The 461373-nt window shown below is 38.0% G+C and carries 435 protein-coding genes, 1 tRNA gene and 27 pseudogenes (2 of these 463 only partly in view); 178 read left to right on the top strand and 285 right to left on the bottom strand.

The window, feature by feature from the left end:
• Together VSAL_RS09410 and VSAL_RS09405 are read left to right on the top strand one after the other, a co-directional pair.
• A protein-coding gene (locus VSAL_RS09410) for an MBL fold metallo-hydrolase (RefSeq protein WP_012550370.1) crosses the window boundary here: on the top strand, positions 1-112 show its end. It extends 542 nt beyond the left edge of the window; the window shows 112 of its 654 coding nt (coding positions 543-654); its start codon lies beyond the left edge, outside the window; the stop codon is at positions 110-112.
• A gap of 202 nt (positions 113-314) precedes the next feature.
• The gene (locus VSAL_RS09405) at positions 315-701 is read left to right on the top strand and encodes a hypothetical protein (RefSeq protein WP_012550369.1); all 387 of its coding nucleotides are present in this window, start codon (positions 315-317) and stop codon (positions 699-701) included.
• Between the two features lie 92 nt (positions 702-793).
• On the opposite strand, the gene VSAL_RS09400 is transcribed toward VSAL_RS09405, so the two are convergent.
• The 3 genes from VSAL_RS09400 to tnpA (VSAL_RS09390) form a co-directional block, all read right to left on the bottom strand.
• Positions 794-2281 (bottom strand): IS66-like element ISVsa2 family transposase, encoded by a 1488-nt coding sequence (locus VSAL_RS09400; protein ID WP_012549008.1) that lies wholly within the window; start codon positions 2279-2281, stop codon positions 794-796.
• Between the two features lie 70 nt (positions 2282-2351).
• Positions 2352-2699: an IS66 family insertion sequence element accessory protein TnpB gene (gene tnpB, locus VSAL_RS09395; protein ID WP_012548924.1), complete on the bottom strand. Its 348-nt coding sequence runs from the start codon at positions 2697-2699 to the stop codon at positions 2352-2354.
• Between the two features lie 98 nt (positions 2700-2797).
• The gene (gene tnpA, locus VSAL_RS09390) at positions 2798-3010 is read right to left on the bottom strand and encodes an IS66 family insertion sequence element accessory protein TnpA (protein WP_044583275.1); all 213 of its coding nucleotides are present in this window, start codon (positions 3008-3010) and stop codon (positions 2798-2800) included.
• 99 nt (positions 3011-3109) lie between these two features.
• On the opposite strand from tnpA (VSAL_RS09390), the gene VSAL_RS09385 reads away from it, so the two are divergent.
• A complete protein-coding gene (locus VSAL_RS09385; RefSeq protein WP_012548944.1) occupies positions 3110-3991 on the top strand; it encodes an IS982-like element ISVsa6 family transposase in 882 nt (293 codons plus the stop codon).
• Positions 3992-4394: 403 nt separating this feature from the next.
• On the top strand, positions 4395-5702 hold the full coding sequence (locus VSAL_RS09380) for an IS4 family transposase (protein ID WP_012549425.1): 1308 nt from the start codon (positions 4395-4397) through the stop codon (positions 5700-5702).
• A gap of 48 nt (positions 5703-5750) precedes the next feature.
• Here VSAL_RS09380 and VSAL_RS09375 read toward each other — a convergent pair whose 3' ends face one another.
• Both VSAL_RS09375 and VSAL_RS09370 read right to left on the bottom strand, forming a co-directional pair.
• Positions 5751-6665, bottom strand: coding sequence for a DUF3943 domain-containing protein (locus tag VSAL_RS09375; protein ID WP_012550368.1), 915 nt, complete (start codon positions 6663-6665; stop codon positions 5751-5753).
• Positions 6666-6826: 161 nt separating this feature from the next.
• Positions 6827-7999 carry an aromatic amino acid transport family protein gene (locus tag VSAL_RS09370; protein ID WP_012550367.1) on the bottom strand — a complete coding sequence of 391 codons (1173 nt, stop codon included), beginning with the start codon at positions 7997-7999 and terminating at the stop codon, positions 6827-6829.
• A gap of 226 nt (positions 8000-8225) precedes the next feature.
• Between VSAL_RS09370 and VSAL_RS09365 the strand changes: the two genes are divergently transcribed.
• Positions 8226-9458, top strand: coding sequence for a CinA family nicotinamide mononucleotide deamidase-related protein (locus VSAL_RS09365; RefSeq protein ID WP_012550366.1), 1233 nt, complete (start codon positions 8226-8228; stop codon positions 9456-9458).
• A gap of 57 nt (positions 9459-9515) precedes the next feature.
• Here VSAL_RS09365 and yfaE read toward each other — a convergent pair whose 3' ends face one another.
• The 6 genes from yfaE to ubiG all read right to left on the bottom strand — a co-directional run bounded on the left by yfaE (position 9516) and on the right by ubiG (position 16880).
• Positions 9516-9791, bottom strand: a complete 276-nt coding sequence (gene yfaE / locus VSAL_RS22825; protein ID WP_012550365.1) for a class I ribonucleotide reductase maintenance protein YfaE — start codon at positions 9789-9791, stop codon at positions 9516-9518.
• A 57-nt stretch (positions 9792-9848) separates the two neighbouring features.
• A complete protein-coding gene (locus VSAL_RS09360; RefSeq protein ID WP_231850830.1) occupies positions 9849-11366 on the bottom strand; it encodes a sensor domain-containing diguanylate cyclase in 1518 nt (505 codons plus the stop codon).
• A 61-nt stretch (positions 11367-11427) separates the two neighbouring features.
• Positions 11428-11940 carry a tetratricopeptide repeat protein gene (locus VSAL_RS23875; protein ID WP_231850829.1) on the bottom strand — a complete coding sequence of 171 codons (513 nt, stop codon included), beginning with the start codon at positions 11938-11940 and terminating at the stop codon, positions 11428-11430.
• Positions 11941-12113: 173 nt separating this feature from the next.
• A complete protein-coding gene (gene nrdB / locus VSAL_RS09355; RefSeq protein WP_012550364.1) occupies positions 12114-13247 on the bottom strand; it encodes a class Ia ribonucleoside-diphosphate reductase subunit beta in 1134 nt (377 codons plus the stop codon).
• Positions 13248-13415: 168 nt separating this feature from the next.
• Positions 13416-15692 (bottom strand): class 1a ribonucleoside-diphosphate reductase subunit alpha, encoded by a 2277-nt coding sequence (nrdA, locus tag VSAL_RS09350; protein WP_012550363.1) that lies wholly within the window; start codon positions 15690-15692, stop codon positions 13416-13418.
• Between the two features lie 483 nt (positions 15693-16175).
• A complete protein-coding gene (gene ubiG / locus VSAL_RS09345) occupies positions 16176-16880 on the bottom strand; it encodes a bifunctional 2-polyprenyl-6-hydroxyphenol methylase/3-demethylubiquinol 3-O-methyltransferase UbiG (protein WP_044583274.1) in 705 nt (234 codons plus the stop codon).
• A gap of 326 nt (positions 16881-17206) precedes the next feature.
• Between ubiG and gyrA the strand changes: the two genes are divergently transcribed.
• On the top strand, positions 17207-19846 hold the full coding sequence (gene gyrA, locus VSAL_RS09340) for a DNA topoisomerase (ATP-hydrolyzing) subunit A (protein ID WP_023603148.1): 2640 nt from the start codon (positions 17207-17209) through the stop codon (positions 19844-19846).
• A 483-nt stretch (positions 19847-20329) separates the two neighbouring features.
• Here the strand turns inward: gyrA and VSAL_RS09330 are convergent, their stop codons facing one another.
• Entirely contained in the window at positions 20330-21037 is a 708-nt protein-coding gene (locus VSAL_RS09330; protein ID WP_012550360.1) for a DUF3581 domain-containing protein, read from the bottom strand.
• A gap of 213 nt (positions 21038-21250) precedes the next feature.
• Between VSAL_RS09330 and VSAL_RS09325 the strand changes: the two genes are divergently transcribed.
• The 9 genes from VSAL_RS09325 to rplT all read left to right on the top strand — a co-directional run bounded on the left by VSAL_RS09325 (position 21251) and on the right by rplT (position 28967).
• Positions 21251-21814 carry a phosphatase PAP2 family protein gene (locus VSAL_RS09325; protein WP_012550359.1) on the top strand — a complete coding sequence of 188 codons (564 nt, stop codon included), beginning with the start codon at positions 21251-21253 and terminating at the stop codon, positions 21812-21814.
• A 63-nt stretch (positions 21815-21877) separates the two neighbouring features.
• Entirely contained in the window at positions 21878-23230 is a 1353-nt protein-coding gene (yegD, locus tag VSAL_RS09320; RefSeq protein ID WP_012550358.1) for a molecular chaperone, read from the top strand.
• Positions 23231-23320: 90 nt separating this feature from the next.
• Positions 23321-23638 carry a N(4)-acetylcytidine aminohydrolase gene (yqfB, locus tag VSAL_RS09315; RefSeq protein ID WP_012550357.1) on the top strand — a complete coding sequence of 106 codons (318 nt, stop codon included), beginning with the start codon at positions 23321-23323 and terminating at the stop codon, positions 23636-23638.
• Positions 23639-23662: 24 nt separating this feature from the next.
• Positions 23663-24745, top strand: a complete 1083-nt coding sequence (locus tag VSAL_RS09310; protein WP_012550356.1) for a site-2 protease family protein — start codon at positions 23663-23665, stop codon at positions 24743-24745.
• Positions 24746-24811: 66 nt separating this feature from the next.
• A complete protein-coding gene (locus VSAL_RS09305) occupies positions 24812-25558 on the top strand; it encodes a sporulation protein (RefSeq protein ID WP_012550355.1) in 747 nt (248 codons plus the stop codon).
• A 228-nt stretch (positions 25559-25786) separates the two neighbouring features.
• On the top strand, positions 25787-27715 hold the full coding sequence (gene thrS, locus VSAL_RS09300; protein WP_012550354.1) for a threonine--tRNA ligase: 1929 nt from the start codon (positions 25787-25789) through the stop codon (positions 27713-27715).
• A gap of 3 nt (positions 27716-27718) precedes the next feature.
• Positions 27719-28270 carry a translation initiation factor IF-3 gene (gene infC, locus VSAL_RS09295; RefSeq protein WP_012550353.1) on the top strand — a complete coding sequence of 184 codons (552 nt, stop codon included), beginning with the start codon at positions 27719-27721 and terminating at the stop codon, positions 28268-28270.
• Between the two features lie 107 nt (positions 28271-28377).
• Positions 28378-28572, top strand: coding sequence for a 50S ribosomal protein L35 (gene rpmI, locus VSAL_RS09290; RefSeq protein ID WP_012550352.1), 195 nt, complete (start codon positions 28378-28380; stop codon positions 28570-28572).
• A 41-nt stretch (positions 28573-28613) separates the two neighbouring features.
• Positions 28614-28967, top strand: coding sequence for a 50S ribosomal protein L20 (gene rplT / locus VSAL_RS09285; protein ID WP_012550351.1), 354 nt, complete (start codon positions 28614-28616; stop codon positions 28965-28967).
• A 90-nt stretch (positions 28968-29057) separates the two neighbouring features.
• Here rplT and VSAL_RS09280 read toward each other — a convergent pair whose 3' ends face one another.
• From VSAL_RS09280 to VSAL_RS23865, 7 genes are all read right to left on the bottom strand, one after another.
• Entirely contained in the window at positions 29058-29840 is a 783-nt protein-coding gene (locus tag VSAL_RS09280; protein ID WP_012550350.1) for a heme ABC transporter ATP-binding protein, read from the bottom strand.
• The gene (locus VSAL_RS09275) at positions 29837-30874 is read right to left on the bottom strand and encodes a FecCD family ABC transporter permease (RefSeq protein WP_012550349.1); all 1038 of its coding nucleotides are present in this window, start codon (positions 30872-30874) and stop codon (positions 29837-29839) included. The genes VSAL_RS09280 and VSAL_RS09275 overlap by 4 nt, the downstream gene beginning before the upstream one ends.
• 3 nt (positions 30875-30877) lie before the next feature.
• Complete coding sequence (locus tag VSAL_RS09270) at positions 30878-31750, bottom strand: heme/hemin ABC transporter substrate-binding protein (RefSeq protein WP_012550348.1); 873 nt, start codon at positions 31748-31750, stop codon at positions 30878-30880.
• Positions 31740-32165: an ExbD/TolR family protein gene (locus tag VSAL_RS09265; RefSeq protein WP_012550347.1), complete on the bottom strand. Its 426-nt coding sequence runs from the start codon at positions 32163-32165 to the stop codon at positions 31740-31742. The genes VSAL_RS09270 and VSAL_RS09265 overlap by 11 nt, the downstream gene beginning before the upstream one ends.
• Positions 32165-32845, bottom strand: coding sequence for a MotA/TolQ/ExbB proton channel family protein (locus VSAL_RS09260; protein WP_012550346.1), 681 nt, complete (start codon positions 32843-32845; stop codon positions 32165-32167). Before VSAL_RS09260 ends, VSAL_RS09265 begins: the two co-directional genes overlap by 1 nt.
• A 9-nt stretch (positions 32846-32854) precedes the next feature.
• Complete coding sequence (locus VSAL_RS23870) at positions 32855-33247, bottom strand: energy transducer TonB (protein WP_231850828.1); 393 nt, start codon at positions 33245-33247, stop codon at positions 32855-32857.
• Positions 33248-33342: 95 nt separating this feature from the next.
• A complete protein-coding gene (locus VSAL_RS23865) occupies positions 33343-33588 on the bottom strand; it encodes a hypothetical protein (protein WP_231850827.1) in 246 nt (81 codons plus the stop codon).
• Positions 33589-33750: 162 nt separating this feature from the next.
• Between VSAL_RS23865 and hutW the strand changes: the two genes are divergently transcribed.
• The 4 genes from hutW (at position 33751) to vgrG (ending at position 37021) form a co-directional block, all read left to right on the top strand.
• On the top strand, positions 33751-35115 hold the full coding sequence (gene hutW, locus VSAL_RS09250; protein WP_044583271.1) for a heme anaerobic degradation radical SAM methyltransferase ChuW/HutW: 1365 nt from the start codon (positions 33751-33753) through the stop codon (positions 35113-35115).
• 20 nt (positions 35116-35135) lie between these two features.
• Positions 35136-35642 carry a heme utilization cystosolic carrier protein HutX gene (hutX, locus tag VSAL_RS09245; protein WP_012550344.1) on the top strand — a complete coding sequence of 169 codons (507 nt, stop codon included), beginning with the start codon at positions 35136-35138 and terminating at the stop codon, positions 35640-35642.
• 25 nt (positions 35643-35667) lie between these two features.
• Positions 35668-36198: a heme utilization protein HutZ gene (gene hutZ / locus VSAL_RS09240; protein WP_012550343.1), complete on the top strand. Its 531-nt coding sequence runs from the start codon at positions 35668-35670 to the stop codon at positions 36196-36198.
• A gap of 274 nt (positions 36199-36472) precedes the next feature.
• Positions 36473-37021 carry a type VI secretion system tip protein VgrG gene (vgrG, locus tag VSAL_RS09235; RefSeq protein ID WP_044583270.1) on the top strand — a complete coding sequence of 183 codons (549 nt, stop codon included), beginning with the start codon at positions 36473-36475 and terminating at the stop codon, positions 37019-37021.
• 12 nt (positions 37022-37033) lie between these two features.
• Here vgrG and VSAL_RS09230 read toward each other — a convergent pair whose 3' ends face one another.
• The 3 genes from VSAL_RS09230 to tnpA (VSAL_RS09220) all read right to left on the bottom strand — a co-directional run bounded on the left by VSAL_RS09230 (position 37034) and on the right by tnpA (VSAL_RS09220) (position 39251).
• Positions 37034-38521: an IS66-like element ISVsa2 family transposase gene (locus tag VSAL_RS09230; RefSeq protein WP_012549008.1), complete on the bottom strand. Its 1488-nt coding sequence runs from the start codon at positions 38519-38521 to the stop codon at positions 37034-37036.
• Between the two features lie 71 nt (positions 38522-38592).
• The gene (gene tnpB / locus VSAL_RS09225) at positions 38593-38940 is read right to left on the bottom strand and encodes an IS66 family insertion sequence element accessory protein TnpB (RefSeq protein ID WP_012548924.1); all 348 of its coding nucleotides are present in this window, start codon (positions 38938-38940) and stop codon (positions 38593-38595) included.
• Positions 38937-39251, bottom strand: coding sequence for an IS66 family insertion sequence element accessory protein TnpA (gene tnpA, locus VSAL_RS09220; protein WP_012548925.1), 315 nt, complete (start codon positions 39249-39251; stop codon positions 38937-38939). The genes tnpB (VSAL_RS09225) and tnpA (VSAL_RS09220) overlap by 4 nt, the downstream gene beginning before the upstream one ends.
• 45 nt (positions 39252-39296) lie before the next feature.
• On the opposite strand from tnpA (VSAL_RS09220), the gene tssI (VSAL_RS09215) reads away from it, so the two are divergent.
• The 8 genes and pseudogenes from tssI (VSAL_RS09215) to VSAL_RS09185 all read left to right on the top strand — a co-directional run.
• Positions 39297-40886, top strand: coding sequence for a type VI secretion system tip protein TssI/VgrG (tssI, locus tag VSAL_RS09215; RefSeq protein WP_407921287.1), 1590 nt, complete (start codon positions 39297-39299; stop codon positions 40884-40886).
• Positions 40886-41740 carry a DUF4123 domain-containing protein gene (locus tag VSAL_RS09210; RefSeq protein WP_012550342.1) on the top strand — a complete coding sequence of 285 codons (855 nt, stop codon included), beginning with the start codon at positions 40886-40888 and terminating at the stop codon, positions 41738-41740. The genes tssI (VSAL_RS09215) and VSAL_RS09210 overlap by 1 nt, the downstream gene beginning before the upstream one ends.
• Complete coding sequence (locus VSAL_RS09205; RefSeq protein ID WP_049940370.1) at positions 41737-44352, top strand: T6SS effector BTH_I2691 family protein; 2616 nt, start codon at positions 41737-41739, stop codon at positions 44350-44352. The genes VSAL_RS09210 and VSAL_RS09205 overlap by 4 nt, the downstream gene beginning before the upstream one ends.
• Before the next feature lie 54 nt (positions 44353-44406).
• A complete protein-coding gene (locus VSAL_RS22820; protein WP_148234223.1) occupies positions 44407-45030 on the top strand; it encodes a hypothetical protein in 624 nt (207 codons plus the stop codon).
• Positions 45023-45751, top strand: coding sequence for a hypothetical protein (locus tag VSAL_RS09200; protein WP_012550341.1), 729 nt, complete (start codon positions 45023-45025; stop codon positions 45749-45751). The genes VSAL_RS22820 and VSAL_RS09200 overlap by 8 nt, the downstream gene beginning before the upstream one ends.
• Positions 45738-46469: a hypothetical protein gene (locus VSAL_RS09195; RefSeq protein ID WP_044583269.1), complete on the top strand. Its 732-nt coding sequence runs from the start codon at positions 45738-45740 to the stop codon at positions 46467-46469. Before VSAL_RS09200 ends, VSAL_RS09195 begins: the two co-directional genes overlap by 14 nt.
• 29 nt (positions 46470-46498) lie before the next feature.
• Positions 46499-47230, top strand: a complete 732-nt coding sequence (locus VSAL_RS09190; protein ID WP_012550339.1) for a hypothetical protein — start codon at positions 46499-46501, stop codon at positions 47228-47230.
• A 29-nt stretch (positions 47231-47259) separates the two neighbouring features.
• Positions 47260-47850 (top strand): annotated as a pseudogene (locus tag VSAL_RS09185) (hypothetical protein); the annotation flags it as partial.
• A gap of 6 nt (positions 47851-47856) precedes the next feature.
• Here VSAL_RS09185 and VSAL_RS22815 read toward each other — a convergent pair.
• A protein-coding gene (locus VSAL_RS22815; RefSeq protein ID WP_085941784.1) for an IS630-like element ISVsa8 family transposase occupies positions 47857-48863 on the bottom strand; the annotation gives its coding sequence in 2 pieces (ribosomal slippage) (positions 47857-48485 and positions 48485-48863; 1008 coding nt in all).
• 276 nt (positions 48864-49139) lie between these two features.
• Between VSAL_RS22815 and VSAL_RS09170 the strand changes: the two genes are divergently transcribed.
• The gene (locus VSAL_RS09170) at positions 49140-49406 is read left to right on the top strand and encodes a hypothetical protein (protein ID WP_231850825.1); all 267 of its coding nucleotides are present in this window, start codon (positions 49140-49142) and stop codon (positions 49404-49406) included.
• 43 nt (positions 49407-49449) lie between these two features.
• Here the strand turns inward: VSAL_RS09170 and VSAL_RS09165 are convergent, their stop codons facing one another.
• Entirely contained in the window at positions 49450-51615 is a 2166-nt protein-coding gene (locus VSAL_RS09165) for a TonB-dependent hemoglobin/transferrin/lactoferrin family receptor (RefSeq protein WP_044583268.1), read from the bottom strand.
• A gap of 363 nt (positions 51616-51978) precedes the next feature.
• Between VSAL_RS09165 and pheS the strand changes: the two genes are divergently transcribed.
• The 5 genes from pheS (at position 51979) to VSAL_RS09140 (ending at position 59294) form a co-directional block, all read left to right on the top strand.
• Complete coding sequence (gene pheS / locus VSAL_RS09160) at positions 51979-52962, top strand: phenylalanine--tRNA ligase subunit alpha (RefSeq protein WP_012550338.1); 984 nt, start codon at positions 51979-51981, stop codon at positions 52960-52962.
• Between the two features lie 17 nt (positions 52963-52979).
• Complete coding sequence (gene pheT, locus VSAL_RS09155; RefSeq protein ID WP_012550337.1) at positions 52980-55367, top strand: phenylalanine--tRNA ligase subunit beta; 2388 nt, start codon at positions 52980-52982, stop codon at positions 55365-55367.
• Between the two features lie 523 nt (positions 55368-55890).
• On the top strand, positions 55891-56187 hold the full coding sequence (ihfA, locus tag VSAL_RS09150; protein WP_012550336.1) for an integration host factor subunit alpha: 297 nt from the start codon (positions 55891-55893) through the stop codon (positions 56185-56187).
• A gap of 202 nt (positions 56188-56389) precedes the next feature.
• Positions 56390-57403, top strand: coding sequence for a succinylglutamate desuccinylase (locus tag VSAL_RS09145; RefSeq protein WP_012550335.1), 1014 nt, complete (start codon positions 56390-56392; stop codon positions 57401-57403).
• 109 nt (positions 57404-57512) lie between these two features.
• Complete coding sequence (locus VSAL_RS09140; protein WP_012550334.1) at positions 57513-59294, top strand: M3 family oligoendopeptidase; 1782 nt, start codon at positions 57513-57515, stop codon at positions 59292-59294.
• A gap of 69 nt (positions 59295-59363) precedes the next feature.
• Here VSAL_RS09140 and VSAL_RS09135 read toward each other — a convergent pair whose 3' ends face one another.
• A complete protein-coding gene (locus VSAL_RS09135; protein ID WP_012550333.1) occupies positions 59364-59846 on the bottom strand; it encodes a YajQ family cyclic di-GMP-binding protein in 483 nt (160 codons plus the stop codon).
• 15 nt (positions 59847-59861) lie between these two features.
• Entirely contained in the window at positions 59862-60914 is a 1053-nt protein-coding gene (locus VSAL_RS09130) for a 3-deoxy-7-phosphoheptulonate synthase (protein WP_012550332.1), read from the bottom strand.
• A gap of 221 nt (positions 60915-61135) precedes the next feature.
• Here VSAL_RS09130 and VSAL_RS09125 point away from each other — a divergent pair, with 221 nt between their 5' ends.
• Positions 61136-62020: a putative PEP-binding protein gene (locus tag VSAL_RS09125; protein ID WP_012550331.1), complete on the top strand. Its 885-nt coding sequence runs from the start codon at positions 61136-61138 to the stop codon at positions 62018-62020.
• Positions 62021-62172: 152 nt separating this feature from the next.
• Here VSAL_RS09125 and VSAL_RS09120 read toward each other — a convergent pair whose 3' ends face one another.
• Positions 62173-63528 (bottom strand): hypothetical protein, encoded by a 1356-nt coding sequence (locus VSAL_RS09120; protein WP_012550330.1) that lies wholly within the window; start codon positions 63526-63528, stop codon positions 62173-62175.
• 89 nt (positions 63529-63617) lie between these two features.
• On the opposite strand from VSAL_RS09120, the gene VSAL_RS09115 reads away from it, so the two are divergent.
• The gene (locus VSAL_RS09115; RefSeq protein WP_044583452.1) at positions 63618-64451 is read left to right on the top strand and encodes a CvfB family protein; all 834 of its coding nucleotides are present in this window, start codon (positions 63618-63620) and stop codon (positions 64449-64451) included.
• A gap of 160 nt (positions 64452-64611) precedes the next feature.
• On the opposite strand, the gene VSAL_RS09110 is transcribed toward VSAL_RS09115, so the two are convergent.
• Positions 64612-65274, bottom strand: a complete 663-nt coding sequence (locus VSAL_RS09110) for a GGDEF domain-containing protein (RefSeq protein ID WP_231850824.1) — start codon at positions 65272-65274, stop codon at positions 64612-64614.
• Between the two features lie 84 nt (positions 65275-65358).
• Here VSAL_RS09110 and VSAL_RS09105 point away from each other — a divergent pair, with 84 nt between their 5' ends.
• Complete coding sequence (locus tag VSAL_RS09105) at positions 65359-66315, top strand: IS30-like element ISVsa7 family transposase (RefSeq protein WP_012549047.1); 957 nt, start codon at positions 65359-65361, stop codon at positions 66313-66315.
• On the opposite strand, the gene VSAL_RS09100 is transcribed toward VSAL_RS09105, so the two are convergent.
• Complete coding sequence (locus VSAL_RS09100) at positions 66305-67213, bottom strand: cache domain-containing protein (protein ID WP_231850823.1); 909 nt, start codon at positions 67211-67213, stop codon at positions 66305-66307. The two genes, VSAL_RS09105 and VSAL_RS09100, sit on opposite strands and share 11 nt — an antisense overlap.
• A gap of 199 nt (positions 67214-67412) precedes the next feature.
• Between VSAL_RS09100 and VSAL_RS09095 the strand changes: the two genes are divergently transcribed.
• Both VSAL_RS09095 and VSAL_RS09090 read left to right on the top strand, forming a co-directional pair.
• Positions 67413-67488: transfer RNA gene (locus VSAL_RS09095), tRNA-Val, on the top strand.
• A 185-nt stretch (positions 67489-67673) separates the two neighbouring features.
• Positions 67674-68915, top strand: a complete 1242-nt coding sequence (locus VSAL_RS09090; RefSeq protein ID WP_012550328.1) for an integrase domain-containing protein — start codon at positions 67674-67676, stop codon at positions 68913-68915.
• 282 nt (positions 68916-69197) lie between these two features.
• Here the strand turns inward: VSAL_RS09090 and VSAL_RS09085 are convergent, their stop codons facing one another.
• On the bottom strand, positions 69198-70388 hold the full coding sequence (locus tag VSAL_RS09085) for an IS91-like element ISVsa9 family transposase (protein ID WP_012549022.1): 1191 nt from the start codon (positions 70386-70388) through the stop codon (positions 69198-69200).
• Positions 70389-71221: 833 nt separating this feature from the next.
• Here VSAL_RS09085 and VSAL_RS09080 point away from each other — a divergent pair.
• A complete protein-coding gene (locus tag VSAL_RS09080) occupies positions 71222-71842 on the top strand; it encodes an inovirus Gp2 family protein (RefSeq protein ID WP_012550326.1) in 621 nt (206 codons plus the stop codon).
• Positions 71843-72005: 163 nt separating this feature from the next.
• Here VSAL_RS09080 and VSAL_RS23860 read toward each other — a convergent pair whose 3' ends face one another.
• The 5 genes and pseudogenes from VSAL_RS23860 to tnpA (VSAL_RS09060) form a co-directional block, all read right to left on the bottom strand.
• A complete protein-coding gene (locus VSAL_RS23860; protein WP_231850822.1) occupies positions 72006-72203 on the bottom strand; it encodes a hypothetical protein in 198 nt (65 codons plus the stop codon).
• Between the two features lie 124 nt (positions 72204-72327).
• Positions 72328-72468, bottom strand: a complete 141-nt coding sequence (locus VSAL_RS24245) for a transposase domain-containing protein (RefSeq protein WP_340638889.1) — start codon at positions 72466-72468, stop codon at positions 72328-72330.
• Positions 72451-73814, bottom strand: a pseudogene (locus VSAL_RS09070) (IS66-like element ISVsa2 family transposase); the annotation flags it as partial. The gene VSAL_RS24245 and the pseudogene VSAL_RS09070, both read right to left, overlap by 18 nt.
• A 71-nt stretch (positions 73815-73885) precedes the next feature.
• Positions 73886-74233 (bottom strand): IS66 family insertion sequence element accessory protein TnpB, encoded by a 348-nt coding sequence (gene tnpB, locus VSAL_RS09065; protein WP_012549126.1) that lies wholly within the window; start codon positions 74231-74233, stop codon positions 73886-73888.
• Positions 74230-74544, bottom strand: coding sequence for an IS66 family insertion sequence element accessory protein TnpA (gene tnpA, locus VSAL_RS09060; protein ID WP_012548925.1), 315 nt, complete (start codon positions 74542-74544; stop codon positions 74230-74232). Before tnpA (VSAL_RS09060) ends, tnpB (VSAL_RS09065) begins: the two co-directional genes overlap by 4 nt.
• Positions 74545-74777: 233 nt before the next feature.
• On the opposite strand from tnpA (VSAL_RS09060), the gene glpT reads away from it, so the two are divergent.
• Both glpT and glpQ read left to right on the top strand, forming a co-directional pair.
• A complete protein-coding gene (glpT, locus tag VSAL_RS09055) occupies positions 74778-76142 on the top strand; it encodes a glycerol-3-phosphate transporter (RefSeq protein WP_044583267.1) in 1365 nt (454 codons plus the stop codon).
• A gap of 123 nt (positions 76143-76265) precedes the next feature.
• Positions 76266-77324 (top strand): glycerophosphodiester phosphodiesterase, encoded by a 1059-nt coding sequence (gene glpQ, locus VSAL_RS09050; RefSeq protein ID WP_012550324.1) that lies wholly within the window; start codon positions 76266-76268, stop codon positions 77322-77324.
• A gap of 114 nt (positions 77325-77438) precedes the next feature.
• Here glpQ and VSAL_RS09045 read toward each other — a convergent pair whose 3' ends face one another.
• Complete coding sequence (locus VSAL_RS09045; RefSeq protein WP_012550323.1) at positions 77439-77789, bottom strand: DUF2750 domain-containing protein; 351 nt, start codon at positions 77787-77789, stop codon at positions 77439-77441.
• Positions 77790-78011: 222 nt separating this feature from the next.
• Here VSAL_RS09045 and VSAL_RS23395 point away from each other — a divergent pair, with 222 nt between their 5' ends.
• The 3 genes and pseudogenes from VSAL_RS23395 (at position 78012) to VSAL_RS24175 (ending at position 91227) form a co-directional block, all read left to right on the top strand.
• On the top strand, positions 78012-81170 hold the full coding sequence (locus VSAL_RS23395; protein WP_148234222.1) for a retention module-containing protein: 3159 nt from the start codon (positions 78012-78014) through the stop codon (positions 81168-81170).
• A pseudogene (locus tag VSAL_RS24180) lies at positions 81130-86391 on the top strand (VCBS domain-containing protein); the annotation flags it as partial. The gene VSAL_RS23395 and the pseudogene VSAL_RS24180, both read left to right, overlap by 41 nt.
• Positions 86392-86442: 51 nt before the next feature.
• Positions 86443-91227 (top strand): beta strand repeat-containing protein, encoded by a 4785-nt coding sequence (locus tag VSAL_RS24175; RefSeq protein ID WP_331386582.1) that lies wholly within the window; start codon positions 86443-86445, stop codon positions 91225-91227.
• A gap of 85 nt (positions 91228-91312) precedes the next feature.
• On the opposite strand, the gene VSAL_RS09035 is transcribed toward VSAL_RS24175, so the two are convergent.
• From VSAL_RS09035 to VSAL_RS24240, 4 genes and pseudogenes are all read right to left on the bottom strand, one after another.
• Entirely contained in the window at positions 91313-92503 is a 1191-nt protein-coding gene (locus tag VSAL_RS09035; RefSeq protein ID WP_012550322.1) for a class I SAM-dependent methyltransferase, read from the bottom strand.
• Between the two features lie 194 nt (positions 92504-92697).
• Positions 92698-92895 (bottom strand): hypothetical protein, encoded by a 198-nt coding sequence (locus VSAL_RS23390; protein ID WP_231850821.1) that lies wholly within the window; start codon positions 92893-92895, stop codon positions 92698-92700.
• Between the two features lie 111 nt (positions 92896-93006).
• Positions 93007-94197, bottom strand: coding sequence for an IS91-like element ISVsa9 family transposase (locus VSAL_RS09030; protein WP_012548943.1), 1191 nt, complete (start codon positions 94195-94197; stop codon positions 93007-93009).
• A gap of 201 nt (positions 94198-94398) precedes the next feature.
• Positions 94399-94540, bottom strand: a pseudogene (locus VSAL_RS24240) (methyl-accepting chemotaxis protein); the annotation flags it as partial.
• Positions 94541-94625: 85 nt separating this feature from the next.
• Between VSAL_RS24240 and yccX the strand changes: the two are divergent.
• The gene (gene yccX / locus VSAL_RS09020) at positions 94626-94898 is read left to right on the top strand and encodes an acylphosphatase (protein ID WP_012550321.1); all 273 of its coding nucleotides are present in this window, start codon (positions 94626-94628) and stop codon (positions 94896-94898) included.
• An 18-nt stretch (positions 94899-94916) separates the two neighbouring features.
• Here the strand turns inward: yccX and VSAL_RS09015 are convergent, their stop codons facing one another.
• The gene (locus tag VSAL_RS09015) at positions 94917-95243 is read right to left on the bottom strand and encodes a TusE/DsrC/DsvC family sulfur relay protein (protein ID WP_012550320.1); all 327 of its coding nucleotides are present in this window, start codon (positions 95241-95243) and stop codon (positions 94917-94919) included.
• A 68-nt stretch (positions 95244-95311) separates the two neighbouring features.
• A complete protein-coding gene (locus VSAL_RS09010; protein WP_129546049.1) occupies positions 95312-95719 on the bottom strand; it encodes a hypothetical protein in 408 nt (135 codons plus the stop codon).
• Positions 95720-96167: 448 nt separating this feature from the next.
• Between VSAL_RS09010 and VSAL_RS09005 the strand changes: the two genes are divergently transcribed.
• Positions 96168-97049, top strand: coding sequence for an IS982-like element ISVsa6 family transposase (locus VSAL_RS09005; RefSeq protein WP_012550319.1), 882 nt, complete (start codon positions 96168-96170; stop codon positions 97047-97049).
• Between the two features lie 19 nt (positions 97050-97068).
• On the opposite strand, the gene VSAL_RS09000 is transcribed toward VSAL_RS09005, so the two are convergent.
• Complete coding sequence (locus VSAL_RS09000; RefSeq protein ID WP_044583264.1) at positions 97069-98667, bottom strand: hypothetical protein; 1599 nt, start codon at positions 98665-98667, stop codon at positions 97069-97071.
• Entirely contained in the window at positions 98667-99734 is a 1068-nt protein-coding gene (locus VSAL_RS08995) for an OmpA family protein (protein WP_012550318.1), read from the bottom strand. Before VSAL_RS08995 ends, VSAL_RS09000 begins: the two co-directional genes overlap by 1 nt.
• Before the next feature lie 294 nt (positions 99735-100028).
• Between VSAL_RS08995 and hrpA the strand changes: the two genes are divergently transcribed.
• Both hrpA and VSAL_RS08985 read left to right on the top strand, forming a co-directional pair.
• The gene (hrpA, locus tag VSAL_RS08990; RefSeq protein ID WP_044583448.1) at positions 100029-103868 is read left to right on the top strand and encodes an ATP-dependent RNA helicase HrpA; all 3840 of its coding nucleotides are present in this window, start codon (positions 100029-100031) and stop codon (positions 103866-103868) included.
• 106 nt (positions 103869-103974) lie between these two features.
• Complete coding sequence (locus VSAL_RS08985) at positions 103975-104448, top strand: outer membrane beta-barrel protein (RefSeq protein ID WP_023603452.1); 474 nt, start codon at positions 103975-103977, stop codon at positions 104446-104448.
• A gap of 109 nt (positions 104449-104557) precedes the next feature.
• On the opposite strand, the gene VSAL_RS08980 is transcribed toward VSAL_RS08985, so the two are convergent.
• Entirely contained in the window at positions 104558-105661 is a 1104-nt protein-coding gene (locus VSAL_RS08980) for a phosphoribosylaminoimidazolesuccinocarboxamide synthase (RefSeq protein ID WP_012550315.1), read from the bottom strand.
• Between the two features lie 192 nt (positions 105662-105853).
• Here VSAL_RS08980 and VSAL_RS08975 point away from each other — a divergent pair, with 192 nt between their 5' ends.
• The 4 genes from VSAL_RS08975 to VSAL_RS08960 all read left to right on the top strand — a co-directional run bounded on the left by VSAL_RS08975 (position 105854) and on the right by VSAL_RS08960 (position 109352).
• On the top strand, positions 105854-106600 hold the full coding sequence (locus tag VSAL_RS08975) for a DUF2884 family protein (protein WP_012550314.1): 747 nt from the start codon (positions 105854-105856) through the stop codon (positions 106598-106600).
• Positions 106601-106667: 67 nt separating this feature from the next.
• Entirely contained in the window at positions 106668-106955 is a 288-nt protein-coding gene (locus VSAL_RS08970; RefSeq protein WP_012550313.1) for a glutaredoxin domain-containing protein, read from the top strand.
• Positions 106956-107034: 79 nt separating this feature from the next.
• On the top strand, positions 107035-108717 hold the full coding sequence (locus tag VSAL_RS08965; protein WP_044583263.1) for a DUF342 domain-containing protein: 1683 nt from the start codon (positions 107035-107037) through the stop codon (positions 108715-108717).
• Positions 108718-108968: 251 nt separating this feature from the next.
• Positions 108969-109352, top strand: a complete 384-nt coding sequence (locus tag VSAL_RS08960) for a hypothetical protein (protein WP_012550311.1) — start codon at positions 108969-108971, stop codon at positions 109350-109352.
• Positions 109353-109355: 3 nt separating this feature from the next.
• On the opposite strand, the gene VSAL_RS08955 is transcribed toward VSAL_RS08960, so the two are convergent.
• On the bottom strand, positions 109356-109739 hold the full coding sequence (locus tag VSAL_RS08955) for a SulA-like leucine-rich domain-containing protein (protein WP_026025376.1): 384 nt from the start codon (positions 109737-109739) through the stop codon (positions 109356-109358).
• 224 nt (positions 109740-109963) lie between these two features.
• Between VSAL_RS08955 and miaE (VSAL_RS08950) the strand changes: the two are divergent.
• The 3 genes and pseudogenes from miaE (VSAL_RS08950) to miaE (VSAL_RS08940) all read left to right on the top strand — a co-directional run.
• Positions 109964-110428: pseudogene (gene miaE, locus VSAL_RS08950) on the top strand (tRNA isopentenyl-2-thiomethyl-A-37 hydroxylase MiaE); the annotation flags it as partial.
• 89 nt (positions 110429-110517) lie between these two features.
• Entirely contained in the window at positions 110518-111399 is an 882-nt protein-coding gene (locus tag VSAL_RS08945; protein WP_012548944.1) for an IS982-like element ISVsa6 family transposase, read from the top strand.
• Positions 111400-111432: 33 nt separating this feature from the next.
• Positions 111433-111738: pseudogene (miaE, locus tag VSAL_RS08940) on the top strand (tRNA isopentenyl-2-thiomethyl-A-37 hydroxylase MiaE); the annotation flags it as partial.
• Between the two features lie 97 nt (positions 111739-111835).
• Here miaE (VSAL_RS08940) and VSAL_RS08935 read toward each other — a convergent pair.
• Complete coding sequence (locus VSAL_RS08935; RefSeq protein ID WP_012550309.1) at positions 111836-112600, bottom strand: hypothetical protein; 765 nt, start codon at positions 112598-112600, stop codon at positions 111836-111838.
• A 277-nt stretch (positions 112601-112877) separates the two neighbouring features.
• Between VSAL_RS08935 and cysB the strand changes: the two genes are divergently transcribed.
• Together cysB and VSAL_RS08925 are read left to right on the top strand one after the other, a co-directional pair.
• Positions 112878-113852 (top strand): HTH-type transcriptional regulator CysB, encoded by a 975-nt coding sequence (gene cysB, locus VSAL_RS08930; RefSeq protein ID WP_012550308.1) that lies wholly within the window; start codon positions 112878-112880, stop codon positions 113850-113852.
• Positions 113853-113886: 34 nt separating this feature from the next.
• The gene (locus VSAL_RS08925; protein ID WP_012550307.1) at positions 113887-115077 is read left to right on the top strand and encodes a methyltransferase; all 1191 of its coding nucleotides are present in this window, start codon (positions 113887-113889) and stop codon (positions 115075-115077) included.
• A gap of 122 nt (positions 115078-115199) precedes the next feature.
• Here VSAL_RS08925 and VSAL_RS08920 read toward each other — a convergent pair whose 3' ends face one another.
• The gene (locus tag VSAL_RS08920; protein WP_044583262.1) at positions 115200-116390 is read right to left on the bottom strand and encodes an amino acid aminotransferase; all 1191 of its coding nucleotides are present in this window, start codon (positions 116388-116390) and stop codon (positions 115200-115202) included.
• Positions 116391-116588: 198 nt separating this feature from the next.
• Positions 116589-117764, bottom strand: a complete 1176-nt coding sequence (gene purT, locus VSAL_RS08915) for a formate-dependent phosphoribosylglycinamide formyltransferase (RefSeq protein WP_012550305.1) — start codon at positions 117762-117764, stop codon at positions 116589-116591.
• A 218-nt stretch (positions 117765-117982) separates the two neighbouring features.
• Here purT and VSAL_RS08910 point away from each other — a divergent pair, with 218 nt between their 5' ends.
• Positions 117983-119149, top strand: coding sequence for an amidase family protein (locus VSAL_RS08910; RefSeq protein WP_012550304.1), 1167 nt, complete (start codon positions 117983-117985; stop codon positions 119147-119149).
• Positions 119150-119203: 54 nt separating this feature from the next.
• Here VSAL_RS08910 and cdd read toward each other — a convergent pair whose 3' ends face one another.
• The 5 genes and pseudogenes from cdd to sbcB form a co-directional block, all read right to left on the bottom strand.
• Positions 119204-120112, bottom strand: a complete 909-nt coding sequence (gene cdd, locus VSAL_RS08905) for a cytidine deaminase (RefSeq protein WP_012550303.1) — start codon at positions 120110-120112, stop codon at positions 119204-119206.
• Between the two features lie 150 nt (positions 120113-120262).
• Positions 120263-120361 (bottom strand): annotated as a pseudogene (locus VSAL_RS23845) (CidB/LrgB family autolysis modulator); the annotation flags it as partial.
• A 166-nt stretch (positions 120362-120527) separates the two neighbouring features.
• Positions 120528-121721, bottom strand: a complete 1194-nt coding sequence (locus VSAL_RS08900; RefSeq protein ID WP_012548955.1) for an IS91-like element ISVsa9 family transposase — start codon at positions 121719-121721, stop codon at positions 120528-120530.
• A 193-nt stretch (positions 121722-121914) separates the two neighbouring features.
• A complete protein-coding gene (locus VSAL_RS08895) occupies positions 121915-122247 on the bottom strand; it encodes a CidA/LrgA family protein (protein ID WP_012550301.1) in 333 nt (110 codons plus the stop codon).
• Positions 122248-122269: 22 nt separating this feature from the next.
• Positions 122270-123694, bottom strand: a complete 1425-nt coding sequence (sbcB, locus tag VSAL_RS08890; RefSeq protein WP_012550300.1) for an exodeoxyribonuclease I — start codon at positions 123692-123694, stop codon at positions 122270-122272.
• A gap of 418 nt (positions 123695-124112) precedes the next feature.
• Between sbcB and VSAL_RS08885 the strand changes: the two are divergent.
• Positions 124113-125198, top strand: a pseudogene (locus VSAL_RS08885) (type I restriction endonuclease).
• 329 nt (positions 125199-125527) lie between these two features.
• Here the strand turns inward: VSAL_RS08885 and VSAL_RS08880 are convergent.
• Entirely contained in the window at positions 125528-127216 is a 1689-nt protein-coding gene (locus VSAL_RS08880) for a hypothetical protein (RefSeq protein ID WP_012550299.1), read from the bottom strand.
• Between the two features lie 49 nt (positions 127217-127265).
• Positions 127266-127730: a hypothetical protein gene (locus tag VSAL_RS08875; RefSeq protein WP_129546047.1), complete on the bottom strand. Its 465-nt coding sequence runs from the start codon at positions 127728-127730 to the stop codon at positions 127266-127268.
• A gap of 648 nt (positions 127731-128378) precedes the next feature.
• Between VSAL_RS08875 and aqpZ the strand changes: the two genes are divergently transcribed.
• A complete protein-coding gene (gene aqpZ, locus VSAL_RS08870; RefSeq protein ID WP_012550297.1) occupies positions 128379-129068 on the top strand; it encodes an aquaporin Z in 690 nt (229 codons plus the stop codon).
• Positions 129069-129160: 92 nt separating this feature from the next.
• On the opposite strand, the gene VSAL_RS23650 is transcribed toward aqpZ, so the two are convergent.
• Both VSAL_RS23650 and VSAL_RS08865 read right to left on the bottom strand, forming a co-directional pair.
• Positions 129161-129331 (bottom strand): hypothetical protein, encoded by a 171-nt coding sequence (locus tag VSAL_RS23650; protein WP_012550296.1) that lies wholly within the window; start codon positions 129329-129331, stop codon positions 129161-129163.
• 131 nt (positions 129332-129462) lie between these two features.
• On the bottom strand, positions 129463-130479 hold the full coding sequence (locus VSAL_RS08865) for a J domain-containing protein (RefSeq protein WP_012550295.1): 1017 nt from the start codon (positions 130477-130479) through the stop codon (positions 129463-129465).
• Positions 130480-130671: 192 nt separating this feature from the next.
• Here VSAL_RS08865 and VSAL_RS08860 point away from each other — a divergent pair, with 192 nt between their 5' ends.
• On the top strand, positions 130672-131280 hold the full coding sequence (locus tag VSAL_RS08860; protein ID WP_012550294.1) for a DNA-3-methyladenine glycosylase family protein: 609 nt from the start codon (positions 130672-130674) through the stop codon (positions 131278-131280).
• 57 nt (positions 131281-131337) lie between these two features.
• On the opposite strand, the gene VSAL_RS08855 is transcribed toward VSAL_RS08860, so the two are convergent.
• The 5 genes from VSAL_RS08855 to VSAL_RS08835 form a co-directional block, all read right to left on the bottom strand.
• Positions 131338-132825, bottom strand: a complete 1488-nt coding sequence (locus VSAL_RS08855; RefSeq protein ID WP_012549008.1) for an IS66-like element ISVsa2 family transposase — start codon at positions 132823-132825, stop codon at positions 131338-131340.
• 71 nt (positions 132826-132896) lie between these two features.
• On the bottom strand, positions 132897-133244 hold the full coding sequence (tnpB, locus tag VSAL_RS08850) for an IS66 family insertion sequence element accessory protein TnpB (protein WP_012548924.1): 348 nt from the start codon (positions 133242-133244) through the stop codon (positions 132897-132899).
• Complete coding sequence (gene tnpA, locus VSAL_RS08845) at positions 133241-133552, bottom strand: IS66 family insertion sequence element accessory protein TnpA (protein WP_012549601.1); 312 nt, start codon at positions 133550-133552, stop codon at positions 133241-133243. Before tnpA (VSAL_RS08845) ends, tnpB (VSAL_RS08850) begins: the two co-directional genes overlap by 4 nt.
• A 194-nt stretch (positions 133553-133746) precedes the next feature.
• Entirely contained in the window at positions 133747-135645 is a 1899-nt protein-coding gene (dnaK, locus tag VSAL_RS08840; RefSeq protein ID WP_012550293.1) for a molecular chaperone DnaK, read from the bottom strand.
• Between the two features lie 214 nt (positions 135646-135859).
• Positions 135860-136279: an Hsp20 family protein gene (locus VSAL_RS08835; RefSeq protein WP_012550292.1), complete on the bottom strand. Its 420-nt coding sequence runs from the start codon at positions 136277-136279 to the stop codon at positions 135860-135862.
• 359 nt (positions 136280-136638) lie between these two features.
• Between VSAL_RS08835 and VSAL_RS08830 the strand changes: the two genes are divergently transcribed.
• Positions 136639-137304 carry a hypothetical protein gene (locus VSAL_RS08830; RefSeq protein ID WP_012550291.1) on the top strand — a complete coding sequence of 222 codons (666 nt, stop codon included), beginning with the start codon at positions 136639-136641 and terminating at the stop codon, positions 137302-137304.
• Positions 137305-137340: 36 nt separating this feature from the next.
• On the opposite strand, the gene VSAL_RS08825 is transcribed toward VSAL_RS08830, so the two are convergent.
• From VSAL_RS08825 to tnpA (VSAL_RS08805), 5 genes are all read right to left on the bottom strand, one after another.
• The gene (locus VSAL_RS08825; RefSeq protein ID WP_012550290.1) at positions 137341-137868 is read right to left on the bottom strand and encodes a CIA30 family protein; all 528 of its coding nucleotides are present in this window, start codon (positions 137866-137868) and stop codon (positions 137341-137343) included.
• 2 nt (positions 137869-137870) lie between these two features.
• Positions 137871-138146, bottom strand: coding sequence for a DUF3081 domain-containing protein (locus tag VSAL_RS08820; RefSeq protein ID WP_012550289.1), 276 nt, complete (start codon positions 138144-138146; stop codon positions 137871-137873).
• 189 nt (positions 138147-138335) lie between these two features.
• Entirely contained in the window at positions 138336-139823 is a 1488-nt protein-coding gene (locus VSAL_RS08815) for an IS66-like element ISVsa2 family transposase (protein WP_012549088.1), read from the bottom strand.
• A gap of 71 nt (positions 139824-139894) precedes the next feature.
• Positions 139895-140242, bottom strand: a complete 348-nt coding sequence (gene tnpB / locus VSAL_RS08810) for an IS66 family insertion sequence element accessory protein TnpB (RefSeq protein ID WP_012548924.1) — start codon at positions 140240-140242, stop codon at positions 139895-139897.
• The gene (gene tnpA, locus VSAL_RS08805) at positions 140239-140553 is read right to left on the bottom strand and encodes an IS66 family insertion sequence element accessory protein TnpA (RefSeq protein WP_012548925.1); all 315 of its coding nucleotides are present in this window, start codon (positions 140551-140553) and stop codon (positions 140239-140241) included. The genes tnpB (VSAL_RS08810) and tnpA (VSAL_RS08805) overlap by 4 nt, the downstream gene beginning before the upstream one ends.
• A 182-nt stretch (positions 140554-140735) precedes the next feature.
• On the opposite strand from tnpA (VSAL_RS08805), the gene VSAL_RS23525 reads away from it, so the two are divergent.
• A complete protein-coding gene (locus VSAL_RS23525; RefSeq protein WP_158306879.1) occupies positions 140736-140888 on the top strand; it encodes a hypothetical protein in 153 nt (50 codons plus the stop codon).
• 36 nt (positions 140889-140924) lie between these two features.
• On the opposite strand, the gene VSAL_RS08800 is transcribed toward VSAL_RS23525, so the two are convergent.
• The 9 genes and pseudogenes from VSAL_RS08800 to VSAL_RS23835 all read right to left on the bottom strand — a co-directional run.
• Positions 140925-141245 (bottom strand): PTS lactose/cellobiose transporter subunit IIA, encoded by a 321-nt coding sequence (locus VSAL_RS08800; RefSeq protein ID WP_012550288.1) that lies wholly within the window; start codon positions 141243-141245, stop codon positions 140925-140927.
• 10 nt (positions 141246-141255) lie between these two features.
• Positions 141256-141561: a PTS sugar transporter subunit IIB gene (locus VSAL_RS08795; protein ID WP_012550287.1), complete on the bottom strand. Its 306-nt coding sequence runs from the start codon at positions 141559-141561 to the stop codon at positions 141256-141258.
• 14 nt (positions 141562-141575) lie between these two features.
• Positions 141576-142538 carry a N(4)-(beta-N-acetylglucosaminyl)-L-asparaginase gene (locus tag VSAL_RS08790; RefSeq protein ID WP_012550286.1) on the bottom strand — a complete coding sequence of 321 codons (963 nt, stop codon included), beginning with the start codon at positions 142536-142538 and terminating at the stop codon, positions 141576-141578.
• A 2-nt stretch (positions 142539-142540) separates the two neighbouring features.
• A complete protein-coding gene (locus VSAL_RS08785) occupies positions 142541-143515 on the bottom strand; it encodes a PTS sugar transporter subunit IIC (protein ID WP_269447605.1) in 975 nt (324 codons plus the stop codon).
• Complete coding sequence (locus VSAL_RS24075) at positions 143512-143862, bottom strand: PTS transporter subunit EIIC (RefSeq protein ID WP_269447604.1); 351 nt, start codon at positions 143860-143862, stop codon at positions 143512-143514. Before VSAL_RS24075 ends, VSAL_RS08785 begins: the two co-directional genes overlap by 4 nt.
• A gap of 160 nt (positions 143863-144022) precedes the next feature.
• Entirely contained in the window at positions 144023-145510 is a 1488-nt protein-coding gene (locus tag VSAL_RS08780) for an IS66-like element ISVsa2 family transposase (RefSeq protein WP_012549008.1), read from the bottom strand.
• Positions 145511-145581: 71 nt separating this feature from the next.
• Positions 145582-145929, bottom strand: a complete 348-nt coding sequence (tnpB, locus tag VSAL_RS08775) for an IS66 family insertion sequence element accessory protein TnpB (protein WP_012548924.1) — start codon at positions 145927-145929, stop codon at positions 145582-145584.
• Entirely contained in the window at positions 145926-146237 is a 312-nt protein-coding gene (gene tnpA / locus VSAL_RS08770; RefSeq protein WP_012549601.1) for an IS66 family insertion sequence element accessory protein TnpA, read from the bottom strand. Before tnpA (VSAL_RS08770) ends, tnpB (VSAL_RS08775) begins: the two co-directional genes overlap by 4 nt.
• A 280-nt stretch (positions 146238-146517) precedes the next feature.
• Positions 146518-146841, bottom strand: a pseudogene (locus tag VSAL_RS23835) (transposase); the annotation flags it as partial.
• Between the two features lie 152 nt (positions 146842-146993).
• Here VSAL_RS23835 and VSAL_RS08765 point away from each other — a divergent pair.
• The 12 genes from VSAL_RS08765 to brnA all read left to right on the top strand — a co-directional run bounded on the left by VSAL_RS08765 (position 146994) and on the right by brnA (position 155142).
• Positions 146994-147875 (top strand): IS982-like element ISVsa6 family transposase, encoded by an 882-nt coding sequence (locus tag VSAL_RS08765; RefSeq protein WP_012548944.1) that lies wholly within the window; start codon positions 146994-146996, stop codon positions 147873-147875.
• Between the two features lie 119 nt (positions 147876-147994).
• Positions 147995-148741, top strand: coding sequence for a hypothetical protein (locus VSAL_RS08760; RefSeq protein WP_012550285.1), 747 nt, complete (start codon positions 147995-147997; stop codon positions 148739-148741).
• A gap of 676 nt (positions 148742-149417) precedes the next feature.
• Positions 149418-150164: a hypothetical protein gene (locus VSAL_RS08755; protein WP_012550283.1), complete on the top strand. Its 747-nt coding sequence runs from the start codon at positions 149418-149420 to the stop codon at positions 150162-150164.
• A gap of 144 nt (positions 150165-150308) precedes the next feature.
• Entirely contained in the window at positions 150309-150764 is a 456-nt protein-coding gene (locus VSAL_RS08750; RefSeq protein ID WP_012550282.1) for a hypothetical protein, read from the top strand.
• A 164-nt stretch (positions 150765-150928) separates the two neighbouring features.
• Entirely contained in the window at positions 150929-151378 is a 450-nt protein-coding gene (locus VSAL_RS08745) for a hypothetical protein (protein WP_044583261.1), read from the top strand.
• Positions 151379-151586: 208 nt separating this feature from the next.
• On the top strand, positions 151587-151919 hold the full coding sequence (locus VSAL_RS08740; RefSeq protein WP_023603298.1) for a type II toxin-antitoxin system RelE/ParE family toxin: 333 nt from the start codon (positions 151587-151589) through the stop codon (positions 151917-151919).
• Positions 151906-152220, top strand: coding sequence for a helix-turn-helix domain-containing protein (locus VSAL_RS08735; RefSeq protein WP_012550279.1), 315 nt, complete (start codon positions 151906-151908; stop codon positions 152218-152220). Before VSAL_RS08740 ends, VSAL_RS08735 begins: the two co-directional genes overlap by 14 nt.
• A 180-nt stretch (positions 152221-152400) precedes the next feature.
• Positions 152401-153063, top strand: a complete 663-nt coding sequence (locus VSAL_RS08730) for a hypothetical protein (RefSeq protein WP_012550278.1) — start codon at positions 152401-152403, stop codon at positions 153061-153063.
• Entirely contained in the window at positions 153045-153353 is a 309-nt protein-coding gene (locus tag VSAL_RS08725; protein ID WP_012550277.1) for a hypothetical protein, read from the top strand. Before VSAL_RS08730 ends, VSAL_RS08725 begins: the two co-directional genes overlap by 19 nt.
• Positions 153346-154464 (top strand): GapS4b family protein, encoded by a 1119-nt coding sequence (gene gapS4b / locus VSAL_RS08720; protein ID WP_012550276.1) that lies wholly within the window; start codon positions 153346-153348, stop codon positions 154462-154464. The genes VSAL_RS08725 and gapS4b overlap by 8 nt, the downstream gene beginning before the upstream one ends.
• A gap of 179 nt (positions 154465-154643) precedes the next feature.
• Positions 154644-154907 (top strand): BrnT family toxin, encoded by a 264-nt coding sequence (locus VSAL_RS08715; RefSeq protein WP_012550275.1) that lies wholly within the window; start codon positions 154644-154646, stop codon positions 154905-154907.
• Positions 154897-155142, top strand: coding sequence for a type II toxin-antitoxin system BrnA family antitoxin (gene brnA, locus VSAL_RS08710; RefSeq protein ID WP_012550274.1), 246 nt, complete (start codon positions 154897-154899; stop codon positions 155140-155142). The genes VSAL_RS08715 and brnA overlap by 11 nt, the downstream gene beginning before the upstream one ends.
• A gap of 288 nt (positions 155143-155430) precedes the next feature.
• Here the strand turns inward: brnA and VSAL_RS08705 are convergent, their stop codons facing one another.
• The 3 genes from VSAL_RS08705 to VSAL_RS08695 form a co-directional block, all read right to left on the bottom strand.
• A complete protein-coding gene (locus tag VSAL_RS08705; RefSeq protein ID WP_012550273.1) occupies positions 155431-155934 on the bottom strand; it encodes a GNAT family N-acetyltransferase in 504 nt (167 codons plus the stop codon).
• Entirely contained in the window at positions 155931-156206 is a 276-nt protein-coding gene (locus VSAL_RS08700; RefSeq protein WP_044583260.1) for a type II toxin-antitoxin system TacA family antitoxin, read from the bottom strand. Before VSAL_RS08700 ends, VSAL_RS08705 begins: the two co-directional genes overlap by 4 nt.
• Positions 156207-156400: 194 nt before the next feature.
• On the bottom strand, positions 156401-157357 hold the full coding sequence (locus tag VSAL_RS08695; RefSeq protein ID WP_012549047.1) for an IS30-like element ISVsa7 family transposase: 957 nt from the start codon (positions 157355-157357) through the stop codon (positions 156401-156403).
• A 233-nt stretch (positions 157358-157590) separates the two neighbouring features.
• Here VSAL_RS08695 and VSAL_RS08690 point away from each other — a divergent pair, with 233 nt between their 5' ends.
• Complete coding sequence (locus tag VSAL_RS08690; RefSeq protein ID WP_173362140.1) at positions 157591-159237, top strand: methyl-accepting chemotaxis protein; 1647 nt, start codon at positions 157591-157593, stop codon at positions 159235-159237.
• A 62-nt stretch (positions 159238-159299) separates the two neighbouring features.
• Here the strand turns inward: VSAL_RS08690 and mtnK are convergent, their stop codons facing one another.
• From mtnK to VSAL_RS08635, 10 genes are all read right to left on the bottom strand, one after another.
• The gene (gene mtnK / locus VSAL_RS08685) at positions 159300-160469 is read right to left on the bottom strand and encodes an S-methyl-5-thioribose kinase (RefSeq protein ID WP_012550270.1); all 1170 of its coding nucleotides are present in this window, start codon (positions 160467-160469) and stop codon (positions 159300-159302) included.
• A 6-nt stretch (positions 160470-160475) separates the two neighbouring features.
• Positions 160476-161426, bottom strand: coding sequence for a metallophosphoesterase family protein (locus VSAL_RS08680; RefSeq protein ID WP_012550269.1), 951 nt, complete (start codon positions 161424-161426; stop codon positions 160476-160478).
• A gap of 86 nt (positions 161427-161512) precedes the next feature.
• Positions 161513-162519 (bottom strand): IS630-like element ISVsa8 family transposase gene (locus VSAL_RS22790; protein WP_085941784.1). Its coding sequence is split into 2 segments (ribosomal slippage): positions 161513-162141 and positions 162141-162519, totalling 1008 coding nucleotides; the frame shifts between segments, so codons are not numbered across the junction.
• Positions 162520-162620: 101 nt separating this feature from the next.
• On the bottom strand, positions 162621-163937 hold the full coding sequence (locus VSAL_RS08665) for a sodium:solute symporter family transporter (protein WP_044583442.1): 1317 nt from the start codon (positions 163935-163937) through the stop codon (positions 162621-162623).
• A 40-nt stretch (positions 163938-163977) separates the two neighbouring features.
• Entirely contained in the window at positions 163978-164592 is a 615-nt protein-coding gene (locus VSAL_RS08660; RefSeq protein WP_012550268.1) for a TIGR04282 family arsenosugar biosynthesis glycosyltransferase, read from the bottom strand.
• Between the two features lie 337 nt (positions 164593-164929).
• The gene (locus VSAL_RS23715) at positions 164930-165277 is read right to left on the bottom strand and encodes a glycosyltransferase (RefSeq protein WP_197535562.1); all 348 of its coding nucleotides are present in this window, start codon (positions 165275-165277) and stop codon (positions 164930-164932) included.
• Entirely contained in the window at positions 165274-166236 is a 963-nt protein-coding gene (gene arsS, locus VSAL_RS08650) for an arsenosugar biosynthesis radical SAM (seleno)protein ArsS (RefSeq protein WP_012550267.1), read from the bottom strand. Before arsS ends, VSAL_RS23715 begins: the two co-directional genes overlap by 4 nt.
• 40 nt (positions 166237-166276) lie before the next feature.
• Complete coding sequence (locus VSAL_RS08645; protein ID WP_012550266.1) at positions 166277-166693, bottom strand: hypothetical protein; 417 nt, start codon at positions 166691-166693, stop codon at positions 166277-166279.
• Positions 166694-166860: 167 nt separating this feature from the next.
• Positions 166861-167589: a MipA/OmpV family protein gene (locus tag VSAL_RS08640; RefSeq protein WP_012550265.1), complete on the bottom strand. Its 729-nt coding sequence runs from the start codon at positions 167587-167589 to the stop codon at positions 166861-166863.
• 51 nt (positions 167590-167640) lie between these two features.
• Complete coding sequence (locus VSAL_RS08635; protein WP_012550264.1) at positions 167641-168045, bottom strand: VOC family protein; 405 nt, start codon at positions 168043-168045, stop codon at positions 167641-167643.
• A 263-nt stretch (positions 168046-168308) separates the two neighbouring features.
• On the opposite strand from VSAL_RS08635, the gene elbB reads away from it, so the two are divergent.
• Entirely contained in the window at positions 168309-168959 is a 651-nt protein-coding gene (elbB, locus tag VSAL_RS08630; RefSeq protein ID WP_012550263.1) for an isoprenoid biosynthesis glyoxalase ElbB, read from the top strand.
• 176 nt (positions 168960-169135) lie between these two features.
• Here the strand turns inward: elbB and VSAL_RS08625 are convergent, their stop codons facing one another.
• Positions 169136-169879: an HAD-IIB family hydrolase gene (locus VSAL_RS08625; RefSeq protein WP_012550262.1), complete on the bottom strand. Its 744-nt coding sequence runs from the start codon at positions 169877-169879 to the stop codon at positions 169136-169138.
• A gap of 434 nt (positions 169880-170313) precedes the next feature.
• On the opposite strand from VSAL_RS08625, the gene VSAL_RS08620 reads away from it, so the two are divergent.
• Positions 170314-170724: a LysM peptidoglycan-binding domain-containing protein gene (locus VSAL_RS08620; RefSeq protein ID WP_012550261.1), complete on the top strand. Its 411-nt coding sequence runs from the start codon at positions 170314-170316 to the stop codon at positions 170722-170724.
• 132 nt (positions 170725-170856) lie between these two features.
• Here VSAL_RS08620 and VSAL_RS22785 read toward each other — a convergent pair.
• A protein-coding gene (locus tag VSAL_RS22785; protein ID WP_085941784.1) for an IS630-like element ISVsa8 family transposase occupies positions 170857-171863 on the bottom strand; the annotation gives its coding sequence in 2 pieces (ribosomal slippage) (positions 170857-171485 and positions 171485-171863; 1008 coding nt in all).
• A 120-nt stretch (positions 171864-171983) separates the two neighbouring features.
• On the opposite strand from VSAL_RS22785, the gene VSAL_RS08605 reads away from it, so the two are divergent.
• Complete coding sequence (locus VSAL_RS08605) at positions 171984-172856, top strand: DMT family transporter (protein ID WP_012550260.1); 873 nt, start codon at positions 171984-171986, stop codon at positions 172854-172856.
• Between the two features lie 83 nt (positions 172857-172939).
• On the opposite strand, the gene VSAL_RS08600 is transcribed toward VSAL_RS08605, so the two are convergent.
• Together VSAL_RS08600 and VSAL_RS22780 are read right to left on the bottom strand one after the other, a co-directional pair.
• A complete protein-coding gene (locus VSAL_RS08600; protein ID WP_012550259.1) occupies positions 172940-173962 on the bottom strand; it encodes a Mal regulon transcriptional regulator MalI in 1023 nt (340 codons plus the stop codon).
• A gap of 239 nt (positions 173963-174201) precedes the next feature.
• Positions 174202-175208, bottom strand: a protein-coding gene (locus VSAL_RS22780) for an IS630-like element ISVsa8 family transposase (RefSeq protein WP_085941784.1) whose coding sequence is annotated in 2 segments (ribosomal slippage) — positions 174202-174830 and positions 174830-175208 — 1008 coding nt in all. Because the reading frame shifts where the segments join, the coding sequence is not laid out codon by codon here.
• Between the two features lie 122 nt (positions 175209-175330).
• Here VSAL_RS22780 and malX point away from each other — a divergent pair.
• The 3 genes from malX to manA all read left to right on the top strand — a co-directional run bounded on the left by malX (position 175331) and on the right by manA (position 179265).
• Entirely contained in the window at positions 175331-176908 is a 1578-nt protein-coding gene (gene malX, locus VSAL_RS08585; protein WP_012550258.1) for a maltose/glucose-specific PTS transporter subunit IIBC, read from the top strand.
• A gap of 81 nt (positions 176909-176989) precedes the next feature.
• Entirely contained in the window at positions 176990-178159 is a 1170-nt protein-coding gene (locus VSAL_RS08580; protein WP_012550257.1) for a MalY/PatB family protein, read from the top strand.
• A complete protein-coding gene (gene manA, locus VSAL_RS08575) occupies positions 178159-179265 on the top strand; it encodes a mannose-6-phosphate isomerase, class I (RefSeq protein ID WP_012550256.1) in 1107 nt (368 codons plus the stop codon). The genes VSAL_RS08580 and manA overlap by 1 nt, the downstream gene beginning before the upstream one ends.
• A gap of 80 nt (positions 179266-179345) precedes the next feature.
• Here manA and VSAL_RS08570 read toward each other — a convergent pair whose 3' ends face one another.
• Positions 179346-180242, bottom strand: a complete 897-nt coding sequence (locus VSAL_RS08570) for a DMT family transporter (protein WP_012550255.1) — start codon at positions 180240-180242, stop codon at positions 179346-179348.
• A gap of 67 nt (positions 180243-180309) precedes the next feature.
• Here VSAL_RS08570 and VSAL_RS08565 point away from each other — a divergent pair, with 67 nt between their 5' ends.
• Positions 180310-181137, top strand: a complete 828-nt coding sequence (locus tag VSAL_RS08565) for an AraC family transcriptional regulator (RefSeq protein ID WP_012550254.1) — start codon at positions 180310-180312, stop codon at positions 181135-181137.
• An 80-nt stretch (positions 181138-181217) separates the two neighbouring features.
• Here the strand turns inward: VSAL_RS08565 and VSAL_RS08560 are convergent, their stop codons facing one another.
• The 3 genes from VSAL_RS08560 to VSAL_RS08550 form a co-directional block, all read right to left on the bottom strand.
• Entirely contained in the window at positions 181218-182390 is a 1173-nt protein-coding gene (locus tag VSAL_RS08560) for a MalY/PatB family protein (RefSeq protein WP_012550253.1), read from the bottom strand.
• 9 nt (positions 182391-182399) lie between these two features.
• Entirely contained in the window at positions 182400-183854 is a 1455-nt protein-coding gene (gene nhaC, locus VSAL_RS08555; protein WP_012550252.1) for a Na+/H+ antiporter NhaC, read from the bottom strand.
• Between the two features lie 136 nt (positions 183855-183990).
• Positions 183991-185013 carry a LacI family DNA-binding transcriptional regulator gene (locus VSAL_RS08550; protein WP_012550251.1) on the bottom strand — a complete coding sequence of 341 codons (1023 nt, stop codon included), beginning with the start codon at positions 185011-185013 and terminating at the stop codon, positions 183991-183993.
• A gap of 254 nt (positions 185014-185267) precedes the next feature.
• Between VSAL_RS08550 and VSAL_RS08545 the strand changes: the two genes are divergently transcribed.
• Positions 185268-186260: an MBL fold metallo-hydrolase gene (locus VSAL_RS08545; RefSeq protein ID WP_012550250.1), complete on the top strand. Its 993-nt coding sequence runs from the start codon at positions 185268-185270 to the stop codon at positions 186258-186260.
• A gap of 114 nt (positions 186261-186374) precedes the next feature.
• Here the strand turns inward: VSAL_RS08545 and VSAL_RS08540 are convergent, their stop codons facing one another.
• Positions 186375-186767: a hypothetical protein gene (locus tag VSAL_RS08540; protein ID WP_012550249.1), complete on the bottom strand. Its 393-nt coding sequence runs from the start codon at positions 186765-186767 to the stop codon at positions 186375-186377.
• A gap of 126 nt (positions 186768-186893) precedes the next feature.
• On the opposite strand from VSAL_RS08540, the gene VSAL_RS08535 reads away from it, so the two are divergent.
• Complete coding sequence (locus tag VSAL_RS08535; protein WP_012548944.1) at positions 186894-187775, top strand: IS982-like element ISVsa6 family transposase; 882 nt, start codon at positions 186894-186896, stop codon at positions 187773-187775.
• Between the two features lie 24 nt (positions 187776-187799).
• On the opposite strand, the gene VSAL_RS08530 is transcribed toward VSAL_RS08535, so the two are convergent.
• Together VSAL_RS08530 and VSAL_RS08525 are read right to left on the bottom strand one after the other, a co-directional pair.
• Positions 187800-188126 (bottom strand): DUF3316 domain-containing protein, encoded by a 327-nt coding sequence (locus VSAL_RS08530; protein ID WP_044583258.1) that lies wholly within the window; start codon positions 188124-188126, stop codon positions 187800-187802.
• A gap of 88 nt (positions 188127-188214) precedes the next feature.
• Positions 188215-188457 carry a hypothetical protein gene (locus tag VSAL_RS08525; RefSeq protein ID WP_012550248.1) on the bottom strand — a complete coding sequence of 81 codons (243 nt, stop codon included), beginning with the start codon at positions 188455-188457 and terminating at the stop codon, positions 188215-188217.
• 529 nt (positions 188458-188986) lie between these two features.
• Here VSAL_RS08525 and VSAL_RS08520 point away from each other — a divergent pair.
• Complete coding sequence (locus tag VSAL_RS08520; RefSeq protein WP_044583257.1) at positions 188987-189625, top strand: hypothetical protein; 639 nt, start codon at positions 188987-188989, stop codon at positions 189623-189625.
• Between the two features lie 8 nt (positions 189626-189633).
• Here the strand turns inward: VSAL_RS08520 and VSAL_RS08515 are convergent, their stop codons facing one another.
• Positions 189634-190515: an IS982-like element ISVsa6 family transposase gene (locus VSAL_RS08515; RefSeq protein ID WP_012548944.1), complete on the bottom strand. Its 882-nt coding sequence runs from the start codon at positions 190513-190515 to the stop codon at positions 189634-189636.
• Between the two features lie 93 nt (positions 190516-190608).
• On the opposite strand from VSAL_RS08515, the pseudogene VSAL_RS23830 reads away from it, so the two are divergent.
• Together VSAL_RS23830 and VSAL_RS08510 are read left to right on the top strand one after the other, a co-directional pair.
• A pseudogene (locus VSAL_RS23830) lies at positions 190609-190746 on the top strand (arginase family protein); the annotation flags it as partial.
• Positions 190747-190793: 47 nt separating this feature from the next.
• Complete coding sequence (locus VSAL_RS08510) at positions 190794-191195, top strand: DUF3465 domain-containing protein (protein ID WP_012550247.1); 402 nt, start codon at positions 190794-190796, stop codon at positions 191193-191195.
• A 44-nt stretch (positions 191196-191239) separates the two neighbouring features.
• Here VSAL_RS08510 and VSAL_RS08505 read toward each other — a convergent pair whose 3' ends face one another.
• On the bottom strand, positions 191240-192577 hold the full coding sequence (locus VSAL_RS08505; protein WP_012550246.1) for a carbohydrate-binding protein: 1338 nt from the start codon (positions 192575-192577) through the stop codon (positions 191240-191242).
• A gap of 214 nt (positions 192578-192791) precedes the next feature.
• On the opposite strand from VSAL_RS08505, the gene VSAL_RS08500 reads away from it, so the two are divergent.
• The 3 genes from VSAL_RS08500 (at position 192792) to VSAL_RS08490 (ending at position 195746) form a co-directional block, all read left to right on the top strand.
• Positions 192792-193055 (top strand): hypothetical protein, encoded by a 264-nt coding sequence (locus VSAL_RS08500; protein WP_231850818.1) that lies wholly within the window; start codon positions 192792-192794, stop codon positions 193053-193055.
• Between the two features lie 90 nt (positions 193056-193145).
• Positions 193146-195089 (top strand): transglycosylase SLT domain-containing protein, encoded by a 1944-nt coding sequence (locus VSAL_RS08495; protein WP_044583255.1) that lies wholly within the window; start codon positions 193146-193148, stop codon positions 195087-195089.
• Between the two features lie 153 nt (positions 195090-195242).
• Positions 195243-195746, top strand: a complete 504-nt coding sequence (locus VSAL_RS08490; RefSeq protein WP_012550243.1) for a YgjV family protein — start codon at positions 195243-195245, stop codon at positions 195744-195746.
• A gap of 17 nt (positions 195747-195763) precedes the next feature.
• Here the strand turns inward: VSAL_RS08490 and VSAL_RS08485 are convergent, their stop codons facing one another.
• The gene (locus VSAL_RS08485; RefSeq protein ID WP_231850817.1) at positions 195764-196744 is read right to left on the bottom strand and encodes an esterase/lipase family protein; all 981 of its coding nucleotides are present in this window, start codon (positions 196742-196744) and stop codon (positions 195764-195766) included.
• A gap of 173 nt (positions 196745-196917) precedes the next feature.
• Between VSAL_RS08485 and VSAL_RS08480 the strand changes: the two genes are divergently transcribed.
• The 7 genes from VSAL_RS08480 to VSAL_RS08450 all read left to right on the top strand — a co-directional run bounded on the left by VSAL_RS08480 (position 196918) and on the right by VSAL_RS08450 (position 200550).
• On the top strand, positions 196918-197322 hold the full coding sequence (locus VSAL_RS08480; protein ID WP_012550241.1) for an NUDIX hydrolase: 405 nt from the start codon (positions 196918-196920) through the stop codon (positions 197320-197322).
• A gap of 17 nt (positions 197323-197339) precedes the next feature.
• Positions 197340-197669 carry a DUF4144 family protein gene (locus tag VSAL_RS08475; RefSeq protein WP_012550240.1) on the top strand — a complete coding sequence of 110 codons (330 nt, stop codon included), beginning with the start codon at positions 197340-197342 and terminating at the stop codon, positions 197667-197669.
• 87 nt (positions 197670-197756) lie between these two features.
• Positions 197757-198050: a hypothetical protein gene (locus VSAL_RS08470; RefSeq protein ID WP_197535561.1), complete on the top strand. Its 294-nt coding sequence runs from the start codon at positions 197757-197759 to the stop codon at positions 198048-198050.
• A gap of 260 nt (positions 198051-198310) precedes the next feature.
• Positions 198311-198727 (top strand): hypothetical protein, encoded by a 417-nt coding sequence (locus VSAL_RS08465; protein ID WP_012550238.1) that lies wholly within the window; start codon positions 198311-198313, stop codon positions 198725-198727.
• A gap of 434 nt (positions 198728-199161) precedes the next feature.
• Positions 199162-199818, top strand: coding sequence for a QnrAS family quinolone resistance pentapeptide repeat protein (locus VSAL_RS08460; protein ID WP_012550237.1), 657 nt, complete (start codon positions 199162-199164; stop codon positions 199816-199818).
• Positions 199819-199830: 12 nt separating this feature from the next.
• Positions 199831-200142 (top strand): cupin domain-containing protein, encoded by a 312-nt coding sequence (locus VSAL_RS08455; RefSeq protein WP_012550236.1) that lies wholly within the window; start codon positions 199831-199833, stop codon positions 200140-200142.
• A gap of 117 nt (positions 200143-200259) precedes the next feature.
• On the top strand, positions 200260-200550 hold the full coding sequence (locus VSAL_RS08450; protein WP_012550235.1) for a putative quinol monooxygenase: 291 nt from the start codon (positions 200260-200262) through the stop codon (positions 200548-200550).
• An 80-nt stretch (positions 200551-200630) separates the two neighbouring features.
• On the opposite strand, the gene VSAL_RS08445 is transcribed toward VSAL_RS08450, so the two are convergent.
• Together VSAL_RS08445 and VSAL_RS08440 are read right to left on the bottom strand one after the other, a co-directional pair.
• Entirely contained in the window at positions 200631-201851 is a 1221-nt protein-coding gene (locus VSAL_RS08445) for a NupC/NupG family nucleoside CNT transporter (RefSeq protein ID WP_012550234.1), read from the bottom strand.
• Between the two features lie 239 nt (positions 201852-202090).
• The gene (locus tag VSAL_RS08440; RefSeq protein ID WP_012550233.1) at positions 202091-203002 is read right to left on the bottom strand and encodes a LysR family transcriptional regulator; all 912 of its coding nucleotides are present in this window, start codon (positions 203000-203002) and stop codon (positions 202091-202093) included.
• A gap of 203 nt (positions 203003-203205) precedes the next feature.
• Between VSAL_RS08440 and cobB the strand changes: the two genes are divergently transcribed.
• On the top strand, positions 203206-203919 hold the full coding sequence (gene cobB / locus VSAL_RS08435; RefSeq protein WP_012550232.1) for a Sir2 family NAD+-dependent deacetylase: 714 nt from the start codon (positions 203206-203208) through the stop codon (positions 203917-203919).
• An 88-nt stretch (positions 203920-204007) separates the two neighbouring features.
• Here cobB and VSAL_RS08430 read toward each other — a convergent pair whose 3' ends face one another.
• The 5 genes from VSAL_RS08430 to potA form a co-directional block, all read right to left on the bottom strand.
• A complete protein-coding gene (locus tag VSAL_RS08430; protein WP_012550231.1) occupies positions 204008-205051 on the bottom strand; it encodes an extracellular solute-binding protein in 1044 nt (347 codons plus the stop codon).
• Between the two features lie 182 nt (positions 205052-205233).
• Complete coding sequence (locus tag VSAL_RS08425; protein WP_044583254.1) at positions 205234-206268, bottom strand: extracellular solute-binding protein; 1035 nt, start codon at positions 206266-206268, stop codon at positions 205234-205236.
• A 107-nt stretch (positions 206269-206375) separates the two neighbouring features.
• On the bottom strand, positions 206376-207146 hold the full coding sequence (gene potC, locus VSAL_RS08420) for a spermidine/putrescine ABC transporter permease PotC (RefSeq protein WP_012550229.1): 771 nt from the start codon (positions 207144-207146) through the stop codon (positions 206376-206378).
• Positions 207146-208003, bottom strand: a complete 858-nt coding sequence (gene potB, locus VSAL_RS08415; RefSeq protein ID WP_012550228.1) for a spermidine/putrescine ABC transporter permease PotB — start codon at positions 208001-208003, stop codon at positions 207146-207148. Before potB ends, potC begins: the two co-directional genes overlap by 1 nt.
• Complete coding sequence (gene potA / locus VSAL_RS08410) at positions 207987-209105, bottom strand: spermidine/putrescine ABC transporter ATP-binding protein PotA (protein ID WP_012550227.1); 1119 nt, start codon at positions 209103-209105, stop codon at positions 207987-207989. The genes potB and potA overlap by 17 nt, the downstream gene beginning before the upstream one ends.
• Positions 209106-209441: 336 nt before the next feature.
• Here potA and VSAL_RS08405 point away from each other — a divergent pair, with 336 nt between their 5' ends.
• From VSAL_RS08405 to VSAL_RS08395, 3 genes are read left to right on the top strand one after another with little or no spacing between them, the layout of a single operon-like run.
• Positions 209442-210251, top strand: coding sequence for a DUF2189 domain-containing protein (locus VSAL_RS08405; protein ID WP_012550226.1), 810 nt, complete (start codon positions 209442-209444; stop codon positions 210249-210251).
• A gap of 7 nt (positions 210252-210258) precedes the next feature.
• Complete coding sequence (locus tag VSAL_RS08400) at positions 210259-210996, top strand: glucosaminidase domain-containing protein (RefSeq protein WP_012550225.1); 738 nt, start codon at positions 210259-210261, stop codon at positions 210994-210996.
• A gap of 1 nt (position 210997) precedes the next feature.
• Positions 210998-211651, top strand: a complete 654-nt coding sequence (locus VSAL_RS08395; RefSeq protein ID WP_012550224.1) for a DUF2987 domain-containing protein — start codon at positions 210998-211000, stop codon at positions 211649-211651.
• Between the two features lie 23 nt (positions 211652-211674).
• Here VSAL_RS08395 and VSAL_RS08390 read toward each other — a convergent pair whose 3' ends face one another.
• From VSAL_RS08390 to ccoN, 14 genes are all read right to left on the bottom strand, one after another.
• Complete coding sequence (locus VSAL_RS08390) at positions 211675-213162, bottom strand: IS66-like element ISVsa2 family transposase (protein ID WP_012549008.1); 1488 nt, start codon at positions 213160-213162, stop codon at positions 211675-211677.
• 71 nt (positions 213163-213233) lie between these two features.
• Entirely contained in the window at positions 213234-213581 is a 348-nt protein-coding gene (gene tnpB, locus VSAL_RS08385) for an IS66 family insertion sequence element accessory protein TnpB (protein ID WP_012548924.1), read from the bottom strand.
• Positions 213578-213892, bottom strand: coding sequence for an IS66 family insertion sequence element accessory protein TnpA (gene tnpA, locus VSAL_RS08380; protein WP_012548925.1), 315 nt, complete (start codon positions 213890-213892; stop codon positions 213578-213580). The genes tnpB (VSAL_RS08385) and tnpA (VSAL_RS08380) overlap by 4 nt, the downstream gene beginning before the upstream one ends.
• A gap of 156 nt (positions 213893-214048) precedes the next feature.
• Complete coding sequence (gene ttcA, locus VSAL_RS08375) at positions 214049-214972, bottom strand: tRNA 2-thiocytidine(32) synthetase TtcA (RefSeq protein WP_012550223.1); 924 nt, start codon at positions 214970-214972, stop codon at positions 214049-214051.
• Between the two features lie 156 nt (positions 214973-215128).
• On the bottom strand, positions 215129-216073 hold the full coding sequence (gene uspE / locus VSAL_RS08370; RefSeq protein ID WP_012550222.1) for a universal stress protein UspE: 945 nt from the start codon (positions 216071-216073) through the stop codon (positions 215129-215131).
• 152 nt (positions 216074-216225) lie between these two features.
• Positions 216226-216978: an FNR family transcription factor gene (locus VSAL_RS08365; RefSeq protein WP_012550221.1), complete on the bottom strand. Its 753-nt coding sequence runs from the start codon at positions 216976-216978 to the stop codon at positions 216226-216228.
• A gap of 96 nt (positions 216979-217074) precedes the next feature.
• Positions 217075-217749: a sulfite exporter TauE/SafE family protein gene (locus VSAL_RS08360; RefSeq protein WP_012550220.1), complete on the bottom strand. Its 675-nt coding sequence runs from the start codon at positions 217747-217749 to the stop codon at positions 217075-217077.
• Entirely contained in the window at positions 217739-217909 is a 171-nt protein-coding gene (gene ccoS, locus VSAL_RS08355; RefSeq protein WP_012550219.1) for a cbb3-type cytochrome oxidase assembly protein CcoS, read from the bottom strand. The genes VSAL_RS08360 and ccoS overlap by 11 nt, the downstream gene beginning before the upstream one ends.
• Positions 217902-220277 (bottom strand): heavy metal translocating P-type ATPase, encoded by a 2376-nt coding sequence (locus VSAL_RS08350; protein WP_012550218.1) that lies wholly within the window; start codon positions 220275-220277, stop codon positions 217902-217904. Before VSAL_RS08350 ends, ccoS begins: the two co-directional genes overlap by 8 nt.
• A 6-nt stretch (positions 220278-220283) precedes the next feature.
• Positions 220284-220769 (bottom strand): FixH family protein, encoded by a 486-nt coding sequence (locus VSAL_RS08345; RefSeq protein ID WP_012550217.1) that lies wholly within the window; start codon positions 220767-220769, stop codon positions 220284-220286.
• Between the two features lie 72 nt (positions 220770-220841).
• Positions 220842-221816 carry a cytochrome-c oxidase, cbb3-type subunit III gene (gene ccoP, locus VSAL_RS08340; RefSeq protein WP_012550216.1) on the bottom strand — a complete coding sequence of 325 codons (975 nt, stop codon included), beginning with the start codon at positions 221814-221816 and terminating at the stop codon, positions 220842-220844.
• Entirely contained in the window at positions 221813-221995 is a 183-nt protein-coding gene (locus VSAL_RS08335) for a cbb3-type cytochrome oxidase subunit 3 (protein WP_012550215.1), read from the bottom strand. Before VSAL_RS08335 ends, ccoP begins: the two co-directional genes overlap by 4 nt.
• Positions 221996-222005: 10 nt before the next feature.
• On the bottom strand, positions 222006-222617 hold the full coding sequence (gene ccoO, locus VSAL_RS08330; RefSeq protein WP_012550214.1) for a cytochrome-c oxidase, cbb3-type subunit II: 612 nt from the start codon (positions 222615-222617) through the stop codon (positions 222006-222008).
• A gap of 12 nt (positions 222618-222629) precedes the next feature.
• The gene (gene ccoN, locus VSAL_RS08325; protein ID WP_012550213.1) at positions 222630-224060 is read right to left on the bottom strand and encodes a cytochrome-c oxidase, cbb3-type subunit I; all 1431 of its coding nucleotides are present in this window, start codon (positions 224058-224060) and stop codon (positions 222630-222632) included.
• A 269-nt stretch (positions 224061-224329) separates the two neighbouring features.
• On the opposite strand from ccoN, the gene VSAL_RS08320 reads away from it, so the two are divergent.
• From VSAL_RS08320 to VSAL_RS08305, 4 genes are all read left to right on the top strand, one after another.
• A complete protein-coding gene (locus tag VSAL_RS08320; RefSeq protein WP_012550212.1) occupies positions 224330-224785 on the top strand; it encodes a hypothetical protein in 456 nt (151 codons plus the stop codon).
• 98 nt (positions 224786-224883) lie between these two features.
• Positions 224884-226068 (top strand): FIST signal transduction protein, encoded by a 1185-nt coding sequence (locus VSAL_RS08315; protein ID WP_012550211.1) that lies wholly within the window; start codon positions 224884-224886, stop codon positions 226066-226068.
• A 9-nt stretch (positions 226069-226077) separates the two neighbouring features.
• The gene (locus VSAL_RS08310; RefSeq protein ID WP_044583253.1) at positions 226078-228162 is read left to right on the top strand and encodes an ATP-binding protein; all 2085 of its coding nucleotides are present in this window, start codon (positions 226078-226080) and stop codon (positions 228160-228162) included.
• Positions 228163-228520: 358 nt separating this feature from the next.
• A complete protein-coding gene (locus tag VSAL_RS08305) occupies positions 228521-229072 on the top strand; it encodes a DUF1439 domain-containing protein (protein WP_012550209.1) in 552 nt (183 codons plus the stop codon).
• A gap of 53 nt (positions 229073-229125) precedes the next feature.
• On the opposite strand, the gene matP is transcribed toward VSAL_RS08305, so the two are convergent.
• Positions 229126-229572: a macrodomain Ter protein MatP gene (matP, locus tag VSAL_RS08300; protein ID WP_012550208.1), complete on the bottom strand. Its 447-nt coding sequence runs from the start codon at positions 229570-229572 to the stop codon at positions 229126-229128.
• Between the two features lie 180 nt (positions 229573-229752).
• Between matP and VSAL_RS08295 the strand changes: the two genes are divergently transcribed.
• Both VSAL_RS08295 and fabA read left to right on the top strand, forming a co-directional pair.
• The gene (locus VSAL_RS08295) at positions 229753-231420 is read left to right on the top strand and encodes an AAA family ATPase (RefSeq protein ID WP_012550207.1); all 1668 of its coding nucleotides are present in this window, start codon (positions 229753-229755) and stop codon (positions 231418-231420) included.
• Between the two features lie 65 nt (positions 231421-231485).
• Positions 231486-232004: a bifunctional 3-hydroxydecanoyl-ACP dehydratase/trans-2-decenoyl-ACP isomerase gene (fabA, locus tag VSAL_RS08290; RefSeq protein WP_012550206.1), complete on the top strand. Its 519-nt coding sequence runs from the start codon at positions 231486-231488 to the stop codon at positions 232002-232004.
• A gap of 155 nt (positions 232005-232159) precedes the next feature.
• Here fabA and rmf read toward each other — a convergent pair whose 3' ends face one another.
• The 14 genes and pseudogenes from rmf to VSAL_RS08220 all read right to left on the bottom strand — a co-directional run bounded on the left by rmf (position 232160) and on the right by VSAL_RS08220 (position 253357).
• Positions 232160-232333, bottom strand: coding sequence for a ribosome modulation factor (rmf, locus tag VSAL_RS08285; protein ID WP_012550205.1), 174 nt, complete (start codon positions 232331-232333; stop codon positions 232160-232162).
• A gap of 200 nt (positions 232334-232533) precedes the next feature.
• Complete coding sequence (locus VSAL_RS08280) at positions 232534-234198, bottom strand: DUF3466 family protein (RefSeq protein WP_012550204.1); 1665 nt, start codon at positions 234196-234198, stop codon at positions 232534-232536.
• A gap of 8 nt (positions 234199-234206) precedes the next feature.
• Positions 234207-236117: an ABC transporter ATP-binding protein gene (locus VSAL_RS08275; protein WP_012550203.1), complete on the bottom strand. Its 1911-nt coding sequence runs from the start codon at positions 236115-236117 to the stop codon at positions 234207-234209.
• Complete coding sequence (locus VSAL_RS08270) at positions 236098-236340, bottom strand: glutaredoxin family protein (RefSeq protein ID WP_012550202.1); 243 nt, start codon at positions 236338-236340, stop codon at positions 236098-236100. The genes VSAL_RS08275 and VSAL_RS08270 overlap by 20 nt, the downstream gene beginning before the upstream one ends.
• A 5-nt stretch (positions 236341-236345) precedes the next feature.
• Complete coding sequence (gene rlmKL / locus VSAL_RS08265; RefSeq protein WP_044583252.1) at positions 236346-238463, bottom strand: bifunctional 23S rRNA (guanine(2069)-N(7))-methyltransferase RlmK/23S rRNA (guanine(2445)-N(2))-methyltransferase RlmL; 2118 nt, start codon at positions 238461-238463, stop codon at positions 236346-236348.
• A 570-nt stretch (positions 238464-239033) separates the two neighbouring features.
• Entirely contained in the window at positions 239034-239573 is a 540-nt protein-coding gene (locus VSAL_RS08260; protein WP_044583251.1) for a cell division protein ZapC, read from the bottom strand.
• Positions 239574-239789: 216 nt separating this feature from the next.
• Positions 239790-240800: a quinone-dependent dihydroorotate dehydrogenase gene (gene pyrD, locus VSAL_RS08255; RefSeq protein WP_012550199.1), complete on the bottom strand. Its 1011-nt coding sequence runs from the start codon at positions 240798-240800 to the stop codon at positions 239790-239792.
• Positions 240801-241072: 272 nt separating this feature from the next.
• A pseudogene (locus VSAL_RS08250) lies at positions 241073-245904 on the bottom strand (NAD-glutamate dehydrogenase).
• 160 nt (positions 245905-246064) lie between these two features.
• Positions 246065-246289 (bottom strand): DUF2835 domain-containing protein, encoded by a 225-nt coding sequence (locus VSAL_RS08245; RefSeq protein WP_012550198.1) that lies wholly within the window; start codon positions 246287-246289, stop codon positions 246065-246067.
• Positions 246290-246403: 114 nt separating this feature from the next.
• Positions 246404-249013 (bottom strand): annotated as a pseudogene (gene pepN, locus VSAL_RS08240) (aminopeptidase N).
• Positions 249014-249161: 148 nt separating this feature from the next.
• A complete protein-coding gene (locus VSAL_RS08235) occupies positions 249162-249944 on the bottom strand; it encodes a hypothetical protein (protein WP_012550197.1) in 783 nt (260 codons plus the stop codon).
• 68 nt (positions 249945-250012) lie between these two features.
• The gene (gene prc / locus VSAL_RS08230) at positions 250013-252031 is read right to left on the bottom strand and encodes a carboxy terminal-processing peptidase (RefSeq protein ID WP_012550196.1); all 2019 of its coding nucleotides are present in this window, start codon (positions 252029-252031) and stop codon (positions 250013-250015) included.
• 17 nt (positions 252032-252048) lie between these two features.
• The gene (proQ, locus tag VSAL_RS08225) at positions 252049-252681 is read right to left on the bottom strand and encodes an RNA chaperone ProQ (RefSeq protein ID WP_012550195.1); all 633 of its coding nucleotides are present in this window, start codon (positions 252679-252681) and stop codon (positions 252049-252051) included.
• Between the two features lie 223 nt (positions 252682-252904).
• Entirely contained in the window at positions 252905-253357 is a 453-nt protein-coding gene (locus VSAL_RS08220; RefSeq protein ID WP_012550194.1) for a GAF domain-containing protein, read from the bottom strand.
• Between the two features lie 117 nt (positions 253358-253474).
• On the opposite strand from VSAL_RS08220, the gene VSAL_RS08215 reads away from it, so the two are divergent.
• The 5 genes from VSAL_RS08215 to VSAL_RS08195 all read left to right on the top strand — a co-directional run bounded on the left by VSAL_RS08215 (position 253475) and on the right by VSAL_RS08195 (position 261929).
• Positions 253475-255268 (top strand): ABC transporter ATP-binding protein, encoded by a 1794-nt coding sequence (locus VSAL_RS08215; RefSeq protein WP_012550193.1) that lies wholly within the window; start codon positions 253475-253477, stop codon positions 255266-255268.
• 17 nt (positions 255269-255285) lie between these two features.
• Positions 255286-256512: a paraquat-inducible protein A gene (locus VSAL_RS08210; RefSeq protein WP_012550192.1), complete on the top strand. Its 1227-nt coding sequence runs from the start codon at positions 255286-255288 to the stop codon at positions 256510-256512.
• Positions 256490-259132 (top strand): MlaD family protein, encoded by a 2643-nt coding sequence (locus VSAL_RS08205; protein ID WP_012550191.1) that lies wholly within the window; start codon positions 256490-256492, stop codon positions 259130-259132. Before VSAL_RS08210 ends, VSAL_RS08205 begins: the two co-directional genes overlap by 23 nt.
• A gap of 168 nt (positions 259133-259300) precedes the next feature.
• Positions 259301-260722: a 16S rRNA (cytosine(1407)-C(5))-methyltransferase RsmF gene (rsmF, locus tag VSAL_RS08200; RefSeq protein WP_012550190.1), complete on the top strand. Its 1422-nt coding sequence runs from the start codon at positions 259301-259303 to the stop codon at positions 260720-260722.
• Positions 260723-260756: 34 nt separating this feature from the next.
• Positions 260757-261929, top strand: coding sequence for a threonine/serine exporter family protein (locus VSAL_RS08195; protein WP_012550189.1), 1173 nt, complete (start codon positions 260757-260759; stop codon positions 261927-261929).
• An 82-nt stretch (positions 261930-262011) separates the two neighbouring features.
• Here the strand turns inward: VSAL_RS08195 and efpL are convergent, their stop codons facing one another.
• Positions 262012-262578, bottom strand: a complete 567-nt coding sequence (efpL, locus tag VSAL_RS08190) for an elongation factor P-like protein EfpL (RefSeq protein WP_012550188.1) — start codon at positions 262576-262578, stop codon at positions 262012-262014.
• A 96-nt stretch (positions 262579-262674) separates the two neighbouring features.
• Positions 262675-263568 (bottom strand): sulfite exporter TauE/SafE family protein, encoded by an 894-nt coding sequence (locus VSAL_RS08185; RefSeq protein ID WP_012550187.1) that lies wholly within the window; start codon positions 263566-263568, stop codon positions 262675-262677.
• Positions 263569-263855: 287 nt separating this feature from the next.
• Between VSAL_RS08185 and VSAL_RS08180 the strand changes: the two genes are divergently transcribed.
• A complete protein-coding gene (locus VSAL_RS08180) occupies positions 263856-264617 on the top strand; it encodes a transporter substrate-binding domain-containing protein (protein WP_012550186.1) in 762 nt (253 codons plus the stop codon).
• 342 nt (positions 264618-264959) lie between these two features.
• On the opposite strand, the gene VSAL_RS08175 is transcribed toward VSAL_RS08180, so the two are convergent.
• The 7 genes from VSAL_RS08175 to VSAL_RS08150 all read right to left on the bottom strand — a co-directional run bounded on the left by VSAL_RS08175 (position 264960) and on the right by VSAL_RS08150 (position 269782).
• Complete coding sequence (locus tag VSAL_RS08175; RefSeq protein ID WP_044583248.1) at positions 264960-265226, bottom strand: site-specific integrase; 267 nt, start codon at positions 265224-265226, stop codon at positions 264960-264962.
• A gap of 201 nt (positions 265227-265427) precedes the next feature.
• Positions 265428-266816 carry an amidohydrolase family protein gene (locus VSAL_RS08170; protein ID WP_012550184.1) on the bottom strand — a complete coding sequence of 463 codons (1389 nt, stop codon included), beginning with the start codon at positions 266814-266816 and terminating at the stop codon, positions 265428-265430.
• Positions 266817-267103: 287 nt separating this feature from the next.
• Positions 267104-267253, bottom strand: coding sequence for a hypothetical protein (locus tag VSAL_RS23645; RefSeq protein ID WP_017020745.1), 150 nt, complete (start codon positions 267251-267253; stop codon positions 267104-267106).
• Between the two features lie 120 nt (positions 267254-267373).
• Complete coding sequence (locus VSAL_RS08165) at positions 267374-268057, bottom strand: TVP38/TMEM64 family protein (protein ID WP_012550182.1); 684 nt, start codon at positions 268055-268057, stop codon at positions 267374-267376.
• A 15-nt stretch (positions 268058-268072) separates the two neighbouring features.
• Positions 268073-268636 carry a glutaredoxin family protein gene (locus VSAL_RS08160; RefSeq protein ID WP_012550181.1) on the bottom strand — a complete coding sequence of 188 codons (564 nt, stop codon included), beginning with the start codon at positions 268634-268636 and terminating at the stop codon, positions 268073-268075.
• Positions 268637-268812: 176 nt separating this feature from the next.
• A complete protein-coding gene (locus tag VSAL_RS08155; protein WP_012550180.1) occupies positions 268813-269193 on the bottom strand; it encodes a VOC family protein in 381 nt (126 codons plus the stop codon).
• 31 nt (positions 269194-269224) lie between these two features.
• Positions 269225-269782, bottom strand: coding sequence for a TetR/AcrR family transcriptional regulator (locus VSAL_RS08150; RefSeq protein WP_012550179.1), 558 nt, complete (start codon positions 269780-269782; stop codon positions 269225-269227).
• A 133-nt stretch (positions 269783-269915) separates the two neighbouring features.
• Between VSAL_RS08150 and VSAL_RS08145 the strand changes: the two genes are divergently transcribed.
• From VSAL_RS08145 to VSAL_RS23820, 3 genes are all read left to right on the top strand, one after another.
• Positions 269916-270359 (top strand): DUF417 family protein, encoded by a 444-nt coding sequence (locus VSAL_RS08145; protein WP_012550178.1) that lies wholly within the window; start codon positions 269916-269918, stop codon positions 270357-270359.
• A 406-nt stretch (positions 270360-270765) separates the two neighbouring features.
• Positions 270766-271194 carry a hypothetical protein gene (locus tag VSAL_RS23825; protein WP_231850908.1) on the top strand — a complete coding sequence of 143 codons (429 nt, stop codon included), beginning with the start codon at positions 270766-270768 and terminating at the stop codon, positions 271192-271194.
• A 374-nt stretch (positions 271195-271568) separates the two neighbouring features.
• Entirely contained in the window at positions 271569-272753 is a 1185-nt protein-coding gene (locus VSAL_RS23820; protein ID WP_231850907.1) for an RCC1 domain-containing protein, read from the top strand.
• A gap of 123 nt (positions 272754-272876) precedes the next feature.
• Here the strand turns inward: VSAL_RS23820 and VSAL_RS08135 are convergent, their stop codons facing one another.
• Both VSAL_RS08135 and VSAL_RS08130 read right to left on the bottom strand, forming a co-directional pair.
• Positions 272877-273752 carry a mechanosensitive ion channel family protein gene (locus tag VSAL_RS08135; RefSeq protein ID WP_012550177.1) on the bottom strand — a complete coding sequence of 292 codons (876 nt, stop codon included), beginning with the start codon at positions 273750-273752 and terminating at the stop codon, positions 272877-272879.
• A 1-nt stretch (position 273753) separates the two neighbouring features.
• Positions 273754-275487 (bottom strand): annotated as a pseudogene (locus VSAL_RS08130) (ATP-binding protein); the annotation flags it as partial.
• A 100-nt stretch (positions 275488-275587) separates the two neighbouring features.
• On the opposite strand from VSAL_RS08130, the gene VSAL_RS08125 reads away from it, so the two are divergent.
• On the top strand, positions 275588-276469 hold the full coding sequence (locus tag VSAL_RS08125; RefSeq protein WP_012548944.1) for an IS982-like element ISVsa6 family transposase: 882 nt from the start codon (positions 275588-275590) through the stop codon (positions 276467-276469).
• 8 nt (positions 276470-276477) lie between these two features.
• Here VSAL_RS08125 and VSAL_RS08120 read toward each other — a convergent pair whose 3' ends face one another.
• From VSAL_RS08120 to VSAL_RS08100, 5 genes are all read right to left on the bottom strand, one after another.
• Positions 276478-277287: an arginase family protein gene (locus VSAL_RS08120; RefSeq protein ID WP_231850906.1), complete on the bottom strand. Its 810-nt coding sequence runs from the start codon at positions 277285-277287 to the stop codon at positions 276478-276480.
• Between the two features lie 33 nt (positions 277288-277320).
• The gene (locus VSAL_RS08115; RefSeq protein WP_012550176.1) at positions 277321-277866 is read right to left on the bottom strand and encodes a nuclease; all 546 of its coding nucleotides are present in this window, start codon (positions 277864-277866) and stop codon (positions 277321-277323) included.
• Positions 277867-277920: 54 nt separating this feature from the next.
• Positions 277921-278271 (bottom strand): DUF6404 family protein, encoded by a 351-nt coding sequence (locus tag VSAL_RS08110; RefSeq protein WP_012550175.1) that lies wholly within the window; start codon positions 278269-278271, stop codon positions 277921-277923.
• Between the two features lie 437 nt (positions 278272-278708).
• Positions 278709-279365, bottom strand: coding sequence for a class I SAM-dependent methyltransferase (locus VSAL_RS08105; RefSeq protein ID WP_012550173.1), 657 nt, complete (start codon positions 279363-279365; stop codon positions 278709-278711).
• Positions 279366-279427: 62 nt separating this feature from the next.
• The gene (locus VSAL_RS08100) at positions 279428-280795 is read right to left on the bottom strand and encodes an MATE family efflux transporter (RefSeq protein WP_012550172.1); all 1368 of its coding nucleotides are present in this window, start codon (positions 280793-280795) and stop codon (positions 279428-279430) included.
• A gap of 159 nt (positions 280796-280954) precedes the next feature.
• On the opposite strand from VSAL_RS08100, the gene VSAL_RS08095 reads away from it, so the two are divergent.
• Together VSAL_RS08095 and VSAL_RS08090 are read left to right on the top strand one after the other, a co-directional pair.
• Positions 280955-281899, top strand: a complete 945-nt coding sequence (locus VSAL_RS08095) for a LysR family transcriptional regulator (protein ID WP_012550171.1) — start codon at positions 280955-280957, stop codon at positions 281897-281899.
• 101 nt (positions 281900-282000) lie between these two features.
• Positions 282001-283611, top strand: a complete 1611-nt coding sequence (locus VSAL_RS08090; protein WP_012550170.1) for an NAD(P)/FAD-dependent oxidoreductase — start codon at positions 282001-282003, stop codon at positions 283609-283611.
• A gap of 80 nt (positions 283612-283691) precedes the next feature.
• On the opposite strand, the gene VSAL_RS08085 is transcribed toward VSAL_RS08090, so the two are convergent.
• From VSAL_RS08085 to VSAL_RS08065, 5 genes are all read right to left on the bottom strand, one after another.
• On the bottom strand, positions 283692-284324 hold the full coding sequence (locus VSAL_RS08085) for an HD domain-containing protein (protein ID WP_012550169.1): 633 nt from the start codon (positions 284322-284324) through the stop codon (positions 283692-283694).
• A 54-nt stretch (positions 284325-284378) separates the two neighbouring features.
• Complete coding sequence (locus tag VSAL_RS08080; RefSeq protein WP_012550168.1) at positions 284379-284645, bottom strand: hypothetical protein; 267 nt, start codon at positions 284643-284645, stop codon at positions 284379-284381.
• Positions 284646-284666: 21 nt separating this feature from the next.
• Positions 284667-285080 carry a GFA family protein gene (locus VSAL_RS08075; RefSeq protein ID WP_012550167.1) on the bottom strand — a complete coding sequence of 138 codons (414 nt, stop codon included), beginning with the start codon at positions 285078-285080 and terminating at the stop codon, positions 284667-284669.
• A 63-nt stretch (positions 285081-285143) separates the two neighbouring features.
• Positions 285144-285581 (bottom strand): PaaI family thioesterase, encoded by a 438-nt coding sequence (locus tag VSAL_RS08070; RefSeq protein WP_012550166.1) that lies wholly within the window; start codon positions 285579-285581, stop codon positions 285144-285146.
• Positions 285582-285783: 202 nt separating this feature from the next.
• Entirely contained in the window at positions 285784-286389 is a 606-nt protein-coding gene (locus tag VSAL_RS08065) for a hypothetical protein (RefSeq protein ID WP_085941848.1), read from the bottom strand.
• A 320-nt stretch (positions 286390-286709) separates the two neighbouring features.
• On the opposite strand from VSAL_RS08065, the gene VSAL_RS08060 reads away from it, so the two are divergent.
• The gene (locus VSAL_RS08060) at positions 286710-287444 is read left to right on the top strand and encodes a methyltransferase (RefSeq protein ID WP_044583247.1); all 735 of its coding nucleotides are present in this window, start codon (positions 286710-286712) and stop codon (positions 287442-287444) included.
• A gap of 82 nt (positions 287445-287526) precedes the next feature.
• Here VSAL_RS08060 and VSAL_RS08055 read toward each other — a convergent pair whose 3' ends face one another.
• The 4 genes from VSAL_RS08055 to VSAL_RS08040 form a co-directional block, all read right to left on the bottom strand.
• Positions 287527-288030, bottom strand: coding sequence for a GNAT family N-acetyltransferase (locus tag VSAL_RS08055; RefSeq protein ID WP_012550163.1), 504 nt, complete (start codon positions 288028-288030; stop codon positions 287527-287529).
• A 47-nt stretch (positions 288031-288077) separates the two neighbouring features.
• On the bottom strand, positions 288078-288878 hold the full coding sequence (locus VSAL_RS08050) for a PhzF family phenazine biosynthesis protein (RefSeq protein ID WP_012550162.1): 801 nt from the start codon (positions 288876-288878) through the stop codon (positions 288078-288080).
• A gap of 27 nt (positions 288879-288905) precedes the next feature.
• Positions 288906-289331 (bottom strand): DUF1090 domain-containing protein, encoded by a 426-nt coding sequence (locus tag VSAL_RS08045; RefSeq protein ID WP_012550161.1) that lies wholly within the window; start codon positions 289329-289331, stop codon positions 288906-288908.
• A gap of 119 nt (positions 289332-289450) precedes the next feature.
• A complete protein-coding gene (locus tag VSAL_RS08040) occupies positions 289451-289999 on the bottom strand; it encodes a sugar O-acetyltransferase (RefSeq protein ID WP_012550160.1) in 549 nt (182 codons plus the stop codon).
• Between the two features lie 152 nt (positions 290000-290151).
• On the opposite strand from VSAL_RS08040, the gene VSAL_RS22555 reads away from it, so the two are divergent.
• Positions 290152-290316, top strand: a complete 165-nt coding sequence (locus VSAL_RS22555; RefSeq protein WP_012550159.1) for a CCGSCS motif protein — start codon at positions 290152-290154, stop codon at positions 290314-290316.
• 59 nt (positions 290317-290375) lie between these two features.
• Here the strand turns inward: VSAL_RS22555 and VSAL_RS08035 are convergent, their stop codons facing one another.
• Positions 290376-290861, bottom strand: coding sequence for a GNAT family N-acetyltransferase (locus VSAL_RS08035; RefSeq protein ID WP_129546044.1), 486 nt, complete (start codon positions 290859-290861; stop codon positions 290376-290378).
• Between the two features lie 167 nt (positions 290862-291028).
• Between VSAL_RS08035 and VSAL_RS08030 the strand changes: the two genes are divergently transcribed.
• Positions 291029-291790 carry a carbohydrate deacetylase gene (locus VSAL_RS08030; protein ID WP_012550157.1) on the top strand — a complete coding sequence of 254 codons (762 nt, stop codon included), beginning with the start codon at positions 291029-291031 and terminating at the stop codon, positions 291788-291790.
• Between the two features lie 77 nt (positions 291791-291867).
• Here the strand turns inward: VSAL_RS08030 and VSAL_RS08025 are convergent, their stop codons facing one another.
• From VSAL_RS08025 to VSAL_RS08010, 4 genes and pseudogenes are all read right to left on the bottom strand, one after another.
• On the bottom strand, positions 291868-292149 hold the full coding sequence (locus VSAL_RS08025) for a hypothetical protein (RefSeq protein WP_012550156.1): 282 nt from the start codon (positions 292147-292149) through the stop codon (positions 291868-291870).
• A 292-nt stretch (positions 292150-292441) separates the two neighbouring features.
• Positions 292442-292639 carry a hypothetical protein gene (locus VSAL_RS08020; protein ID WP_012550154.1) on the bottom strand — a complete coding sequence of 66 codons (198 nt, stop codon included), beginning with the start codon at positions 292637-292639 and terminating at the stop codon, positions 292442-292444.
• Positions 292640-292777: 138 nt separating this feature from the next.
• Positions 292778-293266: a hypothetical protein gene (locus VSAL_RS08015; protein WP_012550153.1), complete on the bottom strand. Its 489-nt coding sequence runs from the start codon at positions 293264-293266 to the stop codon at positions 292778-292780.
• Positions 293267-293388: 122 nt separating this feature from the next.
• A pseudogene (locus tag VSAL_RS08010) lies at positions 293389-293645 on the bottom strand (GNAT family N-acetyltransferase); the annotation flags it as partial.
• 207 nt (positions 293646-293852) lie between these two features.
• Between VSAL_RS08010 and VSAL_RS08005 the strand changes: the two are divergent.
• Entirely contained in the window at positions 293853-294560 is a 708-nt protein-coding gene (locus VSAL_RS08005) for an SDR family NAD(P)-dependent oxidoreductase (RefSeq protein WP_012550152.1), read from the top strand.
• 7 nt (positions 294561-294567) lie between these two features.
• Here VSAL_RS08005 and VSAL_RS08000 read toward each other — a convergent pair whose 3' ends face one another.
• Positions 294568-295071, bottom strand: coding sequence for a GNAT family N-acetyltransferase (locus VSAL_RS08000; protein ID WP_012550151.1), 504 nt, complete (start codon positions 295069-295071; stop codon positions 294568-294570).
• 242 nt (positions 295072-295313) lie between these two features.
• Here VSAL_RS08000 and VSAL_RS22770 point away from each other — a divergent pair, with 242 nt between their 5' ends.
• Both VSAL_RS22770 and VSAL_RS07995 read left to right on the top strand, forming a co-directional pair.
• Complete coding sequence (locus tag VSAL_RS22770; protein ID WP_049940356.1) at positions 295314-296042, top strand: M9 family metallopeptidase N-terminal domain-containing protein; 729 nt, start codon at positions 295314-295316, stop codon at positions 296040-296042.
• A gap of 48 nt (positions 296043-296090) precedes the next feature.
• Entirely contained in the window at positions 296091-297788 is a 1698-nt protein-coding gene (locus tag VSAL_RS07995; RefSeq protein WP_049940355.1) for a collagenase, read from the top strand.
• A 237-nt stretch (positions 297789-298025) separates the two neighbouring features.
• Here the strand turns inward: VSAL_RS07995 and VSAL_RS22765 are convergent.
• The 6 genes from VSAL_RS22765 to VSAL_RS07960 form a co-directional block, all read right to left on the bottom strand.
• Positions 298026-299032, bottom strand: a protein-coding gene (locus VSAL_RS22765; protein WP_085941784.1) for an IS630-like element ISVsa8 family transposase whose coding sequence is annotated in 2 segments (ribosomal slippage) — positions 298026-298654 and positions 298654-299032 — 1008 coding nt in all. Because the reading frame shifts where the segments join, the coding sequence is not laid out codon by codon here.
• 746 nt (positions 299033-299778) lie between these two features.
• Positions 299779-300171: a hypothetical protein gene (locus VSAL_RS07980; RefSeq protein ID WP_012550149.1), complete on the bottom strand. Its 393-nt coding sequence runs from the start codon at positions 300169-300171 to the stop codon at positions 299779-299781.
• Positions 300172-300513: 342 nt separating this feature from the next.
• Complete coding sequence (locus VSAL_RS07975; RefSeq protein WP_012550148.1) at positions 300514-301935, bottom strand: DUF3859 domain-containing protein; 1422 nt, start codon at positions 301933-301935, stop codon at positions 300514-300516.
• 275 nt (positions 301936-302210) lie between these two features.
• A complete protein-coding gene (locus VSAL_RS07970; RefSeq protein ID WP_012550147.1) occupies positions 302211-302564 on the bottom strand; it encodes a YkgJ family cysteine cluster protein in 354 nt (117 codons plus the stop codon).
• Between the two features lie 94 nt (positions 302565-302658).
• Positions 302659-303189, bottom strand: a complete 531-nt coding sequence (locus VSAL_RS07965) for a cold shock domain-containing protein (RefSeq protein ID WP_012550146.1) — start codon at positions 303187-303189, stop codon at positions 302659-302661.
• A gap of 300 nt (positions 303190-303489) precedes the next feature.
• Positions 303490-304188 carry an MOSC domain-containing protein gene (locus tag VSAL_RS07960; protein ID WP_012550145.1) on the bottom strand — a complete coding sequence of 233 codons (699 nt, stop codon included), beginning with the start codon at positions 304186-304188 and terminating at the stop codon, positions 303490-303492.
• Positions 304189-304425: 237 nt separating this feature from the next.
• Between VSAL_RS07960 and VSAL_RS07955 the strand changes: the two genes are divergently transcribed.
• Positions 304426-305136: an SDR family NAD(P)-dependent oxidoreductase gene (locus tag VSAL_RS07955; protein ID WP_173362129.1), complete on the top strand. Its 711-nt coding sequence runs from the start codon at positions 304426-304428 to the stop codon at positions 305134-305136.
• Positions 305137-305215: 79 nt separating this feature from the next.
• Here VSAL_RS07955 and VSAL_RS07950 read toward each other — a convergent pair whose 3' ends face one another.
• From VSAL_RS07950 to VSAL_RS07895, 12 genes and pseudogenes are all read right to left on the bottom strand, one after another.
• The gene (locus VSAL_RS07950; protein ID WP_012550143.1) at positions 305216-305410 is read right to left on the bottom strand and encodes a CPXCG motif-containing cysteine-rich protein; all 195 of its coding nucleotides are present in this window, start codon (positions 305408-305410) and stop codon (positions 305216-305218) included.
• Between the two features lie 174 nt (positions 305411-305584).
• Positions 305585-306337, bottom strand: a complete 753-nt coding sequence (locus VSAL_RS07945; protein ID WP_012550142.1) for an SDR family oxidoreductase — start codon at positions 306335-306337, stop codon at positions 305585-305587.
• Between the two features lie 45 nt (positions 306338-306382).
• Positions 306383-306736, bottom strand: a complete 354-nt coding sequence (locus tag VSAL_RS07940) for a YbbD family protein (protein WP_231850905.1) — start codon at positions 306734-306736, stop codon at positions 306383-306385.
• A gap of 153 nt (positions 306737-306889) precedes the next feature.
• Positions 306890-307135 carry a DUF6868 family protein gene (locus VSAL_RS24170; RefSeq protein WP_044583246.1) on the bottom strand — a complete coding sequence of 82 codons (246 nt, stop codon included), beginning with the start codon at positions 307133-307135 and terminating at the stop codon, positions 306890-306892.
• 141 nt (positions 307136-307276) lie between these two features.
• Positions 307277-308269, bottom strand: a complete 993-nt coding sequence (locus tag VSAL_RS07930) for an acyltransferase family protein (RefSeq protein WP_044583245.1) — start codon at positions 308267-308269, stop codon at positions 307277-307279.
• Between the two features lie 6 nt (positions 308270-308275).
• Positions 308276-309282, bottom strand: a protein-coding gene (locus VSAL_RS22755) for an IS630-like element ISVsa8 family transposase (RefSeq protein ID WP_085941784.1) whose coding sequence is annotated in 2 segments (ribosomal slippage) — positions 308276-308904 and positions 308904-309282 — 1008 coding nt in all. Because the reading frame shifts where the segments join, the coding sequence is not laid out codon by codon here.
• Between the two features lie 105 nt (positions 309283-309387).
• A complete protein-coding gene (locus tag VSAL_RS07915; RefSeq protein ID WP_044583244.1) occupies positions 309388-309783 on the bottom strand; it encodes a hypothetical protein in 396 nt (131 codons plus the stop codon).
• A 162-nt stretch (positions 309784-309945) separates the two neighbouring features.
• On the bottom strand, positions 309946-310488 hold the full coding sequence (locus VSAL_RS07910) for an outer membrane beta-barrel protein (RefSeq protein ID WP_231850904.1): 543 nt from the start codon (positions 310486-310488) through the stop codon (positions 309946-309948).
• Between the two features lie 120 nt (positions 310489-310608).
• Positions 310609-310758: pseudogene (locus tag VSAL_RS23210) on the bottom strand (DMT family protein); the annotation flags it as partial.
• A 40-nt stretch (positions 310759-310798) separates the two neighbouring features.
• The gene (locus VSAL_RS07905) at positions 310799-311242 is read right to left on the bottom strand and encodes a GNAT family N-acetyltransferase (RefSeq protein ID WP_044583243.1); all 444 of its coding nucleotides are present in this window, start codon (positions 311240-311242) and stop codon (positions 310799-310801) included.
• 81 nt (positions 311243-311323) lie between these two features.
• Positions 311324-311776, bottom strand: coding sequence for an NUDIX hydrolase (locus VSAL_RS07900; RefSeq protein WP_012550137.1), 453 nt, complete (start codon positions 311774-311776; stop codon positions 311324-311326).
• Positions 311777-311797: 21 nt separating this feature from the next.
• The gene (locus VSAL_RS07895; RefSeq protein ID WP_012550136.1) at positions 311798-312586 is read right to left on the bottom strand and encodes a phosphotransferase; all 789 of its coding nucleotides are present in this window, start codon (positions 312584-312586) and stop codon (positions 311798-311800) included.
• Positions 312587-312878: 292 nt separating this feature from the next.
• Here VSAL_RS07895 and VSAL_RS07890 point away from each other — a divergent pair, with 292 nt between their 5' ends.
• A complete protein-coding gene (locus VSAL_RS07890; protein WP_012550135.1) occupies positions 312879-313127 on the top strand; it encodes a type II toxin-antitoxin system Phd/YefM family antitoxin in 249 nt (82 codons plus the stop codon).
• Complete coding sequence (locus VSAL_RS07885) at positions 313117-313401, top strand: type II toxin-antitoxin system RelE family toxin (protein ID WP_012535033.1); 285 nt, start codon at positions 313117-313119, stop codon at positions 313399-313401. The genes VSAL_RS07890 and VSAL_RS07885 overlap by 11 nt, the downstream gene beginning before the upstream one ends.
• Before the next feature lie 41 nt (positions 313402-313442).
• On the opposite strand, the pseudogene VSAL_RS07880 reads toward VSAL_RS07885, so the two are convergent.
• Positions 313443-313678: pseudogene (locus VSAL_RS07880) on the bottom strand (type II toxin-antitoxin system RelE/ParE family toxin).
• 44 nt (positions 313679-313722) lie between these two features.
• A pseudogene (locus VSAL_RS07875) lies at positions 313723-313905 on the bottom strand (type II toxin-antitoxin system prevent-host-death family antitoxin); the annotation flags it as partial.
• 564 nt (positions 313906-314469) lie between these two features.
• Between VSAL_RS07875 and VSAL_RS07870 the strand changes: the two are divergent.
• Positions 314470-315426: an IS30-like element ISVsa7 family transposase gene (locus VSAL_RS07870; RefSeq protein ID WP_012549047.1), complete on the top strand. Its 957-nt coding sequence runs from the start codon at positions 314470-314472 to the stop codon at positions 315424-315426.
• Positions 315427-315461: 35 nt separating this feature from the next.
• On the opposite strand, the gene VSAL_RS07865 is transcribed toward VSAL_RS07870, so the two are convergent.
• Positions 315462-315677 (bottom strand): hypothetical protein, encoded by a 216-nt coding sequence (locus VSAL_RS07865; protein ID WP_012550133.1) that lies wholly within the window; start codon positions 315675-315677, stop codon positions 315462-315464.
• A 23-nt stretch (positions 315678-315700) separates the two neighbouring features.
• Positions 315701-316453, bottom strand: coding sequence for a methyl-accepting chemotaxis protein (locus VSAL_RS07860; protein ID WP_231850903.1), 753 nt, complete (start codon positions 316451-316453; stop codon positions 315701-315703).
• Between the two features lie 222 nt (positions 316454-316675).
• On the opposite strand from VSAL_RS07860, the gene VSAL_RS22750 reads away from it, so the two are divergent.
• Positions 316676-317682, top strand: a protein-coding gene (locus tag VSAL_RS22750) for an IS630-like element ISVsa8 family transposase (protein ID WP_085941784.1) whose coding sequence is annotated in 2 segments (ribosomal slippage) — positions 316676-317054 and positions 317054-317682 — 1008 coding nt in all. Because the reading frame shifts where the segments join, the coding sequence is not laid out codon by codon here.
• A gap of 208 nt (positions 317683-317890) precedes the next feature.
• On the opposite strand, the gene VSAL_RS07840 is transcribed toward VSAL_RS22750, so the two are convergent.
• The 15 genes and pseudogenes from VSAL_RS07840 to VSAL_RS24160 form a co-directional block, all read right to left on the bottom strand.
• Positions 317891-318430 carry a hypothetical protein gene (locus tag VSAL_RS07840; RefSeq protein WP_044583241.1) on the bottom strand — a complete coding sequence of 180 codons (540 nt, stop codon included), beginning with the start codon at positions 318428-318430 and terminating at the stop codon, positions 317891-317893.
• Positions 318431-318588: 158 nt separating this feature from the next.
• Positions 318589-319068: an EAL domain-containing protein gene (locus VSAL_RS23520; protein ID WP_044583240.1), complete on the bottom strand. Its 480-nt coding sequence runs from the start codon at positions 319066-319068 to the stop codon at positions 318589-318591.
• 289 nt (positions 319069-319357) lie between these two features.
• A complete protein-coding gene (locus VSAL_RS07825; RefSeq protein ID WP_012550132.1) occupies positions 319358-320137 on the bottom strand; it encodes an AraC family transcriptional regulator in 780 nt (259 codons plus the stop codon).
• 179 nt (positions 320138-320316) lie between these two features.
• Positions 320317-321198 (bottom strand): IS982-like element ISVsa6 family transposase, encoded by an 882-nt coding sequence (locus tag VSAL_RS07820; RefSeq protein WP_012548944.1) that lies wholly within the window; start codon positions 321196-321198, stop codon positions 320317-320319.
• Between the two features lie 93 nt (positions 321199-321291).
• Positions 321292-321915: a hypothetical protein gene (locus tag VSAL_RS07815; protein ID WP_044583238.1), complete on the bottom strand. Its 624-nt coding sequence runs from the start codon at positions 321913-321915 to the stop codon at positions 321292-321294.
• 694 nt (positions 321916-322609) lie between these two features.
• Entirely contained in the window at positions 322610-323488 is an 879-nt protein-coding gene (locus VSAL_RS07810) for a hypothetical protein (protein ID WP_012550131.1), read from the bottom strand.
• A gap of 193 nt (positions 323489-323681) precedes the next feature.
• A complete protein-coding gene (locus tag VSAL_RS07805; protein WP_012550130.1) occupies positions 323682-324215 on the bottom strand; it encodes a GNAT family N-acetyltransferase in 534 nt (177 codons plus the stop codon).
• A gap of 245 nt (positions 324216-324460) precedes the next feature.
• Entirely contained in the window at positions 324461-325480 is a 1020-nt protein-coding gene (locus VSAL_RS07800; RefSeq protein WP_012550129.1) for a formate dehydrogenase subunit gamma, read from the bottom strand.
• A 16-nt stretch (positions 325481-325496) separates the two neighbouring features.
• A complete protein-coding gene (gene fdh3B, locus VSAL_RS07795) occupies positions 325497-326105 on the bottom strand; it encodes a formate dehydrogenase FDH3 subunit beta (RefSeq protein ID WP_012550128.1) in 609 nt (202 codons plus the stop codon).
• Positions 326106-326116: 11 nt separating this feature from the next.
• Positions 326117-328972: a formate dehydrogenase subunit alpha gene (locus VSAL_RS07790; RefSeq protein ID WP_012550127.1), complete on the bottom strand. Its 2856-nt coding sequence runs from the start codon at positions 328970-328972 to the stop codon at positions 326117-326119.
• 11 nt (positions 328973-328983) lie between these two features.
• Positions 328984-329181: a twin-arginine translocation signal domain-containing protein gene (locus VSAL_RS07785; protein WP_012550126.1), complete on the bottom strand. Its 198-nt coding sequence runs from the start codon at positions 329179-329181 to the stop codon at positions 328984-328986.
• A 78-nt stretch (positions 329182-329259) separates the two neighbouring features.
• Entirely contained in the window at positions 329260-329871 is a 612-nt protein-coding gene (locus VSAL_RS07780; protein ID WP_012550125.1) for a TorD/DmsD family molecular chaperone, read from the bottom strand.
• Between the two features lie 4 nt (positions 329872-329875).
• Positions 329876-331552 (bottom strand): 4Fe-4S dicluster domain-containing protein, encoded by a 1677-nt coding sequence (locus tag VSAL_RS07775; RefSeq protein WP_012550124.1) that lies wholly within the window; start codon positions 331550-331552, stop codon positions 329876-329878.
• Between the two features lie 206 nt (positions 331553-331758).
• On the bottom strand, positions 331759-332325 hold the full coding sequence (locus VSAL_RS24165) for a DUF3306 domain-containing protein (RefSeq protein WP_044583433.1): 567 nt from the start codon (positions 332323-332325) through the stop codon (positions 331759-331761).
• A pseudogene (locus VSAL_RS24160) lies at positions 332306-332766 on the bottom strand (DUF3305 domain-containing protein). The gene VSAL_RS24165 and the pseudogene VSAL_RS24160 overlap by 20 nt, the downstream one beginning before the upstream one ends.
• Before the next feature lie 153 nt (positions 332767-332919).
• Here VSAL_RS24160 and VSAL_RS07760 point away from each other — a divergent pair.
• Positions 332920-333759, top strand: a complete 840-nt coding sequence (locus tag VSAL_RS07760) for a formate dehydrogenase accessory sulfurtransferase FdhD (protein WP_044583237.1) — start codon at positions 332920-332922, stop codon at positions 333757-333759.
• A gap of 85 nt (positions 333760-333844) precedes the next feature.
• Here the strand turns inward: VSAL_RS07760 and VSAL_RS07755 are convergent, their stop codons facing one another.
• The 3 genes from VSAL_RS07755 to VSAL_RS07745 all read right to left on the bottom strand — a co-directional run bounded on the left by VSAL_RS07755 (position 333845) and on the right by VSAL_RS07745 (position 339191).
• Positions 333845-335998 (bottom strand): HD domain-containing phosphohydrolase, encoded by a 2154-nt coding sequence (locus tag VSAL_RS07755; protein WP_012550121.1) that lies wholly within the window; start codon positions 335996-335998, stop codon positions 333845-333847.
• Positions 335999-336033: 35 nt separating this feature from the next.
• Positions 336034-337155 (bottom strand): membrane-bound lytic murein transglycosylase MltC, encoded by a 1122-nt coding sequence (gene mltC / locus VSAL_RS07750; RefSeq protein ID WP_012550120.1) that lies wholly within the window; start codon positions 337153-337155, stop codon positions 336034-336036.
• Positions 337156-337391: 236 nt separating this feature from the next.
• A complete protein-coding gene (locus VSAL_RS07745; protein ID WP_083799290.1) occupies positions 337392-339191 on the bottom strand; it encodes a methyl-accepting chemotaxis protein in 1800 nt (599 codons plus the stop codon).
• A gap of 95 nt (positions 339192-339286) precedes the next feature.
• On the opposite strand from VSAL_RS07745, the gene VSAL_RS07740 reads away from it, so the two are divergent.
• Entirely contained in the window at positions 339287-340480 is a 1194-nt protein-coding gene (locus VSAL_RS07740) for an IS91-like element ISVsa9 family transposase (protein WP_012548931.1), read from the top strand.
• Positions 340481-341344: 864 nt separating this feature from the next.
• Here the strand turns inward: VSAL_RS07740 and VSAL_RS07735 are convergent.
• On the bottom strand, positions 341345-342586 hold the full coding sequence (locus VSAL_RS07735; RefSeq protein WP_012550119.1) for an NRAMP family divalent metal transporter: 1242 nt from the start codon (positions 342584-342586) through the stop codon (positions 341345-341347).
• A 127-nt stretch (positions 342587-342713) separates the two neighbouring features.
• Positions 342714-344201, bottom strand: a complete 1488-nt coding sequence (locus tag VSAL_RS07730) for an IS66-like element ISVsa2 family transposase (protein ID WP_012549008.1) — start codon at positions 344199-344201, stop codon at positions 342714-342716.
• A gap of 269 nt (positions 344202-344470) precedes the next feature.
• On the opposite strand from VSAL_RS07730, the gene VSAL_RS07725 reads away from it, so the two are divergent.
• Positions 344471-345352: an IS982-like element ISVsa6 family transposase gene (locus VSAL_RS07725; RefSeq protein WP_012548944.1), complete on the top strand. Its 882-nt coding sequence runs from the start codon at positions 344471-344473 to the stop codon at positions 345350-345352.
• A gap of 8 nt (positions 345353-345360) precedes the next feature.
• On the opposite strand, the gene tnpB (VSAL_RS07720) is transcribed toward VSAL_RS07725, so the two are convergent.
• The 6 genes from tnpB (VSAL_RS07720) to VSAL_RS07695 all read right to left on the bottom strand — a co-directional run bounded on the left by tnpB (VSAL_RS07720) (position 345361) and on the right by VSAL_RS07695 (position 349296).
• Positions 345361-345627: an IS66 family insertion sequence element accessory protein TnpB gene (gene tnpB, locus VSAL_RS07720; RefSeq protein WP_049940348.1), complete on the bottom strand. Its 267-nt coding sequence runs from the start codon at positions 345625-345627 to the stop codon at positions 345361-345363.
• Positions 345624-345938, bottom strand: a complete 315-nt coding sequence (tnpA, locus tag VSAL_RS07715; RefSeq protein WP_012548925.1) for an IS66 family insertion sequence element accessory protein TnpA — start codon at positions 345936-345938, stop codon at positions 345624-345626. The genes tnpB (VSAL_RS07720) and tnpA (VSAL_RS07715) overlap by 4 nt, the downstream gene beginning before the upstream one ends.
• 94 nt (positions 345939-346032) lie before the next feature.
• A complete protein-coding gene (locus tag VSAL_RS07710; protein ID WP_012550118.1) occupies positions 346033-346989 on the bottom strand; it encodes a 5-oxoprolinase subunit C family protein in 957 nt (318 codons plus the stop codon).
• Complete coding sequence (gene pxpB / locus VSAL_RS07705; RefSeq protein ID WP_012550117.1) at positions 346986-347705, bottom strand: 5-oxoprolinase subunit PxpB; 720 nt, start codon at positions 347703-347705, stop codon at positions 346986-346988. Before pxpB ends, VSAL_RS07710 begins: the two co-directional genes overlap by 4 nt.
• A gap of 2 nt (positions 347706-347707) precedes the next feature.
• Positions 347708-348448 (bottom strand): 5-oxoprolinase subunit PxpA, encoded by a 741-nt coding sequence (locus tag VSAL_RS07700; protein WP_012550116.1) that lies wholly within the window; start codon positions 348446-348448, stop codon positions 347708-347710.
• 62 nt (positions 348449-348510) lie between these two features.
• Positions 348511-349296, bottom strand: coding sequence for a putative hydro-lyase (locus VSAL_RS07695; RefSeq protein WP_012550115.1), 786 nt, complete (start codon positions 349294-349296; stop codon positions 348511-348513).
• 148 nt (positions 349297-349444) lie between these two features.
• Here VSAL_RS07695 and VSAL_RS07690 point away from each other — a divergent pair, with 148 nt between their 5' ends.
• Positions 349445-350080 (top strand): LysR family transcriptional regulator, encoded by a 636-nt coding sequence (locus tag VSAL_RS07690; protein ID WP_231850901.1) that lies wholly within the window; start codon positions 349445-349447, stop codon positions 350078-350080.
• Between the two features lie 45 nt (positions 350081-350125).
• A complete protein-coding gene (locus VSAL_RS23815) occupies positions 350126-350338 on the top strand; it encodes a type 2 periplasmic-binding domain-containing protein (RefSeq protein ID WP_231850900.1) in 213 nt (70 codons plus the stop codon).
• Between the two features lie 20 nt (positions 350339-350358).
• Here VSAL_RS23815 and VSAL_RS07685 read toward each other — a convergent pair whose 3' ends face one another.
• From VSAL_RS07685 to VSAL_RS07670, 4 genes and pseudogenes are all read right to left on the bottom strand, one after another.
• Complete coding sequence (locus tag VSAL_RS07685; protein WP_012550114.1) at positions 350359-353250, bottom strand: alkaline phosphatase family protein; 2892 nt, start codon at positions 353248-353250, stop codon at positions 350359-350361.
• A gap of 352 nt (positions 353251-353602) precedes the next feature.
• Positions 353603-353953, bottom strand: coding sequence for a hypothetical protein (locus tag VSAL_RS07680; RefSeq protein WP_012550113.1), 351 nt, complete (start codon positions 353951-353953; stop codon positions 353603-353605).
• Positions 353954-354017: 64 nt separating this feature from the next.
• Positions 354018-354548 carry a GNAT family N-acetyltransferase gene (locus tag VSAL_RS07675; protein ID WP_012550112.1) on the bottom strand — a complete coding sequence of 177 codons (531 nt, stop codon included), beginning with the start codon at positions 354546-354548 and terminating at the stop codon, positions 354018-354020.
• 129 nt (positions 354549-354677) lie between these two features.
• Positions 354678-356252, bottom strand: a pseudogene (locus VSAL_RS07670) (U32 family peptidase); the annotation flags it as partial.
• A 69-nt stretch (positions 356253-356321) separates the two neighbouring features.
• Between VSAL_RS07670 and VSAL_RS07665 the strand changes: the two are divergent.
• The gene (locus VSAL_RS07665; RefSeq protein ID WP_012548955.1) at positions 356322-357515 is read left to right on the top strand and encodes an IS91-like element ISVsa9 family transposase; all 1194 of its coding nucleotides are present in this window, start codon (positions 356322-356324) and stop codon (positions 357513-357515) included.
• A 167-nt stretch (positions 357516-357682) separates the two neighbouring features.
• Here the strand turns inward: VSAL_RS07665 and VSAL_RS07660 are convergent.
• Positions 357683-358369, bottom strand: a pseudogene (locus VSAL_RS07660) (peptidase U32 family protein); the annotation flags it as partial.
• A gap of 182 nt (positions 358370-358551) precedes the next feature.
• On the opposite strand from VSAL_RS07660, the gene VSAL_RS07655 reads away from it, so the two are divergent.
• The 3 genes from VSAL_RS07655 to VSAL_RS22745 all read left to right on the top strand — a co-directional run bounded on the left by VSAL_RS07655 (position 358552) and on the right by VSAL_RS22745 (position 361251).
• The gene (locus tag VSAL_RS07655) at positions 358552-359226 is read left to right on the top strand and encodes a glutathione S-transferase (protein WP_012550111.1); all 675 of its coding nucleotides are present in this window, start codon (positions 358552-358554) and stop codon (positions 359224-359226) included.
• Positions 359227-359919: 693 nt separating this feature from the next.
• Positions 359920-360114 (top strand): hypothetical protein, encoded by a 195-nt coding sequence (locus VSAL_RS07650; RefSeq protein WP_044583234.1) that lies wholly within the window; start codon positions 359920-359922, stop codon positions 360112-360114.
• Positions 360115-360244: 130 nt separating this feature from the next.
• Positions 360245-361251, top strand: a protein-coding gene (locus VSAL_RS22745; RefSeq protein ID WP_085941784.1) for an IS630-like element ISVsa8 family transposase whose coding sequence is annotated in 2 segments (ribosomal slippage) — positions 360245-360623 and positions 360623-361251 — 1008 coding nt in all. Because the reading frame shifts where the segments join, the coding sequence is not laid out codon by codon here.
• A 74-nt stretch (positions 361252-361325) separates the two neighbouring features.
• On the opposite strand, the gene VSAL_RS07635 is transcribed toward VSAL_RS22745, so the two are convergent.
• The 7 genes from VSAL_RS07635 to VSAL_RS07605 all read right to left on the bottom strand — a co-directional run bounded on the left by VSAL_RS07635 (position 361326) and on the right by VSAL_RS07605 (position 365199).
• Positions 361326-361802, bottom strand: coding sequence for a GNAT family N-acetyltransferase (locus tag VSAL_RS07635; protein WP_012550109.1), 477 nt, complete (start codon positions 361800-361802; stop codon positions 361326-361328).
• Positions 361803-362150: 348 nt separating this feature from the next.
• Positions 362151-362357, bottom strand: a complete 207-nt coding sequence (locus VSAL_RS23810; RefSeq protein ID WP_231850899.1) for a hypothetical protein — start codon at positions 362355-362357, stop codon at positions 362151-362153.
• 38 nt (positions 362358-362395) lie between these two features.
• Complete coding sequence (locus tag VSAL_RS07625) at positions 362396-362614, bottom strand: DUF6500 family protein (protein WP_012550108.1); 219 nt, start codon at positions 362612-362614, stop codon at positions 362396-362398.
• Between the two features lie 27 nt (positions 362615-362641).
• A complete protein-coding gene (locus VSAL_RS07620) occupies positions 362642-363472 on the bottom strand; it encodes a sulfurtransferase (protein WP_012550107.1) in 831 nt (276 codons plus the stop codon).
• Between the two features lie 23 nt (positions 363473-363495).
• The gene (locus VSAL_RS07615) at positions 363496-364284 is read right to left on the bottom strand and encodes an SDR family oxidoreductase (RefSeq protein WP_012550106.1); all 789 of its coding nucleotides are present in this window, start codon (positions 364282-364284) and stop codon (positions 363496-363498) included.
• Between the two features lie 8 nt (positions 364285-364292).
• A complete protein-coding gene (locus VSAL_RS07610; protein ID WP_012550105.1) occupies positions 364293-364712 on the bottom strand; it encodes a GNAT family N-acetyltransferase in 420 nt (139 codons plus the stop codon).
• A gap of 40 nt (positions 364713-364752) precedes the next feature.
• On the bottom strand, positions 364753-365199 hold the full coding sequence (locus tag VSAL_RS07605; RefSeq protein ID WP_012550104.1) for a GNAT family N-acetyltransferase: 447 nt from the start codon (positions 365197-365199) through the stop codon (positions 364753-364755).
• 181 nt (positions 365200-365380) lie between these two features.
• Between VSAL_RS07605 and VSAL_RS07600 the strand changes: the two are divergent.
• Positions 365381-366895: pseudogene (locus tag VSAL_RS07600) on the top strand (chitinase); the annotation flags it as partial.
• A gap of 18 nt (positions 366896-366913) precedes the next feature.
• Here the strand turns inward: VSAL_RS07600 and VSAL_RS07595 are convergent.
• The 3 genes from VSAL_RS07595 to tnpA (VSAL_RS07585) form a co-directional block, all read right to left on the bottom strand.
• Positions 366914-368401: an IS66-like element ISVsa2 family transposase gene (locus VSAL_RS07595; RefSeq protein WP_012549088.1), complete on the bottom strand. Its 1488-nt coding sequence runs from the start codon at positions 368399-368401 to the stop codon at positions 366914-366916.
• A 71-nt stretch (positions 368402-368472) separates the two neighbouring features.
• The gene (gene tnpB, locus VSAL_RS07590) at positions 368473-368820 is read right to left on the bottom strand and encodes an IS66 family insertion sequence element accessory protein TnpB (RefSeq protein ID WP_012548924.1); all 348 of its coding nucleotides are present in this window, start codon (positions 368818-368820) and stop codon (positions 368473-368475) included.
• Entirely contained in the window at positions 368817-369131 is a 315-nt protein-coding gene (gene tnpA, locus VSAL_RS07585) for an IS66 family insertion sequence element accessory protein TnpA (protein WP_012548925.1), read from the bottom strand. Before tnpA (VSAL_RS07585) ends, tnpB (VSAL_RS07590) begins: the two co-directional genes overlap by 4 nt.
• Positions 369132-369215: 84 nt before the next feature.
• On the opposite strand from tnpA (VSAL_RS07585), the pseudogene VSAL_RS22740 reads away from it, so the two are divergent.
• Positions 369216-369380, top strand: a pseudogene (locus tag VSAL_RS22740) (carbohydrate-binding protein); the annotation flags it as partial.
• Between the two features lie 71 nt (positions 369381-369451).
• On the opposite strand, the gene VSAL_RS07580 reads toward VSAL_RS22740, so the two are convergent.
• From VSAL_RS07580 to VSAL_RS07565, 4 genes and pseudogenes are all read right to left on the bottom strand, one after another.
• On the bottom strand, positions 369452-369940 hold the full coding sequence (locus VSAL_RS07580; RefSeq protein ID WP_012550103.1) for a hypothetical protein: 489 nt from the start codon (positions 369938-369940) through the stop codon (positions 369452-369454).
• 50 nt (positions 369941-369990) lie between these two features.
• Positions 369991-370386, bottom strand: coding sequence for a hypothetical protein (locus VSAL_RS07575; RefSeq protein WP_012550102.1), 396 nt, complete (start codon positions 370384-370386; stop codon positions 369991-369993).
• Positions 370387-370491: 105 nt separating this feature from the next.
• Positions 370492-370950 carry a hypothetical protein gene (locus tag VSAL_RS07570; RefSeq protein WP_012550101.1) on the bottom strand — a complete coding sequence of 153 codons (459 nt, stop codon included), beginning with the start codon at positions 370948-370950 and terminating at the stop codon, positions 370492-370494.
• A gap of 202 nt (positions 370951-371152) precedes the next feature.
• Positions 371153-371827, bottom strand: a pseudogene (locus VSAL_RS07565) (BCCT family transporter); the annotation flags it as partial.
• Positions 371828-371925: 98 nt separating this feature from the next.
• Here VSAL_RS07565 and VSAL_RS07560 point away from each other — a divergent pair.
• Positions 371926-372807, top strand: a complete 882-nt coding sequence (locus tag VSAL_RS07560) for an IS982-like element ISVsa6 family transposase (RefSeq protein WP_012550100.1) — start codon at positions 371926-371928, stop codon at positions 372805-372807.
• A gap of 30 nt (positions 372808-372837) precedes the next feature.
• Here the strand turns inward: VSAL_RS07560 and VSAL_RS07555 are convergent.
• From VSAL_RS07555 to VSAL_RS07540, 4 genes and pseudogenes are all read right to left on the bottom strand, one after another.
• Positions 372838-373719: pseudogene (locus VSAL_RS07555) on the bottom strand (BCCT family transporter); the annotation flags it as partial.
• A 381-nt stretch (positions 373720-374100) separates the two neighbouring features.
• Entirely contained in the window at positions 374101-374679 is a 579-nt protein-coding gene (locus VSAL_RS07550) for a DedA family protein (protein WP_012550099.1), read from the bottom strand.
• Positions 374680-374701: 22 nt separating this feature from the next.
• Entirely contained in the window at positions 374702-375433 is a 732-nt protein-coding gene (locus tag VSAL_RS07545) for a glycosyltransferase family 2 protein (RefSeq protein WP_012550098.1), read from the bottom strand.
• 351 nt (positions 375434-375784) lie between these two features.
• Positions 375785-376216 (bottom strand): PACE efflux transporter, encoded by a 432-nt coding sequence (locus VSAL_RS07540; protein ID WP_012550097.1) that lies wholly within the window; start codon positions 376214-376216, stop codon positions 375785-375787.
• Between the two features lie 216 nt (positions 376217-376432).
• On the opposite strand from VSAL_RS07540, the gene VSAL_RS07535 reads away from it, so the two are divergent.
• Positions 376433-376615: a hypothetical protein gene (locus VSAL_RS07535; RefSeq protein WP_012550096.1), complete on the top strand. Its 183-nt coding sequence runs from the start codon at positions 376433-376435 to the stop codon at positions 376613-376615.
• Positions 376616-376703: 88 nt separating this feature from the next.
• On the opposite strand, the gene VSAL_RS07530 is transcribed toward VSAL_RS07535, so the two are convergent.
• The 3 genes and pseudogenes from VSAL_RS07530 to VSAL_RS07520 all read right to left on the bottom strand — a co-directional run bounded on the left by VSAL_RS07530 (position 376704) and on the right by VSAL_RS07520 (position 380602).
• A complete protein-coding gene (locus tag VSAL_RS07530; RefSeq protein ID WP_012550095.1) occupies positions 376704-377105 on the bottom strand; it encodes a VOC family protein in 402 nt (133 codons plus the stop codon).
• 26 nt (positions 377106-377131) lie between these two features.
• Positions 377132-379159 carry a sensor histidine kinase gene (locus VSAL_RS07525; RefSeq protein ID WP_012550094.1) on the bottom strand — a complete coding sequence of 676 codons (2028 nt, stop codon included), beginning with the start codon at positions 379157-379159 and terminating at the stop codon, positions 377132-377134.
• Positions 379156-380602, bottom strand: a pseudogene (locus tag VSAL_RS07520) (sigma-54-dependent transcriptional regulator). Before VSAL_RS07520 ends, VSAL_RS07525 begins: the two are co-directional and overlap by 4 nt.
• Positions 380603-380884: 282 nt before the next feature.
• Here VSAL_RS07520 and VSAL_RS07515 point away from each other — a divergent pair.
• Genes VSAL_RS07515 through VSAL_RS07495 form a run of 5 tightly spaced genes read left to right on the top strand, consistent with a single transcriptional unit; the run spans position 380885 to position 385467 of the window.
• On the top strand, positions 380885-381706 hold the full coding sequence (locus VSAL_RS07515) for a substrate-binding domain-containing protein (protein ID WP_012550093.1): 822 nt from the start codon (positions 380885-380887) through the stop codon (positions 381704-381706).
• A gap of 3 nt (positions 381707-381709) precedes the next feature.
• On the top strand, positions 381710-382408 hold the full coding sequence (locus tag VSAL_RS07510; protein WP_017022731.1) for an ABC transporter permease: 699 nt from the start codon (positions 381710-381712) through the stop codon (positions 382406-382408).
• A gap of 10 nt (positions 382409-382418) precedes the next feature.
• Positions 382419-383093, top strand: a complete 675-nt coding sequence (locus tag VSAL_RS07505; RefSeq protein ID WP_012550092.1) for an energy-coupling factor ABC transporter ATP-binding protein — start codon at positions 382419-382421, stop codon at positions 383091-383093.
• Between the two features lie 11 nt (positions 383094-383104).
• Positions 383105-383689 carry a molybdenum cofactor guanylyltransferase MobA gene (gene mobA, locus VSAL_RS07500; protein ID WP_012550091.1) on the top strand — a complete coding sequence of 195 codons (585 nt, stop codon included), beginning with the start codon at positions 383105-383107 and terminating at the stop codon, positions 383687-383689.
• Positions 383686-385467 carry a bifunctional molybdopterin-guanine dinucleotide biosynthesis adaptor protein MobB/molybdopterin molybdotransferase MoeA gene (locus VSAL_RS07495; RefSeq protein WP_012550090.1) on the top strand — a complete coding sequence of 594 codons (1782 nt, stop codon included), beginning with the start codon at positions 383686-383688 and terminating at the stop codon, positions 385465-385467. Before mobA ends, VSAL_RS07495 begins: the two co-directional genes overlap by 4 nt.
• Positions 385468-385772: 305 nt before the next feature.
• On the opposite strand, the gene VSAL_RS07490 is transcribed toward VSAL_RS07495, so the two are convergent.
• The 4 genes from VSAL_RS07490 to VSAL_RS07475 form a co-directional block, all read right to left on the bottom strand.
• The gene (locus VSAL_RS07490) at positions 385773-385991 is read right to left on the bottom strand and encodes a hypothetical protein (protein WP_044583233.1); all 219 of its coding nucleotides are present in this window, start codon (positions 385989-385991) and stop codon (positions 385773-385775) included.
• Complete coding sequence (locus tag VSAL_RS07485; RefSeq protein ID WP_012550089.1) at positions 385984-386214, bottom strand: DinI-like family protein; 231 nt, start codon at positions 386212-386214, stop codon at positions 385984-385986. The genes VSAL_RS07490 and VSAL_RS07485 overlap by 8 nt, the downstream gene beginning before the upstream one ends.
• 201 nt (positions 386215-386415) lie before the next feature.
• Positions 386416-387219, bottom strand: coding sequence for a hypothetical protein (locus VSAL_RS07480; protein WP_012550088.1), 804 nt, complete (start codon positions 387217-387219; stop codon positions 386416-386418).
• Between the two features lie 3 nt (positions 387220-387222).
• Complete coding sequence (locus VSAL_RS07475; RefSeq protein WP_231850898.1) at positions 387223-388758, bottom strand: NAD(P)/FAD-dependent oxidoreductase; 1536 nt, start codon at positions 388756-388758, stop codon at positions 387223-387225.
• Between the two features lie 832 nt (positions 388759-389590).
• Between VSAL_RS07475 and VSAL_RS07470 the strand changes: the two genes are divergently transcribed.
• On the top strand, positions 389591-389923 hold the full coding sequence (locus VSAL_RS07470; protein WP_012550086.1) for a PBPRA1643 family SWIM/SEC-C metal-binding motif protein: 333 nt from the start codon (positions 389591-389593) through the stop codon (positions 389921-389923).
• Between the two features lie 124 nt (positions 389924-390047).
• On the opposite strand, the gene nagK is transcribed toward VSAL_RS07470, so the two are convergent.
• Both nagK and VSAL_RS07460 read right to left on the bottom strand, forming a co-directional pair.
• Positions 390048-390956, bottom strand: coding sequence for an N-acetylglucosamine kinase (gene nagK, locus VSAL_RS07465; RefSeq protein ID WP_012550085.1), 909 nt, complete (start codon positions 390954-390956; stop codon positions 390048-390050).
• Positions 390957-391082: 126 nt separating this feature from the next.
• Complete coding sequence (locus VSAL_RS07460; RefSeq protein WP_012550084.1) at positions 391083-391826, bottom strand: tRNA-uridine aminocarboxypropyltransferase; 744 nt, start codon at positions 391824-391826, stop codon at positions 391083-391085.
• Positions 391827-391912: 86 nt separating this feature from the next.
• Here VSAL_RS07460 and VSAL_RS07455 point away from each other — a divergent pair, with 86 nt between their 5' ends.
• Positions 391913-392716, top strand: coding sequence for a sterol desaturase family protein (locus tag VSAL_RS07455; RefSeq protein WP_012550083.1), 804 nt, complete (start codon positions 391913-391915; stop codon positions 392714-392716).
• A 35-nt stretch (positions 392717-392751) separates the two neighbouring features.
• Here the strand turns inward: VSAL_RS07455 and VSAL_RS07450 are convergent, their stop codons facing one another.
• Positions 392752-393441: a pseudouridine synthase gene (locus VSAL_RS07450; protein WP_012550082.1), complete on the bottom strand. Its 690-nt coding sequence runs from the start codon at positions 393439-393441 to the stop codon at positions 392752-392754.
• A gap of 142 nt (positions 393442-393583) precedes the next feature.
• Complete coding sequence (locus VSAL_RS07445; protein WP_012550081.1) at positions 393584-395176, bottom strand: AbgT family transporter; 1593 nt, start codon at positions 395174-395176, stop codon at positions 393584-393586.
• Positions 395177-395478: 302 nt separating this feature from the next.
• On the opposite strand from VSAL_RS07445, the gene VSAL_RS07440 reads away from it, so the two are divergent.
• Positions 395479-395967: an NlpC/P60 family protein gene (locus tag VSAL_RS07440; RefSeq protein ID WP_012550080.1), complete on the top strand. Its 489-nt coding sequence runs from the start codon at positions 395479-395481 to the stop codon at positions 395965-395967.
• A gap of 75 nt (positions 395968-396042) precedes the next feature.
• On the opposite strand, the gene VSAL_RS07435 is transcribed toward VSAL_RS07440, so the two are convergent.
• Positions 396043-396378 carry a DUF3802 family protein gene (locus VSAL_RS07435; protein ID WP_012550079.1) on the bottom strand — a complete coding sequence of 112 codons (336 nt, stop codon included), beginning with the start codon at positions 396376-396378 and terminating at the stop codon, positions 396043-396045.
• 244 nt (positions 396379-396622) lie between these two features.
• Here VSAL_RS07435 and VSAL_RS07430 point away from each other — a divergent pair, with 244 nt between their 5' ends.
• Both VSAL_RS07430 and VSAL_RS07425 read left to right on the top strand, forming a co-directional pair.
• Complete coding sequence (locus tag VSAL_RS07430; RefSeq protein WP_012550078.1) at positions 396623-397489, top strand: fructosamine kinase family protein; 867 nt, start codon at positions 396623-396625, stop codon at positions 397487-397489.
• Between the two features lie 229 nt (positions 397490-397718).
• Entirely contained in the window at positions 397719-397922 is a 204-nt protein-coding gene (locus VSAL_RS07425; protein ID WP_012550077.1) for a CPXCG motif-containing cysteine-rich protein, read from the top strand.
• Positions 397923-397937: 15 nt separating this feature from the next.
• On the opposite strand, the gene VSAL_RS07420 is transcribed toward VSAL_RS07425, so the two are convergent.
• On the bottom strand, positions 397938-398549 hold the full coding sequence (locus VSAL_RS07420; RefSeq protein WP_012550076.1) for a riboflavin synthase: 612 nt from the start codon (positions 398547-398549) through the stop codon (positions 397938-397940).
• 258 nt (positions 398550-398807) lie between these two features.
• Between VSAL_RS07420 and VSAL_RS07415 the strand changes: the two genes are divergently transcribed.
• On the top strand, positions 398808-400190 hold the full coding sequence (locus VSAL_RS07415; RefSeq protein WP_012550075.1) for an MATE family efflux transporter: 1383 nt from the start codon (positions 398808-398810) through the stop codon (positions 400188-400190).
• A 77-nt stretch (positions 400191-400267) separates the two neighbouring features.
• Here VSAL_RS07415 and VSAL_RS07410 read toward each other — a convergent pair whose 3' ends face one another.
• Both VSAL_RS07410 and VSAL_RS07405 read right to left on the bottom strand, forming a co-directional pair.
• Positions 400268-400885: a DUF2931 family protein gene (locus tag VSAL_RS07410; protein WP_012550074.1), complete on the bottom strand. Its 618-nt coding sequence runs from the start codon at positions 400883-400885 to the stop codon at positions 400268-400270.
• Positions 400886-400894: 9 nt separating this feature from the next.
• Entirely contained in the window at positions 400895-401419 is a 525-nt protein-coding gene (locus VSAL_RS07405; RefSeq protein ID WP_269447616.1) for a DUF2931 family protein, read from the bottom strand.
• A gap of 96 nt (positions 401420-401515) precedes the next feature.
• On the opposite strand from VSAL_RS07405, the gene VSAL_RS22735 reads away from it, so the two are divergent.
• Positions 401516-402522, top strand: a protein-coding gene (locus VSAL_RS22735) for an IS630-like element ISVsa8 family transposase (RefSeq protein ID WP_085941784.1) whose coding sequence is annotated in 2 segments (ribosomal slippage) — positions 401516-401894 and positions 401894-402522 — 1008 coding nt in all. Because the reading frame shifts where the segments join, the coding sequence is not laid out codon by codon here.
• A 128-nt stretch (positions 402523-402650) separates the two neighbouring features.
• Here VSAL_RS22735 and VSAL_RS07390 read toward each other — a convergent pair.
• From VSAL_RS07390 to VSAL_RS23640, 3 genes are all read right to left on the bottom strand, one after another.
• Positions 402651-403016: a DUF4156 domain-containing protein gene (locus VSAL_RS07390; protein WP_012550073.1), complete on the bottom strand. Its 366-nt coding sequence runs from the start codon at positions 403014-403016 to the stop codon at positions 402651-402653.
• 1124 nt (positions 403017-404140) lie between these two features.
• On the bottom strand, positions 404141-404593 hold the full coding sequence (locus tag VSAL_RS07380) for a YccF domain-containing protein (protein ID WP_012550070.1): 453 nt from the start codon (positions 404591-404593) through the stop codon (positions 404141-404143).
• Positions 404594-404664: 71 nt separating this feature from the next.
• Positions 404665-404826: a hypothetical protein gene (locus VSAL_RS23640; protein WP_012550069.1), complete on the bottom strand. Its 162-nt coding sequence runs from the start codon at positions 404824-404826 to the stop codon at positions 404665-404667.
• Positions 404827-405209: 383 nt separating this feature from the next.
• Between VSAL_RS23640 and rbsD the strand changes: the two genes are divergently transcribed.
• The 6 genes from rbsD to VSAL_RS07345 all read left to right on the top strand — a co-directional run bounded on the left by rbsD (position 405210) and on the right by VSAL_RS07345 (position 411377).
• On the top strand, positions 405210-405629 hold the full coding sequence (gene rbsD, locus VSAL_RS07370) for a D-ribose pyranase (RefSeq protein WP_012550068.1): 420 nt from the start codon (positions 405210-405212) through the stop codon (positions 405627-405629).
• A 60-nt stretch (positions 405630-405689) separates the two neighbouring features.
• Entirely contained in the window at positions 405690-407204 is a 1515-nt protein-coding gene (gene rbsA, locus VSAL_RS07365) for a ribose ABC transporter ATP-binding protein RbsA (protein ID WP_012550067.1), read from the top strand.
• Positions 407201-408187 (top strand): ribose ABC transporter permease, encoded by a 987-nt coding sequence (gene rbsC / locus VSAL_RS07360; RefSeq protein ID WP_017022796.1) that lies wholly within the window; start codon positions 407201-407203, stop codon positions 408185-408187. Before rbsA ends, rbsC begins: the two co-directional genes overlap by 4 nt.
• A 136-nt stretch (positions 408188-408323) precedes the next feature.
• Positions 408324-409202: a ribose ABC transporter substrate-binding protein RbsB gene (rbsB, locus tag VSAL_RS07355; protein WP_012550065.1), complete on the top strand. Its 879-nt coding sequence runs from the start codon at positions 408324-408326 to the stop codon at positions 409200-409202.
• A gap of 180 nt (positions 409203-409382) precedes the next feature.
• The gene (gene rbsK, locus VSAL_RS07350) at positions 409383-410300 is read left to right on the top strand and encodes a ribokinase (RefSeq protein WP_012550064.1); all 918 of its coding nucleotides are present in this window, start codon (positions 409383-409385) and stop codon (positions 410298-410300) included.
• Between the two features lie 75 nt (positions 410301-410375).
• Positions 410376-411377, top strand: a complete 1002-nt coding sequence (locus tag VSAL_RS07345) for a substrate-binding domain-containing protein (RefSeq protein ID WP_012550063.1) — start codon at positions 410376-410378, stop codon at positions 411375-411377.
• Between the two features lie 55 nt (positions 411378-411432).
• On the opposite strand, the gene VSAL_RS07340 is transcribed toward VSAL_RS07345, so the two are convergent.
• On the bottom strand, positions 411433-412287 hold the full coding sequence (locus tag VSAL_RS07340) for a DNA ligase (RefSeq protein ID WP_012550062.1): 855 nt from the start codon (positions 412285-412287) through the stop codon (positions 411433-411435).
• A gap of 219 nt (positions 412288-412506) precedes the next feature.
• On the opposite strand from VSAL_RS07340, the gene VSAL_RS07335 reads away from it, so the two are divergent.
• The 5 genes and pseudogenes from VSAL_RS07335 to VSAL_RS07315 all read left to right on the top strand — a co-directional run bounded on the left by VSAL_RS07335 (position 412507) and on the right by VSAL_RS07315 (position 418623).
• The gene (locus VSAL_RS07335) at positions 412507-413388 is read left to right on the top strand and encodes an IS982-like element ISVsa6 family transposase (RefSeq protein WP_012548944.1); all 882 of its coding nucleotides are present in this window, start codon (positions 412507-412509) and stop codon (positions 413386-413388) included.
• A gap of 275 nt (positions 413389-413663) precedes the next feature.
• Positions 413664-416321 carry an ExeM/NucH family extracellular endonuclease gene (locus VSAL_RS07330; protein ID WP_044583425.1) on the top strand — a complete coding sequence of 886 codons (2658 nt, stop codon included), beginning with the start codon at positions 413664-413666 and terminating at the stop codon, positions 416319-416321.
• Positions 416322-416403: 82 nt separating this feature from the next.
• On the top strand, positions 416404-416718 hold the full coding sequence (tnpA, locus tag VSAL_RS07325; RefSeq protein WP_012548925.1) for an IS66 family insertion sequence element accessory protein TnpA: 315 nt from the start codon (positions 416404-416406) through the stop codon (positions 416716-416718).
• Entirely contained in the window at positions 416715-417062 is a 348-nt protein-coding gene (gene tnpB, locus VSAL_RS07320; protein ID WP_012548924.1) for an IS66 family insertion sequence element accessory protein TnpB, read from the top strand. The genes tnpA (VSAL_RS07325) and tnpB (VSAL_RS07320) overlap by 4 nt, the downstream gene beginning before the upstream one ends.
• Before the next feature lie 71 nt (positions 417063-417133).
• Positions 417134-418623 (top strand): annotated as a pseudogene (locus VSAL_RS07315) (IS66-like element ISVsa2 family transposase).
• 12 nt (positions 418624-418635) lie between these two features.
• Here VSAL_RS07315 and VSAL_RS07310 read toward each other — a convergent pair.
• The 5 genes from VSAL_RS07310 to VSAL_RS07290 form a co-directional block, all read right to left on the bottom strand.
• Entirely contained in the window at positions 418636-420633 is a 1998-nt protein-coding gene (locus tag VSAL_RS07310; protein WP_049940346.1) for a LysM peptidoglycan-binding domain-containing protein, read from the bottom strand.
• A 15-nt stretch (positions 420634-420648) separates the two neighbouring features.
• Complete coding sequence (locus tag VSAL_RS07305; protein ID WP_012550060.1) at positions 420649-421242, bottom strand: DUF4123 domain-containing protein; 594 nt, start codon at positions 421240-421242, stop codon at positions 420649-420651.
• A complete protein-coding gene (gene tssI / locus VSAL_RS07300) occupies positions 421224-423488 on the bottom strand; it encodes a type VI secretion system Vgr family protein (RefSeq protein WP_012550059.1) in 2265 nt (754 codons plus the stop codon). The genes VSAL_RS07305 and tssI (VSAL_RS07300) overlap by 19 nt, the downstream gene beginning before the upstream one ends.
• Before the next feature lie 76 nt (positions 423489-423564).
• Positions 423565-424083, bottom strand: a complete 519-nt coding sequence (locus VSAL_RS07295) for an Hcp family type VI secretion system effector (RefSeq protein ID WP_012550058.1) — start codon at positions 424081-424083, stop codon at positions 423565-423567.
• Positions 424084-424369: 286 nt separating this feature from the next.
• Complete coding sequence (locus VSAL_RS07290) at positions 424370-424720, bottom strand: hypothetical protein (protein ID WP_012550057.1); 351 nt, start codon at positions 424718-424720, stop codon at positions 424370-424372.
• Positions 424721-424875: 155 nt separating this feature from the next.
• Here VSAL_RS07290 and VSAL_RS07285 point away from each other — a divergent pair, with 155 nt between their 5' ends.
• Positions 424876-426066, top strand: coding sequence for a cystathionine beta-lyase (locus tag VSAL_RS07285; protein WP_012550056.1), 1191 nt, complete (start codon positions 424876-424878; stop codon positions 426064-426066).
• A gap of 128 nt (positions 426067-426194) precedes the next feature.
• Here the strand turns inward: VSAL_RS07285 and VSAL_RS07280 are convergent, their stop codons facing one another.
• From VSAL_RS07280 to VSAL_RS07260, 5 genes are all read right to left on the bottom strand, one after another.
• Entirely contained in the window at positions 426195-426581 is a 387-nt protein-coding gene (locus VSAL_RS07280; protein ID WP_012550055.1) for a DUF2750 domain-containing protein, read from the bottom strand.
• 272 nt (positions 426582-426853) lie between these two features.
• Entirely contained in the window at positions 426854-429931 is a 3078-nt protein-coding gene (locus tag VSAL_RS07275; RefSeq protein WP_012550054.1) for an efflux RND transporter permease subunit, read from the bottom strand.
• Entirely contained in the window at positions 429931-431010 is a 1080-nt protein-coding gene (locus VSAL_RS07270; RefSeq protein ID WP_012550053.1) for an efflux RND transporter periplasmic adaptor subunit, read from the bottom strand. The genes VSAL_RS07275 and VSAL_RS07270 overlap by 1 nt, the downstream gene beginning before the upstream one ends.
• 2 nt (positions 431011-431012) lie before the next feature.
• A complete protein-coding gene (locus VSAL_RS07265) occupies positions 431013-432047 on the bottom strand; it encodes an efflux RND transporter periplasmic adaptor subunit (protein ID WP_044583232.1) in 1035 nt (344 codons plus the stop codon).
• A gap of 91 nt (positions 432048-432138) precedes the next feature.
• Complete coding sequence (locus VSAL_RS07260; protein WP_012550051.1) at positions 432139-432501, bottom strand: DUF2799 domain-containing protein; 363 nt, start codon at positions 432499-432501, stop codon at positions 432139-432141.
• 202 nt (positions 432502-432703) lie between these two features.
• Here VSAL_RS07260 and VSAL_RS07255 point away from each other — a divergent pair, with 202 nt between their 5' ends.
• Positions 432704-434011, top strand: a complete 1308-nt coding sequence (locus tag VSAL_RS07255) for an IS4 family transposase (protein WP_012549425.1) — start codon at positions 432704-432706, stop codon at positions 434009-434011.
• A gap of 149 nt (positions 434012-434160) precedes the next feature.
• Positions 434161-435042 carry an IS982-like element ISVsa6 family transposase gene (locus VSAL_RS07250; protein ID WP_012548944.1) on the top strand — a complete coding sequence of 294 codons (882 nt, stop codon included), beginning with the start codon at positions 434161-434163 and terminating at the stop codon, positions 435040-435042.
• Between the two features lie 44 nt (positions 435043-435086).
• Here VSAL_RS07250 and VSAL_RS07245 read toward each other — a convergent pair whose 3' ends face one another.
• On the bottom strand, positions 435087-436631 hold the full coding sequence (locus VSAL_RS07245) for a fumarate hydratase (protein WP_012550049.1): 1545 nt from the start codon (positions 436629-436631) through the stop codon (positions 435087-435089).
• Between the two features lie 170 nt (positions 436632-436801).
• On the opposite strand from VSAL_RS07245, the gene pabB reads away from it, so the two are divergent.
• The 5 genes from pabB (at position 436802) to VSAL_RS07220 (ending at position 442435) form a co-directional block, all read left to right on the top strand.
• Positions 436802-438172 carry an aminodeoxychorismate synthase component I gene (gene pabB, locus VSAL_RS07240; protein ID WP_012550048.1) on the top strand — a complete coding sequence of 457 codons (1371 nt, stop codon included), beginning with the start codon at positions 436802-436804 and terminating at the stop codon, positions 438170-438172.
• A gap of 26 nt (positions 438173-438198) precedes the next feature.
• Positions 438199-438780, top strand: a complete 582-nt coding sequence (locus tag VSAL_RS07235) for a CoA pyrophosphatase (protein WP_044583231.1) — start codon at positions 438199-438201, stop codon at positions 438778-438780.
• A gap of 191 nt (positions 438781-438971) precedes the next feature.
• Positions 438972-440222: an aromatic amino acid transport family protein gene (locus tag VSAL_RS07230; RefSeq protein ID WP_012550046.1), complete on the top strand. Its 1251-nt coding sequence runs from the start codon at positions 438972-438974 to the stop codon at positions 440220-440222.
• A gap of 97 nt (positions 440223-440319) precedes the next feature.
• The gene (locus tag VSAL_RS07225) at positions 440320-441681 is read left to right on the top strand and encodes an L-serine ammonia-lyase (protein WP_012550045.1); all 1362 of its coding nucleotides are present in this window, start codon (positions 440320-440322) and stop codon (positions 441679-441681) included.
• A gap of 211 nt (positions 441682-441892) precedes the next feature.
• The gene (locus VSAL_RS07220) at positions 441893-442435 is read left to right on the top strand and encodes a hypothetical protein (protein WP_012550044.1); all 543 of its coding nucleotides are present in this window, start codon (positions 441893-441895) and stop codon (positions 442433-442435) included.
• A gap of 63 nt (positions 442436-442498) precedes the next feature.
• On the opposite strand, the gene VSAL_RS07215 is transcribed toward VSAL_RS07220, so the two are convergent.
• From VSAL_RS07215 to VSAL_RS07190, 6 genes and pseudogenes are all read right to left on the bottom strand, one after another.
• Positions 442499-442858: a DUF2799 domain-containing protein gene (locus VSAL_RS07215; protein WP_012550043.1), complete on the bottom strand. Its 360-nt coding sequence runs from the start codon at positions 442856-442858 to the stop codon at positions 442499-442501.
• A 48-nt stretch (positions 442859-442906) separates the two neighbouring features.
• Positions 442907-443266 carry a DUF2799 domain-containing protein gene (locus tag VSAL_RS07210; protein WP_012550042.1) on the bottom strand — a complete coding sequence of 120 codons (360 nt, stop codon included), beginning with the start codon at positions 443264-443266 and terminating at the stop codon, positions 442907-442909.
• A 110-nt stretch (positions 443267-443376) separates the two neighbouring features.
• The gene (locus VSAL_RS07205; RefSeq protein ID WP_012548944.1) at positions 443377-444258 is read right to left on the bottom strand and encodes an IS982-like element ISVsa6 family transposase; all 882 of its coding nucleotides are present in this window, start codon (positions 444256-444258) and stop codon (positions 443377-443379) included.
• Between the two features lie 77 nt (positions 444259-444335).
• Positions 444336-445508 carry an amino acid permease gene (locus VSAL_RS07200; RefSeq protein ID WP_044583230.1) on the bottom strand — a complete coding sequence of 391 codons (1173 nt, stop codon included), beginning with the start codon at positions 445506-445508 and terminating at the stop codon, positions 444336-444338.
• Positions 445509-445590: 82 nt separating this feature from the next.
• Positions 445591-446745, bottom strand: coding sequence for an amino acid permease (locus VSAL_RS07195; protein ID WP_012550041.1), 1155 nt, complete (start codon positions 446743-446745; stop codon positions 445591-445593).
• A 527-nt stretch (positions 446746-447272) separates the two neighbouring features.
• Positions 447273-447452, bottom strand: a pseudogene (locus tag VSAL_RS07190) (MATE family efflux transporter); the annotation flags it as partial.
• A 267-nt stretch (positions 447453-447719) separates the two neighbouring features.
• On the opposite strand from VSAL_RS07190, the gene VSAL_RS07185 reads away from it, so the two are divergent.
• Complete coding sequence (locus VSAL_RS07185; protein WP_012548955.1) at positions 447720-448913, top strand: IS91-like element ISVsa9 family transposase; 1194 nt, start codon at positions 447720-447722, stop codon at positions 448911-448913.
• 436 nt (positions 448914-449349) lie between these two features.
• On the opposite strand, the gene VSAL_RS07180 is transcribed toward VSAL_RS07185, so the two are convergent.
• From VSAL_RS07180 to sbcD, 3 genes are read right to left on the bottom strand one after another with little or no spacing between them, the layout of a single operon-like run.
• Positions 449350-449835, bottom strand: coding sequence for an acyl-CoA thioesterase (locus VSAL_RS07180; RefSeq protein ID WP_012550040.1), 486 nt, complete (start codon positions 449833-449835; stop codon positions 449350-449352).
• Positions 449836-449891: 56 nt separating this feature from the next.
• A complete protein-coding gene (locus tag VSAL_RS07175; protein WP_012550039.1) occupies positions 449892-453572 on the bottom strand; it encodes an AAA family ATPase in 3681 nt (1226 codons plus the stop codon).
• The gene (gene sbcD / locus VSAL_RS07170; RefSeq protein WP_012550038.1) at positions 453569-454813 is read right to left on the bottom strand and encodes an exonuclease subunit SbcD; all 1245 of its coding nucleotides are present in this window, start codon (positions 454811-454813) and stop codon (positions 453569-453571) included. The genes VSAL_RS07175 and sbcD overlap by 4 nt, the downstream gene beginning before the upstream one ends.
• A gap of 232 nt (positions 454814-455045) precedes the next feature.
• Here sbcD and VSAL_RS07165 point away from each other — a divergent pair, with 232 nt between their 5' ends.
• Positions 455046-456023 carry an endonuclease/exonuclease/phosphatase family protein gene (locus VSAL_RS07165; protein WP_085941796.1) on the top strand — a complete coding sequence of 326 codons (978 nt, stop codon included), beginning with the start codon at positions 455046-455048 and terminating at the stop codon, positions 456021-456023.
• Between the two features lie 54 nt (positions 456024-456077).
• On the opposite strand, the gene queD is transcribed toward VSAL_RS07165, so the two are convergent.
• Complete coding sequence (queD, locus tag VSAL_RS07160) at positions 456078-456440, bottom strand: 6-carboxytetrahydropterin synthase QueD (protein ID WP_012550036.1); 363 nt, start codon at positions 456438-456440, stop codon at positions 456078-456080.
• A 256-nt stretch (positions 456441-456696) separates the two neighbouring features.
• Between queD and asnS the strand changes: the two genes are divergently transcribed.
• Positions 456697-458097, top strand: coding sequence for an asparagine--tRNA ligase (gene asnS, locus VSAL_RS07155; protein WP_012550035.1), 1401 nt, complete (start codon positions 456697-456699; stop codon positions 458095-458097).
• A gap of 122 nt (positions 458098-458219) precedes the next feature.
• Here asnS and VSAL_RS07150 read toward each other — a convergent pair whose 3' ends face one another.
• From VSAL_RS07150 to VSAL_RS07140, 3 genes are all read right to left on the bottom strand, one after another.
• The gene (locus VSAL_RS07150) at positions 458220-458771 is read right to left on the bottom strand and encodes a YcbK family protein (RefSeq protein ID WP_012550034.1); all 552 of its coding nucleotides are present in this window, start codon (positions 458769-458771) and stop codon (positions 458220-458222) included.
• 165 nt (positions 458772-458936) lie between these two features.
• Positions 458937-460475 carry a L,D-transpeptidase family protein gene (locus VSAL_RS07145; RefSeq protein WP_012550033.1) on the bottom strand — a complete coding sequence of 513 codons (1539 nt, stop codon included), beginning with the start codon at positions 460473-460475 and terminating at the stop codon, positions 458937-458939.
• 200 nt (positions 460476-460675) lie between these two features.
• Positions 460676-461373, bottom strand: the end of a protein-coding gene (locus VSAL_RS07140; RefSeq protein ID WP_012550032.1) for an amidohydrolase. The gene runs 712 nt beyond the window's last position; 698 of the gene's 1410 nt are visible here — the last part of the coding sequence; its start codon lies off the right edge, out of view — the gene reads right to left on this strand; the stop codon is at positions 460676-460678.

Genomic DNA, 461373 nt, shown 5'->3' with positions numbered 1-461373 from the left:
GTGGCCTTTAGGTAATGAGATGAAATTTGTACCGGGACATGGACCTGAGTCTACGTTTGGTTATGAACGTAAAACAAATCCATTTGTAGCGGATGAATTGCCTCTTTGGTAAGTATTTTGGCAAAAGTGCCGCACTTTTCGCCATACAGTGCAGCCATGCCTATAAATATTGCGCGTTTTTTGGTATAAAACGCGCTTCGCCAATTCCGATACAACTATTTGAGTTTCATTTTAGGGATTGACATCTTTTTTCCGCTATCGTTTTCGAGCTTTATTGCTTTAAAATAGATATAGCGCAACGGAGTTTAAGTTTCATGAAAATTGCTCACAAACGTAAAGTACAGTCAAAGCTGCATAAACGTATTAAAGCAACTACACCAAAAACTGAAGTGAAAAAAGCGGTTAAACCTGCAAAAGTAGCTAAACCAGTTGAGAAAAAAGTGGAAGCAGTAGTTGTTGCAGCACCTACAGTGGCAGCAGTAGCGACGGACATCGCTCTAACGCCAAAGCAAAAGGCTGTATTTGATATTGTTTGCCAGAATCCTGAAGGTATCAATTCAAAAGAGATTGGCGTAGCTGCTGGTCAAGAAGAAGCAAAAGCGGCAGCATGGGCGACAGGTGGCTTGAAAAAGCTAGTTGAAGAAAACCTTGTTGTACGTGAACAACTTGCTGGTAATAAAGTAATTTACAAAGCAGCGTAATGTTTTAGTAAGTCGCTTTAAGACACAAAAAAGCCGAGATTGCCTCGGCTTTTTTGTGTCTGTAACTTTGTGTTTGGTAAGCGTGCGGGGAACTACACCTTGTCTTTTACATTCCAAGGTAAAAGTGAATCGATATCTGGCGATCCAACACATAAACGATCTAGACAATACCTAATATAATCGTAAGGGATTAATCCGTTTGCCTTTGCTGTTTCTACAATGCTGTAAAGCATTGCACTTGAATCTGCACCAGCCGTTGAACCCGAAAATAACCAGTTTTTCCGGCCGATAACAAACGGTTTAACCGCTCGCTCTGCTCGATTGTTATCAATAGATAACAATCCATCATCAATATAACGAACTAATTTATCCCATTGATTTAATGTATAGCTAATCGCCTCACCTAATTTTGTTTTAGGTGATACTCGACTAACTGCGCTATCAAGCCAATCACGGAGCTCTTTAAGTAAATCGCGGGCTTCTGTCTGCCTAGCAACATACTTGGCTTCAGGGGAAGCCTCTTTTAATAACGATTCGATCCGGTATAGCTTTTGGATTTTACTCAATACCCAATCTGCACTCCCTGTTTTCCCTTTTACTTGAACACGTTGAGCCTCAATAAATCGTCGACGTGCGTGTGCCCAACAGCCAACTAAAATCGCTTCAGTTTGTTCATAACCTTGGTAACCATCGGTATGTAAATACCCGTTATAACCTTTTAAAAAGTTAACTGGATGGTAGCCATGCCTGCTAGATTGATAATCATAAAGTACAATTCCAGGCAAAACACCAGAGCCTGGAGAATCATAGCCAGAGCAGTAGACCCACATATAACATTTTGCTTTTTCCACATCCAACACATTTACCGTTGTTTCATCACAATGCAGAGTGGGTTGTTCAAGCAAAATACGATGTAACTCGTTATTAAGAGGGGTAAATAGTACCGAGCATTTTATTAACCAATCCGCCATCGTTCGCCGTCCAATAATGATACCCCATTGCTGAAATAACGTTTCTTGACGATAAAGTGGAAGACTGTATTGAAATTTAGCCGTAATAATTTGAGCAAGTAAACTTGCGGTCGCAATCCCTTTAGGGATTGGTGACGCTGGCATTGGGGCTTGTTTAATGTCTACTGAAGTATTGTTTTTTTCACAATTTCGGCAAGCATATTTAGGACGAACATGTTGAATAACTTCCACTTTAGCTGGTACAAATTCCAACTTTTCACTGATGTCTTTACCCATCGCATGCATCTCTAGACCGCAACACTTACAAGTTTTATCTTTTATGTCGTGGATAATAACAGTACGCGGTAAGTCTTCAGGTAAGCGTTGGCGTTTTGGCTTTTGACGAGTGTAGGTAATCGTTTGTGTGTCATCATTTTCAATGATGATTTCTTCTTCTGTTTCATTGAATAAATCAAATTGAGTCGAGTCAGATTCACTGCTTTTACCAAAGCGCTGATGTTGAGCCAGCCGAAATTGCTCTAGAAGACGGTTATATTTATTTTCAAGCTGAAGCACAAGTGCTTTCAGCTCGTCAATGGTATCAGGAAGTGGTTTTATTTTATCAGTCATGTAGATGACTATATAACGATAATACAGGTAATCAATCGGTTGCCTCCTATTCTTGACTGAGAATAACTATTTAAAGGGTTGTTTGATAATGTACCGGTTGATGTCCTAAGATATCAAAACCTTGTAATAGCAGTGTCAGTTGCTGCTCTGATAATGCTAACGTATCGTTATTTATATTTCGTGGCCATTTGAAGCGGTCTTCATCTAATCGCTTGTACCATAAAGCGAATCCTGTTTTATCCCAATACAATATTTTGAGTTTATCACGAGGCTTATTGCAAAATATAAATAGAGCATCACTAAACGGTGATAGTTGCATTTCTTGCTCAACAATCACGACAAGGCCATTAATGGCCTTGCGAAAATCGACAAAATCACGATGAAGATAAATGGTGGAAACATCAGTAAATACATTCATGATTGATACCCTTTTAATAAGAGTCCTATCCAGTGAGGTTCAGTATTAGCTGGCAATGTTAATCGCAATTTTCCGATAGAAAGTTGAATATCTGGTAATTATGGAGTGGCGATGATAGTTGATGTTAACGCTTCTACTTTCAAGAAAGTAGAAGCGTTAATCTTTTGTTTCCCTTGTGCTTTACGTGCACTAAATGTCTTTGGCAGAATATTATGGTTACGACAAAATTCAGCGGCACTAAGCTTGCTAGATTGCTGAGATTCAAATAGAGCGTGCCATTGCTCTGGTGTTCTCTTTTTATCTTTTTGCATAATTAACCTGAATTCTGGATAAGGCTGAACTAATTGCCCACCTAACGATCAGATCTTTCGACCAAGAATTATTTGAACGTATTTTAAAAGGTGGGCAAGATGAATAAATTAGTTGATATATTTTGTGATGTCGATGATTTTTGTTATCAATTCTTATCTCAATGGGAAAAATACCTTGTTGAGGCTAGTGAGAGAAAAAGAAAACGTCAGTCAGTAATGTCTACTAGTGAATGTATGACTATTGTCATCGCTTTTCATCAATCAAATCATAGAGATTTCAAGAACTTCTATATCGGGTTAGTTCATCAATATTGGAAAGGATACTTTCCAAATTTACTTAGCTACACTCGATTTGTGAGCAAAATGCCTAGCCTAATCGCCCCAATGTGTGCCTATTTTCAATCTATCAAAGGTAAGCCGACTGGCATTGCTTTTGTTGACTCCACGAGTCTTAAAGTATGCCATAACATTCGAATTCCTCGCCATAAAGTCTTTGATGGTGTTGCGAAAAGAGGAAAAGGTACCATGGGATGGTTTTTCGGCTTCAAACTTCATTTATTGATTAACCATCTTGGAGAAATTATTTCGCTGAAAATCACAGCTGGCAATGTAAATGATAGGACTCCTGTACCTGATTTATGCAAAGAACTCTCGGGGAAATTGTACGCTGATAAAGGGTACATAGGTAAAAAGTTGAGTGAGAGCTTAAAGAACTCTGATGTCGATTTAGTGACTACCTCGCGAAAAAACATGAAAGCAAAAGAGATAAGTGCTTTTGATAAGGCTATGTTATCAAAGAGATACATTATCGAAACGATAAATGACCAATTGAAGAATATCTCTCAAATTGAACATAGCCGTCATCGTAGCGTGACTGGTTTCATGCTAAATGTAATTTCAGGCGTTGTGGCTTATTGTTTAAAAAAACAAAAGCCACGAATTAAGCTATCAGAATGTGAATTTGAACTAATCCTCGCTTAAAGCATGTTTTATCCAGAATTCAGGTTAATTACGTTCTCGTTAAATGAAAGATCGTAAGATACGCATAATGAATTTTATTTGTTAGGTGTAGTTCCCCGCACGCTTACTGTGTTTGTAATCTAGTTAAGCATTCTAATTAACATAAACACCAGATTATTCTCTTTGTTAAAATCAGACTCATATGACATTAATTAGATGAGCTATTTGCGATGTCGCGATTAATCTGTTGATTATTAAAATGAAAAGATAATGACTGGAATCAGGATTAGGTAGAGCGAATTTTAGATATAAAAAAAGACACCGCTTAGGATGTAATGCCGATCATTTAAGGTAAATATGATCGGTTGACCGATCCTTTTTAGATGTCAAAATCCAAGTGTATTTTATGCACTTGGATTTTTTTATGGATGTTTCTCAAGCTCTAAACATAATCAATGACTGGAAACCTAGCAACGTAGAGACTCTCGCTGATTTACTTCCAATCCATCTGATTGATGAGGCTTATTCTCTCACTGATACGGTGACGATGAGGAAGCGAAAGCTTACTCTTGAATCAATGGTATGGTTACTTGTTGGTATGGCTATCTATAACAATAAATCCATGAAGGATTTAGTTAATCAGCTTGATATTGTAGACCGTACAGGTAAAGCTTTTGTCGCTCCTAGTGCCCTTACTCAGCGCCGAAAAAATCTAGGTGAAGCAGCAATGAAAGCAGTCTTTGAGCGAATGACAAGTTCCTGGCTTAAGAGTGCTAATCTTCCTAAATGGAATGGACTAACTCTCTTAGGCGTTGATGGTGTTGTATGGAGAGCACCTGATAACCAGAAAAATGAAGAGGCTTTTTCTCGCCAAAAAGGAACTCAATATCCACAGGTAAGAATGGTTTGCCAAATGGAGCTAAGCAGTCATCTTATTACAGCGAGCGCTTTCGATAATTACAATACAAATGAAATGATATTGGCAGAGAAGTTAATAGATAGTACACCTGACCATAGCGTAACTATGTTCGATAAGGGGTTCTATTCATTAGGATTACTACATAAATGGCAGATGACAGGCTCAGAGCGTCACTGGCTTATTCCCCTTAAAAAAAATACTCAATATGAAATAATTCGATCGCTAGGTCGTAATGACAAACTTGTTATTCTTCGGAGTAACCCAAGAGCAAGAAAACTGTTTTCTAATTTACCTGAAACGATGACTGCTCGTCTCGTGACTCGAAAAATTAAAGGAAAAGATTATCAAGTTCTGACGTCAATGATTGACCCATTACGTTACCCATTGAAAGATATAGTCGGTCTTTATGAGCATCGTTGGGAAATAGAATTGGGTTACCGAGAGCAGAAACAATACATGTTAGGAAATCGCTTAACACTACGAAGCCGTCTGCCTGAATTAGTGAAACAAGAACTATGGGGTATCTTGTTGACTTATAATTTAATTCGCTACCAAATGGTAGAGCTTTGCTTTAATTTAAAAGGAAATTATCTCCCTTATCAATTGAGTTTTAATGGGACACTTGCTCATGTATCTGCATTATTAGTTGGTTTACCATACTCAACGCCAGGAGCGATCCCTCGACAATTAAAAGGCTTCCACCAGATGGCTGAAAGCTTAATACTTGATAGGCGAAGGGAAAGAACATTCCCTCGAATGGTAAAACCAAGACCTCAACGATATGCCAGAAACAAGAATGCCATTCACCCTTAAGTGAACGGCATTACCGCTTAGGATGTCTTTTTTTTAGTGTCTATACGCTTAGAATTTTAATTTAACTTCAAGGCCGACAAATTGGTCGGTGTAAGGCATGCCTGCATCATAAGCAAATTGTGCCGCATCACCATTACTAAACCAAGCATTATAAGCAAGGTTAACTTCAGTATCTCCACCCCATGCATCGGTTACCCAATAATGAATATGACCCACTGGGTTTAAGAAGAATAAGCTGACGCTACCTAATGTGTCTGATCCTAATACTTCGCCACCATTTGCCGTGATACTAAGCTCTTGTTGCAGCATTAGCTCACCAACAACGGCACCAAAGAAAGGCGTTACAAATAAATCTTGAATTGATGGGACTTCAGCAAATGCTTCTACACCATATTCCCAGAAAAAAGTAGACATCGTTGTTGAGTATAGGAACGATTCAAATTCATTAAAACCGGCATGTCGAGCTGCGGTATAGTACACACCACCAAAATAAGGGTGCATTACATAGTTTAAGAAATGCTCATCTTTATCCCAAACAGGACCCGCTGTGACATTATCTTTCCATTTAGAGCCAAGACCTTTAAGACTTGAATCTTCAGAATCCCATTTAGTGATACTTTCTGGTAGAAATGTCATTAAACCAACAGTGGCAACACTTAAGCCAAGGATTGTATAGGATTGCGCGAGTAAGTAATCCCAATCTCGTTGATCAGATACGCGTAGATAATGGGGGACTTGTTCTGTCGCGAAATCGTTATTATCCGCTTTTTTTGATGGCGTCACATCACCCGCTAACCGTACAGGGGAGAAATCAAATGAAGCCGCAGAGCAATAGCTTGAATAAATGTTGCTAGAACAATCACTTTTATAATCGATGTCATAAGCGCTGTTAGTATCAAGTGCAAATGCTTGTGTTGACGCAGTGCACCCTAAAAGCAAACTGGCTATTGCTTGTTTTTTCACTGAAAGTCCTTAACTATATTAAATACGAGCTAGGTCACAATTATCTACTATTAGAGATAAAATGCAAAACATAAAAGTAAAAACACTCATAAAAACGAGTGTTTATAACTTTTAATGATAGTTCAGACTTCAATTAATAAAACTATTATTAGTCATTATATTTAGAGTGATACCACTATTTGGCAGCCAATTATTGTTATTCCAAGGATGACCGCTACGATTAACCCCAAGTTCTTACTTGCTACTTGGTAATGAGTGCCTGTATGTACTTTTCGTGCAGAAACAACCAAAGCAACAGGCAAAAATAACGCTAAAATAACAAGTGCAATAGCGGCATACCCTAGTGCCATAATAAATCCTTGTGGATAAAACAAAGCAAATAACAAGGGAGGAGTGTAAGTTAGTAATGCCGTAATAATGGTAGATTGTTGCCATTTTTTAGATGAATCACGTAAAAAGTCAAACAATCCAAGACTGACTCCTATAAATGACGTGATCAAAGCGAGATCGGCAAATAAGGACAAGGCTTGTTGAATGTAAGCTTTATCTATCGAGTTTTGAATCGTCGTTATAAAGGCGGTTAAGCTATTTATCGTTGAGAATTCACTTTGCGACAATAGACCAAGTGTAATGCCTTGCCAAAAAAGGTAAATGACAAGTGGAATTGATGATCCAACCAATAAACTGATTTTAATTTTCTTAATATCAAGTTCTAAGTATTTCACTATCGAAGGAATACTTCCGTGGAAACCAAAAGAGGTAAACACTACAGGTAAAGCCGTAATGAAAACGCCTTGTTCAACCGGTAATGCTAATAAGTACTCGCCACTAATATTCGGGGTTAAGAAGAAGAGTATCGCAATTAGCATTACGATTTTTAAGCTAAATAACCCACGATTAATAAAATCGACGGTTTTTGTGCCTAGTGAAATAATGAACGCGATAATAAGGGTGAATAGAATCGTTGAACTCGTTTTCGATAATGAAATAAAAGAGAGTTGATTAATTTTGGTGTGAAATTGCTCACTGCCTCCGGCAATGTAAGCGGCACATAAAGCGTAAAAAAGAAAAAGCATCGAAAAGGTAGCCAGTCGTTGTCCATTCTTTCCCAGAAACTGCAAAGCTAAGCTATGCAATGTTGCTGAACGATCACTGTGCTGATGAACTTCTAGCATCAGCAAACTCGTATAGCTCATCACTGCCCAAATGGCTATCATTAATACACTTGCTGTAAAGAATCCAAGACTTGCCGAGACTAATGGCAAGGCTAGCATGCCTGCACCGATGGTCGTTCCTGCAATTATAAGTGAACTTCCGAATACTTTTGACTTCATAGACTGTCTCTTTTCTTCTGTAATACTTTGTTAGTGATGCGAATGTACTGCCTATTTATCTCTAATTCAAATTATTGTAATAATAAGAATACACTAGGTGTAAACTTATTATTACAAAATGTTAAGTGTGCTTAAATACGGTAATATTTACTCAACATCATAGTTTTTGAATAGCCTAATGTGATAAATTAGAGGTAATTATAGAAATATCAAAGAGGAAAAGTGCATGTTGCAAATTGCAATGATCAGCACAGGAGAGGAAGTCTTACATGGCGACATTGTTGACACCAATGCAGCATGGATGTCTCAGTTATTTTATCAGCATGGGTTTAAGTTATCTAACCGCTCAACGGTTGGGGATAACATAGATTCATTGGTTTCTGAAATTCAGCATCAAAGTCAAAATGCCTCTATTGTGATTGTTAATGGGGGGTTAGGCCCTACCTCTGATGATATTTCTGGAGAAGCGGCTGCGAAAGTAATGAACTGTCCACTTGTGATGTCACAATATTGGCTAGATCGCATGCAGGCTCGTTATTTAGAGCAGGGTAAAGAGATGCCACGGAGTAACATTAAACAAGCAATGTTACCTGAAGGTGCTCAGTTGATTGAGAACCCTGTTGGTACTGCGTGTGGTTTCTTCATTGAATTAAATAAAACAATCGTTATCTTTACTCCAGGCGTCCCATCGGAGTTTAAAGTAATGGTTGAGCATCAAATCTTGCCACGTATGAAACAATGGCATCCAATGACTGAAGCGTCTGAATGCAGCCGATTGTTTACGTTTGGTTTATCAGAATCGGGTATTCAGGATAAGCTTCAAAGTGTACGACTTCCGCATGGTTTTGATATTGGATACCGTTCTTCGTTACCCTTTATTGAAGTGAAATTATTTGGTCCGGCAAATCATGATGGACGCTTCCCTACGTTAGAGACGATATATCACCTTCTAGGGGACAACGTTGTTAGTGTTGATGAATCAATGCTCCCTAATGTTGGTGCATTACTGTCTGAATTTATGCTGAACTTTACGGTTGCGGAGCAGGCGACGGGTGGGTGGTTAACCAATTGGTTGCAAGAAGATGAACAAATTCGCTCTTGCATGAAGCAGGGTTGGATTTTATCTTCTAAAATTGATCAGCAAATGGCAGGGCAAGATCCACTGGCTGCTGCTTTAGCACTGGCGGCGGCAACACGAGAGAGAACTCAAACGTCAATTGGTTTAGCTTCTGGTCCTATGTTTAATGGCAAAGTTGCTGTTGCATTATCAACGGCTTATGGCGAATGGGGACAGTTAATCAGCCTAAAGCGTGATTATAATTATAATGATATGCGTTCATTAGTCTCGACACTCATGTTAGATATGCTGCGTCGTTGTTTAGAAAAGAAACCGATGTTTGGTCAATATGAATCGATAAATCGTGAATCAGAAATTTACGTACCACAGAGTGCATTATAGTTTAACGTATTGATGTGCTTGATAACCGAATAATGCGATCCTAGAAGGGTCGTTTTTTTATGCTTTTTTTGCGAGAGTTTGGAACGTAAGATCGTCGATAACAAGATCTGTTTTTGCTGTACAAACGCAAGGCAATATTTCATTAGGGGCTAAAAAAGCAAGTGGGAACGTAGAGTAACTGACTTCTCCAGACACTAACGTGCACCGGCAAGTGCCACAGTCACCGTTACGGCAGTGTGATTCGACGACCATGCCTTGTTGTTCCATCATTTCTAGCAAAGAAACATTGGGCTGGTTGGTGATCGTTATTATTTTATTTATGTATATTTTCATTGTTTGATTAAGGGTTCTAAAAATAGAATAGTGACTATAACATAGTTTAAAAATGAATTAATGCCTTAAGGTTTCAGCGTTTAATTTGGTAAATTGAGACCGCTCACAAAACTGATTTCGGCCGTTTCGCTTTGCATGGTAGAGCGCTTTATCTGATTCATCAATCAATTGATTTAGCGTGATGTTTTTTTCATTATCAGATAAATAAGCAATGCCAACTGACGCCGAAACGTAGGTTGAGCATGTTGAATTTTTATGTGGAATTTGCAGAGATGTAAGTTCTTCAAGCATACAAGATAGTTTATGCTGTGTTTTTTCTTGATCAATGCCTTCTAATAAAGCAAAAAACTCATCCCCACCATAGCGGTAGACATTTGTGGTTAAGCTGTAAAAATATTTTTTGATAATATTACTGACTTGAATTAATACCTCGTCGCCAGCAACGTGCCCATAAGTATCGTTGTATTCTTTATAATGGTCGATATCAATCATTACCCCTGTGAAGTATTTTATTTTTTGAGACTTTAATTGCTGAAAATGAATGTCTAGGGATTTTCTATTCCAAACTTGCGTAAGATGATCGGTTTGAGATAACGCTAAAAGTTGTTGTCTGTTTTGTTGATTTTCAAGTGATATAGAGATGTAGCTAATCAGTTGAGAAAATAGCTCAAAATGAAAGGCTTGGTATTGGTAGCTCTCTTTTGCTTGAATTGTAAATACCGCATTTACTTCATTATTAATAAAAATAGGGGCAAACATCGCAGAGTGAAAGTTAACTTTCTTATTGCAGCTATCTCCTAGTAAGGTTATTTTTTCTTCACAAGTCATGTGATTAAAATAAAATGGGGTTGCGGTACTAATACAATAGCTCATGTAAGTTGCTTCTTTATCACAATGAGTGACATAGGGGGCATCTACAATAGTAGAGTCATCTAAATAATGAATGACTATCTCATTTTTATGTTGTTCGTAAAACCCTAACGCGAGAGTGTCTGTTTGAAATAATGAAGAAAGGTCATGTTGTATCTTTGGTAAGATACTTTGTATATCAGTCGAGGTACTAATATATTGGCCAATTTTATTAATAACCGCCAGATTGTCTGATAAGGCTTTCATTGTACTTAATTCAAGTTTAGTGGTGTTTAAACGGTATAATTGTTGTAGGTACTCATTTTCGCGTTTTAAGAGTTCACGTCTTGAATTAAGAAGAGAGGAGGTGAGTGTTTTATAGTGCTCCTCTCTAATTGTAATATCTTTAATATCTTGAATTCTAAGTAGAATAATATCGTTGAAACCATCAATTAATTTATCACTCTCTAACGATTTAGCAATGACTAACCCTTGTTGAATATAATCATCAAGAACATCAAATTTATTGTTACTCGTAAGAAAATGGCAGTATTCTAAAATCATTTCTGATAGATAATAATCGTTGTTAGATGCTTTCATATTTTCAATTGAAAGTAAGTGGTACTCTTCCGCTTTGTTACTGTCTTCTTGGTTGCCTGCAATCTCTGCATTGATTTTATAATAAAAACCTAAGTATCTGGCTTCATTTTTTATTACTGGGTACAAGGAAGATAAAATAATTTCGGCTTCTGAAAAGTGGAATTGTTTGGCTTTAATTTCTGCAATATTAAACAGAGGGAGCGCGGCTGATCCTTGAGGGCCATATTTTTTTTAAGGTTTCTGCGGCGGAAGATAAATAAGTGAGAGCTTCAGTGAAGTTACCAAGTTGACGAAAAATATCCCCAATATTATTTTTAATAATAGCGCAGATATAATGATCGCAAAATTGTTGTGATTTTTCTGCTTTCGTTAAAAATTTATTCGCATAGAAATAATTACCGAGCATGCCATAAAGAGTACCAATATTATAATGGCAAAAGCAGATCAAAAATTCTTGGTTGGTTTGTTGAGCAAGACTGATCGCATCAAAAAAAGTACTGATAGCGGCGATGAGTTTGCCTGTTCGGGCTTGCATATAGGCTGTGAAAATTAATTCAAATTCTTGAGGGATCAATCGATTTAGCTTCGATGCTTCCACTTCAATTGTGTTGAGTTGAAATTGCACTTGCTGTTTTGATGATGCCATTGGCAGTTGGCGTACTTGCTCAAGTAAGTAATCATTCCATTGATTAATAGCCATAATTTCAATCTATAGTCCTTGTGTAATTACAAGATATTATGCCATAAGGATAGGGTTACATGAAGTGATGTCTCATTTTTAGGCGGGGTTAGTATGATTTTTGTGCGCTTTATCATTGTTGTAAATAAGCCGAGTTAATTAACTCGGCTAATATGCAGATGAAAGATCTCAAATTAGAGTTCGAAATCCCCTAAATCGTCGGCACTAACGTCATTATCGATTTGTCCAACAAGGTATGAACTTATTTCTGTTTCTTGTGGGGCAACCTGAACGTTATCAGAGCTTAACCATGAGTTAATCCAAGGAATAGGATTCTGAGTTGCACCATCATAAGCGCCTGATAGTCCAACAGCCTTCATACGTAAATTTGTAATATATTCTACATATTGGCATAGAATATCCTTGTTTAAACCAATCATAGAGCCGTCTTTAAATAGGTAATTAGCCCATTCTTTTTCTTGCTCTGCCGCGGCTTTAAATAAGTCGAAACAGTCTTGTTCACATTCTGCCGCGATTTCTACAAATTCAGGATCATCTTGACCAGTACGAAGTAGATTTACCATATGCTGAGTACTGGTTAGATGAAGGGCTTCATCACGAGCAATCAGTTTGATTATTTTCGCATTTCCTTCCATTAATTTGCGTTCTGCAAAAGCAAAAGAACAAGCAAAACTTACGTAGAAACGAATGGCTTCGAGTGCATTTACCGACATTAAGCAAAGATACAACGTTTTCTTTAATTCACGTTTTGAAACGATAATTTCTTCACCGTTGACAGTATGAGTGCCTTCGCCAAAGCGGTGGTAATCGTTAGTGGCTTGAATCAGGTTATCGTAATAATGAGCAATGTCTTTTGCGCGCTTTAGGATTTCTTCATTTTCAACAATATCATCAAAGATAATGGCTGGGTCATTCACTATATTACGAACAATATGTGTGTATGAACGTGAGTGAATCGTTTCAGAAAAAGACCATGTTTCGATCCATGTTTCTAGTTCAGGAAGAGAAACTAAAGGAAGTAGGGCAACATTAGGGCTACGACCTTGAATTGAATCAAGCAGTGTTTGGTATTTAAGGTTACTGATGAATATATGTTGTTCATGTTCAGGTAAATTATTGTAATCAATGCGATCACCAGAAACATCAACTTCTTCAGGACGCCAGAAAAAGGAAAGTTGCTTTTCGATCAGTTTTTCAAATACTTGAAATTTTTGTTGATCATATCGAGCAACGTTTACAGAATTACCCAAAAACATTGGTTCTTTTAATTGATCGTTTTTTTCTTGTCGAAAAGTACTGTACGCCATGTAAACCTCAATCTTATGAAAGCCAAAAGAATGCAAGGGCTTTCTGTTTCTTACTATTATAATAGCAATGCCTATCAATACATAGGTTTGTATTGATAGGCGTTGATATGAATGATTAAAAAATGAATAAGCCCGCAATGAAAGCGGGCTAAATATCGAAGGGGCTATTTATATTTTACAGCCGCCGCCTTCACAATCATCATCTTGAGCTAAATCGCCTTGTGAATCGCTCGCGCCATCACGAGTGTTATGGTAGTACAATGTTTTTAGACCTAGCTTATAAGCTGTTAACAAGTCTTTAAGCAATAGCTTCATTGGTACTTTGCCATTTGGCTGACTGTTTGGATCATAGTTTGTATTCGCTGAAATTGCTTGGTCGACAAATTTCTGCATGATACCGACTAATTGCAAGTAGCCATCGTTAGAGCCGATGTTCCAAAGTAGCTCATAATTATCTTTTAAGTTCAAATAATCAGGAACAACTTGTTTTAAAATACCATCTTTTGATGCTTTGATTGATACAAAACCACGTGGTGGTTCAATGCCATTCGTTGCATTTGAGATTTGTGAAGAGGTTTCAGACGGCATCAATGCCGATAACGTTGAGTTGCGTAAACCGTGAGTTTTAATGTCTGAACGTAATTCTTCCCAATCTAAATGTAATTCTTCACTACATATATTATCGATGTCTTTTTTGTAAGAATCGATAGGTAGGATACCTTGAGCATAGGTAGTTTCATTGAAAGCAGGGCAAGCGCCTTGTTCTTTCGCTAAATTTACAGATGCTTTTAGAAGATAGAATTGAATTGCTTCAAACGTTTTATGCGTTAATCCGTTTGCACTGCCATCAGAGTACTTAACGCCATTTTTCGCTAGGTAATAAGCGTAGTTAATAACTCCTACACCTAACGTACGACGGTTCATTGTTGATTTGTAAGCTGCTGGTAATGGGTAGTCTTGGTAATCAAGAAGTGCATCAAGAGCACGTACCGCTAATTCCGCTAATTCTTCAAGCTCTTCTAATTTCTCTATCGCACCTAGGTTAAATGCAGACAGAGTACATAATGCAATTTCACCTTCTTCGTCATTAACGTGTGTTAGTGGCTTAGTTGGTAGAGCAATTTCTAAACATAAGTTAGATTGGCGAATTGGAGCAACACTTGGGTCGAATGGGCTGTGTGTATTACAGTGATCGACGTTTTGAATGTAGATACGGCCTGTTGAAGCACGTTCTTGCATTAGTAATGAGAACAGCTCAATCGCTTTAATTGTTTCACGCTTAATTGATGTGTCTTGTTCGTATTTAAGATACAGGCGCTCGAACTCTACTTGGTCAGCAAAGAAAGCCTCGTACATACCAGGAACATCAGAAGGTGAAAATAAGCTGATGTGTTCCCCTTTAATTAGGCGAGTATACATAAGCTTGTTAATTTGAACGCCGTAATCCATATGACGAACACGGTTTTCTTCAACGCCACGGTTATTTTTAAGAACCAATAGTGATTCTACTTCGCGGTGCCAAATAGGGTAAAACAAGGTTGCAGCGCCGCCACGAACACCACCTTGAGAACAACATTTTACTGCTGTTTGGAAGTATTTATAGAATGGGATACAACCAGTATGGAATGCTTCACCGTCACGAATTTCAGAGCCAAGTGCACGAATACGACCGGCATTGATGCCAATACCTGCACGTTGTGATACGTAACGTACAATAGAGCCTGCCGTTGCATTGATTGAATCAAGGCTATCATCACATTCAATTAGAACGCATGAACTAAATTGACGTGTTGGCGTACGAACACCAGACATAATCGGTGTTGGTAACGATATTTTAAATTTAGAGGTCGCGTCGTAGAAACGTTGAATGTAATCCAGACGAGTATCTTTTGGGTATTTAGCAAATAAGCACGCCGCAACTAAAATATAAAGGAATTGAGCACTTTCGTAGATCGCGCCCGTTACGCGGTTTTGTACGAAGTATTTCCCTTCTAGTTGTTTAACAGCAGCGTAAGAGAAGTCCATATCACGGCTGTGATCGATCATTTGATCCATCAAGTCGAATTCTGCTTCCGTGTAATCTTCTGTAATGTGCTTATCGTATTTACCTAATTCGATCAGGTTATTTACGTGCTTAAATAGCGTTGGTGGCTCAAATTGGCCATACGCTTTTTTACGAAGGTGAAAAACAGACAAACGAGCAGCAAGGTATTGGTAATCTGGCGTTTCTTCAGAGATAAGGTCGGCCGCTGCTTTGATGATGGTTTCATGAATGTCAGATGTCTTCATGCCTTCATAAAACTGGATGTGGGATTTCATTTCAACTTGTGAAACAGAAACATTATCCAGATTTTCAGCAGCCCAGGTGATCACTTTATGGATCTTTTCTAAATTGATCTTTTCTGTGGTGCCATTTCGCTTAGTAACGGTAAGCTGTGGGGTCATTTGTCTACTTTTCCTTAAAATGAAGAATAAACAACGAAATATGTAATTTTTGTAATTTTCGTTGTTGTTTTGTGATCAAACTCTATTTTAGTGAAAATTAGAATAAACACTACATATAGGGGGTAATCATTAGTTAGATACAAGATAGTGATTATTTGCAAAAGGATCAAGTCAGGAAATGAGACAGTCTTGTGAATAACCTCTTAATAAAAAAAAACAGTAAGTAACTACTAACCGAGTCAGATTAGCTATATCAAGCTATCAGAAATAGCGGATTTGATAATGGTTGAGAAGTAAGCAGCTGAAAAAATATTTCTCTTGATTTTTGTGGTTTTGGTGGATCTCTGTTTATCGAAAAAAATTGCTGATTTGTTGTTCTAAAATGTGATGTCGTGAGAAAAAGAGCAAGAGATAAAATGATAGGAGGGACGTAGAAAGAAAAAGCTCTTTATTTACATTAAGAATAAATAAAGAGCCTGAATTTTACAGCGTTGTATGAACGATGTAATTAACATCAACATTTGTGCCTAATGAATAAGCGTCTGTTAATGGATTGTAATGAAGACCAGTGATCCCACGCTCTTGTAATGCTGTTTGATCGAGCATTTTTAATAATTCAGAAGGACGGATGAACTTATCGTGATCATGAGTGCCTTTTGGGACCAATTTAAGAACGTGTTCTGCGCCAACAATGGCAAACAGATAGGATTTGATATTGCGGTTTAAGGTGGAGAAAAATACATGCCCACCTGGTTTTATCATTTTAGCGCAAGCACGAATCACAGACAAAGGGTCTGGCACATGCTCTAGCATTTCCATACAGGTTATTACATCGTATGTTTCAGGGTATTCTTCTGCGTGCTGCTCTGCAGTAGATTGGATATATTCTAATATAGTGCCCGTTTCTAATGCATGAAGACGAGCGACGGTTAGAGGCTCTTTCCCCATGTCTAACCCAATAACGTCTGCACCTTGTTTTGCCATGCTCTCAGCTAAAATACCGCCGCCACAACCAACATCTAATACTTTTTTACCAAATAGACCATTGGCGTTGGTCAATACATAATTAAGGCGTAATGGATTGATTTGATGTAGAGGTTTAAATTCACCTTCAAAATCCCACCAACGAGAGGCCATATCTTCAAATTTTTTGATTTCTGCTGGATCGACATTTAACTGCTGAGTCATAGTTCTTAATTCCTTTTTCATCTTCTCCTTATTATATACAGAAAAAAAGCAGAAAGAGAGACTTTAAAATGGCGATTTTTTCACCGGTTTTTATGAGGCTTTTCAAGAATATGATGAATTGATTTGTGACTTGCTCCCGATTTCGTAGGATTCTTAAGCTTAAGAGTGATTTTGCGAATTAAAACGATGCGACATAGAAGCGTTATGTGCTATATTTTGCAATCTTGCACGTTTATCAGTATCAATTACTTTATCTTTATAGTGGATCTAATTGATAAAGTAATTGATATTGATACGACAGAACTAATTTGAGGGATATTGGCTCTATGAGCGATCTTGCTAAAGGGATCACGCCCGTAAATATTGAAGATGAGCTTCGAGGTTCATACCTAGACTATGCGATGTCAGTAATCGTTGGTCGTGCTCTTCCAGATGTGCGTGATGGTCTAAAACCTGTACACCGCCGTGTTTTATTCGCGATGGATGTATTAGGTAATGATTGGAATAAACCATATAAAAAATCTGCCCGTGTCGTCGGCGACGTAATTGGTAAGTATCACCCACATGGTGATAGTGCTGTATACGACACGATAGTACGTATGGCGCAGCCGTTCTCACTACGCTATATGCTTGTTGATGGCCAAGGTAACTTTGGTTCTATCGATGGTGACTCTGCTGCGGCAATGCGTTATACCGAAGTTCGTATGTCGAAAATTGCCCACGAATTGTTGGCCGATTTAGACAAAGAAACCGTCGATTACGTTCCTAACTATGATGGTACAGAACAGATCCCTGCGGTATTACCTACTCGTGTACCTAACTTATTAGTTAATGGTTCATCAGGTATCGCAGTTGGTATGGCAACTAATATACCTCCTCATAACTTAACTGAAGTGGTTAATGGTTGTTTAGCATTCATCGAGAATGAAGATATTACTATCGATGAGCTAATAAACTACATTCCAGGTCCTGACTTTCCGACAGCTGCATTAATCAGTGGTCGTAAAGGCATCGTTGATGCATATAAAACAGGCCGCGGTAAAGTTTACATGCGTTCTAAAGCAAATATCGAAGCGGACAAAAATGGTAAAGAAACCATTATTGTTACTGAGATCCCTTATCAAGTTAACAAAGCACGTGTGATCGAAAAGATCGCTGAGCTTGTTAAAGATAAGAAAGTCGAAGGTATTTCAGCACTGCGTGACGAATCTGATAAAGATGGTATGCGTATTGTTATCGAATGTAAGCGTGATGCAGTGGGTGAGGTGGTTCTTAATAACTTATTCTCATTAACTCAGCTTCAAACTACATTCGGCGTAAACATGGTGGCACTTGATAATGGCCAACCAAAACTGTTCAACTTAAAAGAAATGTTGAAGTGTTTTGTTGATCACCGTCGTGAAGTGGTAACTCGCCGTACAATTTTTGAATTACGCAAAGCGCGTGATCGTGCTCATATCCTTGAAGGTTTGGCGCTGGCATTAGCAAACATTGATGAGATCATTGATCTAATCAAAAATGCGCCATCACCAGCAGAAGCAAAGCAAGGCCTAGTCGCTCGCGGTTGGGATCTTGGTAATGTTGCCGACATGCTAGAGCGTGCTGGTACAGATGCTGCTCGTCCTGATTGGTTAGAGCCAGAGTTTGGTATTCGTGAAGGTCAATACTTCTTAACGGAACAACAAGCTCAAGCAATTCTAGAATTACGTCTACACCGTTTAACTGGTTTAGAACATGAAAAAATTCTAGATGAATACAAAGCACTATTAGATGAAATCGCAGAGCTAATGCATATCCTTGCAAGCACTGAACGTCTAATGGAAATCATTCGTGATGAATTAATTACGGTTCGTGATACTTATGGTGATGAGCGTCGCACTGAAATTGGTGCTGCTATTCACGATATCGATATAGAAGACTTAATCACACAAGAAGATGTTGTAGTAACACTTTCTCGTGAAGGTTATGTTAAGTACCAAATTCTAGGTGATTACGAAGCGCAACGTCGTGGTGGTAAAGGTAAGAGTGCAACTAAGATGAAGGACACCGATTATATCGAGCGTCTACTTGTTGCTAACACTCATGATAATATCCTTTGCTTCTCTACACGTGGTAAAGCATACAGCTTGAAAGTATTCCAACTTCCTCAAGCAAGCCGCACCGCTCGTGGTAAGCCTATCGTGAACATTCTTCCTCTAGAAGAAGGTGAGCGTATTACAGCGATTCTACCAGTATCTGAATATTCTGAAGATAAGTTCATCTTCATGGCAACAGGTGATGGTACGGTTAAGAAAACATCTTTAGATCAATTTGCTAAAGTTCGTGCAAACGGCTTAATTGCAGTTAATCTACGTGAAGATGATTCATTAATCGGCGTCGATATTACGACGGGTTCAAATGAAATCATGCTGTTCTCTAAAGCCGGTAAAGTCGTTCGTTTCAGCGAAGAACATGTTCGTGGAATGGGCCGTACTGCTTCAGGTGTTCGTGGTATGAAACTGACTGGTGAAGATCAGGTTGTTTCATTGATTGTTCCTTCTAATGAAGGTGACATTCTAACGGTGACAGAAAATGGGTACGGTAAACGTACTAAAATTTCTGAATACCCTACGAAGAGCCGTGCAACACAAGGTGTTGTTTCTATCAAGGTTTCAGATCGTAACGGCAGTGTTGTCGGTGCAGTTCAAGCTGAAGATGGTGATGAGTTCATGATGATCACGGATGCAGGTACGTTAGTTCGTACACGCGTATCGGAAGTAAGCCAAGTGGGTCGTAATACCCAAGGTGTTACACTGATCCGTACTGCTGAAGATGAAAATGTAGTTGGTTTACAACGCATTGATGAACCAGAAGAGCTTGAAATTCTTGAAGGTGATGTAGTAGAAGGTGAAGAAGAGGCGACAGTAATTACTGAAGCAACTGAAACTCCTGACGCTGAATCAGATGAAGATACGACAGAAGAATAATTTTTCTTAACGTATTAAAAAGCCCGCTTATTTTTAAGCGGGCTTTTTTGTCTCTGTAATTTGACAAATTTGAAGTAGTTTTAGCAAATATCAAATTTACGTTGTTCAGAATAGAGATCGGTTGTGATGACAAATTTTTCTTTGCCACATGCGATACAAATAGGTTGTCCGAACCAAGCTGCATAACACTCACAACAGGTATAGTGACTGTTTATTGAGAAGGAGGTTGATTTTTCTGACCGAGAATCTAATTCGGGTCGTTCAAATTGCACCTGCTCTTCAGGTTTTATTACTGTTTTCATCATCGCCAACTTTTAAAGTGTCGTGAAAGTCATGGCCTTCACATTCATTATAGTTATGAATAAGTATGGTATGATATTGGTCGTAAAACAATAGGACGTTTTGTGATTTACTTTGCCTTATGGCAAATAAAAAGAGCACAAAAGCGCTCTTTTTATAGGATGTTTGAGGGACTTATAAACTTTAGTTGTTATATGCCGTTTTTAAAGCAGTAAAGCGTTCAACGAGATCATTAATAGCTTCTTGATCGTATGTTTTTAAACCGGTAGCAATCATGCGTTTAGTACCATGACCCACATCTTCACCATCTTCAGTAAACTTAAAGTTAAGCTTTACTAGTCCTCGTTTTCCTTCTATATCCATTGTTGCACCCGTAAATTCAACGCTAGGTTTAACAAGATCAAGGCGAGTAAACTCGATGTCCATACTTTCATAAATCACTAATGGACGTTGGCAGTTGATCATTAACTGCTTGTCTTCCATTAGAGGGACCATTATATGTGGGAAGTTCATGCCTGAGAATTGAACATATTGTTTTACAACGTTTTCAATGAATTCAGGATCGATGTTTTTATCACCACTGCGGCTAACGTGTAAATATTCTTTATTGTTTTGATCAGATAAAGAGTATTCACCTTGTTCTGCATGATTGATATGAAGTGACGTACTGTCCGATACCATACCAGCAAAATTAAAATGCATTTTATTACTGATGCCTGTTTTTGAAAGCAAAACAGCAAACAGTAAATCACCAGGAACACAGAAACGCTTTGAGATTACGTCATGAATAGGGTTGAAATCACCTGCCACTTTTTTCGCAAAATCACTTGCTTGTTGGCGTGTAAATTCAAATGAATTATCTGTTTCCGAAAAATATTGATTTAACTGCATAATATATTTGATAAAACCTAGCTAATGAAATAACCACGCTAGTATACCTAATCTCTAATCCTTTAATGGTCTATCCAGTCAAGATAGTAAAAAAAGGATAGAAATAAAAGAATAAACCTATTTTTGAGCTAAAACACCTAGAAAGGTGACGAAGGGTTTAGATATCGTCGGGTATAATTACGTACTTCCAACATTTTGTATTAAAGGTCACAAATGAAATCGTTCGTTAAAGTAGGGCTTATTAGCGGTGCTATTTTTTCAAGTATTATTCTTTTCAGTCATGACGCAGAAGCTTCAGAAGATCAGCCTGGCGATATAGCCGCAAACATAGGTGCGGTAGGTATTCCTGTTATTGCTGGTTCGGTTGCCTTATTTAAAGAAGATTACGATGGGTTTTGGATGTTTGCAAAAGGAGCGGCATATACACTCGCTGCCACTCAAGCTCTTAAGTATACAGTAAGAGAAGAAAGGCCGAATGGAGAAGATGATTTAAGTTTTCCATCAGGTCATTCATCATCGGCTTTTCAGGGGGCATCTTATTTACAATTTCGTTATGGCTGGAAGTATGGTTTACCTGCTTATATTAGTGCAGGATTAGTTGGTTATTCGCGAGTTGAGAATGATCACCATTATTGGCGTGATGTGATTGCGGGTGCAGTTTTAGCAACAACCATTCAATATTTAGTGACAGATGCGTATATAGATTCAAATAAGGTCATGATTACCCCTGTTATTAACCAAGATCATGTCGGAATTGCAGCATCTTTTTCATTTTGATTGGCAAATGGGTAGCAAGCGAGTAAAATCACCTCCCTTTTATTCGATGCTAGGTGTACAACAATGTTTATTGGATTTGACTACGGAACGGCAAATTGCTCAGTGGCAACCATTCAAAATAATCAAGCTAAACTGCTTAAACTAGAAGGGGATAGTACTTTTATACCTTCCGCGTTATGCGCACCTACTCGAGAAGCTGTTTCTGAATATCTATTTCGTATTTGGGGTGTTCAACCAAGTACGAATATTAATGAACGTTTACTTCATACGGCTATTGCTTATAACCGTGAAGAGGATATTGATGTTGATGCTGGATCTGTGACGTTTGGTCAAGCGGCTTTAAATGTTTATATTGATGATCCAGAAGACGTATATTACGTAAAGTCACCTAAATCTTTCTTAGGTGTTTCTGGTTTACGTGATGTACAAGTTAGCTTGTTTGAAGATCTTGTAACTGCCATGATGAAAAACATCAAAAATAATGCAGAGCAAGAATTACAGGCTGATATTACATCTACCGTTATTGGGCGTCCTGTTAACTTCCAAGGGGCAGAAAGTGATGAGGCAAACAGCCAAGCCATCTCTATTTTGTCACGTGCAGCGATGCGTGTTGGTTTTAAAAATATTGAATTTCAATTTGAACCAGTGGCCGCGGGTCTAGACTATGAGCAAACATTAACTGAAGACAAAACGGTTCTTATTGTTGATATTGGCGGTGGTACGACTGATTGCTCGATGATCGAGATGGGACCATCTTGGAAAGGTAATCATGACCGCACAAAAGGGATCTTAGCTCACAGTGGGTCTCGTATTGGTGGTAATGATTTAGATATTCATTTAGCACACCGTAAATTTATGCCAATGCTGGGATCTCAAAGTCGAACTCATAAAGGCTTAGAGTTACCAATGACTCAATTTTGGAATCCAATTGCTATTAATAATATTGTGGCACAATTGGATTTCTTTGGTTTTGCTAACCGTAAACATTTATTGCAAATGATGAATGAGACACAAGAGCCAGAAAAATTAGCTCGATTGATTAAACTGTACGATGAAAAATTAAGTTATAAATTACTTCGTGACGCTGAACAAACAAAAATTGCGCTATCAGAGCATTTAGAGCATTCGGTTGATCTCAGCTATCTTGATGAAGGCTTATCATTATCTATTGATCAACAAAGTCTTACTGAGGCAATTGCGAAACCGCAAGAGAACATCAATAGACTTGTTAAAGAAGCCATTCAGCAAGCAGGTAAAACGCCAGATATTATTTATGTCACCGGTGGTTCTGCTCGTTCACCAATTTTACAAGCAGCATTGCAGAAACAATTACCAAATATTGAAATTGTAGGTGGTAATTACTTTGGTTCAGTGACAGCGGGCTTAGCTCACTGGGCAAATTACTGCTTCGCATAAATTCAGTGATTCACAATAAATTCGAGTATCAAGCGGCTGATAACGTCGCTTGGTTTTGTGAAATATTAAATAAATTTTAGGTAAAATTAAATGACAAACATACCAACAACGATGACTTTTTTTGAGCGTTTTGAATCAGATATTATGTCGGGAAAAAAAGTAATTACGATTCGAGATGAATCAGAAGAAGATTATGCGGTAGGTTCTGAGGTTTCAGTCAGCACGTATGAAGACAATCGTCATTTTTGTCGTTTAGCAATTGATAGCGTTACGCCCATTACGTTTGATGAATTAAACCAATATCATGCAGATCAAGAAAACATGACATTAGATGAGTTAAAACAAATTATCGAAGAGATTTACGCAAACAAAGGTCAACTTTACGTAGTTTCTTACCATTTAGTTTAACGATTACTTAATATAGGATAAATAATGGAACTGTTATCCATTGATTTTCTTGGACAGCCATTGCGTTTAGAAGGCTCAATGGCTGGCTGGCAGCAAGTGTTTTGGAGTAATACATTAGTTGCTCAACAGGCGGCATCCGCGGATCATCAAGATCTATTTATACACGAATTTAAATTGAATCAAGGTGAGACGATAGTAACGTGTCGTTTAGAAGTGAAAGTTACTTGGCAACCATTTTTGATCGAGTATCGTGCAAGTGTTGATGACCAGTTGATCGCAGAAGGCTCTCGTAATACAAAAGACATTGAGCAACAAGTTCCACATGAGCCAATAAAAGCAGAGCGCCGGTTTAGTTTGATCGGTCTTGTGTCACTAGGCATGAAAGCATTAAAAAGCGTTAAACTGGTTAAAGTTGTATTAGCGTCAGCCAGTATCGCGGCTTACTCATGGTTATTTTCTATTGAATTTGCATTATCACTGATAGCTTGCCTAGTGTTTCATGAATACGGTCATATTCGTGCGATGAAATACTTTGGAATGAAGACGAAAGGGATTTATTTGATCCCATTTTTAGGCGGATTAGCACTCAGTGATGAGAAAATAAATACACGTTGGCAAGATGTTGTTATTTCGATTATGGGGCCATTTTTTGGTTTGATACTGTCGCTGATTTTAATTGTCGTGTATTGGATAACAGGAGAGATGTTCTTTGCGGGTCTTGCTGTATTTAATGCATTCTTAAACCTCTTTAATTTACTGCCCATTTTGCCCTTAGACGGTGGACACGTATTAAAAAGTGTTAGCTTCTCTATGAACAGTAAAGTTGGTATTGCATTGTGTGCTTTAGCCGCCATTGGTGGGATAATATTAAGTTACCAATTAGGCTTCGCTCTTTTTGGTTTCCTACTTATTATGGGGAGCTTAGAAATCGTCTTTGAGTGGAAGCAACGTCATCATAGTCATTTGTTGCCTTTAGATAAATATGGACAAATTGTTTCATCGGCTTGGTATGTCGGGCTTGTAAGCTCGTTAGTTGGTATTATTTGGTATTTTGCAAGTAGCGGAGATGCTTTATTACAACTGCCAATGCAGATTTTAGGAACGTAATAGTAAGAAGCCTATTTTAGAATATAAATGAGAAGCTCAAGAAGGGCGCACAGAAAGGATAAAAGGATGTTTAAGAAATTAAAGGCGTCATTAGGTATAGGTGCCGCAAAGGTAGATACCATTTTAGAAAACCCTGAATTGTTCCAAGGTGATACGTTAATAGGTACGGTTCATATTCAAGGGGGAGATATTGAGCAAAAAATTGATGCAATCCATTTGAAGCTGAATACTGAAATCAAAGTAGAAAATGACAATGGAACTAGCTATCAAACATTAACTCTGTTTCATACTCAAGCCGTGAATCCATTTGTGATTCAAGCTGGGGAGACTCAGGAAATGAAATTTACAATTAAGTTACCAGATGAAACTCCGATTACAGCGCTTAATGTGAACAATAACCATTGTGATGTTTGGGTTGAAACCGTATTAGATATTGATTTTGCTATTGATCCTACGGATCGTGATTTATTAGTTGTTAAGCCAATGCGAGTTGCTGCTGCTATTATCAGCCAAATCGAACAGGCTGGGCTTAGTATGGTAAAAGCGGATGTAGAACAGGGGTTCCTAAATGGAGGGCACTTTAAGTCACATTCTGGTGGCTACCAAGAGATCGAATTTAAAAGTAATGGTTTCATCAACAAGAAAGAAATAGAACTATCATTTGTTCTGGATGGTCAAGTTCTTCACTGTTTAGCTGAAGAGGATCGTTCGATGGGCTTTAATCGTGGTGACCAATATGCTTCTTTTTCATTAAACGTCAATGCGTCAAGTGCTGATATCCATCATGCTGTACAAAAGATATTACGTGTGTAGCTAAGCACGATTGTATTTTTACCATAAAAAAAGAATCGATGTCATTTTTGTGATCTCGATTCTTTTTTGCATTAGGCACTCAAGAATCGTACAATAATCGGCTTGTAAGTGTCCCGACCTTTGTGTGGTTGATTGATCCTTACATCATATATAGACAATCTATTATTTCGTTTCATTAATTTTTAGCATGTGTCGCTTCGTGTGCGACACCACTGTAAAGGATAAAACATGCCTGTAATTACTCTTCCAGACGGTTCTCAACGTCAATTCGATAATGCTGTTTCTACTATGGATGTTGCTACTGACATCGGTCCAGGTCTTGCGAAAGCTTGTATCGCTGGCCGTGTTGATGGCGTTCGTGTTGATGCGTGTGATTTAATTGAAAATGACGCACAACTTGAAATCATCACAGCAAAAGATGAAGACGGTTTAGAAATCATTCGTCACTCTTGTGCGCACCTTTTAGGTCACGCAGTTAAGCAACTTTTCCCAGAAGCGAAAATGGCGATTGGTCCAACTATCGATAACGGTTTCTATTACGACATCGATATGGAGCACTCTTTAACGCAAGACGATCTTGATAAGATTGAAAAGCGCATGAAAGAGCTTGCGAAAACTAAGTACCAAGTAATTAAGAAGAACGTAAGCTGGCAAGAAGCTCGCGATGCATTCGATGCTCGTGGCGAAACTTACAAAATTGCAATCCTTGACGAGAACGTTTCTAAAGACGACCGTCCAGGTTTATATCATCATGAAGAATACATCGACATGTGTCGCGGTCCTCACGTCCCTAACATGAGCTTCTGCCAGAACTTTAAAATTCTGAGCGTAGCGGGTGCATACTGGCGTGGTAACAGCGACAACAAAATGTTGCAACGTATCTACGGCACTGCATTCCAAGATAAGAAACTGCTTAAAGCACACCTTATCCGCCTAGAAGAAGCCGCAAAGCGTGATCATCGTAAAATTGGTAAGCATCTTGACTTGTTCCACATGCAACAAGAAGCGCCAGGTATGGTTTTCTGGCACCACAACGGTTGGACTATTTTCCGTGAGCTGGAAGTTTTTGTTCGTGAAAAACTAACTGAATACGATTACCAAGAAGTAAAAGGCCCATTAATGATGGAGCGTGTACTTTGGGAGCGTTCAGGGCACTGGGACAAATATGCAGAAGCGATGTTCACAACAAGCTCTGAGAACCGTGAATACGCGATTAAGCCAATGAACTGCCCAGGTCACGTTCAAATATTTAATCAAGGTCTGAAGTCATACCGTGATTTACCACTGCGTATGGCTGAGTTCGGAGCGTGTCATCGTAATGAACCATCAGGCGCACTACACGGCATCATGCGTGTTCGTGGCTTTACTCAAGATGATGCTCATATCTTCTGTACTGAAGCTCAAGTACAAGATGAAGTGAAATCATGTATTGAGATGGTTTACGATACATACACGACATTTGGTTTTGAAAACATTGTTGTTAAATTGTCTACACGTCCTGAACAACGTGTTGGTTCTGACGAAATGTGGGACAAAGCAGAGGCCGATTTACAGCTTGCTCTAGAGTCAATGAACATTGCTTATGAGATTCAAGAAGGTGAGGGTGCGTTCTACGGACCGAAAATTGAATTTACTTTGCATGATTGTCTGGACCGTGCGTGGCAATGTGGTACAGTGCAGCTCGATTTTGCATTACCAGAGCGTTTAGGAGCAACTTACGTAGGTGAAGATAACGAACGTCACACACCAGTGATGATTCACCGCGCGATTTTAGGTTCACTTGAGCGCTTCATCGGTATCCTAATTGAAGACTACGCAGGCTTTTTTCCTACATGGTTGGCGCCAGAACAAGCGATTGTGATGGGTATTACAGACAAACAAGCTGATTATGTACAAGAAATTGCAAAAAAACTGCAAAAAAATGGATTTAGAGTCAAAGCGGACTTGAGAAATGAGAAGATTGGCTTTAAAATCAGGGAACATACTTTGAAACGTGTTCCGTATATGCTTGTTTGTGGTGACCAAGAAATGGAAGCTGGCGAAATTGCAGTACGTACGCGTAAAGGTAAAGATTTGGGTAAATTTAAAATTGATGATTTTGTTGCATTCCTGCAGCAAGAAGTTAGTACCCGAACGCTCAATACTGTGGAGGAATAAGGTATTAAAGGCGGAAAAAGAGCCCAACAGCCGGCAAAACAAAATGCTCATCGTCTAAACGGTGAAATTATTGGCGTTAAAGAAGTGCGCCTTACAGGTCTAGATGGCGAGTCAGTTGGCGTCGTTTCACTAAATGAAGCGTTAGACGTTGCACTTACAGCAGGTGTCGATCTAGTTGAAATCAGCCCGAATGCCGAGCCACCAGTCTGTCGTGTGATGGACTATGGCAAATTCCTCTTCGAAAAGGCCAAGGCTGCTAAAGAACAGAAGAAAAAACAGAAACAGGTCCAAACTAAAGAAATTAAATTTAGACCTGGGACAGATATTGGAGACTATCAGGTAAAACTACGCAACCTGACTGGTTTCCTGGAAGAAGGCAACAAGGTGAAGGTAACAATTCGCTTCCGTGGCCGAGAGATGGCTCACCAAAACATCGGTGTTGACGTTCTTAATCGTTTGAAAGCGGATACTGAAGAATTTGCAGTAGTCGAATCATTTCCAACGAGAATTGAAGGTCGCCAGATGATTATGGTGTTAGCCCCTAAAAAGAAGTAATTTAGTGCATTCAAGTAGTAAAGTGGGGTAACTGCTCGCAGTTATCCTGTTTTATTCGCCTAATTACTATATGTTTAATCACGCAACAATGCGGAGTTATATTCATCATGCCTAAGATGAAATCAAACAAAGGTGCTTCTAAGCGTTTTAAGAAAACTGCTGGTGGTATCAAATTTAAGCACGCTACGAAACGTCACATCCTGACTAAACGTACGACTAAAAACAAGCGTCAGCTTCGTCCAAACTCTCTACTTGCAAAGTGTGAAGTAGCAGCAGTTTTACGTATGCTTCCATACGCATAATTTTTTAGTTAATTTATTATATTTAGTTTAGGAGAGACACAATGCCTCGCGTAAAACGTGGTGTACAAGCTCGTGCACGTCATAAGAAAGTACTGAAACAAGCTAAAGGTTATTACGGAGCACGTTCACGTGTTTATCGTGTAGCTTTCCAGGCAGTTACTAAAGCAGGACAATATGCTTACCGTGACCGTCGTAACAAAAAGCGTGTTTTCCGTCAACTTTGGATCGCTCGTATCAATGCTGCTGCTCGTCAGAACGGCCTATCTTACAGCCGTTTCATTAACGGTCTTAAGAAAGCATCTATTGAAATCGATCGTAAGATCCTAGCTGACATCGCTGTATTCGACAAAGTAGCATTTGCTGCTCTTGTTGCTAAGGCGAATGCTGCTCTTTAATTAGAACAGTAATAAGGCTTTAAGACTAATTGAGGAGAGCACTAGCTCTCCTTTTTTTATGCCTGTTATTTGACTTTAATGCATAAGAGATTAAGCTGCATAAACAACGGGGAAATTAAGGGTAGGGTGTGCTTGAACGAATGTCTTGTGCCCATAAACTTGTTCAATCATGGTTGGTGTAATGGCTTCCCATGGCGTCCCATCAGCTTGTAATGTACCATCTTGCAACACAATAACTCTATCTGAGTATTGAGCTGCTAAGTTCAAATCGTGTAATACAATAATCACTGCAGCACCTTCATTCGCAAGCTCTTTAGCTAAACGTAACGTATTATGTTGGTGTGACAAATCTAATGCAGAAGTTGGTTCATCAAGCATTACAATTTTTTGCTGTTGAGATTGGCTGATTTGAGTTAAAACCCTAGCAAAATGAACGCGCTGTTTCTCTCCCCCTGAAAGAGAGGGGTATAGTCTATCTGCTAAATGATGTATTCCTGTTTTTTCCATCATTGTTTGAGTAATGATCCTGAGATCTTTATTTGACAACGCCAATGGTAACCCACCAAGCTCAACAACTTCACTGACGGTAAAAGCAAAAGAGAGAGAACTCTGCTGAGGTAATACGCCTAGTCTTTTTGCTAATAAACAAGGCTCCCATCTTCCTTTCTCTTTTCCAAAATACGAAATATTGTTAGTGGAACTTATTTCATTGCATAAGATTTTTAAAAGAGTACTTTTACCTGCACCATTAGGCCCAAGTAGTGTGGTTACCTCTCCACAATGAAGATCAAGATTAAGATCATCTAGAATTAATTTATTATTTAAATAGCAGGTAATGTTTTTTGCTGAAATAGCGGTAGAGATGAGATTCATGAGAACTTTCCGCGCTGAGTAAACAGTAAATATAAAAAGAAAGGAGCACCAATAATAGCAGTTACAATGCCGACAGGTAACTCTGCAGGGCTGACAGCAACACGAGCGAACATATCAGCACAGGTAAGTAATAATCCGCCTAATAGAGCTGATAATGGTAATAAAGTACGATGATTAGGACCTGTCATCATACGACCTAAATGTGGAATGATTAAACCAATAAAGCCAATCATGCCAGATAAACTAACCGTAATACCAATACCGATAGCGCTTAAAATTATCATTCGCTTTTTTAAAGACTGTACATTAATACCTAAATGTTTTGCTTCAGCTTCACCGAGTAATAGCGCATTTAATCCCGCTGCATTTTTCATGAAAATAGTGAGTAATATGACTAAGCCCAAAAAGGCGAGGAGTAGATCTTGCCAAGATGCACCTGCCAATGATCCCATTGACCATAATGACAAATCTCGCAGCATTTGGTCATCAGCGATAAAATTCAAATAGCCAATCCCTGCACCAGATAATGCACTAATAGCAACCCCAGCCAATAGCATAACCGTAATCGAGGTTCCAAACTGACTCGTACCTAATCGATAAACGATAACGGTTGTTAATGCCCCCCCTAAGAAAGCAAACATTGGGATAGCAGCAAAGTTCATAAAAATAGGGTAGCTGGTACTGATTGATGAAAAAGAGACAATAGCTAATGCTGCTCCAAGAGCTGCGCCTGCAGAGACTCCAATAATGCCAGGTTCCGCTAATGGATTACGGAACAAGCCCTGCATTACTACGCCAGAAATTGCCAAAATAGCGCCGACCAACATACATAATAATGTTCTTGGTAACCTAACTTGATGAATGATTAAATCAATATGAGCAGGGATATTTCTGGTACCCGGTAATAAGCTACTAAAGCTATCGGCCAACGTAATATTCATTGGCCCAACGGCGATAGAGGATAATGTGGTTAAAAATAAAATGCTAAAACCAATGAGCATTAATTTTGAAAATGAGAGATATTTTAAAAACATAATTTAATTCTGCTGGGGATAAAGAAGAAAATTTAAGCGAGCGGCTTCATCTAAACTGGCAAGACCGAGTCCACCAACAAGTGCAGATCCATTAATGGTTATAATTGCTTTATTAATGCCAGCAGGCGTTGATGCTAATGTCGGTATTGATTTTAAAATATTATCAATGCCTTTTAATTTTTTAAAACTACGGTTGCTCACTAAAATCACATCAGGTTGCATTGCTATCATGGCCTCAATGGATAAAGGCTTGAATGAGGATAATGACTTGCTTGCAGGGTTAATGGCTCCCGCTAATTTGATTATCTCATCAACCGTGGTTTCTTTTCCTGCAACATAAGGCGCTCTTCCTTCATGCAGTAATAGAAATAACACTTTTTTTTGTTGTGCTTTATTTGGAATCGTTTTTTCTAACTGATTAACTTGTTGGTGTACTTTCTGTTTAATAATGTCTGCTTGAGATTCAGTTTGTGTTAATTCTGCGATTTCATCAATGCGTTTCAATAATCCTTCTATTGTCGGCGTTGTGTTTACAATATTGACGTTAATCCCAGATTGACTGAGAAGATCCAATGTTGATTTTGGCCCCATTTCATCAGAACCGATAATTCGTGTGGGTTGTAATGCTAACAGCCCTTCAGCTGAAAGTTGTCGGTGGTAACCGATTTTAGGTAATGCTTCGGTTTGCGAGTTACGACTTGTGACATCAACAGCGACTAATTTATCTTGAGCATGTAAGGCGTAAATGAGTTCAGTTACGCTGCTTCCTGCACTAATAATGCGTTCTTGTGCCATCGAATAAGAAGAGACAAATAACAGACCGATTGCGAAGAGATTTTTACTTGCTAGCAATGAGGTATAAGGTTTAGTTTGCATGTGTTTTTTCATCCATTAAAATTTGAGTCGCTTTAATTTTATTGTCTTGTAAAAAGGCGAGTAACTTAATCATATGTTGTATTTCCGCCGTTTTATCTGAAGCAATAACAACTTGAAAATCTGGTTTTTGAGTTACTTTATTTAACAGGGCTTGAGTGAAATTCTCCCAAGAAGGATAAGGTGTACCATCAAGCCCCCAATAAGGTGGCTTTTCTAATATGTTGATAGTAAAAGACTTACTATCAACACTAGAGATAGATTCACTTTCTGCAGAAGGTAAGCTGACTTCTAATGATTGTAATTTTACTGTTGCGGTTAATAATAAAAATACCATGACAATAAAAATGATATCGAGTAATGGTGTGAGGTCAGGTTGAAGATTATCTAACTCTTCTTGTCTATTGGATTGAATCATTAGATAGCCTCTATTGAACGTAATGATGCCTCTTGTTCATTTTTATTTTTCATGGGTGCCACCCCCTCAATCCACAGATTTGTGACATTTAATGAATACTCTAGTTTAGATAGAATGTTATCTGCCCATAGTCCAAGAAGTTGTGAACCTGAAATAGCAGGCACTGCAATGATGAGTCCTATAGCGGTTGTTCTCATTGCAAAGCCCAACCCATCAGCAAGAATATTAGGAGTGATGGATCCCGTCGTTGCCGCTACTTCTTTAAACATATCAATAAGTCCAAGAACGGTTCCAAGTAGACCAAGTAGGGGAGTTATTACGCCGATAAGAGAAAGAAGTCTTAAACCTGAACGAAGCTGATGTCGCTTTTCTTGTAGCCATAATCCTGCGACGTCTTCTCGTAACGCTTTATCAAAATGACGATGGGCTAACAACATTGCGTTGCCTTTGGCCGATAACGCTCGTTGTGAATTCAAAGTAACGATAATATTATTGATCTCTTTATCATCGTTTTTATTTAACTTGTTATAAGAAAGTGCAATTTTTCGGTGGCTACATCCAGAAGAAAAAAGCAAATGGAGAATACGTTCGGCCAATAATATAAGCGTAAGAACGGAGCAGATAAACAATGGTAATGCCATCATTCCAAGTTGTGAATAAAGGTTGATAAAACCAGTCATGATAACTTCCTATGACTTATTTAAAGAAAAACGAACAGGGATCTGCACACGATGTGCAATGGCCTGACCGTCAATAATTTGAGGGGAAAATTGCCAATTTTGAATCGCTTTTAGAGCGGCGTCATCAAGAATTCCTGTACCTGATGACGTAATTAATTCTTGTTTTATTTGCTTACCTTTTTCATTTAGCCAAATCTCATAAAGCGCAGTGCCTTCTATTCCACGGCGTTGGGCTATTCTTGGATATCTTGGTGCATCAGGCTTAGTTACAAAACTGGGTTTTTGAATAAGTTGTGGTTTTTCAGTTACCCCTGATTTAGACGCAGAAGCCGTTTGGTCTGATGTGTTCTTTGAGGTGCTATCTTCTTTATTGACCTCTTTTAATGCCGTGTCTTGTTTCAATTTTGCGTTTTCTTGTTTCGCAACAGGTTCTGATTTTTTAGTGATGTTTGGTTTATTAATTACCGCTTTTTTGGGAGTTGGTTTTGTTTTCTTTTTTACTGCTTTTTTTGGGTGCGGCTTTTGAACTGGTTTTTTTCAATGGATTTAGATTTTTTGGGTTTCAAATCCGTTTTCGCTTTTGACATTGAAGGTGAGCTTGGCGTAACAAACTGAATATTTACCTGAGAAGATTGACTACCGGTAGGCATGGCAAAAGCTTGTTTGCTAGGAACAGACCAGATAAATGCAATATGTACAGCAAGGGAGAGCCCAACAGCAATGAAATAACGACAATTAAGCACAATAGACTCCACGCAGTGATGTTGTATTAATAATATGTTTATTATCAATCAAAATCGAAATGAGATCAATTATCAATTGCATTCTCAATAATAAATAATTTATCATTCATTCCAGAGACGAAGCTCTTAGTAGTTAAGGGGCTGAGAAATTAGAATGAAAGCATTAAAAATCAAATAGATATATCAAGTTTAGATACTTTAATATTGGGTGAGTCTACACCTGAGCCTTTACTTTACGCATTCCAACGTAAATCATCAGCGCATGCAGGTGGAGAAAATACGCCAATTTCAAGTGATTTATATGAAGAAAAAGCGAAGGAAGTTCTCTCAAATACGGAAGGATTAGCCGCAACGAGATGTTTATATATTCATATTCCTTTTTGCCGAGTTCGTTGTACTTATTGTAATTTTTTCCAACACGCCTCAAGTAAATCATTAGTGGAGAGTTATTTTGATGCCTTAATGATTGAAATTAAATGGAAAGCCCAACAGGCTTGGACGCAAGCTGCTCCTTTTCATGCCGTCTATGTTGGGGGGGGAACCCCAACAGATTTGTCTGCCCAACAAATTGAATTATTAGGAAAGGCGGTTCGTACTTATTTCCCACTAACCACGGATTGTGAAATTACTTTAGAAGGGCGTATTAATCGATTTGATGAAGAGATGTTTGAGCGCTCTCTTGAAGGTGGTTTTAATCGATTTTCTTTTGGTGTTCAAAGTTTTAATACTCAAGTAAGAAGATCAGCCAAAAGGCTTGATGATAAAGAATATGTATTACGCCGAATTCAAGAATTAAGTAATAGTAATCAAGCGCCTATCGTACTTGATTTATTATATGGGCTTCCTTTTCAAACAAGTGATATTTGGCAACAAGACTTAAATGATTTTCTTGAAACAGGGGCTCATGGTGTCGACTTATATCAATTAATTGAGATGGGTGGGACACCAATGAAGGGAATGATCGAACAAGGGAAATTGCCACAACCTGCGAGCACAGAAGAAAAAGCGTATATGTATAAATATGGTGTTGAATTTATGAGTAAACACCATTTAAACCGACTGAGTGTTAATCATTGGGCGAGCAATAATAGAGAGCGAAGTATCTATAACAGCCTAGCTAAAACAACGGCAGAAGTTCTTCCTATTGGGTGTGGCGCAGGGGGGAATGTTGGCGGGATCGGAATGATGCAACATCGAACATTAAATGCTTATATTGATGCTATTCAACAAAATACACTTCCAATCGCCATGATGACTCGTTCGTCTGAGAATTCAGCATTAAATGCGATGATTAAAGCGGGTTTTGATCATGGCGTTTTATCTCGTCATACCTTACTGCAATACAACAATAAAGATGTCTTTGGTTTTCTTATGCCATTATTTATGCATTGGGAAAATAACGGCTTGGTTATTGTTGAAAACGATTATTTAAGTCTAACGTTAGCAGGACAGTTTTGGTCAGTAACGTTGGCACAAAGTGTTATTACCGCACTTCAACATGCTCAACGACACATTCAAGCCGCTTAAAATAAAGAAAGAGAGATATTGTGAAAACAGAAATACTAGCGCTATTTGAAAATGATCCATCTTTATTACCTAGTGAGATGGCAAAACAACTCTCAACAGAGAATCGATTAGTTTCAGAAGGGGAAGTGATTAAAGCATTACCTCATCATATTGTAACGTTAGTTGCAGGAGAAGAAGCTCAAACTATTTTGGAAGGGTTAGTTGGTTTTGGGGATGTAACGACGATTGTTCATTCTTTTGGCTCTATTTTTGAGGTTAAAGCCCCATTCCCTAAAGGAAAACTAGCTCATGGTTACTATAACTTAATGGGATGTAATGGCGAGTTACACGGTCACTTAAAAATAGATTTAATTATTGATATTGCTTTAGTCAGTAAACCATTTCGAGGATCTGAAAGTCATTATTTTGGATTTTTTGATAAAGAAGGAAATTCTATATTTAAGATATATTTAGGACGAGATAAAAAACGTCAATTACTTCCTGAACAAGTCCGTGCTTTTTGTGTCTTAAAAGAAAAATACGCATAAAAATAATTATAGAAAGGAAAGTCAGATGAACCAAGACATCAAAAAAGAACGTTTACAAAATCGTTTAGAACCAGAAATTCAAGAGTTTCGTGATTCAAAAAAAACACTTCAACTTGCTACGGTTGATAGCGAAGGAAAGCCAAACGTGAGTTATGCACCTTTCGTATTACTTAATGATGGTTACTACGTGTTAATTTCAGAAATAGCGCGTCACGCTCGTAATTTAATGCAAAATACAGACGTATCTTTAATGCTTATTGAAGATGAAGAATCGTCAAAATTACTTTTTGCTCGTAAGCGTTTAACTTTTGATGCGACAGCCATTTTAATTGATCGTGATGAAGATAAATGGCAAGAAGCCGTAACTCAAATGAGACTTCGTTTTGGTGAAATAATTGACGGGCTTAGCTCACTAGAGGACTTTAAAATGTTTCGTCTTAAGCCAATTAAGGGCTTGTTTGTAAAAGGTTTTGGTCAGGCATTTCAAGTAAGTGGTGATGACTTAGTGGATTTTGTCCATTTAGAACAAGGTCATAAAAAGCACGAAAAAGCGTAATTGGCCTCCAATATATAGAATGAACATCAGCCCAAGTATTCGTACTCGGGCTTTTTTATTATAGAAAAGTGAGGTAACTCTAGAAAATAAAACATACTTTTCGCATGAGTAATATTGGCATACTTTTTAGTTTGATTCGTTTTCAAGCGTGAGGTTGGGTCTGATCGCATATTCTTTAACCAAAATAGAAACCTTATGTATTACTGATATTATTTAGCCATAAATTTAATAAGTTATTGATTATTTTGTTATTTATGGGTGAAGGTTAAGAGTCATGAAACAAAATGCTAACCAAGAAAAATTTGAACTTGATATAGCAACAATAGATTTACCGCTGCAAGTTTATGAATTCTCTGGAGAAGAAAAACTAGGGGAGGATTATTATTTCGATATTACCTTTATTTGTGAAGATCCTGATGTAGATCTTGCAGCATGGCTACAACTGCCAGCACGACTTTCGTTGCATCATAATAATGATAAAACCCCAAGGTATGTTCATGGCATCATTGAGTTCATAGAGCAGTTAGCCACTTCGTTTCGTTACAGTACCTACAAACTTAAATTAACGCCCATTTTTAACTTATTAAGTTATAGAACGCATTTTCGAATCTTTCAGAAACAAACTATCCCAGATATTATTACCGCTGTATATCAAGATGCAGGGATACAAAACAATCATTTTTCTATGGAGCTTTTTAGTCCGCATTTATCCCGAGAATACTGTGTGCAATATGGTGAAACAGATCATGCTTTTATTAAGCGTCTTATGGCTGAAGAGGGCTTGGTTTCATTTTTTGAACACTTGGAAGTGAATTCAACGTAAGCGTGCGGGGAACTACACCTTGTCTTTTACATTCCAAGGTAAAAGTGAATCGATATCTGGCGATCCAACACATAAACGATCTAGACAATACCTAATATAATCGTAAGGGATTAATCCGTTTGCCTTTGCTGTTTCTACAATGCTGTAAAGCATTGCACTTGAATCTGCACCAGCCGTTGAACCCGAAAATAACCAGTTTTTCCGGCCGATAACAAACGGTTTAACCGCTCGCTCTGCTCGATTGTTATCAATAGATAACAATCCATCATCAATATAACGAACTAATTTATCCCATTGATTTAATGTATAGCTAATCGCCTCACCTAATTTTGTTTTAGGTGATACTCGACTAACTGCGCTATCAAGCCAATCACGGAGCTCTTTAAGTAAATCGCGGGCTTCTGTCTGCCTAGCAACATACTTGGCTTCAGGGGAAGCCTCTTTTAATAACGATTCGATCCGGTATAGCTTTTGGATTTTACTCAATACCCAATCTGCACTCCCTGTTTTCCCTTTTACTTGAACACGTTGAGCCTCAATAAATCGTCGACGTGCGTGTGCCCAACAGCCAACTAAAATCGCTTCAGTTTGTTCATAACCTTGGTAACCATCGGTATGTAAATACCCGTTATAACCTTTTAAAAAGTTAACTGGATGGTAGCCATGCCTGCTAGATTGATAATCATAAAGTACAATTCCAGGCAAAACACCAGAGCCTGGAGAATCATAGCCAGAGCAGTAGACCCACATATAACATTTTGCTTTTTCAACATCCAACACATTTACCGTTGTTTCATCACAATGCAGAGTGGGTTGTTCAAGCAAAATACGATGTAACTCGTTATTAAGAGGGGTAAATAGTACCGAGCATTTTATTAACCAATCCGCCATCGTTCGCCGTCCAATAATGATACCCCATTGCTGAAATAACGTTTCTTGACGATAAAGTGGAAGACTGTATTGAAATTTAGCCGTAATAATTTGAGCAAGTAAACTTGCGGTCGCAATCCCTTTAGGGATTGGTGACGCTGGCATTGGGGCTTGTTTAATGTCTACTGAAGTATTGTTTTTTTCACAATTTCGGCAAGCATATTTAGGACGAACATGTTGAATAACTTCCACTTTAGCTGGTACAAATTCCAACTTTTCACTGATGTCTTTACCCATCGCATGCATCTCTAGACCGCAACACTTACAAGTTTTATCTTTTATGTCGTGGATAATAACAGTACGCGGTAAGTCTTCAGGTAAGCGTTGGCGTTTTGGCTTTTGACGAGTGTAGGTAATCGTTTGTGTATCATCATTTTCAATGATGATTTCTTCTTCTGTTTCATTGAATAAATCAAATTGAGTCGAGTCAGATTCACTGCTTTTACCAAAGCGCTGATGTTGAGCCAGCCGAAATTGCTCTAGAAGACGGTTATATTTATTTTCAAGCTGAAGCACAAGTGCTTTCAGCTCGTCAATGGTATCAGGAAGTGGTTTTATTTTATCAGTCATGTAGATGACTATATAACGATAATACAGGTAATCAATCGGTTGCCTCCTATTCTTGACTGAGAATCAACTATTTAAAGGGTTGTTTGATAATGTACCGGTTGATGTCCTAAGATATCAAAACCTTGTAATAGCAGTGTCAGTTGCTGCTCTGATAATGCTAACGTATCGTTATTTATATTTCGTGGCCATTTGAAGCGGTCTTCATCTAATCGCTTGTACCATAAAGCGAATCCTGTTTTATCCCAATACAATATTTTGAGTTTATCACGAGGCTTATTGCAAAATATAAATAGAGCATCACTAAACGGTGATAGTTGCATTTCTTGCTCAACAATCACGACAAGGCCATTAATGGCCTTGCGAAAATCGACAAAATCACGATGAAGATAAATGGTGGAAACATCAGTAAATACATTCATGATTGATACCCTTTTAATAAGAGTCCTATCCAGTGAGGTTCAGTATTAGCTGGCAATGTTAATCGCAATTTTCCGATAGAAAGTTGAATATCTGGTAATTGTGGAGTGGCGATGATAGTTGATGTTAACGCTTCTACTTTCAAGAAAGTAGAAGCGTTAATCTTTTGTTTCCATCGTGCTTTACGTGCACTAAATGTCTTTGGCAGAATATTATGGTTACGACAAAATTCAGCGGCACTAAGCTTGCTAGATTGCTGAGATTCAAATAGAGCGTGCCATTGCTCTGGTGTTCTCTTTTTATCTTTTTGCATAATTACGTTCTCGTTAAATGAAAGATCGTAAGATACGCATAATGAATTTTATTTGTTAGGTGTAGTTCCCCGCACGCTTACAATTCAACACTTATTATTTCTGATGGTTCTGAAGTTTATACCGAACTTCCTCCATTACGTGTGGTTTCTGAAAGTGGTATGGCCAAAGAGAGAGATACGATTATGTCTCTTGTTAAAAAGCAGAAAGTAAATACTGGTAAGGTCTCAATACGTGATTATGTATTTGAAAGACCGAAGTACTCGTTATCAGAAACGGTAGACCACATTAATGGAACTGAGGAAACGAGTGAATCACCATTAGAGCAGTACTCTTACCAACCAATTCATGCCTTTTCTCTCGATGATAGAAAGCATGCTATCAAAGAACAAATAAAACTAAAATTAGATCAACAAAGATCGACGTCTTTAGAGTTAATAGGTATCAGCGATAGCGCTCAATTACGTGTCGGTTATTTTCAGCCAATTCAATCTTATACGAATGAATCATGGAATAGCACATGGTTATTAATAACAGTAAAGCATGAGGGTAAACAACCTCAGGTATTAGAAGAATTGGCCGATGGGGTCTCAAATTATAAGGCCGAATTTATGTGTATTCCTTGGATGACGCCTTTTAAATTGACTGCACAAGCTAAGCCTCGCATTAAAAACATTGATACTGCTATTGTTACTGGTCCAAAGAATGAAGAGATTTATTGTGATGAATTTGGTCGAGTTAAAGTGCAATTCCATTGGGATAGAAATGGACAAGGGAATGAGACCACAAGTTGCTGGGTAAGGACGTCCCAAGGTTGGGCTGGAAATCAGTATGGCCAATTTGTATTGCCTAGAGTTGGGCACGAAGTGCTCGTTACTTTTTTACAAGGAGATCCAGACAAACCATTAATTACGGGCTCTCTTTATAACGGAGACAATAAGCCACCGTATGCATTACCTGAGCATAAAACAAGAAGTACGTTTAAGACATCGAGTTCTATCGGTGGCGATAACTTTAATGAATTACGTTTTGAAGATAAAAAAGATAACGAACATATTTATATTCACGCGGCAAAAGATCTAGATATTCAAATTAAAAATAATCAAACCACAGAAGTCTTCAAGGATGATCATAAAGTCATACATCAAAATCAATTCGTTGAAATCAAAAAAGACAGCCATCGTACCGTTAATGGTGACCAATTTACCTCGATAAAAAAAGACACACATCAGCAAATATTAGGATCTGAATACGGTAAAGTGAGAGAAAAAAAGCTGATAGACATAGGCCGCGAGTTACATATTGATGTTGGTAATAAAATCATTTTAGAGGCAGGGACAGAGTTCACGATATCTGCCGGTGGAAGTACATTAAAAGTAGACCCTGCCGGAGTTCATTTACTTGGGCCTGCTATTAATTTAAACGCAGGAGGAAGTGCGGGCAGTGGCAGTGGATATGCTGGAGTGGAAGCAAGTAAACCCATTCTGAAGAATGTCGAAGCTGAAGGCCGTGGTGTTGAAACAGCAACAACCTCTGAACATACAAGAAGTAAAATTCACGCCACTCGTCAAATCGAGGCATTAAAAACATCGGATCCAGTCTGTGAAGAGTGTGAACAAGATCAGGAACAAGAATAATGGAAACACATTGCTATGATTCTTTGGTTATTGATGATTTATCCTCCTTTTATTTGATGCTAGACACAAGTCAGAGTGTTGACGTATTAAAACAGTTATATCAATTGGACACGGTGATTGAGCAGGAACCTCTTTATTTGTATGAGCCTTGGGATGATTTGATATCTGTCTCTCCTTACTTGGTAAAAGCAACGCCTGTTATTGCACAATGGTTTGAAAGTCAATCTGGTCAGCTAGATGGTTTCTTATTGAGTTCGGCGTTAGATCTAGAAAGTCTTGTCGAACATTTTAGAGGTTTGATTAAGGTTCAATCGCCTTATGGTTCATCTATCATATTGAAATCCGCGCATTCAGGATGTGCCAATGTTTTATTCTCAACAGGAACAGATTGGTATTGGCAACACATTAATGAAGTTTGGCTTCCATCTAAAAAAGGATGGGCACATTACCTATCGCCTTGCACTGAGATGAAAAGCGTCAAACCTTATCGTTTAACGGACGAACAATGGCAAGCGTTAGGAGAGTTAGCGACTGAAAATGCCTATGCCTATGTACTTAATCATGTGGAATATTTCTTCCCACATTGTTTAGAGGGCGTGATAGATAAACAAAAATGGATTCAGTATTGGTTCGATGCCGCTTATAGCAGAGGGTTTCAAAATGAGACTGACGTCTGTCTATTTATGAATGTGATGGGATATTTAGGGAAAGAAGCGATCACAACCGATAAATACCCAAAAATCACCGAATTGATCTATCAAACATCGCAGCAAACCCCAGAACAAAGAATCAAACAAGCGGCGGATTTGGCCTATCAATATCGTCACTCTATGCAAAAGGATTTACAAGAATGAGCGAAGCAAACAATGCGGCCATGTGTGGCAGTAAAAAAGATGCGAAAAACCCAGCAGGGGCTTGCCCTGTAAAGTTTGGTGTTATTGATATCATTCCGGTTCGTTATGCGATTGATGATGAAGAAAAAGAGCAGAAACACCCATTACTTGATGCCCATAAAGGTCACGGCTTTTTTGATGTTGCTCATTCAAAATATACATTAAGACAATTAAGAGACGGTTGGCTTTACGTTTATAGCAATAAAGATAAAACCTTTCATGAATATCAGGTGAAAGGCTCTCAATTCATTAAGATTGATTGGGGCTCAAATGAAGCCGATAAAGCACCAGAAGAGAGAGGGCAAGCAGGAGAGGCTAAAAGCTGTTTGTCTTACTCTAAGAATGACACGGTAACGATATCATTTTCTCACCAACGTTGGACATGGCGATTATGTGAACACATGCGCTCAAATACCCAGTGCCGAAACGAATGGATGCGAACTGTCGACTTAAAAACCTATTCAAACACATTAGAAATAGAACACGGTGGTGGCATGCGTGATTTTGTTCATACTGTTGCTGATATTGGAACTCCCAAACCCTCCGATGTCTTGTTTGAAAAAACATGTTCCCCATTAAAAGACGATGATCCCTCTGATGATGAGTTTCATCTCGCTACCCATAAGAAAACCGTATTAGAAACCGATTATCAATGCGATTTATTAGAAAAGAACAGCGCTTTGTATATCGCATTGGATGATCAGTTGGCTGATATAACGGATCTGTTTTTGAAGTTGTCGAGTGAAGTGGCAGAGAAAGCGGCAATTATGGGAGATGAAGATAAACAATATAAACTTCAAATGGCGGAATTGACTCGAACCTTAGGACGAGTAAGGCTTGATGAAAATGAATTACCTAAAGAGATAAGAGAAGATCCAATTAGCATATTTCAGTTTGAAAAAGAATTAACTGATTATTTGTATATTCAAGGTTTAGCTAACGAAGAACAAGCATTGCCCGCAGCAGAAAGTGTTCATTATGAGCCTGTATATACACCGCAGGCGAAAGAGAAGTTACAAGAATTGAAAAATAACTATTCTTATGAGCCAGACTCTAAATTACTTAAGAAATTTAAAGAAACAACTGCATATACGAGTGATGTTAATTGGGAAGAGTTAGATGATTTTGTAATATCGCATTACTCACAGTTAAAAGGCACAAGTGAACGAATAAATAAATATTTATCTGATTTTATAGCAGCAGTTACACAGTTAGGCATTGACCCATTAATCTTGGGGTTAGATAACCAATATGAAAACCATCAGGCTTATTTACTTAATTTAGTTAGTCAGTTTTTGATCGTTGTTAAGCAAGTTTCTGAGCTAGAAGAGCAAATGAAAGAGTTAGATGAATTACTTTCATTTGATTCACCTAACAATTTATTGGCTCTAGCACCAGTTGGATTCTCTTTCGATAATTGGGAAGTGCTTAATGATCATATAAATGAAGGCGGTAAGCCTCTTATTGATCCTTTTAGTGCTGGTGATATGGATGCGTTTTGGTCTCGTTTTTCTGAGTGGGATTCATTTACAGGTGATGCAAGAATTCAAGAAAAAGCATGGTTTCAATCTTTAGTTCTTCCTATTCAAAAAAGTTTTTCAGCATTAGAGGGTGCAGTTAAAAATCAAGTAGGTACAAGTTGGCGAGCAACGATGGATCTTCTATTTCCAAGTCAATGGAAGAAAGGTGCATCATCAATTAATGTTGTAAGTAATTTACGTTTGATTTTCTTAGAAAGCATGATGACGGATAGCGCTATTGTTGAAGTAAACAAAAGCTATAAAACTCAACGTGCAGCGTTTTTAAATAAATTAAACGTATATATCGAGGAGTTAAAAAAAGCAACTAAACCAGTTCCCGGTCAAAGAGCATCTAAAAACCATCAGATTAAATCCATTCAAGCTATGCAACAAAGAATTCAGCAAGTTCTAAGTGGTGAAATGCCAACGGTATTAGCATTAAAGAACTCAGCAGTTAATGCGCAAGCAAAGCAGTTAGTAAATAACTATGTTGATACAGTATGGACTCAAACAAAAGAAGTCACAGAGAAAAATTGGAAGGGTTTAGGGAAGTTGGGAGGCGTTCTTGCCGCGTTAAATATTTGGGAGTTAGCTGTTGTAACGAAGGATGTTAACTACAAAGCAGAACAAGTCGGTGATACCTTTTATGAGCAATTTAAACCTGTGTGGAGAGAAGTAACTCATGCGTCTGCTTATGTGGTGGCTAATATTTCTGCAATATTTAGAGATAAGGCATGGGGTGAAATTGAAGGGGATGACAGGTTACTTAAACGATCACTAAAACAAGTATTTTCGAAGCGCTCAAGTCAATCCAATATTACTTTAAACGAAAGAGAGTTTATTAAAACTTTTGCTAAACATGCTTTGATTACTGCGACTTTTGGATTAATAGCAACAGGTTTAGAAGCTTGGGAAAGCTTTGATAAAGCAATGGATAGAAATAAAAGAGTGGATGAGCGTTTTGGATATTGGTTAAAAACAGGAGCATTAACAGGGCAATTGACTGTATATGTAGGACAATTTGTAATTAGTGCTGCGAATCGATATTTTTAAGCTAAATGGATAACAATAGGTTCTATTTTAGCTCCTTGGATGATGGGTACACTAATGGTAACTGGATCTTTATATCTTATATCTATAATGATTATTAATTTATTTACACGTACAGAATTACAAAATTGGCTTTATGAATCCTGTTGGGGAAAAGGAGATCTACAGTGGGATAAAATTGAAGCAGTAAGTAGATTAGACTCTATATTACATAAACCACAGCTAAGCTTAAGAAAAATTATAGGAAGAAAGCCAACTCATTCACAAGATCCTGGAAGTATGCAATGGCAATTAATTATTGATCTCCCATCGTTTACTAAAAATAAATATATAGAATTAAAGATAAAACGTATTCCGTATACCCCAACATTTCAATATAGTTTTAAGCAGTCAGAGAAATTGAAACCAATTGTAGTTGATGAACAAGCTGGTCAATGGATCAAAGAAGGTAATGACTCCCCCCGTTATGCTATTACGCTCGGTGGCACGATAAAAGATAGTGTAGAAGTTGAATTGAAGATGCCATTCCAGAGGTTAAATTCTAATATTAGTAGCAATATATATTATTTAGCACTAGGAAGTAATGAAGGAGGTATCTTAGTTAGAATATTTACTGATATAAAAATTAGGAATGAGTTCATCAGCCGACTTTTAGTTCTTGGGGGTAATGATAATGGATAATAAAGAGCTTGAATTAAAGCTAAAAAATGATCTTTATCATACAAAGGTTATTTATCAATGGGAGTACACTGGTTTTTATGGAAATAAAACATCATTAACTCAATGGCTGTTAGGTATATTTATTCCGTTCTTTCCAATAAGTATATTATTATTAATCAATAATATAAGTGCCGTGGTGCCATTTCTTTTTATAGCATTCATAATGATGTTTGTTGTTCGTTATTTATGGTTTTCAGATTGCACCCATAAATTTTATTTAACGGGTGTGGGTATTCATTTTACAACAGAGCAGATAATTCCTGAAATGGCGTATAAAGTGATGAGAGGTTTTGCTTGGTTTGGTGTGGCGGTAAGTTTTTTGGCTATAACTATAATAGGGCCGATGGCTTTTGTTGGGGCAGGAGCTTGTGCATTGTTGTCATTTAAAATGACAGGGTTTGAGTCAAAAATCAGCAAATCATATATACTTTTTTCTGATGAATATACATTATTTGATATTAGAAAAGAGGATACTTTTGCAATTATAAGTCATCCATATGATTTATATAATTCATACGAAGCATTATTTTATTCTCCTAAAGATCGAGAAGAAATAAAGAAACACCTATTAAGTGTTTTCCGTAAAAGCAGATACTTTGAAATCAATAATTCTAAGGAAATCGATAATTACGGTCCATTTGAACCCTCTGAGAATCTGAGCATCAATCATGCTAACTCATAAAAACATAGATAATAACGATAAAATAGAAACCATGAGAATGGCTTTATACAACGAAGAAGTACTTTATGAGTATGAAACCATAGAGCATCAATATTTGGGGTATTTTGCTGGTATTGGTTTTTTTAGTGTTATGAGTTGGATGTTATATGATTTTAGTCAAGAGATGCTTGATACCGGTGGTATTGTTGCATTTAGTTTACTCACCATTTTCATGACATTGTTTTTTATTTTTTTTGGTTCAGCAGATATAAAGCGGATTTACAAGTTCACTAAAAACGGAATATTAACTGAGCAGGCAGATGTTGTGCCAGAGTATGCATATAAATGTATACGAATGATAGGTAGAGTGGGTGTCGTTGTATGTTTGATTTCTGTTGTTTTTGTTGGTCCTATGGCGTTTGTTGGAGCAGGGGCGAGTGCATTACTCTCATTCAAACTGGTTAACTTTAGGTTGAAACCTATGATGTTTGAAACGTTGTATTTTGATGAGTCAGTGATAATTAAATCATCAAAAATAAACTATATTACGATAGTTCCAAATGCTCAATTATTACTGTCATTGGATGGTATTTTTTGCAATAAAAAAAATGCAAATGATATTTTTAATACCTTAAGGGAGTTTTATCCAAATGGTCATTTTTATGAGGTAGAGGAAGAAGATGATATATATTCCCATTATAAATATAAAGAGTTCTTACATCCAATGGATCAAGATTGATGTTAAATAGTGATGGATACGGTTAAATAATGCTAACTCATAAAGATATAGATAATAACGATAAAATAGAAGCCATGAGAATGGCCTTATACAACGAAGAAGTACTTTATGAGTATGAAACTATAGAGCATCAATATTTAGGATATTTTGCAGCAGCCGGTTTTTTCAGTGTGATGCTTTGGTTTTTATATGATTTTAGTGATGATGGAATAGACGCAGGTGAAGCCATTATATTTGGTGGTGGTGGAACCATAATGACACTATTTTTAATTTTTTTTGCTTCTGCAGACATAAAGCGGATTTACAAGTTCACTAAAAACGGAATATTAACCGAGCAAGCAGATGTGGTGCCTAAGTATGCTTATCAATGCATACGAATGATAGGTCGAGTGGGTGTTGTTGTATGTTTAGTTGCAGTTGTTTTTATTGGTCCCATGGCGTTCATTGGAGCAGGGGCCAGCGCGTTACTCTCATTCAAACTGATTAACTTTAGGTTGAAACCTATGATGTTTGAAACTTTGTATTTTGATGAGTCAGTGATAATTAAATCATCAAAAATAAACTATATAACGATAGTTCCAAATACTCAATTATTACTGTCATTGGATGGTATTTTTTGCAATAAAAAACATGCAAATGATATTTTCAATACCTTGAGGGATTTTTATCCAAATGGTCATTTTTATGAGGTAGAGGAAGAAGATGATATTTATTCCCATTATAAATATAAAGAGTTCTTACATCCAATGGATCAGGATTGATGTGAAATAGTAATGGATACGGTTAAATCATGCTAACTCATAAAGATATAGACAATAACGATAAAATAGAAACCATGAGAATGGCCTTATACAACGAAGAAGTATTCTATGAGTATGAAACCATAGAGCATCAATATTTGGGATATTTTGCGGCAGCTGGTTTTTTCAGTGTGATGCTTTGGTTTTTATATGATTTTAGTGATGATGGAATAGACGCAGGTGAAGCCATTATATTTGGTGGTGGTGGAACCATAATGACACTATTTTTTATTTTTTTTGCATCAGCAGACATAAAGCGGATTTACAAGTTCACCAAAAACGGAATATTAACTGAGCAGGCAGATGTGGTACCTGAGTATGCATATAAATGTATACGAATGATAGGTCGAGTGGGGGTCGTTGTATGTTTGATTGCAGTTGTTTTTGTTGGCCCTATGGCGTTCATTGGAGCAGGGGCGAGTGCGTTACTCTCATTTAAACTGGTTAACTTTAGATTAAAACCTATGTTGTTTGAAACGTTGTATTTTGATGAGTCCGCGATATTTAAAGCAAACAAAGAAAATTATATTGATATCACACCAAACTCAACGTTGTTTTTGTCATTGGATAGTATTTTTTGTAAGTAGTCACGCAAAAGTTATTGTGAATTTTTCGCCGTAATAATTTAATATGTTTTTGATGTTAATACTGAGGTCTTCAAACGTTTTGAACGCTTCACATGGTAACCATTCATATTTTACTTTCTTCCACAATATCTCAATGATATTGAGCTCTGGAGAGTACGGTGGTAGATAACAAACTAATACATCATTCATCAACCACTCATGCAATTTTTGTTTAAATTTTGCTGACCTATGAAAAGAGGCATTATCTAAGATAATAAAGCATGGCTTATCGTTTTTTCGTGCGTTGATAAAGTGCTCAAATGCATCAATTACTGTATCGGTAGTTACTCTTCCTTCCGTTGTTTGAAAACTCAATTTACCTTGTCTACTTAAGAAGCCAAGAACATTGAGCCGTTTGCTGTGTGAATGAGCAGGCCTTAGCGATTGAACACCGATAGGTCCCCAACAATAAGGAAGATTAGATTTCTGACTAAAGCCTGACTCATCAAAATAAAAGAGTTCACATTTATTCGTACGTTCCATTTCAATCAATGAATTCAATATATTACTGAAATTATTGAATTTCATATCGTCACGCTTTAACTTTAATGAGTGTCGGGCTCTTTTGTAACTGTAATCACTTTTTTTATATTTCGTTTAATAGTGTCTAAGCTGGATTTTTTACCTGTTTCTTCTTCAAGTATTGCTTGTGCTCGTTTAAGTTGATGTGGCTCTTCATCAACCAATGACTTCAAACGATATACTTCTGCTTCTGTGTAAATAGGTTTTCTACCTATACGAACAGCGTCATACAATCCGAGCATTCCACAGGCTTCCCAATGGTCTATCCATGACGATATGGTCTCAAATTTAGCGTCTAAAATATCAGTTAACGCTAAAATAGAGTAGCCTTTATCACTGAGAATAATCGCATGTGCTCGTATTCTTACTCTATTTTTTGGATGATTAGCGATCGCTTCTTTTAGGGTTATTTTTTCATTGTCTGTTAAAGGATTAACTGCTTTCATTATGATATAGACACTGACGTTAAAATACTCATTTTAATACCATATGGATATATGGATATATGGTAAAGGCGAAATCTTCATTCTCGAAAACTTATCATTAACTACTTAATAAAGATAATGTAGATGATATTTTTAATACTTTAAAAGAATTCTATCCAAATGGTCATTTTTATGAGGTTGAGAAAGAAGATGATATTTATGAGCATGAAAAATTTAAAGAGTTCTTACATCCAATGGATCAAGATTGATGTGAAGTTATAAAGGATACGTTAAATCATGCATGATAAAGACAATGAATTAGAACTTGAGCGTGAACTTCATGAGTTACCTATAATCTATCAATGGGAAGCTATAAGGTGTGATAGGGCTAGCTATGCTTTGCGCTGGATGATTGCTATTGGCTCATCATTAATTGTTTATGGTGGCCTATATTTACTTATTAAAGATAGCGAGACGATAATTCCGTTATTGCTAATGGGTATAGCTATGGCTCTGGTATCACGTTATTTTCATAATGCAACAAACATAAAAAAGCGGTTATGATGCCGCTTTGAACTAGTCAATTAACGTTGAGTTTTATTCATTGTTAGAATTTATAATCTAACTCAATACCCCAGTTACGACCTGCTTGAGCTTGACGGTCAATCCCATCTTCACCAGCTTCAGTACCAATCATGTCATTATATAGCCAGTACTGTTTATCAAATGCATTGAATAAACCGCCACGAAGCGTCAAATCTTTCATTGGTTTATAGTAAGCAGTTAAATCAACCAAGGTATAGCCTGAAACATTGATGTTTTCATGGCCAACGTTTGACCATTTATCTTTTGCTGCAACCATATTTACATTTAATAAAGCACCGTAAGTATAGCCGACAGAGTCATAACCTAAACCTAGATTTGATGTGAGTGGAGCAACGCTGTCTATTGATGCTCCCGTCTTTTTATCTCGGCCTTCAGCATACGCAATACTTAACTTAGAGTACGTACCTTGAGGCGCATCAAAGGCTTCATCTAATAGGTAGGTAGAACTAAATTCAACACCGTAAATTTCTACAGAGTCGATATTTTCTTTAGTGTAATGATCTTTACCATCATTAGGACCACCAACAACTTTGCCTATATACTGCTCATTGATGAAATCAGAATAATCATTATAGAAAGCAATTAATTCAACTTGTGCGGCATTTGATTGTGCTCGAATCCCTGTTTCATAAGAGATGCTGCTTTCGGCTTTAAGATCTGGGTTAGCATCTATAACAGCGCCACTGTCATAGAAATAATACATGTCTTGTAGAGTAGGGGCTTTAAAGCCTTGGCTGACTTGAGCAAGTACACTGAAGTTATTGTTTATATGATAAACCGAACCTAATTTAGCCGTAAAAGCGTCATTTTTACTGTCAGGATATTCTGTTTTAAAACCGTCATTGGTTTCTGGTTTAGCTTCAAATGAGTCATAGCGTAAACCAGCGGTTAGCACTAACTGTTCATCAAGTAAGAAAGCTTGATCTTGTGCAAAAATACCATATTGAGTCATTGTTGCATCTGGCATATCGGTATGCCCGGGGCCAGATGTGCCTTGGTCGTATTTATAATCGGTGTTTTCAGTTGCAAACTTGTTTTGTCTAAAGCTTAGGCCGTAAGTTATTTGGTGGAAACCTTCTCCAAACTCGGCGATTTTATCAAACTGTGCGTCAAATTGGATTGAATCATCGTTAGCAATACGTTCACGCATACGGCGACCACTGCCGTAAGGTCCAGTTGAAGTATCATAGTTTTCAGATAATGATTCAGTTTGTTGTACATTTAATTTTGATTCTAGCGTATCGAATAGCGCATTATTAGCTGTCCATTCATGCTCTAAACCAACGCGTAATCGAGTTGTTGTGTCCTTGTTGTAGTTATCATAATAAGTAATGATAGGCACCCCTCTACTCATCATAGAATAACCATTTTGGGAAAGCTCATCTTCATCATATTGAGAGGTGTAATATTCCACAGTCGTGCCGATGCGGTGTGAATCATTTAATTGGTAGAAAGCTTTAGCGAGAAGGTTACCAATTTGTGCATCCGCTGGGTTTGCCGCTCCACGATTTGGTCCTTCAATATTAGCACCATTAGAATGAGTTTGTGATTCACTGCCTTTTTTATACGTTAACATAACTAGAGTTTCTAGTTCTGCGGCACGCATTGCCCAAGTACCCGTTGTCTTTGTGCTTGAGTCTACGCTGTTATAGCCTGTTTTTACTTCAAAAGCGTTTTCATCTCCCTCGGTTCTTAAAATATCGTCAGGATTTTTAGTCTCCATTAGAACGGTGCCACCAAGCGCATCAGAGCCATAAAGGGTAGAAGAGGGGCCTTTATTTACCTCAATCGCTTTTAACGTATCAATCTCAATAGTACTTGGGTATTTACGCTGCTCGTTTGAGCCGGGGTTGTAAGAGGTAGGTTGTTGGACACCATCCACAAGTACTTTAATTCGGCTATCGCTCATGCCGCGAATTGTAAACCCTGATAAACCAAAACGACCACCACCGTTAGCTCTAACTCCTGGGGTATATTTTAATGCATCTTGAATATCTGTTGCCATTGTATTTTCAATGTCATCAGACGTTATTTTCGAAATAGAACTGGAAACATCTTTAATGTTTTGCTCTGTACGGGTAGCAGAAACAACAACCTCATCAAACATCGTCGTATTTTTGTTTGGAGAGGTTTCAGCATGAAGTGAGGGGGCTATTGCGATTAAAATAGAGGCTGCTAAAAGCGTTTTTTATTAGACATGATAATTCCTTGAAGTTGTCTATTCTCATAATTTGGAAGAATGATACATAGTGCGAATGATAATTACTATCATTTTCATTTGATCTTTTGTTTTTTTCTTCTATGAGGGGAATTGTCATGAGTACAAGAGGTTAAAATAGAAAAATAAATAGAGAAAAGAGGTAACAAACTGGTGAAAGATAACGCTTTTGATAAAGTAAAATCGCTTTTTTGTATAAGATTGAATCTTTTACTTCAATTCAATTTGGATTTAGCGCTCTGATTCATTAGTATGTACAGTAATATGTATTTTACTCGCAACGGATACCACTAGTAAGTGGATGAGGAAACGATGCAACATCTAGACGAGATCATTGCCAATGCAACGGCAGAAATTGAACAAGCAGGCTCTTTAGTCGCTCTGGACGAAGTCCGTGTTCAATATTTAGGTAAAAAAGGGCATTTGACACTTCAGCTTCAAGGTCTAGGAAAACTAGATCCGACAGAACGTCGTGAAGCGGGTCAATTGATCAATAAAGCGAAGCAGACTGTTCAAACGTTATTAGGTGAGCGTAAAGACTCTCTTCAAACTGCAGAGCTTGAAGCGAAACTTGCTGCTGAAACTATCGATGTAAGCCTTCCGGGCCGTCGTATCGAGAACGGTGGTTTACACCCAGTTACTCGTACCGTTGAGCGTATTGAGCAATTCTTTGGTGAGTTAGGCTTTAGTACTGAGTCTGGTCCTGAGATCGAAGATGCATTCCATAACTTCGATGCATTGAACATTGCTGATGATCACCCTGCGCGTACTGATCACGATACGTTCTTCTTTAACCCTGATTTAATGCTGCGTACGCACACTTCAGGTGTTCAGATCCGTACAATGGAAAATGGCAAACCCCCATTCCGTTTCATCGCTCCGGGTCGTGTTTACCGTAACGATTACGATCAAACTCACACACCAATGTTCCACCAAGTGGAAGGTATGTTAGTTGATGAGAACGTAAACTTTGCACAACTTAAAGGTATTCTTCACGATTTCCTTTGTAATTTCTTTGAAGAAGAAGTTGAAGTGCGTTTCCGTCCTTCATTTTTCCCATTCACAGAACCTTCTGCTGAAGTTGATGTGAAACGTAAAGATGGCAAGTGGTTAGAAGTATTAGGCTGTGGCATGGTTCACCCTAACGTACTTCGCTCTGTTGGCATCGACCCTGAAAAATACTCAGGCTTTGCGTTTGGTATGGGTGTTGAGCGTCTAACTATGCTTCGTTACGGCGTAAATGACCTTCGTGCGTTCTTCGAGAACGACCTTCGTTTCCTTAAACAATTCAAGTAATTCGGGGCTAGAAATTTATGAAATTCAGTGAATCTTGGCTACGCGAGTGGGTTAAACCTGCTATTAACAGCGAAGAGCTAGCTCACCAAATCACAATGGCTGGTTTGGAAGTTGATGAAGTTGCACCTGTTGCTGGTGAGTTCACCGGCGTTAAAGTAGGTAAAGTGGTTGAGTGTGGTCAACACCCAGACGCAGACAAACTTCGTGTAACTAAAATTGATATCGGCGAAGAAGAGCTTTTAGACATCGTTTGTGGTGCCTCTAACTGTCGTCTTGGCCTAACAGTAGCAGTAGCAACGGTTGGCGCAGTCCTTCCGGGTGACTTCAAAATTAAGAAAGCAAAACTACGTGGTGTTCCATCACACGGCATGCTTTGTTCTTTCTCTGAGCTAGGTATTGATGTTGAATCTGACGGTATTTTAGAATTACCAGAAGGCTCTACATTAGGTATGGACGTTCGTGAGCTTCTTGAGCTTAACGATGTTGCTATCGATGTTGACCTAACAGCAAACCGTGCGGACTGTTTCAGCATTCGTGGTTTAGCTCGTGAAGTCGGTGTTCTTAACCGTGCAGACGTAACAGAACCAACTATTGAAGCGGTAGCTACAAGCATTGAAGATACCGTTTCTATTGACATTAAAGCAACGGAGGCGTGTCCACGTTACCTTGGTCGTGTTATCAAGAACGTAAACGCAAAAGCGGAAACGCCAATTTGGATGCAAGAGAAACTGCGTCGTTGCGGTATTCGTTCAATCGATGCGATTGTTGATATTACAAACTATGTAATGCTTGAGCAAGGCCAACCAATGCACGCGTTTGATCTGTCTAAGATCGACGGCGGTATTGTGGTTCGTATGGCTGAACAAGATGAGAAATTAACTCTTCTTGATGGCAACGAAGCAAAACTAAACAGCAATACACTTGTTATCGCTGACCAAAACAAAGCACTAGCAATTGCTGGTATCTTTGGTGGTAAAGAATCCGGTGTTACGTCTGAAACAACAGATATCATGCTTGAGTGTGCATTCTTCGCACCTGATCACATCCGTGGTCGCGCTCGTGCATACGGTCTACATACAGATTCATCTCTACGTTTTGAGCGTGGTGTTGATTCTACATTACAAGCAACAGCGATGGAGCGTGCAACACAGCTTCTTGTTGAACTTTGTGGTGGTGAAGTTGCGCCTATTTCTGCGGCTGAATCTGAAGCCGATCTTCCAAAAGAAAGCACCGTTGCGTTACGTCGCAGCAAACTAGACGGTCTTTTAGGTCATCATATCCCATCAACAGATGTGGTTGAGATCCTTACTCGTTTAGGTTGTGTTGTTGAGACAACGGATACAGGTTGGACAGCAACATCTCCATCATGGCGTTTTGATATTGCAATCGAGCAAGACCTAATTGAAGAAGTAGGTCGTATCTACGGTTACAATAACATTCCAAACCAAGCCCCAGTTGCTGCGTTAAACATGAATCTTCATAAAGAAGCAAACCAACCGCTTAAGCGTGTTCGTGATCTTCTTGTGGACCGTGGCTACCACGAAGCAATTACCTACAGCTTCGTAGAGCCAGAGCAGCAAAAACTGATCGTGCCTGAGATTGAGCCGTTAATTCTGCCATTTCCAATTTCAGCAGACATGTCAGCGATGCGTCTAAGCCTATGGACTGGTTTGATCAATACCGTTGTTCATAACCAAAAACGTCAACAACCACGCGTTCGTTTATTCGAATCTGGTTTACGTTTTATTCCTGAAGAATCAGCAGAAAACGGCATGCGTCAAGAAATGATGCTTGCTGGTATCATCGCTGGTACTCGTGGTGAAGAGCATTGGGATATCGCAACAAACACCGTTGACTTTTTCGACCTTAAAGGCGATTTAGAAGCTGTACTTGAACTAACTGCTAACGAATTAGCGTACGAGTTTAAAGCAGCACAACACCCAGCACTTCACCCAGGTCAAACAGCGGCTATCGTTGTTGACGGAAAAGAAGTGGGTTTCATCGGTACAGTACACCCAGAGCTAGAGCGTAAGTTTGGCTTGAACGGTCGTACAATCATGTTTGAAATCGAGTGGGACGCAATCAACACTCGCGTTATCCCTGAAGCGGCAGCAGTATCTAAGTTCCCTGCAAACCGTCGTGATATCGCGATTGTTGCTGATGAAGCCATTGCTTCTGGTGACATCGTTGCTGAGTGTTTAGCATCAGGTGGCGAGTTATTAACTAGCGCGAAATTGTTTGATGTTTACCGCGGTCAAGGTGTTGAAGATGATAAGAAGAGTCTGGCAATCGCACTGACACTTCAATCTGTTGAGCGTACATTAGAAGAGGCTGATATCACTTCAGCTGTTGACGCTATCGTTGCGGCAATTGGTGAGAAGTTCTCAGCAACACTGCGTGACTAATTAGCTCTTTTAGCTAAATATAAACACAATGAATCCAGTATCAATGAAGGTTGATACTGGATTTTTTTTATAATCGAACCTATAAATAATAGGGGAGTATTTAATCCTGTTCATGAATGTGAATCGACAATAGCATGTGTTTTTTATTGATATAAAAAGGAAACTAATCTCTTTCACAATCAAATGGATGGATTAATATTAAAATTATTAATAAATTTCGGCATCATGTCACACTTATTGAAAATAGATATATATATCGATTTTGTGTAAAAAATCAGTTAGATTAACTGCTATAGTGATATGTTTAAGCAATAACTGAAAGTTCATGATTGAAATAAAGCGATAATTTATTTTTTGTATTATAAATGTAGCGCTTTATCACATAAAAAAGTTGGCGAAAATCAGTCAGTTGGCATACACTGTGATCAGTTAGTTTAATCTTATGTCATTGTTCTAACTATTAAGTTTTCCGGTTACAGTAAATACTGTAACTCTGTCCTAACGTAACCTGAGGGTAGTTTTTATGGCACTCACTAAAGCTGATTTGGCTGAGACCTTATTTGAAAAAGTTGGATTAAGTAAACGCGACGCCAAGGAAACGGTAGAAGTATTTTTCGAAGAGATTAAGCAAGCTCTAGAGAGTGGCGAACAAGTGAAATTATCTGGTTTTGGTAATTTTGACTTACGCGAAAAGAGCGAGCGACCAGGACGTAACCCAAAAACGGGTGAAGACATTCCAATTTCAGCACGCCGGGTAGTCACGTTCAAACCAGGCCAGAAATTGAAAGCACGTGTTGAAGATCTGCCTGTAGAAAAATAATAATGCCGGCTTTGGCCGTAGAATAAATGAAGCTGTATGATAATCATGCGGCTTTTTTTATGCCACTAAGAATTAATAATACCCATCTTATACTAGAAACCAAAAGGGTAAACTCACATTCTGGAATAGATATTGTTAATTTTATGTTTCATTAATGGTACTGTTTCTTGGTTGAATATTTTACCAAGGAAGAGTAATTCAGATGGAATATACGTCATTTATTAAAGATACTTTAGATCTTACTAAATCAATATCTTCACGTTCATGGGAATTAGCGAACGGAACGGTGGTGATTCAGCACATCAGGGGTGTCGTTGAAGTTGTGCCACCTAAATGTTCAAATAGAGCCATTATCCTTTCTTCTGGTATTCATGGTAATGAAACCTCACCTATCGAAATTCTAGACTCCATCCTTATTGATATTCAATCCGGAAAACTGTGTTTAAATGACTCATGTTTATTTATTTATGGTCACCCTCAAGCGACCTTAGAAGAGCAGCGTTTTTTAGACACCAATTTAAATCGTTTATTTACTGGCTATCATAATGATAATTCAGAAATTAAAGAGGTCGCATTAGCGAATTCTCTGATGAATCAAGTTGATACTTTTTATCAGAAGCATAATGCAGACGACATGTGGCATTTAGATTTACACTGTGCAATTCGTCGTTCAATGCATTATACCTTCGCGATACATCCTTTTAATCGTCATTATCAACGTTCTGATAAATTACTTTCTTTTCTAAATGACAGTCAGATTGAAGCGTGTTTATTCTCTGAAGCACCGGCATCCACTTTCAGTTGGTACAGTGCTGAATATCATGGAGCGCATGCGGCCACCATCGAATTAGGAAAAGTAGCGAAACTGGGTGAGAATGATTTTGAACCGTTGGCTGATTTCATTCATGGATTAAGAGGGTTTATTAGTACTTCTGAAACAGTGACTAATGAATTGAATGTTGATATGGACAAACACAGTTCATCGTTAATTGAGTATGAAGTAACTCGAAGCATCATAAAGAAAAGTAATGACTTTGAATTTCACTTCCCTGCGGATTTAGCTAATTTTACGTTGTTTAATGAAGGGCAGTTACTTTCTTCTGATGGGAGTCAAAAATGTTATGCTAGCGGTGGTGGCGAAAATGTTGTTTTCCCTAATTCTAATGTTGAAATTGGGCATCGAGCTTGTCTATTAGTCCAAAAAATAGATAATTAATATGATGTAAATAATGCAGTAAATAACGAAAAAAAGAGAGCTGAAGATATTGAGTACTTAATGGGTACTATTGGCTTTATATAATAAAACGCGAATAAAGGACCGTATTATGACAGCTCCTAGCTGGGATCTTTCCGTTGCTTTTGAATCATTAAATGATCCAAAATTAGATGCGACAATCATTACTATTGAACAAAAAATAAAGACGCTTTTCAGTTCGACTGCTGAATTACATGCTAGTGCATTACAACAAGCGATTTTAGACAGAGAATCCATTTCAGTGTTACTTGCAACAGTGGCGAGTTATGGTAATTGTATTGCTTCTGTTGATGCGTCTGATAACCAAGCAAAAGCGCTTGTGAATAAGATGAATAAATTGTCATCCGAATTATCACAAGCTTTTAGCCCTTATCTTGATGCGATAGTGAATTCACCAACCGCTTTATTTGAAGAGGTTCTATCATACAGTGAAGAATTAGAAGCCCAACGTTTCTTATTAGAAGAAGAAAGGAAGCTTATTGCGACACGTTTGAGTGTTAAAGAAGAGCAGCTTCTCTCTGCTATGAGTGTTGATGGTAAAAATGCATGGGGCCGTTTATACGATAATATTACCGGTTCTATGACCGTGACGTTAGCGCTGTCTAATGGAGAGCAAGAAACCATTGGTTTATCGCAAGCTGCAAGTATTTTATACGGAAGTGATGAAAACCGTAGAGAACCAGCATGGCGAGCAATTCAATTAGCAATGAAACAAAATCAAGAGAGTTTGTCTGCCATTTTAAATGCGTTATCGGGGTGGCGGTTAGCTGAATATGAAAAACGAAGCGCAACAGCGTCAGTACATTTTTTGGAGTCAAGTTTACATGGTAGCCGTATAGAACAAGCAACATTAGATAGCATGATGTCAGTAGCAAAGAAAAATCGTGCTGTAGGACAAAAAGCGGCACGTTTAATGGCTAAAATGTTTGGTACTGAGAAGCTAACACCTTGGGATCAACTTGCTTCAATGCCTCCATTGAGTGGAAGTGCTTCTACTTATTCTTTTGATGAAGCGATAGATATCATTAAAGAGGCATTTGGCAGCGTATCTCAAGAAATGGCCGATTTTGTGGCTCTGATGGTAACTAATGGTTGGATCGATGCAGCACCGCAATCGACTAAACGTCTTAGTGCGTATTGTACTAAGTTTGCAGATTCGCGCACACCTCTAGTCTTTATGACGTGGGGTGACAGTATGTCGGATGTATTAACGCTTGCTCATGAATTAGGTCATGCATTCCATAATTGGGTAATGCGAGACATGCCTTTATGTAAAACAAAGTACCCAATGACATTAGCGGAAACCGCCTCTATTTTTGCAGAAAATGCAGTTCGTGATGCGTTATTGGCAAAGGCGAAAACAAAAGAAGATAAAATAGAAATGTTATGGGAGGAGTTATCTTCCGCTTTAGCATTAACGATAAATATTCCAGTACGTTATGAATTTGAAAAATCATTTTATGAACAACGCTCAACTCAGGAGTTAGGGCCAGAGCAACTGTCAGAGTTAATGAGTAAAACGTGGAATGATTGGTATGGTGATTCAATGTCAGAACCTGATTCATTATTCTGGGCAAGTAAATTACATTTCAGCATTCCTGAGGTGAGTTTTTATAATTACCCGTATTTATTTGGTTATCTATTTAGCATCGGTGTATACGCACAACGAGAAGCAAAAGGGGATAGCTTTTATCGTGATTATGTTAATTTATTGCGTGATACTGGCTCAATGCGTGCAGAAGACGTCGTGAATAAGCATTTGCAAATGGATTTAACGAAAGAGTTTTTTTGGCAGCAGAGTTTGGATAGGGTAAGTAAACAAATTGATGAATTTGAGCGATTGATTGGATAGTAGAAAATAATAAAGCGTCTACATGTAGACGCTTTATTTTTATTAAATCAAAATGGTGTTGATTTAATATTAGTCACGAAAGTTAGTGAATTGGAATGGTTGACCAAAGTCACCTTCACGAACTATAGCCATTGCAGCTTGAAGGTCGTCACGGTTTTTACCCGTAATACGTAATTGTTCACCTTGGATAGCGGCTTGAACTTTAACTTTTGATGCTTTGATTTCTTTCACTAATTTCTTAGAGATAAGAGGATCAATACCTTGTTTAAAGTCGATGTCTTGGTAAAAGTTTTTACCAGAGTGAACCGCGTCTTTTACATCCATTGAACGTGCATCAACGCCACGTTTCGCAAGGTTACCACGTAAAATATCAACAAGTTGCGTTAGCTGAAAGTCATCTTCCGCTTTAATCTTGATGTTTTCGCCTTTCAATTCAAAGCTAGCATCAACACCACGGAAATCGAAACGAGTAGCTAATTCACGAGTAGCGTTATCTACTGCATTTTTTAGTTCAACATTATCAACTTCAGAAACGATATCAAAAGCAGGCATAGTTTATCCTTTAAATTAACGAGAGGTTTTAATAGAGTTTGATAGCATGTCTAACATAGTCACAGTATCTTCCCAACTTAGGCATGGATCAGTGATCGATTGGCCATAAGTTAGGTTATTTAAATCCGTCATTGGTTGATTGCCTTCAATTAAAAAGCTTTCAGCCATAATACCAACAACTTGATTGCTGCCAGATTCAATTTGATTACAAATATCTTTTGCAACATCAAGTTGACGACGGTGTTGTTTCTCACAGTTAGCGTGGCTAAAATCAACGATCAGATGAGGAGGTAAATTTACTTCTTCTAACCGTTTGCAGGCATCTGTTACAGAATCAATATCATAGTTTGGTTTGTCGCTACCACCACGTAAGATAACATGACCAAAAGGGTTACCAGCAGTGCGGTATACCGTCATGCGGCCTTGTTTATCTGGAGAGTAGAAGTAATGAGAAGCCTTAGAAGCGCGGATAGCATCCATCGCAATCTGAGTATTACCATTGGTACCGTTTTTAAATCCAACAGGACAAGAAAGGGCTGATGCCATTTCACGGTGTATTTGAGACTCAGTAGTACGAGCGCCAATGGCACCCCACGTGATCAAGTCAGAAATATATTGGCCAGTGATCATATCTAAAAACTCAGTCGCTGTAGCTAAACCCAGTTTATTTATGTTCAGTAATAGTTTACGTGCTTTATGAAGACCGGCCTCAAGAGCATAACTACCATCAAGGTTTGGATCGGTAATAAGACCTTTCCAACCTACAATCGTACGTGGTTTTTCAAAGTACGTACGCATAACAATGAAAAGCTCATTTTTATACGATTCTTGGATCTTAGCTAAACGTTCAGCGTAGTCCATTGCGGCTTTAGTATCATGTACTGAGCACGGGCCAACAATGACTAAAAGTCGTTTGTCTTCACCCGTTAAAATTGCTTCAACTTGAGCTCTAGATTGCTCAATGTGTTCGGCAACATCGTCAGTAAGAGGATAGGCAGCAGTTAATTCAGCGGGAGTAGGCATTGGGCCTAAAGGCTGAGTACGAAGTTCATCTGTTTGCAATGGCATAGTTTCGCCTGTAATTCTTTTAATACACTAGAGTAAGATAACGGAAAATCAAGAGGGATGAAACCCAAAAATTGATTGATATGTGTATAGATAAGGAAAAGTTAAGCTATTGTATCTTTTAGGCTTGAGTTGTTGTTAATGTATCGGTATGTTCAACATAAATAACATGTAATCATTCATAAATATAATTAAACTGAATCAATGAGTTCATTGGAGCAAGCATGACTAATACTATTTTACCAACGTTAACTCGCGTAGCTAGTTTACCGTCTTATCAATCAAGCACCGATTCAAATGCATCTTTGTATGTGTCTATCGCAGGGCTTATTCAAGAGCATTTGTTTTATCATCCAAAGGCCGTGATTAATACGCCAAAGATGAGTGACATTGATGCGCAAAGTCTTGCGGCAATAATAGAAAGTGCATCTGATGGTAAAACCCATTTTGTTGATACGTTATCTACTGTGATTCTTGACAATATTACTGACGAAACAAAAGAAGTGAAAATTGCTTTTTCTGATGCAGACAGCAGTGCGTTTTCAGGCTTACTTGTTGGTCAATTAGAACCAAAAGAAATGAACCCAATGATGGGCGTTCGTGGTGTAACACGTTATGCATCGGATGAAAGTTCTGAGCAATTTGCATTAGAGTGTGCTGTAATTAAAAAAGTCATTGCTTCAACTTCGGCAGTGGTTCAAATTGTCGTTCCATTTGTTCGCAACTTAAGTGACGCAGCTACGATTATTGACCGTTTAGCGATTTATGGTTTGCCTCGTGGACTGAATGGCCTAAAAGTACACTTTGTGTGTGATGTACCTGCTGCATCATTAATGGCTGAGAAATTATTACAATATTTTGATGGTTTGGTTGTTAATGTTGATACGTTAACGCAGTTTACACTGGGTGTAGATAAACAAAATGAAGCGCTAGAGCATCATTTTGAACCACAGAATGAAGCCGTATTACATTTGATCAGTTATGCAATTCAAGCGGCGAATAAAGCCAATAAACCCGTAATGATAACCATTGATGAATTGGCTCAAAATACGCGAGTTCAAGAGCTATTGGATCAATTGAATGCAACCGATGTGGTTGTTACTGCGTAATTAATACGCTTAACCATTGTATTTGTCTCGTTTTAGAACACGTTGACGATTGATAGTAAAAAGCCTCCAACTCAAAAAACAATGAGTGGAGGCTTTTTAATTTCAGGTTCTTTTTAATAAATAACAACGAACTCATTCAGAGATGAAGCTATTTAGTTGTTATCTGATATTTTTTCGATATCGACAATTTTAGAGCGGTTAACGACAATCTTCCAACGGTGAAGTTGAGTACTGTAGTCATCCATCGTTTCTCGAATGATTAAGTTAATTAGATGACGTTTTTCAACCGATTCTTTACTGACTTGCCCTTCATTTAACTGATAGATCTTTTCAGACCCTTTTTCCATTAAACGTGCAATAGGGCGAAGATCAATGAGCATGGTTTCACGGGTTTGTTCATACCCAGTCATAAATTTAGTGATTGCCATCTTTGTTTGGCTTTTATAGCTTAAAACCACTTCTTCACGTTGAACTACTCGATGTTTACGCAGTTTTTGAATTTCAGAATCGAGCTCGACAAATGTCATGTAATCTAGCCATTCTAATTTTCTACCAACGTAACTGTTGGTTGTAGGATCAAAATAACGTTTACGCCATTTTGGTTGGCCTTTACGTATCCAGCGCCACATTACATCACGTAAGTCATCTTTAAATACTTCACGCATCGCGTAGATAAAAGAGATCGCAAAAATAAAGGAGGCGGTAATTTCACCTAAGAAACCGCGCGCTTGAATCACCATCAATGAAACAAAAATCATAACAACAGCGGTTGCGCCGCCTTTCACCATTCGTTTAATATGCTTACCTAGTGCAAAGTTTTTCTCTTTTAATACAATAGGGAACTCGATTAAACGACGTAATAAACGCATTTTATTCGACATTCGAGTAATGTCATCACGTGCTTTTCGTGAGTTATAGCTCTTATCTAAACGGTGTAATACTTCTTTTTCACAGATATCAATTAAGCGTTCTTTTACAAGTTTATATTCTTCATTTCTTGGCATATGAGCAAGTAATGAAAGAAAACGTTGCTCAGTGTACCAAGATAAATAATTATCGATATTGGCATAGTAACGTTTTAAATTATCTTCATAAGGTACGTTACGTCGTAACTTTCTAAGAATATCGATGGCGAGATCGATCGCATCATCCACTTCTTTATGCGTAATGTTTTCACGGGAAGTTTCATTCAGTTGCTGTACGGCTTTTTCTAAGGCAAGTGCATATTGATAAGCATACAAACTCAAACTTAAACGATATTGTTCAGTTGATAAACGTCCACGTTGAGCTAAGCGAGAGTGGACAAGGGGAAGATGGTTTTTATCACTGAAATAGGTACGCTGGCTTTGAATTGAGCTGAAATAAAATTCAGATTCAGAAACCATGTCTTTGTTTAAACCTAACTCTCCAGGAATAAAAAGATACATCTCAAGCTCATGCTGCTTAGATTCTTCAACGATGTGGGATATTTTTAGTGATAAGCCATCTTTCTTACCAACTGTAATCACAGGAAATTCCTATAAAAATGGTAATTCATACAGCAAGCATATCAGAGTTCGGGTATAATCGCCGAGTATTTTATTTAGGAATTGAAGTAATGATTAAAATTGGTCAAATCAACAAATTAGAAGTAACAAAAACGGTAGATTTTGGTGTCTTTTTAGATGGCGGAGATTACGGTTCGATTCTTCTTCCAAGTCGTTTTGTTCCAGAAGGCACAGATGTAGGCGAAACGCTTGATGTGTTTATTTATCTTGATTCAGAAAATGAAGTGGTCGCTTCAACAGAAACACCAAAAGCACAAGTTGGACAATTTGGTTTAATGAACGTGATTGGTACCAATAGTATTGGTGCATTTGTTGATTGGGGCATCGCTAAAAAAGATTTATTAGTGCCATTCAGTGAGCAACGTGGCCGCTTAGATGAAGGTCAAACCATCCTTGTTTACGTATACATCGATAAAGCATCTAGCCGTATTGTCGGTACTACTCGTTTTAACAAATGGTTAGATAATACGCCTGCTAATTATGAGAAAGGCCAACAGGTTGATATCTTAATTGCAGAACGCACTGATCTTGGCTACAAAGCCGTAATCAATGGCGAGCATTGGGGTTTGATTTTCCACTCTGATGTATTTGGTAAGCTTTTCATTGGTAAGCAACTAAAAGCCTTTATTGCAGAAATGCGTGAAGACGGTAAAATCTCATTATCTCTACAGCGCCCAGGTGTGGCTCGTATGGATGAGTTAAGTGAAAAAGTAATCGCAACACTAGAGAAAAAAGAAGGTTTCTTACCTCTAAGTGATAAGTCAACACCAGAAGCTATCTTTGCTGAGTTCAGAACAAGTAAAGGTACATTCAAGAAGACGATAGGCGGCCTATATAAAGCAGGTAAAATTACTATTGAAAAAGATGGTATTCGCTTAGTTTAATATTAGTTGAGTCGCTTCCCTAAAAAAAGAGCCCGAGACGATTCCTAGTCACGGGCTTAGGGAAGAGCTCTAGTGAGAGCCTTGCGCTAATTAATGGAGAACATTACATTATTGAGATTAGTACAAGCCAATCATTTGTCCACTTCAACGCTATTCTTTTTTAAATGTTTTTGTAATGTGTGATTTTATTACGCCCGGTATTCTTCGAGTAATACAACGCTTTATCTGCTTGTTCTATAACATCATCTAACAATACATCCGGCTTATTTATGGTTGCTATCCCCGCGCTTAATGTAATGTTCGCTTGTAACGCATTGTAGTTATTAATTTGTTGTCGGATTTTGTCAGTAAACGCCATTACCTTCGCTTCATCATTCTCTCTAATAAAGAAAATAAATTCTTCGCCACCATAGCGAGAAGAAATAATATGGGTGTGCTGCAAAATAATCTTTCCGACAATGCTGATCACTTTATCACCCACAATATGGCCGTAAGTGTCATTAATGCGTTTAAATAAGTCGATGTCTAATAACACAATTGAATAGGGCGTGAATTTATTATTTGATTTTATTAATGGTGACACTTTCTTATGAAAGGTACCACGGTTATATAAGCCGGTTAAATAATCACGATTCAGTATGTTAATGAGTTTCTTGTGACGCTTACTCAGAAGTAAGAGTAGGGTTCCAATAATTGTAATCAAGCTTAATACTAAGGCAAGTAAGCTGTATAGAAGCGTGTTTGTTGGGCGGTTTAATTCATCTCGAGATATCCCCGAGACAATAGCCCAATCAAGATGTGGGTAGTAAATCCTAGGTTCCAAGAATAACCGACACACTTTGGTATAGATTTGAGAGTCAGTTGCCTATAAGCTTCAAGCTCTCACACAATCAACTAAGGTAACCCCATGGGATACCAATATAAGCAACTGACACTAGGTGAAAGATACCAGATTGAAGCGTGGAATACACATAGTATTTCTGCTCGTGAAATAGGACAAAAATTAAAACGGAGCAATGGCTCCATTTCAAAGGAACTACGACGTTGTCCTGCTGGAAGCTATTCTGCCGAGCAAGCGCATAAACACGCTTTCCAAAAAAGAACACTTTCGATTAAGCACACAAAATGCAGCCAAAAGAATAAAAAAATAATTCACCTATATCTTCAGCTTGGTTGGAGCCCAGAGCAAATATCTGGACGAATGCGTAGAGAAAAAATAGAAAATACAATATGTTGCAGTACTATTTACAACGCAATTAAAAGAGAGCAGTGGCAAAGGATGCTTGCTCGAAAAGGCAAAAAATACAAACAACGCAAAGGTGTAGAAGCAGGAGCAAGACTCATTCCTAACCGCATTGATATATCTCAACGCCCTGCTATTGTCGATGATAAATCTGAGGTTGGTCACTGGGAAGGTGACACTGTTTATGGTCAAGACGGGTATTTAGTAACGATGGTAGAACGAGTGTCTAAGCTATTAGTTACGTGCAAAGTACGCAATAAATCCAAAAAGGCCGTTACTCGCGGGATAAATCGCATGATGAAGCCCTTTAAAGAGCTTTGCAAAACAATCACATTTGATAATGGCGGAGAGTTCGCAGGTCATGCTAAGATAGCTAAGCATCTGAACTGTGACATTTATTTTGCTAAACCTTACCATTCTTGGCAACGAGGTTTGAATGAAAATACCAATGGTTTACTAAGACGTTTTTTCCCAAAGGGAATGGCCATTGGAGAACTTACTGCAAAAGAGATTAAACAGGCAGAGTTTTTGATTAATTCTCGACCTAGAAAGACATTAAATTTTCTGAGTCCGAGCGAGTTTTTAAACGGTAAGAGTGTGTCGGTTATTGTTACGATCTAGCAATGAATAAGACATCTTTTTTATAAGATTTGCCATTCATCTTAATTTGATAAGAATAACTTTCAACGTAAGTGGTTCGTTGAGAGGTGGGTGAAGTATTAGGCACTTGATTCATTTGTAAATTATAACTATGTACTGATTGCTGGATCTTTTTTAGTAACCCTATTGCGTGAGAACCAATGAGGCTTTCAATGTTGTCACCTTCATAATTAGGGTGAAGGAGAAGCTTACCGTCTAAATCGATAACATAAACATACCCCGTATTGCCATATTGGTATTTATCGAGTTTACCTTTTAAAATATCTTTATTAATAAAATGAAGCAGTTCGTCTTTGTAAGCACTGGCTGAGACAATAAAATCAATGTTTTTTAAATAAACAGAATAGGTTACTTTTTTTCGTGGTTTTGCTTCACCAGGGTTTGTCCATAAGTACTCAACAAAGTGATCACTTTTACTAATTTGTTCTTGAATATGAATGTACTGTTTAACGTCTCGCCCTTGAAAAATAGGGTGGAACAATAATTTACCCTTTGAGTTTAAAATGTAAGGGTAGCCACTTGCGCCAATTTTGCTTTTATTAATGTAAGTCTGGATTAGCTCATTTTTTTGTTGCTGAGTTAAAGAGGATGATGATTCTATTTCATTAATAAATTCAGCAGAGGTTGTCACAATGCCTTTTAAGTAGCGTCGAATGGATTCGTTTAATGCGGTATCAATAATATCGTAACTGGCTTCAATGGAGTTATTAAAGGCTTGAAATGAGGATGTACGGATAGTCTTCTCGACTGATTGAAAACTTTGCACACTAAAAGTTAAAGAGATGATGGCGATACCAACAAGGAGTAAGATCGCAATAGGTTGTAAAAATGCAAAGCGATGAAATCGACTGGTTGGCATGAGTAAATGTCCTTTTAACGGTATTTGCGATTGTATTTTAAAAGTAGTTATGTATCAAGGTGTTCTGATTTTAATCGCATCGATTATTTACTAGCCAGTTGGCATTTTTTTTGAAAATATTGCTTGCGGATTTTTACTGAAGTAGATATTATCTCTCTCGTTCTCAAGGCGAAGTTAATTACTTCCCAGTTAACGATTTGCCCGCTTAGCTCAGTTGGTAGAGTACTTGCATGACATGCAAGGTGTCACTGGTTCGAGTCCAGTAGCGGGCACCACATTATACGAAAGAGCCCACCTAGTGTGGGCTTTTTTGTGCCTGTAATTCCTTGTTTTATCAATCATTTAGCTATTTTGGTGTCCGTAAGCGTCCATTAGTGTCTTGTAAAATCCACGGTTTGAAGTAATCTCTGAAGTAACCTTTTTAAAATTGTGTGCTTTCGAGGTTACTTCAGAGGTTCAAATGGCTATAAAAGTACAGCCCTTAACGGCGACCCAAGTTAAACAAGCAAAACCAAAAGATAAAGAATATAACCTAGGTGATGGTGATGGTTTATCTTTAAAGGTAAAACCAATAGGCACTAAGTTATGGCGCTTTTCTTATTATCATCCAATAACAAGAAAACGCCTTAATTTAGCTTTAGGTAAATATCCAGATATCTCACTTGCTAAAGCAAGAAGTAAAGCAATTGAAGCCAGAGAGATACTTGCCGACGGTATTGATCCGAAAGAGCATCGAGATAATACACTTCGTGAAAAACAACTAGAGTTATCTAATACCTTACAAGCGGTATTTGATGACTGGCTTGAAGTAAAGAAAACAAGTATTAAAGAACAAACAGCTAAGAAATTAAAACAACGAATAGAGAAGTACCTTTTACCTGATCTTGGTAAACTCCCGCTTGGTGACATTACCGCTCCACAAGCCATAAAAACCATTAAGCCAATTGCGAACCAAGGTAAGTTAGAAACGGTAGGGCGATTGTGTCGTAATTTAAACGAGATCATGACGTTTGCGGTGAACACTGGCGTTATCGAACATAATAGACTTGCTGGTATTGGGAAAGCGTTTGAAACTGCAAAAGTTACTAACCAGGCATCGCTAGATCCTAAAGATCTACCAGAACTGTTAAAAACGATTAATTACGCATCTATTAAGCCTATCACACGCTGTTTGTTAGAATGGCAACTTCATACAATGACAAGACCAGCCGAGACTGCTGGTGCGCGCTGGAATGAAATAGACAAAGAAAAAATGCTTTGGGTTATCCCTGCTGAACGAATGAAGAAGGGAAGAGTACATACCGTCCCATTAACAAAGCAAACATTAGATTTATTAGAAACGATTGATTTTATTACAGGTGAGAGTGAATACCTTTTCCCTGCTGATAAAAGTAATAAAAATCACATAAATAAAGAAACAGCTAATAAAGCATTGGTTCGAATGGGATTTAAGGGAAGACAAACTTCTCATGGCCTACGAGCATTAGCTAGTACTACCTTAAATGAACAAAACTTCGATTCGGATATTATTGAAGCAGCACTTTCTCACGTTGATAGAGATAAGGTTCGAAGTGCTTATAATCGCACAGACTACCTTGAACGACGTAAGGTTCTAATGGCGTGGTGGAGCAATCATATTGAAGAGGCAGCTACTGGTAGTTTGTCTATGAGTGGGAAAAAGAGTCTTAAGGCTGTAGGTTAGTTTTAAAGTTGTAGATCTTTTAATATATTTATGATTAGTGTCATTTCTATAGTTAAATTTGCTATGAAGTGACACTCTCTTTTAAAAAGATATTAAGACATAATATCTTTATATTTAAGGTAAGGAATTTGAATGTTGCTGAGTTAGCATTGGCCCGTCTAAAAAAGCCAATTTCACCATCGCTGTTTTTTTAAAAGGTATCGAAAATATAATTATCGGGGATTTTATAACTGTTTTAGCCCTATTTCATGAGTTTTAGATACACTTATCCTACAAACCTTATTATGCTGCCCTCAATTCTGACTGAACTATCGCATGGGTGACTAAATCATTGACCGAATTTCCGACTCGGAAATTCGTAAACACCAGACGACTTTCACATAAAATACATTCGTACGGATCTACTTTTACATATCCTTTTAACATTGCGGCATACCCTGGCATTTTCGGCTCAGCTTCTATTGTCATACCTAAAGCTGCATAAACTCTAGGCAGAGCTTCTCCACGACGACGCATTGATAAAAAACCGTAGTATCGGATCATCTTGAAATGTTTATCAGGATAGTGCTCTACTATCCGTCTTATCATCTCTTCTGGTGATAATGTTAGGCTGTCTGTTGTTCCTGTTCGATGGTCTAAATAATTAAACGTTATCATTCCGCCTTTGGCGTAATGACTTAAACGTGACGCTGAAATCGGGGGCCGTTTTAAATACCGACCAAGATAGTTCATCGTCGGTTTTACATTATTTGTCTTTTTAGCAAAATGAAGCTTCCAACGACGATTATATTGACTGCTTAAAAAGCGTGACCAATCCGTTTTATTATGGATATAGGGGCATTCTTCGCTTGATAAATCAAGCTCATCATAAGCCTTACCCAATAAACTGACGATAGCCGCTCTCCAACAAGGCTCTGTCGTTTTCATTTGGAAGTAAATGGGTTTCCATAAACCGGTACGTTCACAAATTCCCCCACGAGTGACCGATAAATGTAAGTGCGTATTCCAATTCAGTTTTCGACCGTAAGTATGAAGAGCACAAAAGATACCGACATCTATTCCTTTATCTTTTGCCCATCCCAGCAGAATGTTTGCAGCACATTTGAATAATTTATTTAACAAACGGTTATGACGAAAGATAGGCCATAGCGTGTTTGGAAGGGTAAAGGTGATGTGTTGATATTCGCATTCAGGGAAGACATGTTGTTGCTTTTGTATCCATCGCTCTGTGGCTTTCATGCCACAGCTACTGCACGCTCGAGATTTACAGGTTTGGTGAATATATTTGATATGGGTACAGTCAGGGTTGCAACAATGATATTCGCGAGAGCCAAAAGCCGCTGTCCCACAGGACAGCATCTTTGTGACATTTTCAATCACGACCGCTCTTAGGTTAGCTTTGTTATTATGAAGAAATTTAAGCCAGTTATTTTGACTATTAAATAATTGTTTCAGGGGTTTATATGCGTGCATGGCGATAGGATAAACGATTTATTGGCAACAATGGAAGAGGTTGAGTCCTTTTGATTTGCGCCGTAGGCGCCTATTGTTCCATTTACATTTATATTTGGATGATTTTCTAAATCTAAAAACAAATTATTTATATTATTTAATCGGAAGTCTATATCAGCATTATCGTAAGTGGTTTCTTTTTTATTTATAGCCAGTGAGCATTTCTTCTCAAAACATCTAATCTTTCTTAAGTTTGTCGTTTTTAATATCATAACTTTAATGCAGTGAATGGTTGTTGTAGTAATTATGTAGTAACTAGGTAGTTAATTACTGTGATTTTCGTCTGATAATAGAGGTTTTAAAGAGTTAAAATAAGGTTTTTTTGAGGGTTTTAGTGTGGTCAAATCTAAGTTTTTGTTTAGTATGAGTGGTAAATCAATACGGATTGAATACATGGTTATCGCTTAAGAACTCTTTTTTTACCGTTAGAATGTAAATTTTATTAAAGAAGACAGATGTTTTTTGTTATGTTTTATATTTAAAGAATCAATAGCAGGAGGTGCAGGCATTGTCTCGGTTAAGTATAGGGATAGAGTCTAAGCTTGTTTTTAATATCAATAATAATATGTAATAGAAATCTAGTTGAGATATTGTTTTTACAGAGTTATTTTCACACTTTTTATTTATGGTTAAGCTAGGTAGTTTATATGGTTGAGTGAGTTTTAATTGTTATCATAGTTACGGTTATTAATATTATATAGTTTATTTATTCTATCTAATGCATCGTAATCATAACTACAATAATTAACAGTAACCATTGTACCTATGAACTAAATAATCATAGGTAAAAAACAATGGGAAATAACAAAGGAAAATTAATAAATACCTTTCAAGGTATGAGAGTACAAACGGGTCATGGTGAATTAGATGAAAAGTATTTAATCAAAATTGATGAAACTATTAAATTGGCTTTGAATGCGTACCCTAGAACTTCTGCTATGCGTGTTGATTTACGCTACCCTGAAGGTTATACCGTAGTTGAAAATAACCATATTTCTAAATTTATTGCTTCTTTTAAAGCCATCATTCGTGCTGACTTAAATAAAAAGAAGAGAGGAAAATCTACACCTAGGTTTATATGGGTAAAAGAACAAGACTCTTCTAATCATCCTCACTATCACATTGTGGTATTTCTTAATGGAAATGTTTACAGTCATCTTGGGTATTTTACAGCGAAAGAAGGAAATACTGCGGCAAGAATAAGGCAAGCATGGGCTAGTGCATTAGGGGTTCATATTATTGATATAGACGGTGCTGTTTATTATCCAGATCATGCAACCTATACGCTGAATAAAACAGACTCTAATTATAAAGCGCAGTATGATGACCTTTTCTATCGCTTAAGTTATTTTGCAAAAAAGGCAACAAAACGTTATGGCAACGGTAGTAGGAACTTCGACTATAGTCGTAAATGAAATAAAAAAAGAAAGGCATTACCGCCTTTCTTTTCTTATGCTAATCAGTAAAGCGATAATCCCCTTCACTGGATGAAATAGTAATTTCAATGACGTTACAGACGCTGGTAGCTACGTAGCCTGTTGTTTGTCCGAACGCTAACCTAACAGGCTCATAAGGATGCTATGTTGTTCCTTGAGCCTTAGCGTTGCTCTTGTTCGGATTGAAATCAGGGTTACTGAGATTATTTAGTAAATCATCCGATTGACTGTATTTATCTTTCTTTACTTTAACTGTGGGGGTTTTAGGCCAAGCTAAAGAACAATTACCTCGATTAACTTCAACTTTATTAATCACAACATCATCAAAATGAGAAGTCACAAAGAGCTTTGTTCTTGTACCGTAATGAGTATCTATATTTTTATATTTAATACTGAATCCATCCGTCTGTGCAACGGTACTGAATGAGGTGGTGACAAGTAATGCTAGGTAAGCGTGCGGGGAACTACACCTTGTCTTTTACATTCCAAGGTAAAAGTGAATCGATATCTGGCGATCCAACACATAAACGATCTAGACAATACCTAATATAATCGTAAGGGATTAATCCGTTTGCCTTTGCTGTTTCTACAATGCTGTAAAGCATTGCACTTGAATCTGCACCAGCCGTTGAACCCGAAAATAACCAGTTTTTCCGGCCGATAACAAACGGTTTAACCGCTCGCTCTGCTCGATTGTTATCAATAGATAACAATCCATCATCAATATAACGAACTAATTTATCCCATTGATTTAATGTATAGCTAATCGCCTCACCTAATTTTGTTTTAGGTGATACTCGACTAACTGCGCTATCAAGCCAATCACGGAGCTCTTTAAGTAAATCGCGGGCTTCTGTCTGCCTAGCAACATACTTGGCTTCAGGGGAAGCCTCTTTTAATAACGATTCGATCCGGTATAGCTTTTGGATTTTACTCAATACCCAATCTGCACTCCCTGTTTTCCCTTTTACTTGAACACGTTGAGCCTCAATAAATCGTCGACGTGCGTGTGCCCAACAGCCAACTAAAATCGCTTCAGTTTGTTCTAACCTTGGTAACCATCGGTATGTAAATACCCGTTATAACCTTTTAAAAAGTTAACTGGATGGTAGCCATGCCTGCTAGATTGATAATCATAAAGTACAATTCCAGGCAAAACACCAGAGCCTGGAGAATCATAGCCAGAGCAGTAGACCCACATATAACATTTTGCTTTTTCAACATCCAACACATTTACCGTTGTTTCATCACAATGCAGAGTGGGTTGTTCAAGCAAAATACGATGTAACTCGTTATTAAGAGGGGTAAATAGTACCGAGCATTTTATTAACCAATCCGCCATCGTTCGCCGTCCAATAATGATACCCCATTGCTGAAATAACGTTTCTTGACGATAAAGTGGAAGACTGTATTGAAATTTAGCCGTAATAATTTGAGCAAGTAAACTTGCGGTCGCAATCCCTTTAGGGATTGGTGACGCTGGCATTGGGGCTTGTTTAATGTCTACTGAAGTATTGTTTTTTTCACAATTTCGGCAAGCATATTTAGGACGAACATGTTGAATAACTTCCACTTTAGCTGGTACAAATTCCAACTTTTCACTGATGTCTTTACCCATCGCATGCATCTCTAGACCGCAACACTTACAAGTTTTATCTTTTATGTCGTGGATAATAACAGTACGCGGTAAGTCTTCAGGTAAGCGTTGGCGTTTTGGCTTTTGACGAGTGTAGGTAATCGTTTGTGTGTCATCATTTTCAATGATGATTTCTTCTTCTGTTTCATTGAATAAATCAAATTGAGTCGAGTCAGATTCACTGCTTTTACCAAAGCGCTGATGTTGAGCCAGCCGAAATTGCTCTAGAAGACGGTTATATTTATTTTCAAGCTGAAGCACAAGTGCTTTCAGCTCGTCAATGGTATCAGGAAGTGGTTTTATTTTATCAGTCATGTAGATGACTATATAACGATAATACAGGTAATCAATCGGTTGCCTCCTATTCTTGACTGAGAATCAACTATTTAAAGGGTTGTTTGATAATGTACCGGTTGATGTCCTAAGATATCAAAACCTTGTAATAGCAGTGTCAGTTGCTGCTCTGATAATGCTAACGTATCGTTATTTATATTTCGTGGCCATTTGAAGCGGTCTTCATCTAATCGCTTGTACCATAAAGCGAATCCTGTTTTATCCCAATACAATATTTTGAGTTTATCACGAGGCTTATTGCAAAATATAAATAGAGCATCACTAAACGGTGATAGTTGCATTTCTTGCTCAACAATCACGACAAGGCCATTAATGGCCTTGCGAAAATCGACAAAATCACGATGAAGATAAATGGTGGAAATATCAGTAAATACATTCATGATTGATACCCTTTTAATAAGAGTCCTATCCAGTGAGGTTCAGTATTAGCTGGCAATGTTAATCGCAATTTTCCGATAGAAAGTTGAATATCTGGTAATTGTGGAGTGGCGATGATAGTTGATGTTAACGCTTCTACTTTCAAGAAAGTAGAAGCGTTAATCTTTTGTTTCCATCGTGCTTTACGTGCACTAAATGTCTTTGGCAGAATATTATGGTTACGACAAAATTCAGCGGCACTAAGCTTGCTAGATTGCTGAGATTCAAATAGAGCGTGCCATTGCTCTGGTGTTCTCTTTTTATCTTTTTGCATAATTACGTTCTCGTTAAATGAAAGATCGTAAGATACGCATAATGAATTTTATTTGTTAGGTGTAGTTCCCCGCACGCTTACATTAAATAAACTAATTAGTCAATTTGTAATATTTGTCACAGAAATAGATTCGTTTGAACATCATAATGCGCATCACTTTCGAACGAAATGTTTTATTTGATTGTTCGAGCTTTATGTTGTTCACCATCGCAAATATAATAACGGAGTTAACTATGTTTGGTATATTTAAACCCCAAGCGCATATAGCACGCCTCGCTTCTAATCAGATAGATGGCACCTATACTCGCTTACGTTGGCAATTGTTCCTCAGTATTTTCGTCGGTTATGCCGGTTACTACCTAGTTCGTAAGAACTTCAGTTTAGCAATGCCTTATTTGATTGACCAAGGTTTTAGCCGTGGGGATCTTGGTGTTGCTTTAGCGGCGGTATCTATTGCTTATGGGCTGTCAAAGTTCTTAATGGGCAGTGTGTCTGACCGTTCTAATCCTCGATATTTTCTCAGTGCGGGCTTATTGATGTCTGCCGCTGTTATGTTCTGCTTTGGTTTTATGCCTTGGGCGACAAACAGTATTACGGCAATGTTCATTTTATTATTCTTGAACGGTTGGTTTCAAGGCATGGGGTGGCCTGCATGCGGTCGAACGATGGTGCATTGGTGGTCACGTAAAGAACGTGGTGAACTGGTTTCGGTTTGGAACGTTGCACACAATGTGGGGGGCGGGTTAATTGGTCCTCTTTTCTTATTGGGCCTTTGGGCATTTAACGACGATTGGCGCTCAGCATTTTATGTACCAGCCATTTTTGCCACGTTAGTTGCTGTTTTCATTTGGGCTACATTGCGTGATACGCCTCAATCTTGTGGTTTACCAGCGATTGAAGAATACAAAAATGATTATCCAGATGATTACGATAAGTCTCATGAAAATGAGATGACAGCAAAAGAGATTTTCTTTAAATACGTGTTCAATAATAAGCTGCTTTGGTCTATCGCGATTGCAAACGCGTTTGTTTATCTGATTCGCTACGGTGTGCTTGATTGGGCTCCTGTGTATTTAAAAGAAGCGAAAGGTTTCACCGTTGATAAATCATCTTGGGCGTATTTCTTATATGAGTGGGCTGGTATCCCAGGTACATTGTTATGTGGTTGGATTTCAGACAAAGTATTTAAAGGACGTCGTGCACCTGCTGGCATCTTATTTATGGTGCTTGTAACTGCTGCGGTATTAGTTTATTGGTTTAATCCTGCGGGAAATCCAACGATTGATATGATTGCATTAGTGGCTATTGGGTTCTTAATTTATGGCCCTGTGATGCTTATTGGCCTTTATGCACTTGAGCTTGTTCCTAAAAAAGCAGCAGGTACTGCGGCTGGCCTTACTGGGTTGTTTGGTTATCTTGGTGGTGCCGTTACCGCAAACATTGTATTAGGTTATACCGTAGACCACTTTGGTTGGGATGGTGGCTTTATGATTCTGGTTGCTTCTTGTGTGTTGTCTATCATGTGCTTGTGTTACGCCTTCTTAGGAGAGCGTGCACATCATAAAGCGAAAGACAAAGAGCAAGCGACGATATCGTAATCAAAACATCATAAATATGAAGTTATATGAGTTTAGTTTTTGTATACACAAACTGTGATTATCAGTAACTAAATTATAATGGCTTTCCCCCTACCGTTGTAGGGGGCTTTAAAGGATTAAATAATGAAACGTAAAGCTCTCACTTTTTCAATTCTCACTTTGGCTTGTTCTGCATTGGCTCACGCAGATCCTCTTGTTATTGCACATCGCGGAGCGTCGGGTTACTTACCTGAGCATACCTTGGAAGCAAAAACGCTTGCCTATGCGATGAAACCGGATTACATCGAACAAGATGTTGTCATGACTAAAGATGATCAACTTGTGATGTTGCATGATCACTATTTGGATCGTGTGACTGACGTTGCTGAACGATTCCCCGATCGTGCTCGTGATGATGGTCGTTATTATGCGATTGATTTTACATTGGCAGAGATAAAAAGCTTACGCGTAACAGAAGGTTTTAACGTTGATGATAAAGGGAATAAAGTGGCTGGCTACCCAGCTCGCTTTCCTATGTGGAAATCGAGCTTCACAGTGCCTACTTTCGCTGAAGAGATTGAATTGATCCAAGGATTAAATCAAACATTAGGGTATGACATTGGCCTCTATCCTGAAATTAAAGCACCTTGGTTTCATCGGCATGAAGGGAAAGACATCAGTAAAGCGGTGTTAAAAGTATTAAAAGATTACGGTTACGACAGCAAAGACGACAAAATTTATCTGCAATCTTTTGATCCGATAGAGCTAAAACGAATTAATGATGAGTTATTACCAGCCATGAATATGGATTTGAAACTCGTTCAATTGATTGCCTATACGGATTGGGATGAAACTATGACGTACAATGGTGAGCTCGCACAGCCTTACAGTTACGATTGGATGTTTAAGTCGGATGGAATGAAAAAAGTTGCCGCTTACGCTGATGGAATTGGTCCTTGGAAACCAATGTTAGTTGACGATGCATCAACCAAAGATAACATTATTATCAAGCCATTAATGAAACAAGCTAAAGAGGCCGGATTGGTGGTTCATCCATTTACTTTCCGTGCTGAACCTGATCGTATTGCACCTTACGCGACGAGTTTTGAAAATATGCTAGATGTGTTTTATAACACAGTGAAAGTCGATGGGGTATTTACGGATTATCCAGATAAAGCGGTGAAATTTTTGGACAAACAATGATTAATATACATTGGTGGTTGTTTTGAATTTATAACGTGCTCTAAAGTGAGTAAGCACAAAAAAGGCAGTAATAAATACTGCCTTTTTACTACCTATCAAATGATAAGTGGTAGATTAAAGGTATAGTTTTGCAAGCTCAGTCGCTTCTATTTCTTTACCTTCAAGTTGTTGGTTCCAGTTAGTACCAACTAAAACACCATCTTCAGATAAAGTCACTAACCAATCTTCAGCGAAGATATCTAGTGGGATTTCTGTGACTTCAAAATCAGCCCATTCTTCAACATTATGAAATGCGGCATCTTCTTTGTTCGACCAAAATGGCATTACTTCAGCGTTTTCAAATTCAGTAGATTCAACAGAAATCCAACCTTCATCGTTATAAAGGCTCCAAACTAGTTGAGTTTCTTTTGTTTCAGCAATGAAAAGATCTAGGTTTGCTTGAGTATCTGACGTTAATTTGCTCATGATGATGTCTCGATTAAAATAAACACGTAAAGAATAAAGGATTATGAGAAATTTGATACTTAAATTTAGAAAAAATTATGTTATAAAACTATCAGTTAATAATTTTATAACAATAAATTAACTAGCTAGTGTTTTGGGTGTTTGTGAATTTTTATTCTATGCTTAAACTACTAAAGTAAAAGTTAATTTGTTGATGCGGTTAAATGGATTTTAGGTGGTTACATGAAAGAAACAGTTATTCCTTCTCAAATAGAAATAAAAACAATAGAAGGTGAAGCTTATTCACTGAATAAAGACGGTGTACCAACAAAAGTAGCTGTTGGTCAAAACATTGATCGTGATTCAGTATTGTTTACTCCTTATAATGCCAAAGTCGTGGTTCAAATTAATGGTAAATTAGTTACCATCGATAAAAACTGCGTCAGTTGTCTTGATGAAACAAAAGAAAATGATCCATTAAAAGTTCAGCAAGTGGATGGTGCTATTAACGTTGATCCAGAGCAATCGGCGGATAATGTCGATGTTGCTGCGATTCAAGCCGCCATTCTATCTGGAGAAGATCCTACTGAAATTCTAGAAGCAACCGCTGCGGGTGAAGGGGGTGGTTCTGCTAACAATGGGTTTGTTAGTATTGATTACGCCTACTATTCCTCGATCGCGACCACTAACTTTACGACGTCAAATGCCTTTTCTTATGACAATCAAGATGAAATAGATAATTTAAGTGGTAATGACTCAAGCTCTCAAGCTGAAACACCGGATGTTACAAGGCAGACTCCTGGCTTCACGGTTGAAGATGTTGATACTGAAGCAAGCGGGCAACTTATTGTGTCTAATGCGGGAAGTAGCCAAGTCTACACATGGACAATTAATGGCAATACAACGAGTGAGTTCGGTACATTATCTATCAATGAGTTAACGGGGGCGTGGGAGTATGTACTTAATAATGACGCACTCTCTGTTCAATCATTAGCTAATGGTCAGGTTATTACTGATATTTTTGAGATCACTGTTACGTCAAGTAATGGATTAAGCAGTGTTCAAGAAGTTAGTGTAATCATTGTTGGTACAAATGATGAACCTATTATTTCTGGTATTTCTACTGGTAACTTAACTGAAGGGGATGTGTTAGACGCAGACTCAACGGTGAGTGAAACCTTAATCGTTACTGATATAGATGCTTCAGATACCCACACTTGGTCAATTGTCGAAGGCGGTAACGCAACTTATGGTGTATTAACTCTTAATGATGGTGTTTGGGAATACACATTAGATAATTCTCGTGATGAAACCCAAGCATTAAGTGCCGGAGAAACGGTAACCGAAACATTCACGATTCAGGCTGATGATGGTAACGGAGGCATAGCTCAACAAGAAGTTGTGATCACGATTACTGGTACCAATGATGATCCCGTCGTTAGTGGTACAAGCTCAGGACGAGTTGTTGAAGATCTTATTGCGTCTGCTGAAGGCCAATTAGATGCCGTTGATCCTGATGCGGGTGATGTAATTACGTGGGCCGTTTCTGATGGTGCGGGCGTTTTCGGTTCACTCACTATCGATGGGTCTGGTAAATGGACATATAGCTTAGATAATGGCTTAGTTTCGACTCAGGCTCTTTCTAGTGGAGAAACACAAACGGAAACGTTTGAAATTGTTGTAGATGACGGAAAAGGTGGCACTGTAACTCATACTATTTCTGTTGATGTTACAGGTACAAATGATACGCCTGAAATAACCAGTTCATCAGTGGTTTCTGGGGATGTGAGTGAAGTAAGTATTGATGCTGTTGGTGATTTGGTTTTAGAAGATGTGGATACATTAGATAGCCATACATGGACGGTTGAACCAAACAGTAATGCTGATTTAGGTACGTTTAATGTCGATAGTACTGGTAAATGGAGTTTTGGATTAAACTCAGCTGCCGCCGCTTTTCTTGCTCTTGGTGAGGGGGATTCAATTGATGTTATTTATGTTGTTCAAGTGGCAGATAATAATGGTGCAATTGATACTCAAGAAGTGACGATAACCATAACGGGTTCAAATAATGGCCCAATTATTGGTGGAATAAGTACTGGTTCCGTTGTTGAAGATACAGTAGAAGAAGCATCGGGATCATTATCTTCTGCGGATGTTGATTTAGGTGACACGGCAACATGGTCTGTACTGGCGCCTGATACTGGTGCATTTGGTTCTATTAGTGTTGATGCTGATGGTAAGTGGACTTATAAAATAGATAACACGCTTTCTGCAACTCAATCGTTATCACAAGGCCAAACTGAAACGGATACATTTACAATTATTGTTACTGATGGCAGCGGTGCTCAAGCAACTCAAGTGGTTACTATTGATGTTACAGGCACCAATGATCTCCCTGACATCACCGATACGTCAGTGATCGCAGGGGCGGTTGAGCACAGAGCAACAGAAAGTGCGACCGGCGATTTAGTCCTTGAAGATGTCGATACACTAGACACTCATACGTGGACAGTTGAAGCAAACACAAATGATGATTTAGGTACATTTATTGTTGGTACCGATGGTAAATGGACATTTAATTTAAACGCTGCATCAGCGGGTGTTATCGCGTTAGGGGTGGGTGAAACCCTTGATATCGTGTACGTGGTTCAAGTGGAAGACAATCACGGCGGAATAGACACACAAGAAGTCACGATCACGGTGACGGGCTCGAACGATGGCCCAACCATCAGTGGTACCGATACGGGCTCCGTTGTTGAAGATACGGTGGCCGAAGCGACAGGTCAATTGGATGCAACGGACGTTGATGTTACGGATACACACACGTGGTCAGTGACGGATGGTACAGGTGTCTTTGGCTCATTGGCAGTGGATGCGATGGGCAAATGGACCTACACACTAGACAATACGCTAGCGGGAACGCAAGCCATTTCGAATGGTGAAGTCAAAACTGAAACGTTTGAAATCGTTGCGGATGATGGCAACGGCGGGACTGTCACACATACCGTCACCGTTGAAGTAACGGGCACCAACGATCTACCTGAAATCACCGATACGTCAGTGATCGCAGGGGCGGTTGAGCACAGAGCAACAGAAAGTGCGGCCGGCGATTTAGTCCTTGAAGATGTCGATACACTAGACACTCATACGTGGACAGTTGAAGCAAACACAAATGATGATTTAGGTACATTTATTGTAGGTACCGATGGTAAATGGACATTTAATTTAAACGCTGCATCAGCGGGTGTTATCGCGTTAGGAGTGGGTGAAACCCTTGATATCGTGTACGTGGTTCAAGTGGAAGACAATCACGGCGGAATAGACACACAAGAAGTCACGATCACGGTGACGGGCTCGAACGATGGCCGAAGCGACAGGTCAATTGGATGCAACGGACGTTGATGTTACGGATACACACACGTGGTCAGTGACGGATGGTACAGGTGTCTTTGGCTCATTGGCAGTGGATGCGACGGGCAAATGGACCTACACACTAGACAATACGCTAGCGGGAACGCAAGCCATTTCGAATGGTGAAGTCAAAACTGAAACGTTTGAAATCGTTGCGGATGATGGCAACGGCGGGACTGTCACACATACCGTCACCGTTGAAGTGACGGGCACCAATGATGCACCAGCAGTTTCAGGTTCATCTATCATTTCTGGTGCTGTTGTCGAAGAAACGACACTTAGCACCAGTGGCGATTTATTTGTTGATGATGTGGACACATTAGATTCGCATACTTGGACATTACTTTCATCAAATACAGATCCTTATGGTTCTATTGTCGTTTCGACTAATGCTGACGGCTCAGGTAAATGGGAATACACCCTTAATAATACCGCTGCGCAAGTTCAAGCTTTAGCAAATGGTGAAACACATACTGTTGAATATCAAATTCAAGTTGATGATGGTGAGGGTGGGTTAACAACCGAAACGATCACAATAGAGATTACAGGTACTAATGATGACCCTACTGTTTCTGGACAATCTACCGGAACGGTAAAAGAAGATACAACGACACAATCAGAGGCAGAAGGTCAATTGACTGTTGATGATGTTGATCTCATAGATGTTCACGCTTGGAGTGTTGGTAGTAATACGGGTACTTACGGTTCAATTACGATAGATCCTGCTACGGGTAAATGGGTTTACACCATCGATAACGCACTAGCAGCAACACAAGGATTGACCGAAGGTCAAAGTGTCGAAGATAAATTTACTGTTACTGTGGATGATAACCAAGGTGGTACAGATACCATCGAAATCGTGATCACGGTTGTTGGTACGAATGGTGTCCCAGTGATTGGAGGCGATGTTGTCGGTGCAGTAACAGAAGATACAATACTAACGACAACGGGAACATTAACGGCATCAGATGAAGATACGACGAGTGCGTTTAATTGGGACATCGTTGGCTCAGATACTGGGACTTATGGCAAATTCACATTAGATGCAAGTACTGGTATTTGGCTTTACACCTTAGATAACTATGCAGCCCAATCTTTAGGTGCTGGAGATGCACCAATAAAAGAATATTACACCGTTGAACTAAGTGATGGTGCTGGTGGTGTTATTACAGAAACTATTGAAATTACAATTAATGGGACGAATGATAAGCCAGAATTATCAGGGCAATCGTCGGGTTCAGTAAAAGAAGATGCGATTGAAACAACAGAAGGTCAATTAATTGTTGATGATGTAGATCTGTCAGATACTCATACATGGGACGTTCAACCAGATGCAGGATCTTATGGCTCAATTACGGTAGATGCAAACGGTAAATGGACTTACACCATTAACAATGCCTTAGACGAAACCCAACAGCTCGCAGAAGGAGAATCAGCCGAAGATCGCTTTATTGTTACGGTTGATGATGGACAAGGTGGCACCGATCAAAAAGAAATCATTATTTCATTAGAAGGGACCAATGATCTACCAAGTGTTGTCGACAGTAATGATACCGGAACCGTTAAAGAGGACGAGATTTTAACTATTTCAGATACATTAACGGTTGATGATGTTGACTTATCCGATGTGCATAATTGGTTTGTGATTGGGGCCTCTGAATCGAAATTAGGCAGTTTTTCAGTAGATTCAGCTACAGGTAAGTGGAAATATACGCTTAATGGAACTGAATCGCAAGTTCTCGCTGCTGGAGAAAGCGTTGTTGAACGTTTTGTTGTCGTTGTGGGCGATGGAAATAGTGGTTTTGCACAACATACTGTTGAAATTACAATTGAAGGGACGAATGATCGTCCTGTTATCACGGGTCGAACCACAGGCACTGCCGTCGAAGATATTATTCCCACAGCAACTGGTGCATTAACTGCTGTCGATGTTGATTTTGTTGATACCCATACTTGGGTTGTTGATGGTGGGGGCGCTGGTAAATACGGTAATATGACTGTCGATGCCGATGGCAATTGGTTATATACACTGGATCCATTAAATTCAGATACACAATCACTAGCAGAAAACCAACAAGAGTTTGAAACATTTACTGTTATTGTCGATGACGGACATGGCGGAACTAATGCCATTATGATTACCGTTGAAGTTCTTGGGACGAATGATATTCCCGATATTGGTGGTGTTAATACTCAAACAATTACTGAAGATGATGCTCTCTCTGTTTCTGGTGAATTAACCGATGGTGATGTTGATATAACCGATACACATACGTGGACATTATTAAGCGATGCACAAGGGGTATATGGGTCATTATCTTTAGATGAAAATGGTAAATGGACTTATACAATTGATAATGCGCTAAGTACAACGCAAGGATTACTTTCTGGTCAGGTTGAGACTGAAAAATATATTATTCAGGTAGAAGATCAATATGGCGCGATAGATACAGTTACCGTTACTGTTACGGTCGAAGGTACTAATGATGTTCCGGAATTATCAGGTAAGCTAACTGGGATTATCGAAGAAGATTCCGTTATTACTGAAATAGATGGACAACTGTACCCTGATGATCAAGATATTGGTGATACTTATACATGGAGCTTGGATTCAAGTACTGGTTCATATGGTACGTTGTCATTAGATCCTAATGGGAAGTGGACCTACACTCTGAGCAACAATAAAGATTCAGTACAGTCTTTATCTGAAGGGGAAAAAGTTCAAGATACCTTTACGGTCACTGTTACGGATGGTTTTGGTGCTTCTACTTCTAAAGAAATTACGATCGATGTTATTGGCGATAATGATCTACCATCAATTGCGGGAGCAACAACAGGCAGCACGATTGAAGGCACGACAGGAAAAGACATCGCGACAGGTGAATTAACGGCAGTTGATATCGATCACTTAGATGACCATGCATGGTCAACGCTTACTCCTAATGGTATCTATGGTTCATTAAGTATTGATCCTAATACTGGTATGTGGACTTATCAGTTAGACAATTCAAGACCGGCAACGATAGGTATCTCATCTGGGCAAGTTGTTCAAGATAAGTTCATTGTTGAAGTGGATGATGGTGAAGGTGGCACGAGCCAAATAGAAGTTGTTATTGATATTGCAGGTACCAACAGTTCACCTGGCATTATTGGTGATACGACTGGTGAAATAAAAGAAGATACGGCTCCAAACGAAATATCAGGTGATTTACAGTCTGGTGATTTGGATTCAATGGATACCCTAGAATGGGGGATTATTGGTTCGGCAGGTCAATATGGTCAGTTTACTCTCGATAATGGTGGTCATTGGACCTATATCCTCAATAACAGTAACAATACCGTTAATGGATTAAAAGAAGGTGCAGAGCTCGTTGATACCATTACCGTAAAAGTAACGGATTCATTTGGTCAAGTGTCTGAAAAAGAAATAGAAATAACAATTGAAGGAACGAATGATGCCCCTTCATTAAGCGGCGCATTATCTGGAACCGTAATCGAAGATCAAACAACTACTATTAATGGTCAGTTAAACAGTTCAGATCCTGATGTTGGTGACATTCATGCGTGGAACCTGGATAACGGAGTTGGGCAATACGGTTCGCTTACCATGGATTCAAGTGGTCGATGGACTTACATATTAATGAACTCTCTCGCTGCTGTTCAAGCACTTGGTCCTAATGATACTTTCACAGAGACGTTTACGGTAACCGTAACGGATTCAATGGGAGAGTCTTCGACTGATGATATTGTTATTACAATCCAAGGTACTAATGATCTTCCTGAAATTACAGGCGGAGCAACTGGAGAGTATAAAGAAGATCAAGCGACAGATATTGTCACTGGTCAATTGATTGCCACAGATGTAGATGCTGGAGATGCAACGTCTTTTGAAGTTCGAACCTACGTAGGTAATTATGGTACGTTTTATCTTGAAGCTGACGGTTCATGGCGTTATGAAATTGATAAAAATTCGACGGCGATTTAGTCTTTAAATGAAGGGGAAACCATCTCTGAAACTTTTGCTGCTGTTGTGCATGATTCTAACGGTGGTTTTACTACAGAGCAAATCGATTTTACTATTGTGGGCACGAATGATAAACCTGTCGTTTCTGGTGATAGCTCTGCAACGGTCATTGAAGATGCTTACGAATTTGTTCCAGATGGCCAATTTAATGGTCAATTTACGAAAGTAACCGGTAATGTAATTGCTGATGATATCGATTTAGGTGATGAGGTAGTCAGCTGGCAGGTTGAAAATGGATCGGGAACATATGGAATATTAACCATTGATGAAAATGGGCAATGGACCTATTTGTTAGATAACTTTGATCCAGATACTAATGCACTTAATTTTGATGAGATTGGGATTGATTCTTTCTGGGTTACGGCTACGGATACGCACGGTGGTGTATCTGAACCGTTTGAAGTCACTATTACTGTTAAGGGAAATACGGATCCTGATGGAGGTGGTGGTGGCTCATATGATGAAATTATTGATATTGAAGCAAAAGAAGAAGGTGTGGACGCGAATGGAGACCCTATTGGTGGTGATGGAAGTGGTTCAATAACTGCTGGCGATTTAGGATTACCTTCTGGTTGTACTATTAATAGTGTTTCAGGAGCATCTTCTGTTGATGGTGGTTTATTTGGGGATCTTGTCGTTAATTCTGATGGTACCTGGGTTTATGATGTTGATGACTCTCAGCCTTATGTCGACTCATTGTGCGAAGGTGAGAGCGTTACTGAGAAGTGGACAGTAACGGTTACGGATAGCTGTGGTACAACATCAACGGTTCTTATTAATGTGACCATTGTTGGGACGAATGATATACCAGGAATTGCAGTTGATTCTCCATTATTCGGTGAGCTGGGGGAGGTAATTGAAGATGATATCCTTGAAGTCTCAGGCCAACTACAAGTGAATGACCCAGACAGTTGTGATACGCATATTTGGTATTTAGTAGATGAGAGTGGTAATAAGCGTACCGATGAAGATGGTGATGCAAATAATGGCTCTATCACGATTAAAGGAACTTATGGTTGGTTAACATTAGATGAAGCGACAGGCCAATGGACTTATGTATTAGATAACGCAGATCCTGCGGTACAAACGTTGACACCTGAACAAATTGAACGTGATTTCTTTAGCGTTGTCGTCGAAGATAATCATGGAGCCAAGAGTACTGATTCTCTTATTACGATTAAGATTACTGGTGTTGCTGATGATGTTGAAACGGTTCTAATTATTGAAGAAATAGATTTCATGGAGGATACCACTCCATTAGAGCAAACCGGTAAATTAAATGATGTTGGTGGCCTAACTCCTGACCTTACTTGGAATCTAGTTTCTGGCGATGGTACATATGGCACACTGGTTTTAGATAATGATGGTAATTGGACTTATGTACTTGATAACGATGCCTTAGAAGTACAACAATTAAATCAAGGTGAATTAGTCACTGATACTTTCAGTGTTACGGTTGTTGATAAATTCGGTAAAACGGTTGTTGATGAGCACGGCAATCCCGTGATGATGATCTTCAAAGTTGATGTTACAGGCACAAATGATGCTCCTGATATTTCAGGATCATTAACTGGTAGTATTTCAAACACAGATTCTGATAGCCAAATTTCAGGTAACTTAAATGATGGCGACGTTGATGCCGGTGATTTTCATGCATGGTCAATTACTGATAATGGAGGGACTGTCGATCTTGGTAATACAGAAGCAGGGACATATGGTGAATTAGTTCTTAATGAAAATACTGGGCGATGGACATATAAGTTAAACACCTCGCTAGATGCAGTTAAATTCCTTGGTGTTGGTGAGACATTATCAGACACTTTTGAAGTGACGGTTACGGATCTTTATGGTGCAACCTCAACAGAAACCGTGACAGTTACTATTGATGGCTCCAACTTGCCACCAGAAATTACCCAAAACGATCAAATCATCATGGAACTCAAAGAAGATGATAAGACGAGCGATTCTAATGCGTTAATAGCAACTGATCCAAATGGTGATACGGTAACCTTTGATGCAAAAACATTAACGGGTACATACGGTACGTTTACCATTGATGAAAATGGCGTATGGACTTACACTTTAGATAATGATGCTGCTCATATTCAAGGATTAAAAGAAGGTGAGGTTGTTTCTGAAGTCTTTACCGTATTTGCCGTTGATGTCCATGGAGCCACAACAGCACAAGAGGTAACGGTCAATATCACCGGTACCAATGATATTCCACAGATTTCAGGGATGGACACTGGTGTCGTTAAAGAAACTGATGGCAGTACTGCATCAGGTAACTTTGTAACCAATGTAACTGATATTGGGGATAGTATTACCGTTAGTCCGGGCGTACAAGGGAGTTATGGTGTAGTCAGTGTTGATGAAGCTACGGGTAAATGGACCTACACAGTTGATGGTAATGATCCTACAGTAAATAGTTTATCAAAAGGCGAGACATTAACGGATACAGTAACGATTACAGCAACCGATGAATTCGGCGCTTCTACTGACATGACGATAACCATAACCATTAATGGTGAAAATGATGCACCAAGCCTAGTCGTTACCGTCCCCCCAGAGCTAACTGAAGACAGTGGTGTAAGTGGAACGGATACCATTGAAGTTACCGGTAATTGGGATGATGGAGATCCAGATACGGCAGACACGCATGACTGGGAAGTAGTAAATGCGGATGCACTTGGTACACTGACTTTTGAACCAAATGGTGACTACAAATTAGTCATTGATAACTCTGCACTAGAAATTCAACAACTTGGTGTCGGTGAAACAGTAGAGTTGACGTATACCGTAAAAGTGACTGATGAACATGGCTTAAGCAGTACACAAGACATTACCTTTACAGTGAATGGTACTAATGATGATCCTGAAGTAATTAATACAAGTATTCTTTCTGTTGATGTTGCAGAAGACGGTGTATTAACAGAATCAGGCCAGCTAGATATTTCCGATATCGATATTAATGATACAACGTTTGCGTTTGATGTGATTACTTCTCCAACAGATGCCTATGGCGTCGTTACTGTTGATGAGTTTGGTAAATGGACCTATTTGCTTGATAACGAGAAAGCACAAGATATTGGTGATGAAACCATTACAGAAACGTTCACTATTCAAATTGATGATGGTAACGGTGGGGTCATCACACAAGAGGTTACGGTGAATATCACCGGTACTGATGATGATCCTATTATTGACACCAACGTAACACAAGTTGTAACCGGAAATGTTGCTGAAGATGGAGTCCTGATTGCGGAAGGACAAATAGCTTACATTGATCCCGAAGGCGATACGATAGAGTACAACGTTGTAAATGGATCAACGCCGTCTTATGGTTCATTCAGTGTCGATTCTGCAACGGGTCAGTGGACGTATACGTTAAATGATACTCTAGCTCAAGAACTGAGTGCATCAGGCGCTCAAGAAACCTTTACGATAGAAATGACAGATCAAACTGGTGGCATAATTCAACAAGTGATCACCATTGATATTGCGGGTGTCAATGATGATCCAACCATTGATGTAACTAGTGTTCTTATCGGAAATGTTGAAGAAGACGGAACGGCATCAGCCATTGGTCAACTGGATGTTTCGGATGTGGATTTATCGGATACGACTTTTAGCTATAACGTAATTTCAGGGCCAAACACAAGCACAACACCGGGTGATGTCGAAGGGCTTTATGGTGCATTAACCGTTGATATAAATGGTCAGTGGACCTATGAACTTGATAATGCTAAAGCACAAGTTCTTGGTGATACGATTGTAACGGAAGTATTCACCGTTGAAGTTAGTGATGGTAAGGGTGGAACGGTTACTCAAGATATTACGATTAGTGTAACAGGACACGACGATCAGCCAATTATTGATACATCGGTAACACAAGTCACTGATGGTACCGTAGTTGAAGGCGGTACCTTAATTGCGAATGGTGAGATTGCTTATATCGATCCAGAAGGTGACACCATAGACTACAGTGTCGTTAGTGGCACTACGTCATCTTATGGGACGTTCACTATTGATGCGGCCACGGGACAATGGAATTACGAACTTGATGATGGATTAGCTCAAGATATCGGTGTATCGGGTGCGCAAGAAACATTTACCATAGAGATTAAAGACCAAACGGGAAGTATCGTTCAGCAAGTGATTACGATTAATATCACCGGTGAAAACGATGCGCCAACGATTAATGCGAGTAGTGTTCTTATTGGAAGCGTAGAAGAAGATGGAACCGCCTCCGCCGTTGGTCAACTTGACGTTTCAGATGTTGATTTAGAGGATACGACGTTTGGTTATACTGTCATCTCAGGGCCGAACACAAGCACAACCCCTGGGGATGTTGAAGGGTTTTATGGCGCGTTAACCGTTAATGTAACTGGTGAATGGACCTATGAACTTGATAATGATAAAGCGCAAGTTCTTGGTGATACGATTGCAACCGAAGTTTTTACTATTGAAGTTAGTGACGGAAACGGTGGGACGGTTACTCAAGAGATTACCATTAGCGTAACAGGGCATGACGACCAGCCAATTATTGATGCCTCTGTAACGCAAGTGACAGAAGGAACGGTTGAAGAAGGTGGAACCTTAACGACTAGCGGCGTGATCACCTATGTTGATCCTGAAGGTGATACTGTCGATTACAGTGTAGCAAGCGGTACTGCACCATCTTATGGCATATTCAATATTGATGCAGTAACAGGGCAATGGACCTATGAACTCAATGATACGTTAGCTCAAGATCTCGGAGCATTGGGAGCTCAAGAGACCTTTACGATTGATATAAAAGATCAAACGGGAAATACGACTCAGCAAGTCATCACGATTAATATCACGGGTGAAAATGATGCGCCAGTGATCTCTGGGGTAACCACCGCCGATGTTAAAGAGGGGCATGTCGAAGCGGTTAGTGGCCAACTGAGTGCAACAGATGCTGAAAATGATAATTTATCATGGCAATTAACGTCAGCAGCGAATGGGACTTATGGTTCGTTAACTATCAACGCAACCACTGGATTATGGACATACATATTACTTGAAAATAGCACCTTAGCTCTTGCGGCCGATGCAACAGATACTGATTCGTTTACGGTAGAAGTTAGTGATGGAAAAGGTGGAGTGAAATCCGAAACGGTTGTCGTGACGGTTACTGGAGCGAATATTGTTCAAGGTGTGTTTGGTTCAGATATCCTAACCGGAACCACAAATGATGAGCTTCTATTTGGTAACCCATTAGATTTATCTGATGTGGGTGGTGCAGATATTTTTACATGGACAAATGCGTCTATTGGTGGCGATCTTGCTCGAGATGTCATTAAAGACTTTGATGTAGATAGTGACCGAATTGATTTAAGTGATATTGCTAATATTACAACGGTTTGGGATACGGCAACGTTAGCGTCTCAAATTCAAATCACAGAAGTTGATGGAAGCACTGAAATTTATATTAATGAAGCAGGAAGTACGGTTCAAACCATTATTATTGACGGTGTTACTGTTGATGAGCTAGCTGGCGAACCAACCGCAGGAATGACAGACGCAGAAAAACTAAATTCATTAACTAATTCAGGCCATCTCGTTGTCTCTGATAGCTATGGTAATGAAAGTAATAATACATTATATGCCTCTGGTCAGAATGACATATTAACGGGGGGAGCTGGTGATGATATGTTCTATTTTGCAGAAGAAAACGCGGGAGATACAATAACGCCATCTCAAAGCAATATCAGTGATTTCACGTTAAATGAAGATACATTAGATATCGCAGAACTATTGTCAGGTACCGGTGTTGATACGAATGATATGATGGATTTATTAAATTATATCAATGTAGATATAGATGATGTGGCATCATCTACCACAGTAACCGTGACCGATAATGCAGGGAAGCAAACTGACATAACATTAAGTGGTATTGACAGTGATGCCTTAGGTATCACAGGGCAAGGTTTGTCTGATGATGCGATCTTAACTAAATTGTTTGATGATTTTAACGCGTTTAAAGTCGATTAAGTTACCGTGTAAATAGAAAAGGCGAGAGGGGTTAACCTTCTCGCCTTTTTTATTTCGTTTTATATGTCCGGTTTAAGCTAATTGCTTATATAACGCGACAAGCAAAACCTTTTAGGTAGAAACCTTCAGGGTAAGCAGAATCAAGTGGGTGATCCGCTGCTTGTTCAAAACGTTCAATAAATTGAACCGTACGTTTTGCATCAAGAGCCGCATCAGCAACAATTTTTTGGAACAAACCTGTGTCCATTAAACCAGAGCAAGAGTACGTTAATAGCGTGCCGCCTGGGTTCAAAATTTGCATCGCAAGCATGTTGATGTCTTTATAACCACGACATGCACCAACTAACTGATTTTTAGATTCAGCAAATTTTGGTGGATCCATAATAACAACATCAAACTTAGTGCCGTTATCACGGTATTCACGAAGCAATTTAAACACATCAGCGTTTAAAAATTCCGCTTTAGATAAGTCAAATCCATTAATTTCAGTATTGTTTTTCGCGTTGTCTAATGCCAGTTGAGATACATCAGCATTGATAACGTGTTTTGCTCCACCTTTTAGGGCGTATAGACCAAAACCACCAGTATAAGAGAAACAGTTCAGTACTGATTTATCTTTTACGTATTTGCACGAACGCTCACGGCTATCACGCTGATCAAGATAGAAGCCTGTTTTATGACCATTAACGATATCAACGCTAATTTTTACGCCATTCTCTTCAATGATGACAGATTCAGGTGGCTCTTCACCGTGAAGAACGCCAGTGCGTTGTTTTAGACCTTCTTTTTTACGAACAGAAACGTCAGAACGCTCGTAAATATTACAGTCTGGGTAACATTCAATTAAGGCTTCAACTAATTGGTCTTTATTTGCTTCTGCGCCAGCACTTAATAATTGGCAAACAAAATAGTTTTGGTAACGGTCAATCGTAATACCTGGTAGGCCATCTGATTCAGCCGCGATTAAACGATAACCGGTTAACCCTTCACGCTCAGCAAGAATATCGCGTAAACCTTGTGCTTGGTTTAGTTTGCGAACAAAGAAATCTTTATCAATTGCTTCATTTTTGTCAAAAGTCCAAACACGGGCACGGATTTGAGATTGAGGAGAAAAAGCACCACGAGCAAGCCACTCACCGCTGTTTGAATAGATTTCTACTGTTTCACCAAGCTGTGGTTTGCCGTCCATTTTTTCAATGCCGCGAGAGAAAATCCAAGGGTGACGACGACGTAATGCTTTGTCACGTCCTTTTACAAGGTAAATTGAAACAGTCATATTGATGCTCTGATGAGTTAATTAGGGGGCTATTCTCTTTGAAGTCACAAGGAAAAGCAAATAAGAAAGAATGAAGAAGATAATAATGCGAAAGAGAAAGGAATAGGACGAAGAGGCCATAAAAAGAATGCAGTAATAAAATAAATTATTACTGCATGATATTAAGGCTATTGAAAGGTAAGAATCGATTAGGTTTAGGCTTTTAGTCCATTTAGAAGTAATTCTAAATCTTGTCCTTTTAAACGTAATTGTTCGATGTTGGATTCTGAATTCTTGATCATTTGATGAACTTGAGTTGATTGGGTTCGAACGTCTTCAACGGTCGCTGCGATACTTGAAGGTAAGGAATTTGAATGTTGCTGAGTTAGCATTGGCCCGTCTAAAAAAGCCAATTTCACCATCGCTGTTTTTTTAAAAGGTATCGAAAATATAATTATCGGGGATTTTATAACTGTTTTAGCCCTATTTCATGAGTTTTAGATACACTTATCCTACAAACCTTATTATGCTGCCCTCAATTCTGACTGAACTATCGCATGGGTGACTAAATCATTGACCGAATTTCCGACTCGGAAATTCGTAAACACCAGACGACTTTCACATAAAATACATTCGTACGGATCTACTTTTACATATCCTTTTAACATTGCGGCATACCCTGGCATTTTCGGCTCAGCTTCTATTGTCATACCTAAAGCTGCATAAACTCTAGGCAGAGCTTCTCCACGACGACGCATTGATAAAAAACCGTAGTATCGGATCATCTTGAAATGTTTATCAGGATAGTGCTCTACTATCCGTCTTATCATCTCTTCTGGTGATAATGTTAGGCTGTCTGTTGTTCCTGTTCGATGGTCTAAATAATTAAACGTTATCATTCCGCCTTTGGCGTAATGACTTAAACGTGACGCTGAAATCGGGGGCCGTTTTAAATACCGACCAAGATAGTTCATCGTCGGTTTTACATTATTTGTCTTTTTAGCAAAATGAAGCTTCCAACGACGATTATATTGACTGCTTAAAAAGCGTGACCAATCCGTTTTATTACGGATATAGGGGCATTCTTCGCTTGATAAATCAAGCTCATCATAAGCCTTACCCAATAAACTGACGATAGCCGCTCTCCAACAAGGCTCTGTCGTTTTCATTTGGAAGTAAATGGGTTTCCATAAACCGGTACGTTCACAAATTCCCCCACGAGTGACCGATAAATGTAAGTGCGTATTCCAATTCAGTTTTCGACCGTAAGTATGAAGAGCACAAAAGATACCGACATCTATTCCTTTATCTTTTGCCCATCCCAGCAGAATGTTTGCAGCACATTTGAATAATTTATTTAACAAACGGTTATGACGAAAGATAGGCCATAGCGTGTTTGGAAGGGTAAAGGTGATGTGTTGATATTCGCATTCAGGGAAGACATGTTGTTGCTTTTGTATCCATCGCTCTGTGGCTTTCATGCCACAGCTACTGCACGCTCGAGATTTACAGGTTTGGTGAATATATTTGATATGGGTACAGTCAGGGTTGCAACAATGATATTCGCGAGAGCCAAAAGCCGCTGTCCCACAGGACAGCATCTTTGTGACATTTTCAATCACGACCGCTCTTAGGTTAGCTTTGTTATTATGAAGAAATTTAAGCCAGTTATTTTGACTATTAAATAATTGTTTCAGGGGTTTATATGCGTGCATGGCGATAGGATAAACGATTTATTGGCAACAATGGAAGAGGTTGAGTCCTTTTGATTTGCGCCGTAGGCGCCTATTGTTCACCAGTACTAACGGTAAATTCAGCAGATTGAGATAATAAAGTCACCGCTTCTTCGCGAGATATGTTTTGTTGATCTAACACAGAGGCAACGAATTGGACTTCGTGCTCAAGAGTTTCGGCCATCATGGTATTCGCTGCCGAATTCATAATAAAAGCTAAACTGATAAGAGCCAAAAGAGGTAAAAAGAAAAGGAGATAGAATTTTTCTTGGATTTTTAAGTGAATAAGATATTGGTCTATCCAACGGAATGCACTTTCTTTCATAATAAGTCCGTATAATATGAGGTAAGCGCGCATAATATCTTATGATTAAGAATTTCTTATTATAATCAGCATTTATAGGTGAACTATGTCACAAAAATCGTTTAAATTTTCAGTGAAGGGAAAGGTACAAGGGGTTGGCTTTCGCTTTCATACTGCACATGAGGCAATAAAGTTAGGATTAACGGGCTATGCACGTAATCAACAAGATGGTTCTGTTGACGTACTTGCCTGCGGTGACGAAGACAATATTGAGAAACTAGCTATATGGCTAAAAAAAGGATCTCAGCTTTCAAGAGTGGATTCAATCGAGAAAGCTGCTGTAGAATGGCAAGAATTAAGCGATTTCAAAATGTACTAATCGTGCCTGAATTTATTGTTATAAGCATTTCGCAGGCTTTGGTAAGCCAGCCAGTTTTGTTGCTTGCTTCGCCGGACCTAATTTGAATAACTGGAATAAATACTTACTGTTGCCTTTTTCTGGGCCGTGTTCTTTTTCCATTGCTTTAACAAGCATGCGAACCGCGGGTGAAGTTTTGAATTCTTCATAAAATGCACGAACAAAGCGAACGACTTCCAAATGTGCATCAGTCAGTTCAATGTTTTCTTCCTGTGCGAGAAATGGCACTAACTCTTCACTCCAATCAGTGTGATTCATTAAATACCCTTGAGCATCGCGTTCAATGTGCTTACCGTTAAATTCCATACAACTTATCTTATTTAAAAATAGAATACCGCCACTAATTTTATCAAAAAAATAGCGGCAGTAACAGATTAATATTGAGGTGTGATACAGGTGGTAAAGCGAGGCCTATCGGTACGTGCAAAACTGCTGTAAATTTCTTGTCTTAGGTTTGCATAATAATGCTTATCAGTTTCACGTAGTGTCGCTGTATTGTAATTTGTCATATCTGACCCAGTTTGGAAGGGCCAACCCCATGTTGGAGATGAAAAACTAGTCATATAAAAGAGAGAGAATCCGAGATTTTCCATATTTTGATAATCACCAGTTAAAGCCATATTTCCGTCAGAGCTATGACTATCTGTACGATATTGATTCGATGCAACAGGAAGTGACCAGTTAGTTTGCCCAGTTTTACTTTTCAAATGTAAACAATAGTCAATAGGCTCAGAGTTACTCCCTGGATTGCTATGCTGTTGTAGGGCCCAATCCAATCCCATCTGATTGATGAAAACCCCACTCGCTATGGGTGTAATATCACCTAGCCCTATTTCATTCGCTAATTCAAATTCTTGTATGGTAAGGGGGCGATGAAAAATTACGGGATTGGTTATTGGTACGTTGTGTGAACCGTCATTTGAATTTATCAATTTTATTTCAGCAACCGGTTCGATACCTCGTTCAACGATAGTAGTTCCAAAATAAATACCTCCAGTTACACATAATGAATTATTAATGCAAACTTTATTATTTAACCCTTGAGTAACTGATGCAGTGACGCAAAGTTCGGGATAGTTATTACCTAAATTATCTTGTGCACCTGATACACAGAATTCTACATCTTTTCCTATATAACCTGAATTCTGGATAAGGCTGAACTAATTGCCCACCTAACGATCAGATCTTTCGACCAAGAATTATTTGAACGTATTTTAAAAGGTGGGCAAGATGAATAAATTAGTTGATATATTTTGTGATGTCGATGATTTTTGTTATCAATTCTTATCTCAATGGGAAAAATACCTTGTTGAGGCTAGTGAGAGAAAAAGAAAACGTCAGTCAGTAATGTCTACTAGTGAATGTATGACTATTGTCATCGCTTTTCATCAATCAAATCATAGAGATTTCAAGAACTTCTATATCGGGTTAGTTCATCAATATTGGAAAGGATACTTTCCAAATTTACTTAGCTACACTCGATTTGTGAGCAAAATGCCTAGCCTAATCGCCCCAATGTGTGCCTATTTTCAATCTATCAAAGGTAAGCCGACTGGCATTGCTTTTGTTGACTCCACGAGTCTTAAAGTATGCTATAACATTCGAATTCCTCGCCATAAAGTCTTTGATGGTGTTGCGAAAAGAGGAAAAGGTACCATGGGATGGTTTTTCGGCTTCAAACTTCATTTATTGATTAACCATCTTGGAGAAATTATTTCGCTGAAAATCACAGCTGGCAATGTAAATGATAGGACTCCTGTACCTGATTTATGCAAAGAACTCTCGGGGAAATTGTACGCTGATAAAGGGTACATAGGTAAAAAGTTGAGTGAGAGCTTAAAGAACTCTGATGTCGATTTAGTGACTACCTCGCGAAAAAACATGAAAGCAAAAGAGATAAGTGCTTTTGATAAGGCTATGTTATCAAAGAGATACATTATCGAAACGATAAATGACCAATTGAAGAATATCTCTCAAATTGAACATAGCCGTCATCGTAGCGTGACTGGTTTCATGCTAAATGTAATTTCAGGCGTTGTGGCTTATTGTTTAAAAAAACAAAAGCCACGAATTAAGCTATCAGAATGTGAATTTGAACTAATCCTCGCTTAAAGCATGTTTTATCCAGAATTCAGGTTATATAGTTAGCTGAACTTATATAGCTAATGGTTGGTGTGCTTTCAATGTCTCGATCATCGAGTATATTGTTGTTATTAGAATCCTTATATTCGGGATTTGCTAAAATAGCATTAATATTACCTATTCTTAAATCTAACGTATTATTTGTGATTACGGTTCGATTTAAATCTGAACTCGGCCCGTTGGGATCATCAATATCCATCTTCCATACAGTATTTCCTGGCGTTGATAATTTATCGAAACCGAACAGAGTGGCATGCAGGGATTTTCGAAGTTCTAAAGTCCCAGATAAAGTGATCCCAGTACCATAAACATGAGCACAATTAGGAGTGCCAGGCATGTATTTTCCATTGATAGGAAGAACACAAGACTCTAACTTACCGCCTAACATATCCTCTTCTACGGTGATAGTACAAGGTGAGTGTGCACCAATAGAGCATTTTTTATAAGTTGTGATTCCATCTTTTTCAAGCGCCCAACCAAATTGGGAGTACTTATCAGCTGAACCTCCATTAGCGTCATATGAATATTCGGCTGAAATGGTATTTCCAGTATATGGAACACCTGTAATTTTAACTACGGCTTGCGGACCGTCAACAAGCATAAGAATTTTACCGATAGGTGTTTCCGTACATATTTCAATACCTTGTTTAATACCTGTTTTCGCATAAGGGGTAATACAACCGGTGATGATTTTATTCGCATCAACTTCTTTAATTTCATAATATGCTTTATCTTCACCTATTATGCTTTTTCCATTCATTTCCCAACGAAAAGTATGAATTGAGGCCGGATCTGATTCTGCATCAACATATTCACCAGTAATTAAGGCTTTTAAATGAGGGTGTAATTCACTTAATTCTATATGCTCATCAGGATCAATGGAATCCGGAAGATAACTATGGATTTGTACGTTTTTTATCTCAGGTGGTGTATTTAAATCGTGTACAGGTAATGATGTACATTTTTGATTACCTTTTAAGATACCTGTTTGTGCGATAGGAGTTACACAAAGTGTTAGTAATGTTTCTGATTCATTATTAGTAAGAGTGAGATATTTAGATGTTTCTCCATGAATTTGGTTTCCATCAGAAAGCCACAGAATTTCATTATCTCCTTCGATGTCGCCATCACTATCAAAGAAACTGAACTCCGCGGTTACTGTATTGCCCGGCATAGGGTAGTTAGAATTAATGATTAAGTCATTTATGATTGGTGCAGTGTTATTACTGAGTAATTTTGGCTGTGAACATGCTTCATTTCCTTTTAACGTCCCTGATTTAGCGATAGGTATTACGCATGCGGTGACTTCTATACCCTTATTCTCTAAAGGAATAGGAAAATTGATCGTTGAGATTCCGGTATCTTTACCATCAATCGTCCAATTAATTTTGCTATAGCCTTCAGGATCGTTTTCATTATCAACATACTCGTATTGAACTTTGATGATCGCTTCTGAAAGTGTATCTCCTTGAATTGATATGCTTTTTATTTCAGGGGGTAAATTACCATGTGTGGGATCTGTGGGAAAACCATTGTCATTACAACCAAAAAGAAAAATAGGTAGTAATAATATAAATAATTTATTCATTAGTTATTCTCTTGATGTTGAGTAATTAATTTTTTATTAGGGATATAAAGAAATGAATTAGATCGTAGTTCAACTCGGCGATTTAAATAACGACCATTTTGTGTATTATTGGGAGCAATGGGGTCTTTTTCACCGCGGCCTTGGGTGGATATACGGTTATTTGATATTCCAGATTTTATGAAATATTTAGCCACTGATTCCGCTCTTTTCTCTGATAATGATTGGTTATAAGCCTCGGAACCGATAGCATCAGTATGACCAATAATAGAAAGTGTTGACTCAGAGTAATAGTGAAGTCGAGCAATAAAAGGATCAAGTAGTTCTGGTTTAGTGATGGTTGTGCTGTTGCTATCAAAAAGCTCATCATCTACATAAGCGGTAATAATTTGACGTTCATTAGGGATCGGGCATGAGAAAGGTTGTTTTAGCTCATGAAAACCAAATCGATAAATGATACCTATACTCATAAGGTGGTAATCAGATTCACCGACAGTATCATCCCCAATGCTGTTTATATATTGATATTCAAGCTGAGTAAGCCAACGTTTATTTAGGGCATATTGAGCTCCAAATCCAACAGATAAATCATGCCCAAACGTAGTTGTCTCAACATAATCAGATTTTGTTTTCCCGTTCCAGTTTGCGAGACCAGCTTTGCCAAAAAAACCAAAACGATCAGTCAGACCGTAGGTATACTTACCGAAAAGATCAATTGTCTCCATATCTCCTGTTACTTTTCTTGAAAAATACTCTGCTTTAGCAGCCCCTAAGAAAGTCTTACCTAGCTCAATTCCCCAGCTTTCGTTGATTTGATAGCCAACAAAGAAACCTCCGCCTAAATCTGTTCTATCACAATCAATTGACCATTCCTCACAACCATATTGGTATACACTTAAACCTAATTTGGTACCAACATACCAATAATCGCCATTATCGGGCAATAAGGTAGAATTAGAAAATTCAGTATTGATATTTGACTGGGTTGATGTAGGCAATTCTGCTGTTGCATAAGAACATTGAGAGAATGAAATAAATAAGAATGTAATCCATAGATGAAGATATGACATGGTTAATTACGCCTAGGTTAATTGTTAGATATGCCTTATATGTAACAAAGTATGTATATTTGTTTCGGAATATACATCGTACCGCCATTATTTTGCCAGGTAAGTGTCATTAAATTGACTTGTTGTGTTTGTTCTGACATTTATCACATTTTTATAAAAGTAATCAAAATCTTGTTCTTAAAAAGAATGTGATAGAATCCTTACAGTTAATGAATACCAGATTCAGTAGGATATATTTTGAGTCAATCAAATCAAAACTCAGCAGGTGCACTTAGAAAAGCACTGAGTGAATGTATGATCCGTGATCGTTTCCGCCTAAGCAAACGCATTCAAGGCGCATCACGCATTAAAAATGAAGAAGCAAGAAATGCGGTGTTTGATGAAATCGCATTAGACATCGCAAAATCAATGCAAATCGCGAATAACCGCGAAATGGATCGCCCAACAATCCAGTACCCAGAACAATTGCCAGTCAGTCAGAAAAAAGATGACATTGCTGAAGCGATTGCAAATAACCAAGTAGTTATTGTTGCCGGTGAAACCGGTTCGGGTAAAACCACTCAGTTACCAAAGATTTGTTTGGAATTAGGTCGTGGTAAGTTTGGTAATATTGGTCACACTCAGCCACGTCGCTTAGCGGCACGTTCGGTTGCGGATCGCATTGCCGAAGAAATGGAAACAGAGCTTGGTAGCCATGTTGGTTATAAAGTTCGATTCAACGATAAAGTATCAGAGCGTACGCAAGTTAAATTGATGACTGACGGTATCTTACTTGCTGAGATTCAAAGTGATCGTTATTTAAATCAATACGATACGATTATTATCGATGAAGCGCATGAGCGTAGTTTAAACATCGATTTTATCATGGGCTATTTACGTGAATTATTGCCAAAACGCCCAGATTTAAAAATCATCATTACGTCAGCAACCATTGATCCAGAACGCTTTTCAAAACATTTTAACAATGCACCTATCATTGAAGTATCGGGCCGAACCTTCCCTGTAGAAACTCGTTACCGTCCCATCGTTGAAGACGGAGATGATACTGACAGAGATCAATTAGAAGGCATTTTTGATGCAGTTGATGAACTGTGTGCAGAAGGGCTAGGGGACATTCTCTTGTTTATGACGGGTGAGCGAGATATTCGTGATACCGCAGAAGCGTTAGAGAAACGTAACTTACGAGACACTGAAATTGTGCCTCTATACGCACGTTTGTCTTCTCAAGAGCAAAATCGAGTTTTCCAGTCTCATGCTGGTCGTCGAATTGTATTGGCAACCAACGTGGCAGAAACGTCGTTAACCGTTCCTGGTATCAAGTATGTCATTGACCCAGGTACGGCGCGTATTAGTCGCTATAGTTATCGAACTAAAGTTCAGCGCTTGCCGATTGAAGCGATCTCTCAAGCCAGTGCGAATCAGCGTAAAGGTCGTTGTGGTCGTGTGTCGGAAGGTGTGTGTATTCGTCTGTATTCAGAGGAAGACTTTGTTGCTCGCCCTGAATTCACCGATCCTGAAATTTTACGAACTAACTTAGCCTCTGTTATTTTACAAATGACGGCATTAGGTTTAGGCGACATTCAAGCATTCCCATTTGTAGAAGCGCCTGATAATCGAAATATTCAAGATGGTGTGAAACTCCTTGAAGAGCTAGGTGCGATTAATGCTGAGATAAGTGATCCTAAAAAACGCTTAACGAAAGTTGGTCGTGAATTGGCGCGTTTGCCTATCGATCCACGTTTGGCTCGAATGGTACTTGAAGCGCCGAATCAAAATGCATTGCAAGAAGTGATGATCATTGCGGCGGCACTATCGATTCAAGATCCACGAGAGCGTCCAAGTGATAAGAAACAAGCGTCGGATGAAAAGCACAAACGTTTTAATCATGAAGATTCTGATTTCTTAACATTTGTAAATATTTGGCAGTATGTAAAAGAGCAACAGAAAGAGCTATCTAGCAACTCGTTTAGAAAGCAATGTCGCAAAGATTACTTAAACTATTTACGTATTCGTGAATGGCAAGATGTGCATTATCAATTAACTCAAGTAATGAAAGAGCTTAATTATAAAGTGAATCAAGAGGCTGCAGGGTATCAAGGCGTTCATACGGCTATTTTAGCTGGCATGCTTTCTCATATTGGTCAAAAAGATCAAGAGAAGAATGAATACCAAGGTGCACGTAATGCACGCTTCCATATATTCCCAGGATCTGGTTTATTTAAAAAGCAGCCTAAATGGGCAATGGTGGCAGAGCTAGTTGAAACTTCAAAGTTATGGGGTCGAATTGTTGCAAAAATTCAACCTGAATGGATTGAACCTCTAGCACCACATTTAATTAAACGCAGTTACAGCGAGCCACATTGGTCGAAAAAATCTGCCGCAGTTATGGCGTATGAGAAAGTGACTATTTACGGCATTCCAATTGTCGTGAAGCGTCAAATTAACTACGGTACGATTGATGCGCCAGTGTGTCGTGAAATCTTTATTCGCTCAGCGTTAGTTGAAGGGGATTGGAATACGAATCATAAGTTCTTTAAGCAGAACCGTAAATTGTTGCAAGAAGTTGAAGAGCTAGAGCATAAATCTCGTCGTCGCGATCTATTGATTGATGATGATCAGCTTGCCGAATTTTATGACCAACGAGTAAATACGGATGTGGTTTCTGGCCGCCATTTTGACTCGTGGTGGAAAACCGCCCAAAAAGAGACACCAGATTTACTTAATTTTGAAAAAGAGATGTTGTTCCGCAATGATGCAAGTCATGTGACGGATCTTGATTATCCAAATTTCTGGCATCAAGGTAACCTAAAGCTGAAGTTAAGCTATCAATTTGAACCGGGGCAAGATAGTGACGGTGTCACGGTTCACGTGCCATTACCGATTTTAAATCAAGTGACGACCGAAGGGTTTGATTGGCAGATCCCCGGTTTACGTCATGAAATGATCGTTGCTTATATTAAATCGTTACCAAAAACACTTCGTCGTAACTTTGTGCCTGCGCCAAATTATGCTGATGCATTTTTATCACGTATAACACCATTTGATATGCCATTACTCGACAGCCTTGAAAAAGAGCTGCGTAGAATGACGGGTGTTGCTGTATTGCGTGAAGATTGGAAACTAGAACAAATCCCTGATCACTTGAAGGTGACTTACAGAGTGGTTGATCACCATAACCGTAAGTTAAAAGAAAGCCGTGATCTTTACGATTTAAAAGATGGCTTAAAAGATAAAGTACAAGAAACGTTATCTCAGGTCGCTGATGACGATATTGAGCAAGCGGGTTTAAAAACGTGGAGCTTTGGTGAACTACCTGCACTTTATACTCAGAAACGTGGTGGCTTTGAAGTTAAGGCGTATCCTGCGATTGTAGATAGTAAAGACAGTGTTGGGATTAAGTTGTTTGAAACAGAAGAAGAACAACATAATGCAATGAAAGCAGGGCAACGCCGATTGATCTTGTTGAATGTTCCGTCACCGATTAAATATTTACGTGACAACTTGCCAAACAAGTCAAAATTAGGCCTATACTTCAATCAGTATGGTCGAGTCTTGGACTTAATTGATGATTGTATTGCGTGTGGCGTTGATAAATTAATTGACGATAAAGGTGGCCTTGTTTGGGAACCTGAAGCGTTTGATAATATGAAAGAACACATTCGAGCGGAACTGGGCGATACGGTTGTGGAGATCGCTAAATTAGTCGAAACGATTTTAACGACGGCTTTCCAAATACAGAAGAAGCTAAAAGGTCGTGTTGATCTAAGTATGGCGTTTGCGTTGTCTGATATTAAATCTCAAATTGAAAACCTGATTTTTAAAGGTTTTGCAACAGAATGTGGTTGGAAGAGATTGACGGATATCCATCGTTATATGAAAGCGATCGAACGTCGAATGGAGAAGTTACCGATTGATCCAACTCGAGATCGTGCTCATTTATTGAAAGTTGACAGTGTTAACAATGAATACAAAGAATTGTTAAACAAGATCCCGAAAGGGCAGCCAATACCCGATAAAGTAAAAGACATTCGTTGGATGATAGAAGAGCTTAGAGTAAGTTATTTTGCTCAACAACTTGGTACACCATACCCTGTTTCGGACAAACGAGTGAAAAACGCCATTGCTGATTGTTAGTGTATAGAATAATATATAACAATATCGGCATACAATTTGCTTTAGTATGATTAATATTAAAAAGAGCGGCAAAGATTGCCGCTCCCTTTTGAAAATAGGATTGAAAATGAAAAAGACACTTTTAGCGTTAGTTCTAGCGAGCGTTTCTACAACAGCGGCTGCTGATTCTTGGATTTACGCTGGTGCACAAGTGGGTTCAGCTGATTACAGAGGCGAAAGTTCAACAGTATACGGTGCGCACGTTGGTACTGGTATTTTGCCTTTCATCGGTGTTGAAATGGGTGCTTGGAACCTAGGTTCTTACGATTACGGTAGTCAATCAACAGATGTAACGTCTGTAAACTTTGCAATTAAGCCAAGTATCGATTTCGGTCCTTTACATGTTTACGGTAAAGCAGGCATGCACAGCTGGGAAGCTGATGGTTACCGTAAAGATGATGGTGTTGATCCATTCTTTGGTTTAGGTGTTGAATACAATATCTTCCCAATGTTCACTGTTGGTGCTGGTTATAACAACTTCACAGTAGGTGACGAAAACATTGATTTCGCTTCACTTAACCTAACGGTTCATTTCCTATAATAACAACATTGTTTGTTTTTATTTGAAATAGAGAGATACAAAAATGGCGACCAATGCGGTCGCCATTTTTATTAGTAATCAATAGAATAGTTAGTTACGATTATTGGTATTAATCAACCAGTTGATACTGCTCTTTTAATACTTTAATTATTTCCGCTTTTGGATTATCACTTAACATAATTGGTGCACCAGTAATTTTAGCGGCAATATCTAAGTATGTTTTTGATAAGTCCATCATTGCTTCGAGTGGCAATGAGTTCTCAGTTGCTAACGCAAAGCGCTCATCCATACGGTTCTTATTCAAAAGAATGTCAGGTTCAGGGAAGTGGTTCAACAAGAACTGACGGAAACCTTCTTTTGAATTTTCAATAATATGACCAGAACGGTAGGCGTTTTTATCCCAAATACGTGATGAATCAGGCGTACCAACTTCATCCATGTAAATTAATTTTTCGTTGCCTTGTGCGTCATTAACATAACCAAACTCAAATTTTGTATCAACAAAAATTTGGTCAATGTCATTTAAGGCTTTAGAGATAACCGCAAAACCTTCTTTTAACAGTTTTTCGTATAAGGCGATATCTTCAATCGAAGAGAAGTTGAAAGCACTAAAATTGTTTTCAATGTCCTTACGCGTAATGTTTACATCATCAACTTCAGAAACACCTTCAATGCCTTTTAAAACGCCTTTTGTTGATGGGGTTAATAAAAGATCAGCCAGTTCTTCGTCTTTTTCTAGGCGTTCAGGGATCTGAATACCACAGAATTCACGTTCACCATTGGTGTAAGCGCGCCACATTGAACCCGTAATGTATTGACGGCAAATCGCTTCAATCATGACTGGTTTTGCTTTTTGAACAATCCAAACAAATGGATGAGGAATATCTAAAATATGGCTATCTGCTAAATTATTATCTTTAAATAATTGGAACCAGTGATTCGAGATAGCATTTAGAGCCGCGCCTTTTCCAGGAATCCCTTTAAGTCCGCCTTCACCGTGCCAAATACAATCAAATGCTGAGATGCGGTCACTGATCACCATAATAGCAAGAGGGGCGTCAGGTGCCACGTTATAGCCTTTCTCTTTGATAAGACGACGGCTATCTTCCTCTGTTAACCAATAAACTGAACGGACTTTACCGCTATGCACAGGCTTGTCCGTACGGATTGGTAAATCATCATTCACGGCAAGTACTTGTTCGGAAAGGCTCATTATAGAATTCCTATATAAACTTATGTGTAAAAACAGAGAGCATCATACCAGAACTCTGGATCTCTGCCAGTATAAAAAGCAAACGATTGCTTTTTATGTTTGTTTTTTTCTATTGTCGAAAGGATGTTGAGCAATAGAGTCGCTATCAGTTACACTGTCTGATTAAGAAAAAATAGTTCAAAAGAGGCTAAAATGTCATCAAATAAATTACTAGCAATGGCGATGTTATTCGTATCAAACAGCAGTTTCGCTAGCATGTGTCCAGTGACGATTGAAAACGATGTTTTGTTAACTCCTAAAGGAGAAATAAAAGTCGAAAAAGCGCAAGATAAATTACGCATTGATGGCAATGGCAACGTATTTGTTAATGGTGATAAGTTAGCGCTTTCTTCAGAGCAAAAACAAGCGATCGAAGAATATCAGAAGCAGGTGTCTGGCTATATTCCAGAAGTGGTTGATTTTACAGATAAAGGAATTCTTGCTGCTCAAGATTTTGTTAGCGAAATTGAAACGTCATTTAATGCAGAAGGATCATTTGATTCTGTTAAAACGAAAATTAATGATTACGGTGATGTTGCAAAACAAAAATTCTATCGTGGCAAAGATATGATGCTAGAGCATGACTTCTTTAAAGAAGTGGATACGTCATGGAAGCAAGATTTTGAAGTCATGATTAAGAGCTTAGACAAAGAATTGTTTGCAAGCGTGTTTAACTCTTTGTCAGATAAAATGCAGAAGGGCGAACTTAATTTCACAGAGTTACAGCAACAATTTGTTGATGTTCAATCGTCAATTAAGATGAAGATGGAAGAACATAAAGTCGATATTAAGAAAGATGCCCAACATTTATGTGATTCTGCAAAAGACATTGCGATGGACGAAGAACAACTACATAAAATTGTTCCTGAGCTACAGTTGTATCCAATGTTTTCTATTTAGTGTTAATTCATCGAATAAATAGTGATGAATGACGGCCCCTTATTTATATAAAAAGACGAGTAAACACATGTTAACTACCTATCAAAATATTATGTTCTCTAAAACAGTATGCCCATTTTGTGTTAAAGCAAAAGCGATTTTGGACGATAAAGGCATTGAGTATAAAGTATTAACCGTTGATGTTGATTTAAGCAAAGAAGAAATGGTTGGCTTGATTCAAGATAAAGAGGGCATTTTAGTTAATACTGTGCCTCAGATCTTCCTTGATGGTAAATTTGTTGGTGGTCATGACGATTTAGTGGCGCTTTTTGAACGTCAAGACACCGACATGGATTTAGATGATTTTGAACTGTAGAATGTCGTTCAATTAAATACGAAATAAAGTCACAACAAGATTTTTTGTTGTGACGATATAATATATAAGAGTGATGAATATGTGGGCTTCTCTTTTAACTTTAATACAGGATGACGGCACAGTAGTGTTATGTTTTCCTGATAGCTTTCAGCCGGATGCTGAACCCACCTTAAAAGGGTTTAAAGATTCTTTAGAAGAGATTGGGGCATTGGATTTTTTCTTTGATGAAAAAATCATAATGACGATCATTAACGATGTTAAAAGTGGCATCGTTGCTCATCACCAAAATAGAAAAATTGCAGAACGTCGTAATGCCGAAGTGTTTCTTGCTGTAGAAGAGCGCGATATGAAAGCAACGATGTCTGTTATTGGTGCTTATGGTGGTCGAGATGTACAAAGTACGGACATCATAACGGCATTAACCAGCATGGAAGTGACTCGCGGTATCAGTCGAAATGCCTTAAAGAAAATAATAGTACTAGGTCGAAACTTAGCTGCTGGAGAGCGAATTTCTCAATTGGTCGCAAAAGGCAAAGAGCCTATTGATGGTTCTAACGCTATTTTTACTGCACTGGTTGAAGATTTTCGTGAACAAGTTTTACAGCCTCAAGAGAAAGAGGGTGAAGAAGATAAAGTTGATATGCGCGATCTTGGTGAGACAATCACGGTGGTTGAAGGTGATGAATTAATCCGTCGAACGCCTCCCACAAAAGGCATTGATGGTTTTACTGTAAAAGGTGAAGTGATTCATGCGACGGCAGGAAAAAACAGCAAATTACGAGCAGGAAAAGGTGCGGGGATTTCTCCACAAGATCCTGAATTGTTAATTGCAACAACCTCTGGCATGCCTTGGGTAAATGCAGAAGGTGCTGAAGTTGATAATGCGCTTTGTTTAAATGCGGTTGATATCTCAACGGGTCATGTCAAATTTAAAGGGTGCGTAATCATCAGTGGTGATATTGCACCGGAGATGATTGTTAGAGCGACAGGCAGTATTACCGTTGGCGGGTTTATTGAATCTGCAGATGTGCAAGCTCATGGTGATATTATTGCGATGAAAGGGATCATTGGTCATCAAGTAGAAGCGGGTGAGGACTACTCTTGTTTTGTTAAAGCCGGTGGTAAAATAACGGCTAAGTTTGTTCAATCGGCTAATTTACAAGCGTCTGGCGATATTGAGTTAGGTTTACACGCCATTCAGAGTTTTATAAAAAGTAAAAATGCAGTTTCCGTAATGGATAGCTCTGGGCGTAATGGCTCTATTGTTGGTGGAGAGATTTATGCAGGTTCTACAATTACAACGGTGAATCTTGGGGCTACCGCTGGCACTGAAACGTTAGTAAAAGCATTTACACGTTTTGATAAGTACAAAGAAAACATTGCAGATTTAAATGCGAAATATAAAGCAGCGCAAGAAAACACAATGAAAGTCGTTCGTGCTGAAATGGAGCTAGCAAAGATCCCTAAATCAGAAAGAACAGAAGAACAGACAATGCGTGTTAAAACGATGAAAGAAGAATCAAGTAAAGAGATTACACAATCAATGACTCGATTCCAATCAGCAGAAGAAGAGCTAAGAAAGCAATTAGCAGAGAACGTTGTTAAAGTTACTGAGCGAGTGTACCCAAGAGTGACCATTCAATACTCAGATGAACAAGTCACAACGAAACGTGAACATAGTCCATGCAAAATATATTTTAATGAATATGAAATTAAGATAGATCCGATTATCTCAAAAAATCCCCATTTAATAGACAGTTAATTCAATATTAACGATAAAAATAATAATAAAGTCGCTCATTGTAGCGGCTTTTTTGTTGCCAAAATGTATGTGTGTAAACCATGTGTTATCACTATGATAACGATAAGAGTTGATAATTCCTAACTGTGAACTGCATCGACTTTTCTACTTGCGATAGGCTTAATATTCGGGATACTTATAATAGTTAGTTTGAAAATCGTGCTTTTCAATAGGATGTTGAAGGTCGATGTTGGAATATATCGAGGGCAATTATGAGTAATGTTATTGAGTTTAATTATGGTTCATTTCTCGTTGACTCAAGTAATCAAAAATGGACTTTTTCTCAAGCGTTAAAAAGTATTATTCCCACGTTCGGAACAGTTTGGAATGCATCTGTTCATGACAAAACACCATTAAAAGAACGATTACGTTTAGAAGCATTAAACGTACTCTCGACACATATAAATGATGAATCGAATATTATTCGGTTAATCCGTTTAGCTCGAATTGAAGGTATTTCTGATTTGAGAGTCATGCTTCCTTATTCTTTAGATGAAGAGCAGATCAATTATATCCTTGCAAATACACACACGACTATTTCCCAGAAGGGCGAAGGTATTGATCTTCTTATCATTCATCTTAAAGAAAAAGAATAAAGGTTAATGTAAAATTGTTAATTTTCGATTTAATGTTAACCATTGTTCATCTGTAAAGTAGTAGCAATTATTGTTTGAGATAATGGCACTTGCGGTGCCTAATTGTTGAGCTTTATTGATTGTTTCTTGCTCTGTCAAATTACTTGAAGCCTTTAAGCGGATGAGTCTGTTTAGCTCAACCCCATTTTGTAATAACACATCACAGCTTGGCATCATCGTATTTGCTGTAATAAAGATCCATTTCTTCTGTTTAGATAAACTTTTAAGTAATTGAATGAAGTGCTGCTCGCATTGTTCATTAGTCTCTTGCGCTATGTGAGAAATACGCTGTGCAATATGTTGTGCGTATGAGTTTGAGCGAGTTGTGAATGCCATCGTTACGTTCATAATATTTACCTGCTTATCCATGCAGTGTGTATTTATACAGTACTTTTATTTTGATTAACGATCAAGCTATTTTTGATTTTTTAATCGATTTATACACTCGTAAAGTAGAGCTAAGCCAAAGAAAATAGCCAATAGCTAAGCAGGGTAGGCTTTTAATCAAACAGAATGTGTTTCATTTGGTATCATAGAAAACATACGAGTTTAAAACTGATAGAAACTAAATTATGTATGAGACGTCATTGCTAGAACCCATTTATGCATTTCTACACTGTGAAACGCCCGATGAATGGATTGATGAAGCGAAGAAGCCAGAGAATTTATCGATTATTCTTCGTGATCATTTATTGTGTGAATTGAAAGCGGCACAAAGTGCGATGTATTTAATTCGTAAATACGCAGTAGATAAAGAGAGTGCAGCCACGTTATTGGAATGGTTTAAACCTTATGAAGAATTCGTTTATAAGAAAGTAGGATCATTAGAAAGCTTGAAAGGAAAAAGTAATATATCAAAACGTATTACGGCACGAGCAGATGCAGTTTATAGCCAAGAGCTTATTGATAAAATGGTGTTATTGATAAAAGAAGAATTGCATCATTTTTATCAAGTGCTAGAGATAATGGAAGAACGAAATATCCCCTATGAAGCAATTTCAGCCAGTCGTTATGCTAAAGGGATGCTAAGTAACCTGAATTCTGGATAAGGCTGAACTAATTGCCCACCTAACGATCAGATCTTTCGACCAAGAATTATTTGAACGTATTTTAAAAGGTGGGCAAGATGAATAAATTAGTTGATATATTTTGTGATGTCGATGATTTTTGTTATCAATTCTTATCTCAATGGGAAAAATACCTTGTTGAGGCTAGTGAGAGAAAAAGAAAACGTCAGTCAGTAATGTCTACTAGTGAATGTATGACTATTGTCATCGCTTTTCATCAATCAAATCATAGAGATTTCAAGAACTTCTATATCGGGTTAGTTCATCAATATTGGAAAGGATACTTTCCAAATTTACTTAGCTACACTCGATTTGTGAGCAAAATGCCTAGCCTAATCGCCCCAATGTGTGCCTATTTTCAATCTATCAAAGGTAAGCCGACTGGCATTGCTTTTGTTGACTCCACGAGTCTTAAAGTATGCCATAACATTCGAATTCCTCGCCATAAAGTCTTTGATGGTGTTGCGAAAAGAGGAAAAGGTACCATGGGATGGTTTTTCGGCTTCAAACTTCATTTATTGATTAACCATCTTGGAGAAATTATTTCGCTGAAAATCACAGCTGGCAATGTAAATGATAGGACTCCTGTACCTGATTTATGCAAAGAACTCTCGGGGAAATTGTACGCTGATAAAGGGTACATAGGTAAAAAGTTGAGTGAGAGCTTAAAGAACTCTGATGTCGATTTAGTGACTACCTCGCGAAAAAACATGAAAGCAAAAGAGATAAGTGCTTTTGATAAGGCTATGTTATCAAAGAGATACATTATCGAAACGATAAATGACCAATTGAAGAATATCTCTCAAATTGAACATAGCCGTCATCGTAGCGTGACTGGTTTCATGCTAAATGTAATTTCAGGCGTTGTGGCTTATTGTTTAAAAAAACAAAAGCCACGAATTAAGCTATCAGAATGTGAATTTGAACTAATCCTCGCTTAAAGCATGTTTTATCCAGAATTCAGGTTAAGTAATATTATTACTCATGAGCCGAACACGCTTATCGACAAGCTTATTATTGGTGCTTTTATAGAGGCACGTTCATGTGAACGTTTTGCTAAGTTGGCTCCTTATTTAGAAGATGATTTGGCTAAATTTTATATTTCACTATTACGTTCAGAATCTCGTCATTATCAAGATTATCTTTCCTTGGCAGAACAAATTTCAGGGGGTGATATCAGTAAGAGAGTTGCTGTTTTCGCAAAAGCTGAAGCCGATTTAATTCAGTCACCAGATCATGATTTTAAATTTCATAGCGGAAAACCAATAACAATAAATTAATAATCTTATTGTTATTAATAAATAACAGATAATAAAAAAGGTCGCATTGTGCGACCTTTTTTATTTGATGTATGCTTAGGCAATTAGCGTGTGGTTATTACCATTTCTTTTTCGGTTGAAATAAGACATCAATCTCATCATCTTTATTTTTATCTAATTGGTCTTGAAGTTCTTTATCTTGTTTTCTCTTTGTTTTGTTATTCAATTCATCAAGCATATCTTGCAGTTGAGTTCGTGCTTTATTTGAATAACCATCATTTTTACTTGATAGGGCATCAATCCCTTTTTTAAGTAATTGACGAGCAGTACCTGCTTGGCCACGTTGAGTTGCTTCTTTGGCTCGCTTTACTACGTTTTCGATATTAATTCGAACTTGAATTGATTCAAGACGTGCGTTTTCAGCAACAAAGACTTGGGTATTTACACGGCCTTTTTTATGTTCCGCACGAAGCGTATCTCGTAAGCGTTTAACTAACTTCAACATAACGATGGCTTGTTTATCATTGCTTGGCACTTTGAAATTCGTGCTGTCGCCGCCAGTATAATTTGTTTTTAGCTGTTGAAGTTGTTGTTCCATGTTTTCAATGCGTGCAGGGTATGAACGATCAGTGGGTGATAATTCAGCAATTGAGCGTAAAGCGTCTAGAATTCGTTGATTTAAGCAGACTAATAACTCTTTACTGTAAGGTAAATGGTGGGCATTACTGATTAACTCTTCGGTAGAATCAATAATCATCATGTGTTTTGCAGATTCTTGTTTTTTAGCGGATTCAATTTTTGTTCTGTACTGAACAATCACATTATAGCCAATAATCAAGGTTAGTAGAATTGCAAACAGTCCAACAATAAGAGCAATATTCATAGTTTAATCATACATCCAGTAGTAATAGTTGCCAGTGTAACACCTTGTAAACTAAATGAATAGAAGGCGGCTAACTCCAAATAACAAATTAGCGCAAAGGGCTTTTAGATACTAGGAGTACATTAAGATTTATCGACATGGGATGGTATTTCTTTAATGAATTGTTATTAAACAAAAATTAAAGTTGATAAGGCTTTGAAAATAGGACTAAATAAGGATATAACTATATCGAATAAGTGACATAATTTTCGATGTAAAGGATTACAGGAATAAAATAATGAAATTACAACAACTGAAATACATTGTTGAAGTGGTTAATCACAGCCTTAATGTGTCTTCAACTGCAGAGTCTTTGTATACCTCTCAGCCTGGTATTAGTAAGCAAGTTCGATTGTTAGAAGATGAACTGGGTGTGCAAATCTTTGAACGAAGTGGCAAGCACCTTACTCGAGTTACGCCATCGGGTGAAGAGATCGTAAAAATATCTCGCGAGATTTTATCTCGAGTTGACAGTATCAAAGCGGTGGCTGGTGAGCATACTCACCCAGAGAAAGGGTTGTTGAACATTACGACGACGCATACTCAGGCTCGTTATGCTTTGCCGGATGTGATTAAAGGTTTTACTTCTCGTTATCCTCAAGTTTCTTTGCATATGCACCAAGGCACGCCAACGCAAATGTCAGATGCAATTGCAAAAGGCACGGCGGATTTTGCAATTGCAACAGAAGCGCTTCATTTATACCACGATGCCATTATGTTGCCTTGTTATCACTGGAACCGCTCGATAGTAGTAAATAAGGATCATCCACTGGCACAGAAAAAACACGTGACAGTTCACGATCTTGCTGCTTATGAATTGGTTACTTATGTGTTTGGTTTTACTGGACGCTCGGAGTTAGACAGTGCGTTTAATAAAGCAGGGTTAACACCTAAAATTGTCTTTACGGCTACCGATGCTGATGTCATTAAAACTTATGTTCGTTTAGGTATTGGTGTTGGTGTTATAGCAAGCATGGCAATGGATCCTGAAAGAGATTCTGATCTAGTTGCTATAGATGCAAGTCATATATTTGATGCAAGTACAACAACGATTGGCTTTAAGCGTGGTTCATTCCTAAAGAGTTATATGTATGACTTTATGGAACGTTTTGCACCACATCTCACTCGCCCAATCGTAGAGCAAGCAACCATGCTTAAAAATAATTATGAAATAGAAGAGATGTTTAAAGACATTAACCTTCCTGTCCGTTAAGATCGCCTCGATTTAATTTCTAGGGTGTCATCGGATGCAATCTCAGTTTTTACATATCGACCGTTTGTTAACTCAGACGGTCTTTTTTTGGCAATTTTCTGCGTTTCATTGCGCTGATTATCCATGGAGAGAATCGTACCCAGCACTTATTGAATGGCTAGAGTCACTTTCTTTAGAAGAAATAGGACACCTAAAAAACACCCCCTTAGCGCTTGCGCTTGCATTATCTCACTATATTCCTGAAGTAACGGAATTATCTCATTTTACTCAATTTCCTCTTTTGGCTGCGCCATCACAATGCATACCTAAAGGATTTAATTCAGGAATAAATGGTCGTAAGTGGCAGCAAATAACCAATTTAAGTGCGTTAAGTTCTGATTTTTACTCTCCAGAGTCTGAATGGCTAGAGTGGTGCGGTGGTAAAGGCTATTTAGGTAGAGTATTAAGCTCTACAACGAATAAAAAAGTAACTACATTAGAATGGCAACAAGAGCTCTGTGATAGTGGCCAACATTATGCAGACGGTCATTCCCTTTCTATGCGTTTTATTCAAGGGGATGCGTTATCTAAACAAGCATATTCATTGATTAAACCTCAACAACATGCGGTTGCTTTGCATGCTTGTGGTGATTTGCATTTGAGTTTAATCGAAGCAGGCATAGAGAATAACATTGAGGCATTGACGATTGCGCCTTGCTGCTTTCATTTAACTGAAAATGAAGAATACCGCCCATTATCTTTCTCTGCTCAAGATTCATTATTACGATTAAGCCGCGTTGATTTGCGTTTACCATTGCAAGAAACGGTGGTTGCAGGGAAGCGAACGCAACATCATCGTGAACAAGAGATGTGTTTTCGTTTAGGGTTTAATGAATTACAAAAATGGGTAACAGGAAGTTCGGAATATATTACGGTTCCGAGTATTAAAAAATCACTACTTGCCGAAGGGTTTGAAGCGTTTTGTCATTGGGCTGCGGCGCACAAAAGCATTAAGCTGATGGATAATATTGATTATTCAATCTGGTTAGAGAAAGGAGAGGCTGCTTTTATTCTGATGGAAAAATGTGACCTTGTTCAACATCTTTTTAAAAGACCATTAGAAATGTGGTTGTGTTTTGATAGAGCGTTGTATTTAGAAGAGTCAGGTTATCAAGTAAGAATTGGGGAGTTTTGTTTGAAAGAAGAAACGCCAAGAAATATCGTGATCCAAGCAAAGTTAGGGTGAGCCCCACTCCTGTCATTAGCTATTCATTTTTATTGGTTGAATGATAATAAAAAAAGGCGCTGAATACCTTGTTTACACAAACGTATTTAGCGCCTTTTTTGATATTTACTTATCGGCTAGACTTAAAGAACAGCGGCAATGCCTTTACATAATGGCAGCATGTTGTCTTTCGTCATACCAGCAACACTGATTCGACCTGAACCAACGATGTAAATTGCAAACTCATCTTTTAGGCGATTCACTTGTTCTTTAGACAGACCAGAGAAAGAGAACATGCCATTTTGACGTTCAATAAAGCTGAAATTAGCGTCTACGCCTTGCTCTTTTAGAGTGGTAACAAACAGAGTACGCATCTCTTGAATACGAGCTCGCATTTCTTGTACTTCTTGTTCCCACTCAGTACGCAACGCATCATCATTTAAGATGTAAGTAACGACAGCGGCACCATGAGCTGGTGGGTTAGAGTAAATAGAGCGAATAATTGCTTTCACTTGTGAGAACGCAGTAACAGAAACTTCAGGGTCTTTAGCTACCAGCGTAAATGCACCGACACGTTCATTGTATAAACCGAAGTTTTTAGAGAACGAACTCGCAACAAGTAATTCTGGGCAGTATTGAGCAAAAGTACGAAGACCAGAAGCATCTTCTTCAACGCCTTTAGCAAAACCTTGGTACGCAAAATCAAACAGTGGTAATAATCCTTTATTTGCACATAATTTTGCTAGTTCTTCCCATTCAGCATCTGTTGGATCAATACCTGTTGGGTTGTGACAACATCCGTGCAGTAATACAACATCACCAGATTCTGCTTGTTGTAAATCTGCCATCATTGCAGCGAAATCTTTCGATTTAGTTTCTGCGTTGTAGTAGCTGTATTGTGCAGTTTCGATACCAGCAGCAGTAAATACACCAATGTGGTTTGCCCATGTTGGGTTACTGATCCAAATTTTCACATTGCCTAATTGGCGTTTAATGAATTCACCAGCTACACGAAGTGCACCAGTACCACCAGGCGCTTGTGCTGTTTGAGTGCGTTTTTCTGTAATGACATCAGCGTTATTGCCAAACAACAGTTTTTGAACGGCTAGGCCGTATTCTGCAGTACCTTGGATGGTTAAATATGACTTTGTTTTTTCAGTATCAAGCAATACAGCTTCTGCTTTTTTTACTGTTTTCAATACTGGAGTCTGACCCGCTTCGTTCTTATAAATACCAACACCTAAGTTGATTTTTTCAGCACGAGGGTCATTTTTAAATTCATCAGTTAGGCCAAGAATTGGATCAGCTGGAGCGGCAGAGATTTTTTCAAACATAGTCATCATCCATGGTGAGATTAAAATAAAAAGTTTAAGAACGGTTTAGTTATTTATACCCGTTTACCTTGTAAGTTTGCAACGATTAGATAACGAAAAAAGTGATTTTTAATCGTAAAAAGGAAAAAGAGAGGCAGAATGGTAATAAATGACAACAGAACGGCATTTTAAATACCGTTCTGCTGAATGAAAGCAAGGTTAGTAATTGATTTTAATTTTGTTTGACGCTGCGATAGCATCTTCAATTGCTGACTCAAGATTGTCTCTGCGTGTTATGGCGACCCCTAAGCGACGACGCCCATCAATTTCAGGTTTACCAAATAATTTTATTTGAGTTTGTGGTTGGCTCAATGCCTCTGCCAGTCCATCAAAACGAATATTTGTAGAGGTACCTTGACCTAAGATCACAGAAGAGGCAGAAGGACCATATTGAACGATGTTATTGATGGGCATTCCCGTAAACGCACGAACATGCAGAGCAAATTCAGACATTTCTTGAGAGATTAACGTTACTAATCCAGTATCATGTGGGCGAGGTGAGACTTCATTGAAATAAATATCATCGCCTTTAATGAAGAGCTCTACACCAAATAAACCATAACCGCCTAATGCGTTAACGACTTTTTCTGCCGCGTCTTGTGCTTGTTGTAATGCCGCTTCCGTCATTACTTGAGGTTGCCAAGACTCGCGGTAATCACCATCTTCTTGTCGATGACCGATAGGATCACAGAAATGAATGCCATCAACCGCACGGATAGTTAACAGTGAAATTTCGTAATCAAAATCCACAAAACCTTCAACAATAACGCGACCTGCTCCCGTTCGTCCGCCATCTTGCGCGTAGTCCCATGAGGTTTTAATATCATCCTCGGTCTTGATGACGCTTTGTCCTTTGCCTGATGAACTCATTACCGGCTTAATTACACACGGCATACCTACAAATTTAACGGCGTCGACCAGTTCTTCATAGCTGTCTACAAAACGATAAGGAGACGTCGGTAATTTTAATTCTTCAGCGGCTAATCGACGAATGCCTTCGCGGTTCATGGTCAATTTAGTCGCGTTAGCGGTTGGAACAACGTTAAGGCCTCGTTTTTCTAATTCAACGAGTTTGTCTGTGGCAATGGCTTCGATTTCAGGCACGACATAATCTGGTTTTTCTTTTTCAATGACTTCTTGAAGTGCATCAGCATCTAACATATCAATGGCATAGCTACGGTGTGCGACTTGCATTGCTGGGGCATTTAAATAGCGATCAACCGCAATAACTTCCAAACCAAGGCGTTGGCATTCAATAGCCACTTCTTTGCCTAATTCACCGGAACCAAGCAATAATACTTTTGTAGCTGAAGACGATAGAGCAGTACCAAACATAATGAATTCTCATGATAGATAGTGAAATATGCCGCTATCATACTAAAATTAGATAGATACGCAAACGATTGCTTTTAATTTTTTATTGGTCTTTTATGCATCAATGTGGAAGAGAGTTCACACTACTGATTTGTTTGTTGATACAGTGAATCGCTTGGGTTGTATTCACTACCTCTACTGGTATGCTATTTTTTTTATATTAGCAGCAGTACTTCATTATGGATGTTCAAACCACTTATGTGCCTCACTCAGGACCTGTACAGCAATGGGCTTTTTATGGACTTTTAGAAAATAAGAAATTTGTTGTAAGCGATTGTATTGATATTAAAGATACGCCAAATGGCTTAGGTAATCCGGTATGGTTAGCGCAACAGAAAGTGGCCAAAGATAACGCGCCAGTGGTGGATCTTTTATTAAAGAAAGGGGCAATATTTGTGGGTAAAACTCAAATGGATGAGTTTGGTTTTGGACTTCATGGTAATAACCCACATTACGCTGCGATTAAAAACCCAAACAGTGAAGGGCGGTTAATTGGTGGGTCATCTTGCGGAGCCATTGCGGCGGTCGCGAATGGATTGGCTGATATCGGCTTAGGCACGGATTTAAGTGGTGGAATACGAGTCCCTGCGGTATACGCTGGTTTATATGGTTTTAAATCGTCTTCTTATGCCGCGAATATGAAAGGGGTTTATTGCATTGCAAAAGAAGAAACCTCTTTAGGCTGGGTTGCTAAGAGTTTGTCGGACATTAGAAAAGTCGCGACGACATTAACTCCGATGTCTCCATTAATGACGGTCGATCGCATTGTCGTGCTAGACAGCTTGTTTCTTGATGTTCCAGAAGAAGCAAAGGTAAAACTAGAACAATTACTTGAGGCATCCCCTTATTATAAAGTCGTTCGTAGTAAAGCGATCAGTAAAATAATAACCATGAAAGCCGCCGAAAGTTTTAAAGTCATTACCGCGACAAGAGGGCTACGTAATATAGAACCGTGGGTTGAAAAAAACCACCCAATGCTCAGTAATGAAATTAAAATGCAATTGAAATGGTTATCTTCATTAAAGTATAAAGATGAGCGAATTGCCCTAGAACAAAGGGATCTTGTTAAATCGGTTTTAGAGTCACTTTTAGATGAAAAAACACTGTTGCTACTGCCAACGACCGCTAACATTGCCCCACCAGAAACGGCGACGGATGAGCAGTTATACAAACTTAACTCATTGATATTAAAATACACATCATTAGCCAGTTTAGCTGATTTACCTCAATTGCATCTTCCGTGGTTTACTGTGAATAACTCACCTTGGGGAGTGTCATTAATCGGTAAAAAAGGAATGGATAGACAACTAATTGATGCGGCTATTCGATGGAAAGGGAACCAATAAACAGAGATAAAAATAGAGGAGGCTGATGCATCCTCTATTTTTTTAAGTCAAAATCTATAAAGACACGTATTCTAATATCATGTTTGGACTCAGATCTTTAAGAGTACAGGTCGTAATCGCTAAATGACTGATTGCCCCTTTGTGATCTTCAACCAATGCCGCTTTTTTGATTTCAGATAAGGCTTCGCGAGACATATTTGCATGAATTAATGCGACTTGAAGTGGGGGTAAACTCGGGTTAAATGCTGCGTTTTCCGCGTACATACCGTGGTAGATATTACCGTTATTCATTTCTAAAGCGACACCACTAAAGTTTTTTGAATAAGGGGCGTGGCTACGATTTGCAGCATCAAATGCTTGCATTAGTAATGGAGATGTCGATTCAAAGTTCAGTTTATGTGATGTTGTGGCTAACAAACCACCTTCAACACCTAAGTCTTTAGGACCAAACGATTCTGGTAAATACGCTTGCAGAGATTTTTCATCACGTTCTGGTAATTGCACCATTAATGAATCGGCCGTTGTTAACTCATTCATAAATTGACGACAATGCCCACATGGGCTGAAGTTGATCGTGATGTCTGAAATCCCTGTTTCACCATGAATCCATGCATGGCTGATTGCAGATTGTTCAGCATGAATAGTTTGGCCTAATTGAACATTACTGAATTCCATGTTGGCACCAAAATATAAGTGTCCAGAGGTGCCGCGAGCAATCGCTCCAACATAGAAATTAGAAATAGGAGCAACAGAAAATGCCGCCGCTAAAGGAAGCAGCGCTAATCTTAATTCTTTATCCGTTAATTGACTTTGAGCCAATAATGCTTGGAATTGATCTTGAGTGATAACGCCAGTGAATTGCTCATTAACTAAAGGGGCGATCGCTGTATTAAGAGAAGAAGGAAGGGTATCCATGGCTTCTTGTAAGCGTTGTTGTAGGGCGTTCTTATGTAGAGTGGTCATTTGTATGATCCTTCTTAAGTTTTATGGGATCATTTTAGAGGGAATAAGAAATGAAACATAGATCAATCTCACACTCAATGATGCAATTTTTCATTAATTACATCATTGAGAGAGAGGTCACACCATATTTGATGATATTTTACTCAGTAGTTACTGCATCATTAGCATTAATGAGTAAATGATTGGAGCCACAAGCGAAGTTATTATCCCGCAGATAACCAAGGCCAACGAGCTAAATGCCGCATCTTGAAGGTAAGGAATTTGAATGTTGCTGAGTTAGCATTGGCCCGTCTAAAAAAGCCAATTTCACCATCGCTGTTTTTTTAAAAGGTATCGAAAATATAATTATCGGGGATTTTATAACTGTTTTAGCCCTATTTCATGAGTTTTAGATACACTTATCCTACAAACCTTATTATGCTGCCCTCAATTCTGACTGAACTATCGCATGGGTGACTAAATCATTGACCGAATTTCCGACTCGGAAATTCGTAAACACCAGACGACTTTCACATAAAATACATTCGTACGGATCTACTTTTACATATCCTTTTAACATTGCGGCATACCCTGGCATTTTCGGCTCAGCTTCTATTGTCATACCTAAAGCTGCATAAACTCTAGGCAGAGCTTCTCCACGACGACGCATTGATAAAAAACCGTAGTATCGGATCATCTTGAAATGTTTATCAGGATAGTGCTCTACTATCCGTCTTATCATCTCTTCTGGTGATAATGTTAGGCTGTCTGTTGTTCCTGTTCGATGGTCTAAATAATTAAACGTTATCATTCCGCCTTTGGCGTAATGACTTAAACGTGACGCTGAAATCGGGGGCCGTTTTAAATACCGACCAAGATAGTTCATCGTCGGTTTTACATTATTTGTCTTTTTAGCAAAATGAAGCTTCCAACGACGATTATATTGACTGCTTAAAAAGCGTGACCAATCCGTTTTATTACGGATATAGGGGCATTCTTCGCTTGATAAATCAAGCTCATAATAAGCCTTACCCAATAAACTGACGATAGCCGCTCTCCAACAAGGCTCTGTCGTTTTCATTTGGAAGTAAATGGGTTTCCATAAACCGGTACGTTCACAAATTCCCCCACGAGTGACCGATAAATGTAAGTGCGTATTCCAATTCAGTTTTCGACCGTAAGTATGAAGAGCACAAAAGATACCGACATCTATTCCTTTATCTTTTGCCCATCCCAGCAGAATGTTTGCAGCACATTTGAATAATTTATTTAACAGCCAACGGTTATGACGAAAGATAGGCCATAGCGTGTTTGGAAGGGTAAAGGTGATGTGTTGATATTCGCATTCAGGGAAGACATGTTGTTGCTTTTGTATCCATCGCTCTGTGGCTTTCATGCCACAGCTACTGCACGCTCGAGATTTACAGGTTTGGTGAATATATTTGATATGGGTACAGTCAGGGTTGCAACAATGATATTCGCGAGAGCCAAAAGCCGCTGTCCCACAGGACAGCATCTTTGTGACATTTTCAATCACGACCGCTCTTAGGTTAGCTTTGTTATTATGAAGAAATTTAAGCCAGTTATTTTGACTATTAAATAATTGTTTCAGGGGTTTATATGCGTGCATGGCGATAGGATAAACGATTTATTGGCAACAATGGAAGAGGTTGAGTCCTTTTGATTTGCGCCGTAGGCGCCTATTGTTCATGCCATTAAAATAGGAATAACACTCAACAATAGAGGGTTATTTAATGGGTGAGGGTAGCGCTTTGCAAACCAACGAGCAGAATAGAAAACAATAACAGTCAGAATTACCCACATTAGTGCTTACCTCTTTCAAGGCGATCAATAAATAATGAAAGACAAACGAGCACTAATAGCGAACCACCAGCAGTGCTGACAATAATGGGTATTGCATTGGTCAGCAGTAAATCGAAATGCGTCATTAAACCAACCGAAATTGGAATAAATAAGATTAACATATTACGCATAAAGAACTGACAGCCAGTGGCCGTCCAATCTGGCTTACAGACACCAACCACCATGGCGGTAAATAATATCAGCATCCCAATAATGCTGCCAGGTACCGATATGGATAACCAAGATTGAATGCCATTTCCTGCAAACAAAGAAGCAAAGATCCAAAGATCCAAGCAAAAGAGTAAATATATTTAATCATGATACTAACTGTTGTACGTAATTATAAACGGCGCGAAGAATCGCAGTCTTTTTCTCATTACCTTCAGACTCAAGGTATAAGCTTTCAAAGCGTGTTTCGTAATCAGACATGTGCGTCTCAAAATAATCTTGTAGATGCGCTTGCCAACGTAGTTGTTCTGATTCATTTAACGTGTGCGGGAAGTTACGAGCACGATAGCGGAACAATAATGGCTTGATACGAGGATCACTCACATTCGGTTCAAAATCAATAAGCTGTTCAGGCGTTGATTGACGGATCATATCAATGGCTGTTTTATCTGCATGAGAGAAAAAGCCATCATAAAGTAAAGTATCTACATTTGACGATTTCTCATAGCCAGGTTCAATATTGTATAAGTCGATCAACTTTTGGCGAATTTCTGGGTTTTCACGAATCACTTTCAAGTTTCGCAAACACGCTTCACGATCAACATTAAGCGCGATAGCATTTTCAGCCGTTAACGTTTTTGCTGGGGCAAGAATAGGGCATTTGTTAAGATGAACAAGCTTAACAGGGACCGGTAATTCATCAGGACCCAATTCAGAACGCTTGGTATACATACGTTGGTGTAATTGTTCTGCATCTAGCTCAAGAAAAACCGCAGGGTCTAACGCTAAATCAATCGTGATCACCGCATTGTTGTTGGTTGGATGCCAAGCAACAGGCACAATCCAACTGATGTTTCCTCTATCGACGCCGAACATACCAGATACGTGCATCAATGGCGTCATTTCAATAATGTCGATTAATGTCGCCGCTTTCTTTTTATGGCGCATAGAAAGTAGGTAGTTAAACATTTTAGGCTGTGCTTTTTTCACAACTTTAGCGAGCTCAATTGTCGCAATAACATCGGCCATCGCATCATGGGCGTTTTCATGCTCAATGCCGTTTGCTTGAGAGAGTTTTTCTAATCTAAAGCTTGGCTTGCCTTCTTCGTCTTTTGGCCATTCAATACCTTCAGGACGTAGCGCATAAACAGCACGCATCACATCAAGTAAATCCCAGCGTGAATTACCATTTTGCCAGCTCCAACCATACGGTTCGAAGAAGTTGCGATATAAGGTGTAGCGAGAAACTTCATCATCAAAACGAATGTTGTTATAACCTAAAGAACAGGTGTTTGGTTTTGATAGCTCGTTATGGATTTGAGCAATAAACTCAGGCTCAGACAGACCTTTACTGACCGCCATTTGCGGAGTAATGCCAGTAATCAAACACGCTTCAGGAGAAGGTAAGTAATCGATAGGAGGGCGACAATAAATGACTAATGGCTCACCAATAATATTAAAGTCTTCATCGGTTCGCACACCTGCAAATTGGCAAGGGCGATCTAAAGAGGGACTTGTTCCCCATGTTTCATAATCAAAGAAGAAGAAACTTGGTGCGTTATCCTGCGGCATAAATGTGTCCAATTAATAGCAATGCATTAATTATCAGAGATCTATCACATAATCGCAAGGCATTAGAAGAATAAGCGAGATGAAAATTTACAGAGGACTTCGTTTGATTGAATTTCCATTTATTGAATAGATAGTATTGCGATATAAAACCACATAAAGGCTATCATTAGGATGCAAGAATTACGGAAAGTACAATTATATATTGTAACAAGCACGTTCGGTGTCATATTTAAGTTGGAGTGCCTAAATTGAAGAAGACATAGTTAGTTGTTCTGCTGTTGCTAACTGGTTGGCTTTAATTTAAGTATTGTAAGCTGATGTGAATTACACCGTCTTCTTTATGATCTATGTAACAGGAAAAATAAACAATTCTTGTCATAATAGATAATTAACATATTAATAATAAAAGGTAATGGCTATGGATTTTATTGAACGCTTGCAAAGCTTATCTAAGAAAATAGGTGAAGTAGGTGCAACATTAGAAACAGAAGAAGCAACAAAAAACGCATTAATTATGCCGTTTCTTCATTCAGTCCTTGGTTACGATGTATTCGATCCAAGAGAAGTCGTTCCTGAGTTTACTGCAGATACAGGAACAACGAAGGGGGAAAAAGTTGATTACGCACTATTAAAAGATGGCGAAGTTTAAATATTAATTGAATGTAAGAAATTCGGTGATAAATTATCGACGAAACATGCGAATCAATTATTTAGATATTTTTCAGTGACTAATGCTCGTATCGCAATTCTTACAAATGGTGATATTTATGAGTTTTATACAGATCTTGATGCTCCAAATAAAATGGATGAAAAACCATTTTTAACATTAAATATGTCTGATCTTGATGAACATATAGTACCTGAGATCAAAAAATTAACTAAATCAACTTTCGATGTCGATTCTGTTGTTGGTGCGGCTGGTGAGTTGAAATATTTGAATGCGATAAAAAAAGTACTTTCAGAGCAGTTTACAGATCCTGATGAAGAGTTTGTTAAATTCTTTACGTCTAAAGTTTACGACGGTGTTCAAACGCCAAAAGTTAAAGCCCAATTTATGGAAATTACAACAAAAGCTTTAAAGCAATTCTTGAATGACAGTATTAACTATCGTTTAAAGTCAGCTCTTGGTGGTGAAGAACGTCAAATTGATAAAATATCTGTTAATAGTAAAGAACCAATTAAAGAAGAAACTGTTGAAGTAGAAGAACAAAGTAAAATATTAACAACACAAGATGAGCTAGATGGTTTTAATATTATAAAAGCGATTCTTCGTAGTAAATTGGATGTATCTCGTATTACTCACAGAGATACACAAAGTTATTTTGGTATATTACTTGATGATAATAACCGAAAGCCACTTTGTCGCTTACATTTTAATGCAAAGCAAAAGTACTTAGGGGTTGTAGGGGAAGATAGAAAAGAAATTCGCCATCCTATCGATAGCCTAGATGATTTATTCATTCACACTGAGTTATTACTAGAAACCGCATCTAAATTTGAGTAGATCAAATAAAAGATAAATAGGGAGTTAAACGCTCCCTATTTTTTATTTGATATTAATAGGTTCTTCTAGAGCCTAAATCCTTACCTACGGGGGGACACCCCGAGGAATGAAAATTTTTCGGGCTCTATGGTCACCACCAACAGGCTAGTAATATTGATGGCGGTCGCATTATTTTGACCTTTTCGTGATGCGTAACGGTTAATATTTTGCAGGCATAATATGCATAAGTGTCTCCCATTCTATCTTAGGACCTTTATCGATATAACTAACTTGAAATATAGGTGATAAAAGAGATGTGATCTTAACTAAGGTCTCGTTTGGAAGTATATTTACAATTGTTTGATTGTTTGATTGCTAGATTGAATTTGCTTATATGGTGATGATGAACCATCCGGCCAGTAGATGTGATTATTTTTGAAGCTAAAACCATATTTTTTTAGCTCTTGAATTTGCTGCCATGGTAAAAGAACTAATCGTTGGTAATTAATCGGCCAAGTCGTATCAGCATTTAAACTTTCAGTATTTTCATATATGTAATTATATATAAGGTCAAAATGACCGTTAATAACAGATTGTCCAATGTTATCAAAAATCGTATGAACTCTTGGATCATCAATGAAAGTAGTGCGTTTAAAGCTAGATGTGTGTTTGAATTTTGCATTTTTTGAAATTAGTAATTTCTTTAAAAGTGGTTCATGATTTTCTATGACATTTTTATCTTTTGGAAATGAATTTAAAAATGTATTGATTTTTTCATGACTCAATTTACCAGATGACTTTAACTCGTCGATGTTTTTATTTATACCATTGCTGATTATCTCAATTATCTCAATTATTTCGATTCTTTTATCTTTTACCTTATCCATAGCTAGAGAGTGGAGTAGGCATAAGTCATTGATTTTTTGATGGTTAACTAAGTGACTTGTTATGTCTGAAATACTTTTAAGTAAATTGTTTATTTTATCTAAATCACTTAGTTTATATTTTGACATGAAATCTAAATTAATGGTACTGCTGTCATCTTTTACTAAAACACACACCTTATATATGAATAGCATAGATAAACCCTTAATCAGGTATTGGTTATGCATTTCACCTGTGCGAGACATTAATAAGTCATCGCGATCTAGTGATATTAATGAGTTGAAAATATCTTGAATACTATTTGGCAGTAATTCACATGTTAGCATGTTTATTTCTGATGACATTGGGTTTTTAAGTTCGCAAATATCAATTAACAATCCTGTATCATATTTAGATATCTTTGAAATGAAAATGTGTATGTTTTTGAACGCCATTTTTTGAAAGTTATAATCATTTATTTTATTTTCAAATGATTTCAATATGTCATCATCATCACCTTTTTTTTGGGTAAATGACGCCGGAGCTATTTCTTTTATTTTTTTATAATCAAAAGTTAAACTTTCATTATTTAATGTTTCTTCTATGTAATTTGATAACTCGATTAATTTTGAATATTCATGGTTATTAACTTTATAATCGTTAAAGTAATAAATAAGTTCATTTGTAGTGATAATACCAAACCCTAAACTGGATATTAATTCGCTATATAAATTAACGATGCTATCTTTATTATCACTATCAATGCATATATCTGTGAGCTGATTGAAATGTTCAATTAGAGCTTTACCTAGACCGCTAGGCCAAGTTGTTATATATGTAAAGTTCATATATATACGGCCAGTAAGTAAAGGTTTGTAATTGTCAGTTCTTCGAGATTCAATACTATTTACTATATAACATATTGATTTTAAAAGATATGAATATTTTTCTTCCTTTACAACTAGTCCCTGGACAAAATGTATATACCAACAAGCCACATTTTTGTACTTATCGTCGTTAGATAAAATAGGGGTGGAACATAATATTTTTTCTAAACCATTAATGTATGTATTTATGATGTTTGTATCAATTGATTCTTGATTATTAATAATGCTAAATCCAAGATCAGTAAAATTATCACTTAAATCTAAATATGAAGAGTCAGATGCTATCATATAGGATTCATAATCGCTTAATATGGAAATTTCTAAATTTGAATATGTTTCATTTTTTAGGTCTATATTTTTTGATATTATTTTTTCTAATACCTTTAATACCTTTAGACATATCATAAGTATAACTTAAATATCTTAATGAAATATTAATGATAATTATAAATGTAATGAGGATAATAACTGTGGATATAATGAAGAAAAAGTCATTAAAAAGTGGAGTTAACACTTTGTAACAAAGTATACATATAAAATATATGAATATACTCTTGTTTAATAACTTTGGATGAATAGGTGAATTTGTTTCTATGAAGTCTATTAAATGGTCTGATTTGTATTTTTCAGAAGCCCATTGAAAAGTCTGCTGGGCAAGTGGCAATGCGATAGCTGCTAAAGCTGCAAAGATAGCAATCGTATCTGTAAGATGAGAAAAAATATTGCCTCTAAGTAAATGGATATAGGAATCAAATGAACTTCCTAGATAAAGGTCTTTAAAGATATCTATAGTTTTATTCAATGTCATACTTCTTTTGTTAGATTGCTATGAAGTTTATACACTAAAGTGTCCTGAGTGCGTCCTAGCTTAGATTGATTCTACTATTTTTCTTTATACATCAACATATTAATTTTTATGGCTCACAACCAAAGAAGAAGAAACTTGGTGCGTTATCCTGCGGCATAAATGTGTCCAATTAATAGCAATGCATTAATTATCAGAGATCTATCACATAATCGCAAGGCATTAGAAGAATAAGCGAGATGAAAATTTACAGAGGGCTTTGTTTGATTGATGTTCCATTTATTAAATAGATAGTATTGCGATATAAAACCACAGAAAGGCTATCATTTTACGTTTTGAATCCGCATGTAATCGCAAGGCATTCGAAAAATAAACTAAATAAAAGGGATTATTGAATTGATATGAAGGCGAGATCATAATCCTCGTAGGTTAATGATTAAGCAAATTGTTGTAATTTAAAGGTAATTTTTGTTCCATCTTTAAAAATCGTGTCTTAAAAATGCAAATTTGAAATAATTTGAAATAATTTGAAATATTTAGGTGTCTAATTTGCAAATCATAACCTATATTTATGTTGAACAAGAACTTGGTTCGAGATAAAAATTTTCATTTAAATCAAGTAATAATAAGGATATAGGGATAATTATGAATAAATATATGGCAGAATTTATAGGCACGTTTTGGCTCGTGCTAGGTGGTTGTGGTAGTGCAGTATTGGCGGCTGGCTTTCCAGAGCTAGGTATTGGCTTTGTCGGTGTCGCACTTGCGTTTGGTCTAACAGTATTAACGATGGCATTTGCTATTGGACATATTTCTGGTTGCCATTTAAACCCTGCCGTTTCTATAGGCCTTTGGGTTGGCGGACGTTTTGATGCAAAAGATCTCGTTCCTTACATTATCTCACAAGTTTTAGGCGGGATTGCTGCGGGTGGTATTTTATACTTAATCGCAAGTGGTCAAGCTGGCTTTGATTTAGCGGGTGGTTTTGCATCAAATGGTTTTGGTGAACATTCTCCTGGTGGCTACACAATGATGTCAGCACTTATCATCGAAGTTGTCTTAACTGCGATGTTCCTAATTGTGATTATGGGTGCGACAGATAGCCGTGCTCCAGCAGGTTTTGCTCCTATTGCGATTGGTTTGTGTCTAACACTTATTCACTTAATCAGTATTCCTGTAACAAACACTTCTGTTAACCCTGCGCGTAGTACTGCTGTTGCAGTTTATGTTGGTGATTGGGCTACATCTCAACTTTGGTTGTTCTGGGTTGCTCCAATTGTAGGTGCCATATTGGGTGCGTTAATCTACAAAGTAATCGCTAAAGAAGAAGCATAATTTAGAACGTACTTTTTAGATGTAATATGTAAAAACAAAAATGCCGATGTTTATCATCGGCATTTTTATATCTACTGCTTATTTTCTGCACGTTACTTTTGATTCATCTGTTCCATTTCAGCTAAATCGTATTCTCGAATATCGATTTTAGCGTAATCATTGCAGTCCACACACGCGTAGTATTTCGCACCGTCACAATATTGATGCTGTAAAACCATTGCTGGCTTTTTACACCAGTCACAGTGACCTTCTAAGTTAAACATAATACCTTCTCTTTTTTTATTCTTTGAATTTCACATGAATTATATTTTACATTTATTTAACATGTGAAAGTGTGGTGCATTATATAGAGAACTTATTGTTTGTAAAGGAACCTATGTGTTTATCGTCGGCTTCATTTTTTAATCTTTTGATACGCTTTGTTAATTTCGGTAAGCATCACACCATCGGTTCCGTGATCGGGGTGGTGGAGTTGAGCTAATTTTCGGTATTGTTTTTTAAGATCATCAAGAGAGCTTGAAGAAACAACCCCTAATAATTGAAAAGGAGTAAAGTGGGGGAATGAAGCTTGCTTTGAGGCATCAAGTTCAATGCTTAACCGTTTTATGGTGACTTCTTGTGCTTCAGTTCGGATTTTAAGGTTGTCGTTGCTGTCTTGCAGATGTTTGATTTTTTCATTATGGAGCGTTTTTTCAAATGTGCTGTTCGTAGGTACATTCTTTTTTTGTAATAGGAATGTTCGTCTTAGTTTTATGAGTAAAAATCCAAGAATAACGAGCATGATTGAAATTAACAGATAACCGGCCAACATGATCAATCTGGTTGGTTTTTCCATTTGTGTGATGATAATTGTTTTTGGTTCTGGAGTAAGTTCGGCAACTTTAGGTGCTATTGGCTCTGCGAGTGTCGGATCTGCAATTTCTTTAGTGGTCTTAGGATTATGCTGTTGTGCGGCTAATTCGGCTAGCACACGTTTATAACCAAGCATGGCTTCACCGTGACCATTATGAGAGGCAATTTGGTACCACAGAGAGGCATTATATAAATCGACTTTGCCTGCTAAGCCGTATTCGTAAATCTCACCTAAATAGAATTGAGAAGGCGGGTGATTTTGTGTGGCTGCACGAGTAAACCAATAAATTGCTTGTTTGGAATCTTGAGCAATGCCATAGCCGTTCTTATAGATCTGACCAAGGTTAAACTGTGCTGTGGTGTTATCTTGCATCGCCGCTTGTTTATACCATTGAATGGCATGATCAATATTGATAGGCCGGTTTGTTCCTGCTTCATATTCCATAGCCAATTTAACTTGTGCGCGAGCATCACCTAATTCAGCTTTTTCTTCGAGAGAATCAGCATGGGCGGTAAAACTAAGCAGTAAAACAACAGTAAGTAGAATTGAACGGATCATAAATATAAAATTATTAACAATAAAAAGACGGCAACAGTGTAGCTATAGGGCGATAGGAAAGTAAAGATAAAAGGATAAGTAAGGAGGCATGTCATTTATCGCTTTAGGATTATCAACCATTGATGGAAGGCTATGGTAATGTATTTCTTTAAGAAAAACACAATCTAACGGCAATGTAGGAGTAGAGTCAGTATGGATGAGCAGACAATAGAGCAGGGATTAAAAGCACTCTGTCTGATAGATAAAGATCTTGAAGCCGCAGTAAAAACTCAAGGTTACCCATCGCCAAGAGTGAACCCTCATGGATTTGAGGCTTTTTTATCTATTATCGTCAGCCAACAACTGTCAACTAAAGTGGCGGCGGTGATAATGGGTCGTTTGGTTGCGTTATTAAAAGAGGTCACTCCAGAAAGGCTCTTGAGCATTGAAGAGCAAAACCTTCGTGATGTTGGTTTATCTTGGCGTAAGATTGAATATGCAAAAGGGCTAGCCTTAGCCGTTCAATCGGGAAACCTTGATATTGATGGCTTAGAGTCATTAAGTGATGAAGATGCTATCAGTGCTATAACCAGTTTAAAGGGGTTTGGTCGTTGGAGTGCTGAGATTTATTTGATGTTTTCATTAGGACGACAAGATATTTTTCCCGCTGATGATTTAGGGGTATTGATAGCATTAGGAAGACTGAAAGGACTTACTGATAAACCAACACCAAAACAAGCGAGAGAAATGGTAGGGCATTGGCAACCATGGAGAAGTGTCGGCTCGTTATTTCTTTGGCAGTATTATCATCAAGATGCCTAAATCTCCAAGTAAACAATAGGACTACTAAGTGTGGGCGTTTTGTAAGCGTGCGGGGAACTACACCTTGTCTTTTACATTCCAAGGTAAAAGTGAATCGATATCTGGCGATCCAACACATAAACGATCTAGACAATACCTAATATAATCGTAAGGGATTAATCCGTTTGCCTTTGCTGTTTCTACAATGCTGTAAAGCATTGCACTTGAATCTGCACCAGCCGTTGAACCCGAAAATAACCAGTTTTTCCGGCCGATAACAAACGGTTTAACCGCTCGCTCTGCTCGATTGTTATCAATAGATAACAATCCATCATCAATATAACGAACTAATTTATCCCATTGATTTAATGTATAGCTAATCGCCTCACCTAATTTTGTTTTAGGTGATACTCGACTAACTGCGCTATCAAGCCAATCACGGAGCTCTTTAAGTAAATCGCGGGCTTCTGTCTGCCTAGCAACATACTTGGCTTCAGGGGAAGCCTCTTTTAATAACGATTCGATCCGGTATAGCTTTTGGATTTTACTCAATACCCAATCTGCACTCCCTGTTTTCCCTTTTACTTGAACACGTTGAGCCTCAATAAATCGTCGACGTGCGTGTGCCCAACAGCCAACTAAAATCGCTTCAGTTTGTTCATAACCTTGGTAACCATCGGTATGTAAATACCCGTTATAACCTTTTAAAAAGTTAACTGGATGGTAGCCATGCCTGCTAGATTGATAATCATAAAGTACAATTCCAGGCAAAACACCAGAGCCTGGAGAATCATAGCCAGAGCAGTAGACCCACATATAACATTTTGCTTTTTCAACATCCAACACATTTACCGTTGTTTCATCACAATGCAGAGTGGGTTGTTCAAGCAAAATACGATGTAACTCGTTATTAAGAGGGGTAAATAGTACCGAGCATTTTATTAACCAATCCGCCATCGTTCGCCGTCCAATAATGATACCCCATTGCTGAAATAACGTTTCTTGACGATAAAGTGGAAGACTGTATTGAAATTTAGCCGTAATAATTTGAGCAAGTAAACTTGCGGTCGCAATCCCTTTAGGGATTGGTGACGCTGGCATTGGGGCTTGTTTAATGTCTACTGAAGTATTGTTTTTTTCACAATTTCGGCAAGCATATTTAGGACGAACATGTTGAATAACTTCCACTTTAGCTGGTACAAATTCCAACTTTTCACTGATGTCTTTACCCATCGCATGCATCTCTAGACCGCAACACTTACAAGTTTTATCTTTTATGTCGTGGATAATAACAGTACGCGGTAAGTCTTCAGGTAAGCGTTGGCGTTTTGGCTTTTGACGAGTGTAGGTAATCGTTTGTGTGTCATCATTTTCAATGATGATTTCTTCTTCTGTTTCATTGAATAAATCAAATTGAGTCGAGTCAGATTCACTGCTTTTACCAAAGCGCTGATGTTGAGCCAGTCGAAATTGCTCTAGAAGACGGTTATATTTATTTTCAAGCTGAAGCACAAGTGCTTTCAGCTCGTCAATGGTATCAGGAAGTGGTTTTATTTTATCAGTCATGTAGATGACTATATAACGATAATACAGGTAATCAATCGGTTGCCTCCTATTCTTGACTGAGAATCAACTATTTAAAGGGTTGTTTGATAATGTACCGGTTGATGTCCTAAGATATCAAAACCTTGTAATAGCAGTGTCAGTTGCTGCTCTGATAATGCTAACGTATCGTTATTTATATTTCGTGGCCATTTGAAGCGGTCTTCATCTAATCGCTTGTACCATAAAGCGAATCCTGTTTTATCCCAATACAATATTTTGAGTTTATCACGAGGCTTATTGCAAAATATAAATAGAGCATCACTAAACGGTGATAGTTGCATTTCTTGCTCAACAATCACGACAAGGCCATTAATGGCCTTGCGAAAATCGACAAAATCACGATGAAGATAAATGGTGGAAACATCAGTAAATACATTCATGATTGATACCCTTTTAATAAGAGTCCTATCCAGTGAGGTTCAGTAGCTGGCAATGTTAATCGCAATTTTCCGATAGAAAGTTGAATATCTGGTAATTGTGGAGTGGCGATGATAGTTGATGTTAACGCTTCTACTTTCAAGAAAGTAGAAGCGTTAATCTTTTGTTTCCATCGTGCTTTACGTGCACTAAATGTCTTTGGCAGAATATTATGGTTACTACAAAATTCAGCGGCACTAAGCTTGCTAGATTGCTGAGATTCAAATAGAGCGTGCCATTGCTCTGGTGTTCTCTTTTTATCTTTTTGCATAATTACGTTCTCGTTAAATGAAAGATCGTAAGATACGCATAATGAATTTTATTTGTTAGGTGTAGTTCCCCGCACGCTTACGGCGTTTTTGTGGTGGGGAGTAGGTTGATCGGTAAGAAAAAGGGCGTATGAGTTTCCTCTATACGCCCTAAATTCACTTCTTGTTTAGTGAGCCTTTATGTTGAGTTAAGGTATTATTTTACCTCTTCAAACTCAGCATCAATGACATCATCTTCTTGCTTGGGTTGTGCTCCTGCTTCAGCACTTTGTTGTGCTTGGGCTTTTTGCTGAGCGATTTCCATTAGCTTTTGTGCTGCTTGACCTAGCTCTTGAGTTTTCGTATCGATTGCGTCTTTATCATCACCAGATTTAACGCTTTCTAGTGCTTTGATTGCCGCGTCGATTTTTTCTTTCTCGTCAGCTGGAAGTGCATCGCCTGCTTCTTCAACTTGTTTCTTAGTGCCGTGGATCATCTGATCCGCTTGGTTGCGAGCAACAACTAATTCTTCGAACTTTTTGTCCGCGTCTTTATTCGCTTCGGCTTCTTGTACCATTGCTTCGATTTCTTCAGGTGTTAGACCGCCAGACGCTTGGATAGTGATCTTTTGTTCTTTACCCGTTGTTTTATCTTTTGCTGATACGTTTAAGATACCATCTGCATCTAGATCGAAAGTGACTTCGATTTGTGCCATGCCACGCGGTGCTGCTTGGATCCCTTCTAGGTTAAATTGACCCAGAGACTTGTTGTAGGTCGCTTGCTTACGCTCACCTTGAAGTACGTGGATTGTTACCGCACTTTGGTTATCTTCAGCCGTTGAGAACGTTTGATCCGCTTTAGTTGGGATTGTTGTGTTTTTCTCAATAAGCTTCGTCATAACACCACCCATCGTTTCGATACCGAAAGAAAGAGGAGTAACATCTAAAAGAAGTACATCCTTAACATCACCAGACAATACGCCAGCTTGAACGGCTGCACCCATTGCGACGGCTTCATCAGGGTTTACATCACGACGCGCTTCTTTACCAAAGAATTCAGCCACTTTAGCTTGAACCATAGGCATACGTGTTTGCCCGCCAACGAGAATAACATCAGTGATCCCATCGATTGATAAACCCGCATCTGCTAGAGCCACTTTTAGCGGTTCAAGCGTACGAACCACTAAGTCTTCAACTAGAGATTCGAGTTTTGCACGAGTCACTTTAACATTCATGTGCTTAGGACCCGTTGCATCAGCCGTAACATAAGGAAGGTTTACGTCCGTTTGTTGAGCTGAAGACAATTCAATCTTTGCTTTTTCTGCCGCTTCTTTCACTCGTTGCATAGCCAGTGGATCATTTTTAAGGTTGATACCTTGTTCTTTTTTGAACTCGTCAACTAAGAAATTGATCATACGGTTATCGAAATCTTCACCACCTAGGTGAGTATCGCCGTTTGTCGCTAACACTTCGAAAGTTTGCTCGCCATCAACATTATCGATTTCAATAATTGAAATATCGAAGGTACCACCACCAAGGTCGTATACTGCGATAGTGCGATCTCCGCCTTTTTTGTCTAGACCGTAAGCTAGCGCTGCTGCTGTTGGTTCATTGATGATACGTTTCACTTCAAGACCGGCAATACGACCTGCATCTTTCGTTGCTTGACGCTGAGCATCGTTAAAGTAAGCAGGAACCGTTATTACGGCACCAGTGACTTCTTCACCTAGGAAATCTTCGGCTGTTTTCTTCATTTTCTTCAGAATTTCAGCAGACACTTGAGGAGCCGCCATTTTTTGGCCTCGCGCTTCAACCCAAGCATCACCGTTATCAGCTTTAACGATTTTGTACGGCATGATTTCGATATCGCGTTGTACTTCTTCGTCTTCAAAACGACGACCGATAAGACGCTTAATCGCAAATAATGTATTTTGTGGGTTAGTAATTGCTTGACGTTTTGCAGGTTGGCCTACAAGTGTTTCGCCATCTGTGTAGGCAACTACCGATGCAGTTGTGCGTTCGCCTTCCGCATTTTCTAAGATACGTGGAGTGTCGCCATCTAAAACAGCAACACAAGAATTCGTTGTACCTAGGTCGATACCAATGATTTTACCCATAATAATTTTTCCTTTTGATTCGCATTAGTTATTTTAATGCAAATAATTTTAAATAAGATGTTTTTTATCGGCGTAAATCTAGCGTTAATTTACGGGTTTACGCCGTTCTCAATGAAATATGATGATGCTTACTACCGCTAATAAATAGGTGAGCGCTGTATTTTAATAGTAAATACAATGCGTTATTACTGCCTAAGATTAGCGATAATGGGTGTTATTTGTTGATTGAAATCTTACGTGCTTGCATCGGTTCTGGTACTTCTCGAACAAGATCGATATGAAGTAATCCATTTTCCATGCTTGCGGCAGAAACAGTCATATAATCAGCAAGTTGAAATTTTCGTTCAAAGTTGCGCTCTGCAATGCCTTGATAGACGTAAGTGGGTTTTATTTCAGATGAGGTAATTTCACCTGACACAATCAGCATATGTTCATTTTGAGAAATCGTTAACGAATCTTCAGAGAAACCAGCAACAGCCATTGTAATACGGTAGTTGTTCTCGTCTTTCTGTTCGATGTTATAGGGTGGGTAACCACTTTGAGATGGTTTGTTAGCGCTGTTCTCTACAAGGTTAAACAGGCGATCAAAACCAATGGCATGACGGTATAGGGGAGAGAAGTCGATATTACGCATAATACTATCCTTTTAAATAAGCAATAGTTCTCGACGCACTAAGCGAAGAGAAAGAACACATATTCAGAGTCTGTATATGACTCATTAATGACATATGGTTCAACAGTTAAATTGTAGAAACCTTATCTCTGTTTTATCAGTATGAGTGTTTCAATCTGATAACGTTTTGTTCCCTGTATAAGGCGAACCAGTTATCAATGAATTCCAAATGGCAATTCATGTAATTAATATATGCTTCCTAGGTTTGGGTGTCAACACTTAGATTAGAAAATTTAATGATTATTTTTGTGATGGCTAGTTTTTGAATGTTGATAACGTTATTGTACTTTGAAAATATCTTTAAAACGTAAGGATAATTTATGACAAGAAAAATAGTATTGGTGATTTTAACTGTTATTTTGTTAGTTGTAGCTGCTGGGATTTATCGTTTTAATTTCACTAATGATGATATTTATGTAGTGCAAGCTGATGATCAAGTCGTTCCTTTTGATACAACAAACAACGTAGATCCCAAGAATAACGTCATGCTAATGTTATTTAGCTTTGATATCGATCGCGACTGGCAGATCCAATTGCCTGATTCTGAAGCGAAAGCGCCTTTAACCGATCTCAGAGAGTATGACGATCTTCATCTTGCTACAGGGAAATACCAAGATGGTGATGAGCATGGTTTAGTCAGTTTAGATTACTATAACATCACCCCTTTACATCTTGGCAATATTGACGATGAAATGGTTTTCTCTGCGCCATTTTCTGTTTCAAACCAAGGTTCTGGAATATTTTGGTACTTGGGACTATTTAAATTAAATACGAATACAGGTGAGATTGGACAAATAGATACCTTCTTTCTTGGAGACAGAATAAAATTGGAAGAATTGAAACCAGAGGAACCTTTTGATGTTACTTCCAGCCTCCATGTGATTTATTTTAAGCATAGTCCGCAACAAAGCATGGCTGAGGCACCAAATGAAAAAGTAGAGCAGTTTATAAAAGTATCGATTGAAGCCTTTCAGGATAAACAGTGAATGTAACGTTGATAACTGCGGTTATTAAGATGAGAATTAGGCGTGGCGTAACTGAGGTTTAATCCATTGATTGAGTTTCGGTAACGTCTTAAATTGAATCTGGTTTAAGTTCAACGCAAAAGGTATCGTTTGTTTATCCGCAATTAAAAACCCGACTTGTTTGACGTCGTCAGCAACAAGTTCAGGAGCATCACTAAGTAGTCGTCCTCTAAAGACAGCCTGAAAGTCTGTTAAGTTAAATACCTTTTTCTGCGGCTTTCCCTTTGTGGTGGAAAATTCGTGTTTGTAGTGAATAGGGGATCCGTCTTTCCACGTTGTTAGCCTTAATTGGTAGATGCGTCCATCACCAATGAACATCAGTTCGACCGTGTTCATTTCTTTGGGGAGAGGTTCAATTGAGCGTTTTATCGAACTGAAGCCTCCATTATTGACGAGGGACAATTCACCTTGAAATTGAGACGATTTACCGTCATAGGTGAGTCGTCCCATTGAAATTCCGCCCATCACGTTGTCATTTACCGCTAACCACTTTTGATACTCTGTAGGCTTTGTAAAATCAATCATGCTTAGCCCTCTTTATCATAATGATTTGCTGTAATCATTGCCAAGCATTGTTTAGTAAAATCAGAGTAGTTTGATGACTTGTCGAATTCTATTTTAAGTGAGCCATGGAACATTAGCGTGACGGTAACATCTCTGTAGCCTAACCAGCAGGTGTAACCATCGTAATCATGCCACGCATACACTTCGCCGACGAAATATTTATCATCCAGTAGGTCGCCAGATGAACGAATACAATCGAATACTCTGAGAAAGTCTTTCGTGGTAAGTTTGTTGTCCATAGGCAACTCCTGTCTCGTATGTGATGGGAACAATATGTTGTCCTAAACTAACTACGATTGATCTCCATATTTAGATCACCAAGAGTATGTAGGTTACTAATAAAAAAATGGATGCAGTCCAATCAACGGCATCCATTATTGTTTTAAATTATAGGTACATCTTTAGTCTATTTGTAAGCGTGCGGGGAACTACACCTTGTCTTTTACATTCCAAGGTAAAAGTGAATCGATATCTGGCGATCCAACACATAAACGATCTAGACAATACCTAATATAATCGTAAGGGATTAATCCGTTTGCCTTTGCTGTTTCTACAATGCTGTAAAGCATTGCACTTGAATCTGCACCAGCCGTTGAACCCGAAAATAACCAGTTTTTCCGGCCGATAACAAACGGTTTAACCGCTCGCTCTGCTCGATTGTTATCAATAGATAACAATCCATCATCAATATAACGAACTAATTTATCCCATTGATTTAATGTATAGCTAATCGCCTCACCTAATTTTGTTTTAGGTGATACTCGACTAACTGCGCTATCAAGCCAATCACGGAGCTCTTTAAGTAAATCGCGGGCTTCTGTCTGCCTAGCAACATACTTGGCTTCAGGGGAAGCCTCTTTTAATAACGATTCGATCCGGTATAGCTTTTGGATTTTACTCAATACCCAATCTGCACTCCCTGTTTTCCCTTTTACTTGAACACGTTGAGCCTCAATAAATCGTCGACGTGCGTGTGCCCAACAGCCAACTAACATCGCTTCAGTTTGTTCATAACCTTGGTAACCATCGGTATGTAAATACCCGTTATAACCTTTTAAAAAGTTAACTGGATGGTAGCCATGCCTGCTAGATTGATAATCATAAAGTACAATTCCAGGCAAAACACCAGAGCCTGGAGAATCATAGCCAGAGCAGTAGACCCACATATAACATTTTGCTTTTTCAACATCCAACACATTTACCGTTGTTTCATCACAATGCAGAGTGGGTTGTTCAAGCAAAATACGATGTAACTCGTTATTAAGAGGGGTAAATAGTACCGAGCATTTTATTAACCAATCCGCCATCGTTCGCCGTCCAATAATGATACCCCATTGCTGAAATAACGTTTCTTGACGATAAAGTGGAAGACTGTATTGAAATTTAGCCGTAATAATTTGAGCAAGTAAACTTGCGGTCGCAATCCCTTTAGGGATTGGTGACGCTGGCATTGGGGCTTGTTTAATGTCTACTGAAGTATTGTTTTTTTCACAATTTCGGCAAGCATATTTAGGACGAACATGTTGAATAACTTCCACTTTAGCTGGTACAAATTCCAACTTTTCACTGATGTCTTTACCCATCGCATGCATCTCTAGACCGCAACACTTACAAGTTTTATCTTTTATGTCGTGGATAATAACAGTACGCGGTAAGTCTTCAGGTAAGCGTTGGCGTTTTGGCTTTTGACGAGTGTAGGTAATCGTTTGTGTGTCATCATTTTCAATGATGATTTCTTCTTCTGTTTCATTGAATAAATCAAATTGAGTCGAGTCAGATTCACTGCTTTTACCAAAGCGCTGATGTTGAGCCAGCCGAAATTGCTCTAGAAGACGGTTATATTTATTTTCAAGCTGAAGCACAAGTGCTTTCAGCTCGTCAATGGTATCAGGAAGTGGTTTTATTTTATCAGTCATGTAGATGACTATATAACGATAATACAGGTAATCAATCGGTTGCCTCCTATTCTTGACTGAGAATCAACTATTTAAAGGGTTGTTTGATAATGTACCGGTTGATGTCCTAAGATATCAAAACCTTGTAATAGCAGTGTCAGTTGCTGCTCTGATAATGCTAACGTATCGTTATTTATATTTCGTGGCCATTTGAAGCGGTCTTCATCTAATCGCTTGTACCATAAAGCGAATCCTGTTTTATCCCAATACAATATTTTGAGTTTATCACGAGGCTTATTGCAAAATATAAATAGAGCATCACTAAACGGTGATAGTTGCATTTCTTGCTCAACAATCACGACAAGGCCATTAATGGCCTTGCGAAAATCGACAAAATCACGATGAAGATAAATGGTGGAAACATCAGTAAATACATTCATGATTGATACCCTTTTAATAAGAGTCCTATCCAGTGAGGTTCAGTATTAGCTGGCAATGTTAATCGCAATTTTCCGATAGAAAGTTGAATATCTGGTAATTGTGGAGTGGCGATGATAGTTGATGTTAACGCTTCTACTTTCAAGAAAGTAGAAGCGTTAATCTTTTGTTTCCATCGTGCTTTACGTGCACTAAATGTCTTTGGCAGAATATTATGGTTACGACAAAATTCAGCGGCACTAAGCTTGCTAGATTGCTGAGATTCAAATAGAGCGTGCCATTGCTCTGGTGTTCTCTTTTTATCTTTTTGCATAATTACGTTCTCGTTAAATGAAAGATCGTAAGATACGCATAATGAATTTTATTTGTTAGGTGTAGTTCCCCGCACGCTTACCATCATCAAATCAAATAGCACAAGATATCTCGGCATTAGTCTTAAATGAGTTCGAAATACACACGGGTTTTGAGATAAATAGTGATGCAAATTTTGAAAAAATGATGCCTGATTTATTAGTAGGAGAGCTATTTGATAGAAGATTAGGTCTTGGAGCGACAATTTTAGAATACGAAGATATTTTAAATAAAAGAGTTATAAGAAAGAAATTTAAAAATTTGACCCCTCACGCTTATATAGCATCAACTTACTGAAAATAGGGGAGTTGCCCCCCCCTATAAATGTATCTATTATGAAATCATTCGTTCTTTATGCAAATAGATAATTTCTGTGGCCATATCCATTAATAAAACGGCGTTCATAAGGTGATCTTGAGCGTGAACCATCACAATATGAACGGGAAGTTTTCCTTCTCCTTCATCAAATTCAATAAGTCTAGTTTGAATTGAGTGTGCTTCTTTTAATGCCGCTTGCGCACCTTCAATATGCTTATCAGAAAGTTCAAAATTCTTCTGACGAGCGGCTCTCATTGCTTCCATTAATTGGCTACGAGCAGATCCCGCATTAACAAGCAGCATCATTACTTTTTCTTCGTACTCTTCACTATCCATAATTTTAGCCTTAGTCCATCATATCTAATGCTTGAGCGAGGATCTTATCGCCTTTTGTCATGCCGTAATCCATCATGTTGATGAGAGCGATAGGCTTATTATGTTCTTTTGCAATATTGGTGAAGTCATTTATTTTATAAGCGATTTGAGGTGCGATAAGAAAACAATCAAATTCAGTTGCAGCAGAATTAAAATCTTGAGAGCCTTTTGCTTCAATTTCCACATCAATATTTTCTTTCTTTGCGTGCTCAAGCATGCGTTTAACGACTAAGCTAGTAGACATACCCATATCACAAATAAGTAGGATCTTTTTCATTTTAAACTCCAAAATTATACAATAGGTGCAGTAATTCGTGCTTGATAAGCATCTAACCATTCTTGGCTAGCAATGCTGTGTTCTGTGTGCTCACCATTACGAACACACGTATATATCGTTGGTTGTTGCTTATAAGTCGCTACAGAGAACGAGAAGCCATCAATGTTTGTGGCAGCTCCAAATTCACCTTCCTTGTTAATACAAACAACAGAAAGGTCACCAGAGCGGCCATAACGTTCTTTTAGTTTTTTTTCTAAATCATTAACGGTACTTTCAGCCGCTTCTTGTGGTGTCATTCCACTGCCCATACGTCGAACTATTTCATAGCTGACGCAACCTTTCATTAAGTCTTCGCCTAGCCCTGTCGCGGTAGCTGCGCCAATATCACTATCTGCATAGAATCCAGAGCCTGAAATTGGAGAATCACCAACACGGCCAGCACGTTTCATAAATAAGCCACTGGTAGAGGTTGCTACTGATATTTCACCATTAAGATCAACCGCAGCGACACCAACCGTATCATGTCCAGTGTAAGGGGATAATCCTCGGTCTAAGGTTTCTTGACAGCGTTTAGCGTAATGCTGTTTTGCGCGCTCTGTAAGCATGTTTTTTTCTTCAAAGCCATGAGATAACGCCCAACTTTCGGCACCTGAGCCAACCATAAAGCTGTTGAATCGTTCATTACTCAATGCTTCAGCAACGAGTATTGGATTCGCTACGTTCTGTATACTAGCAACAGCACCAATAGCCATTGTTGTCCCATTCATAAAAGCGGCGTCTAATTCAACAACACCGTTTTCATTAGGTAAACCACCATAACCCACACTTTTATAAAAAGGATAATCTTCCACTATTTTTACCGCTTGAATCACCGCTTCTTGTGATGTTTTGCTTTCTTTCAGACGGGCAGCACCATCACTGATCCCATCAAATGCCATACGCCAAGTAGCAATTATTCCCCATTTAGATTCATTCATTATTATGCTCTCTCTAAAGTAGCTTCAGAAGGTGTCGGTTCTTCCGAAACAATAGGGGTTTCTTGAGAACGGTATTGTTTATCAATAATTCGTAAAAATGGTAAGTAAATCATGGCACCAATCGCCAGATTAATTACCTGCATTACAGCGCCAGAAATACTAGCTGTTACAATAAAACCAGAGAAGACCGCAGGCAAAGTCCAAGGGATAAAGACGCCAGTCGTTGTGGCAACTAAGCCTGATGACATTGCAATGTACTGTGTTGTAATTAATATCATTGGAACAAGATTAAAAGGGATCAACATGATTGGGTTCATTATGATTGGTAGGCCAAACAGAACGGGTTCATTAATGTTGAAAATTGATGAGCCAATGGCTAACTTACCCACTTGGCGTACATGTTGAGATCGAGCAAAGAGTAATACTGCAATCATAAGTGATAATGTAGCGCCTGCTCCTCCCATCCAAATAAGATCGAAGAATTGCTCTGTAATTACGTGTGGGGGAGTTAATCCATTAGCGACAGCTGTTAGGTTGTCTTGTTGGTTTTCTGCCCATATAGGACGCATGATCCCGTTAACCATAGAACCACTGTTAATACCAACAGACCATAATAATGTAATAGCCAGACCGGTAAGCATTGCCCCAAAATAAGAGGTACCAAAAGAGCGAATAGGGGTTGCGACCATGTCATAAATGAATTGGTGAATAGTGCCATACTCAGTGGTTGCAAAACTTAATCGAATAGCTAAAGCAAGGCACATAATTACGGTAGCAGGAACTAAAGCAGCAAAGGATTTTTCAACCGCAGGAGGCACACCGTCAGGCATTTTTATTGTGATTTTTCGGTCAATAAACCATTTGAATATTTCAGTCCAAACTAATGCACCAATCATAGCAACAAATAAGCCACGGGAGCCTAACCATTCTGTTGGGATCACAGTACCAATATCAGGATCGTTCGCAAAAGGGGTCAATATAAAAAAGCGGATAGGGAAAGGATACCTGTCGAAATTTTGTCTAAATTATAACGTTCAGCGAGACGGTAAGCGACTAAGAATGAAATAAATATGGACATACCAGAGAAGATAACTGAAAACGGAATTTCAATGTTATTTCCCCAGTTTTCGCCAAACATAGAGATCATAAATTCTTTGTATGCAGTACTAGGAAAAGAACTGATAACTAAAAGAATTGAGCCAACAATGATGAATGGCATAAATGAAATATACGCATCACGGATGGCACCTAAATGGCGTTGCTGTGCGACTTTACCAGCGATTGGCATCAGTCTACTTTCAATAAAACTCATGACACTTTTCATAAGAACCTACTTTAGTAATATTAAGTTGCAATCATGTGGAACTATTTTTTTGTTTATATGATGCTATCAACATATTAAAAGCTAAAACAAGGTGTATGTCACACTTGTAATTTTATTAGTTTCACATGATTACTTTATTTATTTGTAAGCGTGCGGGGAACTACACCTTGTCTTTTACATTCCAAGGTAAAAGTGAATCGATATCTGGCGATCCAACACATAAACGATCTAGACAATACCTAATATAATCGTAAGGGATTAATCCGTTTGCCTTTGCTGTTTCTACAATGCTGTAAAGCATTGCACTTGAATCTGCACCAGCCGTTGAACCCGAAAATAACCAGTTTTTCCGGCCGATAACAAACGGTTTAACCGCTCGCTCTGCTCGATTGTTATCAATAGATAACAATCCATCATCAATATAACGAACTAATTTATCCCATTGATTTAATGTATAGCTAATCGCCTCACCTAATTTTGTTTTAGGTGATACTCGACTAACTGCGCTATCAAGCCAATCACGGAGCTCTTTAAGTAAATCGCGGGCTTCTGTCTGCCTAGCAACATACTTGGCTTCAGGGGAAGCCTCTTTTAATAACGATTCGATCCGGTATAGCTTTTGGATTTTACTCAATACCCAATCTGCACTCCCTGTTTTCCCTTTTACTTGAACACGTTGAGCCTCAATAAATCGTCGACGTGCGTGTGCCCAACAGCCAACTAAAATCGCTTCAGTTTGTTCATAACCTTGGTAACCATCGGTATGTAAATACCCGTTATAACCTTTTAAAAAGTTAACTGGATGGTAGCCATGCCTGCTAGATTGATAATCATAAAGTACAATTCCAGGCAAAACACCAGAGCCTGGAGAATCATAGCCAGAGCAGTAGACCCACATATAACATTTTGCTTTTTCAACATCCAACACATTTACCGTTGTTTCATCACAATGCAGAGTGGGTTGTTCAAGCAAAATACGATGTAACTCGTTATTAAGAGGGGTAAATAGTACCGAGCATTTTATTAACCAATCCGCCATCGTTCGCCGTCCAATAATGATACCCCATTGCTGAAATAACGTTTCTTGACGATAAAGTGGAAGACTGTATTGAAATTTAGCCGTAATAATTTGAGCAAGTAAACTTGCGGTCGCAATCCCTTTAGGGATTGGTGACGCTGGCATTGGGGCTTGTTTAATGTCTACTGAAGTATTGTTTTTTTCACAATTTCGGCAAGCATATTTAGGACGAACATGTTGAATAACTTCCACTTTAGCTGGTACAAATTCCAACTTTTCACTGATGTCTTTACCCATCGCATGCATCTCTAGACCGCAACACTTACAAGTTTTATCTTTTATGTCGTGGATAATAACAGTACGCGGTAAGTCTTCAGGTAAGCGTTGGCGTTTTGGCTTTTGACGAGTGTAGGTAATCGTTTGTGTGTCATCATTTTCAATGATGATTTCTTCTTCTGTTTCATTGAATAAATCAAATTGAGTCGAGTCAGATTCACTGCTTTTACCAAAGCGCTGATGTTGAGCCAGTCGAAATTGCTCTAGAAGACGGTTATATTTATTTTCAAGCTGAAGCACAAGTGCTTTCAGCTCGTCAATGGTATCAGGAAGTGGTTTTATTTTATCAGTCATGTAGATGACTATATAACGATAATACAGGTAATCAATCGGTTGCCTCCTATTCTTGACTGAGAATCAACTATTTAAAGGGTTGTTTGATAATGTACCGGTTGATGTCCTAAGATATCAAAACCTTGTAATAGCAGTGTCAGTTGCTGCTCTGATAATGCTAACGTATCGTTATTTATATTTCGTGGCCATTTGAAGCGGTCTTCATCTAATCGCTTGTACCATAAAGCGAATCCTGTTTTATCCCAATACAATATTTTGAGTTTATCACGAGGCTTATTGCAAAATATAAATAGAGCATCACTAAACGGTGATAGTTGCATTTCTTGCTCAACAATCACGACAAGGCCATTAATGGCCTTGCGAAAATCGACAAAATCACGATGAAGATAAATGGTGGAAACATCAGTAAATACATTCATGATTGATACCCTTTTAATAAGAGTCCTATCCAGTGAGGTTCAGTAGCTGGCAATGTTAATCGCAATTTTCCGATAGAAAGTTGAATATCTGGTAATTGTGGAGTGGCGATGATAGTTGATGTTAACGCTTCTACTTTCAAGAAAGTAGAAGCGTTAATCTTTTGTTTCCATCGTGCTTTACGTGCACTAAATGTCTTTGGCAGAATATTATGGTTACTACAAAATTCAGCGGCACTAAGCTTGCTAGATTGCTGAGATTCAAATAGAGCGTGCCATTGCTCTGGTGTTCTCTTTTTATCTTTTTGCATAATTACGTTCTCGTTAAATGAAAGATCGTAAGATACGCATAATGAATTTTATTTGTTAGGTGTAGTTCCCCGCACGCTTACATTTATTTCGGTTGTGATTAAGATCAAAATATTACTTTGAGCTAGCTAAAGGTGATCAATTTGATAGATTCTTTCATGAAAAAGAGGACTTTGGAGGTTGGTCGAGTAAGCTGGGCGTTTAGGTGTATCAAATAACCTAATAGCGATAAAGTATGATCAAGGGTTGAAAACATTATTTTCGTTACAGTACTTTATTGAACTCTTTTGTATCATAAGCTCCATCTCCAAATATTTCAGACTTCTTGAATCAATGACTATATGACGAACGCTGCCCCGAGACTTTACTTCTATCATCTTTGAACGCTTGCGAATTCAAGTATAGTCAGGGGATGCTAACGGTACTTCCATTAGTTTGAAAATCGAGTTAATAAAGCTCTGAAACGTATTCAGGGAGGGAAAATATCCCTTTTATCATCAGTGCGGTCTCTATAGCAATATTTGAATACTGAAAGCCTCTGCCGTACTTGCCATGATATGTCGTACATTTCCATGTTTCAGCTGCTGAATCGTCAATCAAGAATGTAGTTTTAGGAAAAGGTTTAATTAACTCAGGTAACAACACTCTAACCAATATCTAACTAACCTGAATTCTGGATAAGGCTGAACTAATTGCCCACCTAACGATCAGATCTTTCGACCAAGAATTATTTGAACGTATTTTAAAAGGTGGGCAAGATGAATAAATTAGTTGATATATTTTGTGATGTCGATGATTTTTGTTATCAATTCTTATCTCAATGGGAAAAATACCTTGTTGAGGCTAGTGAGAGAAAAAGAAAACGTCAGTCAGTAATGTCTACTAGTGAATGTATGACTATTGTCATCGCTTTTCATCAATCAAATCATAGAGATTTCAAGAACTTCTATATCGGGTTAGTTCATCAATATTGGAAAGGATACTTTCCAAATTTACTTAGCTACACTCGATTTGTGAGCAAAATGCCTAGCCTAATCGCCCCAATGTGTGCCTATTTTCAATCTATCAAAGGTAAGCCGACTGGCATTGCTTTTGTTGACTCCACGAGTCTTAAAGTATGCCATAACATTCGAATTCCTCGCCATAAAGTCTTTGATGGTGTTGCGAAAAGAGGAAAAGGTACCATGGGATGGTTTTTCGGCTTCAAACTTCATTTATTGATTAACCATCTTGGAGAAATTATTTCGCTGAAAATCACAGCTGGCAATGTAAATGATAGGACTCCTGTACCTGATTTATGCAAAGAACTCTCGGGGAAATTGTACGCTGATAAAGGGTACATAGGTAAAAAGTTGAGTGAGAGCTTAAAGAACTCTGATGTCGATTTAGTGACTACCTCGCGAAAAAACATGAAAGCAAAAGAGATAAGTGCTTTTGATAAGGCTATGTTATCAAAGAGATACATTATCGAAACGATAAATGACCAATTGAAGAATATCTCTCAAATTGAACATAGCCGTCATCGTAGCGTGACTGGTTTCATGCTAAATGTAATTTCAGGCGTTGTGGCTTATTGTTTAAAAAAACAAAAGCCACGAATTAAGCTATCAGAATGTGAATTTGAACTAATCCTCGCTTAAAGCATGTTTTATCCAGAATTCAGGTTACATATATTCTAACTAACCAGATTTGGCATAAGTCTTTTGAAAGAGACTGTTTTACTTTTATTACTCACTTCGATACAGACCATTACTCGTATTTGCATGGAAAAGGCAAGACCAATATTCGTGACTTTAATAGAAAACTAAACTCATTAAAATCTAATAAATTTAATAGATTTAATAGATTAAACATAATCGAAAGGTATAATGTTTTAGCTAATTATTATGTCAAGAGTAAGATATTATCTGAATATTTTATTTTTCCTCTTAACATAGAGGCGTTTAATCAAGAATGCAAAAATACAATCTCTGATAAATATCTAACTATAACTAATCTTCAGTTTATTTTGGAAGTAATGGATGCTTGTAAAGGATTCTACATCGTCCCTCACTCAAGTAAAAATTGTGGCTATATTAAGTTGAAGCTAGCCAATGGAGGGAGACTTCAAGGACATGCTAACTGGATTGACAATGATTCAAACAATAGTGGAATTTCATACTCTCTAAACTTGCCGAAGAAAAACTATCTTTTTACGGGAGATAAATGCTTTAAGTATTTACCTAAAATTCAAATGTCAGCAAATTATAATGCTTTAATGGCATGCCACCATGGCGCTGAGGTCATTGACAGTGCCATTCCGAAATCAGCAAGTAGGAAGGCAATAGCATGTTTCTCATTTGGTTTTAATAAAAGGTTCAAGCACCCTAGAAATAGCGCAATTCAACAAGCGTCAGAGTACAAGATTCAAGGTACTTGCAAATATCTTGATTGGTACCAAAGAGGAGTTAAGCCGACTACTGTAAAGGCGTACAAAAAAATAAGTGTTTACGTAAAATTAAGCTAACAATGCATTTAAGAGTGATTCGCAATGCTTGGCAGTTTCGCTTCGCTCAAGTATAGCCAAGCGTCGCTCACACCTTAATGTGGAGTTAGTTTACAAGAGTAGAAAAGGGGTTTTATTTCGAGAGCTTGTCTGGTTATTGTGCTTTGCACCTGTTGGTTTGCTAATCACAGGAACTTTCCGGTGGCACTATATGGGAAGCGTTCGCGGTTGGGTTGTCACTTACTGGTTCTAACTTTTTCGTGATAGTCCTTTGGTGTGGCTTCTTTTTCTTGGTGGCTAATCCGTGAATATTGGTTTTAGTCGTACTTGGTTGTAAGGTTGGTCGAACGAATCCTTTGCCAGTAAAAATACTTCGAACTGTGGTTTTTAGCGTATGTAGCTTCTTAGCCAAGTTCGTTTTGTTAGTTGGGTTTGAGTTTCGTAGTTTTCAGTTTTACTTCTGCGTCGAAAGCCAGTAGTTTTGTAACCAATTCAGCATCTTGGTGCTAAACTTTGGCGGCATCATGTAGGTAACCTAACAAGGCATTTAAGACAGATTCGCAACACTCGGCGTTTTCAATTCAAGTTGAGTTTTGTGTTTACGGTGCAATGGTTTAGTAAGGTGATAGTGTTGCTCACTACTTAATGCGGCGTTAGCGTACAAAGCGTATATCATTGAAAATAGCGAAGGTAATTCATGGACGACATATTAAATTATGTACCTATAATATTCTCTGCAATAGCAGCAACTGTAGGTATTTTTGGAAACACGATAGACTTAAAAGGTAAATTACGTTACCGAGGTAAACTTCTGCTTGTGATCATTGGTTTGTCATCCATTTACTCACTACATCTCACCTACATACAGATTCAGAATCAACGCGAAAAAGTGGCCGATGAAGCTCGAATTGGTATGTTAATTGAGACTCAAGTAGAAGAGAGTATTCAACATTTACTCGAGCCGTTTCGCTGGTTGTATACGGAATATGCAACTCACGAGGAGCTATTAGCAATACAGGGTTATCCCCTTGCTAAAGGGGCGATTAGTTTAACTACGTTGCTTAAACCTGAAAATTTAAGCAAAGCTCAAGGTATGTGCTTTGATGACAAACCTACCGAATTGGTAACGGTAGGGGAGAGCTTTAATTGGAAAATGATATTTTCAACTTCAATTCTTAGAGGTTTAAATGGATTAGATCGTGTTGTAAATGTTTACGGAATGGTTTTAGATTCAAATTTGTTGACAGCTATTTATAAACTTCAAGATGAAGGTCATTTTAGTTCTATGTCGGTTTTTTGGAAGAAACACACTAATCAATCAACTGATATACATGGGAATGTAAACTGCACAGGGCAGGCAATTGGTAGTCATGAGCAGTACCTAAAGTTGATTGGAGAACTCAGAGACGCATTAAAAGAGTCGTCGGGAGTATATGTACGCTAACAAGCAATTTAAGAGTGATTCAGCACGCTTGGCGTTTTTGGTTTGGGTTTAGTTTAGTGTTTACGGTGGTCAAATTAAGTGTTGAGGTCGCGTGCTTCACACCTTAATTGGGCGTTAGGCTACAAATCAACATTGGAATAAAAAATGGATTTTTCACAATTTGGCAAGAAATATGGTGCGAATTCAGCGGCGCTAGAAAGAATGACCACGAGTCAGAAACTTGAATGTTTAAACCTGTCAAATGATATCGATAAAATAAAAGGGTATCATTTCGAGACTGTTTGGTTGGAAGAAGAGTTTAGTGAAGTAGAAGCTAAAATTAACCTAAGTGAGCTAGCAGGTATAAATAAGGGAGATAACTACGATACTTGGCTAGACAGTTTAGAGACACTAAAGAAGCAAGATCATTTCACAGGATTTACTTCAATTCAAGATTTTGAAAATATACTTGTTAATCCAAATGATATTGACGAGTTGCCGAGGGTTATACTATCCAACGGTAAATATTACATAGACGGGAATGGACGTCACCGCCTTACAATAGCAAAGTGTTTGGGGCTAGATACCAAAGATGTAAAGGTGAAGTTGAGAAAGCTGTAGCCTAACAAGCAATTTAAGAGGAATTAACAACGCTCGGCATTTTTGCTTCTACTTCAAATTTAGCGTTTACGGCACAATACTTTAGATTTGGGTGGAGGCGTTGTTCACCCCTTAATTGGGCGTTATGTTTCAGGCGGTATCCAGTATTTACTAAGGACATGATAATGAATAAGGCTATGGATTTTTTGGTGTTACAGGTTGAATATTTAGTGCATATGCTTACTAGCCGTGCAGGTTACATAACTCTTTTCAAAGGGGGGCTTGCTTTAGCAACTCTATGTATAATATCAGTGCAACAAGTTTTCACACTTGCTATACCAATTGAGAGTGAAGCTTATAAGCTAAAATATGAGGTTGAGTTTTCGACACAAAAACAATATGAATCATTTGATTCTATGATTTGTAATTTACAAGACGAAACCTATGCTAAATGTAAATTGGCAATACAAAAAGAGTCTCTGATATCGAGTAGTTTTGATGCACTATATAGTTGGCTTGAGCTCTTTTCTGTTTTGGCTGCCCTAATGATCTTCTTTTCTATTCTTGGCTTTTTAGCCAACCCTCACTTTCATAAGGTCACCAGAAATGAGCCTTTCGAAAATCAAGAAACATAACAAAGCGTTTAAGACGGATTCCCAACGCTCGGCATTTTCGGTTTAATTCAGGTTTAGTGTTTACGGCACAATGGTTTAGGTGCGGTGGTCTGCGTTGCTCACCACTTAACGCGGCGTTATAGCTCAGGTTAGCATCGCTTTCAAAAAATTAACTACGTTAATAACGTACAGTTTTGCTATCTGTATGTTACTTGCGTATACTTTACATATGAAAAGTATATTTGTCGAATCGACCATATTTGAAAAGTACCGTAATGAGTATCTCAGCGATGAAGAGTTTAGACTTTTTCAAGCTGAATTAATGTCTAATCCGAAACAGGGTGATGTGATTCAAGGTACAGGTGGTTTGCGAAAGATTCGAGTTGCAAGTAAAGGCAAGGGCAAGCGTGGTGGCTCTCGTGTTATCTATTACTTCCTCGATGAAAAACGTCGTTTCTACTTGCTGACAATTTATGGCAAGAATGAAATGTCCGATTTAACCGCAGACCAAAAGAAACAATTAAAGGCTTTTATGGAGGCGTGGCGTAATGAGCAATCGTGACCTATTTACAGAGTTAAGTTCAGCTATTATTGAGGCTAAAGAACATTCTGAGGGTAAGTTAACCCTTAAAACTCATCAAGTTAACGATTTCAGTGAGTTAGATATTTCACCTAATGAAATCGTGAGTATTCGTGAACAATTTAATATGTCTCGTGGTGTGTTTGCACATTTACTGCATACATCATCTCGTACATTAGAAAATTGGGAACAAGGGCGTAGCGCACCAAATGGACAAGCGGTAACCCTTTTAAAATTGGTTCAGCGTCATCCAGAAACCCTGTCACACATCGCTGAGCTATAACAAACAATTTAAGAGTGATTCCAACGCTTGGCGGTTTCACTTCGCTCAAGTATAGCCAAGCGCCGCTCACACCTTAATGCGGCGTTATGCGTGCTTGTCGACAGACTTACGTATTAATAGTAGCAGTAAGTATTGCTTATCCATTATAATCATAGGGTTATATAATTATAAGGAATTATTGTGGCTGGTGAACGTTCTAAATCGATTGGTGAAGTTGGTGAAAGTATTGCAGAAAACTTTTTCAATAAAATTGGCTGGGGAATGCCTCCTAAAGGCGTTTATTTTCAATGCATTAAACCTAAGAAGCATGCTCTGCCTACCGCTAAAAATGGAGAGAAAACTCAGCATGGCATAGATTTTCAGGTATCTTACAAATCTTCATTAGAATCAGATACATTGAACCATTTAGTCATCTCAGTAAAGCATCTAAAAGATAGTAAATATCCATCTTCTGCAACTCAAAAATTTAAAGGTTACATAAGCGACTTAGTCCATACAACTGAATGTTTTCAACGTTCTAGCGAACGTCGAGAAGTTAATCTTGGATATAAAGGGTGTAAGCAGATTAACGACATTCCAGTGTTATTTTATATCTCTAGTAAAGATCCTGAAGATTTTGATTTTACAATCAAACTACAAACAAGTCGTTTTATGAACGATTATGATATAAAAGAACTATATGTTGTTGATAATAGAAAGGTTTCTTTTATTCTCAATGTATTGACATACATTGAAAGCCATTATTCTGATTGGGAGTGGTATTTTTATCATCCTTTGACGGGTATGAATATTGCTGATTCTACAATCATGCAACATGATAAAAAATGCAAGTTGAGTTTTTAACTAGCCGGTTCATTCCATTTCTACTTAAAAAGAAAATAGGAGAACATGAAACTTGTAAATTTTTAGTTGCCTCAATAGATGATTTTACCGAGAGTAATCTTTCTAAATTGATTACGTATTGTAGAAAAAATACAAATGATAGTGTAAGTGATGTGGAAATTTTAACATCAGATTACTTCCCAGATGATCATGATCGGATTAAGAGAAAAGTTCTTGCCGCTCATGAAGCTGAACTAAATATCACTTTAGGAAACTATAAGCCTAACTTTAGGAGTTTAGCTAATGTCTGATTTGTTTTTTATTCCAACTGGTGATTATTTAAGACAGTTTATTGGCAATCCAATGATTAAAGCTGCTGATATCCGTGAAATTTTAAAAAGAAGAGGTAATTTCTCTTCTTCAAACGATAAGAAAGTTTTGGGGCCTCTTTTGGTTAAAACAGGTGTTTCTCCTGAAGAATTTGAGACACTTAAAGAGTCCATACAAACAAAAGAAGAAAACCCTAAAGTTCAAACACGGAAATTACAATGGAATAGTGAGGAAACATTAGTTGATGCAATTCCTCATGACTTTGATTTTTCTGATTTAATTGATGATCCTTTTGGTATATCGTCAATTGATAATGATCCTACATTCTCATTAGCTGGTGAAGGTAAAGATCCTAATCATTTAATTGCTGAAATTGTAATTAAACGAAATGATAAAACTAAAAATTTTGGTGATGATATTACTTATCATCATTGTTCAATCGAAATGAAACTTGATGAATATAATAATATTGACTTAAACCTAACAGTTAAGCATTCATCAAAGGAAAGTTTAAATGTTATTAATAAAGTGTCTCGACGAGTTCATAAGCATTTAAAAGAAAATAACTATGTATCAGAAGAGGCGATGCAACAAATACTTTTTGGTGATTTTACCAATGAAAATAGAATAAATTTCCTTATTGAATTGGCTAAATCAAAAGAGATGTATTTGTATTATAAGGATATTAAAAAAGTCTATTTTTCTCCAGATGAAAATGTAAAAGGTAATAAGCCACCAGAAATTGAGTGGTTTGAAAAGAAAATTAAAGACTTAATGTTTAAAGGTGAAAATTTAGATTCAAGTATGTATTTATTTAAGCCTGAATTAAAAAAACATCTTAAACTATATAGTGTTAGCTCTAGTCATGAGTTAAATGATGATAAACATCAAGGTACTTGTGTTATCAATCTGTACTTCCAAGATATGGAAAGTAATAGTGAATTAATGATGGAAGTTGATAATCTAAAAATACAACAGAAATTAGCTAATGAGAATAAATCAAAAATTAAACTTCAAATACTTAAATTCTTGGAGTCTAAGAAATTAGAGCTATATAATAAATATTCATATAAATCACAACCGCACGCATAACAAATGGATCAACACGATTTACTACACTCGGCATCTTAGGTTGTCGGGTGTTTATTGTTTTAAGGCGTTAATTTTAAGTATAATCGCATAGTAGTAAACGTGTTATGCAGACGTTAACCGTCTTTTCGAAGCATCATCGAAAGTTGCCTTTTGAGTAATAATGGTATATTTTTAACTCTATGGTTAATTTTGAATTTGATGAAGTTAAGAGTAGCTCGAATCTTGAAAAACATGGTGTGGATTTCAATGTAGCTCAATTGCTTTGGAATGACCCAGATTTAATCGAGATCCCAGTAAATACTCACGATGAACCAAGATATGTCGTAATCGCAATGCTTAATGGTAAACATTGGACAGGCGTTATTACATATCGAGGTCAAAATATCCGAATAATTTCTGTTCGACGCTCAAGAAAAGGTGAGGTAAAGGTTTATGAAAGCTAATGAATTTGATGCAAAATTTGACGATGGCGACGATATTCTAGGCGATTTAGATTTATCTAAATCTAAGCGTCCAATGCAAAGTCAAAAACGAGTAAATGTTGATTTTCCAACATGGATGATCGAATCATTAGATCGTGAAGCGAATCGTATAGGTGTAACTCGCCAATCGATTATTAAAGTTTGGTTAGCGGAAAGGTTAGAAAGTGTAGCGGCGAATCACACAGCAAGTCACTGATATAAAAACGGTTAACAAACGACTATGGTGTCAATAACTAAATTTTAGCGTGGTTTTCATTCCACATGACAGCACCTCGTATCATTGAATTATTTTTCTAACACAGGCAATAATAGCGAGTTTTTTGGGCTTCCCTTCAAGGCAGAGGCTTTTTATTACTAATACTTCCAAGCTCTGGGAGATTAGTTATTGGTGTGTTCAAGCTTCTATTATGATGAAATGTGAATAGGATCTTGGTTGAGAATGGGCGAGGGAGAAGTCCTACAGTCTCGTTAACTGCTTCTTGGTTTAAATTAATTCACCGATACTGGCTCTAATGTCTGCAATTGTAATAAACAGTTTGTTATCAGCGTCTTTGAATGCGGTAAATCCGTATTTTTCATAGAAATACTCAGCGCCATCTTTTACATCAACAATGACAACAGGGAAGGCGACTGTTTCACTTGCCATTAATAGCTTTCTAAGTGCATCAATCAAAAGCCATTCACCGAACCTCTGACCTTTGTATCTATGGTCAACGGCTAAGCGAGCAATCAAACCACCAGAAGTTACACTGTGATGTTTCTTTTGTAATTTAGGAGGTAAATCCTGAATATCAATTGGTGTCATTGTTAATGTGTAATAACCAATAATGTGCTCAGGACATTGTTTATCTTCAAGAACAAAAGTACGAGTATTGTCTTTCTTAGCTTGTTGGCTTGCCATAACTTTTAAGTAATTATTGAGTGCGGTAATGCCACAATCAAAACGGTTTCGGTCATGTTTAGCTTTTTCTAATTGGACAGTATTCATTCTTGAGTTTTATCCATATAACGTGAAGCGGCTTTTTGTAATTTGTTATTTGGTTTAGCTGGTTGGTCTAACGCAGTCATTAACGTCATAGCATCTTGCTGGCTTAGTTGTAGGGCTCGTTCACGTTCCATAATAGTTTTTGCTTTTTCTACAGCCGCACTAAGCACAAATGAGTTAATGCTAGACATACCGGCAATGGCCGCAGCTTGAGACAGTAGTTCTTGTGTATCAATATCTACACGTGCTGTAATACGGGGTAATGCAGTAGCCATAATAATCTCCATTCAGTGTCAAAGTGGCACAAGTGAATTGTAGTTTAATTATTATGCGCTGACAAGTGTTGTGTCACTTTGGCACGCGGTTAATAATCGCATTAATACGGTTTACCACACTCGGCAATTTCAGGTTGTCGGGTGTTTCTCGTTTTAAGGCGTCAATTTTAAGTATGATTGTATAGTAGTAAAGGCTAGATCGTAACAATAACCGACACACTCTTACCGTTTAAAAACTCGCTCGGACTCAGAAAATTTAATGTCTTTCTAGGTCGAGAATTAATCAAAAACTCTGCCTGTTTAATCTCTTTTGCAGTAAGTTCTCCAATGGCCATTCCCTTTGGGAAAAAACGTCTTAGTAAACCATTGGTATTTTCATTCAAACCTCGTTGCCAAGAATGGTAAGGTTTAGCAAAATAAATGTCACAGTTCAGATGCTTAGCTATCTTAGCATGACCTGCGAACTCTCCGCCATTATCAAATGTGATTGTTTTGCAAAGCTCTTTAAAGGGCTTCATCATGCGATTTATCCCGCGAGTAACGGCCTTTTTGGATTTATTGCGTACTTTGCACGTAACTAATAGCTTAGACACTCGTTCTACCATCGTTACTAAATACCCGTCTTGACCATAAACAGTGTCACCTTCCCAGTGACCAACCTCAGATTTATCATCGACAATAGCAGGGCGTTGAGATATATCAATGCGGTTAGGAATGAGTCTTGCTCCTGCTTCTACACCTTTGCGTTGTTTGTATTTTTTGCCTTTTCGAGCAAGCATCCTTTGCCACTGCTCTCTTTTAATTGCGTTGTAAATAGTACTGCAACATATTGTATTTTCTATTTTTTCTCTACGCATTCGTCCAGATATTTGCTCTGGGCTCCAACCAAGCTGAAGATATAGGTGAATTATTTTTTTATTCTTTTGGCTGCATTTTGTGTGCTTAATCGAAAGTGTTCTTTTTTGGAAAGCGTGTTTATGCGCTTGCTCGGCAGAATAGCTTCCAGCAGGACAACGTCGTAGTTCCTTTGAAATGGAGCCATTGCTCCGTTTTAATTTTTGTCCTATTTCACGAGCAGAAATACTATGTGTATTCCACGCTTCAATCTGGTATCTTTCACCTAGTGTCAGTTGCTTATATTGGTATCCCATGGGGTTACCTTAGTTGATTGTGTGAGAGCTTGAAGCTTATAGGCAACTGACTCTCAAATCTATACCAAAGTGTGTCGGTTATTCTTGGAACCTAGGAACAAATATCTAATATAGTCTTAATTGTATTTTAACCGTGACACCTTTGTTTTTAGTGAGATTGTATATTAAATTTGTTAGTTATAGAGTAAGATAATCATCTTTCTATATAACATAGATGATTAAACGGAAAACAAATTATGGATAGTCTTTCAAAATTAACAATTAGAAGCAGGCTTATTATTGGCTTTGGCATAACTTTATTTTTAATGTTGTTATTAACTGTTTTAGGAATACAAAAAGTTAATACTATCGATCATACATTAACTGAAATGACGGATGTAAACTCAGTTAAACAGCGTTATGCCATCAATTACCGTGGTAGTGTTCATGACCGTGCTATAGCGATTAGAGATATTGCCATAGCACGAACGCCACAAGAGATATACAAACTAGAACAAGAAATTAATAAATTAAAAGAATTCTACCTTCAATCTGAAACTAAGATGAATGAAATGCACTCACAAGGTGTAGTATTTACAGAAAAAGAACAAAGTATTTTAGCTGAGATTAATAGAATTCAAAAGCAAACACTGCCTCTTGTTGATCGTATTATTAACGATAAAAAATCAGACTCTGTAATGACAGATACCATCCTTGACTCTGCACGCCCTGCCTTTATTCAATGGTTGAAAGTAATTAATGAGTTTATTGAATATCAGGAAGAGCATAATCAGGTTTTAACTTTTGAAGCCAGAAATGTCGTCGGTGGTTTTCAACAGCTAATGTTATTACTTAGTGCTTTTGCTTTAACTATGTCTTTACTTATTGGTTTTATTATTGAACGCAGTTTTAGAATATCTTTAGGTGGTGAACCATGGGAATTATCTGAGATGATTAAAAAAATATCAGAGGGCAATTTATCTCAAGATTTTCATCATTCGTCGAACGCTGTAGGCATATATCATTCTTTAATTATTTTGAACAAAAAAGTCGGAGCTGCAATTAGAAATAGTAGTGATATATCAACTCATGTAGCTACTTCATCTGAGCAATTAACTATTGTTATGCAAAATACGGCAAGTAATGCTCAATATGAATTAGCACAAGTCGAAGAAATTTCACATGCAATCAGTGAGTTGTCGACAACTTCAAGAGAGGTGACTTCTAATGCTGTTCACGCTGAAGAAGAAGTCAGTAAAGCAATTGATAGTGTATCCCAAGGAAATAAAACATTAGATGAATCGATTTTATTAACACAAAAAATTAATGAATCAGTACAACAAACAGCCAGTATGATTGCGGAGTTAAAAACTAATGCAATGGATATTGGTGAAGTGACAGCTGTTATTAGTTCTATTTCTGATCAAACTAATTTATTAGCGTTAAATGCCGCGATTGAAGCTGCTCGTGCTGGTGAATATGGCCGTGGTTTTGCTGTTGTAGCAGATGAAGTTCGTAACCTTGCTTCTAAAACTCAAGAATCAACACAAAGTATTCAAGAAATTATTGCTCAATTGCAAGCTCAATCTGAAAGAGCAAACGATAATATGATAAGTAATGTAGAGCTTATCCAAGAATTAGTTGCTCTATCTGAAAACGTTAAATCATCTTTTGGTTATATTGAGAATTCAGTTCAATCAATTTCCAAAATGAATGCTTTGGTAGCAAGTACGTCTCAAGAACAATTCACTCTTACAGAAAGAATTGGACTTAATGTTAGTAATACATTTGATTTAGTGAATCAGAATGTGGCGGCTATTAATCAAACGCAACAATCAGCTAAAGAATTGTCACAATTAGCTGTATCACAAAAGAAAGAATTAGAATTTTTCAAAGTGTAATTAGCCGTATTATAAAAAAGCTCTTATAACTTTAGTTACAAGAGCTTTTATCCTAAATAGCATTAAATTTTTAATGATTTAATGCTATTTAAAAGTTCATTAGGGTTCCTAATCTTATGAAGATTCAATATTAAAAATTGACCTATAATAAGAGATAATCGTTGTGAGTACTCCAAATCGATAGGAGATTTAATTATATCAAAATCACTAACTTTAGCTACGCCGATAGTCCTTCGGACCATTTCTGTACCCGCATATCCTAAAGTATCTTTCCAAACATTATTTAAGAATGAATCTATGACTGTTTCGTTTGATTGGGTCGTTGCTTTGTTCTTAAATTTATGGCTAAAAGTTTGCCATAGTATAACTATTTCAGTAAGAGAGTGAATATGGGAATTATCTTGATTGTTAATTTTAGTGCAATAACTTAAAAATAAATTCCCAATCAATGAACCAATATCAAAACCAATAGGACCAAAAAAAGCAAACTCTGCATCTATTAATTTACATTCTTTTTCTGACACCATAATATAACCAGTATGAAAATCTCCATGTAATAATACCTCTGTATTGTAATTAAATTTATGCTCTAATGAAGTAATTTCTTTTCTTAACTCATCATGATTCCAAAGCGTTATTACTAAATCCATTATTTTTGGGTTTATATTATTTCTATCACAATCATAGTATGGGTCAGAAAAGAAAACTTCTGCTGTAGTTGCACACATCGCTGGGGAGTTAAATGTTTCTTTTAGTTGCTCTTTATCTTTAGTTGATAAATAAAAATCTGAGCTATGGTAATAAATATCAGCCATACAGGAGCCTATATGGTGAGCCCTAGATGTGAATGATTTATTATCAATCAAAACTTGTCGCCAAATCTTAAAGTTAGATAAGTCCTCCATTATGATAGCTGATAATTTTTCATCAAAGTGTAATACAGACACGATATTTTTTTCACTGTATTTTTTAAAATAGCAGAGAGCATTGAACTCAATTTTTATTCTATCTTGGGTAAGAGGCCTGCCTTCGCCCATAATTCTAATATAAGGCGGCGCTTGTTTGACTATATAGCTTTTTTTATTTGTAGGATCCGAAATACGATAAACTATATTTAGATTTCCATCACTGATTTCTTCAACGTTCATTAATGATGGTAGTGATACATTGGGTATATTATTAGTAACAAATAATATAGCGTGTTTCTTACTTAATGGGATGAATTTATTCATTAATTATTAAATCTTCTTCGTTGTGTTTAATCGGATCGCTTGAGCAATTGTAAAGTCAGGGCCATCAATAAAGCGAGAATAATAAGATGACGATGCCGGAGAGCCTGAGGGCCAATGTTGAATAAACCAATCATCCCATTCTGAGTTCCAATCAATTGCTATTGCGTCTATATAACAATCTTTCAATTTAGTTCCATAGAGGGTAGGGAGGTTAGTTTTATAGGTACTAATTCGAGTAATGATACCGGATAGATTTTTTTTAAAATTTGGCATTCCTGCTGAACCATTATTAACGACTAGACGATCGTCAAAATCTTGTATAAATGGTAGGCAAGTATGACTACAAGCAAAAACATCTGCCTCAGTTTGAGTGAACCATGATGATATACATTTACTATTTTGTCCGATAGGTGGCATTGCATCTATTCCTAAGCCCCAACCAGCAATAGAATCTGGATCACCATGTAATGCAGTGATTTTTAACTCACCAACAGATACATTGAGAAAGCTTGGTAACTCAGCTAATTTTGCAATTATTTCTTGATTATAAGCTGCGATTTTTTGTAATTTTTTTATTATATTATTCGAATGGGTTACCGTTTGATCTAAAATAGAGTCTGGGTAGGCGCAACCACAACCAGCCCCTTGTGTTGGTGTCGCTATCTCACATTCAACATTTCCTTTTAATGCTAAGTGCTTAAACACTTCTTGGTTAATCGATTTAAATGTTTCTCTCGTAGAGTTTAGCCAATTGAAATCCCCATTAAATAGTAAAGTGATCGTCGAGTTATTTTCTGCTTCTTCTTGCCTCTTTCGTTGCAAAATCGTATTGAGAGCTGCCCAGTTTCCGTATAAACCACCAATAATATAGATAGTTTCACAAGAAGTTGATGTTGATTCTTTTATGTCCTTTAAATTAATTCGATAATTTAAAGGACATATTCTACCTGCTGCCATCAATTGACCCTCGTTAATTTTTCATTTTTAATGCCTAGAGAAAAAATAATAAGTCCAAATAATATAATAAATGCAGTTATAAGTAGTCACGCAAAAGTTATTGTGAATTTTTCGCCGTAATAATTTAATATGTTTTTGATGTTAATACTGAGGTCTTCAAACGTTTTGAACGCTTCACATGGTAACCATTCATATTTTACTTTCTTCCACAATATCTCAATGATATTGAGCTCTGGAGAGTACGGTGGTAGATAACAAACTAATACATCATTCATCAACCACTCATGCAATTTTTGTTTAAATTTTGCTGACCTATGAAAAGAGGCATTATCTAAGATAATAAAGCATGGCTTATCGTTTTTTCGTGCGTTGATAAAGTGCTCAAATGCATCAATTACTGTATCGGTAGTTACTCTTCCTTCCGTTGTTTGAAAACTCAATTTACCTTGTCTACTTAAGAAGCCAAGAACATTGAGCCGTTTGCTGTGTGAATGAGCAGGCCTTAGCGATTGAACACCGATAGGTCCCCAACAATAAGGAAGATTAGATTTCTGACTAAAGCCTGACTCATCAAAATAAAAGAGTTCACATTTATTCGTACGTTCCATTTCAATCAATGAATTCAATATATTACTGAAATTATTGAATTTCATATCGTCACGCTTTAACTTTAATGAGTGTCGGGCTCTTTTGTAACTGTAATCACTTTTTTTATATTTCGTTTAATAGTGTCTAAGCTGGATTTTTTACCTGTTTCTTCTTCAAGTATTGCTTGTGCTCGTTTAAGTTGATGTGGCTCTTCATCAACCAATGACTTCAAACGATATACTTCTGCTTCTGTGTAAATAGGTTTTCTACCTATACGAACAGCGTCATACAATCCGAGCATTCCACAGGCTTCCCAATGGTCTATCCATGACGATATGGTCTCAAATTTAGCGTCTAAAATATCAGTTAACGCTAAAATAGAGTAGCCTTTATCACTGAGAATAATCGCATGTGCTCGTATTCTTACTCTATTTTTTGGATGATTAGCGATCGCTTCTTTTAGGGTTATTTTTTCATTGTCTGTTAAAGGATTAACTGCTTTCATTATGATATAGACACTGACGTTAAAATACTCATTTTAATACCATATGGATATATGGATATATGGTAAAGGCGAAATCTTCATTCTCGAAAACTTATCATTAACTACTTAATTAGTAATTTGCTATAACTATGTGTAACACCAAAGATTGATTCAATTAAATTTATATATCCATTTTTCTCAAAGTAATATAGCGCTGCACCTATTATAGATACTATAAAATTAGTGATAAAACACCAAGTTGCAACACGTATTTTACCAAAAAGATTAAAAATAATAACAGGAGTTAAGGTGAGTGAAATTGTTCCGCTAATAGCAACAGCATCGTAAAGATCATTATTACCAAAAAAAACTAATATTAATCCGCCTATAGCAAAAAGCATCATGGTTAATCGACCTTTTAGTATGGAAATATTATTTTTTCCTATATCGACGACAATAAGTTTTGCTGCACTAGAGAATGTTGAATCCATAGTTGAAGCGGCTGAAATGGTAAGTGCGATGGCAATGATAAACATCATTGGTGTACCAAATAAATCTTGTAGTGCAGGTAATACTCCGGCGGTGATTCCTGATGTTGTTTTAGCAAATACACCAAGTAAACCAAAGGCGAAAATTAATATAGTAGATAGAATAAAAGCATATATAAAACTTTTTTTCGTTGTTTTTATATTAGCGATGAACCCACGGTCCATCATTACAGGATCATGCATCGGATAACTAAGTACTTGTAATAGAGCAATAACAAATAAAATCCACCCAGGATTATCAATTTTAGGACTACTAGTTAAAATAGCATGAACATCAAATAATGGATGGAAAGCAAGGGCTACCGTTAATGTGATAATTGAAATTATTAATATAGCCGTTTGAAACACATCAGTTTTTAAGGAGGCTCTTAGACCACCATTCATAGAGTAAAATAGTGTTATTGCTGATACTATTATAATTGACCAAGTATAAGATGAAGATCCAATACTGCCAAAAACAATACCGATAACAAGTAAATTAGCAAAAACTTCTGTCAGTAGACGCATTGATATTAATGCGTTATAACAATGCTCACCCCATCGGCCAAATTGCTGATGTAAGAAGCTTTGAATACTAGATACATGATGATGTTTTCTAAGGCTATTAATGATCAGCCATCCGGTAATGAATGAACCGTAATAAGTACTATATGCAATAACTCCTGATATTCCAAATAAATACCCCAAGCTAATTGCATTAAGTAATGAACGAGCAAATATCCAAGTGGTTACTTGTGAAAATGTGAGTGTTAATAGATTAGGCTCTTTTCCTTTTGAACTAATACCTGAAAAAAATCCTTCTACTGTTTTAGCTCTTGATGAGATATATAAACTAATGAGTGCAATAATTGATAAGATAATGGTTAAATAACCGATATGGATATTAAACATAAAATTCCCTTTGTATTTTAGCAATGGTTATTTGATAGAATTAGTTAAAACCCCAGCTCTTTGGTAGCCACTTTAGATCATCAATAATGTCAATATCATGTAATTCTTTAAGCTTAGTTACTGACCAGTTGAGGGACTTTATTCGTTGCTCAGTTAGTGCGTAAACTTGATTAGTACTCCAGGGGATATTATTAAAAAGTGAATCATGATGCTTAGTTAATCCAAGTAAAGAGTAACCACCATCACTGACTGGAACTAGACATGAATCTGAATTGTGTAATGAATGAGCTGCAGATTGTAAAATATCACGTGTTAGAGCAGGGCAATCTGTCCCAATTATTACGTATGTTGAATAATCATGAGTTGCCTTTCTTGAAACAGAGGTTAGGCGCTCTCCTAGATTTCCTTCTCTTTGAAGGCTCCATGTTACTGTTGGTGGAATTGAAAATAGTTTCCAACAAGATGAATTTAGACTAGGTGTTACGCATAATTCTATTGGACCTATATCTGATGAAATCGCTTCATTTATAGTATGTCGAAATAACATTTTGGCTAAACGCCCTGAGTTTTCCATTCCTATTGAAGGAATTAAACGTGTTTTTGCCATACCAGCAACCGGGGTTTTAGCCATAATTATAATTTTAGTTTCGTTCATCTATATTCCTTTGCGAGAGATTTTGCTGATGAGCCTAGCCAATAGAGTAGACGGAGCTTCCACATCAGAAATATCGTGTTCCAAACTCCATTGTTTTCCCACCTTCGGCCTGATGTTGTTACGTGCTTTTTTAGGCAAATAGGAGTAGATATCCGGCAAAGTTTTTTAGATAATTCGATATCCTCCATTAAAGGTTGTTCGACAAAATGGCCAATTTCATTAAAACTACTTCTTCGAACAAAGATAGCTTGATCCCCTGTTGCAATCCCAGTTAAAGCAGAACGAAAATTGACCATTACTGAAACAAGACGGAGTATTTTAAGGTTACTATTAATTTTTATATTAAATCGACCCCATATTTTTTTCTTTTTTTTAATGCCGCGATTATTACATCATCAGCATCTTTAGGCAGTTGGGTATCGGCATGAAGAAATAATAAGATAGAACGAGAGCTGTATAATGCTCCTATATTCATTTGGGTAGATCTGTTTTTTGGTGATGAAATTACGGTTAGCCCTTTTGAATTTAAATATGAAACTGAACCATCTTGACTACCACCATCAACAATAATTATTTCACAGCCTCGATCTTGCCAATAATTGAGGTGTTCAATTAAAGTATTTAAATTTCTCTTTTCATTTAGTATTGGGACTATAATAGATAATTCTTTTATAATTTTACTCATAATGCTCCGCCACAACTGCTTCCTTGTCCTGCTGTGCAAGCAAAGCAATGATCTGCTACACAAATAGGGGAGTTTTCCATTGGGGAATTTATTAATGATGTTAAATGCGCTTGAGTATTTTTACCTAAGTTCATATTAAGCTGTTGATTAAAATCACAATCACAATCATATAAATAACCTTGCCAATCTACACTAACGGTTGTTCGACACATTAGATTTTCTAAGTTTGCTTTATTAAAGTTGTTTATAAGTAAATTCAAGTAAGAGGTAAATTGACCTTTTGACTTTAATTGATAACCAAACCTTTTTATTGGTACATTTGTTATTGTGTATAACTCATTAAAAGAAATAGAGAATAATTCAAAAAGTTCTTTTTTATAATCTTGTTCTAGTTGTAATTGTGAAGGAGGTAAATTAGTTCCTTGAGGATTAAAAACAAGATTAAGCTTAAGCGGAGAGTTGTGATGTCCATAACCTAGAGAATTAAGTTTTTTTAATGCTTCGATACTCTTATCAAATGTGCCTTTTCCTCTTTGCTTATCGACATTATTTATTGAATAACATGGCAAAGATGCAATTATTTCCACATTATGTTGAGCCAGAAACTCTGCAAGATCTTCTTGATTTTCTTCATATAAGATAGTGAGGTTACATCGATCAATGACATGAATATCGGCTTTAAATGCTTCTTTAACTAGATACCGAAAATCTTCATGTAATTCTGGAGCACCACCGGTTAAATCAAGCGTCTTAATATTATGATACTTAATTACAGGTAATATAAGATCGATGTTCTTACGAGACATCATTTCTTTTCTATTTGGACCTGCATCTACATGACAATGACGACAAGTCATATTGCATTTATAACCTAAATTTACTTGTAAAGTATCTAGTCCTTTTCTTTCTATTTGTGGAAAATTAAATTTTTGTAAATCATTTGGTAAGATAAAATTCATAAAAACCTTATGTAATATATATTTAAATAATAGGGTGATGTTATTTTTTTATCTTAAAGGTCCATATGTCATATTCTCTTAATATATATAGTGTCAAACAAGCTGCAAGCATTGGCCATGCGGTAAAAAACAATAAATTATTAAGAGGGTCAAAATATTTCAAATACGATGAAAATGTGGAGCCCATATGGAAGATAAGTACGATTAAATAAGTGATATTTTTCCATATACCTAAAAGAAAAATGGCAATAAATATAAGCTGACTGATCCCCATTAAAATAGATATATCTGTTGATAAGCTCAGCCCATAAAAATTTGAGAACACACTCAATGCATGTTCTGGAGCTACGACTTTATCAATGGCCCAAACAGTAAAAACTAAGGTAATAGTTATGCGCAAAGTTAATAAACTAATAGCTAATCTTCGAGTTAAATTTAAAGCATCAGAATGAATCATGTATTGAATGTCCTTATTGGTTTTTTTCAGAATTTTTTGCTTAAAATTCCAAATATAAACTAAACTGTTTAGTTTAATTTATATTTTATTTAGGTTTAGTCAAGGTTTTTAACCTTAACTCATATAATTAAAAGAAATAGATTTAGTGTTCTATGATTTAACGATAGTTAATCAGTAAATTTATAGACAATACCTAAGCTAAATGACCAACCTAAATCACGTTGAATTAAGGGGCTATCAGAATCATGGTGCTCTAGTTCCAATTTCGTTAAGCCTAGCCAGTCTGGTGTGAACGAGTAGATACCAATAATACCGGTTTGATATACCCAGGTGCTGTTGGCGCTAAATTCAGTTAAAGTTGAATTTAGTGCTTCTTGGTAAGTTATAGAGTAGAGATGTCGAGATAAATTTTTATCTCGATAATCAATTTCTAAGTATGGTGTTAAAGTGAAATTTTCAATTGGTATATCCAATGTACGGCCTAAATGAAGCTGTATTTCGTAACCTCTATGTATATTAGTCACATCATGTAAATAGGTTAAGCGGGCACCAACTGTACCAATAGAGAGCCCTAACTCGCCATTTTCATTACGGTTATTTATACCTAATGGCATGACATCTGAATGTTCTGAAAATCGCCATTGGCCAGTTAAACCAAGGTAGGGAAGTAAGGCGATATTAGCTAAGCTGCCATCAATAAAACCGTTTTTACTATTGTAAAATAGACTTGGTTCAACGCTTAAATTTTGATTATTAGGAGCAGAAAAAACCGATTGTCCGTGCACACTACTAAATCCAAGAAAACCAAAATTATTGTATTGAGCTTGAGCTTGAGCTTGGGTTGAAGTGAATGATGTGTATATAATAGAAAAAATAAATAATATTTTTTGATTCATATTCTTTTATTAAACCAATATAAATAATGGATAACTGATTAACATGTGTTGTTATGACTGATGACATGTCCAGATAAATTCAATTCGAATTCCACTTGGGTCATAACACATCATATGTGTACTAGGACCTATTTGAAGAGGTTCAGGTGAGAATTCAATTAATGTCCCCGCATTTAATAATCGTTTATAAATTGTAATGAGTATATCTTCACTTTCGACTGATAGTGCTAAATGATGGAGTCCAACATTATTTTTTCTATCAAACTTGATTGAACTATCAGACTTTACTGACCAGAGTGTCAGCATAATAGAACCATCGCTGACAAATATTGCAGGGTAATTCATATCTCTTTTTACTTCTTGCCATCCTAATAGTTCAGTAAAAAATTGTGCACTTTCTTCTAGCTTTGATACTGACAAACCAACATGGTGGATCCCACTCGTTAATCCTTTCATTAAATATCCTTATTTTTTATATGAGTAAAATTATAATCTCATTTATTAAAAATGGATTCACATTAAATATAAACTAAACCGTTTAGTTTATATTTGCAAGTTGATAATGAATGCTTGATCGAGTTAGATTTACTATTAATATTTTACTGTGTCATTAAGTATCAAAATGACGGAATTAACTCAATATTTGATACTTAACGTTCACTATTGTGTAGGGGTATAGTTAAAATAATTGTTATATTTATACTTAATTGGAAATGGAAATGAAAAAAATTGCGGTAATTTTATCTGGTTGTGGAGTGTTTGATGGGTCGGAGATTCATGAGGTAGTACTATCGTTGTTGGCCATAGAACAAAATGGTGCTGAGTGGGTCTGTTTTGCTCCGAATATTTATCAACATCATGCATTGGAGCATTCAACGGGTACTGAGCATATAGACTCTCGACATGTTATGGAAGAATCTTCACGTTTATCTCGAGGAGAAATCTCAGATGTTGTTACACTTGATGCGAATGATTTCGATGCACTTATTGTCCCTGGTGGTTTTGGGGCGGCCAAAAATCTTTCCAATTTTGCTTTAGACTCAGCAATGTTTGAAATTAATTCTCATGTATTAAAAGCCTGTAAATCATTTAAGAAGGCTACAAAACCAACTGGGTTCATGTGTATCTCTCCTGTAATGCTACCTGCAATTTATGGAAAGGGGGTTAAATGTACAATTGGTAATGATACTAAAGTCGCCGATTTTATAGAATCACAAGGAGGTAAACATGTAAATTGTATGACTCAAGATATTATTTGGGATGACATAAATAAAGTAGGAACAACACCAGCTTATATGACAGCAAAAAACATACTTGAAGTACAGAAAGGGATTTCAAAGTTAATTGAAAAAGTGATATCCGAAAGCTGATTATCATGAAGATCTGATATAAATTTCTATTATAATCTTATAATTAGTTACAGTGTAGCGTTACTAGTGTTTTTAATATTAACGACAACCCTATCTAAGTAACATCAAGTGGCTTCTTCTTTAGGTAATGATTGGTGTTATTATTTCCCTACGTTAAAAATTGATATTGATGAATGCTATTCCGTCATTTCTTCTACCGCAATATTTTGCCAGTATATTAACCCTTCTAATACGCCTTCTGCATGGGAGGCATTGCTTGTATACACGTTATTGAGCGCAGACAAATGAGCAACTTCGTTATAATGATTGGCGACTAAAATGGCGTTAATACCTGGCATGGTTAACATGCTGGTATCATTGGCTGAATCTCCTGCGACACAAATTTCTTCTGCAGTCAGATTGTATTTTTGCATGATGTAGTGAATGGCACTGGCTTTGTTTATCCCCTTTGGGGTGATATCAAGAAACCAGTCATGAGAATAGGTTATATCGACATCAATTGATTGTTGTGCAAGTGCCGTTACAATTGCTGAATATTGCTTGTGATCAAGTTGTCCCTCAAAAGTGATCTTATAATCGCCTTGATGCGATGGGTTACATTTTCCTAAAAACGTGATGTCTTGCAAAGCGGTTTGTATTGCCGATTTATTCCATCTTGTTTGCAATTGGTGTTGCCAACGTTCATCTGCAATTAAATCATAGTCATAATTAATACGTGTGCCAATATCACTAATAATACACCGTGGTTTTGGGTAGTTATGCGTAGTTAACCCTTCTTTAATAGAGGGCAACGTTCTACCCGTAGCAATAATAAAGTGCAGTTCGGGTTGTGTATCTAGGTACGCTGAAAATTGGTCTACACCCAGTGATGGTCCGCCATTAATCGTACCATCGAAGTCGCAAACGAGCATTTTTATCATGGTGATTACCTATTTGTTGGTGTCGAGAGAAACGTACTGCTTTTAAACGTGTGTATTGGTCAATAGTCGTGTTTAGTGTTATCTGAAATTATCCGTGTGTATACTAAATGGTCTTTAAAAATGCTATATGATCACAGATAAAAAATATTCAAGATTTCATTTTCAATACATAACCAGTTAAAAGTTATAAAACTAGATGGAATGAATGTTCCTTATCGTTTTTAAGCTTCTCACATCAATTTTAATCGCAAAAACGGGACATCGAAATGGTTTTCTACTACCAAAATTAATGATGTTGTCATTAAAACCTATCTTTAAATGATACTAAACAACCAGAATTGAATGATAAAACGAACTTTTACTTGTGGCATGGCCTTATTTTTATGACAATACTCGTAGTTCTTTTGTTAAATAGATGAAATGGTGAGAAAAGTATGAAACATAAAAAAAATATCATTCTAGCAGCATCGCTAATGTCTGCATTAGTTCTTACGGGCTGTGCATCAAATGATGAACTTATTGCTCAGCAAAAAAATCAGACCGACCAGATTAGCGCCTTAGAATCAAAAGTAAGCTCATTAGAAAGTGAATTACAAAAGCAACAAAGCGAAGGAAAGGAAATATCCCAAACTGTTCGTCAGTTAAGTGTGAAACAAGATGAGCTAAATGCACAAGCTCAACAGCAGGCTGATGAAGCCGTTATGTATTACACACTTAAGCAAGATGATACGTTATATAGCATCGCGAAAGACCAAGGGATCGCATTAGACGATTTACTTCAATTAAATCCTCAAATCAAAAATCCTAAGCGTCTTCTTATTGGTGATGTAATTAATATTAAATAGTCATATTTTAAAGAGGTTATAACTTTACGAAGTTCGGCATCTATATATCTATAAGCTATTTAGCATAAAAAGAGCATGTTGGTTGTAATCACAATATGCTCTTTTTTTATTTTCCTCATCATTACTAAGTAGTCACGCAAAAGTTATTGTGAATTTTTCGCCGTAATAATTTAATATGTTTTTGATGTTAATACTGAGGTCTTCAAACGTTTTGAACGCTTCACATGGTAACCATTCATATTTTACTTTCTTCCACAATATCTCAATGATATTGAGCTCTGGAGAGTACGGTGGTAGATAACAAACTAATACATCATTCATCAACCACTCATGCAATTTTTGTTTAAATTTTGCTGACCTATGAAAAGAGGCATTATCTAAGATAATAAAGCATGGCTTATCGTTTTTTCGTGCGTTGATAAAGTGCTCAAATGCATCAATTACTGTATCGGTAGTTACTCTTCCTTCCGTTGTTTGAAAACTCAATTTACCTTGTCTACTTAAGAAGCCAAGAACATTGAGCCGTTTGCTGTGTGAATGAGCAGGCCTTAGCGATTGAACACCGATAGGTCCCCAACAATAAGGAAGATTAGATTTCTGACTAAAGCCTGACTCATCAAAATAAAAGAGTTCACATTTATTCGTACGTTCCATTTCAATCAATGAATTCAATATATTACTGAAATTATTGAATTTCATATCGTCACGCTTTAACTTTAATGAGTGTCGGGCTCTTTTGTAACTGTAATCACTTTTTTTATATTTCGTTTAATAGTGTCTAAGCTGGATTTTTTACCTGTTTCTTCTTCAAGTATTGCTTGTGCTCGTTTAAGTTGATGTGGCTCTTCATCAACCAATGACTTCAAACGATATACTTCTGCTTCTGTGTAAATAGGTTTTCTACCTATACGAACAGCGTCATACAATCCGAGCATTCCACAGGCTTCCCAATGGTCTATCCATGACGATATGGTCTCAAATTTAGCGTCTAAAATATCAGTTAACGCTAAAATAGAGTAGCCTTTATCACTGAGAATAATCGCATGTGCTCGTATTCTTACTCTATTTTTTGGATGATTAGCGATCGCTTCTTTTAGGGTTATTTTTTCATTGTCTGTTAAAGGATTAACTGCTTTCATTATGATATAGACACTGACGTTAAAATACTCATTTTAATACCATATGGATATATGGATATATGGTAAAGGCGAAATCTTCATTCTCGAAAACTTATCATTAACTACTTATTAAGCCCTTTTATGCTAACTAAACTTCGTGCAGAACCTGTTTTAATTATAACCACTCTTTTAGCTGGCGCTGGCTGGGTTTTTTCAAAAGAAGCAATTCAAGAGTTACCTCCATTTGCTTTTATTGGCATTCGTTTTGTCATGGCCTCACTGTGTTTATTGCCATTTTGTTTTAGTGCCTTGAAAAAAGCATTATGGCAAGATTGTCTTCGTTCTATGGGGGTTGGCGTATTACTTTCTTCAGCCTTATTTTGTTGGATACATGCAATATCAATCAGCGACACTTTAGGTGAAGGGGCATTTATTATGAGCCTCTCTATGCTATTTGTTCCTTTACTTGCTTGGCCACTGTTTGGTTCTAGGCCACCACGAGCATTTTGGTTCTCTTTGCCAATTGCTATTTCTGGCCTGTTCTTATTAGCATGGAATGACGGATGGAATGTATCGGCAAGTCAAATATGGTTTATCTGTGCAGCAATAGGACTTGCGACGCATTTTAATTTTAACAGTAAGTATTCCGCCAGTTTACCGACGATTTTATTAACGACATTACAATTATTTACGGTTGGTTGTTTGGGTGTCGTGTTATCACTGTTATCAGAAACATGGCCACAAGAGGTGAGTGTAATTACGTGGAAGTGGGTCGTCTTAAGTGTGTTACTTGCAACCAGTCTGCGCTATTTATTGCAAACGATAGGACAGAAGTGGGTAACACCAACCAATGCTGCGATCTTAATGTTACTTGAACCTATTTGGACTATGCTACTCAGTGTTTGGTTGTATGATGAATCGATGCCACTGAATAAACTGGTTGGCTGTGGTTTATTGCTGCTGTCTTTGGTTTTCTATCGCTTTAGCCAAGTGAGGCATAGATTACGAACTTAGTAGTAAGTCTTTGGGCTGTAATAAAATATGACTAACCCAAATACCTTTTTTATATGTGATTTTTACTTATGAGTATGGTTTAACTAAGCTGAGTCACGAGCAATTAATTCTGGATTTAAAATAAGACTTTGAGGTGCACTGTCTTTATTGTTTATTTGGTGAATTAATCGGTGGCCAGCTTGGCGACCAATGTCACGAATAGGGGAGGAGACAAAGGTTAATGAAGGTTGAATTAACTCGGCTTCAGGGACATCATCAAATCCAATAATAGCGACTTGTTGTCCAATGTAATTATCTTTACCCACTGTGCGATTAGAGCGATTAACACCATAAACAGCACCAAATGCGGTTGATGAATAATGACATAGTATTGCTGTTATTTTTGGATTTTTATTAATTAGTTGATTTACTGCTTCTGCGGCGGCAGTTTGACTTTTATCACATTCAACAACCCATTCAGGTTTAAAAGGTAAGCCAAATTGCATTAGTGTGCTGCAATAACCACCTAAACGTTCGGCTCTACTTAATGAATCACTTTGTCCGCCAACGTAAGCTATTTGACGGTGCCCTTGTTTAATCAAATACTCTGTAGCAATTTTCGCAGCTTGCATATTATCGGGCCCAACAAAGTCAATCTGCTGCCCTACTTTGGCTCGAGCAACACAGACTATTGGTAAGTTTAAATCTTGTATTTTTTGAATATTCGGAACGCCAATATCACGGATAGGGCAAAATACAATCCCACCAACATTTTGAGCCACCATGGTTTCAATACATTGATCAAACTTATCTTGATTTGTGCCTGATTGGGTAAGAAAAAGCATGTATCCCTTATCTTCTAAGACTTCACTTAATCCTGCTGCTATTTCAGCGTAATAGGGGTCGCTGATGTCTCTTAAAATTAAGCCAATCAATAATGATTGTTTTGAACTTAAATTAGAAGCGGTGCGATTTTTAATGTAGCCGAGTTCTTGTACCGCTTGATTTACTTTTTGAATGGTTTCAGGTGAGATCCGTCCTTTATCACTCAGTGCCATTGATACGGTTGTTACTGAGACTCCCGCTCGTTTTGCAACATCCTTTATATTTGCTTTTTTGTTAGTCATAGCACTTCTTTTACCACGATTAGATAAAACGTTTTACCTAATTAAACACATTTATTGACGCCATTCTAGCGTAATTATCAATCTAATGGAAAAAGATCGTGATCACTCGCACAAGATTGTTGATAAAACGTTTTACCAAGATTTGTCAGGTGTATTGTATTGACCAAGATTAAGAGAAAATTTAAATCAATGAAGAGGTTTAAATTACTCAATGATATTTATTTTAAGTGATTAAGTAGTCACGCAAAAGTTATTGTGAATTTTTCGCCGTAATAATTTAATATGTTTTTGATGTTAATACTGAGGTCTTCAAACGTTTTGAACGCTTCACATGGTAACCATTCATATTTTACTTTCTTCCACAATATCTCAATGATATTGAGCTCTGGAGAGTACGGTGGTAGATAACAAACTAATACATCATTCATCAACCACTCATGCAATTTTTGTTTAAATTTTGCTGACCTATGAAAAGAGGCATTATCTAAGATAATAAAGCATGGCTTATCGTTTTTTCGTGCGTTGATAAAGTGCTCAAATGCATCAATTACTGTATCGGTAGTTACTCTTCCTTCCGTTGTTTGAAAACTCAATTTACCTTGTCTACTTAAGAAGCCAAGAACATTGAGCCGTTTGCTGTGTGAATGAGCAGGCCTTAGCGATTGAACACCGATAGGTCCCCAACAATAAGGAAGATTAGATTTCTGACTAAAGCCTGACTCATCAAAATAAAAGAGTTCACATTTATTCGTACGTTCCATTTCAATCAATGAATTCAATATATTACTGAAATTATTGAATTTCATATCGTCACGCTTTAACTTTAATGAGTGTCGGGCTCTTTTGTAACTGTAATCACTTTTTTTATATTTCGTTTAATAGTGTCTAAGCTGGATTTTTTACCTGTTTCTTCTTCAAGTATTGCTTGTGCTCGTTTAAGTTGATGTGGCTCTTCATCAACCAATGACTTCAAACGATATACTTCTGCTTCTGTGTAAATAGGTTTTCTACCTATACGAACAGCGTCATACAATCCGAGCATTCCACAGGCTTCCCAATGGTCTATCCATGACGATATGGTCTCAAATTTAGCGTCTAAAATATCAGTTAACGCTAAAATAGAGTAGCCTTTATCACTGAGAATAATCGCATGTGCTCGTATTCTTACTCTATTTTTTGGATGATTAGCGATCGCTTCTTTTAGGGTTATTTTTTCATTGTCTGTTAAAGGATTAACTGCTTTCATTATGATATAGACACTGACGTTAAAATACTCATTTTAATACCATATGGATATATGGATATATGGTAAAGGCGAAATCTTCATTCTCGAAAACTTATCATTAACTACTTAATTAAGGATATTTTATGCAGCAAAAAGCGAATAAAACGACGTTATGGGAGTTCTTACAAAGCTTAGGGAAAACCTTTATGGTTCCTGTTGCTTTGCTTGCATTCTCGGGTATCTTACTCGGTATCGGGAGTTCTTTTTCAAGTGCGGCATTAAAAGAAGCAATGCCATTTTTTGATAATGTTATCTTCCAGTATTTATTTATATGGATGACCAAAATTGGTTTAGTTGCGTTTATTTATCTGCCTGTCATGTTTGCGATTGCGATTCCTATGGGTCTTGCTCGTGAAGAGAAAGGGGTGGCTGCATTCTCGGGTTTAGTTGGTTACGCAGCATTAAATTTAGCGGTTAACTTCTACCTAACGGTGAACGGTGTACTTGATAATGAAGTACTACGTGAAGCTTACGGTGTGAAATCTATCTTAGGGACCGAATCGATTGATACGGGTATTTTAGGGGCGGTTATCGTTGGTATTATCGTTGCTAAGCTGCATGTTCGCTTCTACACATTTAAAATGCCTGATGCATTGGCTTTCTTTGGTGGTGCTCGTTTTGTTCCTATTATCTCAACCATTACGTTAGGTGTTGTTGGTTTATTGGTTCCTTTTATTTGGCCTTACTTTGCGGCAGGTATTAATGGTATTGGTCATGTAATTGCTGGTGCCGGTGATTTTGGTCCTTTCTTATTTGGCATGAGCGAACGTCTACTTTTACCTATTGGTCTTCATCATATTTTAGTTGCGCTTATCCGTTTTACTGAAGCGGGCGGTACGATGGAAGTGTGTGGTGATACGGTGTCTGGTGCATTAAACATTTTCTATTCAGAGCTTTCTTGTTCTGAAACTCAAGGCTTTACTCCATCAGTTACTGCTTTCTTATCTCAAGGTAAAATGCCTGCGTTCTTAGGTGGCCTTCCTGGTGCCGCTTTAGCGATGTACCATTGTGCTAAAGTTGAAAACCGCAGCAAGATTAAAGCGTTATTAGTTTCTGGTGTGGTTGCTTGTATTGTTGGTGGTATCACCGAACCTCTTGAGTTCTTGTTCCTATTCGTTGCGCCAGTTTTGTATTTTATCCACGTAATTTTAACTGGCTTTGGCTTCATGATCATGGGGATGCTAGACGTTACTATTGGTAATACCGATGGCAACATTATTGATTTCTTAGTCTTTGGTGTACTTCAGGGGATGTCTACTAAATGGTACTTAGTTCCTGTGGTTGCAGGTGTTTGGTTCGCGGTTTATTACTTTGTATTTAAGTTCGCAATTCTTAAGTTCAACCTTAAAACTCCGGGCCGTGAAGCTGAAGATATTGCGATGTCTAGAGAAGAAGCGGCGATTATTGCCACGGCTGGTGGTAAAGGTAAACTTATCCTTGCTGCACTTGGTGGTGCAGAAAATATCACGTCATTAGACAACTGTATTACACGTTTACGCATGACGGTTGAAGACATGAGTTTGGTTGACGATGCACAGCTCAAACTGTATGGGGCGCTTGGTGTGGTTAAGCTTGATCAACATAGCTTGCAGGTTGTTATTGGTGCGCAAGTTCATATTGTTAAAAATGAAATGCAATCATTAATGTCAGCAACAGCTTAATTTTTATAGGTGGAGGTTCTCTCCACCTTTTTCACACTCTTTGTTTTTTAGTTCACATAAATATGAGCTTTTGGAGTCGCTATGTTTACTTTCTCTGAGCAAATCAATCGTAAAGGCAGTTACTGCACTCAATGGGATTACGTTGCTGACCGATTCGGTGAAGCGGACCTTCTGCCATTTACCATATCGGATATGGATTTTTCAGCACCACCTGTGGTTATGAACGCACTGAAATCACGAATGGAACATCCTGTATTTGGTTATAGCCGTTGGGATCACAGTGATTTCAAAGGGGCGATTACACATTGGTTTAAACGTCGATTTAATGCTGAATTTGATGGGAAGGACCTGGTTTACGGACCTTCTGTTATTTACATTATTTCGCAATTAATCCGTCAATGGAGTAGTGCCAGTGAAGGGGTTATTATTCATACACCGGCTTATGATGCCTTTGACAAAATGATTTTAGGATTAGAACGAACCATTATTCCAAATCAATTATCGCCTTCTTCAGAAGGGTATCAAATTGATTGGAATGTATTTGAAGCTCAATTATCTGATCCTAATAACACGGTTTTATTGCTGTGCAGCCCTCATAATCCAACAGGCAAAGTCTGGAGTGCTGATGAGTTGAAACGCATGGCGGTTCTTTGTGAAAAATACCATGTGGCAGTGATCAGTGATGAGATCCACATGGACATCTGTTTTAAACCTCATACGCCTTGGCAAGGATTTGGAATGGGGACTCGTTGGGCCTTAGTCAGTTCTGCATCAAAGTCATTTAATATTCCTGCGCTTAATGGGGCTTATGCCTTTATTGCTGATGATGTTGCAAGAGAACATTATTTATTTAACCTTAAACAAGTGGATGGGCTTTCTTCACCTTCTATTCTTGGTGTTATTGCTCTTATGGCGGCTTATCAAGAAGGTGGACCGTGGCTTGATGAATTAAAGTCATACTTATATGAAAATCATCGTTACGTTCAAGAGACATTAGAGAAAGAGCTACCAAGTATTGGTTATCAAATTCCCGATTCTACTTATCTTGCATGGATTGATCTTTCTTCTTTTTCGTTAGATATGGATGCATTAAATCAATGCTTAATTAAAAATCATAAAGTTGCCATCATGCAAGGCAGTACTTACGGGGTTGCAGGAAAAGGTTTTGTGAGACTTAACCTAGGCTGTCCGCGCATAAAAGTGGAAAAAGGCTTATCTGCGCTCATTTCTGCAATTAAAGAGCAATCTTAATGAATACTGTATATAACGTTGAAGCAGGGCAGCGCCATTATCAATGGGGATCCCACTTACTTTATGGTTTGTTTGGGCTTCCAATTAAAGATGATAAACCGCTGGCTGAGTTGTGGTTGGGAGGGCATCCATCGTTGCCTTCTAAAGTTCAACTTGATGATAGATCTTGGCAAACACTGGATAAGTTTCTTGAACAAAAGCCGCTTAGATTTTTGTTTAAAGTATTGAGTGCATCGCAACCTTTATCGCTTCAAGTACATCCAAATAATGTTCAAGCCAAAGCCGGTTTTGAGCGTGAAAATGCACAACATATTCCTTTAGGTGCACCACACCGAAATTATAAAGACGCTTATGCTAAACCAGAAATGGTCATGGCGCTGTCACCTTTTAAAATAATGGTGGGGTTTAGGCCGTTAGAAGAGATCATTGATAACCTTAACTTAATTCAATCAGATGCATTAAAGACTATCTTACACAGTGAAATATTTAATCATCAGACGTTATTATTATCCTTGTTGCAACTAACACAAAAAGATAAACAGCAGATTATTGCACAAGCATTATCTATTGCTATTACTTGTAATGAACCAATGTGGCAGCAATTGGTTGAGCTTGGACATTACTACCCATGCGATATTGGAATATTAGCGCCGCTTTATATGAATTGTTTAACGTTAGAGCCGGGTGAGGCGATGTATTTACCTACGGGAACGATTCATGCGTACACAAAGGGGACGTGTATTGAGTTAATGGGGTGTTCAGATAATGTATTAAGAGCAGGGCTTACCCCAAAGTATATTGATACGGATGAGCTAATGGCTTGTACTCAATTTGTTCCGTTTACCCCTGAAAAGTTAGTGCCAATGCTTGTTAAGTCAGAACGAATATTGCAACCAACAGAGACTGATTTCGGGCTAGCGTTATGCCAAGTCACTGAGCATGAACAATCTTTAACGGTGACGTCTCGTTCAATATTATTGGTTGCCAAAGGAAAGGTTCAATTTAATGATACGGTGTTGTTAGCTGGGCAATCATTATTCATTGAATCAGGTGCTTATCAGGTATCTGGTGATGGATTATTAGTTCGGGCTTTTGAATCTAAATAGAAAAAAAGAGCCGATAATGTTATCGGCTCTTTTATAACTATCAGACAATTATGAGAAATACTGAGAGTAGTTGATACCGATTATTTGATTACATCAGGATTAAAGTTAACTCTACAAGGCACTATCTTCACTTGAGCTAATAGCAAGCCAATAAAGACAAAACCGCCCCCAATTAGGTGATATACCGTTGGTGACTGTCCTAAAAAGAGAAGACTAATGAGCACGGTAAATATTGGAACTAGGTTCATAAATAAGGTTGCTTGGGCTGCTCCAATTCGCTGAACTCCTTTCAACCAAAACCATGGGGCTAACACGGAAGCAAATGCAGCAGCAAACAGAACCATAGGAAAGGCAGTTGTTGTAATTGCATAGGAATTACTACTTAGCAGTAGGGGAAGTTGTAATAGAGTTGCAATCGTAATTTGGCAAAAGACAGAAGTCCAAGGCTTAAGAGGTAACTTCCATTTATTCAGCAATATTGAATAGAGCGCATAAGCCAAACTGGAAATAAACATCAAACTATCACCTTGTTGAATTCCCTTCGTTAGTAAACTGACAGGGCTGCCTTCACTGAGCATGTACAGTAATCCAGAGAATGAAATAACGGCTCCTATTAATGCTTGTTGCTTTAACTGTTTACCTAATAAAGGCACGGCTAGAAATAAACTGAATAGGGGCATTAAGGATAAAAAAACGGCGATGTTGGTTGCACTGGTTGTGTGTGCAGCATAATAAGCAAGGCATTGATTTAATACCATGCCAAGTGAAGCAAGAATAGCGAGCTTACCTAAATGCTTCACTATTAATTGTCGTTGTTGCCATACCGGTTTTACACAAAACGGAAGCAAGATAAATAAAGCGAAAAGCCAGCGATAAAAAGCAATTGCCCCCGGTTCTATTGCGCCAGTGGCTAGTTTACTTACTACTGCGTTTGCTGCCCAAATAAATACAGCAGTGATTGGGAAAAATAAATTCATAATAATCTCTGTTATTGATAATTAACAGAATTGTCACACTAATACAGAGATCAGTGGTATACCATTTATGACACCGGATATAGCGATTACGACATATAAAAAATTCATGCCTAAATTGACAGAAACACTGCCAACAGATGTGTTCTGCCACTATTTTTTTATTGAAGCAAAAACAGAAACTTTGCCACATTCGTATTCTTGGGGGCAGTTGCATTTAATTAAGCAAGGCGTGTTAGAAATGGAAGTCGATCAACAGAAAATGGTGTGCCCTGCAAACTATACGATTTGGACTCCTCCTCACCAAAAGCACCGAGCATTTAATCGGAGTGACATCGAATATTGCGCCATTAATATTACGGCAGAGTTGAGTGAAAAGTTTCCTAAACACGCGTGTATGATCCCATTAACACCGTTATTAAGAGCTATAATTGATGACTTGATTGAACGAAAAACAACGATGGTGAGCTCAGAAGAAGATAAATGCCTTAGCTATGTGCTTATGGATAGATTAGTAAAAATAAACCCAATTGAAATTTATTTACCATCAACGCAAGATAAGTTATTAGCACCTATTTTGACGCAACTGGAAGAAACGCCTGAAGATGATTCGAGTTTATCTGTTTGGGCTAAACGTGTATTTAGTACAGAAAGGACGCTAGCCAGACGTTTTCAAAAAGAATTAAAAATGAGCTTTAATGATTGGCGACAGAGAGCAAAACTAGTTAAGGCAATGACACTATTGAAAGAATCCATAAGCATTAATGAAATAGCGTATCAGCTTGGGTATAGCCAAGGGTCTTCTTTTATTAAAATGTTCCGAAAGCATACTGGTGTAACTCCGGAACAATTTAGAAAGCAAAATGAAACGCTAACAGTGGAGATAACCAGTAAATGACAGTCAGTTGCTTGAATTATGATGATAAAAAGCCGCTAATATATAGCGGCTTTCTTGTTTTAGACGTGATGGTTATTCACTTAGTTATTCAGCGCAACGCTAATTCGCTGCATGGCTTGAATTAGCACTTCACGAGGGCAACCTAGGTTTAAACGAATAAACCCAGAGCCTTCACTGCCAAAGGCGATCCCCATGCTTGGGACTATTCCGGCATCAACTAATTTCAGCTCTAATTCTTTATCTGTTAACCCAAGAGCACGACAATCTACCCACGCTAAATACCCCGCTTCTGGAGGCGTAAAGCTTAGTTCTGGTAACTCTGTTTCAATAAAGCGTGATAGGGTGTTTATGTTCTCTTGTAGATACGTTTTTAGTTCATTTAACCAAGGTGCTGAAGTTTGATAAGCGGCGGTTGCTGCACACATTGCCAAGCTATTATAAACATCCATACCATGAGCATCTAAACGTCGAACTAAGCGTGCTTTTAATTCTTGATTTGGGATCATGAAATTAGAAATACGCACAGAAGACAAACCAAATGTTTTACTCGCTGCCGTTGCTACAATCAGTTTTTGTTGTAGCTTTTCTGGTAATGATAACGCTGAATGGTAAATGTTATCTCTCATCGCTAAATCTCCCCAGATCTCATCACTTAGCAGCCACACATCATATTGATGACATAGTTCTGCTACAGCGGTTATCTCTTCTTTTGACCATGCTTTACCAACAGGGTTGTGAGGGTTACAGAAGATCATCACTTTAGCGCCTTGTTGAAAACAAGATTCTAAGTGAACAAGATCGAGTGAGTAAGTTCCTTGCTGTTCAAGTAATGGGTTCTTAACCAATACGCGGTCATTAAATTCAACGATTTTACGAAACGAGCCATAGCCCGGTGTTTGCATGACCACTTTATCATTGGTTTCAGTCAGCAATTGAATTGCCATTGAAAGTCCTGGTAATACGCCGTGTACTGTCGTTATCCACTCTTTTTCAATTTGAATGTGATGTTGCTCTTGATACCAAGTGATGATCGCTTGGTAGTAATCCTCATTACGTTCTGCATAACCAAAAATACCATGGTCAATGCGATTATGAAGTGCTTCTAATACGTGTGGTGGCGCTTGAAAGTCATAATCAGACACCCACATTGGTAATCGGTCTGTGCCGTCTAATCCGAGTTTTTCTTTCATGAAGTCCCATTTTAATGAGCCGGTATTACAACGGTTATGAATGCAATTAAAAGAAGTTGTCATGGGATAGCCTTATTTTACTTCAACAGGAGATAGTGAGTCGTTGTCTTGAGTTACGGGTGCTTTTGCAATGCCAAAGCCAGTAAATCCATAAATGATGGCGAAGATCACGCCGGTGTAACATTGAATTGCCCATGGTAGGTAATCAAGCGTTGCTACGCCTAATGTACTTGCCATGTAAATTCCTGCCGCTGTCCAAGGAACCAATGGTTCGATAATGGTGCCGGCATCTTCAATCGTTCGAGATAGATTTTTGGTATCTAATCCCATTTTACGGTAAGCGTCTTGGAATAATTCACCCGGAATTAATAGCGCTAATTTGCCATCAGAAGTTGTAAATACCACTGTAATTGTAGCGATAACGGTTGATAGAATTAATTGACCTGTACTGTGAATCAGGTGCAAGAATCGACCTAGAACCACATTGAGTGCGCCAGTTAAACTTAGAATACCTGCGAAAGCGAAGGCACAGAACACAAGAAGAATGGTGCTCATCATAGAGAATAGGCCACCACGGTTAAGCAGTTTTGCAATGTCAGGAACTAAGCCATCAGTAGTGTGGCCATTTGCGTTTAGCATATCGATATTAAAGCCATTAACAAACGCTTGCAGTGCTTGTTGTAAGCTAAAACCTTGCACGAAAATGCCAATAACAATCGCTAAAGCAGAAGCGGCAAGCATCAATGGAAGTACTGGTTTTTTAGTAAACGCACCCCATAAGATCATGATTGGTGGCACAATTAATAGAATATTAAGGTTATATAGGCTTTCTAATCCCGCAAGGATATCGAGTACTTTTTGAGGCTCGCTTACACTTGCTACATCGCCATATTGACCTGCAAAGAAGAATACAATAGATGCAATAACGAATCCCGGTAAGGTCGTGTAGAGCATGTGTTGGATGTGTTCGTATAACGTAGTACCAGAGACGATCGGTGCAAAGTTAGTTGAATCAGAAAGTGGGGATATTTTATCGCCAAAATACGCACCAGAAACGACGGCACCAGCCGCTGCTGCCATTGAAACATCAAGACCTGCGGCAACGCCCATTAGCGCAACACCAACGGTTCCTGCTGAGCCCCATGATGTACCAGTACACACAGAGACGACGCTAGTCACAAAGAAAGCGGCGATTAAAATGTATTGAGGGCTAATGACTTTAAGGCCCCAATAGACCATGTAGGGAATGGTGCCACTGATCATCCAACTTGCGATTAGGCCACCAACAGAAACGAGAATTAAAATAACAGGCATCGCTTTCGCTAGTTTCTCTACAATGGAATTCATTATTTCATCCCAGTTGTATCCCATTTTATAAGCGATGAAACCAGTAAAGGTAGCAGAGGTAAGTAATAAGGCTTCAATTTGTAGGCCGAGTAGGCCATATCCTATTGCAAGCAGACCAAACATTACAGCGATAGGGGCTAAGGCTAAAGCAAATGATCGTAGAGGCTTTGAATGTGTCATTGTGTATTCCTCGTAAACAGACGTAGGGTTGTTTTGTTTTTATGAGGCCATAGTAAGAGTTCTATTAATTAGAATGTAAGAGATAAGTAACACCCTCATGTAAGCGCTTACATGGGGTTGTTACCTAAGAGGTTCATCACACTTTTACTGCTTGTTTATCTGAATATTGTATGACTGTTTGTCGCTCAACCAAGGTCGCATGAAAGCGATGATTTGATGGGGGGATGTATCCTGTGTTTTTGATTTTTAATGCTAAATCAGCAGCATAGCTCGACATTTCATCTATTGGATTGTGCATGGTGGTTAAGCGCGGATAGAGGTATCGAGCAAGTAATACATCGTCAAACCCGACAATAGAAATATCGTTAGGTACGTTGATATTGTTTTCATGCAGGTTTGCCATTAATCCTGCGGCCATCACATCATTAAAGGTGACAACGGCTGATACTTCTGGGCATTGAGATAATAATTGTTCGCCCGCAAGCTCTCCGCCTTGTTCACTAAAGTTCTGATTTATTACCCAGTTAGGCTCAATGGTGATATTAGCTTCTTTCATCGCATCACGATAACCGTTAAGTCGCTCTGTTCTGTCTTCAATAGGGAGATCACTGGTGACACAGGCGATCTTACGGTGACCTTGTTCAATTAAATGAATGACGGATTTTTTAGCACCGGCTCTATTATCAATATAGACAGAGCGGTTTGATATTTGCGGAATGGTGCGATTAAGCAATACCATCGAAGGCAATTGGGCACTGTATCTAAGTAGGGTGGCGTCATCTAACATTTTGGCGTGAACCACCATGGCTTCACATCCTTGGCTGATTAAAAAATCTAATCCTTCTTTTTCTCTTTGAGCATCATGACCGCCACTAACCACGACTAGCTGGCACTTGTTTTTACGTGCTACCTCCTCTACATGTTTAGCGATAAGAGCAAAAAAAGGATCGGCGAGATTACCCGTTAATAACCCAAGCGTATTATTTGTTTTTCTTGCTAATGCACTTGCTCTGGCGTCTCGTTGATAGTTCAGTTCTCGGACAGCGGTTTGTACTCGTTCAAGAGTCACAGGCTCAACATAAGCTGAGTTGTTGATGACACGAGATACGGTGGCAGTGGATACACCAGCTAGCTTTGCTACATCATTAATGGTTGCCATGATTACAATATAGGGTGATTAACATTGGACAAGAGTGTAGCGTGATTTTTTCAAGAAAGATGTTAGGGCTATCAAACCGATTAACAATTAATAATATTATTAATAAAGCTAAATGGGGATAAGACGATGAGAGGTTCTTGAGTGATTTATTTCTGTTGTTTTATTTCTGGCACAAATATTTAATACAATATTTACGTATCTCATTGTATTATTTGGTTTATGCACAAGGGTGTGCGAAATAAATAAGGTTGGATATGTTTAAAAGTAAATTAGTCGTGTTCTTTACGTGTTTGTCTGTGCTGTCTTTTACGGTTCAATCAAGCAGCTTTGATACCGTTACTCTAGGCAGTAAGGGAGGGATTCAAGATGGCAATTTAACGGCTTTTTTAATTAAGAGCGATCAAGATTCTAATTTTGTCATGCTTGATGCCGGCTCTGTAGTGAATGGATTGATTGTAGCAGAGCAAAAAGGCGCGTTTAAAAATATTGATTTACCTGATGATTCGCCTTACAGCAAAGTAGGTTACCTTTTAAATGATAAGATTAAGGGATACTTGATCAGTCATGGGCATTTAGACCATGTTGCGGGGTTAATTATATCTTCCCCTGATGACAGTAAAAAACCTATTTATGGATTAGAAGCGACCAATCGTGATCTGATGAATAACTACTTTAATTGGTCTGCATGGCCAAACTTTGGCAATAAAGGCAGTGGTTTTAAGATTAACAAATACAATTACGTCGATCTGGTACCAACGACATGGAATGCGATTTCAGATACAACAATGAGCATAATGGCATTACCACTTTCTCATTCTGGTGGAGAATCGACGGCATTTATTTTAAAAGATCAAAAAGGGGATGTATTTGCCTATTTTGGTGATACTGGCCCCGATGACGTTGAAAAAAGCTCAGCATTAAAAACCGTGTGGACAACATTGGCTCCTTTTGTAGAACAAGGTAAATTGAAAGGCATTATTATTGAAGTTTCTTTTACCAATAAAACGCCTGACAAGTCCTTATTCGGACATTTAACACCAAATTGGTTAATTAAAGAACTGACGGTGTTAGAAAACATGAATGGAAAAGGCTCGTTAAAAGGGCTAGATGTCGTGATAAGCCACATTAAGTACAGCTTAAAAAACAGTGAAGATCCAAAAGTTATTATTCAGAAGCAATTAGCCGATGCGAACGATCTTGGTGTGAATTTTATCTTTCCAGAGCAAGGGGATTCACTGACGTTTTAATATTGCTACAGTCTTTGTGTTAAAAATAGAGATAACAGTAATCTAGTATTTGAAAAATTAAAGCACCAAAAATATTGGTGCTTTATATCATTGAGTTACTGTATTAATAAAAAACTATGATTTTTTAGATGACGGTGTTTTGTTGTTGTCTTGTGACGTAATGGCTTTGTGGTAAATAAAAGATGAAATGCCACCCCAAAATATCATATTAACAATAAATGCTCGAATAATATTCAAAGCATTCAACGGGATACTTTGGAATATGAAAAAGGTGCAAAAACTAGCTAATGCAGAAACCACGATCCCTTTTACTATCCATTGGTTTTTCAAAACAGGAAGGCAATAAAGAATAGCCCACAAACCTCCCCAAAAAACCTGTTTGTAAACAAAGTTTTTATCAAGGCTAAAATCATCATTAGTGGTAATGTTGATTAACGAAATTACGAGTATATTTGCAATAGAACCAAGGTAACCAGCGCCAAGGGCTAACGGTATTCTATTTATCATCCTAATTATTCCTGTATTTAAATGTATAACTAACCTGAATTCTGGATAAGGCTGAACTAATTGCCCACCTAACGATCAGATCTTTCGACCAAGAATTATTTGAACGTATTTTAAAAGGTGGGCAAGATGAATAAATTAGTTGATATATTTTGTGATGTCGATGATTTTTGTTATCAATTCTTATCTCAATGGGAAAAATACCTTGTTGAGGCTAGTGAGAGAAAAAGAAAACGTCAGTCAGTAATGTCTACTAGTGAATGTATGACTATTGTCATCGCTTTTCATCAATCAAATCATAGAGATTTCAAGAACTTCTATATCGGGTTAGTTCATCAATATTGGAAAGGATACTTTCCAAATTTACTTAGCTACACTCGATTTGTGAGCAAAATGCCTAGCCTAATCGCCCCAATGTGTGCCTATTTTCAATCTATCAAAGGTAAGCCGACTGGCATTGCTTTTGTTGACTCCACGAGTCTTAAAGTATGCCATAACATTCGAATTCCTCGCCATAAAGTCTTTGATGGTGTTGCGAAAAGAGGAAAAGGTACCATGGGATGGTTTTTCGGCTTCAAACTTCATTTATTGATTAACCATCTTGGAGAAATTATTTCGCTGAAAATCACAGCTGGCAATGTAAATGATAGGACTCCTGTACCTGATTTATGCAAAGAACTCTCGGGGAAATTGTACGCTGATAAAGGGTACATAGGTAAAAAGTTGAGTGAGAGCTTAAAGAACTCTGATGTCGATTTAGTGACTACCTCGCGAAAAAACATGAAAGCAAAAGAGATAAGTGCTTTTGATAAGGCTATGTTATCAAAGAGATACATTATCGAAACGATAAATGACCAATTGAAGAATATCTCTCAAATTGAACATAGCCGTCATCGTAGCGTGACTGGTTTCATGCTAAATGTAATTTCAGGCGTTGTGGCTTATTGTTTAAAAAAACAAAAGCCACGAATTAAGCTATCAGAATGTGAATTTGAACTAATCCTCGCTTAAAGCATGTTTTATCCAGAATTCAGGTTAACTAATATTTACCGTGGGTTTATAAAGTAAATCACCTTCAGCGTTAGTAAATTCTTTTACGGTTACATAAGAGTTAGTCAGCTTTAATGAACTAGAATCGGCCTTATCAAATATATTATTACTTAGTTTTTTATTTAATTGATATGAAGACAGTGTTTGAAGCTCTTGTATCTTAGTAAGACCATATTTATAAGCATCATCCTTTGATTCATACGAGGTACCCTGAACTTTCGCATGTTCAAGTTTCGTTGCGTAATGTGCTTGAGCGGGTAAACCAACAAAAATAGATACTGAGATTAACAGAGTTAAAATATTTTTTTTCATAATATTATCCTTTACATGATGTACGAATACACTGAATGCGATTGAGTGTGTGATATGAATATCACGCGACGAACATAGTGTTTGTTGGTTACTTATCTCGTGCTGATTCAAGTTTCTCTACAAACGTTAGGTGTTTTATTTCTGTTATCACCTTAATTCCAGAGTTGTAGTTTTTAGCCGTATTTGGTACATCAAATCGTTGGATCTGAATAGGATTAGATTCTTTCTCCATGAATTTAATGTTACCTGTGAAATCCCCATCTGCTGCGGTAGCACTATAAGAAAGTATAAGTAAAAGGCTACATGTTAATGATTTTATTTTATTGTACATAATGTGATTCTCTTATTTAAGTTATGAACTAAACTGTTTAGTTCATATTAATGTAATCTAAACTAATTACCTTGTCTATCACTATTGTTTAATTATTTTTGAATAAGGTTAACGTATTTTTTTGATGGAGGGATTATGTGTAATTGAAGGCGTTAGATTAGGGGAGGATGATTTTTCTAAGACTGTAAATAAGAGACGTAGGGTTGAATGGATAGGAAAATAGTCGATGGCTGCTAATTGTAGTTAAAAGATAAGGTAAGAAGGAGAATGTTTGAGATTATAATCTTATATGCATCGATTAATGACTTTATTTTTATTAAATTTAATTTTTTTGAAATAATGTTTTGTTTTATGATTAAAATATAGGCGCTTGGTATCATTTAAAATAATTATCTGTTTAATTACATTATGTAATTGTTAATTATAATTTTTTATAAGTCTGTAATGATGAGTCATGATGTTTTTTTATTATAGTATTCTAGATAAGAAATATATACTGAGCAGTATCTCCATATTAATTAGTTATACTATGAATAAAATTATTTGCTTCATTGTTTTAATGTGTTCTCTATTTTTATCTGCCCTTAGTCATGCTACGAACTGGGGCGTAAATACTTATACTCCTGTTTCTATTTCTAAGTCAGCCTCAGATATTGGAGAAGAAATAAAACATCTTCCTGAACAGCATTTCTTTTCTAAAAATGAGTATTCACAAGTTAAAGCATTATTGGCTCAAACCTTGTTTGAACAAAACAAACAATTAAAGGTATTAGAGGACTCCTTAACGACCTATTTGGGTGATAAAACGGATACTAACTGGTTTTCTGTCGATGTTAATCATCGAACTCTGGCTTCTTTTAACGTCAGTAAAGAGTCACTATTGCAGTTGGCGGATCGTAAAACAAAAGATCAATTAACGGGCTTTGGTCCTAATGGGGTAACTCAATTTTATTCTGAACTAACGATTACTAAACTCAACATTAGATACTACATTCATTATCAAATTCGTAGTTTTAGTAAGCTATTAAATGATCTTGAGATATCGCCAGTTCCGGTGATTAGTGTGATACTAAAAGTAGTCGGTATCGTCTTTATTTTTAATTGGTGGGTGAGAAATAGTGATCGCTTAATTTATGATTTTAAAATATCTAACCTGAATTCTGGATAAAACATGCTTTAAGCGAGGATTAGTTCAAATTCACATTCTGATAGCTTAATTCGTGGCTTTTGTTTTTTTAAACAATAAGCCACAACGCCTGAAATTACATTTAGCATGAAACCAGTCACGCTACGATGACGGCTATGTTCAATTTGAGAGATATTCTTCAATTGGTCATTTATCGTTTCGATAATGTATCTCTTTGATAACATAGCCTTATCAAAAGCACTTATCTCTTTTGCTTTCATGTTTTTTCGCGAGGTAGTCACTAAATCGACATCAGAGTTCTTTAAGCTCTCACTCAACTTTTTACCTATGTACCCTTTATCAGCGTACAATTTCCCCGAGAGTTCTTTGCATAAATCAGGTACAGGAGTCCTATCATTTACATTGCCAGCTGTGATTTTCAGCGAAATAATTTCTCCAAGATGGTTAATCAATAAATGAAGTTTGAAGCCGAAAAACCATCCCATGGTACCTTTTCCTCTTTTCGCAACACCATCAAAGACTTTATGGCGAGGAATTCGAATGTTATGGCATACTTTAAGACTCGTGGAGTCAACAAAAGCAATGCCAGTCGGCTTACCTTTGATAGATTGAAAATAGGCACACATTGGGGCGATTAGGCTAGGCATTTTGCTCACAAATCGAGTGTAGCTAAGTAAATTTGGAAAGTATCCTTTCCAATATTGATGAACTAACCCGATATAGAAGTTCTTGAAATCTCTATGATTTGATTGATGAAAAGCGATGACAATAGTCATACATTCACTAGTAGACATTACTGACTGACGTTTTCTTTTTCTCTCACTAGCCTCAACAAGGTATTTTTCCCATTGAGATAAGAATTGATAACAAAAATCATCGACATCACAAAATATATCAACTAATTTATTCATCTTGCCCACCTTTTAAAATACGTTCAAATAATTCTTGGTCGAAAGATCTGATCGTTAGGTGGGCAATTAGTTCAGCCTTATCCAGAATTCAGGTTAGTTAAGAACTTAGCGTCTAATGCTAAGTTTGTCGGTATAGATTTTCTTGAATACATGCCAGAGCTTGATGAGAGTGGGGTTTCTAAAGAGTTGATGATCAAACTTATCGATGCGGTATGGGGGTTTCGTTCATAGTGTTAGGTATTTTTTAAATGTGTGGTTTTGTATAGGTAATAGAGTCAATGATAGTTAAACGTATAATAGTCAGTTTTTTATTTGTTCTTAGTTTATTTTCATCTTTTACATGGGCCAGTAACTCTGATGTAAAAGGTGCTTTTGATTCACAGCGAAGTGATGTTCAAGTCGAAGGGGTCGGTGAGGTGGTTCGAGTATTGCCTGATGATAATAAAGGCTCAAGGCATCAAAAGTTCATTCTGCGATTAGATAATAATTTAACGATCCTTATTGCTCATAATATAGATTTAGCGCCAAGGATTCCAAACCTAAGAAAAGGTGACAGTGTGACCTTTTATGGAGAGTATGAATATTCAAGAAAAGGAGGTGTTGTTCATTGGACTCATCTTGATCCAAGAAATCGTCATACTCATGGATGGTTAAAGCACAATGGGCGTACCTACGAATAGATAAGATGAGCCTCTTTTTGTTTGTTAAAAAGAGGCTTGGTTTTTTATTGTGTTGCCGTGCAAGCGTCTATGATTTCCCAAGGGGAGTTTTCAGTTATTCCTGGTATTTCTAATTGTGTCCACCACTGAGCTTGCCAGATTTTTCCTTGATAGTTCACCGTATTGCCTTTTTGATATACCTCGTGTGTTTTCCATTCTGCAGTTGGGCACAGCGTTAAAGGCAGTGGGTCTCGCATCCAATCGATGATTTGTTTATGGTTAACAAATCTCACTTCTGGTTTTGTTAAGGCGTATGTTATGAATCGCGTTAATACATTTTGTCGGCTTTCAACGGTCGTTTCTGGCATACCGTAATGTTCTTGGCCATTTAAATAACCATAAAATGCAGAATGTAATCCAAGAACTAATGGTGCTCTGTTGCCTTCTAAGCGTAAATCGAGATTGTAACTGTAGATAGCAACAACGTCATTTTCATTTAACCCGGCGGCCCCCCAATTTGGTGTCGTGTACAGGTTCCAATCAAAATTATCGTCCTTACCTGATATTGGATCAAAATAACTGATACGGCTTGCTATTTTGTCTCTGAGTGAGTAGTTCAATCCATATTCTTCTAGTCGGTCATCCGGCGGAACAATTAACGTATGAAGAGGGATTTCCCATAAACCAGGGTAATTAGCTATTGCTGGCTTCCACCACCCATTAACGGCTTGATTGTGTGATGGGCTGCCATTATCAAGAGTAAACGGCCAATAATTGTTCAGGCCATTTTGGTCAGGCGTTATTCCTGCGGGGAAGCTGACATCATAAGTAATATCGTTTTTTATTATAGCTTGGAGTGTATTGTCATTATAGGTCATGAAAGGGGCTCTAAATCCTGAAATATTACTCACTCCAATGCCACCGTCATCTGAACTCTGCGTTAATAAAGTATTGCAGAGTTTAACCTCTTGCTGCCATTGTTCTGCAGTCATCCAAGCTTGGAGAGGGTTATAATTCACTTTATCGTCGGGATGAGTGTCGGTGTGGTTTCCTATATCATGTTTCGCGATAACGAGTTGACGCCATAACGATTTTACGTCTTCATTTTCTCTTGCTGGCTCACAATGCATAAAGAAAGAAGCGGATAAGGGTTGCCCTGCGTATTGATCGTTTCCTTTAGGGTTGTGGTGGCTTTCTAGTTGTTTTATTACCCATGTTAATCCATCAACTTCCACGTTATCGTCAAAACCTAAGCTCACAAACATAGGCACATGAATGACATTTATGGGGGGAGAAGAAGAGGGCGAGACGTTATCTATCTTTTGTGGTGTTGCTTCTGTTTGTAATGACGAGAGCACTAATGTACTGCTCAATGTGAGTGTAAATAGAGTTGATTTAGTCACTTTACCATTCCTTTTAAAATGAAAAATGAGTGTAGTAAAGTGGTATTAAAAAACAAAAAATAGGTCAGAGTTTTACTCGTACATCCGTCGTTCTGCGAGTGTATTCACGGTAGGATGTAAATAAAGGAAATACTGATTATTCGCTTAATTATGTTGGTGGAGATGAGCTTCCCATTATAAAATGCAGCTTATTTTCACTGTAGGTTTAAATTACATGAATAAAATAGATCGTATTGGCATGATTGGTGCTGTCGTTGGGTTTGTTAGTCTGGTTTATATTTTAGCTAATGGCTCGTCATTAAACATGATTCATTGGCCGATAGAGGCGTTATCTGGCTTGGCATTCAGTTTTGCATGGGGCTTTGGTGTACCGGTTTTAGTGGCGTATGTTTTTGCTGTTATCATTTTTATTGCCGTTATGTTTATTGGATCGTCATTAGGTAGAATAGTGGCCAAAAAGATCCTTAATTTTCAGTAAATGAGTATTAGATTCTAGGTATTTGCAAATATGGTACGTTTGAGTACTAGATAATTTGATATAACTAAACCAAACTCAATGTGTGCATTTATGAAAAAGGGATTTTCAATGCGGTCGAGTAAAGTTCATTGGTTATTAGCTTTTGTAAGTATATGCAACGTTTCTTATGCGTTCTCTGCCTCTGAATTGCGGTTAAATCGTTACGCCTATGATGCGATACAACAAGGGTTTAATCAGAAGAACATCTCTATTTATGATAAGAAACGCGCCAGTATTGATAGCTATTCATTAGCCGCTTATACCGATTATCGTGCTTTCTTGTTTGATCTCCCTAATAAAACCCCTGAGCAAGTGAATCAATTCTCGAAAGACTATGCGGATTACCCTTTTTCGGTGTCTATACGTGCGGATTATCTTAATGCAATGATCGCGTCTAAGAACTGGGAAGCCTTGCTCCGTTATCAAACCACGCCACCTAGAGATCAAGATTATCAATGTTACTATTACACCGCATTTTATCATCAAGGAAAACAAGAGGTTGCTTTTGAAGGCGCGAGATCTTTATGGCTTAATGGCGAAAGTGTTTCGAATGCATGTAATGATCTTTTTAGTTATTGGGAAAAAGCAGGGTTAAGAACGGATGATGTGATTAAGCGACGGGCTTTACTGTCGATAGAAGAGAGAAACCCAAGATTAATTACTTATCTAATTAAATTGGTATCGAATAAACAAAGTCGTGTGGATTTAAATGAAATGTATGGCTTATATCAAACACCAACAAAGATAACGACAGTATTTGATAAGAAAGTTGAGACGCCTTTTAATCGTGAATACGCACAAGTGATGCTAAGACATTTAGCAAGGAAAGACACCGATAAAGCGTATTTAGCTTTCCGATTTATTAATGACCATTACTCATATACGAAAGACGAACTCCAAACTACCTCTGAATTTCTTGCCGTTAGGCTTTTTCAGACGACGGATAGTGAAACCATCGAATGGCGAGATGATGTGTTTAAGCGTTCAAATCGTGATGAGGTACTTGAACAACGAATTCGTTTATCGATACGTAAAACGCAATGGGAGAATATTAACTTTTGGATTTTGCGTTTGTCGGATAAAGCACAATCAACATATCGTTGGCAGTACTGGATGGCTCGAAGTGAAATCGCATTAGAGAAAGTAAATGAGGGTGAAGAGCGATTAAAACGAATCTTGGGATATCGGCATATATACAGCTTTGCAGCAGCCATTGCGTTAAATCGAGAGATAACGTATCCAATTGCGAGTGTTGATACTAAGTTCGAAAAAATAGCACAATACCATCCTGATCTTGAAAGGGTTAAGGAGTTGCTTGCCTTAGGTAAAGATGCCGCCGCTAAAAGTCAGTGGCGATATTTAATTGCAAGAGCCAGTTATGAGGATAGAGCTCGACTTGCGACTTATGCGAGAAATGAAGGATGGGATGAATTTTCACTTGAAAGTACATTTAGAGGAGGGCTATGGGATCACATTGAATTGCGTTTCCCTGTTCGTTATTACTCATTGTTTACGCGTTATGGGGGTAAGTACAAGGTAAATCCAATTACGTTAATGTCACTGACAAGGCAAGAGAGCGGGTTTAACCCTAATGCTCACTCTCCAGTTGGTGCGCTAGGATTAATGCAAGTATTACCAAGTACCGCTAGTTATATGGCGACGCTTTATACGTTGCCTTACAAAACTCGTTCCGACTTATTTATAGCAGAAAAAAACATCGCTATTGGCAGTCGCTATTTAAGTCGTTTAATAAGGCACTATAACAATAATCGTATTTTAGCGTTTGCTGCTTATAATGCGGGACCAACAATGGTGGCTGAATGGCGAAGGCTCGCAAGTGAAGAGCTCGATACGATAGGGTTTATAGAATCGATTTCCTTTAAAGAAACTCGGACGTATGTGAAAAACATTTTAATGTTTGAAGAATATTATCGTCGTATATTAGGCATTAAAGATAACTTTATAAGTGATTTTGAATTGGATGCAAAATATTAACGTATGATTAAATATGGAAATAGAAGCATTGTCGTAAAAAAAACGAAGGAAATGAAATTAATGGTTTTGGGGTATTGAATTAAATGGTTACTTTAAATACCATTAATTGAAACTAACGTGTTGTATATTTTATGTTTATGAAAAGGGTATGTAATGTCATTATTTTTTATTTCTCAAGTATTAGTGGCAATTGCTATCATTTTCGATTTGATGTCTTTTCAGTTTAAAGAAAGAAAAAGCATTGTTGCTTGTTTGTTTTTTTCTGGGATTTTAATTTCCAGTCATTTTTATCTACTTGAACAATGGACCGCTGCAAGCTTAATGGCTATTGCAACTATTCGTTATTTAATCAGTATTTTTTCTACATCTGCAAAATTAAAATACCTGTTTTATTCCGCATCAATCCTTACAACGGCATTCACTTATTCTGGGCTAACTAGTGTAATTAGTTGTTTAGGTTCACTTTTTCAAACTGCAGCAGCTTTTAATAAAGAAGATAAGCGTTTAAGAGAGTTGATGGTAGTAGGAACGAGTTTCTGGCTTTTAAATAACTACTTAATTGGCTCACCAACGGCTGTTCTTATGGAAACGTTGTTTATTGGTAGTAATTTAATTGGCTATTATCGCCATTACTACCGTAAGAGTGAAATGGTATGAAAATAGGTAAGATGAAATTAGTTATAACGGGTATCTGAATATATTTTTTTTATCAACGAAGCTTGTTCAGATTCACTAATGCCATCTTTGGTTAACAGAAGCTTTTTATCTCTAAGTATATTAATGAGTGTTGTTGGTGGGGTTTGCTCATTACCGACAATTTTCACATGTCCGATTTCCACTGTCATTGGAATTACCTCAGAGAAGGCGTCAACCGCTGTATTTGATTGCTCTTCCAAACTAAACACATAATCATCTTCTAGGCAGCGTTGGTTTTCGCTCATTCGACGACACTGATTACGTTCATCGGTTTTAATAATTAAGTGTTGTGATACCGATGGCGATAATTCACCAGGTGTTGTCATAAAATCAACATTGGGGGGGATTTGTTGGTATTTCTCACCCGTAACGGCGTAGCAGATAAGATCGACAATACCGAGTGATAATATTCGTAATGAAGTAATTCCACAGTGTGATGACGCATTAATGCCATTAAAGGGCGAAGATACTGTGGTTAATTTAATCTGTTCTGAATGGATGATTTGTTTGTCTTCTCTGTCTAACGTTAATGCTCTTCGTGCAACAAGCCCGCCTTGGCTATGTCCAATAACATGTAACGGTTGATTAGGGTTGTATTTAGATAATTGATTAAGAGCGTATACGAGCTCTCCTGAGGATGTTTCGAGGCTATCTCTGTCATCGTATTCAAAGCAAATCGCTTGTTGATCATTCAAATCGTAGACTTCTGATAACGCTCTAAATTTTCCGGCGGAAGAAAAGCAACCATGAACAATAACCGTTAATGGGGTATTTGGATCAATATTAAGGGTGTTATCTTCCGTATTCGAGCAATGTTTCAGCCCTGGTATTTGCAATGATTGTTTTACGTTAGGATTCGTTTTTACTGTGGTGGCTTGTTCAGTAGAAGCACAGCCCGAAAGCAGAAAGAGCAAGCTAACACTGACGAGAACAGGCGTCATTATACTTAATTTATTCATAGACATACCTATTTTCATGATTCCATTCATTAGGTTTTATCTTATACTACTGACTCTAGAATATGGTATTTAATTGATCTACTTAATAGGTAATGTGACCTACCTCCGAATTTATCTTGTTTTCTTTTTCTTGAAAGGGCTAAATTCTATTGAGTGATTTCTGTGAGGGTTTTATGAATAAAGTAATCGATAAACTGGCTTGGATTTACATTAAAGACGGTAAATTTTTAACGGTTCGTTCAAAAGGTAAAGTGCTGTTTTATCTTCCTGGTGGAAAGCGAGAACTTGGCGAGAGTGATGAGCAGGCTTTAGTAAGAGAAATCAAAGAAGAATTATCTGTCGATCTTTGTCTTAATACGATTCACTATGCGAATACGTTTGTTGCCCAAGCTGACGGAAAAGAAAGTGGCGTATCAGTTCAACTCACTTGTTATTTTGCTGAATTTACGGGCGAACTTGCCGCGGATGCTGAAATTGAAGAGTTAAAATTTGTCGATCAAACGGATTTAAATGTGTGTTCATTAGCAACAGTGGTTACGATGGACTGGCTTATAGAAGAAAATAGACTCACTGTATAATACAAGGAAGACACAAAATGGTAGTTTGGCCTGCAATAGTAAAGTTCGATGGGGATCCTGAGTTGGATTATCTTTCAGATATAATGGAATGGGAACGTGAATCTGAATTGCATTATTTAGGTTATCAAGAGAATGATGTTCTTATCGATTCAATCGGGGCTATATTTATGCTTAATGATCCTAAAGATAATGCCGCGAAGATTATCCCTACAAATAAAGTAAGTACTCTTGAAGAGGTCACTGAATTAGTTAAAGCGCATGCATCAAGTTTAGGTTCATGCTGCGTCGCTAAAATTGGCTTTGATTCTATTTTAGAGGCTATCCGCACGGTAAAGTCGTTATCTTAAAGCGGTTTATTTTTTAATGTATTTTTTTGGAACATAAACCCAATAGGTTTGTCCTATATAGGAATTAGCCCAAAAAGAAGCATTAAAATGAAAGAATTAAAAACCCTCGCCATCCAGTTGTTAGAATGGAATAAAGAAAACTTAAAGGCATCAACCACTCTTTTTGAATCCGATCTTGCCACTTGTTTTGCCGATGAGTTTGTAGTTAAAGCCAATGGTCTTGAATACAAAGCAAATCACCATTCATATTTAGAGTTTTTAAATGGGTTTAAAGCAAACATTGAGTCTATTTGCTATAAAGTACAAGAGTACCTTTGTGATGCAGATAAAGTGGTTACGGTGATGTCGGCTAAAGTGCGTCGAATAGATGGAAGCGTTTGAAGCGATGTTACTGCTTAAATTTGATGAAAATGATTTAATTACATTGTGGCAAGAAGTGTACGCAAAGAAAATTTAATCGTGACAATGTATGCGTTCGTGTTCTTTTTCTTGATAATTACGTCATTATATATTTGATGCCACCGTCATTTTTAGATTGTTTTTTAACCGATTTTTTCAAAATTAGTGATCGTGATTGCAGTTATTTTTGATGATGTATTTAGACTTAATAGTCGTGTTTTTTACATACTCAAGGATTGAATATGGATAACTTGTCAATTGCATTACATCAAGTAAATAGGGCAATCAAATTATATTTAAATGAGCGAGATTACTTAAGCACCATAACGCTAGGTGCTGCTGCTGAATCTATTCTTGTTAAACTGCTTGTAGAACAGCATCAAAAAATTGCTTGTGAAGAAGTTATATTTAAATGTAAAAGCGAGATCAGTGAATTGTCTCTATTAGATAAAGCCGGTGTCGTCAATTACTACAGTAAAAGAAGTACCAAAAGATACTATTACTCAATATTAGACAGCAATGAAAGCAGTGTTGATTGGGAGGCAAAGGCAACCGAGTTATTAGGTCATTGCTGTGACAATATACTCAAGCTGAACATTTCTCCGAGTGCAGACGTTCTTCTATTTATTAAACAGAAAGATGTTCAACTTATTCGTTAATCTACTAATTACGTACTTATAGTTAAATACAATAAGTTCCAAATGAGAGTTTGGAGCTTATTATTTTACTTTTGAGCTTGGTAATCAAATTCAGGGATCGTGATATCAACACGACGATTCTGCTGACGACCTAAAACACATCACGATATGACGATGTCTAACTTAAGAAGGAAGTCTATATACCTTGAAATAAAATAAAGAGAGCGCTTTATAGTTAATTATTTATGTAGTGCTAAATCACACGAGGTTCGATGAAACTTTCTTTTTCAATGCCGCAGTTCTATCTTTGTTTTTTATGCCATATAGCGCTTATTTGGCGCCTTTAAATGCCCATTTATGGCGATTTTAAGTTGTTGTTTTTTAATGCTTTATATTTATTGGTCTTTACTTCAGATACTGGTAGTCTTCTTTCATACGAATTGGAGAAGTAAAGCATGGCTAAATATAATGAAATATTCGATAACGTGGATTTTTCGAAACAAGATTTAAGAGAATCCTATTTTGAAGGGTGTAAGTTTTATCGATGTGATTTCAATCGAACCAATCTGAGAGACTCCCGATTTGTTGATTGTGTTTTTATCGAACAGGGGGCAATTGAAGGTTGTCATTTTGATTACAGTGACTTAAGGGACGCATCATTTAAACGCTGTCGCTTAACCATGTCTAATTTTAAAGGCGCAAATTGCTTTGGTGTCGAATTTAGAGAGTGTGATTTAAAAGGAGCTAATTTTGTTCAAGCCAGTTTTGTTAATCAAATAAGTCATCAAATGTATTTCTGCTCTGCTTATATTACGGGGTGTAATTTGTCTTATGCGAATTTTGAACGCCTATGTATCGAGAAATGTGACTTGTTTGAGAACAAATGGAACGGAGCTAATTTACAAGGGGCATCTTTTAAGGGTTCGGACCTTTCTCGTGGCGCATTCTCTGAAGACTCGTGGGGTCAATTTAGAATGCAAGATGCAAACTTATGTCATTGTGAATTGGATGGTTTAGATCCCCGTAGAATTGATTTAACCGGTGTTAAGATCTGTGCATGGCAACAAGAGCAATTATTAGAGCCATTAGGATTAGTGGTACTGCCTGACTAAAAGGACTATTTGATGGATAATCTGTTTAACAATATACCGAGTGATTTAACGAATGAAGTGTTTACGGATCTCGTCAGTACTCATGCTGTCCGTATTGAAAGAATCGTATCTTCTGGACAGAGTTCACCTGTCTCTGGTTGGTATGACCAAGATGAAAATGAATGGATATTGGTATTAGAGGGGTCGGGTACCATTTTGTTTGATGATGGTATAGAGAAAACGTTATGCAAGGGAGATTATTTAACGATCCCTGCGCATCAAAAGCATAAAGTGAGCAAAACGGATCCCGATAATTTAACGATTTGGTTGGCTGTTTTTTATTGAATTAGAGGATGTTAGGTATATAAAAAGTAACCTGCTATCAAAATGGTGCGTACTTACATTATTAATTTTAATCGTATATTCTGACAGTATCTAAATTCAATAACGGAAAATAATAACATGAGTAATGTCCTGACTATCGTAGCAAAAATTGAAGCTCATAATGATAAGGTAGAGTTCGTAAAAGCGGAGCTACTAAAGTTGATTGAACCGACGCTTAAGGAAGCGGGTTGTATTCAATATGATTTGCACCAAGATAATGAAGATCCAAGTGTGTTTGTATTCTATGAGCAGTGGGAAAGCCGCGAGTTGCTACAAGATCACTTAAATAGCGCTCATTTAATTGGTTATGTAAAAGCAACAGAAGGCATGGTGTCTTCATTCGTGCTGAATGAGATGACAAAGCTTTAATATCTCGCTATTTATATGTAGTAGATAAAAAAAGACACCGCGAATAGGGTGTCTTTTTTATGATTTACATAGAGGTGAGATTAGAAAGACAAGAAGATGCCTGCAACTGTGGCACTCATTAAGTTTGCTAATGTTGCTGCAAAAATAGCTTTCATGCCTAACCGTGCAATATCTGGGCGACGGCTTGGAACAATACCGCCTAATCCTCCCATTAACATCGCAATAGACGTTAAGTTAGCAAAACCACATAGAGCGAACGTTACGATAGCTTGCGAATGTTCACTTAATTGATCTTTGACTGTCATTAAATCCGCAAAGGCAACAAATTCATTAATGGCAATCTTTTTACCGATTAAACTTGCAGCCACCATGGATTCAGACCAAGGAACACCAATTAACCAAGCAACAGGGGCAAACAAATAGCCAAAGATAAGATCTAAGCTTAAATGGTCAAATCCAATCAGTATCCCAATCTTATGTAATCCACCGTTCAATAGAGCGATAAGGCTAATAATAGCCAATAGACTGGCACCAACAGCAAATACGATTTGTAATCCATTTAACGCGCCCTGAGAGGCGGCATCAATGATATTTACTGGTGCATCATCAGGGGTTTCTTCTTCGTACTGCGTAGACTCATCAATCTCTTCAGTTTGAGGAACAATTAATTTTGCCATCATTAAACCAGCGGGTGCTGACATAAAGCTCGCTGCAATTAAATAGCGCAACTCAACGCCTAAACCTGCGTAACCAACCATTGTGCCACCAGCGACAGAGGCGAGACCACCGACCATTACAGCAAATAATTCAGAACGCGACATTTTTGCAAGGAAAGGGCGTACAACTAAAGGCGCTTCAACAGAGCCAACAAAGATATTTGCGGTAGCTGACATTGATTCTGTACGTGTGGTTCCAAGAAAGCGATGTAACCCGCCACCGATGGTTTTAATTATCCATCCCATGATACCAAGGTAGTACAACACAGAAATTAACGCAGAGAAAAAAACAATCGTTGGTAAAACGTTAACCGCAAAAATAAAACCTAATTTATATTGTGCTAAGTCACCAAATAAGAATTCAGTTCCAACGCGGCCATAAGCAATGATATCTGAAACTGCAGTAGATATGCCGTTTAAAATGGTGCGACCGATAGGAACATAAAGAATGAAACCGGCAAACAAGATTTGAATAAAGAAAGCACCTAAGACTGTGCGCCACTTAATCGCTTGTCGATTTTCAGAAAAAAGAAATGCAACCGTAAAAAGGCTAATAATGCCTAAAATACTGACCAGAAAGTCCACAGCCAAACTCCAATAATAACTAGTGTAATGATTGCGAAGGTATTCTAGTCAAAAATAAAAGTGTGACAAGGATCAAGTTGTTATTGATCGTACATAAGAGTAACAAAAAGAAGGCTAATTGATTGTCTATTCATCAAAAAGGTAATAATTGAGAGTTTTATCACATATATAAGAGTCAGTTGTTACTATACGGGATAATAAGGCTGAATATTATCCCTAATAATTGCATGTTTCGTCGTTTATATATTATCAATTTTCTCTGAATTAATATGCTGACGAACAAATTCCATAAAAACATGGACTTTTTTAGGTAAGAATTTACGACGAGGGTAAACGGCATATAACGGCATCGACTGATTTAATTCCCAATCGGGTAAGAGTTGGATCAGCTTACCGGTACGCAATTCATCAGACAGTAAATACGTTGCAACGTAACCAATTCCACTTCCTGCAATTGTTGCATTCCGAATCGCATCAGCTGAATCAATGCGATAATTCCCTGAGACTTTAATTTGTAGATTATCGTTATCTTTATGAAACCCCCATACATTGTCTTTACGTTCTCGGCTCACATAAGTTAAACAATTATGCTTTTTTAAATCATAAGGATGATAAGGGATCCCTTGTATCGAAAGGTAAGAAGGGCTAGCAACTAAAACAAAATGACAATCAATTAAGTGACGAGCAACAAATCCTTCAGGAGGAGAGTCCATGACTCCTATCCATAAGTCTAATTGCTCTGCGATGACATCAATTTTATGATCAAACAAGGTAATTTCAACATTCAATAAAGGGTAGCGCTGATGAAGCTCTGACAGATAAGGCAAAATATGATTGGTTGCGAATGACTGAGCAATACCGACTCGTAGTTTTCCTTGTAGATTGTCTACATTAGAAAGCAGTTCATTTTCTGCTTCATTGATTTCATCGGCAATATTCGCGCAATGGACGGCAAAAGATTGACCCGCTTCGGTAAGAGAAAAAGAACGAGTGGTTCGTTGCACTAATTGAACTCCTAAGCGTTCTTCAAGCAACTGGATCTGTTTACTTACCTGAGTTCTAGATATTTCGAGAAGTTGAGCAGCTTTAGTAAAGCTTTGTTGTTGATGTAGTGCGTTGAACACAATCATTTGTTTGGCTTGCTTTAACATGAGCGTCTCGATTAATGGTAATTGACCAACGTTTGACTAATTGTAAGTGTTCAATGCAATTGAATAAAGTGAGTTATGATTTTGTTTTTAGATGCCCTTACAAGTGATAGTGATATTTTTGTGTTATGTTATATTTAACTGATTGATCTTGTTGATAGTCTGTAGAAATAATACGTGTTTTAGAATAAATAAAGGATGATGACATGCTTTTTCCATATAAGAATATTGTGATTTTAACTGGCGCTGGTATTTCCGCTGAATCTGGGATTCAAACATTTCGCGCCAGTGATGGCTTATGGGAAAATCACCGAATTGAAGATGTAGCGACACCGGAAGGTTTTTTCAAGGATCCTGATTTGGTTCAAGATTTCTATAATAAACGTCGAGCGTTATTAAAGAGTGATGCTATTCAACCAAATGCGGCACATAAAGCATTAGCTCGATTAGAAAAAGAACTCGATGGGACCGTTACTATTGTGACTCAAAATATTGATGACTTACACGAGCGTGGTGGAAGTAAAAATGTGATTCATATGCATGGTGAACTCAATAAGATTCGCTGTGAAGAATCGAATCAAGTGATTGCTTGTACTGATGATATACAGACTGGTGATTTGTGTCATTGTTGCCAGATCCCTGCGCAGTTGCGTCCTCATGTTGTTTGGTTTGGTGAAATGCCTCTTGAAATGGGAAGAATTCACGATCTATTAAGTCAGGCAGATTTGTTTATTTCTATTGGTACATCAGGTTCTGTTTACCCTGCTGCTGGCTTTGTTCATGAAGCCACATTACATGGTGCACATACCATTGAAATTAATCTTGAAGCAAGTGCTGTTGAAGATGAGTTTGAAGAAAAGCGTTATGGGAAAGCGGGGGTGTTAGTGCCTGAACTTGTTTCTGAATTATTAGAAGTATAACGTTTACTTTGTCGGTTATTTTCTCTTATTAAATAAAAAAGCCAATGAATATAATCATTGGCTTTTTGTTTTAATGATACATGAACTATTACATATCAACTTTTAGGCGTTGGAAATACTCATCGTAAAGTGCGCTTGCTTTACCGACTTCATCTTGCCATTCACCTGAGTCCATCACTTCTTGTGGTGGAAAGATGTTTGGATCGTTTGCAAACGATTTAGGAAGAAGAGGATATGCTGATTTAACTGGCGTAGGGTAACCAATCTCTAAAGCAATTTTAGCTGCGTTCTCTGGACGAAGTAAGAAATCCATCATTTGGTGTGCCGCGTCGATGTTTTTAGCTCCTGATGGGATAGCTAAGCTGTCCATCCAGAAAATCGTGCCTTTATCTGGCCATACGATCTGAATGTTTGCCCCTTCTTCACGAGCCATATAAGCTGAGCCATTCCAAAGCATACCTACGCTTGTTTCACCAGCAAGGTATGGATTTGCTGGGAAATCAGAGTTAAAGACTAATACATTTGGCATTAGTTTTTTAAGCTCTTCATAAGCCGCTTTAATTTCATCTGGGTTTGTTGTATTTCCTGAATAACCAAGTTTAGTTAATGCGATATGGAACACTTCACGAGAGTCATCCATCATCATTAACTGACCTTCCCATTTCTCATCCCAGAAATCATTCCAAGAATGAAGATCTGCAGGGTTCATCATATCAGCGTTGACGCCAATACCCGTCGCTCCCCAAATGTATGGGATAGAATAGTTATTGTTTGGATCAAATGGTTTATTTAAGTAATTTGGGTCTAAATCTTTAAAATGCGGCAGTTTTGTTTTATCAATTTTTTGTAGCATGCCTTCTTTGCGCATTTTAGACACAAAGTAAGTAGAAGGAACGACTAGATCATATCCAGAACCCTGAGTTTTTAATTTAGCGTACATGCTTTCATTAGACTCATAAGTTGAATAATAGACTTTAATACCAGTTTCTTTTGTAAAGTCTTCTAAAATTTCGTTAGGAATGTATTCTGACCAGTTATAAAAATAGAGCTCTTTATCTGCAGCTTGTGCATTACCAGCGATTAAGGCTGCAGCGCACAGTCCTGTAGAGACGAGAGTTGTCCACTTTTTCATTTCCTTCTCCTATAAGATGGGGAGTGTTACTAATAGCTAAACAGTATAGCAATTTTTGCGATGAACATCATGGCTTTATAAGAAATGGAAATGTATTTACAAAAAAGAAAGGATATTTGAATGGTAAAAATAAAAATAGCAGCGATAAACGCTGCTATTGAGTTGGTCAGTAAAGGGTTAGGCTACTGTCCGGCTTTCAGTTTTAAAAAATACTCTTCGTATTTTACCGTCATATTACCCACGGCTGATTGCCACTCGACGCGATCTAGATCTGCTTGAGATGGAAATAGAGGGGCAACATCTTTGAATTTGTCATTAGAAACTTGAACAGCTGTTAGGTAACCAGTATCCGTGGATATTCTGGCAGCAATGTCTGGACGAAGTAAGAAGTTTATCATTTTATGAGATGCTTCTACATTTTTTGCGCCAGCAGGGATTGCAAAATTGTCTACCCAACCAATACCGCCTTCTTTAGGGAAGATCAGTTTAATTGGTAATCCTTCAGCTTGTGCTGCGGCGGCAGAACCATTCCAAAGCATACCAAGGCCAACTTCTCCTGCTAAATAGGGAGCGGCTGGGTTATCTGAATTAAAGACTAATACATTTGGCATTAGTTTTTGCAACTCAGCGTAGGCTTCATCAATTTCTTTAGGATTGGTAGAGTTACCTGAGTAACCTAATTTACGTAATGCAATATGGAATACTTCACGAGTATCATCCATTAACATTAATTGGCCTTCAAATTCTGGGTTCCATAAATCAGCCCAGCTATTAAAGTCAGCGGGATCATACATGTCAGTATTGACCGCTAAACCTGTAATGGCGACTACGTGTGGGATTGAGTATTCGTTTTGAGGGTCAAAAGGTTTATTTAAATAGTTAGTATCTAAACCATCAAAATTTGATATTTTTGATTTATCAATAGGTTGAAGCATTTTTTCATCACGCATCTTTGCGACAAAGTACGTTGATGGAACCACTAAATCATAACCTTTGTTATGCGCTTTCATTTTTGCATATAAGGTTTCGTTAGACTCGTAGGTAGAATAGATCACCTTAATTCCAGTCTCTTTAGTAAATTCTTCGATAATATTACTGTTGATGTATGGTCCCCAGTTCATGAATACCAATTCATCATTTTCTTTTGCGTGTGCAACATTCATTGTTATTGCTAAAGCGCAGGCGGTTCCAGTAAAAAACGCAGCCATTTTGTTCATTGATTGACTCTCCATTAGAGTGATAAAAAAGAAGACATGTCGAACAAAAGGCATGTCTTCCAGATTTCATTGTTTATACGAAACAATGTATTTGAATTTATTAAACGTTACTTTATTTTCTCTCTTGCTAGCACTTGTGATAGCACAACTAAAGCAAGTGATACGATTAACATGACGGTTGCTAGGGCATTTACTTCAGGTGAAATACCTACTTTTACCATTGAATAGATTTTCAGTGGTAAGATCTCATAGGTTGGTCCTGTTACAAACGAACTGATAATCACGTCATCCAGTGACAATGTGAAGCTTAATAACCAGCCAGCAGCCACCGCAGGTTTAGCTAAAGGTAAAATAATTTGTTTTAAGATAACCCATTCGCTAGCGCCTAGATCTCGTGCTGCTTCTAACATTTTTACATCAAACCCTTTCAAACGGCTGTATACCGTAACTACCACGAAGGGAAGACAGAAAGTAATGTGAGAAATTAATAGTGTAAAAAATCCAAGTTCAAATCCAATCACTAAGAAGATAGCCAAGAGTGAAATAGCCATCACAATATCTGGTGACATCATGACGATGAACAATAAACCGTTAACAAATTTTTTGCCTTTAAACTGGTAACGAAATAAGGCTACGGCAGTTAAGCTACCAATAATGGTTGCAGCGGTGCCTGAAATTACGGCAATCGTAATTGAATGCCAAGCAGCTTGCATTAAGCTGTCATTATTGACTAACGCTTCATACCATTTGGTGGTAAATCCACCCCATTTCATGCCAAATTTACTTGCGTTAAATGAGTTTACAATCAAAACGATGATTGGTAGGTATAGGAATATATACACCAAACTCATAAAGCTGATTTTTATTGCGCGTCCCATCAGTCTAGATCCGCCTTTTTATTTAATAACTTGCCAGCTCGATAATAAGCATACAGCATTAATGCCATTGCCAAGGTGAGGGCAATACTGGTCGCTGCACCAAATGGCCAATCTCGAGCGTTTAATACTTGGCTTTTAATAACATTACCGATTAATAGGTTTTTCGCGCCGCCTAATAAATCAGAAATATAGAACATACCAAGAGCGGGGAGTAGAACTAATAAGCAACCACCAATGATCCCTGGCATGGTTAATGGCAGAACTATTTTTAATAGTGTTTGTAGCTTATTTGCGCCAAGATCTTTTGCTGCTTCTAAATAGGTATTATCTAGCTTTTCAATTGCAGAGTACAAAGGCAAAATCATAAATGGTAATAGGATATAGACTAAACCTATCATTACCGCTGTTTCTGAATACATAATGCGTAATGGTTTATCAATGATATCCATCGCAAGTAACCCTTTATTCAAAATACCTTGAGTTCCTAACACAATTTTAAGTCCGTAAGTACGGATCAGTGAGTTAGTCCAAAAAGGAACAATGATTAAAAACAGCATAAATGGGCGCCATTTTTCTGGCATTTTTGCAACAATGTAAGCAAATGGGTAACCCACAACTAAACACAGTAGTGTTGCAACAATGGCCATATAAAATGAATGCCACAGTACTTTTGCGTACAAAGGATCAAAAAGACGAAGATAGTTATCTAGTGTAAACGTCATTTCGATTAAATTTGCTTCATCACGAGTAAGGAAACTTGTGCCTATGATCATTACATTAGGAATGAACACGAACAACAGTAACCACGTTACAATAACGGTGATGATGATATTTTGGAGATTAAACTTCTTGTTCATCTGCGAGCACCACTTCCCAACTTTCAACCCAAGTAATTGCTACTTTTTGACCTAAAGAGTGATCAACATCTGGGTCATCTTCATTAAAGAATTCACTGATCATGACACGCATGCCTGAATCTAATTCAAGAACAGAGTCCAATGTCATCCCTTTGTAGGTACGTTCACGAACGTAACCGGTGATGCCTTTGGTGTCTGATTCTTTAATTTCTTCCAGTCGCAAATCTTCAGGGCGCAGTAGCACTTTTACTTTATCGCCTGGGTTGACATCCAGATCACAATAAACGACTGCTGACGTGTCTTCGATTTCGGCTCTGATTCGCTTGTCATCTAGGCGTTCTAGCACCGTAGCGGCGAACACATTGATTTCACCGATGAAGCGAGCAACGAATAAGTTCTTAGGTTCTTCGTAAATTTCACGAGGAGTGCCGTCCTGTTCGATAACACCGTCACGCATAACAATGATGCGATCTGACATAGAAAGGGCTTCTTCTTGATCGTGAGTTACAAAAATAAAAGTAATACCCAATTGACGTTGTAGTTGTTTTAGCTCAATCTGCATTTGCTTACGCAATTTGTAATCAAGGGCAGATAAAGATTCATCTAACAATAGAACCTTTGGCTTATTCACAACAGCACGTGCAATCGCGATACGTTGTTGTTGACCACCTGATAACTGGTGCGGTTTACGATTTGCCATTTGTGCTAGACGCACCATTTGTAATGCTTCCATTACGCGTGATTCGATGTCTTTGTTTGGCACATTTTGCATACGTAAACCAAACGCAACGTTGTCAAATACCGTCATGTGTGGGAATAGGGCGTAGCTTTGGAATACAGTATTCACATGCCTCTGTTCTGCGGGGATAGACGTTACATCTTTCGAATCCAGTAAAATTGTTCCTGCATCTGCGGTTTCAAAACCTGCAATCATGCGTAACACTGTGGTTTTACCACAACCTGATGGGCCTAGAATCGTTAAAAATTCACCGTGATTTACGTCTAAATCAAATTTAGATATAACTTCTTTTCCATCAAAGCTTTTTGAAATGCCCGTTAATTTAATAACCGCATTTTTTTCGGATTGTAGTGTAACGTTCAATGTCTTTTTATCTCCGCCTTGGGTAGTGATACCGCTCTTAGTGTGGTGAATGTATGATGTGATTTCGGGCGCATAATAGACCCCAAGTAACGATATGCAAAGTGTTTTTTATTTCATTAGTCATATTTTTTTAAAAGACTCTGATTATCATAACTATTCTGTATATATTTCGTGCTTTATTATAGACAAAGATCAGCAACTTGGTTGGTTTTGTTACAATTGTTTTTGATGATATTCCGCTATTATCAAATAAATCGTTAATTTCTTTTTTATGACTACTGCACTCAGATGGTGAAAGCCGTATAATCGCGCCATGTTTTATTGTGGTATGCAAAAATGAATGAACAACCGAAAGAAAAAACGTTTGTCCTTGGTGGTAGCATCGAAAAAGCCTTATCAGGCGAAGTTGAATTAAGCCCTGTTAGTGTTATCCAAGAAGCTTGGAAAAATACGATTAAACATTTTTTTACTTTTTCTCCAGCAATTCTTTTGCTGACGTTTTCTTACATGGCAATTTTCTTTTTAGCTTTGCAAATTCAGTTAGGTGATCCTGCTGTTTTGTTTAAGGCTATTTTAGGAGAAGTCGAATTAACATCTAAAATATCTTATGCCGCTTTTGTTGCAGGTTTAAGTGCTCAAGTTATTGTTTCTCCATTAACCGCTGGCGCCAGTTTGATGGGGATGAGTCATGCCGCGGGAATAAAGTGTCCTACGCAATATATATTTAAAGGTATTGCTTCTGCTGGAATGGTTGCACTTGTCACTATTTTATCTGAAGTATTCCAAGGAATGGTTAATCTTTACCTTCCGTTAGTGGCTTTGTACTTATCGATGGCATTTGGCTTTGCTATTTTACTTGTCTGTGAAAAGAAAGTGATGCCACTAAAAGCGTTGCTGCTTTCTTTTAGAGCAACAAATAAGAAACTCGGCTCAATGCTGCTTATTCATGTTGTTATTATGCTGGCTCTTGTTTTTGGTATTGCGTTGTATGGTGTTGGTTTAATTGTTGTGATGCCGTTTATCTTCAATATTAAAGGCATTCTTTATCGTAATATGTTTGGTATTACGTTAAAAGTGATGGTTAAAAAAGACGATGAGGGCAACGGCCCAGATCACCAAGTTCAAAATAATATTTTTAACGCGTGAGTTTCTAATGATTAAAAAAATTCTAATTTCGGCGATTACACTATTAACGGTTGTTGCCTGTACACCCAAAGAAGATGTGCCTGATTTTAAGGGATTCAAGGATGTGAAAGAAAAAAAAGCAGCCTTCTTTAATTTTATGTATCCCGCGGTAATGAATGAAAATATACGTGTTGCTGAAGAGCGTGTATTTTTGGAGCGAATTTCGGATAAAGTCGCTAAATCAGAATCGTTAACGTCGGCGGAAACGACGAGAGTTGGAGAGTTGACTGAATCTTATAAAAGTGATCTTTCTGATGGAGGTATGACTTCTGAATGGCTTTCTTCTCTATTGGTTAAGGTTGATTTGATCCCTGCGCCGTTAGTATTAAGCCAAGGTGCTAATGAATCAGCATGGGGAACCTCCCGTTTTGCTCGTGAAGCAAGCAATTACTTTGGTCAATGGTGTTACAGTAAAGGCTGTGGCTTAGTACCGAATCAACGTAATGAAGGTGCTGCACATGAAGTCGCTAAATTCGATTCATCTCAGGCTGCAGTACATGCTTATTTTATGAATGTAAATCGCAATAACGCGTATAAAGAATTACGTGTTATTCGTCTTGAATTGCATAAGTCAACCGAACCGCTCACTGATGAGCAACAAGCGACAGTATTAGCAAAAGGATTAATTCGTTATTCTGAGCGCGGTGAAGCGTATGTCGAAGAAATCCAAACGATGATTCGCCATAATAGTCAATATTGGAGATAAAATGAAAAAATGGATTGGTGTGACAACGACGTTATTGTCGCTGTTGTGTTTTACTCTGCCAGCTCAGGCTGAACAATATCGATTTACTTACAGTAAATTGTATTATCAGTTGAAAGTGAATCAAAAAGAAGGCCACGAAGATGTACGTATGGCTTTATTCTTTAATGATGCTCAAACAGGTAAAGCATGCCAGATCACAAAAGCATGGATGGCAAAAGAAGAGCATTATGAAGAATTCACGATTCCTGTAAATCAAGAATTACCTCTTCCGCTCGACACCAATCTTAAATCGGCGAATCCTTTGGTTTATATTCAAACTGAAGAAGGGAAGCAATGCGATATTTCAATGGAAGTATTAGCAAACAAAACGTTTGAAAAAAAGGTGAGTGCAAAAGAATTGTCTTTATTAACCATTCAAATGGATGCGATGCTTTCTGATATTGGTGGCATGTTTTCTAAATACTTTATGCCAAAGGTTGAAGGTGTTAGTTTTGTTTTTAATGACAAAGTAACGTTACCAATTAAGGCGTCGGACGGAACATCTATTGCGACTAAAGATGGGAAAGCAACAATAGAGTTAAGTGCTTTTTCTGATGATGTTACGTTCAGTTTGCCTGCGGTGCCTCTGAAAGTGATTCCTTGGCTTGTTAAGTAGTTTATTTGTAAGCGTGCGGGGAACTACACCTTGTCTTTTACATTCCAAGGTAAAAGTGAATCGATATCTGGCGATCCAACACATAAACGATCTAGACAATACCTAATATAATCGTAAGGGATTAATCCGTTTGCCTTTGCTGTTTCTACAATGCTGTAAAGCATTGCACTTGAATCTGCACCAGCCGTTGAACCCGAAAATAACCAGTTTTTCCGGCCGATAACAAACGGTTTAACCGCTCGCTCTGCTCGATTGTTATCAATAGATAACAATCCATCATCAATATAACGAACTAATTTATCCCATTGATTTAATGTATAGCTAATCGCCTCACCTAATTTTGTTTTAGGTGATACTCGACTAACTGCGCTATCAAGCCAATCACGGAGCTCTTTAAGTAAATCGCGGGCTTCTGTCTGCCTAGCAACATACTTGGCTTCAGGGGAAGCCTCTTTTAATAACGATTCGATCCGGTATAGCTTTTGGATTTTACTCAATACCCAATCTGCACTCCCTGTTTTCCCTTTTACTTGAACACGTTGAGCCTCAATAAATCGTCGACGTGCGTGTGCCCAACAGCCAACTAAAATCGCTTCAGTTTGTTCATAACCTTGGTAACCATCGGTATGTAAATACCCGTTATAACCTTTTAAAAAGTTAACTGGATGGTAGCCATGCCTGCTAGATTGATAATCATAAAGTACAATTCCAGGCAAAACACCAGAGCCTGGAGAATCATAGCCAGAGCAGTAGACCCACATATAACATTTTGCTTTTTCAACATCCAACACATTTACCGTTGTTTCATCACAATGCAGAGTGGGTTGTTCAAGCAAAATACGATGTAACTCGTTATTAAGAGGGGTAAATAGTACCGAGCATTTTATTAACCAATCCGCCATCGTTCGCCGTCCAATAATGATACCCCATTGCTGAAATAACGTTTCTTGACGATAAAGTGGAAGACTGTATTGAAATTTAGCCGTAATAATTTGAGCAAGTAAACTTGCGGTCGCAATCCCTTTAGGGATTGGTGACGCTGGCATTGGGGCTTGTTTAATGTCTACTGAAGTATTGTTTTTTTCACAATTTCGGCAAGCATATTTAGGACGAACATGTTGAATAACTTCCACTTTAGCTGGTACAAATTCCAACTTTTCACTGATGTCTTTACCCATCGCATGCATCTCTAGACCGCAACACTTACAAGTTTTATCTTTTATGTCGTGGATAATAACAGTACGCGGTAAGTCTTCAGGTAAGCGTTGGCGTTTTGGCTTTTGACGAGTGTAGGTAATCGTTTGTGTGTCATCATTTTCAATGATGATTTCTTCTTCTGTTTCATTGAATAAATCAAATTGAGTCGAGTCAGATTCACTGCTTTTACCAAAGCGCTGATGTTGAGCCAGCCGAAATTGCTCTAGAAGACGGTTATATTTATTTTCAAGCTGAAGCACAAGTGCTTTCAGCTCGTCAATGGTATCAGGAAGTGGTTTTATTTTATCAGTCATGTAGATGACTATATAACGATAATACAGGTAATCAATCGGTTGCCTCCTATTCTTGACTGAGAATCAACTATTTAAAGGGTTGTTTGATAATGTACCGGTTGATGTCCTAAGATATCAAAACCTTGTAATAGCAGTGTCAGTTGCTGCTCTGATAATGCTAACGTATCGTTATTTATATTTCGTGGCCATTTGAAGCGGTCTTCATCTAATCGCTTGTACCATAAAGCGAATCCTGTTTTATCCCAATACAATATTTTGAGTTTATCACGAGGCTTATTGCAAAATATAAATAGAGCATCACTAAACGGTGATAGTTGCATTTCTTGCTCAACAATCACGACAAGGCCATTAATGGCCTTGCGAAAATCGACAAAATCACGATGAAGATAAATGGTGGAAACATCAGTAAATACATTCATGATTGATACCCTTTTAATAAGAGTCCTATCCAGTGAGGTTCAGTATTAGCTGGCAATGTTAATCGCAATTTTCCGATAGAAAGTTGAATATCTGGTAATTGTGGAGTGGCGATGATAGTTGATGTTAACGCTTCTACTTTCAAGAAAGTAGAAGCGTTAATCTTTTGTTTCCATCGTGCTTTACGTGCACTAAATGTCTTTGGCAGAATATTATGGTTACGACAAAATTCAGCGGCACTAAGCTTGCTAGATTGCTGAGATTCAAATAGAGCGTGCCATTGCTCTGGTGTTCTCTTTTTATCTTTTTGCATAATTACGTTCTCGTTAAATGAAAGATCGTAAGATACGCATAATGAATTTTATTTGTTAGGTGTAGTTCCCCGCACGCTTACGTTTATTTAAATAAAAATGGCGCTACTTATTTAAAAGTAGCGCCATTTTTTTATTTTTGTATCAAAGGTTTAACGTTATTGTACGTTCACAATATCTAATTTTAATGATGGGTCGAACTCTGTAACTGCATCATCAATATCAACGGGCTGTACTGGCATTTCTTCTTTATCAAAACCAATGTCACCACCATTGATCACGCCTGAATCTCGATTAATGCTCTTAAAGTCAAAAGTATTAAAATCAGCAAGGTGACTTGGTACAACGTTTTGCATTGCTGTAAACATCGATTCAATACGTCCTGGGAACTGTGTATCCCATGTATTTAGCATTTGCTTAATGTTTTGGCGTTGCATGTTAGGTTGAGAGCCACAAAGATTACATGGAATAATAGGGTAGTCAGCTAGGTCAGCATATTTAATGATGTCTTTTTCACGACAATAAGCCAGTGGGCGAATCACGACGTGTTCGCCATTATCTGACACTAGTTTTGGCGGCATGCCTTTCAGTTTTCCGCCGTAGAACATGTTTAAGAACATCGTTTCTAATATGTCATCACGGTGGTGACCAAGTGCAATTTTCGTTGCCCCCAGTTCTTTTGCTGTACGATACAAAATACCACGACGTAAGCGTGAACATAAAGAACAAGTCGTTTTACCTTCAATCAATTTATCTTGAACAATTGAGTAGGTATCTTCTTCAACAACTCGGTATTCAACCCCTAATGTATCTAGGTACTCAGGTAAAATATGAGTAGGGAAACCAGGTTGTTTTTGGTCTAGGTTTACAGCGATTAGATCAAATGAGATTGGCGCACTTTTCTTTAAGCCGATAAGAATATCAAGCATGGTAAAGCTGTCTTTACCACCAGATAGACAAACCATAATACGGTCGCCATCTTCAATCATGTTGTAATCGGCAATAGCTTTACCTGTATTACGACGGATTTTTTTCTGAAGCTTAGTGAAATTTTGTTGCTGCGCTTTGGTTAATTCGCTCATTACTTACTCTAATCGACTCATGGAACGGATAAGGCGGGTATTATACCCAAAGAATACGAATAAGCGAGGTTTGGAGGGAATTAGTTTATTGGTTTACTGCGTATAAAATAAAGAAAAGGGCGATATATATCGCCCTAGTTATGCTTATTTTTAAGGTTAGTTATTTGGGTCAAGAGGGCTAATATAACCTTCTGGTTTCAGTGCCAAAATATCACTATTTAGTAACGCAAGTGTGTTCTCTGCGGTGTTACCAATAAAAATAGCGGACAAACCTGTTCGCCCTGTGGTTCCTAAAATAACAAGTTCAGCATGCAGCTCATCTTCGACTTCGGATATGACATCTTCAGTTGGCCCTTCATAAACATGGGTTTGCTCTTCTGGAATAGCGTATTTTTGTCTTAGTGCTTTCATTTCAGTTAGGTGATAACCACGTATCGCATCTTTGTAATGAACACTATCAAATTCAGGTAATTCAACATGAATTGATGGTGGTGTTGATGGATAGGCGTTAACTAAATGAGGCGTAGCGTTTAATACTTCAGCGAAATATTGTGCTTCTTCAACCATTTTATCGTTAAGTTTTATGTGTGTCGGATTTTCAGAACCGACATGCACTGACGCTAGAATATTGCCATTTTCAGGCCATGAACGCTCTTTAACTAGTAGAACTGGAATTGGCGATTTTCGCAATAAATGCCAATCAGTCGGAGTAAAGAAAACGGTCTCTAACTTAGCGTGTTCTCTGGTCGCTTTTATTAATATATCGTATTTGTCGTCAAATATTTCATTAATAATGGCTTCATAAGGGCGATTATGCCAAAGGACTTTTACTTTTATTGTTATATGCTCTGCGAGTGTGTATGACGACACTAGAGAGTTAAGAAACGTCACTTTTTGAGATACGACACCATTACGCATGGCCGTGCGCTCTTCTGGAGAGAGCATGGATGTCATTTCATAAGAGAAATCATAGATAGTACAAAAAAGGGTAATATCTGTCGATTTCGTACTTCTATTTGCTAAATCTAATGCGCGTTCAAGAGCGGGTTGTTTCTCTTGATCAATGATCGCTGCAACGAGTATTTTACGATAGCGGTTCATAATAACCTCCTTGGTAAAAACCAAATTCATAAATAGAATTGTTAATTTAATTTTAGCAGGTAGGGAGAGTATTGGGGGGAATTAGATATAAAAAAGTGAGGTACTTCAAAGAGAAGTGCCTCACTATGAGATGTGTTTCAAAATAACAGAGGCTATTTTATTGCTTTAACTGAACCTGCAAGTTCGGCTAATGCATCATGATCATTTATGGTTATATACTTGCCTTTTACCGTTAACATTTCTGTTTTTTGAAAGCGGCCAAGTAGGCGACTGATTGTTTCTACGGTTAGGCCAAGGTAGTTACCAATATCACCACGAGTCATAGTAAGACGGAATTCGCGAGGTGAAAAACCACGTTGGTGGAAACGAGTCGATAAGTTAAACAAGAAAGCCGCTAAGCGCTCTTCTGCGTTCTTTTTAGAAAGCAGAAGGATCATTTCTTGGTCACCTTTAATTTCATTACTCATTAAACGCATAATTTGTTGACGGAGCTTAGGCATTTTACCTGAAAGGTCATCTAAAATTTCATAAGGTATTTCACATACCATTGATGTTTCAAGTGCTTGAGCAAAGCTTGGGTGTTCAGCATCAGTAATCGCATCAAAACCAACCAAATCACCCGCTAAATGAAAAGCGGTAATTTGCTCATCACCTTGTTCAGTAATGGTGTAGCTCTTGATTGTACCTGAACGAATTGCATACAGTGATTTTAGTTCATCACCCGCTTTAAACAGTTCTTGGCCTTTTTGAATCGGCTTTTTGCGCTCGATGATTTCATCTAGCTGATCTAATTCCGATTCATTTAATGTGAACGGTATACATAATTGACTGATACTGCAATCTTGACAGTGAATAGCACACCCACCTGATTGAATTCGTTTGTTTGCTGAGTTATCTGACATCATCTCATTCAATGCTCTTATAATTGATATAAGTCAATTTTAGCATCAACCAGTCCTAAAGTGGTAGCATAAATACAAAACAATGCAAAAAAAATATAATTAGCGGAGTTGATCTAGCGCAACATATATCGTTTGAAGTCCATAAGCTAAAAGCAATAAACCCCCTACGTTTCGGGTTAGTTTATGATTTAGCCATGTTTTTAGGGTTTGAGCACCAATACCAACAAGAAACATGGCAGGTAAGGTACCTAAACCAAATGCCATCATAACCAATGCGCCATTGAGAGCACTTCCTGAAACCGCGGCCCAAGTGAGTGTTGAATAGACTAATCCACAAGGTAACCACCCCCATAAAAATCCAAATGGAATAGCATGGAAAGGGGATTTTAAAGGTAATAATGGTTTTGTTAAAGGGGAGATAAATTGCCATAATTTTTTCCCTATTACTTCAATGTAAACAATGCCTTTCCACCAATTAGCGATGTATAGCGCTAACAGACACATCATTATGCCAGCAAACACCCGCAAGTAAACTAGCGCACTATAACTTGAGCTTGTTTGTGCAATAGATACAAATATCCCACCAACAATAAACCCGAAAATACCATAAGAACTTATTCTTCCAAGGTTATATAATAAGATAAAGCACCATCTAGGGTATTTATTACCATCTGAACCCATTGATATTACAGCCGATATTCCTCCGCACATACCAATGCAGTGTCCTGCGCCCATTAAACCAATAATAAACGCACCAATAAAATCACTGTTCATGGTCATCTTTCTTTATTTGAATATCTTCATCAAAGAGGATTTGAGATCCTTGACGGTCAAGATCTTCAAATTGACCACTTTTTACCGCCCAAATGAATATAGCAACAGCAACACAGACAAGCAGTATTGCGATAGGAATTAATAAATACAAACTAGCCATTTTTCAATAACCTTAAAGAGTTGGAAACAACGATAATAGAGCTTGCTGACATACCGACAACGGCAATATAAGGTGCAACAAGGCCCATAACGGCTAATGGCAAAATTATGGCATTATAACCTAATGCCCATGCTAAGTTTTCGCGAATAATCTTACGTGTTTTAATCGCTAATGTTCGTGCTTCGATTAAGCGAGTGAGGTTATCACCGATCAATATCATATCGGCGGATGCTTTTGCGACATCAGTGCCTGAGCCCATAGCAATGGAAAGGTGGGCACCTGCGAGTGTAGGGGCATCATTTATACCATCGCCAACCATTAGAGAGACTTCATTTTTTGGTAGTGAGGTTAGATAATCTAATTTCCCTTTTGGTGATACACCAGAGATAACGGTATCAATATTTAATTCTTTAGCCACTTTCGCAACAGCCGAGCTATTATCACCTGTTAACATGGTAATTTTAATGTTTAAAGCATGAAGAGATTGAATGAATTCATAACTTTCTTTTCGAATCGGATCATTTAAAGAAAAAGCCGCAATAGGGCAATTATTTTTAGATAACCATACTTGGTAATTTTGCTTATTTTCTAATGTGGCTTTTGGACAAGTAAATTGGTGATGACCAATCTTCCATTCATCACTACCTGAATAACCAATAAGACCAGAGCCTATGATATTTTCTACGCGGTCGAAATGACTTTTATTTGGATCTCTAAATTCAGAGAAAGCACGAGCAATAGGGTGATTTGCAAAAGACTCAAGCTCTGCGGCTAACGTTTTACTTTCTTTTTCTGTGACGTCGGTAAAGCAATGTATATGAGTTAATTGAACGTTCCCTTCGGTCAAGGTCCCTGTCTTATCAATCACTAAGCGATTTACTTTACAGAGGGTTTCTAATACGTGCCCCCGACGTAACATTAATCCAAGCTGCGCAAGACGAGAAGTAGAACAAGTGATTGCTGTTGGTGTTGCTAAAGAAAGTGCACACGGACAGGTTGCGACTAAAACTGACAACATGATCCAAAAGGCATCATCAGGTTTTGTTTCATGCCAATAGAACCAAGTAAATGCAGAAATAATCAGAATACCCGCAACAAAATATCTAGCGATTAAATCTGCAATTTCTGCGACTTTTGGCTTCGACATTTGAGCTTCATCTTGTAATTTTACGATGGTAGAAATTAATGAATCTGCTTTGGTTTTGGTTACTCGAACCGTTAAATTGCCATCACCATTGATCGTGCCAGAAAAAACAGGGTCTGATTCATTCTTAGCTACAGGCATGGATTCACCAGTAAACATTGATTCATCAATCGCACTACATCCTGAGATTACTACGCCATCAGCGGGTAAATGCTCACCTGGAGGAACAATAACAATATCATCAATATCTAATGTTCTGGCAGGAACTCTTTTTCCTGATTGTAGGGTTGCCATGACTGGGACTAATTTTAATAGATTCCCTGTAATTGCAGCTGCTTTGCGTCGTGCCCGCATTTCAAGAAATCGACCAAGCAACAAGAAAAAAGTAAACATAGCGACAGATTCAAAAAATACTTCACCTTTTTCTGTTACCGTCGCGACAACACTGGCAAAGTAGGCAAATAACATCGCAATAGAGACCGGAACATCCATCCCAAGTGTTCGGGCTTTAAGGCTACGCCATGCATTCATATAGAAAGGCAATGCAGAATAAAGCATAACTGGTGTTGCAAAAACTAAACTAACGTATCGTAAATAGTTTCTAAATTCAGGGTCTAAGTCCCCAAAAACTTCGAGATACAGCGCGACAGCGAGCATCATCACCTGCATGGTAGCTAATCCTGCAATACCTAAACGATACAGGTATTGTTTCATTGAGCGATGGTATTCTTCTTCTTGTTTATCGGCTTCAAATGGCGCCGCCTTATAACCCAATTGGTGGATTAACGTTAATAGTGTGCTTAATTCTGTTTCTTTCGGATCCCAACTTAATAATGCTCGATGAGTTGACGTATTAACGGTTATTTGATGAATTCCTTTTGCTTTCGCTAATTGTTTTTCAATCAACCAAGCACAAGCGGCGCAAGATACACCATCAAGTGACAGTGTCACTTCCTTGTTGTTTTCAGTTGTTCTTACGAATTCTTTTTGAATTTCTTTGTGATCATAATGCTCAAGTGCTTTTAATTGATCTGGGACTAAATTGGCTTTATCTGCCGGTGCAGTACGATATTGATAATAAGAAGATAAGCCATTATCGATGATTGTTTGCGCTACTGATTCACAGCCTAGGCAACACATATCTCGCTTTTGACCTAATATATCAACTTGAAAAGAAGAGCCTATAGGAACAGGCTCATTGCAATGGTAACAATCCTTTGACATATGGTTTTATTTACCTAAAGGAAAAAAGTCTACGGTAGGGAAATTGATGCGACCTTGGATCATCCACGAACTATCGTGTGGTAATAGTTCAATAAACCAGGGACCCGTTAATGGTTCATCTAATTGAATGCGATAAATGCTTTTTGCATCAGATGTGAGTATTTTTGAGAAATCTCGATCTGGTAATGTTCTATGAGTAAAAATAGCTTTAATAGCAGGGTTATGTTCCAATTTTCCTTTATCTAATTGAATTTCAATTGTATCACCAAGATCGCGTACTTTAGCGAAAATCGAGAGGTTTTGAGCGACTTTTATCTTAGAAAGATCAACGTTAATTGCTTTGCCTTTTTTATAATAATCTTCAGCAACTAAATCGACATCATTGTGAACAAAAAGGACGAAAGTAGTGATACAAGCAACGACAACGGTGCCTGGAAGAATGATGAGAAACCAAGGCCAAAACTGCTTATACCAAGGTTGAGGTTGAGTCATATAATGATTCCTATTAAAGCGTGTATTAAAAAATAAAAAGCCCCTGAATATATACATTCAGGGGCTGCCTTTTTATTTATTGTTGCTTAGGCTCCAGACGTATGCGGCAAGAAGTTGTACTTTCTCTTCACCTAATACATCTTTCCATGCTGGCATTACGCCTTGACGACCATTTGTTACTGTTTCTGTTACAGCAGCGCGTGAGTCACCAAACAGCCAATCATGGTCAGTTAGATCTGGAGCACCCAAAGCAGGGTTACCTTTACCATCTGTACCATGACATGCAGCACAAACGATAAATCGTTGTTTACCTGCAGCCGCTTCTTTTACATTCACTTTACGACCAGATAGGCTAAGTGTGTAGCTGACTACTTCTTTAACACCATCTTTACCTAAAGCATCACCCCAAGCTGGCATGTTACCAACACGACCATTCATAATCGTCGTTTTGATTGCTTGTGGTTCTCCACCATATAACCATGCAGTATCGGTTAAGTTAGGGAAACCACTCATGCCTCTTGCATCTGAACCATGACATTGAGAACAGTTCTGTAGGAACAAACGTTGACCTACTTTTCTGGCTTCATCATCATGAGCAATTTCTTCTATTGCTCGGAACTCTGAAGTTCCTGGCTTATAGGCAAGTTTTGAGAATGTTTCACCAAAATTAGTATTGGCTTCATCAAGTTCACGAGCAAATTGATCCAGCGTTTTGTCTTTATGAGCACGAGCAATAGATACTCTTGACTCTTCAACATTACGAACCGTTTGGTCTGAGCTTGTCCAGCCTAATACGCCTTTAAAATTACCTAATCCTGGGTAAAGAATTAAATAGACCACTGCAAAAGCGATGGTGGCCCAAAACATGTAAGCCCACCATTTTGGTAACGGGTTGTTTAGCTCACGGATACCATCGTATTCGTGACCCATGTCGTCACCTTCTTTAATTCCTGTTGTATTTTTCAAACAGAAACGAAGAAGTAAACCACAACCAATTAACGTACCAATGGTAATAACACTTATCCAGAGGCTCCAAAAAGTACTCATTCTTTATCAACTCCTGTCTTATTTTGGCTTGAAGTATCTTCTTGCTCATCAGCAAAAACCAAATTTGCCGCTTCTTCAAAGCGAGTCGTTTGACGTTTACTGTATGCCCAGAAAATAATACCCATCATGCTGAAAAACAGAATGACAGTCCAAATTGCATGAATAGTTCCAGCGTCCATGTGGACCTCCTTACTTCATTGCGTGACCAAGAGATTGAAGATAAGCAATAAGCGCATCCATCTCTGTCTTGCCTTTGACTGCGTCAGATGCATTTTTTACATCTTCTTCAGTGTATGGCACACCAAAATCATTACGGAAAATAGCAATTTTCTTCGATGTTAATTCACCATCAAGCACGTTTTCTGCTAACCAAGGGAAACCCGGCATGTTTGATTCTGGAACTACATCACGAGGGTTCATTAAATGAACTCGATGCCATTCATCAGAATAACGCTCACCGACACGAGCTAGATCGGGTCCTGTACGTTTTGAGCCCCATAAGAATGGATGCTCCCAAACGCTTTCACCCGCAACAGAATAATGACCGTAACGTTCCGTTTCTGCACGGAATGGTCGGATCATCTGGCTGTGACATACGTTACAACCTTCACGAATGTAAATATCACGACCTTCCATTTCTAGTGGTGTGTATACACGTAAGTTATCAACAGGCTCAGTGGTTTGCTTTTGGAAAATCAGTGGGGTGATTTCAACTAACGCACCAAAACTGATAGCAACAACAACCAAAACGGCTAGAAGGCCAACATTTTTTTCTATGATTTCATGACGATTAGAACTCATAATCTGGTCTCCTTATTGTGCCGGTTGAGGAATTGCTTTTAGGCTATTCTTCGGTGAAGAAATGGTCTTATATGCATTATATGCAAGTAGGAACATACCTGAAAGGAAGATTAAACCACCAACAAAACGAACGAAATAGAATGGGTAAGAGGCTTCTAATGATTCAACAAAGCTATACGTTAATGTGCCATCAGCGTTAACCGCACGCCACATTAGACCTTGCATCACACCTGAAATCCACATTGCCACGATATAAAGAACAGTACCAATTGTCGCTAACCCAAAATGAACATTGATGAGTGATACAGAGTACATGCGCTCTTGACCAAACAGCTTAGGAATTAAGTGGTACAGTGAACCAATCGTTACCATAGCAACCCAACCTAACGCACCAGAATGAACATGACCGATAGTCCAGTCAGTATAATGAGAGAGTGCGTTAACTGATTTAATCGCCATCATCGGACCTTCAAAGGTAGACATACCATAGAACGATAAAGAAACGACTAAGAATCGAAGGATAGGGTCATAACGTAGCTTATGCCAAGCACCAGATAACGTCATTATACCATTGATCATTCCGCCCCAAGACGGTGCGAATAGAACCAATGACATCACCATACCTAAAGACTGAGTCCAGTCAGGTAGAGCGGTATAATGTAAGTGGTGAGGACCAGCCCAGATATAAAGTGATATTAATGCCCAGAAGTGAACAATAGATAAACGGTAAGAATAAACTGGACGTTCTGCTTGTTTTGGTACGAAATAGTACATCATTCCTAAGAAGCCAGCAGTCAATAGGAAACCTACTGCGTTATGGCCATACCACCATTGAACCATCGCATCTACCGCACCAGAATAAATCGAATATGATTTAGTCAGTGATACTGGAACAGCAAGGCTATTCACAATATGAAGAACGGCAACGGTTAAAATGAAGGCTCCAAAGAACCAGTTTGCAACGTAAATATGAGAAGTATTACGTTTAAACAGAGTTCCAAAGAATACAATGGCATAAGCCACCCAAACTAAAGTGATAGCGATATCGATCGGCCACTCTAATTCTGCATATTCTTTTCCTGATGTCATTCCTAGAGGCAACGAAATTGCTGCTGCTAAGATAATTGCTTGCCATCCCCAGAAGGTGAACGCAACTAATGGACCACCAAACAAACGTGTTTGACAAGTACGCTGAACAACATAATAAGATGTTGCAAATAGGGCACTTGTACCGAATGCGAAAATCACTGCATTAGTATGCAGAGGACGCAAACGGCTATACGTAAGCCATGGTGTGTCAAAATTCAGTTGCGGCCAGACTAATTGAGCGGCAATTAATACACCTACACCCATGCCAACAATACCCCATAGAATGGTAACTAAGGTGAATTGGCGAACAACGGTATAGTTGTAGTTTTGTTCATGCTGCTGTAATTGGCTCATAATTGCATGCTTCCACTTTTTTATTATAACTACACTTTACTTTCCTTAACGCGAACAAAGTTCGCAACACCATCCAAAATTCAACTTCTTAATAATTGGATTTGTGACCCTTTTATTTTGAAATATTCTTTTTTAATGCAAAAATAGTGTTTTCGGGGTCAATGATACTTCACTTCAAAAATGAATCATAGTTGATGCCCGTAGTAAGTTTACGGTTAAGCAACATTTTTTCTTTTTTTTTGAACTAGATAACACAGGTTTTTATACTAATGGCGATAGAAAAGTTAACAGGCCCACGTTTATTTCAACTTATATTCTTATTAGTTGTGTTAATTTCAGCATTTACATGGAGAACAATTACCTATGAAGAAAATAATCCGATTAAATCAACTATAAAAACAACCGCTTTATGCGATATATCAAAGCAAGCCTGTTCATTTAATGTAGACGGAAAACAGGTTAGTATTGATGTCGAAAAAAGACCAATTATGCAACATGCTACACTGAGGTTGTTAACGGATGGTTTAGATTCAAACTGGATCGCAGAAGCGACAAGTGTAGGTATGCAAATGGGATCTCTAAAGTTTACAATACCAACAGAGCTTGAACAGCAAATGTCATACTCAACTTTTGTACCTCAATGCACACATAATAAAATGACATGGCAAGTAAATTTCTCAAACGCCGAGAAAGGCATAAGTGTGACATTTACTTCAGAAAAATAAAACATATCAATAGGTTATGATTTAAATGCCTATTTAATAGGCATTCACAGGTAATTATCTTTGAGTGGCATAATTAAGTAATGAAAATTGGACAATTTATGCAGATAATTACCAGTGTTTCTCAATTAAATGACTCAACAGAAGCGATAAAAGAGTGTGTTAGTCAACTCAATATATCGACCATACCACCAAGTATCATTCTTTGTTATTTCACAGAGAATTATAACAGTAAGAAGATTCTTGATTATTTAAAAGAGCAATTCCCTAACAGTAAAATACATGGGTGTACTTCATGTAAAGGAGTAATGACGGATGATGGTTTCTCTTCTCATTCATCACTTGGATTATGGGTATTAACTGATGTCAAAGGAAGTTATGGCACTGGAATTCTGGAATTACCAAGTGAATTTCATGATGTTAGTCAGTTAACTAAGCAGGTTTTAAATCAAGCGATTGCTGATAGCACGAGATATGGTGAGTTGCCATCATTAATATTATTACATGCAACACCAGGGTATGAAGAAAAAATAATTGAAACAATTGATGCATTTTTTGGTACACCAGTACCATTAATTGGCGGTTCTGCTGCGGATGATTACGCAAAGGGAAACTGGTCCATTTTTACTCAGCAGGGTGAAACAAACCAAGGTATTTCAATTTCTGTATTTTACCCAACGTGTAAAGTTTCTTATTCATTTCATTCGGGTTATGCCAATTCTGGTATATCAGGAATAGCGACAAAAACCAATGGCCGAACAATATATGAAATTGATAATAAACCGGTTATTGATGTTTATAAAGAATGGACAGAAATACCAATGCAAATTGGGGATACTAAGAATCTGTTAGAACGAGTGACCCAATACCCGTTGGGAAGAGTAGCAGGAACTATGTACTCGGTACCTTATTTTAAATTAGCTCATCCAGTGAAATTTACTCATGATGGAGGGATGGAGTGCTTCGCTAAAATAAATGAAGGGGAAGAATTATTCCTAATGATAGGTGATACAGAGCAAATTATTTCTCGACCTAAAAGAGTGATCGATTCCGCTATCTGCATGAAAAACGATAAATTTGAACCTGTTGGAGGGATAAATATTTTTTGCGCTGGTTCAATGATGCATATTAATACGTACATGTCAGATGTTTGCCAGTCACTAAATGATGCTATGCATAATACCTCTTATATTTGTCCATTTACTTTTGGCGAACAAGGTCGATTTACTGGTGGAGAAAATGCCCACGGTAATTTGATGGTTTCAGCTGTTTTATTCCATTATTAGGTGCATAAAGTGAAGGACTACACGGAAAAAGAACAGCTTCAGGAAGCATTATTAGAATTAAAACGGAGTAAAGAAAGAGAGGCGCATTTATACAAAGAAAATGAAGCTATTTTAAGTGGGTTATCTGCTATCTCTGATGCTCAAACCAAGCAGGATATTTTTAATGAATTACTTGATGTCGTTAAAAAATTTGTTCCCTTCGACAACGCCATCGTTTTATCTTCTTCTTCTGAAGTTGAACAATTTACAGTTTTAGCCTCGACTAATGAGCGGTTTAATTCATTAGCATGGGAATATAACGATTTATTTGATCGCGCTTGTCATAATGAGAGTATTGTCCTTTTTAGTCCTTGTGATAATCCACACTTTTCATTTATCCCAAAACACATCCAATCTGATTTTGAATCTATATCTTTAACTGGTATTAAATCCCATTCTGGTTATGCCATTATTATGCTAATGAGTTCTACATTTGGCATGTATTCATCTTCGACTAAAGAAAAAATGCAGCGATTCATTCCTTTAGTTGAGCGTGCGATTATAGATATTGATTACAAAGACAGATTGCATTCATTAGTTAATATTAAAACCAAAGAATTGCATTTAAGTAATGATCGTTTTAAAGACTTTGCAGAATCTGCGGGGGATTGGTTTTGGGAGACTGATTTAGGTTTTAATTTTACTTATATTTCAGACTCTACCATTAAAACCATTGTTATCACAGATCGTAATTTATTAACTCTAATCAATGATAACCCAACAACATCTCAAATTTTATCTTCAAAATCAATGGTTAAGTCATTTGATGAACTAGAATGGTGGCCATCTATATTTAAGCAACAGGTTTGCATGAGCATTAGTGGTACTCCTTATTTTGATGACGCTGGACAACTCATTGGTTACAGAGGAACAGCTAAAGATATATCAATAAGAAAAAAACGGCTTCAACAAATACAAAAAGCGAAACAAGAAGCTGAAACTGCCAACAAAGCTAAATCTCAATTTTTAGCTATGATGAGCCATGAAATAAGAACACCATTGAATGCAATCCTTGGTATGGTTGATGTATTTAACGAAAGTCTTCTATCGAAAGAACAATACGAATGGCTTGATCAGATGGAGGTTTCAGCACAACTTCTTCTGGCTATTATTAGTGACGTTCTTGATATATCTAGGATAGAAGCTGGGACCTTTGTTTTAGATGAACAACCAATAGATTTATTAGAAACTATTATTAATTCAACGAATTACTTCAAGGAAAAGAGTAAAGATAAAGGAATAAATTTAACTGTTACGGTGTCACATAGTGTGCCTAACTACGTAATAGCAGATGCAGCAAGAATCATGCAGATCATATTTAACTTAGTTGGTAACGCTGTTAAATTCACCAAAAAAGGATCTATATGGATAAATATCACACAAACAGAGTGTAATTCAACCAAGATAGCCATCACGGATACAGGAATTGGTATATCCAAAGATGTATTAAATAACTTGTTCCAGCCATTCGTACAAGCAGACAGCTCAATTACTCGTCAATTCGGTGGTTCTGGACTTGGTTTATCTATAATAAAACGACTTACTGAACTAATGAATGGTGTTATTTCGGTTAAAAGTGTCATTAATGAAGGCAGTACTTTTACCGTAACATTACCATTTAAAGAAACGAAAGAATGTCCAAAACGTATTACTTTAAATAATAATGACGTGACTGATAAATCAACTCGAACACTGAATATTCTTATTGCTGAAGACAGCAAAGCAAATCAAGCGGTCATTCAATTACTTCTTGAAGGTCAAGGACATCAAATAACATTAGTCGATAATGGATGCATGGCGGTTGAAGCGATAGAAAACAAAAATCAGAACTTCGACCTAATTTTAATGGATGTATCTATGCCAATAAAAGATGGCATCAGTGCGACAAAAGAAATTAGAGCTAAAGGTTATAATTTACCAATCTTAGCATTAACAGCACATGCTATGAATGAAGAAAAGAAAACATGTATAGATGCTGGTATGAATGATTTCATTTCGAAACCAGTACGAGCACAAGAATTAAAATTGATCTTAGATTCATTAAAGCTTGGCTAATAATCACTAGATAAATACGAAGTATTATTTAATGATTATTAGCTATTTTATGGTAAATACGATTATAGTTAAATAGCTTCGTTATGAACATTGGGATGGTATAGGGTAGAGAAAGCAGGTAGATGATGATCCATTACATTAACCTTAAACCCTATTTAACATAAGATATATAATACGCACTGTGATTATGGTTAAAATAAATGCCTATATCATTATGTATTCTTAAATTAGCATCTATTATTAGTTTATAACCTTATCGGCTATAGAATTCGATTATCTTAAGTTACACTACGCGCATCCAGTTAACTGTTACATTGTCACGATTATATATGAAATCTATTAAGGCATATTTATACCTATGAAAAATTTAAAGTTATTATTTTCTTTCCTGTTTGTACTCTCTTTATCTGGCTGTACTAGTTATTCGATTACAGAACAAGAAATGACAGATTATCTAACTGATGAAATTAATGTCGATAAGTCTGTAGGTATTCCAGGCTTATTATACGCACAAGTGAATGTTGATAATGTCGATGTTAAGATTGGACGTGTTGATAAGGATCGAATCAGTGTTTATGCAAATACGACGGCTGACATTCAAATGATGAACGAACCAAACCAAACTCTCGACTTGGTTTTAGAGTTCAGTGCGATTCCTGAATACCGTAAAGAATCAGGTGAGATTTATTTAAAATCATTACGATTGGAAAAGTTTGAGGATAAAACTAATCAATTATCTCCGGAGTTAAGTTCACTCTTAAAACCGGCGATTTCAATTATTGGCTATGGATTATCAAACCAACCAGCGTATAAGCTTAATGCGAATAAACTGAAAGAATCGCTTATCAAATCAGCAGAGCTTAATTTAGTTATAAAAAATAACCAGCTCGTGATCGAGCTTTTTGATTGATATAAAGAATCAAGTTATAGTGCTTTAGGCCCATCGTGGATTTACATGACGTCTTATTTTAATAATTCATGTAAATCTGCTTTTAATGATGACACTGTTTGGCTTGCTTTTTCTGTTCTAGAAGCCTCACTTAACAAATACTCAATAGTATCAGAGAGTGTTGAATCAAGTTCTTGTGCTCTAAGAGACAACTTTTCCCATACTCTATAATCTAAATCTATAGACTTCTTACGTGTATGTTCTTGTTCTGCGTTAAAGTGACGCTTTCTTTTTGCTCTAATCGCTTGTTTTAACTTATTTTGTAAATCCGGATTCATGTGTTTTTGAATCCATTCAAGAACATGAACGGGTTCATGTTCTAATTTTAAAAAGACATTAACCATCTGTTGTTCTTCACTTGAATCGATATAACAAGTAATAGATTCCCCCATACGATGTTTATTAAATAAATACATCCATTTCCAACCAGCTTCCAAGTTTTCAAGTTGTTGATATTTCATAGACAAGTACTCAATGTTAGGGGGATTATTTGGGTGACAGTGTAACTCGACTTTGTCTATTCTTCAATAAAATCAGTCTATAATTAGACCTTCATCTAATTGATAATGTAAGTACTGAAAAATCAGACGTATGCAATTATGTAATGTATAATCACTTTTATTTTTTATATATAAGTAAGCATGCAGTTAGACACGCCATTTTTACTCGAGCCTCAGTACGATAATATTCTTGATATATTGAATTTATCCCATGTCAGTGACGCACAATCACCCTATTCTCTTCAGCCTAGGTTAACCCAAGCTTTAGCGGATTTTTCTCGTATAAATGGTGTTAACATTTTGCAAATCAATGCGTTAGATAATCACGTTTATCGTGAATATGTAGCGAATTGGCTAATACTGAATGCTGAAAATCGCGTATTAAATTCAGAAGCACCTCCTGTCATTATAGTTGAAAGCGCTTCTGACTCAGAGCTCTTTGGTGTTTACCATAATAAAAGTGATGTGTTAGAAACTGGGTTATTACAAAAAGCCGATGGCGGTTTTTTGGTAATGTCCCCAAGTGTTTTACTTGCAAATCCTCATTTATGGCCACGCCTAAAAAGTTTGCTGCAAGGCCATTCAGTTACTATCCCCGCGAGTGATTCAAAATCACCGATGACTAACATCCATTATTTAACAGCGAATGTTAAATTAATTATTGTTAGTGACCGTGCACTTTTAGGGGAAATAGAGCTATTAGAACCCGATCTACTTACTGGTATGTCGATGTTTTCTGAATATGAGTTGGATACACCGTTATCTAGTAACACTGTCACTGGTTATGTGCAGCTAATTCAATCACTTTCAAATAAGCATAATCATTTACCACTAGCAAACGGCTCTTCGTTGCTTCCCCTACTCAAACTAGGTGCTCGTGAATGTGAAGATCAGACTCGACTTAATTTGTGTTTATTATGGTTAAATTCTATTTTAGCGCATGCTTCTTTAGCTTCTGAATCAAAAACACATATTAGCGCTGATGATTTTACACAATCATTTGAAGCAAAATATTACGTAGAATCTTATTTACCATCCCGAGCTTTAGACGATATTTTAGAACAAAATATTCATATTGAAACTCAAGGTCAAAAAATTGGGCAGATTAACGGCTTGACTGTCGTATCAGTACCTGGTCATCCAATTTCTTATGGTGAGCCATCGCGAATATCTTGTGTTGTTCACCCTGGAGATGGCGAATTATCGGATGTTGAACGAAAGGTAGAGTTAGGTGGTGATTTACATGCGAAAGGCATGTTAATTATGCAAGCTTATATACTAAGCCAATTAGATACACATGAACCACTGCCTTTTACTGCTTCAATGGTTTTCGAACAATCTTATTGTGAAGTCGATGGGGATAGCGCAAGTCTTGCTGAATTATGTGCATTACTTAGTGCCCTCGCTATTACGCCGATTAATCAAAGTTTAGCGATAACAGGATCTGTTGATCAGTTCGGTATGGTGCAACCCATTGGCGGTGTAAATGAAAAAATTGAAGCCTTCTTTCAGCTGTGTGATAAACGCGGGTTAACTGGAGAGCAAGGTGTTATTATCCCACAAACAAATGGAATTAATCTTGTACTTTCAGATGATGTGATTCGAGCTGTTGAGCAAAAACAGTTTACAATTCATCCTATTAGTCATGTTGAGCAAGCTGTTGAATTATTAACGGGCTTACCATTACAATCTGAAGAACATGAATCGATGTTCTCTTTAATTGCCCAACACATTGACAAAATAGAGCATAATCCGAGTCAATGTTCTGCTCTATTTTGTCGTATTAAGAACTGGTTTAACCAGAGCTGATCAGACTTGATAAGCGTACAAGTGTTCGCTAGAATATCCATAACTTATTTAGGAGTAATACTTTAATGCAAAACAAACCTAGTTCATATGATCGCGAAGATTTACTAGCATCAAGCCGTGGCGAACTATTTGGTCCAAATGGCCCACAATTACCAGCTCCAAACATGTTGATGATGGATCGTATTCCACTAATGTCTGAAACTGAAGGTTTATTTGGTAAAGGCAAAGTTATCGCTGAACTAGATATTACTCCAGACTTATGGTTCTTTGATTGTCACTTCCCTGGTGATCCAGTAATGCCTGGTTGTCTTGGTTTAGATGCGATGTGGCAACTTGTTGGCTTCTTCCTTGGTTGGGTTGGTGGTCAAGGTAAAGGGCGAGCTCTTGGTGTTGGTGAAGTTAAATTCACAGGACAAGTACTCCCTACTGCTAAAAAAGTAACGTATGAAATCGACTTTAAACGTGTTATCAATCGTAAATTGGTAATGGGTTTAGCTGATGGCCGCGTTCTTGTGGATGGCAAAGAAATCTATGTTGCAAAAGATTTAAAAGTGGGCCTTTTCCAAGATACGTCTGCATTCTAATTAAATCATTATTGATTGAATTACTTAAAGCTAGCACTATGGTAGCTTTATTTTTGGAACACACAAGCAAGTTATAGTGCGCTAGTTAAACTAGTTTAATACCTTAAATATAACTAAAGCCTCAAATAGAGGCTTTAATCTTAAATTCTACCGTATTATTTAAACAAACCGGACTGTTTGTCATCTCTAGCGTCTCGCCAACCACCAAGCCAGCATGAGCGAGCATCCATTGTTTGATATGGGCAATTTTCTGATGAGCGGCCATTAATACCCGCTTTATACCCTTGTGATTGTGCTCGCTCTAAACGATCACGCTTTTGTCTCTTCATAGTTCAGTCCTCATAGATGTAAGTCTGTATACTTCAAAAATGTACTACTTTACTACTCATACCCTATTATTTTCCATTAGGGTTCATCACGAACATTTCATGATGACACTTTAAGAATCGGACAACTTTTCACTTTATTCAAGTATAAAAAAACCCGAAGTCTAAGATTGTGACTTCGGGCTAATTATCATCAATGGATGTTATTTACTACGTTTACGCATGAAACCAAACAAACCAAGTAATGTCAGAGCCCCAAAGCCTAATGAACCGCCTTGACGTTCTGTTGTATTATTCTCATAACCACGAGTTTCAATGTTTCGGTTAGCAGGATCTGAGATCGGAACCAATTTAACCGCTACAATTTTTTCAGTACCATTCCCGTCACCACAATATGCATCATGAACCGTTGAATCATACTCTTGAACTGTAGATCCATTTTCATCATAACATTTAGTCGCAGTCGCCGAGATAACGCCAGCATCATTAATATCCGTCGCATCATAAATACGATATTGGTTATTATTTCCAGAGTATGTACCACCGTTCGTTAAATTATCGATGATCCATGCTTTATTTTGAAAAATATCAGCACGCGCAGATTCTGTTGGTTTGTATGGATAAATAAACGCACGCTGGCGGCGTTGTTTACCATCATACTCACGGAATGTATCAACATCGATACGACCAACAATCTCATTGAAATTATTGATGCTCCCCATCTCCCCACCAACACCGTTAAAGAAGATCTCTCCATCTGATGAATCCAGGAAGTGAGCCGTTGGCGAAGTTGCAGAAGTAACGAATAAACGATTTCCCGCCGCCCCATTTTGGGGGTAACTACCAGAACGCTTAGCTTGACCGACAACAACTAAATTGTCATTAATGTTCGTAGCAACTGAATTAGAGTTAACGTTATCACCACTAATTTCAACCTGAGCACCACTAATTAGAGTAGACCCAACAATTCCTAAAGCACCCGTAGTTACATTTATTGAAGCTTGAAATATAGTGGCATTCATGTGTTGGTCATCATAGTTATTATAACCAACACCATAAAACTCCGTACCATTCACATACAGATCACGCATACTGCCTTGCGCATAATAATCGCCATCTTCTTCGTCATCATGCGCCCAATTAACAGCCGTTAGCGTTGATGTTGACTTTGTCCATACGGCTGGTTTTGAATAGTAATCATACCTATCAGCACCAATGCCTGTTTTCGAAGTAACACTTCCTACCGTATAAGTTCCATCAGTAGACCATTGACGGCCTTGTTGAAAGCCAGTAATACTATCGCCACTTATTGGTGCATTTCTATTAGTAGTAGAACTAAAGTTCCCAACAGCAGCGCCAGCTGAATCAAGCGAATTAATGACCGTATTAATTCCACTAGCAGCAATAGTTCCACCATCAGTAACAAATGCTAAAGAGTTTTTATCATTACTGCCATAAATCTCGTTAGACCAACCAGTCCACTGATTATTAGCCCAGTATTTACAGGTAGAGTAGCCTAGTTGGTAAAAACAATAGTTTACAAAGCCATCATAATCATCTTCGATATAGCCAAAGGAATTATCCATCGCAAAAGGAACTTCTTCAGTATATGAAACCCCTTCAGCACGGTCACGAGTTTCACCAGCTAATTTATAGCCTTCACATGTTACAGATGAAGCTGTCGTTTCAAAACAACCTAAACTATTTGCACCATTATCCGTAATTGGAGATGGCTCAATCGCAGTACCGTAGTACTCAGAACCTGAAACACTTGGGGTTACTTCCACCACTTTATAAAGCGCCGCTTGCGCAGGAAGCGCAGCGGACACTAAAACAGCTAATGTGGTTAATTGTAATTTATTACTCATTTAACTTCCTATTGTAGAGCTTCAAGTTCTTCCCAACGCTCGAATGCCACTTCCAACTCTTGCTCTGTTTGAGCTAAACGTTCTAAAACAGCTTCTGTTGTTTTAGGATCTTGTTGGAAGAAAGTTGCGTCGTTCACTTTCTCTTGAAGTTCTGTAATTTCGTTTTCTAATCTTTCTAATGTTTCAGGCAGCAATTCAAGCTCACGCTGTAACTTATAAGACAGTTTCTTTGGTTTCGCTTGCTCGACTACCGGGCTTTTAGCAGCAACAGATTCAGTTTTCACTTTTACTGTTGGTGCCATTGCATCACGGCTTATTTGTACATTAGCACGTTGTCGTTGAGCATCGTGATAGCCACCGACGAATTCTTCGATCTGGCCCTCACCTTCAAAGATCCAACTGGTCATTACTGTATTATCTACGAACTGACGATCGTGACTTACTAATAATAATGTACCTTCATAGTTGGCAAGTAATTCTTCTAAAAGTTCCAATGTTTCGATATCTAAATCATTGGTTGGTTCATCAAGAATCAATAAATTGTTTGGACGAAGGAATAAACGCGCAAGTAATAAACGGTTTTTCTCACCACCAGACAATGCTTTCACTGGTTGACGAGCACGTTTTGGAGAGAATAAGAAATCTTGCAAGTAGCTCAAAGCATGACGCTCACGGCCATTCACTGTCACTTCTTGCTTACCGTCAGCCAAGTTATCGATAACCGTTTTTTCTGGGTCTAACGCTTCACGATATTGGTCAAAATATGCCACTTCAAGTTTTGTACCGCAATACAATTTACCTGCATCTGGCTGTAATTGGTCAAGCATCAGTTTAAGCAAGGTACTCTTACCACAACCATTAGCACCAATTAAGGCAATGCGATCACCACGCATAACATTGAAGCTGAAGTTCTTAACAATGTTTTTACCATCAATTGAGTAATGAAGGTTCTCGGCTTCAAATACAATTTTACCTGAACGATTTCCACCATCCACTTGAATATTCGCTTTACCCACAACTTCACGACGATCTGAACGCTCACGACGTAATTGTTTTAAGGCACGCACACGTCCTTCATTTCGAGTACGACGCGCTTTAACGCCTTCACGAATCCAAGCTTCTTCCTGAGCTAGCACTTTATCAAATTGTGCATTTTGATCAGCTTCTACGCGTAGCGCTTCTTCTTTAGCCAGTAAGTACTCTTCATAATTACCAGGATAAGAAGATAAGTTACCACGGTCTAAATCCACAATTCGTGTAGCCATTGATTGAATGAATGCACGGTCATGAGAAATAAAGATGATTGAACCTTTAAAGTCTTTTAAGAAACTTTCAAGCCAAACAATCGTTGTAACATCCAAATGGTTCGTTGGTTCATCAAGAAGCAATACATCTGGGTCAGATACCAATGCGCGAGCCAATGCGGCTTTACGTTGCCAACCACCCGATAAATCGGTTAATAGCATTGCACCATCAAGTTTTAGAGATTCTAAAACAGATTGAATACGTGTATCAAAATGCCATGCATTAAGGTTATCAATCTGCTCTTGTGCTCTCGCTAGTTTATTAATGTTTGATTCGCTTGGATCAGTCGCTAATAAATCTAAGATATGATGATATTCTTTTAAGTATTTACCGGCTTCTGCGAGGCCTTCAGATACATAATCAAAAACACTGCCCGTTTCATTACGCGGTGGATCTTGCTCTAAACGAGAAACCACCACATCTTGATTAATTTGTAATTTGCCATCATCCATAAGGATATCACCAGCAATTACTTTCATTAGCGTTGATTTACCCGCACCATTACGGCCAACCAAACATACGCGTTCATTTTCTTGTAGAGCAAAATCTGATTTGTCTAATAACGGATGATCACCAAACGCTAATTGACCATTATTAATTGTAAGTAATGCCATTGTCTTCTAACCAATTCTTTAGTTGTGATATATCGAAGGGCCAATTAAGCTCGGATAAGCCATTAGCCACAACAGGTATTGTGACACCGTAACGAGAAAATAATACATTATCAAATGCAATGTCTACAGTATCTACTTGTTCCATATTTACACCCACCTCAACGAGCAAATCAAATGCTTGCTCGCATAGGTGGCAGCCTTCCGTGCTGTAGAGAGTTATCATTATCTCTAGTCTTCCTTGTGAGTAATAATCCAGCAGTTATGAATATGCTTATTACGAGCAAAATCTAACGGCAATGTTTGTTTTGAAATATTCTTAGCTTGAAGACCCGCTTTATCTAGCGCTTCTTCATCCATTTTAAAGTTACGTTTATTGTTAGAAAATACAACAGTACCGTCTTGACGTAACATACGTTTTAGGTTCTCAAGCAACATAATGTGGTCACGTTGAACATCAAACGTTTGGTCCATACGCTTAGAGTTAGAGAATGTTGGTGGGTCAATAAAGATTAAATCAAACTCACCTTCTGCTTGTTGTAGCCATTGTAGACAATCGGCTTGTAGGAACTGATGTTGCGTTCCTGTTTGATCATTGGTGTTCATGTTCTTCTGAGCCCACTCTAGGTAGGTACGAGACATATCAATGGTCATTGTCGATTTAGCACCACCACAAGCGGCATGAACAGTCGCAGAGCCGGTATAAGCAAATAGGTTTAGGAAATCTTTTCCTGCGGCCATATCACCAATCATTTTACGAGTTAATTTATGATCCAAGAATAACCCCGTATCTAGGTAATCTTGTAAATTAACAATCAATTTTACGCCGTACTCTTCAACATCAAAGTAACGAGATTTTTCTGCTAACTTTTGATATTGGTTTTTGCCTGACTGCTTTTGACGTACTTTCAAAATAACGTTATTGGTTTCAACACCAGTCACTAACACTGTTGCGCGGATCATGTCAGTTAAACGACGACGTGCTTTATCTTCTGAAATTTCTTTTGGTGCCGTATATTCTTGAATGATGATGTAATCTTTGTATACATCAATTGCCGCATTGTAATCTGGTAAATCGGCATCATAAAGACGGTAACAATCTAACTTCTCTTTACGTGCCCATTTGCCAAGTTTAGACAAATTCTTTTTAAGACGGTTCATAAACTCAGGAGCAACTTCAATGTTTGCCGCTTCTTTACGTTCAGCCGATTCACTAATTGAATAGTTTTTCTGAACACAAGGTAACGCCCCATTGTTCAGTTTGAATTGCTTGTCTGCACGCATACGAATACACGCAAGCAAATCATCATTACTTGAATAGATTGATGCAGTACAGCCACCAAATTGTTCTTTTAGTTGGCGACCAAATTCACTGTATAGTGCAATTAGTGCAGGTTCAGTACTTAAACGTTCACCATAAGGAGGGTTACAAATTACAACCCCATTCTCAAAGCCCTCAGGACGTTCAATCTTAGTTGCATCACCAACATCAAATGTGATTAAATCTTCAACACCAGCGCGACGAGCATTATCGCGAGCCGTTTGAATTACACGATAATCACGATCAAAACCGTAAAAATGCGTATCGACTTTCTTAACGCCACGGCGACTCTTAACTCGAGCTTCTGAACGAATTTCAGTCCACACTTCTGGATCAAAATCAGACAACGCTTCAAAACACCATTTTTCACGTTTCACACCAGGTGCCATTTCACACGCCATAAGTGCAGCTTCAATCAGTAACGTACCTGAACCACACATTGGATCTAATAGCGGTTTGCTTTCATCCCATGTACTGCGAAGTACAAGTGCTGCTGCTAATGTTTCACGAAGTGGTGCACGACCTGCTTCAGTACGGTAACCACGCTGATGTAAGCCTGAACCGATTAAATCAAAACCAAGAATCCCTTTCTCGCCAGATAAACGCATATGTACACGTAAATCAGGTTCCGCTTTATCAATATTCGGACGTTCTAAATCAGCCTTTGTGAAACGGTCAACAATTGCATCTTTTACTTTCAATGCACCGTATTGGCTATTTCGAATCTCACGGTTCGTACCGTTAAAATCCACCACTAACGTTTTATCTGCTGTGAAATAATTAGGCCAATTAATTGCAGAAGCGCCTAGATACAAATCCATATCATCACGAACATCAAACTCAGACAGAATTTGAATGAAACGTGAAGCAATACGGCTCCACAAACAACAACGATAAACAACCTCGATTGGGGCTTCAAACGTAACCCCTGCATAAACTAATTTTGGGTCAGTAACACCAAGTGCAACTAGTTCGTCTGCAAGTAAGTTTTCAAGGCCTTTAGAAGTGATGGCTAAGTATTTTTTCATGGGATTCTTTTGGTTATTAAATTGCCTCGCATTATACATGAATCCTAAGGAAATAGGATAAATAGATCACAGATAAACCATCCTCAAATTCTTCAAATAAAGACTATAAAAACAATAAGTTAATCTCACTGATGATGGATTCAAAAAACCACTGTTTCCCAATGGATACACTAAAGCGCGAGCAACGACCCGTCAATTCTGGCCTACTCCAGTGGGTTATTTGTTGTGAAAGTTAATTACAAAATGCAAGAAACAGGGAAGATAAGTGATTTAAATGGACGTTACTGTAGTGTTCTATCAATAGTGATTTGTTGTTTTTTTTATGCTTCTTAGCAGTAGGTCTCAGTTTTAAGAGTGCATTCCTCCCTATTTTTCTGATTCTTTTTCAACCAAAAAACGTAAAATAGTGAGAGGTGTGTCTATAACTGAAAATTAGATTAAAACGAACACGCTCTCATTACATTAATTCTGAGATGAATTTTGTAAAAAGAGTCAATATAAGAAGGATGAAATAGTGGAATTAGAAGTATTAAAGGGAGCTTTATCTGGGGATAAAATAACGGAGAGTAACTACCCTACTAGGGCGTAATATGAAGAGTTAACGACTTGCATTTTGGCCATGCGATCATTCATGACTTTAATCGGTTCACAAAAGGCCATGTACTTGGTTGGATTTAATGCAAATGCATCCATATCGACCAACATACACATACTTGCACACTCATAATTTTCTACAATAATGAAATGCCCTTCTCCTAAATCATTTTTCAGAGAAACGATTTCACCTTCTTCTGGGTAATACCCTGCCCCTTGGGTTTCAAAGAACCAACTCTTAGGTAGCATGGGCTTATGGAAGCGTCTGGCGGCAACACAATTGAGTGCTAGCTCAACTTTGCGAGGTTCAGAAAGAGGAAGATAAGAAATGTGTTCAACAAACATCTGATAAGCGGATGCATCATCCACAGAAAATTTACAATCATCAAATGCACTATTGATTAAGACTTTGGGAGATAAATTCACACAAAAAACCATATCCATGCCTAAATCAAGCATAAGAGATTGTGCTTTATTATCGTAATACCAACTCCATGTATCACTGGGTTTAAGCATGTTAGTTCTCTCTTGAAAATATGGGAGTGTTTCCCTACGCCAGCCAATCATCAATGAGTGCTATTTTATGAGTAAAAATAAATCCGTTTTTAAATCATAAAATACGTTGATGCAATTAACTGTTAATTTTACAAGAGGTTAGGAATAAAAAAAGGGGAAATCTTCATCTCCCCTTTAGTGTTAATCATATGTAAGCAACTTTCGAAGCCCTATATTTTAGATATTATTTACAATATCACGGATCAGATTCGGACCTTTATAGATAAAACCCGAATATACCTGTACAAGATCGGCACCCGCAACCATCTTCTCTTTTGCTGCAACATAAGAGTCAACACCACCAACACCAATAATAGGTAAACTGTCGCCTAATAATTCTTTTAATCGACGAACGACTTCAGTACTGCGAGTTTGTATAGGACGACCACTTAGTCCCCCCATCTCCTCTGCGTGCTTCATTCCTTCAACCATAGAACGATCTAATGTCGTGTTTGTTGCAATGACACCATCAATCTTATATTTCATTAAAGAATCGGCAATCTGAGATAATTCATTATCATCAAGGTCTGGGGCAATTTTTAATGCGATTGGAACATACTTACCGTATTTTTCAGCTAACTCTTTCTGCTTCTCTTTCAGTTGAGAAAGAAGATCATCCAGTGCTTCACCATATTGAAGCGTTCGAAGTCCTGGAGTATTTGGTGATGAGATATTAATCGCAATATAACCTGCGTATTGATATACCTTCTCCATACAGATTAAGTAATCTTCAGTGCCCTTCTCGATTGGCGTATCTTTATTTTTACCAATATTAATGCCAATCACGCCATCGTATTTTGCTTTCTTTACGTTCTCGACGAGATTATCAACACCTAGGTTATTAAAACCCATGCGATTGATTATACCCTCAGCTTCAATAAGACGGAAAAGACGTGGTTTATCATTGCCCGCTTGAGGACGAGGAGTTACTGTACCCACTTCAATGAATCCAAAACCCATTGCGCCAAATGCTTCAATGCACTCACCGTTTTTCTCAAGACCGGCCGCAAGACCGATAGGGTTTTTAAATTGAATGCCCATTACCTCTACAGGTTTAGACACTAATTTTTGACGATAGAAGATATCAAGAGGTGTGCCATTAAAGCGCTTGAAGTTTTGAATTGCTAAGTCATGTGCTTTTTCAGCATCAAGTTTGAAAATGCCAGCTCTGGCGATGCGATATAACATTGTAACTCCAAAAAATAAGTCCCGTGTAAACGGGGAGTCATTATTCACTGATTTAATTAACAATTCAAACTTAATCGCACTTAATTTGTCATTATTTATTGCAAACGTAAAGGCAATAAATCGGTATAGAAATAAATAATCACTTAATCTGATTAAATAGATAGATATATAGGAAAAATTACGGGGTAATAAAAAGCGAAAGTGAATATATACTCACTTTCGCTTAAGTTATGCAAACGTTTGTCTACTGATTATTTAGAGCAATAACCTGGCTAAGAAGCGTTAGACGTACAGCTTAAATTCAATAACATTAACTCTCGTAATGCTACAGAGAATTTAGCAAATTCATGAACGGAACCTACTTTAAATTCATTTAAAATACTGTCCCAACGATCAACTGAAGTACTGTTTTTCTCATACCATTCTTCAATCGCCTGCTCTACTGATTTTCCATCGGTATATTCAGCTAAAACTAACCCAGCCAATTGACGTTGTTGCCAATCTAAATCTTCGCGGAATGACGCTCTTGCAAGGGCTTGCCAATGATTATCAACACCTTGATTATTAATTTGTTTTAAGAACCAATGCAAAGATAATTTATCACCTAATACATAGTACAAACGAGCCGCTACAGAAACGGGTTGTTTTGCGGCTTCTGCCGATGCTGAGATGTCCATTGCTGAGTATAAACTGCTTAAGCGTGCTAATAAATTACCTAGCTCACACGGTACACCCATTTCAAGGTAATGATTGGCTTGTTCAATATGTTCAATGACTTCATCTTTAACTAAATAATTATCTAAGTTGACTTTAATATCATCAACCGCAGGTTTGTACTTAGCTATCAACTCTTGAATTGACATGTTTTGTGAACCATTACGCAGTAACCAACGAGCCACTCGACGAATCGTTCGACGCATAACAAAGAAAGCATCGTATTGTGCCACTGTCGTTGCTGTGTTATCTAACTCACGAATTTGTTTGAATAAGTCTCCAAACTCAAAAATAGCGCGGGTTGCAGAATACGCATTAACAATATCAGTGACCGCGTAACCTGTTTCTTCTTGCATTCGAGTAATGAAGTTACACCCCATTTCATTAACCATTTGATTTGCTAAGCAAGTTGCAATGATTTCTGAACGCAGAGGATGATTGTCCATTTCCGCTCTATAGTTACGTTGTAACTCAGTAGGGAAATAGGTTTTAAGCAAATCAGCATGATAAGGATTATTTGCAATCTCATCACAAGCAAGTTGCTCTTTTAATACCATCTTTCCATAAGCGACCAAAACAGAGAGTTCAGGACGAGTAAGTCCCTGCCCTAATTTCTCTCTTTCTATTAGAGTTTCATCATCTGGGATAAACTCTAATCCACGATCCAATTGACCTTTCTTCTCTAAATGATGAATAAATCGGATCTGCTCTTTAACTAATGCGGTACCTTGCTGCTCTGTTACTGAGATCGATTCAGATTGGCAATAAGCATCATCAAGAACAATGTCACCAACTTCATCTTCCATTTTTTCAAGTAAGACATTACGTTGCTTATAAGTAAGATCCCCATTCGCAACAAGACCATTCAGCAAGATCTTAATGTTAACTTCGTTATCAGAACAATCAACACCACCTACATTATCAACAAAATCGGTATTAACACGACCACCTTTTAGGCCATATTCAATACGACCCAATTGTGTCATTCCTAAGTTACCGCCTTCACCAATCACTTTCGCATTTAGCTCTGCACCATTGATTCTTAACGCATCATTAGCACGGTCACCCACATCGACACTGGTTTCTTTTGTTGCTTTAACATAAGTACCAATCCCCCCATTCCATAAGAGATCCACATTCATTTTTAAGATCATTTGAATGAGATCGTTTGGTGCTAGAGACTGCTTACGTGTACCTAACATTTTCTGAATTTCAGGAGAGAGATTTATCGACTTTGCACGGCGAGAGAAAAGCCACCACCTTGAGAAATAAGATCTTTATTGTAATCTTCCCAACTTGAACGTGGCAGTTCAAATAATCGATTACGTTCAGGCCAAGTCATTTCAGCATTCGGGTTTGGATCAATAAAGATATGCATGTGGTTAAATGCGGCTTGTAAACGAATATGTTTAGATAACAACATCCCATTACCAAACACATCCCCCGCCATATCGCCGACACCTGCGACAGTAAAATCCGTGGTTTGACAATCAATTCCCATTTCTCGGAAATGACGTTTCACTGATTCCCACGCCCCTTTAGCCGTGATACCCATCGCTTTATGGTCATAACCATTAGAACCACCAGAGGCAAAAGCATCACCCAACCAGAAGTTATATTCTTCAGAAACTGAGTTTGCTAGATCAGAGAACGTTGCTGTTCCCTTATCAGCAGCAACAACCAAATATGGATCATCATCATCATGGCGAACGACATTTTTCGGTGGAATCACTTCCCCTTCAATGATGTTGTCAGACACATCTAATAATGCGCGAATAAATTGTTTATAACAGCGTTGACCTTCAGCAAAGATATCATCACGAGTCGTGAAATTATGCTGCTTCTTACAAACAAAGCCACCTTTGGCCCCAACAGGAACAATGACCGTATTTTTAACTTGTTGTGCTTTAACCAAACCTAAGACTTCTGTTCGGAAATCTTCTTGGCGATCTGACCAACGTAAACCACCACGAGCGACTTTACCACCACGTAAATGGACACCTTCAATATCAGGCGCATAAACAAAGATCTCAAATGCAGGTACAGGCGCTGGAATTTCAGGAATATTTGATGGTTTTAGTTTTAGAGATAGCCATGGTTTTGATTGGTTGTTCTCACAGACTTGATAATAGTTAGTACGAACAGTAGCAACTATCATGTCTACGTAACGTCGGATAATACGATCATCATCCAAGCTTTCTACTTTATCTAAACTCGCAAAAATCACATCTAATTGTTTTTGTTGTTTTTTCTCACTCCAACCCATTGTTGGATTAAAACGAAGATCAAACAATGCAACAATTGATACCGCTAAATGAGTATGAGTTGATAATGTGTCTTCAATGTATTGTTGACTGAATGGGAAACCAACTTGACGCATATAACGAGCGTAAGAACGTAAAATAGTCACTTCACGGCCAGACAAACCAGCACCAAGTACTAATCGGTTAAAACCATCACTCTCTAATTCACCACTCCAAATTTTCGCAAAGGCGTCTTGGAAACGATCACGAGCCTGACGAAGATCTACTTCGGCAGAACCGTTATGAATCATAGAAAAATCTAAAATCCAATCTACAGAGCCATCACTTTTCTTAACGGTATAAGGTGATTCACCAATCACTCTTAACCCTAAGTTTTCAAGCATAGGCATTACATCGGATAAGTGAATAGGTTCATCACGATGGAACAGTTTAAGTTTAACGTTCGCTGAACCTTTCTTTTCTTCTTGAGGACGATAAAACAACATCCCCAACTTATTTTCATCGCTTAAATTTTCTAAACGTTCAATATCCGCAACCGCAGAACCAGGTAACGTCGCTTCTTTGTATGAACGAGGAAAAGCCCGTTGATACTGTTTCGCAATCGCCGTTCCTTTACTTTCGCCAAGGTTTGCTACAATCACATCGCATAAACGATCATCCCACGTTGATGCTGCTTCCATTAGGTTATTCTCAATATCTTTCACATTAATATCGCCGTTATTGTTATCTACACGAACAATGTAATGAGTTCTTGCTAATGCACTTTCTGAAAAGAACGTTGTAAATTCAACTTCTTGATCAGAACCAAAGTAACTCTTTAAGATACGTTGAGTTTGACGGCGTAATTCTGTGTTATAGCGCTCTTTTGTTACATACACCATGCATGAGAAGAAACGACCAAACGGGTCGCGACGAACAAATAGACGCAATAAATCACGATCTTGCATCTTAACTACGCCGGTTCCTACTTCAAGCATCTCTTCTTCCGTTGCTTGAAAAAGTTCATCACGAGGATAAGTCTCAAGGATATTGTTTAATGCTTTGTAAGAATGAGAGCCTTTGATGTAATGGCTTGCTTCAAGAATACGTTCTACTTTATTACTAAGTAGAGGAATATTAGAAACACTTTGGTTGTATGCCGTTGAAGTATATAAGCCGGTAAAACGATGCTCACCAATCACTTTGCCTTCTTTGTTCAACCGCTTAATACCAATGTAATCAGTATAAGCGGGACGGTGAATTCGAGACTTAGTATTTGATTTAGTTAAGATGAGTAAATCTGATTTTTTAGCCGCGGCTCGAGCAGACGATGGCATATCCGATAGTTTTGTCGCATGAATACGAGAATCTAAAGAAAATAGTCCTAAACCAGTCTCTGCTGTTGGTGTTAGTTCGTAATCCCCTTCGATAGCAACTAAATCAAAATTCTTATACCCCATTAAGGTAAAGTTATGATCCTGTAACCACGCTAGAAATTGAATGGATTCATTAACCTGATCTTTTCCAATCGGAGAAGGATTAGACTCAAGCTCAACAATAACCTCAGTCAACTTTTCAGACATTGGCTTCCACTCATTCACTACACGGCGAATATCTTCTAATACTAAAAATAACTCCGTCTGAAGTGTTTTTATTTCTGTGGGATCACTAAGATGATCTACCTCAAAATGAAAGAGAGTTTGCTGCATTGTAGAATCATTACTGCAGATCGAAATAATCTCACCATTTTCACGAGTAAAACAGTGTGGACCATGCAGCATAAAGTGACTTGTCATATCAAGACGGGTAAGGGCCATCTTAACTGAGTCAACTAAAAATGGGTTATCTGGTGTGACAATCTCAACGACGGTGTGTGTTGACTGCCAGCCATCTTGACTTAATGTTGGATTAAAAATACGAACCGAAATATCAGATAGATTTACATCCGACAAATGGTTCCAAAGGCTAAGAGTTGCCCCATACATATCTGATTCATTACGTTGTAGTAAATCATCATCATCAATATTGGCAAATAAACGCTGAGCAAGTTGCGTTATTAGTGATTGTTGAGGCATTTCAAGCTTTTCAGCAATTAAAGCGTACACTTTCTCGAGTAGTACGGGAAGGATAGGATCACGCGTCGTCATAAAGCGAATGCTCCGTTTCTTATGATTAGAATTATGTATAATAAGTGTAGCAGTTGATACTGCTTATGCGCCTCATATTGTAAGGATAATATGACGGAAACGTTATGACTTTTTTACGTGCTAGAGGGTTTATAGTTAGAAGTGTGATTAAGGTAGAGGTTTATCCTACTTGTTCAAGATTTACAAACCGATTATTTTGGTCCACAGTTAAACGAAAGCGCCCTTTCACTCCTAATTGAGTTAAAAATGCGCGAAAACGCGACGCTGGTAACTGTAACTTTAAACCTTGTTCAGTCATGACTAAAACCGTACTCGCCGTGCCAGAGTAATGACTTAAAAAGGCTTGGTAGCTAACGCTAACTCTAAAATAATAAAACGTATTCATGATCGACGATGTTATCTACTTTGAACTATCAAAAACAAAGTATAAAGAAAAAACAAAAAATGGTCAGCATAAAATACTGACCATTTATCACTTTTATTGAAGTAAGATCTTATTTTACGCTAACGCTTTCATTACCTTCTCAAACAGATCTTTTGCTAAGTTATCAAGATCAGCCAAGCGCTGCAATTGTGCTTTCATCAACGTTTGACGATCACTATCATACTTCTTAAATTTCAATAGTGGATCAATCAAACGTGAAGCTACTTGTGGATTACTCACGTTCAGATCAAGTAAAATATCGCCTAAGAATGCATAGCCTTCACCTGATTTAGCATGGAAATTAACAACGTTATTCGCAGCAAAAGAACCAATTAAACTACGAATACGATTCGGGTTTTTCAGACTAAATGCGGTATGATCCATTGTTGCTTTAATTGCTTTAATTGCTTTAATTGCTTTCAAGGCATCAACACTTGGGTTTGAGCCTTGTAGAATAAACCACTTATCCATAACCAAACCATCATGCGACCACTTATCACTAAAGTCATTCATTAAGCTTTGACGAATAGAAAGTTGTGCCGAGTTAGCCGATACCATTGCGGCCATCGTATCAGTCATGTTATCTGCCGACTCATATTGTGCTTTAACTAACGCTTCACCCTGCTCTGTTTTTGCAAGATAGCTTAATACACAATTGCGTAAAGCACGTTTCCCAATAGCATCATGTGCAACCGAATAACTAACTTGCTTTAAACTATGATAAGTGGCTGAAAATTCATCTTTTAATTCTGTAGCTAATGTTTGTTTAATAAAACTAAGTGCTTTATCAATGGCATCTACATCAACAATATCAAACCAGCCGGTGATTTCATTGTGATTTGGCAAGACGAACATTTCTGCTATAAATGCATGATCTAATTCTGTATTTAATAATACGCCGCGGAAAGCATCAACTACAGCTTCTGGCAGAACAAGTGCCTCATTATTTTGAACAGAAGTAATGTTCGCACGAATGTAGTTTGCAAGTAACATCTGTCCAGCATCCCAACGAGCAAAATCGTTCTTCGCATGAACCATCAAGAAAATTAATTCTTCATCACTATAAGCGTAATTTAACTTAACGGGTGCAGAAAACTCACGAAGTAACGAAACTACTGGTTTTTCAGATACTTGTTGGAAGATAAACGTTTGTTCGTCTTCAGTCACATTCAGTATATTACTGATTTTATCATTGTTACAGCGTAACTAAATTACTGAACCATCTTGCGCATACAACTCAATATCTAACGCGAATTTTTCAGTCTGGTCTTCTGTTACTGGCGTATGTTGTTTCACTGTTAGCGCATATTCTTGTTTTGTTTCATCGTATTCAGAAGCAACAGACAAAACAGGTGTACCTGATTGACGGTACCAAAGACGGAATTGTGTTAAATCAATTCCTGATGCATTTTCCATCGCTAATACAAAATCTTCGCAGGTTGCAGCCGTACCATCATGACGTTCAAAATAAAGCTTCATTCCTTTTTGGAAATTCAATTCACCTAATAAGGTATGCATCATACGAATCACTTCACTGCCCTTTTCGTACACCGTTAACGTATAGAAATTATTCATTTCTATCACTTTTTCTGGACGAATTGGGTGAGCCATCGGACTTGCATCTTCAGAGAACTGAGGGCCGCGCATGATACGAACGTTATTAATTCGGTTTACTGATCGAGAACCAAGATCAGAAGAAAATTCTTGATCTCGGAAAACCGTTAAGCCTTCTTTTAAACTCAATTGAAACCAATCTCGGCAAGTAACACGGTTACCTGTCCAGTTATGGAAATATTCATGACCAATTACCGCTTCAATTCCAAGGTAATCGGTATCGGTTGCTGTTTCTTGTTTTGCTAATACAAACTTCGAGTTAAAAACATTTAACCCTTTGTTTTCCATCGCACCCATGTTGAAAAAATCAACTGCTACGATCATATAAATATCGAGATCATACTCAAGATCAAAACGATCTTCGTCCCACTTCATTGAATTAATTAATGATGCCATTGCATGAGGTGTTCGATCTAAATTACCTTGATCAACATAAATTTCTAGAGCAACGTCACGACCCGATTTAGTCTGGTAAGTATCTGTTAATACATCAAAATTACCGGCAAATAACGCAAATAAATACGCTGGTTTTGGAAATGGATCTTGCCAATGCACAAAGTGTTTACCACCATCAAGATCACCATGATTAATTCGATTACCATTACTTAATAAATGTGGGTATGCTTTTTTATCCGCAATAACTTTTGTCGTAAAACGAGCCAAAACATCAGGACGATCTAAATAATAAGTAATACGGCGAAAGCCTTCGGCTTCACATTGAGTACAGAAACCATCGCCTGATTTGTACAAACCTTCAAGTGCTGTATTTTCTTGAGGATTTACTTCAGTGGTGATTTTAAGGTTAAATTCACCACTGACATTATGAATCGTTAATTGAAAATCAGTTAAGGTATAATCCGAATACTCAACACCATTAACTGCTAATGATGTAAGTACCATGCCCTCGCCTTCAAGAAGAAGATCCGTTGATTTTTTTAATTGCTTAACTTGAGACGTTGCTGAAATATGTGTTTTAGTATCATCAAGGTCAAATACTAAATCTATGTCTGAAATGGTGAATTCTGGAGATTGATAGTCGTTGCGAAACTTAGCCTGTAGTTGCTGGCTCATAATATATCCTTATGATTTCTATCACTAATAAATAAATAAATGAAAAGCGAGTGATAGTTACTAATTAACTCAGCTATTTTCTCACAAGATATGGCCAGGTTGTAAATTAAAAGTGGTCTCGGCTCATATTTCTATCCTTATAGGCTCATTATTCTCTTTGCAATAATGCGTACATTCCAAACTGTTCATTTTTCAATTCTAATACATCTTCTTTAATTGTAAATGTTGACTCTTGCTCCCCTTCCTCATAAAGCAAAACTAAATCATCATCTTCAAAATAATAATAACCAACCTGCTGATTTTTTTTACCCGTTGTAGAAACAACCTCTAATGAAAAAATAAAATCTGAACGTAACTTCAGATTTAATGCTTTAACATTACTTGCCATAATATCTTCACCAGAGACTAATTTTGAACTCCAAGAACCAATAAAATTTTCAGGAACAACTTTGAAAAATTCAATACCATTTAAATAAAGACGATTATGACTAACTTGATAATGATAAACTTGTGGCTCTTCTTCATCACCTTCAAAACGAATGTGTTCTTGAGACAAAGAAAATTCGCCTCTCCACACATCTGCTGAATTTGATTCCATTTCAATCATCTCTATAAAAAAATCATGATTTGAACTCAACGAAATATGAAGAACATCATAATCACTCTCTGCATCTTTTGGTTTAAAAAAATACCAATCACCAAGAAGAAAAGGATTTTCAAAATGGGTAATATTCCTATTTTTTAATTCCACCGTTGCACTTGATGTGAATGGGTTAATAAAAAGCAACAGAATTAACAATATTATTGGCTTCATAACTTTACTCCCATTAAATCTAAATCTACTTTTTTCTCTTTTATTATTCTCTCTATTAATCCTAGATGAAAAAATGGGTATCTGCTTGAATTTTACGTATAAAAAAACAGAAGCCATAAATAGCTTCTGTTTTTAAATAACGATAATGAAAACGTTCACATCAAGAATAACAATCTTCTTAAGTATTAACGTTCCATTGTTGCCAAATCAATGGTAATTGACACTGCTTCGTCTAAATAAGCATCTGGTGCTTCATAATCTTTTGGTATGTCATCAATAGATTTAAACGCTTCTTTTTCAAGATGTTTTTGTCTTTGATTTACACGATCTAAACGACGAACATCAGCATCATCACTTTCTTTCTCACGCACTTTCTTGTTTAGTGACATCGAAGTAATGTCTTTTTCAGCTTTATAGCGAGCAATATCTTCTTGAATGAAACCAAACTCTTCATCTGATTTGATTCGTTCGACATGCTTTTGTGCCAATGGAGCAATCGTGTTCGCAATCTGATTTGTTTGCTTATACTCGGCTGCTTTAATGCTATCCCAAGGAAGTGCATTATCTTCAACACTTTCGCCAGTATCTTTAGCATCAATCGCGGTTGGAAATGCAATATCAGGAACAACACCTAAATTTTGCGTACTACCACCATTGATTCGATAGAATTTTTGAATTGTGTATTGAACATGACCTAGTGGCTTATCAAATAAATCATAAATATGATTCAATGAACGATGCTGTTGTACTGTTCCTTTACCAAATGAATTTTCGCCTAAAATTACAGCACGGCCATAATCTTGCATTGCTGCAGCAAAAATTTCAGAAGCTGAGGCACTATAACGATTCACTAATACAGTCATCGGACCAGTATAAGCAATTTCACCATCAGTATCAGCATTGACATTAACACGTCCATAACTATCACGAACTTGAACTACAGGACCTGATGTAATAAATAAACCAGATAATGCCGTTGCTTCAGTTAATGCACCACCACCATTGTTACGTAAATCGACAACAATACCGGTAATGTTTTTTTCTTTTAATTCAGCAATTTGTTTTTTAGTGTCTTCAGCTAAGCCAACATAGAAACTTGGTACTTCTAATACACCAATTTTCTTGCCGTCTTGCTCAATCACTTCAGACTTAACTGCTCTATCTTCTTCTAAACGAATCTTATCTCGAACAATTGTGACAACGTGACTTTTTGAATCTTTACCTTCTGGCAAGATATCAAGATACACTTTTGTTCCTTTAGGGCCTTTTATTAATTGAACAACGTCATCTAAACGCCAACCAATCACATCAACAGATTTTTCACCTTCTTGAGCAACACCAATAATTCGGTCACCTTCTGAAAGTTGTTTACTGTTTTGTGCAGGACCACCAGCCACGAGAGATCGAATAACAGTATAGTCATCGGTCGCTTGCAATACCGCACCAATACCTTCTAATGAAAGATTCATTTCAGATTGGAATTGTTCAGCATTTCGTGGGGATAAATAGCTAGTATGAGGATCAACTTCACGAGCAAATGCATTAATGTAAAGTTGGAACGCATCTTCGTTGTGACTTTGAGTCAAACGCTTTAACGCATTATTATAACGCTTGCCCAACATCTTTTGGATTTCAGGCCAATCTTTTCCTGTCATAGACAAGTTAAGCGCATCATATTTAACACGTTTACGCCAAAGTTCATTTAACTCAGCGTCATCTTTTGGCCATGCCGCGTCAGAGCGATCTAACTCAAAAGATTCATCAACAGTATAATCAAACTCTTTATCTAATAAAGACAATGCATAAACGTAACGCTCAAAACGACGTTTGAGTGATAAGTTATAAATATCAAAGGCGGCTTGAGTATCACCCACTTTTAATTGATCATCAAATTTGGTTGATAATGGAGCGAAAGAGGTAAGATCCGCTTGAATAAACACGTTTCGATTATAATCGAGCATGTCTAAATATCGCTCATAAATGGCAACTGAGAAGTCATCATTCAATGAGAAATGCTTATAATGAGAACGTGTAAAACGAGAAGTAACGCGCTTACTTGCTGTCGCGTGCTGAGTTTCAGCCGCTAATACAGGTAAGTCCGTTTCTGAATACTTGGCTTCAAGAACCTTAGCTTCAAGTGCGTGTGCAGACGCTGCTAGCATTACGCCAGCAGCAATCAGCGAGACTCTAAATCGACAATTCATGCGTCGGGAGTACTCCTTTATGAACGAAGGTTCTCCGCTTTAACAACCATTTGTAGGCCGTTTGATAAGCGAATTCGAACATCATCCTTGTTAATTTCTACGATTGTCGCTGGCATGTTGCCTTTACCCATGTTCACACTTACGTTATTACCTACGGTAATTTCGTCAGAGTTTAGAGCACGAGTTTCAACTGGCTTCTCTTGCTTTTTCGCAACAGCAGCAGGTTGAGGACGACGCTTTGGTGGAGTAGTAGCACGAGCTGGTTTTTTAGCTTTCGCTTCTTCTCTTGCTTTTTTCGCTTGCTCTTTACGACGAGCAGCTACTTTAGCTTTGCTCTCTTCAAGAGATGCTTTAGCGTGTTCAACGTGCTCTTCTTCTAGTTCACCACAAGGGTTACCATCTAAATCAACACGAGATGCGCCCGGCTTAACACCGTGTAGGTAACGCCAAGAAGATGTGTACTGACGTAAGCCAGCACGTAGCTGAGTTTTACTTACTTTAGAATCATCGCTTAAACGCTCCGCTAGATCTTGGAAGATACCAATTTTAAGAGGTTTAGCTTCGCCTTCTAAAATAAAGCATTTCGGGAAACGCTCAGCAATGTATGCAATAACTTCTTTGCTGTTCGCTAGTTTTTCAGAGTTTTCCATGTAGTTTCCTGATAGATACGGTTTAGTCCGTATATAGGTTTATTTCTAGTAAAGATATTGCGCTATTATATATGCAATAACTTCTTTGCTGTTCGCTAGTTTTTCAGAGTTTTCCATGTAGTTTCCTGATAGATACGGTTTAGTCCGTATATAGGTTTATTTCTAGTAAAGATATTGCGCTATTATAGATACTTAAGCGTGAAAAACCACTACTGAAGGAAAATTAAAGTCTCTTTTCTGCTTCTTTCATGAAATCAGCCAGTCCTTTTTCGTCAATTTCACTAAATCGACCAATATTTGGGCTATCTATATCTAAGACACCAACCAACTTTCCATTTCTATAAAATGGAATTACGATTTCTGAATTACTTTCCGCGTCACATGCAATATGTCCATCAAATTCATGAACATCTTCAATACGTTGAACTGTTTCAGTTAAAAATGCAGTTCCGCATACGCCCTTACCTATCGTAATCCTAATACAAGCGGGTTTCCCTTGGAACGGTCCTAATACTAATTCATCGTCTTTAAGTAGATAAAAGCCAACCCAATTAATGTCATCAAGCTCCATGTTCAGTAATGCGCTTATATTTGCAAGATTAGCAATAAAATCAGGTTCATCTTCAATAAGGCCGATTGCTTGTTGCGTTAGTCGTTGATAATTTTTTAAATTCATCTCTACTTCTTTCCTTTGTTAGATCTATTCTAAGTATTAACTATACCAATCACTTGCGACTCTAATTATACTGAGTACAATGCCTCCGAAAATACAATAATAGGAATCATTCTCATTGTGAATAACATTACTTCTCCTACAATTAACTGGAATTGGCTACTAAGGCAAGCTCGAAGCTATAAAAAGCGCCTATTTAGTGCTAATTTAATCGCCATCGTCGCGACACTCATTAGCGTACCTATTCCATTGTTCATGCCATTAATGGTCGATGAAGTCCTACTTCACAAACCGGCTACTGGTGTTGAATTACTAAACACCCTGCTTCCTTCTGCATGGCAAAGCCCTGTCGGTTATATTCTCTTAGTTCTTGTTCTTGTGATCTTAATGCGGATCATCAGCCAAATATTAAATATTATTCAAGGCCGTCAATTCAGTCTTGTTTCTAAAACGATTACTTATCAGATCCGCTTACAACTGCTTGATAAACTCAGTCGCATTAGCATGAAAGAATACGAGTCTCGTGGAAGCGGTGGAATCAATTCACATATCATTACAGACATCGATACCATCGATAAGTTCTTAGGCCCGACACTAAGTCGCTTTATTGTTTCCTTTTTAACGGTACTAGGCACTGCTGGTGTTCTACTTTGGATCAACTGGCAACTTGGTTTATTCATTCTTCTTGTTAACCCTATCGTGATCTATTTTTCTCGAAAATTAGGCAATCGAGTAAAAGATTTAAAAAAGAAAGAAAACCAAGCCTATGAAAAATTTCAAACTCGATTAATTGAAACCTTAGATGGGATTTATCAACTTCGAGCATCTAACCGTGAACGTACCTTTTTAAAGCAGCTACAAGTACAAGCAGATGATATAAGAAACAGTGCCGATCAATTTACCTGGCAATCAGAAGCTGCTGGTCGTCTTTCTTTTCTGCTTTTCTTATTAGGCTTTGAACTTTTCCGCGCTGCTGCAATGATAATGGTATTAATGAGCGACTTAAGCATTGGTCAAATGTTCGCTATTTTTAGTTACTTATGGGTAATGTTGTCACCAATTCAAGAATTATTAAGTATTCAATTTTCTTGGTATGGCGCTTCTGCCGCACTAAAACGAATAAATACGTTGCTGCATATTGATGAAGAACCTAAAGTTAATAGTACTGTTAACCCATTTGATTCTCATGTAACCGCCAGTATTTCTATTTCTGATCTAAACTTTAGTTATAACGAAGATGTGCATGTCTTAAAAGATTTGTCATTAACTATCCATCCAGGAGAGAAAGTGGCTCTGGTTGGTGCAAGTGGTGGTGGTAAATCGACACTGATCCAACTGTTACTGGGATTATATCAACCCAATAGTGGTCGAATATTATTTAATGGTCATGACACTCGGGACGTTGGATTTGAAAAGATTCGTAACCAAATCTCGGTTGTATTACAACAACCTATACTATTTAATGACACACTAAGGCATAATCTGACATTAGGCAGTGAATATTCTGATGATTTATTATGGAATGCGCTTGATGTAGCTCAACTGCAAGATGTTGTCATTCAGCTAACAGATGGGTTAGAGACGCAAATTGGTCGCCAAGGTGTAAAGTTATCTGGTGGACAACGTCAACGATTGGCCATTGCGAGGATGGTGTTAACCGATCCTAAATTTGTTATTTTAGATGAAGCAACCTCTGCACTGGATACTGCAACAGAAGCGGCATTACATAAGGCATTAAGTGATTTCTTGGTAGGACGCACAACACTCATTGTTGCTCATCGACTAAGTGCCGTAAAACAAGCCGATACGATTTATGTTTTAGATGACGGAAAAGTAACTCAATCAGGAACTCATCATGAACTCGTTACACAACAAGGACTCTATCAGACACTTTATGGATCAATACAAAGTTAATCTCTTGGATAACCATCGTGGAAGACGCTAAGTTTCGTCGCTGTCACGGTTGTGACCTTGTTGTAGAAGTAGCGAAGGTAGACAAAAAGCAAAATGCTCACTGTCCTCGCTGCAATACGCAGCTTTATCGTGGTAATCGTATTTCACTAAACAGTGATTTGGCGATTGCCATTGCTGCGTTGTTACTATTTATACCTTCGCATTTTTTCCCACTCGTCACCATTAAACTATTTGGTGTCATGATCCCTGCTACATTGCCATCAGGTTCAATCACTCTGATGTCTGAAGGGTTCCCAATGCTTGGGTTATTGATTCTATTTTGCAGCTCTATTGCGCCTCTGCTTGTATGTTCTTCCGTTGTCGCAGCACACCTTGCCCTTAGAAAAAAATGGTTTAATTTATTTCGTATAAGCGTTACTACAGTACAACACTTAAAAAATTGGATGATGTTAGATGTCCTTCTCGTCAGTTTAGCGATTGCTTGTTTTAAAATACAAGACCATGCCGATATTTTTGTCGGCTCTGGATTATACGGATTAATCCTTTTGCAGTTTGTCACTTCTTTACTGCTCACTCATGTAAGTGCGAGACGCTACTGGCGAGCATGGCAAAGAAAAAATCAAACGAAGATTGAAGCTCCAATTACGGACCCTCTCAATTCAATACATTGTGAGCACTGCCATTTTACCCAACAAGATGGAACTCATTGTGTTCGATGTAAACGTGCGATTCACAAAAGAAAACCAAGGTCCATACAAAAAACATGGGCTTATTTAATCGCTGCTAGTATTTTCATTATTCCTGCGAATATTATTTCCATTTCAATTTTGTTAACAAATGGTAAGCGCCTTGAAGACACTATTTTTTCTGGGGTTGCAGGGCTCATTCAATCGAACATGTACGGTATTGCCATCATAATCTTTGTTGCCAGTATCATCGTACCTGTGGCGAAAATACTGGGGCTAGGTTACCTGCTCCTTTGCATTCAATTTAAACGTACTATTTTTCATCGCCAGCGAATGTCTATCTATGTCGCGGTAAAATTGATAGGGAAATGGTCAGTCATGGATTTATTCGTAATTTCAATTATGATGACCTTGATTGACCGTGGACAAATTTTAGATTTTACACCCGGAATGGGTGCAGTAGCCTTTGGCTTAGTTGTAGTTTTTACTATGCTAGCCGTAGAAAGTTTTGATTCTCGTCTAATTTGGGATAATTATGAACGCGCCAAAAACCGTTGATTCTTCAATCGAAAAAGTAAACATCAAAACCGAACGTGGAATATCCCCACTTTGGATCTTGCCCTTACTTGCCCTTTGCTTAGGCGGCTGGCTTGTATATTCTGCTTTTGTCGAGGCAGGACAACGTATTCAAATTTATTTTGATGATGCTCAGGGCTTAACCGCAGGTAGAACAACCATTCGCTACCAAGGCTTAGAAGTCGGTATGGTCAAAAACATTACTTTATCGAAAGACTTATCGAATATCTATGTAGATGCTGACATTTATCCTGAAGCGTCCGAGCTATTAAAAGACAACACTCAGTTTTGGTTAGTAAAACCACAAGCCTCGTTAACTGGGATTTCAGGGCTAGACGCTCTTGTTTCTGGTAACTACATTGCGATTTTACCGGGTTCAGGCGAAGCAAAAACACAATTTAATGCATTGGCTAACTCCCCTGTCATTCAACCAAATTCGACGGGATTAAACATTACATTGAGATCCAGTGATCTTGGTTCGATCTCGGTTGGTTCAAAAATCTATTATAAAAAAATTCCGATTGGTGAAGTGTATAACTTCAAATTAGATGAAAAGACCGACAAGATAAAAATCAAAGCCTTAATTGATGAAGAATATGCTCATTTAATTACGTCTAAAAGTCGCTTTTGGAATGCCAGTGGCATTGGTGCCAGTATTGGGTTTGATGGCGTTGATGTGCAATTTGAAAGTTTATCGGCCTTAATTGGTGGGGCTATTGCTGTGGATTCACCCGATGATGGTAAAGCGATTGATAATGGTGAAGAATTCCGTCTTTACTCAAATATCAAAACCGCTGGCCGTGGTATTTCCATTAAAATAACACTACCGGACAATAACCAAATTAGTCCTAATGGTTCATCGATTATGTACCGAGGATTAGAAATCGGTCAGATCAACAGCTTAAAATTATCAGACGATAAAAAAGATATCATTGCATCAGCAACCGTTGAACCCGCGTTTGCTGATTACTTAAATGATGGCTCTCGTTTCGTACTAGAAGAAGCGAAGGTCGGCCTTTCTGGTGTCGAAAATATCGGTAATTTAGTCCGTGGTAACTTCTTAACACTGGTTCCTGGTGAAGGAGATAAATCACGAACGTTCTCCGCTATTCGTAAACCAGAGTTAATAAAACAAGACGCTAAGGCAATAACGTTCTCTTTATACGCAGATCGCTCATTTGGTTTAACTGCGGATACTAAAATCTTATATAAAGGTATTAAAGTTGGTTCGATCACTCACGTCGCTTTAGTTGGTGACCGAGTCAAATTTGAAGCAATGATTTTTGAACAATACAAACGCCTTATAAAATCACATAGCAAATTCTTTGTTTCTGGTAGTGTCTCTGCCGAATTAACCGATTCAGGACTAAGTATTGATGTTCCTCCCGCTCAAGAATTGATCTCAGGCTCGATAAGTTTCACGAGTGAAGGTAAAGGGTACAAGCAAAAGAATTACACGTTATTTAAAAACAGTTCATTAGCCGAGCTCGCTCAATTTAAAACAGAAAAAAGTACAGAGCTCACTTTATTTAGTGCAGAACTTCCTCCTATTACCAAGAACAGCCCTATTCTTTATCGTAACCTTGTTGTTGGTAAAGTGACGGATTTCAGCCTTGGTAACGATGGCGTAAACATTAAAGTAAATATTGAAAAGCAATATGCTCACCTTATTCACAGTGACACTGTATTTTGGAATTATTCTGGCGTTAATGTTGAAGCCAGCTTAAGTGGTGTAAATATTCAAGCGGCCCCTCTACTATCCATGATCCGTGGTGGTATTGGTTTTGATAACATTCAAGGCGTAGAAAATAAATTAGGTCAAAAGTGGAAGCTCTACTCAACTCTTTCTGAAGCACAAGCATTCGGGAAGATCATTGCTTTCACTGCGAAAGACAGTTCATCAATATCAAAAGGAACACTGATTAAATATCAGGGCGTTACTGTTGGTGAGATAAGTAAGGTAACACCAAACTTCAAACAAAGTAATGTGTATATACAGGCTCGGATCTTTCCAGAATACGTAAATCAAATTGCCATTCCAGGCAGCCATTTTTGGGTAGTAAAACCAACAATTAGCCTGACTAAAACAGAAAATCTAGACACACTGCTTGGCAGTTATATTCAAGTCACACCAGGAAAAGGAAAAGGAAAAGTACAAACTCAATTTTCTTTAACTGACCAACCACAAGCCGCTGCACTTATAAGTTACACCTTAGAGTCATCCACTCGCGGGTCTGTTAAAGTAGGCACCCCACTTTTATTTAGAGAAATTGAAGTCGGTGAAGTCGTTGATGTTAGGTTAGGTGATCTATCTGACCGTATTATTATCACTATTGGTGTTCAACCAAACTATGCTTATTTAATTCGAGAGAACAGTGTTTTCTGGAATGTATCTGGTGTAAATATGTCGATTGGTATCAGCGGTGCAAAAGTTCGAGCCGGTACTGTTGATAGCATCTTACGTGGCGGGATTGCTTTCTCTACCCCAGATGATGAATCTTTAGCTCCACAGGCAAAAGAAAACAAATCATACTTACTGTATAAAACATCAGAAGACGATTGGCCGTTGTGGAACGCAGCAATACCAAACCCAAATAAATAAGACAAATAACCACACGTCTTAATGTATAAAAAGGCAGCTATTACTTTATAGCTGCTTTTTTATTATCAATTCTTTCAATAATTAAGTCTTTCAATTAATTCCATTTAGACAATAAGCTCAATAGGTATTACACTCCCTCCCATAGTCATCATCCAATGAGATCTCTTCGTGCACGATAATATTTTTCTACCCGATGCTTTTTTAGCACAAGTTCAAGAAACTATGCCTTCTCACCTTTCTATGGACGAATTTGTTGCCGCTTGTAAACGCCCTTTACGTCGCAGCATTCGTGTGAATACTCTAAAAAACAGTGTTGAAGAATTCAAAAAAAGAGCCGAAGAAAAACAATGGCAATTAGACCCAGTGCCTTGGTGTGATACGGGATTTTGGATCACAAGACAAGAAAGCGATACCGTAAAATTAGGCAGTACCGCTGAGCACATGGCTGGTCTATTTTACATTCAAGAAGCCAGTTCAATGATGCCCGTCACTGCATTATTAAAGGACAATGACAATATTGAAATGGCATTAGACATGGCATCTGCTCCGGGATCAAAAACAACCCAACTTGCCGCTGGAATGAAAAACAAAGGCGCTTTAGTTGCGAATGAATATTCGTCAAGTCGTGTAAAAATATTGTGTTCAAACGTCCAGCGTTGTGGTGTGAGTAACGTAGCTCTTACTCATTTTGATGGTCGTGTATTTGGTGGTTGGTTACCTGAAACATTTGATTCAATTCTACTGGATGCCCCTTGTTCTGGTGAAGGAACAATCCGTAAAGATCCTGACGCTATGCATAACTGGAGCCCAGAATCGGTTATTGAAATTGGCGATACTCAACGTGATCTAATAAAAAGTGCGTTCCACGCTCTTAAGCCCGGTGGTGTTATGGTGTATTCAACTTGCACCCTAAACCATGAAGAAAACCAAAACATTTGTCATCATTTAGTGACCGAATTCGGTGACGCCGTCACGTTCGAGCCATTAGGTGATCTTTTTGAGAATGCAGAAAAAGCATTAACAAAAGAAGGCTTTCTACATATCTACCCTCAAATCTTTGACAGTGAAGGCTTCTTCGTTGCAAAGATTCGTAAAAACTCGGCAACGATTGCGCCGGAAGTTAAAAAACGATTAGGTAAGTTCCCTTTTGCTTTAGCAAATCAAAAAGAAATAAAAGCAATTGAAGATGAACTACATAACACGCTGCAATTATCTATTCCTGAAACCAATGAACTTTGGATCCGAGATAAAGAAGTATGGGCGTTTCCAAAAAGAATGAGCTCATTAATCGGTGAAATGCGTTATCACCGTATTGGATTCAAACTTGCAGAAACTCACAAGAAAGGCTATCGCTGGCAGCATGAAGCGATTATGGCTATTGCAAAAGCAGATAATCCAACAAGTTCTGAATTAACCATAGAACAAGCTCGTGAATGGTATATGGGTCGTGATGTTCGTCCTGATAATGTGGGTAAAGGCGAAACCATTGTCACCTTTAACGGTGCCGTGATTGGATTAGGTAAATGGGTTGGTAACCGCATAAAGAATGGGCTTCCTCGTGAACTGGTTAGAGACGGTAACTTATTTTAATCAACGCTAGTTAAAAAGTAGTAGGGAAACGGATATGCCTTCACAATATAGAATCAAACGGATTGTTGAGATCGGAGACACCCTACACCGATGTGGGTGTGCTCCCTATAAAGTAGAACGTTATACCACTTTTTATGCAAATAAATATGGCATAGAGTGCATGATCCAAGCGACACCTACCTCTATAAACTATCAGTTTCCTGATGATGATAATGCGGTCATCATGAAACGACACAAGCCAGCAGGCATTGATTTAGGCTTGCTGGCAAATACCATTATCCGCTTACAACAACCATTAAATGAAAGCTCGCCTCCTGCTGAAAGCATCTTCTTTCCTACATGGATGATTGCATTAGCAAACATTTGTATTCCACCTGCTTTTTTGATGCTCGTAGGCTCGACCTATGAAGCATTATGGGTCAGCTTTCTGCTTGGTTTTATTGTTTGGGGTTGTCAAACGATCTGCACTAAGCGTCGCAGTATTGCTGTTGAATTTTTTAGTGCTTTAGTCATAACTCTCATCGTTACTTTTATCGCAAGTTTAGGTTTTCCGATCCCCATATTAGGGTTATGCATTGCTGCAATAGTTCTCTTTGTTCCCGGTTTATCTATCGCGAATGCCTTAGAATGCTTAGCATTTAACGACTTAGTCTCTGGCACCAGTTTACTTGGCCAATGCTTTCTTACTTTAATCAAACTTTTTATCGGTATTATCATTGGCTTTCACATTGGTGACGCTTTATGGACCATCCCTGAATCCGTAAAATATCAAAACGAATTTCCTCTATGGTTACAGATCGCAGGTTTACCTTTAATTTCTTTTTGCCTTGGCGTCATGTTTAAAGCTAGATTCCAAGATATGATCTACAGCTTACCTGTCGCCGTTTTAGGTATGTGGGGGCCTTTCTATTTAGGCTTTGATGGAGGATGGGTGGTCGGTACTTGGGTAACAACCGTATTGATCACACTTTATGGCACATGGATAGCTAAACGCTTAAATCTGACGGGTATTATCTTTATTATTCAAGGTATTATTATTCTTGTTCCAGGAAGTCGAGTCTTAGTAAGTGCAAGTCAAAGTGTGTTTCAAGAATCAATACTTCCGATTCCGAGTATTGGGTTATCCGCCCTCTTTATGTTCTCAGCCATTGTTGCAGGGCAAATCACCGCTTACTCTATTTACTCACCTAAAATAGACCAAGATTAAATTTTATTGATTTGTAAAAATAGAAAAAGGCCAGTAACTCATCGAATTACTGGCCTTCATTTTATTTATATAATAGTAAAAATTAAGCGCGACTCATGAACTTATGTTCAGTCGTGTTAATTTTAACTTTTTCACCGTTAGCAATATACTCAGGAACTTGTACTGTTAAACCTGTCGTCATTGTTGCAGGTTTAGTACGAGCACTTGCAGAAGCGCCTTTAATTGAAGGTGCTGTATCTACGATTTCTAAATCTACAGCAGAAGGCAATTCAATCGCAACGGGTACGCCATCAACGATAAGAATTTGAATACCTTGTGTATCTTCAGAAATGAAAAGCAACTCTTCTTCAATCGCTTCTTTGTTGAAAGTGTATGGCGTGTAGTCTTCAGAATCCATGAATACGTACTCATTACCATCAACATAAGAGAAAGTCGCACTACGACGGCTGAAATCAGCTAAAGTGATAATCTCATCAGTTTTAAAACTTTCATCTGCTTTTGAACCCGTTGCAACATCGTACATACGCATACGGAATAACGTTGCACCAGCACGGCCACTAGGTGTTAGCTTAGTGATTTCTTTAACAAAATAAACTTTACCGTTGTGTTCAATTGCTGAACCTTTCTTAATATCACTTGCCTTTGGCATGATAAAACATCCATAAAAAATTGGTGTACGAAAAATACCATGAACTTTTTATAACTCCAATAATTATGTGATAGAAAATGATGCTTTATCGACTATTTATTGATCGGTTGATTCAATCATCACCTCATTTCGGCCTGCACACCAAGAACGTAGCATCATAATGGCGGTATATAGAACAACAATTGCCACTAGCCAAGCAAGCATATCAACATCAAGAGACTTCACGATAAAAGCAGCAATCAATACCCCAATCGGCCCTGTAATGGCCACAACCAATGAGGCCCTAGAATTCACGGCTTTTTGTTTAATAAAGCCACCGGCAGAGAAAAAACATAAGAAAGCACATGAACACATCATAATAGGAAAAGCCGCCAGTGGGTTCATCCCTAATAAATAAATCATCGTCATACAAGGCGCGTACAACCCAATACCAACCGTCATCAAGGCACCAAAAATAAAATTACCAATAACAGCAATAACTAATTTTTCACCCGAGAGACCGAGCTCATCACCGCCCAATGGGAATAATTCAAAACGACCAGCAAACATCAACATCGCAACAATAAATAACGCACCAGCCATAATTAAACGAATCAATTGACGATCAAAATTGGATACCAAGCGAGCCCCTACCGTTGCCCCGACACAAGCCGCAATAATTAGGCTCAATAACGTGGTTAAATCAACATTAACTGCAGTTAAGAAAATCAATGCTTGAAATACTGTCGCCATCGTCGCTTGAGCGTTTAATGTCCCAGGTAATACTCGGTCATCAACCAAATTAAATTGTTTATAGCCCGCCGTTTTTATTGCAAAACTGCCTACACCTAACGTGTCGCAAAAGTTAGCAAAACCACCAATCAGACCAATCGCCCATACGTTCGTTTTTTTCTCTGATTCTTTTTTTCTGAGCCATAATGAAATCAACATATAAAGAAAAATTAACCCACCAATAATAAGGCTAATTTGTAACAGCAAAAGAATAGTCATGATAATTTACACAGCAACAGGAAAGCCGCAAATCATAATCCAGTTTACGGGTAAAAACCAGAGAGACGCCTTATAACAAAAGGGACGAGAGATAATGCCACTAACAACTAATCTATATTATTAACACTTAATGATATTATTATAACTAACTTAAATGTATTTAATGAAATAAAGAGAATGCAGGCAATAAAATATGTTTTTTTATGGTTACTGACTGAATGGTTTGATGTGTTACTTTAACAAAAGGTGATAGATTTGTTATCTAACTTAATCAATAAAAATATCTTATGCAAAAGAAACTATTATGCCTTTCAGTATTGCTTGCTGCTTCATGTTCAGCACAAGCAGATAGATTAGATGACATTCAAGAATCCGGCGTCATTCGTGTCGGCACAACGGGCGACTATAAACCCTTCTCTTCCTTCGATGGAAAAAACTATACAGGGTATGACATTGATGTTGCTAAACACATCGCAGATCAATTAGGTGTAAAGCTTGAATTAGTTAAAACGTCTTGGAAAAACCTTATTCCAGATCTAAATGCAGATAAATATGACATTGCAATGGGTGGAATAACACGAAAAATGCAACGCCAATTACACGCAGAACAAACTCAAGGTTATATGACGTTTGGAAAGTGCTTTCTTGTTGCTAAAGGAAAAGCCGACGCATTCAATACCATCGATAAAGTGAACATGAAAGAAGTACGTGTTGGCATCAATATTGGTGGTACCAATGAAATTTTTGCAGACGCTCATCTACAAAATGCGACCTTTACACGTTATGAGAATAATCTTGATGTCCCACAAGCCGTCGCCACTGGTAAAGTTGATGTCATGGTAACCGAAACACCTGAAGCATTATTTTATCAAGCAACCGATAAACGATTGGAAGCCGCGCGTTGTGAGACCCCATTTACTAAAAGCCAATTCGGCTATCTTGTCCCTAAAGGAGAGCAAGAACTCTTAAATACGGTTAATTTCATTATGGATGAAATGAAATTAAAAAATATTGATGAACAGTTTATGAAAAACAACTCATTAAGATAACGTCACGCTATAAATATTTGCCTTAATTCTCTTAATTATGATTAGCAGACTTACTGGAGGTGAGTGTTTTACCTCCTTTTGACCTCAATTCAATTTCCATCCATAGAAAATCACTTTCTATTATCAGAAACGTACAATGAATATTGCACAGCGTAACTAATTTATTATCACAAAGATCAAAAAATGACTGCATAGAACGACATATCAACATTTGGTTACTCATAACACCTCTTTATAAGAAATTTAAATATAATAGATAATTCAAATCACTTTGTGCTGTCACTTCGGAAATAGGAAAACCTGTTATTTAATAAAAACAACATAGCAAAGCTCATGATGTTCTTATCTTCGTAATGCCTCCTTAAAACTAAGGCAATAAAGTTTAGCTTTCGTTTTTCGAGCTAACGTGCCCTTACTCTCAATAATCTCACAACGTCCCATTGAATAATTAATATCACTGTATTTCATTGATAATATACCGCTGATCCTTAACCCTGTTTCTAGCCCTATTTTCCATATAAGAGTAAAGGTAGGATCATGGTTCATCTTTAAGTACTCTTCTGCGTAACGAAGGTGTTTCCTACTTTTAATTGGTTCTACGTAAGCCATTGTTTTCTCCTTGATACCATTACACTCGTTGCTCATTAGAACGAGCATAATAATTATAGTCTATCAAACTGCCATACTCGTAATTATTGTATTTATCAATAAAATTAAACACCTTTAACAATATGAAATTTAAGTATTTTAGACATAAAAAAGCCCACAATACTGCGGGCTATATTAATAATAAAATAAGGATTACATTGTCTAATCCATTAAACTTTTCGATTTAATTGCTTTTTTAGATAACTCTTTTGCAAATACAGCAATATCATTTTCAAACTCTTCAACACTGTCTCGAATATCATCCAATTTCACAGTCAACATTTCTCTGTTTTCCATAATTATCTTGCCATTAACAATCGTGGTATCAACATTACCCGGGTTTGCTTGATAGACCAACGTAGCATACGGATCATAACTTGGCATCATGTTCGCTGATTGTGTTTCTACAATCACAATATCCGCTTTTTTCCCAACTTCTAACGAGCCAATTTCATCTTCCATATGAAGTGCTTTTGCTCCACCAAGTGTTGCCATTTCAATGACTTGTTCAGGGATCATGATTGTTCTATCAGAGTGTTTCAAACGCTGCATATTTGCGGCGTAGCTTAATGTTCGCCATAAATCGACTTGATTTGAGCTCATAGGTCCATCAGTACCTAAGCCGATTCTCATGTCAGCTCGATACATGTCCCAGGCTGGGGCAATCCCTGTCGCTCCTTTGGCATTCGCCATTGGATTGTAAGAGACACCAACGTCGGATTTTTTCAACAATGCTTGATCACGTTGAGATAGGTGAATACCGTGAGCAATAACAACACGTTCATCAAGTACCCCTATTTCATCTAAATATTCAACGGGTGATGTTGCTTTTGTCGTGTCTTTGACTCTTTGTTCTTCGTTTGGAAACTCAGCAACGTGAATTAACACGGGCACATCGTATTTCTCTGATAATCCATTAATCTCTTGAAGCTTATCTTTACTTACGGTGTAAACAGCATGAGGCGCATACGCCGGCGTAATTAGAGGATCATTTTTATATTCATTAATAAATGATTCCGCGTATTCTATTCCCCCATAAGGTTGCTTAGCATCTACCACCGGAAATTTAATTGCCATTTCATCCATGTGGTAATACATATCAGCGTAAGTTGTTACTCCACTTTGAGCTAAATCAATCGCCCCTAATTTAGTTGCGCTATAAATTAGTTCTCTGCTTAATTTCTCAGATTCTAATGGGAAAAAATACGCAAATAAGCGATTTGAAATACCCTCCTCTCCTAAACCTCGAAAAGCGATCATCGGTAAATGGTTATGGCTATTTATCATACCTGGCATAACGATACCATCTTCTGCATCAATCACTTTAGGTGCTTGGTATTGTTCTAATAATTCAGCGGTACCGACGGCAATGATCTTATTGTTTTTAACCACAACAACACCATTATCGATAACTTGCATTGAAGAATTAATCGTTAATATTTGTCCATTATTAATAATCAAATCAGCGTTATAATCTTGTTTTTCAATAGTCGTTCCACAACCGCCCAACAATATTGCACTAATACTCAATACCAAGCTTTTAAGCTTCATTCCTAAACCTTAATAATTTTTCCCCATAATGAATATAAAGATAAATATCTGGGGGAAATATTTATCTTTATTTGTAATATACATTACAATCTACATGCTAAATAAGTCATTAGATATAGTAAAAAATAGCGTTATGAATAGTTTAATTACCTATCTGATGACTCAATCTAAATACCGTTAATTTAAACGATGCTCTTATTTATCATTAAAGTTGTAACCAAAAAAAAGAACGTAAGCGTTTATAGCTATACGTTCTTCTCTTTTGCACTTAGCTATATAAAGCAAGCTTATAACTCAAACATTTTATCAAATTCTCTTTGTGCTAAAATGTCTTCGATCTTTATACGAGGATCTTGCTTAGCCGCAGTATCCGTATTGGCTTGCTTCGTTTTCTTCCCTGTTTTAACTTCGCGCGTTGCTTTTGTTTTACTTGTCATGTAACTCTCCATTTAAGAGTGCATCTTAACAGTTTAAGAGCAACAATGTATCATGGCAGCGTCAATTTTATACTAAAAATGCTTAATTAGATAATAATAATGATCTTGATCCAATTATTATTATCCCTCTTGTGTACGGTTTTTTTGTAGTTTTCCCATTAAGAACTTAATTACTATAGGAAATAAACCAAGCAAAGCCAATGAACCTAAAATTTGAGGAGAAATTAAACCTGACAGCGAGTTTATCTCTGATAACTGAGTCCCTGCATTCAAATAAACCATGGTTCCGGGTAACATACCTATCTGGCTAAAGAGATAAAAGCGTCCTGCGCTTAGCTTTGTTAGGCCCATAAGTAGATTAATTAAAAAGAACGGAAAGATAGGAATTAACCGTAAAGTCAGTAAATAAAAAGCACCGTCTTTTTCTACGCCTTGATTAATTGGTATAAGCTTATCTTTAAATTTGTTATCTACCCACTCTCTCAGTAAATAACGGCTGCTTAAAAAAGCAATTGTTGCGCCTATCGAACTTGAAAACGACACAAGCAATAAACTCCACCAGAAGCCAAATAATGCTGCTCCTAATAATGTAACAACCGCCGCACCAGGAATAGATAAAGCAGTAATAACAATGTACGCAATAAAGTACATGCCGCTGTATAAAAACAAGTTTTCTTTCACATCATTTTGCAGATTGAGATGAAATTCTTTCACTTGTTCTAATGTTAAAAGATCACCAAATTTAAAATAAACAAAGGCGAAAGAGGCAAGAAGAACAAGTAATAAGAGTCTTTTTTTATTCATAATGAGTACCTCTCTTTAATCAGTCATTGTCATCGATTTTTCAAGATTATCAAATCCACCAATGTATTTACCGTCCAACCAAATTTGTGGCACAGTAACGGGGGTTTTCTCTCCAATGATCGCTTTCACTTCAGGGATCATTCGATAAAGAGCTGCGCTGTCTTTAACCACGTCATGATAAGTGTATTCAATACCCGCTTCATCTAAAGCGGCTTTTGCCTTGATACAAAAAGGACAGGTTGCTTTACCAAAAACAACATTACCTTTTATCTCATCACGTTGAGCGACTTTCGCTATCACGGCTTGAACAAGCACTCCACGATTCAATGCCTCACCTTGGCTAATGACCTTATCTTCAACAATAATGATCGGTGCATGCCATGCTTTAAGCTTTAATGGTTCCCACCAATGTGATAACCAATCTTTAACTTCTAATTCAATCGGAATACCGGCAAGCTCGGTATCAAAAGTATCTTGAAGAATATCTTTAGTTAATGTGCATTCACCACAAGGAACGTTAACCTTGAAAGGTCCCCAACTTCCTGCCCAGCGATATAATGTAATTTTTATTGGCTTCATCGATACTACCCCTATCAGCGTTTGTCATTCTCAAACGCTTTGAATTAAACTGAACCGTTTAGTTTAGTCTAAATTTCGATTAAGTCAACTATTTTAAATTCACCATGCTGAAAATCAGTTTGCATATAAATAGGAATTGACGGTATTAATCGTTATAACGCTATTGGAAGTGAAGACTATAAATAATTGGAGACTTCAATCAGGTTACCATCAAGATCTCTAAAATAAACAGAGATGATATTGCCTATCGCCCCTGTTCGCTGTATTGGTCCCTCAAAAACAGTAACACCTTGTTGTTCTATGTGCGCTTTTACCTCAATGATAGGGGTGTCCGTAATGAAACATAAATCAGCACTTCCACTCTGCACATACTGTGCTTTTGGTTCAAATTCGTTACCTGACTGGTGTAAATTGATTTTCTGATGACCAAAAGATAGAGCGACTCTGTCTTTTGCAAAATACACCGCTTCCATGCCTAATATTTTAGAATAAAACTCAACGGTTGCTGTAATGTCTTTAACCGTTAACACCAGATGGTCTAAATGACTGATCTTCATTCTACCCGCCCCTATTATGATGTAAGGTAACTTACTTAGAATCGATGATATCTAAAAACATTTCATGAGCAAGTTCAATTAATGAAGCGTCTTTAGTGAGTTGTAACGACGCTAACAATCCGTTATATACTATCCCTGTCTTTCTCGCTTTTAGCTCTGCATCTTCAATATGATGACGCTTAAGAAGCTCAATGAGTAACTCTTGAGTTCTCTGCTTATATTTAGCGCTCACTTCCGTTATCGCTTTATCTTCATGGCTATACTCACTGTAAGCTAATTGAAAATAGCAGCCATTAAATGATGGGATATCAATACAACCAGAGAGTCCCTCAAAGCGCAAAGATATTTTTTGCTTTAAAGTAAGTTCTGAATTCTCAAAAAGCGCCTTCACGTTCGAGAGTGATTGCTCGCTAAACAATTCCAACGCTTTAGCGATTAAATTCTCTTTTGATTGAAAATATTTATAGATGGTCGCCTTGGATAAACCAGTCGCGGCCGTTATTTTATCCATGCTTGTACCGTGAAAACCATGTAACGCACACAGCTCTATCGTTTTTTGCAGTGCATTAACTCTCTTATCTTCTTTCATGACAACATTCTCCTTCTTTAGTTCGATAATAACAAAATAAACGGTTTAGTTCAAAAACCAGTTGACTTAACTAAAATAAACGATAAATTAAACTAAACCGTTTAGTTTAATTTATTAATAAAGGAAGTAACAAATGAACAGTAAAACAATAGAAAGGACAAACGCAACCACCTCATTAGGCTATAAAATCGGAGTCTTTGGCGTGGTTCTTACCCTTTTGTGGATTGGGGTATTTAAATTTACACCAACAGAAGCTGCCGCTATCGAACCACTTGTTGCTAATCACCCTTTGATCGGTTGGATATATAATTTTCTATCCGTGCAAATGGTCTCAAATATAATTGGCTTGACTGAAATAATCATTGCAATAGGACTTATCGCTGGATTTTTTAACCCTAAAATTGGTTATCTATCAGGTCTCTTAGCCCTATTTACTTTTATTACAACACTCAGTTTCATGATCACTACACCAAACACATGGAAGGTTGTAGATGGTGTCTTAATTACTAATTTCTTTTTACTTAAAGATATTGTATTTGTTGCTATTGCTTTACTTGTGATAGAGCGTAATAAATAGCAGTATGAGGTTAATCTAATATAACGGATTAACCTCAACTTTAACTCTATTACTCATAAAAAGATTAATTTAACTTACTAACATTAATTTCTGTTGTTACTCCCACTTCGTTTTTATCATTTCTCCCTATCGCATAAAGTTGGTTTACTTTCACTCAAACAGCTACTGACATGTTAATTATACGTAACAATATAATCTGTAACCTTACCAAGTACTCATCCCACTTAATTACATTCACCAGGCAGATGTTTTTATAATTGGCATTTGTATTAATTATAAAATATGATAATAAAAAGGCATGAATTTAATAATAGCCTTCGTATAGCATGTCGAGAGAACCGCTGTTTATTTTCAATAAGAATAAACAGTAATTATATTTATATAAATACAAATAAGAATTCACATTATGAAGTACTTTTTAGTTTTTTTACTTACTTTATCTTTATTCGGCTGCGGTGGGGAAAAAAGTGATCCAGAACATAATCTAAATACCACTAAAACAGATAAAACAGATAAAACAGATAAAACAGATAATCTTATCAATCCAGAAAAAATCGTCAAACTTGATGGCATAAGTTTGAAATCAATGCGTTATGCACAACAACCAGCAAACGACTATGCTAGTCTCGATTCTTTAAAGGTTGTTTTTTCAACCGATAGTATTACGGATCATTCAGAAACTATATCTTGTCAATGGCGTGTTGGTGAAACTGAGGTTTCAAATAATTGCGAATATGACTTAAAAGAAAACGAACACCTTTTACCTATTACCTATTACCTATTACGGTATCAGCACAACTTAATTATAAAGAACAAGTTACTGAACCATTCGTAAAAACATTTTACAAAGCTTTTCCTCTTCAACAAGTAGATAACAAGTACAGTAAAGTCACCTTATTTAATGATGGCCATGTTCTTGAATGGAATCATATTCTTGATGGTAGTTTTGCTTATCAAGCTGAGAATCATTTTCAAAAAATACCCTCTTCTGATAATAATGAATTTACCTCTATTTATGCTAATTCCAGTGCATTTTCTGGTGTTAAAACGAATGGTGATTTTTATTTATGGGGACCAAAAAACATACAGAATGAAGAATTAATTAACGCAATCAATCTTGAAAGCGTTAAAAAGGTTAATGCTGCGAATACCTATTTCTCAATATTAACCAATGTTGGTAATGTTTATGTCATTGGTAGTACTAATCACATGAACAAAAAACTGGGTATTGATAATGTCATTGATATTTTAACCAGCGAAAGCAGCACAGTGCTCCAAACAGAAGAAGGCAAAGCTTGTTTACTTGAAGACACCGGAAAAATATCATGTAGCGATATACAAGGAGATATAACTCACCTTGTCGAATTAAAATATGATTATAAAGGTAACTATGCCCTTCTAACTGATCAAGGTTACCTGTATCAATGGGGGAAATTAGCAAAAACACAAGGTGAGTTAGTTAGCCAAAACGTAACTAATATCATCGCAAATGATAGTGCTTTTGCCTTTCTAAAATCAGATGGAACCGTTGATGCATGGGGAAGCAGAACCAAAGGGGGTGAATTTATTTATGACTATTATAGTTTTGAGCAAGTTTACTTTAAAGTAAGTAAGAAATGTGTCCCTGAATTACTTGATGATTATGCTCCATATAGTGATGACCCAGACTATGAGTTTGATCCTGATTATGAACCAGCCTATGATCCTATCTGTGGTAAAGGCTACAAACAGATGTCTATTCCTGCCGATTATGCACCAGAAAAAAAACACTCCGAGCATAAATTAGAGGCCGAGTTAACGAATGTAAAAAAAATCGTCGGAGCTTCTGGATCTTTTGCAGCTCTAACATTTGATGGTGACGTCATTACATGGGGTACGATTTTTAGTGGCGGTAATATCTATTCTGAAAAAGTAAAGCAAGTCGACAAATTAATCAATATTATCGATATAACAACCAATACAAATGGTTATACCGCAATACGTAAAGATGGACATATCATCTCATGGCAAGATATATGGGATATCAATGCGGAAGTTACGTTTGGTGAATACATTAAATATTATTATTATGATGAAAACAGACCAAACCACATTAAGTTTTCTGATGCGAATTTCCTTGTATCAAAAGAAGATATATCCGCATTTAACGCGAACAATGGTGCTTACTTACTTACTAGAGTCTTTCTACGAGAACCCTCACCCCACTTCCTCCTTGATACATGGGGATTCCAACAGTCTGGTGGCGGTTTAAGAAGTAAAAAATTACCAGGTAAGGTAGAAAAAGTCTTTCCTCGTGATACAGGTTTTACTATTTATACCGATCAAGGCAATATTTATGACATCAATGCCGATTACGATATCACTCAAATTAAACAAATAAATCACGTTAATTAATACGAATAAAGCCAGTAAGATCACGACTCTTACTGGCTTTATTTATTGTTACAAATCTGAATAAATCCTTCTTCTATTTAAACGTCATAAAGAAACGATTGGTATAACCATCCTAGCTCAATTCTATTTCTTTTGAATTGCTATAGTTGGAGGCATAATGTCTTCTTTTCTAAATTCTTGCATTACACGTAAAGTAATATCGGTTTCGAATAATTTTTCTAATTTAATATCAACAACATAAGCTTTACACGTAAGTTGGATCACCAGATAATTTTCTGTAATCGTTTGTTTAACTAAAACAACAACTGGTTTTGGTAAGTGAATATACCGACTTGAAGATGCAGCCTCTTGTATGATATCTCGAGCCTTATTAATATCCTGATCCATTCCAATATAAAAAGGGATAACAACCTGCATGTCAATCCCACCATAATTTCCACTCACAGTTACGTCATTTAAGAATTTATTGTTCGGTATCGTTACAATATCATCATTAAGTGTTTGCATTCGTACTGACCGTAGACCTATCGCAATAATGTCTCCATAGTGCCCTTCAAAAGTGACGCGGTCACCTACTTGGAATGGACGATCTATCATAACCGTTAACCCTGCAATGAACGATGCGGTTAAATCTTTTAATGCAAAACCTACGGATACCGCAATCGTTCCTCCAATGAGTGCAAGTACGCGATCATCAACCCTAAAACTCAACATAAAGATAGCAACCGCCGTCGACATATAAATAAAGAATTGAAAGAAAGATTGCAATTTTTGCATTAACATTCGGCGTTGTGCAAATTGGCTACTTACTCCATCAACAATCGATTGAATAAATCGAAGAAATAACCAAGCGCCAATAATGATAAACAAAGAAAAAGCGACACCACTCCAACGAATTAAACTCGCAAATTGTTGTAGATTATCGATAGATTGAAGATCTTCGGCGAAGACGGTTTGCCCTAAAAAAAGGGAGAATAAAAGTGCATATAAACGAATCATGTTATTTTACCAATAAATGCTGACGATGAAGTATGTTAGTAATATGTCGATACCAATGATCTGATATCCGCGCCTTGTTCTCGTTCCATTCAATATAACCACGGCTTTGGAAGTAACGTAATGTGCTAATTACTTCAGCAATACTCAGTAAACTACAGTCACAAAGATCCGCAGGTGAAGCTACTTCCAGTTGCACAATTGAACGTAAAACCGCCAACATAGGTTTAGGCATCGCTTCTAAATCATCAGATTGAGGTGATGTGAATAAACGAACCAAAACAATGTCAGTCTCTTTGTCCTTGAATAACGATAATCGAAAAAAACGTAACGCTACCGTAGGATTACCATCTGAATAGTCCCACAAAATACGATAAAACCCATTTTTAGCTCGTTCTTCATCCGTCAAATTATCTTCATCCCATTGTTTTGGTAGAACTAACCCATCAAATGAAACCCCCTCGATGTCATTATCTTTAACAATCCGAGAATCCAGTAATTGCCCTATCTGTCTTTCCGTCCATTTCGGCATAAAAGTCACAAGATCAAACAATAAGCGCTCGCCACGAGCACGATCAATAAAGCGCCAGCTTGATTTATCTATAGATAATACGACGCGATGGCTTTTTCTTGCTCGTCTTAACAGATTGGTTAATTTCATTAAATCAGCCAAACCATTTACTTTTGGTTTGACTAATCGCTGTGCGTTATCAAAGGCAATAAGGTAACAGTGATCACTGTTTCTTAGGTGTTGTAAAATCTCTCTTTCCGTTGACTCTTCCCGTAGACCTACTAGTTTTGCCAGTTCAGGCAGTAGTGCAGAATAGCCGTCATAGGGACAATTTATATACAATGGTTTGGCATTTTTTGTTTTACTTAATATCCGGTTAAGCACGGTTGTCGTTCCAACGCCCCGTTCTCCAGATAATACACACACAGCCGGACTGTCAGTTAATAAGTAACGAGAAAGAGACACTATCTCATCCAGTGCGTACTCTTCTAGCAACTCTGATTCTTTAGATCCAGGAGTAATGTAATCAAAAGCTAACACGCCTTTAATACGCACTAAATTAGATTGCTCTTTAGCTACTTCCGTTTGTTTTGCCACCTCTATTCTAAATAGATAAGCTAAAACATGACTAAACGCCGCGTTCTGTGACAAAACAGAAAACACTTGATGCTGAATACTTCGTCCAATTAACCACATAGAACCGCAAGCCGTTGCAACAATAGACATAAAAGAGGTGTTTTTATTTCTAAGTGCCCACTGAATAGATAATGGATACGTCTCTAATTGCTCGATGCGATTGAAAATCGTACTGTTCCATTGTTTTAATGTCATGATCGTCAACAAAATAAAAAACAAATAAAAAACAGAGTTAATCCAAGCGTAGATGGTACCTTGCCCTAATGTTCTTGCCGATATCTGTAAAATCACACCAGCAACAATAAATCCCCAAATATATCGACGAATAGTAGAAAGACGAAGTGCAATCGCCTCTTTTTTATTATGCTTACTGTTTCGATAAGCGAATTCTAAAATAAAGCTCACGGCGATAGATCCACCGAGTATCCACCACGTAAATATTTCCAAAAATATCAAATGTTGCAAACTTGGCAATGTTGAAATGATGCGTAATGTCGCGGTAATTAACAACAGATAAGCAATCGCTTTATGTGCACGACTGCAATACCAAATAGCACGTATCCATAGGCTTGGATTTCTTGTGGTTTTTATTAGATAACCTGAATTCTGGATAAGGCTGAACTAATTGCCCACCTAACGATCAGATCTTTCGACCAAGAATTATTTGAACGTATTTTAAAAGGTGGGCAAGATGAATAAATTAGTTGATATATTTTGTGATGTCGATGATTTTTGTTATCAATTCTTATCTCAATGGGAAAAATACCTTGTTGAGGCTAGTGAGAGAAAAAGAAAACGTCAGTCAGTAATGTCTACTAGTGAATGTATGACTATTGTCATCGCTTTTCATCAATCAAATCATAGAGATTTCAAGAACTTCTATATCGGGTTAGTTCATCAATATTGGAAAGGATACTTTCCAAATTTACTTAGCTACACTCGATTTGTGAGCAAAATGCCTAGCCTAATCGCCCCAATGTGTGCCTATTTTCAATCTATCAAAGGTAAGCCGACTGGCATTGCTTTTGTTGACTCCACGAGTCTTAAAGTATGCCATAACATTCGAATTCCTCGCCATAAAGTCTTTGATGGTGTTGCGAAAAGAGGAAAAGGTACCATGGGATGGTTTTTCGGCTTCAAACTTCATTTATTGATTAACCATCTTGGAGAAATTATTTCGCTGAAAATCACAGCTGGCAATGTAAATGATAGGACTCCTGTACCTGATTTATGCAAAGAACTCTCGGGGAAATTGTACGCTGATAAAGGGTACATAGGTAAAAAGTTGAGTGAGAGCTTAAAGAACTCTGATGTCGATTTAGTGACTACCTCGCGAAAAAACATGAAAGCAAAAGAGATAAGTGCTTTTGATAAGGCTATGTTATCAAAGAGATACATTATCGAAACGATAAATGACCAATTGAAGAATATCTCTCAAATTGAACATAGCCGTCATCGTAGCGTGACTGGTTTCATGCTAAATGTAATTTCAGGCGTTGTGGCTTATTGTTTAAAAAAACAAAAGCCACGAATTAAGCTATCAGAATGTGAATTTGAACTAATCCTCGCTTAAAGCATGTTTTATCCAGAATTCAGGTTAACTAAAGTTAATCCCTCGCGAGCTGACAAGCCCCCGACATTTGGCGTTGCACACGCTCTGAATAATGAGCCATCTAAACAATCATAATCAAACGATACAAAAAAACGGTCATATTTACCCTTTAGTTCCGTCATAAGTTGGTCTAAAACCGTGTTAAATCCTAAGTTATCAATCGCTTCCATATCATAATTACTGATATCGAGTTCATCAATCAACTCTGCTTCATTAGGCATCAAGTCTCGAACGGCGACATAATAAATATCGTCCGGAGACAACACCAATTCAGGCTCTACAAACCAACCATTGTAGCCATACTTATCCATTAATAATGCCAACGGTTTGCCGTGTAAGTTACTTTGCAAGCTGCCATTACAATCAGCGTGCGCGTCTATCCATACAACGGCAACCTTCTCTTTTCTTTCTTTTTGATAATACTCAAGCGTCGCTTGAACGGTGCCAACAGATACAGAGTGATCCCCACCAATAATAATAGGGATCCTCTTGTTTCGATACGAGTCTAAAACCTTATTTTTTAAATCCGTACTGTATTCGAGTAGTGCTAATTCTTTCTTATTATGAGACAGATACTCTTCAACTTTAAGGCTTAAAGGCACATCCCCTAAGTCTTTAATATCACATGACCAACGCTGATTTCTTACTTCTATCCATTCAGTTAAGCCATTCCATGTTTTCTCATCTGTCTTTCGTAGTGCGTCAACGGTATTTTCATCGGTTGTAACAAAACCAACGCGATTAAATGGCGCACCAATAATATCGAATGCCTTATTCATACTGTACCTTATGCATTGCGTGACTGACGATCATTAAACTCCCAAAGGATTAGGAAATTGAACAACCTTAATATCATAACTTTTGGGTTTATAGTTATTCTTCTCTTCAGCTAAATAGGCAATTTCCACATCGTACTCTAAAACTGATTTAATGTTTGATAGACAAATGAGTTCTGCATCTGATAGATATTCGTTCTCTTTTTTAACCACCACAAATAACAGCGAACTATCCGGTTTATACAAGAACAAATCAGGTTCTCCCGACGTTAGCCCTGTTCGAAGCCCTTTAAACAGAGAAAGCTTATTCGGATCAATATACTGTGCAATTAATACTCTGCCTTCCGTATACATTGGGTTATTCGGTTCCCAATTACCTAACGCATAAAATGCCGTACCTAACCAACCTTGCTTCCGATATTCGGACAACGCAAAATATTCACCAAAATATGGATGTGAGTGCTCGTCAGTTTCAATAGGTACAAATAAGTCCAAAGGTAACCATTCCTTCTTTCCTTTTGCCCAATCATCCTGCAATCGTTGAGGATAGGTAAATACCGTTTCTTTAATCGTGTGAATCATTATAAATTCCTTTTATAAACACAACAATGTCATCAAACTTGCGACGTAATAGCATTAACTCAATGTATTCCAATCCGTTAGCTTTAATTGCTTACGACGGATAAGATAAAATACGGATATTATAACGCCAAAAATCAATCCGCCTGCGATGGCTTCAATGACTGACTGTTGGTTGGTTTTATTTACATACTGCCCCGTTAAAAACCAACTAATCAGCCCGTAACCAAGACTAAATAAAAGCGAGGTAAACAGTAAATTAGTAAAAAAATCTTGATAATAAGGAGGTCGAACTCGTAAGCCCGCTTTTCGGAGTAATCTGACAATCGGAGGATTAAAGTTTGAGGACCAAACCCCTTTCAGCTCAAGTTCACTATGTGCCGCTATTAACTTCTCTTCAAAAGACATTCGTCGTTTCCCTAAACAATACTATCCATAACGATGAAGATAACACCACCTTCACTTTTTTGAGTCTTCATGCTCTTGATATTTCTTTTCTATCCACTTATGCAAATGCAAACCCGTTTGCTTTTTTACCTTATAAGCAATAAATGCAAGCAGTACTAATCCTATTACTGTCCCCATGACATCCTCTTGATTTAAAACAGTTAACGCACAGATAAAATTATCATAATTTTAGTATTGAATTTGTGAAGCGATTTAAAGATATGAAAGGTAAGAGACTGCAAGGGTAAATAATTCAACCTGACTTAGACAAACTCGCGAGGCTCTATTTCACGTGGTGTTGGATGGATTTAAACGCATGTAAGCATAAGGGGAATCGAAAGGCTTAAAGAAAAACATTCAGCACAGTCAATGCTGAATGCTTGAAACAGGGATTTTTGTTATTTTTTACGACCAGAAAACAGAGCGACACAACCAACCACATCGATATTCACATCAGAAAAATGCGCTTTTAATGCTATTTCTAAGCTCTGAACGTCATCGTTCTCATTAGTAAAAATGCCTTTCTGGTTATAGAAATTCATTAATTTACTCGCAAATGCATTTTTAGTAACGCCTTGCCCTAAAATTGTACTACCGAACAATACGCCATTACTATTCAGCAGCTCATTCAGGTTTGAAAATACCACGCCTTTTTGTGATAGCTCACCCGGTAAGCAATGCAGCAGATAATTAATGCTAATAGAGTCAAACTTCTCACATTTTAGATCCAACGGCTCTAATACATTTCGACGATACACTTCAGGGTTAAAATGTTGAATGGCATTCGCTGTTGATTCAAGGCTGTTCTCATTAAGATCGATCAGCGCCACTCTTCTTTCAACATTAGAGAGATGATTCTTTAAGTAATACCCTGTCCCTACCCCTACATCTAAATGGTTCTTCGATGCTAATTCAGTAAATTTTTCTCCAATCAATGCTGTTGAACACTTCCATAAGTAACGATTTGAAAAGCCTAATACCCAAAGATCATAGATGGAAAGTACTTTTTTTGTATACACTGCTTGTCCAGCAATTGTCGCTGCATCTTTGTTCATTGTAGATATCCGTAACACTGTCTTATAAAAGGAACTCGAATCTACCTTAAAAATGAAGGCAATCAAATCTTACCAGAAGCATTTGCAGTATGAATAGGTAGAGAACTCACATTTCCGTAGCGACGAATAGCAACCGTTAAATGCATCAGTAATAACACCCCGGTAACGCCTAATCCAACGCCAATACCTGCCCAAATTCCGGCAAGCCCGAACAATGGCATCAAAAACCACGCCGCAGGCAAACCAAATACCCAATACCCAATCGCTGTCATCACCGTAGGCATTGAGACTATCTTCATTCCTCGCAATAAGTTAATCGCTAATAATTGCCATGCATCCACAATAAAACACAACGCCACCACCCAGATAACAGAAGACAACAGTGCTGACATGTTATTCGTGCCATCATCAAGCAGGAATAAATCAGCAATAACCTCAGGCCAAAGAATAAATACCGTGGAGAGGAAGACACTGAGTACCGTCACAAGTAAAAAACTATGCAATGACGTTTGTTTTATGCCTGCATAATTTTCTGAGCCAAAATCACGCCCGACTAATATAGCCGCGGCTTGCGAAAATCCAAAATTAAAATTCCATGTAAAGCTTAAACATTGCAGTAAGATTTGGTGCAAAGCTAAAGACGCAATACTGATAGTGCCCGCCATCAGTGTACCGCCATAAATTAACCCATGCTCAAGTAATGCGGCTAATGCAATAGGCAATCCCATCACCAATAAAGGTGCCATCAATTTAAGTGAATATTCCTCTCTATTGCGCCATGGTGCAAACTCTTGATATTCATGATGCTTAAAGACCCACATACCATAACCAATCATCACAACAAAAGCAGCTACAGCGGTACCCAAACCTAAACCGGTTAATCCCATTCCCAATTGAAACGTTAAAACATAACTAATAGGGACATTTAGGATAACGGTAATAACAGACATCACCATGATGGATCTTACGTTTCCCAACGCACTGGTTAAGCCGCGTAACACGAGTAAAATTAACGACGGAAACATCACCCATTTCAACGCATGCACGTATTCCATCGCGAGCGTGATCATCTCTTCAGGTTGATTTGCCGCTTTTAGTATCACGGGAGCGTATGAAAAACTGAACATTAAGATAACGCTGAGCACCGCAGACAATAAAACCGCCCCTTTTACCGCAAAGCGAATTTGTTGGTTTCCGTATTCAGGTCTTGCCAAACGTTGGCCATAAGCGATGGCAATTAAGTTCGCAACGCAGCCCACAGTACTGCTTGCGATAATAAAAATGAAAAAATAAATAGAAGCACCTAATCCACCTCCCGCTAAGGCAGAAACACTTAAACGCGACATCATCCACACATCGGTAAGCACCAGTGCCATCGAAACCAATTGAGAGATGATAAGAGGGAATGCTAAAGCTAAGATCTTTTTCATAAATAAGGTTAATTCTTTATCGCTAAGTTAACTAAGCCAAACCTCTTATTTAATTAAGAAATAGGCACTGTGATTAATGGCAAACTTAAGGGTTAAAAGGCTAGTGTTCAATTAATATATCCGTCACACTGACATTCTAAAAACTCATGCGAAGAGATTATGACGCCTTACCCTAATTTACCTTATTCACATCATGGCCTAAAAGCCTTTGAATCCGTGGCACGCTTGATGAGTTTCACCCTAGCCGCAGATGAACTTCACGTCACCCAAAGTGCCGTCAGCCGTCAAGTGAAGCAACTTGAGGATGATCTCAACACATCGCTTATTATTCGAAAGCACCGTTCCATAGAGCTAACATTACAAGGGATCGAGCTTTATCACGCGCTGCGAGACAATTACTCTGCAATTGAGTCGGTTCTATCCTCTTGGCAAGAGCCAAAACAAAAACGCATTGTCATTAAAGCCACATTAAGTTTTGCCACTCGCGTGCTGATACCTAAAGTCAGAGAGCTCAATGAGCGTTATCCTGATCATGAAATCGTGATTATCCCTTCTTTAGAAGAAGATGAATGTTTAGATAAGCCAGATTATGATTTACTGATCTTTCATACTCGTTTAAAAGATCATTACGACACCAAAGCCAATATGTTTCTTCTACGAGAAGAGTTCATGGCTCCTGTTTGTGCCGCAAGTATCGCAACCGAAAGTACGAATGTAGACTCAATATTAACCATGCCAAGGTTGCATCCCACATTGGATCACCATGATTGGAAAATGTGGTTAGCCGATGTAACAATCCCCCCGAACCAACAAGTCAGAAACACCAGCTTTCTTTCATTAGATTTAGCACTAAGCGCCTGCTTATCAGGACAAGGGGTAACCGTAACTGACCTACTGTTAATCCTTCAAGAGCTAGAAATAGGATTCTTTTATTGCCCAGAAAACGCGAAAATCCAACACAGTGCATGGACTTACTATGGGCACCAGCGCACTCATTCTGCCGTGATTGATGACCTTGTTGAATGGTTAAAACTCGGTTCTGAAAACGAAATTAACGTATTGAAAAAATTAGCAAAAAAACATCATTGGCATGGTGTGGTATAAAATGCGTCTTTTTGACGTTTTTACTCTGCAATATTGATTACATTTTAGAGAGAGATCACGTAGACTACGCGCTTATTTTCATGCCAACTATCAGGTGAATTATGATACGTATCAACCAAGTTAAATTACCGCTGGATCACAGTGAAGATGCACTGCAGAATTATGTTTTAAGCACACTGTCTATTACTGAAGAACAGCTGGTTGATATCCATGTATTTAAACGTGGCTATGACGCACGTAAAAAAAATCAAATTTTCTTAATCTATACCCTAGATATCACGCTACAAGATGTTGATGAAGCGCAGTTATTAAGTAATTTTGAAGACGACCATAATATTCGTGTTTCACCTGACACTGAATACAAATACGTAGCAACTGCTCCTGCTAATTTAACCGAGCGTCCTATTGTTATCGGCATGGGCCCTTGTGGTTTATTTGTGGCGTTAATCCTTGCTCAAATGGGATTTAGACCGATTGTATTAGAGCGTGGTAAATCAGTACACGAACGCGCAAAAGATACCTTCCGTTTTTGGCGTACCAGCGAATTAAACACAGAATCAAATGTTCAATTTGGTGAAGGCGGCGCAGGCACATTCTCTGATGGCAAGCTATACAGCCAAGTGAAAGATCCCGGCTTCTTAGGCCTTAAAGTAAAAACCGAATTTGTTGCCGCTGGTGCACCCGCTGAAATCATCTACGTAAGTAAACCTCATATTGGTACCTATAAGTTGGTGACCATGGTTTCTCAAATGCGTAATAAAATCATTGAACTCGGTGGTGAAATTCGTTTCGAAACTCGCGTAGATGAAATCAATATTGAAAATGAACAAGTCACTGGTGTTACACTAAACGGCGGCGAAATCATTAACAGTAAGCACGTTGTTGCAGCAATCGGCCACAGTGCGCGTGATACGTTCCAAATGCTGTCTGATAAAGGCGTTTATATGGAAGCACAATCATTCTCGATTGGTTTCCGTATTGAACACAAACAAGAAATGATCGACCAAGCTCGCTTTGGTAAAAATGCAGGACACCCATTATTAGGGGCAGCCGATTATAAATTGGTTCATCACTGTAAAAATGGCCGCTCAGTATACAGTTTCTGTATGTGCCCAGGTGGGGTTGTTGTTGCAGCGACGTCAGAAGAACATGCCGTTGTAACTAATGGCATGAGCCAATATTCACGTAGTGAGCGTAATGCAAACAGCGCAATCGTTGTGGGCATCTCTCCTGAAGATTTCAATAATGATCCACTGCAAGGTATTGCTCTACAACGTCAGTTAGAGCGCAATGCGTATGTTATGGGTGGCAGTAATTACGATGCTCCAGCACAAATGGTTGGCGACTTCTTAGTTTCTGGTAAAGGCAAACCGTTTGAAAACGTGGAACCATCTTATAAGCCAAATGTAAAAATGACGGATCTAAGCGATGCACTTCCTGACTTCGCGATTGAAGCGATTCGCGAAGCATTACCTGCATTTGCTAAGAAAATTCGTGGTTTTGACAGTAAAGATGCAATGCTGACCGGGGTTGAAACTCGAACTTCATCTCCAGTTCAAATCAAGCGTGGTGCTGATTTCCAAAGCATGAACACCAAAGGTCTATACCCGGGTGGTGAAGGTGCAGGTTATGCGGGTGGTATTTTATCTGCTGGTATCGATGGGATTAAAATCGCAGAAGCGGTTGCTCTTGATATGCTAAAAAACGCGTAATGTGATCAAGCTAAAAATGGTATAGAGATATACTGTTTTTAGCTCACTCTTCCACTGTTTTACTTGCCTATCTTTATCGATTAAATTTCTGATTCTAGCTGCATTAAAAATGCACGCATCACTAACGTACGTTTATCCGCTTCTCTGACTGCCGACTTGGTTTTCATCGAGCTTGATAACGTTAATAGCTTCGTATAAAAATGATCGATGGTATAAAGCCCATCGGTTGGTGCCCTCTCATGACAAAATGGGTCATCAAAAGAATACAAAGGGCGACCTAACTTAGCACTTACTTGAATACACCTTGCAATACCAATGGCCCCTAATGCATCCAATCGATCAGCATCTTGAATTATCTGAGCTTCTACTGTCTGTGTTTCAATATTCGCACTAAAACTGTGAGCAATAATCGCGTGATGAATACCTTCTAAATACTCAGTGGGATAATTTAGACGGTTCAAAAACACAATGGCTTTATCTGCGGCAAACAATGAGCTTTGTGCGCGGTTTGGGTGATTCTTCTCAAACGAAAAACAATCATGTAAATACGCGGCAGGGATCACCACTTCTTTTATCGCTTTTTCTTCTTCACAAAGTATTTTTGCTGTATTCACTACTCGCATAACATGATGAATATCATGTGCGAGATCTTGCGCCATTTCAGCCTTAATAAAGGTCAGTAATGTATTCTCTATCTCTTCCGTTACCGTCACTCTTTCATCCTTGTAAAATCCAATACCATTCTTAATTTATCGTTGTGCTCGTGCTTAAACAAAGAAAATCAATAAACCACCACCAAGTATAATAATCGTGTAATGCTGTGTACCACTTGAAAAATGAGTAAGTAATGAAAAATACACAAATGAAACGCAAAGGGTTATCGCGCCACCAATCAAACTCATAATAAAAGACGCACCCGACATTAACCCCATTAATATCAGAGGAATACTATAGAGTAATGTCGGCGGATAAGGGGATCTCTTTACACCATGTAGCGTTAATGCGGCAAACAGAAAAATCAACTTAAATAACACATGAGCTCCTAATCTTTATCATTAACGTTGTTTATCAAACGTCACCATTCCCTTAGGAATTTGGACCCAACTCAATTTTTCAGAAACCCAAATATGCATACTCGGCTCAAAAATACGATCATCTTTCACATCAACAGGTTTTAATTTCAGCTTTATGGTTGTTAAATCATCAGGATTATATTGATAGACTCGATTTCCACACGTTGAACAAAACTTCGCGCTATTTTGATTTCCACTATCAGCTAATCGACTCCACTCAGTTAACTCACCATCAAATTGAATCGCCTCAGTTGCGATAATAGCGGTAACACTGAATGGCGCTGTCGATAATTTTTGGCATTCCTTACAATGACAAGCAATCACCATTTTTGGTGCTGCACATAATTTATAAGTTACTTGCCCACATTGACAAGAGCCTACAATTGGATACGTCATCTCACTCCCTCTTTAAAACAATAAAAATCATTGATACTAACAATAGGCTATCATTAAATACCGTCATTTTCCTCGATAAATCATACAAGTCGCGGTTGCATGCGCATATAAATTACCCAACTTATCTTTCAAGCTGCCTTCTGATATTCCCAATGAATAACCTGACTGTATCACCCGACTTTCCGCAATCAATAACGTATTTCTCGGTATCGCTTTTAACATTTTCACATGAAGATCAATCGTTCCATAACCAATATTAGGTTCGAGCGTTGTATGCACCGAACACCCAGTGACCAAATCCATTACGGTGGCAAAGAAGCCACCATGAACCCCACCCAATGGATTCAAGTGCCGATCATCCGCCATCGCTTCAAAGACCACTTTGCCATATTCTGCTGAAATGATTTTCATCGGAACTACGTCAGCCATCGATGGATGAGGAAAATCCCCCGTCACCATTGCTTGCATTAATTCTAAGCCAGATAAGTTTTCATTGAGCATCACATGTCCTTAGTATTTTATTAATCGTCTTATTTACATTAATAAAAATACCCCTTAAATAAGGGAAAGCCATTATTCCTTAGTCACAATGTGAGCTTGATACCATCTGGACAGACCAGGCATCTCGCTAATCGCTAGTGAATAATCTTATAATAACGTTCAACATTGATTGATACTCGCCCCCAATCGGAAGCTTTCGACCTCATCCTTCTTGTCTCTCCATTTTTAATTCTGCTGATACTTTTGTAACACGTACAGAAATCGCAATACAAATTAAGTAAGGACTTAAATACCAAAAGAGTTCCTCTAGTGGGTGCTTCTTCGTCTCGAGTACTGTACTTTCATACGCGTACTTCTGACTCTGGTAATTATCAAACATCCCCTGCAACCACATGACATCTGACTCTATCAGCTCTGAGCGAAACGTAATTTCAGGTAAACTATCAAACGTAAGATTAGGAAGTTCGTTAAAGTTTACCGACTGTAAGTAATTTGCTGAATTTAAAAACCATGAACAAGATTGTTGTGATTCAACACCTCTATTGACCCTTGGTTCACTCGCACAAAGAAAGCTCTTTAGTTGATTGACTGTATAGTCATTAATAGATTCAAGACTTAAAACAGCACGGGTATGTTCAGTCTCAGCCCAATCACTAGCGACTCTTGATCTCACCTCTGATACCGTCCCCATCAAACCAATTCCTGCGACTAAAGGCCAAAGGTAATCGACTTTCTTCCATTGTATTTTTGATAAATTTTTACCGCACCACAGCGGTATATGAAGAAACCCTGTCAATAACAGAGTCATAAAGAAAAAGAAGGTCGAATTAGAAAGAATAATCTCACTACTAAAAAAGCTATCCATAACTACCTATTTATATGCATGATTCTTTAAAAATAACACCAACAATAGACTTGCTGTAACTAAAATAATTCAGATTATCGTTTATACCATTATGAAAATCATTTATCCAAAGGGAATACCTTCAAATTGATTCTCAATATGCAAACTCATGCTTATCAAATAAATAAGCTTCTAAATTCCAATTTAACCTATTGATATATAATGATTATTTACCATTTAAATTATGGTCTAGTTTTTGCTCATATCTAATGGAGGTGATTACTATGACAGCAACGATAAAACTATTATCTACAGAGCAAACAAAAGCATTCGATACCGAATATGTAGACGCGAAAATGTTCACGCTAGTTCAACAAGCGCTTGAGTCTTATAGCATCATAAACAAACCCTTTACTCTTATGGATGTTGGTGGAGGAAATGGTAAATACGCAGACAAATTTCTAAGTTGCTATCCCAATGCACATGTAACGGTGCTTGATTCCGAGTATTCTTTATTAGAAAAAAACACATCGAATCAACGGAAGAATTTAATCCATGCCCCTTTTCAAAATGTTTCTGACATCCCAAAAATGCAAGTAATTCAATTTAATTGGGTATTACATCATTTTGTTAGTAGCGGGTATAAAGAAAGTTGTGCATTGCAACTCTCTGGTCTAAAAGATGCATATGAACTTCTTGAGCCTGGGGGCGTAATTTTAATCTTTGAAAATTTTTATGACGGGTGGCCGATGAAAGAACTACCAAGTAACATCATTCATCAGTTAACAGCATCAACCTCACTAGCGGCCATTACATCAAAAATGGGAGCCAATACCGCAGGCGTTGGGGTTTGTTTTCATTCAGAAAAATATTGGCGTAACTTACTTAGCACGGCCGGCTTTAATCAAATAAAATCAAAGCATTGCTATGATTTTGGTAATTTATCCACGCTTAAAAAGATATGTTTATGCATCAATGAACAACGAGTTGGGCTTCTTATCGCACAAAAACCAATATAATATTCAGATAAGCGTTACTTGATTAAGATAAAGTAGCGCTTATCGATATGAGTTTCTTCATAGAGGACAACCTCTTTTTTCTCTATGACGTGAAGTCATACAAATTATTCTGACAATCATACAACTCAACCATCCCCGTTTGTGTAAAACCGGCTTGTTGCAACAATCGATTAGAATGTTGATTATGAGGTAAGGTAACAGCCAAAACACGAGATAAAGAATGACGTTTCATGCCTTCTTTTAATACCGCTTTCGCCGCTTCTAGTGCATAACCTTTACCACAATATTGAGGTAAAAACGCATAACCTAAATCAGGGAACTCAAGCTCATCTCGTTTAAGTAAACCACACATGCCAATCGGTGTTTTTGATTCTGTCAGCATAACCAAACTTAATCCAAACCCTATTTTTTCATAACTTGCCAGTGGACCGGATTTAAGATAATTCTCAGCATCGACTATTGTGCGTACTTTCTTATCTGCAATATAACGAATAAAGGAATCGTCATTAAGTAATTCAATAACAAATTCCGCATCATCCAGCGTAAATTGACGAACTGTCACTCTTTCACTTTCACACACAATCATTTTTATACTCTCTCATATGAATCAATACATTATAGAGTCTCAATGTATTATACGAACATTTGACCTTTTATCGTTGTTACCGCAGAGCCAATCAATTTTATTCGTCCATTAGAAAGAAGTTCACTACCAACGTAACCACCACGAGAAGAGGCCTGATACCCCATAAATGTGGTCTTATTTAGCTTTTCAGCCCAATAGACCGTTAATGCACAATGCGCAGATCCAGTTACCGGATCTTCATTAACCCCTACCCAAGGTGCAAAATAACGAGAAACAAAATCCAATTCATCCGATGACGACTTCGCTGTAACTAACACACCACGACCGGTAAGTTGTTTCAACCCATCAAAATTAGGAGACAATGCCAATAGTGCCTCTTCACTTTCTATTTCTATGAACTCTTTGGAATCAAACTGGCCGAGTGAGATAACTTCTTTTTCATTAATCCCTAAACACGCCAATAACGCTTCATTCTTTACCGTATCAAACGAAATGGTGGTTGGTGGGAAATCTAATTCAATGGTTGAATCTTGAAGTTTCGCAGATAACGCACCTGACAATGTATTAAAAACAACGCTCTCACCTACATTAGCTAAGCCGATTTCTTTTAATACATGTGCAACAGCCAAAGTACCGTGACCACACAAAGCCACTTCAACTTTAGGGGTAAACCACCTTAATCTCATATTGGAAAGCGATAAAAAAGCAGTTTCCGATACCGCCATTTCTTCAGCAATAGACAACATTAATGCTTCTGTTAGCCCACTTTCACTAATGCAAACACCCGCAGGGTTTCCTTTAAATGCTTCCGTTGTGAAAGAGTCCACTTGATATATGTTCAAATCCATTGACTGTTTACCCCTTAGTAATACTGTCTATTTTATTCTCAGTAACTCTTTTTTAAGATCGTCTATCTTTTGCTCTTTTTCTGCTATTTTTTGTTGGTACTTCTTAATTTTATCTTCTTTTTGATCTTGCTTCGCTTCAATCAAATCAGAATGATTTTCGGCGATCTCTTCATTCAGCTCTTCAATCTCTTCTCTCAAATCGCCTTTAATATCGTCATTAGTACAATAGGTTGTAACTTCTGTAAGCGCGATATTCAACCCAGCCACTTTGTGGTCATTGCCATTCTCTTCAGCAATGCTAATTTGCTTTTCAATCTCACAACTTTTCTGTGCACAGCCAACTTGAGTACTGCAATCTAATGCCGCCGCCGCTTGTGCTGTAGAAAGGCCAAAAAGTAGTCCACTGCAACTCATTGCAGAAATAAAAAATAAGCGCGATGTTTTCTTTTTCATAAAAGTTATCCTGTAAAATGAATGATGTTAATTATAGTTACGTGATAAAAATTATAGCCCGATTCAACACATTTAAGTCAATTGCTTGAAATAACATCGCTTTGATTCCATCTTATTTTCTATTTAACCGATTTAATCACCCTACATGGGTTACCAACGGCAACACTGTTATCAGGAATATCACGATTCACCACACTGCCCGCACCTATCACACAATTATTACCAACCTTAACACCCGGTAAAATAGACACGTTGCCACCAACCCAAACATCGTTACCAATAGAGATACTCGACCCATATTCTGTTTTTTGACGTTCAATAGGATCTAATTGATGGGTTCCTGTTGAGATCATAACGTGTGGGCCAAACAACACGTTATTACCAATCGTCACCTTACATACATCAACAATAGTGAGGTTATGGTTAGAATAAAAATTGCTACCAATGTCAATGTTATAACCATAATCACAAAAGAAATTAGGCTCCATATGTGCTTGGTCTTTTATACACAAAAGTCCTTTTAATATGGCCATTCTTTCATCTAACTTGGTTGGATCCGCTAAGTTAAATTGGTGACAAACCGCTTTCGCATTCATTCGGTTTTTTAACAACATTTCATCCCAAGCATCATAAGGAAGACCGGCAAGCATTTTTTCTTTTTCTGTCATTTCATGTCCAAAATTAAAAGTAAATCACGGGAATAATTAGCGCTTGATTATACTCATTTAAATAACAACGAATGTGACCAGTATTGACTATTTATACCATGCATAATAAGATGCATTTAAAATGCACCTTAATAAGTTAACGAGGAATCCAAATGGCACTTTCATTTACAAAGATATTCAAAAAAAGCGAAACAAAAGCAACAGAAGAGAAATTAGTACAACAACCAAACTCCAATGAAAAAACAGCTTTTGACGCTAAAGAAAAAGAAGTGAAAAAACACGGAGAACCAGGTGTTTGTTGTGGTTCATGCTCATAAGTTCATCATTAATAACCTCGGAAACAAAATCCGAGGTTTCTCTCTGTTTCGTTAAAAAACTAACTTATCGTTAATTCTTGCAAAGACACCTTTTTGTTCTCATTATGCGTTAATAACTCAATCTCTTTAAAGCCCATTTTTTGATGGAAGAGTAACGAAGGTTCGTTCGGTGGCATCACATCGATTTCAGCAACAACACGCAATAATGATCGCTCTGTTGCCCAATTTAGAGCCAGCTTATAGAGTGTTGATGCCACTCCTTTCCCTTGAAACTGATCAGAAACCACGATCCTATCAATATACAAAAATGAATCGTAATTCTCATTAAACCATTCATAGTTAATGCTTTCGTATTTCACACCTTGAGTAAATGCCAATAAAAAGCCAGCAATGCGGTCATCTTCTTCAATCACAACGGATATCGCCGACATTTCAATTAATCGAACTAATTTACTTTTATCCATTGGGCTTAATACCTTTACAAACTGCTCATTTAGCTCAAGTATCGTATCCATGTCTTTGTCTAAAATGGTTCTAATTATCACGCTGACTCCTTGTTCATCATGCTTGTGTAATCAATCAAAAACGTGGTCTCTATCACGCATTAACCTCAGTAATCCATCACCGCATTATACTCACTTGTCAGTGTCGATTAAATGGCTTATTAATAGACTTAATAGTCCAAAAAATAATGATATTAGGATGAAAAACCATGAAATTGATCATGAACGCCGATGATTTTGGCTTATCAGAAAGTGTGAATAATGGCATCGTTGAATGCTTTAAATCAGGTATCGTTACCTCAACCACCATAATGATGAATCAAAAAGGCGTTGAGCACGCAGCACAACTGTATAAACAAGGTTTAGTCCCTGAGATTGGTTTGCATTTTACCGTCACCGCAGGACAGCCACTGTCAGATCCTTTGATGGTATCAAGCTTAGTTGACGAACATGGTTATTTTTTGGATAGAAAAACCTTAATGAATAAAAATGTATGTGAAGAAGAAGTCTATATTGAGCTTCACGCACAGTACAATGCCGCTATTGAGTTGGGCTTGAATATTAACCACATTGATAGCCATCATTTCGCTGGTGTCTATCCACCACTAAAAAAAGCATTTATCCGTTTTGCTAATGAGATTAACCTCCCAGTTCGCCGAATAGATAACATCAGTCACGGGCAAGATGGGCTAACAGTGCGAACTCCTGATGCGTTTGATGCTCAGTTTTTTGATTCAGGCGTCTCTCTTGAGCAACTAAAAACACTAATTTTAAGCTATAAAGACACGCTTTCTGATGGCATTTTAGAACTGATGTGTCACCCAAGTACAGAAGACAATTCTGATCTTACTGAGTTAACCAGTTACATGGCTATGCGTGTAATAGAAAGAGATTTACTGACGTCGCCAGAATTATCACACTGGCTTAAAAAAGAAGGGATTGAATGCGTTGGTTTTAATGCGTTGTCTTAACCTTATTATGGGTAAAACCCCAATGACACCCTACTTATAAGCAGTCGTGTCATTGGGCTGTTTAATGTAAAGCCAAACTAAAGAATGACTACACCTTCCACTTCCATCACGCTATTTGCATCAGCACGATCGATAATTTTAACTAACACCGATTGAATGGTTTCATCTTCTCGAACATCATTTTCACTGGCAAACTTTTGCTCTTGAGGCTCCGCCCCTTCTTCTAAAATAAACGTCACAACCACTTCTGTTGCCAAGTCTGATGTTTTCCCAAAATAGGACAGAGAAAGCTGAGGATATCCTTTGAAGCCTTTTTTAACTTGTTTTGCTATACGCTTTTTTGCTTTATCCACATTCATAACTTAATCCTTGTGCTTACTGAGCTTGAATAATTCCAATACATCGTCAACATAACACGCTAATGATGCTAGCGAGAGTTTCAATTTACCACCTAAAGCACTGAAACTAAAGAAGGTAATCACTCTTATTGATGTCATTGTTAACCAAAACATGAATCCACGTTAAATCGACTTGAAAATATCGCAACTCAACACACCCTCCGTCGCCTTTTTATCTCTAGGTACATATCGGATCTCATCAATATCAAACTGGAACGGTTCATCCGCATATAAAAGAAATGGCGTATTAATACTAGAGAGAGACTCTTTCTTCAATATAATCTCGCTTCGGGATCGCACTCTTTATTTTTGGCCATTCTTGGAAGTAAGGCAGAGAAAATGCATCAGGCAATGAGGAAGCGTTGGGATCAGAAGAGACGGGAAACGTCGTAAGAAAAAAAAGAGGAAAACCAATAACACTTGCATGAGTGATGTTATTTTTGATGACCATCGAGAACCCCTTCTCTAATTCTATACATTCTTTTTAGTCTAGGATAAGAAAGAGGCTCAAAAAAGCGATGATGGGAAAATAAATAGTGAGTCAGTTATTCTTGAGATCTAAGCAGTAAGCGGAAGCTCGCCACCACCACTACTGAGTTCGACGTAAAACAGAGTCCAAATCATCAGACATCACAGTGAACTTATCAAGAATTTGCTCATAGCCATATTGAGAAGGTAAAACCCAATCATCACACTCAGATTTGGCGGGAACACCTGGTAGTAATGTTAACTGCAAACGTGCTTTATGATCTCTGGTCATAAATCGAATATCGTACTCAGAATAACAATATGTACTGTCGGACGAAGATGATTTTTTCCATTGAACAAGCCCTTTGCCAAGTAGCGTTCCATTCGATTCATTTTCAACCCGTAAAATTGGCTGACTTTTTCCGTAAGTTGATATGATATGACGTCGAGCCTTTTCCCATAATACCTTCTGTTTATCACTCAGTTCGGTATAGGTGAACGTCTGCGCCTTAATATCTGAAGCAGAAATAGGCGAATCTAATGGGCTTAAATGAGAACTACACCCAGCAAGCAAGGCAATTAGCATTAATCCAAAACTCTGTTTTCTCATTTAATACCCATTTTAATCTGTCTGTTGAACCGCAATTATTAAATAACGTTAAACATCATTAGCAATTGCAAGTGCCACCGCATGAGCAGCGTGAATCTCTGTCGTATCATACAGAGGAACTATTGATAGTGACAAAAGAAATAATCAATTAACCCCCTTGTAAATCCGTATAACCCACAATTATTCCATCAAGCTCTGCAACAAAAGGATTTAACGCCTTCATTTTCGTTTTCCAAACCTCTGCATCAAACGCCTCTGGCGCCCATGCATTTACTTGATCTTGAGAATAATCTTGAATATTTACATGTCTAACCGTGTTAAAGAAAATCGCCCATAATGCAGTCGAATCCTCTTCAATATAACGCCTTACTCGCAACATCATTTACCCCTCTGTATTAACCAATAATAACGATAATGAAAGACGATATTCGTCGGTTTATTCCCCTTAATTCTCATTCAAGATGATCCAAAGGCGACATAAATTACGTAGAGATAATATCAGCATACGATTTACTTATTTTATTATGTGACTTTTACAGTCAGTCATCGCCTCTGTACCCTAGACATAACTTAGTGAGACTCTTTAATGAATATATTGATTATTGGCGCTTCTGGAGGCATTGGACTTTCCATTGTGAAAAGCGCTATTAAACACTACCAAAATGCCTCAATTTTAGCCACCTATCACCACCACATCGGGTTTTCTCATTTAAATGTGCACTGGATTAAATTAGATGTTACTAACGAAAACGAGATAAAACAGCTTTCCAAAACGGTTCACGATGTAGATATTCTCATTAATGCCGTAGGATTTCTTCATTCTGAACAACATAAACCTGAAAAATCGATAGCGCAGTTTAGTCACGATTTATTTGATAAGAACATGAACTTAAATACATTACCTAGCCTCATGTTAGCTAAGCATTTTGAAGCCGCCCTAAAAGCATCAACAAATAATACTTTCTATGTCGTTCTCTCGGCAAGAATCGGTAGCATAAAAGACAATAACATTGGTGGATGGCTAAGTTATCGCATGTCGAAAGCCGCGTTAAATATGGCAATAAAAACAATCAGTATCGAGTGGAAACTTAAATTGCCACACTGTTGCGTGATGTTATTTCACCCAGGAACTACGGATACCGAATTATCAAAACCATTTCAGAAAAATTTACCAAAAAACCAACTGCAATCGCCTGAATTCACCTCCGAATCACTGTTAACATTAATCCATCACTCAACACCAAGTGATTCAGGAAGGTTTCGTAGCTTTGATGGCACAGACATTGAATGGTAACGACGATCTACCATAGAAATTTTTCGATGAGTATTTCATCAATGTATTTCCCACGAATTTTAGCATGATTCTTTGCGGTACCAACGATCTCAAACCCTTGCTTTAAATACGTAGCCAAGGCATTTTCATTATCACCTCTAACGTACGCAAATAACTTCTCATACCCTTTCGATTTCGCAACGGTAAATGTAGCGTCAAACAATGCCGTTGCAATGCCTTGTCTTCGGTATTGTTCATCGACAAAGGTACCAATAATTCCAACATGATCAAAAGCACGAGTGTACGTCGCAAAAGGTTCTACATTTTGAAAACCTACAACACATGCTCCATCAACATCGAGAGCGACATTAAAAACTCCTCTCTCTGGAAACGCTTCAATAAACTGCGCCTCTTCCTCAACCGAAAATGGAGTATCTAAAATAGAAAAAAGACCGCCCTCGATAATAGGGTTTAATACATTAATGATGCCTTGAGAATCTTCTTTTCTAACGCCTCTCACTATTACGCCCATACTTTGTCCCTATATTTAATGTTGATACTATAAATCACAATAAAATATTAAATAAAAATATCTCACACTGCAAAGATAATAACAAAATACATTCATAAATTAGTCTAATTACAATTTAAATAGACAATATATATATGTGTTATTTTGAACCGACCTCTTATTTACAACGATCACATTGGTATAACGAATATAATGCTGATAAAAACACCAACCCATAAATAAATATAATAACTCGAGATACTATGATAATTAACAATTATATCAGCAGTTGGTACCGAATTACTCCGCTTGCACTTGCTATATCTGGAAGCTTAATCGCTCCATCCACCTTTGCAACTGAATTAATCGAACCTAAATCCTGTTCGGCACACGAAATTTCATTATCAGCTCAGTTTCTCGATAATATCGAAAACGCCAATTATGAATGTCGAAAATCTTGGTTTAGTGCTCCTCGCCCATTATTTGAATCGTTATACAGCGAACCCCAATTACAAAGAGTGGGGCATCGTCTGAATCTACGCATCACTGAATATACGGGTGAAGATTCACAAGCAAACCAAATTGAAAACCTATCCGAATACGTGCGCGCTGCCTATTATATTCGCTACGGATTTAAAGCCGAACTGAATGATTATTCTGATCAACTCGATGCTCAACTTGCGGAGAGTATTCAATCTTTTATTGCCCACCCACAAGCCATGGCAACAGGACAAAAGCAAGCAAATGCCATGTATAGCATGATCTATATGATCGACAGCATTCGACAATTGCCTTCTATCATGGATTCTTTAGTAACCTTGTTGGATACCCTTTCTGTCGATAATGCCGACAATTGGGAAAATCAACGTACTCTAAATGTTCTATTTCAAGCCATGAGTGGACATTCAGGCATACAAACGTATTACGATCATCTTCAAGCCCGTCCTGATTATCTCATAAAGTTACATCAATTTATTTTAAACAAAGAATAGGCGTTAGAGACTCAATCAAGTTTCTTAGTCACCAATGCCGCTCGTGAAATGGGTCGTTTACTTGCTAGCCCGCACGCGAGTACACGTAAACAAGTCTTAACTATTCTTCAAGATCTCTTAACCCGTTATCCTCTCGGTGGAAAAAGCGACAAAATGTGGGTCGGTATTGCTGAAATGCTGAGCTACTTCGCCCCCGACAAAGCAAAAGAACTTGGTCTTGAAAACGCCAAACAAGATCTAGAGCAACGAGTCATCACTTTAGATTATAACTGCGATGGCCCAGCCACCATTCGAGCTCAAAACATGACACAGGCACAAGCACAAACGAACTGTGAGATGTTGACTGAAAAAGAAATAGATTTTCATATCGTCACGAAAAGTGGTTACCGCCCAGTAAATGATGATTTGAACGACACCGTTGAAATCGTCGTATTTGACAGTAATTCTGATTACGCGACTTACTCCTCTTTCTTGTTTGGAAACACAACAAACAATGGAGGTCAGTATCTGGAAGGAAGACCAAGTCAAGTCGACAACAAAGCACGTTTTATCGCTTACCGCCAAGATAATAATGACGGATTTGCCGTCTTAAACCTTGAGCATGAATACGTCCATTACCTTGATGGACGCTTTAACCTACACGGTAACTTCAATGAAAATTTACGTGAAGGCTATGTGATTTGGTGGTTAGAAGGCTTTGCAGAATACATGTCTTATAAAAACGGTTATAGCGATGCGATTAAAATAGGACGAAAAAAAACCTACCGTTTGACTGACATTCTAGCAACGACCTACAGTCACGATACCGATCGTATTTACCGTTGGGGTTATTTAGCGGTGCGATTCTTAATCGACAATCATCCAGAAGAGGTTGATGCATTATTGGCACTCTCTCGTGAAGGCGACTACAAAGCATGGGCAAAAACCGTAAAAAACATCGGTGAACAATACGATAGCGCGTTTAATACGTGGTTAGACACCGTGGCCGATGAAGAATCCCCTGATAAAGGCGACATTGAAAACCCAGATAAACCGACTCAACCGTCAGATAACATCACGGCATTAAATACCAATACTACCATCGCCTTATCATCAGAAATCTATAACGAACAATTGTTCTATTTTGATGTAACGTCTGAGGCAACAGCAGTATCCATTTCTATTTCGGGTGATGGTGATGCCGATGTGTATGGCAGTTTCAATAAAATCGCTCACTATTACGATTACGATGTCAGCAACTTCCAACGCGGCAGTGAGGAAACGATTCGATTCACACCAAACAATGCCAATGCCCCTCTTAACGCAGGTCGTTACTACTTTAGTGTTGCAGCAAGAGAAGCGTTTGAACACGTAGAGCTAACCGTTAACATTGAAAATGAAGCGTCAACAACAACGCCAACAATACCATCAGATGACTTAAAACCTGTGGTACTAAATAAAAGCATCGCCACTGACATTGTCATTCATGAACAACGTTATTTAGTGCTGTATGTACCAGAAGGCGATCAAACCGTTCGTATTTGGGTAAACAATAAATCATCGACAACGAATGAAAATAGAGGCGATATTAATCTCTATGCCGCCAAAGATTATTGGCCAACAGAGAAACAAAACGAAGCGTCTTCGGCTCATTTCGGAAATAATGAATTCATTGAAATGCACGTTAAAAAATCAGGCTATGTTTATTTCTCAATGACCGCATCTCAACCCGATAACTTAACGGAAGTATACGTCACATACGAATAGATAAAATAATTAAGGTTGCGGTTTTTTATCGCAGCCTTACTTAGTTAGAAGCATAGAAGTACGTTGAGTCACCGTTGAATAGATCATGTAATCATTATGTTCATTATTCGCTCATAATATTAACAATATAAACCCTATCTAAATCTTATGGTTATGGTTATGGTTATGGTTATGGTTACATAAAAAACAATACCCAACATTATCGTTTTATTAGTTTATATTCAGATTAATAAGTAGTCACGCAAAAGTTATTGTGAATTTTTCGCCGTAATAATTTAATATGTTTTTGATGTTAATACTGAGGTCTTCAAACGTTTTGAACGCTTCACATGGTAACCATTCATATTTTACTTTCTTCCACAATATCTCAATGATATTGAGCTCTGGAGAGTACGGTGGTAGATAACAAACTAATACATCATTCATCAACCACTCATGCAATTTTTGTTTAAATTTTGCTGACCTATGAAAAGAGGCATTATCTAAGATAATAAAGCATGGCTTATCGTTTTTTCGTGCGTTGATAAAGTGCTCAAATGCATCAATTACTGTATCGGTAGTTACTCTTCCTTCCGTTGTTTGAAAACTCAATTTACCTTGTCTACTTAAGAAGCCAAGAACATTGAGCCGTTTGCTGTGTGAATGAGCAGGCCTTAGCGATTGAACACCGATAGGTCCCCAACAATAAGGAAGATTAGATTTCTGACTAAAGCCTGACTCATCAAAATAAAAGAGTTCACATTTATTCGTACGTTCCATTTCAATCAATGAATTCAATATATTACTGAAATTATTGAATTTCATATCGTCACGCTTTAACTTTAATGAGTGTCGGGCTCTTTTGTAACTGTAATCACTTTTTTTATATTTCGTTTAATAGTGTCTAAGCTGGATTTTTTACCTGTTTCTTCTTCAAGTATTGCTTGTGCTCGTTTAAGTTGATGTGGCTCTTCATCAACCAATGACTTCAAACGATATACTTCTGCTTCTGTGTAAATAGGTTTTCTACCTATACGAACAGCGTCATACAATCCGAGCATTCCACAGGCTTCCCAATGGTCTATCCATGACGATATGGTCTCAAATTTAGCGTCTAAAATATCAGTTAACGCTAAAATAGAGTAGCCTTTATCACTGAGAATAATCGCATGTGCTCGTATTCTTACTCTATTTTTTGGATGATTAGCGATCGCTTCTTTTAGGGTTATTTTTTCATTGTCTGTTAAAGGATTAACTGCTTTCATTATGATATAGACACTGACGTTAAAATACTCATTTTAATACCATATGGATATATGGATATATGGTAAAGGCGAAATCTTCATTCTCGAAAACTTATCATTAACTACTTATGACTGATAATCTACACTTTAAATTACCAATTAAAAAATAAGTAATATAACCTTTGGGTATTTAAGAAAAACAGAGTGCTAAGTTATGTTAATAATCACAGGATCTCTAATGATAAAAAACTCGATTCTAGATAATGAATTTTTTATTTACGAAAAAATACATAGTCGAAATAAGCAATAAAAACGAAAAATAAGCCACAACAAATAATAATCGATTAATCACACATTTTATCTACTTTATCGGGTTCCACACCATGGTTCATATCTCTCAAATCATTCCACTAATAAACAAACGACTCCGAGAATTGCAACCACAAGAAGCCCTTCAATTTAACACCTACAAAAAAGATCGTGCATTTATCATTTACTGTATCGATGCGACACACTATCAAATACTAGAAAACGGATTTAAGAACGCCTCGTTTATCGGTAACACTGAAAGTACAAAAAACAGGCTAAGAAGTCTTTAAAGAGAGAATTCCCTAGAAGTAACACCGTTTGGGTCGACGACTATCAGCATGTGAGATCGCCACTGGAAATCAACGAACATCATTCCGCTCAAATCTCATTATTCTAATTTGATATAAATAAAAAAAGCCTGCATAAATACAGGCTTTACGATTGAATTCGTCTCTTTATTATTTAGCAGGAGCGAAATCAGCGGCGGCTGCACGGTGCGCTGTATAAATAGCTTCACCGTCACTTTCTGCATCAAAAATAACCGTTACATCAGGCGAGAATAAAATTACATCACCAACTTCAGCAACGTATTTATTCCCTTCGGTGTCACGAACAACAATCTTGCCTTTCGTGATCACTTTGTACTCTACTGAATCATAAATATATTCAAATTCAACGCCTGGAGACATTGTGAAATGACCCATTGTTAATGAATTAGTATTATTAGTTACTGCAACCTCAGCCATATCGCTTTTTAAGCCCGATACATTTAATAATTGGCTAAGGTCGTTTAATTTAAAGCTACCTGATTTGATAAGGGTAATACCTGGTTTTTCAGTTAATGTTGTCATTAAATAATTCTCGTTATATTTGTTTAATGTCCACCTTTAACACAACACATCGTTATATTAATTAAAATCAAGGTGGTATACCTCGTTGGTATGCCACTGATTCTAGCTACATTCTGCGACGTAACAAGCCAGTATAAACGTAAAACATTATTACAAAATAAACAGCAATCACAATTTGAATCCACAAGACTAATACACAAACAATCATAGTCTTAGCGGTGACTTATGGTCAAATTCAACAACAAAAAACCTCGTAAAGGTAAAGTTTAATAAAAAAGCGGAGTAGAACACTCTACTCCGCTTTGAGTTTTAAAGCGTTTCTTTACTATTATTTATATCGAATCATTGGCGAAAACATAAGCCTACTTTTTTCGCATCTAGCTTTGATTCTTGTATATAACTGGATCCTATACAGCTAGAATAATGACTAAATACCATTCTAATTATATCTTTAGATGTACCTTTTTCGGCCTGTTTTTTCACTTTATCAAAAGCAATAGACATACAACGTTTTTTATAAGGCTCGATATTTACTTCACAGTGGTCGGTCGAGGAAAATTCCATACAACGACGAAATTTCGTTCCTCCACACAGCGTTTTATTCATGGTAAGGACTACCTTGAGTAACTCTTTACGCGATTCCAACTCTCGCTTTTTCTCAGCCGCAAGCTCATCAAGATTCGCGACTTCAAATGAGCGTTTCGCAAGAACAGAACCAGCATACAAAATTTCTAGCGTCCAACGGCCTGACACCAACTCCGATTTATCACCGAAATACCACATCGCCAAATTATTATTATGCTTAAACATAGTATCCGTCCAACTAGACACCGTAGAACGTTTACCCGTTTTAGGATCGATAATTTCAGGGTGTGTCATACGCACTGTGATAGGGAGTTTCACTCGCATTTTTGAGTGTGGATCTGCTGCTTTATCATTATCTTGTATTGGCGGTTCGACGGCGTAACGGATACCAATATATTGCCCAACCGACGGAGTCACTAACTGAGAGGAAAACATGTCATATTTATCATTATTTTTAGAAATCAAACCTCCCTCAATAATACTCACTCGTGGTGCCTCTAGATTTGATATCCCTTTCCCGACTAACGTACCGGTTTGACTTTTAGCGTAAGGGGTTCCTTCAACAGACAGTAATTTAAGCTCATTCGTACTTGGCAATATTATGTCAGTCAGCGGATTATTAAACGCAATCACTTCTTTTAATTTCGTTAATGGAGATACATCAATACGAGTTAATTGATTATTATTCACCTCAACGGCAACTAACGCCTCACTCGAACCAAAATCAATCTCACTCAGTTGATTGTAATCCGCTTTTATTTTAATTAACTGCGATTGTTGACTGAAATCTAACGTTTTCAATTGATTATTACGCACATTAATAAAATTAAGATGTTGATTTGAAGAGAGATTAAGCGACGATAGTTGATTCCCCTCAATGACTAATCGTTCTAAATTAACAACAGCAGACGTATCAATCGTTTCAATTTGATTATTCGACAATAAAATCACTTTCAAAGCAGGCATGAATTGAATTTCATCGACGGAATGAATCCCCATACGATTACAATTTAATGCTTTGATTTTCTCTAATACTGGTTGGTTCTGTTTCTCAACACAAAGAGAAAACTGAGGATCATTAAAGTCAACATCACTTATTAATATTGGCTGACTCGCATAGCTAAACGTATTCAAAAAACCAAGACTAAGAAAGCCCAATGTTAACGTCGACATCTTCATTTTTAATGATCCTTATTGTCACTTTATTATAGTTTAACTTACTAATGTAAAATGTTTAAAAACAAGCGTCTACGTTAGACCCATCATATTATAAAATTCAGTTAAATTGCCTAAGCATTCAGTAAAAATAATCTCGATTTATTAAAAACCAATCCGATAAAACGGAAAACACTCGGTAATCAAAGACGACCGAGTGTAATCAATAATGTTGATTCTAGAGTATGACTGGTTATGACGAGAACATACGTTAACGACGACAAACATAGGAATGTCTTTTACACCAACACTTGTCGTGTATTTGCGATGTAATGATGGATCTGACGTTCGGTTTTCGAATCAATCATCTCTTTCGGTCGGCAGCTATTTGGACACGGCATGTTTGGTGTTGTACCAAAAAGTCGGCATATTAACGGTCTTTCTTCGTATACAGTACACCCCTTAGGCCCCAAATGAACGCAATCAAATTCATTTAATGCCGCCTCATGCTCTGCATCACTTTTCACTGGCAAACGCGACATTTCTTCCGAAGACGTCGTCACAGGCCCACAGCAATCGTGACACCCTGGCGTACATTCAAACGTTGGAATGCGCTCACGCAAACTCGCGATTATTTCTCGGTTATTGTTCATACATACCTAACTTTTGTTCAATCCACCTTTATTATAACGCCATACCTAATTCACTGGAAGTTGAGGAGGATATTTAAATTAGCAGTATGTAAATCTACCACGCCCCACAAAACTGTCGCTCACAAGGCGTTCCATCATCATCGCCATCGATCTTAACGTTTGGACAATAACGAAGGTAGAACTTCGCTTCATCGCATGAATTCATTTGAGTACAACGGGTTTTTCCTTCACACCTAAAACCCGTGTTTTGACGTACTCTTATTGGCGCTTCCGATTCATCATAAGAAGGTGGTGAATAAAATGGAGTGACTTCCCAAGTAATAAAAAAGAGATAAAGAAAAAATAGAGTGAAAATAAAAAATAAGGTAATCACTTTGCTTAGCCTTACTGCTGTCGCATTAGTGACCTTCAAAGGTTTAACGTTTATCAACGAAATGGTGTTGGCTACTTTTTTACCATCCTCATAACCAATTAAAAAGACAACTTCATCACCTACCCTTGGCCTGCGGTATCCTTTTTTAAACTGTGAAATATGAGCAAATACTTCATTATCATTATCGGGATCATTCCCCCGAATAAAACCAAACCCTTTATTATCAATCCAACGAACAACTTGACCTTCCATACCACTACCTTCCCCAACAACGTATATATTCCATAACCCTTTAATAGGCAATAAAACCGAAATATTATCACTTCAAACAATAAAGAATCAGGGGAAGTATGATTTCACTGTCACCGATATTAATTTCTGCTGAAAATTACGCAAAGACGGAGCGATGGATAAATAAAAAAGTGCAATATAGGCTAAAAATACAACCCAAAGTAATAACCAACCAATTAAATTGCTTGGAATAAATGTCAAATATACCGAACGAAACACATTCAGTTAATGTGTTTCTATTCGATACGTATTTAAGTGTTGTTATTTTGTCGTTTTAACACCAGCATGACCGAGTAATCTGAAGTTCCAATTCTCTACTTCATTTGTCTCAATACGCGCTATTACTTTCATCATCCAACTGCCTGATAGTTTGCTTTGTTGTTTTAACTTAAGCAGACCCTCGTTGTTAAGCGGATCACCAAAAAATACGTCACAGACTTCACGTAATGTCATTGCGTTAGGAACTCGTTCAATCAATTCCAAAGGTTCATCTGCGCTAACCATTCCCGGTTGAATGACACGATATAACCAACCACAACGACTTATCTCTTGCATATCAACAGAGAAATTCTCGACTTCCCAACGTTTATTCAATTTAAAACACGGAGAACGAGGTTGGCTAACTTCTATAATGGCGTCGCCCCATTGGTAGCGATCTCCCAAGCAAACCGTCTCTTCAGTCATTCCTTCTGAGCTCAGGTTCTCACCCATTCCAGGAGCCCCCCAATGAATATCACCCCCATATTTTTCTTTCCAGTAAGCATAATGCTCTAAAGGATATTGATGCAAGGCACGCTCTACTCCACCGTGGTGGTGAGAATCGGCGCATTGATCACCTTCTAATCCTTCAAGAAAAAGATATAAGCTCTTCTCAATTGGAGATTTATTTATTGCGGTATCAAAGCCATAATGATGTTCCACTTTTCCACGGTAAATTCTATTAAGATAGTTCTTTTTCATTTCACTAGCCTCACTTGCTTACTGGATATTGTTCGACGTAATCGTATAGCACGCTTACAATCGAAACCAATGGTACTTTAAACCTGAAAGGCTAAATATATAATATCGAGTTAATTCATTTGTTATGTTTGTGCTAAAAGTAAAGAGAAAACCAATAAATGCCAGAGAGATATTGTCTCTTTTATAAAATAGAAGAAAATGATATGGTGCAAAAACTCATTCAACAAGGAGATGGTTATGTCTAAATTGGCACTAATTACGGGAGCAAGTCGAGGTATAGGAAAAGCGATTTCTCACTACTTTGCTCAGCAAGGTTATTCACTTATTTTAGTCTCATTAAATAAAGACAACCTCAATGCCACAAAATTAGAGTTAGAAGCCCACTACCCGTCGAGTTGCATCGAAACCATCAGCGTCGATTTTAATAACCCCGCAGACGTTGAATCTGCCATCTCTTCAATCATTGCTGAGCATAGCTCTATCGATGTAATGGTAAACAGCGCAGGTGTTCTCATGGCAGGACACACGAACTTAACGCTAAAGCAGCTTTCTGAATTAATAAACGTAAATCTACTTTCTACGATTACGGCCTGTAATTTGGTTATCGAAAAAATGAAACAACAAGGCTATGGTGAGATTTATAATATTGGATCAACCGCAGGTTTAGAACCCGTACCAAAGATCGCCGCGTACTCTGCCACAAAAGCCGCTATTGTGAGTTATAGCCAATCGCTTTATCACGAACTTCTTCCCTTTAATATAAAGGTATGTTGTTTATGTCCAAGCGTTGTCGATACTGACATGACCAACGATGGCCGTATTATGAACAACCTAAAAATCGAAACTCAAGATTTAACTAAAGCCATCGATTTTATACGCAACTTGTCGCCAAGTGCCAGTATGTCGACACTCTCTATACGTTGTAAAACCATTGATTTAGAAAAGTAATTATTTCAATTTGGTAGAGAACATCAGATAGAATAGACAATGAAAATAATCACCGTTAACTGATTATTATTCAATCAACTTACGCTTCATTCTCATCGCATACCGTGACCACTAATTCGTCATTGTCGTTAGTGGTCACTTGAATTCGAATCGGTCGACAACAAACGCTGCAATCATCAATGTACTCTTGCTCACGATCTTCGTGATCAACCAGAATCACAATGGATTCATTACAGTAAGGGCAAAGTATTGTTTCTTCGTGTAAAAACTCCATAGCGCCTCTTTAAATCATCATCGTATCTTCTACTAAGTTTAGAGGACAATTCAAAATAATCGAATCAATGAATTTGTCGATATGATATAAAACGATCATCAATCTATTTAAAACAAAAACGCTCGTCCCTAAAGGTACCGAGCGTAATAAGTTCCAGTGATTGATGTGGGTATTTTACAAGCCGCCAGCTAAATCTAAGTAATTCCCTGTAGAAAATGACGATTTCTCTGAGGCTAACCAATAAATGGCTTCGGCAACTTCTTCTGGTTCACCCCCTCTTTGTAGCGGAATCACACTCTTCAACCTTGCTATTCGCTCTGGCTCTCCGCCATCGGCATGCATATCGGTATGAATTAACCCCGGGCGAACACAATTAACTCGAATGCCTTCTGCTGCAACTTCCAAAGACAACCCTTTCGTTAAAGTATCAATCGCACCTTTTGACGCGGCATAATCGATATACTCATTGGGAGAGCCCGACCGTGCGGCACCAGAAGACACATTAACAATCACACCACCTAAACCACCATGTCGAGTAGACATACGCTTGACCGCTTCTCTACAACATAAAAAATAGCTCGTGACATTATTTGTAAGTATGGCGTTGATCCGATCAGCCGTCATGTCTTCTAAGCGTGATTGCGTTTTCAAAATACCAGCATTATTAACAAGAACAGATAGCGTACCTAATTCACTATCAACCGTAGAAAATAGTCGAGTGACCTCTTCTTCGCAAGACACATCCGCTTGAACCGTAATGCACTTCCCGCCTTCTGCGATTATTGTTTTAGCTAATTTATTCGCGGCGACTGCGTTCGATTTATAGTTGATACACACCGCATAACCTTCTCTTGAAAAAAGTAGTGAGGTTGCTGCACCAATGCCTCGACCACCACCGGTAATAACCGCCACTTTTGGAGTACTCATCAATCTGTCCTTATATTCTGAATGTACGTAATGTTAGCAAGAACATTATCTATTAACTGACAACGTATAACGAACAACGCCATTGTCTTCCATATTAAATGCCCAAACACTTTGTCCGGAATAATATTCAAAGCGATTTTTTTTGATGTCCACAAGAGTAAGCTGCGATATAAAAGCATCGCGATCTTGTTTATCGATAACAAAGCGACCAACCGATGTATTAAGGTCAAGATCATTACTTACCTCAATTTTTTTCGTTGATTCAGGCAAAATATTGGGTAACCAACCCCGAGTGAAAAGCTTATTTTCCAACGCATCTTGGTAGGTCGGATAATAATTATCCATAACATCACTGCACCCTACAATGAGAAAGGCAATAAGCCATACAAACTTTTTCAATACTATTTCTCCAATGACAACTGACCTGCATACTACGCACTTATACCTATTCAAACATACCTAACATTGACACTAAAAAAACAGAAGTACTCGGTAAGTTAGCACGACCGAGGGTTGTAAATTATGTTGATGTATTTATGGTTAAATTTCGTTTTAAACCATTAATTTTAAAGCGATGTATGGCACTAGATTAAAGATTAGAATTCCAATTTTATAATTAGCCAAATATTTAAAATACAATGACGGAAGTTCTGATGAAGAGATGCCAAGTATTTTACTGTGGACGTTAATAATAAAATCGTTAAATAAAGTAAGAAATAACGCAGCAAAAACTAAAAACCCCATATTTATTATGGAGCACCAACCAAAAAATACGGTGATGTCATTAATGTTAGTCATAAATTAATTATCCTTATGTTTAGCCCTACATAACAGACTTACTACTATACCTAAGATTGATCATTTAAAACGAGAAATACTCGGCAAACTGAAGGTGTAGAGTGTAAAGAATCGTGTCGATGAAATTATTACGGCCAATACTTAACCGCGAAGGATTGTCACCTTAATTTTAGGCAGTATCCGTTGTGTTTTCTTTCTTACCTTATCTGTCGATAGACCTAATGTTAAAAGTATAGATATTAAGAATAAAACAAACATAGTAACGATAGGATCCTTCAGTTTGAGCCATTGAAGAAATCCAAACCAAATACATATCTTCACAATAAAACCATGCCATAGATAAACGTATATAGAATTACTTCCATTTTTTGATAGCACGCTTTTTTTCCTTGGAATCACCATTAATATTGCAAAAGAGCTTATAAAAGAAACACTGTATAATACCAGTCGAATGCCAACAGCTCTCCACCCATCAGAACCTAATTTAGCGTAAGGTATGCTGCCATACAGCCAAGTATGAGAAAAATCTGTTATTAATAAAAAAAAGACCATATTAAAGATTAAAATTACAAAATATACTGATTTAGGGATCTTTCGAAGTTTTTTACATTCAATTAAGTTTCCTATCCATTTATAACCAACAATAAAAAATGGCAAAAAATAAATTGTCCTCAATATCCCCATAAAATAACCAATGCTATCAATATATCCTGCAATTAACGATATCATCAAACTAAAACAAACTGGGTAATGAGACTTTAACAAGATAGGAAGTAATAGCTTCCAAATAAACAAGCTAAATAAAAACCATAACAACCAGAATGGTTGAAAATTAACAGTATAACTACTAAGAGAACCAGTAAATAAAAAATAGAAAGCTTCATATAATAAGGTAAACATAAAAAATGGAATAAATATCGAATTTATCAGTTTTATCATGTTTTCTTTTTTAAATTCGTTTCGACTAAATACACCAGATAACATAACAAATATAGGCATATGTACAGAATATATACTCATAAAAATTGATTTAATTATATTATTAGAATTAATCAAAGGTTCTATAAAATGTCCCAACACTACTAAGGTAATCATAATACATTTTGTATTATCAATTAAATATCTACGAGTCATAAGTAGTCACGCAAAAGTTATTGTGAATTTTTCGCCGTAATAATTTAATATGTTTTTGATGTTAATACTGAGGTCTTCAAACGTTTTGAACGCTTCACATGGTAACCATTCATATTTTACTTTCTTCCACAATATCTCAATGATATTGAGCTCTGGAGAGTACGGTGGTAGATAACAAACTAATACATCATTCATCAACCACTCATGCAATTTTTGTTTAAATTTTGCTGACCTATGAAAAGAGGCATTATCTAAGATAATAAAGCATGGCTTATCGTTTTTTCGTGCGTTGATAAAGTGCTCAAATGCATCAATTACTGTATCGGTAGTTACTCTTCCTTCCGTTGTTTGAAAACTCAATTTACCTTGTCTACTTAAGAAGCCAAGAACATTGAGCCGTTTGCTGTGTGAATGAGCAGGCCTTAGCGATTGAACACCGATAGGTCCCCAACAATAAGGAAGATTAGATTTCTGACTAAAGCCTGACTCATCAAAATAAAAGAGTTCACATTTATTCGTACGTTCCATTTCAATCAATGAATTCAATATATTACTGAAATTATTGAATTTCATATCGTCCCGCTTTAACTTTAATGAGTGTCGGGCTCTTTTGTAACTGTAATCACTTTTTTTATATTTCGTTTAATAGTGTCTAAGCTGGATTTTTTACCTGTTTCTTCTTCAAGTATTGCTTGTGCTCGTTTAAGTTGATGTGGCTCTTCATCAACCAATGACTTCAAACGATATACTTCTGCTTCTGTGTAAATAGGTTTTCTACCTATACGAACAGCGTCATACAATCCGAGCATTCCACAGGCTTCCCAATGGTCTATCCATGACGATATGGTCTCAAATTTAGCGTCTAAAATATCAGTTAACGCTAAAATAGAGTAGCCTTTATCACTGAGAATAATCGCATGTGCTCGTATTCTTACTCTATTTTTTGGATGATTAGCGATCGCTTCTTTTAGGGTTATTTTTTCATTGTCTGTTAAAGGATTAACTGCTTTCATTATGATATAGACACTGACGTTAAAATACTCATTTTAATACCATATGGATATATGGTAAAGGCGAAATCTTCATTCTCGAAAACTTATCATTAACTACTTAGCTAACTACCTATGACCTTGATTTTCATCCTCTTTGATTTGTGCATTTCTCCATAACTCATTGGAACAATATCCATATTTATAGGTTGGAAGAATAAGCAAAACTAAAAACAGCATAAAACCAATAGCAATTAACCAATTTGATATAAAATGAGTATCAACAAAACCCATGCTGTAAAAAGTAAGCATCAACAAAGGCAATGTCATACATACCTGAAAAATAAATAGTACTTTCCACACCCCACGCTCCCAAATCGCTTTTTGATATGCATAACCATAGGAAGCAGCCAGTACCCCAATCATAAAAGAGGGTAAGGCACTGAAGTAGTCGCCATTTTTAATTGAATATACCATTGAAAACACGACAAAAAACAACTCAATCCAAAACCATAATTTCCACATAATGAAGCCCCTAACTAGAACGAAAACAGACACCAATACAATGCGTTTATTATTGTAAAAATTGATTTTAATTTATTGCATTAAAACGAGAAAAGCTCGGTAAAAAAATAACGAGCTTTCTTGGTGCCACTACTGCATTTTCAGCACAAATCAATAATTGTATTAATTAAACAATGAATGAAGTTTATAGCCAACGAGTAATGAAATGTCTTTTTGATCCACATCAGAATGTAAATCGACAGTAGTGTAACGAACACCAATAAACCAATCCGTCATATTAAGATCCACCCCTGCACCGTATTTGAAGCCGTACGAGGAATCATCCATTGATGGTTCTGTCTTTAACATTGAATAGCCGATTAACCCATAGGCATCAAGATCGATAGCATCAGACAGCTCAAATCTCTTCCCTAAAGGAATATTTGCTGAAAATGCATACTTCTCTTTAAAGCCAGTTGAATCTTTAAGCGATGAATTTTTAATTATTTTCCCTTCAACTTCGCCACCAACGAAAAAAGAGTTCGCATAGATGTTTCTAGCGCCAAAATACCCATCAAACGCATCAAACGCATCACCAGTTTTATCTGATATTTCATGTGAGGAATAACCTGCCGCAACATATACATCTTGATATGGCGTATTTGTTTCTTCTGCAAATGTTGAAAATGAACATACGGTTACAAGCAATGGGAGTATTTTATACACTGTTTTATTCCATACAAAAATTGAAGCCGCAGTGTACTTATCGACCAAAAGCGAAGATATAGCATATCCAGACGGGTTCTCGTAAGAATATGCTAAATTAATGCTTCACTTATCGTAAGGTATGTATTCAAATAAGGCGATACCCCAACGGATTAAGGCCGTAATTAGCCACGGTTTATTATTGAGTTCTTTTAAATGGGCGTACCATACAAAGGTCATAAAAATATTGCTGCATTTAGTTATATTGCTGATAACCAAGAATTTTCTAATTTAAATATTTGATTATCAAAGTCAATGCTTACATTGATGCCTATAGCTTCAAGAAGTAATGATACGTTCCTAATTCTCTAACATAGCCTAGAGATTCATAAAGCTTCTGAGCGTTTACATTATCTTCTGCTGTCTCTAACGATAACCCTTTTACGTTATCCACTAAAGCCAACTCTTTTGCTGCATTCATTAACTGTTTTGCTACGCCATTATTCCTAAACTCAGGTGCAACATACAAATCATTTAATACCCATACTCTAGCTGCTGATACTGATGAGAAGCCATGATAAAGTTGAGTAAAACCCATGCCTTCACCACTCTCATTTAATGCTAAAAATATGACTGACTCTTCATTTTTAACTCTTTGAGATAAGAAATCAAAAGCTAATTCTGAGTTACTCTTTTGTCCATAAAACACACGATATGCATCAAACAGCGGGCTAACAATTCCTAGCTCACCAAGTTTTACTTTTACTATTTCCATATAAATAACTCCATTTTTAATGAGAAAGAGCCATATGGAATGAAAAATACCATCCACTGAAAATCGCTCTTAAATTGTTTGCTAGCCGACATCTACTCGATAAAGCGCATTGACTGGCTTTTCTACGAAATACGACCATACATGCTTAAACACTGCGTGTTGATTTGGAAATGGGACCAACTCTAGTGCTTCTTCTAAACTACACCACTTATATTCTGTATGCTCTTCATTTAGAACCACCTCTTGCTCTGGTGGACACATCACAACGAAAACAGGGATAAGCTGAATGACATTAACGCTAGCTTCATAAAATTGTTCTAGAAACTGAGCATTGAATAGGTTTGACACTTCAATTTGAGTCTCTTCCTTGAACTCACGAACGATGGCATCAATGCCGGTTTCCTCTTCTTCAATTGAGCCTGCGACATGACACCAAAAGCCACCTTTTACTCTTTTCATGAGTAGAATTTTTTCTTCGCCATCAATTTTAGATAATGCCACGCCTGACACAATTGATGTATTTAAAGGGATCATAATTAACCTCTTAAAGTGTTGTTATAAGCACTTTTTACCAACCACTACATCGGTAATATACTGCTCATTGTCATTCAAATATTGGATATCTGCTAGATACGCTAAATGGTGACCGTCTTTGATATTTTCGATAAAAGCTTGATTACCATTACTTGCTTCATTGTGCATATGGTCAACCAACGCTTGAACTCTCTCTGTCATTGCTTTAACTAAAACCAAACGATCAGCTTCAAGCAAACCATAAACATCACAAAACTGCTTGGCTCGTATAGACTGAGATCCTAAATCCCCCATTGCATCATACTCATGGGTTTTAAATGGAGCCCAACAATACACGGCATAAGCGATATCCCAAACTCGCGGCGCGGGATGCGCAGTATCAAAATCGATAATACCCACGGTTTCTGATCCAACCAATGCAACATTGTATGGCGCGTAGTCTCCGTGACAGATAACTTCCATAGGTTCTCTACTGGGAAGCATCCACTCTAATGATTCAACTGAATGATTTGATAGAAACGGACTAGATGCATCGTGGTATAAACGAAGAAGTTTAGCTGCAGAAGTCAGTGCTTCAATCGTGGCAATATTGCCTTTTAGCGGATAATTGAAAACCTCTCCTTCGACATAAGATAAAACTTCATTATCTTTGCCATCAAAACCGTAAGGCTTAGGAGCTGCATTAAAACCATTTTCGGCAATATGTGACAACAAACTATGTATGGTTTCAGACCACTTACCACGTGGTCGATAAACCTTATTCTCAGAGCGGAAAACCCGCCCTTCACGCCCACCTTGAAGTTCTTCCATGAATATCCTTATGAGTATTATTTATATTGTGCTTATTTAGCTATCATTCTTAATTGAATATTCTCTGGCCTTTTTCTGAATAACTGTCAACAAGGTGATTTCCTTGCTCGATTTGATGAATCCAATCACGCTCAACATTTAAAAATGATAGTAACATCTTAACTTTTAAACAGTTTCCTGATTGTACCTAAAGAAACCTTGAATGCCGAATCTAGTAAATCATGTTGATTGCTTTGTTAAACCGCAATGACACGCTATAATGACCGAATAATCAACCTAATTAGAGACCGTTATGACCACTAGAATTTTAGCCGATGTTGCAGCAAGCATTACCGAGTTTAAAGCTAACCCAATGAAAGTTGCTTCAAGTGCTTACGGTGAAGCTGTTGCGATACTAAACAGGAATGAGCCTGCATTTTATTGTGTGCCAGCAGAAGCTTATGAACTATTGCTGGATAGAGTTGAAGATCTAGAACTATTATCCCTTGCCGCAGAACGAGAGAATGAAGAAACTATTTCGGTAAACATCCATGACTTATAAGTTAGACTTCAAAAAGAGCGCATATAAAGAATGGAATAAACTCGGTGCAACACTTCGTGAGCAATTTAAGAAAAAGCTATTAGAACGCTTAGATAATCCTCACGTTCCTGCGTCAAAGCTATCAGGCGCTGACAATTTATACAAAATTAAGCTACGACAGTCTGGTTACCGATTAGTATACAAAGTTGAGGATGACGTAATAATTGTCACCGTTTTAGCTGTTGGCAAAAGAGAACGCAGCGACGTATACAAAAAAGCGATGCACAGGATTTGACCATGGCGGTTTAACGCCGCGTTGATGAATTTGTTATAATTTTATATATCAGCCATAGTCGGCAATTGACTACAGTTACGAACCATTAAAATATTTATGCTTAAGGTTACGCTATAAATAATGCGGTAATTACCAAAAATGATTTCACGATAATTGACTCTGTTTAGCTCAGGAACAAGACGACCTAACTCTTGAAATGAACCTAAATTCTCAGCTTTGTTGAATATATCATTAATCCATTTTTCTGCCACAGATGGATTGTCTCAATGTATTCTATTGTCTACCCTATTTTATCTAAAGCAAGCGGCGACCAAATAACATTCATGAACGTAAGCGTCTCAATATTTTAGAACGAGCATCTTCATTTGATAAACCAAAACCACTAGCGATTTGAGCTTCAGCTTGCTGCACTTCTTCCAGTAATTCTATTTTTTCTTGCATTGCTTCATATTCAGCAACGTCTAAAACTACCGCAACACCTTTACCGCGCAGAGTGATAACTAGGGAGTAGTTTCTAACAAGAGGCAAAGTTGTTGGGTCCCAACTAGTAACATCGAAAAAAACATTGTGGACAAAGCGATTTCTAAGCTTATTTATTTCATCAAGAAACTCATATTGCAGCTGGGTTAATAGTTCTAATTCTTGCGACTTATTTAGCTTTGCTTTGAATGATTGATATCGCCTTCCGTTGCTGTTAATTCCTGACTCTTCTAAAGCTCGAAACAGAAAATAATCAAAGTACAAATGACCAATGATTACTAACTGGATGGGCTCTGTATATCCTTAAGCAAATTCCTAGTGAAGATTTTGCTCGGTTGTGGGAAAAGCGTTGATATATCTTGCTTCAAAAACTCTTTATAGTACGTGCCCCTCCATGATGTCATTTGCCGATAAAGTACATCTGCTACAGTTTCCATGAAAATTCCTCCATGACGTGGGGTTCTCGTAAACATAACGCCTGCATAACACCTTCCTAGGTTCCAAGAATAACCGACACACTTTGGTATAGATTTGAGAGTCAGTTGCCTATAAGCTTCAAGCTCTCACACAATCAACTAAGGTAACCCCATGGGATACCAATATAAGCAACTGACACTAGGTGAAAGATACCAGATTGAAGCGTGGAATACACATAGTATTTCTGCTCGTGAAATAGGACAAAAATTAAAACGGAGCAATGGCTCCATTTCAAAGGAACTACGACGTTGTCCTGCTGGAAGCTATTCTGCCGAGCAAGCGCATAAACACGCTTTCCAAAAAAGAACACTTTCGATTAAGCACACAAAATGCAGCCAAAAGAATAAAAAAATAATTCACCTATATCTTCAGCTTGGTTGGAGCCCAGAGCAAATATCTGGACGAATGCGTAGAGAAAAAATAGAAAATACAATATGTTGCAGTACTATTTACAACGCAATTAAAAGAGAGCAGTGGCAAAGGATGCTTGCTCGAAAAGGCAAAAAATACAAACAACGCAAAGGTGTAGAAGCAGGAGCAAGACTCATTCCTAACCGCATTGATATATCTCAACGCCCTGCTATTGTCGATGATAAATCTGAGGTTGGTCACTGGGAAGGTGACACTGTTTATGGTCAAGACGGGTATTTAGTAACGATGGTAGAACGAGTGTCTAAGCTATTAGTTACGTGCAAAGTACGCAATAAATCCAAAAAGGCCGTTACTCGCGGGATAAATCGCATGATGAAGCCCTTTAAAGAGCTTTGCAAAACAATCACATTTGATAATGGCGGAGAGTTCGCAGGTCATGCTAAGATAGCTAAGCATCTGAACTGTGACATTTATTTTGCTAAACCTTACCATTCTTGGCAACGAGGTTTGAATGAAAATACCAATGGTTTACTAAGACGTTTTTTCCCAAAGGGAATGGCCATTGGAGAACTTACTGCAAAAGAGATTAAACAGGCAGAGTTTTTGATTAATTCTCGACCTAGAAAGACATTAAATTTTCTGAGTCCGAGCGAGTTTTTAAACGGTAAGAGTGTGTCGGTTATTGTTACGATCTAGCGTTTACTTGAGGGTAATAGTTACCCTCAAAATATTTATTTATACCTCATATTTATATGATATTTTTCATTTATACAAAATACACTTCCATTATTTACAAGATTAAACATACAAGTGTTTATCTCATCATACTCTTTGTTATGAATACATATTAAATCTAATTTAGATAAAGGAAGTAAAACTTCTGTTTTAACGCCATTCCATATCAGCTCCCCTTTAAGAGAGGAAAGTATTTCTTTTTCTAGATTCATCTTATGAACTTTCCTAAATAAATTTAAGTATATGTTGTTCTATCTATTTTAAAATTAACAATCATATCTTTTGTACTTAAGATATCCTTATTTATACTAATAATCTCAGTAATAACACTTTCTGATAAATTTACGCTTTCAGTAGTAATATCGTTAACAGCAACTGCATTTACGTTGATTTCATTGATAACTGAAGTTTGCTCTTCTGAGGCAGTTGCAATTTGGTGTCCCATTTCAGATAAAGAAACAAGGTTATTTGATACATTTTCAATATAACTTTCAGCATCATTAATTTGTTCAACACAGCTATTCATCAATAAGTTACTATCGTTAATTTTTTCTTGTACACCTGTCGTTCTTTCTTGTAGTACAGAAATAATGCTTTCAATTTTAATTGTGGATTCTTGAGTCTTCTGCGCTAGCATGCGAACTTCATCAGCTACAACTGCAAAACCACGACCTGATTCACCAGCCCGTGCTGCTTCAATTGCTGCATTCAAAGCGAGTAAATTAGTTTGATCTGCAATATTTCTTATCAAGACCAAAACAGAGGCAATTTGTTCACTATCTTTTTGAAGAAGTTCAGCAATAGTATTGCACTCATCAAGACTTTCGCTTGTATTATTAATTGCTGTTTTTGTTCCTTGAATTACATCTTTTGTTTCAATACATTGCTGTGATGATTCTTGTGTTAACCCTGCGGACTGGTTAATATTACTAGCAACTTCCATTGCTGCACATTGAAGTTCGTTAATTGCAGTTACTAACTGACTCATATTGTCAAATTGCACAACCATGAAATTTTTATTATCAGCTAAAGAACCTCCAATTTTATCAACACCAATCTTATTGTTATCTACAGAACTGCTAATTAAAGTTAATACTTCTGTTAAGTAGTTAATGATAAGTTTTCGAGAATGAAGATTTCGCCTTTACCATATATCCATATATCCATATGGTATTAAAATGAGTATTTTAACGTCAGTGTCTATATCATAATGAAAGCAGTTAATCCTTTAACAGACAATGAAAAAATAACCCTAAAAGAAGCGATCGCTAATCATCCAAAAAATAGAGTAAGAATACGAGCACATGCGATTATTCTCAGTGATAAAGGCTACTCTATTTTAGCGTTAACTGATATTTTAGACGCTAAATTTGAGACCATATCGTCATGGATAGACCATTGGGAAGCCTGTGGAATGCTCGGATTGTATGACGCTGTTCGTATAGGTAGAAAACCTATTTACACAGAAGCAGAAGTATATCGTTTGAAGTCATTGGTTGATGAAGAGCCACATCAACTTAAACGAGCACAAGCAATACTTGAAGAAGAAACAGGTAAAAAATCCAGCTTAGACACTATTAAACGAAATATAAAAAAAGTGATTACAGTTACAAAAGAGCCCGACACTCATTAAAGTTAAAGCGTGACGATATGAAATTCAATAATTTCAGTAATATATTGAATTCATTGATTGAAATGGAACGTACGAATAAATGTGAACTCTTTTATTTTGATGAGTCAGGCTTTAGTCAGAAATCTAATCTTCCTTATTGTTGGGGACCTATCGGTGTTCAATCGCTAAGGCCTGCTCATTCACACAGCAAACGGCTCAATGTTCTTGGCTTCTTAAGTAGACAAGGTAAATTGAGTTTTCAAACAACGGAAGGAAGAGTAACTACCGATACAGTAATTGATGCATTTGAGCACTTTATCAACGCACGAAAAAACGATAAGCCATGCTTTATTATCTTAGATAATGCCTCTTTTCATAGGTCAGCAAAATTTAAACAAAAATTGCATGAGTGGTTGATGAATGATGTATTAGTTTGTTATCTACCACCGTACTCTCCAGAGCTCAATATCATTGAGATATTGTGGAAGAAAGTAAAATATGAATGGTTACCATGTGAAGCGTTCAAAACGTTTGAAGACCTCAGTATTAACATCAAAAACATATTAAATTATTACGGCGAAAAATTCACAATAACTTTTGCGTGACTACTTATTTTTATTCTAAATGCTTTTAGATTAAGCATAATAGAACCTATTTCATCATTTTTAAATTTCGGTGTATCAATGAAATGACATAGTTCGCCAGTTCTAATATCTAGGCTCACAAATCTCTTTATTGCATCATTGATAAGTTTTATTCTTATATTAATGTCTCGCATCATTCTTATCGTAAAAATGATACTAGCAATTAATGTTACCAAGAAAAAATTGATATATACTTTATATTATCATTAAGGTTCTTTTCCATCCCCATCATGTAATCAGAAACATACCCATTATTTATAGCTGTCAATTCATCCGTTAAACTAAGAACATTAAGAATAAGCAATGTACTATCTTCATAATCAACCATATCAAATGTTAATGTATCATTGTATTTTTTTATTGTTATTTTCAATTGACCGAACGCTTTAATATCGGCTTCATTAGCATCAAGTCCACCGTATATATTAAGTTCTTTTTCTAGCTGTTCATTAATACCTCTCCGTCTTTTTTCTGCAACTTCCAAATTTATTTTACTAAAAATAAGAAGATCATTCTTTCTCATTTCATTAATCAATCCATTTATTCTATTAATACTGTTAAGCGAACCAATTATTTGTTCTTGTAAATATTTTTCTTTCTCTTTTACTTCAATAGAGGTTATATTAAAAATCAAAACCGATGAAGTAGATATTAATATTATTATACCTATCATTAAGTTGAAAAATATCTTCAATGTTATTTTGTTCATTTATATCTTTATCCTAATTAAGATTACATTACTTTTACATTAATTGCGTTTATATTAACAAATATCTACATTTAATAGAGATTCCTTTATTTTATTTTTATAATAAATAGATTTAAAATTAGAAATTGTTTTATTATAGTCCTCGTTATAAATATTCCCTATAACGTCCATTTTTTTATTTTATTGTTAATTATTTCAGCTTCACTACTCCCATTAGAAAGAATAATTTTATAAATCTCAATTATTTCTTTCAGACTAATAGGCTTTGAATAATAATAACCTTGAAGTATTGCATTATTATCAAATAAATTAATTAATTGAAACTGTGATAATCTTTCTATTCCTTCATAAACAATATTATTAGTCCCAAATGTCTTTATTTTTTCAGACAAAAAAACAAGATGTTTATATGAATGATAGTCTTTATCTATATAATCTATAATCGATTTATCTATCTTAACTTCATTAAACTTAATTTCACTTAATAATTTCGCTCTAGAGAACTCTTTTCCAAAATCATCTAACGAAACGTTAATTTTATTACATCTTAATATCTCAATATTCATTTTAAGCTTTTCAATATTTTTAATATCAAAATGCTCGGTTAACTCTATCGTAATATTAAATCCCTTAAACAAAGCAATAACTTTATTAATAAACTAATTGCTTATTAAACTAAAATAAGATGCATTTATAGAAACAGGGTAATTTATATTAGTATCAATAACATCAGAATAAACTAACTCTAATACTTTAGAATCCAAATGAACTGGTGACTTATAGTTTTTAACGAAATTCTCTACATCTAAACAATTTTTAGGTCTTAATAATGCTTCTATTGATACTAATTTATTTCTTCTTATTTTAGGTTGATATACCATTTCTGCTTCATTTAAATTCATTTATCTAATTAAAAATTAACGTTAATTACATTTGAACATCTTTGAAAGAAATGGAATATTCTTTTGGTGTGATGCCAAACTCCTCTTTAAAATACACGACTAAAAGTTCTACTGATTGATAACCACAAGAAAAAGATATATCTTCTAAAAGAAGCTCTCTTTTTTGCATAAGAAATAAGGCTTTATTCATTCTAACTTGTCTTACTATTTTCTTAAATTGAGTTCCAGCTTTCTTCAATCGTCTAATAAGTGTTGCTTTACTTACACCTAAAATTGAACATACATTTTCTATTTTATGATCACTAGGTTGCATTTTTTCTAAAACTTCATACACTTTTTCATTAAAACTGCCTTCAGAAGATAAAAATAGTACTTGAAGATAATATTCCTCTGCTAATAATAGATATAATCCATCTAACCACATATGTCTTGTATTTATATTCTTTAAAATAACATCAGATTGATGAAGTAAGTCTAAAGTCATTTTCAATTGATAATCTAGTTTAATATTTCTATATTTAGAAACTTCAAAATTTTTTACTGTTTGTTTAAAGAACTCAACTTTTGGTGGTTTAAAAAATATTATTTGCTTAGAAAAAAACAAACCGTTTATGGGGATATTTTCAAAATTCAGTTTACTATTAGCCCCAAGAAGTATTGCATCCCCATTTTTCAGGTTATATTTATACCGACCAAGAGATATATTTTTCATACCACTAAGGACCCAAATAATACATGGATTAATTATTACAACGTCTTTTAACTTTTGAACTTCTTTTGCTTTATAGCTAAAAGCTTTAAACAATTTACAATCCTAAATTTGTTTTCTTTTTTTAACATGTAGCACATTTTAATACATTATAAACAATAGTCTATAAGTAAAAGTGTCAATATAGTAATAATAATTAATGAAAAGTGACACTTTCATGGAAATATGCCAAATTTAAAAGAAATAGTTAACCTGAATTCTGGATAAAACATGCTTTAAGCGAGGATTAGTTCAAATTCACATTCTGATAGCTTAATTCGTGGCTTTTGTTTTTTTAAACAATAAGCCACAACGCCTGAAATTACATTTAGCATGAAACCAGTCACGCTACGATGACGGCTATGTTCAATTTGAGAGATATTCTTCAATTGGTCATTTATCGTTTCGATAATGTATCTCTTTGATAACATAGCCTTATCAAAAGCACTTATCTCTTTTGCTTTCATGTTTTTTCGCGAGGTAGTCACTAAATCGACATCAGAGTTCTTTAAGCTCTCACTCAACTTTTTACCTATGTACCCTTTATCAGCGTACAATTTCCCCGAGAGTTCTTTGCATAAATCAGGTACAGGAGTCCTATCATTTACATTGCCAGCTGTGATTTTCAGCGAAATAATTTCTCCAAGATGGTTAATCAATAAATGAAGTTTGAAGCCGAAAAACCATCCCATGGTACCTTTTCCTCTTTTCGCAACACCATCAAAGACTTTATGGCGAGGAATTCGAATGTTATGGCATACTTTAAGACTCGTGGAGTCAACAAAAGCAATGCCAGTCGGCTTACCTTTGATAGATTGAAAATAGGCACACATTGGGGCGATTAGGCTAGGCATTTTGCTCACAAATCGAGTGTAGCTAAGTAAATTTGGAAAGTATCCTTTCCAATATTGATGAACTAACCCGATATAGAAGTTCTTGAAATCTCTATGATTTGATTGATGAAAAGCGATGACAATAGTCATACATTCACTAGTAGACATTACTGACTGACGTTTTCTTTTTCTCTCACTAGCCTCAACAAGGTATTTTTCCCATTGAGATAAGAATTGATAACAAAAATCATCGACATCACAAAATATATCAACTAATTTATTCATCTTGCCCACCTTTTAAAATACGTTCAAATAATTCTTGGTCGAAAGATCTGATCGTTAGGTGGGCAATTAGTTCAGCCTTATCCAGAATTCAGGTTATGTAGAATCTATCTGGCAATCGAAAAATTCTAATTGCTGCGGTGTCGTAACCCCACCATCAATAGTAGCTTTATTGTATGGACTCCCAATACCAATATCGAAAAAAACATTTGAATTTGATTTAGCAACGATACTGTCAGCCTGAGCGACAGGAAGGGCAACCACACCAAAGTTATTACTCACACCACCAAAAACAGATTTAAGATCAGCGTAGGAAAGTCGATTAGAGCTTGTTTTAATACGCTTTTTAATCTCACGAATTAAAATCAACTTTTTCTTTGAGTACACATTTACATGAGCCATAGATGCCGTATATACACTCAAAACTTTGACGACAAAAAAGAAGTCCCATAGCGACTCATATAACGAAAATAAAACTGGTTTGCTGCTAATTTCTGTTGGGTTAAATTCACGTGATTCTATGACTAATGTTAAATGATAGCTCAGCCCCTCTTCATAGAAATTGCCTAAATGTAATGGTAATTCTACACTGCGCACTAGAGAACCATCTTCAGTAAGAATAAAGCCATCAAATCGATTGCAATTAACTACTTCACCATTTACCGTTTGAGACTCTGAAACACCAGAGAAAACACCCACAAAATTTACAACTTCTTCCATATGACCTCATATATTAAGCTAACGCCGCATTAAGTAGTGAGCAACGCTACCACCTTACTAAACCATTACACCGTAATCACAAATCTCAACTTGAATTGAAAACGCCGAGTGTTGCGAATCTGTCTTAAATGCCTTGTTAGGTTACCTACATGATGCAGCCAAAATTTAGCACCAAGGTGCTGAATTGGTTACAAAACTACTGGCTTTGGACGCAGATGTAAAACTGAAAACTACGAAACTCAAATCCAACTAACAAAACGAACTTGGCTAAGAAGCGACATACGCTAAAAACCACAGTTCGAAGTATTTTTACTGGCAAAGGATTCGTTCGACTAACCTGACAACCAAGTGCGACTAAAACCAATATTCACAGATTAGCCACCAAGACAAAGAAACCACACCAAAGAACTATCACGAAAAAGTTAGAGCCAGTAAGTGACTACGACGCAACCGCGAATGCTTCACATATAGTGCCACCGGAAAGGTCGTGAGGTTAGTAAACCAACAGGTGCAAAGCACAATAACCAGACAAGCTCTTGGAATAAAATCCCTTTTCTACTCTTGTAAACTAACGCCCAATTAAGGTGTGAGCCACGCTACCACGACACTCAACTGGAACACCGTAATCACTAAAATTGACCCAAACTGAAAATGCCAAGCGTGGGGAATCACTCTTAAATTGCTTGTTAAGTTTTTATTCGACTAACCTTGGGATTGATAGACCACCGGGCATAGATACCGAAAAACCACCAAGTATAGAAAGCTCGCTCATTAAACTAAACCCCGCAACTTGGTAGTTATTTTTGTCATTTTTATCTGTCGATATAAAAAACTGTTTAGTATCAACAACGGTCGATATGCATAATTGAAGGAAGCCGCCAATAGTTCCATTGTCCTCTTCCAAAATAGACTCAAGTGCATATATTGGAGCATTACGTACTTGCTTACCTTTCGATACGAGTTGATGTTTTATGGCTTCAATTTTAGTCGCTACACGTTCTTTTTGATCACCAAGTACAAGATACTCTGTGTCATTCAATGATTTTTCAATAATATTAAGTACTGCGGGATTATCGGGTGAATTTCGTAGCATTATGGTTCGGTACTCTTTTGTTTTAGGACAACAACCAAATATTAAAAACTCACATCCAACTCTCCTTGGAAAACTGAAACCTAAACTAGATATATACTTTTCACCAAGCTTTTTGCACAGCTCGGAAATTTCCATAAGTGAGGGTAGCTTATCTTCATAAGGATAATCAGGCTGATCGTAATAATGCACTTCAGATAGATTACCAACAAAAGTGCTTAGTATTTCTCTAACATTACTTCCAATCAATGTGCTTCCGGCAAAACCGAAGCCGAACCTAAATAAACACTTAGGATTGCTTCGATGAATATCTGAATTTTTATAAGTAAACGCTGATATCGAGGTTACTTTTGGACAATTATCAGTCATGACTGAGCCGCTATCCGATACCCTTGTATCACTAACAGCCCACAAGCCATCCCACATAACCCAAGCAGGACTTTTTTCTTGTTCTGCGTTTCTCCAGCAAACTATAGATGTCATCTAAACTCCAAAAAAACTTAACGCTCTTTCTACGACAAAATGTCTTATAGTTCCCTACCAGATTTGTCGCTACTTATTCTATTAAGGCTTACTAGCCTTTTTCTTAAACTCAAATAAATCAACACCATAAACTATATTATATAAGTCGCAGCATTCATCCTATGCGGCAACATGCCGCTTTATGCGGTTAGCACTAAGCCTGCTTCGATAAACCATAAATAGCATGATTGATAATACGGCCATTTAAGTTTTCGCGATTAGAAATAATGCCTTCTAATGTCATGCCTAAACGTTCACAAACCTTGCGGCTTGGTAGGTTGTGCTCACCTGCTGCTATTTGAATTTTCTCAAGCTGTAAATCTGTGAAAGCAATCTCGATTAACTTGGACACTGCACGAGTAATAATGCCGTTCCCCTGATAAGACTCACTGAGCCAATAACCAATTTCAGCCATTTTTAACAGATGATTAATTTTATTGAAGCTGACATTACCAACCAACTCACCTTGGTAAATCATGGCGCAAACCATTCCTTTACCTTCGGCATGATCAAGTAACGATTTACGCACAAAGCGTAGAAAGAAATCCTCAGATTTTGCGTGTGACGGCCAAGCTAGCCATTGAGATAAATAGGCTTCTTCCTTCGAGACGATCTCAAAGTACTTTTTAGCAAAAGAGGGCTCAATAAGTGCCAATTTCAATTCACTGTCAACTTCTACTGTAAACATAAGCCATCCTTTGAGGTGGTCATTAATCTTGCGTACATCATACCATTTGCTGGGTAAATTTCATGTGATTTCTTTTTGTTTTGCCTTTAACTTCTAATTTTCATTAAAACCAATCTATTGATAATATTAACTATAAATGGTGAGTTTTCTCTTTTTCCCAATCACTAGATACAAAAAAGCCGAGCAAGTTACCCTGCTCGGCTTTTGGTTTTACCAATTTTCGCTATACGAATATTAACTCGCTATTAGCTGTTTTTGTCTTTTGGCTGATTCTCTGGTAGGTCTTTTACTTCTTCATACCATAAATCGTGGTGTTCTTTAGCCCATGTTTCGTCAACATCGCCTGTCACCATGCCTTCTAGTCCCGCTTCCATACCGAATAGACCGATATAGATGTGGAAGATGAAACCACAAATCAAGATCAATGCTGCAAACATATGGATCAAGTTAGACAATTCCATATCACGGCGTAATTGACCGAAAATTGGGAAATCTAATACAAAACCACTGATCGCTGCGATAGCACCAAACCAGATAAGAAGCCAGAAGATCGCTTTTTCACCACCGTTTGAGAAACCTGCTGATGGATGCGAGCCTTTATGCTTACCAACCATGCCGCCCATTTTCATGAACCATTGAATGTCTGTCTTGTTTACAATGGATTTTCTCCACCATTTCACTAAAACAGTCATTAATAGGATGCCAAAAATTGGACCCATGTAGTTGTGGTACTGCTTCGCGGCATAAATGATCATGCCCCAAATATCAGTCGGTAATACTGGCTTTAAAAAGTGTTTACCATAGACCAAACATAAACCACTGAACGCGAGCGTTAAAAACGTGAACGCCATGCTCCAGTGCAATGCACGGTCCATTTTGCTCCAACGCTGAATTCGACGTCCTGTTTTTGGTTTGCTTAACTTTAGGGGACCAATCGTAAAGTACGCCAGTGCCACCATCGCTAAACTACCAAAGATAGCTAATGCACCTAATGGTGACATCCACTTCTCTTTCAATACATACCATGTTTCGCCAGCAGTACTGATAAGTACACCATGCTCTGGTGACTGTGAGGTTGTATAGCCTTCTTCGCCCGCTCTTACTTGACGCCAAAAATCAGCGCCACCAAGTTGGGTCATTTCTTTCTCTGCACTCTTATTCGTCGTGCCTTCATTTGCCATGCTAGGCACAGAAAATGAAAGCGTTAATGCTGCCAATAACGGCAGCAATAACGAAAGAGAAAGACGTTTTAATTGTGTCAACATCACTCTCTCCACTGGATTAGCTCTTAGTCGCATCAAACGATAAGTCTTCACCATTTGTCCAACCTGCATCTTTCGCACCACGTTCTACAACACGTTGGCGGAAGATATCAGAGACTTTCTCTGCATCACCAGCAAGCAGTGCTTTTGTTGAACATAATGAAGCACACATTGGTAATTTGCCTTCAGCAATACGGTTTGCGCCGTATTTATCACGTTCTTCTTGTGAACCTGGTTCTACCCCTGGGCCACCAGCACAGAACGTACATTTGTCCATTTTGCCACGCTCAGCAAACGCACCCTGTTTAGGGAACTGCGGCGCACCAAATGGGCAAGCAAATAGGCAGTAACCACAACCGATACAAAGATCTTTGTTGTGACGAACGATGCCATCTTCTGTGTGCTCAAAACAATCAGCCGGACAAACAGCCATACAAGGCGCGTCTGTACAATGCATACAAGCGACAGAGATTGATGTCTCACCCGGTTCACCGTCGTTTAGTGTTACTACGCGACGACGTTGGATGCCCCATTCAAGTGCATCATCATTTTCGTTTTTACATGCAGTGACACAGCCGTTACATTCAATACAACGTTTGGTGTCGCATAGGAATTTCATTCTAGCCATTTTATAACCCCTTACGCTTTGGTGATATTACAGAGTGTTACTTTCGTTTCCTGCATTTGAGTCACAGGATCATACCCATAGGTGGTTGCTGTGTTTGCAGCTTCGCCACTAACGTATGGAACCGTACCTTCTGGGTACTTATCACGTAAGTCTTCTCCTTCGAATTTACCGCCGAAGTGGAATGGTAAGAACGCTAGGCCCGGTTTCACACGACGTGTCACCATAGCTTTAACGTGAATACGACCTCTTTCAGCGCCTTCAACCCACACCATGTCACCGTCTTTAAAGCCAATGTCATTCGCGTCTTTCGGGTTTACTTCAACAAACATTTCTTGTTGAAGCTCGGCAAGCCAAGGGTTTGAACGTGTTTCTTCACCACCACCTTCGTACTCAACAAGACGACCTGTCGTAAGAATAATTGGGTATTCTTTTGACTTATCTTGGTCTTGAATTGTTTTGTACAATGTTGGTATACGGAAGTTAGCCGCGCGATCATCCCATGTTGGGTAATCAGCAACCAAATCACGACGTGGTGTGTATAACGGCTCACGGTGTTGTGGAACACGGTCAGGGAACGTCCATACAATCGCACGTGCTTTTGCATTACCAAATGGCATACAACCGTGTTTAATGGCAACACGTTGAATACCGCCAGATAAGTCAGTTTTCCAGTTTTTTCCTTCTGCTGCGACTTTCTCAGCGGCAGTCAGATCGTCCCACCAACCAAGTTGCTTAAGCAGTTTGTCAGTGAATTCTGGGTGACCATCTTCAATTTCACAGCCTACTGGGTAGCTGTCTTCAGCAAGTAGACTTTGACCTTCATACTCAACACCAAAACGAGTACGGAAGTTACCGCCACCTTGAGCAACAGGTTTCGACGTATCATAAAGAATGTGCGTACCTGGGTGCTTCATTTCTGGCGTGCCCCAACAAGGCCAAGGAAGACCGTAGGTTTCACCATTAACTGGGCCGCCTTCTGCTTCTAGCGTTGTTTTGTGGAACGTGTGCCAGTTTTGTGTGTGCGCTTTAATACGCTCAGGGCTTTGACCTGTGTAACCAATTGTCCACATACCACGGTTAAATTCGCGTGTGATGTCTTCGATTACAGGTTGGTTGTTCTCATCAATTTTGATGTGTTTGAACAGTTGATCTGAGTACCCTAACTTTTTAGTCAGCAGGTACATGATCTCGTGATCTGGTTTTGATTCAAACAACGGTTGAATTACTTGCTCACGCCATTGAAATGAACGGTTTGATGCCGTTACTGAACCGTGCGTTTCAAACTGCGTTGTCGCAGGAAGAAGGTAAACGCCATCAGTACGATCATTCATTACTGCGGCAACGGTTGGGTATGGATCGACGATTACCATCATATCCAACTTACTCATTGCTTTTCTGATCTCAGTACCACGTGTTTGTGAGTTTACTGCGTGACCCCAGTAGAACATTGCGCGGATATTGTCGTTTTGTTCGATGTTTGCTTTATCTTCTAAAACACCATCAACCCAACGAGATACAGGAATACCAAAGTTGTTCATTGGCGTTTTGCCGTTGTATTTACCTTGGTCGAATCGGTTTTGAACCCATGCGTAATCGAGATCCCACACTTTTGACCAGTGTTTCCATGCGCCTTCACCAACACCGTAGTAGCCAGGAAGCGTATCTGAAAGAACACCTAAATCCGTTGCACCTTGTACGTTATCGTGACCACGGAAGATGTTTGCACCGCCGCCTGATTTACCCATGTTACCAAGAGCAAGTTCTAGAATACAGTAAGCACGTGTGTTGTTGTTACCTGTTGTATGTTGAGTACCACCCATACACCAAACAACACAACCTGGACGGTTTTCTGAAAGCAGTTTTGCAGTCTCATATACTTCTGCTTCTGTCACGCCAGTAACACGTTCCACTTCAGCAGGGTTCCATTTTGCAACTTCTGTGCGGATCTCATCCATACCAAACACACGTTGGTTAATGAATTCTTGATCTTCCCACTTATTTGCGAATACATGGAACAATACGCCCCAAATAAAGGCAACATCAGAGCCCGGACGCAATGAAACATAATGATCGGCTTTTGCTGCCGTACGTGTGCGACGTGGGTCGGCAACAACGATCTTACAACCATTCTTCTCTTTTGCGATCAGAATATGTTGCATTGCTACTGGGTGAGCTTCTGCAGGGTTTGAACCAATGAATAGCATAGATTTACAATTATGCATGTCATTGAACGAGTTCGTCATCGCCCCGTAACCCCACGTGTTTGCAACACCGGCTACTGTGGTTGAGTGACAAATACGCGCTTGGTGATCGACGTTATTTGTTCCCCATAATGAGGCCATTTTACGGTACAAATACGCTTGTTCGTTGTTGTGCTTCGCAGAACCTAACCAGTAAACTGAGTCTGGACCTGATTCTTTACGGATCTCAAGTGCTTTGTTGCCAATCTCTTCGATCGCTTCATCCCATGACAGTTTTTTCCACTTGCCATTTTCAAGCTTCATTGGGTATTTTAGACGACGTTCGCCATGACCATGCTCACGCAGTGCTGCGCCTTTCGCACAGTGACCGCCTGCGTTAAATGGGTGATCGAATGCAGGTTCTTGACCTGTCCACACGCCATTTTGAACTTCAGCATAGATACCACAACCAACAGAACAGTGTGAACAAATCGTACGTTTCACTTCTGTTGGTGCATCAACTGGCACTTCCTGTGCTTGTGCTTTTCTCATCATGCTTGAAACAAACATGCTTGCGCTTGCTACTGCACCAGCGGCAATCGTTGAGGTACGCATGAACATACGACGAGTAATGCCCAGTTGGTTCTCTTGTTTTTGTACCGAATCGGAACGTTTAGTCAGTTTCATTATGTGCTCCGTTATAAGCTGTCGTAATAATCACGAATGTGTTGAGTTTCACGATATCCATCGCTTTTTTTCTCAACTTTTGTCTCAGCAGTGACTGATGTTGCGTTTGCTGTTCCTGAAACCGCAGCGGCGACTGTTCCTGCGGCAGCAGCAGTTGCAATACCCTTCAGTAGATTTCGGCGGTTTAGGTCCGTTTTTTTATTGCTCATGCTATGCTCCTTTGCTTCCAATTCACTTGGAATGGGCGTCTGTTTTTATGGTTTTAATTCTGTTCTTGTCACCGCGAATTAAATCGCAGTCACTTCAATCTCATTTGGGTTCTTTGCAAAACGGGTTTGTTCTACCGTGAAGAACGCTTCCGCTAAACACGCCACTGATTTATAAAAATCGGCGTTTTGAGCATTATTGATTTGATCACACAGCGAGACATACCAAGGTTGAATATGACGATTAAAGAAACGTTGTTGCAGTACTTCTGCCTCACCTGCTTCTATCAACATCGCCATCACTTCGCATAATGCTGAGATATGGTCTTCTGGTTCTTTTACGTCTTCTGCGCGTTCAAAACCCAACTGCATTAGGTCTTGGCGAAGTGCGACTAATGGTTTTTCCATTAATGCTCCCGCAATGTGCCATGATCCAAATTGCATCACTTCACCGCGGCCAACACCAATAAATAGGTTTTGGTATTCGTCTTCTAGTTTTTCTAGCGTGTCGTTAAGGCTGGCTTGCTCTGCCGCCTTAACCAATTGGCTCCACGCTTGACTCATGCCGTGGGTTTCGCTCTGCTCCGTTTCTATGGTGACTAACCAATCAACCAATGCTTGCTCTGGTGCTGAACGGAATAAATGCGCTAATAAGCCATAAATTTCTTGTCGGATCTGGTGTTGTTCATTCATGGTATTAGACCTTTAATTGTTTTTCTGGATTTGCTGATAAGTCGATAAAGATGTCTTTTACTCGACAGTCTTCGCACATGTATAGACGGTTGATTGAAGCTTCATCGCTAAAGTGTGGGTTACCTTGTAACTTAACTCTTAGCATTTCAATCATGGATGCTGGCGCGAATGGCTTATTACATGTTAGGCAACAAGCGGCATCTTCTTTGTGCATGATTTGTGTTTCTTGGCGTTCTTCTTTGTTCCAGTTCATTTGCACTTTCATGCTTAATGCTTTTTCTGGGCACGCATTCACACACAAACCACATTGAACACAATCTTGCTCAATGAATTTTAAGGTTGGGCTGTCTTGATCACCATGCAATGCGCGTGTTGGACAAACCGCCACACAACCCATGCATAACGTACAATCTTTGGTTACACAATCGATGGTTCCATAAGGCGCGTGGAATGGCATCGCTTGAACATCGATGACTTCAATATCATTCGCTGCGGCGTTTAAGGCTAAATGATCCAATGCCCCCATCAAGCGTTCACGTTTGTTGCCCGTTAACTGCCCATCAATAACAGATAATGGCGTGTCAATTAAGACCATTTCATTTAACGCTTCCATGTACACCACTTGCACACGTTCTGGTTCAAGACCAAGTTGCGTTAAGAATGCTTGTGCAATTTCAACTTCTTGCGTTAGCACTCGTTGGATCGTTTCTGGCATTCTACGGCTTGCGATAAACAGCACTTGAGCGGCACCATTCACTAACGCTGAGAACCACGTATCAATACCGACAGATAAAATTTCATCAAGCACAACGGGGATAATGTGATCTGGCATTGTTTTTAATGCCATTACATTGAAGTTTTCATGGCGATCACTACAGAAAGCGATGATAGGTGTCTCTCCGCCTTCTTTTTTGTAATTAGCTAATAAGCGAGCCGCGAAATTTTGTGTTTTTTCAGCTTCTGGTAACGCATAGCTAATAGCTTCAGTTGGGCATGCTGTTGAACACGTACCAACACCTTGACAAAGGTATGGGTTAATTTGAATGTTATGACCCGTTTCTGCGGTGCCTTCACTGGTTAATGCGCCAGCGGGACAAGCGTCTACACAACGCTCACACCCTTTTACACCACGAGAACTGTGGGCACATAAATCAGGGTTTAAACGGAAATATTTTGGTTTATCAAACGTACCCACTAAACCAGGCAGTTCGTCTAGCACTTGTGCCAATGTTGGGTAGCCGCGCCCTACTGGATAATAGCCAGGAACCGGCACTTGCTCAGACATAACACTGTCTAGCTTCATGTCTAACACCAAGTCAAAGGCCATTGCACCGATGGTGACTTTCGCTAGATTTACTTTTTCGCCATTCACGACACATTCAATATCAAACGCGCCTAAAAAGCCTTTTACTGATAAGTCTTTTGCAAAATACACCGTGCGATCTGACTCGTGCGCTTGGTTTTCTGATTCTGTAGACACCAACGTAATGCTGTTTAAGTCTGTGAATTGCTCAGCCACATCAACAATAATTCGAGTTGGACCAATGATGACAAGATTGCCACGACTTTCGTAACTTACTGTCGGTGGGATCAAGTTGTTCAGTTCCACAGTTTGCGCAATAGCAAACTGACGAGCTTTGGCATTTGTTGTTTCAGATTGTGCTAAAAATTGAGTTAACATTGCTTCACCTATTCTTGAGCCCGTTGGGCCTACTCAGTTCTATGACTGGATTCATTAGGTGTTACATCGCAATAACCGTACCAACTTAATGGGTAATTAATAATTTAATAAATAACTGAAATAGAGGTATTTTTGAAGGTATTTAGAAAGGATGAAAAGTGTGTCGGGACATTTTGTCTCACTTTGGTTCAAAATGTCCCGATTAATTAAGTGGTCTTTTTTGTCTCACTGTCTTGCTCTTTATTGTCTATAACGCATTGATATTCATTATCATTCTCGTTAGTGACGTTCGATTCAATATCATTATCTTGTTCTGTTTCGGCACTGATCTCTGGCTCAATGTCGTCTTCTTCCTCTTCAACCGGTTCGACCATCCATCCTCGTAATGTTGCTGCGACATCAGAGTTTAATTTGGCTGGTGTTGAATAATTTGGCTCATCTTCCATCGCAAATTCTGGATTCAAAAACATCTTACGCAACGCGGCTTTTTTCAAATCTTTATCCACACCCGTTGCCATAAATTGGCTAACATTGCTTGTGCCATTAATACTAACAAGATCGTCTTTTGTTGGCAGAGAGACTTGCTCTTCTGCGCTATCCGCCGTTTCTATTAAAGACTCAGACGACGCATTTTCTGCTCGGTTCTCAACCGCATCATCATTCTCAACAAGATTTGTATCGGCAATAATCTCAACCGATTGCTCATCGCTAACCTCTTCACCTTGTTGAACTTTTCTCTTTCTTAATGACCATCTACTTAGGAAGTTGCTCACTTGCGCGCCCCGCACCTTTACGTTTTTTCTACGAATTTCGATAAGTTCACCATGCTTGCCAATGAACGCTTCTAGCCACGCTTGCATCGGTAATGGCATATCGATAGACAACACAACATAATCGCCATCCATGTATTGCCCTATCATGCTTTGTGACGCGGTGATCATTACTGGCGTAAGTACGTCGTTGTCATTTTCAAACGCAAAAAATAACTTAGGACTTTGAGAACTTAGATTGAAACGATAATCGGTTCTTTCATCTAAAAAAATCTCTAGCTCACGCTCAAATAACATCCCGTTACTTTGTGTTGCGACGGCCACTTTTTCATACAGGCGTACATCACCAATATGCCAAGAAGGGGCACTCCAACGGCCTACTTGCTTTATTTCTTCAATCACTTCAAATTGCAGTGGCCAAACGCTTTCTGTCTTTAGTTCCACAAGTTACCCTTCTTTTTATGAGGCTTTTTTATCGCTATACATGATATAAAGCAATCCTTATACCAACAGCGCTTTCTTTTTGATTTATCTCTATGGTATAAAATTTGCGTGTATATCGTAAATTACCTTAAATTCATTTAATTGGAGCCTACTTTGAGCCAATCACCAAAAATAATAACTACTGGCGCTGTGCCTAAACAAACTCTTACTGTGGATGTTTATGATGAATACGGTGAGAAGCTTAGCAAAGAAGTGGCGTGCGAACAGCCATTAACCCTAATGCTGAACTGGCAAGAAGTTGTGACATTAATGACGTTAGGCGCTCGCCCTGCCGAGTTGGTATTGGGGTATTTAAAAAACCAACATTTCATCTCTGATGTGTCGCTTTTAGAGTCGGTATTGATCGATTGGGAAACCAAAACAGCCGCGGTAAATACCAAAGAAACCACCGAACACGTCAAAGAGAATTTAAAGAAGAAGACCGTCACCTCTGGCTGTGGCCAAGGCACCATGTATGGCAACGTGATGAAGCAACTTGAGAATTACCAAGTGCCTCAAGTAACCATCAATCAATCGGATATTTACGCGTCTTTAGAAGCCCTGACTTATCACAATGATACGTATAAAGCCGCTGGTGCTGTGCATGGCTGTGCGATTTGTGAAAACAACCAAGTCTCGTCTTTTGTGGAGGATGTAGGTCGTCATAATGCGGTTGATACCCTTGCGGGTGAGTTATGGTTAAACCGTGGTACGGGTGACAACAAGCTGTTTTATACAACAGGTCGTTTAACTTCTGAGATGGTAATTAAAGTCGCTCAAATGGGGATCCCTGTTTTACTTTCTCGTTCAGGCGTAACGCAAATGGGCTTAGATTTAGCGCAGAAATTTGGCATTACGATTATTGCTCGCGCAAAAGGTAAGCGTTTCCAAGTGTTTGCTGGGCATGAAAAAATCAACTTTGATGTCAAGGGTGAAGCGGCGCTTAGGGACTAGTATTGAGGGGCTAAGCTCTAGGAAAAGTAAGGACGAGTAAGGACGACAATCTCTTACTCGTCCCTAAAAAATAAGCACTCACACTCTATTTAAGAGGTATTCTTGGTACGTGCGTTTGGTTATTTTCAAAAATAGATCTGAAATCTTCATGATGTTTTAAGAATAACGCCGCGATGGTCGGATCAAAAGAAACACCGAGTTCATCTTCAATGATCTGAATAGAGACTTCATGACTAAACCCTTCTTTGTAAACCCGCTTTTGTCTCAGTGCATCATACACATCCACAATACTTACAATTCTGGCTTCAATCGGTATCGCCTCACCCACTAAGTTTAAGTACCCTTTTCCGTTCCATTTTTCATGATGGTAAAGCACTATATTTTTAGTCAGTTCGCTCAACTCTGTATTTTTGATAATGTCATAACCAATATTGACATGTTGTTTCATCACATCGAATTCAGCAGGATCAAGTTTCCCCGGCTTTTTCAAAATGTAATGAGGAATACCGATTTTCCCAATGTCGTGCAGTGACGCAATCATTTGAATATCTTTAACAAATGGCTTTGGCATTCCTAATAAATTTGATAAATGTCCAGAATATATATTAATACGTTTGTTATGTTCACTGGTTTCTTCATCACTGTATAGCGACGCCATTTCTAATGAACCGATCAAAGATTCATTCATGGTAAGTAGCTTGAGTTCCGCTCTTTTCGCCATAAAGATACGAGTAATTAGAACCACTATCATCAACAAACTGACGATTAAGATCCCCACTAATAACCAGAAGTCATTGTGCTTGTACTTCTTGTTTTCATTAATGTAGTCGTTCTTAATCAATCGCTCATTATCCGAACTGATTGAAATAAGATTAATGGCATCGTATAACGCTTTTTTGTCTTTTTTTACCGCGATATACACTGAAATGGTTTCAGGTAATGTGCCCGCCGTTTTTAGATCATACATGTCATCATTAATGGTATGGTTTAATAATAAACGCTGATCGCCAAAGGCGTAGTCTATTCTTCCATCATCAATCGCTTTAACAATCTCTTCAAATGTGTCGAAAAATACCATTGTAACGTTCGACGTATTGTTTTTGACGTATTCGTAATAATGCGCGTTTTTTAATATGCCTAATCGAGAATAATTTACATCAGAAATCGTTGAAATAAAACTGCCTTCTAACTTGTTAAATACCGACAATTCAAAACTATAGTAAGACTTCGTCAGATAATAATTATCAGTAATGCACTCATTCACAAACGTCGACAGCAACACATCGTATTCGAGACATACTCCCGCCTTCGGTTCAGAAAAAGTCACCGAATCTTTGAAGATGGTTTTTATGCTGTCAAAAAGCACAGGCGCAATACCTTGATACTTATCACCAACAATGTAGCTGGCAGGAAATTCATCAAACCCATAACCCACCGTCGCATTAATGCCCTGCAAACTTTTATTATTCTTAAACGCATAAATAAAATAGTCTTCACGTGCTTTTTTTACCAATGCTTGTACTTCTAGTGCGCTTAAATTATTGAAATATTTAATAAGTATATTGTGTATTTCAGGGTGATCTTTTGTCGTCGCAAATGACGTGTATAAGTGATCTAACCTTGGCAGTTTATGTGTTAAAAATGACTTATGTCCACTGACTTGCGTATCTGCAATAAAGGCATCAATTTCCCCGACATTAAGTGCGGCAACTGCCTCATTCAGGTTAGAAAAACGAACCGGAATATAATTAATATCATTCACATACTGATGAACAAAGTTGGTGGTTGAATACCACTCTTCAATTAACCCCACTCTTTTATTATTTAAACTAACAAGGTCGGGGATCTTAGCCGCGTCGTTATAATAAACCTTGGTATTTACACGATATAACGTGGGGACAAAATTATAATGTTCACTTCTTTCCTTTGTTTTCGCAAAATCAAAATAAGCTCCCGTTTCAACCTTATTAAATTTTTTAATTAGATCGTCAATCTTCTCGACTTGTATTTTAAAGTTCGTATTTAGTTTTTTATTGATGTCTTGAAGCAGATCGAAATAAAGTCCTTTTTGAACCTCATTCTCGATAAAAAACAGCCTTGAGTCATAGTCATCGTTAAAAAAGGTGAACTCTTGATTGTTTTTAAGCCATTGGCGTTCTTTCTCTGTCAGCTCAATCGCTAATGACATAGAAGAATAAAAACACATGAGAACAACGAATAAATATTTCAATTTATACACACCAATTAATTATCAATAGTAACGAAGATTGAGCGCTATGCTTTCTCATTAAATTCTCTTTGAAACGCCAATACTTTTTCTAAATATCGACGCGCTTCAGCTTTAGGGTGTTTATTCGTTAATGCCCAATACAATTGATTTGGCTGTAAACGGTTTATTTCGCTGATCGCTTTCGTACGATTTGGATCAAACGTTGAAAACACACCACCTGAGCCACCGTTGTATGCCGAGATCATGCTGTAATGCTTATTTGTTGCGTGGCTAATATCTCGTAAGTAACGGTTCTTCAATATATAAAAGTATGCGGTTCCAGTATCAATATTATTCGCTGGGTTAAACAAGTATTCTTTGGTTGGAATACCTGGTTTCTTTTTCACTAAACTAAAGACATCTGCCCCAGCCGTTTTTGGGATCACTTGCATTAACCCATACGCGCCTGCGTGACTGACAGCATAAGGATTAAAGCTGCTTTCTGTTTTGATAATGGCGTAAATCAAATCAATGGAAATGTCGTATTCTTTTGACGCTTTCTTAATCAAATCAGCGTATTGAAACTCGCGTTGCTCAAGGTGGTCTTTGACCATTGAGATCTCAACGTAATACGCGTTCCCTCTTTTAATCGGTTTTGATTTTAAATGATTATCAATTAAATAGGTTGCATAACGATCCGCACGCCATGGCCACTCAATATTTTTATTGTCTTGGTCTTTAATTTGACCAAGCAAAAATGGACGCCCACGCAATGGAATCGATTTATCACTGAATAAATCAACGTGTGACGGATCGGCAGGCATAAGAATGGTGCTCACAATCGCTTTTTTGAGTGTCTCTTTTGGCTCATATTGTGAGACGGTTGAAACATAAATCTTACCTTTATCAAAATCGATGTGCGCGCGAGTGCGGTAACCATCAAGATACTTAACATAACGGTGTTTACCGGCTTCTAAAAACTCTTTGTCGCCCCATTTACTGTGTATTTGAGACGCTAGGTTTGCAAGCTGTTCGCTTGTCGGTTTTGAACTGGCAGATGTGTTTATACTACTGCATTGATCACAGACAGTTGTCCCAGGTCTTAGGGAAGTGTTTGAGCCAGAAAAAATAGGGGTGCAAGAAACAGTAGATAAGCAAACCAAAAGAGAAAGCCAGTAGTTTTTCATTTATGTCCTAAGTCGCATATTGAGTTTATTTATCAATATACTGGGATAGATTACGTATAGCATGTTAGCCGATAAGGAGGCGTATTTTACACAGAGTTTGGCTTTTGGGAATAGGAAACGACGAAGTTTTTTGAATATTTTGAAAAATATCGACACTTTAATTTTTGTGACATGCATCACAACTATATAAAAGCAAAAAACCGCCAATAAAGGCGGTTTATGTCAATATTTAGGCATTATAATTTATAGCGTTTTATTTCGTCTTCTAATGAATCTGCCAACGATTTTAGCGCTTCAGCTTGCTTAGCTGCGGTTGCCGCTTCACTCGCCATTTGGTTAGCAACTTCTTGTACACCTTCCGTGTTACGACTGATCTCAGCCGTTACACTTGATTGTTCTTCGGCTGCTGACGCTATTTGCGTTGCCATGTCACTAATAACATTAATTTGAGAAGCGATCTTATCAATACTCACACCGGCTTCATCAACGTCTTTCACACTGGTTTCTGCAAGATGATGGCTATCGGACATAACAGACACCGCTTCTTGTGTCGTCGATTGCAATGTCTCAATCATTGATTGAATTTCTTCGGTTGACGTATGTGTTCGTTGTGACAATACACGCACCTCATCAGCAACTACGGCAAAGCCTCGGCCTTGGTCACCTGCTCGCGCAGCTTCAATGGCAGCATTCAACGCCAGTAAGTTAGTTTGTTCTGCGATAGAACGGATTGTCGCTAAAATTGAACTGATTTTTTGAGCGTGACCGTTGAGATCTTCAATAATACTTACTGCACTATTCACTTCACTCGCTAAGTTACCAATTGAAGATTGACTTTGATTCACTTGTTGATGGCCTTCTTGCGTTAGATCAACGGCTTGTGATGCTGATTTTGCGGTGTTCTCTGCATTACCTGCAATTTCTTGTGTTGCACTCGCCATTTCTGTCACTGCAGTGGCAACCATCGTGATTTCATCTTGCTGTTGGCGAATATTTTCACTTCTTTTGATCGCAGAATCGGCTGAGTCGGCTGCCGAACGATTCAGGTCTAATGTGATCTCTCGTAAATTTGATGCCATGGTATGTAAGCGAGACACAAATTGGTTAAAGTTCTCAGCCAGTTTGCCCACTTCATCATCCGATTTCACATTGATGCGAACCGTTAAATCCCCTTCACCATTGGCGATGTCTGCTAATGCTTCTGATACTGTACCTAGTTCACGTAATTGACGCGTCACTAACCATCCCGTAAACAATGAAACAAACAATAGAATTAAACCACCAATAAGCAATAATTTAACTAGCATCGCATGTAATGGGGCTTCTAATGTTTCTTGATCCATGACTAGGGCTATCGCCCAATTAGTATTAGGCACGGCTGTCACCATTACGGCTTTCTCTTTACCTTGTTGTTCAGTAAAGAAGAAACCATCCGATGAAATTTCGCTATTCAGATTATTGGCATCAAACCCTTGTCCCAGTTCTGAAATTGGTTTTAACGCCATTTTTTCATTTGGGTGTGCAACCACAATTCGATTGCTCACATCAAGAAGCATTGCGTAACCATCGCCCGGAACTGAAATATCAAGCACATCATCAATTAATGCACCCAATGCTAAGTTTGAGGCCGTAACACCTACGATTCTGCCATTCTCACGAACGGGTTCTGTTAACGTCACCACTAACGCTTGCATGGTATGACTTACATACGGCTTTGTTGTAATCCCCTTATTGGCGGCGATGGTTTCTTTATACCACCCACGTGTACGAGGATCGTAGCCCGCTTTATTCAATGATGGATCTTGACGTTGCATTACGCCTTCAGCGTCACCGTAGTAACTCAACCCAAAACCACCAGAGGTAAAAGTTTGCTTTAAGTGAGCGACAATATCGAGATTAGGATCGCGTTCAATGGCTTCTTTCATGCCGGTTATTGCATCTTGACGACCTTTAAACCAGTCACCAATTCCTAAACTGTACGCTTTTGCGGTATTTCCGCTCTCACTTCGAATTGCATCCCATGCTTGTGTTTTCATTGTTTGGTATGAAAAAGAACAATAGGCGCCTACGGCGCAAATCAAAAGGACTCAACCTCTTCCATTGTTGCCAATAAATCGTTTATCCTATCGCCATGCACGCATATAAACCCCTGAAACAATTATTTAATAGTCAAAATAACTGGCTTAAATTTCTTCATAATAACAAAGCTAACCTAAGAGCGGTCGTGATTGAAAATGTCACAAAGATGCTGTCCTGTGGGACAGCGGCTTTTGGCTCTCGCGAATATCATTGTTGCAACCCTGACTGTACCCATATCAAATATATTCACCAAACCTGTAAATCTCGAGCGTGCAGTAGCTGTGGCATGAAAGCCACAGAGCGATGGATACAAAAGCAACAACATGTCTTCCCTGAATGCGAATATCAACACATCACCTTTACCCTTCCAAACACGCTATGGCCTATCTTTCGTCATAACCGTTGGCTGTTAAATAAATTATTCAAATGTGCTGCAAACATTCTGCTGGGATGGGCAAAAGATAAAGGAATAGATGTCGGTATCTTTTGTGCTCTTCATACTTACGGTCGAAAACTGAATTGGAATACGCACTTACATTTATCGGTCACTCGTGGGGGAATTTGTGAACGTACCGGTTTATGGAAACCCATTTACTTCCAAATGAAAACGACAGAGCCTTGTTGGAGAGCGGCTATCGTCAGTTTATTGGGTAAGGCTTATGATGAGCTTGATTTATCAAGCGAAGAATGCCCCTATATCCGTAATAAAACGGATTGGTCACGCTTTTTAAGCAGTCAATATAATCGTCGTTGGAAGCTTCATTTTGCTAAAAAGACAAATAATGTAAAACCGACGATGAACTATCTTGGTCGGTATTTAAAACGGCCCCCGATTTCAGCGTCACGTTTAAGTCATTACGCCAAAGGCGGAATGATAACGTTTAATTATTTAGACCATCGAACAGGAACAACAGACAGCCTAACATTATCACCAGAAGAGATGATAAGACGGATAGTAGAGCACTATCCTGATAAACATTTCAAGATGATCCGATACTACGGTTTTTTATCAATGCGTCGTCGTGGAGAAGCTCTGCCTAGAGTTTATGCAGCTTTAGGTATGACAATAGAAGCTGAGCCGAAAATGCCAGGGTATGCCGCAATGTTAAAAGGATATGTAAAAGTAGATCCGTACGAATGTATTTTATGTGAAAGTCGTCTGGTGTTTACGAATTTCCGAGTCGGAAATTCGGTCAATGATTTAGTCACCCATGCGATAGTTCAGTCAGAATTGAGGGCAGCATAATAAGGTTTGTAGGATAAGTGTATCTAAAACTCATGAAATAGGGCTAAAACAGTTATAAAATCCCCGATAATTATATTTTCGATACCTTTTAAAAAAACAGCGATGGTGAAATTGGCTTTTTTAGACGGGCCAATGCTAACTCAGCAACATTCAAATTCCTTACCTTGTACCTAGCGATATAATCGTAATACGATAAGTGCCACACTTGTTAAAACAAGTTTCATTTTTAAAGTTAGATGCATAATCTTTCTACTTCTAATGGTTGTGATTTGAAATAAGATGGAGGCAATTAAGAGTAAACAGTGGAACCAACACTGTTATCATAACTGCAAGACTCATAAATGAAACAAATGCTTACATTCTGAATCATACTAACAGTCTGACCATTTAAAAATGTGTTCTTTTTCACAAACCACCACCTAAGTAGTAATAAATTTGTTATCAAAACTGCACCACACACAAACAACACGTTTAATAACAAAAATTAATCTATTTATCCCCCACACAGGCGCACTAAAAAAGTCTAACAATAATAATTATTGTTAGACTTATATACGAATAATTATTCGGTGGTTATTACATTAACAAATCGTTCCTGCACCTTGCTGGATATCTTCATCATTATCAATAATCGCTTGAGCAGCAATGGCTAAGCCTTCTGCTATTTGCTTTATCTCAGCCCTACATCATGAAGGACGGATACTTGTAAATTTTACAGTATGTTAAAACTAAGTAGACCCCAACACGTCGGTAAACGTATTGGGGTCAGCTATTGAGTATATTGAAATTAAGCAGATGAAAAGTATTTATCTGCATTATAATTCTAAAATATAACGCTATTCTTAGAATAATTAGTCTTATTGATTAAAATATCATCACATACAAGGTATATATACTCATAAGAGCCATCATGCCAGTGATTAACCAACCGAAGACTGACATCCAAACAGGGTGTTTATAATCACCAACAATCGACGATTTTGTTGCAGCAATGAGCATGATACTTAGCGTTACAGGTAAGATGAAACCATTCAACGCACCCGCAACAATCAATAACATGACAGGTTTACCAATAAAGCAAAAGATAAACGTAGATACAATGATAAAACCGATAATGAATCGACGAGAATGCAATTCAATAACAGGGTGCAATGTCTTCAAGAATGAGACCGATGTATAAGCGGCTCCAATAACAGATGTGATCGCCGCCGCCCAAAGCACTAAACCAAAAATCTTATAACCCACATTACCTGCAGCATGTTGAAACATAGATGCAGGTGGATTTGTTGGGTCCAACGTAACCCCGGTACTAATAACGCCTAACGCCGCTAAAAATAAAATAATACGAACCACTGACGCTAAACTGATGGCTGAAATTGAGCCTCGATTTACTTGTGGTAATGCTTCTTGACCCGTAACACCCGCATCAATTAAACGGTGCGCCCCCGCAAAGGTAATGTAGCCACCCACCGTGCCACCCACTAGCGTAATGATCGCAAGTACATTGAGTTTTTCAGGCCATACTGCACGATATAACGCTTCACCCACTGGTGGTGAGGTTGAAAATAACACGTACAATGTCATGACGATTAACGCAGCCCCCATAACGATGGTAAAACGGTCCATCACTTTAGCGGCATCTTTTAACATGAATATCCCAACGGTAATCACTGCACTAATGGCAGCTCCGACGATGGGCGTGATGTCTGGAAATAAAACGTTCATCCCCATCCCTGCACCACCGATATTACCGATGTTAAAAGCCAAACCACCAATGGCAACCATCCCCGCAATCGCATAACCGAGGCCGGGTAAAATATCGTTCGCAATGTCTTGCGCTCGTTTTTTAGAAACAACGATGATTCGCCAGATATTAAGCTGTGCGCCTATATCTAAGATGATGGAAATAAGGATAACAAACGCAAAGCTTGCGCCTAACGTTTGAGTAAAAACGGTTGTTTGAGTTAAAAAACCCGGCCCGACAGCTGAAGTTGCCATTAAAAAGGCGGCACCCATGATCAATGACCAGCTAAAGCCAGAACGCGTTGTTGATCCTTCATTTTGCGTCACTCTGGACCGTTGAGGTTCTATTTTTTCTGATGACATACGATTTCCTTTTGTGGTCACAGTGCTGCACTCTTATTGTTGCAACGTCTTTCTCGTTAATCGAGATTATTGTAGTAATATTTTCATCTTCGCTATCTGTGCAATAGCAACGTAAGCGTGCGGGGAACTACACCTTGTCTTTTACATTCCAAGGTAAAAGTGAATCGATATCTGGCGATCCAACACATAAACGATCTAGACAATACCTAATATAATCGTAAGGGATTAATCCGTTTGCCTTTGCTGTTTCTACAATGCTGTAAAGCATTGCACTTGAATCTGCACCAGCCGTTGAACCCGAAAATAACCAGTTTTTCCGGCCGATAACAAACGGTTTAACCGCTCGCTCTGCTCGATTGTTATCAATAGATAACAATCCATCATCAATATAACGAACTAATTTATCCCATTGATTTAATGTATAGCTAATCGCCTCACCTAATTTTGTTTTAGGTGATACTCGACTAACTGCGCTATCAAGCCAATCACGGAGCTCTTTAAGTAAATCGCGGGCTTCTGTCTGCCTAGCAACATACTTGGCTTCAGGGGAAGCCTCTTTTAATAACGATTCGATCCGGTATAGCTTTTGGATTTTACTCAATACCCAATCTGCACTCCCTGTTTTCCCTTTTACTTGAACACGTTGAGCCTCAATAAATCGTCGACGTGCGTGTGCCCAACAGCCAACTAAAATCGCTTCAGTTTGTTCATAACCTTGGTAACCATCGGTATGTAAATACCCGTTATAACCTTTTAAAAAGTTAACTGGATGGTAGCCATGCCTGCTAGATTGATAATCATAAAGTACAATTCCAGGCAAAACACCAGAGCCTGGAGAATCATAGCCAGAGCAGTAGACCCACATATAACATTTTGCTTTTTCAACATCCAACACATTTACCGTTGTTTCATCACAATGCAGAGTGGGTTGTTCAAGCAAAATACGATGTAACTCGTTATTAAGAGGGGTAAATAGTACCGAGCATTTTATTAACCAATCCGCCATCGTTCGCCGTCCAATAATGATACCCCATTGCTGAAATAACGTTTCTTGACGATAAAGTGGAAGACTGTATTGAAATTTAGCCGTAATAATTTGAGCAAGTAAACTTGCGGTCGCAATCCCTTTAGGGATTGGTGACGCTGGCATTGGGGCTTGTTTAATGTCTACTGAAGTATTGTTTTTTTCACAATTTCGGCAAGCATATTTAGGACGAACATGTTGAATAACTTCCACTTTAGCTGGTACAAATTCCAACTTTTCACTGATGTCTTTACCCATCGCATGCATCTCTAGACCGCAACACTTACAAGTTTTATCTTTTATGTCGTGGATAATAACAGTACGCGGTAAGTCTTCAGGTAAGCGTTGGCGTTTTGGCTTTTGACGAGTGTAGGTAATCGTTTGTGTGTCATCATTTTCAATGATGATTTCTTCTTCTGTTTCATTGAATAAATCAAATTGAGTCGAGTCAGATTCACTGCTTTTACCAAAGCGCTGATGTTGAGCCAGTCGAAATTGCTCTAGAAGACGGTTATATTTATTTTCAAGCTGAAGCACAAGTGCTTTCAGCTCGTCAATGGTATCAGGAAGTGGTTTTATTTTATCAGTCATGTAGATGACTATATAACGATAATACAGGTAATCAATCGGTTGCCTCCTATTCTTGACTGAGAATCAACTATTTAAAGGGTTGTTTGATAATGTACCGGTTGATGTCCTAAGATATCAAAACCTTGTAATAGCAGTGTCAGTTGCTGCTCTGATAATGCTAACGTATCGTTATTTAACCTGAATTCTGGATAAGGCTGAACTAATTGCCCACCTAACGATCAGATCTTTCGACCAAGAATTATTTGAACGTATTTTAAAAGGTGGGCAAGATGAATAAATTAGTTGATATATTTTGTGATGTCGATGATTTTTGTTATCAATTCTTATCTCAATGGGAAAAATACCTTGTTGAGGCTAGTGAGAGAAAAAGAAAACGTCAGTCAGTAATGTCTACTAGTGAATGTATGACTATTGTCATCGCTTTTCATCAATCAAATCATAGAGATTTCAAGAACTTCTATATCGGGTTAGTTCATCAATATTGGAAAGGATACTTTCCAAATTTACTTAGCTACACTCGATTTGTGAGCAAAATGCCTAGCCTAATCGCCCCAATGTGTGCCTATTTTCAATCTATCAAAGGTAAGCCGACTGGCATTGCTTTTGTTGACTCCACGAGTCTTAAAGTATGCCATAACATTCGAATTCCTCGCCATAAAGTCTTTGATGGTGTTGCGAAAAGAGGAAAAGGTACCATGGGATGGTTTTTCGGCTTCAAACTTCATTTATTGATTAACCATCTTGGAGAAATTATTTCGCTGAAAATCACAGCTGGCAATGTAAATGATAGGACTCCTGTACCTGATTTATGCAAAGAACTCTCGGGGAAATTGTACGCTGATAAAGGGTACATAGGTAAAAAGTTGAGTGAGAGCTTAAAGAACTCTGATGTCGATTTAGTGACTACCTCGCGAAAAAACATGAAAGCAAAAGAGATAAGTGCTTTTGATAAGGCTATGTTATCAAAGAGATACATTATCGAAACGATAAATGACCAATTGAAGAATATCTCTCAAATTGAACATAGCCGTCATCGTAGCGTGACTGGTTTCATGCTAAATGTAATTTCAGGCGTTGTGGCTTATTGTTTAAAAAAACAAAAGCCACGAATTAAGCTATCAGAATGTGAATTTGAACTAATCCTCGCTTAAAGCATGTTTTATCCAGAATTCAGGTTATTTATATTTCGTGGCCATTTGAAGCGGTCTTCATCTAATCGCTTGTACCATAAAGCGAATCCTGTTTTATCCCAATACAATATTTTGAGTTTATCACGAGGCTTATTGCAAAATATAAATAGAGCATCACTAAACGGTGATAGTTGCATTTCTTGCTCAACAATCACGACAAGGCCATTAATGGCCTTGCGAAAATCGACAAAATCACGATGAAGATAAATGGTGGAAACATCAGTAAATACATTCATGATTGATACCCTTTTAATAAGAGTCCTATCCAGTGAGGTTCAGTATTAGCTGGCAATGTTAATCGCAATTTTCCGATAGAAAGTTGAATATCTGGTAATTGTGGAGTGGCGATGATAGTTGATGTTAACGCTTCTACTTTCAAGAAAGTAGAAGCGTTAATCTTTTGTTTCCATCGTGCTTTACGTGCACTAAATGTCTTTGGCAGAATATTATGGTTACGACAAAATTCAGCGGCACTAAGCTTGCTAGATTGCTGAGATTCAAATAGAGCGTGCCATTGCTCTGGTGTTCTCTTTTTATCTTTTTGCATAATTACGTTCTCGTTAAATGAAAGATCGTAAGATACGCATAATGAATTTTATTTGTTAGGTGTAGTTCCCCGCACGCTTACATAGCAACTTCATTTAAGAGCAATAAGACGTAAAGAATTGACGTTGTATCATCAATTCAGCTTCTGCGCTGTAGAGTTCTTTCTCATAAAACTGAACGGTTGAACCCGGTAAGCATTGCGCTAAACGATTAATATCCGCATGCACTACGCACCCTATTTTTGGGTATCCCCCGATGGTTTGACGATCACGCATTAGCACAATAGGTTGGCCATCACTCGGGATTTGAATTGATCCAAGTGCTATGCCTTCAGAAATTAAATTATTACGCTTACAATGAATAGGTTCACCAGATAAGCGATACCCCATGCGATCAATGTTGGTCGAAACGGTATAAATTGACGAAAAAAATCGCTGACGATCGGCAATCGAAAAATCGTTATATTGATAGCTCGGGATCACTCCGATATTAATATGGCGATCGTACGTCGGAATAAATCGACTCGGCACTTGCTTACGCAATCTCGGCTCAGAAAAAGACGCAGATAATTGCGAAACATCAACCGAATAACGAATTAAACGATTTGGGATTAATGCACTGCCTTTACCATCATCGCCACCTAATCCATCACGACTTACCGTGGCGGAACTGCCTAAAATCGTTTCAACTTTAAACCCACCACTTACCGCTAAATAAGCACGTAGCCCCGACTTTGCGATGCTCATTTCAAGTTTATCACCTGAATTTATCGCGTAACTTTGCCAAGGACTGATCGCATCACCATTGAGTTTCGCTCCCATATCCGCACCGGTCAGTGCGATTGTGGTGGCTGCATAAAACGTACAGCTAAATTGACCTAACGTGATTTCAATTTGAGTCGCATTTGAATCGTTATCTACTAATTTATTAGCCCAATCAAACGCATGCTCATCCATTGGTCCGCCGGGAGTCACCCCTACCGATTGGTGACCATATCGACCCTTGTCTTGAAGTAGCGCCAATGGCCCTGTGCTGTGAATTCGTAGTGTCATACTTTGCTTCCCTCTTTCACTAACAATGCCTCTGGAAGCTCCCCTCCCATCGTTAAATATTCTTCCCGTGAAATTGGTCTGAAAGTCACTTTTGCCCCCATCTCAAATACCGTAAGATTGTCTCGATTAAAATCAATCAAATTAATAGGAGTTCTCCCAATCACCTGCCATCCTCCCGGTGAAGATTTTGGGTAAATCGCCGTTTGTTGTTCAGCGATGGCCAAGCTGCCTGCTGGTACACTCAACCGTGGCGTACTTTTACGAGGAATATGAATGCGAGAGTCAGTATTGCCTAAATAAGCAAAGCCCGGAGCAAAACCAATTGCATACACGCGGTACTCTTGAGAGGAATGAATAGACACGACCTCATCAAACGATAAACCGGTATGACGACTGATGTCTTCGGCATCAAGGGACACTTCTGGTCCATAATACACAGGTAATTCAATCACAACAGAAGACAACGGTAATTGCCCACTGTTGTTATCTTGGTGAAGACAGTGATGTAAACGAGACATAAATGAGCGTAACTCTATGCGCGTTAAATCATAAGTAATTAAAATCGATGTGTACGATGGCACCATATCAATCACGAACAAATCCGATTCTTGATTAATCATAGCAACGGATTGAGCAATAATATCGGCAGTTTCAGGACTAACCGTATCGGAAAATACAACTAAAACAGTGGACTCATTAACGGCTGATATTTTCATGATTACTCCGCCTTTTTCTGCAACTTTTTACGTAAATACGTCGCTGTCGATACCGCAAAAGGGCCCTCACCATGAATACATAAGGTATCTGCGTGAATCGCGATTGTTTTTCCGGAAAGAGTGGTGACACAACCTTGATCAATCAATTGATCGGCTTGGTGTTGAATCGCTTCATCGGTATAGTGACTTGAATTAGGTACACTGCGTGGCACGAGTCGACCTTCTTCGTCATAAGCTCGGTCAACAAACGCCTCAAACCATAATGTAATGCCAAATTTATCGGCCAACGTTTGATAGCGAGCGTGGTCAGGCACCGCCATTACCACGAAAGGTAAAGTGACATCGTAACGCTGTAATGCACCCAATAAGGTTTCAAGAATCGCATCGTCTTTCATCATCGCGTTGTATAACGCACCATGAGGTTTCACGTAACTTAATCTTGTATTTTGACTTTGACATATCCCCTGCAATGCACCCAATTGATAGATAAATAACGCAGCTAAATCTGTAGCGTTCATTGCAATATCACGTCGGCCAAAGCCTTGTAGATCGTTGTAGCCGGGATGAGCACCAACCATCACGCCATTGTCTTTTGCTAGCGCAACGGTTTTCATCATTACGCTTGGATCCGAAGCATGCATACCACACGCAATATTCGCCATATCTAACGCTGGCATAACGGCGGCATCTTCACCTAACGCCCATAATCCAAAACTTTCACCCATATCACAATTAATCTTCATTCCATTTCCTTAATTATTGGCTCGTTGTTTGGTAACAGCACAGTGATGGCAACCCTGAATAACTAGAGCACGGCAAACTCAGAACTTAAGCGGTCGGTGATCAACATTTTTCCTGGAGCATGGGTAATACAGAAAGGAGGACGACTTTGGCGGATCACATTTTGCGGTGTGACACCACATGCCCAAAACACAGGAATTTCATCTGAATTGATATGAACCGCCTCTCCATAATTTGGTTTAGCGATGTCTGAAATGCCAATCACGCTAGGATCACCAAAATGCACTGGTGCGCCATGGGATTTAGGGAATCGAGTCGTTATTTGAATCGCACGAATTGCATCCTTTGGTGTAAATGGGCGCATAGAAACCACAAAGTTTCCGTCAAACTTCCCTGCGGGTTGGCAAGCTATGTTTGTGTCATACATGGAGACATTTTTTCCATCATCAATATTTCGAATAGACAAACCTGATTGGATTAGGGCTTCTTCAAACGAGAAAGAACAACCAAGAACAAACGTCACTAAATCGTCTTGCCACAGTTCGGTAAGATCGGGCACTGAGGCTTCAAAATTACCCTCATAGAACACATGATATTCGGGAACGTCCCTCGACAAATCAATATCAGCACCAATGGAAGGAAGGTATCTCTCTCCTGGTTGAGTGACGTCGATCAATGGGCATGCCACAGGATTTTTCTGACAAAAAAGTAAGAAATCAGTCGCCCAAAGAGCCGGTAAAATAACGAGATTGGCTTGTAAATAACCCGGAGCATAGCCTGAAGTCGCTTTTGTGAACTCATTACTTCTGATTTTTTTACGTAAATTATCGAGTGATAAATCCTTATCCATCATGTTCTCCCTTTGATGATTGTAATGTTATCGTTAATCAGGAGTTACATTACTGCTTATTTTAATAATGTCTATTCGTATTTTTCTGCTATTCTTGATAAATATTTTTTATCACCTAGTAACAAAATTAATTAAAGAGAGGCATAGAATGCTCAATCTAAAACAACTTGAAACCTTTGTGTGGATAGCGCATTTAGGCAGCTTTAGAAAGGCTGCAAAGCATTTATGCACGACACAACCCGCCATCTCAACGCGCATTGCTAATCTTGAAGAGACGTTAGGTGTACCCCTATTTTTTCGTGATACAGGTTCGATATCGTTAACCGCAAAAGGACGAGAGTTACTTCCCTTTGCTGAAAAACTGTTAACTAATGCCGATCAATTTCAGGCATTGGCGAATAATTCAGAGGCTATTTCGGGGATATTGCGCGTTGGGGTATCAGAGACTATCGTTCATACGTGGTTGCCTCATTACCTTTCTTTGATCCATCAGAGTCTGCCACACTTAGAGGTTGAGCTCATCGTAGATGCGACCATTAACCTTAGAAAAGAGCTGTTAGCTCGTAATATTGATATTGCGATTTTATTAGGGGAAGTCGTCGAACCCAATGTGATTAGCCAATACATTTGTGATTATTCGCTGCATTGGGTCGCGAGCCCGACGATACCAAGATCATCATTACAAACCGTCACTCACTTTTCTCGCTGGCCAATCATTACGTATGCACGAAATACTACCCCGTACCAAGAGGTTGAGCGTTACTTTACAAAGCATAACAATTAACCCACACGGTTCTATTCCGCTAGCTCATTGTCTGCTAGCATTCGTTTGGCAGAAAGTGGCGTCGGCATTGCAATGCTACCTAAAGAGGTGATTACCTATGCCCTCAATAACAAAACATTGAAGGTAATTGACGCCGATTGGACACCAAATCCATTGCAATTTTCTGTCGCTTATCTCGACACACCAATTAACTTAATGACCATTGAAGCCGCGAAACTTACCTTCGAGGCCGAAGAACAATATAAAGCCTTCAGTTAATCGAGGAATCGACCTTCTGTCTATTTGCTCGGTTGTATATCCAGATCATCGAGTAAAGAAGGATAACCCCAGCCGTTGTTATTCTCGATAACGGTTTCTTGAGTAAGATATTCATACAATGTTGGCGCCAATGACCCATTCGCCTCACTCGTTAATGCCGTAACATTAGGGCCTACAGGGGTTCCCCAGAATCCTAAAAAAGCATCTTTTTCTAAATAGTGTTCGCCAGCATGTCTGCCCGGTACTTTGGTATTAAAACCAACACCAAATTTAGGAAACAAGTTTATCGTCCCTGCTCTGTCTTCTTCATACAATGTAGCCAATTGATTGACTGAATCGGGTCTTGCAGAAAAAGCAGTCAGCGCTCGCCATTGCGCTTTAGTGCACCACGCAGTGGGCTTATCAGCCTTTGCAGACACCATACATCGTTGATATAACTCTTGATATGATGCTAATTCAGCTTTATTTGGCTGCGATTTATAAGGATTCAGAACATCGAGTTCAAGTAACTGGGATGATCCAATAACAGGCTGATACAGTAATCGGTCCCCTTTTTTAGTGATTAATTCATCAACTCTAACATCGTCTTTAAAACCGATAATTCGAACTGTACATTCATCTAACGTGCAGTTTTTTTCTCTAACAACGAGATAATCTAACGATTCTTCTAAACGTGAAGCAACCTCATTAATCACGTTGATAGACTTACCTTTTAGCGCATTAACAGGCGTCCACGTTGTTAGCTCAGCGTACGTTGGTTGCACTTTCCAACCTTGGGCAGAATTAAAGAAATCCATCATAAAATTACCACCCGCAGTAGAAGCGACCACCACATCGACTTCTTTATTGCTTTCATAATTCAACGCGTTGGTAATTTTAGGCCCTTCACCTTCGTCGGATGAGATTTTCTTTATCACTAATGGATAGCCAAGTTCTTTTTCAAGAGGTTCAAATACCTGTTTTTCCGGATTCAATGAATAGTAAACAGGCGCTAAACCGTGATCTCCTGCCATTCCCCATAAGGTTCTATCGTATACGCCAGCGTCTTTATATGTGTTGGTAAATTGCGTTAACCAATAATCTAATCGGTTTAACTCCCCGGTCGGCATCAATATTTCATCACTAAACGGGCCAGTGAAATGAGCAAAGTGATCCGGCCATGGATTATAAATTAGTGTGTAATCTGGCATCCCTTTTTGTTCAAGTTTCGAGAGGGATTCTAGGTTTTGTTGGATCTTCCATTTTTGAGTTAACTTGCTGTAAATATCCAAGGCAAAGATACCGTCATAAACACGAATGTCTTCAATAAGATCGGCTCTCATGGTCGACACTGTTTTCTCTATTTCTGCACGTTGTGTCAACTCTCGCAGACAACGCTTTTCACCAAAATCTCGTAAGCTCTCACCTGCCCCTAAATTCACCAAGCCATCATAGGTGGTATGTGCATTCCAATCATATTGCGCATTACAGTTTAAAGTCACCAAATAATCCAAGCGATCAAACATAGTTTGAACCTTGTTCGCTTCCATCAAGCGGTCAAGTTGCAACGCATCGTTGCCAAAGAAATAATAGGCACGATCTTCTTTTCTATCGACAAAGTGAAAATTTGGTATCCCAGTCCCGCCTTTACCTGACACTTTTGCGCCGGTTTTTATTATCGGTAAATTGCGAACACTGATAGTCGGTGTTGATGAAATGCCCACATCGACAATGCTGTTATCGTAGTTTTTATACAGCTCAGTAAAAAATGGCAAGTACGATGGGTCTTTATACTCTTTCTCGGTCAATCTTTTTAAGAATGACAGTTGTTGCTCATGTTCTGGCTGCGTGGTGATTTCATTCTGAGGTTTGTAGCTTTCATGGTTAAGGTGATCTTGATAGATCTGTTTGATGAATGGCTTTTTCAGCGGAGAAACAAGACCTTCAAGTAGCCCTTGTTGCAATCCATCAACCGTAACTTGCACTGCTAGTCGACGCTGCTGACGAGAGTCTAAATAAGCGATGAGCGTATCTGGATTATCTTTAAAACGCGCTTGTAACCACTCATTCAATACTTCTTGTCGTTGTTCTTGATAGATAAACTGGCGGTACGATTTCAATACATTAAGACGAACAAAATCAATCAGAGTAATCGTTAATGCTTCCGCTTTATTATTTACAGAGCCTTTATGCTCTGGCTGACCATCTTCTATAATTTGCTCTAACGTAGCACGCATCTCCCCTTCGTTCATACCCGTGACGGCTTTTGTCATACTCGCAATAATGATGGGTTGAATTTTATCGATGATCTTTTTATCTTCAGGGGTATCAGACAGGTACGTATAACGCTCAGGCAGTACGTCAAGATCCTTCCACTCACCAATCTGTACCAATTCATCATAAACAATCACCATGTTCGCAATGAATTTACGATCAATAGTTAATCCTTGATGATGGCTATCCGCCAACTCTGGTTCCTTTTCTTTGTCTTCCTCATTTAAAGTAAATAAAGAATGACTAAATCCGGTGAGTGTTTCTTCATCATATTGTGTTTTCAAATAGGCTTTAAAAGCATCTTCATTATCCATATCTCCGTATTTATCCACAAAGGTATAAAGAAAATGCCCTAAAGGGATCGCGTATGAGGGATTTGAAAGCTTTGCAATGATGCTTTTCTTAACATCACTCTCCAATGGTAGCGATAAAATGTAAGCGTCTAATGTGATGCCAGCAATGGTAAAAATAGCGGCATCACGCACCGTTTTCGTTGTATAAATGACCGAAGCGTTTATCTGATTTTTTAGTATTTCTGCTGAGTTAACTACGCCACCAATCACAGGAATAGCACTGACATTGGCCGAACTGTTGGCACTCAACATTGAAAGAGATAGCACACTGAGAATAAATATTGACGAAAACGATCTGTTTTTCACTTTAACTTCCTTTTATAGCAATTTGGATAAGTCATTGAGCTGATAATTACTGGCATTGGTTTTGGTACATAAGAACCATCAACGACTTATTTAGACTGCATTATATAGTGTTGAACAATTTGTTTCATGGGTGGAATTCTAAAATATGGGTAGTTACACATTTGAATGTAATGAGGGGGTTAGAATAACAAAGGGAGTGTAATGATACTTGCATTGAAATGATTCATGGAAGTCCTCTACAAAACTCATAAGTATGAATTTTATAGAATACTCCCATTGCAATTTAATTCTGATTAGCTCACGGGTATTACGATGCAGCTATAACTATTATACAATCGATAGTTTAAATCTATTACAGTCCGAAACCGATCTTAGGTTGACGGCGAACTGAACGAACACCCCATGGTGCTAAATCTGGTTTTGGTTGGCCTTCGAAATCACCAAGGCAAATATAACCTTTAGAAAGATAACGGAATAGGAAATCGCCACCATCTAGTGAGCCTGTTCTGTCATCACCAAACGGTAAATGAATACGCTCAATATGAAGATCTGATGCTTTTTTAAAAGCAGCATAAGCCGTTGAGTTAATGTCGTATGCATCTAAATTTTTCAAGAGTGCTTTATCTGACATTTTTGCTTTCATACGAGCAAATATCATGATTAAACGTTTTTGTCTTTCAGAAGAGACTATGATCATTTCCATTATAGGAACTCCTTTCAAAAAAAAGGAATTATATAGTAAGCCTCAGCCTACTTCTATATTCACTTTATATCGCTACAGACAACTGCTTAATTACACAGCGATATTCATAACAATCTATAATCTCACCATCCACAATGGTAAATTCAGGCTTAAATCCAACTTGTTTAAAGCCATTTTTCTTTAATACCTGTTGCGATGCAAAATTGTCAGTCGATGCGCTCGCTGTCAGTGATGATAACCCCAATGTGTCTTTAGCAATATCAATCAATATTTTGGTCGCGCAGGTTGCAAGTCCTTTTGAAACAAAATCTTCACCAATTCGATACCCAATAGACGCCGATTCCTTTTCTTTATTAATATTGTAAAGATTGGCTCGACCACAAATAACACCAAGATCATCTTTAAGTAGCATTGGGTATGTTTTCCCTTTCTCGTATTCAGAAAGACAACAAACAATGTGTGCTTTTATGCCTTCGTCATCAAAAAAATCGTCATCTCTCGCTTCAATAAAAGATTCAAACCATTCTTTATTCGCCAATTCAAACGCCAGCAATGCTGATGTATCGTCTATCGTAAGTAGATGTAATACCGCCATAGCCAATCCCTCTTATTTTTATGACTTGCTTTACCTGATTATAGACAAAAAAAGCCGCGAGATAGGCTCGCGGCTTTTTATTTTTATCTTTATCTTTATCTTTATCTTTCAATCTACAAAGCGTAAATCTTACAAACCTTGTTGATATTGATCGTTAGTGTTGATTGGAACCATTGTAAACAACTCTTCTTGCACACTCGTATCGCCATTCAATAACTTCTCAAAGTGTTTCACTAATTCGACTTTATTGGCTTGTTCTTTAGAGCCACCACCAATGTTCGTTAAATCAATGAAGAACTCATCAAACAGATCCGATAAATCGGTCACGATATCCATGTTTAAGAATTGCTCGTGGTTGTAAATACTTGGGTAGCCGCCTTTTTGCTTATCGACTGCAAATGAAATGCCTTTCACGTTTGTAATCGTAGTGGCTTTTTCACACTTCAACATACAACCTGCTTCAATCGATGGTTTGTTACAACCTACGGTTTGTTGGAAGAAACATTGACGGCTTGTCATCATCAAAATCGGATGATAAATACTGTATACCAACTTGAAGTTTTCAGGACGACGAATGTGCTTAATTTGACCTTTATTGATCTCATTTGAGATAAAGGCACCAGCACAATTCAACGCTTCTTTCATCGTAATTAACGCATGTGAGTTTGTTGTGTTTAGTAGTGGACCTGCGATCCACGCTATCCCCATTTCAAACGCTTTATATGCTATACCCGTATTATTCGTTACGATACGAGTTGGTTTTGCTTCTTCTAATACTTTCACGGCTTCGTCGTAATCTTTACCAATCAGAACCGCAGGGAACCATGGGATTAAACGAGGGTTTTCTAAGAAGATATTAATGTATGTTTTATCACGCTTTTTAAAGCTTTCTGGTAATTTGAAGTAAATGTCAGCGTCAGTCACATCACATATGTTCAAATCAGCAACATCAGAAATCAGCATCGATAGTGTCGGTTTCTCTTCGACTTTTGGTTGCTGTACTAATGCCGCAACATCTGTGTGTTTAATCACTTCTTTAGAACCATTCAATAAGAAAGCGACTTTCTCTTTAAGCTCAGAAAGCTCTCTGAATGGAACGGCTAAGTTGTCTCCAAGCTCTGAGAAATCGTAACCTTCAAGAAGGTAATCTGGCGTAATCACACCTTTAAAGCGCTTCTCTAGCTCTTTTGAAGTGATCGATTTTTGACCGGCTTCGCTCAGTAGTGATGTAGATTTCACTTCAAACGTTTCTTGATCGTCTTTACTTGGTGTAATGATCACCGTTAGTGGCTCACCTAATACCGCTTTAAACGCAATCGTAATCGCAATTTTGTCGATACTTAGAGACTTCACTTTTTCTTCAAGAGTGGCACCGATTGCATTTTTATCAGTGTAAAGCTCTTGTTTCACTTCTTGGATTTGAACAACATCAATCGCGTTACTCTGATCAACCGCGTAATTTACGCTGTTATCACGAGGATTATCGATAAACATGTCTTTGGTCAAATTCCCTTTTAAGAATTTGTTGGTTAAACCACGGTTGAAGACTTTATGTAGATTCGAGTCATCTTCATATAGCTCACCCGTTTCAATAAACGTATTAATATTTTTACGCCAGTTTTCCACCACAGTATAGACGTAGTGAGCGCCTTTAATACGACCTTCAATTTTCAGTGAATCCACTTTCGCGTCTAGAACAATAGGCGCCTACGGCGCAAATCAAAAGGACTCAACCTCTTCCATTGTTGCCAATAAATCGTTTATCCTATCGCCATGCACGCATATAAACCCCTGAAACAATTATTTAATAGTCAAAATAACTGGCTTAAATTTCTTCATAATAACAAAGCTAACCTAAGAGCGGTCGTGATTGAAAATGTCACAAAGATGCTGTCCTGTGGGACAGCGGCTTTTGGCTCTCGCGAATATCATTGTTGCAACCCTGACTGTACCCATATCAAATATATTCACCAAACCTGTAAATCTCGAGCGTGCAGTAGCTGTGGCATGAAAGCCACAGAGCGATGGATACAAAAGCAACAACATGTCTTCCCTGAATGCGAATATCAACACATCACCTTTACCCTTCCAAACACGCTATGGCCTATCTTTCGTCATAACCGTTGGCTGTTAAATAAATTATTCAAATGTGCTGCAAACATTCTGCTGGGATGGGCAAAAGATAAAGGAATAGATGTCGGTATCTTTTGTGCTCTTCATACTTACGGTCGAAAACTGAATTGGAATACGCACTTACATTTATCGGTCACTCGTGGGGGAATTTGTGAACGTACCGGTTTATGGAAACCCATTTACTTCCAAATGAAAACGACAGAGCCTTGTTGGAGAGCGGCTATCGTCAGTTTATTGGGTAAGGCTTATTATGAGCTTGATTTATCAAGCGAAGAATGCCCCTATATCCGTAATAAAACGGATTGGTCACGCTTTTTAAGCAGTCAATATAATCGTCGTTGGAAGCTTCATTTTGCTAAAAAGACAAATAATGTAAAACCGACGATGAACTATCTTGGTCGGTATTTAAAACGGCCCCCAATTTCAGCGTCACGTTTAAGTCATTACGCCAAAGGCGGAATGATAACGTTTAATTATTTAGACCATCGAACAGGAACAACAGACAGCCTAACATTATCACCAGAAGAGATGATAAGACGGATAGTAGAGCACTATCCTGATAAACATTTCAAGATGATCCGATACTACGGTTTTTTATCAATGCGTCGTCGTGGAGAAGCTCTGCCTAGAGTTTATGCAGCTTTAGGTATGACAATAGAAGCTGAGCCGAAAATGCCAGGGTATGCCGCAATGTTAAAAGGATATGTAAAAGTAGATCCGTACGAATGTATTTTATGTGAAAGTCGTCTGGTGTTTACGAATTTCCGAGTCGGAAATTCGGTCAATGATTTAGTCACCCATGCGATAGTTCAGTCAGAATTGAGGGCAGCATAATAAGGTTTGTAGGATAAGTGTATCTAAAACTCATGAAATAGGGCTAAAACAGTTATAAAATCCCCGATAATTATATTTTCGATACCTTTTAAAAAAACAGCGATGGTGAAATTGGCTTTTTTAGACGGGCCAATGCTAACTCAGCAACATTCAAATTCCTTACCTTCAAGTTCCGGTAAATCGAAGTACGCTGAGTTATCTTTTAGGTTTAATGGGAATTTGTTACCCGCTGCGGTAATTTCATATTCATCACGACACGCTTGACTACAACGACCACGGTTACCCGAGTTACCCACACTCACTGAGCTTGAATAACATTGACCAGAGAAAGCAATACACAACGAACCATGCACAAACACTTCCGTTAGGATATCGTGTTCATGGGCAACGGCTGTCATTTCTTTGATTTCGTCGATATTCAGTTCGCGGGATAAGTTAACACGTGATGCACCGACTTTTGAAAGGAAGTGAATTTGACCTTCATTGTGCGTCGTTAACTGAGTAGAAGCGTGAACATCTAATGTTGGGAAGTATTTTTTAACTAAGTTAAACACACCCAAATCTTGAACGATGATGCCATCAATAGTTGTGTTCACTAATTGATTAAGTAGCTTCGCTAATGATTTAATTTCATGTTCAAGAATAACAACGTTTAATGTCAGGAATACTTCACAACCGTATTCATGAGCAAGTCGTAACACGCCATTTAGTTCATCAAATGAAAGATTGGATGCTCGGTTACGGGCGTTGAACATATCTAGACCACAGTAAACAGCATTTGCTCCTGCAACGATGGCCGCTTTAATCGCTTCAACATCACCACCAGGTGCCAATAATTCAAGTTTTCTACTCATTATGAAATTGCTCGCTTCGGTTTTTATGTAATAATTTTTTTGAGGGGGCATTCTACTCGCCCCACGCTTTCATTACCACTCACTTAGGCTTTTATTGATCTAGATCATGACTTTTTATTCGTGAATATCTTCGTTCTATTCGATAATATACCCATAAGGCTTTCTATTTTAGGCATTTAACCATGACATCACCCATTCTTTACTCATTACGACAATGTCCTTACGCTATGCGTGCTCGCCTTGGGATAATACACGCACATCAAATTGTCTTGCTTCGTGACGTCGATATGAATAATAAACCCGAAGAAATGCTGTCTATTTCACCGAAGGGGACAGTGCCAGTATTGCTGCTAGAAAATGGCTCTGTCATTGATGAAAGCATTGATGTGATGATATGGGCGCTCAACCAATCAGATCCTAATAATCTACTGTATTCACACGATAAAGCTCTATTGCCTGTGATGCTTGAGTTAATTAACCGCAGTGACACTGAATTTGTGAATGCCTTACAGAAGTACCGAGCCGCTTCTCGTTATCATGATGATAATGAAACAGCATGCCGTGATATGTGTTGCGGATGGTTAATGGAAATTGAACAGCGTTTATCTCAACATGCTTACATTATGGGAGAAAAACCAAGTTTAGTTGATTACTCTATTTTGCCATTTATTCGCCAATTTTCACGAGTAGATAAAAAATGGTATGCACAAGCGCCCTTGCCTTATTTACGTGCGTGGTTAGTAAACCATTATAATGACCCCCTATTTTCTAAAGTAATGATGACCTACCCAAAATGGAAAAATAATGATGACTCCATTTTATTTGGTGATGTCCACTCTCGTAAAAAACAACGTTAATAACCTACATTCCGCTTTACCATAAAAAACCAAAGGTGCGTTCATAAACCCAAAAACTCGCTAAACTGCCAATACTGTAGGCAATAACGACGGTGCCTTTTTTATAACACATTAAAAAACACTTAAAAAATATAACAACCCCAATATAAGCCTAGCGCTAACATTAAGTAAAAACTAGCTGTAAATAATATCAGGTATTAAATAAATTAAAAATAGCATTTAATTAACCTAAATAAAAAGCATAGCTTAACAGTGTCTATAAATATAATTAATAACTAATTTCAATAAGAGAACTTAATACTAATTTTCAGCTAAAAATCAAATTAACTCTGGTTATAAAAATTGAATTCTATGAGAAAGACAGTTATCGTTATTACAATGTTATTTACATTAACTGCATTTTAAAGTCATAACAATGAGGGTTATGGTGACATTATAATACATCAATGAAACTTGGACCCCGTGAGTTGTTTCCCTGTGTGAAGAAACAGATAATAGTCTGATTTTAATACTAATCATCATGAACCAACCCCATAAAACGAGTCACAGGTTAGAAGACGAATTTAAGTATTAACGGCATTAATTAAGAACAACATACACATTATTGTCTTTAATAATTACTTATTCACTAAGGTTATAATTAGATAGTTGCACTTAACATTATTTAATAATCAGAAGTATAGAGGAAAAATAATGACAATGAAATGGGATCACAGAAAAGTGAGCATTGATGCCTTCAAGCACGCTTTAAAAACACACGGTCATATCTCTTTATTTAGCTTGGCTGTTTGGAGCGATATATTATCGAAACATAACGAATCAAATATCAAAGTAAAAAAAGTGTATTCTCTATTAGAGGGCACTCCTATTCATGAAAAAGGAAAATAACCATGAAGTATTACTTACTATATCTGTGACTAAGTAGTTAATGATAAGTTTTCGAGAATGAAGATTTCGCCTTTACCATATATCCATATGGTATTAAAATGAGTATTTTAACGTCAGTGTCTATATCATAATGAAAGCAGTTAATCCTTTAACAGACAATGAAAAAATAACCCTAAAAGAAGCGATCGCTAATCATCCAAAAAATAGAGTAAGAATACGAGCACATGCGATTATTCTCAGTGATAAAGGCTACTCTATTTTAGCGTTAACTGATATTTTAGACGCTAAATTTGAGACCATATCGTCATGGATAGACCATTGGGAAGCCTGTGGAATGCTCGGATTGTATGACGCTGTTCGTATAGGTAGAAAACCTATTTACACAGAAGCAGAAGTATATCGTTTGAAGTCATTGGTTGATGAAGAGCCACATCAACTTAAACGAGCACAAGCAATACTTGAAGAAGAAACAGGTAAAAAATCCAGCTTAGACACTATTAAACGAAATATAAAAAAAGTGATTACAGTTACAAAAGAGCCCGACACTCATTAAAGTTAAAGCGTGACGATATGAAATTCAATAATTTCAGTAATATATTGAATTCATTGATTGAAATGGAACGTACGAATAAATGTGAACTCTTTTATTTTGATGAGTCAGGCTTTAGTCAGAAATCTAATCTTCCTTATTGTTGGGGACCTATCGGTGTTCAATCGCTAAGGCCTGCTCATTCACACAGCAAACGGCTCAATGTTCTTGGCTTCTTAAGTAGACAAGGTAAATTGAGTTTTCAAACAACGGAAGGAAGAGTAACTACCGATACAGTAATTGATGCATTTGAGCACTTTATCAACGCACGAAAAAACGATAAGCCATGCTTTATTATCTTAGATAATGCCTCTTTTCATAGGTCAGCAAAATTTAAACAAAAATTGCATGAGTGGTTGATGAATGATGTATTAGTTTGTTATCTACCACCGTACTCTCCAGAGCTCAATATCATTGAGATATTGTGGAAGAAAGTAAAATATGAATGGTTACCATGTGAAGCGTTCAAAACGTTTGAAGACCTCAGTATTAACATCAAAAACATATTAAATTATTACGGCGAAAAATTCACAATAACTTTTGCGTGACTACTTACAATAATAAATAAACCTTACATTATATAGGTGAAAAATACGTTACAACCCAAATGAAATAACCAGTACTATATATAACTGTCCGTTCCTAAATACCCATTAAAACAAAGCGAACGCTCCATATCGAAAAAGTGTTCATTCTCACCAGTGATCTGGTAGCCAAGAGCTGAATAAAAATCGATCACCTTTTGATTGCATTTAAACGCAGACAAGCTGACTTTTATGACCCTGTCACTGTAGTATCGTTGGTAATATTTCATCACCGCAGATCCTACCCCTTTATTTTGATATTTTTCAAAAATAAGTAACAGATGAAAATGCACACTGGTTTGTTCTTGTTTAACACAAATAAACCCAAGTCTCTCTCCATTAAACATGATCCATTCAAACCATTCTTTTCGATACGAATCAGCAAAGTGCTGAGTTTGGAAACCCTCATCCCAACCAAAAGTATCTTCAATCGCAGAATAGAGGTATTTCTTATAAATAGAGAACAAAGAAGGATACTCACAAGCAGTGACTTTTTGAAAAATAATTCTATCCATTGAATGTCCTCATCTTATCTGATTGTTTAAAGAAACCACCAACTACTGTTTAATTTAAATATACTTCAATTGTAGACCATAACATGGCGATTCTTTGAGAATACAGGCGAATAGTTATTTAGTAATACTCTTTTCAAATTTAATTTTACTGTCTTGTGTTGAACCTTCATCCTCATAACCCGAAATATGATATCCACTCGAAATTAATAATTGCAGCATAGCCGGATAACGGTTCATCGATTTCACACTGACTTTGTGATAACCCAGAGCTTTCACCCATGATTCTTGTGTGCATCGAAGTTGAGTCGCAATCCCTATCTTCCGATAGCGAGGAATGACACCACCTAACTAACTGTAAAATTCGACACTCGACAATTGATATCCCATTTTATAAGCCACTGGCTCATGATGATCAAAGGCAATAAGAATAAGAGATTCAAGACCATTCAATCGTTGAATGATCTTTGCTTTATTATTCCGAGCATCGAACTCTGGAATTTGTCGATCCACAATGATCACATCATCTATTGTGCCTTCACGTATTTCGATGTTCATTTCATTCTCTCTGTTCGATTATACGTAAATCTTTCCTTTTATTCTTTATTTTCAACCATCGTTTTAATTTTGATGGCTTTTTCAAAATGATCCAGTTTATGCGTTGATATCCACCACGTTGCCGCTTCCATTAATAATTCGGGATCATCATTCTTATTAGCAAAAAAAGCATAAAAAGACAATCCAACATTGCCCCCTTTCTGCTCTATTTTCTTATTACACACAGCAATAATTTTATTTCTCAAACCGTCTTGCATTCCTATTCCTTCTAATTACTCTGTATTTTATTCAATAGGTAACGCGTGATTGCTTCCCCAATCAGCCCATGAACCGTCATACAACACCACATCGTTATAACCAACAGAAACCGCTGCTAGCATTAAAATACACGCAGTAATACCAGAACCACAACTAAAGAAAGATTGAGTTTCTAACGTAGGAATTCGTTCTTGAAAAATAGTACGCAATGCTTCTTTATTTTGATAAGCAAAACCATCTAACAAGATAGAAAACGGGAGGTTTGCCGAGCTAGGAATATGTCCACTACGAACACCTTCACGAGGCTCTGGCGCTTTGCCTAAAAATCGCATTTCTGCTCGTGCATCAACAATCGCTGCATTAGTATTAATGACATTGAGAACACTGGCAGAGTCACACGCAAGTTGATCATGCAGTTTCGCAACCGCATTACCTATCGTTTGATTTATTGAATATTCAAACGCAATCTCTCGACCTTCTTCTATCCATTGTGGTAATCCTCCATCAAGGACATACACATTATCAAACCCCATCACTTTAAATGTCCACCACGCCCTTGGAGATGAATAAATACCTTGGTTATCATAAATAATAACTGTACTGTCAGTATTAATACCCAGAGCTTGCACTGCTTGAGTAAATTGACTTTCAGTCGGTAATGCATGAGTTTGAGAAGACGTAGGATCGCAAAAATCCGCTTCTACATCTAATTTTATGGCATTTGGTAGACACGAAAATACATCATAAGCCAAAGGCACTTTACCGACCACATTGGCCATGTACGCATCAACAATAACAATGTTTTCATCATTGATATGAGCAGCTAACCAATCTGTTGTAACTAAAGGATTGTTCATTATATTCTCCTTAATTAATGATTTTATTCGTCATAAGTAATTTGCATTACATCAGGGTAAATAAATTCATACCCTAGTGCTTCTTTAATCTTCTGATTGCTAATAAGTTTAAAAGTTTGGTTTTCTGATTCAATAAATGTTGGGGTGTCTACACCAATGCGCTGCGTCATTTCAGTATAAAATTCACGCTTTGTCGGATGCGTATCTGCACAAGCATTAAACGTTTGACCCCATTGGTTTTGTTTTATGATCTGTTCAATCAAACCAATGCAATCATCTTGATGAATCATGCTCACTGCCGCATCAGGGTTACTCACCGAACGCCCACTTTTTTGAAAGAATCTACCTGGATTACGAGAATACCCCACCAACCCACTGAATCGAACTACGGTTGTAGCGAAAAAAACAGATTGAGTAAATAGCGTTTCAATTTGATATAAAGTAGAAGAGTCTTGCGCCGCTTCGGATTCAAAAACCACATCGTTAGTGTCTTTATATACCGATGTAGAACTAACAAAAATTACCCGCTTAACGAATGATTTTTCCAATGCTGAGATTAACGACATAAACCCGTCTGTATTTTTTGACGGTATCGCTATAATCAATATCTCTGATCCCAAAAACTCATCCCATTGTTGATCTGTTGTTGCATCATCAATATTCAAAATAAACGGAGTCACAGAGAATTCGTTTAAGCTATGTGCTTTTTCTTCACTTCTGACAGAGCCTTTAACACTAAAGCCGCACTCGACTAACTGTTTTGCTAATGGCAGTCCTAACCAACCACAACCTAAAATACTAATTGATGTCATGATTATCCTTAATAAAGCTTCAATTGACTTTCATCAGATAAGACCCACGCACTATTGTGTGCTTCGAAACCAATTTTTGGGTAATACCCTTCAGCTTGTGGCGCTGAAAGTAATATTAACTTGCACTCAGGAGATACCTCTTCCTTCGTCACCAGAATGAGATATTTTCCAACCCCCATTGATTGCACACTTTCATCAACAGCTAAATCAGAAAGATAACAACAAAAATTAAAATCCGTGACAGAACGAGCAACGCCAATTAATTCGCCATCGCCCCACGCGGTGACAATCAAATTAGAGTTATCTAACATCGCTTGTATTCTTGCTACATCATCAATTGGTCTTCGAGCACCAAGAGTCGTTTTCTTCAATAATTCAATAAACTGCTCAGCACTCATTGGTTCATTTACTTTATAATCGATTTCCATGAATATCTCTTCTTAATTACCCTATTGTTACGACACCAAATTATTGTGATATATCCATAGCAAGTACAAAACGATGCTCACCCTCATCAAAATAATCTTGTTCTTCATTCAATAAATAAAAGCCATACGATTGATATAAAGCGTACGCGGATTGATTCTTAGGGCATACGGTTAATAATAATCGTTGATACCCTTTTGCATTTTTAATCGCCGTTTCTAATAGCTTTTTACCTAAACCACCCCCTTGTGCTTGTTTTGATACCGCCAAAGACAACACCCAAGCGTCTCCGACGGTACTGCTTGAAGGCACTTGAAGCAGATAACCGACAACGTCGTCATTCTTTCTTGCTACAAGTAACCCATTAGACCAACAATCAAAAGCTTGTCGAATAAAAAAAGAAGGGTATCCATGCGAGCCAAAAGCCTCTGTTTCTATCTCATGAATTCGTTTTATATCTTCTTTTCTTGCTTCTGTGATGCTTGTCATTAATTCCTTTTCCTACTTCATATTATTTAAAAACAATCACGTTAACCAATAATCTATACTCTTTGAGCCCACTCGCATAGTTAAAACTGATTCAGTCGTTGTGATAACTCAATAGAATAAAAACGCCTATAGTTATTCCAGTCAAGTTTCATTTTATTAAATATCGCAAGGAGCGTTAATCATGTTTAAACTTGCCCTTTTACCGACACTGCTCGCCTGCAGTTTTGCAGCAAACAGTATTACAATGACACCACAAACAGACCCACTGAATCCTACCGGATATGTTGTATCAAAAGCAGAAATCAAAGCCGCTGAAGATGCAAAAACACTGGATCCAATGTACGATGTTTGGGCTAAAGCATTAGAAACCAGACCAAATACAGTCGTCGATCTCATCGACGTTGGCTCTGCAACAAACCCTGAAAACGTAAAGCGTGTCGAGCGTGTATTCCCTGATTCTGAGTGGTTTTTCTTAACCCAAATGGCGGCACCAGAATACACTTATACTCGCTTCTTGCGTGCAATTGGTAAATTCCCCGCATTTTGTGGAGAATATACCGATGGACGAGATTCTGATGCCATTTGTAAAAAATCCATTGTTACCGCTTTTGCGCATTTCTCTCAAGAAACAGGCGGACACATCGCTGTTGATAATATATCGGACAATCCACTCGCTCTTGAAGAATGGCAGCAAGCATTAGTGCATGTTCGTGAAATGGGTTGGTCAGAAGGTCAAGAAGGGTATACAACAGGCTGTGGTCAAAATGATTGGCAAAACAAACGTTGGCCTTGTGCTGCTGGACAAGGGTATTTTGGCCGTGGCGCAAAACAGCTGTCTTACCACTTTAACTACGGTGCATTTTCTGAAGTAATGTACGACGGTGACGCCACCGTGTTATTGGATAATCCAGGAGTTGTTGCTGATTCATGGTTAAACTTGGCTTCTGCTATCTGGTTCTTCCTTACCCCTCAAGCACCAAAACCTGCGATGCTGCATGTCATTGACCGTACTTGGAACCCTTCTCAACGTGAGACTGACGCCGGTATTGGTTATGGTTTTGGTACTACGATTAATGTCATTAATGGCGGTATCGAATGTGGCGAGCAAAACAAAGACAAAGGACAACCAGTTAACCGTATTCGCTATTGGGAGGGATTAGCAAAACACTATCAAATCCCTGTAGAAGCGGATGAAACAAATACCTGCTGGCAACAAACGCCTTACGGCAGTTTAAATCTTAATGGCGCAACAGATGTGCTTTATACTAACTGGGATGGCAATTGGAAATACTATCCAGATCGTCCAGAAGGCGCTTCTTTTGAGTGTGAACTGGTTGGTTTCCAAACGGCATATTCAGCGCTCGTTCCTGGGGATTACGAAAAATGTGTCACTAACTTCTATGAGTCACATGCAAACTGGCCTGTTACGCGTGTAGTAGAAACGCTACCAACAGATCCTACTGACCCTGGCACACCAGGTGATCCAAATAATACATGGGATACAAACGCAGTATATAACACTGGTGATCAAGTGGTTGTAGATGGCGTGACCTATCAAGCACAATGGTGGAATCAGGGTGATAACCCAGCAACAAGTACGACAGGTGTTTGGTTAGCAGTTAATGCAGCAGTAACACCACCGGTAGAGCCAACCCCTCCAGCACCAATAGATCCAACACCAGTGAACCCAATGCCACCGTAAGCGTGCGGGGAACTACACCTTGTCTTTTACATTCCAAGGTAAAAGTGAATCGATATCTGGCGATCCAACACATAAACGATCTAGACAATACCGAATATAATCGTAAGGGATTAATCCGTTTGCCTTTGCTGTTTCTACAATGCTGTAAAGCATTGCACTTGAATCTGCACCAGCCGTTGAACCCGAAAATAACCAGTTTTTCCGGCCGATAACAAACGGTTTAACCGCTCGCTCTGCTCGATTGTTATCAATAGATAACAATCCATCATCAATATAACGAACTAATTTATCCCATTGATTTAATGTATAGCTAATCGCCTCACCTAATTTTGTTTTAGGTGATACTCGACTAACTGCGCTATCAAGCCAATCACGGAGCTCTTTAAGTAAATCGCGGGCTTCTGTCTGCCTAGCAACATACTTGGCTTCAGGGGAAGCCTCTTTTAATAACGATTCGATCCGGTATAGCTTTTGGATTTTACTCAATACCCAATCTGCACTCCCTGTTTTCCCTTTTACTTGAACACGTTGAGCCTCAATAAATCGTCGACGTGCGTGTGCCCAACAGCCAACTAACATCGCTTCAGTTTGTTCATAACCTTGGTAACCATCGGTATGTAAATACCCGTTATAACCTTTTAAAAAGTTAACTGGATGGTAGCCATGCCTGCTAGATTGATAATCATAAAGTACAATTCCAGGCAAAACACCAGAGCCTGGAGAATCATAGCCAGAGCAGTAGACCCACATATAACATTTTGCTTTTTCAACATCCAACACATTTACCGTTGTTTCATCACAATGCAGAGTGGGTTGTTCAAGCAAAATACGATGTAACTCGTTATTAAGAGGGGTAAATAGTACCGAGCATTTTATTAACCAATCCGCCATCGTTCGCCGTCCAATAATGATACCCCATTGCTGAAATAACGTTTCTTGACGATAAAGTGGAAGACTGTATTGAAATTTAGCCGTAATAATTTGAGCAAGTAAACTTGCGGTCGCAATCCCTTTAGGGATTGGTGACGCTGGCATTGGGGCTTGTTTAATGTCTACTGAAGTATTGTTTTTTTCACAATTTCGGCAAGCATATTTAGGACGAACATGTTGAATAACTTCCACTTTAGCTGGTACAAATTCCAACTTTTCACTGATGTCTTTACCCATCGCATGCATCTCTAGACCGCAACACTTACAAGTTTTATCTTTTATGTCGTGGATAATAACAGTACGCGGTAAGTCTTCAGGTAAGCGTTGGCGTTTTGGCTTTTGACGAGTGTAGGTAATCGTTTGTGTGTCATCATTTTCAATGATGATTTCTTCTTCTGTTTCATTGAATAAATCAAATTGAGTCGAGTCAGATTCACTGCTTTTACCAAAGCGCTGATGTTGAGCCAGCCGAAATTGCTCTAGAAGACGGTTATATTTATTTTCAAGCTGAAGCACAAGTGCTTTCAGCTCGTCAATGGTATCAGGAAGTGGTTTTATTTTATCAGTCATGTAGATGACTATATAACGATAATACAGGTAATCAATCGGTTGCCTCCTATTCTTGACTGAGAATCAACTATTTAAAGGGTTGTTTGATAATGTACCGGTTGATGTCCTAAGATATCAAAACCTTGTAATAGCAGTGTCAGTTGCTGCTCTGATAATGCTAACGTATCGTTATTTATATTTCGTGGCCATTTGAAGCGGTCTTCATCTAATCGCTTGTACCATAAAGCGAATCCTGTTTTATCCCAATACAATATTTTGAGTTTATCACGAGGCTTATTGCAAAATATAAATAGAGCATCACTAAACGGTGATAGTTGCATTTCTTGCTCAACAATCACGACAAGGCCATTAATGGCCTTGCGAAAATCGACAAAATCACGATGAAGATAAATGGTGGAAACATCAGTAAATACATTCATGATTGATACCCTTTTAATAAGAGTCCTATCCAGTGAGGTTCAGTATTAGCTGGCAATGTTAATCGCAATTTTCCGATAGAAAGTTGAATATCTGGTAATTGTGGAGTGGCGATGATAGTTGATGTTAACGCTTCTACTTTCAAGAAAGTAGAAGCGTTAATCTTTTGTTTCCATCGTGCTTTACGTGCACTAAATGTCTTTGGCAGAATATTATGGTTACGACAAAATTCAGCGGCACTAAGCTTGCTAGATTGCTGAGATTCAAATAGAGCGTGCCATTGCTCTGGTGTTCTCTTTTTATCTTTTTGCATAATTACGTTCTCGTTAAATGAAAGATCGTAAGATACGCATAATGAATTTTATTTGTTAGGTGTAGTTCCCCGCACGCTTACATGCCACCAACGGAACCAACAGATCCAAATTCAACATGGACTGCCGTTGGCACTTACAACACAGGCGATCAAGTCACGGTTAACGGTGTGATATATCAAGCTCAGTGGTGGACTCAAGGTAATAACCCTGAAACCTCTGGTGATTGGGGAGTTTGGAAGAAAGTATAATCGCTCTCTGATTCGTACATAATCGATGTATAAAAAAGCCCTTCAATATATCTGAAGGGCTTTGCTTTATCTTACGCTATCGCTAAATCCATCGATTTAGCTTGTGTTTCTACATACCAAAATGCCAACAACGAAACCGCCCAAAATTGAAACAGATATTGAACATCAGAAGCCCCTGCTAATGTTTGCGATACCGCCATAGACGAAGTCACAAACAAAGAAGACAACAACCCTGCTTTTAGTAATGTTTTAGGTTTATTTGGCAATATTTCTAGTTTTAGAAATGATGCGATCAACAAAATCACAGGAACAATTTGTAAAATAACCAACACAGGAAATAGATAATCAAACATTGGAACAAATAACGCGTCAGTTAATGGTTTTTTTGCCCATGTTCCTGCGATGTATTCTTTCCAACCTTCCCAACTGTCACCATGACTAGTTCCAAACAAAATTCCATAAAACTTATCTACCACACCATTCGAGAACCAAAATGGCGCAAATAACATATAAAACGGCAGATATTTAATCACTTCGATCGCTTTTTCTAATTTTTTCATCGTAGTTTCCTAAGTAAAATAAAAGTAGTTAATTCATTTTTACTTAGTGGTTATTCCAGAAAAACACAAAATGTAAGATGCCGCCGTCGAATTTTTTGCACTTGCCGTTCTATTGGTTCGACAAATATGAGAGAGGTATATAAAAGAGGAATAACAAGTAATGTGATGCCAAGCAGCAGCCACACACACAAAAGAAGATCGTGTATGCTGTTATCAAATGACAGTAAATGCTCAACTAAATCGCATTTTTCAGCAATGGTTTGAGAGCCATTGTCGATAGTGGAGTCCAGTTGGTGAACTCTGGCTTGTGCTTCAATAAGGTGCTCTTGACAGCTTGACGTTACACCAATAAGTTGACTAAAACAGATAAATACACTTAAAAGAACAAAGCATAATAATAGCTTTGCCCTACTGTTTTTCTGTCTATCCGATATCAGTGCCGTCATCAAAATCCATGGTATAAAACGTAATAGTCATTGTTACAGGATCAATGAAGAATCACTATGATATACATCATTTTTTCATCTTTCAAAAAACATCTGCTTAGTTCATCAATGAGATTGCGATAATCTATACGGCACTCTTGTTTGTGCTAACTTCAAATAAGAGTGGATCTCGTCATTTTTATATTCTATTGCGGAATGAATATGTACGTTAGCGTTCGCCACAATCACAAAATCGTATTGATTCTCACCTTTAAAGATCGAAACATACACTAAGCCTTCCTTTAATTGCCAATGCCCTACCGTTTTCAACCTTTCAAATAGAGTGAACTCAGTTAAGCTGCCACTCTCTTTAAAAATCACTTCCGTAATGTAACCAGCAGTACATGATTTAATCCAATGCGATTCGTCGATCTCTTCAATCGTAAAGTCTCGCTTTTCTGCAAGCCATTTTTCATAATCTTGCTTATGGGTATGATTCAAAGGCACAGACTCACGATCCACAATGGGAGCTCCCTGCGTCTCTCTGAGAAATAACTGTTGAAAAATAGCGTCTTTATTTGGCATTATTTATCTCCTTTAAAGCTCGACATTAAAAATACGATCTTAGCTTTAATACCCTCAAGTTCTAAATTCATCATAGCGTAATTATATAAATAAAAACCACGCTCATGATCGGCATAATAAAGAAACACGTAATAATCAACAGACAATAAAAAAGGCTTACCGCAGATTCTGCGATAAGCCTTTTATTCATTTTATTTTAATCTTACGCAGTCGCTGTTTTTTGGCCAACGGCTTGAGATTGGTTCTTTTCTTGCTCGGCTGCTTTCATTCTGAGTACAGCGATAGGCGCTGAAATAAAAGTAAAGCCAAGTAATACTGATACTGGTACCGCGGTAATCACGATGAATGATTGAAGTGCATTCAAACCACCATCACCCGCAATCAATAATACTCCAGCAACAACACCCATCATAATTGCCCAGAACAAACGCTGAGATCGAGATGGTTCATCTGTCCCCTCGACTGCCATAGCAATAGAATATGCCATTGAATCACCAGTTGTAGCAACAAACGTTGTCGTCAGTACTAAGAACGCGGGAATCAATAACCAGCTTAATGGCAATTGTTCTAATGACGCTAATAATACAGCCGGTAATCCCGCTTCTTGTAATGGTATAGAAATACTGCCCGGAGTTTGTAACTCAAGGAAAATACCGGTACCACCCAAAGCAGAGAACCAGAAATTCGTCGCGATTGGAGCGATGATTGCCACTGTAATAACAAGCTCTCGAATGCTGCGACCTTTAGAGATACGAGCAATAAAGATCGCCATCATTGGAGCGAAACCAATAAACCAACCCCAGAAGAACCATGTCCACCATGAATTCCATGCTGGATCCGCTGTGCTCAAGCTCATTTCAGGAAGATGTTGAATATAGTTAACCTGAATTCTGGATAAGGCTGAACTAATTGCCCACCTAACGATCAGATCTTTCGACCAAGAATTATTTGAACGTATTTTAAAAGGTGGGCAAGATGAATAAATTAGTTGATATATTTTGTGATGTCGATGATTTTTGTTATCAATTCTTATCTCAATGGGAAAAATACCTTGTTGAGGCTAGTGAGAGAAAAAGAAAACGTCAGTCAGTAATGTCTACTAGTGAATGTATGACTATTGTCATCGCTTTTCATCAATCAAATCATAGAGATTTCAAGAACTTCTATATCGAGTTAGTTCATCAATATTGGAAAGGATACTTTCCAAATTTACTTAGCTACACTCGATTTGTGAGCAAAATGCCTAGCCTAATCGCCCCAATGTGTGCCTATTTTCAATCTATCAAAGGTAAGCCGACTGGCATTGCTTTTGTTGACTCCACGAGTCTTAAAGTATGCCATAACATTCGAATTCCTCGCCATAAAGTCTTTGATGGTGTTGCGAAAAGAGGAAAAGGTACCATGGGATGGTTTTTCGGCTTCAAACTTCATTTATTGATTAACCATCTTGGAGAAATTATTTCGCTGAAAATCACAGCTGGCAATGTAAATGATAGGACTCCTGTACCTGATTTATGCAAAGAACTCTCGGGGAAATTGTACGCTGATAAAGGGTACATAGGTAAAAAGTTGAGTGAGAGCTTAAAGAACTCTGATGTCGATTTAGTGACTACCTCGCGAAAAAACATGAAAGCAAAAGAGATAAGTGCTTTTGATAAGGCTATGTTATCAAAGAGATACATTATCGAAACGATAAATGACCAATTGAAGAATATCTCTCAAATTGAACATAGCCGTCATCGTAGCGTGACTGGTTTCATGCTAAATGTAATTTCAGGCGTTGTGGCTTATTGTTTAAAAAAACAAAAGCCACGAATTAAGCTATCAGAATGTGAATTTGAACTAATCCTCGCTTAAAGCATGTTTTATCCAGAATTCAGGTTAGTTACCAAAAGCAATACCAAACTCGGTGAAGATAAAGCTTGTTGGTCCTAGAACTAAAATCGCAACCAATAACGTCACAGCACCAATTACATTCATTCGGCTTAACCACTGTAAACCTTTGTCCATGCCAGAGAAGGCAGAGATTGAATAAATAGCAACAATCACAGATAAAATACCGATTTGGCTCATCAGAGAGCTTTCAAGGCCGGTGAGCACAGTAATACTGTAACTAAGTTGAGTAGCTAAGAATCCAATAGGACCAATCGTACCTGCAGCAACCGCAATAATTGAACAAGCATCGATCAACGAACCTAACCAATGATTTTCAAGTTTAGTACCTAGAATCGGGTATAACAACGCACGAGGTCGTAGTTTAATGCCACAGTTATAATGTGCGTACATGAGTATAATTGTACTTAAGGTACCTAATACCGCCCATGCTAAGAAGCCCCAATGTAAAAAGCTTTGGCTTAACGCAGGAGTAACAGCAGCAAGAGTGCCGCCAGTGACATCAGAGAAACTTGGAGAAGGTGTAATGAAGTGGAAAATTGGCTCTGCAGCTGACCAGAAAACACCGCCGCCTGCAAGCAAAGTACACATTATCATGGCGACCCATTTAAAGGTGCCGAAGGTTGGTTTTTCCTCACCGCCCATCTTAATTTTGCCATAACTGCTCATCGCTATGATAAGAGCTAAAACAAAAGTGATGATCATCAACCACTGCCACCACAAGCCAAACATTGTCGATGCCGACATGAACATGGTTTGAATAGTTGCAGTAAATGTTGATAGATCAACAAGCGCAGCAAGAAGAAATAAAAGGATAAATCCTATTGTAAGTGTTGGAACAAGTTTGTCGCTAGTTTCATTACTATTTTTAGACATGGGTATCCCACTTGATTCGTGAGGGATCGGACTCTAGCAGCTTGAATTCATGAAAACCAGTGCAAACTTTTTAAAAAGGACCAAAAAACAGCATAAAAATTATGATATCAATCACAGTAAAAAATATTTTTGTATTTAAATTAACTAGTTATTAGTTTCTGGTCTCATCTTTAAAATAAGTGCAATTAATTTACATTTTTTTCCAAAAAAACATCATAACGATTAAATTTCAACCAACTACAAATTCTATCTACGTCAATGAATAAACCGAACTTAACGTCAAAAAAAGCGTATTTATTGAGCACTTCGTTAAAGAATTTGCTTATTTTTAGCCATTATTTCCAGAATATCTTTACTGATTGTGAAATGAAAATTACCTCCCTATTTTTTCCATCTTAATTTTTTCGTCATCAATAAAAAAACACCAAAAATAAAAACAGCCGTAATAGAATAACGATATTCTATGATGAGAATCTTACTTTCGATTAACCATGGGAATTTATCTAAACCATAAGATAAGGCGTAACCAAAAAAAATAAACTGCCCTACCCCTAAACATAATCCGATACTTGAAAAAAGAGAAAAACGACGCCATTGAATCTGATTTACACCAGCGACAAAAGGGACAAACCATGCAATTGGCCCTAATAGTCGAGCAAACATCAACACAACATTACCTCTTGTCTGTAAAAGAAATCGACAACGAGCCAATAAACGACGAGTTTTAGGTTTCCATTTAATCAGTGAGTGTTGAGCCTTACGGCCATAACCTTTTCCAATAAAATAACTTAATTGGTCTCCAAGCAAACCACCTAATAACACCGCGATTACCCCACCCATCATCCCCTGATGAAGTTGATAACCTGCTGCGATTAAAAAAGGTTCACCAGGAACGAATATATTTGGCCCAATGAGTGCATCTAACAATGCACCCATAAATAATGCGACTGAACCGGACATACAATACCTTTATCGATTCACACTATTTTTGTTCTGAATAATGACCAAACTTATATTCCATTTCGTTATTACGCATTTCACCAAAGAAAAAGCGGCGAACATTCGCTTTTAGATACGTAAACCCAATCTTAAATAAGCCTTCTTGATCTAATCGACGAGGGTCAAATTGAAAGGTCATTGGTAAGAATCGAAATCGCCATGTTTGACTGGCACGTTTTACGTAATCACAATCTTCGCATAACGTGATTTTTTCATCAAACCCTTGAAGATCACGATGAGCGCGTTGTGTTGAAAAAAGACAAGCACCGACAGCTGTCGGAAAAATAAATTGAGTGACAAATAAACCAACATTAAACAGTCCATAACCTAGCTTATGTGCTGTTGGTAACCCTTTTGAACCCATGTATATTCCTGCTACCTCGAGCTTTTTTTCATCGAGTAAAGATAACGATTTACTTAAAAAATCGGGCGATAAACACACATCAGCATCTAAAAATAAAATTCGTTCATATTTAGCCAATGCCGCTCCCGTATTACGGCCAAGACTGACACCCGTCGTGTCCATTTTATGAACCGTTAATTTAGGAAGATCATCTTGAAAAGTAAGGGCCGCCTCACACGTTGAGTCGTCACTGTTTGAATCAACCACAATAACTTCGAATTTTTGGTGCGTTTGCTTAGTGAGATCACTCAATAAACAACCTATTTTTTTCTCTTCATTTAATGTGATGATGATAATACTTACTGAGCTCATAATCTTTCTCCATTTAATATTCAAACGTTATGAATTAACTTGGAGTAAGAATACAAAACCGTCTCTTAATAAATAATGAGCAAGTTATTCATATTCAGTTAAGAAAGAAAAATAAAGAAATAACAGCAAGTTAGACAATGCTGTCATTTCTTCATCTGAACCGTTCTATTTTGTCATTGACTCATATTCACTCAATGCCACTTTGTACTTTATAAAAAACCAATCCGAATAAACCAACAAAGAGTAAAATGGTTATAATAAATTTCCACCAAAAATGTTTCATACTAATTCCCTTATTGTTCTATTAATCGTTATTTTTAAACGGGTATTACGTAGAAAAGAACAAATTCACTACGATTTAGAGATTACCCTCTCCGCATTCACCGGAAAAATAGTGTCATAAATAAAATTATAAATATAGGCATAAAATAGATAGAAAATCACCATTCCAATATCGAGCACAAAAGCATCCCATATTGTTAGGTTTAAAAACCACGCCATAAACGGAATGGTTAAGAAAAGAAGTCCCCCCTCAAAACCTAAGCTATGAACGATTCGTATCCATGCCGTTTTTACTGCCGACCCCGTTTTTTTTACAAGGTAATTATCAAAGCCAATGTTGTAAACATAGTTCCAACCTGTTGCTATTATGGAGAAAATTACGCCCATCACTCCAACATGCCCCATATTGAAACCAAGCTGACTTAATACGCCAACAATAATAACTAGGCCAATAATCTCGAATAAAATAGCATGGCGAATACGGTCAAATCTTGTTCTCATTATGTATATCCAGAAGTAATCAAAAAATCTATAACCTCAATTCTATACATAAAAACAGTTATAAAAAGTTAGTATCCATCTAAATTTCAGATACATTATCGAAATCCATCATCTCATTTTATAAACCTAATATTACGTTTTTAGCTGTAGCACATATTTATCGCAAGGATTACTGTTAGTAACACGTTTGGTAATTGTTAACTCAAGGAGAAAGAAATGAAAGTTATCGTTCAATATACTGAAACTGGAATATATAAAGATCATGCTTGGGAAGCATCAAGCCTACGTATTAAAGGTCAGCTTCATGCAGTAACACCGTCTTATGCCGCTCAACTTATCGAACAAAGAAAAGCTCAACTACATACCGATCAAAATGACAGCATTGTTATTGTTAATTAGTACAATAAAGACATTGGCTTACTGATTCTTCACTGAATCAATAAGCCACGGTCTTTTCAAAACCAAGCATAAAGACAAATAATATCGATTATTTTAGCTCTAATAAATCCCATTTTGTGCCATAAAGATCTTGAAAAACAACAACGGTACCATAGACTTCTTTACGTGGTTCTTCATTAAATACCACGCCTTTTTTCTTCATGTCTTCGTAATCACGCCAAAAGTCATTCGTATGTAAGAATAGGAATACACGACCACCTGTTTGGTTACCGACCGATTTCTGTTGCTCTTCATTACTCGCTTGCGCTAATAATAAATTCGTTCCATTGCTATTAGGTGGGCTAATTAATATCCAACGTTTTCCATCGCCTAGATCAGTGTCTTCAATTAATTCAAAATTTAATTTATGGGTATAAAATTCAATCGCATCATCGTAATTTTCAACAACGAGTGCAACACTGCCTATTTTTTGTTGGATTGGTTTTTTCATTATTCTCTCTTTTAAACATAGTATGGTTAACCGATCAAATTATCATATGGATAATGTTCTGATTTGGTTGGTAGATAAATCGTAAATACAGTCCCTTCACCAAGTTGAGATCGTACTTTAATCTCCCCTCCCGTTTGGCTTAATAAACTTTGAGAAACAGATAATCCAAGCCCAGTACCATCACGCTTAGTCGTATAAAAAGGATCGAAAATTCGTCCTAATTGTTCATGGCTCATACCAGAACCAAAATCTTCAACTTCAATTATCGCCCCCAAGTTTATCTCTTCTTCTTGCCACGTTCTGCTTCGAATAATGAGTTTACCTTTTGCCTTCATTGCATGAATACCGTTCATCTGTAAGTTGACTAATACTTGCAATAAGTGATGTCTGTTTACTTCAACTCTTGGGGGTTGTTCGAAATCAAACTCAACGTCAATATCCCGCTTATGTGCACCAGTTCGTACCAGAGTGACGCTTTCTTCAATAATAGGATTAATGTATTGCCAAGTAACCTCATCTTGAATCCCTCCCTGACGGCTGTATTGAAGTAGACTTCGAGTAATATTACGAATGCGATCAATTTGTTCCATGATGGCATCTAACTCTTCCGATACTACGCTTGCATTATCACCGAGCTCATACTTGATCAGCTCTGCATTTCCTAATATCACAGCCGTTGGGTTATTAATCTCATGGGCAATGCCCGCGGTTAACTCCCCTAATGAGGCCAGTTTTTCACTCATGATCAATTTATCTTGAGCTTGCTTTAATAGCTTAATGTATTGCTCAAGCTCAATGGTTTTTTCATGCAAACTGGCGGTTCTTGATTCAACCTTTGATTCAAGCTCTTTTGATGCTCGTTGAATTTGGCTGTTTCGTAATTGCAATTGATCGAGCATATTATCAAATTGCTGCGCCAAACTGGCCAATTCATGCCCATTATCAAGACCAAGATCGCCTATTCGGTCATTCTTTCCAAGTTGAACGGATTTTACTACATAGTGTATTCTTTCAATTGGTTGGAAAAGATCTCTCGCCCCACGATGAACAAAAATAGTCGATAATAAGAGTGTGATAAGAATCGTGATGCCCGCTTGCAACAGGTTATAGATGTATTGTTTTAATAATGGCCATTCTAGATACCCGGTATACAACATCCCAACAACATTCCCATTAAGATCAGTAATGGGTTTGTATGCCGAAATATACCAATCATTATAGACGTATGCTCTATTGACCCAACGTTCACCATTTTCAATGACTTGATGTTTTACCTCTGGTGAGACTTCAGTACCAATCGCGCGTTCTTGTCCTGATATATCATCCGTAAACACATTCGTACTGATCCTCAAATCATCTAAAAATAAGGTCACCGTACCAACTTGCTCTGTGGCTCCCTTACCTTCAGGATAAATAAGATCTCTAATTCTATCAACCAAGGATGTGCTGTTATTCAGGATAATCCCACTGTCTACTATCCACTCTAAGCTGCCATGCTCATTGAAAATAGGGATCAGTGTTCGACTGATCAGCCCTCTCGTTTCAATAATGTTGTTATCTTTGTTTCTAATACTGACACGCTTAGGCAGATCTTCATCAATTTCAACTAAAGCGGTCTCATCCATCACTTGGAAAAACGTCCGAGATCGACCAAGGTACATTTGCCTTTCTAATGTCTCAGGTAACTTTTTTGCGTAATTGGCAGGATGTAATGAAATAAAGTCAGCATGATATTTAGCTGCCTGATTACTTGACCAGCGCTGTATATAATCTTGCCCATTTTTCAATTTAATTTGAAAGGCATAAGAATCAACAAAACCACCTAACTCTGCACTTTGTTCTCTCTGCAAAAGTTCAATACTGTTATTCGCAACAGAAAGTTTACTGCCTACATCATTTAAGGCATTCTGCCATGTGTAATGAATTGACCAAAATGCCGTAATGATAATAAGAGCAAGCATTGTCAAAAATAAAGGCACAGAGTTAAGCCACAATAGACGATAGCGCACCATGGTTTTTATACGACGCTTCCAAAGTGATGGCGATAACATCATGCACGCTCTTCACTCCATTCTTTAAACTTACGCTCTAACGTCTTACGAGCAACCCCGAGTTGTCTTGCCGCTGCTGACTTATTCCCTTCATGCATATCCACAACCGTAATAATGTGTGTTTTCTCTACTTCTTTTAATGTCCATTGTTCAGGATAGTTATCTAACAATGGCATGCACTTACACTCATTTTGACTGTTCGGTTCCATGTTATTCTGTTGTGATACCGTAGATTGATTAGCTAAAGCCATGTTTTGATGTAAAGGCTTATCACCTTGTAATCCTGACCAATGTTCTACCAGTGGTTTACCTAATAAAATACAACGTTCAATCATATTTTTAAGCTCGCGAATATTGCCTGGCCAATCGTAATTTGCCATAGCGGCGATATCTTCATGCGCCCAATGAATCGGTTTCATTCCCATGTCTTTCGCTATCATTTGTGAGAAATGTTCCGTTAAACAAGCAAGATCCGATTTACGCTCTCGTAAAGCAGGCAAAGATACCGTCAACACATTTAAACGATAAAAAAGATCCTTTCTAAAATTCCCTTTCTCAACTTCTTCGATTAAATTACGATTTGTTGCTGCTACAATTCTTACATCAACAAGAATCTCTTTCTCTGAACCAACGGGGCGAATGGCTTTCTGTTCGAGTGCTCGTAATAACGAAGACTGCATTCCGATTGGCATTTCACCTATTTCATCAAGAAATAAAGTGCCTCCATTCGCCACACGAAACAACCCTTCTCGTCCTTTTTTGGCTCCAGTAAACGCCCCTGAAGTATGTCCAAACAACTCACTTTCTAAAAGATCGGGAGCAATGGCACCACAGTTTAGCGGAACAAAAGGTCCTGTACGGTGACTCAATTGATGCAAACCACGAGCAACCAGTTCTTTACCAGTGCCTGATTCACCTTCAATTAATACGGCGGCGTTAGAAGGCGCAAGTTGGGCAATTAACTGTTTAAGCTGTAGGGTTTTATCCGCGTTGCCGATAATGTCGATTGGATTGTGTTTTTCAACTTCACGTTTTAACGCAAAATTTGTACGTTCAACTAAGCGGCGATCCATACAACGCTTCACCGCTCGTAGCATATTCTCTAAATTAAAAGGCTTTAAAATAAAATCAGACGCCCCCAAGCGAAGCGCTTGAATCGCTGTATCTAATTCGGCATAACCCGTCATAAAAATAACAATCATAATGACGTGAATCACTCGCAATGCTTTCTTGCCATTCAAGCCCAGTTTGACCCGGTAGGTTAATATCTAAAATAATCAGATCAAGATGGTGAGATTGACGGATCTCTTCTGCTTCTTCAATTGTTCCTGCCGTGTGAACCTGACCAAATTGTTTGCTTAATGCTTTTCTAAGTATGGTTTGCATACCTATTTCATCATCAACAACAAGAACGGAGAATGCATGCCAATCTGATTTTGCTACCATAATATTTCCTAAGTGGGCTAAATTTCCCCGAGAAGTGGGTCAAAATGTCCTATTTATTCTAACGTTAAATTTGCATTTTGTATCCTTTCTATTGAGACATTTTGTCCTAGTCACATTTTTTGTAAGGTTTTTATGAAAGAATAAGTGCGAACCTGTTAATTATCATTAAGTTATCTATATAAGCATCAATATTAACGTTGGCATAGGGATTGCTTTATTGCCCATAAGTCTATTCACTCATTGCATTTGCAGTGATATTTAACTTCATAACATGGATATAACATGAACAATAAAATCAGCACGTTTTCAGCAATGGCCGTTGTAGCTCTGAGTTCTTTTACTGCAACGAATGTGTACGCAGAAGATGCAAACGTTATACGTCTTGCGACAACAACAAGTACTTACCATTCAGGGTTATTAGATTACATCTTACCTGTATTTAAGAAAGATTCAGGCTATGAAGTTCAAGTACTGGCTGCTGGTACAGGCAAAGCATTGAAAATGGGCGAAAACGGCGACGTTGATTTGGTAATGACCCACGCACCAAAAGCCGAAGCTGATTTTGTTGAAAAAGGATATGGCATTGAACCAAAATCATTAATGTATAACGATTTTGTTTTAGTGGGCCCTAAAAACGATCCTGCGCATATCTATGGCATGAAAGACGTAACCGCTGCTTTTGCAAAAATGGCCGAAGCTGATGCGACGTTTGTTTCTCGCGGTGATGATTCAGGCACCAACAAAAAGGAAATTATTCTTTGGAACCAAGCCAATATCGAACCTAACTTCGGTGGCTATAAAGCCGTTGGTCAAGGCATGGGCCCAACATTAAACATGACTTCAGAATTGCAAGCTTATACACTTACAGACCGCGGTACGTGGTTGGCTTACCAAAACAAACTTGATTTAGAAATCATGGTTGAAGGCGATAAGCGTCTATTTAACCCATACCAAGTTATTTTGATTAACCCTGAGCGTTACAACAACTTAAACACAAAAGGTGCACGAGCATTTAGTGATTGGTTAGTCAGCGATAAAGGCCAAGCGTTAATTAATAGTTTTGAACTAAGTGGACAGAAATTGTTTACTGCGGACGCTAAATAATCCATGACTATATTAGCCACCTCTCACGAAGCGATTCAATTACTGTTTAGCGGTGATACAGCATTATGGAGCATTGTCGGTGTTTCTTTCTCTGTCTCATTGTTTGCGATGGCAGTTGTATTACTCCCCGCATTATTGTTGGCGTTTGCGCTTGCTTATGGGTCGTTTCCTGGACGGTGGCTACTGCTTTCTCTTATTAATACCTTACAATCTGTACCAACAGTCGTGATCGGCCTATTATTGTACATGGTGCTTTCTCGTGCGGGTCCTCTCGGGGATTGGCAACTGCTCTTTACCCAAGAAGCGATGATCATTGGTCAAATGTTTATTTGTTTCCCTATCATGGTTGCCATGATGCACGGTGCATTTCAACACAGTGATCGACGTGTATGGGAAACCGCTTTTACTCTCGGCGCTTCTCTTCCTCGCGCCTTTGGCAGCTTAATTTGGGAGACTCGATTCCCTATTCTTGCGGCTGTCATTGCTGGTTTTTCACGTATTATTACCGAAGTCGGCTGCTCTATGATGGTCGGTGGCAATATCTTCAACGCGACGCGTAATATTCCAACCGCAATCGCGATGGAAAGCCAAAAAGGGGCATTTGCTCAAGGGGTTGCTCTTGGTATGGTGTTATTGATTTTGGCTCTGGTTTTGAACTTTTTCCTTTCTTTCACTCGTGGTAAAGGGTACTTACGTACCTAGTAGGCATAGCATGACAATAAGAATTACTGCCGACAATCTATCAATGCGATTTAATGACCGTGTGCTTTTTCACATTCCTCATTTATCGTTAGGTCCTAAAGATTCGGTCTATTTACGTGGTGCCAATGGCGTTGGTAAAACGACTCTACTTAAGATCTTATCCGGTTTACAAACTGCGACGACGGGAAAACTTAATCTTAACCAACCACATTGGACAGCACGTCTACTTGGCCGCTCAGGTAATAATCAAATCGTTTATTTGCATCAAAATCCCTTTCTATTTGATGGGACGGTGTACGACAATGTGATTTATGGCATGAAATACACAACCATGAATCGACTAGAAAAACGTCACATGGTGATTAATGCGTTACGCATGGTTGGGCTAGAAACGTTAGCGGACGAACACATTTCAGTGTTGTCTGGTGGTGAAAAACAACGGGTTGCGATGGCACGAGCTTGGGTGCTTACCCCCTCTATTTTATTAATGGATGAGCCAAGTGCCAGTGTTGATCAAGAATCGATTAAATTATTAGTCATTATGGCAAAAGATCTGCTCGAACGAGGTTCCAGCATTGTTGTAACAAGCCATCAAACCAATGCGTTAACTGAAATTTGTCATCGCCAATGGACTATTTCAGACGCAAAGCTGATAGAATCAACCCCCATTGAAAGTGATTGTTAGCAAGGATAATTATGCTCCAGCCAAAGCAAACTAATTGGGTAATTTTAGCCGGTGGACAAGCTCGCCGTATGGGTGGTCAAGATAAAGGGTTTGTCACCTTTCAAGATAAACCATTAATTGAACATGCTTTAGATACTCTTCGTTCTCAAACCGATCACATCGCGATTAATGCAAACCGTAGTATCGACAACTATTCACGTTACACCGTCACTTTTAAGGATGAATTTACCGATTATCCAGGCCCTCTTGCTGGTATGCACGCAGGATTAGTCAATATGGCCTCTGATTGGGTTGGTTTTATTCCTTGCGATTCTCCTAATCTACCCAATAACCTTATTTCATTATTATGTAATGCCGTAAAAGATGACACCGACATTGTCGTCGCTCACGATGGCGAATACATGCAACCTGTCGTCACGTTAATGCACAAACGAATTATTCCTAAAATTGATGCCTTTTTAGCTCGTGGCGATCGAAAAATCATCCTACTCTATAAAGAGTGTAATACTGTTTTTGCTGATTTCTCAGATTACCCAAATGCCTTTATCAATTTGAATAGCCCTCAAGAACTTGAACAATTTGGAACTTTATTATGAGCTTAACGACTGCGTCTATTCCATTATTGGGTTTTGTTGCTTATAGCGGTACAGGTAAAACCACCTTATTAGAAAAGTTATTACCAAAACTGAATGAAATGGGACTAAAAGTCGCAGTCATCAAACATGCTCATCATAATTTTGATATTGACCAAGAAGGCAAAGACAGCTACCGACTGCGTAAAGCAGGTGCAAGCCAAATGCTGATCAGTTCTCGCTTTCGTCATGCCTTAATTACTGAAACACCTGATGAAGAAACAAGCTGTCAGCAACTCATAAATAAACTAGATCAAACCCAACTTGATTTGATCTTAATCGAAGGTTTTAAACAACTTCCATACACTAAGATTGAATTGCATCGTGATGATGTCGGTAAGCCATGGATTTTTCCTGAAGACAACAACATCATTGCGATCGCGGCAGACTCTAAAGCAAAGTCTGAACTCCCTCAAATGAACATCAATGATACTGATGCTATTACTGCATTCATTGTTGAATATGTGAAACAGCATCAGCATAAACAACAAAGCGATTTATCAGCAAATTGTGATGAATTATCACCTGCGTTTTTATCTGTTAGTCAAGGTAGAGCTAAGATTCTAGAGGCCATCAAACCATTAGAATCAAACGAAAACGTGTGTTTAATATCATCAATCAATGCATTAAGTGCACAAGATATCCTGTCACCAATTAACGTACCACAACATAACAATTCAGCGATGGATGGTTATGTTATTTGTGGTGATGATTTAGAACGGAATAGCTATACTGTCGTTGCCGAGATAATGGCAGGACACAGTTACGATCATCCTCTTCAACATGGTGAAGCGGCAAAAATAATGACCGGCGCACCCGTTCCACAAAATGGCAATGCGGTGATCATGCGCGAACAAGCAACCCAAGAAGGAAATCAAGTACGTTTTGATACTGGAAAGTCAGGTATTCGCAAAGGTCAAAACGTTCGTCTTGCCGGTGAAGATCTCGCTATCAACCAAGTTTGTGTCGCAAAAGGCACTCGTATTACCGCACCAGAAGTAGGTATGTTGGCCTCTCTTGGAATAGCCTCAGTTTCTGTTGTTACAAAAACTAAAGTCGCAATTTTCTCTACTGGTGATGAAGTTCAAGCGCCAGGAGAAGCTCAAAAAGCGAACTCTATTTATGATTCAAACCGTTTCACACTTACAGCCCTATTACAAAAACTAGGTTGTGAAGTGATTGATTTTGGTATTATTGAAGATAATGAAGCCGCTTTGGAGTCCACGCTTTCTCAAGCATCGCAGCAAGCGGATATGATTTTATCCTCAGGCGGTGTCTCAGTAGGAGATGCCGACTACATTAAAACCATTTTAGATAAGCTGGGTGACATTAATTTCTGGCGTATTAATATGCGTCCGGGGCGACCTCTTGCATTTGGTCACATTGGTGATACCCCTTTCTTTGGTTTACCGGGTAACCCTGTTGCCGTAATGGTCGCGTTCTTACAGTTTGTGGAACCTGCATTGCGTAAACTACAAGGTGAAGATAATTGGCAGCCAGAAACCTATACCGCCATTGCAAAAGAGTTCATTCGATCTCGCACAGGTCGTACAGAATACAGCCGTGGTGTTTATTCTATTAACCAAAATGGTCAAATGGAAGTAGTGACAACTGGCAAACAAGGTTCGGGGATTTTACGCTCTATGAGTGAAGCCAATTGCTTAATTGAAGTGCAGCCTGAAGTCGAATCTGTCAATATTGGTCAGAAGGTAACGGTTATACCTCTGCTCTCGCGAATCTAATTGATGTACTTAAAGCGCAGCTAAGTGCAAATTATCATTAGTACAACGTCAAACTGATAGCATATTTTTGTTAATGCCGAATAGTCCTATTCGGTTTTTACTTACACCTAATTTTGTGGTGATAATAAAGGCGTTACTTCAATTTTATATAAAATGTATAAAAGTCTGTGGTATTTAAGTTTACTCACCACTAAAAAAGAAATTCATAGAATGACATTTTAAGCATTGTTATGCCGTCACCAAAGGAGGGTTTAATACGAAAATTAAAAAACACCTCGTATAAATCCTATTTCAGACTCATTAGCTCACTCCTCATTGTAATGAGTCACAGCCTCATGCAACGTCTTCCCTTTTTTAATTCGAGCAATCAAAATAGACAATGGTATCTCAAAAGTTAGGCTGATTTTTTTCAATCCCCTAACATCCTTATAGACATACTCGGACCACTTTTTATTTTCTCCACCATACCTCAATGGCATTGCCGCAGAATTACTTCGTTTTTGATTAAAGAAAATATTAGGCATACAACCATTCCTCTGCCTCATTAAACATTTGTTCAACTATGATATTCGCTGCTTTTTTATCGTCTTTTGGTGCATAAATCTCAAGGTGGTTATTCGCCCCTTTTCTTATTCTAATACGTGCATTAGGATAATATTCCCACACACGGCGTTCCATTTCTTGGTGAATAAGCGTCAATCCATCTTTTGGAAGTTGAGCCGCTGTTATCATCATTTCAATACGCATAATTTTTTACTCGACACTGTATGAATATACAGTTAATTCTATTTGTTAAAATGAGAAAAGTAAAGACTATAAATTTCAAAAATGAGTCCCCCATAGATTATTTACCCTCCGACTAATTATCAGTTCCCCCCCACACACATTTAACGGCCATTCATAGATCGAAAAGTAAACTTTCTTAGATAAGAATTTAGAGTAAATCCTTTAATTTAAAGTAATAAGAATAAGATGAATAACTAAAATTAAGCATATTAGTGAGCAGACCCTAGAAAATAAATTTGCGATATTAATGTTTAACATCATGACATTGATTCGTTGAGAGATAGCAAAATCTTCCCCTCCCCAACTTAGTAATTTTAAATCAAAGCATAAACTCAAAAATAATAAATGACTGGCAGTTACGATACGAGCATGAAAGAAATCCTCAGCCATTAAAGCGACAGATAATGAAGCAATATGCACTAACAAAATAGTTAACTTAGGAAGTATATGGCGATATTCATTCAAAAGAACTTGAGCAAGCCAAGCAAAATAAATGCCTTTAAGTTGCCAAGGTACTGCTGAACCAAAGATTAACAACTTGCCATCACCTAGAAGCTCAGTTTGATTACCGTTGATTATCCAAATAGTAATAGCAACAGACAGACACAATGAGCTTGGTAATGAAAGAAAGGCTTTCTTTTTAATTTGCACGGTAATAAAACCGCCCGCTTGAATGATAAAGAATACGACAAACAATGTATCTATCGCTCCCTTATAGATAAAGTCAGTCAGTGCTAATATGCAAATAAAATTAAAGCCAGACTCTAGTACTAATATACGTTTTATTTCTTGGTGGTTTTCAACCCTTTTAATAAGTGGTGAAAACAAAACCGGTAAAACTAAAGTAATTAGTACGGCCATCGTTATAGAAGAAAGAGCTAGTTGATAAAACCCCCTCGCATAAATAAAACACAACGATAAAAATAATCCACTGGTAAGTAAGTGTCTACGAGAAGTTTGATCCATCACTTACGACTCCGTCTTCTCTATGCATGCAGTAAGTCGTTCATTACATAGAATTGCAGTTTCAATAGTACGCTCTAATGTCGCTGGTACACGCCAAGTTTGTTCTGTATCAACAATATATTCACCAGTGAAAAATAAATTATCAAATTCATCAGAACGAATGGCCATTTTATTTTTATACGTTGGATGAGCAAGAGAATGTTGAATAACCCAACAAGACATAATCCCATTTTCATCAAAAAACATATTACCTTTATGCCAATCAGCATAATCTAAATGCTCAGCGTCAAGTAAAGACACTATTCTGGCCCCAGGTCCGATATGAAATGAAACAAATCCTGATTCATCAAGAAGTTGTGTATTACCCATTAACTGAGTCAAAAGTTCAATTAAAGTTTCTGTTTTCGAACAAAGAAATAATGGTTTATCATAAACACAGCCATGGGCTGTATCCATATTTGTTGCCGTAATAGAAAGACAAACTAGTTGGTTTTTATTATTTTCACATTCTGGATAAGTGATGCAATAACTGAGACCCCAAGGCGAATCAAGAACAATGCCTACCGTTTTATCATTAAGTGCTTGAGGTAGCTTATCAAAATGCAGTTGAAAACCATGGCTAAACACACGGTGTAGATCTAAATTTTCACTACCTTGATTTGAAATCTTTTGTTGAATAATATGTGCAGGTATCGCCAATACAAAATAGTCGGCTTTCAGCTCTTGGCCATTAATGAGCCAAATACTCGCCTGATTAACAATATCTTTATGACCAATAATATGAGCAACGTCATTATTAAAATGGAATGTGACACTTGATGCCTTAAGGTACTCATACCATGGTTCAATCACACTTTGTGATATAGGGAGACTAAAACCCAAACTATAGCCATCAGGAGAGTCAGGATGTAATTGCCCTTCTTTATTTCTCAATAAATCAAGTACTGAAATAGCAGAGGTATCATCCGTTGCACCAATCCACGCAGTCAACATCGGTCGTAAAAAATTAGCTAATTTTGGCCTTTCCTTATATTGAAAATATTCACTAATAGGTATGTGAGTATATGAATCATCTATTTTTGTTAATAACGCTTGTTTCTTGAACCAATAAATATCAATCAGTGGTACTTTTGAATAAATCATAGAATAAGCAGATTTTGCATCATCAACCAGCTTTTCAATAATTGAAAAATAACTACGCTGAAATTGCATCGTTTTATTTTTTGTTCCCCAATGAAATTGTACTTTTTTTTGAGAGTGTATGTAATCTAAGCATGTTCCCGTTTTTGTTGGGATCTCTTTAAGAAGAGATAATAAATTTTTATTTTTAGCAAATATTTGTCTGTGCGTAAGTTCATGTACTTTTCCATCAATAACATGCCCAATACACTTACCTCCAGCAAAAGATGCTTTTTCATAAACGGAAACTCGATAACCTTGTTTAATACATTGATGCGCAATAGTAAGACCAGATATACCAGCTCCAATAACGGTAATATGAGGCTGATACAGTGCCTTCTCTTTGTTAGAATTTATCATGTTTATTACTTCCAATAAAATAAGCCAGAAATGGCAGCTATAACAAATACGAATCATATAACTCAGACCAATAATACTTGGTTAAATTAAGATTTTATAAATGCAACTCATAGACTATATATCAAGTAATTCACAAAACATAGAATAACATGCCAATTAATAGATCAATCAACAACTGTATTTATCTATAATTTAGTAGTAATTAATCTTATTATCCAACACTCAATTCTTTATTAACTAAACCATCAACAAAAATACTCAGCACATAGGGTTAACTTTCAATTAAAGCAACTTATCATTATTAAATAAAACCACGTTAAGTTAAATCTGTATGTATTTTATATATAATTTAAATACACACAAATAGTTTTAGTTTTTCTATAAATTGACTCCCTATAATCAATGATTACCTCTTATTTAACATTACACTCTCTTTTTATTTTACTTAATACCGAACTTAAATTATCTTTATTCTATGAAGTAATTAAAGCCATTGATACATCACAATTACATATTCCGAATCAGTTCATGTCTAGACCCGATAACTAACGTCATCAAAATTACCTCCTAAACGCCCATTCATCTGAGCCTAGCGCCATCATGGTTTTTCTGAAAATACTTCCATTGTTCACTTATTTCACGCTGATATATTATCGAAAAGTAACGGTTGATTTACTCATCATAAAATAGCCAATAAAAACAGAATTCAAAGGCATAAACCTCCAGTTACCTTTCCAAACTCATTTTTATATTTCGTTATCACTTTATCCATCTTCTTGTTGATGGTATAAAGTGGCTAAAATACTGTGTTCAAAAATTATAAGGCTCCAAGATGTCTAAAATGTTCTTCAAAGGTCGTATCGAGACTCGTCAAAACCACGTTAAATCTGGTTTTAACACTAAGCGTGACGTTAAGTTAGGTACTGAAGAAGCACCACTGACTTTAGTTGTTCAAACAGAAGAACGTAAAGTTGAAATTGAAGCGCAGATTACTGAGCACGATTTATTCGCAAACATCGAAGTGAATGCTGAAAAAGAAGAGAATATTCTTGAGCTTGAAGGCGTACTAAACAAGCCAAAAACAACTCGCTTTGAAAAAACACCTAACCGCAATGAAGCATGTCCTTGTGGTAGCGGTCAAAAATACAAAAAATGTTGTGCTTAATCACTATTTTAAATAGCTAAGCTAAACACAAAAAAGAGCCTCTGTTATCACTAACATGAGGCTCTTTTTTTATGTGCATTTTCTTATTACCTGTAACTATCTATCTCATCATCTAACCATTACGTTATTTGATATTCAAGAACGCGGCGCCACGAACACCACCTGAATCGCCATGTTTCGCTTTAATAATGCGAGGTACACGCGCAACCGACAACAAGTGCTTTGGTAAACGCTTTGGTAATTCATCATAAATCAGTGCAAAGTTTGATAAGCCGCCACCTAGAGCAACGACATGTGGGTCAAAGCAAGTAAATAGATTAGCAAAACAAATCGCCAATAATTCCATAAAGCGATCAACGTGTTCAACCGCATCGGCATCACCCGCTTCATTTGCTTTGATAATATCTATCGCTTTCTTTTCTTGGCCATAATAATGAGCATAAAGTAACTCAAAACCACGACCAGAAAGGTAATTATCAATACAACCTTTGTTACCACAACCACATTCAAGTAACGGTGCTTTCTCACCTAAATGAAACCATGCATCAATCGGTAAACGAGAATGGCCTAACTCTCCCGCAACGTGGCTATACCCTGAGAATACTTTGCCATCAAAGACTAAACCACCACCAAAACCAGTCCCAAGAATCAACCCAAGCACTGAGGGTGAATCTTTTAATTCTTCATCCCATGCTTCTGATAGTGCAAAACAGTTCGCATCATTATCAATTTTAACTGAGCGACCAATTTTTGCTTCCAGATCTTTTCGTAAAAATTGACCTTTTGCCGCAGGGACATTACTGGTAAGTAAAGCGCCCGTTTCTGCATCTTCCATTCCTGGAATGCCTAAACCGACCTTACCTTCAACACCAAATTCCGCATCATATTTTGCGATTAAGCTGGCGATATCATTAACTAAAAGTGAATAATCTTCAGTTTGAGTTGGAATTCGTTCTGTCGCGACACGTTCTAATTTTTCATTAAACGCACCAAATTCAATCTTTGTTCCACCCACATCAAAACCGTAGTACATAAGGTATCCTTGTCCTAAATTTATTTTAATTTTTTATGGTGTTATCTTACCTAATTTTTATAAATACAGACTGTGACCTACGCAGAATTAAGCCTAATTTAATGTGAGATGAACCTCAAATTGTCATTAGATTAAGTTATTAACTTTCAGTTCTGTACGAAATTCAATCAAGCGTTTTAGGCCCATTCCTCTTTCTGCACCTTTCACTGGACGTTTACTGTAAAGATAATGCTCTCGAAATAAATCAAACCAACACTCAAGGTGCTTTGCATTCTCTTTTTCACCCAATAAATCCAATACCAAACTGGCCACTTCAGCTGTCGCTAATTGATGATCTTTCGTTGCTTTACGCATGATGTAATTAGAAAGGTGCTCACGGTTAAACGACAAGACAGGCAAATGATGTAAATACACACTTTTACGATACATACGCCCAGCTTCACGCCAACTACCATCAAGAAGAATAAATAACGGAGTTTTCCCCTCTTCAACCACAATATCATTTCTCACTAAGCTCTTATTTTCGATTAACTCTTCAGGAAAAATAACAAAAGGTTGATAAGATTCGTCTTTCAATAGTGCTAATAATTCAGGGTTTGGTTCAGTGCGGGACCAAAGATAAGCGTGAGTATCAGGAATAACATCAGCAATCAATTTCCCCGTATTACTTGGTTTAAGCACTTCGGTATCAAACATGATTAATAAAAAAGCCGCCTTTGATGCTGCTTGCGGCTGATATTCACAAATACAATAATCTTTACGTACTTGGCAAAATTCACAACGATCCACATTTCCACCACGCGCATTAAAGGGTTTTGTGGAGCGAGCTAGTCTTTCTTTGTGTAATTGATGAACTGAGTGAATACGCATTTACAATAACCAAGCTATTTATATGGAAAAAAAAGCGCATTTTACTTACAGTGTCGGTAATAACAAGTTCTATAAGAGAATTCCTCATGGAAAATAGCTGGATTGAACAAAGTGACACTATCCGCCTTGGCTGCTTTGTCGCTGCTTTCATCCTTTTTGCTTTGGTTGAGTATAAATGGCCACGTAAAAAGTTGACTCAAAAAAAATCATTACGCTGGGTAAATAACCTTGGTTTAATCGTATTTAATAGTATTGTTCTACGCCTAGCCTTACCGCTATTAGCCATTGATGCAGCTTATATCGCACAACAAGAAAATTTTGGAGTCTTTAATTACCTTGGAACCCCTTACTTTTTGACATTTCTCCTTTCTATTTTATTGTTAGATTGGATTATCTATTGGCAGCACCGTGCTTTTCATCGTGTTCCTTCATTATGGCGCTTACATCGAATGCACCATTCTGACCAAGACATTGATTTAACGACAGGAACTCGATTTCATCCGGTAGAAATTATTTTATCCATGTTGATAAAAATTGCGGCCATCGGGATCTTAGGGATTCCAGTTGAAGCCGTCATTGTCTTTGAAATAATTTTGAATGTAAGTGCAATGTTTAATCACAGTAATCTCCATATTCCACGATGGTTAGATCGTTACATCAGAACCTTACTTATTACCCCTGATGTGCACAGAGTTCACCATTCAATCCATGTCACCGAGATGAATAACAACTATGGGTTCTTTTTATCTATTTGGGATCGTATTGGAAAAACGTATTTAGTGAGACCAAGAGATGGGCACGAAGACATGAAAATAGGGACCGCTTTATTTAGAAGCGAAAAAGAGCAACGGTTAGACAAAATGTTGACTCAACCATTTAGGAAAAAATAACGTTTATTGATGAGGTGCCTTCAATGGCACCTTACTTAATACTCAAATGAGTTAACTTCATAATCAGTTAAATAACGCCATTCACCTTCATTTACATCCAAACTGATCTCTCCGAACTGCTCTCTATGCAATAAAATCACTTTATTTCCAACAGCAGAAAACATACGTTTTACCTGATGGAACTTACCTTCAATAATGGTCAGTAATACTTCTCTCTCTGTAATAATCTTCAATTTAGCAGGCCTTGTTAACTCTACTTCCCCTTGCAGTTGCACACCTAACTCGATCTTGATTATTGCCTCACTGGTAATTATATTACGTAAACCAACTCGATATACTTTCTCGCATTTCTTTGATGGCGTAATAATATTGTATGACCATCGACCGTCATCGGTAATAAGCACAAGGCCAGTGGTATCTGAATCTAAACGCCCAGCAATGTGCAATTCCGAATTATTACCTTCTTTAATATAGTTGAATAAGGAGGGATAGGCTTCATCGATGTTTGAACAAATCGTATTAGCAGGTTTATTCATGAGTAAGTAGCGAAAAGGACGAGCAGTCAATAAATCACCATTGAGTGTCACATGGTTGTTCTCATGCACTTGAGTCGATTCAACGGTAACAATCTTAGCATTCACTTTTACTCTTCCCTCAGCAATGCATTCAAGCGCTTCGTTTTTTGTTAACGTCGTACTTTTACAAACAAATTTATCAAGGCGCATAAGGCTCACACTATAAGGACTTATTATCATCCTATTATCCTTTCTCTTTATAAATAAGCAACGATCAAAAAAGGCGATCCGAAGATCGCCTTTTTAGTTTTTTTGCTATTTATTACGAACCTAGCTTTTATTCTATTGCCTATTATGGTGTGTAGAACGTTGCAGCGCCAGGACCTACTGGTAAACCAAATACGAATACCCATAGGTAGAACAGAATACTCCAACCAAACATAAAGCAGATTGAGTATGGAAGCATGGTCGCAATCAATGTACCAATACCTAGATTCTTCATGTAACGCGTTGCTACCGCAAGGATTAAACCAAAGTAACTCATCATTGGTGTAATGATATTCGTTGTTGAATCGCCGATACGATACGCGGCTTGAATTGTTTCTGGTGCGTAACCCACTAACATTAACATTGGCACGAAGATAGGTGCAGTGACTGCCCACTGAGCAGAAGCCGAACCAATCATCAAGTTAATGAAACCACACATTAAGATGAATGCGAAGAATAACATAGGTCCAGTAAGGCCAACGTCTTGTAAGAAACTCGCACCGCCAACTGCAATGACTTGACCAAAGTTAGTCCACTTAAAAAAAGCAACAAACTGTGCAGCAAAGAACACAAGAACAATATACATGCCCATTGAAGACATTGATGTTGCCATTGCATTGATCACATCTCTGTCGTTCTTCATTGTACCTACGATTTTACCGTAAACAAAACCCGGAACAGCAAAGAATACAAAGATGAATGCCACAATACTTTTAAGGAATGGAGACCCTGAAACCGTACCTGTTGCTGAACGTAATACGCCATCTTCAGGAACTATCGTCCATGCAAGTAACGCACTGACAATCAGAACAGCCACACCAGCAAACTTAAGCCCTTTCTTTTCAACGGCGGTCAGTTTACCCATCTTATCATTTGATAGATCTTCTGCTGCTTCTTCATCATTGTATTTACCTAATTTCGGTTCAATAATTTTCTCAGTTACAAACGCACCCGTGATTGCAATGAAGAAAGTAGATACAAACATAAAGTACCAGTTTGCTTCAGGACCTACGGTGTACGTTGGATCAATCATTTGCGCTGCAGTTTCTGTAATACCAGAAAGCAGTGGGTCAACGGTACCGATAAGAAGGTTTGCAGAGTAACCACCAGAAACACCAGCGAATGCAGCAGCAAGACCGGCTAACGGATGACGACCGAGTGAATGGAACAGCATCGCCGCAAGTGGGATAAGTACGACATAACCAAGCTCAGAGGCTGTATTTGAGATAATACCGGCAAATACGACGGTTACGGTAACCATTCGCTTAGAGGCGCCCATTACCATGCCACGCATAGCAGCAGATAACATGCCTGAATGCTCAGCGATTGCAACACCAAGCATTGCGACAAGAACGGTACCCAACGGAGCGAAACCAACAAAGTTTTTCACTAAGTTAGTCACAATAAGTTGTAAGCCTTCTGCATTAAATAAACTGATGCCATGGATCATGCCGTCAGCTGCACGTCCTTTTTCCCCTTCAGGACGAGGATCGATAACTGAGACTTCAAAATAACCAGCAATGCCAGAAAGAACGAGAATTGCCACACAAAAGATTGCAAAAAGAGTGATTGGGTGTGGTAAAAGGTTTCCTAAATATTCAACAGAATCAAGAAAACGAGTGAACAACGGCCTTTTTGGCTGTTGTTGGTTTTTTTGTTGCGATGCAGACGAACTCATCTGTAACTCCTTGTTTTAATCTTACTGATTTAATTTAATCACCTCATGTCTATCAAAACGACTAAAATGTAAGTGTTTAGTTAAAAGTAAGTACATCCAAAATTTAAACAAAGGTTACTCGATTGTAAAATGCATTAAAAGTGTAAAATGTCACAAAATATTTCAAATACAGGTGTTATGACTATTAAACGAACAAAAAGCAGTTATACCAATTAACTATTACAACATCTTATTCACAATCACTTGATGTCTTCAACGTTATTTCTATGCAATAATAGAGAAAACGCATTAGGATTTTTATCATGACTCGCAATATCTCTTTAATCTTTGGCTTTATCCTATTAAGTAGCATCGCAGGCTGTAGCTCTACGCCACCCTCCCAACAATTATCGAAACAAGATATTGAAGTTAAATACCCACAGTTGAAGCAATCCGATGGCTATCAAGATTATTTTCGAGAATGGCAAGGCGTCCCTTATAAATACGGTGGAATAAGTAAAGATGGTGTGGATTGCTCAGCTTTTACTCAAGACGCACTTCAAACATTACATCAATTATCTTTACCTAGAACGACTGAGTATCAAATATCAACGGGGCAGAAAATTGCGCTCGTAAATGCAAAGAAAGGCGATCTTATTTTCTTTAAAACAGGAATAAAAGTAAGACATGTAGGTGTGTATATTGGAAACCGTGAATTCATGCATGCTTCAACATCAAAAGGCGTCATTATCTCAAGTCTTGATAATCCATATTGGAAAAAAGCGTATTGGCAAGCAAGGCGAGTGTTGTAATTTTCATAAAAAAGCTAAGAAAAAATAGATAAGTATTTACCTTAATTCTCTTAGCTTCATTAATTTATTGTCTAATTATTTAAAAGCACTATCAAAAAGATTTTTAATTAAGCCAATATAATCATCTAAAAACATAACTTGTTCGTTCGTCGCTTTTTGAACCCAAGCACTTGCAAGTACTTCACCTAAATCCGCCACAACTGCATCGGCTTCACGCATTAACGTAAAACGAACATCAGGATCTAACTCTGGATTCTGTTGGAATACCGCCATAAGATTAGAAGCAACAAGATCAGTCACAATATCTTCTACTGTTTCTTCGCCTGTATCCCCTTGCTGATTAGCAAAGATTGCTAGATGCTCGGTCAAGTATTCAATTAGCGCATGGTACCCATCTGAATTAATCACCATAATCTGCCCATTTTTTATAATAGTAAGTGTTCATTGTCATAATATACCCATTAAATTAGGCACTGATGGTTAATTTATCAAATTCGAGAATAATGCTCAACCATTACCTTTCAACCTTGACTTTTCAATTACTTCAACAACTTATTTAGATTAAATATTTAACGCTTTTAGCTGTACTTCACAGATATTTATCAAAAATACACTATGATTAATGAAGATATTTTTAGACACAAGAGAGGCAATTATGTGGCAAGCAATCGCTCAACAAATCTCTGACGTGACAAAACGCCCTTTTACCATCTCAGATCGTGAAACCATTAATGGTGGCGAGATAAATGACTGCTATATGATCAGTAATGGATCTGAACGTTATTTTGTAAAAGTAAATGATCGGGCTGAGCTTCCTATCTTTGAAACTGAACTGGAAAGTCTGACTCAACTCGATAAATCAGATCATATTTTTGTTCCAAAACCTATTCATATCGGAGTAACTAAAACTCACTCTTTTCTTGTTCTAAATTATCTTCCAACCAAAGTCATGGATAAAAAGGCCTCTTATGACTTAGGCATTAGTCTTGCCCACCACCATTTGTGGGGCGACCAATTAGAATACGGTTTTGACGGCGATAACTATCTTGGTAGTGTATTACAAGTAAATACATGGCATCGAAGATGGGACTGTTTTTTTGCGGAACAACGCATTGGTTGGCAACTTCAACTATTGCATGAAAAAGGGATGTTTTTAGGAGATATCGACACCCTTGTTAATAATTCAAAGAAAATCCTACACAATCATAATCCTAAACCCTCATTACTGCATGGCGATTTCTGGCATGGTAATGTGTCACTCAGTGTTAAAGGTCCGATAGTTTATGATCCAGCTTGCTACTGGGGAGATCCTGAATGCGATCTTGCCATGGCAACACTATTTGGTGGTTTTCAAGACAGTTTTTTTGAAGGTTATTTGTCTATCCGTAACATTGAGGAGGGGTTTGAAACTCGTCAAAACCTTTATAATCTTTATCACGTACTCAACCACTGTAATATGTTCGGTGGTGAATATTTAAACCATGCTCAACAATTGATCGATAAATTAAACCTAACCCATTGAGCAGCTAAATATTAAAAACAGTTTGAGGTGATCTTTATCACCTCATTTTTTATATCTTATTTATCAAGCCTTTAAAAAATAAGCCCTAAGTCAACCTTTCCACTTAATTCACTGCAAAAACCAACTCTTTTTTCTATTATTGACTAGTCACATTGTTGCAGACTTTTCTAACAATATGATGCGCCAAGAACCTCGGCGGTAATTGCAGTACAATTAGAAGGAGTTTATTTTGAATAATTACATTACGAAAAATATAGAATGCCCAAATTGTCAGCACTCTATTGATATGGTAATCGGTCAAAATCAACGTAGTCAGCAGGTGTATGATGATTGCCCATCTTGCCATCGTGCTATTGAAATGAAAATGACCGTTAACCCGCATAACAGTACGATAAACTTATCGATAGACAGTAATGAAGACGGGCTGTTTTAATTCATTATGATCAAATTAATTATTTTGGTTCGCTAATACTCGCTCAATCGTATCGACAATAGCTTGGGTTTGCGGATCAATTTCTAAATTAATTTTATCACCCACAATACGCTCACTTAAATTCGTTCTCTCTAGAGTTTCAGGGATAAGATTCACGTTAAATCCCTTTGCATCAACGTCACCAATCGTAAGACTAATTCCATCGACACCAACATACCCTTTATGTAACACATATTTGAGCCATGTAGGTGGAACATCAAACCAAATTTTACAGTTCGCGGGGGTTTTAATCACTTCCCTTACGATCATAATATCAACAATATGACCTGACATTGAATGACCACCAATCTCATCACCAAACCGAGCGGCACGCTCAATATTGACTCGTTGCCCAATACTTAAGAAACCAAGGTTGGTTAAACGTAACGTTTCTTCAATCAAATCAAACCAGACTTTGTTGCCATCAATTTTAGTCACCGTCAAACAGCACCCGTTATGAGCAACAGAAGCCCCTATTTCTAATTCATGATTGTAAGGTTCAAGAATTTCAACAATATGAGTCTGAAAGTTCTCTTTTTTAATGATATCAATAACCTTTGCCGTCGTTGCTACAATCCCAGTAAACATCCGTCTCTCCAATCAATTTGATACTAAAAATTCAAGAGCATTATTTAACTCTCTCTATTTTTAAAAATATCACAATACGTTGAATATTTCATTTTGTGAAGTTGTACTTACTCTATATACTGTCGGATTCTGCTTACCTTTGACAGACTCCTGTTTAAAGCACTCAATCAGACCCTTATATCTCTTTTTATTCGATCTCATGATCGGCTCTAAAAGTCATCGCTATAACCTTTACATATTAATATCCACGGTGAATCAGTGCACAGATACCAAAAAGAAATCGTTCGCTTAATCAAGCTATCTACCCCTGTTCTAATTGCGAGTGTTGCTCAAACAGGCATGGGGTTTGTCGATACAGTAATGGCAGGTGGCGTAAGTGCTACCGACATGGCAGCCGTTGCGATTGCAGCCAGTGTTTGGCTGCCTGCTATATTATTTGGTGTTGGTTTACTAATGGCACTTGTGCCTGTTGTTGCTCAACTGAATGGTTCAGGAAAATCGAAAAAAATTCCTTTTGAGATCCATCAGGGCATTTATTTAGCCCTACTGATCTCTATTCCTATTATGGTTATCCTTTACAACGCCGGACATATCATTGCATTAATGAATGTTGAGCCTGAGTTATATGAAAAAACTAAAGGTTACTTACACGCCGTATTGTGGGCCGCACCTGCGTTTTTATTATTCCAAGCATTGCGCAGTTTCTGCGAAGGTTTGTCATTAACGATACCTGCAATGGTCATTGGTTTTATCGGTCTTGCCGCTAACATCCCTCTAAACTGGATGTTTGTATATGGCAAGCTTGGTGCCCCTCCCCTAGGTGGTGTTGGTTGTGGTATTGCAACCGCTATTGTCTACTGGCTGATGTTTGTTGCGATGATCATTTATACGTTTGTAGCGCCAAAGCTACGCCGCGTAAACTTATATGAAAACTGGAACAAACCACAACTAAAAGAAATCTATCGCTTATTTAAGCTGGGTCTTCCTGTTGCCTTGTCTATTTTCTTTGAAGTAACCTTATTTGCAGCGGTTGCTCTATTGGTTTCCCCATTAGGCTCTACCGTTGTTGCTGCCCATCAGGTGGCGATTAACTTCTCTTCATTGATCTTTATGGTGCCAATGAGCATTGCGATTGCAGTAAGTATTCGCGTAGGTCAAAAATTAGGTGAAAATGATCTTGAAGGAGCACGAATTGCAAGCTATTGCGGTTTGGCTTTTGGTCTATTAATGGCATTTTGTACCGCTATTTTAACCGTACTTTTTCGCGAATCTATTGCTTATTTATACACAGACAACGTCGAAGTAGTACATCTCGCGGTAAGCTTAATGTTATTGGCTGCGGTTTACCAATGTACTGATGCAGTGCAAGTTGTTGCTGCTGGTGCATTGCGTGGCTATAAAGACATGACAGCAATCTTTAAACGTACGTTTATCTCTTATTGGATTGTCGGTTTGCCTGCGGGATACATTCTAGGCATGACGGATTGGATCGTTGAGCCTATGGGTGTTTACGGTTTCTGGATTGGCTTTATTGGTGGTTTAAGTACCGCTGCTATCCTATTAAGCTTACGTTTACGTTGGCTACAGAAAAACCCACAACACATCAATATGGAAGTCGATGAATTGCAAGTAATGCATTAATCCCATATTCAAAATAAAAATCCCCAAAGAGTACTTCTCCTTGGGGATTTTTATTATGTGAAGATCTATATTTATACCTACCAAATACCAACGGGGACGCCATGCTCATCAACATACGCTTGTGCTTCTTCACTTAATTCTGGATATATAAAATCATCGGATACTTTATATTCTATCGCTTGTACTTTAAATTGCAGTTCATTTTTAAAGCACGTGCCATTTAGAAAGACAGAGATCATACCATCAGGGGCTAAGCCTAATAATATATTATCTTTATATGGATATAGACCATTATTGAATCCACACCTCATATCATGGTATTCGCTCATTTTCTTTCGTATTTCTTCTGATACTCGAACGCTTTTATTGTACGTTTTTTTATTAGATAAAGAGTGCCATCGAATATAAAATAAACCGGGTAATTCAGTACTTTTAATTGAATAGCCTGAATGAAATCGTTCTAACCCCTCCCAATTAAGAGGATCTAATGATTCCATTGTCGCCTTGCCAATCATACCTTTCCATCCACCCGACTTCTTCTCTCCAACAATTAGTAATGTATCCCCCCTCACCGTATAATATTTTGGTGACATCGTTGATATTGTCCATTCATCTAATTGCTTTTGTTTCTCAAATAGAGAGCTTCCACAGCCAGATAACAGTAAACAAAAAATACTTAGGATTATCTTAATCATTTTATATACCTACCAAATACCAACGGGGACGCCATGCTCATCAACATACGCTTGTGCTTCTTCACTTAATTCTGGATACACAAAATCATCGGATACTTTATATTCAGTCGCTTGCACTTTAAACTGCAGTTCATTATCAAAACAGCCACCATTAAGAAATACCGAAATCATTCCATCTGGAGCTAAGCCTAATAAAATATTATTTTTATATGGACGAAGTTTATTACTTTTCCCACAACGAATATCATGATAATTCTTCATTTTATCTCTAATATCTTCAGAAACTCTAATATTCTTATTGTACGTTTTTTTGTTTGATAAAGAGTGCCACCGTATATAAAACAAGCCGGGTAATTCAGTACTTTTAATTGAATAACCTGAATGAAAGCGCTCTCCTCCATCCCAATTAAGTGGACTTAACGACTCCGTAGTATAAGTTCCAACCATACCAGTCCATCCCCCTTGTTTTTTCTCTCCGACAATAAGTAATGATTCTGTCATTGCAGTATAATACTTGGGTGCTAAGTAGTTAATGATAAGTTTTCGAGAATGAAGATTTCGCCTTTACCATATATCCATATATCCATATGGTATTAAAATGAGTATTTTAACGTCAGTGTCTATATCATAATGAAAGCAGTTAATCCTTTAACAGACAATGAAAAAATAACCCTAAAAGAAGCGATCGCTAATCATCCAAAAAATAGAGTAAGAATACGAGCACATGCGATTATTCTCAGTGATAAAGGCTACTCTATTTTAGCGTTAACTGATATTTTAGACGCTAAATTTGAGACCATATCGTCATGGATAGACCATTGGGAAGCCTGTGGAATGCTCGGATTGTATGACGCTGTTCGTATAGGTAGAAAACCTATTTACACAGAAGCAGAAGTATATCGTTTGAAGTCATTGGTTGATGAAGAGCCACATCAACTTAAACGAGCACAAGCAATACTTGAAGAAGAAACAGGTAAAAAATCCAGCTTAGACACTATTAAACGAAATATAAAAAAAGTGATTACAGTTACAAAAGAGCCCGACACTCATTAAAGTTAAAGCGTGACGATATGAAATTCAATAATTTCAGTAATATATTGAATTCATTGATTGAAATGGAACGTACGAATAAATGTGAACTCTTTTATTTTGATGAGTCAGGCTTTAGTCAGAAATCTAATCTTCCTTATTGTTGGGGACCTATCGGTGTTCAATCGCTAAGGCCTGCTCATTCACACAGCAAACGGCTCAATGTTCTTGGCTTCTTAAGTAGACAAGGTAAATTGAGTTTTCAAACAACGGAAGGAAGAGTAACTACCGATACAGTAATTGATGCATTTGAGCACTTTATCAACGCACGAAAAAACGATAAGCCATGCTTTATTATCTTAGATAATGCCTCTTTTCATAGGTCAGCAAAATTTAAACAAAAATTGCATGAGTGGTTGATGAATGATGTATTAGTTTGTTATCTACCACCGTACTCTCCAGAGCTCAATATCATTGAGATATTGTGGAAGAAAGTAAAATATGAATGGTTACCATGTGAAGCGTTCAAAACGTTTGAAGACCTCAGTATTAACATCAAAAACATATTAAATTATTACGGCGAAAAATTCACAATAACTTTTGCGTGACTACTTAACAAGACATTTTGATCTAGATAAAGAAAAGGGCAACCCTGATTAATTTTTAATCTCATGATTGCCCTTTCTTATTCATTCATCCTTGTGTCTCGTCATATCAGTGACTCAACAGACAAGATTTAATTTGGTAACACTGCCGTCTTATTTTTTTCTGGTTTTCCACATAAATAGGCGTTACCAAACATAGTCACTGAACTCGAAAAACTGAGAGGTTGATATAGGTATAGAGTATCAGCGCCTAATTTAGCAGATTTAATTCGCATTTGGTTTAATGAGCCCCAAACCATGTCTTTATCTGCATGTAGCCAGTAATCATAAAAATGACCTTCTGAACCAAATACAATGCCCATTCGTTCACAATCTTTAACCGCATCGACTTCATCCCAAACAACCTCTACTTTCTCAGACTCTTGAGTTGGAAAAGTTACACAGCCTGTTAATAGCATTGTTGATGCTATTATTGTACTAACCATTAGCGTTTTCATTATGTAATCACTAACCAAATAAATGTGAGGGGATTTTAATCAAAATAATAGAAGAGGCAAGTAAAGAGTTGTCTATATACTTGTTTTTAATATTTATTTACGAAATTATATTCATCAAAGATAATACCGTCATTGCCTTCCTCCCTTACGGTAAACCTATTTTTTCTAATCGCTTCGCAGATATGATATTTTCCACATCAACGCCCACAATCAACTTATCTATTAACACCCTTTCACTGCAACTGTTTATTCATCCGTAAACAACTCACCACCAGAAGATCTCACCTAATAAATAGCCTAAATATACGATTCCAGAATCCGACTTATGCAGAAATAGAAAATCAATAAAGGACATTGGATCCACTAAACGAACCGTAAATAAATGACTTTCGGAGATCATTTTAGTCAACCAAAATTAGCATCGGAATGAGTATTCATGTTTTAAAAATAGGGAGGAAGAGCTTGAACAACCGAAGGAGAAAGTAAATCAACAATAGAAGCCAATAAATCAGGTGTTGGTGACGCGATATATAAATCAACATAAGAAACATCAAGTCTTTCCGTTGTAAATGCTAATGATGCAACGTTGAACTATTCATCATACATTTACCTTAAAACTATAGGACTAAAAGTGCTTCTCTACGGATAAACCTCTACTTCCGTGGATTATTACTATACCAAGCATCAAGCAGCTCTTTACCGTAAACAATGTCTATATTCATATGCATAACCAAAAGAAAAACCACTAATAACATACAGAGAATATTAAACCAGATATTCACTTTTCTACGCATTGGTTCGTAGGTACAAATATTAATCGCAACGAAAAGAAAAGGATAACTGCCTAATAATATAATTAGCCACCCAAGATAATTTGATATCGCCATTGGAGCCATTATTCACCTCATGTACTCGAATAAAAAACGAATATAACTAAATTGAGAATCAATCTAATTATTGTCTATTTTTAAGCCAAATCAAATAAATGACAGCAGATTTGTATTGTCTTTCGCAGTTTACACAAACTAAATAAATAACGGGCGATAATGAAGAACAGAGGTAGGAATAAAAAGGACATAAAATAAGTACATACCTATTACTTGATGTCCTTTTTTAGAACAGAATTACTTCCACTTATCCGCTTCTATTTTTGCATTCGCATTGCGAACTACAGAAGCCACTTCTTTATCAACGATAGTCTGACCGATCGGTGCAATTGAAATAGCAGCAAGTTTTAAATGCTGTATCGCAAATGGAATACCAATGATAGTAACAAAGCAAGCAATTGCCGATATTACATGACCAATCGCCAACCAGAAGCCAGCAAAAATAAACCACAGAACATTACCTAAAAAACCAAGGCTACCCGTTCCTATATCTTCAGATTTCGTTAAATCATCACGACGGATCGCTTCTTTACCGAAAGGAAAAAATGAAAAGCCCGCGATAACAAAACACGCTCTTCCCCAAGGGATTCCAATAATGCTGATAAAAGCGATAAGCCCAAAAAAGCACCATGCTAAACCCATAAACACGCCACCAAACAGAAACCAGATTAAATTACCAATTGCGCTCATTTTATTTCCTTACTTATAAATTTGAGATACCGATAAAACATACAATGCCAGATTATACATAGATAAAACGATTAATCATCCGCGCCACATTTAGCACATGCAACATGAGTTCGTTCACCCTCATTAATAACCGTATAACTGCCTACGCAATTTTTACACAATGCGAGTATTGGATAGGCTTCTTTCTCTTTTTTAGACGTTGTATCGCCTTCCGTCGTGTAACGTTTTCTCATTGTGGTGCCTTAATTAGCGATGAAGAGTTTAGTTTTACATTAATCCTACTTTTGGTGCTGAACAACACCGATTAACCATAATATCATAAAGCACACAATACGCATTCTAGTCTTAATCAATAACAAATTAAAAATAAACTATTGAAATTATTCTTGAGTAATGCCCCCCTCCTCATAACTAGTTCACTCACCAAAATTTGACCAAGATCTCCTATTCACCACTCTATCAATTGTAATTCTGCGCTCGATCACACTTAGTTACATTCCTTGATGCAAAAAGCCATTTATTGCTCTAAATTCACCATCGAAACGTTTACGCAAACGTTTCGATGAGTATAAAACACGCAGTAAATGCTCATCAATTATTAATCAAGGGTATTCTCATGAAGAAAAACACACTATTAAATGCTGAATTATCGTACATAATTGCCTCTCTAGGCCATACCGATGAAATTACAATTTGTGATGCTGGCTTACCTATTCCAGACAGATCACAACGAATCGATTTAGCGTTAATTCAGGGGATACCAACCTTCATTGATACCGTAAAAGCAACGCTTGCTGAGATGCAAATTGAAGGCGTAATTGTTGCCCAAGAATTCAAAACCGTTAGCCCACAATTGCATGATGAGCTAATGACTCTTGTCCAAATCGAAGAAGAATTACGCGGTAAACCAATCACGATTTCTTATATCCCTCACGAAGAATTCAAATCACATTCTCACCAGAGTAAAGCGATAGTTCGTACTGGTGAATGCACTCCTTACGCGAATGTTATTTTTCAATCTGGAGTTGTTTTTTAAGTCACCCTAGTGTCGATGATTAAGCAACTTACACAGTAGTAAATAATGAAAGGATCACTCATGAATCAACCCATTCTCGAACTAAAAGGGATTGAAAAAGCCTTCCCCGGTGTGAAAGCATTGGATGGCGCTTGCCTTAATGTTTATCCCGGTAAAGTAATGGCATTAATGGGCGAAAATGGCGCCGGTAAATCGACCTTAATGAAGTCTCTCACTGGCATTTATGCAATGGACGCGGGTGAAATACGTTACGAAGGTAAAGCGGTTAACTTTAATGGTCCTAAGCATTCTCAAGAATCTGGTATCAGTATTATTCACCAAGAGTTGAATCTTATTCCTGAATTAACGATTGCTGAGAATATCTTCTTAGGCCGTGAGAAAACCAATGTCTTTGGTGGCATCAAATGGGCTGAGATGTACAGCGATGCTGACGCCCTACTTAACCGTTTAAATGTAAAACACCACTCTCGTCAACTGTTAGGTGAATTGAGTTTAGGTGAGCAACAAATGGTTGAAATTGCAAAGGCACTGTCGTTCAAATCGAAAGTTATCATCATGGATGAGCCAACGGATGCGTTAACCGATACTGAAACCGAATCTCTGTTTAAAGTGATTAATGAATTACGTGATGAAGGCTGTGGCATTGTTTATATCTCTCACCGTCTAAAAGAGATCTTTGAGATCTGTGATGACATTACCGTGCTTCGCGATGGTAAATTCATCGGTGAACGTGTGGTTGCCGAGATTGATGAAGATACCTTAATTGAAATGATGGTAGGCCGTCGATTAGATGAGCAATACCCTCGTATTGATGCAACACACGGTGATAAATCATTAGAATTATTCGATGTGTCTGGTCCTGGTGTTGAGAATGTTAGTTTCTCATTAGATCGCGGTGAAATCCTTGGTATCTCTGGCTTGATGGGTGCAGGTCGTACTGAGTTAATGAAAATCATCTACGGTGCTGCACCAATGACGTGTGGCGCAATCAAACTTAATAACAAAATGATTAACCCTATCTCTCCTCGTGATGGGCTGGCAAATGGCATTGCTTATATCTCTGAGGATCGCAAAGGCGATGGCTTAGTATTAGGTCTATCTGTCAAAGAAAACATGTCGTTATGTTCTTTGGATCAATTATCAAAAGGCATTCAACTTGATCATCAAGCAGAAGTGACGGCGGTTGAAGATTTCATCCGCTTATTTAATATCAAAACCCCTTCTCGTGACCAAATCATTGGTAACTTATCTGGTGGTAATCAACAAAAAGTAGCGATTGCCAAAGGTCTTATGACTCGCCCTAAAGTCCTTATTTTAGATGAGCCAACACGTGGTGTTGATGTCGGTGCGAAAAAAGAGATCTACCAATTAATTAATCAATTTAAAGCCGAAGGCATGAGCATTATTTTAGCCTCTTCTGAAATGCCAGAAGTGTTAGGAATGAGTGACCGCATTTTAGTGATGCATGAAGGCCATATTAGTGGTGAATTCATGGCTAAAGATGCCGATCAAGAAAAATTATTGGCTTGTGCAGTAGGTAAAACTGTTCAGCAAAACGTCGAGGTAACAGCATGAGCACTAAATCTATGACTCCATCTGAATCGCAAAAAAAGAAAGGCGGCATGTTCTCAAAAGAATGGCTGATTGAGCAAAAATCGTTAATCGCACTATTGCTACTCATTGTCGTGGTTTCTTTTTTAAACGACAACTTTTTTACTGTCGACAATATTCTAAATATCTTACGTCAAACCTCGGTAAACGCGATCATCGCAGTTGGTATGACATTAGTTATTTTGACCGCTGGCATTGATTTGAGTGTTGGCTCAGTATTGGCGCTTTGTGGTGCCTTTGCCGCTACGATGATTGGCCTTGAGATCCACCCAATCATTGCGGTTCCGACCTCTTTACTTGCAGGTGCTATTCTTGGTGCGATTAGCGGAATTATCATTGCCAAAGGTAAAGTTCAAGCCTTTATCGCAACGCTGGTAACGATGACGTTGCTTCGTGGTGTAACCATGGTTTACACAGAAGGCCGCCCTATCTCTACTGGCTTTACTGATGTTGCTGATAGCTTTTCATGGTTCGGTACGGGTTATGCACTTGGTATCCCAGTTCCAATCTGGTTAATGGTTATCGTGTTCGCATCGGTATGGTACTTATTAAATCACACACGCTTTGGTCGCTATGTTTACGCGCTAGGTGGCAATGAATCGGCAACACGTTTATCGGGCATCAATGTTGATCGCGTTAAGATCGGTGTTTATGCTATCTGTGGTCTACTTGCTGCTTTGGCTGGCTTAATCGTAACGTCTCGTCTTTCTTCTGCTCAACCAACCGCGGGTATGGGTTATGAGTTAGATGCTATCGCTGCGGTTGTTCTTGGTGGAACAAGCCTTGCTGGTGGTAAAGGTCGTATTATGGGTACGCTTGTTGGTGCTTTGATTATCGGCTTCTTGAACAACGCACTTAACTTATTAGATGTATCGTCTTACTACCAAATGATCGCAAAAGCCGTGGTTATCTTACTGGCCGTATTAGTCGATAATAAAAACAAATAAATCCAAAAGAACCACCCTGTAACTCGTTAGCTGTACTAAAAATTAGCTCTATCAATATTATTATTTTTATAAAAAGGCACAACCAAACGTACCCTGTTTGAATTGTGCCACCCTACACCCTTATAAGGAATATAGAATGAAAAAGTTAGCAACCTTAATCTCTGCGGCACTACTTTCTGCCTCTTTCTCATCGACGGCTTCGGCTCAAGATACAATGGCAATGGTCGTCTCTACCTTGAACAACCCATTCTTTGTAACAATGAAAGAAGGCGCTGAAGCAAAAGCAAAAGAACTAGGCTACAAACTGATTGTTCTGGATTCTCAAAATGATCCAAGTAAAGAGCTTTCAAACGTTGAAGATCTAACGGTTCGTGGTGTTAAAGCCATTTTGATTAACCCAACCGATTCAGATGCGGTATCAAATGCAATTCGCATGGCTAACCGTTCTGGAATTCCTGTCCTAACGCTTGATCGTGGTGCAAGCCGTGGTGATGTAGTGAGCCATATTGCGTCTGATAACGTGGCTGGTGGTGAAATGGCGGGTAAATACATCATGGAAAAAGTGGGCCAAAAAGCGCGCGTTATCCAACTGGAAGGTATTGCAGGTACGTCTGCTGCGCGTGAACGTGGCGAAGGTTTCATGAAAACAGTAAACAGCGGTGATTTAGTGCTACTTGGTAGCCAACCGGCTGATTTCGACCGCACTAAAGGTCTAAACGTAATGGAAAACATGCTTGCTGCAAACCCTGATGTGCAAGCGGTATTTGCTCAAAATGATGAAATGGCATTGGGTGCACTTCGCGCTGTGCAAGCGTCAGGTAAAGACGTATTAATCGTCGGCTTTGATGGCACTGAAGATGGTATTGCAGCCGTTAACCGTGGCATCTTGGGCGCAACTATCGCTCAACAACCCGATTTAATCGGTGCACTGGGTGTTGAAACGGCGGATAAAGTACTTAAAGGCGAAACGGTTGCTAAATATATCCCTGTTGAACTAAAAGTTATCACTAAATAAGACCGTAACAACATAATACAACTGGAGCATTGATGCGCTCACAACGTAGTATCAGTGCTCCACTCTCTCTTCAATCTCATAGAAAATGTATCGCTAAATGACAGAGTCTTCTCACCCATTTATCCATACGTTTTAAGGCCAATTTTCCGGCAATTTTAAAATAAGAAACAAAGGCACATTATGAATAAATTAGTTGTTTTAGGTAGCGTAAATGCAGATCACGTTCTACAAGTGGCTTCTTTCCCTCGTCCGGGCGAGACGTTACACGGTCACAGCTATTCCGTTATTCCTGGTGGTAAAGGCGCAAACCAAGCGGTTGCTGCCGCGCGATTAGGCGCAGATGTTGCTTTTATTGCCAGTGTTGGTGATGACAATTTTGGTCAACAAATGATTGAAGCATTCAAGTTTGATGGCATTAATACCGAAGCGGTAATGATCGAAGAGAACACCCCAACAGGTATCGCGATGATCCAAGTCGCAGCAACGGGCGAAAACAGCATTTGTATTTCAGCAGAAGCAAACGCACGTTTAACCGCAGAACGCATTGCACCTCATCATGGTTTAATTGAAGCGGCTGATACCTTATTAATGCAACTTGAAACCCCTATTGAAACCATCGAAAAAGCAGCACAAATTGCAAAAGCGGCCGGAACGAAAGTCGTATTAAACCCAGCCCCTGCTCAGCAATTAAGTGATGACTTATTACAACTTGTTGATATGATTACGCCAAATGAAACTGAAGCCGAATTATTAACAGGCATTGAAGTAACGGATATGGCAAGCGCACAACGCGCAGCAGATGCGCTTCATGCAAAAGGCATTGAAACCGTGATGATCACCCTAGGTAGCAAAGGTGTGTGGATCAGTAAAAATGGCAAAGGCCGTCAAGTGGAAGGCTTTAGAGTACAAGCTACCGACACCACAGGCGCAGGCGATACCTTCAATGGTGCATTTTTAACTGGCCTACAGTCTGGTCGTAAATTGGATGATGCGATTAAATTCGCTCACGCGGCAGCGGCAATTTCAGTAACACGAATGGGTGCTCAAACCTCTATTCCTTCTATCACCGAAGTAGAGCGTTTTCTATTAGAGCATTGAGCATTACTCTCTATTTCAGTGCCTTTGACTGCCATTCATAACGCAGTCAAAGACACAAACAAAGGATTGGATTTTATGGCAACGATCAAAGATGTAGCCAAACATGCCGGCGTTTCAACCTCTACTGTCAGCCATGTATTGAATAAAACGCGTTTTGTGAGTGAAGACATTTCAGATCGCGTCGCATTTGCGGTTAAAGAACTCAACTATGCCCCATCCGCATTAGCTCGCAGCTTAAAAGTAAATCACACGAAAACCTTTGGTATGCTCGTGACGACATCAACCAATCCTTTTTTTGGGGAGGTGGTAAAAGGCGTAGAACGTCGTTGTTATGAGAAAGGTTATAACCTTATTTTATGTAATACCGAAGGCGATGCCGAACGTGTTCATTCAAGCTTAGATACCCTACTTCAAAAGCGCGTTGATGGTTTGCTTCTAATGTGTACCGAAATAGAGCATCAAGTACTTGAGTTGTTTTCTCGTTATCAAGCCGTTCCTACGGTGGTGATGGATTGGGGCTTGATTGATTTTCCAAGCGATAAAATTCAAGACAATTCTCATCACGGCGGTTATTTAGCGACAAAACACTTAATAGAACAAGGACACACAGACATTGGCTGTTTAACGGGTCCATTGAATAAACTGCAAGCGCAACAGCGTTTAAGTGGCTTTGTACAAGCAATGGAAGAATCAGGATTAACCATCAATAAAAACTGGATCGCCTCAGGAAATTTTGAATGTGAAGGCGGTGAAAGTGCATTTAACGCTCTTCATGCAAGAGGGGCATTACCAACCGCACTCTTTGTGTGTAATGACATGATGGCAATGGGCATGATTAATTGCGCGAGTAAAAAAGGGATTTCGGTGCCTAATGATATTTCAGTGGTTGGTTACGATGATATTAATATGGCGAAATACATCACACCATCGTTAACCACAATTCATCAGCCAAAGCATCGTTTAGGCCAACAAGCCGTTGATTCATTGTTAGAAAAGATTGCCACTAAGTCTGATACTAATCGTGTCATTCAACTGGAACCGACATTAATGATTCGTGACAGTGTTAAAACGATTTAATATCAAGCCGCTAGCTACATTAAAAAATAGAGTTTCTATCCATGTAGAAACTCTATTAATATTTTTCACGAACCGCAATATATCGCGCAAACTTAGGAATACCACTGTCCGTAAAGCCATTATAACGATAAGTCACTTGCTGCCCTAATATTGGTGGGTTTTCTCGCACTTCATTGCTTAATCCACTGCCAATCTTAAACTCTTGTCCATTTGGCATTTGCAATATTAACGCCCCGACCATCCCTTCAAATTTACCTTTTCCATCGGTATAACCCACAATAATCGCTTCATCATCATAGTGTTTTTTTAACTTGATCAGATCATCACTTCTGCCCGCTCGATAAATAGAATCGAGTTTTCTTAGCATTAAGCCTTCGCCTTTATTCACTGCCATCTCTTCAAGGGATTTGAGTAAATCATCTTCACTGCTAATTGGGTGGTGTTCTACTAATTTAAGGTGGGGAGTTGCTAGGCCTTGCACCAATAATGATAAGTCAGAATAACGCTGAGGAAACATACCAATAGAATGAGGAATATCAAACATCATGAACGTAATTTCGGCCCATAACTCATCATCAGGTTGGCTATCTAATACGGTACTCGCTACTTGCTGAAAACCACCACGTCCGGCCCATAATTCACCATCAATCGCGTGCTTAGGAAGCGGCGCAATAAACCAATCGGGTGCCATGATTTTATGACCTTTACGAGTAAGTAACTCTGACCCCGTCCAATACGCTCTTATTCCATCGAGCTTTTCACTGACCCAATATTTATCAACCTCTATCCCTTCTTCATAGCTTGTTGCCAACAATACAGAAACAGGGACTGTATTAGATTTATCAAAAGCAAGCATGGGAGCAGAGAACAATCCGATGCCAATGAGTGTCGATAATGTTGATACTTTCATAGATACCTAGCTTAATGGTTTTTAATATTGATGTTTTCTATCATTGCATGTTGAACAACGATTTATCCCTAATTCAGTCACTTCTATTACGCAATTTCGAGCTATATCTACATTCAATGTAACTAACCTGAATTCTGGATAAGGCTGAACTAATTGCCCACCTAACGATCAGATCTTTCGACCAAGAATTATTTGAACGTATTTTAAAAGGTGGGCAAGATGAATAAATTAGTTGATATATTTTGTGATGTCGATGATTTTTGTTATCAATTCTTATCTCAATGGGAAAAATACCTTGTTGAGGCTAGTGAGAGAAAAAGAAAACGTCAGTCAGTAATGTCTACTAGTGAATGTATGACTATTGTCATCGCTTTTCATCAATCAAATCATAGAGATTTCAAGAACTTCTATATCGGGTTAGTTCATCAATATTGGAAAGGATACTTTCCAAATTTACTTAGCTACACTCGATTTGTGAGCAAAATGCCTAGCCTAATCGCCCCAATGTGTGCCTATTTTCAATCTATCAAAGGTAAGCCGACTGGCATTGCTTTTGTTGACTCCACGAGTCTTAAAGTATGCCATAACATTCGAATTCCTCGCCATAAAGTCTTTGATGGTGTTGCGAAAAGAGGAAAAGGTACCATGGGATGGTTTTTCGGCTTCAAACTTCATTTATTGATTAACCATCTTGGAGAAATTATTTCGCTGAAAATCACAGCTGGCAATGTAAATGATAGGACTCCTGTACCTGATTTATGCAAAGAACTCTCGGGGAAATTGTACGCTGATAAAGGGTACATAGGTAAAAAGTTGAGTGAGAGCTTAAAGAACTCTGATGTCGATTTAGTGACTACCTCGCGAAAAAACATGAAAGCAAAAGAGATAAGTGCTTTTGATAAGGCTATGTTATCAAAGAGATACATTATCGAAACGATAAATGACCAATTGAAGAATATCTCTCAAATTGAACATAGCCGTCATCGTAGCGTGACTGGTTTCATGCTAAATGTAATTTCAGGCGTTGTGGCTTATTGTTTAAAAAAACAAAAGCCACGAATTAAGCTATCAGAATGTGAATTTGAACTAATCCTCGCTTAAAGCATGTTTTATCCAGAATTCAGGTTAACTACCAATTTTCTGGCATGATTACTTTTGCACAACCTCTACATTAGAGCTCAACTGTTCAAGTACTCACTATAACGATTCCTGTTAGTAAATTGACCTCTGCCAAATTTACGCCTCTCCACATCGTCTAAGATCTCACTATTCATGTAAAAGAAATGAATGTGACATATCAATATGAGAAGTTTAATCGATAGAAAAAACAAATAACAGTGAATCATTCATATAACGTGACTATGGAAAGCAGTGAAATGAAAACAACCCAATTAAAAACAACACTTGCAGCAGCTGTTGGCTTAGCACTCTCAGGCAGCGCTTACGCGGATGTGATTATATCTCAATACGTAGAAGGTGGAAGTTACAATAAATCGTTAGAAATCAGTAATACAGGAGACAGTTCAGTTTCTCTCGCGGGGTATGTTCTTAAATCAAAATACAATGGTTTAAACGAATGGCAAAAGGATCTTGATCTTTCTGCCATTACGCTTGATGCAAAGAGCGTTTATGTCATCTCAAACAGTCGAGCCTCTGATGCGATCAAAGCCGTAACCAATAATATTGAAAGCATCGTAAATCATAACGGCGATGACACTTACATGCTGTTTAAAGATGGGATAGAACACGACCGTATTGGGGTCGATGGCGACGTAGATTGGGGCAAAGATAAGAGCTTTGTCCGCTCAACATTAAGTCCAAGTACAACATTTGATCCAACGATGTGGCTTGAGTTACCAAAAGACAATATTGATGGCCTTGGTACTTACCAAGAAGGCATTACTCCTCCTCTCCCTTTTGCTTGTGAAACCGATTCAGGCACGACCCCTACTTTTACAGAGATTAATGAGATTCAAGGTACGGGAAATAAATCGCCGTTAATCACGAGTGGCTTTATTTCAGACGACGAGTATTTTGTTCAAGGCATTGTGACTGCTCGGGGCGACAGCTTGTTAAAAGGCTTTTACCTGCAAGGCCTAAATAATGACAATGATCCAAACAGCTCTGAAGGTATTTTCGTCAGTACTGGCAGCGCCCCTTCCCAAGAGATCCAACCAGGGGCATTAGTCTGTGTTAAAGCAAAAGTTCAAGAATATTATAGCCAAACACAATTAAAACCAGACACCAATAACGTCGTTGTTCAAGGTTCACAATCTCCTGTTGATGTCACTGAACTGGTCATCAATGAGAATGAAACATTAGCAGATGCATTAGAGCGTCACGAAGGCATGCACGTTAAATTAACCTCTCATTCCGATTTACGAATTACGCGTAATTTCAGTTTTGATTACGACAGTAAACGCAACAATATGGTGTTGTCTCATGGTGCACCACTGTATAAACCAACTCAGTTATTTGCAGCAGAAAGTACAGAGGCCATTCAGCTAGCAAAAGAGAATGCTAAGCGTCAAATCACCATAGAATCAGACAACAAAGCCGCAAACGGAAAAGTGCCTTACTTCCCAGAGTTTGCCTCTGATATCGACCAAGATGGCAGTGCCGATTCTTACCTTCGTCTTGGTGCTAGAATTGAAGGACTAGAAGGAGTGGTTGCTTATTCTTACGGTCAATATCGCTTGGTTGCAAGTAATACCATCACACAAGAAAACATCATTACTAAAGCCTTAAATACCGATGGTTCTACGCTCTTCAATGTAGAACGTACTGACAAACCAAGTATTGATGATGAAGATTTAACTATTACCAGTTTTAACGTTTTAAACTACTTCACCTCTGTTTCTATAAACGGTGATGCAAACCCAACAGGTCAAAACCGTGGCGCAACAACAGCTGATGAGTTTGCAATTCAACAAGCAAAAATTCTATCGGCCTTAACCGCCATTGATGCTGACATTATTGGTTTGATGGAAATTGAAAATAATGGCTTTGGTGAAAACAGTGCCATTCATGATCTCACTGCCGTGTTAAATGCACAATTTGAAGACAAAGAAGATCACTATAAATACGTTGAGATAGACGCTGCGGATAAATACCAAGGTGAGTATTTAGGCTCTGACGCCATTATGGTCGCCCTGTTGTATCGTCCTGACAAAGTAAGATTAGAAGGTGATGCACGCGTAATAAAAACACCGGAGCAACACGTCACGGCAAACACCGTCACTCGAGATAACAACGGCACTATTGAATCAAACCCTGCGTATGATAAATATCAACGCCACAGCTTGGTTCAAGAGTTTATTGTAAAAGAAGCCAAAGAGCCGCTAACCGTTGTCGTTAATCACTTAAAATCAAAAGGATCAGAGTGTATTGAACAATGGCAGAACTTCAATGAAGACTCAGAAGCGCCTGACTTACAAGGCAATTGTAATCGCTTTAGAGTCTCAGCAGTAAAAGCCATTGGTGATGAATTAAGTACAGTTGAAGGCGATATTCTGATCTTAGGTGACATGAATGCGTATGGTATGGAAGACCCATTACTTACGCTGACAGATTACAGCCCTGATAAATACGATCGCGACATCTTTACGGCGTCTTATACCACTCTTGGAAACGATACCGCCGGTAACCCTATCCCTTATGAAGAAACAGGCAGCCAAATCAAAAAAGGGTACGGATACCTTAATCTAAATACCTTGTTGCACAGCACAGAAACCTTCTCTTATACCTACTCAGGGGAATTAGGTAATCTTGATCACGCACTCGCTAATGAATCTCTTGCAAAACGAGTCACTCAAATTGAAGATTGGCACATTAATGCCACAGAAAGTAACTTGTTTGAATACAGCTCAAAGTACACTGGCGACATGGCAAAATACAACGATATGTATTCGGCTTCTGACCACGATCCTGTTGTTATTTCTCTTGAATATGCAGGCTCACTCAACCTACTTGCTTTATCTTCACTCTTTGGTTTTGGCTATCTGCGTCGAAAACTAAACAAAGACAATAAATAAGGTAAGCGTGCGGGGAACTACACCTAACAAATAAAATTCATTATGCGTATCTTACGATCTTTCATTTAACGAGAACGTAATTATGCAAAAAGATAAAAAGAGAACACCAGAGCAATGGCACGCTCTATTTGAATCTCAGCAATCTAGCAAGCTTAGTGCCGCTGAATTTTGTCGTAACCATAATATTCTGCCAAAGACATTTAGTGCACGTAAAGCACGATGGAAACAAAAGATTAACGCTTCTACTTTCTTGAAAGTAGAAGCGTTAACATCAACTATCATCGCCACTCCACAATTACCAGATATTCAACTTTCTATCGGAAAATTGCGATTAACATTGCCAGCTAATACTGAACCTCACTGGATAGGACTCTTATTAAAAGGGTATCAATCATGAATGTATTTACTGATGTTTCCACCATTTATCTTCATCGTGATTTTGTCGATTTTCGCAAGGCCATTAATGGCCTTGTCGTGATTGTTGAGCAAGAAATGCAACTATCACCGTTTAGTGATGCTCTATTTATATTTTGCAATAAGCCTCGTGATAAACTCAAAATATTGTATTGGGATAAAACAGGATTCGCTTTATGGTACAAGCGATTAGATGAAGACCGCTTCAAATGGCCACGAAATATAAATAACGATACGTTAGCATTATCAGAGCAGCAACTGACACTGCTATTACAAGGTTTTGATATCTTAGGACATCAACCGGTACATTATCAAACAACCCTTTAAATAGTTGATTCTCAGTCAAGAATAGGAGGCAACCGATTGATTACCTGTATTATCGTTATATAGTCATCTACATGACTGATAAAATAAAACCACTTCCTGATACCATTGACGAGCTGAAAGCACTTGTGCTTCAGCTTGAAAATAAATATAACCGTCTTCTAGAGCAATTTCGGCTGGCTCAACATCAGCGCTTTGGTAAAAGCAGTGAATCTGACTCGACTCAATTTGATTTATTCAATGAAACAGAAGAAGAAATCATCATTGAAAATGATGACACACAAACGATTACCTACACTCGTCAAAAGCCAAAACGCCAACGCTTACCTGAAGACTTACCGCGTACTGTTATTATATCCACGACATAAAAGATAAAACTTGTAAGTGTTGCGGTCTAGAGATGCATGCGATGGGTAAAGACATCAGTGAAAAGTTGGAATTTGTACCAGCTAAAGTGGAAGTTATTCAACATGTTCGTCCTAAATATGCTTGCCGAAATTGTGAAAAAAACAATACTTCAGTAGACATTAAACAAGCCCCAATGCCAGCGTCACCAATCCCTAAAGGGATTGCGACCGCAAGTTTACTTGCTCAAATTATTACGGCTAAATTTCAATACAGTCTTCCACTTTATCGTCAAGAAACGTTATTTCAGCAATGGGGTATCATTATTGGACGGCGAACGATGGCGGATTGGTTAATAAAATGCTCGGTACTATTTACCCCTCTTAATAACGAGTTACATCGTATTTTGCTTGAACAACCCACTCTGCATTGTGATGAAACAACGGTAAATGTGTTGGATGTTGAAAAAGCAAAATGTTATATGTGGGTCTACTGCTCTGGCTATGATTCTCCAGGCTCTGGTGTTTTGCCTGGAATTGTACTTTATGATTATCAATCTAGCAGGCATGGCTACCATCCAGTTAACTTTTTAAAAGGTTATAACGGGTATTTACATACCGATGGTTACCAAGGTTATGAACAAACTGAAGCGATGTTAGTTGGCTGTTGGGCACACGCACGTCGACGATTTATTGAGGCTCAACGTGTTCAAGTAAAAGGGAAAACAGGGAGTGCAGATTGGGTATTGAGTAAAATCCAAAAGCTATACCGGATCGAATCGTTATTAAAAGAGGCTTCCCCTGAAGCCAAGTATGTTGCTAGGCAGACAGAAGCCCGCGATTTACTTAAAGAGCTCCGTGATTGGCTTGATAGCGCAGTTAGTCGAGTATCACCTAAAACAAAATTAGGTGAGGCGATTAGCTATACATTAAATCAATGGGATAAATTAGTTCGTTATATTGATGATGGATTGTTATCTATTGATAACAATCGAGCAGAGCGAGCGGTTAAACCGTTTGTTATCGGCCGGAAAAACTGGTTATTTTCGGGTTCAACGGCTGGTGCAGATTCAAGTGCAATGCTTTACAGCATTGTAGAAACAGCAAAGGCAAACGGATTAATCCCTTACGATTATATTAGGTATTGTCTAGATCGTTTATGTGTTGGATCGCCAGATATCGATTCACTTTTACCTTGGAATGTAAAAGACAAGGTGTAGTTCCCCGCACGCTTACACTTTTTCTACACTTTTTTCAATCGCTTTCTGAAGAGCACAATCGGAATACTGAACCATATCAGAAGCAAACGCTAAATAACTAGCACGTACTAAATGTCTATAAGCTAACTTATCAATATTCCCCAATTGACGATAACCAACACATTGAAGACCTTTCAAAATAATTTTAGCTAGTTCCCATATTTCGCCACCATCAATCACAGCACCAAAGCTGCCACTACCACCACCCCCCCAAACAAGACGACCAGAACACACAAAATAAAATTTTTGCCCTCGCAAACTCAATTGAAAATCAGCCCCTGCTCCTAAACCAGCAGCTATATTGCCACCGCCCTTAACTTCTGCTAGCGATTTAAATTCAGGTTTTAATTTCTGTTCATCTTCCGGTGGCGATTGCCACTCTACGCCACCACACAATTCACCGCCCGCTTGTGCACCTGCAAAACCTTCAGCTTTAAAACCAACCTGTCCTTTTGCAGAAGTCGATACACCGACTCTTGGAGAAAATAATACACCTATGCTGCCATCCCCTTTAGGAACCTCTCCTTTAACCATGACACTAGCCATGATCCCAGTAAATGCACTTAATTGCATAGAGCTATTTAATCTGAAACATCCGAATGAATATGTTGCATCTTTACCCTTTGCATCAATATATGAAAGAGTGACAGGATAACCAGATTGATATGGAATATACGCTTTAATGGCTACAGTTGCTTCCGCTAATGAAAAACTAGCCTCGGCACCAATACCAATATCTGCCTTTTTAATGGTAGCAGCAGCTTGAGCCCCCCAACGAAATAGTTGAGCCTCTTTACTAATAGCGAATTGAATTTTGCCATCATCATTATATAAGTGTTTCTTCGATTGAAATTCACGCCAATGCCCACCATCAGCTTTCCATTCATTCAATTTCATTGCTACAGGGCCATCTTTTAAAGACGTTTTAATATTGTTCTTAATATCTTCTTTTATTGCCTTAGCAAAACCTGCTTTGTCGTTTTGCTCTAAAGCTTGCATTGTGTTACTGCGCTTATAAACTGGTTTCCAGCGTTTTTGTTCTTGCTCTACAAACTCACTACGAAGATAAACATATTTATCATGCTTTACTGAATACACTTCAACCAAATGTCTTTTGTTTTTTTGACTAACTAAATTTTTTCCTTCAGAATTGAAATTATCTGCATTTACAGATTGATTGTTTGGCTTTTCAGGACTATTTTTTTTACTTGCAACGGTATGACTTAACGCTGTTAAATCGTCAATTTCAGATTGAATTCGAGTTAAAACTCTTCTTCTTAACTCGATAAGAGAGTCATCTTCTAAAAAGAAAGTATCACTATATTCTTCAACAAATGTTTTCTTTTTCCTTAACTCTTCTAACCTCGCATCAACTCGTTTTATATTCTCATCATTCTTTTTTTCTGTATCCCCACCAAAAGCTGACGCTACTTTCCGACCTATCTTTGCTTCTGTTGATTCAACCAAACAAATCGCACCTGCATTACTTGCGTCATTTAACCACACTTGCCTCTTTTTTGCGTGCTGCTCTACTTGTTGCTTTGTAACATTGTTGCCTTGAGGGGTTTCTTTTAAAAGTGTTGCATAACCTTCTAGCAAGGTGTCCATGCACTTCGCTTCTTCATCCATGTATTGAATAGATTTTTCATCTAAACAATAGAAATCAGTCATTGCTTCACCAGTAACAAATACAACATCATGCACTTCTTTGGCTTCACATTCTGGTGCAGCCATTAATGTGCATGTTTCCGCTGTGGGGCGTACTTTTGAAATAGGTTCGACGGTGTTGGTTTGCTCTACCTCTTCATCCTCAACTTCCTCAGGCAGACTAATACTATCACCCACATGAATTAAATCTGGGTTAGGTTGATATTTTGGGTTCAGCTCAAGTAATGTGGTAAAAGGGACATCATTATCAATGGCAATTTTAAGCAGCGTGTCACCGCTTTGAACAATATAAGATTGGCTCATGGTGTTATGACTCCTTTACCACTGAGTTGAGATGGATTGCATGGACGCAAAATGCTGTTCAGTTATGCTCCATTGATAATCTGAAAATAAAGGGGCGATCGGTGCAAAGACAGATACACTGAGCCACGCTTTGTTAAACCACGTTATTTTATTGATAGGAGAAAAGTAGTCGCGACGCTCTTCATTAGACATAGAAGCAACTAAAGGCAACAACCCTCTTGAGTCGTAATATCGAATAAACACTTCCCCACGCCCCTTTTTTACCACCAATGCATTACGTAAGGAATACATCAATGCACTGCGATTTGTCGCTATGTCGGTATGAAATAACGCACCACAATGTGTCGTGCTCATTTTTTTTACACACACATCTAACAAAACTTGAGAGCTCAATAAGTTCACCACCACTGGGCCATTTTTTATCGCACTAAATTGTGTCGCATTAAATAAATTGACGATGTCTAGTTCATCAATATGAGAACTTAACTCGGCATTCCACTCAGGCCATAACTCCGGTTCAATAAATGCATAAATACTTTCTGATGCAGAAAATAATGGCACTTCAACAGAATTTACTCGCCATTCATTATTTAGCTGTGCAGCTTGCATATGCCCTCCTTACCACATTGGCATAACTCTTTCATTAATGCGCCATCTTCAACCATTTCACTGTACGCCGCTGAATTCATCACTGGTTTGGTTGATGCTAATGGTGACATTGAGAAGGTACGAGGAAGGTTCGCGCTTACACTGCTACTTTGACTAGATGCTGCGCCAGGGTTAATCGCAACATTTCCCCCAACCAAGGCGACCGAGCCAGAGCCATCAACCGTAATATCTGAGCCATACAAGGTAATGGTGCCGTTATTTTTTAGAATAAAACCCGAGCTTCCCACCTGAGCCGTAATTTCATCGGCACTGATTATGGTATGGTCAGCATCCGATTTAATGGATGCATTATTTCCGACTTCTATTGTGAGATTCTGACCAACGGTTAGCGTATCGTCAGCGCTAATATCACTGCTACTTGCTCCCATAGTAATGCGGCTTTGTTCGCCTTTAATCGTGAGTTCGTCGTTCTTACCTATCGTACTCTGTCGGTTTTCGTAGATTGTCAACGTCTGTTCAACAGCCACGCTCTTTTCTATGTTGGCGTTGTATTTAACCGTTACGTCTTGCTCGACGGTTTCTGAGAAGGTTTGGTTTGTTATTGATGTTTTATGGCCTTCTATGGTTTCTTTTCTGTCTTTGTTAATGATGTTTTCTTGGTTACGTCCAACTTCTAACTCTTCATCATTCCCTATGGTTCTGAATCGGTTATTTAGAACCTTAGTTCTCATGTCTTTCTGAGCATGAAAATAAACTTCTTCTTGATTGGCTTCGTCTTCAAACGACATTTCGTTGTACCCTTCCCCTTTGTGGGTTTGAGTCCGAAATACCGTTTTGGTTTTATGCTCTGGCAAGGCATAAGGGGGCGTGTGTAAGCCGTTGTATACCGCACCTGTCACTAAGGGTCTGTCTGGATCTCCCTCTAAGAAGGTCACCACCACTTCGTGCCCTATTCTCGGTAAATACACCGCGCCCCACGTTGGCGCGGCCATCGATTGACTAACACGAAGCCAACAACCTGAATGCTCATCGTTGTTACCATAACGATCCCAGTGAAATTGGACTTTAATACGTCCCATTGGATCGGTATATATTTCTTCTCCTGCGGGGCCAACCACGACTGCCGTCTGAGGGCCATCAACCACTGGGGCGGCTAATTTAGGTGCTTTATAGCCAACATCGCGAGGAATACAATTAAAATAGTTTTGATACGTCGTCGGCAGACCACTTGATTCTTCTTCGTGCACTTGTGGGTTATAACCACTGTGCGTTATCGCTGTGAGCGTGTAATCTCGATTGATTGCGTTTCTTGGGTGCTTTGCCAAATCAAAACTATAACCAGCAGTTAAACGCATAATGTTACTTTCGGCTTCAATTTGATGATTTTCAACCTGATGATCAGCGATAAGGTAATTGCTACGTTGTTGGCCTTCTACGCTTTCCCCATAGCGTCCTGGGTAATCAAAGAATGCTAAATCAGTATCTCGATCACCCTGTTGTTGCACTTGTTGTGGGATGCGGGGTTGATCGTAGTTATAATCGGTTTGAATTACATGACCAGTACGAACACGGTTATAGCTGCTTAACTCAAATATATGCTCTCTGTCAGCATTACCACCTCCTTCAGATTGGTACACCAAAGGGCCAATATAAGACGCGTTTAGAGGAGTACTAATTAACTCTGGAATGGCATCATTTTTATCAATAATCACCATGCTATGGTTACTTGTAGTATGTTCGAAGTAATACCATAAACCGTGCTCTGCTAATAAACGCTGAACAAAATGACTGTCAGTTTCACGATATTGAAGTAAGTATTCTTGGTTGGGATAGGTATTAGACAGTTCAAAGCGATAATCAGTCACTGACGCCCCATCGAGCACTTCAGTTAAAATATCAACAATCGACTTATCTTGGAAAATACGACAATCTTGGCGTTGGGTTAAAAACCACAGTTGAGGTACGAGCGTAATTTGATAATGAGAGAAACGACGACCTGCGCCTAAATACCGAACTTCATTTACGACACCATGAAATAATCGTCCGGCATTCATTCCTTGCCCAAGAACGGTTAATAATGCGGGTTTTCGGCTTAATACATCAAACGCTATATCAGGGTCTAATGACAATAACGACAAGGTTATTTTAAAAGGTTGGGATACCTCTTCGACCACATTGAAACTCTCAACACGAAATTCATGATTCGTGCCAAGGACTTCAAACTTAAACTCGACCTCATTAGCCATTGTATTCACCTGATAAGTATAACGACAAATAGGGCCAACATGAGGCCCTAGTTTTTATAAATGATTTTCGAGGCAATTACGCTTCGCGTGGCTTACGCCAATCATCATCACCTGCCGTACCACACGTTTCGTGAGTTACTTCAATGGCACGGTAAGTGAACTTAAGCACTTCTTCCGTTACACGATCAGAAGTAGCAGCATCTTGGCAATGAGCCATACGCGTTTGCATATCAACCAATAGTGCATCAATCAGTTTGATTGTGTAGTAATGCTCTTGCTTACCAGAAATAGAGGTACGGTAGAAGTTGATGCTACATTCAGGCAGTTTCTCACCAGAGACTAAAGAGTTGAATAATAATGGAGAACAGCGGTCTTGTTGCTTAGTTACGATAACTGGACGGTGAACACGTTGACCAGTAGGTTGACCACTTTGTGGATCACGTGGAACCGTTAATACATGATCAAGCTCTTGAACTAGGAACTCATCAATATGAGCTTCCTGCCATGTATTACCGACTGAATCTGCTGAGTACGCATCTTTAGTGATATCGCCTTGAGTTTCGCCTTTAATTGACATATATGCTGGAGTTGGCATGGCTTTATTCCTTAATATTGAATTCTATTTAGAACCGTGAACGTCACGAGTTACATTGAATAGAGCAATTAAGATGCCAAATATTAAAATCAATTAATTCAATTATTTACATAAATTTCGTTTTGAACAACCAAAAAATAGATACAAGAAATTGGGAAGTTATCCAATAAATTGGATCGACTGTTTTATCGTATCTCATTCTTTACTATTGGTGGGGTAATAAAAAACCGAGCACTCATTGGCTCGGTTTTATTTAATTCACTTTATGTAAATATAAGATCTGAAACTAAGAACGCTTTGGCTGTTGGTAAGTCTTACCTGCCGCTTGGTACGTTTCTTTTTGCTTCATATCAAACATTGCGTAGAAGAACCATGCAACGAATTTGATCACGTCATCGCCTTCATTCATGATCCATTCTGCAAGTTCTTGAGTTTCGCCATTTTCGTCTTCATCATTAAATACATGATAAATACGTTGCTCGCCTTCTACTTCTGCAAGACGAAATTGACCAGCAAGTGATTCTGCCGCTTCAACGACATCTTGGTCTTCGCATGCTTTTAATGCTTCTAGCACTTGAGGAAGGTTTTCTTTTTGGCACAGTTCTTTAACGAGTGTTTCAAATTCATTCTGTTGCATTTTTTATTCGCTCTATTTATTCAACATGTCATCTAGATACCGCAATTTTAGCAGCAATAAAAATTTATTCGATAAGAATTCGTTTTAATCCTTGATATTTCTCCTTCACTTTGGCTTTATGGAGGTATTGCCTACTTATAATTGAATGGATTCAGATGTCAGATAAATTAGATACTAAATATGTTACGGCGGGTCGCAGTAAAAAATGGACAAAAGGCGTGGTTAATCCCCCCGTTCAACGTGCTTCTACGGTGGTTTTTAACTCTGTGGCAGAAAAGAATCACGCGATGGTGAATCGTGCCAAACAAACTCTTTTTTATGGTCGTCGTGGTACAGAAACTCACTTTGCCTTGCAAGATGCGATGGTTGAGCTAGAGGGCGGCGCAGGGTGTGCCTTATACCCTTGTGGGACCGCTGCAATAGCGAATGCGATTTTGTGTTTTGTAAAAACGGGCGATCACATTTTAATGGTTGATGGCTGCTACGAACCAACCCGTGATTACTGTGACACGATGTTAAAGAAAATGGGGATTGAAACCACCTATTACGATCCAATGATTGGCGAAGGCATTCGTGATCTAATCAAACCCAATACCACGGTGCTATTCACTGAATCCCCTTGTTCTATCACGATGGAAGTGCAAGATGTTCCGCTTCTTGCTCGTATTGCGCATGAATCCGATATTGTGGTGATGCTTGATAATACATGGGCAGCGGGTGTGAATTTCTCTCCTTTTGACCATGGTGTTGATATCTCGATTCAAGCGGCGACCAAATACATTGTTGGACATTCCGATGTGATGCTTGGTACGGCGGTTGCGAATGAAAAACATTGGGACCAACTGCGTGAACAAAGCTATTTAATGGGCCAATGCATCTCTCCTGATGATGCTTACCTTGCCATGCGCGGTTTACGCACCATGGGCGTTCGTCTGAAGCAACATGAGAAAAGCAGCATTAAAATCGCCAATTGGTTGGCTGAGCATCCGCTTGTTGATCACGTTCGTCATCCTGCCCTTGAAAGCTGTCTGGGTAATGACATTTACCAACGTGACTTTACAGGCTGTAACGGCTTGTTCTCTTTTGTATTAAAGCAATCAGATACCAAAGCAACAACGGCACTGCTTGATAGCATGACGCATTTTAATATGGGTTATTCTTGGGGTGGATTTGAAAGCTTGATCTTAGCGAATGAACCAAAGAGCTTTAATGCATTAAGAACAGTGGCTCATCCTAACTTTGAAGGCACATTGATACGTCTTCATATTGGACTAGAAGACATTGATGATTTGATTGAAGATTTAGAAGAAGGGTTAGCTCTCTACCAAGAAACCTTGTCAGCTTAACTTCTACTGACTAGTAAGAAGTTAGCGTAACTCACACGCTTGTTTAGCGAAAATACAAAAAATGGCGACTCTTATTTGAGTCGCCATTTTTATATGTCTCTGTATTTAATATCTAGGCAGATAAAAAATTAACGCTTTCTTTCTTGTTTTGTTAATTCAAAATCGAATTCATCAGGGAAAAGCACTTGCCCTTCTTCGTTTTGATTTGGGAAAACAACAACGGCCAGTTCATCGTCTTCTAGACCGGTAGTCCAACGGCTGTGCCATTTGTTTAGAGAGATAGATTCTGCTTTACATACATCCCACTCGCCCGTTGCCCACGCTTCAGCAAATTCTTTGTTTGGCCACACTGGAACGCAATCTTCTTCTTCGGTATTCAACATCACACAACCGTGTTCATCAGTCAAAATCCAAATTTCACGATTAGCGACAACTTCTTTCATAAAGTAAGTAAAACGCTCTTCTTCATGAGAATTTACGATTTTTTCTATTGTTTGTTGATCTAGTTGGCTCATTACCAATTCCTATCAGTGGGAAAGATTATATTATACCAATCTGGATAAGTAGTTGAGCAGATAATTGCGTAGGAAAAATCGATTAGAGTAAGGCATAAATTGTAATAACTAGTGGGTCTAATTTTTTCAATTTATAACGCAGCTATAATCGATTTTAACAAGCAAGAATGATCAAATATTTATGTAGATTGGTATTAGGATAATAACAAAAAAAGCCCACACTGCGTATGGCAATGTGGACTTGATATCGGATTTAATGACTTAATCCTTAATTAATACTCTACAACCTTAATTTTATGGAACATACGATACAGCACCGGAACCACAATCAACGTCAGTACGGTTGCAAACCCTAAACCAAACATAATGGTCACGGCCATTGGTTTGAAGAAGGTATCCGGCAATAACGGGATCATACCTAGAATGGTTGTGATTGCGGCCATACATACAGGACGAACACGACTTAACGCCGCATCAACCACCGCATGATACGGTTCTTTACCTGAATGTATTTCTATCTCTATTTGGTCGAGTAAGACGATGCCATTTTTCAGTAACATACCACTTAAGCTCAAGAAACCTAATAACGCCATGAAGCCAAAGGGGGTATTAAGTGCTAATAAGCCAGTAGTTACACCGATGAGAGCTAATGGAACGGTTAACCACACAATGACGGACTCTTTCACACTATTAAAGAGGAACACCGTCACTAGGAACATGAACAAATACCCCATTGGCATGGTTTGGAACAGAGACGCTTGTGCATCACGTGATGATTCATATTCACCCCCCCATTCTAAGCTGTAACCTGTAGGGAAATCGATCGCTTCTATTTGTGGTTGCAAACGTTTTTGCAATGTCGCCGCCGTTTCTTCACCTAGAATATCTGGATCAGCCATTATGGTTAACATACGTTTACGGTTCTTACGCACTATCAGTGGATCTTCCCAAATGACATCGTAGCCCAATACCACTTGCTGTAATGGGATGTACAATGATAATGCCGGGCTCCAGATCTTCATTCCTTCAATCGTGCTGATATCAACACGTTCATTTTCAGGTAAACGCGTCACAATAGGCATTAACGTTGTACCATCACGGTACACACCAATCGCTTTACCCGCAAAGGCCATCTCAAGCAGTTCGTTCACATCAGTTTTAGAGATGCCGTAACGACGAGCCTGACTCTCATTAAACTGAGGCTCTAATACCTTAGTTCGCTCACGCCAATCATGACGAATGTTCGTCGCTGATGGGTCATTGTGCATAACTTCAATAACTTGCGCGGCTAAACTGCGAAGAACGGTTGGATCGGCACCCACAATGCGAGCTTCAACTTTAGCTCCACCACCGGGTCCTAATTCAATCTGCTTCAGTTTGTATTGGATCTGCGGATAATTAGTTTCAATATGCTGACGGAATTTAGCCATTAATGCCAGCAATGCGTTGTAATCATCAACACGAGTCATTATCTCGCCATACGCGGCATAGCTCTTTTCTGGTGCATAGGTCAACATGAATCGCTGTAAACCTTTACCCGCCGTGGTTGTGACATGATCAATGTGTTTCTGCTCTAAGATCCAATCTTCTAATTCTTTTAGCGTCTTGTTGGTTGAGCGAATGTCCGTTCCTTCTGGCATCCATACATCCACCAAGAAAATTGGCGTTGTTGATGATGGGAAGAACGATTGTTTAACCTTGGTAAAGCCATACATGCTGCCACCAAGTGCAACAACAAGGATCAGCATCGTTGCGATTGAGTAGCGCATACAGAACTCAAGAAAACGCTTATAAATAACAAAGATCATGCCATTGTACGGATCTTTATCTTCGTTATTTTCCCCTTCAACCTGAACGGTTTCTTTAAAGAATAAAGACGCAAAGAATGGCGTAAGAGAAATGGCAGTAAACCAACTCAGCATTAATGAAATCAATAGAACCGTAAACAAGGTTCCACAGTATTCCCCCGTTGCATCATCAGATAAACCAATTGGAGCAAAGGCTGTCACGGCAATAACCGTAGCGCCCAATAAGGGCCACTTGGTTTGCGTAACAATATCGGTGGCCGCTTGCATCCTCGTTCGGCCTTTTTGCATACCGATGAGGATCCCTTCAACCACCACAATGGCATTATCGACCAACATTCCTAGCGCAATAACGAGCGCACCTAATGAGATTCGTTGTAAATCGATGGCCAAGTACTTCATGAAAACAAACGTACCGCAGACGGTGATTAACAGAATTAATCCGATCAATAAGCCTGAACGCACGCCCATAAAGAAAAGTAAAACGATAATCACGATGGCAACGGCTTGCGCTAAACTCACCACAAAACCACTCACCGATTTATCAACTTCTTTTGGCTGACTGTATATTTCAGAAATATCAATACCAATGGGCTGTTGGTTTTTTAACTCCAACATTCGTTGATCAACCAATTTACCGATTTCAACAACGTTTACCCCCGCACTAAATGAGATCCCCATATTGAGTGCAAAATTACCATTGAAGTTAATTAAATTACTTGGTACTTCAACATAACCTCGCTTTACGGTCGCAATATCTTTTAAATAAATAAGACCTTGCGCTCCACCTTCAGTAATAATCAAATCACCAAGTTGCGACACATCTTGAAACTCGCCCGTTGGGTGGATCTGTATGTATTCAGAACCAATTTTTACGGCACCCGCACTTGAAACGGTATTTTGCTCAGAAAGTAAACTGTAGAGTGTTTGAGGTGAAATACCTAAGCTTGTCATGCGTTTTAGTGACGCTTCAATAAAGACTTGCTCTTGTTGAACACCAGAGACTGAGACTTTACTTACCCCATCAACAAGTTCTAATTCACGACGTAAATAATCAACATAATCAAGAAGTTCTTTATACGAATACCCTTGTCCTGTAACGGCAAGAAGTACACCGTATACATCACCAAAATCATCAATAACGGATGGTTCTCCGACTCCCGGCGGTAACTGACGTTTTAAGTCATTTACCTTTCGGCGCAGTTCATCCCAAATTTGTGGTAAATCATCAGGGCCATAATTATTCTTCATGGTTACCGTAATTTGAGATAAACCACGACTCGATAATGAATTCACTTCATCAACATAGGTAAGTTGTTGAATCGCTTTTTCAAGCGGATACGTCACTTCCTCTTCAACTTGCTCTGGTGTGGCACCCGGATAGTTGGTCACAACCATTGCATCTTTGATGGTAAACGCAGGATCTTCTAATCGCCCTAAGCCAAAGAAAGCAGAGGTTCCCCCAATAATGAAAATCAAAGTCAACATCCAGCTGATCACTTTATTTTGAATAAAGTACGCTGCAATTCCCTTTTCTTGACTCATTATTTCTCCTCCGTATTGATGATATTCACTTCTATGCCATCACGTAAGCGAGAAACACCCGCAATAACAATACGATCTCCCGTTGTGACACCTTCTACGACTCGTAAGCCCGAAGATGTGGCCTTGGTTGTGATTATTTTTTGCTTTTTCACTTTATTGTCAGAGTCAACAAGCCAAACGTATTTTTCATCTCGATCAATGTTGTCTCCATCTTCATTAAAAACGGCTTCGATCGGAATAACCATACCAAATTGACTCGATGCGCCTAGCGAACTTTGCTCAGTAGTTACTTCAACCGCCATACCATCCAAAATAAATTGATCTTTTGGCATTGGCATCGTCAACGTCACTAAGTACGCACCCGATTCAGGATCTGGCTCTGTGGTGAATTCTTTAACTGTCGCTTGGTACGATGAACCATCATCTAAACGAACAGAAGCTTTGATTTTATCGACTAATCCTTTATTTGGTTGTTTAGCATATAACTTATCAGGCACCTGAACCGTAATATCAACCGCGCTACGATTATGAATATTAAAGATTTGCTGCCCAACTTGAATGTTTTCAAATTGCTCGACACTCACTCGGGAAATGATCCCATCAATTGGGGCTTTTAATTCAGTAAAACTTAAACGCAATTTTGCCAATTCTAAATCAGCCAATGCAATCTGACGTTGGGCGGCTAATTCATCAAATTGCGATTTAGCAAGTAATCCTTTATCGACTAACGGTTTCGAACGTCGATACTGGCTGTTTGCCACGTTGTATCTTGCTCTCGCATTATCTACATCAATGTTGTAATCCGTCTTATCTAAAATCGCTAAGACTTGACCTGCTTTAACGGTTTCTCCCGAGCGAACATTTAACTCTTTAATCTCACCAGATAAACGAAAACTTAGATGAGAGCGATCAGCCGCTGTAGCGACCGCAGGAAGATAAAGATGATCACTCACTAAACCGGAATTAATCGTTTTAATAATGACATCAGGTGCTTCTAACACCGTATCAATCGGCGCTGGTTTACAAGCCGTAAGTAATAAGGCTGTCGACAATAAAGAAAATCTCATTAATTTCTGCATAATTATAATCCTCTCTCCTTAACCCACTTACGTACTTTCATGCCTTCTTCTAATCCAGCAATGCCTGAAGAGACGATTTGGTCTGAGTCATTAATGCCAGAAAGAATTTGACGCTTATCACTAAGCTCTACCTCTACTTTTTCGACTCTGCCATCTTCGGCCACTCGCCACACGTACGTTTTATCACCTTCTGTGTCAATCGCCCCTACTGGCAATTTTTCACTTTCACCACTTGGGATAGTGACTTTTACTTGACCTGACATTCCTGGCAAAATACCTAATTCTGTTGGTCGAGCCATGCTCATTTTAACGGTGTAACTTGATGTTTTACTGTCCGCTTCGGTATCAATTTCTTCAAATTCAAGAGGGAATTGAAAATTAGGAAATGAATCAAACGTTACCGTTGCTTCGACTTCGGAAAAACTGAACCGTTGTAATAAGTAATCTGGAAGTTGAAAAACCACATAAAAAATATCATTGGTTTGAATGTGCATGATCGATTGCTTGGCACTTACGTACTCAAAGTTTTCACTTGGTAATAAGGAAATGGTTCCCTCGTAAGGGGCAATTAATTTGGTGTAGCTGAGATTGGCTTTTGCTTGATCCAAGGCCGCCTTGGCGGTTTTTCGGTTTGCTACTGCGGTATCGTAATCTTGTTCTGAAACAACTTGGTCTTTACGCAACTTCTTGGTTCGTTGGTATTGAACATCAATCAAGCGATATTGTGCTTGTGCTTGCTTTTGCAATAAACGGTATTCATCTGGATTTATCGTGGCAAGTTGCTGTCCTTTTGATACCATTTCACCCGCATGCACTTCTAAGGTATTTAATTGCCCCGGAACCCTAAACGCTAATACCGCTTTATCTCCGGCTTCTGCTTGGGCAGGAAATAAGCGTGAGGTGGCTTGATTACCGATAGATACAACCATTGTTTTCGCTGGTCTCGATTCTGGCTCTGCAATCTGTGGAGCCTTACTATCACACCCCATTAATAAAACAGAACTAAGTAGCGTTGCCACCGCTGTTTTTTTAAACATAAACAATTCCTTGTAATGATAATTTTTATATAAAAGCATTATTACCTATAAATTCGTTCGTCCAGAAAATCTGAAATAAAATTAATAAACGTTATTTTTTATTTTTCTTATGGTTAACACCTTTCTCATATTCTTCTTTAAACTTTGGATGAGATTGGTCACACAAACCAAAGTAAGGTTCTTCACTTAACCCTAAGATATAAGGAACTTGGGTACAGTACACAATAGTACCTTCCTGATGACCCGAAAAATAGGCATTGTAAAATTCACCCGTAATGACCTCTTTAGGATTCATCGCCTCTAATTGCTCTTGAGTCTGAACCACAAATCCTTTCTTTGCTCTAAACTCACCATAATTAAACCAATCATCTGCATTTTTTTCTTTTTCTGCTTGAGATGATGACGAGCATCCAACCAATAACAATGCCAATATCGCTGAAATAAATAATTTCATAAAATCTCCAAATAAATAACGTACTTTGCTTCAATCATAATAAAGAACCATAGTACACTCAATTAGTTAACATTAAAGATACACGCATAAAAAAAGCACTCAATAATTGAGTAATGCCGATCATTTAAGGTAAATATGATCGGTTGACCGATCCTTTTTAGATGTCAAAATCCAAGTGTATTTTATGCACTTGGATTTTTTTATGGATGTTTCTCAAGCTCTAAACATAATCAATGACTGGAAACCTAGCAACGTAGAGACTCTCGCTGATTTACTTCCAATCCATCTGATTGATGAGGCTTATTCTCTCACTGATACGGTGACGATGAGGAAGCGAAAGCTTACTCTTGAATCAATGGTATGGTTACTTGTTGGTATGGCTATCTATAACAATAAATCCATGAAGGATTTAGTTAATCAGCTTGATATTGTAGACCGTACAGGTAAAGCTTTTGTCGCTCCTAGTGCCCTTACTCAGCGCCGAAAAAATCTAGGTGAAGCAGCAATGAAAGCAGTCTTTGAGCGAATGACAAGTTCCTGGCTTAAGAGTGCTAATCTTCCTAAATGGAATGGACTAACTCTCTTAGGCGTTGATGGTGTTGTATGGAGAGCACCTGATAACCAGAAAAATGAAGAGGCTTTTTCTCGCCAAAAAGGAACTCAATATCCACAGGTAAGAATGGTTTGCCAAATGGAGCTAAGCAGTCATCTTATTACAGCGAGCGCTTTCGATAATTACAATACAAATGAAATGATATTGGCAGAGAAGTTAATAGATAGTACACCTGACCATAGCGTAACTATGTTCGATAAGGGGTTCTATTCATTAGGATTACTACATAAATGGCAGATGACAGGCTCAGAGCGTCACTGGCTTATTCCCCTTAAAAAAAATACTCAATATGAAATAATTCGATCGCTAGGTCGTAATGACAAACTTGTTATTCTTCGGAGTAACCCAAGAGCAAGAAAACTGTTTTCTAATTTACCTGAAACGATGACTGCTCGTCTCGTGACTCGAAAAATTAAAGGAAAAGATTATCAAGTTCTGACGTCAATGATTGACCCATTACGTTACCCATTGAAAGATATAGTCGGTCTTTATGAGCATCGTTGGGAAATAGAATTGGGTTACCGAGAGCAGAAACAATACATGTTAGGAAATCGCTTAACACTACGAAGCCGTCTGCCTGAATTAGTGAAACAAGAACTATGGGGTATCTTGTTGACTTATAATTTAATTCGCTACCAAATGGTAGAGCTTTGCTTTAATTTAAAAGGAAATTATCTCCCTTATCAATTGAGTTTTAATGGGACACTTGCTCATGTATCTGCATTATTAGTTGGTTTACCATACTCAACGCCAGGAGCGATCCCTCGACAATTAAAAGGCTTCCACCAGATGGCTGAAAGCTTAATACTTGATAGGCGAAGGGAAAGAACATTCCCTCGAATGGTAAAACCAAGACCTCAACGATATGCCAGAAACAAGAATGCCATTCACCCTTAAGTGAACGGCATTACTCAATAATTGAGTGCTTCTCATAAATTATAGAAACTATTTAACCTGAATTCTGGATAAGGCTGAACTAATTGCCCACCTAACGATCAGATCTTTCGACCAAGAATTATTTGAACGTATTTTAAAAGGTGGGCAAGATGAATAAATTAGTTGATATATTTTGTGATGTCGATGATTTTTGTTATCAATTCTTATCTCAATGGGAAAAATACCTTGTTGAGGCTAGTGAGAGAAAAAGAAAACGTCAGTCAGTAATGTCTACTAGTGAATGTATGACTATTGTCATCGCTTTTCATCAATCAAATCATAGAGATTTCAAGAACTTCTATATCGGGTTAGTTCATCAATATTGGAAAGGATACTTTCCAAATTTACTTAGCTACACTCGATTTGTGAGCAAAATGCCTAGCCTAATCGCCCCAATGTGTGCCTATTTTCAATCTATCAAAGGTAAGCCGACTGGCATTGCTTTTGTTGACTCCACGAGTCTTAAAGTATGCCATAACATTCGAATTCCTCGCCATAAAGTCTTTGATGGTGTTGCGAAAAGAGGAAAAGGTACCATGGGATGGTTTTTCGGCTTCAAACTTCATTTATTGATTAACCATCTTGGAGAAATTATTTCGCTGAAAATCACAGCTGGCAATGTAAATGATAGGACTCCTGTACCTGATTTATGCAAAGAACTCTCGGGGAAATTGTACGCTGATAAAGGGTACATAGGTAAAAAGTTGAGTGAGAGCTTAAAGAACTCTGATGTCGATTTAGTGACTACCTCGCGAAAAAACATGAAAGCAAAAGAGATAAGTGCTTTTGATAAGGCTATGTTATCAAAGAGATACATTATCGAAACGATAAATGACCAATTGAAGAATATCTCTCAAATTGAACATAGCCGTCATCGTAGCGTGACTGGTTTCATGCTAAATGTAATTTCAGGCGTTGTGGCTTATTGTTTAAAAAAACAAAAGCCACGAATTAAGCTATCAGAATGTGAATTTGAACTAATCCTCGCTTAAAGCATGTTTTATCCAGAATTCAGGTTATTTAGTAAATTACTAACTTATTCCATTTCTGCGATTTTTACTTTCCACGTATCGGGACCAATTTGGTGTGCATTTGCGCCCGTTGAATCAACCGCAACAGTCACTGGCATGTCTTCCACATCAAATTCATAAATCGCTTCCATTCCTAGCTCTTCAAAAGCAACCACTCTTGCTTTTTTAATCGCTTTAGATACGAGATATGCGGCACCACCGACGGCCATTAAATAAACCGCTTTTTTGGCTTTAATAGACGCTACGGTTGCAGGGCCACGCTCTGCTTTACCGATCATTCCCATTAGACCCGTTTCTAGCATCATGTCAGTAAACTTATCCATACGTGTTGATGTCGTTGGACCCGCAGGACCAACGGCTTCGTCACGCACTGCGTCAACAGGGCCAACGTAATAAATGAACTTACCATTAAAATCGACACCTTCTGGTAAACCTTCGCCGCTTTCAATCATGCTTTGCAGACGTTTATGAGCCGCGTCACGACCGGTTAAAATCTTGCCAGTTAGTAGAACCGTTTCACCTGTGCGCCATTCTTGTACGTCAGCTTTGGTCAGTCCATCAAGATTCACACGACGTGTATTCGCGCCCGCTTCCCATGTGATGTCTGGCCACTCTTCCAGTTTTGGCGGCTGAAGATCAGCAGGGCCCGAACCATCAAGGGTAAAATGTACGTGACGTGTTGCTGCACAGTTAGGGATCATGCACACAGGCTTAGAAGCGGCATGTGTCGGTGCAGATTTTATTTTCACATCAACAACCGTGGTTAATCCGCCAAGACCTTGTGCACCAATGCCTAGCTTATTCACACGATTAAAGATATCAAGACGCAGTTCTTCTTCTGCATTCTCTGGACCACGGTCAATCAATTCTTGAATATCAATGTGACCCATTAACGATTCTTTCGCTAACACGGCGGCTTTTTCTGCTGTACCACCAATACCGATACCTAGCATACCTGGTGGACACCAACCCGCGCCCATTAATGGCAAGGTTTTTTCTACCCATTCCGCAATATCATCTGATGGGTTTAGCATCACCATTTTGGTTTTATTTTCAGAACCGCCGCCTTTTGCTGCGATTTGAATCTCAACGGTATTACCCGGAACCATATTGATGTGCACGACCGATGGCGTATTGTCTTTCGTATTAATACGTTTACCAGCAGGATCAGACAGTATTGATGCACGTAGTGGATTATCTGGGTTAAGGTACGCTTGACGAGTACCTTCATCGATCATTTGTTGAACGGTTAAATCCCCTTCCCACTGTACGTTCATACCAATATTAACGAAACAAGTCACAATCCCCGTATCCTGACAAATAGGACGACGCCCTTCTGCTGACATACGTGAATTAATTAATATTTGAGCAATTGCGTCTTTAGCCGCTTGACTCTGTTCTCTATGGTAGGCTTTTTCAAGCGCTTGAACGAAATCAAGTGGGTGGTAGTAAGAAATATACTGCAGTGCATCAGCAACAGAGCTGATCACATCTTCATTACGAATAGTTGTTCTCGTTTGAGCAACCATTTCTTTATTAACGTTCGTCATAGGGCCCTCTTAAAATATATGCTTCCATGGCAATAATGTAATGTCGTTCTTTTTAGTAATGACGTGAGCAATCGTCATCTATTATTTTCTTTTAGAACTCTCAGTATGATACTCTTGCTCTCTATTCAAGGCTATCGTTGCTCATCACATTCTGGTCATAAAAACTCAAAATGAACAATCAATTAGACGCAAAATTACAAATGACATCCCTTGATTATCAATCCAACTCTTTGGTTGATTTGTTTTCTGCAATTGAATCTCAACCATGGTCGATGTTATTGCATTCCTCTGCGGTTGCTCATGTCGATAATCGCTACGACATCGTCGTTTCTGATCCAATAGCAACGTTACAAACTCACGATAAAATCACTTCTATTAATATAAAAGGAAGAGATCTCATAACCAGTGAGGATTGCCCCTTTGAATTGTTAGCTCACTATCAAGAATCCCTAACACCAAGCTGCGATTCCATCACTGATCTTCCTTTTATTGGCGGCGCTTTAGGCTACTTTAGTTATGATCTAGGCCGCCGAGTTGAATCGATACCTAATATTTCAGAAAAAGACATCCCCACCGCAGAGATGGCGATAGGGATTTATGATTGGGCACTGGTTGCTGATCATAAAAAGAAAACATTAACGTTAATTCAGCCAAACAACAGTGATCGCCTAGCATGGTTGCAACCGTTCACCGCCATTCAAGAAGAGAAACTGTCGTTCCAATTAACGACACCTTGGTCATCAAACATGACAAAAATTGAATACTCTGAAAAATTTGACGTTATTTCTGAGTATCTTCAATCCGGTGATTGCTACCAGATAAATCTTGCCCAGCGCTTTAGTGCACACTATGAAGGTTCTGAATGGTTGGCTTATCAAAAACTCGCGATAAATAACGGAGCCCCTTTTTCGGCGTTCATTAGAACACCTGAATTAACCATTATTTCCGTATCGCCTGAACGTTTTTTACACGTTAAAGACAAGCAGATAGAAACCAAACCAATCAAAGGCACTCGTCCTCGCTCAAAAGATCCAGTAATAGATGCGAAAGAAGCTGAAATATTACGTAATAGCGCAAAAGATCGCTCAGAGAACTTAATGATTGTGGATTTATTACGTAACGATATTGGTCGAGTAGCAAAACCGGGATCGGTGAACGTACCGAGCCTCTTTGCGATTGAATCATTTCCTGCTGTCCATCACCTCGTTAGCACTATCACAGGTGAACTTAATACTGGTTACAGCGCTTTTGATTTATTAAAAGCCTCTTTTCCTGGAGGCTCTATCACTGGAGCACCAAAAATTAGAGCAATGGAAATTATTGAAGAGTTAGAACCACATCGTCGTAATTTATATTGTGGCAGTATTGGTTATATCAGTCGCTGTGGTGCGATGGACACCAGTATTACCATTCGAACATTAATCGCTTATGACGATACTTTATACGCTTCCGCTGGCGGTGGCATTGTTGCAGATAGCGAAGTTGAACTAGAATATGAAGAGACATTACATAAGTTAAGTAAAATTCTACCGATATTATAATGTCACTTAAACTAAGGATCCGGCTTATGGATACACATTTATTGTCTCATTTATTACTCAATAAGCCGAATTCATACAGTGAAGATTTATTGCTGCACCCTCGCTTTAAAAACACAAATTTTAAGCAAGCCGCCGTCCTCGTTCCTCTCGTAAAAAGGCCCTCTGGATTGCACTTAATTTTGACTCAAAGAGCCGCTCATTTACACCATCATCCAAGTCAAATTAGCTTCCCTGGAGGCAAGGCCGAACCGTCTGATTTATCCTTAATTCATACTGCAATTCGTGAGACAAATGAAGAGATCGGCATTCAACTTGAACAAATACACCCATTAGTAAAACTTAACACAATACCAACAATATCCGGTTATAAAGTAACCCCTATCGTTGCACTTATTGATGAAAATTATACCACCGCAATCGATTACGGTGAGGTTAGTAGCACATTTGAAGCACCACTCTCCCACCTACTTAACCCAATGAATACGACAAAGCACAAAGTTTTTAACAAAAAACACACGTATGAGTTAATTTTTATTCCTTTTAATAAAAAACTCATTTGGGGAATTACCGCAGAAATCATTCATTCAATGAATCACATTACAAATTAGAAAAACCAGCCTTCATTAATAAGTTTTTCTAATCCGAACTCAATACCTACTGTGATCATTATCAATAATCTTCAGTTCTCCATTCATATTTTTTCATTTGTCGATCTGGGTCAAGGTTTTTCTTGTCAAAATAACGACAATAGCGCCGTTCCCAAAATTCCTGTTCTAAAAAAATTAAGAGTATAATAACTATGCAAACAACAACGACTGCATCGACAGGTGCAAAAAAAGCAAAGTGGACTTATAAAGACTTCACTTGGTGTCTTTCTCTATTCGGTACAGCCGTAGGTGCTGGTGTTTTATTCCTTCCAATTAAAGCGGGTGCGGGTGGTTTTTGGCCTCTTGTTATTCTTGCTCTAATCGCTGCACCAATGACTTGGTTTGCACACAAAAGTTTGGCTCGTTTTGTTCTTTCTGCTAAGAACCCAGACGCTGATATTACCGATACGGTAGAAGAGCATTTTGGTAAAACTGGCGCAAACCTAATCACTTTTGCTTACTTTTTTGCGATTTACCCAATTGTATTAATTTACGGTGTTGGTATTACCAATACAGTCGACTCTTTCATGGTTAACCAAATGGGGATGGAATCCATTCCTCGTTGGTTATTATCAGGTGTTCTTATCACTCTGATGACATGTGGCGTTGTATTTGGTAAAGAACTTATGCTGAAAGCAACATCAGCAATGGTTTACCCTCTTGTTTTCATTTTGATGGTTCTTTCTGTATACCTAATCCCTGAGTGGAACACATCAATGGCGTCTGTAGCACCAGATTGGAGCGCAATGCCTTCTGTTGTTTGGTTAGCGATTCCAATCATCGTTTTCTCTTTTAACCACAGCCCAGTGATCAGCCAGTTCTCTAAAGAACAACGTCGTGTTTACGGTGAAAATGCAGTAGCAAAAACTGACATGATCACTGGCGGTGCAGCAATGATGCTAATGAGCTTTGTTATGTTCTTCGTTTTCTCTGTGGTTCTTTCTTTATCTCCAGAGCAACTAGCACAAGCACAAGCACAGAACATCTCTGTTCTTTCTTACCTAGCTAACGTTCACGAATCTCCAATGATTTCTATCATGGGTCCTGTTGTTGCATTTGCAGCGATTACTTCAAGCTACTTCGGTCACTTCCTTGGCGCTCATGAAGGTCTTGTTGGTTTAACTAAGTCTCACACAAAAGCACCTCTTGCTACTGTTGAGAAAGGGTCTCTAATCTTCATCGTTGTGACTACTTGGATCGTTTCTATCGTTAACCCAAGCATCTTGGGTATGATTGAAACAATGGGTGCACCAATGATTGCCGCTATCCTATTCCTAATGCCTGTATTCGCAATGCGTAAAGTACCAGCAATGGCGAAGTACAAAACTTCAGCACCTGTACAAATCTTCACAGCATTATGTGGTGTTGCTGCGATTACTTCTGTAATCTACGGCGCTCTTTAATCGTCATTCTATATGTTGATATAGACATCGATTATTCGAAGTAATAATAATGATAATAAAAGCCCCCTATTAATGGGGGCTTATTCGAGGTAACAACATGATTAGTGTTTTTGATATCTACAAAATTGGAGTTGGTCCATCTAGCTCCCACACTGTTGGTCCAATGAAAGCGGGTAAAGAGTTTATCGACGATTTACGTGGCATGGGCAAACTGCGTGATATCACTAAAATCACTGTTGATGTTTACGGTTCGTTATCACTGACAGGGAAAGGTCACCATACTGATATAGCTATTATTATGGGTCTGGCAGGCAACACGCCAGAACACGTAGATATTGACTCAATTCCAGGCTTTATTGCTCGCGTTGAAGAAACAGAACGCCTACCCGTTGGCATGCATTGCCATACGGTAGAGTTTCCTAAAGATGGTGGGATGAATTTCCACAAAACCAATCTTGAATTGCATGAAAATGGTATGCAGATCCATGCGTGGATAGATGGTGAAGTCGTTTACTCTAAAACATATTACTCTATCGGTGGTGGTTTTATTGTTGATGAAGAACACTTTGGTAAAGAAGTAGAATCATCAATCAAGGTACCTTATGCCTTTAATAGTGCAGAAGAGCTCGTTAATCTATGTAAAGAACATGGCTTATCTATTAGTGCCTTAGTAATGAAGAACGAACACGCGATTCTTGCAGAAGATGAAGTTCGTACTTATTTCGCAAAAATTTGGAAAACCATGCGTGATTGCATGGAAAAAGGCATGAATACCGAAGGGCTTCTTCCTGGACCTCTACGTGTTCCTCGTCGTGCTGCGGCACTTCGTCAACAGTTGCTTACATCAGAAAAAACATCAACTGATCCTATGGAAGTTCTGGATTGGGTGAATATGTTTGCATTCGCTGTTAATGAAGAGAACGCTGCTGGTGGACGTGTTGTTACAGCACCAACAAACGGCGCATGTGGCATCATCCCTGCTGTATTAGCGTATTACGACAAGTTTATACAAACAGTAACAGAGAAAGATTACATTCGTTATTTCGCAGCATCTGGTGCGATCGGCGGTCTATACAAACAAAATGCATCTATCTCTGGTGCTGAAGTGGGTTGTCAGGGTGAAGTCGGTGTTGCTTGTTCAATGGCTGCTGCTGGTCTTGCTGAATTAATGGGTGGAAGCCCTGAGCAGGTCTGTATGGCGGCTGAAATTGGTATGGAGCATAACCTTGGGTTAACGTGTGATCCTGTTGCAGGACAAGTACAAGTCCCTTGTATTGAACGTAATGGTATTGCTTCTGTAAAAGCAATCAACTCAACTCGTATGGCACTTCGTCGTTCGTCGGATCCTCGTGTTTCTTTAGACAAAGTTATTGAAACAATGCTTGAAACAGGCAAGGACATGAACGCGAAATACCGAGAGACATCTCAAGGTGGCCTAGCGATTAAAGTTATCTGCTAGATCACTCATTGATACATTCAGGGACGTTAATTCGTCCCTTTTTTTTATTTTTATTCATTCATACAACTAATTCCTTTCAATTGAACTATACTAATCATACTAAATCCTTCTTTTTTACAGCAAATTAACAATATAATCAGCATTCACTATTAACAATAAACTCAATTGCTGTAATATTACTATTAATACGTTTTCCGATAATATAATTATTATGAATAAGAAAAAACATACCCTATCTCCTAGAGCACAAGAATTAAGAGCTGAATGGACTGGAATGAAAAGTGATCATCGCTTTATTTCTCATTCATTCAACTGCGTGAAAGTTCATATCCATACACCTGATGATGGAATGTATAACCGTTCTGTCGGCTGTTTAAAGCAAGGGCGAGATAAAGCCCTTAAAGAGGCGCTAAAACAACGTAACCAAGTTGGTCGAGAACTCTGGGGCAGCTGTTGGAATGCGGTTTTAAATACACAGAGTCTATTTGAACGCTTACCACACAGCCTAGAACCTGATGTCATAGAAAAGAAACGGACCCTTCTTTCTGGTGAAGTCAGAGGAACGAAATACTATATTGTTCGCTGGAAAGAACTAGTTGGTGACGAATATAAGCCGAAAAGTAGACTTTTCATACACGGAGACGACCGATTAGGTGCATACACCAAAGCGAAGAAATTAATGATAGAAGTGCATAAAGAATTCATCCCAATTTTGAAAAAGATGGGACGCTTTAATATTATTAAAGTGAGCTAGTTTTTTATACATACAAAAATGGCGGAATTCTATTCCGCCATTTTTATTTAGAGCTAAGTAACGTTACATTTTATCAGCGACTGAATGATAACCTCGTAGGTAATCATACTTGAAGTTTTTATCGATGCTGTCACAAACACCAGTATAAACCCCACCTTTAGTGCCTAACTCGAAGGCATCTTGCCCACAATATTCTTGAAGTCCTTTTTTATAACCGCTTACGTAAGCATCATAGTTAGACGCTTTTAGTTCCGTTCCATCTAATAGATCGGTGATTTGCTCTTTAGATTCAAAATTCCATCCTTTGACACCTCGATCTAACCCATAGCTGTTCCAATCACTATCCAGTGTTGATGTCAGTGGAGCTAAGCTTGAACAAGCCATCAACGAAAGAGCAAACACAGTAATCAATAACGCTCTCATATCAGTACCCTCTTATTATAAATATACTTACTAATAGAAACTTTACAGTTACATCCCACCAGCAGTCGAATGTCTACCGCTACTGTAATCTTCCCTAAATGTCCAATCTATCACATCACAGATACCATTATAAGATTCGCCTTTCACGCCTAATATATAAGCATCTTTCTGACAATATTCAGCTTGCCCTTCTTTATATCCGGCAAGATAGGATTGGTAATTTGTATCTTTAAGCGTTTCACCATCCAGTTTTTTGACCAGTATAGATTCTGATTGAATGACCAAACCTTTTAGAGCTCGTTCATACCCAAAATCTTTCCAATCCTTATCCATCATAGATGTTGGAACTGGCGTTGATGAACAAGCCGCTATCATTAACGTGATCGCAAGAACAACTAACCTTTTCATAATCATGACCCTCAAAGAAAACACATTAAGTACTACGTTAACTGTATCAGGTCAGATCATTTCTGCTATAAAATTTGACTAATTAACCTGAATTCTGGATAAAACATGCTTTAAGCGAGGATTAGTTCAAATTCACATTCTGATAGCTTAATTCGTGGCTTTTGTTTTTTTAAACAATAAGCCACAACGCCTGAAATTACATTTAGCATGAAACCAGTCACGCTACGATGACGGCTATGTTCAATTTGAGAGATATTCTTCAATTGGTCATTTATCGTTTCGATAATGTATCTCTTTGATAACATAGCCTTATCAAAAGCACTTATCTCTTTTGCTTTCATGTTTTTTCGCGAGGTAGTCACTAAATCGACATCAGAGTTCTTTAAGCTCTCACTCAACTTTTTACCTATGTACCCTTTATCAGCGTACAATTTCCCCGAGAGTTCTTTGCATAAATCAGGTACAGGAGTCCTATCATTTACATTGCCAGCTGTGATTTTCAGCGAAATAATTTCTCCAAGATGGTTAATCAATAAATGAAGTTTGAAGCCGAAAAACCATCCCATGGTACCTTTTCCTCTTTTCGCAACACCATCAAAGACTTTATGGCGAGGAATTCGAATGTTATGGCATACTTTAAGACTCGTGGAGTCAACAAAAGCAATGCCAGTCGGCTTACCTTTGATAGATTGAAAATAGGCACACATTGGGGCGATTAGGCTAGGCATTTTGCTCACAAATCGAGTGTAGCTAAGTAAATTTGGAAAGTATCCTTTCCAATATTGATGAACTAACCCGATATAGAAGTTCTTGAAATCTCTATGATTTGATTGATGAAAAGCGATGACAATAGTCATACATTCACTAGTAGACATTACTGACTGACGTTTTCTTTTTCTCTCACTAGCCTCAACAAGGTATTTTTCCCATTGAGATAAGAATTGATAACAAAAATCATCGACATCACAAAATATATCAACTAATTTATTCATCTTGCCCACCTTTTAAAATACGTTCAAATAATTCTTGGTCGAAAGATCTGATCGTTAGGTGGGCAATTAGTTCAGCCTTATCCAGAATTCAGGTTAATTAATAAAAACAAACCAAAAAGAAGCGTTAAAACTAATGCCGGTTTGCCACCTTCAGCTTGATAAGTATGGCTGTCTAACTCGGTATTTCCTGCCGCTTTCTTTCTTACCGTAACCACCATGGCTAATGGAATAAACACGGCAAGGAAAACTAAAATAACACCAGCGTATCCCAATACAGATAAGAATTGATCAGCGGCAAGGCTTGCGCCCAACAATGGTAAGATAAAAGTACACACGTATGTAATTACTTTATTGTGTGAAATCATATCTTTATTCTGATTGTACAACGCCATCGCCACGCCTAAAAATGAAGTCAGTAAGGCTAATGATGTAAAGACTGACAATATAAATTCGATGTATTCACTTTTAGAACTAAAGGTTTGAATTAAATCAGAAATATTTGAGAAGTGTGTAATTTCTTCTGCATTGAGATTCCCAACAACAGCATATAACCATACAAGGTAACAAATAAGTGGGATCACCGATCCTAAGATAACCATATTTCTAAGTTGTTTACTGGTTGCTTCTTTATTATAAGCAACTAAAGACGGGATCACGGGCATAGAAGCAAAACTAGTAAATAAAATCGTACTGGTATCAAATAACATCCCTTTATCGGTATTCGTTACTTGCATCAAGTTGTCTGCCGAGATTCCTGGAACCAATATGATCAACGTAATAAAGAGCATAGAAACCATAAATAGGAACAACACACGATTTAACTTATCGATAATTTGAGTTCCACAGACAACAAAAGCACTCGCAATTAATGTAAAACCAATCTGAGAAGCTTCAATGCTCATCTCAATGTTCGCCATTGAAAATATGCGTTTAATAAGATCGGCAGCACCTAAAATGTAAGCAATAAGCATACAAATCAACAGCAAATAAAATAAGCTGTTAGTGACAATTTGCCCCCCTTTACCCATCGTTTTATTGGCAACGGTATTGATGCCGAACGCTAATTCTGTTTTTGAACACGCTTCTGTGAGCAGTAAAGCGGAATAGGTAGTACCGGCACAAATAACAAGCATTAATAAGGTGCTATAAAAAAGACCAAATTGCGCTAAAACCATAGGAATAGCTAACATTCCAGCACCAAGAGTAGTTCCTGAAAGGATTAATGCACTACCAAATAATTTAAAATTCATTGTGTATTCTTAATATATAAAATGGAAAAACAGTCACAGTATAAATGAATACCCTAATACCATGATTAGGGCATTAAAAGAGTTATAACACTTGAGAAACGAGTAAGAAGCTACCGAATGCAAAAGAGAATGCCAGCATTGCTACTCCACCCTCAGCTTTATATCCCTGTTCGTTCGTTTCTTTCTGTCTTAATTTAACAACCATCGCTAACGGAACAAAGACAGCAAGGAACACAAGGATGATCCCTGCATAACTTAATACGGCTAAGAACTTATCTGCCGCTAAAATGGCACCCGCTAATGGGAAGATAAAACTAATCACATAAGTGATCACTTTATTTTGCTTGAAAGTATCTTGGTTTTGAGTAAACAAAGCCATTGCCACCCCTAAGAATGACGTTAATAAAGCAAGACCAGTAAAGCTCGACAACACTACATTAATGAAAGCATGCTCTGCACTGAAGACCGAAATCAATTCAGAGACATTAGAAAACTCGACTAATTGCTTAGAGGTTAAATTACCAACAACCGCATATAACCAAACTAAGTAACACACAAGCGGAATAAGAGAGCCAACAATGACCATATTTCTCAATTGCTTATGCGTCGCTTCATGGTTATAAGAAACTAATGATGGGATCACAACCATAAAACCAAAACTGGTGAAGATAATTGAGCTGGTCTTAATGAGATCGGGCATATTAGAATTAGACACTTGCACCATATTTTCAGCAGAAATACCAGGCACTAAGAAAACTAACGTCAATAGCAGCATACCTAACATCACCGCAAATAAAACTCGGTTCAGTTTATCAATAACCGCCGTACCTGAAGCAACAATCGCCCCTGCAATTAAGGTAAATGCAATTTGACTTTGAACAAGGCTCAAGTCCATCCCAATACTACGAACAAGTTTATTGAGTAAATCACCGGCCCCTAAGATGTACGCCATTAATAAACAAATCAGTAATGCATACAGCAAACCATTCGTCACAACTTGCCCACCTTTACCTAAGGTTTTACGCGCAATCGTGTTCATTCCTAACCCACCGCCGACATTAATACTTGCTTCAAGTAATAATAGTGCCGCATAGGTTGTACCGATACAGATAAACAGCATTAATGCTGTTCCCCACAAGAGCCCAAATTGAGCCAGTACCATAGGTATAGCAAGCATGCCTGCGCCTAACGCAGTACCTGAAATAATAAGCGAGCTGCCAATTAATTTTAAATTCATTGTGTTTATTTCCTATGTTTAATTCGAGTAAATTTATTTTATTTTTTATAAATTCAACGCATACAAAACAGCACCTTTACTAGGCGACAGCGTTAAAATTAAGCTTATTGATTACGAATAAAAACGAGGAAATCGAAAATACGAGAGAAGGAGAAAAGCGAAACGTTGAGACGAGAAAAAACGCGAAGATAAAACAACCGTGGATTTGGTACGAGTAAAATGTGGTGAACCTTCTGTTGGCTCCAATAAAGGGCCTGTCGTTGCTTGAAATATCATGTGTACATCCTAATTAGTCACATTCCATTAAAATAAACCGTATAGTAATTCCTTTACTAATCGGAGCCACTTAGTTAGCAGCTCATGCCATTTTATATAACAGGTCTCCTATTGCAACCCTTAACACGATTACTTTTACAGCAGTTAGTTCACCTCAACTAAATTATTTATCCATTTCTTACTTTTCAAACGGTATAAACAAGCAAACCACTGAGTCAGCACATCTTGATACAAGCAGAATTTCACATCAAAACGCTTAACAACACCGCTTCTGAGAGTTGACCAAGCATAAAAACATCAGTCAGGCTTTTACTCGATAAAAGGATACTTTGTAATGTGATAGGAAGAGCAATAATAATAAGTCGATAAAAGAAGTCACCTCTTGAATGAGTCATGACTTGACGGAAAAATGATGCACTTTGACTCTTCATAACCAGAGATCACTAACTAATTTCAACAATAGAATTAAGTATACCGTAAGTTATTTTTCGTCTAATAAATAGTGAGGGGTACAGTTAAGCAGATTGCAATTATTAATAGACTCACATTATCATTACTTTTCATATGGTCTTTTGACGACAAAATGACAACTTTATATTAATGCTAAGAAGGTATTTAAGAACAATAGGCGCCTACGGCGCAAATCAAAAGGACTCAACCTCTTCCATTGTTGCCAATAAATCGTTTATCCTATCGCCATGCACGCATATAAACCCCTGAAACAATTATTTAATAGTCAAAATAACTGGCTTAAATTTCTTCATAATAACAAAGCTAACCTAAGAGCGGTCGTGATTGAAAATGTCACAAAGATGCTGTCCTGTGGGACAGCGGCTTTTGGCTCTCGCGAATATCATTGTTGCAACCCTGACTGTACCCATATCAAATATATTCACCAAACCTGTAAATCTCGAGCGTGCAGTAGCTGTGGCATGAAAGCCACAGAGCGATGGATACAAAAGCAACAACATGTCTTCCCTGAATGCGAATATCAACACATCACCTTTACCCTTCCAAACACGCTATGGCCTATCTTTCGTCATAACCGTTGGCTGTTAAATAAATTATTCAAATGTGCTGCAAACATTCTGCTGGGATGGGCAAAAGATAAAGGAATAGATGTCGGTATCTTTTGTGCTCTTCATACTTACGGTCGAAAACTGAATTGGAATACGCACTTACATTTATCGGTCACTCGTGGGGGAATTTGTGAACGTACCGGTTTATGGAAACCCATTTACTTCCAAATGAAAACGACAGAGCCTTGTTGGAGAGCGGCTATCGTCAGTTTATTGGGTAAGGCTTATTATGAGCTTGATTTATCAAGCGAAGAATGCCCCTATATCCGTAATAAAACGGATTGGTCACGCTTTTTAAGCAGTCAATATAATCGTCGTTGGAAGCTTCATTTTGCTAAAAAGACAAATAATGTAAAACCGACGATGAACTATCTTGGTCGGTATTTAAAACGGCCCCCAATTTCAGCGTCACGTTTAAGTCATTACGCCAAAGGCGGAATGATAACGTTTAATTATTTAGACCATCGAACAGGAACAACAGACAGCCTAACATTATCACCAGAAGAGATGATAAGACGGATAGTAGAGCACTATCCTGATAAACATTTCAAGATGATCCGATACTACGGTTTTTTATCAATGCGTCGTCGTGGAGAAGCTCTGCCTAGAGTTTATGCAGCTTTAGGTATGACAATAGAAGCTGAGCCGAAAATGCCAGGGTATGCCGCAATGTTAAAAGGATATGTAAAAGTAGATCCGTACGAATGTATTTTATGTGAAAGTCGTCTGGTGTTTACGAATTTCCGAGTCGGAAATTCGGTCAATGATTTAGTCACCCATGCGATAGTTCAGTCAGAATTGAGGGCAGCATAATAAGGTTTGTAGGATAAGTGTATCTAAAACTCATGAAATAGGGCTAAAACAGTTATAAAATCCCCGATAATTATATTTTCGATACCTTTTAAAAAAACAGCGATGGTGAAATTGGCTTTTTTAGACGGGCCAATGCTAACTCAGCAACATTCAAATTCCTTACCTTAAATGAGAGGGTAAACAATAAGAAAGAGGAAATGGAAGAGAAGAAAAAGAAAAGCCACACGTCTCAGAATGTGGCTAGTTGGTAACTGTTCGGGGTCATAACCGGACAAACACACTATCTAATATCACGAGATTAAATTCAACACTTCAATGCTAAATTAATCAAAATGATGTGTAAATTTTGAAGTAGATCAACACTTTTAATAAATAACGTTCACTTATTAATCAGAACATTAGAAGTATTCTCTCGGTAAATCACAAAGAAATTAGCTTACTTCAAATATTTTACATGTGCTTCCATCTCTTCACCAATCTGCTTTCTCATATTCATTAATGTAATTGCAGATTCACGTAATTTAATGTCTTCTTCTGTTTGTGGTACCCATTCAGTGACTTCAGTTGGTTTTCCATGTTCATCAACGGCAACCATAATGACAATACAGTGAGTCGTTAATCTATTTTCTAATTCTTTTGGATCACTGGCTTGCACATCAATAGCAATGTGCATTGATGATTTTCCGGTATAAATAACTTTACCCGTCACCTCAACAAGATTACCCACATGAATGGGTTGAACAAATCGAATTCCCCCAGCGTAAGCGGTAATGCAATATTTACCACTCCATCCGGCAGAACACGCATAGGCCGCTAAATCGACCCATTTCATTACGGCACCACCGTGAACTTTACCGCCAAAATTCACATCACTAGGTTCAGCAAGAAAACGTAAGGTTACTTCGCGTTTGTTCTTTCCCATTATTACTTCCTTTTAATCTGTATTATCATTTTTATTATGATGTTATGAGCAACAAGTTAACTGACTTTTTTATACTGATTTTCTAGTTCACTCACGCCTAATCCACTGCGTTTGGTGACTTTTATTTGAACGGGTATACGCTCTTTCATCGCTTCAATATGACTGATCACCCCTATCATTTTTCCTGAGGCGTTTAAGTTATCTAACGCATCAAGCGCCATGTCTAACGTTTCACTGTCCAGAGTACCAAAACCTTCATCTAAGAACAGTGAATCGATACTTGTTTTATGGCTCACTAAATCAGAAAGTGCAAGTGCTAACGCCAAACTTACAAGGAAACTCTCACCACCCGACAAGGTTTTGGTATCACGAACCACATCCCCTTGCCATGTATCGAGTACTTGTAATTCAAGACCATCACTGGCTTTGCGTTTTAATTCATAACGTCCGTGCAATCGAGTCAGTTGCTTATTCGCCAAATACACTAAATTTTCTAGTGTTAACCCTTGCGCGAACTTACGGAATTTATCCCCTTTCTGGGAACCAATTAATGAGTGTAAATATTGAATATCATCGTACTCAAATTGATACGATTCAATCTCATCAAACAAGCTTTTTTGATTCAGTTTACGTTCACCGTCTGAGCGTAGCGCTTGGGCGATTTCACCTTCGCGCTTCACTAATGTTTCAGATTGAAATTTCACTTGGGCTAATTCAGTCTCAACGGTTTCTTTTGTCATTAATTGCCACTCAACGGCTTTGGGCTCTTGGTAATGTTGTTCTTTGACTTGCTGTGCACTCTCTAGCAAAGCGCCAGTTCGCTCAATCGCTTGTTGTATTTCAGTTTTTAAGCTGAGTAGCTGTTGACGATCTTCTTCTGAAATCAACGCCGCTTGGAATAACTCAAGCGTTTCAAACGGGCTTTGCACTAAAGCTTCTTTCCATAAATCAGAACGCTCTATCGATAGCTTTTCACTGCTTACATGATTCTCTTTAAGGCTATTTAGTTTGCCATCTAAAGCCGCAAGCGCTTGCACCAAAACGTGCAACTTCTGCTGCTCTGCATCATACGTTTTCTCAGAAACCGACAATTTATCTGTCATTACAGATCGTGCGGTTTTAATCTCTTGAGTACCAAATAACTCAACTCGCTTTTGCTGGTGTTGTTCCAACTCACTCGCCAATCTTTGCACTTCAGTTTGAGACACTTGCTGCTGGGAGTTTAGCTCTTCTAACTGTTCTGCTAGATGAACCTGGTCACTTTGTACTTGTTGCTGCTGCTGAAGCAAAGCTTGACGATTTTTCACTTGCTGCTGAATTTGCTGTAAATCTTGCTCTTTTTGCACAAACCACGATTGAATTTGAGTAAACTCTGGGGCAGTAAACCCTGTTTGCTCAATCTCTGTGATTAACTGCTGATTCAATTCTGTTTGATGTTGTTGTAACTGTACTAATTTTTGATTGTCATCTTGCAGTTGCTGAGTTGCGACTTGGTGTGATTGACGATCGTAATTAAGATCTTTAGTTAACGTATCAAGACGATGCTGAACTTGTTGTAATTGAGTTTGTTGAACTCGGCACTTTTCATCGGCTTGGCGTAACTGTTTTATCTGCTCACTTAACGTGAGTAACGACGCTTCACATTCAGTAATAAACTGAGTAATACCATTGGTATTTCCCAACGCCAAAGTGAGTTGCGTTACTTCCATTAATGATGACCATTGTTGCTTGGTCATTTTTGCCGTTTGCTGCCATTGAGTTAATTGAGTTTGGGTGTGATCTTGTTTTACTTTTAATGAATCTAGCTTCTCACGCACCAATTGACCTTGCTCTACAATCTCAACTCGCTTTTGTTCTGCCGCTTTTTTACGTTGTATCGTTACATTAATATCTAATGTTTGCGCTTTTTCTAATAACGGATGATGCGTTGAACCACACAATGGACAATCATGATCTTTTTCTAATAGAGCACGATACTTAACCAGATCATCTTCTTGCTCAATTAACGTCGTTAAATCTAAGATTTGTTGATCTTGCTGCTTACAGGCAATAACAAGATCAGCACGCTGAGCTTCTAATTTTAGAATCGTTTCACTTTGCGCTTTTTGAGCTTCGCTTAACGTCTGTTGCTCTTTTTCAGCACGTAAAAACTCATTATTAGTATGATTCAACTCTACACGGTAATGATGACGAGTATTAAGAGCATTTATTTGCTCTGTTAGCTCCGTTTCAGTGCCTTTTTCTTGTTGCTGTTTAAATACGAGTTCAGCGTTTTTCGTTACTTCTGTTTCATTATTTAATGTGCTTTGAACTTGCGTTAATTCCGCTTCTTTTTGGCTGACATTTTCAAGTAACGTTGCGACTATTTTATTGGCTTTTTCTATTTTATCAACTAAAGATGATACTTCTTTATCTTGTTGTAAAATATAGCTAACTTGCGTCTTCCATTGACCTAAATAACGCTCTAAATTCAAATCTGATTGATGCGTTTCCACATAGCTATTTAGTACTGCTAATTTTGACGTTAACTCTGTTAATGACGCCTCTAATCGTTGTTGTTTATTACTGCCATCTTGAAGACGAGTATTCACTTGCGTGAGCTGTTGCTGCTTTTCTTGCGATTGTTGAGTTAACTGTTCAATCGCAGTATCTAGCGGTTGCACTGAATCATTAATCAATACTTCTAACGATTTACTCTCAACTTTAATTCTGTCAAACCGTTGTTTTAATTGCGTAACCGTAGATCCAAGATCCACTTTCTCAGCTGCCGTTTTTTGATGTAATTGCTCGGTCAGAGTTAGTTCTTTTACTAAACTATCGAAGCGAGTTTGTGCTTCTTTCCATAGTTGATATGGCGTACGCAATTTTTCCGCGGGCTCGCTTTGCGCTAAACGGTGCAGTTGAATACTTGCTGATTTTTGCTTATCCAACGCGAGTTGATTATTTTCGCTCGCTTGTTGCCATTGTTGTTGATTTTTAGTATCAGAAATCCACCACTCTAAATGAGTTTGCCACTCTGCAACTTGAGCTTGCTGTTGTTTTTGATTGGTTTGTAATTCAGTTTGTTCGTCGATTAATGCTTGCTTATCTTCTTCAGAAAGCAGCTCAACACCTTCAGCCTTGGCTTTAAGCTCTGCTAACTTCTGCTTAGATGCACTGTAATGCTCATGCACTTTTTCGGAGATCTGACCGTAGATCTCTGTGCCCGTTAACTCTTCTAATAAACCGGCACGATCATTGGCATCAGCATTTAAAAACGCCGCAAACTGACCTTGAGAAAGCATCATCGATTTTGTAAAGCGAGAGAAATCTAACCCCGTAATCGAGTTGATTAGCTCATCTTTCTTTTTGACTTGCGTTGCTAATACTTTTTCAGAATCGACTTCTGCAAGCTCAACCGTCGCTGCTTGTAAGTTTCCATCCACTTTGCCGCGAGAACGACGTTGGCTCCAAAACGCACGATACGCTTTACCTTTCACTTCAAATTCCACTTCAGCTGAACATTCCGCCGTACCACGCGTCATGATTTCATTGCTTGAGGTTGAAATACCACCAAGTCGAGGGGTCTTATGATAAAGCGCCAAACAGATCGCATCTAAAATCGTCGTTTTACCCGCACCTGTTGGGCCAGTAATCGCAAACAATCCATTTTCAGCAAAGGGCGACGCTGAGAAATCAATTTTCCACTCACCTTTTAATGAGTTTAAATTTGAAAAACTTAGGCTTAAAATTCTCATGCATCACCTTCTTGTGGATCAGTATCTTTATGTTCTACTTCTGACAAAATCTGTTTAAATTTGGTTGTCATTCGCTCTGCGCGTTGCTGCTCTTTTTCTGTCTCAAATATTTCTTGCTCAATACGTTTGGTAAATACATCAAAAGGCGTTAACTCCGCTAGCGTTTCTGTTTTTTCTTGCGCCAGTGTTTGCTCGTTGCGGTTTCTCGCTCGACGCAATTGCAGCACTTCCACATTCAAATCTTGAGTTAATGTTTGAATACGTTGCTGTAGATCGGACAAGTAATCTTGAACTTCGACTTCAATGCACAACCACGTCGTTTCTTCGCACTCTTTAAATTGCGCTAGCTCTTGCTCAATGGTCTCTAAATCGCCTTTCAATGCTTTCATTTCTTGAAATATCGGCACATTAATTGGCGTAATGTGACTCACTTTATCTTTATCAAACTCGACCATTACGACTTGTTTTTGCGATTTTAATTCATCAAAGCTCAATGGAATTGGTGAGCCGGAATAACGGATGTGTTCCGATTTAGCCACAAGTTGAGGGCGGTGAATATGACCAAGCGCGATGTAATCCGCAGGCGGAAAACCATCAGCGGCAAAACCATCCAAAGTACCAATATAAATATCACGCACAGAATCGGATTGTTTAACCCCTAGGGCGGTTAAATGACCTGTTGCGATAATAGGCACATCAAGTGCTAACTCTTCTCTCAATTCTAATGCTTTTTGGTATAGCTGATGATAGTGAGATTTAATGGCTTCGCCGAGTGCTTGCTGCTTTTCTACACCAGAAGACCCCGCCACACTAGTGACAACGTCACGAGGGCGAATAAAAGGCACTGCACATAGAATTGCACCCACAGTGCCATCTGAATTAGGCAGCGTTAATAATTGAGTTGATAAGTCTTCATTGGTATTCGCGATTACTCGTGCGTTTAAATGCGCTAACAGTTGCTTCGATTCATTTAACGTCGATACCGAATCATGGTTACCGCCAAGAACAATTAATTCGCAGTTTACTTTGTTCATCTCCACCACAAATTGATTGTACATTTCACGGGCATAACTTGGTGGCGCGCCTGTATCAAACACATCTCCTGCAATGATCACGGCATTAATGACATTTTCTTGAACTTGCTCAAGTAACCAAGCAATGAATTTTTGATGTTCATTACGGCGGCTTTTTGTGAAGAAGTTTTGACCTAGGTGCCAATCAGAAGTATGTAAAATACGCATAAATATCAACTTGTTTGATGGATAAGAAACACAATAGTTCTTTTATACCATTTGAAGCATTCTAGTGGCAGTATTAATGGCAAATTCCGTCCCTAATATTCAATAGACAAACATAACGAACTCATTTGCGTATACTTATAGATATTATCTTCAGTATTCATCCTGATTAAACACTTTCTATGAGAACTTAAATTTGTTAACGATTGAGAGCATCACTTTTACGACAATCAATATGTTCAACTTTGTTGAGCCGCCCAATGCGTATTACGATTTTGAAAACATCCTGACCCAAGAGGAATGGCAAAAGAAACAAGACTGGTTTAAAAATAGAATAACCACGTTAAACTCTGATGTGATTGGTTTTCAAGAAGTGTTTAGCCCTGAAGCCCTTGAAGCATTAGTTAACTCATTAGGCTATCCGTATTTTTGTACGGTAGATGAACCAAAATCAGAAGATGGGTATGTATTTCATTCTCCCGTTGTGGCGTTTGCGTCACGCTACCCGATTGTGAGTTCTCAGCCTGTTATTGCAAAATCAGAACAACTGGCTCGATTCGGAATTGAGTTTGAATTTAATAGAGTGCCTGTTCACGCCAGTATCGATCTACCACACCTTGGGGTCACTGATTGTTATGTGGTGCACTTTAAGTCTCAACGACCAAAAGATCCGATAGAGATAGATGGTATTGAAGAACCAGAATCTACCCCGCTTACTCAACTGCATGATGAGCAATTAGGTTCATGGCTTTCGTCTGCTCAACGTGGATTGGAAGCCAATACCCTTCATCAGTACATTACGACTCAAAGAAAGAAATCGTCTCAACCCGTTGTGTTAATGGGCGATTTTAATAAACCTTTATTTCATAATGAATTTATCGGCTTACTCTCTCATCAACTAAGATACGATAAATTTAGCACTGATTATCTCACCACCTTTCAGTTAAAAGACAGCTGGGATATATACAGCCAATTAAAGGGAACGGATTTATTAGAAGAACGCGTCAGTACTCATTATTATGGCGCGAAAGGCTCAGTATTGGACTACATTCTATTATCGAATGAGTTTGATAGCTCTTACTCTGGCAGTTTGTTAGAAGTCACTGAGTATCGTGTTGTCGACCTGCATATCGTGAACCCTAGATTCGACATCGACCAATTCAGTACCGATCATGCTTTGGTTTCTATTACAGCCCGTATTCGACAGGCATAAAAAAAGCGTCTAATAATAGACGCCTTCTAATTACTGGCTTAAAACCACATTCGATTACTGACCGCGGTAAGTACAACCCGCCGTACAGGTTTCTTTAATCTCAATTTTGCTTAATAAAGGCAAGCTTGGTTTTACTTCGTTCCAAATCCATTTTGCCAAGACTTCACTTGTTGGGTTTTCTAACCCTTTAATATCGTTTAGATAGTAGTGATCAAGACGATCATACGTTGGTTTAAATGCCGCTTTGATTTCTGAAAAGTCGATTACCCAACCGGTGTGTTGATCAACTTCACCTTCAACGTACAAGCGAACTAAAAAAGAGTGACCATGAAGGCGACCACATTTATGACCTTCTGGTACATGTGGTAAATGGTGTGCTGCTTCAAACATGAAGTCTTTATATAGTTCAGTTGTCATTAGTTAAAATCTCTATTACCTATATTATGAAGAGAGGGATATTACTCTACTTCACTATTAAGGAACAAGTAAGTTCCCAACAAGTCGTTATTATTGATGTTTTTTTCGCCTTTTTTATCGTAAAAATTGATTCTTATACTGAATTTTTACCTTTATAGAGTAACAACACTTGAAGCTATTAATAAGAAAGGTAATATGTCTTCCTGAAATAAAAAATATTCGTGCATGTAGCACAACAATGGAGAATGTAATTAACATGACTTACGCGCCTGTAACAGACGTATTAAGCGGCAAACTAGCGGTTGACAGTGAAGTAACTGTTCGCGGTTGGATCCGTTCGCGTCGCGATTCTAAAGCGGGAATTTCATTCCTAGCTATTTATGACGGTTCTTGTTTCGATCCGATTCAGGCCGTGGTTCCTAATGACTTAAATAATTACAATGAAGAAGTCCTAAAACTAACAACAGGTTGTTCTGTTGAAGTTACGGGGACTATCGTTGCATCTCCTGCTAAAGGTCAAGATTTCGAACTTGCTGCAACCGCAGTAAAAGTCGTTGGTTTAGTTGAAGACCCAGATACCTACCCAATGGCGAAAACTCGTCACTCAATTGAGTATTTACGAGAAGTTGCTCACCTTCGCCCACGTACTAACGTGATTGGCGCGGTTGCACGTGTTCGTAACTGTTTGTCTCAAGCGATTCACCGTTTTTACCACGAGCAAGGTTACTTATGGATGTCTGCACCACTAATCACATCATCTGATGCTGAAGGTGCTGGTGAGATGTTCCGCGTTTCGACATTAGATCACGCGAACGTGCCTCTTGATGACAAAGGCAATGTTGATTACGACAAAGACTTCTTTGGTAAAGAGACATTCCTTACGGTATCTGGTCAATTAAATGCTGAAACTTACGCTTGTGCATTAAGCAAAGTGTACACATTTGGCCCGACTTTCCGTGCTGAAAACTCACACACAAGTCGCCACCTAGCTGAATTCTGGATGGTTGAACCTGAGGTTGCTTTTGCTGACCTAGATGACGTTGCAAAACTGGCTGAAGACATGCTTAAGTATGTATTCGAAGCGGTTCTTGCTGAGCGTCGTGATGATCTTGAATTCTTTGCTTCTCGCATTGATAAAGAAGCAATCACTCGTCTAGAGCAATTTGTAAGTTCTGATTTTGCACAAGTAGATTACACTGACGCAATCCAAATCCTTATCGACTCTGGTAAGAAATTTGAATTTGACGTTGAGTGGGGCATCGATATGTCTTCTGAGCATGAGCGTTTCCTTGCTGAAGAACATTTCAAAGCACCGGTTATCGTTAAAAACTACCCTAAAGACATTAAAGCATTCTACATGCGTCAAAATGACGATGGTAAGACAGTTGCTGCGATGGATGTTCTTGCACCAGGCATTGGTGAGATCATCGGTGGTTCTCAACGTGAAGAGCGTTTAGACGTTCTTGATGCACGTATGATTGAAATGGGTATCGACCCTGAACACATGACTTGGTACCGCGATTTACGTCGTTACGGTACTGTACCTCACGCTGGCTTCGGTCTTGGTTTTGAGCGTCTAGTGTCTTACGTAACTGGTATGGGCAACGTTCGTGACGTTATCCCGTTCCCACGTACTCCGCGTTCAGCTAACTTCTAATTGGCTTTTTCTTATAGGGCACCAGCTTTGTAAGAATTCGTTCAATAGAAAGCAATGAATACAAAAATGGCGACCATAATGGTCGCCATTTTTTATGTTTGTTATTTTTAAATACCGAGGAATTACCAGAAACGAACTCGTCCCGTATCGATATGAACAAAGTTACTGCCAGGATAATACCCTACTCCGCCCGCTTTTAATGATAAGGCCGCTTTTCTTACTTCGATTAATGGCACGTCTTCTAAACGGAAATCCATGGCTTTACCTAGCATATGCAAACTTTTCTTCGCTACACCACCATGTGATTTACCACGCAACATTTCATTGGTTGCTGGTGAGCGATAACCAGAAATGATTTGCACTTGGGTATCACAACCAATTACTTTTTGAATAGCCGATAATTGATCAAATAACCCAGTATCCATATCTATCGTTTCATTTCGACGAAAATCACGACATAAATGATTTAATTTAAGTAACTCAGAATTTGAATATTGTTGTCCATTAAAATATTCGCTTTGCAGTTTCTCACCAGTATGTAAATTCTTAAACGCCAATTCTCTAGGAGATTCAGCAAACTGTGACGCAAAAGAAATCGATGGGAATAAACTTAAACCAACAGTGGCAACGCCACCAAGAAGAATTTTACGGCGTAACGAATCAAATTCAGGCATGTAAAAACAACTCACTTATAGATAGATGAATCAATAACTGAGCGCAAAGATACACACCTACGTTAACTTGGTCAAATAATGAACAATGCTAATTTTATTCGCTGCACTGATTAATGGTGCTTACTTATTGAGCTATAACGTTTTTATGGCTATGTAAAAAGTAGGTCAATTTTTACTCTTACTCCATTCATCATATCGATATACGTCATTTCTAAATTGAATGGTGTCCGCTTCATCTACCCACGCGGTTTGATAAATGGTATATACCGCTATTTTTTGCGATAACCCTACCGTATTTGTTTTTGGTAATCGATGATAGCCTGCATAATCTTTCGCGGTAAAATGCGATTCTTTCATTAAAAGTTGTGCAAATTCTGACGCTTTCTCTACCCGTATACACCCTGAACTGTAAGCACGATGTTGTTTATTAAATAAAGATCGTGATGGAGTATCATGCAGATAGATAGCATTACGGTTTGGTGTATTAAATTTATAGCGACCTAATGCATTTGCGTTGCCCGACTTTTGTCTTAATTTATAAGGAAAATTATCAACGGTCATTGTCTCCCATTCAATGCTTTCAAAAGGAATCACTTCATCACTTAACCAAGATGGAAGCACTTCATAATTATGCGTTAATAAATAGTCTTGATTCTCAAGGGCTTTTGGTAGGATATCCTCCTTCATTATCTTTGTTGGCACTTTCCAATTAGGATTAAATACGATGGAGTCTAATCGAGTAGTAAAGAGCGGGGTTTTTCTTTCGGGCTTACCTACGATCACTTTACTTTTAAAAACAAGCTCACCTTTCAACCAATACCCCATTTCATAAGAAGGTATATTTACGAGAACAAATCGAGCGTTCTTATTTTCCCATAAACGTAAACGCTGAATATTTAATGCCATAATTCGTACACGTTCATTCGCACTCATATTTAGCCAATACAATGTTCTCTTACCGACAATACCATCCACGACTAAACCATGTCGTTTTTGAAATGACTTAACCACATTAACTAATTCATTATTATATTTATCCCCTTCTTGGCTCAAAAAATAGTGGATTTGTTCTTCATTTAATTCCCCTGATATTTGCAATCTATATACAAGTGATTTATATGGAATGTCTTGATTCGGTTTCAATAATCGTGAGGAATATAGTTTTGGGGCTTCTTGATGATAAGGATCATAATAACGATATAATCGTGTGTATAAATCTTGATATTGTTTCGATTGAGGTTTTAACTGATTCACTAACGCCGTTAATGTATCGTCTTCAAAATGTTGATTTACTTTTTCAATAAGAAATAAAGACGGTTTTCCAATATTATTATCTAACCGTCCACCAAATAACCATCGAGTACCATACTTTGATATTAATGATTGATAAGTAAGCATATATAGTAACGTGTCTGTTGCTAAAACATCGTATTCAAGCCCTTCTGTATTCTGTAAATTTTCGTATCTTTTAGCTAAAGAATTATTCACGTCAGCAAGAATAAGAAGTGCGAATTGAGTCTCTATTTCTTTTCTATCCTCGGCACGATTCCATTTACGTTGAGAGTTTGGATATAAACGAGACACATCTGAAGCATAATACAGCGAACCTTGATGCTTTCTTATGTAAGTATCAGCGTCTTCCGTTTGAGCAGATAGGGGAAAATAACAAAAAAGAAGTGTAAAAAAAACAATATATCGACTCATTTATCACCCCTTAAATATTAAGTCCTCTTTTGATAATAGACTCAAGGTGATGAATAGCAAGTTTCACTCTTACTATAAAATCATTAGATATAAGGCTTATAAATAAGAACAAAGTGCACCGTTTTTATTTAAATTAGCGAGTATAAAAAAGAGAGCCGCCTAAGCTAACTCTCTATTTAAATTCGGTTATAGGTCAAATATTATTGAACAATTTCACCACTTTCAATAACCGTTTTACGTACAATCTTGGTAAACTCGAGCACTTCCTGCCTGATCTGCTCTTCATCAACCGTCAGCATTTCACGATCTTTCATCAATATTTTGCCATCAACAATCGTATGACGAACATTGCTTGAATTTGCAGAGTAAACCAATGCAGAATATGGGTTATATACTGGCAACATGTTCGGTGCTTTGGTATCAACAACAATGATATCCGCTAATTTTCCTACTTCGATAGAACCAATTTTATCTTCCATATGAAGCGCTTTCGCAGCGCCCATTGTCGCCATATCAATCACTTTGATTGGAGGCATGGCGGCTCGATCTTTATTCACTAATTTGTGTACTTTAGCGACTTGGTTGAACTCATCAATAATACTTAGCGTATTGCCTGACATTGGCCCATCCGTTCCTAAACCAATACGAACACCTTCGTCATACATTTTAAGCGCAGGAGATACCCCTTTTGCTGATTTGATGTTTGCACTCATATTATGAGCAACACCCATGTCTGATTCTTTTACTAGTTCAATGTCTTTATCATCAATCAAAATCATGTGTGCACCAATAAGGTTTTTATTAAGCGCACCAATACTATGCATATATTCTACTGGAGACATGCCGTTCGCACGTTCTGCAATCACTTCTTCTTCACGATGAGATTCAGCTAGGTGGA

Origin of the sequence: Aliivibrio salmonicida LFI1238, assembly GCF_000196495.1 — a bacterium.
In the GTDB taxonomy this organism is placed as follows: Bacteria; Pseudomonadota; Gammaproteobacteria; order Enterobacterales; family Vibrionaceae; genus Aliivibrio; species Aliivibrio salmonicida.
This window is presented reverse-complemented; position numbering and strand designations above follow the sequence as displayed.

Bases quoted from the DNA above. Each gene is read 5' to 3' on its own strand.
- VSAL_RS09405 (WP_012550369.1), top strand. From the start codon at position 315: ATGAAAATTGCTCACAAACGTAAAGTACAGTCAAAGCTGCATAAACGT.
- VSAL_RS09400 (WP_012549008.1), bottom strand. From the start codon at position 2,281: ATGACTGATAAAATAAAACCACTTCCTGATACCATTGACGAGCTGAAA.
- tnpB (WP_012548924.1), bottom strand. From the start codon at position 2,699: ATGAATGTATTTACTGATGTTTCCACCATTTATCTTCATCGTGATTTT.
- tnpA (WP_044583275.1), bottom strand. From the start codon at position 3,010: ATGCAAAAAGATAAAAAGAGAACACCAGAGCAATGGCACGCTCTATTT.
- VSAL_RS09385 (WP_012548944.1), top strand. From the start codon at position 3,110: ATGAATAAATTAGTTGATATATTTTGTGATGTCGATGATTTTTGTTAT.
- VSAL_RS09380 (WP_012549425.1), top strand. From the start codon at position 4,395: ATGGATGTTTCTCAAGCTCTAAACATAATCAATGACTGGAAACCTAGC.
- VSAL_RS09370 (WP_012550367.1), bottom strand. From the start codon at position 7,999: ATGAAGTCAAAAGTATTCGGAAGTTCACTTATAATTGCAGGAACGACC.
- VSAL_RS09365 (WP_012550366.1), top strand. From the start codon at position 8,226: ATGTTGCAAATTGCAATGATCAGCACAGGAGAGGAAGTCTTACATGGC.
- yfaE (WP_012550365.1), bottom strand. From the start codon at position 9,791: ATGAAAATATACATAAATAAAATAATAACGATCACCAACCAGCCCAAT.
- VSAL_RS23875 (WP_231850829.1), bottom strand. From the start codon at position 11,940: ATGGCTATTAATCAATGGAATGATTACTTACTTGAGCAAGTACGCCAA.
- nrdB (WP_012550364.1), bottom strand. From the start codon at position 13,247: ATGGCGTACAGTACTTTTCGACAAGAAAAAAACGATCAATTAAAAGAA.
- nrdA (WP_012550363.1), bottom strand. From the start codon at position 15,692: ATGACCCCACAGCTTACCGTTACTAAGCGAAATGGCACCACAGAAAAG.
- ubiG (WP_044583274.1), bottom strand. From the start codon at position 16,880: ATGACTCAGCAGTTAAATGTCGATCCAGCAGAAATCAAAAAATTTGAA.
- gyrA (WP_023603148.1), top strand. From the start codon at position 17,207: ATGAGCGATCTTGCTAAAGGGATCACGCCCGTAAATATTGAAGATGAG.
- VSAL_RS09330 (WP_012550360.1), bottom strand. From the start codon at position 21,037: ATGCAGTTAAATCAATATTTTTCGGAAACAGATAATTCATTTGAATTT.
- VSAL_RS09325 (WP_012550359.1), top strand. From the start codon at position 21,251: ATGAAATCGTTCGTTAAAGTAGGGCTTATTAGCGGTGCTATTTTTTCA.
- yegD (WP_012550358.1), top strand. From the start codon at position 21,878: ATGTTTATTGGATTTGACTACGGAACGGCAAATTGCTCAGTGGCAACC.
- yqfB (WP_012550357.1), top strand. From the start codon at position 23,321: ATGACAAACATACCAACAACGATGACTTTTTTTGAGCGTTTTGAATCA.
- VSAL_RS09310 (WP_012550356.1), top strand. From the start codon at position 23,663: ATGGAACTGTTATCCATTGATTTTCTTGGACAGCCATTGCGTTTAGAA.
- VSAL_RS09305 (WP_012550355.1), top strand. From the start codon at position 24,812: ATGTTTAAGAAATTAAAGGCGTCATTAGGTATAGGTGCCGCAAAGGTA.
- thrS (WP_012550354.1), top strand. From the start codon at position 25,787: ATGCCTGTAATTACTCTTCCAGACGGTTCTCAACGTCAATTCGATAAT.
- rpmI (WP_012550352.1), top strand. From the start codon at position 28,378: ATGCCTAAGATGAAATCAAACAAAGGTGCTTCTAAGCGTTTTAAGAAA.
- rplT (WP_012550351.1), top strand. From the start codon at position 28,614: ATGCCTCGCGTAAAACGTGGTGTACAAGCTCGTGCACGTCATAAGAAA.
- VSAL_RS09280 (WP_012550350.1), bottom strand. From the start codon at position 29,840: ATGAATCTCATCTCTACCGCTATTTCAGCAAAAAACATTACCTGCTAT.
- VSAL_RS09275 (WP_012550349.1), bottom strand. From the start codon at position 30,874: ATGTTTTTAAAATATCTCTCATTTTCAAAATTAATGCTCATTGGTTTT.
- VSAL_RS09270 (WP_012550348.1), bottom strand. From the start codon at position 31,750: ATGCAAACTAAACCTTATACCTCATTGCTAGCAAGTAAAAATCTCTTC.
- VSAL_RS09265 (WP_012550347.1), bottom strand. From the start codon at position 32,165: ATGATTCAATCCAATAGACAAGAAGAGTTAGATAATCTTCAACCTGAC.
- VSAL_RS09260 (WP_012550346.1), bottom strand. From the start codon at position 32,845: ATGACTGGTTTTATCAACCTTTATTCACAACTTGGAATGATGGCATTA.
- hutZ (WP_012550343.1), top strand. From the start codon at position 35,668: ATGAACCAAGACATCAAAAAAGAACGTTTACAAAATCGTTTAGAACCA.
- vgrG (WP_044583270.1), top strand. From the start codon at position 36,473: ATGAAACAAAATGCTAACCAAGAAAAATTTGAACTTGATATAGCAACA.
- VSAL_RS09230 (WP_012549008.1), bottom strand. From the start codon at position 38,521: ATGACTGATAAAATAAAACCACTTCCTGATACCATTGACGAGCTGAAA.
- tnpB (WP_012548924.1), bottom strand. From the start codon at position 38,940: ATGAATGTATTTACTGATGTTTCCACCATTTATCTTCATCGTGATTTT.
- tnpA (WP_012548925.1), bottom strand. From the start codon at position 39,251: ATGCAAAAAGATAAAAAGAGAACACCAGAGCAATGGCACGCTCTATTT.
- VSAL_RS09210 (WP_012550342.1), top strand. From the start codon at position 40,886: ATGGAAACACATTGCTATGATTCTTTGGTTATTGATGATTTATCCTCC.
- VSAL_RS09205 (WP_049940370.1), top strand. From the start codon at position 41,737: ATGAGCGAAGCAAACAATGCGGCCATGTGTGGCAGTAAAAAAGATGCG.
- VSAL_RS22820 (WP_148234223.1), top strand. From the start codon at position 44,407: ATGGTAACTGGATCTTTATATCTTATATCTATAATGATTATTAATTTA.
- VSAL_RS09200 (WP_012550341.1), top strand. From the start codon at position 45,023: ATGGATAATAAAGAGCTTGAATTAAAGCTAAAAAATGATCTTTATCAT.
- VSAL_RS09195 (WP_044583269.1), top strand. From the start codon at position 45,738: ATGCTAACTCATAAAAACATAGATAATAACGATAAAATAGAAACCATG.
- VSAL_RS09190 (WP_012550339.1), top strand. From the start codon at position 46,499: ATGCTAACTCATAAAGATATAGATAATAACGATAAAATAGAAGCCATG.
- VSAL_RS09170 (WP_231850825.1), top strand. From the start codon at position 49,140: ATGCATGATAAAGACAATGAATTAGAACTTGAGCGTGAACTTCATGAG.
- pheS (WP_012550338.1), top strand. From the start codon at position 51,979: ATGCAACATCTAGACGAGATCATTGCCAATGCAACGGCAGAAATTGAA.
- pheT (WP_012550337.1), top strand. From the start codon at position 52,980: ATGAAATTCAGTGAATCTTGGCTACGCGAGTGGGTTAAACCTGCTATT.
- ihfA (WP_012550336.1), top strand. From the start codon at position 55,891: ATGGCACTCACTAAAGCTGATTTGGCTGAGACCTTATTTGAAAAAGTT.
- VSAL_RS09145 (WP_012550335.1), top strand. From the start codon at position 56,390: ATGGAATATACGTCATTTATTAAAGATACTTTAGATCTTACTAAATCA.
- VSAL_RS09140 (WP_012550334.1), top strand. From the start codon at position 57,513: ATGACAGCTCCTAGCTGGGATCTTTCCGTTGCTTTTGAATCATTAAAT.
- VSAL_RS09135 (WP_012550333.1), bottom strand. From the start codon at position 59,846: ATGCCTGCTTTTGATATCGTTTCTGAAGTTGATAATGTTGAACTAAAA.
- VSAL_RS09130 (WP_012550332.1), bottom strand. From the start codon at position 60,914: ATGCCATTGCAAACAGATGAACTTCGTACTCAGCCTTTAGGCCCAATG.
- VSAL_RS09125 (WP_012550331.1), top strand. From the start codon at position 61,136: ATGACTAATACTATTTTACCAACGTTAACTCGCGTAGCTAGTTTACCG.
- VSAL_RS09115 (WP_044583452.1), top strand. From the start codon at position 63,618: ATGATTAAAATTGGTCAAATCAACAAATTAGAAGTAACAAAAACGGTA.
- VSAL_RS09105 (WP_012549047.1), top strand. From the start codon at position 65,359: ATGGGATACCAATATAAGCAACTGACACTAGGTGAAAGATACCAGATT.
- VSAL_RS09100 (WP_231850823.1), bottom strand. From the start codon at position 67,213: ATGCCAACCAGTCGATTTCATCGCTTTGCATTTTTACAACCTATTGCG.
- VSAL_RS09090 (WP_012550328.1), top strand. From the start codon at position 67,674: ATGGCTATAAAAGTACAGCCCTTAACGGCGACCCAAGTTAAACAAGCA.
- VSAL_RS09085 (WP_012549022.1), bottom strand. From the start codon at position 70,388: ATGCACGCATATAAACCCCTGAAACAATTATTTAATAGTCAAAATAAC.
- VSAL_RS09080 (WP_012550326.1), top strand. From the start codon at position 71,222: ATGGGAAATAACAAAGGAAAATTAATAAATACCTTTCAAGGTATGAGA.
- VSAL_RS24245 (WP_340638889.1), bottom strand. From the start codon at position 72,468: ATGCTTTACAGCATTGTAGAAACAGCAAAGGCAAACGGATTAATCCCT.
- tnpB (WP_012549126.1), bottom strand. From the start codon at position 74,233: ATGAATGTATTTACTGATATTTCCACCATTTATCTTCATCGTGATTTT.
- tnpA (WP_012548925.1), bottom strand. From the start codon at position 74,544: ATGCAAAAAGATAAAAAGAGAACACCAGAGCAATGGCACGCTCTATTT.
- glpT (WP_044583267.1), top strand. From the start codon at position 74,778: ATGTTTGGTATATTTAAACCCCAAGCGCATATAGCACGCCTCGCTTCT.
- glpQ (WP_012550324.1), top strand. From the start codon at position 76,266: ATGAAACGTAAAGCTCTCACTTTTTCAATTCTCACTTTGGCTTGTTCT.
- VSAL_RS09045 (WP_012550323.1), bottom strand. From the start codon at position 77,789: ATGAGCAAATTAACGTCAGATACTCAAGCAAACCTAGATCTTTTCATT.
- VSAL_RS23395 (WP_148234222.1), top strand. From the start codon at position 78,012: ATGAAAGAAACAGTTATTCCTTCTCAAATAGAAATAAAAACAATAGAA.
- VSAL_RS24175 (WP_331386582.1), top strand. From the start codon at position 86,443: ATGGAGGATACCACTCCATTAGAGCAAACCGGTAAATTAAATGATGTT.
- VSAL_RS09035 (WP_012550322.1), bottom strand. From the start codon at position 92,503: ATGACTGTTTCAATTTACCTTGTAAAAGGACGTGACAAAGCATTACGT.
- VSAL_RS09030 (WP_012548943.1), bottom strand. From the start codon at position 94,197: ATGCACGCATATAAACCCCTGAAACAATTATTTAATAGTCAAAATAAC.
- yccX (WP_012550321.1), top strand. From the start codon at position 94,626: ATGTCACAAAAATCGTTTAAATTTTCAGTGAAGGGAAAGGTACAAGGG.
- VSAL_RS09015 (WP_012550320.1), bottom strand. From the start codon at position 95,243: ATGGAATTTAACGGTAAGCACATTGAACGCGATGCTCAAGGGTATTTA.
- VSAL_RS09010 (WP_129546049.1), bottom strand. From the start codon at position 95,719: ATGGGATTGGATTGGGCCCTACAACAGCATAGCAATCCAGGGAGTAAC.
- VSAL_RS09005 (WP_012550319.1), top strand. From the start codon at position 96,168: ATGAATAAATTAGTTGATATATTTTGTGATGTCGATGATTTTTGTTAT.
- VSAL_RS09000 (WP_044583264.1), bottom strand. From the start codon at position 98,667: ATGAATAAATTATTTATATTATTACTACCTATTTTTCTTTTTGGTTGT.
- VSAL_RS08995 (WP_012550318.1), bottom strand. From the start codon at position 99,734: ATGTCATATCTTCATCTATGGATTACATTCTTATTTATTTCATTCTCT.
- hrpA (WP_044583448.1), top strand. From the start codon at position 100,029: ATGATCCGTGATCGTTTCCGCCTAAGCAAACGCATTCAAGGCGCATCA.
- VSAL_RS08985 (WP_023603452.1), top strand. From the start codon at position 103,975: ATGAAAAAGACACTTTTAGCGTTAGTTCTAGCGAGCGTTTCTACAACA.
- VSAL_RS08980 (WP_012550315.1), bottom strand. From the start codon at position 105,661: ATGAGCCTTTCCGAACAAGTACTTGCCGTGAATGATGATTTACCAATC.
- VSAL_RS08975 (WP_012550314.1), top strand. From the start codon at position 105,854: ATGTCATCAAATAAATTACTAGCAATGGCGATGTTATTCGTATCAAAC.
- VSAL_RS08970 (WP_012550313.1), top strand. From the start codon at position 106,668: ATGTTAACTACCTATCAAAATATTATGTTCTCTAAAACAGTATGCCCA.
- VSAL_RS08965 (WP_044583263.1), top strand. From the start codon at position 107,035: ATGTGGGCTTCTCTTTTAACTTTAATACAGGATGACGGCACAGTAGTG.
- VSAL_RS08960 (WP_012550311.1), top strand. From the start codon at position 108,969: ATGAGTAATGTTATTGAGTTTAATTATGGTTCATTTCTCGTTGACTCA.
- VSAL_RS08955 (WP_026025376.1), bottom strand. From the start codon at position 109,739: ATGAACGTAACGATGGCATTCACAACTCGCTCAAACTCATACGCACAA.
- VSAL_RS08945 (WP_012548944.1), top strand. From the start codon at position 110,518: ATGAATAAATTAGTTGATATATTTTGTGATGTCGATGATTTTTGTTAT.
- VSAL_RS08935 (WP_012550309.1), bottom strand. From the start codon at position 112,600: ATGAATATTGCTCTTATTGTTGGACTGTTTGCAATTCTACTAACCTTG.
- cysB (WP_012550308.1), top strand. From the start codon at position 112,878: ATGAAATTACAACAACTGAAATACATTGTTGAAGTGGTTAATCACAGC.
- VSAL_RS08925 (WP_012550307.1), top strand. From the start codon at position 113,887: ATGCAATCTCAGTTTTTACATATCGACCGTTTGTTAACTCAGACGGTC.
- VSAL_RS08920 (WP_044583262.1), bottom strand. From the start codon at position 116,390: ATGTTTGAAAAAATCTCTGCCGCTCCAGCTGATCCAATTCTTGGCCTA.
- purT (WP_012550305.1), bottom strand. From the start codon at position 117,764: ATGTTTGGTACTGCTCTATCGTCTTCAGCTACAAAAGTATTATTGCTT.
- VSAL_RS08910 (WP_012550304.1), top strand. From the start codon at position 117,983: ATGGATGTTCAAACCACTTATGTGCCTCACTCAGGACCTGTACAGCAA.
- cdd (WP_012550303.1), bottom strand. From the start codon at position 120,112: ATGACCACTCTACATAAGAACGCCCTACAACAACGCTTACAAGAAGCC.
- VSAL_RS08900 (WP_012548955.1), bottom strand. From the start codon at position 121,721: ATGCACGCATATAAACCCCTGAAACAATTATTTAATAGTCAAAATAAC.
- sbcB (WP_012550300.1), bottom strand. From the start codon at position 123,694: ATGCCGCAGGATAACGCACCAAGTTTCTTCTTCTTTGATTATGAAACA.
- VSAL_RS08880 (WP_012550299.1), bottom strand. From the start codon at position 127,216: ATGATAGCATCTGACTCTTCATATTTAGATTTAAGTGATAATTTTACT.
- aqpZ (WP_012550297.1), top strand. From the start codon at position 128,379: ATGAATAAATATATGGCAGAATTTATAGGCACGTTTTGGCTCGTGCTA.
- VSAL_RS23650 (WP_012550296.1), bottom strand. From the start codon at position 129,331: ATGTTTAACTTAGAAGGTCACTGTGACTGGTGTAAAAAGCCAGCAATG.
- VSAL_RS08865 (WP_012550295.1), bottom strand. From the start codon at position 130,479: ATGATCCGTTCAATTCTACTTACTGTTGTTTTACTGCTTAGTTTTACC.
- VSAL_RS08860 (WP_012550294.1), top strand. From the start codon at position 130,672: ATGGATGAGCAGACAATAGAGCAGGGATTAAAAGCACTCTGTCTGATA.
- VSAL_RS08855 (WP_012549008.1), bottom strand. From the start codon at position 132,825: ATGACTGATAAAATAAAACCACTTCCTGATACCATTGACGAGCTGAAA.
- tnpB (WP_012548924.1), bottom strand. From the start codon at position 133,244: ATGAATGTATTTACTGATGTTTCCACCATTTATCTTCATCGTGATTTT.
- tnpA (WP_012549601.1), bottom strand. From the start codon at position 133,552: ATGCAAAAAGATAAAAAGAGAACACCAGAGCAATGGCACGCTCTATTT.
- dnaK (WP_012550293.1), bottom strand. From the start codon at position 135,645: ATGGGTAAAATCATTGGTATCGACCTAGGTACAACGAATTCTTGTGTT.
- VSAL_RS08835 (WP_012550292.1), bottom strand. From the start codon at position 136,279: ATGCGTAATATCGACTTCTCTCCCCTATACCGTCATGCCATTGGTTTT.
- VSAL_RS08830 (WP_012550291.1), top strand. From the start codon at position 136,639: ATGACAAGAAAAATAGTATTGGTGATTTTAACTGTTATTTTGTTAGTT.
- VSAL_RS08825 (WP_012550290.1), bottom strand. From the start codon at position 137,868: ATGATTGATTTTACAAAGCCTACAGAGTATCAAAAGTGGTTAGCGGTA.
- VSAL_RS08820 (WP_012550289.1), bottom strand. From the start codon at position 138,146: ATGGACAACAAACTTACCACGAAAGACTTTCTCAGAGTATTCGATTGT.
- VSAL_RS08815 (WP_012549088.1), bottom strand. From the start codon at position 139,823: ATGACTGATAAAATAAAACCACTTCCTGATACCATTGACGAGCTGAAA.
- tnpB (WP_012548924.1), bottom strand. From the start codon at position 140,242: ATGAATGTATTTACTGATGTTTCCACCATTTATCTTCATCGTGATTTT.
- tnpA (WP_012548925.1), bottom strand. From the start codon at position 140,553: ATGCAAAAAGATAAAAAGAGAACACCAGAGCAATGGCACGCTCTATTT.
- VSAL_RS23525 (WP_158306879.1), top strand. From the start codon at position 140,736: ATGATGCCTGATTTATTAGTAGGAGAGCTATTTGATAGAAGATTAGGT.
- VSAL_RS08800 (WP_012550288.1), bottom strand. From the start codon at position 141,245: ATGGATAGTGAAGAGTACGAAGAAAAAGTAATGATGCTGCTTGTTAAT.
- VSAL_RS08795 (WP_012550287.1), bottom strand. From the start codon at position 141,561: ATGAAAAAGATCCTACTTATTTGTGATATGGGTATGTCTACTAGCTTA.
- VSAL_RS08790 (WP_012550286.1), bottom strand. From the start codon at position 142,538: ATGAATGAATCTAAATGGGGAATAATTGCTACTTGGCGTATGGCATTT.
- VSAL_RS24075 (WP_269447604.1), bottom strand. From the start codon at position 143,862: ATGAAAAGTGTCATGAGTTTTATTGAAAGTAGACTGATGCCAATCGCT.
- VSAL_RS08780 (WP_012549008.1), bottom strand. From the start codon at position 145,510: ATGACTGATAAAATAAAACCACTTCCTGATACCATTGACGAGCTGAAA.
- tnpB (WP_012548924.1), bottom strand. From the start codon at position 145,929: ATGAATGTATTTACTGATGTTTCCACCATTTATCTTCATCGTGATTTT.
- tnpA (WP_012549601.1), bottom strand. From the start codon at position 146,237: ATGCAAAAAGATAAAAAGAGAACACCAGAGCAATGGCACGCTCTATTT.
- VSAL_RS08765 (WP_012548944.1), top strand. From the start codon at position 146,994: ATGAATAAATTAGTTGATATATTTTGTGATGTCGATGATTTTTGTTAT.
- VSAL_RS08755 (WP_012550283.1), top strand. From the start codon at position 149,418: ATGGACGACATATTAAATTATGTACCTATAATATTCTCTGCAATAGCA.
- VSAL_RS08750 (WP_012550282.1), top strand. From the start codon at position 150,309: ATGGATTTTTCACAATTTGGCAAGAAATATGGTGCGAATTCAGCGGCG.
- VSAL_RS08745 (WP_044583261.1), top strand. From the start codon at position 150,929: ATGAATAAGGCTATGGATTTTTTGGTGTTACAGGTTGAATATTTAGTG.
- VSAL_RS08740 (WP_023603298.1), top strand. From the start codon at position 151,587: ATGAAAAGTATATTTGTCGAATCGACCATATTTGAAAAGTACCGTAAT.
- VSAL_RS08735 (WP_012550279.1), top strand. From the start codon at position 151,906: ATGAGCAATCGTGACCTATTTACAGAGTTAAGTTCAGCTATTATTGAG.
- VSAL_RS08725 (WP_012550277.1), top strand. From the start codon at position 153,045: ATGCAAGTTGAGTTTTTAACTAGCCGGTTCATTCCATTTCTACTTAAA.
- gapS4b (WP_012550276.1), top strand. From the start codon at position 153,346: ATGTCTGATTTGTTTTTTATTCCAACTGGTGATTATTTAAGACAGTTT.
- VSAL_RS08715 (WP_012550275.1), top strand. From the start codon at position 154,644: ATGGTTAATTTTGAATTTGATGAAGTTAAGAGTAGCTCGAATCTTGAA.
- brnA (WP_012550274.1), top strand. From the start codon at position 154,897: ATGAAAGCTAATGAATTTGATGCAAAATTTGACGATGGCGACGATATT.
- VSAL_RS08705 (WP_012550273.1), bottom strand. From the start codon at position 155,934: ATGAATACTGTCCAATTAGAAAAAGCTAAACATGACCGAAACCGTTTT.
- VSAL_RS08700 (WP_044583260.1), bottom strand. From the start codon at position 156,206: ATGGCTACTGCATTACCCCGTATTACAGCACGTGTAGATATTGATACA.
- VSAL_RS08695 (WP_012549047.1), bottom strand. From the start codon at position 157,357: ATGGGATACCAATATAAGCAACTGACACTAGGTGAAAGATACCAGATT.
- mtnK (WP_012550270.1), bottom strand. From the start codon at position 160,469: ATGAATAAATTCATCCCATTAAGTAAGAAACACGCTATATTATTTGTT.
- VSAL_RS08680 (WP_012550269.1), bottom strand. From the start codon at position 161,426: ATGGCAGCAGGTAGAATATGTCCTTTAAATTATCGAATTAATTTAAAG.
- VSAL_RS08665 (WP_044583442.1), bottom strand. From the start codon at position 163,937: ATGTTTAATATCCATATCGGTTATTTAACCATTATCTTATCAATTATT.
- VSAL_RS08660 (WP_012550268.1), bottom strand. From the start codon at position 164,592: ATGAACGAAACTAAAATTATAATTATGGCTAAAACCCCGGTTGCTGGT.
- VSAL_RS23715 (WP_197535562.1), bottom strand. From the start codon at position 165,277: ATGAGTAAAATTATAAAAGAATTATCTATTATAGTCCCAATACTAAAT.
- arsS (WP_012550267.1), bottom strand. From the start codon at position 166,236: ATGAATTTTATCTTACCAAATGATTTACAAAAATTTAATTTTCCACAA.
- VSAL_RS08645 (WP_012550266.1), bottom strand. From the start codon at position 166,693: ATGATTCATTCTGATGCTTTAAATTTAACTCGAAGATTAGCTATTAGT.
- VSAL_RS08640 (WP_012550265.1), bottom strand. From the start codon at position 167,589: ATGAATCAAAAAATATTATTTATTTTTTCTATTATATACACATCATTC.
- VSAL_RS08635 (WP_012550264.1), bottom strand. From the start codon at position 168,045: ATGAAAGGATTAACGAGTGGGATCCACCATGTTGGTTTGTCAGTATCA.
- elbB (WP_012550263.1), top strand. From the start codon at position 168,309: ATGAAAAAAATTGCGGTAATTTTATCTGGTTGTGGAGTGTTTGATGGG.
- VSAL_RS08625 (WP_012550262.1), bottom strand. From the start codon at position 169,879: ATGATAAAAATGCTCGTTTGCGACTTCGATGGTACGATTAATGGCGGA.
- VSAL_RS08620 (WP_012550261.1), top strand. From the start codon at position 170,314: ATGAAACATAAAAAAAATATCATTCTAGCAGCATCGCTAATGTCTGCA.
- VSAL_RS08605 (WP_012550260.1), top strand. From the start codon at position 171,984: ATGCTAACTAAACTTCGTGCAGAACCTGTTTTAATTATAACCACTCTT.
- VSAL_RS08600 (WP_012550259.1), bottom strand. From the start codon at position 173,962: ATGACTAACAAAAAAGCAAATATAAAGGATGTTGCAAAACGAGCGGGA.
- malX (WP_012550258.1), top strand. From the start codon at position 175,331: ATGCAGCAAAAAGCGAATAAAACGACGTTATGGGAGTTCTTACAAAGC.
- VSAL_RS08580 (WP_012550257.1), top strand. From the start codon at position 176,990: ATGTTTACTTTCTCTGAGCAAATCAATCGTAAAGGCAGTTACTGCACT.
- manA (WP_012550256.1), top strand. From the start codon at position 178,159: ATGAATACTGTATATAACGTTGAAGCAGGGCAGCGCCATTATCAATGG.
- VSAL_RS08570 (WP_012550255.1), bottom strand. From the start codon at position 180,242: ATGAATTTATTTTTCCCAATCACTGCTGTATTTATTTGGGCAGCAAAC.
- VSAL_RS08565 (WP_012550254.1), top strand. From the start codon at position 180,310: ATGACACCGGATATAGCGATTACGACATATAAAAAATTCATGCCTAAA.
- VSAL_RS08560 (WP_012550253.1), bottom strand. From the start codon at position 182,390: ATGACAACTTCTTTTAATTGCATTCATAACCGTTGTAATACCGGCTCA.
- nhaC (WP_012550252.1), bottom strand. From the start codon at position 183,854: ATGACACATTCAAAGCCTCTACGATCATTTGCTTTAGCCTTAGCCCCT.
- VSAL_RS08550 (WP_012550251.1), bottom strand. From the start codon at position 185,013: ATGGCAACCATTAATGATGTAGCAAAGCTAGCTGGTGTATCCACTGCC.
- VSAL_RS08545 (WP_012550250.1), top strand. From the start codon at position 185,268: ATGTTTAAAAGTAAATTAGTCGTGTTCTTTACGTGTTTGTCTGTGCTG.
- VSAL_RS08540 (WP_012550249.1), bottom strand. From the start codon at position 186,767: ATGATAAATAGAATACCGTTAGCCCTTGGCGCTGGTTACCTTGGTTCT.
- VSAL_RS08535 (WP_012548944.1), top strand. From the start codon at position 186,894: ATGAATAAATTAGTTGATATATTTTGTGATGTCGATGATTTTTGTTAT.
- VSAL_RS08530 (WP_044583258.1), bottom strand. From the start codon at position 188,126: ATGAAAAAAAATATTTTAACTCTGTTAATCTCAGTATCTATTTTTGTT.
- VSAL_RS08525 (WP_012550248.1), bottom strand. From the start codon at position 188,457: ATGTACAATAAAATAAAATCATTAACATGTAGCCTTTTACTTATACTT.
- VSAL_RS08520 (WP_044583257.1), top strand. From the start codon at position 188,987: ATGAATAAAATTATTTGCTTCATTGTTTTAATGTGTTCTCTATTTTTA.
- VSAL_RS08515 (WP_012548944.1), bottom strand. From the start codon at position 190,515: ATGAATAAATTAGTTGATATATTTTGTGATGTCGATGATTTTTGTTAT.
- VSAL_RS08510 (WP_012550247.1), top strand. From the start codon at position 190,794: ATGATAGTTAAACGTATAATAGTCAGTTTTTTATTTGTTCTTAGTTTA.
- VSAL_RS08500 (WP_231850818.1), top strand. From the start codon at position 192,792: ATGAATAAAATAGATCGTATTGGCATGATTGGTGCTGTCGTTGGGTTT.
- VSAL_RS08495 (WP_044583255.1), top strand. From the start codon at position 193,146: ATGAAAAAGGGATTTTCAATGCGGTCGAGTAAAGTTCATTGGTTATTA.
- VSAL_RS08490 (WP_012550243.1), top strand. From the start codon at position 195,243: ATGTCATTATTTTTTATTTCTCAAGTATTAGTGGCAATTGCTATCATT.
- VSAL_RS08485 (WP_231850817.1), bottom strand. From the start codon at position 196,744: ATGAATAAATTAAGTATAATGACGCCTGTTCTCGTCAGTGTTAGCTTG.
- VSAL_RS08480 (WP_012550241.1), top strand. From the start codon at position 196,918: ATGAATAAAGTAATCGATAAACTGGCTTGGATTTACATTAAAGACGGT.
- VSAL_RS08475 (WP_012550240.1), top strand. From the start codon at position 197,340: ATGGTAGTTTGGCCTGCAATAGTAAAGTTCGATGGGGATCCTGAGTTG.
- VSAL_RS08470 (WP_197535561.1), top strand. From the start codon at position 197,757: ATGAAAGAATTAAAAACCCTCGCCATCCAGTTGTTAGAATGGAATAAA.
- VSAL_RS08465 (WP_012550238.1), top strand. From the start codon at position 198,311: ATGGATAACTTGTCAATTGCATTACATCAAGTAAATAGGGCAATCAAA.
- VSAL_RS08460 (WP_012550237.1), top strand. From the start codon at position 199,162: ATGGCTAAATATAATGAAATATTCGATAACGTGGATTTTTCGAAACAA.
- VSAL_RS08455 (WP_012550236.1), top strand. From the start codon at position 199,831: ATGGATAATCTGTTTAACAATATACCGAGTGATTTAACGAATGAAGTG.
- VSAL_RS08450 (WP_012550235.1), top strand. From the start codon at position 200,260: ATGAGTAATGTCCTGACTATCGTAGCAAAAATTGAAGCTCATAATGAT.
- VSAL_RS08440 (WP_012550233.1), bottom strand. From the start codon at position 203,002: ATGTTAAAGCAAGCCAAACAAATGATTGTGTTCAACGCACTACATCAA.
- cobB (WP_012550232.1), top strand. From the start codon at position 203,206: ATGCTTTTTCCATATAAGAATATTGTGATTTTAACTGGCGCTGGTATT.
- VSAL_RS08430 (WP_012550231.1), bottom strand. From the start codon at position 205,051: ATGAAAAAGTGGACAACTCTCGTCTCTACAGGACTGTGCGCTGCAGCC.
- VSAL_RS08425 (WP_044583254.1), bottom strand. From the start codon at position 206,268: ATGAACAAAATGGCTGCGTTTTTTACTGGAACCGCCTGCGCTTTAGCA.
- potC (WP_012550229.1), bottom strand. From the start codon at position 207,146: ATGGGACGCGCAATAAAAATCAGCTTTATGAGTTTGGTGTATATATTC.
- potB (WP_012550228.1), bottom strand. From the start codon at position 208,003: ATGAACAAGAAGTTTAATCTCCAAAATATCATCATCACCGTTATTGTA.
- VSAL_RS08405 (WP_012550226.1), top strand. From the start codon at position 209,442: ATGAATGAACAACCGAAAGAAAAAACGTTTGTCCTTGGTGGTAGCATC.
- VSAL_RS08400 (WP_012550225.1), top strand. From the start codon at position 210,259: ATGATTAAAAAAATTCTAATTTCGGCGATTACACTATTAACGGTTGTT.
- VSAL_RS08395 (WP_012550224.1), top strand. From the start codon at position 210,998: ATGAAAAAATGGATTGGTGTGACAACGACGTTATTGTCGCTGTTGTGT.
- VSAL_RS08390 (WP_012549008.1), bottom strand. From the start codon at position 213,162: ATGACTGATAAAATAAAACCACTTCCTGATACCATTGACGAGCTGAAA.
- tnpB (WP_012548924.1), bottom strand. From the start codon at position 213,581: ATGAATGTATTTACTGATGTTTCCACCATTTATCTTCATCGTGATTTT.
- tnpA (WP_012548925.1), bottom strand. From the start codon at position 213,892: ATGCAAAAAGATAAAAAGAGAACACCAGAGCAATGGCACGCTCTATTT.
- ttcA (WP_012550223.1), bottom strand. From the start codon at position 214,972: ATGAGCGAATTAACCAAAGCGCAGCAACAAAATTTCACTAAGCTTCAG.
- uspE (WP_012550222.1), bottom strand. From the start codon at position 216,073: ATGAACCGCTATCGTAAAATACTCGTTGCAGCGATCATTGATCAAGAG.
- VSAL_RS08365 (WP_012550221.1), bottom strand. From the start codon at position 216,978: ATGATGTCAGATAACTCAGCAAACAAACGAATTCAATCAGGTGGGTGT.
- VSAL_RS08360 (WP_012550220.1), bottom strand. From the start codon at position 217,749: ATGAACAGTGATTTTATTGGTGCGTTTATTATTGGTTTAATGGGCGCA.
- ccoS (WP_012550219.1), bottom strand. From the start codon at position 217,909: ATGGCTAGTTTGTATTTATTAATTCCTATCGCAATACTGCTTGTCTGT.
- VSAL_RS08350 (WP_012550218.1), bottom strand. From the start codon at position 220,277: ATGTCAAAGGATTGTTACCATTGCAATGAGCCTGTTCCTATAGGCTCT.
- VSAL_RS08345 (WP_012550217.1), bottom strand. From the start codon at position 220,769: ATGACTCAACCTCAACCTTGGTATAAGCAGTTTTGGCCTTGGTTTCTC.
- ccoP (WP_012550216.1), bottom strand. From the start codon at position 221,816: ATGAGTACTTTTTGGAGCCTCTGGATAAGTGTTATTACCATTGGTACG.
- VSAL_RS08335 (WP_012550215.1), bottom strand. From the start codon at position 221,995: ATGGACGCTGGAACTATTCATGCAATTTGGACTGTCATTCTGTTTTTC.
- ccoO (WP_012550214.1), bottom strand. From the start codon at position 222,617: ATGAGTTCTAATCGTCATGAAATCATAGAAAAAAATGTTGGCCTTCTA.
- ccoN (WP_012550213.1), bottom strand. From the start codon at position 224,060: ATGAGCCAATTACAGCAGCATGAACAAAACTACAACTATACCGTTGTT.
- VSAL_RS08320 (WP_012550212.1), top strand. From the start codon at position 224,330: ATGGCGATAGAAAAGTTAACAGGCCCACGTTTATTTCAACTTATATTC.
- VSAL_RS08315 (WP_012550211.1), top strand. From the start codon at position 224,884: ATGCAGATAATTACCAGTGTTTCTCAATTAAATGACTCAACAGAAGCG.
- VSAL_RS08305 (WP_012550209.1), top strand. From the start codon at position 228,521: ATGAAAAATTTAAAGTTATTATTTTCTTTCCTGTTTGTACTCTCTTTA.
- matP (WP_012550208.1), bottom strand. From the start codon at position 229,572: ATGAAATATCAACAACTTGAAAACTTGGAAGCTGGTTGGAAATGGATG.
- VSAL_RS08295 (WP_012550207.1), top strand. From the start codon at position 229,753: ATGCAGTTAGACACGCCATTTTTACTCGAGCCTCAGTACGATAATATT.
- fabA (WP_012550206.1), top strand. From the start codon at position 231,486: ATGCAAAACAAACCTAGTTCATATGATCGCGAAGATTTACTAGCATCA.
- rmf (WP_012550205.1), bottom strand. From the start codon at position 232,333: ATGAAGAGACAAAAGCGTGATCGTTTAGAGCGAGCACAATCACAAGGG.
- VSAL_RS08280 (WP_012550204.1), bottom strand. From the start codon at position 234,198: ATGAGTAATAAATTACAATTAACCACATTAGCTGTTTTAGTGTCCGCT.
- VSAL_RS08275 (WP_012550203.1), bottom strand. From the start codon at position 236,117: ATGGCATTACTTACAATTAATAATGGTCAATTAGCGTTTGGTGATCAT.
- VSAL_RS08270 (WP_012550202.1), bottom strand. From the start codon at position 236,340: ATGATAACTCTCTACAGCACGGAAGGCTGCCACCTATGCGAGCAAGCA.
- rlmKL (WP_044583252.1), bottom strand. From the start codon at position 238,463: ATGAAAAAATACTTAGCCATCACTTCTAAAGGCCTTGAAAACTTACTT.
- VSAL_RS08260 (WP_044583251.1), bottom strand. From the start codon at position 239,573: ATGCTTAAACCCAGTGATACATGGAGTTGGTATTACGATAATAAAGCA.
- pyrD (WP_012550199.1), bottom strand. From the start codon at position 240,800: ATGTTATATCGCATCGCCAGAGCTGGCATTTTCAAACTTGATGCTGAA.
- VSAL_RS08245 (WP_012550198.1), bottom strand. From the start codon at position 246,289: ATGAATACGTTTTATTATTTTAGAGTTAGCGTTAGCTACCAAGCCTTT.
- VSAL_RS08235 (WP_012550197.1), bottom strand. From the start codon at position 249,944: ATGGCTTCTGTTTTTTTATACGTAAAATTCAAGCAGATACCCATTTTT.
- prc (WP_012550196.1), bottom strand. From the start codon at position 252,031: ATGAATTGTCGATTTAGAGTCTCGCTGATTGCTGCTGGCGTAATGCTA.
- proQ (WP_012550195.1), bottom strand. From the start codon at position 252,681: ATGGAAAACTCTGAAAAACTAGCGAACAGCAAAGAAGTTATTGCATAC.
- VSAL_RS08220 (WP_012550194.1), bottom strand. From the start codon at position 253,357: ATGAATTTAAAAAATTATCAACGACTAACGCAACAAGCAATCGGCCTT.
- VSAL_RS08205 (WP_012550191.1), top strand. From the start codon at position 256,490: ATGAACGCGCCAAAAACCGTTGATTCTTCAATCGAAAAAGTAAACATC.
- VSAL_RS08195 (WP_012550189.1), top strand. From the start codon at position 260,757: ATGCCTTCACAATATAGAATCAAACGGATTGTTGAGATCGGAGACACC.
- efpL (WP_012550188.1), bottom strand. From the start codon at position 262,578: ATGCCAAAGGCAAGTGATATTAAGAAAGGTTCAGCAATTGAACACAAC.
- VSAL_RS08185 (WP_012550187.1), bottom strand. From the start codon at position 263,568: ATGACTATTCTTTTGCTGTTACAAATTAGCCTTATTATTGGTGGGTTA.
- VSAL_RS08180 (WP_012550186.1), top strand. From the start codon at position 263,856: ATGCAAAAGAAACTATTATGCCTTTCAGTATTGCTTGCTGCTTCATGT.
- VSAL_RS08175 (WP_044583248.1), bottom strand. From the start codon at position 265,226: ATGGCTTACGTAGAACCAATTAAAAGTAGGAAACACCTTCGTTACGCA.
- VSAL_RS08170 (WP_012550184.1), bottom strand. From the start codon at position 266,816: ATGAAGCTTAAAAGCTTGGTATTGAGTATTAGTGCAATATTGTTGGGC.
- VSAL_RS23645 (WP_017020745.1), bottom strand. From the start codon at position 267,253: ATGACAAGTAAAACAAAAGCAACGCGCGAAGTTAAAACAGGGAAGAAA.
- VSAL_RS08165 (WP_012550182.1), bottom strand. From the start codon at position 268,057: ATGAATAAAAAAAGACTCTTATTACTTGTTCTTCTTGCCTCTTTCGCC.
- VSAL_RS08160 (WP_012550181.1), bottom strand. From the start codon at position 268,636: ATGAAGCCAATAAAAATTACATTATATCGCTGGGCAGGAAGTTGGGGA.
- VSAL_RS08155 (WP_012550180.1), bottom strand. From the start codon at position 269,193: ATGAAGATCAGTCATTTAGACCATCTGGTGTTAACGGTTAAAGACATT.
- VSAL_RS08150 (WP_012550179.1), bottom strand. From the start codon at position 269,782: ATGAAAGAAGATAAGAGAGTTAATGCACTGCAAAAAACGATAGAGCTG.
- VSAL_RS08145 (WP_012550178.1), top strand. From the start codon at position 269,916: ATGAACAGTAAAACAATAGAAAGGACAAACGCAACCACCTCATTAGGC.
- VSAL_RS23825 (WP_231850908.1), top strand. From the start codon at position 270,766: ATGAAGTACTTTTTAGTTTTTTTACTTACTTTATCTTTATTCGGCTGC.
- VSAL_RS23820 (WP_231850907.1), top strand. From the start codon at position 271,569: ATGAACAAAAAACTGGGTATTGATAATGTCATTGATATTTTAACCAGC.
- VSAL_RS08135 (WP_012550177.1), bottom strand. From the start codon at position 273,752: ATGATTCGTTTATATGCACTTTTATTCTCCCTTTTTTTAGGGCAAACC.
- VSAL_RS08125 (WP_012548944.1), top strand. From the start codon at position 275,588: ATGAATAAATTAGTTGATATATTTTGTGATGTCGATGATTTTTGTTAT.
- VSAL_RS08120 (WP_231850906.1), bottom strand. From the start codon at position 277,287: ATGAATAAGGCATTCGATATTATTGGTGCGCCATTTAATCGCGTTGGT.
- VSAL_RS08115 (WP_012550176.1), bottom strand. From the start codon at position 277,866: ATGATTCACACGATTAAAGAAACGGTATTTACCTATCCTCAACGATTG.
- VSAL_RS08110 (WP_012550175.1), bottom strand. From the start codon at position 278,271: ATGTCTTTTGAAGAGAAGTTAATAGCGGCACATAGTGAACTTGAGCTG.
- VSAL_RS08105 (WP_012550173.1), bottom strand. From the start codon at position 279,365: ATGAACAAAGATGCAGCGACAATTGCTGGACAAGCAGTGTATACAAAA.
- VSAL_RS08100 (WP_012550172.1), bottom strand. From the start codon at position 280,795: ATGAAAAAGATCTTAGCTTTAGCATTCCCTCTTATCATCTCTCAATTG.
- VSAL_RS08095 (WP_012550171.1), top strand. From the start codon at position 280,955: ATGACGCCTTACCCTAATTTACCTTATTCACATCATGGCCTAAAAGCC.
- VSAL_RS08090 (WP_012550170.1), top strand. From the start codon at position 282,001: ATGATACGTATCAACCAAGTTAAATTACCGCTGGATCACAGTGAAGAT.
- VSAL_RS08075 (WP_012550167.1), bottom strand. From the start codon at position 285,080: ATGACGTATCCAATTGTAGGCTCTTGTCAATGTGGGCAAGTAACTTAT.
- VSAL_RS08070 (WP_012550166.1), bottom strand. From the start codon at position 285,581: ATGCTCAATGAAAACTTATCTGGCTTAGAATTAATGCAAGCAATGGTG.
- VSAL_RS08065 (WP_085941848.1), bottom strand. From the start codon at position 286,389: ATGACTCTGTTATTGACAGGGTTTCTTCATATACCGCTGTGGTGCGGT.
- VSAL_RS08060 (WP_044583247.1), top strand. From the start codon at position 286,710: ATGACAGCAACGATAAAACTATTATCTACAGAGCAAACAAAAGCATTC.
- VSAL_RS08055 (WP_012550163.1), bottom strand. From the start codon at position 288,030: ATGATTGTGTGTGAAAGTGAAAGAGTGACAGTTCGTCAATTTACGCTG.
- VSAL_RS08050 (WP_012550162.1), bottom strand. From the start codon at position 288,878: ATGGATTTGAACATATATCAAGTGGACTCTTTCACAACGGAAGCATTT.
- VSAL_RS08045 (WP_012550161.1), bottom strand. From the start codon at position 289,331: ATGAAAAAGAAAACATCGCGCTTATTTTTTATTTCTGCAATGAGTTGC.
- VSAL_RS08040 (WP_012550160.1), bottom strand. From the start codon at position 289,999: ATGACAGAAAAAGAAAAAATGCTTGCCGGTCTTCCTTATGATGCTTGG.
- VSAL_RS22555 (WP_012550159.1), top strand. From the start codon at position 290,152: ATGGCACTTTCATTTACAAAGATATTCAAAAAAAGCGAAACAAAAGCA.
- VSAL_RS08030 (WP_012550157.1), top strand. From the start codon at position 291,029: ATGAAATTGATCATGAACGCCGATGATTTTGGCTTATCAGAAAGTGTG.
- VSAL_RS08025 (WP_012550156.1), bottom strand. From the start codon at position 292,149: ATGAATGTGGATAAAGCAAAAAAGCGTATAGCAAAACAAGTTAAAAAA.
- VSAL_RS08020 (WP_012550154.1), bottom strand. From the start codon at position 292,639: ATGGTCATCAAAAATAACATCACTCATGCAAGTGTTATTGGTTTTCCT.
- VSAL_RS08015 (WP_012550153.1), bottom strand. From the start codon at position 293,266: ATGAGAAAACAGAGTTTTGGATTAATGCTAATTGCCTTGCTTGCTGGG.
- VSAL_RS08005 (WP_012550152.1), top strand. From the start codon at position 293,853: ATGAATATATTGATTATTGGCGCTTCTGGAGGCATTGGACTTTCCATT.
- VSAL_RS08000 (WP_012550151.1), bottom strand. From the start codon at position 295,071: ATGGGCGTAATAGTGAGAGGCGTTAGAAAAGAAGATTCTCAAGGCATC.
- VSAL_RS22770 (WP_049940356.1), top strand. From the start codon at position 295,314: ATGATAATTAACAATTATATCAGCAGTTGGTACCGAATTACTCCGCTT.
- VSAL_RS07995 (WP_049940355.1), top strand. From the start codon at position 296,091: ATGGGTCGTTTACTTGCTAGCCCGCACGCGAGTACACGTAAACAAGTC.
- VSAL_RS07980 (WP_012550149.1), bottom strand. From the start codon at position 300,171: ATGACAACATTAACTGAAAAACCAGGTATTACCCTTATCAAATCAGGT.
- VSAL_RS07975 (WP_012550148.1), bottom strand. From the start codon at position 301,935: ATGAAGATGTCGACGTTAACATTGGGCTTTCTTAGTCTTGGTTTTTTG.
- VSAL_RS07970 (WP_012550147.1), bottom strand. From the start codon at position 302,564: ATGAACAATAACCGAGAAATAATCGCGAGTTTGCGTGAGCGCATTCCA.
- VSAL_RS07965 (WP_012550146.1), bottom strand. From the start codon at position 303,189: ATGGAAGGTCAAGTTGTTCGTTGGATTGATAATAAAGGGTTTGGTTTT.
- VSAL_RS07960 (WP_012550145.1), bottom strand. From the start codon at position 304,188: ATGAAAAAGAACTATCTTAATAGAATTTACCGTGGAAAAGTGGAACAT.
- VSAL_RS07955 (WP_173362129.1), top strand. From the start codon at position 304,426: ATGTCTAAATTGGCACTAATTACGGGAGCAAGTCGAGGTATAGGAAAA.
- VSAL_RS07950 (WP_012550143.1), bottom strand. From the start codon at position 305,410: ATGGAGTTTTTACACGAAGAAACAATACTTTGCCCTTACTGTAATGAA.
- VSAL_RS07945 (WP_012550142.1), bottom strand. From the start codon at position 306,337: ATGAGTACTCCAAAAGTGGCGGTTATTACCGGTGGTGGTCGAGGCATT.
- VSAL_RS24170 (WP_044583246.1), bottom strand. From the start codon at position 307,135: ATGACTAACATTAATGACATCACCGTATTTTTTGGTTGGTGCTCCATA.
- VSAL_RS07930 (WP_044583245.1), bottom strand. From the start codon at position 308,269: ATGACTCGTAGATATTTAATTGATAATACAAAATGTATTATGATTACC.
- VSAL_RS07915 (WP_044583244.1), bottom strand. From the start codon at position 309,783: ATGTGGAAATTATGGTTTTGGATTGAGTTGTTTTTTGTCGTGTTTTCA.
- VSAL_RS07905 (WP_044583243.1), bottom strand. From the start codon at position 311,242: ATGGAAATAGTAAAAGTAAAACTTGGTGAGCTAGGAATTGTTAGCCCG.
- VSAL_RS07900 (WP_012550137.1), bottom strand. From the start codon at position 311,776: ATGATCCCTTTAAATACATCAATTGTGTCAGGCGTGGCATTATCTAAA.
- VSAL_RS07895 (WP_012550136.1), bottom strand. From the start codon at position 312,586: ATGGAAGAACTTCAAGGTGGGCGTGAAGGGCGGGTTTTCCGCTCTGAG.
- VSAL_RS07890 (WP_012550135.1), top strand. From the start codon at position 312,879: ATGACCACTAGAATTTTAGCCGATGTTGCAGCAAGCATTACCGAGTTT.
- VSAL_RS07885 (WP_012535033.1), top strand. From the start codon at position 313,117: ATGACTTATAAGTTAGACTTCAAAAAGAGCGCATATAAAGAATGGAAT.
- VSAL_RS07870 (WP_012549047.1), top strand. From the start codon at position 314,470: ATGGGATACCAATATAAGCAACTGACACTAGGTGAAAGATACCAGATT.
- VSAL_RS07865 (WP_012550133.1), bottom strand. From the start codon at position 315,677: ATGAATCTAGAAAAAGAAATACTTTCCTCTCTTAAAGGGGAGCTGATA.
- VSAL_RS07860 (WP_231850903.1), bottom strand. From the start codon at position 316,453: ATGAGTCAGTTAGTAACTGCAATTAACGAACTTCAATGTGCAGCAATG.
- VSAL_RS07840 (WP_044583241.1), bottom strand. From the start codon at position 318,430: ATGAACAAAATAACATTGAAGATATTTTTCAACTTAATGATAGGTATA.
- VSAL_RS07820 (WP_012548944.1), bottom strand. From the start codon at position 321,198: ATGAATAAATTAGTTGATATATTTTGTGATGTCGATGATTTTTGTTAT.
- VSAL_RS07815 (WP_044583238.1), bottom strand. From the start codon at position 321,915: ATGGAAGAAGTTGTAAATTTTGTGGGTGTTTTCTCTGGTGTTTCAGAG.
- VSAL_RS07810 (WP_012550131.1), bottom strand. From the start codon at position 323,488: ATGACATCTATAGTTTGCTGGAGAAACGCAGAACAAGAAAAAAGTCCT.
- VSAL_RS07805 (WP_012550130.1), bottom strand. From the start codon at position 324,215: ATGTTTACAGTAGAAGTTGACAGTGAATTGAAATTGGCACTTATTGAG.
- VSAL_RS07800 (WP_012550129.1), bottom strand. From the start codon at position 325,480: ATGTTGACACAATTAAAACGTCTTTCTCTTTCGTTATTGCTGCCGTTA.
- fdh3B (WP_012550128.1), bottom strand. From the start codon at position 326,105: ATGGCTAGAATGAAATTCCTATGCGACACCAAACGTTGTATTGAATGT.
- VSAL_RS07790 (WP_012550127.1), bottom strand. From the start codon at position 328,972: ATGAAACTGACTAAACGTTCCGATTCGGTACAAAAACAAGAGAACCAA.
- VSAL_RS07785 (WP_012550126.1), bottom strand. From the start codon at position 329,181: ATGAGCAATAAAAAAACGGACCTAAACCGCCGAAATCTACTGAAGGGT.
- VSAL_RS07780 (WP_012550125.1), bottom strand. From the start codon at position 329,871: ATGAATGAACAACACCAGATCCGACAAGAAATTTATGGCTTATTAGCG.
- VSAL_RS07775 (WP_012550124.1), bottom strand. From the start codon at position 331,552: ATGTTAACTCAATTTTTAGCACAATCTGAAACAACAAATGCCAAAGCT.
- mltC (WP_012550120.1), bottom strand. From the start codon at position 337,155: ATGAAAAACTACTGGCTTTCTCTTTTGGTTTGCTTATCTACTGTTTCT.
- VSAL_RS07745 (WP_083799290.1), bottom strand. From the start codon at position 339,191: ATGAAAACACAAGCATGGGATGCAATTCGAAGTGAGAGCGGAAATACC.
- VSAL_RS07740 (WP_012548931.1), top strand. From the start codon at position 339,287: ATGCACGCATATAAACCCCTGAAACAATTATTTAATAGTCAAAATAAC.
- VSAL_RS07735 (WP_012550119.1), bottom strand. From the start codon at position 342,586: ATGTCATCAGAAAAAATAGAACCTCAACGGTCCAGAGTGACGCAAAAT.
- VSAL_RS07730 (WP_012549008.1), bottom strand. From the start codon at position 344,201: ATGACTGATAAAATAAAACCACTTCCTGATACCATTGACGAGCTGAAA.
- VSAL_RS07725 (WP_012548944.1), top strand. From the start codon at position 344,471: ATGAATAAATTAGTTGATATATTTTGTGATGTCGATGATTTTTGTTAT.
- tnpB (WP_049940348.1), bottom strand. From the start codon at position 345,627: ATGAATGTATTTACTGATGTTTCCACCATTTATCTTCATCGTGATTTT.
- tnpA (WP_012548925.1), bottom strand. From the start codon at position 345,938: ATGCAAAAAGATAAAAAGAGAACACCAGAGCAATGGCACGCTCTATTT.
- VSAL_RS07710 (WP_012550118.1), bottom strand. From the start codon at position 346,989: ATGACACTACGAATTCACAGCACAGGGCCATTGGCGCTACTTCAAGAC.
- pxpB (WP_012550117.1), bottom strand. From the start codon at position 347,705: ATGAAAATATCAGCCGTTAATGAGTCCACTGTTTTAGTTGTATTTTCC.
- VSAL_RS07700 (WP_012550116.1), bottom strand. From the start codon at position 348,448: ATGAAGATTAATTGTGATATGGGTGAAAGTTTTGGATTATGGGCGTTA.
- VSAL_RS07695 (WP_012550115.1), bottom strand. From the start codon at position 349,296: ATGGATAAGGATTTATCACTCGATAATTTACGTAAAAAAATCAGAAGT.
- VSAL_RS07690 (WP_231850901.1), top strand. From the start codon at position 349,445: ATGCTCAATCTAAAACAACTTGAAACCTTTGTGTGGATAGCGCATTTA.
- VSAL_RS07680 (WP_012550113.1), bottom strand. From the start codon at position 353,953: ATGGAAATGATCATAGTCTCTTCTGAAAGACAAAAACGTTTAATCATG.
- VSAL_RS07675 (WP_012550112.1), bottom strand. From the start codon at position 354,548: ATGGCGGTATTACATCTACTTACGATAGACGATACATCAGCATTGCTG.
- VSAL_RS07665 (WP_012548955.1), top strand. From the start codon at position 356,322: ATGCACGCATATAAACCCCTGAAACAATTATTTAATAGTCAAAATAAC.
- VSAL_RS07655 (WP_012550111.1), top strand. From the start codon at position 358,552: ATGACATCACCCATTCTTTACTCATTACGACAATGTCCTTACGCTATG.
- VSAL_RS07650 (WP_044583234.1), top strand. From the start codon at position 359,920: ATGACAATGAAATGGGATCACAGAAAAGTGAGCATTGATGCCTTCAAG.
- VSAL_RS07635 (WP_012550109.1), bottom strand. From the start codon at position 361,802: ATGGATAGAATTATTTTTCAAAAAGTCACTGCTTGTGAGTATCCTTCT.
- VSAL_RS23810 (WP_231850899.1), bottom strand. From the start codon at position 362,357: ATGAACATCGAAATACGTGAAGGCACAATAGATGATGTGATCATTGTG.
- VSAL_RS07625 (WP_012550108.1), bottom strand. From the start codon at position 362,614: ATGCAAGACGGTTTGAGAAATAAAATTATTGCTGTGTGTAATAAGAAA.
- VSAL_RS07620 (WP_012550107.1), bottom strand. From the start codon at position 363,472: ATGAACAATCCTTTAGTTACAACAGATTGGTTAGCTGCTCATATCAAT.
- VSAL_RS07615 (WP_012550106.1), bottom strand. From the start codon at position 364,284: ATGACATCAATTAGTATTTTAGGTTGTGGTTGGTTAGGACTGCCATTA.
- VSAL_RS07610 (WP_012550105.1), bottom strand. From the start codon at position 364,712: ATGGAAATCGATTATAAAGTAAATGAACCAATGAGTGCTGAGCAGTTT.
- VSAL_RS07605 (WP_012550104.1), bottom strand. From the start codon at position 365,199: ATGACAAGCATCACAGAAGCAAGAAAAGAAGATATAAAACGAATTCAT.
- VSAL_RS07595 (WP_012549088.1), bottom strand. From the start codon at position 368,401: ATGACTGATAAAATAAAACCACTTCCTGATACCATTGACGAGCTGAAA.
- tnpB (WP_012548924.1), bottom strand. From the start codon at position 368,820: ATGAATGTATTTACTGATGTTTCCACCATTTATCTTCATCGTGATTTT.
- tnpA (WP_012548925.1), bottom strand. From the start codon at position 369,131: ATGCAAAAAGATAAAAAGAGAACACCAGAGCAATGGCACGCTCTATTT.
- VSAL_RS07580 (WP_012550103.1), bottom strand. From the start codon at position 369,940: ATGAAAAAATTAGAAAAAGCGATCGAAGTGATTAAATATCTGCCGTTT.
- VSAL_RS07575 (WP_012550102.1), bottom strand. From the start codon at position 370,386: ATGACGGCACTGATATCGGATAGACAGAAAAACAGTAGGGCAAAGCTA.
- VSAL_RS07570 (WP_012550101.1), bottom strand. From the start codon at position 370,950: ATGCCAAATAAAGACGCTATTTTTCAACAGTTATTTCTCAGAGAGACG.
- VSAL_RS07560 (WP_012550100.1), top strand. From the start codon at position 371,926: ATGAATAAATTAGTTGATATATTTTGTGATGTCGATGATTTTTGTTAT.
- VSAL_RS07550 (WP_012550099.1), bottom strand. From the start codon at position 374,679: ATGTCCGGTTCAGTCGCATTATTTATGGGTGCATTGTTAGATGCACTC.
- VSAL_RS07545 (WP_012550098.1), bottom strand. From the start codon at position 375,433: ATGAGCTCAGTAAGTATTATCATCATCACATTAAATGAAGAGAAAAAA.
- VSAL_RS07540 (WP_012550097.1), bottom strand. From the start codon at position 376,216: ATGAGAACAAGATTTGACCGTATTCGCCATGCTATTTTATTCGAGATT.
- VSAL_RS07535 (WP_012550096.1), top strand. From the start codon at position 376,433: ATGAAAGTTATCGTTCAATATACTGAAACTGGAATATATAAAGATCAT.
- VSAL_RS07530 (WP_012550095.1), bottom strand. From the start codon at position 377,105: ATGAAAAAACCAATCCAACAAAAAATAGGCAGTGTTGCACTCGTTGTT.
- VSAL_RS07525 (WP_012550094.1), bottom strand. From the start codon at position 379,159: ATGATGTTATCGCCATCACTTTGGAAGCGTCGTATAAAAACCATGGTG.
- VSAL_RS07515 (WP_012550093.1), top strand. From the start codon at position 380,885: ATGAACAATAAAATCAGCACGTTTTCAGCAATGGCCGTTGTAGCTCTG.
- VSAL_RS07510 (WP_017022731.1), top strand. From the start codon at position 381,710: ATGACTATATTAGCCACCTCTCACGAAGCGATTCAATTACTGTTTAGC.
- VSAL_RS07505 (WP_012550092.1), top strand. From the start codon at position 382,419: ATGACAATAAGAATTACTGCCGACAATCTATCAATGCGATTTAATGAC.
- mobA (WP_012550091.1), top strand. From the start codon at position 383,105: ATGCTCCAGCCAAAGCAAACTAATTGGGTAATTTTAGCCGGTGGACAA.
- VSAL_RS07495 (WP_012550090.1), top strand. From the start codon at position 383,686: ATGAGCTTAACGACTGCGTCTATTCCATTATTGGGTTTTGTTGCTTAT.
- VSAL_RS07490 (WP_044583233.1), bottom strand. From the start codon at position 385,991: ATGCCTAATATTTTCTTTAATCAAAAACGAAGTAATTCTGCGGCAATG.
- VSAL_RS07485 (WP_012550089.1), bottom strand. From the start codon at position 386,214: ATGCGTATTGAAATGATGATAACAGCGGCTCAACTTCCAAAAGATGGA.
- VSAL_RS07480 (WP_012550088.1), bottom strand. From the start codon at position 387,219: ATGGATCAAACTTCTCGTAGACACTTACTTACCAGTGGATTATTTTTA.
- VSAL_RS07475 (WP_231850898.1), bottom strand. From the start codon at position 388,758: ATGATAAATTCTAACAAAGAGAAGGCACTGTATCAGCCTCATATTACC.
- VSAL_RS07470 (WP_012550086.1), top strand. From the start codon at position 389,591: ATGTCTAAAATGTTCTTCAAAGGTCGTATCGAGACTCGTCAAAACCAC.
- nagK (WP_012550085.1), bottom strand. From the start codon at position 390,956: ATGTACTACGGTTTTGATGTGGGTGGAACAAAGATTGAATTTGGTGCG.
- VSAL_RS07460 (WP_012550084.1), bottom strand. From the start codon at position 391,826: ATGCGTATTCACTCAGTTCATCAATTACACAAAGAAAGACTAGCTCGC.
- VSAL_RS07455 (WP_012550083.1), top strand. From the start codon at position 391,913: ATGGAAAATAGCTGGATTGAACAAAGTGACACTATCCGCCTTGGCTGC.
- VSAL_RS07450 (WP_012550082.1), bottom strand. From the start codon at position 393,441: ATGCGCCTTGATAAATTTGTTTGTAAAAGTACGACGTTAACAAAAAAC.
- VSAL_RS07445 (WP_012550081.1), bottom strand. From the start codon at position 395,176: ATGAGTTCGTCTGCATCGCAACAAAAAAACCAACAACAGCCAAAAAGG.
- VSAL_RS07440 (WP_012550080.1), top strand. From the start codon at position 395,479: ATGACTCGCAATATCTCTTTAATCTTTGGCTTTATCCTATTAAGTAGC.
- VSAL_RS07435 (WP_012550079.1), bottom strand. From the start codon at position 396,378: ATGGTGATTAATTCAGATGGGTACCATGCGCTAATTGAATACTTGACC.
- VSAL_RS07430 (WP_012550078.1), top strand. From the start codon at position 396,623: ATGTGGCAAGCAATCGCTCAACAAATCTCTGACGTGACAAAACGCCCT.
- VSAL_RS07420 (WP_012550076.1), bottom strand. From the start codon at position 398,549: ATGTTTACTGGGATTGTAGCAACGACGGCAAAGGTTATTGATATCATT.
- VSAL_RS07410 (WP_012550074.1), bottom strand. From the start codon at position 400,885: ATGATTAAGATAATCCTAAGTATTTTTTGTTTACTGTTATCTGGCTGT.
- VSAL_RS07390 (WP_012550073.1), bottom strand. From the start codon at position 403,016: ATGAAAACGCTAATGGTTAGTACAATAATAGCATCAACAATGCTATTA.
- VSAL_RS07380 (WP_012550070.1), bottom strand. From the start codon at position 404,593: ATGAGCGCAATTGGTAATTTAATCTGGTTTCTGTTTGGTGGCGTGTTT.
- VSAL_RS23640 (WP_012550069.1), bottom strand. From the start codon at position 404,826: ATGAGAAAACGTTACACGACGGAAGGCGATACAACGTCTAAAAAAGAG.
- rbsD (WP_012550068.1), top strand. From the start codon at position 405,210: ATGAAGAAAAACACACTATTAAATGCTGAATTATCGTACATAATTGCC.
- rbsA (WP_012550067.1), top strand. From the start codon at position 405,690: ATGAATCAACCCATTCTCGAACTAAAAGGGATTGAAAAAGCCTTCCCC.
- rbsC (WP_017022796.1), top strand. From the start codon at position 407,201: ATGAGCACTAAATCTATGACTCCATCTGAATCGCAAAAAAAGAAAGGC.
- rbsB (WP_012550065.1), top strand. From the start codon at position 408,324: ATGAAAAAGTTAGCAACCTTAATCTCTGCGGCACTACTTTCTGCCTCT.
- rbsK (WP_012550064.1), top strand. From the start codon at position 409,383: ATGAATAAATTAGTTGTTTTAGGTAGCGTAAATGCAGATCACGTTCTA.
- VSAL_RS07345 (WP_012550063.1), top strand. From the start codon at position 410,376: ATGGCAACGATCAAAGATGTAGCCAAACATGCCGGCGTTTCAACCTCT.
- VSAL_RS07340 (WP_012550062.1), bottom strand. From the start codon at position 412,287: ATGAAAGTATCAACATTATCGACACTCATTGGCATCGGATTGTTCTCT.
- VSAL_RS07335 (WP_012548944.1), top strand. From the start codon at position 412,507: ATGAATAAATTAGTTGATATATTTTGTGATGTCGATGATTTTTGTTAT.
- VSAL_RS07330 (WP_044583425.1), top strand. From the start codon at position 413,664: ATGAAAACAACCCAATTAAAAACAACACTTGCAGCAGCTGTTGGCTTA.
- tnpA (WP_012548925.1), top strand. From the start codon at position 416,404: ATGCAAAAAGATAAAAAGAGAACACCAGAGCAATGGCACGCTCTATTT.
- tnpB (WP_012548924.1), top strand. From the start codon at position 416,715: ATGAATGTATTTACTGATGTTTCCACCATTTATCTTCATCGTGATTTT.
- VSAL_RS07310 (WP_049940346.1), bottom strand. From the start codon at position 420,633: ATGAGCCAATCTTATATTGTTCAAAGCGGTGACACGCTGCTTAAAATT.
- VSAL_RS07305 (WP_012550060.1), bottom strand. From the start codon at position 421,242: ATGCAAGCTGCACAGCTAAATAATGAATGGCGAGTAAATTCTGTTGAA.
- tssI (WP_012550059.1), bottom strand. From the start codon at position 423,488: ATGGCTAATGAGGTCGAGTTTAAGTTTGAAGTCCTTGGCACGAATCAT.
- VSAL_RS07295 (WP_012550058.1), bottom strand. From the start codon at position 424,083: ATGCCAACTCCAGCATATATGTCAATTAAAGGCGAAACTCAAGGCGAT.
- VSAL_RS07290 (WP_012550057.1), bottom strand. From the start codon at position 424,720: ATGCAACAGAATGAATTTGAAACACTCGTTAAAGAACTGTGCCAAAAA.
- VSAL_RS07285 (WP_012550056.1), top strand. From the start codon at position 424,876: ATGTCAGATAAATTAGATACTAAATATGTTACGGCGGGTCGCAGTAAA.
- VSAL_RS07280 (WP_012550055.1), bottom strand. From the start codon at position 426,581: ATGAGCCAACTAGATCAACAAACAATAGAAAAAATCGTAAATTCTCAT.
- VSAL_RS07275 (WP_012550054.1), bottom strand. From the start codon at position 429,931: ATGAGTCAAGAAAAGGGAATTGCAGCGTACTTTATTCAAAATAAAGTG.
- VSAL_RS07270 (WP_012550053.1), bottom strand. From the start codon at position 431,010: ATGCAGAAATTAATGAGATTTTCTTTATTGTCGACAGCCTTATTACTT.
- VSAL_RS07265 (WP_044583232.1), bottom strand. From the start codon at position 432,047: ATGTTTAAAAAAACAGCGGTGGCAACGCTACTTAGTTCTGTTTTATTA.
- VSAL_RS07260 (WP_012550051.1), bottom strand. From the start codon at position 432,501: ATGAAATTATTTATTTCAGCGATATTGGCATTGTTATTGGTTGGATGC.
- VSAL_RS07255 (WP_012549425.1), top strand. From the start codon at position 432,704: ATGGATGTTTCTCAAGCTCTAAACATAATCAATGACTGGAAACCTAGC.
- VSAL_RS07250 (WP_012548944.1), top strand. From the start codon at position 434,161: ATGAATAAATTAGTTGATATATTTTGTGATGTCGATGATTTTTGTTAT.
- VSAL_RS07245 (WP_012550049.1), bottom strand. From the start codon at position 436,631: ATGACGAACGTTAATAAAGAAATGGTTGCTCAAACGAGAACAACTATT.
- pabB (WP_012550048.1), top strand. From the start codon at position 436,802: ATGAACAATCAATTAGACGCAAAATTACAAATGACATCCCTTGATTAT.
- VSAL_RS07235 (WP_044583231.1), top strand. From the start codon at position 438,199: ATGGATACACATTTATTGTCTCATTTATTACTCAATAAGCCGAATTCA.
- VSAL_RS07230 (WP_012550046.1), top strand. From the start codon at position 438,972: ATGCAAACAACAACGACTGCATCGACAGGTGCAAAAAAAGCAAAGTGG.
- VSAL_RS07225 (WP_012550045.1), top strand. From the start codon at position 440,320: ATGATTAGTGTTTTTGATATCTACAAAATTGGAGTTGGTCCATCTAGC.
- VSAL_RS07220 (WP_012550044.1), top strand. From the start codon at position 441,893: ATGAATAAGAAAAAACATACCCTATCTCCTAGAGCACAAGAATTAAGA.
- VSAL_RS07215 (WP_012550043.1), bottom strand. From the start codon at position 442,858: ATGAGAGCGTTATTGATTACTGTGTTTGCTCTTTCGTTGATGGCTTGT.
- VSAL_RS07210 (WP_012550042.1), bottom strand. From the start codon at position 443,266: ATGAAAAGGTTAGTTGTTCTTGCGATCACGTTAATGATAGCGGCTTGT.
- VSAL_RS07205 (WP_012548944.1), bottom strand. From the start codon at position 444,258: ATGAATAAATTAGTTGATATATTTTGTGATGTCGATGATTTTTGTTAT.
- VSAL_RS07200 (WP_044583230.1), bottom strand. From the start codon at position 445,508: ATGAATTTTAAATTATTTGGTAGTGCATTAATCCTTTCAGGAACTACT.
- VSAL_RS07195 (WP_012550041.1), bottom strand. From the start codon at position 446,745: ATGAATTTAAAATTAATTGGCAGCTCGCTTATTATTTCAGGTACTGCG.
- VSAL_RS07185 (WP_012548955.1), top strand. From the start codon at position 447,720: ATGCACGCATATAAACCCCTGAAACAATTATTTAATAGTCAAAATAAC.
- VSAL_RS07180 (WP_012550040.1), bottom strand. From the start codon at position 449,835: ATGGGAAAGAACAAACGCGAAGTAACCTTACGTTTTCTTGCTGAACCT.
- VSAL_RS07175 (WP_012550039.1), bottom strand. From the start codon at position 453,572: ATGAGAATTTTAAGCCTAAGTTTTTCAAATTTAAACTCATTAAAAGGT.
- sbcD (WP_012550038.1), bottom strand. From the start codon at position 454,813: ATGCGTATTTTACATACTTCTGATTGGCACCTAGGTCAAAACTTCTTC.
- VSAL_RS07165 (WP_085941796.1), top strand. From the start codon at position 455,046: ATGTTCAACTTTGTTGAGCCGCCCAATGCGTATTACGATTTTGAAAAC.
- queD (WP_012550036.1), bottom strand. From the start codon at position 456,440: ATGACAACTGAACTATATAAAGACTTCATGTTTGAAGCAGCACACCAT.
- asnS (WP_012550035.1), top strand. From the start codon at position 456,697: ATGACTTACGCGCCTGTAACAGACGTATTAAGCGGCAAACTAGCGGTT.
- VSAL_RS07150 (WP_012550034.1), bottom strand. From the start codon at position 458,771: ATGCCTGAATTTGATTCGTTACGCCGTAAAATTCTTCTTGGTGGCGTT.
- VSAL_RS07145 (WP_012550033.1), bottom strand. From the start codon at position 460,475: ATGAGTCGATATATTGTTTTTTTTACACTTCTTTTTTGTTATTTTCCC.